The following is a 461373-nucleotide window of genomic DNA, read 5'->3' on the forward strand; positions in this document are numbered from 1 at the left end:
TCGACCAGGTCGACGCCGAAGCCGGCCCGGCGCAGCAGGACCGTGACGGCGTTGCCTGCCGCCCCGCCGCCGACCACCAGGACCGTACGGGATGTGCTCATGGGAACTCCCTTGTTCCTCTTGTTACTTGACGGCGATCGGATTGACCGGGCTGCCGACCGCACCGGTGATGCGCAAGGGCGCGGCGGTGAGGAGGAAGTCGTACGTCCCGTCGTCCGCGCAGTCCTCGGCGAGTGCGTCGAGGTCCCACATCTCGCCGATCAGCAATCCGATGTTGGGGATGGCGACCTGGTGCAGCGGCTGGAAGGCGTGGTCGAACTCGTTGGGCCGCACCTCGAAGCCCCAGGTGTCGGTGGCGATCGCGGCGATCTCCGTGCCGTGCAGCCATCCGGCCGCGGTGAACGACAGGCCGGGGGCCGGGCCGCCGGCGTACTCGCCCCAGCCGTCGCGGCGGACCCGGGCGAGCTGCCCGGTCCGCACCAGCACGATGTCGCCGCGCCCCACGGCGACCCCCTGGGCCCCGGCCGTGGCCGCCAGGTGCTCCCCGGTGATGGCGAAGCCGTCCGGCAACTCCCCGTCCTCGCCGATCGCACGGCCGACGTCCAGCAGCACCCCGCGGCCGGCGACGTGCGGTGCCATGTGCTCGATGCCGGTGACGAGGTCGCCCTCGGACGTGACGACCTGCTCCGCCGGACGTCCGTTCCAGGCCTTGCCGTGGTCGAAGATGTGCCCGAGCCCGTCCCACTGGGTGGAACACTGCAGCGGCATCGCGATCACGTCGTCGGCGCCACCGAGGCCGTGCGGGAACCCCTGCCCGTTGACGACGGCGTCGGTGCCGGTGTCGAGCATGGTGTGCACGGGGTTGGTGCGCCGGCGCCAGCCCTTCTGCGGGCCGTTCATGTCGAAGCTCTGGGAGAGGGAGAAACTGGCCCCCCGCCGCACGAGCGCGGCCGCCTCGCGGCGCTTGGCCCCGTCGAGGAAGTTGAGGGTGCCCAGCACGTCGTCCGCGCCCCAGCGTCCCCAGTTGGAGTACGCCTTGGCCGCCTCGGCGATCGCCCCCTCGGGGTCGGTGCGGTCGAGGGTCATGACTCCTCCGCGACGACACACCGGGTGCGCTGGACACCGAGCCCGGAGACCGAACCCTCCATCACGTCCCCGTCGCGCAGCAGCCGGCCCCAGTGCATGCCGTTCCCGGCCGGGCTGCCGGTCAGGACGAGGTCGCCGGGGAGCAGGCGCGCGGTCTGCGACACGTAACTCACCACGCGCGCGACGCTGAAGATCATGTCCTCGGTGGACTCGTCCTGCATCGTCTCGCCGTTCAGCTTCAGCGTCACCCGCAGGTCGTCCGGGTCGGTGACCGACCCGGCGGGCACGATCCAGGGCCCGAGCGGGGTGAAGCCGGGGGCGTTCTTGCTGCGCAGCCAGTCCGTGCCGATCTGCGGCATGTCACGGCGGAAGACGGTCCCGCGATCGGTCAGGTCGTTGGCGATCGTGTACCCGGCGACGTGGTCCAGCGCCTCTTCGACCGGCACCTGGTAGGCGGGCCGGCCGATCACGACCGCCAGCTCCAGCTCCCAGTCGGGCTTCCCGGCCCACGCGGGGAGCACGACGTCGTCGTACGGCCCGGTGATCGCGCTCGGCAGGCCGATGAACACGTACGGCAGGTCCTCCGTCGCGCGCCGGTCCATGATCTCCGCCGCCTCCGCGCGCCGCTCCTCCTCGGAGCGGTCGTCGTCCGGGGCCCGGTGCGCGACATGCAGGTCGATGACGTGCTGCCGGTAGTTCGCGCCGGACTGGAAGACCTGACGCGGCTCGACGGGGGCGTGCACCCGGAAGTCCGCCAGGGGCTTTCGCTCCGGTCCGTCGCTCCCGGCCAGCGCCTCCAGCCGGGGGAGCGCGGACTCCCAGCTCTCCAGAAGGCTCCGGACGTCCAGCCGGTCGTCGCCGAGTACGGCCCGGAGGTCGAGCACCCGGGCGTCGGGCGTGACGAGGGCCGGGAACGCCGGTCCGTCCGGGGCCGAGAGCGTGGCGAGGGCGAACGGTCCGGCGAAGAGCGCGGACGCGGGTTCAGGTTTCACGGGCATGTCCTCCTGATTGCGGTGGGACTAATCTGAACCCGCCACCCGGAATCATGGAAATAGATTGTATGGATGAGTGTCATCCACAGTGTTTATTTCTCCTGGTGGGCGCCGCCTCGTAGGGAGAAAGCCCGTGAATCTGTCCCGACTCGACCTCAACCTCGTCGTCGCACTGCGCGCCCTGCTGGAGGAGCGCAACGTCACGCGCGCAGGACAGCGCGTCGGGCTCAGCCAGCCGGCCATGAGCGCGGCCCTCGCGCGACTGCGACGGCACTTCGACGACGACCTGCTGGCGCGGGTCGGCGGCCACTACGAACTCACCGCCCTCGGCCAGGTCCTCCTCGACCGCACCTCGACCGCCTACGACGTACTGGAACGTCTCTTCGCCAGTCAGGCCGTCTTCGATCCGGCCGGTGAGAGCCGCGAGTTCAAGCTGATCGCCTCCGACTACGCCGTCGCCGTCTTCGGGGCCGAACTCGCGCGGGTCGTCCACGAGGAGGCCCCCGGCGTCCGCCTGCGCTTCGCCCAGACCCCGCCCACCGTGGTCGACGACACGGCCACACTGCTGAGCACCACCGACGGTCTGCTCATGCCGCACGGTGTCATCAGCGGTTTCCCCGCCACCGACCTCTACGAGGACAGCTGGGTCTTCCTCGTCGCGGACGACCACCCGAGCGTGGAGGACCGGCTCACCCGGGCGGACCTGGCCCGGCTGCCCTGGGTCACCTACCAGCGCACCTACGACGCCCCCGCCGTGCGCCAACTCGGGATGCTGGGTGTCGAACCGCGGGTGGAGGTCTCCGTCGACAGCTTCCAGGTGCTGCCGCTGCTGGTCGCGGGGACCCGGCGGATCGCCCTGATCCAGGCCCGCCTCGCCCGTCTTCTCTCCCCGCTGGCGGCCGTACGCGTCCTGCAACCCCCCTACGAGGCGGTTCCGCTGCGGGAATCGATGTGGTGGCACCCGGTGCACACCCACGACGCCGCCCACATCTGGCTGCGCGAAACGGCCGCCCGGGTCGGACGGCGCATGGCCGACGCCCCCGGACGGCCGGCGTCCTCCTGACGGGCGCTGCGGGCCTCCCGCCGACCCGGCACCGCACCGCCCGGTCGGCATCCCGATCGGCGTAGACCGGCCCCACGGCATCCACGGCGTGGATCCGGGGCATCCGTGAATCGGATCGCGCCAGGGCTGGACAGACGGTCCCGGCGACCGCACGGCAGGGAAACGCCGCTGGGGGCGCCTCCCCTCCCATCGGGCCCGGGACTGCATTCCGCCGTCCCGCCCTGCCCGCTCCCGCGCCCCGTACGTACCCGCCCGGGGAACCCCCCGTCCCCCGCCGGCCGCCGCCAGGAGCGCCGCACTCCGCCGGCCTCCCGCACGACCCGGACAACCCGGCGGGGCCCTGCCGGAAGATCAGGTCGACTCGCGCACCACGAGTTCGTTCGGCATGATCACCGGCGTGGCCGGGCCCCCGTCGATCAGGCCGAGGAGCAGGTGGACGGCGGCGGTCGCCTGGTCGGCCATCGGGCTGCGCACCGAGGTCAGCGCCGGGCTGGTGTAGGACGCGGCCTCGATGTCGTCGAAGCCGACGACCGCCACGTCCTCGGGGACCCGTCGGCCCGCGCGGTGAAGGGTACGCAGGGCCCCGATCGCCATCAGGTCGTTGGCCGCGAACACCGCGTCGAGACCCGGATCGTCCTCCAGGAGCTGACGCATGGCCTCGGCGCCGGAGGCCCGGGTGAAGTCGCCCAGCGCCACGATGGAGCGCCGGCCGGTGTCACGCAGAGTCCGGCGGTAGCCGTCGAGACGTTCGCGCGCCTCGTACAGTTCGAGCGGTCCGGTGATGGTGGCGATCCGGCGCCGCCCGCGCTCCAGGAGATGACGCACGGCCAGGGCCGCTCCACCGGCGTTGTCCAGCGCCACGTACGGGACGTCCTGTGCGGAGGTGCGGTTGAACGACACGACGGGCAGGCCCTGCCGGGCCAGCGCGGCCGGCAGCGGATCCGTACCGTGCAGGGCGACGAGGAGCACACCGTCCACGTGCCCGCCCGCGATGTACCGCACCACCCTGGTCCGGCTCCGGTCCGATTCCGCGAGCATGAGTACGAGCCGTTTGCCCGCGTTCTCCAGCTCCCTGCTGACGGCCCGGACCACGGCGGAGAAGAGGGGGTCGTCGGAGACGACTCCTTGCGGCGGGTCGGAGACCACGACGGCAAGGGTGTCCGTACGCCGGGTGACGAGATTGCGTGCCGCTCCATTGGGCACGTAGCCCAGCTCCTGGACGGCACGCATGACGACGTCCCTGATCTGGGGGGCGACCGTCGTCTCGCCGTTGATGACGCGGGAGACGCTCGACTTGGACACGCCCGCCCGCGCGGCGACCACTTCGAGCGTGGGGCGTCTCATGCGGGTCCGTCCCCTGAACCGCCGCCCAAGTGCCTGCGCGGAGCGGGTTTTCTCATCGGGGCGACCTCCGGCTCTGCGTCTAGGCGATGGGAGCAGCGTATCCGCAGGCCGGAGCGGCCGGAGCACGGCCCGGGCATGTCCTGCCCGCCGCCGACGCCACGGACCCCGACATCGCACAAGGTCGCCGAGAGACCGTTCCCTGAGAACTCACCTCGGCGACGAGGCGCTTTTTTTACGAGGTGAAAGAGGCCTTGACAGCCTCTACCGGCCCCTCCATCCTCCCTCTCAGGGAGCGCTCCCTGAGCTCCCTCCCCCCCCACACCGGAGGAGTCGCCCATGCACGCGCCGCTGCGTCGCTTCGCCTTACTTCTGGCCCTCGCGGCCTCTCTGTTCGCCTTCACCGCTCTTCCCGCCCCTTCCGCGCAGGCGGCGGAGACGCTGCTCTCGCAGGCGAAGCCCGTCACCGCGTCGAGCACCGAGGGCCCCTTCGGTGCTTCCAGCGCCGTGGACGGCGACCTTGGGACGCGCTGGTCCAGCGGGTTCGCCGACCCGCAGTGGATCCAGATCGACCTCGGGGCGAACGCCGCGATCAGCCGGGTGGTCCTCACCTGGGAGGCCGCCTACGCCAAGGGGTTCAGGATCGAGGTGTCGAGCGACGCGGCGAGCTGGACCGTCGTCCACCAGACGGCCACCGGCACGGGCGGCGTCCAGAACCTCGCCGTCACCGGCACCGGCCGCTACGTGCGCATGTACGGGACGCAGCGCGCCACGCTCTACGGCTACTCCCTGTGGGAGTTCCAGGTCTACGGCACCGCCGGTGCCGGCAACCCCGGCGGCGACGCCGGCAAGCTCCTCTCCTACGGCAAGCAGGGCGTGGCTTCTTCTTCGCAGGCCGACTCGAACTGCTGGGAGTGCACACCGGCCAGGGCCTTCGACCGCGATCCGGCCTCCCGCTGGGCCACGAGCCCCACGACGGGTTGGACCGATCCGGGCTGGATCTCCGTGGATCTCGGCGCCACGGCACAGATCGACAAGGTCGTCCTGCAGTGGGACCCCGCCTACGCCAAGTCCTTCCAGATCCAGGTCTCGTCGAACGGAGCCGACTGGACACCGATCTACTCGACGACGTCCGGCACGGGCTTCAAGCAGACGCTGGCCGTCTCGGGAACCGGCCGCTACGTGCGCATGTACGGGACACAGCGCGCCACCCCCTACGGATACTCGCTGTGGGAGTTCCAGGTGTACGGCACCGGCGGCAGTCCCGTACAGGCTCCGCCCCTGCCGAGCGACCCCGCGAACCCGCCGCGGCTCGTGTGGAGCGACGACTTCGACGGCGCCGCCGGCGGCAAGCCCGACGCGTCGAAGTGGCGGGCCGACCCGGGCTCCGGCCCCAACAACGAGCTGGAGTACTACACCGATCACCGCAACGCCGCACTGGACGGGGCGGGGCACCTGGTGATGGAGGCGCGCAAGGAGGCCACCGCCGGGGCGTCGTGCCCGCCCGACCCGCTGAGCGGCAGCACCACCTGCCAGTACACCTCTGCGCGGATGAACACCGGCGCCACCTTCCAGTTCACCTACGGACGCGTCGAAGCACGCATCAAGGTCCCCAAGGGCAACGGCCTGTGGCCCGCGTTCTGGATGATGGGCGCCGACTTCCTGACGGGCCGCCCGTGGCCGTACAACGGCGAGGTCGACATCATGGAGATCCTCGGCAAGGACGTGAAGACGGCCTACTCGACCGTCCACGCACCCGCCTACAACGGCGGAGGCGGCATCGGCTCGCCGTACACCCTGCCCGGGAACGCCGACTTCTCCGACGACTTCCACACCTGGGCCGCCGACTGGAACAGCAGGGGCATCACCTACAGCCTCGACGGCCGGACCGTCTTCACCCTCGACAAGGACCAGGTGGAGCAGACACGCGGGCCGTGGATCTTCGACCACCCCCACTACATGATCCTCAACCTTGCGGTCGGTGGTGACTGGCCGGGCCCGACGGACGCCGGCACCCCCTTCCCCTCCAAGATGCTCGTCGACTACGTGCGGGTCTATCAGTAGACCCCGGCCCCACCCCGTACCCCGGCGGTGCTCCGGCACTCCGGCGTCCACGAGGTTCCCGGGTCGCCCCACCCGTTCTCCGGGGCGGCCCGGGCACCTCGAACGCACCTCGCACACGGCGGGACTCCAGGGAACTGTCCGGCTCCCGCACTCCACCTCCCGCCATGGTCCGGCAAGAAGCACCTCTCCACCCCGAAGCCCGTGAGGAAGTGACATGCGCAGACATCCCGTTCCGCTGTACACCCTGATGGTGAACGCTCTGGCGGTCGTCCTGGCCGCCGCCCTGAGCTTGACCGTGTCGGCCCCCCAGGCGCAGGCCGCGACGGTCACGGTCCAGGCCGAGTCCTACGCCGCCCAGTCCGGCGTCGCGTTGGAGGCGACCGCGGACACCGGCGGCGGCCAGAACGCCGCGTTCCTCGCCGACGGCGACTGGATGCGCTTCGACAACGTGGACCTCGGCGGAACCGGCCGGCTGACGGTGTCGGCACGGACCGCTTCCGCCGTCGGCACGGGCACGGTGGAGCTGCGTACCGACGGCCTGAGCGGACCGCTGCTCGCCGTCATACCGGTCTCCCCGACCGGCGGCTGGCAGAACTGGTCGACCCGGACCACCGAAGTCACCACCCATCCCACCGGTGCGCAGACGGTGTTCGCCGTGCTGCGCGGCGCCGCACCCGGCGACTTCGTCAACATCAACTGGTTCTCCTTCGCCGGTGAGGGCGACGGCGCAGCGGCCGGCTGGGTCCCCGTGGACCAGGCCCAGTGGAACGCCCAACTGGCGCAGTTCCGCGCGATGACGCCGGCCGCGGTGCCCGCGGGCGTGGTCCGGGTCCCTGAGTTCAACGCCACCTGCACCTACAGCCACTCCAAGCCGGACGACCCCATCGTCCTGCCGGGACTCCCCGGCGCGTCCCACATGCACAGCTTCTTCGGCAACAAGAGCACCGACGCGTTCTCCACGACCCAGTCGCTGCGGGCCCACACACCGACCAGCTGCACCCCTGCCGACGACCTCTCGGCGTACTGGATCCCCACCCTCTACCAGGGCGACACGGCCATCGAACCGGAGGGCATGATCGTCTACTACGGCTCCCGGCTCACCGACCCCGCGGCGACCGTTCCCTTCCCCCAGGGATTCCGCATGATCGCCGGAAGCGCCAAAACGCAGACACCCACCCCCGCGGGATCTCCCGGCCAGTTCTGGTGCGCCGGTGAGGGCGGCGAGATCGGACGCAGCGCCGACGGCAACTGGCCGGTGTGCGCCCCCAAGGCCCACCTCACCCATCAACTGGTCTTTCCCGACTGCTGGGACGGCAAGAACCTCGACAGCCCGGACCACAAGTCGCACGTGGCGTTCACGTACGACGGAAAATGCAGCGGCGCCTACCCCGTCGCCATCCCCAACCTCTCCTTCGTCACCAGCTACCCGACCAGTGGCGGCACCGGCGGCTTCCGGCTCGCTTCGGGCATGGCATCGTCCATCCACGGCGACTTCTTCAACGCCTGGGACAACGCCGCTCTCGGACACCGCGTGAGGGACTGCATCAACCAGAAGGCCAAATGCAGCGCCGCCGGCACGTTCTGACCCTGTGGTCGGCGTGCGTCGTGGCGACGGCGCTCCCGGCTGTCGGCTGCACCCCGCAGCCGACAGCCGGGGCCTCGCCGGCGGCCTTCAACGCCACCGACAGCGCCTGGACGCTCCTGATGATCCCCATGGCCGAGCGTGCGCGGCTCCTGACCGATCTGGCTCCGCCGCGCACGGCGGACCCGGCCCTGGCCGGCTTCGCGGCGGACACCGGATCGGCACTGCGCGCGGACCTGCGCCGCCTGCGCGCGGTCCTGCGACTCTCGGGCGTCCCCGACACCCACCCCCACGAGGGGCACGACATGCCGGGGATGGTCAGCCGGAGCACCCTCGAGGAGGCGACCGCCGCGAACGGCCCGGCGTACGACCGGATTCTCACCGACGCGCTGCGCGCCCACTTCACGCAGTCCCGGATGCTCTGTGCCGGCGAGCGGACCCGGGGCCGGGGGGACGAGGCGAGGGACCTGGCCGCATCCCTCGCGAAGAGCGCGGCCGCGCAGATCTCCCGGCTGGACACGTTGCGCGCGGCACGGACACCGCTGTGACCGCACACGTTCCCGGGCAGGGCCCTCCCTCGTCCCGCACGCTCGTCTCCGCATGGGGGACGAGCGACCGCCCGGGCTCCGCGCATCACCGGTCCCGCCGGAGGAAGCAGGCGGGCGGTGGGCGGCGTGCGGCCGGCCGGCGGGTCCGCCCGCCGGTCACTCCACCGGATCGGGCGGTAGTCCGGTTCCAGGAGAGGAGGACCCGCACGCCGTCGGGGCCGGTGCGGGAGGCGGGCACGACGGCCGGCCTGCCCCGACCCCGGATCGGGACGTGGGCCTGATCCGGTGATCCGCCCGACAGCTCCGGCGCCGCGCCCGTGGGCCCGCCCCGCGAAGGCCCGTACCGCCGAGCGTCCGGCGGCCGCCGCGCCCCGCACCACTACCGATTCGGTCACCGAGTAACGGCGCAGGGCCTCCCGCCCTCCCGGAACGCAGAGCCGTTCGTCAGCGATGCCGCGCAGTCCGTCCAGCACCGCCTCGTCCCGGTCGACGACGCCCCACGCGCGGTCCTGCTCGTCGACATGCTCGACCAGTTCACTCCGGGAGGCACGGTCGCCGCCCTCACCGACAGCGCGAGCCGGCCTCACCGTGCGCCACCCGAACCCGGCGGCCACCGCCGCCATACGGGGCCACCACCCTCTGCCGCACGCCTGGATGCCGGCGTCTTCAGCCCGCCCGGTGCTGCCGGGGGGTGACGGCGGTGCCGAGGAAAAAGCTGTCGATGCCCTGGACGGTCTCCATGAAGTCGTCGAGGTTGACCGGCTTGGTGACGTAGGCGTTGGCGTGCTGGGTGTAGGCGTCCTGGACGTCGTCGGGGGCGGCCGAGGTGGTGAGGACGACGATCGGGATGCTGGAGAGCTGCTCGTCGTTCTTGAGCACGCTGAGCAGCTCGCGGCCGTTCATCCGGGGCATGTTGAGGTCGAGCACGATCAGGTCCGGGCGGTCGTTCGCGGGGTCGCGGAGATACTCCAGGGCGGACACCCCGTCGTCGACCCGGTTGATCTCCCGCGTCATCCCGCGCTCGATCAGGGCCTCCTCGATGAGCATGGCGTCGGCCACGTCGTCCTCCACGAGCAGGACGGTGTAGCTGCGCCGGGGTGCAAGGCCGTTCATGTGGGGGCTCCGGAGATCGTTGGGCGGAGGGCGGGAGGAGGGCCGTCGGGTGAGGACCGGGCGGGGCCGGCGTTCGCGGGCACCTGCCGGCTGACGCCCCGGGTGCTGCCCGGCTGCGGGTCTCCGGCTCCCCGGCCGGCGGCGGGGGCACAGTCGTCCACCACGCGGCCGGGGGAGGGCCGGCGCCCGCAGCGGAGGCCGACGGGCCGCTCCAGCCCTCAGGCGCGGGAAGAACCGTCCCCTCTCCGGCCGGCCCCGGGGCCACTGTGCCAGGTCCGCGACCGCGCGGCGTGCCCGCCCGGCGAGCTCGTCGGTCCCGGGCCGAGCCGAGGTCTCCGCTGTCATGGGCGAACCGTAGTCCGGGCCGAAGAGTCATGACAACCTTCGTTGTCGTGAGGGTAGGGTGGCCCGCGCTCCACGTGAGTACCGGAGCCTGAGTTCCACCCCCTCTTTCCCGCTCCCCAGAACAGAGAGGCACGCCACCGTGCAGAGCGCCGAGATGAGTTCGCGGCCGGACGACCACCGTCCGGTGCGGGAACGGCCCGGCTGGACCACGAGCCGCTGGCTCGCCACCGGCACGACGGCTGCCCTGATGGTGCTGCTCATCCTCGGCAGCTTCGGCGCCTGGGCCCTGGTCCATGCCACAGCGGTCAATCAGCGGCTCGTCGACCGGTGGTCCCCGGCGCTCATCTCCTCGGTGCGCATGGAGGCCGCACTGGTCAACCAGGAGACAGGAATCCGCGGCTACGGGCTGACGGGCGACGAGGAGTTCCTCGCCCCGTATCGCACCGGTCTGACCCAGCAGGAGACGGCGGCGGCCGATCTGCGCGACCTCACCGCGGGAGACGGGCGGGCGACCGCCGATCTCCGACAGGTGCTCGCCACCGCCGAGGCGTGGCACGGGTCCGTGGCCCGGCCCGTCGCCGCCGCCGCCGACCCCACCGTCCTGGCCCAGGAGCGTGCCGAGAACGGGTGGGCCCAGTTCGACGCCGTGCGCACCGCACTGCGCGACCAGCAGGCGCACATCGCCGCCGAACGCGACGGGGCCCGCACCGATCTGACTCACGTCCGCACGGTGCGCAACACGATCTTCGTCATCATCGCCGCCGTGGTGCTGGCCCTGATGGCCCTGGCCTTCGCGGGCCTGCGGCTGGGTGTGCAACGGCCGCTGGACCGGCTCCGGGCCGACGTCCGCGAGGTCGCGTCCGGGAACTACACCCACACCCTCGTCCCCACCGGCCCCGCCGACATCCGGATCCTCGCCTCCGACGTGGACGCCATGCGGCGTCGCCTCGCGGAGGACCTCGCCCTCAAGGACCACGCACGGGACGTGCTCGACGCCCAGACCATGGAACTGCGCCGCTCCAACGAGGAGCTGGAGCAGTTCGCGTACGTCGCCTCGCACGACCTCCAGGAGCCGCTGCGCAAGGTGGCCAGCTTCTGCCAGCTGCTGGAGCGGCGGTACGCCGAGCAACTCGACGACCGGGCCAGGCAGTACATCTCCTTCGCCGTCGACGGCGCCAACCGCATGCAGAACCTCATCAACGACCTGCTCACCTTCTCCCGCGTCGGCCGCCTCCACACCGACGAACGAGACGTCGACCTGACGGGAGTGGTCCGGCGGACGGTCGGGGACCTGGACGTCGCCGTCCAGCAGACCGGCGCCACCGTCACCTACGGCGAACTGCCCACGGTCCACGGGCAGCCGACCCAGCTCGGCCTGGTCCTGCAGAACCTCATCTCCAACGCGATCAAGTTCCGCGCACCCGGCACCACGCCCGCCATCCACATAGCCGCCCGCCGCATACCCCACCCGGCCCACCAGGGAAGCGAAGAAGGCGGACACCCGTTCTGGGAGATCTCGGTGACCGACAACGGCATCGGCATCGCACCCGAGTACGTGGAGCGGGTCTTCGTCATCTTCCAGCGGCTGCACACCCGCGAGAGCTACGAAGGCAACGGCATAGGCCTGGCGCTCTGCAAGAAGATCGTCGAACACCACGGCGGATCGATCACCGTGGACACCACCCACACCGCGGGCACCCGCTTCGTCCTCACCCTGCCGGGGGCGTCGCACGACGACGGATCAGCGGGACCCGCGGACGCGTAGACACGTGGACGCCCCGCGCACGCGCCACGGATCTTCCGCGCCCTCTCACGGAGTGGGCCGCGGCAGGCAGGTCAGGGGCGGTCGCCGGTGCCACTGCCGGTAGGGGCGGAGGTGTGCTGGTGTCCGCCGGGCCGCGGTGCCCGTCGGGTGTCGTGGATGCTGTCGCGGGCGGCTTCGGCGACCGCGTCGGGGGTGATGCCGAATTCGGTGTAGAGGCGCTGGTAGTCGGCGGAGGCGCCGTAGTGCTCCAGGCTGACGATCCGTCCGGCATCGCCGACCAGGTCGCGCCAGCCCTGCCCGACGGCGGCTTCGACGCTGACCCTGGCCCGGACCTCCGGGGGCAGGACCCGGTCCTGGTAGTCCTGGGGCTCGGCGGCGAACCACTCCCGGCACGGCATGGACACCACCCGTGCCGCGATGCCCTCGGATGCCAGCAGCGCGCGGGCCTCCAGGGCGATCCGGACCTCGGAGCCGGTCCCGATCAGGATGACGTCCGGGGTCGCGTCGTCGGGCGCCTCCGCCAGGACGTATCCGCCGCGGCCCGCCCCGCTCGCGGGGGCGTACTGTCCGCTGTCGCGGTCCAGGACCGGCAGGTTCTGCCGGGACAGGATCAGCCCGGCGGGACGGTCGCCGTGCTCCAGGACGGTGCGCCAGCAGGCGGTGGTCTCGTTCGCGTCGGCCGGGCGGACCACGTCCAGTCCGGGGACGGCGCGCAGCGCGGCCAGGTGTTCGACCGGCTGGTGGGTCGGGCCGTCTTCGCCCAGGCCGATGGAGTCGTGCGTCCAGACGTAGATGGTGGGCAGCTTCATCAGTGCGGCCAGCCGGACCGCTGGGCGCATGTAGTCGGAGAACGTCAGGAACGTGCCGCCGTAGGGCCGGGTGAGGCTCTGCAGGGCGATGCCGTTGAGGATCGCGCCCATGGCGTGCTCACGGATCCCGAAGTGCAGGGTCCGGCCGTACGGGCCGCCCTTCCAGTCCTTGGTCTGCCGGTCGGCCGGCACGAAGGAAGGCTCCCCGTCCATGGTGGTGTTGTTGCTGCCGGCCAGCTCCGCGGAGCCGCCCCACAGCTCCGGCAGCACCGGCGCCAGCGCGCTGAGAACGGCGCCCGACGCGGCACGGGTGGCCATGCCCTTGTCGCTGTCCGCCGGGAAGGAGGGCAGGACGTCGGTCCATCCGTCGGGCAGCTCCTGCCTCTGCAGCCTGTCCAGCAGGGCGGACCGGTCCGGGTGCTCCCGCTGCCAGGCGGCGAACCTCTCGTTCCACCGTGTGTGGGCTTCGCGGCCGCGGTCGGCGGCTTCCCGGGTGCGGGCCAGCACCGACTCCTCGACGGTGAAGTGCGCCTCCGGATCGAAGCCCAGCAGCCGCTTGGTGGCGGCGACTTCGTCCTCGCCCAGGGCGGATCCGTGCGCCTTGCCGGAGTTCTGTTTGTTCGGGGCCGGCCAGCCGATCAGCGTACGCAGCATGATCAGCGAGGGGCGGCCGGTCTCCTCCCGCGCCGCGCGGGTCGCCGCCAGAAGCGCGTCGACGTCCTCGACGTAGCCGCCGGTGCCGGTCCAGTCGACGGTCTGCACGTGCCAGCCGTACGCGGCGAAGCGTGCGGGGACGTCCTCGCTGAAGGAGACGTCGGTGTCGTCCTCGATCGAGATGTGGTTGGAGTCGTAGAACACCGTGAGGTCACCGAGTCGCTGGTGTCCGGCCAGCGACGCCGCCTCGGCGGTGACGCCCTCCATCAGGTCACCGTCGGAGGCGATGACGTAGACGTGGTGGTCGAAAGGGCTGGTGCCCGCTGCGGCGTCGGGGTCGAGGAGGCCGCGTTCGCGGCGAGCGGCCATGGCCATGCCGACCGCGCCGGCCAGGCCCTGTCCCAGGGGACCGGTGGTGATCTCCACTCCGCGGGTGTGGCGGTGCTCCGGATGCCCCGGAGTCGCCGAGTCCCAGGTCCGGTAGGCCTCCAGGTCCGACAGTTCCAGGCCGTAGCCGGCCAGGTAGAGCTGGATGTACAGGGTCAGACTGGAGTGGCCGCAGGACAGCACGAACCGGTCCCGGCCCAGCCACTGGTCATCGGCGGGATCGTGCCGCATGACGTTCTGGAACAACAGGTATGCCAACGGGGCCAGGCTCATCGCCGTTCCGGGATGACCGTTACCGACCTTCTGCACCGCGTCGGCCGCCAGCAGACGCGCGGTGTCCACGGCTCGTACGTCCACCTCGTCCCAGCCCGCGCGCTCCGCCACCGGTTGCTCCACGGACCTGTCGCCGCGCGCCGTTCCGGTCTGGTCGTTCGTCATGCGATCGCTCCTTCGTCGAGAGGGGCGGCTGCGGTCGCCACCCCGCGTTCCAGGCTGACTGCGGCAGGGGACCGGTCACCTACGGCGGGCTTCGGCGGGCTTCACCGAGCGTCGGCAGGTCGCGAGGACAGCGTCCGGGCGGCCGTCGCGGCACGCAGTTCCTCCAGCGCGGCGCTCTGCCGCTCGGCGCGGTCCACCAGGGCGTCCAGCTGTCCGGCGGAGAGCCGTTCGTCGGATTCGGCCAGCGCGCGCAAGGTGCGCCAGCAGGCTGCCTTGCCCAGGACACCCAGCAGCATCGACTCCGCTTCCACGACGTCGCTCAGCGGCGAACGGGAGAGCAGGTGTCCGTTGGGCTTGAGACGGCCCGCCTTCTCCGCCACCCAGCCGAGGGCCGCCTTGGAGCCGCTGACCGGGATGCCCAGGTCCTTCATGATCGCGGACAGCGCGTCCCGGTCCTCGTCGACCTGCCGGGCCAGGTCGGCCAGCACCGCCGCCTCCCGCGCGTCCGGGCGTGTCTTCGCGGCGCGCCGGAACAGTTCCAGGCCGCCGGTGGCACCGGTGTGGTGGTCGTTGAGGTAGATCCCCAGCAGGTCGGTGTTTTCGGACGCCTCGGGAGCGGACATGTGCGAACCTCCGGAAATCGATGGGGAGCCACGAAGGCGACGCCGCCCGCCGATGGCGCTGTCCGGCTGCGGGCGGCAGGAACGGTAGATGTACCCGTCTCCCCGCTTTCGCCTCCCTCATACTCGTCGCGGCCCCGTCGTCCCCCGGATGACCGAATGGACGGGCGGGCGGGCGAGGTCGGTCAGGAAGCCGCCGTCGCCGGTGTGCGCAGCCACCCGGCGCCCCGCCCGTCTTCACGACGGTGGCTCCCGACCGTCAGGAGCTCACCGGTCGGGAGGGGTGGATTCCTCAGCTGACGCGGTCCGCCACGACCGGGTGGGGCACCCTCGGCGTCAGGGGTGGAGGGGCCGGATACCGGGGCCCGGCGCTGCCGTCACCCGGCGATCTCCCATATGTGGCCGGCGGGATCCCGGAAACTGGCGGTCCGAATGCCCCAGGGCCGGTTCACGGGGCCGTTGAGCAGAGTGACACCGCGAGCGGTCAGTTCCTCGCACATCGCGTCCACATCGCTCACCGGCAGGGTCAGCTGGAGACGGGAGCCGGCGTCGGCCCGGGCGACGCGAGCGGGTGCGATGAGCGCGGGCGCTGCGGTGGTCTTCAGCAGGTTGATGAGGGTGGTGCCGAACGCGAAGACGGCCGAGTTGTCGTCCTGGAAGACCACCGGCAGTCCGAAGACCTCCCGGTAGAACTGCTCCGTGGCGTCGAGATCCTCGACGAAGAGGGTGATCGCACTGATACCTGGGGGCCATGAGGGGGTGCTCGCCGTGTCTGTCACAGCTACAGAGGATCTACGAGCGGAAGAGCCACGTACAGAGGCCGGAGCGCGCGGTTCTCCCGGCGAGACGGCCGGCACCACCCGGTCCACTCCGAAGGCGGAGTCCGGAAGTGCCTTCGGCCCGTGGCCCGCCCGGCGAAACGGGACCGTCCACGACGGCTCCGGCAGGTGGCGAGGAGGGCTGCGGTCACGGGGCGGAGGGCTCCGCGCACCCAGGTCGCGCCGAGGTCGCACCCCGGTCGCGCCACGGACGTGGGGCAGGGAACGCGGGGCGGACCGGGCCGGAGCGGGCCGGCTTTTCCGCACCCCGCGCCCCCTGCGGTGCCGGCCCCGTGCCGAGGGTCCCGTGTCCGGGGCTCCCGCCGCCCGACCGTCCGGAGCGTTCGGGTGCTCCCCACCGATCGCCGGCGTTCGCCGCCCCGCTACCGGCTTCCACCTCCGAAGACCCGAGGCCCCGGATCAGCAGTGGTGGATGAACGGGGGCAGTTGGGCATGTACCTGCGAGGTGGCCCTGCGCAACATGCCGGTCTGCTGCTGGAGCGGGCGCTGCTGCTCTCCGTGCAGGGCGTTCAGGACGACGATGGCGCCGGTCAGGGCCGGGACGGTCCACTGCATGAGCGTCAGGTGGGTGCGGGCCCTGTCGAGGTCGACGGGGTGGGCCGCCGCCTTCTCCAGGTCGCGCGGGTCGTCGGAGACGGACAGTTCGAGCTTCTTGCCCAGCACCCGGCAGTACGCGGTCGCGGCCAGGGCCGCCCCGGTGAGCACCGTCTTGGCCAGAGTCGAGGCGGCGACACCCTGCTGGGTCTGCACCCGGGCGGCGTTGGCGGCGAGCAGGCCCGTACCGCCGATCAGATGCGCCCCGATCGCCGCGGCGTTCACCGGCAGCCACTTGGCCCAGCCGTCGCTCGCGATCCGGTCGGTCTCCGCCGCCGTGGAACCCTGGCTCCGAGCCGCTCCGTTCAAGCCGACGGCCCCCATCAGGGACCCGCCGAACCACGCCGCCATCCCCAGATCGTGGACGCTGCGCAGAATAGTGTTGCGCTCTGACATCGGTGCTCCTTCAGCCTGCTGGGCCCGCGGAGGTGCGGACGCCTCACCCACGCTCGCCGGGACCCGGTCGGCGCACCACAGGGGCGACGCATCCGGCCTACGCCACCCACGTCGGCCACGGCGCGCCCGCCGGTGGAACGGGCGGGGGGGCGGTGCCTTTGCGCGCCTGTGCGCGAGGGTCGCTCACCGCCGTCGATCACTCTGCGTTACTATGTTCCCTTCATGCCGGAGACCGGCAGCAGGGGCACGAAGCCGCCGACGGGCCGTCCCGGAGGCGAGGGGGAACAGCGGGCCAGCCGGAGCTCCCGACACGCTCTCCAGCGCCGTCGGCGGCCCGGGTGGGCTGCGAACATCACGTGGAGTGGACTGTTGAAGGCGGCACCCACCTTTGAGCGGACCCGAACCGTCGCGCGCCCGTCTGCGACAGGCCCCACCGCTTCCCCCCGGGCCAACACCCCGCAATCATCTACGACAGCTTGGCGTTCCCCAGCACTCCCGCCAGGACAAAACGCTCTTTCAGGCGGCCCCGGTCCGGTCCGTCGCGGTTGCACGCTGATGAGCCCTCTCAGCCAGAGGTGCCTTCCGTGCGCCGGCGGGGACGCGGCGGCCGGCCACGATACGCCCCCCGTCAGGACGGCCGCGGCGGCGTCGACGCCATGAGCCCGCCGTCCGTTCGGCTGCGGGCGCGGCGCGTCACCGACCACAGTCCCCGCCACGCGCCGGAGGGCGGGAAAGCAGCAGGGCGAACGCCGGCCGTCGCGGCGCTGGATCCCGCGACCTCACGAGCGGCGGGGGTCCGTCGGCGGCGCGGGAACCCACCGTCGGGAACCGTCCGGTGAGGCTGGTGGCTCACCGCGCTGCGCCTGACACCGTCATCCTCTCCGGAGCGTCCGAGCGGGCCCCGGGTGCCCCTGGTGGATGAACGCGGCCCAGGCTGCCGGGCGGTCCAGTTCCTGCGCACCGGCCAGTTCCCTCACGAGTTCGTCGCTGAGCGAACCGGGGTTCTCGCGTTCCGGATCGAGCATCCACATCCGGGCCCGGTGGAGGGCGTCCACAGGGCTCAGCCCTTCGACGGCCAGGTAGTGGTGGAAGATCGCCATCATCAGGGCCGCCGCCGAATCCCGCGCCGCCCACCGGGAGCCCACCACGTCCCGCGCCCCGCTCGCCACGAAGGCGGTGGTCAGGGTGAGCGCCTCGTCGTGGTCGCGCCTGCTCAGGTCCGTCTCGCAGGCACTGAGTACGACCAACGGGCCTTCCGGGCAGTCCTGTTCACCGGCGACGCGGTCGAGCAGCCGCGACACGGTCAGCAGCTCGGTGGGTGACCGGCCCTCCTTCCCCGGGTCAGGAGCCAGCCGTAGGGCCGATGCGGTCGGGCTGGTGCCGGCAGAGCCGTGACACGCCACGTGGAGCAGGGACGGCCCCTCGGCGAGGGCCGCGAGGATGTCATCCGGCGTGCCGGTCGCCACGAGTCCGGCGGGAGGCGTGTAGAACGCCCCGTACAGGCGCGCCCGTGGATACAGCGTCTGCTGGAGCCCTGTCACTTCCAGTTCCGCGAACGGTAGGCTCAAGGTGGGATCGGCCACCATGACGGGGGCGGAGGCTGGAGAACGCCGGGCGCGCCGGACCGTGCTCAGGAACTGGCGTCCGGACGCCGCGTAACTGATGATCATGATCTGGCACACCCAGTCCCGGCGGGACCCGGCCGGCAGGCGTGCCGCGTGCCAGGGGACGATGCCGAGGCGCCCGCAGGGCACCAGTACGATCCTCGGCGGTCCGGGGCGGTCCGTGCGTCGGCTCTCGTTCGCGGCGAGCCGTTCCGCGACGCCGGTCAGCACCGGGAGGATGACGGCGTCCGTCGCCCAGTCGCAGAGCTCGGACAGCGCCTCCTCCCAGGCCCGCAACGCTTCGGGGGCATGGGGCTGCTGCTGGTACGCCGCCGCGGCGTCGAGGTACCGCTCCAGGGTTGCGCTGTTCTCGCCGGACAGCAGGGGCATCGCCCGTACGCCGGTGCCGATGTCCGGACCCAGTACGACCGCCATGCCCGGCGCGGCGCCCTCGCCCGCGATCAGATAGACGAGCGCGTCCGCGTCGCCCTCGGCCACGCCGGCCTTGAGTTCGTCGACCGTCGGAGTGCGGAACAGGGATCCGTCCCGTTCGCGATGGCCCAGGGCCCACAGGGCGCGGCGCCGCAGGGAACTGGGAAGCTCCCTGGGGAGCGCGCCGGCCGCGCCGCCCGACCCCTGCTGCGCCGCTCGCCATTCCCGGGCGAGGTCCTGGTGGCCGCCGGCCTCCAGGAGTTCGGGTACGGCCCGTGAGGTGGACGCCGCTTGCAGCACCAGCGCGCGGCCCAGCTCCAGCGCGGCCACCGCCTCCTCCACCCGGCCCTGGGAGGCGGCCCAGACAGCGGCCCGCATTCCGTACTCGGATCCGGACCGGGCGGTCAGCAGAGCGTCGTGGGAGCCCGACTGCAGGACGACGTCACCGGCGAGTGCCCGCAGCGATTCCAGCGCGGCGGCCGTCGCCGCGTCCCGGTCAGCCGGGTCCTGAGTGCTCCGGAGGCGCGACCGGTAGCACTCCGCGAGCTGCCACAGGGCGGCGAATGCCACGTGCTGCATCCGGCCCTGGCGTACCTCGTCGCGCACGTGCTCCAGGCCGGTGATGGCGGCCGCGAGATCGGTGGGGTCCTCGTTGGTCATGTGACGGACGGCCGCCGTCATGGCGCGGAGGTACTGGGTACCCGCCGACGAGTCGGCGGGGGACGGCACGGATCCGGGCATGAGGTCGGGCAGACGGTCCGCCACCGCCCGCGAGGCGCGTATCCCGTCGAGAAGGGCGTCGAGTTGCGCGTCGGGGACCCCGGTCCCTCCGTCGGGCCTGGACGCGAGGGCGGCCTCCTGCTGGGCCAGGCCGCGGGAGACCGCCTCGCTGTCGCGGGTACGTTCACCGAGCAGTACGAGAGCGGAGCCGTGTACGAGCGTCACGGCGAACCGGGCCGGATCCCCGGCGGTCATGGAGGCTTCGAGCGCGTCCAGTTCGCCCATCAGCCGACGGAACTCGTCGACGTTCTCACCCTCCTCGGACCGCATCCTGACGAAGAGGTCGACCGCCCGCGCCATCACGGCGATGTGGGCCACACGTGGATCGTCGGCCGCCCACTGCGCGAAGTGCTCGACGACGGGGCCCGTCTGCCGGAGGGCCTCCGCGTCGTCGAACCTGCTGCCTCCGAGGGGGCCGGCCGTCTGCAGCACCATGCGCATCAGCGTCTGGATGTCGGAGGCGGCCCCGGCGCCGTCCGCCGGCAGCCGGTCGAGCTGACCGCCGAGTCGTTCGAGAACCCTGTCCAAGGTCCGGGGATCTCCCGTGCGCAGTGCTTCGGGTAGCCCGATCATGGCGGTGAGCCACGCGTGGGTGACCGCGGTATCCGTCCGGTCCGCCGCCTCCGCTGCCGGATCCTGGGCGGCGGGCTCCGGCGCGGGTTCGTGGGCGGCGGGCTCCGGCGCGGGTGAGGCCGTTTCACGGAGAATCGGGGACAGAGTCTCCAGCATCGACCGGAGTTCATCGCTCAGGGGGAAGCCGGGGGGCAGCATCGACAACAGCGCTTCGGGATCGGACAGATCCCCCTTCTCCAGGTACGAGAGCAGATCTCGCATCTGGTTCAGCTTCTGGTGCACTTCCGGCGGCAGCGTCGGTATCCGGCCGACCTCGGCGGCCAGGGCCGCGATCCGGGCCGCCTCGACGGCCGGCTGTCCGGGGAGAGACCCCGCGGAGAGGTCGAGGAGGGACCAGAGGTCCGGAGGGGAGGCCGTGGCGCCCGGCTGCACATGGGGAGAGACCATCAGCAGGAACATCGCCGCCCACTGCCTGTCGTCGTCCGCCATCCGCTCTCCCGCGGGCCTCGCCGGATCCCGTACCTCTTCCAACAGGAGCCGAGCCCGCTCCCGGTCGTCCGCCGTGCCGCGCCCGGAGGCGTGCCGCACGGCGAGCAGACTGCCGAGGACCAGGGTGACCTTGCCGAGCAGGAGCCGGTCGTGGTCCAGGAGGGGGCGCAGCCGCAGGAGTTCCGCCACGGAGCCCTCGAACTCCTCTGCGGTGACCGTCTGGTTCTCGTCGTTGCGCCCGATCAGCCGGGCGGCGCGTCCGGTCGCATCCATGGCCCAGGCCCGAAGCCCCTGGACTCCGCCGCTGTCCTCGTCGCCCGCCATGTTTTTTGACGCCCCGTCCGTCACGATGAATGCATCCGGCCGATCCCGCGGCCCCATGGACGCAGTGTGGCTCTTCGCACGGCCCATCGCCCCCGACTCCCTCCGAACGACCTCTTTTCGGCCCGGTTTCGCCCCCGCCCGACCCGTCGCCCCCACGCGGGTGGGCGGCGACGGGTCGAAGGGTGGGCGAGGTCCGGGTGCGGACTTCACGCGGGGCGCACCGCGGTGCTTCGCTGTTCCCGCGGGGGAAACCAGGGGGAGGAGGCAGCGTGGACATCGGTGTGATGACCGCTCCGCTCGTGGCGGTCGTCGGTGTCGTCGGCACACTGATGTCCGCGCTGCTGACCCAACGGGCCGCCGACCGGAGCCGGCAGCGCGAGCAGGAACGCACGGAGGGGGCGTGGGACCGGCGCATCGAGGCGCGAGAGCGGTGGGCGTGCTACGTGGCACTCAACATCTCCGGTCGCCACTATCTGGCCGCTCTCACCGACCAGTTGCACGCACTCGGCCATGATGTGGAGCTGCCGAACGTGCGTCAACGGCTCACCGACGCGCGGGACGACCACCGGGAGGCGTACGCGGAGGCACAGCTGATCCTCCCGGACCGGGTTCTCGACCATGCCGAGGCCGTGAGTCACGGGCTGGGCATGGTCTACGGCATGGTCCGGCGGCTGGACGACGGCACCCCGGAGACGGCGGACTCCCCGAGCGCGGCGCACGAGGAGATCCGGGCCCTGTGGGAGCGACTGCGGCAGATGCGCGCGCAGATGAGGGCCGATCTGGCTGCCTCCCGGTCGCAATCCGGTCGTCGGCGGGGTGGAGCCGAGGAATCCGGGGTGGCACCCGCGACTGATCGGCATAGTGAGGAGTGACCCACGTTCGCTGGGGCTGTGGAGGGCCGCTGGGCCCGGAGAGGCGGGGATGCCGGTGAACCGGGAGGAGAGCGGCGGTGTCCGGGGCCTGCGTGCCTGGGCCTTCGACGCCGGCGAGCGGGTGAAGCGTCAGCTCCCGGGCATGGGAGGTGGCGCGCTGCCGCCCGGGGCCCAAGGCGCCGTAGTGGCCGAACTCGAACAGCTCGCGGGGCTGCTGGACCATGACGACAGCCTGCGGGGCGCGGTGACCGTCTGGCTGGCGGGAGCGCTGGCCCTGCGGCACGCGGACGGGGACGCGGGCCGGGCCGAAGGGCTGTTGAGGGAGGTGAGGGACCGGGCGACGCCGCTGGGAGCGGTGTTGGGCGAGGAGGACCGGCGGTGGGCCGCACTGTTCCTGATGGGCCTTCTCTCTCCGGTCCAGCCACAACCAGGGGCGTTCGGTTCGGCGCCCGACCTCTCCGGCTGTCTCGAGCGGATCAGTCGGGCGGGCCCCGCCGCAATGATCGCCACGGCCACGGAGATCGGCGCGCTGATGACCGAAGTGGTGGAACTGCCCCTGCCGTCGGAGACGATCGGCTCATTGCGTCAGGCACAGGCGCTCTTCACGTCTCCCTCCGCGCAAGGGCTCTCCGATCTGGTGAAGGGCATGATGCCTCCGGGGGCGGAGGGTTCCCCCTTCGAAGCCCAGGTGCAACGGATGATGGAGCGGATGCTCAGCGCCATGGCAGCAGGGGGCCGGAGCCCGGGAGCGTCAGCGCAGGACCAGGACCAGGACCAGGACCAGGACCAGGACCAGGGCCCGGGCCAGGGCCAGGGCCCGGCAGCGTCGGCGCAGCCGCCACCGCGGTCACGGCCAGAGCCACGGGCACCGGCGCAACCGCAGCCCGGTGTGCGTCCGGACCCGGAGCCGGGGCCCGGACGACCGCGCCTCCCGGGATTCCCGTTCACCCCGGAGGAGTTCCGGAACTCGGTCGCCGTCCTGGACGCCGTCCACGGAGTGACCGGCGGGCTTGATCCGGTCCTGCGCAGCGGGAAAGCCGCGGAGCTCAACGCCTTACTCGCAAGGCTCCGTTCGGCGCAGGACCTGGCGGTGCCGGGCACGTGGGACACAGCGCCGGGCCTGGAATCGATCAGGGCACTCCTCCTCGGACTGAGTCCCGCCGTGGGTGGCACCCACCAGGACCAGTCGACGGGCCGTGCCCATCTGGACAAGGTCGTCCGACACCTGGAGGGCCTTGGCGAATCGCTGCCACCGGAGATGGGCGACCCGGCTGTTCTGGCCGCGGCGATACGGATCGGCTCCGGTGCGAGGGAGGCCGGCGAGACCGGGGACGGCTCGGCGCTGGGCGGACTCCTGAAGGAGGCCGAGGCGCTGGCGGCCGCTGTTCCCGAGGACGACCCGCTCAGGTTCGCGGTCGACGGTGCGCTCGGCGGGGTTCTCGGCGCGCTCGGTGTCGTGACCCATGACAGGGAGACGCTGCTGCGGGCCCTTCCCCACATCGAGCGGGGGACCGTCCGCCTCCAGGAGAGCGCCGCGCCGTTCGCCGGTGCCGTGCCCGTGCCGTCGGTGGGGAGCATCGAGATGCTCCGGGCGGCTCTCAGCGGCGACAAGGACGTTCCGGTACCCGATCTCCCTCCTCCCGCGCCGGACGCCTCGATGGAGGAGCGTTACAGCTACGCGCTTTCCCTGGGCATGCGTTTCGACCACACCGGCGATCCAGTGGTACTGGACGCCTGTATCGAGGAGTTCGAACGGCTTCGAGCCGGCATCCGGGACGGCATGGGACCGCGGTTCGCCGCGGACGCGCTGTGGCACCTGACCGAGATGTACCACCTGCGCCGCCTTCGCACCAGCGACGTGCCCGACCGGGCGGCGGAGACGCGCACGGTGGAAGCCGCCGAGGAGGCGCTCGCCTCGCTCGCGGCCGACGTCCTTCTCCAGACAGGGGCCGAACACGGGCTGCTGGCCGCCCGTACCGGGGCGAGAAGAGGCGTCAGGGCCGCCCGGATGGCTGCGTCGTACGGCATGCTGCACGAGGCGGTGGCCGCCCTGGAGGTCGGCAGGGCCCTGGTTCTGCAGGCTGCCTCCACCTCGTCGGCCGTGCCCGACCTGCTGGAGGCAGCCGGACGCCACGACCTCGCCGAGGCATGGCGGACGGCCGGCCGGAGCAGCGGCGCCGACGACGGGGCAGAGGTGCCCGGGCTGCTGTCGAGCACGCTGCGGCGCGAAGCCCTCGACGTCCTGGGCCACCGCCGGGGAGTCCTCCTGAACACGCCCACGGTGAGCGAGCTCGCGGACGGGCTCGCCGAGGCGGGTGCGGACGTACTCCTCTATCTGGTGGCCGGTGACAGGGAGGGCCCGGGCCTGGTGATCCTGGTGGGACCGGAAGCCGGAGTCGGGGCTGGAGCCCTGCACGACCTCCTCGACGTCGAGGAGGGGCCTCTTTCCCGGTACGTCGAGGCGGCGGCGGCACGCGATCGCAGCCGGACCGGGGCCGCCGCGCAGGCGTGGGAGGCGGCCTTGGAGGAGTTGTGCGACTGGGCGGCGCAGGAGCTGGGTCCGGTCCTGAACGGCGTCGAGGAGCGCCTGGCGAGGACGGGCGCTGGGCGGAAGGGCCGACCGCTCCGCGTCGTACTGGTGCCTTGCGGGCGCCTGGGGATCGTCCCGTGGCACGCCGCGAGGCTCCCGGCCGAAGCGGCTCACGACCGGCTCTGCCAGGCCGCGGTCGTCAGCTACGCTGCATCGGCCGGCCAGTTCCTGCGGGCGGCACGCCGCGCGAGGCGGCATCCGGCCGCCGTCCCCGTACTGCTGGCCGATCCGTCGATGACTCTGTCGTACGCCGATACGGAGGTCACCGCTCTGCGGGACGCCTTCTACCCGGATGCCCGGCTGTGCGGCGCGCTCTACGACGAGAAGGTGCCACCGGGAACACCCGACGCGGTCCTGGGGTTCCTCGGCGACGGCATCTCGCTGCTGCACATCGTCTCGCACGGGGAGGCGGGCACCCGCCCCACGGTCTCGGCCCTGCATCTCGTGGCCGAGGACAGGTGCACGCCGGCCCCACTGACGGTGGCCCGGCTGCTCGACCACGAGAAGCGACAGGACCACACCGACGGTCCGCTGGTCGTACTGAGCGCCTGTCAGACCGACCTGAGCGCACGGGATCACGACGAGGCGCTGACTCTCACCACGGCGTTCCTCGCCGCGGGGGCGCGGGACGTCGTGGGATCGCGCTGGCTGGCCCAGGACAGCGCTTCGGCGCTCCTGATGGCCGTTTTCCACCATTACCTGACCGTGGACGGGCTCAGCCCCGTCGACGCTTTGCGAGCGGCCCAGTTGTGGATGCTCGACCCCCTGCGCGAGAACCCCGGATCCCTCCAGGGCGACCTGCTCCGGGAGATGGAACAGCCGGGACTGGAACGGACCGCGTTCTGGGCCGCCTTCACCCATCAGGGACATCCAGGCCCGGACACGGCGAACCGAGGAGAGGGAATCGTATGAACGAGGACGGCCGCGGGCCATCGGCGGAGCCGCTGCTCGCCCTGATAGGGGAGCACCGGGATTCCATCCGCGCGGCGTTGGGGGACACCCAGTACGCCCTGCTGCTCGCCCGTCTCGGCGAGCTCGCCGAGGCACCACCGGATGAGACCATGGCGGTCCGCAGGGGTATCCGGGGCGTCGAACTGGCCTTGCGTCCACTGCCGTTCACGCATCCGTTGCGCTCCGCGCTGGACAGGGTGCGGCTGGTCGCAGCACCTCCCGGGCCGGAGACCGTGTCGGAGGCGCTGCGGCTGGTCAACCTGTTCACGCACCCGGAACCCGAACCGGACCCGGAACCCGAACCGGACCCGGGACCCGCACCGGGCCCGGAGCTTGATCCGGATCCGGTCCCAGCACCCGGTCCGCTACCGCGTGCGGCATCAGAGTCGGTCTTCGCCCGGGGGCAAGCGCCCGATCCGCTGCTCGGGGAACCGGCCCTCTCGGCGGCCGAGGTGAGAGCCCGTTGCGGCGGTGCGCCACCACCCGAACTGATCAGACTGCTGGACCCGCCGAACGGCGACCGCTACCCGGAGTTCCAGTTCCCCCGGGGCAGCGGCACCCCCCACGAGGTCGTGCTCACGGTCAACCGGCTGCTTCTGGCGGACGTCGATCCCCGCGGCGCCGCGTCGTGGTGGCTGGGCAGCAACACCTGGCTCGGTGGGTCGCCCGCGTCTCTCCTGGGACGGCTGCCCGACCAGGAGCTCGTGGGGGCGGCCGTCGCCCTCGTGGAGGGAGAGTGACGATGACTTATTCCGCGCCCCTGATCAGGTTCTTCCCCATGGCCCAGGGTGAACTGCACCCCAACCACAAGGTGATTCCGGCAGGCACGGAGCTGTGGCGGGTGCACAAGTCCAAGTACGGACCCGGTCAGTTCAATCCGACTCTCGCGGACCTGCACTTCGGGGGAGGCCGCTTCGACGGCACCCTGCTGGACCCCTACCACAGCCTGTACGTGGCCGACAACGCGCTGACGGCGCTCGCGGAGAGCGTGCTGCGCTCCGTCCCCTGGAACGGGGAGAGGCGGGTGATCCCCTACGCCACCGTGCACGGCAGGTCGCTGAGCGTGCTGCGCACCACGTGCGAGCTGCGGGTGGTCTCGCTCATCAAGGAGGTGGATCTGGCCGCGGTCCGCCGGACCGCCGACCTCCTGGACGACGAGAGGAGTTACGCGAAGGCGCGGCGCTGGTCGAGCGAGATCCGCGCTCACGCGCCGGACGCCGTGGGGCTGGTGTGGCAATCCCGCCGTAACCGGCCCGAGGACGCCATCGTGCTCTTCCACGACCGCTTCGACGACTGCCACTGCAAGGCTCTGGAGGTGCTGGAGGGTCAGGGCATCACGGACCTCGGCTCCCCGGCCGGCCTCAAGGAGGTGAACCGGTTCCTGGATCCGTTGTGGGCGGAAGTGTCGCAGCCCGAAGGGTGGTGAGGCGTGGCCGGTCATCGTCCCGGGCGCCCGGACGCTGCTTGTCAGCCCGGGAAGGTGGTGCCAACGTGAGCGCATGGCATCACCTGTTCCCGATTACGTCACGCTCCTCGCCGAGTTGAAGGACGTCAGGCTCGCGGGTCTGACCCGGCTGAGAGGGCGCACGCTGCCCGTGCTCGAAGCGGCTGCGGCGGCGGTCTCGTCCGACGCAGCGCGGGCGACCGGGTCACTCACGGAGGTGCTGCTGAGGAGTGCGGTGGCCCGCCTGGACGCGGGGACACTGCGCACCGCGGCCGAGTACACCCTGGGGCTGGCCCAGGGCACCCGGGACTGGCCGGCCTCCTCCCGCCGGGCCAGAGCGGCCTCGGTCTACGGAGTGAGCGTCGAACGGTTCCGCAAGGAACAGGAGGTGATGGTTCTCGGCCAGGTCGCCGAGCACATCCTGCTGCTGGTGTCCGACCGGGCGGGAGCCGAGGGCTCCGGCACCGCGGGGGACAACGGAGCCGCGGGCACCCATCGGTCCGTGGAGGTCCGGACAGGCGGCCGACCGGTCGTACTCTCCGTGCACGTGCATCCCGTGGACCTGTTGCGTGACGTGGACGTGGTCGTCTCCCCGTCCAACGTCTACCTGGCGCTGCCCGAGGAGTACAAGTCGTCGGTCGCCGCGTCACTGCGCAGGGCGGCCGCCCAGCACGGCGTGACGGGGGAGATCCTGGCCGACCCGTTGTCGGCGGAGCTGCGTACGTGGGCGGAACAGCAGGGCACTTCGGGCCGTGCCGTGCGGCCGGGCACCGTGGTGGCCACCGGGGCGGGGGCGTTGGCCGAACAGGGAGTGCGGCGCATCTACCACGCGGCGATCGCCGTGCCCCGGGCCGGTACCAACGACTACGACGTGCTGGCGGCCGACGTCACCCGGGCCGTGGCCCGCGCCATGCGGATGCTCGACGACGAACACCGGCGCCACACGCCACCGTTGCGGTCGGTGTGCTTCCCGCTGCTCGGTTCGGGCCGCGGCGGGCTGTCGTACGAGGACAGTCTGGGAGCCGTCTGGGCGGCGGTGGAGGCGGAATTGGCGCGCGGGGCGGACTGGGACGTGCACTTCGTGGTGCGCACGCCCGAGGCGGCGGCTCTGGTCGAGGGCATCGCCGCCGGAATCCGCCCGGCGTACGACCGGAGACCGACCGGCTGACCCGGTGCAATGGAAGTACGCCGGTGCCCGAGGGGCACGGCGACGCTCAAGCGGTACAGGGAGACCCTGATGTGGCTAATCCCAGCCGACATGGCTGCGGTTGCGGTAAGCGTGCGTGCCGGGCGTCGCGGCGGGGCGGACCCCGGCGGCCGTGGCACCGGCGTGGGCGCATGAGCCGCGGGATGGACAAGTGGGGCCACGGGGCCGTCGGCCGGGTCGTCACCTGGCCGGCACCGGACGCGTACGTCATGGTCGAGGGGGTCCTGCTGCGGATGCCGATGGACGCACCGGGGATGGCGCCGGGCGCGGAGGTCGTCGTGCGCCACGACCCCGCGCGGAATCGGCTCCGCGCCCACGGGACGACGGCGAGCCACCCGGACCGGGGCGGGGCGTGCGGCGATGAGTGAGCCCGGTTTCGGACTGGCCGAGGGCTACGACGAGCGGCAGCCCGTAGTCCTGCTCCTCGACACTTCGGCCTCCATGGGACGCCCGGCCGAGAACCCCCGGATACGCGAGCTCAGCGAGGCGCTGACCGGCTGGTTCGAAGGAATCCGGAGGGAGCCGAGGCTGAGGGCGCGGGTGGAGGTGTGCCTGATCACCTTCGACTCCCGGGTGCGGGTCTACGACCCGGACCGAAAGCGACTGGTCCCCGTCGGTGAAGCCCCGCCGGACCGGTTGTTCGTGCCGGTGGACGAGGTGCGCCCACCGCGGCTGGAGGCGTTCGGGCTCACCCGGATGACAGAGGCCGTCGAGACCGGGCTCGACCTGGCCCGGGAGCGCTACAGGACACTCCAGGGACGGCACGTCCAGGTGCGCAGGCCGTTCCTGTGGGTACTGACGGACGGGGCGCCGAGCGACGGCGACGGGGAGCCGATGGCGCCGGCCGCCCTGGCCGGTACGGCACAGAGGGTGCGCCGGGGCGAGGAACGGGGCGAATGCGTGCTCCAGGCGATCGGGGTACGCGGTGCCGATCTGGAGCTGCTGGAGGTTCTGGCCCCCCGGGGGGCCTTCATGCTCGAGGACATGACTTTCGGGCAGATCCTCGACATTCTCTTCAAGAGCTCCGACGCGTCGGGCCCGCTCCAGGCCGTCGACGAGATCCAGAGCCAGACGGACCAGCTCGTGCAGTGGCAACGACGCCTGCGGCAGCTTGAGGACAGGCACCGGTGATCGTGGCGGGGGCCGTCGTCCAGGGCACCGCGCATCTGGCCCGGGGCCAGGGCTGCCAGGACGCCTTCAGGGCGGTCGACCTGGGCGCGTCGGCGGTGCTGGCGGTCGCGGACGGCGCCGGCGGCCAGGAGCGCAGCGCGCTCGGCGCGCACATCGCCGTGGACGCGGCCTGCCGCGCCCTGGCGGAGGACATACCGGATGCCGGGGACGGGCCGGAGGTCTGGACGGAGTGGACGGCCAAGGCCGGCGCCAGGGTGATGAGGGACTACCGGCGTTCCGTGCGGGGCGTGTTGTCGGCGGACGGACCGGGCGCGCCGGAGGGGGCCCGCGCCCTCGCCGCCACGCTGGCCGCAGCGGTCGTACGGCCGCCCTGGGTGGCCTTCGTCGCGGTCGGCGACTGCTTCGGGACGTTACTCACTCGCGGGCCCGTCGGCCCGGGTCCGGTTCGCGAGGCACGTGACCGGTGCCACCTGGTCCTGCCGCCGCCCTCTCCCGGCGCGGCGGAGACGGTCTTCCTCTCTTCGCCCGGGGCCGGTCTGCGGATACGGTCGTTCGTGGTCTGGGAACCGCAGCTGAGCGGAGTCGTGCTCGCCACCGACGGCTGTGTCCCCCTCACCCTCGACCATCCCTCCGTACGTCGGCTGCCGCCCGAGGCAGGACCCCTGCCCTCCGAACGGTTCTTCTGCGGGCTGGCGGCGACGTTGCGCGCCAACGGCGGTGACGCCGCGCCCCTGCACGCACTGCTCTCCGGACCGGAGGCGGCACGGTCCGGCGACGACCTGACCGTGCTGTGCGCCCTGACCGAAGGCGGGTGACGGTGGCCCTCACGGCGGTGTCCGACAGCGGACGCACATGGCACCTCACCCAGCAGGTCGGCAGCGGCTCGGAGGGAGTCGTCTACCGGGTGGACGACGAGCGGCCGCTGGTGGTCAAGCTCGTCCTCGACCCGCCCGATCCCGCCGCCTACCGGCGCCGCGTCGTCCGGCTGGTGCGGCGCCGCCGACTGCCGCGCGCTGTCCGGGTCCTTTCCGCGACACCCGCCCGGGTCGCCTGGCCGATGGCCCCGGTCCGGGCGGGTGGCCCGGGTGACCACGGAATGGACGGCTATCTGATGACCGACATGCGCCACACCCACCAGCCGTTCACCCGTCTGCTGACCCCGCGGGCCGCCCGCACCTTCTTCCCGGGAGCTACGTGGGCCACCGCGCTCGCGGCCTCCCTCTCGCTCGCACGTCTCCTCGCGGATCTGCACACCGAGGGCTACGTGGTGGGCGACCTGAAACCGGACAACCTCTGGGTCGACGCACGCGGCAGGGCCGGCATCGCCGACGTGGACTCCTGGCAGTTCACCGACGGGGAAGAGCTCTTTCCCGGACGGATGAGCAGCCCGGGCCACACGGCACCCGAGCGGATCGCCGCGCCCGGCACCGCGCCCGACCGGGCGTCCGACGATTTCGTCCTCGCGGTCCTGGTCCACCAGTTGCTGATGTGCGGGCTCCACCCGTTCGCCGGGCACCCCGGGGCGGGCGGCGATTACCTCTCGTACGACGACAACGTCCTGCACGGCAGGTGTCGCCTGCTCGACCGCGCCTCGGTGGTCCTGCCTCGCTCCGCGCCACCCGTCGACCTGCTCCCGAGGCGCCTCGCAGTCCTCTTCCGGGCCGCGTTCGGCGGGGTCCGGCCCGCCGCGTCGGTCTGGGCCGAGGCGCTGGCCGCGGAGTCGGACCCGGCCCGGCTGCGGACCTGCCGGAAGAACGTCCTGCACGTGCATACCGCGGAGCGCCCCTGGTGCCCCTGGTGCGACCTCGCCGAGCGCGGGGCGGACGACCGTTGGCCGCTCACCGCTTCGGACCCGTCGTCGCGCACGGACGGCGCGCGGAACCTCGTGGACGCGAGCGAGGGGAAGGACACGGAGGAGGACACCGCATGAAGGAGACGAGACGGCTCTCGGTGGCGCGGACGCTCGACCGCTGCACCGTCCTGGGGCCGGGGACCAGAGCCGTGATCTGGGTGCAGGGCTGCCCGCTGCGCTGCCAGGGCTGCGTGGCGGCGGAGACACTGCCCTTCGAAGGGGGCGACGAGCACAGCGTGGACCAGCTCGCGGACTGGCTCTGCGGGTTGCCCGATGTCGAGGGAGTGACGCTCTCCGGCGGCGAGCCCTTCGCCCAAGCCGGACCGCTGGCCTCGCTGATCGACGCCGTCCGGGTGCGGCGTCCGGATTTCGGCGCGATGGCGTACTCCGGGTTCCGGTACGAGGCCCTGCTGCGGGGTGACCCGGACCGGCGCGCGCTGCTGCGCCGTCTCGATCTCCTCGTCGACGGTCCGTACGTGGCCTCCGCGCGGCACGGCCTGCGCTGGCGCGGCTCGTCCAACCAGCGCGTCATCGCGCTCACCGGACGCCACGACCACCTGGAGACAGGGCCCGACACCAGTGCGGGCGTCGAACTGTCCGTGGCGGCCGACGGATCACTGTCCTGGGCAGGGGTGCCCCCCACTCCCGGCTTCAGGGAGTCATTCGAGAAGCGACTCGCGGCACGGGGCTTCGTCCTGCGCGCCGAGGTACGGAGGAAAGCATGAGCGGATCACCGAAGTACAGCGCCGTCACCGTGGCGCCGGCCTACGCGCGGATCGAAGCGGAACGGCGCCGCGCCCGCGAGGCGGCACGTCGGCGGCGGGAGGCGGAGCGCGCCGCGGAACGGGACCGGCGAGCCGCCGAGCGGGCCCGTGAAGTGGCAGCGCGACGGGAGTGGGCCAGGGCGGAGGCTGAGCGCAGGAGAGCGCGGCTGGACCATCAGCGGGAGGAGCACCGGCGTTCCCACGCGGCCATGGTGCGTCAGGAGCAGGCCGAAGCCGATGTGCGCGGGCTGACCGAGGTACGCGAACTGCTCGGCCGGGTCCGCGCGGAGGTCCCCGAAGTGCGGGAACTGCGGCAGCGGCTGGATCTTCTCCTGGACCGCGCCGGCCGGACCGAGGACGTGGGCGGGGCGATCGAGGAGCTGCGGGGCCGGGTCGTCCTGCTCGGACGCGGAGGGGACTCCGGCGTCCGCAGCGACGGCCACGGAGCTGTCCTGGCCGGTCTGGAGGAACGGCTCGCCCGGCTCGGACGGGAAGCCCGGGAACAGGATCCGCAGGGGCACCGGCGCTGCCGCGACCTCCTCGACGAGCTGCGTGCCTCGGCCGGCCCGGGCGCGGAGACCAGGTTCCAGGCGCTGCTCGGAACCGCGGAGCACGCCCTCGTACGGTTCGCCACGACCGCCGCCGACCGGGCCGCGGAAGGGCGGCGCGAGGCGGCGCGGGCACGGGAGGCCCGTCGGCTGGAGGAGGTACGCGCCGCCGAGGAGGAGGCGGTGCGTCAGGCGGCGCTGGATGCCGGACAGGAACGCCTGTCCGCAGAGCTCAGCGAGGTGAGGGACCGCCTCGGCGTCGTGGCAGGAGCGGTGGGCGAAGCAGCGGCCGAGGCCAGGGCGCTCGACGGCGCCGAACTCGCCGAGCGGATGGAGGCGGCGCTCAACGCCGTCACCACCCCGCTCGCGGCGGGGGCGGTGGCAGAGGCGCTGACGGCGGTCGCGGCGCTGGAGGACCTGCTCACCGGCACCGAAGTGCTCCTGGACGAGATGCATGTGGCGGACAGGCGCCGCATGGACCTGGCGCAGGCCCTGCAGGATGCCATGATCGGCGAGGGCTTCGCCTTCACGGGGGGAGAGCAGCGGGCCGGAGGTCTGCTGCTGAGCTTCGAGCGTCCGAGCGGAGCGACCTACCGGACCACGATCACCACGGAGGACGGGGGCGCCCCCGTCCTCGTCTACCAGGTCGACGGCGAACCGGACGTCACCTTCCCGCCGGATCCCGAGAGCGCTCGGTGCGACCGCACGGAGGACCTCCTGGAGCGGGTGCACGAGACGATCGTCGAAGGGCGCGGGTTCGTCCCCGGAGAGCTCACCTGGCAGGGCAAACCGCGTCGGCCGGACGGGCGGCCCCAAGCCGCTGAGGACTGGACGTGGACCCGGTGACCACTGCGGACCGGGCGAAGGGCGAGAACAGCGGCGCCGGACCGGGCCGTCCGCCGGACCGGGGCCGCCGGGGCACACCCGCCGCCGACGGCACTCCGGCCACCGCGGACGCCATGATGCCGCTGTGGGCGGTGTCCCTCGGCTGGGAGCTCGGACGGGGCCGCCAGGTGATCCTGAACGGGCAGATCCGGGACCGGTGGTGGCTGGCCGACCGGCCCGCGTCTTTCCGCGAGGTGATCGCCGGCCTGCTGCGGATGCGCGGGGCGGAGGTCGTCGGATGGTGGGACCCGGTGGGCGGGCTCACCTTTCCGCTGCCGGGTGACGGACGGCGCTTCGAGGAGCTGCGCGAGGCGCGCCCCTCCGGGCCGGACGGCGCCTCCGCGGCAGCCGGTACGGAGCCGGACGGTACGGGCCCGCACGCGCCGCAGGACTACGGGTCCTCACCGGCGCCGCCCGGTGGTCCGGGGGACGTGGAGGCCGGCGTGTCCCGCCGGAGTGAGCGCGAGCGGAGCCGGGAGCGACTGCTGGCCCCGAGGCGGGCGGGCATGCCCCGCACCTTCGAGGACGTCGTCGCCACCGTGCACCGCTTGGTGTCCTCGCCCGACGCTGCCACCGCCTTCGTCTTCGAGGACGTCGACCACCACCTTCCGCCCGGGCAGCCCGAATCGCATCTGGGGTACCTGAGGCTGCGCGCCGCGATGACGGACGCCGTGACCCCGAGGAGCGCCGTCGGTCCGGCCCCGCACGCACGCAACGCGGTGCTGTGTGCGGTGGGTGACGTCGGACGGCTGCCCGGCTGGTTCCACCTGGAGGACCCGAGGATCACCGCACTGCGCATCGGCCCGCCCGACCCCAGCGAGCGGCGTCTCTGGCTCACCTGGCTGCTGCGGCACTTCAACGGGGCGAAGGACGCCACACGCGCCGATCTGGAGGCGCTCGTGGGATCCACCGACGGGATGGCGGCCTGGGACATCGAGTCCCTGGCCCGGACCTCCTGGCTGCGCGACGCTCCGCTGCGGAAGCCGGACAAGCTGATGGAGGTCCACCGGCTCAACGTGAGCGTCGATCCGTGGACCCAGCTCGACCGGACCACCGTCGCGGGTGCCGCCGGGGCTCTGGGAGCCCGGGTGGTCGGCCAGTCCGCGGCGGTGAACGCCGTCGCGTCGGCGCTCCAGTCCGCCTTCGTGGGCATCGACTTCGGCAGGTCGGGTACCGCACGCCCCCGTGGCGCCTTCTTCTTCGTCGGACCCACCGGCGTAGGGAAAACCGAACTCGCCAAGGCCGTCGCCGAGTTGATGTTCGGAGACCAGAGCGCCTACGCCCGCTTCGACATGAGCGAGTACCAGCAGGAGCACGCCGCCGAGCGCCTGGCCGGCGCGCCGCCGGGCTTCATCGGCCACGAGCAGGGCGGCGAGCTGACCCGCCGGGTCCAGGAACGGCCGTTCAGCGTGCTGCTCTTCGACGAGATCGAGAAGGCCCACCCCAAGGTGCTGGACAAGTTCCTGCAGATCCTGGAGGACGGCCGCCTCACCGACGGGCGCGGCCAGACCGCCCACTTCTCCCAGTGCTTGATCATCTTCACCTCCAACACCGGCGCGGAGCAGGTCCAGAACCTTCTGGAGGAGAGCGACGAGGAACTCACCTATCCCCGGCTGGAAGCGCATTTCACCCGGGCGGTGGAGGAGAAGTTCCGAGAGATCGGCAGGCCGGAGATCTACGGCCGGCTCAAGCCCGGAGTGGTGGTCTTCGACATGCTGCGCGACGAGCACGTCGTCAGGATCGCCGAGCGGCTGCTGCGCCAGCTGGTGGAGTCCGTCCACGAACGCCACCGCGTGGAACTGGTGCCCGACACGGACACCCTGCACCCGTGGATCACGAAGCGGATGTCGGAGCCCGGGCACCAGGCGTACGGCGGTCGGCAGATCCGAAATGAATTGGAACTGGTGCGATCGGCCGTCGTCGGGCATCTGCTGGCACACCGCCCCGAGCCCGGCAGCCGGATCAGGGTCGGTGTGGGTGCCGACGACGCCGCGTGGGTCACCGTCGACGGCTCGGCACCTTCCGAGGACGGAAGGAGCGGGGAGGCATGATCGCCATCGATCTGGGTCACCGTTTCGGACGCCTCGCACGGCTCGGCCCCGACGGTGCCCAGGAGGTGACCACGACCGGGCTCGTCGGCGCGGACGGGGTGCTCGATCCGGGCCGGGCGCTGCCCCAGGTGATCGGAGCGGCCACGGACGCCCATGGGGTGGAGCCGGACGGAACGGCCTTCATCGGACTCGCGCTGTCGGGTGGGCGGGAGGACGAGCTCAGGTACGCGGTGGAGCGCGCCGGCCTCAGAGTGGGGCGGGCGGTGCCCGATCCCGTGGCCGTGGCCCTGCACTACGGGGCCGTCGCGGAGGGGGTGGACCATACGGTCCTGGTCTGCGACCAGGGGGCGACGACTCTGGACCTGAGCGTCCTGTCCATCACCCCCGACCTCACCGTGCGCATGGTCAGCGGACGCAGCCTTCCCCTCGGCGGCAGTGACTGGGACGCTGCGGTCGCCGACTCTCTCGCCGGCCGTCTGCCGGACGGTGCCGACCCGCTCGGGGCGGCGGAGGGCCTTCGACGGGCGTACGGCAACGGGGCGGACGTGACCGAAGTCGTGGACACGTCGGGCGGGCGGTACTCGCCGACCCTCGACCGGACCGGATTCGAGCGGGCGGTCGCGCCGCTGCGGGAGCGCATGCTCGAAGCCGTCGCGGAAGAACTCACCGCCGCGCGACCGGGCGTGGACACCGTGCTGCTGGCGGGCGGCATGTGCGCCGCGCCCGGGCTGCGGGGCCGGATCGAGGCCCTGCCGGCCGCGCGGGGTCTGACGGTGCGCCGTGACCGCCCCGAACTGGCCGTCGTGCTCGGTCTGCTGGCGCTGAACGACTTCGGTGTGCTGCGCGTGATCTCCCGCCCCACAGCGGAGCCGGAGCGGGCGCAGGCGTGGTACCCGGGCGCGGGCTCCGGGTACCCGCGCATCCGGAGCCCGCATCCCACCCCGGCCCCGCGCCCCGCGGGCGCGGAGCCCTTCGACGCCGGCCCGGGCCCCGTCTCCGCCGACGCGGTGGAGGATCCGGAGCCGCGGGCCGGACGCTCCCTGTCCGAGGACCCCCTACCGCGCTCGTGGCAACGTGGCGGGGTGGCCGTCCGGGATGCGGAGGCGCCGAACGCCGGGCGTGCCGGGCAGCGGGAGGACTCCGAGCCGTCCGCCGCACCGTCAGGGCCGCCCCCTCCCGGGCCCGGATTCCCCCAGGATCCCGATGTCGTCCCGGAGCCCCAGGCCGTCCCGGAGCCCGATGCTGTCCCGGAGCCCCAGGCCGCCCCGGAGCCCGAGGCCGCCCGGCTCTCCAGCGCCGGACCCACCGGTGCCGCCGACGCCGCTGCCCCAGGACGCGCGCAGCCGCCGAGGACACCCCGGTCGAGCACCGCCAGCGCCGGTTCCGCGCCCGGCGCCGAGGACCCGTTCCCACCGCGGGCCACTGCGGTCAGCGATCCGTACGACGCCGCGGGGGAGGCTCCGGTGGTGTCGTTCGTCGATCCGCGCCCCCGGTTCGCGGTCCCCGTGGACCAGCTCCAGGCCGTCCGGCGCGGGGGCCATCTCCTCGTGCTGTGGGCCTGGCCCGACGGAGCCCTGACCGCACGGGTGCGCTGGTCCCGAGAGGGAAGCACCGCCGCGTCCGGTGACGGGGACGTGGTGTGCCGCCGCCGGGCCTACGAGCACGACGGAGGGTTCGAACTGGCCGTCGGTCCCGGGGCCGTGGTCCTCACTGTGGAGGCATTGGTCCCGGAGCTCGACGAGTTCGCCGAGGACACGTCTCCACTGCTCGTCCCGGCCGCCCCGACGGTCGTGGTGTACGAGCCGAGCGTGCGACGGCGCCTCCGGGGCCGGGTCGCGTCGGTCACGTTCACCACCGAGTCAGGCTGCCGGCTGCCCGGTCTCCGTATCGTCCACGGCCTCGGACGCTTCCGCCCCACCAGCACCGCCGAGGGCACCGTCCTGCACGAGGTGCCCGCGCAGCGGCTGTCCGCCGGCGCCCCCCTGACCGTGGAGTTCGCGCTGCCCGCCACCCGCGGTCCGTCCTGGCTGGTCTGCTTCCCGGCGGACGCGGACGCGGGGACCGACTCCGGCATCGAGATCCGCCCGTCGGCACTGCACAGATTGCGAGTCACCTGATGGCCAGAGCGCTCATCTGCCCCTACTGCTACGAAGGCTTCGCCGCGAGAGAGATCCTCTTCCGCTGCAACGCCCGCCTCAGCAAAGCGGGCAGGCAGTGCCCGCGCAGCCGCGACCAGGTACTCGACCAGCGGAAGGGACCGCGCCCCAGCCACGACCTCGGCCCGGCCTTCGCCGCGGACGGCCGCAAATCCTCGGTGACCTGCCCGGACTGCGAGGGGGAGACCAACTACCGGATCTGCCCGGTGTGCCACTCCGCGCTGCCCGTCCAGTTCGGCATGGTGGACAACCGCCTGATCGCCATGGTCGGGCCGAAGGCGTCCGGCAAGACCGTCTACATGACGGTGCTGCTCCACGAGGTCCGCCACCGGGTCGGTGAGGCGTTCGGGGCCTCCCTGATGGGCTCGGACGACGCGACGATGCAGCGCTTCAGTTCCGACTACGAGGAACGTCTCTACCAGGACAACCAGATGTTCCCGCCCACCTCGCCCGCCTCCACCACCCTCAACCGGGTGGACCCGCTGGTCTTCCGGTTCGGCATGCGCCGGCGGACTCTGCTCGGTGAACGCCCGCAGCACACCGTGCTCTCCTTCTTCGACACCGCCGGCGAGGACTTCAGCTCCCAGGAGAACATCGAGCTGAACACCCGCTACCTGGCCGGAGCCGACGGCATAGTCCTGCTGCTCGATCCCCTCCAGATGCCGGGCGCCCGCGGCCACGCCCTGCCCGGCACCATGCTGCCGGGCTCGGAGGCACTGGACCCGCCCGGCAACGTCCTTTCCCGGGTGACCACCATGCTGCTGGCCGCCCGCGCCGGCCGGCCCGCGCAGCGGATCGACACCCCGATCGCCGTCGTCTTCTCGAAGATCGACGCCTTCTGGCACCACCTCGATCCCGTAAGTCCCCTGCGCGACCACGCGCCCCTGACGGGCCGCTTCGACGTGAACGACAGCATGAGCGTGCACGAGGAGGTGCGCCGGCTCCTCAAGGAGTGGGACGGCGTGCCGATCGACCAGCTCCTCGACATCCACTACACCCGCTACCGGTACTTCGGAGTGTCGGCCCTCGGCCGCAACCCCACCCCCGAAGCCAGGGTCGCCGCCACCGGTATCCAGCCCTACCGGGTGGCCGACCCCTTGCTGTGGCTGCTGAGCGAATTCGGCTCGGTGCCCAAGGAAGGACGCGGGTGACCGGCTTTCAGCAGCTCTACTACACCTCCTGCGAGCACGGGCTCAGCCGCTTCTCGGGGTTCCAGTTCAACGCCGTCAGCGCGGGGGTCACCTTCGAGACCCGCCAGGCCGTCGAAGCCCTGGCCGGGTACGAGCCACCGCGGTACCTGATGGAGTCGGACACACCGGAGCTGCTCGAGCGGTGCCCGGTCAACCTCTGCCACCGGCCCCACGACCCGCAGGGGCGCAGCGCCACCACGCTGTGCGTACGGTACGTGGGCCGGGACTCGGCCCGTCGCTTCGGCAACTACTTCGCCCACGCTCTGCACAGTGAGGACTTCCCGGCGGCCGGGGGCGGGATGCTCGGTATCGAACTGTGGAACTCCCCGGTGTGGACCAGCACGGTGTCGCCCAGCACGGACATCCCGGAACTGACGGCGCCCGCGCCCGGCCCGCTCGACGCCCGCGCGGTGAGCGAGTTCCTGCGCGGCCACCCTCACGCGGCCCGGCTGCCGGACCTGCTGTCAGCCGTGTTCGCCGCGCTCGGCGAGAACGGATCGGTGGTGGTGATCGAGCGTACGACCGAGCGGATCGCGCACTGGTTCGCCGCGGTCTCCTACCTCATGCCGCCCCCGCTCGCCCGTGGGCTCTCCTTCGCCACCTACGTGCTGCGTCCCGCTCGCAGCCGGTTGCACCTGATCGGCACGGTTCCGGAGGCACAGCTTGCCTTCGGGCCGGACGACGAGGCGGCCTACACCGTCTTCGACTTCGCGCGCGGTATCTTCCCCGAGGTGCCCGTCGGCGCCGCGGTCCGTCTCCTCACCCGGATCGGCGCCGGTTCCATCCGCCCCGTCTGGTCCTGGACGGCGGACTACGCCCGAGGCGGGGAGAAGGCACCGGAGGAGTGGCACGCGCCGGTCGCCGCTGCGGCTGCCTCCGGCGGCATGCCGCTCACCGCGGCCGACGCCGACGCGGTGATCGACTGGCTGGCCGGCGCGGACCACCTGGGAGCACGCCGGGCGGCCGTGGCGGCGGACATCCACCGCGAGCACCGGGACCTGGACGAGCGCCGGCTGATCGTGCTCAGCGCGGCCGCGAAGGCCGGCGGTGACGACGCGGTCCAGCAGGAGATCGAGGGGAAACTGCACGGCTCGCGCATGCGGGCCTACCTCGACGCCGGCACCGGCGCCCTCGAGCCCGTGCCGATCACCGACCCGACGGCACGCGAGCGGGCCACCGTCCTGTGGCGACGACTTCTGACGGAGGTCCGGACCGCCCGCGAGCGGACCCGTCTGCTGCTTTGGGCCCTCGGCGCCGGGCTTCCGGTGCCACCGGAAATCATGGTGCGCGAGACACGCGCGCTGGCCCGCACGCTGCTCGGCTCCGCCGCGCCCGCCCCCGGGTTCCGGCACGAGGTGGCCGAGCTCCTGCGTCAGCTGCCCGCCATGAGGGAATCCCTGGCCGCGGCGGTCGGGGAGGCACTCCGCGAACGCGTCGGCCAGGAACAACTTTTCTCGCAGTTCCCCGCCGACCTCCTGCGCGAAGAGGACCTGGCGGGCCGCCCTCTGCTTCTGGAACACCATCTGCGGGCGAGGGCCGAACGCGAGCCCGCGAACACGGTGCCCCTCATGATGAAGATCTTGGGTGTACGGCAGCGCGCGTCGCCGGACGAGGAACTGCTCCGCGGTCTGTGGCGAGCGCCCTCACGGACCTGGACCCACCGGGAAGCGGCCCGGATCGCCCGGGAGCTGCCGGTTTCGACGCCGGTGGACCCGGCGGTGGGCGAGTGGTTCGACCGCGCGCTGAGCCAGGAGGTCGAGGGCGAGGAGGCGCTGGAGGACTGCCTCGACCTGTGCCGGCAGCTCGCAGCCCCGGGCCGCTCCGGCTGGCTCTCCCCGCGCGCCCGGGATCGGGTACGGATCACGCTCGGTCTCCTGCGCTCCCTCAGCGACGCCCGGGAGGCCGGCGAACTCGTCGCAGCGTTCGCGGTTCCGGAGGCCGGCACCTGGGCGGCCCCGAGGGCGCTCAAGCGCCTTCGCATGGTGCCCGCCCTGCTGGGCCTGCCCGCCGACACCGATCGACTGCGCGCACTGCTGGGGAATTTGACCCACCGTGACCTCGACCTGTACCTCTCGGGCGTGGCCTGCAGGGTGGGCAGTGATGAGCGGATCGACGACGTCCTGCTGGGCCACGTCGCCGCCGTCGTCACTCTGCCCGACACAGTCCCGGTCTCCCAGGCCCAGGGGGAGATGGTGGTCGCGATCCGCTCCCACCCGTACCGGCACTGGAGCGCGGCCGATCTGAGCAGGCTGGAGGCGGTGGTGCGGCCCCATGGGGCCGACCTCGCCGACCGCTATGCCGAGAGGGCCGAGAGCCGGCGGCAGCGCGCGCCGCGTGACGCGCCGCGCAGGTTTCCGCTCTTCGGCCGCCGGGCGGCAACCGCAGCCGCGACGCAGGATGATCCTCCCCGTCGGGCGGCGGCCGCAGCGCAGGAGCCTCCGCCGTCGGCGGAGACCCGAGGCGACCGAACCGGACGCGACCGGACCCGCCGACCTCCCGAAGAAGAAGGACCGGTGACGCATCGTGACTGAGATCGTTGCCTTCGTTCTCATCCCCGCACTCTTCCTTTTCGGGATCGGACTGTTCCTCCCCCTCGTGCCGTTCATCGTCGCTCTTCGGGGCCTCGCGCTGATGATGCAGGTGCTCTCCGGCTACGGGCGCACCCTGGTCGGCGTCGTGCACCGGCGCACGCCCGAGTTCCGGACGCTGCCCCCGTACCGGCCCCAGGACGACGCGGTGAAGGCGTACCGCAACTACTTCTACGGTCCGGCTCTTCGCGACCTGCGCCAGCTCGTCACCCTGGAGAGACGGTTGTACGCAAGGACGGTCGGGGACTCCTTCCGTGCCGTGACCTCGCGCCAGCTCGTCGCGCCGACGCGGCACCGGGCCTTCACCGTGCCGTACGGTCTGACGCTGTACCTGGGTCTCTGCGCGGGTCTGGTTGCGGTCCTTCCGCTGCTCGTCCTGGCGCTGGTGCTGCACGCGCTTCTCCTGGCCCTGCTGACAGCTGGGGCCCGGCTTCTCGCGGGCGCGCTGCGGACCACCGACCGGTTGGCGTTGTGGACGAAGCGGCTCGGCTCGGGGATGATCTGCCCGCACTGCTTCGAACGCGTGCGATATCCGGCGTACGACTGCCCGAGCCCCACCTGCCGTCGTCGGCACACGGACATCCGGCCCGGGAGGTACGGCCTCTTCCGGCGCCGCTGCGAGTGCGGCCGCCGCATGCCGACCCTGCTGATGCTGATGGACCGGGAAACGCGGCTCCAGGGCTACTGCGGCCACCCGCACTGCGGAAAGCCGATGAACGTGGCCGCAGGCCACATGCCCGAGGTGGTGATACCGCTGATCGGCGGACAGGCGGCGGGCAAGACACAGCTGATGGCGGCCATGCTGCTGTCGCTGGAGCGCGCGGCGGAGAACGGCGGACCGGCGATCACCCTCGCGGACGACGAGTCGGACGCCAACTACCGGGTGCTGCGGGAAGTGCTGCGGATGCGCGGACACACCCGCGCCACCCAGAAGACGCTGCCGAGGGCGCACTCGTTCGTCCTCGGCGACGGCCGCTCCCAGCGGCTGCTCCACCTCTTCGACACGGCCGGTGAGCGGTTCGTCGATCGCGACGAAACCGACGCGCTGCGCTACGCGCGGGCCGCGCGCACTTTTGTCTTCGTCCTCGACCCGATGGCGGTCAAGGCGTTCTGGACCCGGCTGGACCCTTCACCCGGCCCTCTTCTGGACCGCACCCTGGGCTCCACGGTCGATCCCGAGGAGGTCTTTGCCCGGTCGGTCCAGGCAGTGGCCGCGATGGGTGCTCCGCTCCGGCGCTCCCGACTGGCGGTCTCCATCAGCAAGATGGACCTGCTCGCCGAACACGGCCTGGTACCGGCCGGGACCGACAGCGACAGCGCCCGGGCATGGCTGGTCGAAGGGCTCGGTCTGCACAGCCTCGTGCGGGCCATGGAACTGCATTTCCGGGAAGTCCGCTTTTTCGGCACCGCCGCCGTGACGGACGAGCACGCGGATGTGCACAGCAGCGTCGTACGGCTGACCGACTGGTGCCTGCGAGGAGTCGGCGGCAGGCGACGCGCCCTGCGGCAAAGGTGAGCGGGTGCGAGCCGCGGACCGGCCGGTTCCTGCGGCGTTCGCGCCGCCGGGCAGCCCATCCGTCCTTGTCCCCGCCGGTGCCGTGAGGAGCGAGCCCGCAGGGCGAACCGGTCCCGGACTTCCCGTCGCACCGGAGCGGGCCCCCACGGAGCCCTCCGCCGTCGGCGGAGTGACGGCTGCCGCTCCTCTGCCCGACGGGCGCCCGGACGACCGAGCCGTGCCGGCGAAGGTGCCGGTGCCGGTGCTCGCGACGGTGGACACCCGCTCGCCGGAACTTTGACATCCCGGCCTGGCAGGAGGAGCCTCCTCCCCTCACTGACTACGTTGTTGGCCGGGCACCCGGTGCGTGTACCTGCTTCTCGCCTCGTGCTATCTCCCGTGGAATCTCAAATTCCCAGTCTCCAGGTCTCCACGCTGAAGGGAAGCTTCATGGGACACCTACACCTGGAAGCCGGCGTCGGCCGAGGCCGGCGTCATCCCGCCGCGCCGAGGGGACGGAAGCCTGGCAGTGCGCGGCGGCCCCGAAGGACGGATTCCATGTGCTTCGGCACATCTACGTCTCGATCATGTCGGAAGCTGGAGAGTCCGTCGTGACCTTGGCGCGCTGGCTCGGACACTCGTCGCCCGCGATCACTCTCGGTTACTATGCTCACTTCATGCCGGGGGCCGGCAGCAAGGGGGCGCGGCATTGTCGACGGTCTGCTGGGGGAGCGCGGGGCATCGGCGCCGGCCGAACTTCCCAGTTCTCCCCAGGGCCGTCGACCGGCGATTCCCGCCTTTGCGCCCCGGAGAGGCTGTACGTGGATTGCAAGGCTGAAAAGATGGGTGGCCTGGGAAAGTGTTGGAAGAAGTAGTAGCGACCCGCTACGTCACGCCCCTGCGTGAGGGCGGTTCGCTCCCCGGGATCGTCGAAGCCGACGACCTCGGTACGTACGTCATGAAGTTCACCGGGGCCGGCCAGGGGCGGAAGACCCTGGTCGCCGAGGTCATCTGCGGGGAGCTCGGCCGCCGGCTCGGGCTGCGGGTCCCCCGGCTCGTGACCATGCAGCTCGACCCGGTCATCGGGCTCGGCGAGCCCGACCAGGAGGTGCAGGAGCTTCTCAAGGCGAGCGGCGGGCTGAATCTCGGGATGGACTACCTCCCCGGCTCCCTGGGCTTCGACCCGCTCGCGTACCATGTCGATCCGCTGGAGGCGGGGCGGATCGTCTGGTTCGACGCGCTGATCAACAATGTCGACCGTTCCTGGCGCAACCCCAACATGCTGGTCTGGCACGGTGACGTCTGGCTGATCGACCACGGCGCCACGATGATCTGGCACCACAACTGGCCGGGCGCCGAGGCGTCCGCGGCCAAGCCGTACAACGCCTCCGACCACGTGCTGGCCCCGGTGGGACCGGACATCGCGACGGCCGCCGCCGCGCTGGCGCCGCTCGTCACCGAGGAGCTGCTCACCGAGGTGGCCGCCCAGGTGCCCGACGCGTGGCTGCTCGACGAGCCCGGCTTCGGCTCGACGGACGAACTCCGGCGCGCGTACGTGGCGCCCCTGCTGGCCCGTGCCGCCACCGTCCACGAGCGGGTCGTCATGGACGCACCTGCGCCGACCGGTCCGTCCAAGGCGCCCGGCTGGCTCGCCGACCGCCTCGCACCCCGGTCGCGACCGACGGCGCAGGACCGTGCCGCGGGCCCGGACACGACCACCGGCGAGCGCGAGGACGAGGCCCGATGAGCACACGTGACGTCTTCGAGTACGCGCTGCTGCGCGTCGTCCCGCGCGTCGAGCGCGGGGAGTGCTTCAACGCGGGGGTGCTCGTCTACTGCCGGGCGCACTCGTTCGTGGCCGCCCGCACCCATCTCGACGAGGCCAAACTGCGGGCGCTCGACCCGGCCGCCGACGTCGTCGGAGTACGGGCCGCGCTGGCGGCGGTGGAGAACGTCTGCGGCGGCGGCGACGCGGCCGGACAGGCGTCCGGCGACGACGCGGGGCGGCGCTTCCGCTGGCTGATCGCCCCCCGCTCCACGGTCGTGCAGCCGGGCCCCGTACACACCGGCCTGACGCTGGATCCGGAGGCCGAGGTCGAGCGGCTGCTCGACCTGCTCGTCCGCTGACGGCCGGCGCACCCACCGGTCACCCGGTACACACCTCGGCGGAGGGGCTGCCCGCGACCGGTCGCGGGCAGCCCCTCCGCCGTCTCCTTCGGGTGTGACATGCGCCCCTGCGCGTCCGGGCCGTTGACACCGGGTGCCAGGGCTTCTAGCGTCGCACTCACAGTTGAACTAAGCGCTTGCTCAGTCGATGGAGGGCTCGCGCCGGGAACGTCCGGCGCCGGGGCTCTTCCCGTCGGCGGGGCCGCGATCCAACGGCGAGGAGAACCCAGCATGTCCACCACCGAGCAGCGTGTCGCCATCGTGACGGGAGCGGCGCGGGGCATCGGCGCCGCCACCGCCGTGCGCCTGGCGGCCGAGGGCCGCGCCGTGGCCGTACTCGACCTCGACGAGGCCGCCTGCAAGGAGACCGTCGAGAAGATCACCGCCGCCGGCGGCACCGCGCTCGCCGTCGGCTGCGACGTGTCCGACGGAGCGCAGGTGGAGGCCGCCGTCGCGCGGGTCGTCACCGAACTCGGCGCGCCGACGATCCTCGTCAACAACGCGGGGGTCCTCCGGGACAACCTGCTCTTCAAGATGAGCGAGTCCGACTGGGACATCGTGATGAACGTCCACCTCAAGGGCGCGTTCCTGATGGCCAAGGCCGTCCAGAAGCACATGGTGGACGCGGGCTTCGGCCGTATCGTCTCGCTCTCCTCCTCCTCGGCGCTCGGCAACCGCGGTCAGGCCAACTACGCGGCCGTCAAGGCGGGCCTCCAGGGCTTCACCAAGACCCTGGCGAAGGAGCTCGGCAAGTTCGGCATCACCGCCAACGCCGTCGCTCCCGGCTTCATCGTGACGGAGATGACCGCGCAGACCGCGGCCCGCGTCGGGATGGGCTTCGAGGAGTTCCAGGCCGCCGCGGCCACCCAGATCCCGGTGCAGCGCGTGGGCCGCCCGGAGGACATCGCCAACGCCATCTCCTTCTTCACCGGCGAGGACGCGGGCTTCGTCTCCGGACAGGTGCTGTACGTCGCCGGCGGCCCGCTCAACTGACCCGAAGGACGAGGGAGATCATGACTGTGCAGGACAGTGGGAAGGTCGCGCTCGTCACCGGCGCGAGCAGGGGGATCGGGTACGGCGTCGCCGAGGCGCTCGTCGCCCGCGGCGACCGGGTCTGCATCACGGGCCGCGGCGAGGAGGCGCTCAAGGAGGCGGTCGAGCGGCTGGGCTCCGACCGGGTGATCGGTGTCGCCGGAAAGGCGCACGACGAGGCGCACCAGGCGCACGCCGTCGAGCGCACCATGGAGGCCTTCGGGCGGGTCGACTACCTCGTCAACAACGCGGGGACCAACCCGGTGTTCGGCCCCATGGCGGAGCTCGACCTCAACGTCGCGCGCAAGGTCTTCGAGACCAACGTGATCTCCGCGCTCGGCTTCGCCCAGCGGACCTGGAAGGCCTGGCAGGCCCAGAACGGCGGGGCGATCGTCAACATCGCCTCGGTGGCCGGGATCTCGGCGTCGCCCTTCATCGGCGCGTACGGCATGAGCAAGGCCGCCATGGTCAACCTGACGCTGCAGCTCGCCCACGAGTTCGCGCCGGTCGTCCGGGTCAACGCGATCGCGCCGGCCGTCGTCAAGACCAAGTTCGCCGAGGCGCTGTACGAGGGCCGTGAGGCCGAGGTGGCCGCCGCGTACCCCATGGCGCGGCTGGGAGTTCCCGAGGACATCGGCGGCGCGGCCGCCTTCCTCACCTCGGATCAGTCGGGCTGGATCACGGGACAGACCCTCGTGATCGACGGGGGAATTTTCCTGAATGCCGGAGTGAGCTGAACGGCCTGCGCCGGTTCGCCCCGATTGACGCAAGTGCCCTGCCGGGCCTGGTGATTGAACCGGTGGGGCACTGCGATATGGTCTGCCGACCCATGGCTGATCGAGGAGCGTGCACGTGTTCTACCGGGCCAGTCTGCAGGCTGCTGCAGCCCTAGCATCCCTGTCTCTCGTCGCCGGCTGCAGTGTGTTCTCCGGCAGCGGGTCCGACGTCGACCAGCACATAGCGGTCGGATCGACCAGTTCGCCCTCGACCCTCGACCCGGCCGGGGCCTGGGACAACTCCTGGGAGCTGATGCGCAACGTCTTCCAGACCCTGGTGTCCTTCCCGACGGGCAGTACCGCGCCGGAGCCGGACGCGGCGGAATGCACCTTCACCGACTCGACGAGCATGGCGTACCGCTGCGAACTCCGCCCCGGTCTGACGTTCTCCAACGGCGACAAGCTCGACGCCGAGGCGGTCAAGTACTCCATCGACCGGATCGTGACGATCAAGGCCAAGGGTGGCCCGCTCGGCCTGCTGGGGTCGCTCGACCGCGTGGAGACGAAGGGCGACGACCTCGTCATCTTCCACCTCAAGAAGTCCGACGCCACGTTCCCGTTCGTCCTCGCCACCCCGGCGATGTCGATCGTCTCGCCCCACGACTACCCCAAGGACAAACTCCGCACCGGCAACTCGGTGACCGGTTCGGGTCCGTACGTCCTGGACCACTACGAGCCCCACGCCGTGGCGGAGTTGCAGAAGAACGACAGCTACAAGGGGTTCGCGGACCGGAAGAACGAGTCCGTCACCATCCGGTACTTCGACAAGTCCGACGCGATGGTCGCGGCGCTGCGGGCCGACAAGATCGACGCCACCTACCGCGGGCTCACCGCCGACGAGGTCGTCGGCCTCCAGAACGGCAAGGGGGACAACAAGGGCCTCCAGCTCGTCGAGTCCGTGGGCGCGGACATCCGCTTCCTCGTCTTCAACCCGAAGGACCCGGTCGCCGGCAAGCAGGCCGTGCGCGAGGCCATCGCCCGGCTCGTGGACCGGGACGCCCTCGTCGCCAAGGTCTACCAGGGCACCGCCGAACCCCTCTACTCCATCGTGCCGAAGGGCATCGCCGCCCACACCACGAGCTTCTTCGACACCTTCGGCGACCCCGACGTGGCGAAGGCCCGGGGCGCCCTCCAGGACGCCGGCATCACGACCCCGGTCGCCATGACCTTCTGGTACACCACGGACCGATACGGGTCGTCGACCGGACCGGAGTTCGAGGAGATCAAGCGGCAGCTGGAGAAGTCGGGCCTCTTCAGGATCACCCTGCGCAGCGCACCCTGGACCACGTTCCAGGAGGGCTTCAACAAGGGCGACTACCCGGTCTTCGGCCGCGGTTGGTTCCCCGACTTCCCCGACCCCGACAACTTCGTCGCGCCCTTCGTCGGCAAGGAGAGCGCCACCGGCGGGATGTACGTCAACAAGAAGATCACCGACCAGATCCTGCCCGCCTCGCGCCAGGAGAGCGACCGCGGCGCGGTCAGCAAGCAGTTCGCCGAGGCCCAGCAGATCCTGGTCGAGGACATCCCGCTGCTGCCGCTCTGGCAGGGCAAGCTCTACATCGCCGCCGGCGAGGACATCGGCGGCGGCGAGCGTGCCCTCGACCCGCAGACCGTCATGCAGATGTGGGAGCTCTACCGCAAGGCCAGCTGGTAATCCGGGGAACCGGGCACCCGGCCCCGCTGTCAGTGGGGCCGGGTAGGTTCAGGACCAAGAACCGATCGCTCTCCGGAGGTTGTGGACGTGACCGACACCGACCTGCTGCTGCCCGAGTCCTGGCGCGGCGTCCTCGGCGACGAAATGCAGAAGCCGTACGTGAAGGAACTCGCGGACTTCGTCGAGGAAGAGCGGGCCAAGGGGCCGGTGTACCCCCCGCGTGACCAGGTCTTCGCGGCGCTGGAAGCCACTCCCTACGACCGGGTCAAGGTGCTCGTCCTCGGCCAGGACCCGTACCACGGCGAGGGGCAGGGACACGGGCTCTGCTTCTCCGTCCGGCCCGGCGTGCGGACGCCCCCCTCGCTGCGCAACATCTACAAGGAGATGCAGGAAGAGCTGGGTCTCCCCGTTCCGGACAACGGCTATCTGATGCCGTGGGCCGAGCAGGGCGTCCTGTTGCTCAACGCCGTTCTCACCGTGCGCGCCGGCGAGGCCAACTCGCACAAGGGCAAGGGCTGGGAAAAGATCACCGACGCGGTGATCCGTGCCGTTGCCGAGCGCCCGGAGCCCGCCGTGTTCGTCCTCTGGGGCAACTACGCGCAGAAGAAGCTCCCCCTCATCGACGAGTCGCGGCACGTGGTCGTGAAGGGCGCGCACCCCTCGCCGCTCTCCGCGAAGAGGTTCTTCGGCTCCCGGCCCTTCAGCCAGATCAACGAGGCGGTGGCCGCCCAGGGCCACGACCCCATCGACTGGCGCATCCCCGACCTCGGCTGAGCCTCGGGCCCGGTCGTCGCACGGCCGTCCGCCGGGCCCCCGGCCTCCGGCGGACCACGGTGGTGTGAGACACGGCCCCGGACGCGGCGACGAGGCCTGGATCCGTCCTGCCGCGCCTGAGCGGATCCGCGCACCGGTGCGGCTAGGGTCTTGTCCCGTCACCGGAGCCGGCACACCCGCGGGCATGGCCCGGGGCCGCGCCCGTACACCCGCGCGAGGAGACCGCAGTGGTGGACCAGCAGTCGTCGACGGACGCCGTCGGCACCCGGATCGGCCAGGCGGTCATGCTCCTCCATGGCGGGGACCGCGAAGAGGCACGCAACCGCTTCGCCGCCCTCTGGTCCGAGCTGGGGGAGGACGGGGACGCGCTGCACCGCTGCACCCTGGCGCACTACATGGCCGACACCCAGGACGATCCCGGTGACGAACTGGCCTGGGACCTGCGAGCACTGGACGCGGCGGCCGAAGGGATGACCGGCGAGCGGCCCGCCCCGCGCCAGGACCTGCTGGCGATGCACGCGTTCTCCCCGGCTCTCCACCTCAGCCTCGCCGCGGACTACCTCAAGCTGCGCCGGCCCGGGGTCGCCCGCCACCACCTGGACCGGGCCCGGAAGGCGGCGGACGCACTCCCGGACGGTGGCCGCGGCAGCGGCGTCAGGACCGCCATCGACCGGCTGGAGGCGCGGCTCGGCCGGGACCGCTGACCCCCCCCACGCCCCGGCTCGGCGCGCCGTCGCCGGGCCGGCGGTCTCAGTGGCCGTACGCCTGGTCGCAGATCCGGGACTGCGGACTCCCCGCCGACCACCCGCCGAAACCGCGCCCGAGAGCGCAGACGTTCTGGCCCGACACCGGAACGCGTGGCAGACCCGACACCCTCACCTCGGGGAGCGGAGCGGCAGGGCGCGGCGGGGGATGGGCAGCCGGAGGCGTTCCGCCCGACCGCGGCGGCCGCGGCCGTGACACGGGGGCCGGTGCCCGCTCGGAGCGGGCGGACGCGGACGGCGCGTCCCGGGGCAGGGCGTCCAGCGCCTCGCGGCCGGGCGGCTGGCCGATCTGCGGCTCCACTTCCTGGACGGGGCCGTTCGACGGGGGCGGCGGAGTCCGCGGCCCGCCGGGGTCGACCGTTACACAGCCGGACACGGTGGCGACGGCCAGGCCCACGAGGACGGCCGCGGTCATTCGGTTTCGTTGCACCCGGACACTCTGCGGGTGGCCTGGGCCCGGCGGGAGTCCGTACGCGCCGAATGCCCCGCACGAGTGACCCGGTCAGCACGGTGTGCAGGTGTGTCCATCCGTACGGCGGAGCGGCGCCGGGGCCCAGGGTGGACGGGGGCGGGCCGAGGGTCGGGGCCGCGTTCCGACGGGGTGCCGGCCGCGGGTCGCGGACCGGGTGCCACGTGCGGACCGGGGCGGCGTACGTGGCAGCGTGTACATGGCGGCCGCGTCCGGCGCCCGCCGGCCGGGCGGCGCCGTCGCGCACGTATGCTGCCGGGATCAAGGACGGGCGCAGGGCAGAGTGAGGGAGTTCCCGTGAAGGTCGGCTGCATCGGACTCGGCGACATCGCGCAGAAGGCCTATCTGCCGGTGCTCACCGCCCTGCCGGGGATCGAACTGCACCTGCAGACCCGGACCCCCGCCACCCTGGACGCCGTCGCCGCCGCGCACCGCATCCCCGACGGGCAGCGCCACGCGACCCTCGACTCCCTGCTCGCCCAGGGGGTCGACGCCGCCTTCGTCCACGCCCCGACGACCGCGCATCCGGAGATCGCCACCCGGCTGCTGGAAGCCGGCGTCCCCACGTACGTCGACAAGCCCCTCGCGTACGAACTCGCCGACTCCACGCGGCTGGTGGAGCTGGCAGAGGAACGCGGCACGAGTCTCGCGGTGGGCTTCAACCGCCGTCTCGCCCCCGGCTACGCGCAGTGCGCGGAACACCCGCGCGAGCTGATCCTGCTGCAGAAGAACCGGGTGGGGCTGCCGGAGGATCCCCGGACGCTGGTGCTCGACGACTTCATCCACGTTGTGGACACCCTGCGCTTCCTGGTACCCGGCCCCGTCGACCGGGTCTCGGTGCGGGCCCGGATCGCCGACGGACTGATGCACCACGTCGTCCTCGAACTGTCCGGCGACGGCTTCACCGCCCTCGGCATGATGAACCGTCGGGGCGGCTCCACCGAGGAGATCCTCGAAGTCTCGGGCCAGGACAGCAAGCGACAGGTCATCAACCTCGCGGAGGTCGTCGACCACCGGGGACAGCCCACCCTGCGCCGGCGCGGCGACTGGGTACCGGTCGCCCGACAGCGCGGCATCGAGAGCTGTGTCACCTCGTTCCTGGACGCCGTACGCGCCGGCGTGACGCTCAGCGCGCGCGACGCGCTGGCGACCCACGAACTCTGCGAGCGCGTCGTCCTGGAGGCACTGGCGCAGGCATAGGCGGCGAGGGGCAGCACATCCACGGGGTGGTGACCACCACCGCCGTTCCTGCCGCCCCGCCACGGGTTTGGGAACTCCACCAGCCACCGTGGCGCGGACCGGACGGCCGGAAGGGAGGCGTCCCCGGCCGGGTATGCCTCCCGGCGGTGACGTCAGACGGCCACGACCGCCCCTTCGCGCATCCAGCCCCGGCCGTCCGCTGCCGCATCAGTGGTGACGAGGACGTAGCCGTACTCGTTGTAGGACGCACCCTCACAGGTCGACGCTCCGACGATGTCGCCTGCGTACTTGGTCTTGACGACCACGCTGTACGGATTCGGGTTCTCGTACACCCCGGCGGTCGGCCAGACGACCTTGTACTGACAGCCCGTCCCGGCTGCGGCCCCGGAGGCGGTGGCGAACACCCCGGCGAAGCCGAGCGCGGTGGCCAGGACGGTGGTGGTGAGACGGGTCATCTTCATGATCGGTGGCACTCCTCGGGAGGCTTCGACGTGTCAGGAGCATGATCATAGGGGCGGATTGCGTCCCGGCGCCCCCCCGGTGCACCGCAGCCCGGGTGCACCGCAGACGGAGAGGGCGCCCGGCGTCGCTGCCGCCGGGGCCGAGGGCGTGTCGCCCACCGGGACCGCAACGACCCCACGCCGGGGGCGTCTTCGTCGCCCTGGTACGGCTCCGGGTGCCGGGGTGGAAGGAGGCGACGCGGCGTCCGCACGGCGCGACCTCGCGGGCGCCGCGCACGATCCGCGCTGCCCTCGCCGGGAACGACGGCCTGCGGTGGCCCGAAGCCTCGCGGTCACGCGGTCGCCCGCGGACTTCGCTCAGGCGGGTGGCGTCGACCGGTCTCCCCATCCTCCGATCCGTGCCCCCGTGGGTGAGTTGGGCCGACCGGCGACGGGAGGCGGAACATCCCGGGCGCCACGGATCGCCCGCCCGGGCGGCCGCACCCGATCCGGAGCGGAGAGGCGTCGCCATCACTGTAAAATGCCTTTACAAGTCAATGTTGTTTACTGGAGGTTGCGGCGTGAGCAGGACACGAGCGGCGGCACTGGAGGCGCTGCACGACTGGGCCGCGAACTTCCGGACCGCCCGCAGGGACGCGTTGATCGCCGCGGCCTGGCAGGCGGGGGTGACCAGCGTCCCCGCACTCTCCGAGGCCGCCCGGGTCAGCCGTCCGACCGTCTACGCGGCTTTGCGCTCGCAGGGCATCGAGCCCAACCACCGGGCGAACGGACCCGCGGTGCTCGACAGCGGGCCGCTGGACATCGAGGGTTTCACCGGCCAGGACGAGACCGCCGAAGCGGAGTTCGACAGGGCGCTGGGCCGTTGGAAGGCGACCCGTCCTCACGCGACCTCCGCCGAGTTCTGCGACGAGGGAACACGGCTCGTCGCGCTGATGGACACGACCGCCCGGTACGTCGACGCGCGCGACCGCCTGGCGCGCGAACAGGTCGCCCGCGCCGAACGGGACCGCCTGCTCCGACGGGTCGACCAGCGCTGGGAGGCGCTCAGCACCGCCCCGGCCTGGCACGCCGCCCACCACGCCTACGTCCTCGCGGTCGGCGACGCCCACGCGGGTGTCGACGCGTGGCGGGAAAGCGCGGAGACCGCTCTGCTGCGCCCCTTCCACTGCCGGACGCCGCTGCACGAAGCCGTGTACGGACGGATCAAGGCAGCCGGCCACCCCGGACTGGAGCTCGTGGCGGCCGACGTCGACCGCACACCTGCCCGGACCGCCGGATGGCTCCGCGCCGATCTCGAACGGAACCACGAGCGCCGCCGGCGGCTCGCCGCCGAGACGCTCACCCTCTGACCTCGGCGAAGGCCGGGGACAGCGGGGCGGAGCCGGACGGCGGGGCGGGGAACGGGAATCGGCGTCAGGTCCAGCCGGGACAGGACCCCGGAACGGGGAAACCGCATGAGTCGCGTGCGCGCGATGATCAAGGGATGTCCCCGTCCGGACCATGCGCGCTCCCTGCCCCGTCGGCGAAGGCGAACCGCACGCCCAGCGCAGACCGTACGAGTCCCGGGGCCGCACCTACCGGTACACGGCGCTCCTCTGTCCCGCCGTCCTCACCCTCGGGGATGTCGGGGTGCAGCGGTACGACCAGCTGACCGGCGCCCCCCAGGAGGGCCGCGCGCTCAGCGCGACCGCGTTCCGGGGCCCCGCCGCGCCCGGGGACGGCAGCGGACCGCCGCCCGGTGTGGCCGGGGGACCCGCACGTCCCCGACCGGCGCTGCGCCGGCCCCCGCGCGAGACGGAGCGCGCCCACGACGAGCAGGATGCCCCTGGCACAGACCGGGCCCTGTTCTCCGCGCACGCCACCGGTGTCCGTCTGGCCCACCAGGAGGACACGGTGCGGTCGTGGGCCCCGCCCGGTTCGACGATCCGTCTGTGTAACGGTGCCACCACCACGTCGCACCTCGACGACGCCGAGGAGACCACACTGCGTCCGCCGCTCGCCGATCCGGCCGATCCGTCGGCGGGGCGCACCGGCGCGGCCGTCTCCACCCGCGGCGACCGGTTGGCGCCGATGGCTCGACGCCTACGCGGCCGTACGTACGTGCCCGGGTGCATGGCCTCGTACCGGCACCGGCGGGTCAGCACCCGAACGGCCCCGGAGCACGGGGAGCCGTCCGCGCACTGCGGTTGTCAGTGGGGGGTGCGATCCTGCCCGTATGGACGAGCTGATGCGGCGTCGGGTGTACGGCGCCGACCATGAGGACCCGGATCCCGGACCGCGCCCCGGGCACACCTACCGTGAGCTGGTCGGCGGCCCGCTGGACGGGCTGCTCCTCGACGTGACCGGTTGGTCGGAAACGGCACTGGCCGAGGGGGCGGCCCTGATCACGGAGATAGGGGCGTACGGCCCGGGCGGCCGAGCCGAGTACGGCCCCCGCCGGGGTGACCTCCACCGGTGGGACTGGCAGGGCGACACCCCGTAACGCCGCAGGGGACTCCGCCTTGGGATCGTACGCACCGGACACCGCCCTGCCCGGCCTCCGGCCGAACGACCGCACGGCGACGGCAGTGACGCAGAGGCGGAAGAGGCGGCGCGCCTAGGGTGGTCCGGTGACTCTGAGCGCGGCATCACTCCTCCCGGTCAACCTCACCCTCGGCATCCTGCTCGGTGTGCTCGCGCTGGTGGCGGCGGCCGTGGCGGGAGTGTGCCACCTCGCTCCGGACGACCGGACCAACCGGGCCAGGGAGATCCTGATCGCCGGGGTGCGTGCGGCGGTCCAGCTCGCCGCGGTGTCCCTCGTCCTCACCTGGGCGGTCGACGAGGTCCTCGGGCTGCTGGTGTTCCTGGCCGTCATGTTCGCGGTCGCGGTGCGTACGGCCGGGCGCCGGATCACCGGCAATCACACCTGGTGGCTGGCGTGCGTTCCGATCGCCGCCGGGGTGGCGCCGGTGGTCGCTCCGCTGCTGCTGACCGGCCTCGTACCGCTGAAGGGCATCGCGCTCATCCCCGTCACGGGGATCCTCATCGGCGGGGCACTCACGGTGACCGTCCAGGCCGGGCGGCGTGCGCTGGACGAGCTCAAGCAGCGGCGGGGGGAGGTGGAGGCGGCCATGGCCCTGGGATTCTCCGACCGGGACGCCCGGCTGGAGATCGCGAGGCCGTCCGCCTCCGACGCGCTGCTGCCCGGACTCGACCAGACGCGAACCGTCGGACTGGTCACGCTGCCGGGCGCGTTCGTCGGCATGCTGCTGGGAGGCGCGAGCCCGCTGACGGCCGGCGCGGTGCAACTCTTCGTGCTGGTCGCGCTGATGGCCGTGCAATCGATCGCGGTGGCGATCACCGTCGAACTCGTCGCCCGCCACCGAGTCTTCCGTACCGCACCCGACTGACCGCACCCGGAGTCACGCCGCCTCGTAGCGGTGGGCCCGGCCTCCCCGCCACTCGACCCATCGGGGATCGTCGAGCAACTGCTCGGCATCGGGCAGGCCCGCCCGCCGGAGGAACTCCACCACGTCGGAATCTCCCATCGCGAGCCCGGCGATCTGCCCCCGTATGGTGACCCGTCGGCCGCCGGAGGGGGAGGGGCGATGGATGCTGATGGGCGCGCTCATGCTTCCAGGGTGCGCCGGGCGCGGGGTTGCCGCAGGCGGGCGAGGTCGACCGAGCGAGTGGTGCCGACCGGAGTGAGGCCGGGTCGGGCCGACAGGGGTCGCGGGGGCGGTGAGAGGCAGGGACCGGTCAGTGATTCGAACATTGATTCGAGTATAGGCCGAGAGGTACTGCCTGCGGGCCCGAAAAGGGTGGGGGCTCCCCGAGCCCGTCCGGCTACCCTCCCCGCGGAGGTGCACCGTGTCCTGGCCGTCTGTGATCATCCTCGTTCCCGCATCCCGACGCCGACTGCTCGAACAGCGCATTCGGGCCTTCGGACTCGTGCCCGACCCCGTCACGGGTGAGGACAGACTGGACCGGTACGGCTACGCGTACTCCCTCGACCTCTCCGGCGGGATCCTGGCCGACTACGAGCCGGAAGAGCTCGCCCGGGTGGCGCACCGCATCGGCGAACCCTACGCCGCGTACGTCGCGTGCCAGTCCATGGACGCGGCTCGGGCATTCCTCCGCGAGGTTCTCCCCGGGGTCGATGGCCTCGTCGACACCAACCACTTCGAAATCCTGCGGGCGAGCGCATTTCTCGCCCTGGTGGAGCGTCACCCCGGCTGGGACTGGCGCCGCCGACCGAGCACCGAGGTGCGGTAGAGCGGTCGGGGCCGCCCTTCCCCGCCCGTCCATGGAGCCCGGAGCGGCAGGCAGTGGGACACGGGCACCCTGAGGGTGCGAGCGCGAGCTGACCCTGACCGCGGCGTGGGCGACACGGGGACGAGATCGGAGGCCGCTCGGCATGGCGCACGTCGTGGCTGGTCCCGGACTTACCCGGCACCGGATGTCTGCCCCGGCCCTCCGCGGCCACCTGCCGGCGAACCCGCCGGTCTCCCCGCGGGTGAGGTCACCGCCGCTGCGTCACGGCCTCCCTAGCGGCTCTCCGGCGCTACCGCTGCCCCCAGCCGGGCTGCCGGCGGCAGGGGTGCGTGCCGGGGACAGGCTTCGAACGCCTGGATCGCCAACGCGGCGAAGCGTCGGGAGGCCTTGATCCGGGTGTCGGTCGAGGTGGCGCTGATCCCCTTGTTGGCCATGAGCACGAGGACGAGGTCGTCCAGGACGAAGTCGGGCCGCAGACGCCCGCTTCCCTGGGCCCGCAAGGCGAGTCCGGCGACCGCTCGTACCGTGTACGCACGGCCCGCCGCGACATCGGTCGCCCCCGGGAAGGTCGACAGGAAGGCTTCGGTGAAGCCCCGATCGCGGGCGTGAAGCTCACAGATCTTCTCGATCACCAGGCACAGGCCGCGCCAAGGATCGGGATCGGCACACCCTTCGTCGACGAGGGTGCGGCAGGCGTGCAGCTGGTCCGCGAAAGCGTCGGTGACCAGCGTCTGCTTGGTGGGGAAGTGACGGTACAAGGTGGCGGGCCCCACCCCGGCCCGCCGCGCGATCTCGCGCATCGGCACGTCCAGGCCCTCGGCGGAGAACAGCGCCCGGGCCGCGTCGAGGATGCGTTCGCGGTTGTCCCGCGCGTCGGATCGCAGGAGGTGAGGCACTTGGTCGGTCACCACTCTCACTTTAGCCAAACGGACGGGGGCGTCCGTTAACGTCCGACGGCGGGGGCACCGGCACGGCGACCCGTCGCGACCGTCCCGCCCACGCGCCGTACCGGCCCTTTTTTACGGAGAGGCCGACTCTCCGCACGGCCGCGATGGACGACGGTATGGAACAGGACCCCGCGCGAGCGGTCGAAGGAGAGGAAGACGACGTGAAGGCAGTCGAGATACGGAGGTTCGGAGGTCCTGAAGGGCTGGCCGTGGTCGATCTGCCGGTACCCGTACCCGCAGCCGGGCAGGTGGTGATCGCCACGGAGGCGGTGGGCGTGGGCGGTGTCGACACCGTGATCCGCAGCGGAGCCCTGGCCGCCTACGGATTCAAGGAGGGCCACATACCGGGGGGTGAGGTGGCTGGCACCGTGACCGCGGTCGGCGACGGAGTCGACATGTCGTGGATCGGCCGCCGGGTGTGGGGCTCCACCGGAACCGGTGGAGGCTACGTCGAACGCGCCGTCGTGCTGGCCGAGGAGGTTCTTCCCCTCCCGAGCGGCCTCTCCTCCATCGACGCGGTGACCCTCGGCAGCTCCGGGGTGGTCGCCCACTTCGGCCTTCGCCACGCCCGTTTCGCCCCCGGGGAGACGGTCCTCGTGCGCGGCGCAGCCGGCAGCATCGGCATCATGGCGGTGCAACTCGCCGCACGCGGAGGTGCCGCCGCGGTGGCGGTCACGACCTCGTCGGCCGAACGCGGCGAACGGCTGCACCGTCTCGGTGCGACCCATGTGCTGGACCGCTCCGGTGACGGAGGCGCAGATGCTCCCGCCGGCTACGACGTCATCATCGACGTGGTGGCCGGTGCGGACATGCCGTCGTTCTTCGACCGGCTCAACCCCAACGGCCGCATGGTGGCCGTGGGCGCGGTGGCGGGTCAGCCGCCGGCGGACTTCGGCACGAAAATCATGGCGGCCTTCCAGAAGTCGATGTCCTTCGCCGCCTTCAGCGCGGCCACCGTCAGCGGGGCCGACCGGCGTGCCGTACGCGGCGAGCAGTTCGCTGCAGCCGTACGCGGCGAGATCGAGACGGTGGTGCACGAGGTGTTGCCCCTCGACGGCGCCGCGCTGGCGCACCGGAAGATGGACGCGGGCGAGGTCTTCGGCAGGATCGTGCTGACGCCGTAGAGCCCGCACGAACAGAGGAGTGACCGTCGGAACGCGGCGACAAGCGCCCAGCGGCATGGCCAGTGACGCCCTGCTGCCTGGTTCCGGGCGACAGCCCTACGGGCAACTCTCTTCGAACTTCACCCGTCGGAACCGGTGCCTCGGCAGCGGTGGAGACGCGCCCTGTTGCCCGCCGACTTCGGGCAACAGGGCGCTCGGGCTCAGAAGGGAGCCAAGCCCGCGCCGAAGACATCGATGACCAACGGGTCTCCCGTCGTCGGGCTCCACGTGGGAGCACCTCGCCGACTCACCTCGCCCGACTGTCCACCGATGAGCACATGCCCATCCGGGCTCTTCAGCAGCGCCTGCACCATGGTGATGTCGTGGAAGGTCAACGTCCCGCCCCAGTCGTCAGGCGTCGTGCTGGTGAGGTTCGCGTCGGCGTCGAACCGTTGGCCGCTCTCGGCGAGGAAGACGGCAGGGCCTCGGTATGTGGTCATGGCCTGAGGCTAGCGCGGAGGCGTGAGCGCGACCCAACTAGGTTCTCGTGCGTTCCGGTTGAACCCCCCAGCACCCTCGATGACATGCCCTGTCGAGACCTTCCGGCGCCTCACGAGAGGCTTGGCGGCTGCCGTCGCCCGGCTCGTGTGACGATCCGTAGGTCATCGTTGCCCATGGTGGTGATCAGGGGTTCGCCGACGTTGTCGAAGAGGATGACCGGCTCAGCCTCCCGGTGACCGGCTTCGGTCCTGCACCCCTTCGGTGCGGGTGGCCCGGCCGAGGACGATCTCCTGCACGTCGGTCCGTGTGCATGCTGCGCGCCACCCGTCGGGACAGCGGCACTGAAAGCGGTGATGACGTGTGAGGGGAGGGTCGGGCCGGCCAGAGCTTCAGGTGCGCGTTCTCCGCGCGGGTCGTCCGGGCGGATCCACGCTGCCCGGTAGTGGTCCGCAGACCCTCCCCGCCACTCGAGCCGCTGCCAGGTACGTGGTGTCTTGGCTCGCGGTAGCGGTCAAAGCCTCAGTTCTCGAGGCCCCCGGCCTGGTCGGCTGCTTTCACCCAGCCGCTCCGAGAGCGGGCTTCGGGAGGATCGGACCACGCCAACGGTAGGGGCGGGGCGCAGCGGCCACGTCATCCGCCCAATTCCTCGGCGGCTTTCATGATCGTGCGGATCTGTTCCCGGGTCCAGCCGGTGATGCGGACGACCTCGCCCTGGTCCCCGCGCTTGGGGTCTTGCTGCAGAGCCGCAACGGCTTCGGCGCGGAGGTCTGCTCTGGCGGCGTCCAGTGCCGCTTCGGCTTCCCGGTATCGCTGAGCTGCGAGTTGGAGCTTGGCTGTGTCCATACCCTCATCTTGCCACCGCATTGGCCAAGTCGCTGGGCCAAGCCCATTGACCCACCGTGGCGCCGTCGCGCATCACGTCCCGGGTCCGGGACGAGGTGCCTGTTCCGTTGTCGCCCGGTGGCTGTCACCCGGACCGCCCGAGGGCTCTAAGCAGCGCCCGGCTGGTTGTCGTACCGGCCTCGTGGATCGTCCCCCCGCACAGCCGCCGCCCACTCCGCGAGCAGCCGCTCATACTCCCGGCGCCCTTCCACGGACAGGCGACCACCATGAGCCCGCACCAGCGCGCGGATCTCCGCGTTCACCACAGGCAGCGGGCGCGCAGCAGCAGCGTCACACGAAGTCGGGGGCATGCCCACAGACTACGGGCACGGGGCGACGGAGCCCAGAGCGCCCGGACTACGATGGCGCGATCTTGGTGGGCGACGCGCGGGAGACAGCGATGAGCGAGTGGACCGTGCACGGCGCACGACCCATCTCCACTAGGCCGTCTCTTTCGGATCAAGCTTGGGCGGCATCCCGCTCTGCTTGCAGCCAACTGAGCTGCGCCTCGCTGAGCGGCGGCTCAAAGCCTTCAGGGAACATGAGCGTGAGGGGCTGTGGCCACATGCTTTCAGGCCCGTGCTCTTCACAGTGCAGAGCGATGAGATGCGGTCCCTCCCCGCAAGCCTCGTGCTGGTAGACGCGGTCATGCGCCTGGCAGAAGTACGAGAACATCGTGCAGTCGTCCTCGTCAGTCGGCTCGTAGTAGCCGGGATCCCGGACGATCAGTGTCACCCGTTCCTGACGGTTGAACCGAGGGATGGGCCGAGGATCGCACCACAGCAGTCGAGGAGGAAGCACGCGACCATTCTGTGCCAAGAGCGGCTTCGAGTCAGCGCGCGGACCAGATGAAGATGCCGCGAGGTGGAGTACCGCCTGGTACATGGTGGCGGTCTTGTCGTACCGGGTGGCCAGACCGCGCCACTGCTTGTTGATGCACCGCTCAACGGTGTGGCGCTGTTTGTAGGCGTCGCGAACTCGACCTCGTCGACGTCGAACCGCCCGGTCGCCCCCGGTACGAACACCACCTCATCAAGCTCGCACCTGTCGCCGCCACCGTGCTCCTCAACGAAGCCGATGAGGTGCTGCTGATGTGGCGGTACCGCTTCGCCACCAACACCTGGAACTGGGAGATTCCCAGCGGCATCGTCGAGCCCGGCGAGGATCTGGCGGCTGCCGCTGCCCGCGAGGTGCTGGAGGAGACCGGCTACCAGGTCGACCCGGCCGCCCTGGTCCCGCTCGCCTACAACCAGCCCATCGGCGGCATGTCGAATGCCGAACACCACGTGTTCCTCGCTCGCGACTCCATGCGGGTCGCGGAACCGGTCGACACCCACGAGGCCGACCGCATCGAGTGGCACCCGCTCTCCGCGTGCCACGCGCACCGTCGGGGAAACCCTCCCGCTCGTCGCGCACCCCTTTGGCAGCGGGCGGGAGGCTTCCACACCACGCGGTACCGCAGGGTGCGTCGTGCGCCGAACAGGAAGCCGGGGCGAGACCACATTCCACCCCTCCAGGTGGCGGTCTTGCCCCGGCTTCCCGCTGCCGCGCTCGGCCTTGGCCAGGGCCGGGTGAGAAAGGCCGGGTCAGCCCGCCGACTCTCCCGCGTGCGGGCTCAGCACGCCTGCGGCGACCAGGGCGAAGAGGACGATGCCGAGGATGACGCGGTAGTAGACGAACGGCATGAAGCTCTTGGAGGAGATGAACTTCATGAACCAGGAGATGACCACGTAACCCACCACGAACGCGACCACGGTCGCGAAGATCGTCGGGCCCCAGGAGACGTGGCCTTCGCCCGCGTCCTTGAGTTCGAAGACACCGGAAGCCAGGACGGCGGGGATGGCGAGCAGGAAGGAGTAACGCGCCGCGGCCTCGCGGGTGTAGCCCATGAGCAGGCCACCGCTGATGGTGGCGCCCGAGCGCGAGACCCCCGGAATCAGCGCCATCGCCTGGCACAGCCCGTAGATCAGACCGTCCCGCACTCCCAGGTCCTGGAGCGACTTGCGCTCCCTGGCGGCGCGGTGCTTGCCGCCGACCTCGTCGCGGGCCGCGAGACGGTCCGCGATGCCGAGGACGATGCCCATCACGATCAGGGTCGTCGCGATGAGACGAAGATCGCGGAACGGGCCCTCGATCTGGTCCTTGAAGGTCACCCCGAGCACACCGATCGGGATCGAGCCGACGATGACCAGCCAGCCCATCTGGGCGTCGTGGTCGCGGCGCATGTCGCGGTCGAAGAGTGACCGGAACCAGGACGACAGGATACGGGCGATGTCCTTGCGGAAGTAGATGATCACCGCCGCCTCCGTGCCGATCTGGGTGATGGCGGTGAACGCCGCGCCGGGGTCGTGCCAGCCCGCGAAAGCCGCGGTCAGCCGCAGATGGGCGCTGGAGGAGATCGGCAGGAACTCGGTCAGTCCCTGAACGAGGCCCAGGACGAATGATTCGAACCAGCTCATGGGGCTTAGGCCATCCCGGAGGTGATCAGGCGACGGCCGCACGACAGGGGAAGCGTCGGCAGCGTGCGAATGCGGTCAGAAAAGGACAAGGCGCAAGCCTCGGAGATCCTTTGTCGGTCGGGCGCAGCGTATCGCCTGTGGGTGAACGGCTTGCCGCCTGCCCCCGCCCCGGGCCACCTTCTCTGCGACGGACGCCGGGACGACGTTCAGACGGCCGCAGCGAGCCGGTGGCGTTTGCGCCAGGCGACCAGTGCGCCCCCGACCGCCGACAGCACGATGAACCCGGTCGCGGCGAGGAAGGCGGGGGAGGTGGGTGAGGCGGCCTGGCTGCCGGCGATGACGTACGCCGCCGTGTTGGGGATCGAACCGATTCCGGTGGCCAGCAGGAACGGCGCGTACCGCATGCGGGAGGTGGCCGCGCAGTAGTTGGCGGCGGCGAACGGGACGCCCGGGAAAAGCCTGAGCGCCAGCATGGAGCGGAAGCCGTGCCGACTGAGCTGGCCGTCCGCGGCCTTCAGCCAGCGCCCGCGCAGCAGGGTGCGCAGCGCGTCCTGCCCCAGTACCCGGCCGAGCAGGAACGAGATACCGGCTCCGAGCACCGTGCCCGCGAGGGCGGCGGCCAGCCCTGCCTGGGTGCCGAACAGTGCTCCCGCCGCCAGGTTGAGGAGAGGGCGGGGGGCGAAGGCCACCGTGGAGACGCCGTAGGCCAGTCCGAAGAGCAGGACCGCCGTGGCGCCGGTGAGCTGTGCCGGCCAGCCGGAGGAGAGCAGGCGCTGTGGATCGAAGAGCAGCATGGTCGACGCGGCGGCGGCGAGAACCACGACGAGCAGGGAGAACCGGGACCAGGGGGACATCAGCGCCTTCGAACAGCGCAGGGCCGGACCGTTGCGGGGACGGGCCGCGGAGGCGGGTTCGAACATCTGGGGAGAGTAACGGAAGAGGACATGTGATCGCCGTAATGCACGCGTGATGAACTGACGATCCAACAGGATCTGCCGGGTTTGCACCCACCGTGCGGACCCCTGCCCGGCGCACCTGTGTCCGGCGTCCCCGGTCCCTGCCCGGCGCGCACCCTGCCCGGCCGCGAGCACCCGCCCTGCCCGCGGACCTGCGCGGGGGACCGCACCACCCGCCTCCGCGACCCAACCGGAAAACCTGTCGACGCGCGCGGTCCCGGAGGGCCATCATCCAGACATGTCCCGGTACGCCTTCCTCGCAGCGCCGTCCGCAGTCGCGGACGCGCCGAAGGCTGCCGCGCACACCGCGGTCGCACTCCACGCAGTGGCAGGCCCCGCAGCCGCGTTCCCCGCGGCGGTCGCGGCCGCCGCGACGGCGCTCCTCGACGGCGCCCGAAGCTGACCCTCCTCCGCATGTCCGGCGGACCCCGGGAGGGGAGGGTCGGACAGGCGCAGGGGTCCCCTCCCACGGCTTCGCAACCAAGGAACGAGCCATGCCCAAGACCGCGTACGTGCGCACCAAGCCGCACCTCAACATCGGAACGATGGGTCACGTCGACCACGGCAAGACGACGCTGACCGCCGCCATCACCAAGGTCCTCAGCGGGCGGCCCGACGCCGCCACCTCCTACGTCGCGTTCGACCGGATCGACCGCGCCCCCGAGGAGAGCCGCCGCGGCATCACCATCAACCTCGCGCACGTCGAGTACGAGACCGACACCCGGCACTACGCCCACGTCGACATGCCCGGTCACGCCGACTACGTGAAGAACATGGTCACCGGAGCCGCGCAGCTCGACGGCGCGATCCTCGTCGTCTCCGCGCTCGACGGCATCATGCCGCAGACCGCGGAGCACGTACTGCTGGCCCGTCAGGTCGGCGTCGACCACATCGTCGTCGCCCTGAACAAGGCGGACGCCGGTGACCCCGAGCTGACCGACCTGATCGAGATGGAGGTGCGCGACCTGCTCTCGGCGCACGGGTACGGAGGCGACACGGTCCCCGTCGTCCGGGTCTCCGGGCTCAAGGCGCTGGAGGGCGACCCGCGCTGGACGGCGGCGATCGAAGGGCTGCTCGACGCGGTGGACACGTACGTGCCGATGCCGGTGCGCTACACCGACGCCCCGTTCCTGCTCCCGGTGGAGAACGTGCTCACCATCACCGGGCGCGGCACCGTCGTCACCGGTGCGGTCGAGCGCGGCACCGTACGCGTCGGCGACCGGGTGCAGGTGCTCGGTGCGCACACGGAGACGGTGGTCACCGGCCTGGAGACCTTCGGCAGGCCGATGGAGTCCGCCCAGGCCGGCGACAACGTGGCGCTGCTGCTGCGCGGGGTGGAGCGCGACCGGGTCCGGCGGGGCCATGTCGTGGCCGCGCCGGGCAGCGTCGCCCCGACGCGACGCTTCACCGCGCAGGTGTACGTCCTCTCCGCCCGCGAGGGCGGTCGCACCACTCCGGTCGCCACCGGATACCGGCCGCAGTTCTACATCCGCACCGCGGACGTGGTCGGTGACGTGGACCTGGGGACGGCCGGGGTCGCCCGTCCGGGGGACACGGTCGCCATGACCGTGGAGCTCGGCAGGGACGTGCCGCTGGAGCAAGGACTCGGCTTCGCGATCCGCGAGGGCGGCCGCACCGTCGGCGCCGGCACCGTCACCGGGCTGCTCTGACGGCGGACGCCGGGCGTGCCCGCCCCACCCGGGGAGGCACGCCCGGCGCACCCCCCGTCCCGGCCGACACCCCACAATGGGGGAGTGAACGAGCCGATACCCGTCATCCGTGATGTCGACCGCGGTACCGCCCGCCTGCTGCCCGACGTCGACCGGGACCGCGCCTGGCTGCTCACGGTCGACGGCGCCCCGCAGTCGTACGTGGACCTGGACGACCCCGCGCACCTGGAGTTCGAGTACGTCCAGCGGCTCGCGCACGTACTGGACACGGCCGCGGCCGCGGGCGAACCGCTCGACGTGCTGCACCTGGGCGGCGGCGCCCTCACCCTGCCCCGTTACACCGCCGCCACCCGGCCCGGTTCCCGCCAGCGCGTGGCGGAAGCCGACCGGGGACTGCTGGACCTGGTGGCGGAGGTCATGCCGCTCCCCGACGGCAGCGGCATCGCCGTGCACGCCGAGGACGCGCGGGAACTGCTGGAGCGGACCGCACCGGACTCGGTGGACGTACTGATCGCCGACGTCTTCGGCGGGTCACGGGTCCCCGCCCACCTCACCTCCGTCGAGTACGCGCGGGCCGCGGGCCGGGTCCTGCGCACGGGCGGGGTCTACGCGGCCAACCTCGCCGACAGCGCGCCCTTCGACTTCCTCCGCTCCCAGCTCGCCGGCTTCGCCGCCGTCTTCCCGGAACTGGCGGTCGTCGCCGAACCCGCCGTGCTGCGCGGCCGGCGTTTCGGGAACATCGTGCTGCTGGCCGCCCACGCGCCCCTGGACACCGCCGCGCTCACCCGGCGCTGCGCGGGAGACGCCTTCCCCGCGCGGGTCGAGCACGGCCCGGCGCTCACCCGCCTGATCGGACGGGCGCAGCCGGTCGCCGACGCCGAGGCGGTCGCCTCACCCGAGCCGCCCCAGGGTGCCTTCACCGTCGGCTGAGGAACCGTCGGCTGAGGAAGCGCCCGGTGGAGGAGCGGACGCCGATGCGGCGGGAGCGGCAGCCAGGAGGGACGCGGCGGGGAGCGGAGTGGCCGTGAGGGGAGTGGCCGGGAGAGGAGCGGCCGGTGCCTGCGCGGCGTCCCCGGTGGGGGAACCGCCCTTCGCGACCGGGGCGGTGTGTTCGCGCCGGGTCATGTTCCGTACGTCCGGTACGAGCAGGACCAGCGCGGTCGTGAGCACCACCAGGGCCGCGCACCCCCAGAGCGCCGTGCTCCGCCCGACCAGTCCTTCGACCGGGCCGGCGACCGCCGTGGCGAGGGGCAGCATCGCGACCGAGCCGAACCAGTCGTAGGCGGAGACCCGCGACAGCTTCTCCTCCGGGATCTCCTGATGCATCGTCGTCATCCAGGACACCCCGAACACCTCGAGGGTGACCCCGCTCACGAACATCACGGCGCAGAGCCCCGCCACCGGCAGCGGTACGGCGAGCGCGGCCGAGGGGAGAGCCAGCGGAAAGACGCCGAGGGTGCCGGCGAGCAGCAGCCGCCGGGGCTTCCACCGGGACATCAGGACCGCCCCGCCGAGCGTGCCCACACCGAACGCGGCCAGCGCGGTGCCCCAGGGGCCGGGGCCGCCGAACTCGTCGCGGGCGACCAGTGGACCGTAGACCGACTCGGCGGCGCCGACGACCGCCACCACCACCGAGAACTGCGCCACGATCGCCCACAGCCAGGGACGGCCGATGAACTCCTGCCACCCTTCCCGCATGTCGGAGAGGAGGCCGCCGCCCGGCTCGCGGGCGGGGATGTGACTGACGTCGAGGAAGGCACGGAGGCCACCGGCGACCGCGAAGGCCGCCGCGTCCACGGCCAGGACCCACCCCGGGTTCACCGCCGAGGCCATGATCCCGCCGAGAGCCGCCCCGCCGATCCCGGCCCCCTGGCTCGACATGCGGAAGAAGGAGAAGGCGCGGCCGGCCTGCTCCGGGGTGACGGAGGACATCAGCATGCCCTCCGCGGCCGGGTTGAAGAAGGCCTGGCCGGTGCCGCAGAGCGCGGTGAGCACCATCATCTGCCAGAGCTCGGCCGTGCCGGTCAGGACGAGCACGGCGAAGACGGCCTGCGAGACGCAGTTGAGGGCGTTGGCCGCGACCATGACCCGGTGCCGGGGCATCCGGTCCGCCACGGCGCCGCCGATCAGGATGAAGAGCACCAGCGGAAGGGTGCGCGCGGCGGCGACGAGCCCGATGTCCCCGCCGTCCCCGCCCTGCCCCAGCACCGCGAACGAGGTGGCGATCAGAGCGCTGCTGCTGCCCACCCCGGTGATGACGGCGGCGCTGGTCAGCAGGGTGTAGTTGCGGCCGGCCCACTCGGGGCGGCGGCGCTTCACGGGGGAAATGGCGGGGGATGTCACCCAGGGACTAAACACGCCGGGGCCCCGCGTTGCCAAATGGATATCTTCCACCGGAGGGCCCGAGCCGCCGTCCCCCGGGCCACCCACCCCCGGGGCCGGCCGCGCGGGGCCCGGCGCGTACCCGCCGCCCGCGTCCCGGCCGCGGTTCTCCGGGCGCCCGCCGCCGGGCTCCCGGGGAACCCGGCGGCCGGGGGCACGGTCGGCGGGACACGGCCGCGGTCAGGAGGTGGCGTCCACCAGCCGGACGGTGCTCAGGATCTTGTCGATCGTGGTGTCGGGGAGTTCGTCCTCCACGCCGGCGTTGGCGTAGAGGATCCAGGTCGCGTACTCGCCCTTGTCGTTCTTGAAGCCGAACGCCACCGACTTGCCGTCCGTGTCGCACTTGTTCTTCTTCGCGAGACCGAGCGCGGTGGCCTTCACGACACTGCCGGACAGGCCGGACTTGGTGGTGAACGCCTCGGGAGACCCGACCTTCACCTTGTCCTTGGGGTCGGACTGCCCGTACGCGGCCCAGACCCAGGTGCCCGCCGCAGCGGTCGCGGCCTCGTCGGTCGACTTGGCACCCTGCGCGCCCTTGCTGCCGGCCCCGGCGAGGTCGCTCGTCTCCTCCCTGCCGTCCTTGTCGGAGTCGTCGACGCACCACTTGCTCTGGTAGAACGCGGGGGCACTGAACCCGGCGACCGGTCCGCCCGTCGGGTTCTTGGCGTCCTCGAACCCGGAGATCAGGCCGGCGCTCGCCACCTCCCAGTCGCCCGGCACGTCGAACTGCGTGCCCCACTTGGGGTTGGTGACGACCTTCCACCCGGGCACGGTCGGCTGCGGGTCGTTGTCGTCGCTGCGCGGGTTGGCCGGCGGGGAGGTGACGGCGGACGGCTTGGCCGGGGCGGACGACGAGGCCTTGCCGTCGGCGACGTCCTTGCCGCCGCCTCCGTCGTCCTTCTTCATCACGACGATGCCGGTGACGACCGCCGTCGCCACCACCGCTGCCGCCGCGACCACGGCGACCACCGCCGTCTTCCGCTTGTCGTCGGGCGGCTTCGGTGCGCCGGGAGGCGCCTGCACGGCGTACGCCGGCACGGTCGGCTGCTGGTACGGGTTCGGCTGGGGATGGCCGGGCTGCGGCCCGCCCTGCGGGTAGCCCTGAGGCTGCCCCGGCTGCCCCTGCGGGTACCCCGGCTGCTGCTGGTACGGATTCGGTTGCTGGTACCCCGGCTGCTGGTACGGATTCTGGCTCGGGTCCTGCGGGTTCTGCTCGCCCCCGGGCGGCTGCTGTCCTGGCCACATGGCGAGTAACCATAGAGGGACCCGGGGCCCCGGGCTACGGCTGCCCCCGCGGGGGACGGCCAGGAGGCTGTCCTACCCGTGAGTAACCCACGTGGCCGTGAGTGCCGCAGCGGAGAAGAGTCCCGGAGAGACGCTCGCCGCGACGGTCCCGAAGGCCGGCGCTCCCCCTCTCATTCGCCCGGACGACGGACCAGCACCCACCGCTGATCCTCCCGGCCGGTCCGCTGATCCTCCCGGCCGGTCCGCCGTGTCGGGCCATCCGCCGGCGTGCTCCGCGGACCGGGGCCACCCTCGCCGGCCGGAGTGCCCGCCGTCGGGCGCGGCCGTCCCCGGCGTGGTCGGGCCCGGTACGCTGGCCCCTGTTGCCGTGGCGTCGCAGGGACGGCCGGCAGGGGGAACACCCGCACGGGAGGAACGGCTTTGCACGTCCAGGAGTGGCTCGAAACCATCCCCGCGCTCAGCATCTACCTTCTCGTGGGGGGCGTCATCGGCGTCGAGAGTCTGGGCATTCCGCTGCCCGGCGAGATCGTCCTCGTCTCCGCTGCGCTCCTCGCGTCCCAGCACGGGGAGATCGACCCGTACATCCTCGGGGCCTGTGCCACCGCCGGGGCCGTCATCGGCGACTCGATCGGCTACGCGATCGGCAGGAAGGGCGGACGCCCCCTGCTGGCCTGGCTGGAGGCGAGGTTCCCCCGGCACTTCGGCGCCGCCCAAGTCGGCATGGCCGAGCGCTCGTTCCAGAAGTGGGGCATGTGGGCGGTGTTCTTCGGCCGGTTCGTGGCGCTGCTGCGCATCTTCGCGGGCCCGCTCGCCGGCGTGCTGCACATGCCGTACTGGAAGTTCCTGATCGCCAACGTGCTCGGGGGGATCGTCTGGGCGGGTGGCACCACCGCCGTCATCTACTCGGTGGGCGTGGTGGCGGAGGCATGGCTGAAGCGCTTCTCCTGGCTGGGGCTGGTGATCGCCGTACTCATCGGCCTGGCGTCGATGCTGGTGCTGAAGAACCGTGCCAAGAAGGCGGCCGCCCAGGCCGGCGAGGTCCCCGCGCCGGTCGCCACGGCGGACTGAGGGACCCTGCCGGGGCACCGGAGCCGGTACACCCGGGCCGCGCGACCGGCACCCCTCCCGGCTCCGGCCCCCGGCTCACTCCGCGTGTGCCCGCCGGTGGGCCTTGGCCAGTTCCACGTAGCCGACCGCGTTGAACCTGATCCCCTCCAGCTCCTCCGCCGTGACCTCGCGCTTGACCCGGGCGGGCACGCCCGCGACGAGGGAACCCGGCGGGACCCGCATGCCCTGGGGGACGAGGGCCTGCGCCGCGACCAGCGATCCGGCACCGATGTGCGCGCCGTTGAGCACGGTCGCGCCCATGCCGATCAGTACGTCGTCCTCGATCACGCATCCGTGCAGCACGGCGTTGTGGCCCACCGACACCCGGGCTCCGACCGTGAGCGGGAAGCCCGGGTCGGTGTGGACGCTGCAGTTGTCCTGGATGTTGCTGTCCGCACCCAGCGAGACGGGTCCGCAGTCGGCCCGCAGGACGGCCTGGTACCAGACGCTCGAACCGGGCGCGAGCGTGACCTCGCCGAGCACGACGGCGGTCGGCGCCACGAAGGCGTCCGGGTCGACGAACGGCTCCTGGCCACCCACACCCCTGATCAACGGCTGTTCCGCCACGGTCCGCTCCTTCGTCCGGTGATGACCCGTCGGGGGAACCGTAGGTGACGGGTGCGCGCCTCCCCGCCAGTGGGGTGAGTACGGCGGTGAAGCGGTGGGGTGAACATCACAGAGCGGAGTGCCGAGGGGGGTGAATCCGGAGGGCTACCGTGAGCGGGTGCCGAAGAGCGATCACACCCCCTCCTTCCTGTCCCGCTGGTGGCGTCGCGCCGCCTCCCGGGCGGTCCACCGCGGCCGGGCCTGGGTGGGGGAGCACGGTGCGGTGACCGCCGAGCACCCCGGTCCGCTGCGCTTCCGCCGGATCGGGGAGGGGACGCGGCTGGCGTTCCCGCAGGGCACGGTCTTCGGTGAGCCGTGGATCCGTCTGGGAGACCATTGCGTCATAGCCGAGCAGGTGACGCTGACCGCCGGGATGATGCCCGGCCTGGAACTGGGCCCCGACCCGATCCTGACCCTGGGCGACGGTGTCGTCCTCGGCCGCGGCAGCCACGTCATCGCCGACACCACGGTGACGATCGGCTCCGACACCTACTGCGGGCCGTACGTCTACATCACCTCGACCAACCACAGCTACGACGACCCGGACCAGCCGGTCGGCCGGCAGTGGCCGCGTACGGAACCCGTGGTGATAGGCCCGGGCTGCTGGATCGGCACCGGAGCGGTGGTGCTGCCCGGCGCCCGGCTCGGCCGCAACGTCGTGGTGGCGGCGGGCGCGATCGTGCGGGGAGAGGTCCCCGACCACGCCGTGGTGGCGGGCGCCCCGGCCCGGGTGGTGCGGAGTTTCGACCCGGAGCGGGGCTGGCAGCCCCCGCTGCGCACGCCCGCGCCCCGGCCCATCCCCGAAGGCGTCACCCCCGCGCAGCTCCTGGACTTCGCGGCCTCGGACAACGCCGCCGGTCCCGTCTGACCCGCACCGCCCGGTCCGGGCGGGGAGATCACGCCCAGGGGACCGAGGGCGAGTGCCTGGCAGAAGCAGAGCCTCGCCACCGGGCCGACAGCGCCGGCGGCCACTGCGAACCAGAGCCGGTCGCCCGCCTCGCTCCACGCGCCGGTCGCCACCGCGGTGGCTCCCAGCCCCACCACGGCGATCACTTGTGAGACGACGACCACGGTCAGGGCGGGGATCCGGCGGGTCGGCGGACCGCCCCCGAAGTCGGACAGCCCTCAGAGGAGACCGGTGGCCAGGGCGAAGAGTGCTGACAGGACGGGCCTCGCAGTACAGTGCGGCGAACGGTGGGACGTGGCGCGGGGGGTGCGCGGCCGGCGGGCGCGCACGGGCGACATGCGCTGCGGGCCTTCGACGGTGCGCGAACGGCTGCGGGGCGCATCACCCGGTAGTTCATTTTTTTGCACTCGGCATCAAGGATATTGGACTGAATGTGTCTGATCTCGATCAGTTGACCCAGTCGCTGGCCCGGAACCTCAAGCGCTGGCGGGGGGAGCGCGGCTTCACGCTCGACGCTCTCGCGGCCCGTTCCGGCGTCAGCCGAGGAATGATCATCCAGATCGAGCAGGCCCGCACCAACCCGAGCGTCGGCACCACGGTCAAGCTCGCGGACGCCCTCGGCGTCACCATCATGGCGCTCCTCGACTACGAGCAGGGCCCCCAGGTCCGCCTGGTCGGCCCCGAGCAGGCGGTACGCCTCTGGTCGACCGAGGCGGGCAGCTCGACGACCCTGCTCGTCGGCGCCGACGCGGGTGGGCCCTTCGAACTCTGGTCCTGGCACCTGGAGCCGGGGGACGGCAGCGCCTCCGACCCCCACTTGGAGGGAACGGTCGAACTGCTCCACGTCACGGCCGGGGAGCTGACCCTCCTCGTCGGCACGGAGGCCCACACCGTCCCGGCCGGCACCTCGGCGACCTTCCAGGCGCACGTCGCCCACGCCTACCGCAACGACGGCACCGAACCGGTCGAGCTGACCATGGCCGTCCGGATCCCGCCGGTCCGCTGAAACCGGCATGCTCCGGCTCGTGGGCGGCTGTCGGCGTGCTGGGCGGGTCCTCATCGGCAGCGGCAGCGGCGGGCGCCGCGGTGTGCTGCTGGGCCGTGCTCCGGCGTACGCCCACTCTTCCGGTCAGTGCCGCCGGGGCCCGTACGCCACCGCCGGCGGGGGGCCGGCGCGCCGGGCGTCGTACGGGCCGGTGCCGTGGGTGAACCGGTCCACCGCGAAGTCCACCGCCTCCCGCACGGGCACCAGGGTGCCGGCCGCCTCACCCACCCGGCCGGTGCGGACGGTTCCCGGACCCGCGGCGGCCGCGAACTCCGCGCCGAGCGCCACGAAACCGGTGTCGTCGAGGGCCACGTCCTCGTACTCCCACCACCGGCCCGCACCGGCTGGGCCCACCACACACCGGTAGCGGCGCACGGGCGGGTCGGGCACGCGGTACTCGGCGAGGTGGAAGGCGCTGAACGTGCCGAAACCGGTGCCGAGCAGCAACGCCTGCGCCTTCGCCTCGTACAGGCGGGCGAGCGGCGACTCCTCGCCGAGGTGGCAGTCGGCGCGATGGTCCCGGGTGAGCCGTGCGGCGTCCGGGCCGAGAGCGGCGAAGGAGGTCTGCGGGTGGCCGCTGCGGCGCGCGCCGGGGCTGAGCCGTACCGCCTCCGCGAGCCGGCCCATCGTCGGGGCGGGGGTGGTGGCCGGATCGAAGGGCGGCATCCGCGCGCGTACCCGGGCACGCTCCGCGTCGGTGAGACCGGCCACGCGCAGCAGATGAGCGCGCGAGGTGTCGGAGTTCTCCTGGGTGAACGAGGGGACGACCAGCGTCCCCTCCGGCCCCAGGGCGGCCCGCAGCCCCGCCACCACACCGGCCGCCCGACGGTCCGGAGGGCGCAGCGCACGCATCGAGGCGTGCACGATCAGCGTGCCCCCGGGACGCACGCCCAGGGTGAGCAGTTCGGCCGCCAGCCGCTCCGGGTACGACACCGTGTCCACAGCCGGCCATTCTCCGCCCCCGTCCGTGCTCCCGGAAGGGTGTGACCGGCCCCGGCCGGTCTTGCCCCGACGTGATCGGCGCGGACCGGACCGGATCAGTCCAGGGAGCGGATCTCGATCGCGGGGCAGCGGTCCATGACCATGTCAAGTCCGGCCTCGCGCGTGCGTGCGTACGCCGCCTCGTCGATCACCGACAACTGGAACCAGACCGCCTTCGCGCCGATGGCCACGGCCTCGTCCGCCACGGCGCCGGCCTGCTCGCTGTTGACGAACACGTCCACCACGTCCACCGGGAACGGGATGTCCGCGAGGGAGGCGTACCCCTGCTCACCGTGGACCGACTCGGCCTTCGGGTGGACGGGGACGACCCGCTTGCCGAACCGCTGGAGGACGCCGGCGACCCCGTAGGCCGCGCGGGAGGTGTTGGAGGACAGGCCGACCACGGCCCAGGTGTCTCCGGAGTCCAGCAGGATCCGCCGGACCGTCTCATCGTCTGCGTACATGCCACCGACAACCCGGCAGGATCCGCCGCCATTCCCGCATCGCCACCGCGATCCCGGCTCCGCCGTGCTCCCCGCCCCGCCGTTGCCGTCGGCCCCACGAGGAAGCACGGGGCGGCCCCTCGGGTGGTGTCCGGCGGATCACGGCCGGGGTCGCGAGGCCCCGCAGGGTGCGTCGCGAGGCGCCGCAGGGTGCGTCGCGAGGCGCCGGACGCCGTGACCTGCCCGACCGTGGTCCGCCGGACCCCCCTAGGCTGGCCGCATGCAGGAGCAGTACCGCACCATCGCCCGAGCGGGCGTGCACGAGACCGAGATCAACCGTTCGCGGTTCCTCTGCGCGCTCGCCCCCGCCGCCACCGAACAGGACGCGCAGGAGTTCGTCGCCCGCGTCCGCAGGGAGCACCCCACCGCCGGCCACCACTGCTACGCCTACGTGGTCGGCGCCGACGCCTCGGTGCAGAGGGCCAGCGACGACGGCGAACCCGGCGGGACCGCCGGTGTGCCGATGCTGCAGATGCTGATGCGCCGCGAGGTCCGCTACGTCGTCGCCGTCGTGACCCGGTACTACGGCGGAGTGAAACTCGGCGCCGGCGGCCTCATCAGGGCGTACGGGGGAGCGGTCGGCGAGGCGCTGGACGACGTGGGCACCCTCACCCGCCGCCGCTACCGCCTGGCCACCGTCACGGTCGACCACCAGCGGGCGGGCAAGCTGGAGAACGATCTGAGGGCGACCGGAATCTCCGTGCGCGAGGTGCGGTACGCCGAGGAGGTCACCCTCTCCGTCCAGCTCCCCGACGCGGACGTGGACGGGTTCCGGGCCTGGCTGGCCGACGCGACGGCCGGCTCCGCCGCACTCGGACTCGGCGGCGAGACCTACGGGGACGCGTGACCTACGCGGGGTGACGTACGGTCTCCGTGACCGCGGGCCGGACCACCGCCGGTGAGGTTCGCCACCTCGGGCGATGCGGGAGCCGGCACCCGACGGCATTAGCGTGGAGCCCGCACGGCCCCGGCCGGGGCCCGGTGGACTCCACGGGTTCGCGGGTTCACGGGTCCGCGCGGGCAACAGGAGACCGGGACGGCCCGGCGGGGCGCGAGGCCTCCGCCGGTCACGGGGCGGAGGACGAGGGACATGCGGACCACAGCGGGCGGAGCGACGCCTTGAGGATGCTGCACACCTCGGACTGGCACCTGGGCCGGTCCTTCCACCGCGTCGCCCTGCTCGACGCCCAGGCCGCCTACCTCGACCACCTCGTCGCCACGGTCCGCGACCGCGAGGTCGACGCGGTCCTCGTCGCCGGTGACGTCTACGACCGCGCCGTGCCGCCGCTCGCCGCCGTCGCCCTCTTCGACGCCGCCCTCCACCGGCTCGCCGCCCTCGAAGTGCCCACCGTCATGATCTCCGGCAACCACGACTCCGCCCGCAGGCTCGGGGTCGGCGCCGGGCTGATCGACCGGGCCGGCATCCACCTGCGCACCGACCCCGCCGGGTGCGGCACCCCCGTCCTGCTCGCCGACGCCCACGGCGAGGTCGCCTGCTACGGGCTGCCCTACCTCGAACCCGCTCTGGTGAAGGACTCCCTGGGTGCCGGCAAGGCCGCGCACGAGGCCGTCCTGACCGCCGCGATGGACCGGGTCCGCGCCGATCTCGCCGGCCGGGCGCCGGGTACCCGCTCCGTGGTGCTCGCGCACGCCTTCGTCGCCGGCGGCGAACCCAGCGACAGCGAGCGCGACATCACCGTCGGCGGAGTCGCCGCCGTACCCGCGGGCGTCTTCGACGGCGTCGACTACGTGGCCCTCGGGCACCTGCACGGCAGCCAGCGGGTGACCGAGCGGGTGCGGTACTCCGGCTCCCCGCTCGCGTACTCCTTCTCCGAGGCGGACCACCGCAAGACCATGTGGCTGATCGACCTGGACGCCGAGGGCACGGTCACCGGCGAGCGCGTCGACTGCCCGGTGCCCCGGCCCCTCGCCCGGCTGCGCGGCCGGCTCGACACGCTCCTGACCGACCCGGATCTGGAACGGCACCAGGACTCCTGGATCGAGGCCACCCTCACGGACGCCACCCGCCCCGCCGAACCCATGGCACGGCTCGCCGAACGGTTCCCGCACACCCTCAGCCTCGTCTTCGACCCGGAACGGGGCCCCGGAGACCCGCTCGCCTCGTACGCGCAGCGCCTCAAGGGCCGCGACGACCACCAGATCGCGGAGGACTTCGTGGCACACGTGCGCGGCGGCAGCGGACCCGACGACTCCGAACGCGCCGTGCTGCGCGCCGCCTTCGACGACGTACGCGTGGACGACGGCGTCCGGGAGGTGTCCCGATGAGGCTCCACCGGCTCACCCTCACCGCCTTCGGCCCCTTCGGCACCACCACCGAGGTCGACTTCGACGGGCTCAGCTCGGCCGGCCTCTTCCTGCTGCACGGACCCACCGGAGCGGGAAAGACCTCGGTGCTCGACGCGGTCTGCTACGCCCTCTACGGAGCCGTCCCCGGTGCCCGGCAGAGCCCCGGCACCTCGCTGCGCAGCGATCACGCCGACCCCGGTACCCCCACCGAGGTACTCCTGGAACTGACCGCCGGCGGGAGGCGCCTGGAGATCACCCGGTCGCCCGCCCAGTCCCGCCCCAAGAAGAAGGGCGCCGGCTGCACCACCGAGAAGGCCCAGAGCCGGCTTCGCGCCTACGACCCCGACAAGGGCTGGCAGGCCCTCAGCAAATCCCACCAGGAGATCGGCGAGGAGATCACCCAGCTCCTCGGCATGAGCCGGGACCAGTTCTGCCAGGTGGTGCTGCTCCCGCAGGGCGACTTCGCCCGGTTCCTGCGGGCCGACGCCGAGGCGCGGGGCAAGCTCCTCGGCAGGCTCTTCGACACCCGGCGCTTCGCCGCCGTCGAGGAACGCCTCGCCGAACTGCGCCGCGCGGCCGAGTCCCGGGTGAGGGCGGGCGACGAGCGTGTCCTGGCGATCGCCCAGCGGCTGGCGCAGGCCGCGGGACCCGTCGCCGAAACCCCCCTGCCCGCCCTCCAGCCCGGCGAACCCGGCCTCACCGAAGGCGTGCTGGGATGGGCGGCGACCGCGCGCTCCGGCGCGCGGGAGCGGCTGGAGATCACCCGCGTCGCGGTGGCCGCCGCCGAGGAGCGCCGGGGGGCAGCCCGGGACGCGCTGGACGCGGAACTCGAACGGGCCCGCCTCCAGCAGCGGTTCGCGGAGACCCGGCGGCGCGCGTCCGCTCTGGAAGAGGGCCGCGCCGAACGCGACCGTTGCGACGAACGCCTGGCCAGGGCCCGCAAGGCGGAGCTGATCGTCCCCGCCCTCGACGTGCTGGACGCCGCCGAGCGCGAGGCCGCCGCCGCAGGAGCCGACCGTGACCGCGTCCGCGCCCGGCTGCCCGCCGAACTCGCCGACGCGTCGGCCGGACACCTCGCCGAACTGGAGCGTCGCTACCGGCAGGAGCTGGGCGGCCTCGACGCCGCCCGCCGCGCCGAATCGCGCAGCACCGCCATCGACGCCGAACGGGCCCAGCTGGACGACGAGTCGGCCCAGGACGACGAGACGATCCAGGAAGCGGCCGCCTGGCTGGCCGGCTGGGACGACACCCGTACGGCCCTGACCGCCGAGGTCGAGGAAGCGCAGGAGGCCGCGACCCGGACGGAACGGCTCGCCGCACGGCTCGCCGTCGCCCAGAACCGGTTGGACGCCGCCCGGCGCCGTGACGCTCTCGCCCGTGAAATCGAGGGTGCCAGGGAGGAGTTGACCGCCGTCCGGGAGAGCGCGCTGCTCGCCCACGAGCGGTGGCTGTCCTTGCGGGAGCGCCGACTGGGCGACATCGCGGCCGAGTTGGCGGCCGGTCTCACCGCCGGAGAACCGTGCGCGGTCTGCGGATCCGCCGACCACCCCGCGCCCGCGCGGCCGGGTGACGGGCATGTGGACCGCGCCACCGAGGAAGCGGCCCTCGCCTCCCACCGGGCCGCCGAGCAGGACCGGGTCCGGGCCGAGCAAGGGCTCGTGCTCCTGTCGCAACGGCACGCCGCGGCGCGCGCCGATGCCCTCGGGGACGCCCGTGACGGGCTCGCCGCCCCGGTGGTCACGGACGGCCCGGACGCCCCTGACGACACGGAGGCGGGGCGGAGGACCGGGTCCGGTGACCCTTCCGTCGCCGTACTGAGCGCGCACGTCCAGGAGTTGACCCGCGAGCACCGCGAGGCCCACCGGCTCGCCACCGGTGCGCACCGGGCCCGCGAGACCCTGGCCGCCGCCCAGCGGGAGCACCAGGACCGGCTGGACCAGCGCCGCCACGCCGAGCGGCGGGCGGCCGGCCGCATCTCCCGGCGTGAGGCCCTCGACCGCGAACAGGCGGCCCTGGAAGTCGAACTCGCCGGTGTGCGCGAGGTGTCGGGCTCCATCGCGGCCCACGCCGACCGGCTCGCCCGCCGCGCCGACCTGCTCGCCGCAGCCGCCGACGCCGTGCGGGTCGAAGCGAGCGCGGCCGAGCGGCGGAAGGAAGCCGACGGTCGCCTCTCCGACGCCGCCTTCCGTGCCGGATTCGACACCCCGCAGGCAGCCGTCGCGACCCTCCTCGACCGGTCCGCGCAGCGGCAGTTGCAGAGCCGGATCGACGTCTGGCAGGCCGAGGCGGCCACTGTCGCCGACCGGCTCGCGGAGGACGACGCCCGCGAGGCGGCGGGCCGCCCCGCCGCGGCACCGGACCGGGCGCGCCAGACGTACGACCGCGCCGAGACCCTGCTGCGGGACGCCTCTGCGTCTCTCGCCGCCGCCCAGGAACGCACCACCGAGCTGGACCGCCTCTCCCGGGAAGCCGTGACGGAGACGCGCGCTCTGGGACCGCTCCGGGCGGAGTACGAGGGGGTCGCCCGCCTCGCCGCGCTCACCGCCGGCACCTCGGCCGACAACGAACGCAAGATGCGCCTGGAGTCCTACGTACTCGCCGCCCGGCTGGAGCAGGTGGCGGCCGCCGCCACCGTGCGGCTCCAGCGGATGTCCGCCGGCCGCTACACCCTGGTCCACTCCGACGCCCGCACCGGGGGACGCCGGGCCGGACTGGGGCTGCACGTCGTGGATGCCTGGACGGGACGCGAACGCGACACCGCGACCCTCTCCGGCGGCGAGACCTTCTTCGCCTCGCTGGCCCTCGCCCTGGGCCTCGCCGACGTGGTGACCGACGAGGCGGGGGGCACGCGGCTGGACACCCTCTTCATCGACGAGGGCTTCGGCAGCCTGGACGAGCAGACGCTCGACGAGGTGCTGGACGTCCTGGACGCGCTCCGCGAACGGGACCGCAGTGTCGGTATCGTCAGCCACGTGGGCGATCTGCGACGTCGGGTACCCGTGCAGCTCGAAGTCGTGAAGGGGCGGCGGGGATCGACGGTGCGGCATCACCTGGGCTGAGCCGCGGGTACGCGCCTGCGCGGTGCCCGGTCGGGGGCGGGTGCTCGTCGGGTCCGCCCCTCCCGGCCGATCGATCGCCTTCGGTGGGCGGTCGATCGGCCGCGGCCGAGATCCCCGGCCAGGCTCTCTTCACCGGGTGATCGGGCGCCGGGGGAGGGGGGAGGAGTACACCACGCTGGTGGTCACCGCCCCCAGACCGCTGATGCGCCCGGTCACCTCTTCCAGGTGGCGCATGGAACGGGCGGTCACCTTCAGGACGAAGCAGTCGTCGCCGGTGGTGTGATGGGCCTCGATGATCTCCGGGGTGGTGGCGAGGAGATCGTGGAACGGCTTGTAGTTGCCGGTCGGGTAGCGCAGCCGTACGAAGGCCAGGATCGGCAGTCCCACACGTTCCGGCTCGACGGCGGCGCCGTACCCGCTGATCACCCCGGACTCCTCCAGCCGCCGGACCCGTTCGGTCACCGCGCTCGGGGACATGGCCACGGCCCGCGCGAGATCGGCGAAGCTGGCCCGCCCGTCGCGCTGCAGTACCTCGAGGATGCGCCAGTCGGTGGCGTCCGGGGAATAGTCGGTCATGTGCCCAGACAACAGGGGAATCCCCGGCCGATCAAACCGAGCGGCGTGGTTCGGACCTTCTTGTGGGCAGCGCAACCGCCTAGATTTCTGTCCATGACCTCTCCGACACTCGTGCCCCCGCCCCTTCCGGCGCCGCGGGCCGCTCCCTCGGACCACCCCGTCCTGAGGGTGCCGCCGGCCCCTCCGGCCATCGCAGCCGCGTACTTCGCCGCCTCCCTCGCCTTCCACGCCGATGTCTCCGACGTCGCGGCGGCCCTGACCCTCGACGGGGGCCCGGGCATCACCGTGCTGGACTCCCGCTCGGCGGCCTCGTGGGACCAGGGCCACATCCCGGGCGCGGTGCACCTGCCCACCGCTCTGATCCCGGAGCAGGCCGCCCGGCTGCTGGACCCCGCGGTCCCCGTCGTCACCTACTGCTGGGGGCCGGCCTGCAACGGAGCGACGAAAGCCGCCCTCGCTCTGGCCGAACTCGGCTACCAGGTCAAGGAGATGCTCGGCGGGTTCGAATACTGGGCACGCGAGGGCTTCGCCTTCGAGACCTGGCAGGGCGGGGAGCGGCACGACCCCGACCCGCTGACCGCACCGGTGGGCGACGAGAACTGCGGCTGCTGAGCCGGGCCGGGTCCGGGGTCCGGTAAGGGCTCGGGGGTGCTCCGGGCTCGGAAGTCCGGGTAGGAGCCGGGATCGGTTCGGAGGTCGTCCGGGGGAAGGCCCCCGGTCGGAGCTGGGATCGGTTCCATGCAGGCGGGGCGGGGCGGGGCGGGTCACGGTCGGGCCCGGCCAGGGGCGCGCCCCGTTCTTGTCGGAATTCCGCCGGACGTCGGGTGATGCCCGGTGCTTGACTGCGGACATGCACCTCATCTCCGCAGAAATGACCTCCACCCGCGCGGACCGGGTCCAGCTCCTCCGCTCCCTGCACACCCCGTCCAGACCCCTCGCCCTCGCCAACGCCTGGGACGTGGCGAGCGCCCGCGTCATCGAGGAAGCGGGTGCGCCCGTCATCGCCACCACGAGCGCCGGTGCCGCCTGGTCGCTGGGCTCGCCGGACGGCGAGACCCTCACCCGCGACGATGCCCTGCGACTGATCGCCCGCATCGTCGCGGCGGTCGCCGTTCCGGTCACCGCCGACATCGAGGGCGGGTACGCGAGCGACGCAGCCGGCGTCGCCGAGACCGTGGCCGGGGTGCTGGCGGCGGGCGCCGCGGGCATCAACATCGAGGACGGCCCCCGGCCGCCGGCCGAGTTCGAGGCACGGTTGGCCGTGGCACGGCGGGTCACCGAGCGCGCGGGGGTGGACCTGTTCGTCAATGCGCGCATCGACACCTTCCTCCTCGCGCTCGGTGACCCGGAGACCCGGCTGGAGGAAACCCTGGCCCGGGCGCGCCGGTACGTCGACTCCGGCGCGGACGGCGTCTTCGTGCCGGGTGTCACCGACGCCGCCACCCTCTCGGTGCTGGCCCGGGAGATCTCCGTACCGCTGAACGTCATGGCCGGCCCGGGTGCCCCGACCGTGGCGGAACTCGGCGCTCTGGGAGTGGCGCGCGTCAGTCTCGGTTCCGGCGTCGCACAGGCCGCCTACGCGGCCGCCCGCCGCGCGGCGCGGGAACTGTCCGCGACCGGTGCCTACGCGTCCCTGGGCGACGGCATCGCTTTCAGGGAGCTCGACGCGCTCGTCGCCGGCCCTCGCTGAGGACGCCGCCCCTCACGCCCCCGCGTCGCGGAGCGCCTCCAGCAGAGGCCGCGCGCCGGTGCCGGCGGGGAACCCGCTCACCTGTCCGTCGCCGACCTCGACCACCCGCCACGCACCGTCCTCACGGAGCGCCAGATCGGTGGTCACCAGCCGGCACCCGAGCCGGCGCACGGCCTCGCCGACCCGGCCCAGCTCGGGGTCCGGCCGGTCGCCCGGGGTGTCCGGATGAGCGGTCACCATGACCGGCACCCCGTCCACCCACCACGCCCGCGCCTCACCGTCCGGCACGAACCGTTCGAACGCGCGCACCACCATCCCGCCGGCGAGGAAGTCGCCCTGAAGCTCGGCGAACCGTGCGACGACCGCCCCAAGCCTCTCGGCATCCCGCAACTCGGGTACGAAACATGCCTCGTGCCACTCGTGCTTCCGTGACTTCACGAAGTCCTTGACGATCCCGGGGCCCCCGCCGAGCGGCCGCGCGAGCGCGGCCCAGAACGCACCGTCCACCGGTACGGGAGTCGTACCGGTGAGCGGGTGCCAGACGCTGCGCGGTGTCAGCTCCTCGAACACGGCATACCAGCCGGGAAGTTCGTGGGCCGCCCGGTACGCCGCCGCGTCCGTGAGCAGCCGGGCACCCCGCGTGGCGAGCGCCTCGCCCAGTTCGGCGTACCGCTGTACGGGGATCATCCACCCCCGGTACCAGTACGGCCCCGAGTCGCGGGGGACCCGGGCGACCGCCCCCGCCGCGTCGCCGACGAGGAGGGCGTCGTGGTCGATGAGGGCGAGCCCGGCGCCCATCTCCCGTACCACCGCTGCCTCTTCGGCGAACTCGGGGTCCGGGCGGTTCGGGCGCAGGGGGTCGGAGCAGAAGAGGAAGCCGGGCATGGGGGCGCCTTCGGTCGCGGGCCCGTGGGTTCGGGGCGGTACGGGAGACGGTACCGGCGCGGGGTCGCAGGGGCCCGGGAGTTCTCGCGCCGGGGGTCCTCGGCGCCGAGGGTCCTCCGGGAACCACAACGGACGGGACCGGCACGGGACGGGGACAGGGATGGGGATGGGGTGCGTGGGTCGGCGCCGGCGGGAGCGGTGGTGGCGGACCGGGGGGGCGGTGCCGGGACCGGTACGGCGGCCCTCTCCGGCCCCGGGCGGGCAGCGGGATCGCCGCCCGGCCGGGGCCGGTGTGCCCGAGGTCCCGCATCGGCGGACGACTGCCGCGTCGGCGGAACCCGCCGGCGTCAGAGCTTCGAGAGCTCCTCGACCAGATCGTCCAGCCCCAGGGAACCCTGGGAGAGCGCGGCCATGTGCCAGGCCTTGAGGTCGAAGGCGTCCCCGTGCGCCGCACGGGCGTTCTCCCGGCCCAGCAGCCAGGCACGCTCGCCGAGCTTGTAGCCGATCGCCTGGCCCGGCATGGAGAGGTAGCGGGTCAGCTCGCTCTCCACGAAGTCCGCCGGACGGCCGCTGTGCTTGCCGAAGAACTCCTCCGCCAGCTCCGGGGTCCACCGCTCACCCGGGTGGAACGGCGACTGGGCCGGGATCTCCAGCTCCAGGTGCATGCCGATGTCCACGATCACCCGGCAGGCGCGCATCATCTGGGCGTCCAGGTACCCGAGGCGCCGCTCGGCGTCCGGAAGGAAACCCAACTCGTCCATGAGCCGCTCCGCGTACAGCGCCCAGCCCTCGGCGTTGGCGCTGACCTGGCCCACGGAGGCCTGGTACCGGGAGAGCGACGAGGCGACGTGGGTCCACTGCGCGATCTGGAGGTGGTGGCCGGGCACACCCTCGTGGTACCAGGTGGACACCAGGTCGTAGACGGGGAACCGGGTCTCGCCCATGGTCGGCAGCCACGTTCGGCCCGGACGGGAGAAGTCCTCGGACGGACCGGTGTAGTACGGGGCGGCCGCACCGCCGGCCGGGGCGATCCGCGACTCCACCTTCCGTACCCGCTCGGCGAGTTCGAAGTGCGTACCGTCCAGCGCCTCGATGGCCTCGTCCATCAGGCCCTGGAGCCACTTCTGGACCTCGTCCACGCCCTCGATGTGCTTACCGTGGACGTCGAGGTGGGCGAGCGCCTCCCAGGGACCCGCGCCGGGCAGGATCTTCGTGGCCTCGGTCTTCATCTCGGCCAGCAGCCGGTGGTACTCGGACCAGCCGTACGCGTACGCCTCGTCCAGGTCCAGGTCGGTGCCGTTGAAGTAACGCGACCAGCGCGCGTACCGCTCCCTTCCCACGGTGTCGGGTGCACCCTCGATCGCGGGGGCGTACACCTCGGCCATCCAGTCGCGCAGCGCCACCAGCGCCTCGGTCGCGACGCGGGCACCCTGGTCCAGGTCCGCGCGGAGGGCGGCCGGGCCGGGCGCGACGAACTCCTCGAAGAAGGCGGTGCCCTCGCCACCCGCCCACGCCGTGAGCTGCTCGATGAACGTGGCGGTGGGCCGGGGGCCGCCGTAGAGCTTGCGTTCGAGGCCGAGGGCGAGGGAGGCGCGGTACCCCTCAAGGGCCGCGGGAACCGCGTTCAGCCGGTCGACGACCGCCGCCCAGTCCTCGTCCGTGTCGGTCGGCGTCACCGTGAAGGCCTCGCGGACGCTGTGGGCCGGGGAGTGCAGATTGGAGACGGCCCGGAGACCCTCGTCCGCCGCGTGGACGGCGAGTTCGGCGGTGAGGCGCTCACGCAGCAGCCTGCCGCAGCGGCGCTCGGCGTCGCTGTCGGCACCCGGAAGGAGCTCCGCCGCGTCCAGCTTCACCAGGGTGGCACGGGCGAGATCGGCGATCGCCTCCTGACCTTCGGGTGAGAAGTCGGGCAGGCGGCGTGAACTCGCCGAAACGCCCAGATAGGTCCCGAGGATCGGGTCGAGATCGATGATGGCGTCGACGTAGGCGTCGGCGACCTGGCGGGGCAGTGCGCTGCTCGAAGTGTCTGACATGCGGACATCCTCGTACGGGAACCGGCCTTCCGTCACCCCGCCCCTGGGCTCGACCGGAAACGGACCCAGGCCTGGTGGGGGATGCGGAGCGGATCGGGGCAGGGACACGGGTTACGCGCGCCCGACCTCACCGGCGATCCTCCGGGGCGGGGGACCCGGAGCCGCAGGGGGATGCGCCGCGTTCCGGCGCGGCTGTGCCTGCGCCTGTGCGTACGCCGCGGTCCGAGGAGCTGCTGCTCCTCGGACCGCGGCGGGACCCGGTGGGTCAGCGGCGTGATTCCCAGGCCCAGTCGGCCGGGTCGATCCAGTGAGGAGCCGTGGCCGGTCCGGCGGAGCCGATGGAAGCAGTCGATCCGTTCGTACCGGTGAGGCCCGCGGAGTCCGCCGACTCGGCCGGAACGGATCCGTCCGCCCCCTCGGACGCGGTGGTGGTCGCGTTGGTCCGACGGGAGGTGAGCCGGGCGGTGATCACCAGAGTGCCCTCCTCGATCTGATAGTCGAGGGGGAGGCCGAGCCCGCGCATCGCCGCGACCATCCCGGTGTTGTTCGCCTGGGTCACGGCGTAGACCGAGTCGCAACCCGCCTCGGCGGCCAGACCGACGAGACGCCGCAGCAGTTCGGAGCCGACACCGCGTCGCTGCCAGTCGTCCTCGACCAGGAGGGCGACTTCAGTCTCGTCCCCGTCCCAGAGGAGGTGGCCCAGTGCGACGATCCGACCCGCGTCCGTCTGGACGGTGAGGGTGCGGCCGAAGCGCGGGCTGAGCAGGTGATCGAGGTAGCGGTCCGCGTCCGCGACGGGACCGTGGTAGCGGAGCCTCAGCGTCCCGGTGGAGCAGCGGTCGTGCATGGCGCGCGCGGCGGCGAGGTCGCTCTGGTCCGCGCGGCGCACGGTGATCTCGGGACCCTCCGCGAGTGTGAAGACGTCCTCACCCCGCGGGACACGGGGACCGAGGCGCGCGTCGAGCTCGACGAGGGCCCGGGCCCGGGCGAACTCGGTGGGGGTGAAGGGCAGGTAGGGGCGCTCCACCGTGATCACTCCACCGGAGGGGTCGCGCAGCCGCATGACCGTCTCCTCCAGGACGCCTTCCACCGGAGTGTTCTCGCCCGTGGCCCGCCCGGTCACGGAGACGGCCGGCAGGGAGTGGATGGTGCAGCGGCCGAGCAACTGGCGGAGGGAGAGAGGGAGTTCCGCCGCGTCCAGCGCGGTGCGGGTCGCAAGGCCCAGGACCCGGGTCGGGGTGTCCACCAGATCGTGGGCGTCGGCCCGCTCGATCCAGGTGGACGCGCCGCCGGCGGCGGAGACCTCACGCGTGAGTTCCGAGGCGCTCAGCGACGAGGGCGCGCGCAGCAGGAACTCGTCGATGGTGCCGTCCGCCAACGGGTGCGTCTGCAGGGTCAGGATGTCGATGCGCAGACGTGCCAGCGCGATGCACAGCGCCGCCAGACTTCCGGGGGTGTCCTGAACCGTGGTCCGCATCCGCCACAGGACCGTCTCGTCGAGTGCGGGAGACGCCTCGAAGGAGAGGGCCAGGCCGAGCTCGGTGCCGTAGCCGCCGGCCGCCCCGGCGGCGGCGACGCCATCGCCCCCGGTCGGTGGGGCGTGGCTGTGCCTCCGTGCCCACCATGTGTGGAAGGTGGCGGTGGCGATCAGCGCCACCGCCGAGGCGATGAGCAGATACGGGCCGTCCGGCTGGTGCCCGATGAGGTTCGCGACGACGTCGGCCACCGCCACGGCGGTGAAGAGGGCAGCGAGCTCGATCAGGTCCCGTCGCCAGTGGTGAGGACGGCGGGCGGTCTTCGCGGATGTCACATCAGTCATGACCTCACTGTGACCGAGCGGTGTTGCCTGATCACGAACGCATTGTGACCGATGGGTTAAGTGTGGATCTAGTCGTCTTTCGTCGCTTATCGGTCAGGTGTTGACTGAAATCGCCGTGTTCGGCTGCCCGGGGTGAACGCTGTTCCTGGGTCGGCCGCGCGGGACCGGGCTGCCGCGGGACCGGGTCGGGGCGGACCGGGTCCGGGGCGGAACGGGTCACGATTGGGGCGGGGCGGGGCGACGGGGCGATGGGACGAGCCGCGATCGGGGCGGGGCCGACCGGATCAGGGACCACAGCAGGGCCGACCCCACCCGGCGCACGGCAAGAGAGCCGACGAGAGGCGCGTGGGGATGCCTAGGGGGCGGGGGAGGGTCAGGCCGCCCCGTGTCGGGAGCGACACCGGACTTCCTCCGCCTCCCGGCGGCACCCCACGGCGGGTCACTGGCCCGTGAGGCCCGGCTGCAGCACCTTGGTGAAGAGGATCCTCCCGCCCTGCTGCCGCAGTCGCACCGTCATCTCGCCGCTGGCTCCGTCGATGTCGACCTCGCCGAAGAGCGGTGGCATCTCCAAAGGAGACAGGTTCGACCGGGTCGGTGCCTCGACGAAGACCCGGTCGGGGCCGAACGTGCCGTCCAGCGCACTCGCCGGGAAGGCGCCCGCCGCCAGCGGACCGGAGACGAACTCCCAGAAGGGCGCGAAGTCCTTGAAGGCGGCGCGCTCGGGAAGGTAGTGCTGCGCGGAGGTGTGGTGCACGTCCGCCGTCAGCCAGACGGTCCCCGTGATCCGGCGGTGCTTGATGTACCGCAACAACTCCGCGATCTGCAGCTCCCGCCCGAGCGGCGCGCCAGGATCACCCTGTGCGACCGCCTCGAAGTTCGTGGCGCCGTCGGGCACCACGAGACCCAGCGGCATGTCGGCCGCGATCACCTTCCACACGGCACGCGACCGGGAGAGCTCGCCCTTGAGCCACCGGAGCTGCTCGGCGCCGAGGATCCCGGTGGTGTCGTCGGCCTGACGGTCCGGCGAGTTCGCGTTGCGGAAGGAGCGCATGTCGAGCACGAACACGTCGAGCAGCGGGCCGTGCCGAACCACCCGGTGCATGCGGCCCTCCCCCGGCGCGGTGCGCAGGGTGGCGACGGGAAGGTACTCGCGGTAGGCCCGGACCGAACGTGCCGCCAGCACGTCTACGTCTTTCTCCGTATAGCGGACGTCGTCAAGGATCTGGCCGGGGTACCAGTTGTTACGTACCTCATGGTCGTCCCACTGCACGATCGACGGCACCTGCGCGTTGAACTCACGGACGTTCGCGTCCAGCAGGTTGTACCGGAAGTTGCCCCGGTACTCGTCGAGGGTCTCGGCGACCTTCGCCTTCTCCTCGGTCGTGACGTTGCGCCAGATCCGCCCGTCGGGCAACGTCACCGCGGGCTCGATCACCCCGTCCGCGTAGATGCTGTCGCCGCTGCAGAGGAAGAAGTCGGGGTCGAGGTCGCGCATCTCCTCGTAGACGGTGTAGCCACCGAGGCCGGGATTGATGCCCCAGCCCTGCCCGGCGATGTCGCCGGACCAGAGGAACCGCGCCCCGGCACGCCTGCTCGCCGGAGCGGTGCGGAAGGTTCCGTACACCGGACGGCCCGTGCGACGCGGATCGTCCGGGTCGGCCAGGATCACCCGGTAGTGGATCTGCTCGCCGGCCGGAAGTCCGTGGAGCGCGGTCGTTCCGGTGAAGTCCGTTCCGGCGCCGATCAGCGGCCCGTGCCAGAGGCGGGACCTGCGGAAGGACTCCGTGGCCGACGTCTCGACGAGCATCCGGGCCGCGCGGTCGGCGCGTACCCAGACCAGCGCGGTGGACGCGCTGACGTCGCCGACCTGGACACCCCACTCGGCCGACGGGCGGCCCGACCGCGCGAACGCCGGCGCGCCGGAGACGGCCGGAAGGGTCATCGCGGCCGATGCGAGGAGCGAACCGCGCAGAACGGTCCGACGGCCGGGGGAGAGGGTGTGCGGACGGTTCGTCATCGATGCGCCTCCGGAGGATGTGCGGACTGCAAGCCGGTGCGCGCCGGTCGTACTCCTGGCGCGCAGGACCATGACTAACGCGCGGTCACGTCTCCCGTCCCAACCCGGGGTGAACAACGGCTCGGTCGTGGGGCGGAGTCGCCCGTACGGGGGAATCGCCGGCCGGAAGGGGCGTGCCCCGCCGGTCGTCGGGCCGGCGGCGGGCCATCGCTGCGTGCGCTGCCGCCGCCTCGCCCGACGACGAACGTCCTGTGAACGCTCTGTGCCGCAAGCCGGTTCGGCCGAGCCCTGGGCGAGGATTGGTATTGACCAAGCCGGTGCGCCGTCCTATGGTCTCCACGTTAAGAAAAGAACCTTTAATAAATGTTGTCGCGGAAAAGGCCGCTGGGCGATTGCGGAGGACAGGGTGGGGACCACGCAGCTGGAAACGGTGCAGGAGCCGAAGTACTGGCACCTGAGGACCGTGCTCAGTGAGGCACTCGACTCGGACTTCGCGGTAGGTGAGATCCTGCCCAACGAGCGGGACCTCGCCGCGCGGTTCGGTGTCGCCCGGGCCACGCTCCGGCAGGCTCTGGAGCAGCTCGAACTCGAAGGCAGACTGCAGCGCCGACGCGGCGTGGGCACCACCGTCGCCCCGCCCCGGGTGGGAGTCGAGGTCTCCACCGCTCAGCAGGAGTGGACCGGCGCGGTGGCCGACGAGGCCTGGCAGCCCGTCGAGTGCGTCCGGGGCACGGCCCCCGCGGCCGTCGCCGCGGCGCTGGACCTGACGCGCGACGAATCGGTGCACGTGATCCGCCGGATCAGGGTCACCCACGGCCAGCCGGTGGCGGCGGAGTTGCTGTACGTCCCGTCGGCGTCCGTCCCCGACCTGGCCGCGATCGAGGCGGCCTCGGGTCCCGCCCGCGCCCGTGGGGTCCTGCGTGAGCTGCACCGCCTCGGACTCGAGGGGCAGGACCGGGCGGTCGAGCTCGGTTCGGCCCGCGCGGACGACGCGAAGGAGCTCGACCGGCTCCCCGGCGCGCCCGTCCTGGTGGTCACCACGCGTTACTTCGCCGCCGGCGGGACCGCTGCGGTCTCCGTCGCCACCTACCGCGCCGACACCTGCCGGCTCACCTTCGGGGACTCCGGGGCGCTGGAGATCAGCCACGACCAGGAGCGCCAGGCTTCCTGAACCATCCCCGCTCTGCTTCCGCCGGACAGAGCCCGGACCCGGACAGAGCCCGGACCCGGACAGAGCCCGGACCCGGACAGAGCCCGGACCCGGACGGCCCGTCGCGATCAGCGGCGGGCCGTCACCGTTCGCTCCACGGCGAACAGTTGCTCTTCCACGTGGTCCAGAGCCAGCCGCAGGGCGCCGGTGGCGACGGCGGCCTCTCCGAGCAGGGAGAGGGCGACCCGGGGCGGCCGCAGACAGAAGCGCGCCAGTTCGCTCCGCAGGGGGTCGAGGACTCCGTCGAGTCCGGCTGCCCAGCCGCCCACCACCACGATCTCGGGGTCGAGGGCCAGCACGAGCGCGGCGACGTCGTGCACCAGGCGCTGGATGAAGCGCTGGACCGCCTCCTGCGCCTGGCTGTCACCCTGCCGGGCCTTGGTGAACACCTCCGCCACCGCGGGCTCGTCCAGCGGGTCGAGCGGAGTGTCGGTCGTGGACAGCAGATGCTCGGGGGTGACGTCCCTGCCGAGCAGGTGGAGCGCGCCGATCTCGCCGGCCGCCCCGCCGTAACCCCGGTGCAGCCTCCCCCCTATCAACGAACCCGCTCCGGGGCTCAGGCCGGCCAGCACGAAGACGATGTCGTCCGTCTCCGTCGCGGCCCCCTTCCAGTGCTCCGCCACCGCGGCCGTATTGGCGTCGTTCTCCACCAGCACCGGGCAGCGGAACGAGCGCCGGAGCCGCTCGCCGAGAGGGAGCCCGGTCCATCCGGGAAGCGCCGTGCCCAGCCGGACGGTGCCATCGGCCTCCACGATCCCCGGGCTCCCCACCCCGACGGCTCGCACACTGCTCCTGGCCACACCCGCACGGCGCAGCAAGTCGGCGATCATGGCCCGGACCTGGTCGAGCCGGTCGTCCGCGGGTGCGGTCTCGGACACCGCCCGCTGCCCCGCACCGATGATCCTGCCGTCGAGTCCTGATATCAGCGCGGAGACCCGGTGGGGGCCGATCTCGATGCCCAGCAGATGGCCGGCTTCGGCACGGAAACGGAACCGTCGCGCCGGACGGCCCTGGCGCCGCGCTTCCCCCTCGTCGGGCAGTGCCTCCACGACGAGGCCGACTTCGAAGAGCCCTTCGACGACCCCTTCGACCGTCGGCCGGGACAGGCCGGTTATCCGGGTGAGGTCGGAGAGCGTCGGGAACTCGGCCCCGCGCAGGGCATGCAGTACCACCGCGGAATTGATCCGCCGCAACAACGACGGGTCTCCACCGGTCAGCTGCCCCACGTGTGCCTCCTTGCGCCCCCCTGTGTCTGCCGGATGGTACTCGGTGGGATGAGGCTCCGCGAATGCCGACGGGAGCTGCGCTTTTCTGATAGCGGCCGGTCGTACGGCGAGGGGCGGATCGGCGCCCCGGCGCCCGGTTGGACGCCCGGTTGGACGCCCGGTGAGGCAACCGTCGGCGCGGTGTCCCGGTGCGGTGTCCCGGTGCGTCGCTCCCGGTGGCGCGTCGCCCGATCTCCGTCGTGGCTCGCGCGCGGCCGGAGGCCATCGCACGTCTCCTCCGACGGAGCCGCGTCTCTGTGCTTCTGTGCTTCTGTGTCGCTGGAGTCCCTGCGGCGTTCGTCGGGGGAGCACGACCGTACGGACCGTGCGCCTCCTGCGCCTCCTGTGCCTCCTGCGCCTTTGGTGCCTCGCGGGCTGTGCGCGCTGCGTGTGCTGTAGTGCGCTCCCGGGTGTAGGGGAGGCGGGCGGTCACGCGACGGGGAGGGGCCGGCGGGCTCCCTCGGCCCTCGGGGGAGGAGAGGGCAGGGCGGCGCCCCTACCGAGCCGGCCGGGCCGCACGTCGCTGTCAGCCGGGGACCACGAAGCCCGACTCGTACGCCGTGATGACGGCCTGCGTACGGTCCCTGGCCCCGAGCTTGGTCAGCAGCGCGCTGACGTGGGTCTTGACCGTCTCGGTGCCCACCACCAGTCTTGCCGCGATCTCCGCGTTCGACAGGCCTCGGCACATCAGGCGCAGCACCTCTTTCTCCCGGTCGGTGAGGGCCGCTCTCACCACCAGGTCCCTGGCCTTGTTCGTTCCGTACTCGGAAGCCAGTCGGCGCACCGCTGCGGGGAAGAGCAGCGACTCCCCTTCCGCCACCAGCCGGACGGCGTTCACGATCTCCATGGGCCTGGCACGCTTGAGAAGGAAGCCGTCCGCACCGGCGCGCAGCGCCTCGTACACGTACTCGTCGTTCTCGAAGGTCGTGACCACCAGGATCTTCGGCGGATCGGGCAGCGAACGGAGGAGGAGCCGAGTCGCGTCTATGCCGTCCATCAGCGGCATCCGGACGTCCATCGCGACCACGTCCGGGCGAAGCTGCCGGACCAGCGGGAGCACCGCGGCACCATCGGCGGCCTCCCCGACCACGTCGATGTCCGGCTGCGATTCCAGTACGACCCGCAGCCCGGTGCGTACGAGTGGTTCGTCGTCCACGAGCAGAACCTTCACCGCCATGCGATCACCCTATGTGCCGGAGCGGCAGGCTCACACGGACCTGCCATTCGCCCTCGCGCGGACCGACTCTGGCGCTGCCGCCCAGCAGCTTCGCGCGTTCTCGCATTCCTCGCAGCCCATGGCCCCGTGATGAGCGCGGGGAGGCGGCGGTCAGCGGATTGCGCACGTCGAGTTCCAGGTGGTCCTTCTCGACGCCGATACGCACGCGGACGGGGACCCGGCCGGCGTGACGCAGCGCGTTGGTGAGTGACTCCTGCAGGATGCGATATCCCTCCCGGGACAACGCATCGGGCAGGTGGCCGAGGTGCCCGGTCACCTGGGCGTCCACGGCGACGCCGGATCCCCGCGCGGAGTCGAGGAGATGCTCGACCGAGACCAGGGTCGGGCGTCGATCGGCAGGTGCTCCCGGCTCGCGCAGCACACGGAGTACACGTTCCAGATCTTCGAGGGCCGCGCGACTCGTCTCTTCGATGGCCGTGAGCGCGCGACGGGTGAACTCCGGGTCGTCCGCCGTGCAAGCGGCGCCCGCCTGCACCACCGCGACCGTGAGTGCGTGACCGATGGAGTCGTGGAGCTCGCGCGCGATGCGGTTGCGTTCTAGAAGCTGCTCCGTGAGTTCCTCCAGCGCCGACATGCGTTCCGACCTGGACGGCCCCAGCAGCCGGCGGGCAGCGGCCGTGGCGAGCCGTCCGCAAAGAACCACGAGGGCGAGCAACAGGAGAAGAGGGAGCGGGATGAGGACCACGTACCACGCATGGGGCTCGAGCAACCGGAATATGCCGCCGTGGTCGGTGCCGCTCCCCGAAGCGGCCATCACGGCGTCGACGGACGTAGCGGGCAGCCAGACCGTGGCCACACCGACGACGAGCGAGAGCAGCAGGCGCAGTTCGAGCCAGAGCACGGTCCGCCATTTCTCCCCCCAGGTGGAGGCAGGCGCGACGGAGATGGTCGCGTCGGACCGGCTCCGCTCCCCGGGGGTGAGCAGCAACTGCGCCTGAACGCCTTCCCCCAGACGCATCACCGGGAGGAGACCGACGGGCACCGCCAGCAGCGCGATCTCCCACGGCACACCCGGGGAGATGAAGAGCCACACACTGATGGGGGCCATCGGACTGATGAGATGGATCCAGCGGCTGTAGGTGACCGGCGCGGCCAGCGGGGCGAGGAAACGGCGCATGAGGGCAATGGTGGCAGCGCCCGTCCCGGCCCGTCCTCCCCCGCACGGGGGAGACGGTTCCCACGGCAGGGGGAGGACACCCTCAACCACTGCCGCCACGCTGGGTACATGACCAGCATCGAAGTACACCAGCTCACGAAGGACTACGGATCCACCCGCGCGGTGGACCGGCTCACCTTCTGCGCGGAGCCAGGCCGCGTCACCGGCTTCCTCGGACCCAACGGCGCCGGAAAGTCCACCACGATGCGGCTGATCCTCGGCCTGGACCGCCCTTCCCTCGGCACGGCGACGGTGGCTGGGCGACCCTATGCCACGCTCGACAAGCCATTGTGCGTGGTCGGTTCGCTGCTCGATGCCGGCGCCGCCCACGGATCGCGCACCGCACGCGACCATCTCCTCGCCCTCGCCGTGAGCAACGGCATCTCGCCCCGGAGAATCGCCACCGCGCTGGAAGAGGCCGGCCTCGCCGCAGTCGCCGCACGGCGGATCAAGACGTTCTCATCCGGTATGCGCCAGCGGCTGGGCATAGCCGCCGCGCTGCTGGGCGATCCCACCGCCGTGATGCTGGACGAGCCGTCCAATGGACTCGACCCGGAAGGGATCATCTGGCTGCGCGAGTTGCTGAAACGACTGGCCCGGGAGGGCCGGACGGTTCTGGTGTCCAGCCATGTGCTGAGTGAGCTCTCTGCCTGCGCCGATCACCTGATCATTCTCGGCGGCGGCAGGCTCCTCGCCGACACGAAGACGGACGAGTTCCTCGCATCCCGCAGCCGCCCCAGGGTGCACCTTCGTACCACCGAGTGGGAGCGCCTCCGCGCCGTGCTCGTCCGCAGGGGATACGACACGACGGAGTCCGGTGGCGGAGGGTGCTGGATCGAGGGCGCCCGCGCCGGTGAAGTCGGGGCGCTCGCCGCAGCCGAACACATCCCACTCCTGGAGCTCAGCGAGGAACGGATCACCCTGGAAGAGGCATACCTCGCTCTCACGGCGGACACCGCCGAGTTCGCCACCGCCGTCCCTAACGCACGTCAGGAGGCCTGAGCATGTCGCACACCGCTGGCGCGGTCGTTCGCTCCGAGTGGGTCAAGGCAAGATCCGTACGCGCCGTCCATGGCTCTCTCACGGCGGTGTTCGTGGTCACGGTGGCCATCGCCCTCCTCGTCTCCGCCACGATCGGACAGAGCGAGGTCGACGAGCCCGACGTCGATCTGGTGTTCAGTGCCTTCTACGCGCTGAACTTCGGTCAGATCGCCGCCATCGCCTTCGGTGCGACCGCTCTCTCCTCCGAATTCACCGGCGGAGCCCTCCGGGTGTCTCTGACGGCCGTGCCGCGCCGTGGAGTGTTCTACGCCGCGAAGATGGCGGTCGTCGGGGTGGCCGCGCTGATCGTGGGAGAAGTCGCCGGCCTCAGCAGCTTCCTTCTGGGGCAATCGTTCATGGGCGACTTCGCGATCGGGCTGGGACATCCCGGTGCCCTGCGAGCCGTTCTGGGCAGCGGCGTCTATCTCGCGCTCATGGCCCTCTTCGCGGCAGGACTCACGGCGCTGCTGCGGAGCGCGGTACTGGTGCTCAGCATCCTCATTCCGTTCATCCTGCTCGTGTCGTTCGTCGTAGGGGACATGTCAGCCGGAGTGGCCGACTTCTTCCCCGACCGAGCGGGCCAGACGATTCTCCACGAGAACCCACCGGGCAGTCTCGGCCCATGGAGCGGTCTGGCGGTGACCGCCGTATGGGCATCCGCCGCGGTGCTTGCCGGCTGGTGGTCGATACGTTCCAGGGACGTCTGACCGGCAGGTCCGAGGTCGACACCGACGCCGAGTGGTCAGGGGCGGCAGGAGAGTTGCTGGCGGAGTCCCGGAGTCCCGGAGTCCCGGAGTCCCGGAGTTCCGGAGTCCCGGAGGCGCGGGGTCCTGGCGGCGCGGGGAGGGAAAGTCGCGCAAGGCGGGGTCGCGGTGAGGCGGTGCCGGGGTGTTGGCCACGAGCGGCGGGCTACGCCCGGTTCGGGTCCGGTGCGGCAGGTGAGGCAGCGTCCACGGCAGCGCGGAGTCGGCCGTACTCCTCGGCCATGGAGGCAACGGTCCAGTGGGCATTGAGCCCGCTGGGGTTGGGGAGCACCCACACCCGGGCGGCGCCGATGGTCCGTTCCTGCGGACCGATCCGGGCTCGACGCTCCTGGAAGGCCGTTCGGTAAGCCGTCACACCGACGACGGCCAGCCACTGGGGCCGCAGTTCCCCGACCTTCGTGACGAGAGCGTGGCCGCCCGCGCGGTACTCCTCCACGCTCAGCTCATCCGCTCGGGCGGTGGCCCGCGCGACGACATTGGTGATGCCCAGGCCGTAGGCAGGGAGTTCGCCCTGCTCGGCCGGAGCCAACCTGCGGGGCGTGAAGCCGGAGAGGTGGAGCACAGGCCAGAAGCGATTGCCGGGGTGAGCGAAGTGATGACCGGTCGCGGCAGTCATGAGGCTGGGATTGATGCCGCAGAACAGCACGCGCAGACCGCCCGCGACCACATCGGGGACGATGCGGTCACGGGCGGCGGCCAGCTCCTCGGGCGTCATGGGGAAGGGCGACGTGCAGCAGGTCAGAGAATGGAGCCGGGGGCGTAACCGGCGGCTGCCGGGTGCTCCTTGACGATGGCCTCGATCCGGTTGACCACCGTCGTGACCTGGTCGCCGGCTGCGCCGGTGAACGACAGCTTGTCCGCCATCAGGGCGTCCAGCTGCTCGCGGTCCAGCGGGATGCGCTCGTCGGCCGCCAGCTTGTCCAAGAGCTCGTTGCGTTCGGCGCCCTGCTCCCGCATCGCGAGCGCCGAGGCCACCGCGTTCTCCTTGATCGCTTCGTGCGCGACCTCGCGCCCGACTCCGGCCCGCACCGCGCCCATGAGGACCTTGGTGGTCGCGAGGAAGGGCAGGTAGCGGTCGAGCTCGCGCGCCACCACGGCGGGGAAGGCGCCGAACTCGTCCAGGACCGTGAGGAAGGTCTCCAGCAGGCCGTCGAAAGCGAAGAACGCGTCCGGCAGGGCCACCCGGCGGACCACCGAGCAGGAGACGTCGCCCTCGTTCCACTGGTCGCCGGCCAGTTCCCCGGTCATCGACGCGTAGCCGCGCAGGATGACCATGAGGCCGTTGACGCGCTCGCAGGACCGGGTGTTCATCTTGTGCGGCATTGCGGACGACCCGACCTGGCCGGGCTTGAAGCCCTCGGTGACCAGCTCGTGCCCCGCCATGAGGCGGATCGTCTTGGAGACCGACGACGGCGCGGCGGCCAGCTGCACGAGAGCGGTCACCACGTCGTAGTCGAGGGAGCGCGGGTAGACCTGACCGACCGAGGTGAAGGCGTTGGCGAAGCCCAGGTGGCCCGCGATGCGCTGCTCCAGCTCGGCGAGTTTGGCGGTGTCGCCACCCAGCAGATCCAGCATGTCCTGCGCGGTACCGACCGGGCCCTTGATGCCGCGGAGCGGATAGCGGCCGAGCAGCTCCTCCAGGCGCCCGTACGCGACGAGCAGCTCGTCGGCACCGGTCGCGAACCGCTTGCCGAGCGTGGTGGCCTGTGCGGCCACGTTGTGGGAGCGGCCCGCCATGACGAGCTCGCGGTACTCACCCGCCAGCTTGCCCAGCCGTGCCAGCACCGCCACCGTGCGGTCGCGCATGAGCTCCAGCGAGAGGCGGATCTGGAGCTGCTCCACGTTCTCGGTGAGGTCCCGGGAGGTCATGCCCTTGTGCACCTGCTCGTGCCCGGCGAGGGCGTTGAACTCCTCGATACGGGCCTTCACGTCGTGGCGGGTGACCTTCTCCCGCTCGGCGATGGAGGCGAGGTCGACTTGGTCGAGTACCCGCTCGTAATCGGCGAGCGCCGCGTCGGGAACCTCGATCCCGAGGTCCTTCTGAGCACGCAGCACCGCCAGCCACAGCTGACGCTCCAGCTTCACCTTCTGCTCGGGGGACCAGAGAACGGCCAGCTCCGTGGAGGCGTAGCGGCCGGCAAGGACATTGGGGATGCGAGGCTTCGCAGACACAGCAGTCACGGAAGGAGATTCTACTGGCGGTTTGTGCAGGCCAGCGCCGAGCACCGGTTTGTGGGTTACTACGAGACCCGGGTCACCACGTCCGCCCGCACACCGCTCCGTACCGCACCGTTCCGCCCCTAGGGCGACGTCGGCCGAGCCGGACCCCGACCCGGCACGGGGCCTCCCCGCCCCGGATTTCCTGCCGCGGCATGCTCGCCACGGCCTCCCCGCGCTGGCCTTCCCGCCCTGGCTCCCAGCACCGGCCTCCCCGCCCGGGCCTTGGGCGGCATACCCCGCAACGGCCCGCGCGGGCGGTGAGCGCCGGGGTCCGCGCCGACGCTCAGCGCCGGGATCCGGCGCCGGCGGTCGGCACCGGACGGGAGGTCCGTCCTACGCGTCGTCGGTGCGGCGCCAGGAGGTCACCGGGCCGGGGTCGGCCGGGTTCGCCGGGGAGATCCAGAAGGCACGTCCGGACACCGCGTCGAACTGCGCGCCGTAGCGCCCGTCGCCCGAGGACCGGCCGGTGAGCCGGCGTCCGATCCACGGAGCCAGGTGCTGCCGGGCGAAGCGCACGTCCTCGACCCTGCGGATACCCCAGTGGACGGGCACCACGGCCCCCATCGGGGTCCGCCAGTCGCTTTCCGCCGGCAGGCCCAGCGTCTGCCAGACCGCCTCGGCGACCCTGCTGTGTCCCTCGGCGGTCAGATGGAGCCGGTCGATGTCCCACAGCCGGGGGTCGCCCAGTGACGGCGCGCCGTAGAGATCGGCGACCACCGCGCCGTAACGGCCGGCCAGGTCGTCGACCAGTGCGAAGAGCTCTTCCATGCGCGGCCGGAAGCGGTCCAGCACCGGGCCGCTCCGTCCCGGGCTGCGCATGAGGACGAGCGTCTTGCACGACGGTGCGAGACGCTCCACGGCCTCCTCCAGCCGCGCCCGCACCATGCCCATGTCGCACTTGGGGCGGAGGGTGTCGTTGAGACCGCCGACGAGGGTCACCACGTCCGCCTGCAACGCCGCGGCGGCTTCCACCTGCTCGTCGACGATCTGGCCGATGAGCTTGCCGCGCACGGCCAGGTTGGCGTACCGGAAGCCGGGGGCGCGGGCCGCCAGCCTGGAGGCGAGCACGTCGGCCCAGCCCCGGTAGGAACCGTCCGGCAGGAGATCCGACATGCCCTCGGTGAAGGAGTCACCGACCGCGACGAAACTGGTGTATGTGGCATTCATTTCCATGGCTCGGCGATCGTATCGCGGCGACCCGACCCCGCCGGATCTCCGGCCCGGGAATGCACCCGGGCGGAAGATCCGGCCTGCCCGTGCAGCGTCCGGATGCGACGGGCAGGCACGCGGTCGTGGTCGTGGTACGCCCCCGTGCGGCCGTACGCGCGCCCCCGGCCAGGACGGGAACCGCGTCAGGGCGACTGCGGTCGTCCGACCAGCTCGCGCAGTACGTCCTCCATGGTGACCGTGCCGACCAGGCGGCTGTCGTCGTCCAGCACCGCCGCGAGGTGGGTTCGGCTGCGCCGCAGCGCGGTCAGTACGTCGTCGAGCGGGGCGGCCGCCCGTACCCGGGCGATGGGACGCATCGCCGACACCGGGAACGGCACGTCACGGGGAGCGGCGTCCAAGGCGTCCTTCACGTGCAGGTAGCCGAGTATCCGCTGCTCGCCGTCCATGACCGGGAAGCGCGAGAATCCCGTCTCGGCGGAGAGCCGTTCCAACTCCTCGGGAGTCGTCCCCACCCGTGTGGAGACCATCCGGCCGATCGGCATGGCCACGTCCCGCACCGGGCGGCTGCCCAGCTCCAGGGCGTGCCGCAGTCGCTCGGCCGACCGGTCGTCCATCAGTCCCGCGTCGCCGGAGTCACGCACCAGCCGCGCGAGCTGATCGTCCGAGAAGGTCGCGGAAACCTCGTTCTTCGTCTCCACCCTCAGGATCTTCAGCAGCAGGTTCGCGAACGCGTTGATCGCGAAGATCACCGGACGCAGCGCCCTGGCCATCGCCACCAGCGGTGGGCCGAGCAGCAGGGCCCCCTTCGCCGGGTCGGCCAGCGCGATGTTCTTGGGGACCATCTCACCGAGCAACATGTGGAGGTAGGTCGCCACCGTCAGCGCGATGACGAACGACAGCGGATGCACCGCACCGTGCGGCACTCCCACCGCGTCGAACACCGGCTCCAGCAGATGGGCGATGGCGGGTTCGGCGACGATGCCCAGCACCAGGGTGCAGAGGGTGATGCCGAGCTGGGCCGCGGCGAGCAGCGCCGACACGTGTTCCAGGCCCCACAGCACGCTGCGGGCCCGCCGGTTTCCGGATTCGGCCTCCGGCTCGATCTGGCTGCGCCGTACCGAGATGAGGGCGAATTCCGCGCCCACGAAGAACGCGTTCACGACCAGCGTCAGCAGGCCGATGAAGAGCTGGAGAACGGTCATCGGGCATCCTCCGTCAGCGGATCCTCGCCCGGGAGCGGCGCGTGCAGCAGGGCGCGTGCGGCGCGACGCCCGGAGGCGTCCACGACGTCGATGCGCCACCCGGTCAGTTCCACTCTGTCGCCTTCCCGCGGAATGCGTCCGACCTCGTGGGCGACGAGCCCCGCGAGGGTCTCGTACGGTCCGTCCGGCGCGCGCAGACCGATCGTGCGCAGTTGGTCGGTGCGCGCAGCGCCGTCGGCCGACCAGAGGGTGCGGCCGTCGGCGTCCTCACCGGCGGGTGCCAGATCGGGTGTCTCGTGGGGGTCGTGCTCGTCGCGTACCTCGCCGACGACCTCCTCGACGATGTCCTCCAGGGTCACCACACCGGCCGTCCCGCCGTACTCGTCGATGACCACGGCCATCGCGAGATTGCGGCCGGAGAGACGGTCGAGCAACTTGTCGACGTTGAGGGTCTCCGGTACCAGGAGGGGTTCCCGCAGCAGGTCGGAGACGCTTCTGCGGGCCCGCTGGTCCGCGGGCACCGCGAGGACGTCCTTGATGTGGGCGACGCCCACGACGGTGTCCAGGCTTCCGCGGTAGACGGGGAAGCGCGACAGACCGGTCGCCCGGGTCGCGTTCGCGACGTCCTCGGCGGTCGCCTGCACGTCCAGTGCGATGACCTGGACGCGGGGCGTCATGACGTTCTCCGCCGTGAGCTCGGCCAGGTTGAGGGTGCGGACGAACAACTCGGCGGTGTCCGCCTCCAGCGCCCCCTCCTTCGCGGAGTGGCGAGCCAGGGCCACCAGCTCCTGCGGGCTCCTGGCGGAGGCCAGCTCTTCGGCCGGTTCGAGGCCGAACCGACGCAGGATGCGGTTGGCGGTGTTGTTGAGATGACTGATGAAGGGACGGAAGACGGCGGTGAAGGCCCGTTGCGGTGTGGCGACGGCTTTGGCGACGGTCAGCGGCGAGGAGATCGCCCAGTTCTTGGGGACGAGCTCACCCACCACCATCAGCACCACCGTGGACAGGGCCGTCCCGATGACCAGCGCCACCGAACTCGACACGCTGGAGGAGAGGCCGATCGCGACCAGCGGTCCGCGGATGAGCTTGGCGATGGACGCTTCGGAGAGCATGCCGACCACCAGATTGGTGACGGTGATGCCGAGCTGAGCCCCGGAGAGCTGGAAAGTGAGGCTGCGGACGGCCTTGAGGGCACCGGCCGCGCCCCGCTCGCCGCGCTCGACGGCCCGTTCGAGGTCGCCGCGCTCCACGGTGGTCAGAGAGAACTCGGCGGCGACGAAGGCGCCGCAGGCGAGCGAGAGCAGCACGGCCACGAGCAGCAGAAGCACTTCGGTCATCGGTTCACCTCCGTCCCATGATCGGGCAGCGGACGGAGGATCGCGCGATGGTCGCGATGCTGGGGGGTTCGGCTACTGGGAGGCTCGCCCATGGGCGGACGCTCACACCTTTCTCGGCAGAAGGTCGGATGCACTGACCGGCGCGGTGGTCGCCGTACCTGATCGCCTTGCCTGATCGAGGTCGATCACCGCGCCGGTCACAGAGAGACATCGTAAAGGATCGGCAAAGGAGGAAGAGGGGCCCGGACCCCGACCCGGTCAAGGGTCGCCGACCCGGTCGGACTGCGCCCGGCGTCCCGTCGGAGCGTCACCGGGCCGGTGGGACGGTGCACGGCGCCCGGTCGGAGGGCCCCGCGTCAGTTCGGGGGTCCTCCGACCGACCGGCCGGGTGCGGGCCCGGCCCCATGGTCGCAGGTCGGCAGTCGGTCGCGATCGCCCCAGTCGGTTCGTCGGGCCTTGGTCGGTCCCCGGTCCGCCGCTCAGTGAGGCAGGTGCTTCACCCATCGGCTCCACCGGGATTCCGGCTCATACCCCGCCGCGCGCCAGGCATGCTGGGCACGCGCGTTGTCGTCGAGGACCATCGCGTCCCCGCGCCGGCCGCCGAGGCGCACGAACCGTTCCTCCGCGGCGGCCAGCAGCGCGGTGGCCACCCCGCGCCGGCGCTGCGCGGGATGGACGGCGAGCCGGTAGAGGTGGCAACGCCATCCGTCGAATCCGGCGATCACCGTCCCGGCGAGCCGGCCGTCGCATTCCGCGAGAAGGAGGCATGCGGGATCGCGTTCGACCAGGCGTACGACCCCGGCCCGGTCGTCGCTGATGCTCGTCCCCTCGGCGGCCACCTTCCAGAAGGCGAGGACCTCGTCCAGATCCGCTCGGGTGGCGGCGCGTATCGAAAGATCATCCATGTGCTGCATGCCCTCACCCAATCCTGCGCGGTCGACCAGGCCCTCCACCACCCCCGCTCCGGAGCCGGGCCCCCGCGGTCTCCGGAAGCCGACGGACTCCCCTCGGATCCGAACCCGCAGGCGGGTCCGGTGCGCCGTCGCCCACCGGTGGCCTTGCCCCGGCGGTCCGGGCGACGCTAGCGTGGGACGGTGCCCAGAACCCCGCTCAACACCCCAGCGGACCAGGTCCTCGCAGCCGAGGCCGCCCGTCGGCGGAGGGCGAACACGAGCCCCTCCGTCGAAGAACGCGTGCACCCCGACGGGGAAGACGTCGGCCACGCGTTCGTCGAAGCGGCCGCCGACTTCATGCAGCGCTACGAATCGGTCTTCGCCGAGGAGTTCGGGAGGGAACGCGTCGCGCGCTGAAAGCGGGCAGTCCCCTTTCAGCAGCCTCGATCCGTGGGCCGCCGTCCCGCGGTGCGGTGCGTCCGGCGGGACGGTGCGTCCGGCGGGATGCGCCGAGACGGGAGAGTGCCGCACCCGTGCGGGCCGACCGGTGCGCGACGGGTTCGCCCCGGTCCGGGACTGGGGAATACTGACTGCGGAACCGACGGGCCCCCTCGTGCGAGCCTCTCGGGTGACAGCACCGGCACGCTTCTCTCCCCGAGACGGTCTCCCCGCATGGAACACCACGATTCATCCGCATCGCCGTCGGACGGCCCCGAGAACCTGCGCATCGATCTCTCCTGGCTGCTCATGGTGGCCGAGCATCGGACCCCGGGCGACCCGCACGTCGCCGACTGGGGAGCCCTCGTCGCGGCGGTCAGCCGCCACGAGGCGGAGATCTTCGGCAGCCCCGTCTACGCCAGCCCTCATGCGCGCGCGGCGTCCCTGCTCCAACTGCTGCTGCACGTGCCGGCGTTGGAACACTCCAACGCGATGTTCGCCTCTGCCGTGGCGTACGGCTACCTGGTCGCCTCCGGGTTGCGCGTCCATACCTCGCCCGACCGCGTACGCGACCTCGCCCGCCTGGTGAAGGAGGGCAAGGCCGGCGTGCGCGACATCGCGGACGAACTGCACCACTGGTGCGCATGAGCCAGAGGGAGCGGACCGAGGAGTGGCCGGCGCCCGACGGCGGGCCCGACCCCGGTCCGCCGCTCTGCCGGGCCACCTCCACCCGGCGCCTCTACCGGCACCCCCACGTCCCGCCCAACTCCGGCGACAGCCACGTCCGCGCCCCCGTACGGAAGTCGGCGGGCCGCAGCGAACCCGCGCCCGCCGGCAGCACGCCCAGAAGCGGGGCCCCCGCCGCGACCGGGAGGTCCTCCACATTGCACCGCGTGGCCAGATCGGGGTCGGCGGGCATACTGCCGATCACCACACCCGGGCACGCCAGGCCCCGGGCCCGCAGGGCCTCCGCCGTCAGAGCGGTGGCGTTCAGCGTGCCGAGTCCGGGGGCCACCACCAGCAGCACCGGCGCCGCCAACAGCCGGGCAGCGTCGGCCAGCGTGGCCCCCTCGTCGTCGAACCGTACGAGCAGCCCGCCGGCCCCTTCGACCAGCACCAGATCGTGCTCCGTCGCCAGTTTCTGCGCGGTCTCGGCGATCTCGTACGGGCGTACGGGGGAAAGTCCGCTCCGGCGGGCGGCCGTGGCGGGTGCCAACGGCTCCGGATACCGGGCCAGTTCGACCGCGGTCACCTCGCCGCCGGCCAGTCGCGCCACCTCGGCGGCGTCACCGTGGTCGCCGGGGGCGAGCCCGGTCTGTGCGGGCTTGAGCACCGCGACACGGCCGCCCGACGCGGCGGCGACCGCCGCGGTCACGATCGTCTTGCCGATCTCGGTGCCCGTGCCGGACACCACCAGAACGGTCATGGTCATCCTTCCCGCGCCGCGGCGCACACGGCACGGCAGATCCGCGCCACGTCCTCGTCGTCCGTCACGTACGGCGGCATCGTGTAGACGAGGTCCCGAAAGGGCCGCAGCCACACCCCTTCGCGCACCGCCGCTCGGGTCGCCGCCGCCATGTCCACCTCGTGGTCGAGCTGCACGACCCCGATCGCGCCCAGCACCCGTACGTCCACGACTCCCGGCTCCTCGGCGGCCCGGGCCAGCCCTTTCCGCAGCCCCGCGCCGATCCGTGCCACCTCGCCCCGCCAGTCCTGGCCGAGCAACAGGTCCACGGAGGCGCAGGCGACCGCCGCGGCGAGCGGGTTGCCCATGAAGGTCGGCCCGTGAGCCAACACCGGTACGTCGCCGCGCGAGATCCCCTCGGCCACCGCGAGGGTGCACAAGGTCGCCGCCATGGTGAGGTAGCCACCGGTCAGGGCTTTGCCGACGCACATGACGTCCGGCGACACCCCGGCGTGGTCCGCGGCGAACAGCCGCCCCGTGCGGCCGAACCCGGTGGCGATCTCGTCCAGGACGAGCAGCACGTCGTGCGCGTCGCACGCTTCCCGCAGCACCCGCAGATAGCCGGGGGAGTGGAAGCGCATTCCGCCCGCGCCCTGCACGACCGGCTCCACGATCACCGCCGCCAACTCGTGAGCATGACGGGCGATCAGCCCACGGAGATGGTCCGCGTAGGCCGGGTCGACCTCCGCGTCGAAACCGTCCGGCGGCGCATCCGCGAAGACCTGACGGGGCAGCGCCCCCGACCACAGCTCATGCATTCCGCCCTCGGGATCGCATACCGACATCGGCTGCCAGGTGTCACCGTGGTATCCGCCGCGCCAGGTCAGAAGCCGTTGTTTGGCGGGCCGGCCGGCCGACCGCCAGTACTGGAGACACATCTTCACCGCCACTTCGACGGAGACGGAGCCCGAGTCGGCGAGAAAGACGTGCTGCAGGGGGCCGGGGGTGATCTCCACCAGCCGCGCGGCCAGTCGGACGGCGGGCTCATGGGTGAGACCGCCGAACATGACGTGGCTCATCCGATCCAGTTGTCCGCGTGCCGCGTCGTTGAGGACCGGGTGGTTGTAGCCGTGCACCGCCGACCACCAGGAGGACATGCCGTCCACCAACTCGTCCTGCCCGTCGACGGGTTCCGCGAGGCGCAGCCGGACACCGGAGGCCGACTCCACGATCAGCGGCTCCTGCCGGCCCGGCATCGGTCCGTACGGATGCCAGACATGGGCCCGGTCGAGCGCCCTCAGCCGGGAGGGCGACAACCCCCCTACCGGGTCACCGGACGGGCCCGGTCCGCAGCCCCGTGGGGAGGAAGAGAGAGGGGCCGGCCGGACGGAGCCGGCCGGCCCCGGAACGTACGCCTCAGGCATTGGGAGCGAGATCCGTCCCCGCACCCCGCCGGCGCACGGACACCAGGTCCGGGCGCGCCCCCTGATCCGCGTGGCGCGCCGTACCGGCCCCGGCCGACCCAGCGGTGACCCCGCCCGGATCGGCCGCCGAGGAACGCCCGGACGAGGAGGCCTGCGCCGAGAGGGCCTCCGAGCTGCCTCCGTCCTGCGCCGGGGCCGGGGTCGCACCGCCGCACGGCGCACAGCCCCCGGCCGCCTCCGTCCCGCCTCCGCAGCCGCCGGCGTCCGTGTGCGCCCCGCAACCGGCACCCGCGCCGGCCGCCGCCCGGTGGCCGGGCAGCGTGGTGGTGCCCGCGCCCTCCACCTCGAACCCGGCATCGGCGATCATGTCGAGATCCGTCTGACCGGCCTGCCCCTCGCTGGTCAGGTAGTCGCCCAGGAAGATCGAGTTGACCAGGTGCAGCGCGAGCGGCTGCATCGACCGCAGATGCACCTCGCGGCCACCGGCGAGCCGTACCTCCACGTCCGGGCAGACGAACCGGACCATCGCCAGGATCCGCAGACACCGCTGCGGCGTCAGATTCCACTCCTTGGCCAGCGGAGTGCCTTCGAACGGGATCAGGAAATTCACCGGTACGGAGTCGGGGTCGAGTTGACGGAGGGCGAAGACCACGTCGACCAGATCGCCGTCGCTCTCGCCCATGCCCGCGATCAGCCCGGAACAGGCCGACAGGCCGGCCCCCTGGGCGTGCCGCACGGTCTCCACCCGGTCGGCGTAGGTGTGGGTGGTGGTGATGCCGCCGTAAGTGGCCTCGGAGGTGTTGAGGTTGTGGTTGTACGCGTCCGCTCCCGCCGCGCGCAGCCGCTCCGCCTGCCCGTCCGAGAGCAGCCCGAGGCAGGCACACACCTCGACACTCTCGTTCTGGTCCTTGATGGCTTCGATGGTCCGGGAGACCCGGTCCACGTCGCGGTCCGTGGGGCCCCGGCCGCTCGCCACCAGGCAGACCCGCTTGGCACCCCCGGCCACCCCCGCGGCCGCCGCGCGTGACGCCTCGTCGGGCTTCAGCCAGGAGTACTTGAGGATGCCGGCCTCGGAGCCGAGGCGCTGCGAGCAGTAGGAGCAGTCCTCGGGGCACAGCCCCGACTTCAGGTTGACCAGGTAGTTGAGTTTCACCCGGCGCCCGAACCACTGCCGGCGCACCCGGCCCGCGGCGGCCACCACGTCGAGCAGTTCCTCGTCGGAGGTCGCCAGTACGGCGAGCGCCTCTTCACGGGTCGGCGGTTCGCGCCGCAGCCCCTTGTCCACCAGCGTGCTCAGGAGGTCCATGGCGTCGATCCTGACGTACGGCACGGCCATCGGCCAAGGAGGAACCCGACAGCAGAGGCGGGGAGGCTGTGTGTGTATTGCCACACCCTGACCGTCTGCGCCCCCGGCTACCCTCTGTGAGCTGCCTACAAAAGGGACCTCCCGATGGCCTTCGCCCCGTTCGACTGGACCGACGAGGAGTCCGGCCGCCGTGCCGCCGCCGGACTCGTCCGCACGCTGCGCCCGCGGTCCGCCGCCACCGAGGTCCTGGACCTCGCGAGCAACGACTACCTCGGGCTCACCCGGCACCCCCGGGTGACCTCGGCGGCGGCCGACGCGGCGCGGAAGTGGGGCGCGGGCGCCTCCGGTTCACGCCTGGTCACCGGCTCCACCACGCTGCACGCGGAGCTCGAACGCGAACTCGCCGAGTTCTGCGGGTTCGAGGCCGCACTGGTCTTCTCCTCCGGTTACACGGCCAACCTGGCCGCGCTCACCGCGCTCTCCCGCCCGGACGGGCTCATCGTCTCCGACGCGGCCAACCACGCCTCCATCGTGGACGGTTGCCGACTGGCCCGGGCGAGGACCGAAGTGGTGGCGCACGCCGATCCCCAGGCCGTGGGGAAATCCCTGGAGGCCCACGACGGCCCGGCGCTCGCCGTCACCGACTCCGTGTTCTCCGTCGACGGCGACGCGGCCCCGCTCGCCGCTCTCGCCGCCGTCTGCCGGAATGCGGGCGCCGGACTACTGGTCGACGACGCCCACGGTCTCGGGGTGCTCGGCGCGGGCGGGCGCGGCGCGCCGGCCGCCTGCGGGCTCGCGGGGGACGACGGGGTCGTGGCCACGCTGACCCTCTCCAAGTCCCTGGGCAGTCAGGGCGGTGCCGTCCTGGGTCCCGCCCGGGTGATCCACCACCTCGTCAACACGGCCCGGACGTTCATCTTCGACACCGGCCTCGCGCCCGCGGCGGTGGGCGCCGCCCTCGCGAGCCTCGCGGTGCTGCGGAGCGAGCCGGAACGCGCCGAGCGGGCGCGTGACGTGGCCGCCCGGATGCACGGGCGGCTCACCGCCTCGGGCCTCCACGCCGCACGCCCGGACGCGGCGGTGGTCTCGGTGCGGGCACCCTCCCCCGAGGCGGCGGTCCGCTGGGCGGCGGAGTGCCGGGACGGCGGGATCGCTGTGGGGTGCTTCCGGCCGCCGTCGGTCCCGGACGGCGTCTCGCGTCTCCGGCTCACCGCGCGGGCGGACCTGACGGACGACCGGATCGACGCCGCTCTGGACACGATCGTGCGTACGGCTCCGAGGGGCGACGCCTGACCGGAGAGCGCGGCCGTCCGGGCACGCCGCGAAGGCGGGCGCGGCCGGAAGCCGCCCCCCTTCCCGTCCGTGCGGCAGCTCCTTACGGGCGCAGGCCCGGATCCCGGAGTGCTGCAACGAAAGTCCTCCAGGCCGGCGCGGAGAACGACAGGCAGTCCTGGTCCACATCCTTGGAATCGCGTACGAGCAGCAGGTCCGGACCGCGAACCGCCGCTTCCACGCAGTTGTTCGCACCGGTGCTGCGGCTGCTGCGACGCCAGGACGAGAGGGACGGGGCGGCCGAACGGTCGAGCATGGAGATCCTCTGGTTGTGGGGTTGTGGGGTTGTGGGGTTGCGGGGTCGGGGTCGGTACGCGTGCACGGCATCGGGCCCCGCCCCGGCGGGGCCGGCGGCCGGGGGCGTGGGTCATCCCGACCCGCTCTCGCGGCCGATCGCCGTGATGAGTTCCCGGGAGCGCTCGGGCGACAGCGCCCGTTGCCGCATCATGCGGAAGGCGGAACCGTACGCCTCCAGGTCCTCCTTCCGCTCCAGATAGTGACTGCGCGTCAAGTGGTCGAGAACGACCACGTCCAGAGCGGAAGTTGTCGGAAAGGAGAAGATGATGAAGGGGCCGGTCTGCCCGACGTACCCGCCGAGGCTGAAGGGCACCACCTGCACCCGCACGTGCGGCACCTCCGTCATCGCCGCCAGGTGGGCGAGCTGGGCGCGCATCACACGCCGTCCTCCCACCTCGCGCCGCAGTACGGCCTCGTCGAGAACGGCCGTGAGCCGGAGCGGGGCCTCGCAGCGGAGGACCGACTGGCGGGCGAGCCGCACCTCGACCAGGGCGTCCAGCCGTGAACCCGATATGCCGTCCAGTGCCGACTCGGTGACCGAGCGGGCGTAGTCGGCGGTCTGGAGCAGCCCCGGCAGCACCGAGGTCTCCAGCGTCCTCGCGGTCTCGGCCTGCGCCTCCAGCGCGATGAAGTCGCGGTACTGCGGCGGAATGACGTCCCGGTAGGCGTGCCACCACCCCGCGTCCCGGTTCTCCGCCGAGCCCGCCAGAGCCGACAGCAGGGAACGCAGTTCGGGGTCGTCGACCGCGTACGCGTCCAGCAGTCGGCTCACGTCGGCCGGGGAGACTCCACTGGCCCCCGTCTCGATCCTGCTCACCTTCGACTGGTGCCAGCCGAGCAGCGACGCCGCCTGCCGGCTCGTGAATCCCGACGCGTGGCGCAGACTCCGCAGCTCCTCACCGAGTTTGCGTCGACGCACGACGGGGCCGTTGCCCATTCCGGTTTCCTTCCGCCGGGCGGCACGGCCGACCGTTCCGTGGGCCGACCGTCCCTCGGCCGACCTGGACGCAAGTGTGCCGAACGTTCGAGTCCCGGCGACGCCGAGTTCACCGCATCGAGCGATAGATATATGCATATCTCGGCAGATCGTCACAGCACGGGGTCTGGCGGTGGCACTCTGGCGCCAGGCACAATCCGGGCCGATAGGGGTCGGCCGGGCGGAAAGGGACGGCGTCGCCATGGCAGATCATCAGGAAGCACATGTCACCCTGCCGAGCGATCCCGCATCGGTGTCCGCGGCCCGCAGACACGTGGCCGGAGCTCTCACCGAGTGGGGGCTGCCCGACGACACCGACACCGCGGAGACGATGCGGCTGATCGTTTCGGAACTGGCCACCAACGCGATCCTGCACACCTTCGGCCAGTCGCCCACCTTCACGGTCCGGCTCGTGCTCGACCGCGACGAAGTGCTGCGGCTCGGGGTGACCGACAGCCACCCCCGGTGGCCCAGGCGGCTGCCCGCCGCCGTGCAGCAGGACAACGGGCGCGGCCTCGCGATCATCCGGTCCCTGGTCAAGGAGTCCGGCGGACGGTTCGGCGTCACGGCGACCGAGGACGGCGGCAAGACCGTGTGGGTCGTGCTGCCCTGTGCCGCGGCGGTGGTGAGCTAGAGCGACCTCGTGCACCGCATCCGAGGCCGCGCACCGGTCCACCGGGAACCGCGGCGCTCCGCGCGTCGGCGCGGTCGGCTCCGGACGGGCCGACCGCGCACCCCGGTGCGCGGCGTCCTGTCGGGAGCCGACCGCCACGCACCCGTGCACCGGGTCCGGGTGCTCAGCGCACCCGCCCGTACCAGACCCTCTTCGTCCAGATCCGTTCCAGTCGCACCACGGCGCCGGTCTTCGGGGAGTGCCAGATCTTCCCGCTGCCGGCGTAGATGCCCACGTGGTAGACGCTGCGGCCGCTGTGGAAGAAGACCAGGTCTCCCTTCCTGCGCTGCGAGGAGGTGATGTGACGCGTCTTGTTGTACTGCTGCTGCGCCGTACGGGGAAGCTTCTTGCCGACCCGCTTGAACGAGTAGAGCGTCAGCCCGGAGCAGTCGAACCTGCGGGGGCCGGTGGCGCCCCACTGGTAGGGAGCGCCCTTCTTCGAGGCGGCCACACGGAGGGCCTTCGTGGCACGGGCGGCGGTGGCGGCGTCGGCGTCGTTCACCAGGCCGGGGGCCAGCATGGTCGAACTGAGAGCGAGAGTCAGGGCCGAGGCCGTACCGGCCCGGGCGAGCAGAGACGGGACATGAACCTGCGCAGTCATGCGCAACCCTTCGTCAGCCGCCTGTGAAAGATGACCTGTCGGGTTCGGGCTGGCGAAGTCGCCCGGCCGCGCGGTGCGGCTTCACCCCGAGGGACGGCCGGTAACCCGGTCGGCCCGTTGTGCTCGGGTCCTCCACTCCTGCCGATCCACTCCTGTCGACCCGTCATCCGCTCGGCGGCAGGACTCGGCGTCCGCGCGGACCGCCCCGTCAGGATGGCGGGGGCTTGTCGTCCCACGGATCTTGACCCAGGCCGTGCGGGATTTTCGAGGGGGCAGAGGCCGCCGGAGAGACCTGCCGCGGTTGCGCCGGGAGAGTAGGGGGAGCGCTCCGGACAGCCGGGAGCGCTTGTCGGGGCCGGGTCCGCACCCCCTGTGGCCTGCGGATTGCCGCCCATGGGGAGAACCGCGGGGAGCGCAACTCGGAGCGGCGTCGCCAGGCTCGATCACCTGGACCGAACGGGTGAAATATCCGATATTCCTCACGGGCGTGTCGGCAGTTCCCCCACGCGGCGCCGCGCCCCGCTCCCTACCGGCCAACTCCTGGACACGCACGGTACGGTGACGCGGCCCGGGCGCCGCTCCCCGTCCAGGGCCCGCAGCGCCCGCGCCGGCGTCGTCGCGTGGATCCGCGTCCCGCCGCGCTCGTGCACCGGCGTCAGGGCGTCACGCAGCGCCGCCGCCTGTGCCACCAGGGCCGCCGCCTGTGCCACCAGGGCCGCCGCCTGCGCCTCCAGGGCCCCGGCCGCCCCCAGGCGACCGCAGGCTTCGCCCCCCAGGCGGGCGGGGGACCGTCCGGCGCGGCCGGAGAGCGACGCGCACCACCCTCCGTCGCGCCGTATACGAGGCGGGTGCGCGGGGACGGCCCGGCCGTGTCCGTCCGCGGGACGGCGGGACGGCTCACCTCCCCGACGCCGCCGCGGTCCGGTTCGCCGTCGTGTCGCCGCGGAACCGTCCCAGTTAACGCCACGGAAAAACTTCCGCCCTAACGTGCCATGCCTGGACGGTGGTTCGCCCCTCGGATGTCCACGGACCGTCGACATCCGGCAGGGTCCGCCGCGACCAGAGCCGGTACCGGGCGCGAGACGACGAGGTGAAGCGTGCAACTGTCCCCGCACGAGCAGGAGCGACTGCTCATCCATGTGGCCGCCGACGTCGCCGAGAGGCGCCGGGCGCGCGGGCTGCGGCTCAACCATCCGGAGGCGGTCGCGCTGATCACCTCGCACCTCCTGGAGGGCGCACGCGACGGCCGGAGCGTCGCCGAACTCATGGCGTCCGGACGCGCGGTGCTCACCCGCCGCGACGTCATGGACGGCATCCCGGAGATGATCCACGACGTCCAGGTGGAGGCCACCTTCCCGGACGGCACCAAGCTCGTCACCGTCCACGATCCGATCGTCTGAGGGGTGCCACCGGTGATTCCCGGAGAGATCCTGTACGCGGAGGGGCCCGTGCCGATCAACGAGGGCCGTCCCGTCACCCGTCTCACCGTCCTCAACGCGGCCGACCGGCCCGTCCAGGTCGGCTCCCACTACCACTTCGCCGAGGCCAACCCCGGCCTCGACTTCGACCGCGAGGCCGCCCGCGGCCTGCGGCTGAACATCGCCGCCGGGACGGCCGTGCGTTTCGAGCCCGGCATCCCGACGGACGTCGAACTCGTCCCGCTCGCCGGCGCCCGCGTCGTCCCCGGCCTGCGCGGCGCGACCGGAGGTGCCCTCGATGGCTGAGCTCGACCGTGCCGTGTACGCCGACCTGTTCGGCCCGACCACCGGCGACCGCATCCGGCTCGCCGACACCTCCCTGCTGGTGGAGATCGAGGAGGACCGCTCGGGCGGACCCGGACTCGCCGGTGACGAAGCCGTCTTCGGGGGTGGCAAGGTGATCCGTGAGTCCATGGGCCAGGCCCGCACCACCCGCGCCGAGGGCGCCCCGGACACGGTCATCACCGGGGCGGTCGTCCTCGACCACTGGGGGATCGTCAAGGCCGACATCGGCATCCGGGACGGGCGCATCACCGGCATCGGCAAGGCCGGCAACCCCGACACGATGGACGGCGTCCACCCCGAGCTCGTCATCGGGCCGGAGACCGAGATCATCGCGGGGAACGGCAAGATCCTCACGGCGGGCGCCATCGACGCGCACGTCCACTTCATCTCGCCGACCCTCGTCGACCAGGCTCTCTCCTCCGGGATCACCACCCTCGTCGGTGGCGGTACCGGACCGGCCGAGGGCACCAAGGCGACCACGGTCACCCCGGGCTCCTGGCACCTCGCCCGGATGTTCGCGGCGCTGGAGGGGGCACCCGTCAACATCGGGCTCCTCGGCAAGGGCAACACCATGTCGCACGAGGCCATGTGGGCCCAACTCCGCGGCGGGGCGCTCGGATTCAAGATCCACGAGGACTGGGGCGCGACACCCGCCGTGATCGACGCCTGCCTGCGGGTCTGCGAGGAGAGCGGCGCCCAGCTCGCCATCCACACGGACACCCTCAACGAGGCCGGCTTCGTGGCGGACACCCTCGCCGCGATCGCGGGCCGTACGATCCACGCCTACCACACCGAGGGGGCGGGGGGCGGGCACGCACCCGACATCATCACGGTCGTGTCGGAGCCGTACGTCCTGCCGAGCTCCACCAACCCGACGCGACCGCACACCGTCAACACCATCGAGGAACACCTCGACATGCTGATGGTCTGCCACCACCTCAACCCGGCCGTCCCCGAGGACCTGGCCTTCGCCGAGTCCCGTATCCGGCCCTCCACCATCGCGGCCGAGGACATCCTGCACGACCTCGGCGCCATCTCGATCATCTCCTCGGACTCCCAGGCCATGGGCCGGATCGGGGAGGTCGTCCTGCGCACCTGGCAGACCGCGCACGTCATGAAGGTGCGCCGCGGCGCCCTCCCCGGCGACGGTGCGGCCGACAACCACCGGGCCCGCCGTTACGTCGCCAAGTACACGATCAACCCGGCGGTCGCGCAGGGGCTCGACCGGGAGATCGGCTCGGTCGAGACCGGCAAGCTCGCCGACCTCGTCCTCTGGGACCCCGCGTTCTTCGGCGTGAAGCCCCAACTGGTCATCAAGGGGGGACAGATCGCGTACGCGCAGATGGGTGACGCGAACGCCTCCATCCCGACTCCCCAGCCGGTCATGCCCCGGCCGATGTTCGGAGCCCTCGGCCAGGCCCCCGCCGCGAACTCCTTCAACTTCGTCTCGGCGGCGGCCATCGAGGACGGGTTGCCCGAACGCCTCGGACTCGGCAAGAGGTTCGTGGCGATCACCGGCACCCGGGGCATCACCAAGGCGGACATGCGGGAGAACGACGCGCTGCCCCGGGTCCGGGTCGACCCGGACAGCTTCGCCGTGACGATCGACGGAGACCTCGTCGAACCCGCCCCGGCTGCCGAACTCCCCATGGCACAGCGCTACTTCCTCTTCTGAGCGGACGGGACCATGTCACGCGCAGCCCTGCTCGTCCTTGCCGACGGCCGGTTCCCCGCAGGCGGCCACGCCCACTCCGGCGGCGCCGAACCGGCCGTCACGGCGGGACGCGTCCGCGATGCTGCCGGCCTCGCCGCCTTCTGCCGGGGCCGCCTGCACACCACCGGCCTCACCGCCGCCGCGCTCGCCGCGGCGGCGGCCCTGGGCCTCGACCCGCTCGCCCTCGACGAGGCGGCGGACGCCCGTACGCCCTCGCCCGCTCTGCGGGCCACCGCCCGCAAGCTCGGCCGGCAGCTGATGCGGGCCGCCCGGTCCACCTGGCCGGGGCCCGCCCTGGACGCGCTCGCGGCCGCCCGCCCCCGAGGCGCCCACCAGCCCGTCGTCCTCGGGCTCACCGCGGCGTCGGCCGGCCTGACCCCCGAGGACGCCGCGTACTGCGCGGCGTACGAGGCGGTCGGCGGGCCCGCGACCGCCGTCGTCCGGCTGCTCTCCCTCGACCCGTTCCAGGCCACCGCCGTCCTCGCCCGGCTCGCGCCCGAGCTCGACCGTGTCGCCGAACAGGCCACCGCAGCGGCCCGGCAGGGCATCGACGCCCTGCCGGCCGCCTCGGCGCCGCTCCTCGACATCGCCGCCGAAACCCACGCCACCTGGCCGGTCCGGCTCTTCGCCTCATGACCCCCGGGCGCTCTCCAGGGCGCCGGGAGTCTCCGTATCCGGCCCGCCGGCCCCGACCGTGCGCGCCCTCACCCCTCCCCTCAGGGCCGTCCGTCCGCGCGACCGGCGCGGTCGGACGACCCGCACCCACCCAGGAGCCGCACCATGCACCTCGACCACTCCCACGAAGGGCCCGCCGCCGTCGGCGCGGACGCCGCGCGGCCGGACGGCAGCCGCCGCGCCCTGCGCATCGGACTGGGCGGCCCGGTCGGCTCGGGCAAGACCGCCACCGTGGCCGCCCTCTGCCGGACCCTGCGCGACCAGTTCTCGCTCGCCGTGGTCACCAACGACATCTACACCCGCGAGGACGCGGAGTTCCTGCTCCGCAACGCGGTCCTGCCGCCCGAACGCATCCAGGCCGTCGAGACCGGCGCCTGCCCGCACACCGCCATCCGCGACGACATCTCCGCCAATCTCGAAGCCGTCGAGGACCTGGAGGACCGTGTCGGCCCGCTCGACCTCATCCTCGTCGAGTCGGGGGGCGACAACCTCACCGCCACGTTCTCCAAGGGACTCGTGGACGCCCAGGTGTTCATCATCGACGTGGCGGGCGGCGACGACATCCCCCGCAAGGGCGGCCCCGGCGTGACCACCGCCGACCTGCTCGTCGTCAACAAGACCGACCTCGCCCCCCACGTCGGCTCCGACCTCACGAGGATGGCCGACGACGCCGCCCGGCAGCGTGGCGAGCTGCCGGTCGTCTTCACCTCACTGACATCGGCCGACGGAGTCGCCCCGGTGGCCGCCTGGGTGCGGGCGCAGCTCGCCGCCTGGTCCTCGTGAGCGTCACCGCGACCGCCCGCGTCCGCGCCGTCGCGGACGGGCGGGGCGGCACGGCGCTGCCGGTGCTGGAGAGCGACGGCCCGCTCGCGCTCCGAAGGACCCGGGCCGCGGCCCCGTACACGGGGGTCACCCTCGTCGGCGCCATGAGCGCGCCCCTGGGGGGCGACCGCCTCGCCGTGGACGTGGACGCCGGGGAGGGGACCCGGCTCAGGGTCGGTGCCGCGGCGGCCACCGTCGCCCTCCCCGGCCCCGGGCCCGCCCACTACGACGTCCGGCTGAGCGTGGGCGACGAGGCGGAGCTGCACTGGCTCCCGGAGCAGCTGATCTCCGCCCGCGGCAGTGAACTGCGGATGACCACCACCGTCGAACTCGCCGCCACAGCACGGCTTGTGTACCGGGAGGAACAGGTGCTCGGCCGTCACGGCGAGGCGACCGGTGCCCTGGCCACCCGCCTCACCGTACGCCGCCGGGGACGCCCGCTGCTCGACCAGGAACTCTCCTACGGCCCCGGAGCCGCCGGCGGATGGGACGGCCCCGCCGTGCTGGGCGGACACCGGGCCGTCGGCCAACTCCTCTTCGTGATGCCGGAATTCGAGGAGATGCCAGTAATGACCCGGCTTCTCGGCCCCACCGCCGTCCTGGCTCCGCTGGCGGGACCCGCCGCACTGGTGACGGCCGTCGCCACCGACGCGCGCAGGCTGCGCATCCTCCTGGACGAGGCGACGGCGCTGGTCCAGGACGGTGTCCGCGCTGGTCAACCCACCTGACATGGCGGCAGATTGGGGCCGGTGGGCGGGAAGTCCGTTCAGCGGTACTTGAGTTGCCGGTTATCGGTTCGGCAAAGAAAGTGGGGGATGCCCTGTTCTCAGGAACCTCACAGAGGAAATGATCCACCAGAAACCGTAGATCCGTGCCGCTGCGACGCGGCGCGACACCCATGGGGGAGGTTCCACTTGCAACGCACTGCAGTGCTCGGCGCAGCCGGCACTCTGATCGCGGGGACGCTCATAGCGGGCATGACGGCCGCACCGGCGGCCGGAGCGGACAGACACGAGCACCACGCGGGGGCGGCCGAGGCGCGCGGAGCCGCGATCGCCGCGGACCGCGCCGGACGCGCCGGCATCGACTGGGCGGACTGCCCCGCCGACTACGCGCTCCCCAAGCCCATCCAGTGCGGCTGGGTGACCGTCCCGCTCGACTACACCAAGCCGTACGGCAAGCAGATCAAGCTCGCCGTCGACCGCCACGTGAGCACCGGTACGGCCGCGGAGCGCCAGGGTGCCCTCCTCTACAACCCCGGCGGTCCCGGTGGTTCCGGCCTGCGCTTCCCGACCCGGATCACCAACAAGAACCCGGTCTGGACCAAGGTCGCCGCGGCGTACGACTTCGTGGGCTTCGAGCCGCGCGGCGTCGGACACTCCGCACCGATCTCCTGCGCCGACCCGCAGGAGTACGTCAAGGTGCCCAAGGCCGACCCGGTGCCCGACACCGAGGCCGACAAGCGTGCCCAGCGCAAGCTCGCCGCCGAATACGCGGCCGGCTGCGCCGAGCGCAGCGGGGACCTGCTGCCGCAGATGACCACCCTCAACACCGTGCGCGACCTGGACGTGATCCGGGCGGCGCTCGGCGAGAAGAAGCTGAACTTCCTGGGCGTCTCCTACGGCACCTACCTGGGAGCCGTCTACGGCACGCTCTTCCCGGGCCACGTGCGCCGCATGGTCGTGGACAGCGTCGTCAACCCGGAGCGGAGCAACATCTGGTACGAAGCCAACCTCAACCAGGACGTCGCCTTCCAGACCCGCTGGGAGGACTGGCAGGCCTGGGTCGCCCGGCACGACGACGTCTACCACATCGGTGACACCCCGCAGAAGGTCGAGCAGGCGTGGCTCACGCTGCGCGCCGCCGCGAAGAAGAACCCCATCGGCGGCGTCGTCGGCCCCGCCGAGCTCATCGGCTTCTTCCAGAGCGCGCCGTACTACGACTCCTCCTGGGCGCCCGTCGCCCGGACCTGGAGCGCGTACCTGGCGGGCGACACCCAGGCTCTCGTCGACGCCGTCGCCCCCGACCTCGGCGACACCGCGGGCAACATCGCCTCCGAGAACAGCAACGCCGTGTACACGGCGGTCGAGTGCGCGGACGCGCAGTGGCCGGTCAGCTGGCGCACCTGGGACCGGGACAACACCCGGCTGCACCGCGACTACCCGTTCCTGACCTGGGCCAACGCGTGGATGAACCTGCCGTGCGCCACCTGGCCGACCAAGCGGCAGACCCCCACCGAGGTGAGGACGGGCAAGGGTCTCCCGGCCGTCCTGATCGTGCAGTCCACGCGTGACGCCGCGACCCCCTACGAGGGCGCGGTAGAACTGCACCAGCGGTTCAAGGGCTCCCGGCTCATCACCGAGAAGGGCGCCGGATCGCACGGCGTCACCGGGCTCGTGAACCCGTGCGTCAACGAGCGGGTAAACACCTACCTGCTCACCGGCCGCACCGACCGGCACGACGTGACCTGCGCACCGCACGCCACCCCCGTGCCGTAGCCACCGGCCGCGGCAGGAACGGGGTGCGGGTGGCCGGAACACCGCCGGCCACCCGCACCCCTTCGCTCAGCGCACCGTCAGCGCTCTTCGCCCCCCTCGCGCCCGGAACCGGGCCCCGGCTTCGGCCGGAGGGCTCGGGCGGACCCGCGCCGGGCGTCGCGCGGGGCCTTCCGCTGCCCGGTGGCGGCCGCGGCGGCCTTCACCTTCGCCGCGTACTCGTCCACGTACTCCTGACCGGACAGGTGCAGGATCGCGTACATGATCTCGTCGGTGACCGCCCGGATCGCGGCCTTCTGGTTGTCCATCCCGGCGTAGCGAGAGAAGTCCAGCGGCTCGCCGAAACGGATCGTGACCTGCCGGATACTGGGCACCTTCTGACCGGGAGGCTGGATCTCGAAGGTGCCGACCATGGCGCAGGGGATCACCGGTACCCCTGCCCGGATGGCCATCACCGCGACCCCCACCTTGCCCTTGTAGAGGCGCCCGTCGTGCGAGCGGGTGCCCTCCGGGTAGATGCCGAGCAGCTCGCCCTTGGCGAGCACCCCGAGCCCTTCCCGGATCGCCGCCGCGCCCGCCTCCTTGCCCGACCGGTCCACCGGGATCTGGCCGATGCTGTGGAAGAACGCCGCGGTCAGCCGGCCCTTGATGCCGGGGCCGGTGAAGTACTCCGCCTTCGCCAGGAAGGTGATGCGGCGCTTCAGCATGGCCGGCATCAGGAAGTGGTCCGAGAACGACAGGTGGTTGCCCGCGACGATCGCGGCCCCCTCCGCCGGGATGTGGTCGAGCCCTTCGATCCGCGGCCTGAAGAGCAGCCGCAGGAGCGGGCCGAGCACGGCGTACTTCAGTACGTAGTAGAACACGGAGGGTGAACCTCGTTCTGCCGGATCGGCCTCGGGCTGCTTCGTACCGGGTCGGGGTGGTGCGGGCCCGTCAGTCTAGGCCGTACGGCGCCGGGGGCCGCGCGTACACGGGACGCGGGCCGCCGGGGCACGGGGCGGCCCGCGCCCGGACCCACCGGCTCAGGCGTCCCGTACGGCGAGCATGCCGAGCGTGCAGAGCCCCAGCACCACCCAACCGAACCAGAGCCAGCCGTTGCTCCCCATCGCCACCGTGTACGCCGTCACCGCCACCAGGGCAGCGACGGTGATGATCCCCATGGACTTCGTCGATCCGGACATGCGCGCACGCTCCTCGTCGGCCGCGCGGCCGTTGGGACCATGGTCGCCCCCGAGGCGGGTGGAGCGCTACTGTCCGCGCGCCTGCAATGAGGCCAGATACGCGTTGTACGCGGCCAGCTCCTGGTCGCCGTCCCGGTCCGCCGCCCGGTCGGAGCGCTTGGCGAGCCGCTGGTCGGACCGGTACCACTGGAAGACCAGCGCGATCAGCACCAGCACGGAGGGCACCTCGCTGAACGCCCAGGCGATACCGCCCGCCCAGCCCTGGTCGCTCAGCGCATCGATGCCCAGCGAGGCCGGGGGGTGCTTGTACGTCTCCACCATCGGCTGGGACGCCATCATCAGGGCGATGCCGAAGAACGCGTGGAACGGCATTCCCGCGAAGAGTTCCAGCATCCGCATCACGTAACCGGGGCGGTGCGGCCCCGGGTCGATCCCCATGATCGGCCAGAAGAAGACCAGCCCGACGGCGAGGAAGTGCACCATCATGGCCAGGTGCCCGACGGTCGAGCCCATGAGGAAATCGAAGAGCGGGGTGAAGTAGAGCGCGTAGAGGCTCGCGATGAAGAGCGGGATCGTGAAGGCCGGATGCGTGATCATCTTCATGTAGCGGCTCTGCAGCAGCATCAGCAGCACTTCGCGCGGACCCTTGCCACCCCGCCGCCCGGCCACCGGCAGAGCCCGCAGCGCCAGCGTCACCGGAGCCCCGAGCAGCAGCAGGATCGGCGAGAGCATGCTGATCACCATGTGCTGGATCATGTGCACACTGAACATGACCATGCCGTAGTCGTTGAGCCGCGTGCACATCACCAGGGCGATGCTCACCACCCCGACCACGAAGAAGACGATCCGGTTGACCGGCCAGCCGTCCCCGCGCCGCCGCAGCCGCACCACGGCCCAGCCGTACAGGGCCAGCGCCGCGAGGCAGCCGATCAGGAAGACCGGGTCCGCCGAGAACGCGAGCCCGCGGCCGAGTGTGAACGGCGGCAGATCCATGTCCATGCCGTGCCCGCCGTGATCCATCTGTTCACTCCTGCTGGGGGACGTCCCCCATTCGTACCGGTTGTCCGGTCCAGACTAGGACTGCCCCCGGCCGCACTCGCGGCCGGGGGCAGTCCCGGGGTGTCGTGGCCCCCGCCGGGAGGCGTGGGGAAGGCTGGGTCAGAGCACGCACTCGACCTCGGCGTACCGCTCCGGCGGAACGGTCTTGAGGGTCTCCACCGCCGAGGTCAGCGGCACCATCTCGATGTCCGTGCCGTGCAGCGCGGTCATCATGCCGAACTCTCCCCGGTGCGCCGCCTCCACCGCGTGCCAGCCGAACCGGGTGGCGAGCACCCGGTCGTACGCCGTCGGGGTACCGCCGCGCTGCACGTGGCCGAGGATGACCGGGCGGGCCTCCTTGCCGAGGCGCTGCTCCAGCTCGACCGAGAGCTGGGACGCTATCCCCGCGAACCGCTCGTGGCCGTAGACGTCCTGGGAGCCGGTGGCGAAGTCCATCGTGCCGTCCTGCGGCTTGGCGCCCTCGGCGACCACCACGATCGCGAACTTCTTGCCGGCCGAGAAGCGCTCCCCGACGACCCGGGTCAGCTCGTCGATGTGGAACGGCCGCTCCGGCACGACGATGGCGTGCGCGCCGGCCGCCATGCCCGAGTGCAGCGCGATCCACCCGGTGTGACGGCCCATGACCTCGACGATCAGCACCCGCTGGTGCGACTCGGCGGTCGTCTTCAGCCGGTCCAGCGCTTCGGTGGCCACCCCCACGGCGGTGTCGAAGCCGAAGGTGACGTCGGTGGAGGCGATGTCGTTGTCGATCGTCTTCGGTACGCCGACGATCGGCAGTCCCGCCTCGGAGAGGAGGTTGGCCGCCTTCAGGGTGCCCTCGCCGCCGATCGGGATGATCGCGTCCAGGCCCAGGTCGGCGACGTGCCCGCGGGCACGCTCCACACCGTCCCGCAGGTGGGCGGGCTGAACCCGGGACGAGCCGAGGATGGTGCCGCCGAGGGCCAGGATTCCGCCGACCGCGTCCAGGTCGAGTTTGCGGTAGTCGCACTCCAGGAGGCCGCGCCAGCCGTCGTGGAAGCCGATGACCTCGTCGCCGTGGTCGACAACCGCCCGGTGCACGACGGAGCGGATGACTGCGTTGAGACCGGGGCAGTCGCCGCCGGACGTGAGGACACCAATGCGCATTGCCCGGGGAACCTTTGCAACGTGGGCCGACGACCGGACCGCGTCGTCCGGCTGAATACCCGCCACCCTACCGGCGCAGGGTGGCGGGACCGTACCCTCTGTCCGCCTGCTGGACTCCGCTCAATTGAGCCGGATTTGACTCAGGCGAAACACGGCGGACACATCAGGCCGGCTGGGTCGCCGCGGCGATCCGTTCCGAGCGCAGCGCCTCGTACCAGTGGTCGTTCACCGGCGGCAGCGCGTTGACGTCGAGGGCCAGCTTCAACAGCAGGTCGGCGACGAGCGGGTTGCGCGCCAGCACCGGACCGTGCATGTACGTCCCGAACACGGTGTCGCTGTACGCCCCCTCGGTACCGTCGCCGGTGCCGTTGCCGCGGCCCACCTTGACCCGGGCGAACGGACGCGCCGTCGGACCGAGATGGGTGATGCCCTGGTGGTTCTCGAAACCGGTGAGCGGCGGCAGACCCAGGTTCGGGTCGATGTCGCCCAGGACGTCGCCGACGCACCGCGCGCCCTCGCCGCGGGTCGTCACGACGTCGAGCAGCCCGAGCCCCGGCTCCCGCTCCCCGAGGTCGTTGATGAACTCGTGGCCCAGGATCTGGTACCCCGCGCAGACCGAGAAGATGATCGCCCCGTTCGACGCGGCCCGGCTCAGCCCGCCGTCGCGGCGCAGCCGCTCCGCCGCCAGCCGCTGCGGCCGGTCCTCACCGCCGCCGATGAGGTAGATGTCGCCCGACGTGGGGATCGGCTGGTCGCTGCGCACGTCGACCCGCTGCACGTCGAGACCGCGCTGCCGTGCCCGCCGCTCGACGACGAGGGCGTTGCCCTGGTCGCCGTAGGTGCTGAGGAGGTCGGGGTAGACCCAGACCAGACGCAGACCGTTGTTGCTCATGCTTCGTCCTCTCCGGAGGCCCTGGCGGGGATCAGTTGCCGACACGACGGCGCAGATCCTGGAAGGCGGTGTAGTTGGCGATGACCTCGATGCGGCCGGGCGGGGCCAGCTGCACGGCCTCGTCCAGGGTCTCGCAGACGCGGAAGTCCAGACCGGCCACTTCGAGCCGGACGGCGAGGTCCATCTTGCGGTCCCCGAGCACGAAGATCGGGTGACCGGTCAGCTGCGTGTAGTCGACGTCCCACAGCCAGGAGGTGTCCGTGCCGTCCGCGCCGCGCGCGTTCACGGAGAGGATCACCGGCGTCGGCGGAGGATCGATGAGCGAGAAGGTCTCCAGCCAGCCGGCCGGGTTCTTCGCCAGCAGCAGCCGCAGCTCGCGGTCGTTGAAGGAGACCACGTCGTAGCGGCCTGCGACCGCCTGCACCTGGTACATCCGCTCCAGCGCCACCTGCGGGGGCACACCGAAGACGGCCGCCACGGCGGCCGACGAGGTCGCGTTCGCCCGGTTCGCGCGACCGGGCAGCTGGAGGTGGATCGGCCAGGCCGAGCCGTGCGGGTCGAGCACGTAGTCGCCGTTGAGCGCCCAGCTGGGCGCCGGACGGCGGAAACCGCACTGCCCGCAGAACCAGTCGTCCCCGGGGCGCTGCATCACACCGCCGCAGGCGGGGCAGGACCAGGCGTCGTCCTTCCACGCCTGGCCGACCGCCACCCACACGACGTTCTGGGAGGACGAGGCCGCCCAGACGATCAGCGGGTCGTCCGCGTTGGCGATGATGACCGCCTTCGATCCCGCCAGTCCCTCGCGCCAGTGCTCGGCGAGCATGCGGGTCTCCGCGGCGCGGTCGAGCTGGTCGCGGGAGAGGTTGAGCAGCGCGATCGCCTTGGGCGTCGTGTCGCGTGCCACCCCGGCGAGGTACTTCTCGTCGACCTCGATCACACCGAACCGGGCGTCCGAGCCGCCGGCCAGCGCCGAGGTGATGCCCGCGGGCATGTTGGCGCCGAGCGCGTTCGAGACGACGGGCCCAGCGGCCCGCAGCGCCTCGGCGATCAGCCGTGTGGTGGTCGTCTTGCCGTTCGTCGCCGACACGAGGATCACGTCCAGGTGCTGCGCCAGCCGCCCCAGCAGGTCGGGGTCGAGCTTGAGCGCCACCCGGCCGCCGATCACCGATCCGCTGCCGCGCCCCGCCGCGCGCGACACCGCCGCCGCGGCCTTGCCCGCCGTCACCGCCAGCTTGGCCCGCGGCGACAACGGCTCCGTGTTGCCTGCCATCGTCCTAGATCCTCCTTGCATCGGTCCACGCCCAGCCTATCGATGTCCGGTGCGGCGGCCGTACCGCGGCACCACGGAACCGGGTGGTCAAGGCGGACCGTACCCTTACGGCCATGCGAAACCGTCCGATCCCCGGCAGCTCCGGAATCATTCGTACCGTGAGCACCCTCGGTGACGCGGTCCTCCACCGCGCCTGCGAGGACGTCACCGATTTCGGTCCGTCGCTCGCCCGGCTGGTGGAGGACATGTTCGCCACGATGTACGCGGCCCGGGGGGTCGGTCTCGCCGCGAACCAGATCGGTGTGCCGCTCCGGGTGTTCGTGTACGACTGCCCGGACGACGACGACGTCCGTCACCTGGGCCACCTGGTCAACCCCCGGCTGGTGGAGGCGGACGGCATCACGGTACGCGGCCCGGAGGGGTGCCTGTCGCTGCCGGGCATCGAGGCCGGCACCCCGCGCTTCGACCGGGCCGTGGTGCGCGGGACCACCGTCACCGGCGAGGAGGCGGAGATCACCGGTACGGGGTGGTTCGCGCGCTGCCTTCAGCACGAGTGCGACCACCTGGACGGCACCGTCTACACCGACCGGCTCACCGGCCTGCGCCGGTCGCGGGCGCTGCGCAAGGCCCGCCGGGCACCCTGGGCCACCACCGGGGGCTGACCGCCGGCGGAGGCCCGGGGGAGGTATCGGAAGCCGGGCGAAGACGTCAGAAGCCGGGCGCGCCCGGACGGTCCCCGACCTCGGCCAGCCGGCCCCAGAGCAGGTCGGCGAGGCTGCGCACCAGGCGTTCGCGCGTGACGGGCCGGTCGCCCAGCCACCAGTCGCCCGCCGCGTGCATCATCCCCACGATGCCGTGTCCCCAGATCCGGGCCGTCACCTCGCCGTCCGCGCCGAGCGCCACCCGCTCCGCGATCACCTGCCCGAGCTCCTCGCCGAGCCGCCGCAGCAGGGGCACGGAGTGGCGGCCGGTGTCGAACCCCGGCTCCGGGGCGGGGGCGTCGTCGGACGGGTGCATGAGGAAGCGGTAGACCTGCGGCCGCGCTTCGATGGCCGCGAGGTAGGTGTCGAGCGTGTTCTCCACCCGTCGGCGGCGTTCCGCGGGGGCGTCGAGCGCCGCGCGGAGGTTGGCGAGGAGGGCGTCGGTGTGGCGCTGCGCGAGGGCGCGGTAGAGGCCGCCCTTGTCGCCGAAGTGGCGGTAGAGGATCGGCTTGGTGATGCCCGCCTCGGCGGCGATGGCGTTCATGGAGGCCCCGGGGCCGTCCCTCAGTACCACCCGGTCGGCTGCCTCGAGCAGTTCCCGGCGCCGGTGCTCGGCCGCCGTCCGCTGCCGTTCGGCCTGTCGTGCGGTCTCCATCTTTCGCCCTCTCCCCGCCGTGGCACCTCTGGCCTGGCGCTTTCCGTCCGCCCGGGCAACGTAACACCCCCGTTCGCCGGGACGCCGGTCGGTCCGGAGGTGGTTGACAGCGGCTACTTGCCGGTAACAGACTGCTGTTACCGTAAGTAACGCAATGTCGGGCTGTACATGGAGGGGAACATGGCCGAGTTCACGCTTGAGCTCAACGACGACCAGAAGCAGGTGCGCGACTGGCTCCACGGGTTCGCCGCCGAGGTGATCCGGCCGGCGGCGTCGGAGTGGGACGAGCGTGAGGAGACTCCCTGGCCCGTCATCCAGGAGGCGGCCAAGGTCGGCATCTACTCCCTCGACTTCTACGCCCAGCAGTTCTTCGACCCGACGGGCCTCGGCATCCCGGTGGCCATGGAGGAGCTCTTCTGGGGCGACGCGGGCATCGCGCTGTCGATCGTCGGTACGGGCCTGGCGGCCGTGGGTGTCCTGGCCAACGGCACCGAGGAGCAGATCGGCACCTGGATCCCGCAGATGTACGGCGACGCGAACGACGTGAAGGTGGCCGCCTTCTGCTCGTCCGAACCGGACGCCGGCTCCGACGTCGCCTCGATGCGTACCCGCGCCGTCTACGACGCGGCCAAGGACGAGTGGGTGCTCAACGGCACCAAGACCTGGGCGACCAACGGCGGCATCGCCAACGTCCACGTCGTGGTGGCCGTCGTGGACGCCGAACTCGGTAGCAAGGGGCACGCCTCGTTCATCGTACCGCCGGCCACCCCGGGCCTCTCCCAGGGGCAGAAGTTCAAGAAGCACGGCATCCGCGCCTCGCACACCGCCGAGGTGGTCCTGGAGGACGTCCGCGTCCCCGGCCACTGCCTGCTCGGCGGCAAGGAGAAGCTCGACGAGCGCCTCGCCCGCGCGCGCGAGCGGGCGAAGTCGGGGGGTGAGCGGGTCAAGAACGCCGCCATGGCCACCTTCGAAGCGTCCCGCCCGGCCGTCGGCGCGATGGCGGTCGGCACCGCCCGTGCCGCCTACGAGGTCGCCCTCGACTACGCGAAGACGCGCACCCAGTTCGGCCGCCCGATCATCGACAACCAGGGCGTCGCCTTCCAGCTCGCCGACATGCGCACCCAGATCGACGCGGCCCGGCTGCTCGTCTGGCGCGCCTCCTGGATGGCCTCCGCCAACAAGCCGTTCACCTCGGCCGAGGGCTCGATGTCGAAGCTGTACGCCAGCGAGACCGCGAAGAAGGTCACCGCCCAGGCCGTCCAGATCCTCGGCGGAAACGGCTTCACCCGCGAGTACCCGGTGGAGCGCATGCACCGCGACGCGGCGATCTACACCATCTTCGAAGGCACCAGCGAGATCCAGCGCCTGGTGATCGCCCGCACCCTCTCCGGCATGCCGATCCGCTGAGACGCCGAGGGCGGCCGGGGCGCGCGGGAGTGACCCGTGCGCCCCGGCCGAGGGCGTCAGGCGGGCAACTGCGCCTCGATGGCGGCCACGACCTCCGGAGCCTCCGGCTCGGTGCGCGGGCGGATGCGGGCGACCGGCTCACCGGCGGGGGAGATGAGGAACTTCTCGAAGTTCCACTGGACGTCGCCGGCCTCGCCCTCGGCGTCCGCGACCTTCGTCAGCTCCGCGTAGAGCGGGTGCCGGCCGTCGCCGTTCACGTCCACCTTCTCCAGCAGCGGGAAGCTGACCCCGTACGTCGTCGAGCAGAAGGACTGGATCTCCTCGGCGGTGCCCGGCTCCTGCCCGGCGAACTGGTTGCACGGCACGCCCAGGACGGTGAAGCCCCGCTCGCCGTAGGTGTTCTGCAGGCGCTCCAGGCCCTCGTACTGGGGCGTGAGACCGCACTTGGACGCGACGTTCACCAGCAGCACCGCCTTGCCGCTCCAGGCGCCGAGCGTCGTCGGTTCGCCGGTCAGGGTGTGCAGGGGGATGTCGTGCAGCGTCATCGGTAACTCCTCGCTCAAGGAAGTGGCGCCCCGGTCAGGAGGCGTCACCCCCCATTGTGGCCCCGGGGTTCGCCGGCCCGTCGAGCGCCTTGTGGTAGAAGGTGGTGGCCCGCAGGACGCCCGCCGGATCGCGCGCGTACCCGGGTACCGAGCCGCACTCCGTCCAGCCCGCCGCCCGGTAGAGCCGCTCGGCCGCGCTGCCGGTCTCGGTGTCCAGCACCAGCAGCGTGAGACCCTCCGCGGCCGCCCACTTCTCGGCGGCCGCCAGCAGGGCCCGGCCCAGACCGCGCCCCCGGCCGGACGGACGGACCATCAGCTTCGCGACTTCGGCGCGGTGGCGGGCGTTCGGCAGCGGTGCGGGCACGAGGCTGATCGTGCCGGCCACGCGTTCGCCGTCCCGGGCCAGCCACACCCGCAACGCGCCCGCGTCCACGGCCGCCGCGCGCCCGCGCCACCAGTCGGCCGCCACGTCGCGGTCGAGCGGCGCGAGGAAGCCGACCGAGGCGCCGCCGTCCACGGTGTCCACCAGCAGGGCGGCCAGTTCATCGGCGTACGTGACGAGTTCGGGGCCGGAGACGGGGACGATCTCGGTCATGGGCGGGGTTCCTTTCACGGCATCACGATCATCAGGACGTAGCGGACGCGCTCCGGTCCGGGGCAGTGGAAACAGGAGGGACCGCGCAGCCGGAACCGCAGGCAGTCGCCCGGGCCCAGGGTGTGCGTGGTCCCCCCGACGGTGATCCGGACCGAACCTTCCCGTACCCACACGTGCTGTTCCATGCCCGGAACCGGGGGTTCCTCGTAGGCGATCTCCGCGCCCGGGTCGAGGGTGGCCTCGACGACTTCGGCGCGCAGCCCGGGGTGCGGCGGCGACACCGATCTGCGGGTGAAGCCCACGGAGGCGTCGTACCAGACCTGCTGCGACCCGGCGGGCACGAGGAGGGGCGGCTCCGCCTCGATCTCGGTCAGAAGGCGTGACATGGTCCGTCCGTAGGCCGTGCACAGCCGGCCGAGCGAGGCTGCGGTCGGGCTCAGCTCGCCCCGTTCCACCCGCGACAGGGTGGACCTGCTCAGGCCGGTCAGGCCGGAGAGCTCGTCCAGGGACCAGCCGCGCTCGGCGCGGAGCCCCGCGAGCCGGGCGGCCAGTCGGCTGTCGGCGGTCTCCGCCTCCTCGTCCTCTCTCATATCTGGGATCATATCCCGCGCGCGGGACGCCTCAGCCCCGGATCCCGACAGCCGCCCGGCGTCCGTGTGCCGATCGGGTGGGGGCGTGCCAGGCTGGATGTAAAGAATCCGTAGGGCCCGCCGCTCGGGCCGCTCAGGGGCTTCGGTACGTCAAGGAGGCCGGCCATGGCCAGAAGCACCCGGCAGACGACCGCGTTCCAGTCCGGAGGGACCGCGTTCGCGGGCGTTCTGATGATCTTCGGTGGCGTGATGGCCCTCTTCGAGGGCCTCTCCGCCATCGCCGAGGACGACGTGTTCGTCACCACCCGCAACTACATCTTCCAGTGGGACCTCACGGGCTGGGGCTGGGTCCACCTCATCCTCGGCATCGTCCTCATCCTCGCCGGATGCGCGCTGTTCACCGGCGCGTTGTGGGCCCGGGTCGTCGGTGTGGTGCTGGCAGGTCTGGGCGCGGTCGCCAACTTCCTCTGGCTGCCGTACTACCCGTTCTGGTCGATCATCCTGATCGCCATCAACGTCTTCATCATCTGGGCCCTGTGCGCCCGTCCGGACCATCACCGGGCCACCACCTGAGCCGGCCGTCACGCGGAGCGCGTCCCACCGGGCCGTCGGGGCCCGGTGGGACGTGCTCCGCGTGACGGCGCCGGGGAACGGAACGGCTCACCGGGCTCCTCAGGCGCTTCCTGACGGCGGCGCCGGGGCGTGGCGGGCTCTCCTGGCTCCCCCGGAGCACGAGGCGCTGGAGCCTCCCCACCGATGATCCCCGGGGATCCCCGGAACCGTCGGACCCGGCACGTCCGAGGCGGCCGCAATTGCGTACGTGCCCTCAGGCGGCCCCGTCCGGGCCGCCCCGCCGCCGGGCGACCCGCCTCCAGATCGCCCGCTGGCATCGCAGGGACCCCGTCCCGACGAGGATCAGCACCACGACGTTCACCAGGAGCTGCACCAGTGAGCCCCACGCCTCCTGCCAGCTGGTGAAGGCGACGGAGACCGCGACGGCGGCGGCCGCCGGAATGGTGGTGACCGAGATGAACACCCCCAGCAACGCGCTCGTCCGCGCCTCGGTGAGCGAGACGATGCCGACGACCCCCGCCAGCGTCGCCACTGCCACGGAGAAGAAGTTGGGCGTGTTGATCAGGTCGGACACCGGACGCAGCCCCGCGTCGAACGCGGCCGACTGGAGGCCGAAAGCCCGGATGAGCAGGCTGAAGAGGAAGGTGACCACCACCGCCAGCAGCATGCCGCCGCCCAGCGCCCGCAGCCCGCGCCGGACGGTGGGTCGGTCGCGCCGGTCGATACCCAGGGCGACGCTGACGATCGCCCCGTACTCGGGACCGACGACCATGGCCGCCACGATCAGGATCTGCGAATTGGTGACGATGCCGACCGAGCCGATCAGCCCGGCGACGACCAGGTAGAGGTAGAAGCTCGGCGGATACCGGCCCTCCGACCGGATGCGCGCCTCGACCTGCTCCCACACGGGCGCCACGGCGAGCAGCCCGGACTCCTGCCGTCCGTCCTCCTCGGCCCGCCCGAAGAACGCCATGTCCACCGGCTCGACGACGAGGGAGCCGCGCTCGTCGAGGCGGGCGTCCCGCAGTCCTCGGATCACCTCGTTGGCCCCGCGCGTCAGCACGTCGCAGGCGATCGCGTCGCCGTCCGGATTCCGGGCGGCGCCGGGCTGCACGATCAGGTTGAGCACACAGGGATCGGCGCCGAGCAGCTCCACGACCCGGTCGGTCAGATCGGGCGGGCTCACCGCGCGGACGTGGATCATGTCCATCGGCACCGGCCTCCACGTCGTCGCCCCGTTGCCCGCAGTACCTCCCAGTAAGGCCGCACGGAGCGCAGTCGGCAATCCGGCCTCCGTCCGTACGGTCACGGCCGGGGGCGTTGCCACCGCCGGGTGTGGGCGCCTGCTGGAAGACTCGTCCCATGGAGATCCCCGAGCTTTTTCCCGGAGCACTCCGCGCACCGGTCGCCGGCGGCGAAGACGCCGGCCGGGAAGACGGTCCGCCGCTCCCTCTCGTCCGCTGCCGCCTCTGCGGCCGCCCGCTCACCGGCACCGGATCCCGCCGCAGCGGCCTGGGCCCCACCTGCGACGCCAAGCTCCATCCCGCGCCGCCCGACACGCGCGCCCGCCGCCGGGAAGCCGACCAGGAGCCGCTGCCGGGACTGTGAGCCGTGCCGGGGGCGAGGTGCCGCGGCGGGGCCCGCCCGTCGACCGAAGCAGGAGGTACGCGGGGCGGCGTCGCCCGCAGCCTCGGGCCACGGACTCCGGAATGGGCGGTGCGGACCACCCCTTCGGCCACCGCCGCACCCACGCGAGGGCCGCGTTCACCGAGGACCGGGGGCTGCGGCGGAGGCCCGGCCGGCGCGGGCCCTGGAGATCGCCGGGCTGCCGCGCTGAAGGGCGCCACCACCGGGGCGACGACGCGGGGAACATCGCCGCGCCGGTCCTGGACACGGCCGGGCGCGGAGGACGGCCGCGGGTCCCCTGAGACCCGCGCCCCCGTAGCCCGTGGGCGGGGGACCGGCCTCGGACCGTGGAGCCCGGAGCCCGGAGCCCGGAACCCGCCTCCCGCGGCCCGTACGCCCCGCCCGCTCCTGCCCGGTCGGGACCGGTGCGGCCGTTACGCCCCCAGCTTCCGGAAGAGCCCTTCCTGCACGACGGAGACCAGCAGGTTGCCCTCCCGGTCGTAGATCCGCCCGCGCGCCAGGCCCCGGCCGCCCGTGGCGATCGGGGACTCCTGGTCGTAGAGGAACCACTCGTCGGCCCGGAAGGGGCGGTGGAACCACATGGCGTGGTCCAGGGAGGCCATGTCGAAGCCGCGCGGGCCCCAGAGCGGCTCCACCGGGATGCGGACGGCGTCCAGCAGCGTCATGTCGCTGGCGTAGGTCAGCGCGCAGGTGTGCACCAGCGGGTCGTCGCCGAGCGGGCCGACCGCGCGCATCCACACCGCGCTGCGCGGCTCCGCCTCGGCGATCTCCTCGCGGGTCCAGCGCAGCCGGTCCACGTACCGGATGTCGAAGGGCTGGCGCCGGGCCATCCGCTCCAGGGCCTCGGGCAGCCCGCCCAGGTACTCGCGCACCTCGTCGGCGACCGCGGGCAGCTCCTCGGGATCCGGCACGATCCGGGCGGGCGGCAGCTGGTGCTCGAAGGCCGCTTCCTCGGGCCGGTGGAAGGAGGCCGTCAGGTTGAAGATCGTCCGGCCCTCCTGCACCGCCGTGACCCGCCGGGTGGTGAAGGAACGGCCGTCGCGCACCCGCTCGACCTGGTACACGATCGGCACCCCGGGGCGGCCCGGGCGCAGGAAGTAGGCGTGCAGCGAGTGCACCGGCCGGTCCCCGTCGGTGGTCCGGCCCGCCGCGACCAGTGCCTGGCCCGCGACCTGACCGCCGAAGACCCGCTGGAGGGACTCCTCGGGGCTCCGGCCGCGGAAGATGTTGACCTCGATCCGTTCCAGGTCGAGGAGACCGACCAGGAGCTCGGCGGGGTTCGTCATGCGCTTCTTCTCCACTCTCGCGCCCCGGGCGTCGCCGTCGCGGCCGGGCTCACAGCTGACCCACGTCGGTGACGCGCACGACCGCACGGCCTTCTTCGTCGGAAGCCGCGAGATCCACCTCGGCGCGGATGCCCCAGTCGTGGTCACCGTTCGGGTCGGCGAAAGCCTGCCACACCCGCCACACCCCGTGCGCCGGGTCCTCCTCGATCTTCAGCAGTTTGGGTCCGCGCGCGTCGGGACCCGTACCCAGCTCGTCGAAGGCGTCCCAGTAGGCGTCCATCGCCTCGCCCCAGGCGTCCTCGTCCCAGCCGGACTCCGCGTCCAGCTCGCCGAGATCGCGGACCCGGTCCAGCGCGGCCAGCTCGACCCGGCGGAACATCGCGTTGCGCACCAGCACCCGGAAGGCGCGGGCGTTCGCGGTGACCGGCTTGACCTCGTCGGCCTTCTCCTGGGCCTGCTCGGCGGTCTCCACCTCCGGGTTGGCGAGCTGCTCCCACTCGTCCAGCAGACTGGAGTCCACCTGGCGCACCATCTCGCCCAGCCAGGCGATCAGGTCCTGCAGGTCCTCGGACTTGAGGTCGTCCGGGATCGTGTGTTCCAGCGCCTTGTACGCGCTCGCGAGGTACCGCAGCACGATGCCCTCGGTGCGGGCCAGCTCGTAGTTCGAGGTGAACTCCGTGAAGGTCATGGCCCGTTCGTACATGTCGCGGATGACCGACTTCGGCGACACCGGGTGGTCCCCGACCCACGGGTGGCTCTTGCGGTACACGTCGTAGGCGTGCCAGAGCAGCTCGCCCAGCGGCTTCGGGTACGTGACCTCTTGGAGCCGCTCCATGCGCTCCTCGTACTCGACGCCGTCCGCCTTCATCTGCCCGACCGCCTCGCCGCGCGCCTTGTTCTGCTGGGCGGCGAGGATCTGCCGGGGGTCGTCCAGTGTCGACTCGACGACGGAGACCATGTCCAGTGCGTACGACGGCGATTCGGCGTCCAGCAGGTCGAACGCGGCGAGCGCGAACGTCGACAGCGGCTGGTTCAGCGCGAAGTCCTGCTGGAGGTCGACCGTCAGCCGGACGATCCGGCCCTCGGCGTCCGGCTGGGCCAGCTGCTCCACCACGCCGCCGTCGAGCAGCGAACGGTAGATGGCGATGGCCCGCCGGATGTGCCGCAACTGGGCCTTGCGCGGCTCGTGGTTGTCCTCCAGCAGGTGGCGCATCGCGAGGAAGGCGTTGCCGGGGCGGGCGATGACCGACAGCAGCATGGTGTGGGTGACCCGGAACCGCGAGGTGAGCGGCTCCGGATCGGACTGGATCAGCTTGTCGAAGGTCGTCTCCGACCAGGCCACGAAGCCCTCAGGGGCCTTCTTGCGGACGACCTTGCGCTTCTTCTTCGGGTCGTCGCCCGCCTTCTTGACGTTCTTCTCGTTCTCGATGACGTGCTCGGGCGCCTGCGCGACGACGAAACCGGCCGTGTCGAAGCCGGCCCGCCCGGCCCGCCCCGCGATCTGGTGGAACTCCCGCGCCCGCAGCGTCCGCACCCGGGTGCCGTCGTACTTGGTGAGCGCGGTGAACAGCACCGTACGGATGGGGACGTTGACCCCGACGCCGAGCGTGTCCGTCCCGCAGATCACCTTCAGCAGACCCGCCTGCGCGAGCTTCTCCACCAGGCGGCGGTACTTGGGCAGCATGCCGGCGTGGTGGACCCCGATGCCGTGGCGTACGTACCGGGAGAGGTTCTGGCCGAACTTGGTGGTGAAGCGGAAGTTGCCGATCAGGTCGGCGATCTTCTCCTTCTCCTCCTTGCTGCACATGTTGATGCTCATCAGCGACTGCGCCCGCTCCACGGCGGCGGCCTGCGTGAAGTGCACGATGTAGACGGGGGACTGCCGGGTGTCCAGCAGCTCGGTGAGCGTCTCCGTGATCGGCGTGAGGCGGTACTCGTAGCTGAGCGGTACCGGACGGGTCGCCGAGCGCACCACCGTGGTCGGCCGGCCGGTGCGCCGGGTGAGGTCCTTCTCGAACATCGCGACGTCGCCGAGGGTCGCCGACATCAGGACGAACTGCGCCTGCGGCAGCTCCAGCAGCGGGATCTGCCAGGCCCAGCCGCGGTCGGCCTCCGCGTAGAAGTGGAACTCGTCCATCACGACCTGGCCGATGTCGGCGTACTTGCCGTCGCGCAGCGCGATCGAGGCCAGCACCTCCGCGGTGCAGCAGATGACCGGCGCGTCGGCGTTGACCGAGGCGTCGCCCGTCAGCATCCCGACGTTCTCCGTGCCGAAGAGCTTGCACAGGTCGAAGAACTTCTCCGAGACCAGGGCCTTGATGGGAGCGGTGTAGAAGGTGACCTTGTCCTGTGCCAGCGCCGCGAAGTGCGCACCCGCCGCGACGAGGCTCTTGCCCGAGCCGGTGGGCGTCGACAGGATGACGTTCGCCCCCGAGACCACCTCGATCAGCGCCTCCTCCTGAGCGGGGTAGAGGACGATGCCCTGACTCTCGGTCCACGAGGAGAAAGCCTCGTAGAGGGCGTCCGGGTCGGCGGTCGGGGGCAGCTGATCGATAAGGGTCACGCCCCCATCTTGCCTGGCTTCCGTCCGGATGAGGGAACCGGACGGCCCGACGAAGATCACGGGCGGTACGCTTCCCACTCAACTCGGCCGCGCCGCAACGGCGTCGGCCGCACCACGTTCTGGGGGCGGAAAAGACCATGATGGGACCGGCACACTCACTGTCCGGGGCGGCTGCCTGGCTCGGGGTGGGGGCGGCTGCCGCCGCCACGGGTCACACCATGCCCTGGCCGGTCCTCGTCGTCGGAGCGCTGATCACGGCGGGAGCCGCCCTCGCACCCGACCTGGACCACAAGTCGGCCACCATCTCGCGCGCCTTCGGCCCGGTGTCCAAGCTGGTCTGCGAGGTCGTCGACAAGATCTCGTACGCCGTCTACAAGGCCACCCGGGGCGCCGGCGACCCCCGGCGCACCGGCGGCCACCGCACCCTCACCCACACCTGGCTGTGGGCGGTCCTCACCGGGGCCGTCGCCTCTGGCGCCGCGATCCTCGGCGGACGCTGGGCGGTCCTCGCGATCCTCTTCGTCCACCTGGTGCTCGCCGTCGAAGGGCTGCTCTGGCGGGCCGCCCGCGTCTCCAGCGACGTACTGGTCTGGCTGCTCGGCGCGACCAGCGCCTGGATCCTCGCCGGCGTGCTGGACCAGCCCGGCCACGGCTCGAACTGGTTCTTCGACGCGCCCGGCCAGGAGTACATGTGGCTCGGGCTGCCGATCCTCCTCGGTGCCCTCGTCCACGACATCGGCGACGCCCTGACGGTCTCGGGCTGCCCGATCCTCTGGCCCATCCCGCTCGGTCGCAAGCGGTGGTACGCCCTGGGGCCCCCGAAGGCGATGCGGTTCCGGGCCGGCAGCTGGGTGGAGCTGAAGGTGCTGATGCCCGTGTTCATGGTGCTCGGAGGACTCGGCGCGGCAGGCGCCCTCAACATCATCTGAACGGGCCTCCGGGCGGTACGCCCGTGCCCGTAGGACCATGGGCCCATGCTGCTCATCCGGCTCGCCCAGGTCTCGCTGCAGGTCGCCGCCGCCCCCGCCCGGAACCGGAAGGTCGACCTGCTGGCCGGCCTGTTCCGGGACGCGGCCCCCGAGGACGTCCCGGTCGTCATCCCGTACCTCGCCGGACGCCTCCCGCAGGGGAGGCTCGGCATCGGCTGGTCCCAGCTCGGCGACCCCGTCGCGCCCGCCGCCTCGGCCACGCTCACCGTCGCGCACACCGACGCCGAGCTGACCGCGATCGGCGCCCTGACCGGCACCGGTTCCCGGGCCGCCCGCACCGAGCGGCTGCGCGCCCTGCTGGGCGCGGCCACCGCCGACGAGCAGCACTTCCTGCGGTCGTTGCTCCTCGGCGAGCTGCGCCAGGGCGCACTGGACGCGATCGCGGTGGACGCGCTGGCGCGCGCCTCCGGCGCGGCGGGCGCCGAGGTGCGCCGGGCGGTCATGCTCGCCGGTTCGCTGCGGGACGTCGCGGTCGTCCTGCTCGCCGACGGCCCCGAAGCGCTCGCCCGCTTCCGGCTCACGGTGGGACGCCCCGTCCACCCGATGCTCGCCCACACCGCCGCCACCGTCGGAGAGGCGATCGACAAGCTGGGCGGCTGCGTGGTCGAGGAGAAACTCGACGGCATCCGCGTCCAGGTGCACCGGGACGCCACCGGCGTACACGCCTACACCCGCACGCTCGACGACATCACCGACCGGCTCCCCGACGTGGTGGCCGCCGTCGCCGGCTTCCCCGGCGAGCGCTTCATCCTCGACGGCGAGGTGATCGCGCTCGGCCCGGACGGCCGGCCGCGCCCCTTCCAGGAGATCGCCGGCCGCGTGGGCTCCCGGCGCGACGTCGCCCGGGCGGCGGCCGAGCTGCCGGTCCTGCCGGTCTTCTTCGACGTCCTCGCCGTCGACGACGAGGACCTGCTCGACCAGCCGCTCACCGCCCGCCACGAGGCCCTCGCCCGCCTGGTCCCCGAACGGATGCGGGTGCGCCGCACCGTCGTGCCCGCTTCCCAGGAGGGCGCGGCCGACTCCGACGCCAGGGCCGCCGCCGAGGCCTTCTCCGCCGCCACCCTCGAACGCGGCCACGAGGGCGTCGTCGTCAAGGAGCTCACCGCCCCCTACAGCGCGGGCCGCCGGGGCGCCTCCTGGCTCAAGGTGAAGCCGGTGCACACCCTGGACCTCCTCGTCCTGGCCGCCGAATGGGGCAGCGGCCGGCGCACCGGGAAGCTCTCCAACCTCCACCTCGGCGCACGGGGCCCCGACGGTGTCCCCGTCATGCTCGGCAAGACCTTCAAGGGCCTCACCGACCAGCTGCTCGCCTGGCAGACCGAACGCCTGCTCGCGCTCTCCACCGGCGACGACGGGCACGTCGTGACCGTTCGGCCGGAACTCGTCGTCGAGATCGCCTACGACGGCCTGCAGCGCTCCACCCGCTACCCGGCGGGCGTCACCCTGCGCTTCGCCCGGGTCCTGCGCTACCGCGAGGACAAACCCGCACAGGAGGCGGACACCGTCGCCACGGTCCTGGCGGGCCACAGCTGACCGGATCGGATCCCCGTACGAGGGACGGCGCCGCCCGGAAACCTCCCGGGCGGCGCCGTCCCTGGTACGGGGATCCGCACGCGTCACACCCGCTTGGCGGCGGACGCCGTGTGCGCCCGGATCTCCTCGGGGCTCAGATAGGCGTCCGTGTACTCGAAGTCGCGCAGCGTCGCCGGCTTGCGCGCCTGGAAGCCGGTGCGGACGAAATCGTCGCCGGCCGCCGCGTTGAGCAGCCAGTTGGTGAGCACCCGGGTCTTGGCCACGTTGGTCCGCAGCGCCGACCAGTGGTAACCGCGTGCCACGGCCTGCGCGGGGAGGCCCTTCAACTCGATCCCGAGCGGCTTGGAGACGGCGTCCCGGCCCCCCAGGTCCACGACCAGACCCAGATCCTTGTGCTCGTACGGCTGGAGGGCGCTCCCGCGCAGCGACGCGAGGACGTTGTCGGCCACCACACGGCCCTGGCGCATCGAGTGCTGCGCGGTCGGCGGGCAGATCGCCCCGTCCCCCTTGGCGAGGTCGGGTACGGCCGCCGCGTCGCCCAGCGCGAACACCCCGTCGGCGCCCCGGAGTGCCATCTCGGGCGTCACCGCGAGCCGCCCGCGCACCGTCTCGGCGTCCAGCGTGGCGATCAGCGGACTCGCTGCCACCCCCGCCGTCCAGATCAGGGTGCGGCAGGGCAGCACCCGCCCGTCGGTGAACGTCACCTGGTCCGGCCGCGCTTCCGCGATCGACACACCCAGCGACACTTCGATGCCGCGCTTGCGCAGGATCTCCATGGCACTGAGCCCGAGCTTGTCACCCAGCTCCGGCATGAGCTTGGGGGCGATGTCGATCAGGTGCCACTTGATCAGCTTCGGGTCGAGGCGCGGGTAGTGCTTCACGGCGTTGGTCGTCAGCCGCTGGAGGCAGGCCGCCGTCTCGGTACCGGCGTACCCGCCGCCCACCACGACGAACTGGAGCCGCGACGCCCGCTCCGCCTCGTCCTGGCTGGCGTCGGCGACGTCGAGCTGCTCGATGACGTGGTCCCGGACGTACGCGGCCTCGGCGAGCGTCTTCATGCCCCGGGCGTTGTCCAGCAGCCCGGGAATGTCGAAGGTACGGGTCACACTTCCGGCGGCGAGCACGATGTAGTCGTACGGCTCGTTCACGATCTCGTCCGTGATCTTGCGGATCACACAGATCTTCGCCTTGGTGTCCACCCCGATGGCCCCGCCCGGCACGATCCTCGTGCGGTGACGGCTGCTGCGCCGCAGCGACACGGCCACCGACTGCGGGGTGAGCACACCGGACGCGACCTGGGGCAGGAGCGGCAGGTAGAGCTGGTAGGAGAACGGCGTGACGAGCGTGATCTGCGCTTCTCCCGGCGAGAGCCGACGTTCCAGTCGGCGCACGCACTCGACACCGGCGAAGCCGGCGCCGACGACGAGAATCCTGGGTGGTGCCACGGTGTGCGTCCCTTCTCAAGGCTACGCGGTCGTGTCTCACCTGCCCCGAAGTCCGGGCGGGTCACCTCACATCCTCACCGCACACCCCCGAACCCGCCTCCCGGCCCGGGAGATCGGGGACCGGACCGGACGGCCGCCACCGGCGGACCGCGCCCGACCGGGGGCCCAGGGACCCGCGCACGGGTCCCAGGGCCCGGGGGCGCGGAGGGCAGGTCGGGCGGACCGTCAGTAGACGTCCCGGACGTAGCGCTTGTCCGCGGCGAGCCGTCGGACGTAGGCGGCGGCCTCGTCCCGCTCCATGGCGCCGTGGGTGACGGCGATGTCTCTCAGAGCGCGGTCCACGTCCTTGGCCATGCGGCCGGCGTCACCGCAGACGTAGAAGTGCGCGCCGGACCGGAGCCACTGCCACAGACGGGGGCCGTGCTCGCGCATCCGGTCCTGGACGTAGACCTTGTTGCGCTGGTCGCGGGAGAAGGCGAGGTCGAGCCGGTCGAGATGACCGGACGCCCGGTAAGCCTCCAGCTCCCGCCGGTGGTAGTAGTCGGTGGCCCGGCGCTGCTCGCCGAAGAAGAGCCAGTTGGGGCCGGTGTGGCCGCGGGCCCGGCGGTCTTCGAGGAACCCGATGAACGGGGCCACCCCGGTGCCGGGTCCGACCATGATCATGGGCGTCGCGGGGTCCGCGGGCGGCCGGAAGTGCGGGGAGCGCTGCACGAAGACCTGGACCGGGCCGTCGTCCGCGTGGTCGGCGAGGTAGGTGGAGCAGACCCCCGTGCGGTCGCGGCCGAGGCGGTTGGTCCAGCGGACCACCGAGACGGTGAGTCGGACCTCGCCGGGGTGGGCCAGCGGGCTGGAGGATATGGAGTACAAGCGGGGCTGGAGGCGGGCGAGGGCCCCGGCCCACTCGGCCGCCGACGCGCGGACCGGGTACTCGGCGACGATGTCGGCGGCCTGCCGGCCCCAGCTCCACTTCGCGAGCGCGTCCTTGTTGTCCGGACGCAGCAGCCGCTTCAGGTCGTGGCTGCCGGTCCGTTCGGTGAGGAACCGCAGCAGGCCGGTGCCGGGCCGGGATATGTCCAGCCGGGTGCGCAGCGCCTCCGAAAGGGCGAGCGGGACACCGTCGCCGAGGTCCACCGGTTCCTCCGGGTCGAGCCCGGTGAGGGCCAGCCACTCGGCGGTGAGCCCCGTGCTGTTGGCCGGCCACACGCCGAGGGCGTCCCCGGCGTCGTAGGCGAGCTCGCCGTCACGGGTGTCGAACGCGAACTCCCGTACCTCCTTCGCGGAACCCGGAAGGCTCAGCAGCCGGTTGCCCACGAGCAGGGTGGCGAAGGGCGACGCCCGGGTGTGGCGGACCGGAGCGGGCGGCTCGGGGGCCACCGACGCGGTGGCGGGGGAAGGCGACACCGGCACGGACACGGACGTCCGGTCCGGCGTCCCACCGTCACTCTCCGCGAGCGCGGTGAGGACCTGGCCGAGCCACGCTTCGGCCCGCTCCCCGAAATCGGGTTCGCAGTCGGCACGCGGTACCAGGCGGGTCGCGCCGAGGGCGGCGAAGCGCTCGTCGAGCCGGCGTCCGTGGCCGCAGAAGTCGTCGTAGGCCGAGTCGCCCAGGGCGAGGACCGCGTAACGGAGCCCTTCCAGCCGTCCGGTCTCCTCGGTGGTGAGAGAGAGCCAGAAATCGCTGCCGTTGTCGGGGGCTTCGCCGTCACCGAAGGTGCTGGTGACGAGGAGGACGTCGGTCCCGGGGGTGAGGTGGGCCGATGACGCCTCGGCCATCGCGAGGAGCTCGGGAGCGCGGCCCGCCCGCGTGAGGTGCGCGACCGCGCCCCGGGCGAACTCCTCGGCGTTGCCGGTCTGCGAGGCCCACAGCACGACGAGCCGGCGGCCGGCAACCGCCGGGCCGCCGTCCGCCGCGTCCGCCGGGGTCGGCGTCCCGCCCTGGGTGTCGGTGCGGCCCGGGGCGCCGGTGCGGGAGAACATCCCCGCGAGGACACCGTCGACCCACAGGGCGTGTCCGGTGTCGAAGGGCGCGCCCGGCGGCAGTACGGGTACGCCCGAGGTGGGCGGTGCGGCGGCGAGACCGGAGAGGTACCCGGAGAGGTAGCGCCGCTCCGGCTCGGCCAGCGGGGGCGGAACGAGATCGCCCAGGCCGAGCAGCGCGGCGAGCGCCCCGGCGGGCGAGCCGGCGGGTCCGCCCGCCGCTGCGGCCGGTACGGAGACGGGGGCCGAGGTCACGGGCGTGGTCTCCGGTTCGGTGCCCGGGCGGGCCGCCGGGACGGGAGCGGCGGTCCGGGCGAGGGTGACGGCGCAGACCTTCAGCTCCGGCTGGAAGGAGAGCGGATCGACGGCGTCGTTGGTGACGGCGTTGATGCTGAGGTACTCGCCGAACAGGTCGTGCCAGTGGAAGGGGGCGAACACGGTCCCCGGCCGGACCCGGTCGGTGACCACGACCGGCAGGACGGCACGCCCGCGCCGGGAGGCCACCTCCAGGTGGTCGCCCTCCGCGACGCCCAGGGCCCGCGCGTCCTCCGGATGGACCTCCACGAACGGCCCGGGGGTGAGCCGGTTGAGCTTGGCCACCTTGCCCGTCTTGGTCATCGTGTGCCACTGGTGCTGCAGGCGGCCCGTGTTGAGGAGGTAGGGGAAGTCGTCGTCGGGGAGTTCGGCCGCGGGCAGGTGCGGGCGGGCGAAGAAACGGGCGCGGCCGCTCGCCGTGGGGAAGGCCAGGCGGGGGCGGGTACCGTCCTCGCGCTCCAGCAGCGTCTGACTGACGCCGTCGTTGAGGTAGCGGACCGGGTTGCGGTCCGGCCCGTCGGCCGCCGGGGCCGGCCACTGGACGGAGGTGGCGCGCAGCCGGTCGTACGTCACCCCGCGCAGGTCCCAGCCGGTCGCCGGGTTCCACGCCCGCTTGAGCTCCTCGAACACCTCCTCCGCGCAGGTGTACGTGAACCCCTCGGCGAAGCCCATCGCACAGGCCACCCGGGCGATCAACTGCCAGTCGGGAAGCGCCTGTCCGGGCGGATCGACGACCCCCTGGACGAGCGAGAGGTTACGCTCCGAGTTGACCATGACCCCGTCCGACTCCGCCCACAGCGTCGCGGGCAGCACCACGTCGGCGTAGGCGTTGGTCTCGGTCTGCGCGAACACGTCCTGGGTGATGACGAGTTCGGCCGCCTCCAGACCGGCGATCACGGTCTTGCGGTTGGCGACCGAGGCGACCGGGTTGGTGCAGATGATCCAGCACGCCTTGATGTCGCCGGCGGCCAACTGCTCGAACATCTCCACCGTGCCGTGTCCGACCTCGGTGCGGAGCGACCCTTCGGGGATCCGCCACAGCTCCTCGACGAAGGCGCGTTCGGCGTCGACCAGTACGGACCGCTGGCCCGGCAGGCCCGGGCCCATGTACCCCATCTCGCGCCCGCCCATGGCGTTGGGCTGACCCGTCAGCGAGAAGGGGCCGGAGCCGGGGCGGCAGATCGCACCGGTGGCGAGGTGGAGGTTGACCAGAGCGTTGGTGTTCCAGGTGCCGTGGGTGGACTGGTTCAGCCCCATGGTCCAGCAGCTCATCCACTCGCCGGCCTCGCCGATCCACCGCGCGGCCAGCCGGATGTCCGCCTCCGGGATCCCGGTGATCTCCGCGACCCGGGAGGGGGTGTACTCCGCCAGGAACGCCGGCATCTCCTCCCATCCCTCGGTGAACGCGGCGACGAACTTCTCGTCGGTGTGGCCGTCCGCGACCAGCAGGTGCAGCAGCCCGTTCAGCAGAGCGAGGTCCGTACCGGGCCTGATCCGCAGGAAGAGGTCGGCCTTGTCGGCGGTGGCGGTGCGGCGCGGGTCGACGACGATCAGCTTGGCCCCGGACGCCTTCACCCGCTCCATCATCCGCAGGAAGAGGACGGGGTGGCAGTCGGCCATGTTCGCGCCGATGACGAAGAACGCGTCCGCCCGGTCGAAGTCCTGGTACGAGCCGGGCGGACCGTCGGCGCCGAGCGACAGCTTGTAGCCGGTACCGGCGGAGGCCATGCACAGCCGGGAGTTCGACTCGATCCGGTTGGTGCGGACGAAGCCCTTGGCCAGCTTGTTCGCCAGGTACTGCGCCTCCAGGGACATCTGGCCCGAGACGTAGAAGGACAGTGCGTCCGGTCCGTGCTCGTCCAGGATCGCCCGCAGCCGGCCGGCGACGGCGACGACGGCCTCGTCCACGTCCGTCTCCACCGGTTCGGCGCCGCGCTCGGCGCGCACCAGCGCGCGGCCCACCCGCCCGGGCGCGGACATCAGGTCGGCGCCGGTCGCCCCCTTGGTGCACAGCCGGCCGGCGTTGGCGGGATGCGCCTTGTCCCCGGACGCCTTCGCCACCCGGCGGCGGCCGTCCAAGGGGTCCCGTACCAGGTCGAGCACGATGCCGCAGCCGACGCCGCAGTACGAACAGACCGTACGGACGCCGCCGTCGTTCGAGCCAGATGCCACCGAACCCCCACCCCGCGGTGTGTGCCTTGCCTCCCTGCACCGTAGGAAGATCGAATTTCCGGACGGTGACGCGGCACGGGCACGGCGGGTTACTCCCCGCGCACACCCCCCGGGGGAGCCGTGTGAGGCGGGAGGGTGTGCGGCGGACCCGGGCTCCGGGGGTGCCCCCGGAGCCGGGAGTGCCCCCGGAGCCGGGAGTGCCCCCCGGAGCCGGGGGTGCCGGTCCGCTCACCCGTGCCAGGACCGCCACAGCGCCGCGTACGCACCGTCCGCCGCGACCAGTTCGTCGTGGCTGCCCAGCTCGCTGATCCGGCCCCTCTCCACGACGGCGATCACGTCCGCGTCGTGCGCGGTGTGCAGCCGGTGCGCGATCGCCACCACCGTCCTGCCCTCGAGCACCCGGGCCAGCGACCGCTCCAGGTGCCGGGCCGCGCGCGGGTCCAGCAGCGAGGTCGCCTCGTCGAGCACCAGGGTGTGCGGGTCGGCCAGCACCAGCCGCGCCAGCGCGATCTGCTGGGCCTGCGCCGGTGTCAGCGCCGCACCGCCCGACCCCACCTCGGTGTCCAGGCCGTCCTCCAGCGCCGTCGCCCAGCCGTCGGCGTCCACCGCCGCGAGCGACGCCCACAGCTCGGCGTCCCGTGCCCCGCTCCGCGCCAGCAGGAGGTTGTCGCGGAGCGAACCGACGAACACGTGGTGTTCCTGGTTGACGAGTGCGACGTGCTCGCGCACCCGCTCGGCGGCCATCCGGGACAACTCCGCGCCGCCGAGCGTCACCGCACCCGTCCTCGGCGCGTAGATCCCCGCCAGCAGCCGCCCCAGCGTGGACTTGCCCGCCCCCGACGGGCCGACCAGCGCGATCCTGGTGCCCGGGGCCACGTCCAGCGACACCTCGTGCAGCACGTCCACCCCGGAGCGGTAGCCGAAGCGCACCTCGTCCGCACGGACCTCCCGGCCCTCGGGACGCACCGCCTCGTCGCCCGCGTCCGGCTCGATGTCGCGCACCCCCACCAGCCGGGCCAGCGACACCTGAGCCACCTGCAACTCGTCGTACCAGCGCAGGACCAGCCCCAGGGGATCCACCAGCATCTGCGCCAGCAGCGCGCCCGTCGTCAGCTGCCCGACGGTCAGCCACCCCTCCAGGACGAACCAGCCGCCCAGCATCAGCACGGTGCCCAGGACCGTCACGTACGTGAGGTTGATGACGGGGAAGAGCACCGAGCGCAGGAAGAGGGTGTACCGCTCCCACCGGGTCCACTCCATGATCCGCCGCTCCGAGAGCGCCACCCGCCGCGCGCCGAGCCGGTGGGCCTCCACCGTGTGCCCCGCGTCGACCGTCTCCGCGAGCATCGCGGCCACCGCGGCGTACCCGGCCGACTCCGAGCGGTACGCGGACGGAGCCCGCTTGAAGTACCAGCGGCAGCCGGTGAGCAGCAGGGGGAGCGCCACCAGGACCGCGAGGGCCAGCGGCGGCGCGGTCACCGTGAGCGCCCCGATCAGCAGTCCGGCCCAGACCACGCCGATGACGAGCTGCGGGACGGCCTCGCGCATGGCGTTGGCGAGCCGGTCGATGTCCGTGGTGATCCGGGAGAGCAGGTCACCCGTCCCCGCCCGCTCCAGCACACCGGGCGGCAGACCCACCGCACGGACGAGGAAGTCCTCGCGCAGGTCGGCGAGCATCTCCTCGCCGAGCATCGCGCTGCGCAGCCGCATGAGCCAGGTGAAGAGCGTCTGGAGCAGCAGGGCGGCCGCGAAGATCGCGGTGGTGCGCTCCAGGTGGAGATCGGTGACCCCGTCGGCGAGGTCCTCCACCAGCCCGCCCAGCAGGTACGGCCCGACGATGGACGCGACCACCGCGACCACGTTGGCGGTGACGAGCACGGCGAACGCGCCGCGATGACGCCGGAGCAGATCGCGGACGTAGGCCCGCACGGTGGCGGCCGAGCCCACCGGCAGGGTGGTGGCCGTTTTCGGCGCGGCCGGGTCGTACGACGGTGGTGCGAGGCCGATCATGCCCTCTCCTCGATCTCTCCGGCTTGCCGGAGGCTGTTCAGCTCGTCGATGGTGCTGTCCGCCGCCGTACCGCGCGAGGAGACCGCCCGCGGGGCCGCCACCGCGCCCTCGTCCCCGGTCTCCCGGGTGACGACCGAGCGGTAGAGCGTGTCGGTGTGCAGGAGTTCGCGGTGCGGGCCGACCGCGACGACCGTCCCGTCGTGGACGAGTGCCACCCGGTCGGCGAGGTCCAGCAGCAGCGGCGAGGAGGAGAACACCACGGTCGTCCGACCCTGGCGCAGCTCCCGGATCCCGGCGCCCACCCGGGCCTCCGTGTGCGCGTCCACGGCCGAGGTCGGCTCGTCGAGCACCAGCACCTCGGGGTCGGTGACCAGGGAGCGCGCCAGCGCGAGCCGCTGCCGCTGCCCCCCGGAGAGCGAGCGTCCGCGTTCGGTGATGCGGGTCCCCATCGGGTCACCGTCCGTGTCGACGGAGGCCTGGGCCAACGCGTCCAGCACGTCGTCGCAGTGGGCGGCCGACAACGCGTCCTCGGCGCGCACCGCTCCCGACGCGGGTACGTCGAGCAGCTCCCGCAGCGTGCCCGAGAGCAGCACCGGGTCCTTGTCCTGCACCAGCACGGCGGTGCGCGCGTCCGCCAGCGGCAGTTCGTCCAGCGCGGTGCCGCCCAGCAGGACGGACGCCACCGGCTGCGGCGCCCCGTCCCCGTCCGGCGTGTCCTCGGCGGGGGCGTGGCCGCCGAGTCGCTCGGCCAGCCGCCCCGCCTCGTCCGGGTCCCCGCAGACCACGGCGGTGAAGAGGCCCTCTGCGGCCAGCAGCCCGGTGACCGGGTCGTACAGATCACCGGAGGGCGGCGTCGCGCTGCCGCTGGTCGCCTCGGAGGGACCCGCGTGCCGCCGCAACGACAGGACGCGGACGGCGCGCTGCGCGGAGGGACGGGAGAAGGAGTAGGCCATGGCGATCTCCTCCACCGTCCTGAGCGGGTAGAGCAGCAGCATCGCCGAGTTGAAGACGGTGACCAGTTGGCCGACCTCGATCTCTCCGTCGCGGGCGAGCCCGGCCCCGTACCCGACCAGCGCGATCAGCAGCAGACCGGGCAGCAGCACCTGGACCGCGGAGATCAGGGACCACATGCGGGCGCTGTGCACGGCCGCGCGGCGGACCTCCTGGGAGGCGCGGCGGTAGCGGCCGAGGAAGAGCTCCTCACCGCCGATGCCGCGCAGCACCCGCAGCCCCGCGACGGTGTCCGAAGCCAGCTCGGTGGCCTTGCCCGCCTTCTCCCGCTGCAGGTCGGCCCGCCGGGTCGCCCGGGGCAGCAACGGCAGCATCGTCAGCGCGAGTACGGGGACGGAGAGCGCCACCAGCACGCCCAGCGACGGCAGGTACAGCACCAGACCGACGCAGATCAGCACGAGCGCCACGGCGGAGGCGAGGAAGCGGGAGAGCGCCTCGACGAACCACCCGATCTTCTCCACGTCGCCGGTGGAGACCGCGACGACCTCGCCGGCCGCCACCCGACGCGTCAGCGCCGAACCCAGCTCGGCGGTCCGCCGGGCGAGCAGTTGCTGCACCCGGGCGGCGGCGGTGATCCAGTTGGTGACGGCGGTGCGGTGGAGCATCGTGTCGCCGACGGCGATGCCGATGCCGAGGAGCAGGATCAGGCCGCCGGAGAGCGCGAGCCGGGTGCCGGAGCGGTCGATGACCGCCTGGACCGCCAGACCGGCCGCCAGCGGCAGTCCGGCGAGGGAGAGCTGGTGGAAGAGCCCCCAGCAGAGCGACGTGAGCTGCCCCTTGAGCTGGTTGCGGCCGAGCCAGACGAGGAAACGGGGGCCGGACCGTACATCAGGATCGCCGGGGTCCTGGTACGGAAGATCACGAATCTGCATGAGGTTCCCAGCATCGAGAAGGACGGAGTCCACCGGCGACGGCGCTACCGAAGTGGTGAAGGGCAAACAGCAAGACTTGCTGTCCAGGCCGTTTCGACGCAAATGATTTTCTTCGGCATTTCCGGCTTGTCCGTCGCTCCCGGCCTTCCCGGCTTTCGCGCGGTCGCTCGGCGGGCGTGACTGCCGGCGTCGGTGCACTGCCGCCCCCCACGGTCGACGCCGAGCCCCCGCTCCGGGTCGTCTTCCCCGGCTGCCCGCACCGACCGGCCGCGCCGCCGGCACGACGACCGGCACCTCGGTGCCGCTGACCCGCTCCGCCGTCCAGGGCACGGCGGAGCGTGCGGGGGGGACGGGAGCGTCAGCCCGGTCCGCCGGTCGCGTGCGTCGCCCGAGCCGGTCGCGTCGCCCGCTCGAGTTCCATCAGGACCGAGCGGTACGGGTGCCCGGTGGCCCGGTCCATGCCGATCTCGCACATGCGGTTGGCCGAGAGATGGGCGTCGAAGTCACGGGTGGCGACCTCGGCGGCCTCCTTGGCGGTCGCCGAATCGGTCAACTCCTTGTGCAGCATTCCGCGATCGCCGGCGAACCCGCAGCACCTCGCGTCGTCGGGCACGAACACCTCCTCCGCGCACGCCCCCGCGAGTGCGCGCAGCCGCTCCACCAGGCCGAGATGCTCCATCGAGCACGTCGGGTGCACGACGGCCGATCCGACCGTGCGCACCACCGTGAGGCGGGGGAGCAGTTCGTCGGCGGCCCAGGCGAGCGAGTCCACCACCGTCAACTCCGCGTGCAGCGCGCGGTTCTCGTCGGTGAGGTGGGGGACGACCTCCCGTGCGATGCCGAGGGTGCAGGAGGTGGCGTCGACCACCAGCGGAAGCGCGCCCCCGCCCGTCCAGCCCCACGCCGCCTCCACGACGCGGTTGGCCATCACGGCGTTGGCAGCGTCATACCCCTTGGAGTGCCAGATCGTCGCGCAGCAGGTCCCGGTGACGTCGTCCGGGATCCACACCGGCCGGCCGGCGCGGGCGGAGAGCGCGACGACGGAGTGCGCGAGCGACGGCTCCCGCCGCCCTCCGGGACCCGCGAAGATACGGTTCACGCACGCGGGGAAGTAGACCGCGTGCGCCCCGGCGCGTGAGGTGGGCGGAAGCGCGCGGAGGGCCGCCGGCGGCAATTGCGGCAGCCACTCGGGCATCAGGTCCGGACGGACCACCCGGCGGGCGAGCCGGGTCACCGAGGTCAGCAGCGGATCCCGCACCCGGTCGCCGAGGCTGCCCGCCACCCCCACGGCGAGGCGGGCGGCTGCCTCCACCACACCGAAGTGCCGTGCGGTCAGCGCCGCGATCCGTTCCTCGCGGGGCGAGTGCCGCTGCGAGCGGAAACCCTTCATCATCGCGCCGGTGTCGATGCCGACGGGGCACGCGAGCATGCAGGTGGAATCGCCCGCGCAGGTGTCCACCGCGTCGTAGCCGTACGCGTCGAGCAGGGCGTTCTCGACGGGGGAGCCGTCGCTCTGGCGCAGCATCTCCCGCCGCAGCACGATCCGTTGGCGCGGTGTGGTGGTGAGGTCCTGGCTGGGGCAGGTGGGTTCGCAGAAGCCGCACTCGATGCATGGGTCCGCGACCGGCTCCACCGAGGGAATCGTCTTGAGGCCGCGCAGGTGTGCCCGGGGATCGCGGTCCAGGACGACCCGGGGAGCCAGCACTCCGGCCGGATCGATCAACCGCTTCGTACGCCACATGAGTTCGGTCGCGCGCGGACCCCATTCGCGCTCCAGGAAGGGGGCGATGTTGCGGCCGGTGGCGTGCTCGGCCTTCAGCGAGCCGTCGAACCGGTCCACCACGAGCGTGCAGAACGCCTCCATGAACGCGGCGTACCGCTCGACGTCGGCGGGGGCACCCGCGTCGAAGGCGAGCAGGAAGTGGAGGTTGCCGTGGGCGGCGTGGCCGGCCACCGCCGCGTCGAAGCCGTGCCGCTCCTGGAGTTCGAGCAGGGCCTCGCAGGCGTCCGCCAGCCGGGACGGCGGTACCGCGAAGTCCTCCGTGATCAGTGTCGTGCCCGAGGGGCGCGAGCCGCCGACCGCGGTGACGAAGGCCTTGCGCGCCTTCCAGTACCCGTTGATCGTCGCCCGGTCGCGGGTGAACACGTTGGTGACCGACGCGGCCGGGGCGACGAGGTCGAGCCCCGCCACCACGGAGGCCGCCGCGCGCTCGTACCCCTCCAGCGCCGCCTCGTCCGGGGCGCGGAACTCGACCAGCAGGGCCGCCGTCGCCCGGGGCAGGGCCGCCCAGTCCGCGGGCACCCCTCGCACGCTGACGGAGGCGCGCAGGGTGTTGCCGTCCATCACCTCCACGGCGAGGGCGCCGGCCGCGTTGAACAGCGGCACCGCTGCGGCGGCCGCGGTCAGCGAGGGGAAGAAGAGGAGGGCCGTGGAGAGCCTCCGGTCGAGCGGCAGGGTGTCGAAGACGATCTCCGAGAGGAAACCGAAGGTGCCCTCGGAGCCCACCATCAGCCCTCGCAGGATCTCCACCGGCGTCGTGCCGTCCAGGAACGCGTCCAGCCGGTAGCCGTTGGTGTTCTTGATCTCGTACTTGGCACGGATGCGGGCGGTGAGCACCTCGTCCGCCCCGATCTCCTCCTTCAGCGCCAGCAGCCCCTCGCAGAGGCGGGGCTCGGACCGCGCGAGGAGCTCGTCGGCCGCCGGATCGGCGGTGTCCACCATCGTGCCGCCCGGCAGGACGAAGGAGAGGGAGGAGACCGTCCGGTAGCTGTTGCGCGTGGTGCCCGCCGTCATCCCGGACGCGTTGTTGGCGACGACCCCGCCGACCGTGCAGGCGATCGCACTGGCGGGGTCGGGGCCGAGCACCCTGCCGTGGCGGGCGAGGGCGGCGTTGGCCCGCGCGATCGTGGTGCCGGGCCGGATCCTGGCCCGCGTGCCGCCGTCCAGGACCGTGATGCCGCTCCAGTGGCGGCGGACGTCGACGAGGATGTCCTCGCCCTGGGCCTGGCCGTTCAGACTGGTGCCGGCGGCGCGGAAGACGACGTTCCTCTTCTTGCCATGTGCGTACGACAGCACCGCCGAGATGTCGTCGACGTCCTCGGCGACGACCACGACTCGGGGCAGGAATCGGTACGGGCTGGCGTCGGAGGCGTACTTCACGAGGTCGGAGACCTTCCAGAGCACCTTCCCGGCACCCAGCAGCGCGATCAGATCCGACCGCAGGGGCTCGGGGGTACCCGTCGCACTCCGGTCGGAGACCCGGTCGGGGGCCGCCTCCCGCGGGCCGCCCGGACGCAGGGCGTGCGGCCCCGGCTCCAGCAGTGGCATCTCCGGCATGACGGCATCCCCTCGGGCGGCCGGACGCGGTCCTCCCGCGTCCGGGTACGACGGCTCAGCAGCGGCGCCCCGGAAGCCCTTCGACCAGAGCGGCCAGCAGACCGCCGAGCACCTCGCGCTGTTCGGCGGTCAACGGAGTCAGGATCTCCTCCGCGGCGGCCCGGCGCGCGTCGCGCAGCGAGCCGAGCGTGGCCCGCCCCTCGTCGGTGATCTCGATGCGCACCACCCGCCGGTTGGCCGGATCCGGCGCCCGGCGCACCCGGCCGCCCGCCTCCAAGCCGTCCACCAGGCTGGTCACGGCACGCGGGACGACGTCCAACCGCTGCGCGAGATCGGCCATCCGGGGCGGCGAGTCGTACTGTGCGACGGCGCGCAGCAGACGGAACTGCGCGGGCGTGATGCCGATCGGCTCCAGCTGGCGGCTCTGGATGCGGTGGAGCCGACGGGTCAGCCGCAGCAGCTGCTCGGCGAGGTGACCGTCGGAATCGGGGGAGTCCATGGGGGAACAATATCAGGACCTGGTTCATTGTGAGTATAGGTAACAGTGAGATACGCTCTTCACGGCTCGGATCACCGCATCCCTAGGCGCCCGACCACGCTGGGCCCCTGCCTGCTCCGTTCGCAGCCCCAGCCCCAGCACCCCACCTTCTGCCCCAGCCTTCTGCCGCCGCTCGCTCCCAGCCCACTCGCCGGTTCGCCCCACGGCTCGCGTCCCGCCCGGCCGGCGCGGGCCGAGCGGCCGTCCATCCGCACCCAGCACCCCGCACTTTCAGCAGGAGCCCATGAAACCCGACGAACCCACCTGGACGCCCCCACCCAAGGACGGCCCGCAGCCGCCCGCCGAGGTGCGCCGCATCCTCCGTCTCTTCCGCCCGTACCGGGGCCGCCTCGCGGTCGTGGGGCTGCTGGTCGGCGCCTCCTCCCTGGTGGCGGTCGCCTCACCCTTCCTGCTCCGCGAGATCCTCGACACCGCCATCCCCCAGGGGCGTACCGGCCTGCTCACGCTGCTCGTGCTCGGGATGATCGCCGCCGCCGTGACGAGCAGCGTCTTCGGCGTGCTCCAGACCCTCATCTCCACCACCGTCGGCCAACGGGTCATGCACGACCTGCGCACCGGCGTCTACACCCAGCTCCAGCGCATGCCGCTCGCCTTCTTCACCAGGACCCGGACCGGTGAGGTGCAGTCCCGCATCGCCAACGACATCGGGGGGATGCAGGCGACCGTCACCTCCACGGCCACCTCCCTGGTCTCGAACCTCACCGCCGTCGTGGCCACGGTCGTCGCGATGCTCGCGCTGGACTGGCGGCTCACCGTCGTCTCGCTGCTCCTGCTTCCCGTCTTCGTGTGGATCAGCCGCCGCGTCGGACGCGAGCGGAAGAAGATCACCACCCAGCGGCAGCGGCAGATGGCCGCGATGGCCGCGACCGTCACCGAGTCCCTCTCCGTCAGCGGCATCCTGCTCGGCCGCACGATGGGGCGGTCCGACTCACTGATCAAGGGCTTCTCCGAGGAGTCGGAGCGGCTGGTCGACCTCGAAGTCCGCGCCAACATGGCGGGACGCTGGCGGATGTCGACCATCGGCATCGTCATGGCCGCCATGCCCGCCGTCATCTACTGGGCCGCCGGTCTGGCCATGAGCTCCGGTACCACCGCCGTCTCCATCGGCACACTCGTCGCCTTCGTCTCGCTCCAGCAAGGACTGTTCCGGCCCGCGGTGAGCCTGCTCGCCACGGGAGTCCAGATGCAGACCTCCCTCGCGCTCTTCCAGCGCATCTTCGAGTACCTCGATCTCGAGGTCGACATCACGGAGACCGGGAATCCCGTGCGGCTGGACCGCATCCGCGGCGAGGTCGTCTTCGAACACGTCGACTTCGGCTACGACGAGAAGAGCGGCCCCACGCTCAGCGACATCGACGTGAAGGTGCCCGCGGGCACCAGCCTGGCGGTGGTCGGGCCCACCGGGTCCGGCAAGTCCACTCTGAGCTACCTCGTGCCCAGGCTCTACGACGTCACTGCCGGCCGCGTGACGATCGACGGGATCGACGTGCGCGACCTCGACTTCGACTCCCTCGCCAGGGCCGTCGGCGTGGTCTCGCAGGAGACCTACCTCTTCCACGCCTCGGTCGCGGAGAACCTCCGGTTCGCCAAGCCCGACGCCACCGACGAGGAGATCGAGGCAGCGGCGCGCGCCGCCCAGATCCACGACCACATCGCGTCGCTCCCCGACGGATACGACACCCTCGTCGGCGAGCGCGGGTACCGCTTCTCCGGTGGGGAGAAGCAACGCCTCGCCATCGCCCGGACGATCCTGCGCGACCCTCCGGTCCTGGTGCTCGACGAGGCGACCAGTGCCCTCGACACCCGTACGGAACACGCCGTACAGGAAGCGATCGACGCCCTCTCCGCCGGCCGCACCACCCTCACCATCGCGCACCGCCTCTCCACCATCCGGGACGCCGACCAGATCGTCGTCCTGGAAGGCGGCCGTACCGTCGAACGCGGTACCCACGACGAACTTCTCGCGCGGGACGGACGGTACGCGGCGCTCATCCGCCGAGATACCCAATTGGCTCCCGCGCCGGGCTGATCGCCCGCCCCGGGGCCGGCGCTGCCCGTCGGGTTGGGGAGAGCCGCCCGCCGGGTTGCCGAGAGTCGAGCGTCGCTGCCATCGATCGGGGGATTTGTACGGTTATCGTGCCCGCATGGTGAATGATCACGGCGCGTACCGGTCCCGCCGGAGGCTCCGGCCCACACGACGGGGCAAGGCGATGCTGCTCCTCGGCGGTGCGGTCGCCGCTGCGGCGGTGGTCGCGGCACCCCTCCTCGTACGCCAGGACCGACCCGAGAGGAACGTGGAACAGACCGCCTCCCTGGTGATTCCCGAGGGATGGCGGGCGGCGCAGGTCTATACGGCCGTCGACCGGGCGCTCCGAGTCCCACCGGGCACCACCGAGAAGGCCGTGCCCGGGGCCCGCCTTCCGCTTCCCGGGGCCGCCCACGGGAACCCGGAGGGTTTTCTCTTCCCGGCCACCTATCCCATCCGCTCCGACACGACCCCCCGCAGCCTCCTGCGCTACATGGTGCGCACCGCGACCGAGCGGTTCCAGGACCCCCGGGTCACCGCCGGAGCGCTGGGCCGGCACATCAGCGCCTACCAGGCGGTGACCCTCGCCAGCGTCATCCAGGCGGAGGCGGACACCGCCTCCGACATGGGCAAAGTGGGCCGGGTCGTCCACAACCGCCTGCTGAAGGACATGCCGCTGCAGATGGACTCGACGCTCAACTACGCCCTGCGGCGCTCCACGTTGGACACCACCGCCGACGACACCCGCATCGACAGTCCCTACAACACCTACCGGCGTAAAGGGCTCCCTCCCACCCCGATCGGGAACCCCGGTGAACAGGCGATGCGGGCCGCCACCGGCCCGACCGCAGGCCCGTGGCTGTACTTCGTGACGGTGGGACCGGGGGACACGCGCTTCACCGAGGAGTACGCGGCGCACCGGCGCAACGTCGCCGAGTTCAACCGCAAGCGCCGGAGCACCGCCGCCCCCACCGGTTGAGCCCCGGACCGGCGCGGTACCGCCCGGCGCGGCACGGCACGCTACGGCCGTCGACCCGCTGCCGCACGCTGCCCGCCCGAGATCAGGCCGGTACGCCCGCGGACGCGCGGCTCTCCGTGGAGCCTTCTGGGTGGCCTCCGGCGATGCGGACCTCCGTACCACCTTCCGTACCGCTCTCCGCACGGACGTCGGTACGGCCTCCGGGGTGGACCTCCGTACGGACCTCCCTACGGGTTTCCGCCAGCAGGCGCATGACCGAACGTGCGGCGGTGCGTCCGGCCCGGTTGGCGCCGATGGTGCTCGCGGAGGGGCCGTAGCCGACGAGGTGGACACGCCCGTCCCGCACCGCCCGCGTGTCCTCCACCCGGATTCCACCCCCGGGCTCCCGCAGTCTCAAGGGGGCCAGGTGATCCACGGCGGGCCGGAAACCGGTCGCCCAGAGGATCACGTCGGCGTCGATGCCGCCGCGCCGCCCGTCGTCCCAGGCCACCCCGGTCGGGGTGATGCGGTCGAACATCGGCAGCCGGTCGAGAATGCCGCGCGCCCGCGCGGCACGGATGGCGTCATTGAGGGGCAGCCCGGTCACACTCACCACACTGCGGGGCGCCTGCCCCCGGCGTACCCGTTCCTCCACCAGGGCGACGGCGGCGCGCCCCTCCTCGGCCCCGAACGGGCCCTCGCGGAAGACGGGCTCGCGCCGGGTCACCCAGTAGGTGGCCGCCGCGACGTCCGCGATCTCCATCAGGTGCTGGGTCCCGGAGGCGCCGCCCCCGACCACCAGCACCCGAAGCCCGGCGAACTCGGCCGGCCCGGGGTACGACACCGTGTGGAGCTGCCGTCCGAGGAACGTGTCCTGCCCCGGGTAGCGGGGCCAGAACGGCCGGTCCCAGGTACCGGTCGCGTTGATCACCGCCCGCGTGGCGTGCACCCCCTCCGACGTCTCGACCCGTAGCCGACCTCCGTCACCCTCCCGGACGGCGGTGACGTCGACCGGCCGGTGCACCCGGAGGCCGAAGCGTTGCTCGTAGGCGTCGAAGTAGGCGCCGATCACCTCGGAGGAGGGCAGGTCCGGGTCGGCGCCGGTCAGTTCCATGCCCGGCAGCGAGTGCATCCCGTGCACCTTGCCGTACGTCAGCGACGGCCACCGGAACTGCCAGGCACCTCCCGGCCGTGGGGCATGGTCGAGAACGACGAAGTCGTGATCCGGCTCCAGGCCGGCCCGTGCGAGGTGGTGCGCGGCGGAGAGTCCGGCCTGCCCGGCGCCGATCACCACCACGTCGATGTCCCGTACCTCAGATTCGTTCACGCTTCTACCAACCGCGGCGGCGCGGCTCGTCTTCCCTCGCCCTCCGCGACGGCGTCGCCCGCGGCACTCCTTTCCGGGCCTCGCCCTCCGCGACGGCGTCGCCCGCGGCACTCCTTTCCGGGCCACCCCCGGCCCTCAGCTCCGCCGCCGAGGCGCAGGAGCGCGCGTCCGGCCCGGCGGGACGGGAAGATGGCGGCATGGCTGATTCCTTCACCACACACGTCCTGCACCTCACCACCGGGTCCTCGGAGACGGTCACCGACCTGACCCACGACTGCGAGCAGTTCCTGTCCCGTGCCGCCGTCGGCCGTGACGGCCTGCTGAACGTCTTCGTCCCCCACGCGACAGCCGGAATCGCCGTCCTGGAGACCGGCGCCGGCAGCGACGACGATCTGCTGGCGACCCTGCACACCCTGCTTCCCGCCGACAACCGCTGGCAGCACCGCCACGGAACCCCGGGCCACGGCCGTGACCACGTCCTCCCCGCCCTCGTACCGCCCCACGCCACCCTGCCGGTCATCGCGGGCCGCCTGGAGCTGGGCACCTGGCAGTCGGTGTGCCTGGTGGACACGAATGTCGACAATGCGGAGCGTCGGGTGCGGTTGAGCTTCTTCGGTGGGTGACCCAATCTGGTTGCACGATAGGCGGGAACTCCGGCCGCACCAACCGGACCCTCGGATCGTGTGTCCGAACCTGTCACGCAGGCTTGTATAAGCCCTCGCCGTGCAATCGAAGCGCTGCTCCTCACACGCTTGTTCCGCCTCCCTGCTGCTCATTTTTTTGGGGAGGAGAGCTTCTGAAGATCGTCGATCGGTTGACCAGTAAACTTCGTCACCGGCTCCCTCACACTCGTTCGGTGCCGTGTCGTACGCGCGGTGGTCCCTAGAGGCGGTCGCTTCTCAGAGGGTGTTTACGCCTCTTTTAGTGCAACTTCATGTGTTATGCGAATCCGCTTTGATGAGATGGGTGCTTCTCGAGGTCGCGCTGGTGCGTGTGGGGTGCTGATGCCGTCGTCTCGCCCGCACTCCTCCTGTTTCATCCCACACGCGTCGTCGTGCACCGTTCGCTTCGCGCGCCTGTTGCATGCGCCTGGGCCGGATCCTCGGCCGGCCGGTATTCCAGAGTCATGACTGAGCGCCGTCGCTATCCAAGTGACCTCTCCGATGCCCGATGGGAGCTGGTCGAGCCGGTCCTGACTGCCTGGCGGTCCGAGCGCCGCGGCCGCGGCCTGGACATCGGCAGGCCACCGAATCATGACCTGCGCAGTCTTCTTGACGCGGTCCTCTACGCGAACCGCACCAGTATCCCGTGGCGCTATCTGCCGCACGACTACCCGCCCTGGAACACCGTGTACACCTACTTCGCCCGCTGGCAGGAAGAAGGCGTATTCGATCAGCTCAACAGCCTCCTCGGGCGCCAAGTCCGCAGGCAGGAAGGCCGGGGTGACGAACCGACCGCCTGCGTCATCGACTCCCAGAGCATCAAGACCTCCACCAACGTCCCCGCCATCGGGCAAGGCATCGACGCGGGCAAGAAGATCGTCGGCCGCAAGCGGAGCATCGCCATCGACACCGTCGGACTCCTCCTCGGAGTGCTGGTCACCGCGGCCAGCGTGCAGGACTCAGCCGCCGGCCGAACCCTCATCGAACGAGTCACCACCGAGCATCCCACCGTCCGCAAAGCCTGGGTCGACGGCGGCTACCGCCAGCACCTCGTCGAGCACGCCGCCACGCTCGGCATCGACATGCACATCGTCCGCCGCGACCCCACTACCAGGGGCTTTGCCGTTCTGCCCCGCCGCTGGACTGTCGAGCGCACCCTGGGATGGCTCATGAACCACCGACGCCTGGCCCGCGATTACGAAGCAAACCCACACCGCTCCGAAGCCATGATCCACCTCGCGATGATCAACCTCATGACCCGCAGACTCACCGCAGAATCCACCCCAACATGGCGCGACGCATGAACCATCTACAACCGCGCAACCCGGGATGAAACAACGGGACAAAACACCCTCTGAGGCTGATCGACACGGAGGCCGTCAGCGTCCTGGCGGAGGTGCCGGCCACGCGACTCCGTCGACCGCCGCGCCGAGGAGGTCGCCCAGCCGGTGCCAGGCGCCCGGGCCGGCGTGCGACATGGGGCTTGCTGCGAACCGCTGCCAAGCCGCGTCACTGTCGCCGAGCACCTCGGAGACGTAGGCCGCGACTGCAGGATGAGTGGTGTCATAGCGCGGGCCGCGTGCTTTGACTGCTGACCAGGCAGGCAGCAGCCGGAGCAGCTCCGGAGGGCACTCGGGCCGGCCCAGCATGATCTCGGCCCAGCTTCCGCGCAGTTCGGGACCACCGCCCAGGCGCCTGCGCAGGTGCAGGGTGAGGTCGAGCAGAGTCTGCTGCGGGGCGGAGTGGCGGGCCAGTACGTCGTCGAAGGCGAGGGACTTTCGGTAGGAGCGGGCGGCGAAGGAGAGCAGGGCCTCCTCGACGAGCGCGTCGTTCCCCGTGTGCCGGTCCAGGTACGCGACGAGAACGGCCTCGTCGGCGTCGGCAAGCTGTCTGAACCGGATGCTTTGAGGGTCGCCGAGGGAGGCCGTGCGTCGGCCCGGCAGGGCAGGGACGGGATCCGTGACGAGCGGCATGATGGTGGCCATCAGTTTCTCGGCCCGTTGGTTCTCTTCCCACCCGGAATGGTTGGAGGGGTAGCCGTATGCGCTGGACCGGGTAGCCAGAGACCGCCTGGTGTCCTCAACTACAAGACGCGCCCTCTGCCGCGTCTCCTCCGTGACTTCGGGGAGATGGACGAGGAGTGCGTGCAACCAGCCGAGGTCGCGCACGACCCGATAGCGCGAGGCGGGTTCCGGTTCCCAGACGTTCAGAGCAGAAAGGCAGATGGTTGCGAACCGCGTGGCGAGGGCGGCGACGAGCTCCTGGGACGCCAGCCATTCTCGGGGCCGGCCGTAACGCCGGGCCTCTCCGGGGTTGAGGAGGAACCGCCAGGTCTGGCTTCCTGCCCGCTCCACCCAGTCGACGGCGAGGCGGCAAAGAACGGTCTGGATGGACTCGGACTGCATCTCCTCGTCGAGGAATCGTTCCACGTAGTCGCGCTCGTCCTGGGACGCGGCCGCCAACGCGTCGGCGTAGCGCTCCCGAGCCTGCGTGGGCGTCAGCCCGTCCCGGCAGGACCGGGAAATCCGGGTGACGAGGACCGCACGCTGGAAGGACTCCAGGTTGTGTGCCGCGACTTCCTCCAACAAGGCTGGTTCTACGTGCCACGGTATGGATCCGATCAGGTGCTCACGCACCACGCGGTCGGCTGCGGGGTGCGTTGCGGACCATTCCAGCAGGCGGCGGTGATGTTCGGTCTGGACCCGTAGGACGCCTTCCCACATGCTTTCCCAGGCGTCGGATGCGGCGCGGTGACGCTCCATCCACGCGTCGACGTCTTCTTCGCCGTCAAGCTTGTCCGGCCCGAGCGGTAGGCAGTCGATGGCTGCGACGAACACGTCCTCGTGCAGGCCGTGTTCACCAAGAACGACCTGGGCGGGCGTCGGAACCTTTAGCAGCTCGGGGGTGATGGGCAGGCGCGATGTCGACCGCCGGCGGAGCTCAGCGACGACGGCGTGGATGAGTGCTGCGCCACCCTCTCTCCGGCCAAGGGCACCGAGTCGCGGCTCAGGGCACTTCTGCAGGACCTGCGCCCTGTATGCCTCCGGGCAGGCTTGGTGCGACAGAGCGACGCGGGTCAGGTCCACGCGCTCGGACGTCGTGTGCGGGCGCGGTTCGTGACTGAGATCGCTCTCCACTGCCATGGCCAACAGCCACTCGGGCGCGGACTTTGCGAGCGGTCCTGTAAGAAGGGACATGACCAGGCCGTCCCGATCCGTGCCCGGGGGCGCCGCGCGAATCGCCTCGACAGCCATGCGGGTAGGCGGGGAATCCTCGGACGCCCGCGCGATGACCGTACGCAGGAAGTCGTGAGGAAGAGACAGGCGTGGTTTGACCGCGGCCATCGGACTCCAATCGTCGGCACCACCCCGCGACGTGATCCTCTGGTCAGCGCCACCCGGGCACGGTGTCGTATCAGGTGTGAGCGTCAATGATGCCGAAGGGGACTGACAATCCAGGGGAGTTCGGCATGATGCTGACGTCGCACTACACCTGGCATGACAGGTCTGCCACCAACAGATCGAGGGTGGCCTCCTCGTGGAGCGCGACGCCGAGGGCGGTCATGGCGGGGGCGAGGTCTGGGTCCCAGTCTGCGTCGACCGGCCCGCCGTCGAGAGCCAGTTGAGGGATGGCCTCGGATTGACTGCGAGCGGCCAGGCGCTCGTAGTCCGCAGTGTCCATGCGCCATGGCAGTGCCTCGTAGCGGCGGATCACCCGGTTGGCCAGCGCGATCCCCGGCCAGTCGAAGTCGCCGTGGTACGCGAAGCGGCAACCCGTGGCGGCGAGGGCGTCGAGAAGCGTGAAGACCACGGTGGCGGCACTGCCGGAGGTGCACACGATGGGCCGGACGCAGGCGGCGTCAGCCGCGGCTTCCACAACACGCGGATTCTCACAGATGTGGATGAGCGTTGCGGCGGGGAGCTGCAGCCGGAAGTCACGGAGGTCGCGTGGTGTGACATGAACTTCGCAGTGATGGTCGGCCCGCTCCCGCAGAGCACGCTCCCGCCAGCCCTCGCCGACGGGTCGCAGCCCGTAGGTGAGCACCGTGCTGGAGACCTCGTCCGGCGTGACGGACACCAGCCGCCACAGAGCGCGTCGGCCGGCGGCGTCGTCGGGGAACTCGGTGCCATGGGCGAGGGCGACGCCGCGTTGGACGACGCGTGCGAGCCAGGTGCCGTCGTCAAGGCCGTGGGCGGAGCCGGTCGTCATGGCTGCGAGTTCTCCTCGGCCGCGCGTGCCGTTGCGTTCAGTGCCTTCGGGGCCGAGGAGAGCGGTGAGGACTTGGACCGCCTGCTGGAGTGTCCATATCGCCGCTTCAGGTGTCACTCCTTTCGGAACACCGGTACGGCGCAGCAGGTCGTACCACTGCTGAGGCCATTCCTGGTCAGCGAGCGGGGAGGCGTCCAGTGACGAAGAAAGGGACGACCACACCCGCTCCCGCCGCGCCGCCACGTCCGCGCGGGCGGCACGGCGGTCGGTGAGTGGCGGTCCGAGTTCTTCCAGAGTCCGTCTGAGTCCGAGTCCGACGGCTGAAGCGCGTAGCCGTGCGTCGAGCACGTCGAGCCGTATGGTCGCAGCGGCACCTGTGAGGGGTTTGCCCAGTAGGAGGGACAGATCGTTGCGTTCCTGGGCGTTCATCGCGGTCAGCCGGAGCGAACCCGTGGCCTGTACGCCGTTGCTCTCCAGGCGTTTACGTGCTCCCTGCCACAGCCGGACGAGTCCGGGTCCCTTCAGCCAGTCGCGCGTTGCGGCGGGCAGCCCGCTCATACGGACACCAGACGCCGGTGCCGACCGTTCCAGGCGTAGTGCAGGGTGCCCACCCCGCGTACGTGGGGATCACGAAGGCACTCGTAGATGTGCAGGGACGGAACCTCGGGCCAGTTGCCCATGAGCCGCTCGCTGGTGAGGACGAAGTCGAGATCGAGGTCGACGAGGATACGGCCCAGTCGGCCGTGGGTGGGTTCATCGACCTTGGCGAAGGCGTCGTCCAGGAGGATCAGGCGTGGTGCGTGAGGTGCCGATTCGGCGAGGCTGCTGAAGTGGGCGGCTGCTGCGGCGAAGAGCACGAGGTAGGAAAGCACGCGTTGTTCGCCCTGGCTGAGCCCCGTCCGGCCGGTCAGTTTCCTACGGCGGCCTGGGGCCGCGTCCTCGACCACGAAAGTGTGGAAGCGGAACCAGTCGCGGTAGTCCAGCGCGGTCCGCAGATGGGCGGCGTAACCGGCCGATGGGTCGGCACGACGGGCGTCCTCGATCCGGCGTTGCAGCACCTCGCGCAGCTGCTCGGTCTGCTCGCGCGTCCTGAGGCTCGACGGACTGCGCAGCAGCTCGACGGCCGCGCGTACATCCGCGTCCACATCCTCGTCTAGCTTCCACAGCAGCTCGACGCCGAGGCCGTGGGAGGTGCGCACGGTCCGCAAGGTGTCGTTGAGAGCCGCGACCAGGTTCGCAGCGGTGATGACCTGCGCCGAGAGGTGGTCGCCTAGCTCGCCGGTCAGGAACCGCTGGAAGACCTCACGTTCGCGCTCGGTGAGCCGCCCTCGGGCCTCCGTGGCCTGAACCGCGATCCGCTCGCCCACAGCCGCGACGTCATGAGACCCGTGGTCGTCGACCAGCCGACACACTTTGATCCCGTGGCGCTCCTCCAGCTGCGCATCGAACCCACCGGCCAGTTGATCTCGAAGATCGGTGTGCCGGTTGAGCAGGGTGCTGTCCGACACCTCGCCCTTCGGGCGGCCGAGGGCTTGCTCCACGGCGTCGGCGAGGGCCCGCAGCGCTCGCAGACGGCTGCGCACGTCCGCGCCGGGATCGTCCGACACGTACTCGGGCAGCGAGGACCGGTCGAGGCCGGCGCCGAGCACCACCTCCGGTCGGCCGAGAGCAGTGCGAAGAGCGCTGCCGGTGTCGATGACCGTCGTTTCCTGGTTCGCCAGGGTTCCGCGCAGGCGCTTCTCGTCCTCTTCCGCGCGCACGCGCTGGTCGTGGAGGTCGTCGCGGGCTTTCTGCGCCCCGGGCAGGGCGCGGTCGGCGTTCGCGATGCGCTGTTTGGCCTCCTGCTCGCGGGAGAGGATCTCTTCCTCGGACGATCCGATGGCCTTTTCGCGGGTACGCAGGTCCTGCTCAGCGGTGCGCAGTCCGGCGAGGTGGAGCCGGTAGCTCTCGTCCGCGGCCAGGCGATCCCCTTGGGCTCGTCCGTACCGGTCGGCATCGGCCTGGTTGGTACCGAGCCGCCCACCAGTGCCGCTGACGGCCCTGCGCAGATGCCCGATACCGCCGAGCAGGCCGGTCAGTGCGGTGCGCACACTGTCTAGGGTGGCCGGGTCGCCGGGCAGGTCGTGGGCGGTCGCAGTGGAATCCGCCTCGGTCCGTGCCGATACCGCGAGAGCGCGTGTCTCCTCGGCCAGCCGCGCCGCGCGGGTCGCCTTGGCGGTCAGGCCGCGCAGGGTCCGTTCTGCTGACTCGGTTCTGCTCCATGCGTCCGCGAGATTCCGTGCCCTGGGGAAATCCCGTTCTGCGAGCGTGAGAGCCCGACGCGTGGCATCGGCTACGGCGAGCGCTTCGCGAACGTCGGCCAGCCGCTGTTCCGTCTGCGTGGTTCGTTCCTCCAACTCGGCGAGGATGCGACGCCGAGTCTCGGCCCGTACGGCGGCCCCAACGTACTCGGTGTCGCCCTTATCGTAGCGACCGGTGAGTACGCCCAGACGCCAACTGCCGTCGAAAAATACCTCATTGTGTGCGGAAGTCTCTTGTGTCGATGCGAGTGCAATGCTGGCCAGCAGACCCTCAACCTGCTCGGTTGTGATGCCGCAACCCGGCTCAGGGGCTGGGCGCAAGGCCGAGGCGAGAGTCGGTCCGTCGGACAGCACGGGACCTTGCTGGAGAAGGGTGTCGCGGGTGCGTGAATCGAGCAGGACGCCGTCCGCACTCACCCACGCGTCCAGGATTCCACTCGCCTCCAGCGCCCCTTCCAGACCAGCTCGGTCGGTCGGCGCCAGCTCGTCCACGAAGTCCACGAGCCGGTAGAAAGGTGCTCCACTGCCCGGCTTCCTCGCGGCAGCACGATGGTGTGGGGCCGGCGGCTCGGGGTCGGTACGCCGCTCCCAGTCCCGCTTCTGCTCCGCCAGACGGTCGAGTTCCTCACCGAGTCGACCGACGTCGAGCGCCAATGTGTCCCGACATCCCGTGAGTTCCTCGCCGTACGGCTCCAACGCGGCCTGAGCGGTCCGCCACGCATGGCTGTCGATGTCGGGCGGCAGTGTGCGGTCTACGAACGGCGCGTCAGTAGAGGTCTCGTGGCCGACAGTGGCGTGGACGGCGTCCAGCGACGGCAGGTCGGGACGCAGTGCAGTCCGAGTGCGCACCGCCCACTCGGCGACTTGACGGGAGTAGGCGCCGCTCTGCTCGGCGACCTTCTGACGGCTGCCGTCGAGGTGGCCGACGGCCTCTTCCGCCTCGCCCTCTAGCCGTTCGCGCTCGGCATCGGCCTGAGCTGCCGCGCCCCGGGCCTCGTCCGCCCGTGCGATGAGGCGGGTTACCTCCTGCACCATCCGGGCCCGATTTCTCGCGACCGTCTCGGCGTCCTGCAACTGGTTCTGCCAGGACCGCAGTCCTTCCTGAGCCGTGACCGTGTCCACGCGGGCCGCCGACCGGTGCCGTACGGCGCGCGTCTCCCCGTCCGGAGTCGTCAACGCGGTTTCGGTGGCCTGGGCGAGAACCGTTCGCGGCAGGGCCACCGCCTCGCCGAGATGGCCGGTGGGAAGCCCGGCCTTTTCCGCCTGCGTCAGCAGCTCCCGATGTTCGCTTCCCAGCTCGGCCAGTCGGCTTCCGAGGTGTTCGACGCCTTCGGCCAGTCGCTCGGCCGAACCCTCCTCCGTATCGTGCGCGTTGCTCAAGGTCATGAACGCAGCCGCGGCGGCGGTGTGCAGCGCCTCCACCGTGCTGCGGCGCTCCGATAGTTCGCGCAGGCTGCGGTAGGCGTGACTGGCGTGCAGGGCGGCCAGGTCGGTCCGGGCGTTCTGCTCTTCGTCGCGCAGGGTCTCCAGTCGGCCCTCCGACTCCTCCTCCTGCGTCCTCAGGTCGCTCGTCCGCTGTGCGGCGTCTCCGGCCGCCCGGCGCCGCTGTGCGAGGACGCCCAGCTCGTGGCTCACGCTCTGGGCGGAAGCGCGCAGGACCCCGGCCAGGTACCCGCGGTAACTGGTGAGAAACGTGCGCAAGGCCGCGTCGGTGCGTTCAAGGCGGCCGAGTTCGTCCCGTACGGCGTCGAGGTCGTGGAGGTTGCGCGCTACCTTCTCGACCACGTCCTCGTCGAGCCCTGGCAGGGTCTCGCTCAGCAGGGAGACCAGACCCCCGTGTTCGATGCGGTCGCCGACTGTCGGGCGCCGCAGCCGGTGGAGGAGCTGTGTGAGGTTGCGGTAACGCGTCGCGTCGGTGATGCCGAACAGTTCCCGGGCCACTCGTGAGCGGTGCTGGACCGCACGGTCGGTCGTGTTGTCGGAGCCGACGATCTCCTTGAGCCGGTCGACCGGTAGCGGCTTGCCCGCCTCGACCAGATGCAGGTCCTCACCGATCCGCAGCGGGGTGACGAAGAACGTCGGCAGCGCCTTCTGCGTCGACTTCGAGGCGCGGATGGCGGCGCCGAGCGTCAGGTGGCGGTGACCGCCGTCGTCGGCTGTGCCCCGGAACTCCACCCACAGATACCCGAGACGGTTGGTCTGCTCGAACCCGTCCAGCATCAGCCACGCGAGCGTGGTGCGGCCGGTGCCTGTCGCGTCCAGTGCCCGGGAGTCGCCGTCCAGAAGGTACGGAAGCAGCATCTCCAGGGCCTTGGACTTGCCCGCACCGTTCTTGCCACGCAGCAGCAGCCGTCCGTCGCCGAAGGAGAACTCCTGCTCGTCGTACTGCCAGACGTTCTGGATGCCCGCCCGGTGCAGCCGGAAGCGGGTGCCGCCGTCTCTTGTGGGGCTGACGGTTGTCGCAGCTCCGGAACGCGGCAGCGGAACGAGGCCACGCGCGTCGGTGGTCATAGCGGCAACTCCTCCTGAACGTCTGTGTCCTTGCCGACTGCGGTGGCCGGGCGCACCATGACTTGGGTGGCGTAGCGAGCCGCTGCAGCCAGCAGCAACCAGCCGTCGCCGCCGGGCCGTGCACCATGGACATCGGTCACCGTGCGTCCTTCCGATGCCTCTTCGACGTACCCCTCCGGCAGTCCTTCGCCCTCGGCGCGCAGCTGGCCCGCGCGGGCCATCAGCCGCATGCGGACCAGCAGGTCCAGTACGGCCTCTCGCAGGGAGGGAAGGTCTTCCAGGTAGCCGCGTTGCCAGTTGCTGCGTTGCCCGTACTCGGTGATGAGCTCGGCGAGGACCTCGTCCACCAGGCCGTCCGGGACGGCCACCCCGATGATGAGTGTCCCGCCGGTCGCCGGATGCCCCGGTTCCTCCGGCCGAAGGCGTTCCACGAGCCGTTCCGCCAGCAGCAGCGCGGCCTGTGCGACGGTCCCCGTGCCCGGCAGGTGCAGATCCGTGAGTTCTTCCTCGGGGTCCACCAGCGCCACGCCCTCGGCACGGATCTCCATCTCCAGACCAAGGAGTTCGGAGAAAGCCTGGGCCTCCCGGCGCTGCCGGGTGCGCAGCCAGTCACGCTCGGCGTCAGTGAGCTCGTCGAGGTGGACGACGGGTGTCTCGACGAGCATCCGGCGCACATAGGTGCGTGGTCCGCCGAAGCCCGGATCCGCTGCCCGCCGGACCAGGTCGGCGCCGTTCCGAGCCTGGGAGAGCGGGCCGGCGACGACCACGCGTGCCAGCTCCCGGTCTATCGTGATCAGGGCTTCTCCGCCCGCCTCCTGCGCAAGTGCGGCCACCTGGCCCTCGGTCTCGATGAGCACGCCCCAGTCGACGAGCTGGCGCAGAGCCGCGACCAGGGTCCGCTTCCCAGCCGCCCGGCCCGTTCCCTCCAGCTCGATCCCGGCGTCGGCCGAGGCGGCCCTGATGTCGGCGACCAGGTGGGACAGCAGCATCTGCTCTGGCGCAGTCACCAGCACGGACAAGGCCAGCGCGAGGCAGGCGTACGTCTGTGGGGTGAACGGGGTGCCGGTGGAGCGCTCCAACCGATGACCCGAACCCGCCCCCAGCCCCGCCTTGAACAGCCGGGCGTAGGAGCTGTCGACCAGCAGGCGGTAGCCAAGCACCTGCTGGAACCGTTTGCCCAGCCAGTCGGCGTGCCGGCGGATCAGCGGGAAGAGGTCGGCGTGGGGGCCGTCCGACGCGACCAGCGGGTGAGCGAGCAGCAAGCGGGCAGCGGTGCGGCGCTCGGCTGCCAGGGCTACGTCGTGAGTCGAGGGGAGGGTCATGACACGCTCGCCTCCGCTTCGCCGTCGACCGCGGCGGAGGTGCGGCCGATGTCCAGCTCCAGGTCGTCCAGCAGCAGGTCGCCGTCGGCCGAGTACAGCATCGTTTGCGTGCCTGCCGTCCGGCGCACGGTGAAGCGGATACGCAGTTCGGCGTCTTCACTGCTGGCCGACGCGAGGTCGAACCCCGCCGTCCTCTCCCTGTCCGTGCTGACGGGCCTTCTGAGCTGTGCGTTTCCGAGCGCTGTGGCCAGCAGCTCCAGAAGCAGCCCGAGCGCCGCCGAGGTGAGTCGTACGTCGGCGAACCGGCCGGACGCACTGCGCAGTTCGTCGGCTGCCGCTGTTCTGGCCGCTGCCCGCTGACGGGCTGCCTCCCTCAGCAGCCGCTTCTGCGCGGAGTGGTCCTCTACCGCTGAGGCCCGCCCCCGCTGGGCCCGGCTGCCTCGCTCGCGCAGGGCCACCGGTACCTCGACCACCGGACCGGTCCACCAGCTCGTGTAGGCGGGCACCACCTCGTCGGTGGCCGGAGGTATGCCCAGATGGCGGGCGCCGTACAGCCCGAATGCGGCGACGGCGATGTCGTGTGCGTCCCGCGGAGCCGCTTCGTCGAACCAGCGGGCCAGCCGCAGCAGATCCTTGCGCCGGGACATCTCCCCGGTGGCTGACCGCAGCATTCGCTTGGCGTTGGCGAGCAGCGACTGCAACGCGCGCAGGGTGGCGTCGCGTAGCTGGTCGACCTGGCTGCCCTGGCCGTCGGTGTTGCAGAACCAGCCGCGCAGGCCCTCCCAGTCCGCGAATTCGCGGCCGCGGCTGCGCTGGATCCGGATGTCAGGGCGGCTTTCGCTCTGCGCCTGCGTCGAGATCCCGTTGAGTCCCTGGGCGTGGGAGTCCAGCCGGTCCAGCAGAGCCGGGATGTACGGCCACAGCGTGTCCAACGCCGCCGAAATCCGGGGTGCTCGGAACGCCACGTCCTCCGTGATCGCCTCGACGTAGTCCAGGAGCAGTTCCTTGAAGCCCTGGTACTCGGCGCTGTCCAGGTCGTAGCGGGACAGCACCTGGCCGAGGTAGGCGTAGAAGTCGCGTATGGAGTCCGCGAACTCGGTGAACTGCACGAACAGCGTGCTGATTCGCTCCAGTCCGTCCTGCGGCTCGACGCCGCCCGGCGCGGTCACGAGGTCGGCCAGCTCCCGTAGTCCGCGCTCGACCAGGGCCAGCAGTTCGTTGCTGACCTCGCGGGCGGCGTCGGCCTCGGTCAGCACCCCGTCGGCGTCCCGCTGGATACGTTCGCCCAGTTTCGACAGCTGGTAGCGCGAGCGGGAACGCTGGTACTCGCTGATGCTGGATGCGTTCACCGTGTGGCTGCTGCGCAGCAGGTTTCCCCAGGCCACCAGCTGTTCCAGCCGGACTGTGAGGGTATCGGCGTCGAGCCCCGCGGCGAAAGTTCCGGCCTGGCGCAGTTTCACCATGATTTCCGGGACGGCGAGATCCGCCAGCAGCGTTCCGCAGAAGACCCGCATGATCGCGACGTGCTCCAGCCGCTCGGGCGCGCTGAGGTACGTGTACGCGTTTAGCCGCCGCCGTGCCTCCTCGTCGGAGTCCTGGCCCGGACCGGATTCTGATGCCCCCATGCCGGTGAGGTTACGCGGAGCAGCCGGGCGCCGTCGTTGGGTGGCCGAAAATGCCGCAGACGTGTGCCAGGCTTGAGCTGTCTCGAAGTCGCAGGATCTCGTTCTCCTGCTCCAGCAGTTTGATCCGCCGCCGTGCTTCCTGAAGTTCCGTATTCTCCTGACTGGCCGTCCCGGGCTTGGTCCCGTCGTCGATGTCCCTCCGACGCATCCACTTCCAAAGCGTCATCGGGTGGACTCCAAAGGTAGTGGACACCCGTTCGACCGTCAGGCCTGCGCCGCGGTTCCTTGCGACCCGCACGACGGTCTTGGAGGAGCTCCTCCGGATGAGGCTTGGACACAGCGAAATCCGTCCCACCCGCCCCACACGGCAAACCAGTTCGGATGTCACTCGATTCGTGTGACAGACCCGCTGCATATCCGCTTGCGAAGCGCAGGGTATGCGCTAACCTTCGGGCAGGAATGGAGCCTGGGATGGTACCTGGGCCACCTCCGATCGTCTTGAGGTACGGAGCGTCGGAAAGCGCCCTCGCCACCACCTCCTTCCCGCTTCCTGCGCACCTGTTCTGTCCGGCCGTCGTGTGCCGGACGGCCGAAAGGCGTTTCCTTGACCGTCTACTCTCAGCATGCCACTCGTGGAAAGACTCAAATCCTGGCGACCTACCAAGGTCCGGACGGCGTAGTGTCCAAGACCGTGACAAGTCTTGCCGAGCCTTACCTTGCGGTTCCGGTCGTCGACGCCCTCAACAGGATCTCCGCCTTCGCTACCGTCCCTGTCAGCATCCACGACCGCCGGGAACGGCGTGTGGGCTACTACCCGCGCACGCACCTCGCCTCCCTGACCGATCCTGCCGCCCGCCCCAACCTTTTCGGCGGCGCCCACAGTCTCTGGTACGAGTACGTATGCCTGCGGCTTCACCAGGCGCTGGCCGACCTGGAAAGTGCCGTGGCAGTTCTCCCCGGCACGGTTAGCAGGGCGATCCAATCCGAACTGGATGAAGAGAAGCACGGGTTGCAGACAGGACTCGCAGAGTTCTCGGGAGCTTCCACCGAGGACGAGCCGGAGACCGAGCGCTGCTGGGAGTTCAGGCACCCCTTCGTGAAGTACGACGACGGGCTGGACACGCTGAGCGACGAGACGCGCGAGCAGCTCGACCGACGCGAGTCGGGATTCACCTCGGAGGAACGGGAGAAGGCGGTCGCTGCCCTCCGGGTGCTGGTCACCGCGCACGCCCAGGGCGGCGACGTGGGGGCTTCACTCGACGACCCCAGCTGTCGCCTCTTCGTGGAGCCGTACGACTCCGACGGCTTCTACCTGACGATCGAAGCGCCGGAGCCAGGCGACGACGAGACTTCGTGGGAGATCGAGGTCGGCCGATGGGTGCCGGACGATCCCGAGGAGGAGGCCGGGAACCACACCAGGGCGACAGGCCACGACATGGTCGGCTGTGCCCTTCCGGTCGCGCCGACCGTCGAGGAGATCGCTCATCTGCTGAAGTCCGTGGACGAGAAGCCGCTGCTACTCGCCGAGTGGGCTGAGTCGCGCGTGGGAGCGGTCCTCGCAGGGACGACGATGGTGGTGACCGAACGCTACGTCTCGTGATCGAGTCGGCAAGGAAGGCGTGATGCTGACGTGGCGGAGACTGGGCGCGGCTCGCCACGCATGCCGAGTGGATGCTGCAGCCGTGGTGGTCACCTCGCGAGGTGACCACCACGGCTGGGCAGGCGTGCGTTGGGATCCGGATAGGCTGGGGTTGCCTTAACGGAGTTTGGTGGACACGAACAGGAGCAACACCAACCGTCAGGTCAGGTTGTCGTTCCTGGGTGGCGTTGGCGAAGCCTGACTGTACGGGCCATGTCCGGCCGCACCAACTGCCCGGGGCCGTGGTGCGCAGCCACACCGGGCACTCACGCGCTCCCTGGCTCCGCCGCCGATGTGCGGTCGTGGTGCGGCCCCTATTCGACCCTGGTATCGCCCGGCTGACGAGCCACCCGCCCATCTCCCTCGCAGGCGAAGTGGGCCACTGTGCTCGGTAGTCCGACGGATGGCTGTTGCCCTGAGCGGTGGCGGAGCTTCTTGCGAGTCCCGCCGCAAGAGTGCGCTGTGCATGGAAAAATCCACCTGGCCGATTATGAGCGCGAGAGGGCTGTGTGCCGCTTGCCGCACCCGGAGGGGAGCCCGAGATGGCCCTGCTGTCAGCGAACCCGAAGTGGCCTACGTTGCCCGAGTATTTCTACGACTGGGCGTTGGTGGACGTGGAGACCTCCGGGCTGAGGCCCGGCCGGGACCGCGTCCTGTCCCTCGCGGTCGTCACGCTGGACGGACACGGTCGACGGACCGGCGAGTTCTCCACGCTCCTCGATCCGGGCTGCGACCCGGGGCCTGTGCATGTTCATGGGCTCACCCGTGCGCGCCTGGCAGGCGCCCCCACCTTCGAACAGATCGCGCCGCAGGTCGGTGCGCTGCTGGGCGGTCGCGTCCTGGTCGCCCACAACGCGCAGTTCGACTACGACTTCCTGGCCCACGAGTTCGCCCGCGTCCGCTCGTGGGTGCCCGTGAGCAAACGTCTGTGCACGCTGGCTCTCAACAGGCTGATCGCGCCCGCGACGCCGAATCTCAAGCTGGGGACGCTTGCCGCGCACTACGGCGTGCGTCAGGAGCGGGCCCACGACGCGCAGGATGACGTCCGGGTGCTTGCTGGGATTCTGCACGGCTCGCTGGACGCGGCGGGACGTCTGGGCCTGGACCTTCCGCTCCTGGCCTGCCCGCCACGCCAGGACTACAAGCCCTTCGTTCCGAAGGCCCCCTGCGCGTACCGGAACCCCGGCCGGTTCCATGCAGGGAACTGTCTGGTACAGGGGATGAAGGTCGCTGTCACCGGCGAAACCCTGGTGTCCCGCGAGGAACTGATAGCCCGCTCGGTGGCGGCCGGCCTCAACATGATGACTTCGGTCAGCGGACAGACCAGCCTCCTGGTCAGCAATGATCCTGGCGGCGGGACCGCCAAACTACGCCGGGCCATTGCCGAAGGCGTGCCCCTGGTGGACGAGCAGACCTATCTGCGGCTGCTGGACGAGGTGCGGCCCGGCCAGGCCAAGGGCGCGGCCCAAGCCGGAGTCGCCGGCCGATGCCGCGCCGCAGAGACGCCGGGGGACGCGGCGGCCGTGCCCCGCACGCCTACGCCCGAATTGCCCGCGCAGCGCACCACGGCACCCGTCACACGCACCGGTCCTGCCAGGGCGGACCGGGTACTTGCCGGACGCCGGGTACTGGTGCTGGGTGGCACCCACGAGGAAGCCGGAGCGGCGCGTGTCCGTGTCGTCGAGCTCGGCGCCTCCGCAGCGGTCAACCTCTCGGCGAAAGTCACCGACATCGTGTTGCTCCCCGGCGGGGAATCGGACCGGCGCGTGAGCCGCATTACCTCGCTCGGCCTGCCCGTCCACGACGCCGATTGGCTCCTCGCGCCCACTTCGGCCCCTGCCCCCGAACCCGGTTTCGTGCAGCAGGACCCGGCCGCGGGCTCGCGGGACACGGCAGAAGTTCTGGTCCGCGGTGCGGTCGTCGACCTGCCCGAGGCCGGAGCGATGTGGACGGTTGCGGCCACATGGGGGCAGCTCACCGCATGCGACGTCGATGTCGTCGCCTTCCGGCTGGACGCGCAGGAGCAGGTCGCGGGAGATGAAGACTTCGTCTTTTACGGAGCGCCCGGACACCCCGACGGCACGGTACGGCTCGCCATGGACGGCCCGACGGAACAGGCCATCAGCGTTGACCTCGAGCGGCTGCCCCTGGAGGTGTCCAGGGTCGTGGTGGCGGCGGCGATCGACGGCGACGCCACATTCTCCGACGTCGGCGCGGTGGAGGTCGTCGCCACCTGCGGGATCGGCGAGGCTCCGACCGCCCGTGCCACCCTCGATGCCGCTACCACCGAGCGCACTATGATCCTCGCCGAGATCTACCGCCGGGGCGAGGGGTGGCGGCTGCGCGCGGTCGGGCAGGGATACGACCACGCTCTCGCCGACCTCGCCCGGTCCTACGGAGTCGACGTCGCCGAATGACTCCACGGCAGGACCAGAATTGATGGGATCGACAGAGTGTCCTAAGAGCTCGTAACACAATTTTGTGAATGATGGCTGGTAGGGCGATACCGGTGTGATGATTCGGCCGTTCGTGAGGGTGTGGGTACTCGACCGTGGATCGTGGACGATGAGTTGTGGGCTCTGGTCGAGCCGTTGCTGCCGCCGGGGCCGGAGCGGTCTCCGGGGCCGAGGCCGGTGTCGGATCGGCTCTGCCTCCAGGGCATCCTGTTCGTCCTTCACAACGACATAGCCTGGCAACTCCTGCCGCTGGAGCTGGGGTTCGGTTCAGGGCAGACCTGCTGGCGTCGTCTGGACCGGTGGCAGAAGGCCGGGGTCTTCGACACGCTGCACCGGGTTCTGCTCGCGGAGCTGAACGCGGCCGGTGTGCTCGACTGGTCGCGGGCGTGCGTGGATGGTTCCCACATCCGCGCGAAAAAGAGGGCGCCGACACCGGCCCGTCGCCGGTCGACCGGCGGAAAACGGGCAGCAAACACCACTTGATCTGCGACGGACGCGGCACCCCACTCAAGGTGATCACGACTGCGGCGAACGTCAACGACGTCACCCAAACCCTGGCCCTGGTCGATGGCATTCCACCCGTGGCAGGCCGCCCTGGCCGGCCCCGCCGACGACCAGAAGCCCTCCTTGGGGACAAGGGCTACGACTCCAACCCCAACCGCGACGAGCTGCGTCGCCGACGGATCCTGCCCGTCATCTCACGCAAAGGATCACCGAACATCAAGGGCCGGGGCAAGCTCCGCTACGTCGTCGAGCAGACCTTCGCTCTGCTCCACCAATTCAAACGTCTCGCCGTCCGCTGGGAACGCCGCACCGAACTCCACGACGCCTTCGTCTCCCTGGCCTGCGGCCTCATCTGCTGGAGACGTCTCAGGAAGGCCCGCTCCTGATCGCACTCCGAGTGATCACGGGCAGTGCAGCGTCTTGAGAGATTCGGGGGTTACTGGTGCGGGGCGTGCCTGGTTCCGGTCGGCTCTGTCGTGTCTCCCTCGGCTGCGGTGAGGCGGAGTCGTCCCTCGGCTCCTGCTTTGACGACCTTGACCAGCAGCGTGCTCGCGTCGTCGAAGCGCAGGGTGAAGTGCGGATCGAGCTGCATCAGGAAGTCAAGGTTCTCCTTGTCCTCCGTGGTCAGAGAAGATTCGAGGGTTGCCTTGGACGACCAGGTGTCTTCAGCGGTACGGACCACCTGCACACCAAACCTGCCCAGGCACGTCGATCGGTTGGCCCACCACTCAAGCATCACGGTGCCCTCGTAGCTGTCCATGGTTCAAGTATCGCGAGCGAGCAGGCAGCCGTGTGTCAGCGATGCAGCATCTGAGGCCACAAGATCGTGTTACGAGCTCTTAACGAGTGGTTGTGACGGGCGCCCTGCTGGGACCATGCCCTGGTGAACTCAGGACTCCCCGCCGGGTGGACGATCGAGCGCGTGCGCGCTCTTTCCGGAGACCCCAGCGCTGCCCCGCTCTCCTTCGATCGACTCGTAGTCGTCGAGACAACCGGCCAGGACGACTACAAACCGCTCCGGCCCAATGTGATTCTTGCGTTCCACGAGTTGTGCCTCGTGATGCACGACGACGAGTGGTTCATGGGGCTGCTCGACGACGACGGCTCGGTGATCTGCTGGGCCTCCTACGGATCCGACCTGGCCGAGGCCATCCGCAGCCTCTGAGCGACACCTCGCACCTTCAGCCACGTTCGCAACACGCCCTAGGGCGACGATGTACGTGGCCCGGGTGACGGCGGTGTCCCAAGAAGCCGGACGCGCCGTCACCGTAGGAGTGATGTCCGGCCCCACCAAGCGCGCACCTGCACGGCCGGGGAACTTGCCCTTCCCCTCCGGGACCCCCATGATCCTGGCCCGCCCTCCACGGCTGCGCGGGGCATCCGAAGCGCCCTGGCCACCAGCGGCTCCGGACGGGCGTTGCGGGATCTCTTCGCCGCCGGGATGAACTACGGACGCGCCTGCGCCCGCGGCAGCGGTTCCAGCAGCCGTTGACGACGGTGATCCGCCTCCCCGGGCAGATACGGCGCTCTTGTGTTCGTCGCGTCGCCGCTCTGGCATCCGGCGTCGTCGTGCGAGCGGCGAGCGGCCTCGGCCGCGCAGGCCTTCGGACGAGGGCGAGCGCCGCGCTGCACGGCCGGCCACTTTCCCGAACGCTGCCCGGTGGCAGAGTGTCAGAGACCCCTCCGAGGTTGCCGCGTTCCAGGCGCGTGCAGTACGCGACGCTCACGCCGGCGAGCGTCGCGATCTCGCCCCTGCGCAATCCGGGCACCCGCCGTTGGCCGTGCACCGGCAGCCCCGCCGACTCGGGTGGGATCCGGGCCTGTCGCGCGGCCTGCCCAGCGCGCGATGGTGCACGTCCCGGCCGTGCTGCGAACTCGGCACCCTAAGGAGCCGCCGGCCCGGCGGTGGTGGCCGGGTCGGCGGCTCCTCCCTCACCTGTACCGCCGGGCCTTGGTTCGGGTTTCCCGGAATATCGGTGGGGCGACTGCGAGGGCGCGAGTGATGTCGTCGCAGGGGCAGGGGCAAGGGCTGTGGTCAGGCTGTCGTGCAGGTCCTGCCGTTGAGAGTGAAGGTGGTCGGGGCAGTGTTCGTGGCGCCCCTGTTGGCGATGAAGCCGAGAGTGACGGAACCGTCGGCGGTGATGGTGTTGGTGTAGGAGGCGGGGATCACGCTCACGGACCCGCCTGTCTGGGTGGGGGTCCCGCCCCACATGTTGTTGACGGTCTGGCCGTTGGCGAAGGTGAAGCCGAGCTTCCAGTTGCTGACAGCGGCGGCGCCGGTGTTGCGGATGGTGATCTCGCTCTGGAAGCCGCTTCCCCAGTCACCCACCACGCGGTAACCGACGGAGCAGGTGCCGGCCGGGGTTCCGGTGGTGGTGATGGTGACGGCGGCCGAGCGGGTGGAGCGGTTGCCGGCCGCGTCCTTGGCGTAGACGGCGAAGGTGTAGGCCGTGCTGCCGGACAGCCCTGTGACCGTGGCCCGGTTGGAAGCCGAGCCGGCCACCTGCGTCTCGGTGCCCCCGGTGACACGGACGACCTCGTAGCCGGTGACCCCTACGTTGTCCGTGGAGGCCGCCCAGTTCAAGGTCGCGGAGGTGGCCGTCACCTCGGAGGCGGTGGGAGTCCCCGGAGCGGTGGGCGCAGCGGTGTCACCGCCGGGATCACCGGGGGTCTGGCTGAGCAGGTGCGCCTTGAAACCTTCACCGTAGGTGGTGGTCGGTGTGCCGTTCCAGTCCTCGATGAGCACATTGCCACCGCTGCAGCCCCAGGGGTTCCAGGTCCAGGCCGTGTACCCGACCTTGTTGGCGTCCGCCCAGGCCGTTACCCGGTCGATGTAGTCGTGGGCGCAGGTGTCCTGACCGATCTCGCCGGCCTGGACCGGTACCTGGGCGGCGACCGCTCCGATGTTGCTGTCCCAGCACGAGGTGGTCACGCAGCCGTTGAAGTTGTAGGAGTGCCATGAGGCCATCAGATTGCCGGTGGGGTCGGCCGGCTTGAACTCCAGCCACCGACTCAGGTTGTTCGTCCACTCCAGACCACCCGACATGATCACGTTGGTGGCACCGGTGGCGCGTACCGCGTTGACGAGGGTCTGCATGCCGGCGACCGGGTAGGTGATCCCGGCGCAGGTGCCACCGTCACGCAGACAGGTCCATGCGGCCGTGGCGTCGGACCAGTTGTTGGCCGCGTCCGGGTACGGCTCGTTGAACAGGTCGAAGATGACCGCTCCGTTCCCCTTGAACATCGTGGCCACCTCGGACCAGAACGTGGGGGCGTAGCGCGCGTCCGGCATCGGCTTCTGACAGGTGGCCGCGACGTCCGGGCAGCCTCCGCCGGGGCCGGTGTACTCGCCCCACGTCCAGTGCAGGTCGAGAATGACGTTGATGCCGTTGGCCACCAGAAGGTCCGCGTAGGTCTTGACCGCCTGCTGGTAAGCCGCCGCGGTGGGCGCTGTCGGAGGTAAGTTCCCAGTGCCCAGCCAGCACTCCTCGTTCAGCGGGATCCGGACAGTGTTGATCTTCCACGCCTTCATCGCGTCGACGGCCGCCTGGTCCGTCGGTCCGTCGAATATCTCCTTGCCCTGGACGCAGCCGAACTCCCCTCCGGACCGGTTGACGCCCAGGGGGCGGAACGTGGAATCTGCCCCGGTGACCAGGCGATTGCCCGAGACGTGCAGTGCCGGCGCCGCGGCGACCGCCGATGCCCTGCCGTCGGCGGCCGACTGACCGCCCGCCGCCGGGGCCACCGCCGAGGCCGGGCCGCCGAAGCCGGCCACCGAACCCGCCACAAGCACTCCGACAACGCCGAAAGCCCGAAGGGCTCTTCGCATACTCATCGCACTCTCCCTCAACGCACGTACATGACCGATCACTCCACAGAGGACCGCCCGGGCACGAAACCGGCCTCGAAGCGGGTTCCCTGGGGGGCAATGCGCCTTTTCTGGGCGCATGACCTTCGATACTGCGCACAACGCCGTTCCGACGATCGTGGGAGCGCTCCCACGTGGAGCGAGCGTAGACGCGCCGGGCAACCGGACGGAAGCTCTCTGCAGGACTTGTTTCCGCCGTCGAACCCTGAGACTTCGGAAGCGGGCGGAGGAGGATGGTCGACGGTAGCGGGATGGGGGCGAATCACGCGTACGACCGGCGTCCGCAGGGCTCAACTCCTGCCCGCAGCCCCAAGCGGTCGGTGGCTTCCGAACACGGCAGGCCCCGGCCGCGCCCCGGGGCGGAGGGCCCGGCGAGCGAGCGAACGGGCCAGGAGGACGGCCTGTCGGGCAACGGCGCCGGCTCCGTGCTTACGGCCCGGCGGAGGCGGACGGACGCGCGTGGTCCGCAGGACCGTCGAAACTCAGGAGACGTGAGCACCACGGGAGCCACGAGGGGCGGGCCGGACCGGAACCTGGTGCTATGGAACGGGACGCCTTCGTCGAAGGGACCACCGGTCATGGCACGCGCACCGTCACCAGCCGCAGTCCTGCTCTCCCAGCACGCCGTCGTCTTCGACACGGACGGCGTGATCACGGACTCCGCTCCGGCACACGCCGCGGCCTGGAAGGAAGCGTTCGACGCCTGCCTGGCCTCCCACGAAGGACAGAGGCCCTTCGACGAGGTGGACGACTACCGGCGCCACGTCGATGGCAAGTCGCGCAAGGACGGCGCCACCGCGTTCCTCCTCTCCAGGGGCATCGACCTGCCCGAGGGCGACCCCGACGACCTGCCGGGCACCGGGACGGTGTGGGCCGTCGCCGCGCGGAAGGACGAGGTGTTCACACAGCGTCTGCGCGACGGCCCGATCGCGGTGTGGCCGGGGACGGTCCGCCTCCTGCGCGTCCTGCACGACGCCCACGTGCCGATCGCCGCCGCTTCCGCGTCCCGGCACGCCACGGAGCTGCTGGCCGGGGCCGGCCTGCTCACCCTCTTCACGGCGGTGGTCGACGGCAACGAGGCGCGGCGCCTGGAGCTGCCCGGCAAACCGGACCCCGCCCTGTTCACCGAGACGGCGCGGCGCCTGGGGACCCCGCCCGGGGACGCCGCCGTCGTGGAGGACGCGCTGGCCGGGGTGGAGGCGGGCCGGCGGGGCGGCTTCGGACTCGTCGTCGGGGTGGACCGGACGGACAGCCCCGAGGGCGCCGCCGACCTGCGCCGGCACGGCGCGGACCTCGTGGTGGCCGACCCCGGGGACCTGCTGATCACCGGGGAGGACTGATGGCACGCGGATGGACCTGGGCCTACGAGGGGTACGACCCGGAGAAGGAGCGGTTGCGGGAAGCGCTGTGCACGCTCGGCAACGGCTACTTCGCCACCCGCGGAGCCGCGCCGGAGACGTCGGCGGGCGAGAACCACTACCCGGGCACGTACGTGGCGGGCTGCTACAACCGGCTCACCTCCTCCGTCCAGGGACGCCAGGTCGAGAACGAGGACATGGTCAACCTCCCGAACTGGCTTCCGCTGCGCTGCCGCATCCGTCCCACCGGCTCCCGCCCCGGCCCCTGGCTGACCCCCGACCACGCCCACCTCGTCGACCACCGGCAGTCGCTCGACCTGCGCGGCGGCACGCTGACCCGTCACTCCGTGTACGAGGACGGCGACGGCCGTAGGCTGACGGTGCGACAGGAGCGGCTGGTCCACATGGGCGACCCCCATCTTGCCGCGCTGCACACGGAGTTCACGGCGGAGGGGTGGTCGGGCGAGCTGGAGGTGGAGGCCGCGATCGACGGCGACATCCGTAACGAGGGCGTGGCACGCTACCGCGAACTGGCCGACCGCCACCTCGTCGGCTGGGAGACCGGTACGGAGCCCGGTTCCACGGTGTGGCTGCGCTGCAGCACGGTGGAATCGGACATCGGCATCGCCCTGGCCGCCCGCACCGTAGCCTCCTGCGGGCCGGAGAAGAACGGCGACCACCGGGCCGCACCGGAGCAGCGGGCCCGTGCGGTCCACCAGCGACTGCTGCTCCCGCTCGCCCCCGGATCGGGCGCCGTCGTCGACAAGACGGTGGGTCTCTACACCTCCCGCGACCCCGCCATCGGCAGTCCGCTCCGCGCCGCCGTGGCGGCGGTGGGGGACGCGCCGGCCTACGGCCGGCTGCGAGCCTCGCACCGCCGGGCCTGGGCGAGCCTGTGGCAGCAGGTGAAGCTGGAAGTACCGGGCGACCCCGGACGCATCCTGCGGCTGCACCTCTTCCACGTCCTCCAGACGCTTTCCCCCCACACCGCCGGACTCGATGTCGGGGTACCGGCGAGAGGCCTGCACGGTGAGGCGTACCGGGGACATGTCTTCTGGGACGAGCTGTTCGTCCTGCCCTTCCTGAATCTGCATCTGCCGGACGTGTCACGGGGGTTGCTCGATTATCGCTACCGGAGGCTCCCCGCGGCCGTCGCCGCCGCACACGCGGCGGGCAGGTCGGGGGCGATGTACCCGTGGCAGAGCGCCGACGAGGGGCGCGAGGAGACCCAGGAGGTCCACCTCAACCCCCGCTCGGGCCGCTGGCTGCCCGACCGTTCGCGGCTGCAGCACCACGTGGGCTCGGCGGTGGCGTACAACGTGTGGCAGTACTGCCAGGCCACCGGTGACACGGACTACCTCTACTCCAAGGGCGCTGAGATGGTCATGCAGATCGCCCGCTTCTGGGCGGACAGCGCGGAGTGGGACGACTCCCTCGGGCGGTACCGCATCCGCGGAGTCGTCGGGCCCGACGAGTACCACGACGCCTACCCGGACTCCGACGCGGCGGGGCTCGACGACAACACCTACACCAACGTGACGGCGGCCTGGGTGCTGGCACGGGCCGGGGAACTCCGCACCTGCCTGCCCCCGACCAGGTGCGGGCAACTCCTCGAACAACTCCGGCTCGACCCGGCGGAGATGGACCGCTGGGATGACATCTCCCGACGCCTCTACGTGCCCCACCACCAGGGCGTGATCAGCCAGTTCGCCGGCTACGGAGACCTGGAGGAACTGGACTGGGCCGGTTACCGGCAGCGGTACGGGGACATCCGGCGCCTCGACCGCATCCTCGAGGCGGAGGGTGACACCGCCAACCGCTACCAGGCGTCCAAGCAGGCCGATCTGCTGATGCTCGGGTACCTCTTCTCACCCAAGGAGCTCGACGCGCTGTTCCGGCGGCTCGGTCACGAGGTCGACGACGAGACCTGGCGCGCCACGGTCGACTACTACGTGCACCGTACGAGCCACGGCTCCACTCTCAGTTCACTCGTCCACGCCTGGGTCCTGGCGAGGGTCCACCGCGACGACGCGTGGGCCTACTGCGAGGAGGCACTGATCGGCGATGTGGCCGACATCCAGGGCGGTACGACGGAGGAGGGCATCCACCTGGGCGCGATGGCCGGGACCCTCGACTTCGTCCAGCGCGGCATGACGGGTCTGGAGACCCGCGACGACGCCCTGTGGCTCGCGCCGGCCACGCTGCCCCAGCTCTCCAAGTTCCGTATGAGACTTCGCTTCCGCCACCACTGGGACGTGGACCTGCGCATCCGCGCCGAGCGTCTCAGGATCGCCGTGCCTGACTCCGACCGGCCGGGGGTCCGGGTGAGGCTGGACGGCAGCACCTACGTCGTCGAGCCGGGTACGGCCCGGTGGCTGGAGATCCCCGACGACACCTCCGGCGCCTGACGAAGGGGCCGAGTGCCCGGCACGCCCCGGCCACGGGAGGCTTCGGCCCGGTGCGGGCTTCGCCGCCGCCGACGCGGCAACCGCCGCGCCGGGGTGCCGCCCCGGGCCGGGGCACGCGTGACGGCGCCGGTTCCCCGCCCGCTGCGGGGACCGGCGCCGCTTCCTCCGGTGGTTACGGGTTGACGCAGCCGATCGAGCCGACCGGGAAGTCATTGCCGGTCGATGTCGCCGTGAAGCCGAAGGTGACGCTGCCCTCGGGCGGGATGGTCCGGTTGTAGTCGACGTTCTTGACCGTCAGCGTGCCGTCGGACCCCGTGGTCAACGCACCGTTCCACACACTGCTCACCTTGGTGCCCGTGCCGGGCGCCCACTTCACGGCCCAGCCATCGCGCGCCGCGGTGCCGTGGTTCATGACTTGGACGGAACCCTGGAATCCGCCGCTCCAGGAGTTGGTCACGCTGTAGACGGCCATGCACCCGGTGTGCGGATCATTCGGTGTGGGCGTAGGCGTCGGTGTGGGAGTGGGTGTCGGCGTGGGAGTGGGCGTCGGAGTGGGTGTGGGCGTGCTGCCCGAGCCGCGGATGCCGGTCACCTCGCCGTTGCCGCCGTCGAAGACGATGTCGGAGCAGGAGAAGAAGTTCTCCTGGCTGTCCGAGCGAACCCACTGGATGAACATCACCGCGTCGCCCGAGCGACCCGACGGCAGGGGCAGGTTCCAGTAGTAGTGGCCACCGTCCGTCCCCGGTGAACCCACCATCGACGGGTTGGTGACGGTCTGGATCAGCTCCAGGTCGTCCCAGCCCAGTTCGGTGCTGGGCGAGTAGCCGGGCTTGGACAGGTACACCCGGAACGAGCCGGGGTGCGCGGCCCAGTTGCTGTGATCGACCTCGATCGTCCTGCCGGACGTCAGGTGGGTCCGGGGCCAGTCGGCGCGGGCGGCGTTGTAACCGGTGAAGTTGTACGGGGATTTGTCGCCGGCACTGCACAGCTTTCCGTCCGGGACGTAACCCGCGCCGCGCCCACCGGCGTTGGAGTCGAGTACGGCGAACCAGTTGTACAGCGCGGTCGCGCCGCTCTCGTTGAGCGCTGCCTTGCACGCCGGGTTGGTCGGGTCCAGAGCGCCGGTACTGGTCTTGGCGTCGAGCCAGCAGAGGTAGGTCCGCGATCCCGGCGTCATCGTCACACCGTGTGCCTGGGCGTTGCCTTGGCCCAGTAGGGTCAGCGCGAACCCGCCGAGCAGCGTCGCGAGCACCGCCGCCAGGGAGACGAGTCGTTTCTTGCGTTGAGCCATGGAAGTCTCCAGTGCCTGTGTGGGGTTGTCTTCCGGTCGGTCCTGTCCGCCGCGCCCCCTGCCCGGTGGGGCGAACCCCGCCGGTCCGGCGGTGCTCCCCGACCGACGGGCGAGGAGCACCGCCGGCGGCGTGCGTGGAACGGACGGGCGGTGTGCTCCGGACGAAGTGGCCGGCAGAGGGGTGGGGAAGGGCGAGCGTCGGTACGGGCCGTCACGTCGTACGTTTTCTACGGTCCGTATGCGGGCCGGCGCGTCGTACTTCTCCGAGTCGCATCGGGTGCTGAGCGGCACGCGCCGCCGGTGCGGTGCGCGCGGAGTTCCCCGACTGCCTGCCGAGCGCTGTCTGTCCGGACCTCTGGGGAAGGGGTGGCCGGATGAGGCGACCAGGGATCGGGATGCTCCCACCATCTGCGATGGGAGCGCTCCCATGTGCGAGTTCACGGCAACTGTAGAAGTGTCGCCGTGTCCCTGACAACCCATCGGACATGAGCACGTGCGGACCGGATCCGGAGTGGCTGGTCAGAGGGGTGGTGAAATGCGGCGGAGGTCGCCCGTGCTCGCCCATGAGATGGGAGCGCTCCCGTCTGGCCGGCTCCAGCGGCTTTGGCAACCCCGGACCGGGTGCCGTCGCACGGCGCGGAGGTCGAGGGCCCCGCGGCCAAGGCATCTGCCGGGATCGACTGGTCGCATCCCCGTCCCGCGGTGGTACCGGGCGGGCACATACGCCGGATGCCTCGCCGTGGGGCCGGCCGGGAGGCGGCGGTCCCGGTCCCTGCGGGGCCCACATGGCCCGGCCCGTTGTTTCCGGATGTTCCCGGTCCCTGCGGGGCCCACATGGCCCGGCCCGGTGTTCCCGGATGTTCCCGGCCCCTCGGGCGTGGCCGGGTGCGGCTCGGCCCGAGGTGCCGTCATGGGTGCGCGGGCGGCTCAGGCCGACTCGCGCACCACCAGCCGAGTCCGCAGGATCACGTGGCGCCAGGCCACTTCCGGCTGATTCATCTCCTCCAGCAGCAGTCGCACCATGGTCCGGCCGATCTCCTCCATCGGCTGGCGGACGGTCGTCAGCGGCGGATCGGTCTGCTCGGCCAGCTCGAAGTCGTCGAATCCGATCACCGCCACGTCCTCCGGTACCCGGCGCCCCGCCGCGTGCAGGGCGGTCAGCGCCCCGGCGGCCATGCTGTCCGACGCGGCGAAGACGGCATCCACCTCCGGGTGGCGCTCGATGAGCCCGGCCATCGCCCGCCGCCCGCTCGACACGGAGAAGTCGCCCTGGACGACGAGTGACGGCTCCGTGGAGAGTCCGGCCTCCTCCAGCGCCTCCTGGTAGCCGCGCAGCCTGCACCGGGCGACGTACATCTCGGGCGGGCCGGTGATCGTGGCGATGGCCGTCCGTCCGCCGCTCACCAGATGGGCCACCGCCGCCCGCGCACCGCCCACGTTGTCCGCGTCCACATAGGTCACCTGCTCGTCGCTGGAGCGCCTGCCCAGCAGCACCGTGGGCAGGCCTGCTTCGGCCAGCATGTCCGGCAGCCGGTCCTCGGCCCGCACGGACATCAGCAGCGCCCCGTCGACCCGGCCGCCGCGCACGTACTCCACGAGCCGTTGCCGTTCGGCGTCGGTGCGGACGAGCGTGAGCAGCAGTTGCACGCCCGACTCGGCCAGGGCGTCCCCGACGGCCCGGGCGACCTCCGAGAAGAACGGCTCGCCGAAGAGCCGCCAGTCCGTCTTCGTCATGACCAGTGCGACGGCGTCCGCGCGCCTGCCGGCCAGTGAACGCGCGGCCAGATTGGGCACATAGCCCAGTTCGTCGATGGCGCGCTGCACGGCACGGCGTGTGGACGCCTTGACGCCCGACGCGTTGTTGATCACTCGGGAAGCCGTGCTCCGCCCCACTCCGGCAAGGGCGGCCACTTCCTCCAACGTCGGTGTGCCGAAACTGCGCTTCAGCATGTTCCCACCCCCAGAGCGCCCGATCCTACGGCCCGACGGGCGCCCCCGTGTGGCAGCCCTGACGGGTCGTCGGTGTCCGCGCCGCCCGCCACGTCCCGCCGTGGGCGGTACCGACGTGGTCATCGAGGCCGGAGAGGCGGATGCCGTCAAGGGAACGCCGGCGAAGAGGCAGGGGTCGGGCGGGGGATGTGACGCGTCGTCCGTCCTGGCCGGCCGCCGGATCCGCGCCTGAGGCGACGGACGTCTGCCCCGAGTCGATCGGACCGCCGTGCGTGGCACCTCGGCGGCAACACCGCCCGGGCGAGGACGGTTCCGGTCCGTCGGAGGGCCGAAGGGCCGCTTCCCGGCGGTGGCGTTCACCCCGGTCGCGCGGTCGGCGGGCGGGGGCGTCCTCCTGCGGTCAGCGGGGCGTCCGGCAGCCCCCGCGCGCACACCGCTCGCGGCGAATCGTGTCCGAGAGCTTGACGGTGCGTCGTGCGACCCCGAGATTGGGAGCGCTCCCACTTCAGTTCCCCCGGTATCGCGACCTCCGCGCTCCCGTAGCTGTGCACCCCCACGACCCTCGGACCGGCGCCATCGGCCTGCGGGAGGCTCTCACGACGAAGAGCGGTCGGCTCGTTCCGGTCCCACGCCCAGGCCGGAGCTGCGGATCGGACGGGACGGGCCGCTCCCGGGACACGGCTTCTCGGGAGCGCTCCCATCGCGTGCCCCCTTTCGTACGAGGAGGAATGCTGTGAAACGCTTTCTGGCCCTACTGGCGACCTGCGCGACGATCCTGGGCCTCACCGCTCTGTTCAGCCCTCAGGCGGTGGCCGCCGCCGGATGCAAGGTGGACTACACGGTCGCCAGCCAGTGGCAAGGCGGCTTCCAGGCCGGCGTGAAGATCACCAACCTGGGTGAGCCCGTGTCCGCGTGGACGCTCAAGTTCACCATGCCCGACGCCGGGCAGAAGCTCGTCCAGGGCTGGAACGCCACCTGGTCGCAGTCCGGTTCCACGGTCACCACCGCCGGCCTCGACTGGAACCGCGCGCTGGCCACCGGCGCGTCGGCCGACGTCGGATTCACCGGATCCTTCACGGGTACCAATCCGAAGCCCACGGCGTTCACGCTCAACGGCGTCGCCTGCACGGGCTCCGTCGGCGAGGAGCCGCCGCCCGTGCCGAGCACCGGCACTCCCGTGGAGATCAACGGACAGGTGCACGTCTGCGGCGTCAACCTGTGCAACCAGTACAACCGCCCCATACAGCTGCGGGGGATGAGCACCCACGGCATCCAGTGGTTCAGCGCCTGCTACAACAACGCTTCCATGGACGCCCTGGCGAAGGACTGGAAGGCTGACCTGCTGCGCGTCGCCATGTACGTGCAGGAGAGCGGCTACGAGACCGACCCCGCGGGCTTCACCAGCCGGGTGAACAGCATTGTCGACATGGCCGAAGCCCGTGGCATGTACGCACTGATCGATTTCCACACGCTGACGCCGGGCGACCCGAACTACAACCTCGCACGTGCGAAGACGTTCTTCGCGTCCGTCGCGGCCCGCAACGCGAACAAGAAGAACGTGATCTACGAGATCGCCAATGAGCCCAACGGCGTGAGCTGGAGCGCCATCAAGAGCTACGCCGAGCAGGTCATCCCGGTGATCCGGGCCGCCGACCCGGACGCGGTCGTCATCGTCGGCACCCGCGGCTGGTCCTCGCTCGGGGTCTCCGACGGATCCGGCGAGAGCGAGGTCGTCAACAGCCCCGTCAACGCCGCCAACATCATGTACGCGTTCCACTTCTACGCCGCGAGCCACAAGGACAACTACCGCGCCGCGCTGAGCCGGGCAGCCACCCAACTGCCCATGTTCGTGACGGAGTTCGGAACGGTGAGCGCCACCGGTGGGGGAGCGATGGACCGGGCGAGCACCACGGCGTGGCTGGACCTGCTCGACCAGCTGAAGATCGGCTACGCCAACTGGACCTTCAGTGACGCGCCGGAGAGCAGTGCGGCGCTCCAGCCCGGCACCTGTGCGGGCAACGACTACAGCAGCAGCGGCGTGCTGACCGAGTCGGGCACGCTGCTCAAGAGCCGGATCAGCACCGCCGACAACTTCCCCACCCACTGATCCACCCGCCGACCCGCGCGCCGACCTGCGACAAGGCATCAGCCGTGCCTGAAGCCCCGTCCGCCGCAGGATGCGCCTGACCGGCGAGCCCCTCACTCTCGCCGCCTCCCCGAGGAGGCGGCGAGAGCGAGGGGAGGGCCGGGCCCACCTGCCGATGGTCCCAGTGATCGGTCCTGAGTCGCCCCGCGCGGCGGTGCGGCCGTAGTGCAGGCGGTGGCCGTCTTCCGCCCACCGCCCCTGTCTTTCCGGACGGACGCCCCGGGCCCGGTCCGGGATCCAGCGAGAGTGAGGAAACCAATGGGTCTGCTCGACAAGAACCGTGATTCTGTACTCGGACTGTTCCGCGCCGTCATCGGGTTACTGTTCGCCTGCCACGGGGCGGCGACCCTGTTCGACGTGTTCGGCGGCGCCCACGGCGCGTCCCCCGGCCTGTGGGAGTGGCCCGGCTGGTGGGCCGCCCTCATCCAGTTGGTCGGCGGCGTCCTGGTGCTGGTGGGCTTCGGCACGCGGGTCTCCGCGTTGATCTGCTCCGGCTCCATGGCGTACGCCTACTTCAGCACCCACCAGGGGACCGCGCTCCTGCCCATCGAGAACGGCGGTGAGGCGGCCGCGATGTTCTGCTGGGCCTTCCTCCTCATCGCCGCCCTGGGACCGGGCCGTTGGGCCGTGGACCAGGTCGCGGCGCGGAGCGACGACACACGGACAGCGGCTCCGCTCCCACGGCACTGAGCCGTCGTCCCGGCGTCCGGGCGCGCCGATCCCTTTCCTGGTTCCCGGCCACCGGGGGAGGCGGGCTCGGGCCCGGGACCTCGGGTGGCGACCCCCGCCGACGTGAGGTCGTGACGTCGGCAGGGGTCGTATCCACGGACGGGACCACCAGCCGGGGCGGTCAGTGTGCCCGCCGGTACCACCCGTGACCGGTCCGTGCGCGTGTCGGTCCCGGCGACCTCTTGGCTCAGCCGCGGCGACCGGCCACCAGCCGGCGCAACGGGTTCGTGCCCTCCGGAGGGCCGGTCAGAGTTCCGGTACGGCGTCGAGGTCGAACGCATCTTCGGCCGGTGCGTCGGTCGACGGTCCGTCGAGCCGCTGCTCGCACCAGATGGTCTTGTCCCGGCGCCCGTGGCGGACGCCCCAGCGGTTGCTGAACCGCATCACGATGTAGAGCCCGCGACCTCCTTCGTCGCTCTCCCGCGCGTGACGCAGATGAGGGCTGGCGCTGTTGGCGTCGGTGACCTCGGACAGCAACCGGCCGCGGTCGTGGATGAGGCGCAGGCGGACCGGCCCGGTGCCGTAACGGATCGCGTTGGTGACCAGTTCACTGACGACGAGTTCGGTGGCGTATGCGGCGTCGTCGAGATCCCAGGCGGCGAGCTGGCGTTCGACGAGCCGTCGCGCGGTTCCCACGACGGAGGCGTCGGCGGGCAGCGTCCAGTCCGCCACCCGGTCCGGCGGGAGGACACGGGTGCGTGCGAGCAGGAGCACCGCGTCGTCGTGGCGGGACGGCGCCATCCGGTAGACGGCGGTGTCGCACAGCTCCGCCAAGGGCCGGGTGGAGGAGGCGAGCACGTCCGCGAGACCGCGCGCGGCGGTCGTGCGGTCGTGGCCGCCGGCGTCGAGGAGGCCGTGGGTGAAGTGGGCGAGGAGGCTGCCCGGCAGGAGTTCGGTCTCGGCGGCGAAGTAGGCGCGCCCGCCGCCCGCCCCCAGGGGAGGCCCTTCCGGAACGTCCACCGTGCGGCGGGTTCCGTTCGGGTCGATGACCAGCGGTGCCGGATGTCCCGCGCGGATCATGGTGCAGCGCCGGGAAACGGGGTCGTAGACGGTGAGGGCGCACGTCGCCACCTCCTCGCTCCCGCTCCGCGCGGCGGTATCCACGAGCTGGGCGCAGACCTCGTCCAGATGGGTGAGCAGTTCGTCCGGTTCCAGGTCCTGGAGAGCGAGTGTGCGCACCGCGATCCGCAGCTGACCCATGGTGGCCGCGGCCTCGATGCCGTGACCGACGACGTCGCCGACCACCAGGGCGACCCGGGCGCCGGACAGGGGAATGACGTCGAACCAGTCGCCACCGGCGGTCTCGGGCAGGTAGACGTGAGCGGTCTCCACTGCCGTGAGCTCGGGGATGGTACCGGGTTGCAGCCTGCGGTGCAGGGTCGTGGCGATCGTGCTCTCGCGGTGGTACCTGCGTGCGTTGTCGAAGTGTGCGGAAGCGGTGCTCGCCGCTTGCCGGGCCACGTCCAGGTCCGCTTCCTCGAAGGGGTCCGGCCGGCGCCGGTACAGGGTCAGCAGTCCGAGGACGGTTTCCCGGACCACGAGCGGAGCGACGATCATGGAGTGCACGCCTGCTGTGATCAACGGAGCGAGGTCTTCCGGGGCGGCGGACAGCCACGGGGTGTCCTGCGAGACCCGCACGAGGCGTGCTCGCGCGTCTCCCAGGGCCTGCGTGTACGGCGTGGCGAAGGGGAACGGGCGGCTGTCGCCGTCCTTCCGGCTCCGAGCGGCCCCGGCCGGAGCGAAGGACACACGGCGCAGGGGAGCGTCGTGCGGCGGCGGGACCGCCGGCCCCGCGACGTCCCCGCCGTCGTCCAGCAGGTCCACGCTCACGGCGTCGGCGAAGGCGGGCACGAGGGACCGGACGAGTCCGTCGGCGATGGTCCGGGTCTCCAGCGTCGAGCCCAGCGCCGCGTGCACGCTGCTGAGAACCGCCAGCCGGTCCGCCGCGGCCTGCCGTTCGGTCACGTCCTCGACCAGACCCACGACCAGGCGCTTCGCTCCCTTCGCCGAGCCGCTCAGCGGGAACAAGGAGATCTCCAGGGCGAGGGTCCCGTACGGGGCCGACGGTGAACGTCCCCGTACCAGCCGGCGTCGCAACGGCTCACCTGTCGCGAATGCCTCGTCTATCAGCGCCGCGGCGGTGTCCGCGTCGAAACCGGGGGCGAAGTCCCCGATCTCGTGCCCGATCACTTCTTCGGCGGACAGCTCGCGCACCCCCCGGCCGGAGGGGTTGTAGCGCGTGACCCTGTGGTCGGCGTCGAAGAGGAACAGGCCTTGGGGCGAGTCCGCGAACAGCGCGTTCAGTACCGCGGCCTCATCGATGGAAGCGTCCACTGCTGCCGGCTCCCTTCGCGGACCACCCCCCTCACCATCCCGCATCGTCCGGGCGCGGCAAGTCGGCAGGCTCGGCGCGGGTGACGAGGCGGCGCGTCGTGAAGGTGGGCGGCGCCCTCTTCTCCACACCGGGTGACGACCCGCTGCGCCCGGGCTCCGACGGGTGCGACCGATCCGGTCCGTCGTCCTCGGCACGGAGGTCACCGCCCGCATACAGGACGACCGTGCGATGAGCGCCCCGTACGACGGGTGAGCGGGGACCGGCGTTCCCCGGAGGGGGGTGGGAGGCACCGGGTTTCCTCCTGGTCCGCCCGGTCGATGGGTCACGCGGATCATCGCCCCGGCGGCCACCGGGCGCGGGGGAAGAACTGCCGGCAGGCTCCCTCCGGAGGGAATTGACCCCAGCGGCTGCGCGCGGATCAGCGGGTTCCGTGCGGCGGACAGCACTGCGGGGCCGGTGCGTGCGCACCGGCCCCGCAGCCGGAGTGTGCCGGCTACTGGTGGAACAGCCGTGGCCCGGTCACGGTCAGACCAGGTCGAAGCGGTCGAGGTGCATGACCTTGGCCCAGGCGGCGACGAAGTCCTTGACGAACTTCTCCTGCGCGTCGTCGGCCGCGTACACCTCGGCGAGGGCGCGGAGTTCGGAGTTGGAGCCGAAGACCAGATCGGCGCGGGTGCCCGTCCACTTGACCTGGCCGGACGCGTCGCGGGCCTCGAACTCGTCCTGCGCGGCGGACGTCGACTTCCAGGTGGTGCCCAGGTCGAGCAGGTTCACGAAGAAGTCGTTGGTCAGCGTGCCGGGGCGGTCCGTGAGGACGCCGTGCTTCGAGCCGCCGGTGTTGGCGCCCAGCACACGCAGGCCGCCGACGAGGACGGTGGTCTCCGGGGCGCTCAGCGTCAGCAGGTTGGCCCGGTCGAGGAGCAGGTACTCGGCGGGCAGCCGGCTGCCCTTGCCGACGTAGTTGCGGAAACCGTCGTAGACGGGTTCCAGGGCGGCGAAGGACTCGACGTCCGTCTGGTCCTGCGTGGCGTCGACCCGGCCCCCGGTGAACGGAACCTCCACCTCGACACCGGCCTCCGCGGCCGCCCGCTCCACGGCCGCGTTGCCCGCGACGACGATCAGGTCGGCCAGCGACACCTGCTTGCCACCGTCGGCGTTGAAGGCTTCCCGGACACCCTCCAGGACCCGCAGGACCCGCGCCAGCTCGTCCGGGTCGTTCGCCTCCCAGCCGCGCTGCGGCTCCAGGCGGATCCGGGCGCCGTTGGCGCCGCCCCGCTTGTCGCTGCCGCGGAAGGACGCGGCCGAGGCCCAGGCGGCCGAGACCAGCTGTGCCACCGTCAGGTCCGTCGCGAGGACCCGCTCCTTGAGCGTGCCGATCTCCGCGGCGTCCAGCGGCTCACCGGTGCGCGCGGGCAGCGGGTCCTGCCACAGCAGCACCTCGGAGGGCACCTCGGGACCCAAGTACCGCTGAATCGGGCCCATGTCACGATGCGTCAGCTTGTACCAGGCGCGCGCGAAGGCGTCCGCGAACTCCTGCGGGTTCTCGTGGAAGCGGCGCGAGATCTGCTCGTAGGCCGGGTCGAAGCGCAGCGCCAGGTCGGTGGTGAGCATCTGGGGCTTGTGCTTCTTCGACGCGTCGTGCGCGTCGGGGACGGTCGCTTCCGCGTCCTTGGCGATCCACTGCTGCGCACCGGCGGGGGACCTGGTCAGCTCGTACTCGTAGGCGAAGAGGTTGTGGAAGAACTCGTTGCCCCACGTGGTCGGCGTGCTGGTCCAGGTCACCTCCAGGCCGCTGGTGATGGTGTCGCCGCCCTTGCCTGTCCCGTAGGAGTTGCGCCAGCCGAGGCCCTGCTCCTCCAGCGGGGCGCCCTCGGGGTCCGCACCGACGCTCTCGGCCGGGCCCGCGCCGTGCGTCTTGCCGAAGGTGTGGCCACCGGCGATGAGGGCGACCGTCTCCTCGTCGTTCATCGCCATCCGGCGGAAGGTCTCACGGATGTCGCGGGCGGCCGCGATCGGGTCCGGATTGCCGTTGGGGCCCTCGGGGTTGACGTAGATCAGGCCCATCTGGACGGCGCCGAGCGGGCTCTCCAGCTCACGGTCGCCGGTGTAGCGCTCGTCGTCGAGCCAGGTGGTCTCCGGACCCCAGTAGACGTCCTCCTCCGACTCCCAGACGTCCTCGCGGCCGCCGGCGAAGCCGAAGGTCTTGAAGCCCATGGTCTCCAGGGCGACGTTGCCGGTGAGGATCAGCAGGTCGGCCCAGGACAGTGCCTGGCCGTACTTCTTCTTGACCGGCCACAGCAAGCGGCGGGCCTTGTCCAGGTTGCCGTTGTCCGGCCAGCTGTTCAGCGGGGCGAAGCGCTGCTGACCGGCGCCCGCGCCACCGCGGCCGTCGCTGATGCGGTAGGTGCCGGCGCTGTGCCACGCCATCCGGACCATCAGCGGTCCGTAGTGGCCGAAGTCGGCCGGCCACCAGTCCTGCGACGTGGTGAGCACCTCGGCGATGTCCCGCTTCACCGCGGGCAGGTCGAGGGATCGGAAAGCGGCCGCGTAGTCGAAGTCCGCACCGAGGGGGTTGGCCACGGCGGGGTTCTTGGCGAGGATCTTCAGGTTGAGGTGGTCCGGCCACCACTGGCGGTTCCCGCCGCCCTGGGTGGGGTGCGCCGCGCGGCCGTGGGCCACGGGGCACCCGCTCGCCTGTGCCTCGGGTACCTCGGGGACGGCCGTCTCGGGCGAGTCCGGGGTGACGGGATCGAAGACGTGGGACTCGTGGTTCTCGGTCATGGACAATCCTTCCGGACCCGGCGGGTCGGTGGGCGCTGAACGGGGGAGGAGGATTCGGGCCGTGCAGAAGGGGCACGCTCTGTGCCAGAGTCTCGCCCTGGTCCGCGCGGACACCTCACGCGACACGGATGCGGAGTATGCCGGGCGGTGCGACGAGGACGGCGCTCGACCGGCGGTGTCCCGTCACGTGTCTCTGCTGCCGTACCGGAGTCTTCCTGTCTCTTGGATGTCGCCGGGTTCGATCCTACGATGGACTTCGTCCAAGTCAAGAAGTGCGCTAAAACCATAATGACGGGGCGCGGCGTCAGCGGATCTTTCCGAGGGCCGTGGTTGCTCCCCGCGAAGCGGAGCAGGTGAAACGAGATGAGCGACCTCCTTCAGCGGCTGCGGCATCGTGGCTGGCGGATGACCTCGCAGCGGCGCGTCGTCGCGGAGGTGCTCGACGGTGAGCACGTGCACCTGACGGCGGACGAGGTGCATCTGCGTGCCGCCGCGCGTCTCCCCGAGATCTCCCGCGCGACCGTCTACAACACGCTGGGCGAACTCGTCGCGCTCGGCGAGGTGCTGGAGGTGTCCACCGTGGGCCGGGCCAAGCGCTACGACCCCAACGCGCGCCGTCCCCACCAGCACCTGGTGTGCTCCGGCTGTGGCACGGTCCGAGACGTCCACCCGGCCGGCGATGCCCTGGGTGACCTGCCCGAGGCCGAGCGGTTCGGCTTCGCCGTCGGCTCGGTGGAGATCACCTACCGCGGTGTGTGCCCGGCCTGCGCCTGACCGCGGTGGCACCGCCGCCCACCGGCACCCCTGCCGCCCATCCTCCGCCCCGGCCGACGGTCGCGGTACACGTCACGCCTCTTCCACCGCCCCCGCTCCGATCCTCCCCGGGCTCTGCCCCGCGCAACGTCCCGTCTCCGGCGGACCGGAGGCGGGAACGCCCGGCCCCGGTCACCGGTTGACGGCACGCCGGGGAACGCGGGTGCCACGCCGCTGACCACACCGGCCGGCGGGGGCCGCCGGGCCAGGGGCCGGCTCGGCGGGCCGCCGGGTCCGCCCACAGGACATGGCCGGAATGCGGCGTCACCCTCACCCACCCCGGCACGCGCGGCTTCTGCCCCGACGGTCGGCAGGCGGGCCGCGGCTGACGGGCCGGTATCCCCGCCGGGGCGTGAGGAGTGGCGGTCCCGGAACCCGACGGATGCCTCCTGCGGCGCACGTGCCCCGGTCCCGCACGGCGTGCCACCCGCCCGGGCGGCCCCTGCCGGAAGCGGGCCCGCAGGGCGGGGCGGAGGGAGCCGGACCCGTTGTCACTGGCGACGCCTAGAGTCTCTTCCACTCGTCACGGTCCGTTGCCGTCGGCGGGTTTCATCAGCGTGCCGCCGGTTCGGCGGCCGTACGGGACGACGGGGAGAACAGCGCATGGGGTGGGTTCCGGCGGGCGACTACGAAGTCGCCCTGGAAGCGGGCAAAGTGGTCTGCCGCAACGGGAAGGGCCGACGGCTGAAATCCGTCCCGGCCGGCCTCAGGGACGACCCGGCGGTGGTGGGCCTCCGGCAGCTGACCGAGTGGCTGACCCGGCACGAGCACCAGTGCCTGAGCGATGTCGAGCAGTGGATGGTGCGGTCGCTTCCCGTCCCCACGGCCGTGCTCGCCCGGGTCTGGCCCGACCCGGCGTGGCAGGCGGCCCTGCGGGACGTGGTGGTCACCGGCGCGGACGGTGGAGTGGCCGGGTTCCTGCGCGATGTCGATCCCGACCGCGGACTCGGACTCGTCGACCTCGACGGCGACACGGTCCGCATCACCCCGGACATCGTCAGCGTGCCCCACCCCGTCCTCCTCGACGACCTCGACGAGCTGCGGGAGTTCGCGGTCGAGCTGGGAGTGCGCCAGCACGTGGACCAGTTGTTCCGCGAGGTGTGGCGCCGCCCGCCCGGGCTCGCCCCGGAGACCACCTCCGTGGACACCTACGGCGGCGGCGTGTTCAAGGAAGTGCGCTTCCTGCACGGTCGCGTCACCCAGCTCGGCTACCGGGCGCGCGGCGGATACGCGATCTGCCCGGTCATCGAGGGCGGCGCCACCGCCGAGGCGCGTATCTGGATCGGCGAACACGACGGATACGACGAGACCGGTACCGAGACGGGCCCCCTGGGCTGGACCGACCCCGCAGGGCGTGCGCTGACGCTGGCCGAGGTCGGCCCCGTCGCGTGGTCCGAGGGCATGCGCATGGCGGCGGCGCTCTACGCCGGCCGCGACGTGGCGGACGAGGAGCGAGCGGCATGAGCATCACGACGACGAACACCCCCACCGGTCCGGCGGCACCGGGCGCCGTGTCCCTTCCCGTCCAGGCCCGGGGCGACAGCGGCGCGGCTCCCGTCGACGAGGCCCGCGCGGCGGCCCTGCTGGACGCGGGCGCGATCCTCCCCGTCGGTACCACCGACCGGGACGACGCGGACGCGCTGACCGCCCGTGCGTACACGCACCACGCCCTCGGCGACCGGCCCGTGGTCCGGCTGGTGCCCGGCACGCTCGGCGAAGCCGAGGACCTGGCCCTCGAGTTCCTCGGGCTGACCCGGACCGCCGAGGCCCCCGTCGTGGGCCAGGTACGCCGCGAGACCCTGGGCTTCCCCGCGTGGGCGCTGGTCAACGACCCGGCCAACGGGCACCACGCCCTGGCTCTGGTCAAGGACATCGAGCGGCTGGGCCGGCAGGCCAAGACCCGCGCCGGGGCCGCCAAGGAGGGCTTCGACGCGCTCGGCACCCGGCTCGGCCGTGCCGTGCCGCACTTCCTCCCCACCTACTACGAGCAGGTGGCACGCCTCTTCCTCCAGGCGGAGAACACCACGTACGCCGCCTCCTTCTTCGGCAAGGCCCGCGAGGCCGAGCGGGTGCACGGACTGGTGGTGGACGAGGACCGGCAACGGGCCGTCTTCCTGGAGTTCGCCTTCGCCGGTGCGCTGACCGTCAAGGCGCTGCGGCAGTACGTGCGCGATCTGGTGGCCCGGCTCGGAGCGGCGGACGCCTGGACGCAGTTCCGCCGCCTGCTGGTCGAACGCTGCGCGGCCGGTGTGCCTCCGTACGCGGCGCTGCCGCAGGACGTGCGCGCGCTGGTCAAGGCCGCCGGGCTGGACCGCGAGGCCGCCGAACGCGAGCTGGTGGCGGATCTGATCGACTCACCGGGAGTGGTCCGCGCCCCCGCTCCGTTCTGGACGGCCTACCGCTCCGCGCTCGTCGCCCTGGCCCGACGGGACGCGAGCGTGCGGATCCGGCTCCTCACCTTCTTCCCGGAGACCTTCGGCGAGAGCGGCCGGGACACGGACGGCGAAAGCGGCTGGCTCGCCCTGCTGGCCGAATCCGGTGCCGAGGAGCTGCTGACCGCCGTCCCGGACACCTCCGACGACGCTGTCTCCCCTTCCCCGGCGGAGTGGCTCGCCCGCTGGGAGGCACACCGCCGGAACCACCGGGTCACCTCGGGCCGCAGCCCGCAGACCCTCGACCTGGCCGCCCGGATGGCGGACCGGTTGCGCGCTGACGGACGCCCCGTCCAACTGTTCCAGGGCCGCTGGCAGACCACGGCCGACCTGGACCTCCTCGACCTCTGCCTGGCCTCCGGCGTCCCCGTCTCCGAGCCGGACGACCAGGACGCGGGCACCCGCGGTCTCCCGGTCGGCCAGTGGCTCAGCGACACCGCGCCCGGTGCGCGGGATCTCGCCGCCGTCGCCGCGCGACCGGCCTTCCGCGCCCTGCTGCGCCGGAACGTCGGCGGGCTCGGCGACGGACGCGGTCAGCGACTGGACGACGCGGGCATGGCCAAGCTCGCGGCGCACCCCGTCCTCTCCGCGATCCTGCGCGAGTGGCTGACCGCCTGCGCCGAGGAGTACGCGGCCACGCGGGGTCTCCCCGGGCTGTACACCGCCTTCAACAGGCTCTCGGCGTTCCGCGCCGTGGCCGCGGACGTCGCCCCCGAGGCCGTGCGCCTCCTGGAGGAGCACGACATCGTGCCGCTGCTCGCCGCCACCCTGCGTACCGGCGTCCTCGACGAACTGGGCTGGCCCGCGCTCGACGAGACCTACACCGAACTCGCCGCCGAGGTTGCCGCCGCCACCGGTCAGCGGCACCGCCGGTCGGAGGGTGTGGGTGTCACCGGAGCCTGGCCCGCGCTGATCCTCCACACCCTCGAACGGGCCGTCGTCGTCGGCCCGGAGGGCGTTCTGCTGCGGCACACCGTGCGGCCGCCCAGCACCGTGGACCACTGGCGTACGTACGCCTTCCGCTACGTCGACGGCGAATTGCTGGTCATCTGGTGGGAGGACGGCAAGCAGCGCGGCTACTGGTCGCACCGACCCGCCGACGTGTTCACCGTCGGCGGTGAGGAGACCCCCCGCTGGGGCGGCTCCCGTGCCGCGGACGAAGTTTCCCTGCCGCTGCCGGGTGGGGGCCTCGCCACCGGCGGCAGAGCCCTGCACGCGGGAGACACCTCCCTCCCGCCCCGGCGCGCCGTCATCTCGGACGGCACCGGCCACTGGCGGGAGGGCCACCAGGGCACGCAGCGGGTGTGGCTGGAGTACGACCCGGCCACCGGAACGCACGGCCGCGCGTCCCTCCCCGCCTTCCTCCGCTCCGGGGTGCGGGACGGCAGCCGGCTGCTCACCGAGCACTGCCAGGTGCTGCCCCTCCAACCCGGTCTGGAGAAGACCCCGTTCGGCACGGACGGCACCGTCCTCGGCCGCTGGGTGCGCCGCACGGTCACCGAGCCCGGCACGGCCGCCCCCGCCGACGGGCACCGCATCGTCGCGGGCACCCCCGACGGTCACACGGTCGCCCTGCCGCACCCGCTGCCCGGCGGCGGTTCCCCGGTGCCGCTCGGCGCCCTCACCCTGCCCGGCGGCTCCCGGCCCGTCGCGGCCCTGCACCACCGTTCCGTCGAAGTGCACCCGGCGGACACGGACGGCGCCGGGAGCAGTTTGTGGTCCGTCACCACCGGCGCCCCCGGCGGCAACGACGCGGCGGGCACCCCCTACGTGCCTCCCCTCGCCTACTGGCACGCCCTGCGTCCGAGGGACGAGCGGGGCTCCACCGCTCTGCGGAACCTGACGGACTCCCGGGCGGGCGAGATCTTCGAGGCGGTCGTCGACGCGCTCGTCGCGCACCTCCAGGCGTTCCGGGCCGTCGAGGAGTACACCGGGCCCTCCTCGCGGGAACTGAGCGAGGAGGCCGTCGCCCGGGTGCTGCCCGAGGTGTCCGACCCGCGGCTCCTCACGGGTGTCACCGCGCTCGTCCGGGAAGCGGTGGACCGCGCCGCAGCGACCGCCCGGTACGTGGAACCGCCCGAGCCCGTGCGGCCCGCCACGCCCCAGGACACCGCGCGCATCCGAGGCATGTTCTTCGACCACGAGCCCGAGCACGGCGACGACACGACCCTGCGGGACGCCTCCGCCTGGAGCTCCGAGCGGATGCGCGGCACCAGCTGGTGGGGAGCCGGCCGCCGGTGGACGACGATCCGGCAGATCCTCGCCGTCAACCATGTCCTCGGCGGCGAACCGGCGTTCGGCCCGCCCACACCGCCCAACGTGCCCTTCGCCCCGGTGGACGGCTGGCAGCGGGACGAGTACGTCGTGCCCGGCGATTCCCTGAGCTGGACCTCACTCCTCGACACGCTGCCCGAACTCGCCTACCGGGCCGCCTCGGCGACCACCTCCCCCGAGCACCGCGCGGCGCTCCTCGTCCTCCTGGACACGCTCGCCGCGGGCCCGCTGGCCGACCCGGCGGGCACGGTCCGGCAGGTGGAACTCGTCGAGCCGTTCGGCACGGCGACCCCCGGAACGGGACGCCAGGAGGTCGTGCACCGCCTCGGCCAGGTGCTGCGCAAGGGCGCACGCACCGTGGTGGTCATTTCCGACCGCGGCCGGAACCCCCTGAACGACGCGGCACGCTGGCTCGCCCTGGACCACGACCCGACCGGCGCCTTCGGCCCCGTCCCCGGCTTCACCCTGGACCGTGAGCACGTCCACCACACGGGCGTCGCCCGCGACCGGCTCGCCCGGCTCACCGCCCTCGTACGGGAACAGGGCCCGGCACCCTGGCGTCCGGAGGCCGCCGAGGCCTTCCACGCGGCCACCGGAATCGGCCCCCTCCAGTCCGTCGCACTGCTGTCGGCCGCCGTCGAAGAGCCCGGCGCCGAGGCGCTGGCGCTGCTCGGGGTGAAGACGCGTGCCTTCGAGACGGCCCGGTCCAGGCTGGACGCCCTGCCCCACGACGACCGGCACGCGCTGCTCCGGGCGCTGCTCCCCGCCGATCCCGCCGAGCTGTGGTCCACGGGCCCCGACGTCCGGGCCGCAGCCGAGGTCTGGCAGAAGGGCCTGGCCTCCCTCGTCCGCGTCCCCGAGGAACTGGACCTCGACCTGTCGGGCACCACTTCCGTCGCCGTCGACCTCATCCTCAACACCGGCTCCCGGACATGGCTCGACCACGGCACCGCCGTCCCGGACGGCACCGGTCGTCCGGTCCTGACCCGGGTAGCCGCGAGGGGTGCGGTCTCCTCGGCCCTGACCGCCCTGCGCACCCTCGCCTACACGCTGCCGTACGGGCACCCCCTGCGGGCGCACCTGCCCGTCGGGCTCGCTGCGTTGCGTGACCGCCTCGCCGACCCGGGCCTGGTACTGGACCTCGGTCTGGAGTGGACCGAGGCGGGGGGTTCGATCGGCCCCACCGTCCGCGCCGCCCACGGGCTCCCCGAGTCCGGCGGCGCCGACGCCGACGGACTGGTCCGGGCCGGCGCGGCGCTGCTCCTCGCTCCCGGCCACGGCACCAACGAGAGGCTGCTGATCCGGCCGGCCGGACTGGCGGGACCCGACGACCCGGCGTTCGGCCTCGTCGAAGGCGTCTTCGGCCCGCACGCCGCCGGGGATCCGCTCGCCCTGCGCGCACTGCTGGGTGAGGAGACCGCCGCACTGGCTTCGGCCGGTGCCCCCGACGGTTCCCCGCACCACCCGGCCCAGGATCCGGCACGCGCGGTGGGGGAGTTGGTGGCCGAGGCCGCCGGCACCCTCCAGCTGAGCGCGGACGCCGCCGCCCTCTACCTCATGCTGCTCGCGCTGCCCGACCCGACGGACCGCAACTGCGTGCGCTGGACCGAGTGGAAGCCCGCCCGGGTCAAGAAGGCCCGCGCGGAACTCGCCGCCACGGATCTCGTCGTGGAGGCGAAGCGCTCGCGCGCCGGCCGCACCCTGTTCCTCCCCTGCGGCTGGCTCGAACGCGGGGCCCCTGGACTCCCGCTGGAGACCTGGAAGGAACGCCTGTACCCGGTGACGGGGTCCGCCCGGACCCTGCCCCACCTCCCCGTGCCCGAGCTGTTCGCAGCCGCCTGGGCGCGGGTCCGCGAAGGCGACGCCCCCGCCTTCGAAGAACTGGACACCCGCGCAACCCGGAAGGGCCGCCGCCGATGACGAACGACGCCACCACCACCATGGACGACCCTTCCACGGGCGGTGTCCCCGCCCGGGCGACGCCGCCCGGCCGGGAACACCGCCAGGTCACGCCGCCCGAGGACCGGTACGCCACCGAGCTGGCCTTCCTCGCCGCCCACGACTCCGGCCCCCGCCCTCTCGGCTGGCTGCTGACCCCGCGTGCCGTCGTCACCTTCGTGATGGGCAGCGCGGGAGAGCCGCTGAGCCTGCCGAAGGGCGCCCGGCCGGCAGCGGAGGTGCCTCGCCGCCTCGTCATCGAGCAGAAGTTCGTCGGCGAGCGCGCTCTGGTCGAACGGTGCGTGGTCACCCTCGCCGGAGAGCGCGGACTCCTTCTCGTGGGCGAACCCGGCACCGCCAAGTCCATGCTCTCCGAGCTGCTGTCGGCGGCGGTCTGCGGGACCAGCGCACTCACCGTGCAGGGCACCGCGGGCACCACCGAGGACCAGCTCAGGTACGGCTGGAACTACGCGCTGCTGCTCGCCCAGGGACCCACCGAGCAGGCCCTGGTGCCCTCCCCGGTGCTCACCGCCATGACCCGGGGGGCCGTCGCCCGCGTCGAGGAGGTCACCCGCTGCCTGCCGGAGGTCCAGGACGCCCTCGTGTCGCTGCTGTCCGAGCGGCGGATCGCCGTCCCCGAACTCACCGGCGGCGAGGGCGCTCAGGTGCACGCCGCTCCCGGGTTCACCCTCATCGCCACCGCCAACCTCCGGGACAAGGGCGTCTCGGAGATGTCCGCCGCCCTGAAGCGGCGCTTCAACTTCGAGACCGTGGGCCCCATCGGGGACGTGGACGCCGAGACCGCGCTCGTCCGGCGCCAGTCGCGGGCGGCCGTCGAACGCGTGGGCGCCGCGTACCAGGTGGACGACGCGGTCCTCGAGGCCCTGGTCACGGCCTTCCGGGACCTGCGCGAGGGCCGCTCCGCGGAGGGCTGGGAGGTCGAGCGCCCCTCCACGGTGATGAGCACCGCGGAGGCGGTCTCCGTGGCGGGCGCCTTGGGCCTGGCCGCCGCCTACTTCCCCGGCGACCGGGACGTCCTCTCGCTCCTCCCCGGCCACCTGCTCGGCGTCGTCCGCAAGGACGACCCCGCCGACGCGGCCCGGCTGCTGGGCTACTGGGACGGGCCCGTGCGCAGGCGCGCGGAGCAGGGGTCGGCCACCTGGCGCGCCCTGTGGGAACTGCGTGCGGTGCTGGAGAACTGACGGATGAGCGAGTCGATCTCCCCCGCTACGCGGCCTGCCACCGAGGTGTCGCCCACCGCCGGTGCGCCCACCGCTCACCCGGCCCCGGGCCCGGCGGCCGGACCCGCCACCCCGGATGCCGCGGTGGCGGCGCTCGCGGCGACCGGGCCCCGGTCACCGTTCCTCATCGGGGTGCGCCACCACGCGCCCTCGCTGGCGGCCGCCCTGCCGGCCCTGCTGGACACGGCCGCCCCCGACGTCCTCCTCGTCGAACTGCCCGCCGAGTTCCAGCCCTGGCTGGGCTGGCTCGCCCACGAGGAGACCGAGGCCCCGGTGGCGCTGGCCGCCGTGCTCCCCGACGGGCCCGGCCCTCCGGGCGAACGGGGCCCGGCCTTCTATCCGTTCGCGGACTTCTCGCCCGAACTGGTCGCCCTGCGCTGGGCGGCCCGGAACGGCGTCCCGGCCGTGGCCTGCGACCTGCCGCTCGCCGACCGGGCGTGGACGGGCGGCGGCTCCAAGACCCCCGCCCCGGCCCCGGACGCCGGGCCTGCGCCCGGGCCGGGGGAGGGGCACGGGCTGTCCGACGCGCTCCGGTCCCGGCTCACCGGCCGGGACGGAGACGACCTGTGGGACCGGATGGTGGAAGCCCTCGCGCCCGGTTCGACCCCCGAGGCGCTCCGCCGTGCCGCCCTGCTCACCGGCTGGGCGCTGCGCCAAGAGACGGAGGCACGGGGCGGAGTGACCGGCACGGACCTGGCGCGCGAGACGTGCATGCGCGGGCACGTGGCCCGGGCCATGGCGGACGGGCGGCGCCCCGCCGTACTGGTGGGAGCCTTCCACACCCCGGCGCTGCTCCCGTCCGCCGCCGGAACCGCCGGAACCGCCGGAACCGCCGGAACCGCCGGAACCGCCGGAACCGCAGGGACCGCCGTGGGTGCCGCGCCGGGTGTGGACGGCACCGGCGACGGCGCGGCAGGGACGGCACCGTGCACGGTCTCCCTGGTCCCCTACACCTACCCACTGCTCGACTCACGTTCCGGGTATCCGGCCGGTATCCGCGACCCGGAGTGGCAGCACACCGTCCTGGAGGCGGCCGGGGACCCGGCCGCGCTGCACGAGGCGCTGATCCGCACCGCGGTCCGCGTCTGCGCCGACCTGCGCGGGCAGGGCCACCCCTACGGACCGGCGGACGGCCGGGAGGTCGTCCGGATGGCCGGTGACCTGGCCCGCCTGCGTGGGTTGCCCGCCCCCGGCCGCGGAGAACTCCTGGAGGCCGTGCAGACGGTGCTGGGACGCGGCGAGACCTACGGCACGGGCCGCGCCGTCGCCCGGACCCTCGAACGGGTACTCGTCGGAGTCCGCACCGGACGGCCCGCGCCCGGCGCTCCGCGCGGCGGACTGGGCCCCGCGGTCGAGGACGAGATCGCGGCGCTCTCCCTCCCCGGCCCGGAGGCCACCCACGAGAAGACACCGCGAGACCTCCGGCTCGACCCGGTCCGCTCCCCCCTGGACCGGCGCCGCGAACTCCTGCTGCGCAGGCTGGCGGTGTGCGGCATCCCCTACGGACAGGAACAGGAGGTGACCGGCGCGGCGGGCACGGAAGGTCTCACGACGCGCTGGCAGGTGCGGTGGACCCCCGCGACGGCCGCGATGCTCACCGCGGCCGGGGCCCGCGGTGTCACCCCGGCCCAGGCGGCCGAGGGCGTGCTGCGGCAGCGGCGCACGGCGGAGCGGGCGGAGGGCGGCCCGACGGCGGCCCAGGTCGTCCGCGGCCTCACGGAGGCCGCGGAGTGCGGGCTCACCGCCCTGGCCGGTGAACGGCTGACGGAACTGGCGGCCGTACTCCCCGCGAGCGGCACCCTGCCCGAACTCCTCACCGGGCTCGACCTGCTGGACCGCATCGACGCCGGCCTCCTGCCCGGTCCGGCCGCGCCGGACGCTCCCTCGGGCCGGGACACCGCTGCCGCCGACCGGGCCTCCCGCACCGCACACGCGGCCGAACTCCTCACGTCGGCCGCGGTCCGCCAGATCGACGGTCTGACCGGCTCGGACGAGCCCGAGGACGCCCGGGCCCTGCTCGAACTGGCCCAGCGGGCCGACCGCTTGGGCGGCATCCGACTCACCGACGCACTCGCCCGGCTGACCGCCGACGGTACCCCCCTGATCGCCGCGGCCGCCGGGGCGATCCGCGTGCTCACGGGGCACCAGGAGGCCGAGACCTTCGGCGGGCGCGTCGCCTCCTGGGTCGACGGAGCCGTGGACGGCCCCTCCCGGGCCGCGCTCACCGCCCGCCTCACCGGTCTCCTGACGGTGGCGGGCCCGCTCCTGACCGTCGGCGCCGGTGCCCTGGACCCGCTGCTGCAGCGGGTCGTGGAACTGGAGGACACCGCCTTCCTGGCCCGGCTGCCGGCCCTGCGCGGTGGTTTCGACACCCTGAGCCCGGCCGCCCGGGAGCGGCTGCTGGACACCGTCGAGGAACGGCTGGGCGAACGGCTCGACCACCTCGACGAGGACGACCCGGTCGAACTGGCCCGCCGTACGGCCGCCGACCTCGCCGCCCGCGACCTCCTGGCCGGCCTCGGCCTCCCCCTTCCGGCGCCCGCGCACGACGACCGGTGCACCCCGCTGTCCGGCCTTCCCGCCGACGTACCGGCCACCGCGCCGCCGAGCGGCGCCGCCCACGCGAGGACCCTGGCACCCGCCGACCGCTGGCGGCTCGTGCTCGGCCGGCGCACCGACAGCCTTCCCTCCCGCGCCGCCCGGACGGCGACGGCCCTGGACGAGCTCTACGGCGCCGGCCACGGCGAGGGTTCCCGCAGCGGCCTCCCCGGTCACGGACGCGGTGGCGGCCCCGGACAGCGGGGCGGCCGGGAACCGTCGTTCCCCGGCGTCCGCGAATGGTCCGAGGAGCTGTCCGCGCTGTTCGGACCCGGCATCCGCGAGGAGGTCCTCGCCGCAGCAGCCATGACGGGCCGTCAGGACGTCCTCGCCGCACTCGACCCGGCGGCCACCACCCCCTCCGTGGAACTGCTCCGGACGATCCTGCGGTACGCCGGCGGCCTCCCCGAAGCCCGCCTGGCGGCGCTCCGGCCCCTGGTCCGCCACCTGGTCGACGAACTGACCCGGCAACTCGCCACCCGGCTGCGCCCCGCCCTCACCGGCACGATGTCGGCCCGGCCCACCCGCCGCCCCGGCGGCCGGCTGGACCTGCCGCGCACCCTGCGCGCCAACCTGGCCACCGCCCGCCGCACGGCCGACGGAACGGTCCGGGTCATCCCCGAGAAACCGGTGTTCCGCAGCCGCGTCCGCCGCTCGGCCGACTGGCGCCTGATCCTGGTCACCGACGTCTCCGGATCGATGGAAGCCTCGACGATCTGGTCCGCGCTGACCGCCTCCGTGCTCGCCGGGGTGCCGACCCTGAGCACCCATTTCCTGGCCTTCTCCACGGAGGTCGTCGACCTCACCGGCCATGTGCGCGACCCTCTCTCCCTCCTGCTGGAGGTGAGCGTGGGCGGGGGTACCCACATCGCCGCCGGACTGCGGCACGCCCGCAGCCTGATCACGGTGCCGAGCCGCACCCTCGTCGTGCTCATCAGCGACTTCGAGGAGGGAGCGCCGCTCGCCGGACTCCTGGCCGAGGTGCGGGCCCTCGTGAACACCGGGAGCCACGTCCTCGGGTGCGCGAGTCTCGACGATGCCGGCCGCCCCCGCTACTCGACCGGTGTCGCCGGGCAACTCGTAGCTGCCGGCATGCCCGTGGCGGCTCTCAGCCCACTCGAACTGGCCCGCTGGATAGGGGAGAAGACCGCATGACCGCCTCGCCGCTGCCACCTGTCGCGCCGGAGGTCACGGCCACCCTGGTCGAGGAACTCTCGCCCCGGCTGCGCAAGCGGCTGGACGCCGCCGTCACCAAACTCGGCGCCCGTCCGACGCGCCGCTCCGGGGACACGGTGACGATCACGGTCGACGACGAGACCGAGCTGCGCCTGCACGCCCCGGGCGGCGTGGTGGCGACGGTGGACGCCATCGCCTGCGGCTGCCTCCTCGCCCCCGCCTGCGTCCACCGCGCGGCCGCCGCCTGCGCCGCCCCCACCGCCGACCCGGCGACCTCAGGCGACGGCGGATCCGGCCGGCCGCCCGGCGAAGGCGCCTCGGCGACGGATCCGGTCCCCGGGCCCGATCCGGACCCCGCCGCCGATCCCGCCGCTGCGAACGAGGTGGCGAGCCCGGCCCAGCGCGCCGCGGCGGACGCCCTCTGGTCGGCCGGCGCCGCCGTGCTGGAGGCCGGCGTCGGTGGGGCCGGCGCCGTCACCCAGTCGGCCCTCCTCCGCGCCGCGCACACCGCCCGGCTCCGGCACCTGCCGCGCGCCGCGGCCGCCGCGCTGTCCGTCGTCACGCTGCTGCGCGCCGCCCGCACCGGCGACCCGTCCTACCGCACCGCCGACCTCGTCACGGCCCTGGCCGAACTCCTGGGCACCGTCCACCGGTTGGGCACCGCCTCCGGGGCGGAGCTGGCAGCCCTGAGAGGCCGCGCGCGCCGCCCGTACAGCCCCGACGGCTCGCTGCGCCTGTACGGCCTCTTCACCGAACCCGTGGTCACCGACTCCGGGCACGGCGGCGTCCGCACCTGGGTCGCCGCACCCGACGGCCGCCTCCACACGGTCGGAGACGTGGCCCCCGGCGGCGTCGGACGCGCCCTGGGCGTGGCCGACCGGGCCGTACGCCTGGGAGACAGCGCGCTCACCCATCGCGAGCTGGGACGGGCCGGCCTGGCGGTCTCGGGCGCGACGGTCTCGCCGGACGGCAGACTGGGCGCGGGGAAGGGCGTCAAGGCCGTCACCGCCCAGGGCGCGGCGTGGACGGAGCCGCCGCTCGCCGCTCTGTGGGAACCGCCGCCGTCCGTGCAGGCCTCCCGCGCCCTGCGGTCCACCGCGCGCTACGCGGACCCGGACGGTAGCGGCAGTGATCTGCTCTTCCTGGACGTCGAACTCCTCGGCGCCGTGCGGGAAACGGGCGGCACCTGCCTGCTCGCGCGGTGCGCAGGGGGCGTTTCCGTCCGGCTCACCGTCGCCGACGACGACCCCGCGCTCGCCCACCGCGACAACCTGATGCTGCTGGCCACGGCGCCGGGGACACGGTTGAGGATCATCGGCCGCCTCGTCCCCGCCTCGCATCCCCGGCTCGCCCTCCTCGCCTGCTCGCACCCGACCGGCGACGGCACGATCGACCTCGGCCTCGACCGCCTGCGCCGCGCCGATCTGCCGGACCCGACCGCCCCCGTGCACCCCGCCCCGCCGCAGGCCGGCGGACCCGGCATCCACTCACCCCTGTACCTCCTGGAGCGGCGGGTCGAACAGGCGGTCCCGGCGGGCCGCGCCGCCCTCGGCATGCTCGGCGACCTCACCTCCGAGACCCGCCGCATCGGCCGCGCGGGCCTCCCCACGGCCGCCGGACTCCTCACCGCGCTGTGCGCCTCGGCGGCCCAGCGGGAGCGCGACCACTTCGGCCGCCTCCTCCCGGCCGACACCGACGGCTTCGCCCTGCACTGGCTCACCGCCGCCCGTTACACGGCGGCCGTGGCCGAGGCCCTGTGCGCGGCCGCGTGGGATACGGCGCCGGAGGAGGGGCGGGCCGTGGCGTCATCGGATTACTGAACGGCGGGGCCCGGCGAACACGGGCTGACGGTCGGACAGTCCCCGGCGTTCGTGCGGCAGTTCCCTGCAACGGCGGCGTCGCATGCGTCGAACGACAAGGTGAACCGGTGCGGGAGGTCCGGTTCAGACCCGACCTGCGGGCAAAGAGTGTCGGGCCCCGCAGCCTGACTCTCACGCAGGAGGCGACGCCGCGGGTGGTGAGGGGCCGAAGGCGGGGGTAGACGGTGAAAAGTACCTAACGAGGGAGGAGCAATGCCGAAGGACACGTCGCTGCGCGCGATGGGATGGGCTCAGACGTTTCCGGTGTCGCAAGGCGTGCGGGCCGGCCGGCAGTGGACGCGTCAGCGCCTGGCATCCCTGGAATGGACCAGGAACGCGCCCGAATCGGTGGACGCGATCCTGCTCAGTGTTTCCGAACTCGTCACCAACGCACATGTGCATGCACACAGTGACGCCCAGCTCGTGCTGACCTGGGACAGCCACTGCCTGCACGTGAGTGTGCACGACTCCGACCCCGTCCCGCCCGCCAAGAAACCGGAGGACCTCACGTTGACCGGGGGGCGCGGAATGGTTCTCGTCGACGCGCTCGCCGACGGCTGGGCCACGCACCCCCAGGCGTCCGGCAAGACCGTCACCGCGTGCTTCGTACCGCCGGGCGCTCCGAAGCCCCGGCACGGCGGAGACGTCAGCTGATTCACCGGGGGTGCCTCCATGTCGTTCGTCGACTCCGCGCTGCCGGATTTGTGGGTGGTGGTGCCGTTCATGCGCTGAGGCGCGACGGCCGGTGTTCGGGGTTCGCAGAAGGTTCCGTCGCGGAGTATGGCGAAAAGGAACAGGGGCCGCTTGAGCTGCGGTTTCCGCCTCGTGGGGCGTGTCCGCCGTGGACGGAGGTTCCCGGTAACTGTGTGGTCGGCGAGGTCGGCACAGGAGGCGAGGTGGGCGGCGGTGGGGAAGCTGGCGCCTTGGCCGACGGTGGTCAGCAGCACTGCGGCGGCCCTGACGCCGACACCGGGCACCGAGGTCAGGACCGGGGAGAGAGGTGGGCCTCCAGCAGGGAGCTGATCTGAGTTTCCAGGTGTGGGGCAGGGTGCCGGGGAGAGTCCTGTTCGCCCGGCTTGATCACACGCCGGTGCGGTCGGAGCAGGTCCGGCCCAGAGATCAGAGTTCTGCCGGAGGCAGGCCGAGATGGTCGTGCAGTGCCTGGCTGCCGACGGGTGTCACGAGGAGGGCGCGGCTGGTTCCGATGCGCGTCATCCACCCGGCGGCGAGTGCGTGGGCGGACAGGGCGGAGCCCACCACGCCGGCCAGGTGGGGACGGCGCTCGGTCCAGTCCAGGCAGGCGCGCACCGGTGGCCGGCGTGAGCCGACGGGCACCGTGATGCCGACCTCGGCAAGCCAGAGGGCGCCCTTGCCGGTCAGGCCCGGCTCGGATCCCCACTCCAGGAGTCCGCGTTCGATCATCGCGTCGGTGATGGCCAGCGCGGTGGTTCCGGCCAGGTGGTCGTAGCACAGCCGGGCGCGGGCCAGTGCCTGCTGCCGGCCGGAGGCCGCCAGCGAGCGTGGCCGAGTGCTGTGCTTCGGGGCCAGCGCGGCAAGGCTCTCGATCAGTTCGACCACTGTGCGGTCGGCCACCCGTACGTAGCGGTGGCGTCCGTGTCGCTCCTCGACGAGGAGTCCGCCGTTTACGAGCAGGTTCAGGTGCGAGGTCGCGGTGGACGGTGCGACTCCGGCGTAGCGCGCGAGTTCGTTCGCCGTCCATGCCCGGCCGTCGAGCAGTGCGAGGCAGAAGGCTGCCCGGGTGCCGTCGGCCAGCATTCTGGCAACGCCCGCCAGGTCCACACCCACATCCTGGCCCGCACGCTGAATGTCCACGGTGCCCATTGTCGCCGACGTCCCTTCGACGTCCGTCGAAGCGTCCCCGTCCTAGTGTCGGCCCGTGCGTCGGGCTCACCGGCCCCGCACCCGCATCCGCTCATGTACTGGAGATGCCTTGCCCGTGTCCGACATCGCCGTCACCGTCCCCCACCAGCACCAACCTCAGACCGACGTCGTGCTCACCGACGCCCCCGACCCGGAGGACGTTGCGGCAATCTCCGACGCGCTGGACCGCTTCAACATCGAACACACGGGAATCGCCGACCGCAGACCTCTGGCCGTCCTGGTCCGTGATCCCGGAACGCGCCAAGTGGTCGGCGGACTGACCGGGCGCACCTCGCTCGGGCTGTTCTTCCTCGACCTCTTCTACCTGCCGCCCCGGCTGCGGGGCAGCGGGCTGGGAACAGAGCTGCTCCGGAAGGCCGAGGACGAGGCTCGTGCCCGTGGCTGCCGCTCGGCTGTGCTCTACACGATCACCTTCCAGGCCCCCGGCTTCTACCAGAACCACGGTTGGAAGCGGCTCGGAGAGGTGCCCTGCGATCCGCCAGGCATCAGCCGCGTCTTCATGACCAAGGAACTCACGGCACCAACCGGTGAACCGACCCGGTCCCGGTGAGGTCGCCGTGCTCGTGCACCGTCATCTGATCCGTCCGCTCCGCACCTGCCACACACCGCGTCCGGAGCGCCACGGTCCGAGGTGGTGGTGCCGTCCGGTCCGCTCGACGCACTGGCTCAGGTGCCAGATCCGAGGAATCCGCGCGGGGGTGCGGTTCCACCTGGCAACACTGCTCGCGGTCGGCGTATGTGCACCCACCAGCGCCGGACACAGAGATCCCTGACCGCCATTGCCGAGTGGGTACGCCGCTGCGACCAGGATGTCCTGGCCCGACCGGGCTGCCCTTCGACCCCTTTACCGGCCGGTTCAAGGCTCTGGGCGAGCGCACTTGGCGCGATACATGCGTCCGCCCGGGACATTCCCCAAGTCATGCCCTCGACAGGGGGACACAGTCATGCCGGGCCCGGAGGCCGGCGGCTCCGTTGCAGGACCGCGAAAAACATGACGCGGGTCTTGGGTCTGGCGCAGGCGGGCGGAAGGCGACGTCGGACTTCAGGACCCCTCCAGCCACCCGCGCACGACACCTCTTCCCGCAGTCGAAGCCCGGGTCCGCGACCCGCGCACCAGCCGATGGATCGGTCCCGCCCGGATCGGGCCGGTCCTGGGCCTGCCGGCCTCAACCGTGTCCAGGACCACGGTCCACCGGGGCTCGTAGAAGGTTCCGTCGCGGAGCATGGCGAAGAGGACGTCGGCTCGGCGGCGGGTGACGCGGAGGAGGAGGGCCTGGGGGTGGGAGCTCCGGAGTCCAGCCGCTGTCCATGTCCAGGCCGCAGGGGGCCGACGGCTCGTTCGTACAGTCAGAGATCAGGATCGGTCGTCCGCCAGGAGAGAGGCACACGCCGTCTCACCGTCGGGACCCCGGCCGTGACCTCGGCCCAGGAGCGGTGCGCAGGCCCAGAAGGGTCTGCACGCCGTAGTTGTCGCTGACTGCTCGGGAGCAGACCCGGTTGAAGCCCCCCACGCTGTGCCGACGGGCAGTCAGCAGGAGGTTGGCAGCCTGGACGATCTGGTCTCCTCGTCCGTGCATCAGGGTGCGGGGGAAGGGGTTGGCACTGCGCACGTAGCGGGCGCCCAAGGTGACAGCGCGGCCCCGCTCGAACTTGACCACGATGGACTCGTTGCCATGAGCCGACTGCAGCAGGCGGCAAGCGTCGAAGCAGTCGTAAGCGCGGCGGGCGTGCTCCGCTGCCGTACGGGCGGTGTCGGAGTCGGGATCGAGCAACCTGCCTTCGCCCTCCTCCCACCGCTCCACCACATCACGTGCTCGGTCCAGGTAGAGCTTGCCCAAGCCGTCGAGCAGTTGGACGCTGGTGAAGTCCGTGAGCAGCAGTTCGCCTATGAACTCCGAGGTGTACTGCCCCATGTCCTGGTCGGCGGGGGTGTCCGGGGCCGGAGAACCGGTATCGGTAGCGGACCCGGGGGTGACCGGCCCTTCCGTCTCGTCTCCCAGGTAACCCGCGAAAAGGCCGGAGAGCGGGTTGCCGCCGGACAGCCCGCCCTTGACGGTAATGCGCGCCGAGTTGCTCAGTCGAGAAGGGTTGCGTCCCTCACCGTAGTGGCGGCGGTCGAGGAAACGGCCGACCGTACCAGCGTAGTCGCCGCCCACCACCGACTCGAATGCCTCGTCAAGGGGATCCCAACGCACCGGCTGGTTCAGGCGCAACGCGACCTGAGCGTCAAGGATCGCGGCAAGGCTGAAGCGGCTGTCACGGCCCACGACCGAGCCGAGGTGCTGGTGGGCAGCCGCCAGTCGGTCTTGCACCTGGGTGGAACGTTGGTTTGGGGCGTGGGCGGCCTCCGCCAGCATCGCCTCCGCGGCGGACAGCCGGGCCATCCGGCTCACTTCCCCGTTGGGGGCGGTGCGGGCCAGGTGCTCGTAGAGCTCGATCGCCTTCTCGTAGTTCCATACGTACCGGTGGAAGGCGGCCTGCGTGGAGATGAGCCGCGCGTCGCCGGGCCAGAGACGTGACGCCTTCTCGAAGAGGGCGAGGACGGGGCTGTTGTCGACGACAGGCGTCTTGGTGCTCGGTCCCGGACCTCGACCCCCCTTTCCTTGCTTCAGGGCGATGTTGTATTCCAGGATGCCCTTCCAGCGGCGGTATTCGCGCTCCAGCCGGGTTTCGATCGCGCACAACTCGATCGACGGGCCATAGCGGTGGCGGTGATCCCGCAGCTTCCGGCTGCGCTGGCTGTAGATCCGCTCTATCTCTCGCTGTTGCGTTTCCGGCGGCGCCATCAGGAAGTCCTTGCCGGGCTCCTGTGCGGCGCCTCGCAGGCTGCCCTGGGAGACCCAGTCGGAATTCAGGCACGCCAGGTCGAGCAAGCCGTGGGAACGGGACTGGTCGTTCTCCTGTGACAGCCAGGACCGGACCGCCCGGACACACGTCTTACGGCGTCGCTCAGCCACCTCGCCGGCCTCGCTGGTCCGCTGGGTGGTTCGCCAGATGTCCGTGACCTGCCGCAGCCACACCGAGTACGCGAACGGGCTGGGTGCCAGCTCGACGGCGGCCAGGGCGCGGTCCGCCGCCCTGGCTCGCCGGGCGCGTGCGGCGCCGTGCTTCTGGCTGTCGCGCAGTGCCCGTGCCAGGAAGCCGTAGCACTGGGCCAGTGCGCTCAAGGCGGCAGCGGTGTCCTGGTCCTGCAACGAGGGTGCCGGAGCACCCGGCTCACGCGGGGCGGGCAGGTTGTTGTGCGGGCCTCGGTCGCCGAGGCGGTACTGGTCGAGCAAGGGAAGTCCTTCCAGGAGGGATATCGCCTCCTGGGCGCCATGGCGCGTCTTCTCCGGCTCCGAGTACCACGCGTGGACCTTCCGCAGGAAGCGTGCTACCGCCACACACAGTGTGGGCGGCCACGTTCTCCGGTCGCCCCAGCATGCGTCCAAGGCATCCATCACCAGGGCGCGGGTCTCGTCGAGCTCGTCGTCGTCAGTGCTCTGGTGGAGCAGGACCTGGGCCGTGTCGAGCAGACGCATCGACCACAGAGTGAGCGGCTCGTTCTGCTCTCGGGCAATCCCGAGGCCGGCGACCGCGTTCCGCACCGCCTGGACGAGCTCCCGGCGGCATTCCGCCCGATCGGTCAACAGGCGGCTGCGGGCGCGGCAGACACGGCTGTTCATTTGGAGACGCGCTTGTACATAACGCGGGGTGTCGTCCTGCCGGAGCGTCTCGGTCACCAGCAGGTGTGCCCGGTCAACGAGGGTCTTGGCCTCGTCGAGTCGGTTGTCGTCGATCAGTGACTCGGCGGTGTTGAGCAGCCAGGAGACGGCCAGGGTGACCCGGCCCGCCTGTCCGGGGCTCCGTTCCAGGGCACCCTCGTACACCAGGTCGGTGGCCTGCATCCGTACCGGGAGCAGGCGGACGGTCAGGCCCAGCCGCTTGCCGGTGTAGTCGAGCGAGGTGTCGATGGAGCGCAGCAGGGTGTGCGGGACTTGCCCCGAGCGGCAGGCGGACAGGGCGGTCGAGACCTCCTCGGCGGCCGCCATGAACATCGTGCCCCGCTCCGCTGCCGCGCCCGCGCGGCGGGCCGTGAAGGTGAGGGTCGCCACCGCGTGGTAGAGGGAGAAGAGCGGGTGGGGGGTGGGGGCGACGGTGAGGCTCTCGACTGCGGCGGGAAGAGGTTCGCCGGCGAGTGGGGGCGGGGACTCGTCGGACCCGGTGGGCGGGAACCCGGTGGCCCCTTCTTGCGCGAGGGGCGGCGTCTCTTTCGAGCCGTGCAGGTACAACGCGTCGCCCTTGGGCGCGACGACCAGGTCGCAGACCACTTCGTGCAGCTCCGGCAGCCGACGCTCCGCGTCGTCCTCGATCCAGCCCAGAGCGCTGCGCAGTTGGCTCTGGAAGACGTCGTTGGCCTGGTCCCCGGCCTTGTCCAGTACGGTCGCGGCCGAGGGGAAGAGGACCCTCGCCGCAGCAGCGAGGCGGTGGTCGAGGTCGCCGTTCTCGGTCAACCCCGGTGGTATCAGGAGCTTCACGTACTTCCGGGCGAGCACGGGGCGGGTGAACGGATCAGTGTGGGGCGCCGCGAGCGCGGTCAGGAGAAGGGTCCGCAGGGCGTGTTCACTCGCCTGACCGATGGTGAGGGCACCCGAGGCGTCCGCCGAGAGAACCCGGGAGTCCAGAAGCATCCCCAAGGTCGCGCCGGGGAGAGCGACGGCGGGGTCTTCCAACACCTGGCGAGGCAGCGAAAGACGGTCGCCGAGGCTCCACACCGCAAGCAGGGCGAGCGTTTCCGGCGTGGCCGGCTGCTCTCCGACCGGGGCGAAGGAGCAGCCCAATTCCGCGAGGGTGAGGGCGAGGTTCGGGGCGGTACCCTCCACCAGAGCGGTCGCCACGGCATCCGGTTCGGGAGGCGGGGTGCCGGAAGCGGAGCCGGTGGCGGAGCCCTTGGTCGTGCGGTAACCGTTGGCGCCGCGGTACAGCTCACCCGGCAAGCGCAGCCTCCCGTCCTCGATGTGACGGAGAACGCTTGCGCCGTCAACGGAGATCCGCTCCGACGCCAGAAGCTTGGTGAGGAGCTCGGCTGCCTCGTCGTCCGTCAGCTCGGCCAGGGGAATGGGGGCCTTCTGCGTCAGTTGCTGTCCGCCCTCGACCTCGACCGGGACCCGCGAGACGACGATGTTCGCCGTGTCGCGAAAGTAGGGGTGGCCGAGGAGTTCGTCGAGTTCATCGCCGATCCGCTCGGAGTCGTAGCCGAGGCGGCCGCAGTCGATGATCAGGAGCAGGGTGTGGCCGCGGGCGTGCTCCCGCAAGCGGTCGATGACCAGTTGTCGGCGCGGGTCGGCGGCGCCGCCGGTCGTGTCGAAGCCGATGTCCTGCAGCCCGACCTGGAGGGCGTCGGCGAGGGCGCCCAGGACGGGGGACTCCGCGCTGGGGTTGGGAATGACCATCTCCAACAGCAGCCAAGGCTGTCCGGCCGGCGCGGCCTCCTTGATCTCGGGGGAGGAGAGTAGTTGGCGGACGAAGGCCGACTTGCCGGCGTACTGCGGACCGTGCACGGGCAGCACCGCCCGTTGTCCGAACCTCCTTCTGGCATCCTCGAGTTCGAGGCTCCGCCCGGTGAAGTCCGTCACAGGGGAGGGCCAGGCGCGGAAGCCGTCCGGGCGAGGAAGCGTTGCGGGTTCCCGTGCGGAGCCCGGCAGCGCGGGAGAGGTGAAGGTGTGCGGGACAGGAGGCGGCGGAACGTGTCTACGGTTGCGGAGCCAGGGGCGGTTCGCCCAGGTGGCGGCGGACTGCTGGGGCTCCTGGAGTGTGGTGCCCTCGGCGTCGGGGGAGTCCTTCAGAATTTCGCCGACCGTGTCGAAGACCCACTGGGCCGACAGGCTCGGGCGGTTCTCCGCGATCCCGTCGAGAGCTTTCAGCAGCGCGCCGGTGAAGAAGGTGGTCTCTCTGCCGGAGTCTCCGCGTGCGGTTTGATTGTGTGCGGCGGCGGACATCACGAACCAGCCCCGCTCGGTGCCCGAGCCCGACGCCTCAGCGGGTAAGGAATCGATCGCACCACCCGAGAAGCAGCAGTCGAGGATGAGCAGCTTGCGCTCAGCCAGCTCTTCCTCGTCCGCGACGGTGCGGAAGATGTCGGCTACCGACACCATGGAATTCTGCGGGGTCAGCACGTCGCCGGTGTCGTGCGGCGCCAAGTAGAGCGTTTGGGTGCGGCCGTCGAAATGAGCGTGGCCCGCGAAATAGAGAACGTAGAGCCCGTCGGATCGGGTCAGCCTGTAACTGGCGCTGATGGCGTCCAGCATGTCGGACCGGGTCAGGTCCTTGTAAGCGACCAGGTTCATCCCACGAAGGCCCCACACGTCCGGGTCTTTGAACACCTTGCTCAGCCGCTCGATGTTGGTGGCCGCGGCGTGTACCGGGGCGAACGCACTCGAGGGGTAGGTGACACCACCGAGGAGCAGGGCGGTGGACCGGGCAGGAGATACTTTCTCCTCGTCCGGATTTCCTTGGTTCTGGCTCACCCCAGTTCCTTCAGGACCGCGGCGACGTCCTTTGCCTGCCCTTCTACCGTGAGTTCGCTGCGACGGGTGCCGTCCGGGAGGTCCGTCCGGGCCACCTCGATTTTGAGGCCACCGCGCCGCGGACCGCGCAGGCGCTCTGTCACGTACTGCTGGAGGGCCGCGAGGAGTGTCGGCAGAGCAACGTCTTCGCCGAGGAACTGCAATACCTCGACGGCACCCAAAGCACCCTGCTCGACCTCAGTGGTGGTGCGGACCGAGCGCACGCCCTGACGCCTCAGATCCTGTTTCAGCGTCCTCTCCAGAGTGCCCAGTTCGTCGGCCAGGCCGCCCTCGATACTCAGAAGAATGCGCATGAACTTCCCCCCACGGTGCCGGACCGGAGGACTGGAGTCACCTTACGGACCCCGTCCCTCACGGTGCGTATAACCCTTCTCGCATCATAGGCGAAGTCGACTCAAGTGACGCCGGGACCGGACGAGATGGCCTTCTGGCGGTCCCCGGGGCAGCAGTTGGGGACGGGAGGCAACAACCCGGGAACGAGGGGCCATTCGCCGGTCCGCCCGAGGACACACCGCGAGGCCGGACAGCAGCCACTTGGCGTCCCTTCGACGACGGTGACGGCTTGGGAGAGGCACGGTGACATCGCAGGGGCAAGGGGACGGCTCTGGCGCGATGTGCGGTCGCGGTGCGGCGTCGAACGGCAGTGGGGTCAGCTGCCGCGGGGCCCCGCGGTGACCCGACGGCACGAATACTCCCTGCCAGGACGCTCGTTGGCGCGCTGGTCTTCGGTGTACGGCCCGGTGGCGCGAGTAGTTCTGCCGCATCTCTCCGTTCCCGTAACAAGGGCGCGCCGCGTGAGGCATCACGCGCGGCCCGATCGGCCATTCCGGCAGGCGCCGTTCCGCGGAACGACACTGCCTCGTTCGACGGAGGATGCTCGACGAGCTTGATCTTCTGTGATCGGGTCCGAAACCCAGCCCCGAATAAACGTGTATGTGATCACTCGGACCGGCGATCGGCATACCCGCGGGCGGCCCTCGGCGAGGGTGGTGGTCGTCCGAGGAGTACACGAGTTCAGCGCGAAGGTGGCCACGTGACTCGCCCCGCGCGCTGAGCGGACAGGTGTTCGCGGAACCGCAAGGGTGACAGGCAGAGTTCCGCTGCCGTCCGGCCCGGGGGCGGGTGCGTCGCTCGAGTCCGGGGACGCCGTGCGCGTGCGGAGAGCCGCTCGTGGGTGCACGCCACCGCGAGCCCCGCGATTCTCCCCTGCTCGCGCGTCACCGGGCGCCGGTCACCTGGCGGGCGGCCTCCGCGTATGCGCGGACGAGGGGGCGGGTGTCGTCGCGGCGCCAGGCGAGGGCCAGCCTGCTGGGTGGTACACCGGTCACCGGCCGGGTCGTGACACCGTCGAGCGCGATGAGCTGGGCGTTGCCGCGAGCCACCAGGCAGACCCCGAGGCCGGCGGCGAGCGCTGCGTGCGTCTCGGCGGTGCCGTTGACCTCGCCGCCGATCCGGGGAGGCCGGCCGCTCCGGCTGCCGAGGGCGAGCCAGTGGTCCCGCAGGGGCCCCGCACTCCTCGGCAGGGCGAGGAAGGGCTCGTCCAGCAGATCGGTGAAGGCGATCTCCTCGCGTGCGGCCAGCGGATGGGTCTCCGTGAGGGCGACGAGGTTCTGTTCCTCGGACACCACGGTCCAGGCGAACCGTTCCGGGTCCGGCACGGGAAGCCAGACGAAAGCGACGTCGCACTCCCCGCCTGCCAGCCCCGCCGTCACGTCCTCAGAGCCCACCCGGCGCAGTCGCACCTCGGCCCCGGGATGGGCCGCGGCCAGCCGGGAACGGATCGCGGGAAGCAGACCGCCGGGCACCGGACTCGCACTCGTCCCCACCACCACGGTCGTACGTTCCCGCGCCGTCACGCGCCCCACGTCCGCCCGGCACGCCTCCCAGGCGGCGAGCATGGCGAGGGCGTACGGCCGCAGGGCCTCGCCGGCACTCGTCAGCCGTACGCCCCGACGGTGCCGGGCGAACAACTCCGCGCCCAACTCCTTCTCCAGGGTGCGGATCTGCTTACTCAGGGCGGGTTGCGACACCAAGAGCCGCTCAGCCGCCCGGGTGAAGTGGAGCTCCTCCGCGAGCGCTGTGAAGTACCGCAGCTCGCGTAAGTGGACATCGCCCGCTCTGCTCATTCCTGTGGGCTATCACGCCGGGACTCGGAGGGGCAACTGTCCCGCGCCGTTCAGTGGTTATCGAGCCAACCGGAAGCCCGTCCGGGGCCGATACGAGCAGCGTGAGCCCGGGGCGCGTTCGCCGCGCGCACCTGGTCGGTCTTCGGAGCCGGCGCATGCCGGGGGCGCGGCGGACCGCCGCGCCCCCCGTGCGCCGACTCCACGACCGACGCGGCACCCGGGAGGGCGGGCCGTCGTCGCTCCCGGCGTCAGACGGTGCCGACCCCGTTCGCGTAGGACTTCATGAAGTACGTCGCGAAGCCGTTCTGGACCGGGTCGCCGGCCTTGTCGATGCAGTGCAGGATGCCGCCACCGCCCGGGCCGTTGAGGCAGACCGTCATCAGGTCGGTGAAGACGACGCCCGGGGTGTCGGGGACCTCGTAGGCGGCCTCGGTGTAGATGTCCGCTTCGAGGTTGAAGAAGCAGTAGCTGCCCAGTCCCCAGGCGCGGTGTTCACGCACCCGGTCACCGACCTTGTAGGCCGCGTAGCCGAGGGTGGAGCCGTGCCGCCAGGCCGTCTGGGTGGGCACGTCGTAGGGGTGCTCGTTCTGGAAGAAGTAGGTGCGGCCGTGTTCGCCCTGCCACAGCACCTCGTACTTCTGGTAGTGCTCGACGAAGAGCCCGTACGCGGTGACGTGGTCGCCGTTCACCACGATGCCGGTGTCGGCGGGGTTGACCGTCCAGCCGACGGTGCCGTCGAGACCGTGGTCGGCGCGCCAGAGCCAGAGGTGGTCGCAGATGACGTCGTTGCTGTCGATCTGGACGCTGACCCCCGCGCCCCCGGCCACCGCGCCGCCGATCCGGGCGACGATGTCGAACAGCACGGTCGGGTCGGTGGTGTGCCGCCGGCGGCTGGAGCCGTTGCCGACGCGCAGCAGCACCGGGGTGTACCGGGATGCCGCCTCGAACAGCAGTCCGGCGAGGGTGACACCGGCGACGTCGGCGACCTCGATCACGGTGTTGCCGCGGGTGGAGCGCAGGGTGGCCAGGCCGAGGCCCAGGACCACGGTGCCGGGGCGGTTCACGCGCAGCGGTGCGGAGACGTCGTAGATGCCCGGGGTGAAGAGGAGGTGCTTGCCGCGGGCCAGGGCCCGGTTGATCTCGGCTGCCGAGTCGCCCGGCTCGGCCACGTGGAAGTGCGACAGCGGGATGGTGTGTCCGCGCGCCGGGCCGTTCGCCCAGGTGGTGGCGGTGCTGTTGGTACGGAGCGCCGGCACGAAGACCTGGAGGGAGCCGTGGCGGTCCACGGTGAGGAACGGCTTCTCCCGAATCACGGGGGTGCGGTCGATGGTGGTCATCGGCGGGGTCGGGAAGGACTGCGCGGGGGCGCCCCCGGTCCCGACGAACACCATGTTCCAGTTGGAGCCGTTCCAACTGCCGAAGGTGTCGTTGCGCGACAGCCACTGCTGCTGGGAGCCGGACTCGACCTGGCCGTCCACCAGGCTGTCGGCGAGGAAACCACCGCTGGACCACTGGTTGCCGGGCGGGCTCGGCCACAGGGACATGTTCCCCTTGACATGGACGCGGCGCATCGGGGCGGCTTGGGAGACGGCCCAGCGCTCCAGCCCGTCCGGCGGCACGATGGTCAGGTTCTCCGCGGCCCGCCAGAAGTTCTGCGTGCCGTTGCCGTCGAACCACTGTGCGTCGACCGTGACATGACCGTTGATCACCACGTCGGCGGGGCTCGCGCCGAGGCCCAGGACGTGCGTGTAGAAACCGACGTTGATGTCGACGGCGTAGGTGCCCGGCAGGAAGGCGAGCGCGATGCGCTCGTCGCCGAACTGGTTGGACTCCTGGGTGGTGAAGACGGCGTCGACCGCTGCCTGGATCGACGCGTCGCTCATGGACGGATCGAAGACCAGGACGTTCCGGCCGAGCGGGGAAGAGGCGCCGCCGTGCCGGGACTTGTCGGACGCGGCGGACGACGACGCGAACGCCGGTCCGGAACAGACACCGCTGATCAGCGGCACCGAGGCGGCGGCAGCCCCGCGCAGCACACTACGACGAGAGGGAATCATGGACACGGCTCTCCCTGCAGAGGGTGAATGGACGGGACCGCAACCGGCCCCCGATCTCTGAGAGCGCTCTCTCAGCCACGAAGTGAATCACCGCGGATGTGGAGCGTCAATGATCCGGACGCGAAGCGGGCCCGGGCGAAGGTGAGTTGGCCGGGCGACGTGGCGAGGGTGCACGACCCGGCTCCCGGCCCCCGCGTACCGGACGGGCGGCCCGGACCGCGCGGGTCCACCGGCCTCCGGGCCGAGAGCGGTACCCCCCCGGCTCCTCGCCGTCGCCTCCGTCGGGGGCGGCCGATGACCGAGCGTCAGTTGCCGCGAGTCGCCTGCCCGGCTGCCTCGACCCCCTCAGCCCGCAGGAGATCATCGAGGGCCCGCTCGCCCACCACGACGTGCGGGATCTCGTCGACCTCGCGCTCCCGAACTTCCGGCCCGGCAAGGGCTGGGACTACGCCGACACCAACTGTCCGCCGGCCGGCATGCTCATCGAGAAGGTCACGGGCCACACCTGTGGCGACGAGATCCGCCGCCGCGTCGTCGCGTCGTCGCGCCGCTCGGGCTGAGTGCGACGTGCGTCCCCGGCGACGACTCGGTGATCCCCGGACCGCACCCAGGCGGGTCGTACGGCCGGGTGGCGTGTACCGGCGCGGCGCCGGGGCGCGTACGGAGCCCCGCCGTCGCGCTGGTATCCGCCGTATCCGCCGCCCCGCCGAGCTCTCCCGGCGCGCCACTGACGGTGCGGCGGGCATTCAGGGATAGGCGGGCGACACCGCCGCGGTCATGACACGGCGCGGATGGCCGGAGCCGTCCGCCGCCGCCTCGTAGAGATCCGCGCCGAAGTCGCCCGGCAGCGCGTACGTCACGGTGGTGTCGTCCTTCCAGACCGCCTGGTCGTCCACGCTGCGGCCCTCGGCGAGCGGATGGTCGGCGAGCGTACGCAGGTCCAGGACGTGCAGCCGCCAGGGCGCGTCCGAGGGCAGCCCCTCGTCGCGCCTCTTGTAGGCGATGCGGGAACCGTCGGGGGAGAGTGACGGGCACTCCACATTGGTCCGTAGCGTGGTGACGGTGCGGGTGCGCAGATCGCCCCGGACGAGGTAGGTGTGTCCCTGCGTGGCGAGCGTCGCGTAGAAGTGACGGTCGTCCGCGTCGAAGGTGACACCCCAGAAGTTGACGTCCGCGGCCCGGTAGGGGCGCCCGTCCTTGAGTATCGCGAAGTCCTCCAGGGTCGGCACGAGGTCGCCGGTGCGGGTGTCGAGGATCGCGGCGCGGGTGGAGAAGTTCGTACCGGCGTAGCTGTCGCCGCCCACGAAGACCGTCCAGGCCGCCAGTCGGCCGCTCGGTGAGACACGTGCGCGGGAGGGGATGCCGGGGAGCGCGTAGTGCGCGCGTTCCTTCAGCCGACGGTCGAGGATCGTGGCCCGGTAGGTGTCCGTCAGGGTTCCGTGCACGGCCTGGAGGCAGACGGCGGTGCCCGAAGCCGCGTAGAAGCGAAGGCACTTGACCCCCGAGGTGGTGCGGGCGCCACCGGGCGCACCGGCGTCCACCGTCGTCACCTCGTCGCGGTGCGGCCCCCACGCCATGTTCCGGAAGACGATCCGGTGCTCGTCGGTGAGCGTGACCCGCCCGGCCGTGACGGCCGGTCCGCCGGGCTTCGCGACGTCGCGCGCGCCGGACCGGTCCGCGGCGTGCAGGACGGAGGCGGTGGCGACCACCGCGAGCACGGCGGACGCGCAGAGGAGGACGAGGAGGCGGGTGCGCAGGCGCGTCATGCGGGAACCTTCGGGGTCGGGCCGGTACGGAGGGAGACAGCGGCGCACACGGCGAGCGCGACCGCCGCCGCGAGCAGGGCGGTGCGGTCGCCCCACGCGGTCCACACGGCGCCGAAGGCCAGCGAGCAGACGAACCGGGCGAGAGCCTGCCCGGTCTGTATCAGGGCGAGCCCGGACGAGCGCAGCTCCTCGGGCACGCTCTGCGAGGCGGCTGCCATGAGCACCCCGTCGGTGGCCGCGTAGAAGGCCCCGTGCAGAACGAGCACCACGAACGGGAGCGCCGTACCGCGCCAGGAGGAGAGAAGCAGAGCGTACGCGCCGAGCAGCGCGCCGTGCCCGGCGAGGAACACCCGCCAGGGGCCGATCCGGTCCGCGAGCCGTCCCAGGGGGAGGGCGAGCAGCAGGAACGCCGCCGCGGTCCCCACCGGCAGCAGGGCGAACCAGCGGTCGGGCACCCCGAGACGGTCCTGGAGCAGCAGGTAGAGGAACGAGTCGCTGACGGTGGCCAGGCCCAGCAGCAGTGCGCAGACCGCGATGCGCCGGATCCCGCGATGGCGGAGCAACGCGAAGGCCGCGCCCAGGGTGGGGCGGGGATGCCCGGCCGCCGGCGCGGTGCGTGGGAACCCGGCCCCGGAGGGAACGAAGAGCACCAGCACCAGCACACCGGCCACGGCGACGCAGAAGCTCACGGTGAACACCGCGTCGTAGCCGTCGACGGTGGCGCGCAGGACGAGGAACGCGACGACGGGTCCGAGCAGGGCGCCCGCGGTGTCCATCGCACGGTGGACACCGAAGGCACGGCCGCGGACCTCCGGTGGGGACGACAGCGAGATCATCGCGTCGCGCGGCGCGGTGCGCAGCCCTTTGCCGGTGCGGTCGGCCGCCAGGACGAGGCCGATGGGGGTGAGGGTGTGTGCGAGGAGGAGGAACGGTTTGCAGAGGGCCGAGATGCTGTAGCCCAGGACGGCGACGGCCTTGTGGCGTCCGCCTCCCCGGTCCGCGACGTGCCCGCCCACCAGACGCACCACGGCGGAGAACCCGTTGTAGAGGCCGTCCAGCACTCCGAAGCCCAGAGGGCTGAGGCCGAGACCGGCCACCAGATAGAGCGGCAGGACCGCCGTCACCATCTCGGAGGAGACGTCGGTGATCAGACTGACCGTGCCGAGCGCGAGCACCGCGGGAGCGACCGCCACGCGCCGCCGGGCCGGGTCCGTGCCCGGCCCGGCAGCGCGTTCGGCGGACCCCGCACCGGCTGCGCGGCTGTCCGCTACGTACATGTCAAGACGTCCAGACCCCGGTGATGTCCTTGGCGGACGCGGCGTTCCCCGCGTGCCCGAGGCCGTGCATGTCCTCGATGGTGCGCAGGAGGTCGTAGTGGTTGTACGTGGTGGAGGAGGTGGAACCCGGGGTCACCCGCTGCCCGTAGAGGACGGTCGGGATGCGGTTCCCGCTGAGCCGGTTGTCCTCGTCGAAGGTGACGACGAGGAGGCTGTTGTGGGTCTTCGCCCAGGTCGCGTAGGCGCCGAGGTTGTTCTTCAGCCAGGTGTCGCCGCTGGACACCGAGCAGTCGTGCATGTCGCTGCAGAGGTTGGGGACGACGAAGGAGACCTGCGGCAGCTTCGTGTAGTCGGTGGGGAACTGGCCGAAGGTGTACGCGGTCGAGGTGGGGACGTTGCTGAAGCCGAACCACGGGTTGTGCTTGCGGGCGTACTTGCCGCTGCTGCACGTGGTCGAGCCCTGGCTGGGCAGCGTCTCGTTGTAGCTCGCCCAGCTCTTGCCCGCCGCGATCAGCTCGGAGGCGAGATTGGCCTTGGCGGAGAAGCCGGGGGTGTAGCAGCTGTCGTCCGTGATGCCCTGGGTGGAACCCGAGAACAGGGCGAAGTAGTTGGGCTGGCTGGGGTGCGTCTCGGCGTACGCGGCGCTCAGGTTGGCGCCACCGCTCTTCAGCGAGTTGATGTACGGGGCGCTGGAGGAGCCGATGACCTGGCTGTACGCGTGGTTCTCGAAGACGACGACGATCACGTGATCGGGGGTGGGCACGCCGGTCGCGGCCTGGGCCGGGGACGAGCCGCCGATGCCGGTCCACAGACCGGCGGCGGCCACCGCGGTGAGGGCCGCGGCGCAGGCGAGGGCGGTGCGACTGCGGCGGAAGAGCGATCTGCCGAGCACGGGGGACCTCCGGTGGGGAGTGTGAGCGGGTGTGACGGGCACGGTGCAGCCAGAGCATGCGCACGCCAAGAATCTTCTGCCGCGTCCCCTCCGGCAGGAGTCATGAAGATCGGGTGAACTGTGCGTTCCCCGCGCCGGGCAGGGAGTCGGGCAGCCGTCCCCGGGCGGTCGCGCGGGGAGGCGCCGACACGGCTGTGCCCGCCGGCGGACCGAGCCGGCGGGCACAGCGCTGCGGAGGAGCGGGGTCAGGCGCCCGCCCTCCGCTTGTTCCACACGTCGAAGCCGACCGCAGCCAGCAGCACCAGGCCCTTGATGACCTGCTGCCAGTCGGTCCCCACCCCGACCAGGTTCATGCCGTTGTTGAGGACACCGAGGACCAGGCCGCCGATGATGGCTCCCAGTACCGTGCCCACGCCACCGCTCATCGACGCTCCGCCGATGAACGCGGCCGCGATGGCCTCCAGTTCGAAGTTCACCCCCGCCTTTGGCGAGGCCGCGTTGAAGCGAGCCGCGAAGACGAGACCGGCGAGCGCCGCGAGCATTCCCATGTTGAGGAAGACCGCGAAGGTCACCTTCTTGTCCTTGACCCCGGACAGCTTCGCTGCGGGCAGGTTCCCCCCGATCGCGTAGACGTGCCGGCCGACCACGGCGTTGCGCATCACGTAGCCGAAGCCGATCAGCAGCACCGCCAGGATCAGGAGCACCACGGGGGCGCCCTTGTAGCTGGCGAGCAGCAGGGTGGTGACCAGGACCGCGGCGACCAGCGCCGCCGTCTTCAGCGCGAACAGGCTCGTCGGAAGCGGGTCCAGGGTGAACTCCCGCTGGTTCCTGCGCTCCCGCACCTCCTGGAACACCACGTAGGCGGCGAGTCCCAGCCCCAGGATCAGAGTGATGTTGTGGTAGTTGGTGTCCGGGCCCACCTCCGGCAGGAAGCCGTTGGCGACCTTCTGCAGCCCTTCCGGGAACGGACCGAGCGTCTGCCCCTTGAGGAAGATCTCCGTCAGTCCGCGGAAGAGCAGCATGCCGGCGAGGGTCACGATGAACGACGGGATGCCGACGTACGCGATGAAGAAGCCCTGGACCGCGCCGGCGGCGGCTCCCAGCAGCAGCGTGAGGACCACCGCGACCGGCCAGGAGACGTGGTGCTCGACCATGAGCACCGCCCCGATGCCGCCCACCAGGGCCATCAAGGAGCCGACCGACAGGTCGATGTGCCCGCAGATGATGACGATCATCATGCCGATGGCGAGGATGAGGATGTAGCTGTTCTGCAGCACCAGGTTGGAGACGTTGCGCGGCAGCAGGAGGTCGCCGCCCGTCCAGATCTGGAACAGGAGCACGATCAGGCCGAGGGCGAAGAGCATCCCGTACTGGCGCATGTTGCGCCGGACACCGTCCAGGAGCACCCGGCCCACCGGTGCCGAGGAGGAGCGGGTGCCGCCTCCCGGCGGTGCCGGCGTGGTCGGGCTGACGTCGGTGCTCATACGGGTCGTCCTTCGCTGGGGGTGGCACCTGCGGTGACTGCTGGTGGTGCGGGGGTGTCGCGCGTCATGTGCCGCATCAGCACTTCCTGGGTGGCGTCCGCGCGAGGCACTTCGCCGGTCAGCCGCCCGGCTGCCATGGTGTAGATGCGGTCGCACATGCCGAGCAGTTCGGGCAGCTCCGAGGAGATGAAGAGGATCGCCTTCCCCTCGGCGGCGAGACGGTCGATCACGGTGTAGATCTCGAACTTGGCCCCGACGTCGACCCCGCGGGTGGGTTCGTCGAGGATCAGGACGTCCGGACCGGCGAGGATCCACTTGCTGAGGACGACCTTCTGCTGGTTGCCGCCCGACAGCCGGCCGACCGCCTCGAGGACGTTCGGCGTCTTGATGTTCATGCTCTGCCGGTAGCGCTCGGCCACCTTGCGCTCCTCGTGCGCGTCGACGACGCCGCGCCGCCCGAGGGTGCCCAGGGAGGCGAGCGAGATGTTCCGGCTCACGGTGTCCCCGAGGTCGAGACCGTACTGCTTGCGGTCCTCGGTGACGTACGCGATGCCGTTGGCGACCGCCTCCGGGACCGTGCGCGTACGCACCTCGCGGCCGTCCCTGCGGACGGAGCCCTGCTCGTAGCGGCCGTAGGAGCGGCCGAAGACGCTCATGGCGAGCTCGGTCCGGCCGGCCCCCATGAGCCCGGCGACGCCGACGATCTCCCCGCGGCGGACCTGGAGCGAGACCCCGTCGGCCACCTTGCGGCTGCGGTCGAGGGGATGACGCACCGTCCAGTCACGTATCTCCAGAGCCGGTTCGGTGTCGGTCGCACCCTCGTACGGGGTGCGGTCGGGAAACCGGCTGTCGAGGTCCCGGCCCACCATGCCGCGGATGATCCGCTCCTCGGTGGTCGCCGGGTCGTTGACGTCCAGCGTCTCGATGGAGCGCCCGTCGCGCAGGATGGTGACGGAGTCGGCGATCTTCGCGATCTCGTTCAGCTTGTGCGAAATGATGATCGAGGTGATGCCCTGACCCTTCAACTCCCTCATGAGGCGCAGGAGTTTGGCGCTGTCCTCGTCGTTCAGGGCTGCGGTGGGCTCGTCGAGGATCAGCAGCCGGACGTTCTTCGCCAGTGCCTTCGCGATCTCCACGAGTTGCTGCTTGCCCACGCCGATGTCGGCGACCCGCGTCTCCGGGTGTTCGTCGAGTCCGACCCGCTTGAGCAGCGCGGAAGCGCGGCGCATCGCCGCCCGCCAGTCGATGATCCCCCGGCGGGACGGTTCGTTGCCGAGGAAGATGTTCTCGGCGATCGACAGGTAGGGGACGAGGGCGAGTTCCTGGTGGATGATGACGATGCCGCGCCGCTCACTGGCCCGTATGTCCTTGAAGTGGCACGGCTCGCCGTCGAAGAGGATCTCGCCCTCGTAGCTGCCGTGCGGGTGGACGCCGGACAACACCTTCATCAGCGTCGACTTGCCGGCGCCGTTCTCTCCGCACAGGGCGTGCACCTCCCCCTGCGCCACGGACAGGGTGACCTCCGACAGTGCCCTGACCCCGGGGAAGGTCTTCACGATCGACCGCATCTCCAGGACCGGGCCGGCCGGGGACGGTACGGCCGACTCGGCTCGCGCGGAGGTCACCCCAGCTCCCCGGCGTCGATGTAGCCCGAGTCGACCAGGACCTTCTCGTAGTTCGTCCTGTCGACGCTGATCGGGTCGAGCAGGTAGGCCGGGACCACCTTCTTGCCGTTGTCGTACGTGGTGTCGTCATTGGTCTCGGGCTTCTTGCCGTCGAGGACGGCGGTCACCATGTCCGCGGCGACCGTGGCGAGGGCCCGGGTGTCCTTGTAGACGGTCTGGGTCTGCTGGCCCGCGATGATCGACTTCACGGAGGCCACTTCGGCGTCCTGGCCGGTGACGACCGGCAGCGGCTTGGCGGTACTCCCGTAGTCGTCGGACTTCAGGGCGGAGAGGATGCCGATGGAGATGCCGTCGTACGGGGAGAGCACGGCATCGACGCGGGCGGCGGCGTAGGAGGAGGTGAGCAGGTCGTCCATGCGCTTCTGCGCCGTCCCTCCGTCCCAGCGCAGCGTGGTGACCTGGTTGAGCTGGGTCTGCTGGGAGCGCACGACCAACTGCTTCTTGTCGAAGTACGGCTTCAGCACCTTCATGGCGCCGTTGAAGAAGTACTTGGTGTTGTTGTCGTCGTTGGACCCGGCGAAGAGCTCGATGTTGAAGGGGCCCTTCTTCTTGCCGTCCTGCAGGCCCAACTTGTCGACGATGTAGGTCGCTTGGAGCTCGCCGACCTTCTCGTTGTCGAAGGAGGCGTAGTAGTCCACGTGATCGGAGCCCAGGATGAGCCGGTCGTAGGAGATCACCGGGATCTTGGCGTCGGCCGCCTGCTGCAGGACGTTGGAGAGCGCCTCGCCGTTGATGGCGGCGATGACCAGGGCGTCGACGCCCTGGGTGATCATGTTCTCGATCTGGGCGACCTGCTGGTCGGGGTCGTCCTCCCCGTACTGCAGGGTCGTGGCGAATCCGGCCTTCTTCAGACTCGCGGTCATGTTCTTGCCGTCGGCGATCCACCTCTCGGAGGACTTGGTCGGCATGGCGATGCCGATGGTCACGTCCTTCTTGTCCTTCGATTCCTCGCTTCCCCCCTCGCTGCTCTGCCCACAGGCGGTCAGGAGCATGGCGCAACCGGTGGTCACGGCCAGAAGGGCGGATGCGGACCGGAACTTCTTCATGAGCATTACCTGGCAATCCGTCGTCGAGGCGGCTCTGTTCGGAACGGCCTCGGCGTCGGCGCGTGTCCTCGCGCCGTCGGACGACGTCGTCCCGGGTGGGCGGCCGGTCTCGGTAGACCTGGCCGCGCGTAGATTGTTAGCGCTCACAATGGTGCGAGACAAGAGGGGTCAGCCTTTTTTCCGCAGTTGATACCCAGCCGTAAGCAGGGAGGAGTGCGCGGGCGGGCCTCTCGCGAAGGGATCGATTCCGCCGCGGGGGACATGCGTGACGGTGAGGCAACAGGCTTCTCCGGGACCGAGTTGGGGCCCCCGCGGCGCCGCGGCCGCACCACCCGCCTCGCGCATTGCCGCGTCGGTTCCACTCCGTCGGTGCGCGCACCCGGCCGCCGTACCCTGCCTCAGGAGGAGTTGTGGGACCGGACCGGGTCCGCCGCTCCGGGGGAGTCTGCGGTGGCGGCGGACCGCCGGCTTTCACGGATCGGTGATTCCCGCTGCGACACGGTCTGTTCGTCGTGCGAGTGTCGTCCTCGGCCGCGCGTCGATCCCGAGTCGGACGGTCAACCCCACGGCGAGGCGGTCCCGTGCCACCCGGCACCACCCGACGCTCCACCGTCGACCCGCCATTTCCTGCCGCACACCACGGCTGCCCCGGTGGCCACGGCAGCACCACCCTTCCCGTCGAGGCCGCAGGCGGCCCTGACCGCCCGCCGACCAGGGTCACGCCCACGCTCCCGGTCGGTGCGAGGGCTGTAACAGAGCGGACTTCGCCGGCGACCGATCCCGGCGGCGGCAACCACAATGGCGGGAGAGAGCTCGCGTCATCGACCGGCCCCGGGGCCGGTCCCGGGGGAGTAGGACACGGCATGCACACGAAGACAGCCAGAGCCGGATCGGTGCGTCAGGGACTGCGCGGCACCCTGTGGGGAGCGGCCGTGATCGTGGCCTTCCTGGCGACCACCGCCTGCGAGACCTCCGAGGGGGAGGCCGACGCCGCGCCCTCGGTCGCGGCCCCGGCCGGGGAGAGTGCCGCGAAGAGCCCCGCGCCGTCGGGTGACACCGGCACCGGTACCCCCGCCGCCACCGGGAGCGGCAGCGGTGGTTCGGCGGGTCAGGACGCCGGCGACAGCGGAGAGACCGGCGGCGGCAACGGCACCGCCCATCCGGACTGCGAGGCCACCGACCTCCACACCGCCGTCGAGTCGCAGGACGCGCCGGGGCAGACGCCCCGCCACTTCCTGCTGACCGTCACCAACGGCAACGAGAAGCCCTGTGTCCTCAACGACGCACCGCTGCTGCGACTCGGTGCGGGCAATGACACCCCGACCGTCCGCACGCTCGGAGAGCCGGACACCGAGCCCGTCGTCGTCGAAGGAGACGGCACGGCCTACGCCGGTCTGTACGTCTTCGGCAACGACGAGGGCGGCGAAGCGGAATACGACCAGGCGGACCGGTTCACCGCCACCCTGGTCGCCGGTGAGGGAACCGAACTCAACGGCACCCTCGTCTTCGACCTGCCCGACGGGCTCGCCTCCGTCTCCTACGACGACGCGGCACGGGTGAACGGCTGGGCCGGTACCGAGGGCCTGGCGATGCGCCCGATCAACCAGCTCTGACCGCGGGGGCCACGGCGGGTCGGCCGGTGCCGGCGAGGTCCGTCCGCGGGGCGGCTCCCGGGCACCGGCCGGGCGGCCCGTCAGACGCGGTCCGCCGCGATGAGGAGGTACTGGAAGGACCCGTCCCGGTAGGAGTTGAGGAACGCGTCCTCGATGCCGGTGACCAGTGACGTGGTGGCTCGCAGCTCCCAGTAGGGCAGGGTGTCGGGGGTGAGGTCGACGACGGCCGTCGGCACCAGGCGGTTGTCGGCCATGGCGCGCAGGTACTCCCGGCGCGAGTGGATGTTGCACTCGAAGTGCGCGTTGATCTGCGAGACCCACTTCGAGGGCTGGCCGTACCGGGGGTTCCAGCAACCGGTGATGGTCACGTAGCGGCCGCCGACCCTCAGGACACGGGAGTGCTCGGCGAAGAGGTCCTGGAGGTCGACGTACATGCTCGACTCGTTGTTCCACGAGCCGGCGGCCGACCCGGTCGCGAAGGGTGTCGCGAGCATGTTGCAGACGCGGGCGCGGACGCGGTCCTGCACGTCCAGTTCGCGGGCGCGGCTGTTGGCGAACTCGGCCTGCTTGGCTGAGAGGGTGACCCCTTCCACCGTGCATCCGAAGCGCTGGTGGGCCATCACCATCGACCCGCCCCGGCCACAACCGGCGTCCACCAGGGTGTCGTCGTGGCCGATGGCGCCGAGGTGCCCCAGGAGGAACTCGGCCTGCGCCGACTCCAGTCGGTGGAGCTCGGCGATCACCTTCTTCTCGCGCGCGCTGTCCTCGGCGTCGCCCAGCGCCGCGTGATCCACCTCGCCGATGCCGTAGTGGTGGTGGTACAAGCCGTCCACGTCGCCGAGGCGCAGGTTCACGGGCCGCGCCTCCCCGTCCCAGTAGCGGGCGATGTCCCCCTGGTAGGGCGTCGCCGGGCGGGGGATGCGCGCGGCGGGGGCGACGATAGGTTCGGTGCTGGTCACGGCTGGATCCATTCTCTTACCAGAAATCGGGCAGGGTGTAGCGGTAGGTGTTGGTCCGGTGCCAGTAGTGGTTGCCGTCGACCCACGCGGCGACGCCCCGCAGGAAGCGGTGCACCGGAGGGAGGGGGCACGCCTCCGCGAGGGCAGCGGCCTCCCTCTCGAAGTCCCGCATCAGGTCGTTGTGGACCTCGACGGACTTCAGATAGGCGTCGCGGTCGGAGAGTCCTTCGCGTGCGGCGATCACGACGGGCAGGTTCAGGTGCCGACCGGGGGAGTCGAGTTCCTTGGTGTACGAGTACAGGTCGTTCACGAGGGTCGTCGCGTTCCCCGCCAGGGCGATGACCCTCTGCATGGCGTCCTGGGCGTGCAGGTCCGCCGGCAGTTCGTAGCCGCCGACGGTGTCGGTGATGGTCGGGCACGGGCGGAAGTTGTTGAACTGGCGCATCGCCAGGTACTCCCACACCTCCGGTACGTGGTCCAGTTGCGCCCACGCGGCTTCGGCGAGGTACCCCAGGTGCAGCCGGGCCATGTCGTGCCGGAGCCGGTCCGCCTGGGACGCTCCGGCCGCCCGCACGAAGTACTCCATGGCGGAGCGGTAGGCCCGCCGGGGTGCGTCCGCCCGGAGCGACTTCGCCCACTGCGGCCGGTACTCCTCGGTCGTGTGGAGGGGATCGAGGGCGGTGTGTGCCAGCAGGAGCCGCTCGCCGAGGCCCACGGGCGAGCCCCCGTGGTCCTCGCAGTAGCAGTCGTCCACCGCGTTCTCCGCGACCATCAGGCGCGTGGCGAGCATCAGGTGGTCGACGGAGGGCGCGTCCGGATGGCAGACGACCATGTAACGGCCCACCGAGAAGCCGTCGAACTGCTCCTCCCACTCCTCGGGGTAGAGCTGGACCTCCTCCAGCGCCCAGGCCTTGATCCTCCGGCTGACCTCCTCGACCCGTGCCAGGTCGGGATCGGGCACTGGATGGTGGTAGAGCCCCGGGACCGGCGTCCCCTCCGCGGCCCCGGCCGGCGAGGGCGGCGCCGGTTCCCGAGCGACCAGCCGCAGCCCCGCGGTGCCCAGACCGCTCGGCCCCCGCAGGAGGCGTTCGATACCGGCACCCGGTACCTTCGCGACAGCGGTCGGGGCGGGGAGCGGCGGAGTTACGGGCGGGGCGGTCGCGGTGTGTACGGCGGGCGGGCCGCCGAGTGCGGCCCTGACGTCATGGGCGCGGGCCGCCGCAGCGGCGAGAACGTGCGCCCCGAACCGGGCGGCCGCCTCGGGCGTGCTCGACCGCGGTGGCGAGGGGGGCGGGGGCGGCGGTGGCGGCTCGGGCGCGGGCATCGAGGGCTCCTTGGTGGGGTGGACGGATCTGCCGGAGTCCGCTGCGCCGCGCGCTCCCCGCCCGGGGAGCCTGGCGGGGGCCGCGGCCGGGCCCGGGGAACACGGCGGCGGGGGACTTCGGTGCGAGCGGGTTGGACCCGGGGGTGGGGGCGGGTGGCCCCTCACGTTCCGCCGGAAAGGGCTCAGCCCTGCCAGCGTGCGATCTGCACGTTCTCCAGCACGCCCACCGCATCCGGTACGAGGATGGCGGCGGAGTAGTACGTGCTGACGAGATAGGACGTGATCGCCTTCTCGTCGATGCCCATGAAGCGGACCGAGAGACCCGGCTCGTACTCGTCCGGCAGCCCGGTCTGGTGCAGACCGACGACGCCCTGGTTCGCCTCCCCGGTACGCATGACCAGGATCGAGCTGGTCTTCTCCCGGGTGACGGGGATCTTGTTGCACGGCAGGATCGGAACCCCGCGCCAGGCCGGCACCTGCTGGCCGCCGAGGTCGACGTGGTCCGGATAGACCCCTCGCGCGTTGAACTCCCGCCCGATCGCCGCGATCGTCCGGGGGTGTGCGAGGAAGAACTTGGATCCGCGTCGCCGGCAGAGCAGCTCGTCCAGGTCGTCCGGTGTCGGCGGGCCGGAGTGCGTCTGCAGGCGCTGCTTGAAGTCGGCGTTGTGGAGCAGGCCGAACTCCCGGTTGTTGATCAGCTCGTGCTCCTGGCGTTCGCGCAACGCCTCGATGGTGAGCCTGAGTTGCTCCTTGGTCTGGTTCATCGGCCCGTTGTAGAGGTCGGCGACCCGCGTGTGGATCCGCAGGATGGTCTGGGCGACGGACAGTTCGTACTCGCGGGGCTTCAACTCGTAGTCGACGAAGGCGCCGGGCAGGTGCTGCTCACCGACGTGCCCCGCCGACATGGCGATCTCCGCCTCGCCGCGGTGGTTCTGCCCCCGCCGCGAGCGTGCGGAGAACGCGTCGAGGTGCGTCCGCAGGCCCGGGGCCCCGGAGACCACGGACGTGAAGTCGGAACGCGACAGGGTGAGCAGCGTGCCCGAGGTCTCGGCGGTGACGGTCTGCTCCCACCGGGCGTCCTCGTCCAGCAGCGCCTCCTCCCCGAACCGGTCGCCGTCGGCGAGTACGTCCAGGGCGACCTCGTCGCCGTAGGTGCCCACGGAGGTCTGGTTGACGCGGCCGTGCGCGATCAGATGGATCTGGTCCGCGGCCGTCCCGCGCTCGACCAGCGTCTCGCCGGCACGGAAGTCGCGCTGCACGCACCGGTCGGCGAGCGCCGTCAGCACGTCCACGTCGTCGAAACCGCGCAGCAGCGCCAGTTCACCGAGCTCGCGAGGGATCACCCGGACGTCGGAGCCCTCCTGGACGAACTCGATGGTTCCGTCACCGACGGTGTAGGAGAGCCGGCGGTTCACCCGGTACGCCCCGCCCTGGGCCTCCACCCAGGGGAGCATGCGCAGCAGCCAGCGGGAGCTGATCTCCTCCATCTGCGGTGCGGACTTGGTCGTGTGGGCGAGCTTGCGGGCAGCCCCCGTGCTCAGGCTGGACTGCGGGGGCAGCTCCAGTCGCGCTTCCGGGCTCGAGTCAACACTCATCGTGCACGCTCTCCATGATCAGCGCGGCGGCGCGGGCATACGGACGCCACCGGGCACCGAGGGAAAAAAAGGGGGTTACGTGGACGGAGACCCGTCCGGACGCAGGGAACACTAACGGCCGCCGCCTCCACCGGATCAAGGAAAGCCGCCGATGTTAACTCGATGCGATGATCGCGTCCCGCTCGAGGTTTGTCCGGCTGCCGACGCGTTCCGGCCGTGGACGGTGCGGGAGCAACTCCCTTGCGCCGGGCGGGAATGTGCCGGTCGGTACGGGGTGATCACCGCCGGGTACGCCGGGGCCGGTGTTCCACCGCGGCCGGCCGCTCATCCCCGGTGCGTCTGCGGTGCCCCGTCCACCCGTCTCCGTCCACACGTCTCCGTCCGCCCGTCTCCGTCCAGCCGTCCCCGGAGGCTGCCCGTGGCCGGCCCGGCGCACGGTGCCCCCGTCAGGTGACGGAGATCCGCGAATCGCCGCGGGGCCGATCCGCCGGCGTCACGGCAGGGCTCGGTGGAGCCGCCAGGTGGTCGTTTGATGCCGCCGGGTCCGTCAGCCTGTTCAGCCGGGCCGGGACGTCGAAACCGATCAGGAGCACCACGATCACCGTGCCCGCGGAGGTGAGCACGGCCAGCGCGCGCCCCAGATCCATGCCGGACGCCAGGTGCGCCCCCAGCACCGGGGCCACGGCCCCGCCCAGCGCTCCGACGTTGTAGGTGAAGCCGAGCGCCGCCCCCCGGCCGCGGGTGGGGAAGTGGCCCCCGATGTAGCGCGGCAGCAGCCCGGAGATCCCGAAGCTGGTGGCCTGCAGCAGGAAGAGCAGGCAGCCGAGCACGAGCACGTTGTCGCGCACGGCGAAGACGGGAGCGACGAGGACGAGCGAGGCCAGCAGGGTCAGCGCGTACGCCTTGCGCACACCGATCCGGTCACCGAGGAAGCCGGCCGCACAGCATCCGGCCATGGTGCCGAAGCCGGCGAAGGTCAGGACACCGGTGACCTGGCCGCCGCTGTACCCCAGCTCGGTCCGGAGGTAGGTCGGAAGCAGGGCCTGAATCGGCCAGGAGTACAGGAACGCGAAGAAGAGCGTCACGATCATCGACACGTACAGGAGTCCGTTTCGTCGTCCGCCCATCTGGACCGCGAACGCGAGCAGGCAGAGGCCCGCCGCCACGGACAGCGGGGCGACGAGCCCTTCACCGCCCGGCGTGAAGACCAGGAAGAGCGAGAGCGCGGCCACCACGGCGAGTGCGGTGTTGCCCGTCGCCAGCCACGGAGTGCGCACCAGCGGCCGCAGCGGGCCGGGCAGCACCTCCCGCGCCGCAGCCTCCTCCGTCCACGCCCCGGTCTCCGGCAGGGCCCGCCGCATCCACAGTGCGATCACGATGGGGACGATGCCCAGGAAGAACATCCAGCGCCAGCCGAGCGAGGGCACCACCCAGTCGTGGACCTGTGCGGCCAGCACCGAACCCAGCGAGAAGCCCGAGATCAGGAAGCCGCTGGCCCGCCCGCGCAGACGGGCGGGCCAGCTCTCCAGGACGTACGTCGCGCTCGCGCCGTACTCGCCCGCCATGCCCATCCCGACGGCGAGCCGGGCGGCGAAGAGGCTCTCGTAGTTCCAGGCGAGGCCGCACGCGAACGTGCCCAGCGAGTAGAGCAGGATGCTGGCCACCATGGAGAGCCTGCGTCCGTACCGGTCGCCGAGGGCGCCCAGTACCGCACCGCCCAGCCACCGGGTGACGAAGGCCCCGGAGACCAGACCGGCCGCCCGCGCCGTGCTCAGGTGGAAGTCGTCGGCGACCTCGGTGAGGACGAGGGTGATCAGGACGAAGTCGAACCCGTCGAGGACGTAACCGGTCCAGGCGGCGAGGAAGGACTTCCACCGGGCGGCGCCGACCTCGCGGTACCAGGGGAAGGCGGGTGATTTCTGCACGATGCGCTCAATGATGCGATACCACCGTCAACCGCCGGACGGCGGTACCGCATCGTGAAGCTCTCGTGCGGTGCCGCCGTCACCCACCGGGCCGGAACCCCGTCCCGCGCCCCGGCCGCAGCCGGGCGCTCACGGCCGGGCGAGCCCGGCGACGAAACGTGCCGTGAGGGCGGTGGGCGCGGTGATCGCGGTGCCGACCACGACGCTGTGGGCGCCCCGGCCGAGAGCCTCGCGGGCCTGCTCCGGCGTGTGGAGCCGCCCTTCGGCGACCACCGGCACGGCGACCGCGGCCGCGAGCGCCTCCACCAGTTCGAGGTCCGGACCCGGCTGCTGCGGGGAACCCGGCACGTAACCCGAGAGCGTCGTCGAAACGAAGTCGGCCCCGGCCCCGGCCGCCGCGACCCCCTCGGCGAGCGTGGAGACGTCGGCCATCACCAGGGCGCCCGCCGCGTGCACGGCGGTGACCAGCTCGGCGAAGGCCGAGCCGTCGGGGCGCGGCCGGTCGGTGGCATCGGCGGCGACCACGGCCGCGCCCGCTTCCACGAGCGCCAGGGCGTGGTGGACGGTCGGCGTGATGTACACCCCGGTGTCACCGTCCTTCCACAGGCCGATGACCGGCAGGTCCACGGCGTCCACGATCGCGGCGACGACCCCGGGCTCGTTGGCGCGGATCGCCGACGCCCCGCCGGCGACGGCCGCCAGCGCCAGGCGCACGAGGGCGGACGTCTCCCGCATGGGATCGCCCGGCGGCGCCTGGCAGGAGACGATCAAACGGCCTTCGAGTACGGCGGCGAGGTGCTGTGCGGTCATCGGGCGACTCCCGGGTGGTGGAGGGGAAGGGACGTGGTCAGGGCCGCGGCGCCCAGCACGGCGGCGTCGTGGCCGAAGAGCGGGGGCTCGGGCACGAGCCGGCCGCGCAGGGGCGGCATGAGTTCGGCGGTGAAGGCGGCGGTGAGGGCCCGGCCGTAGACCGGACCGATCCGGGGAACCCCACCGCCCACGACGACCCGGTCGGGGCCGAGCGCGTTGGCGAGGCCGCCGAGGACCCGCCCGAGCGCCGTCGCGCCGGTGGTGATGGCGAGCACGGCGGCCCGGTCGCCCCCGGCGGCCCGGGCGGCGACCGTTTCCAACCGGTCCACCAGGGCGCCGGTGAGCCGCTCGTAATGGGCGGTGATGCCCGGGCCGGAGGCGATGACCTCCAGGTGACCGGTGGCCTCCGCACCGCACGTGCAGGGCAGCCCGGCGGCGTCCGCACTGGCCATGTGACCCAGGTGCCCGGCGACGCCCCCCGCCCCCTGCAGCATCCGCCCGTCGACGGCCACCGCCCCGCCCACGCCGGTCCCGACGGCCGCGAACAGCAGCGAGCCGTGTGGGTCGCCGAGGGCGGCGAGTTCCGGACCGGCGGTGGCGCGCACGTCGTTGTCGCAGGCCACCGGCAGACCCGTGCGGTCGGCCAGGCCAGGGCCGAGCCGGGTGCCCGCCCACCCGGCGATCGAGTCGGTGGCGCTGGTGACCGTGCCGCTGCGGGGGTCGACGACCCCGGCGGCCGCGATGCCGAGCACCGTCGCCAGCCCGCCGGGGTCCACCTCGGCCGCCGCGCCGGCGAGTGCGTCGAGGACAGCGGACGCGCCGTCCTCGGCGGGAGTGGGCCGGGTGTGCCGGGCCAGTACGGTGCCGTCGGCCGCGAAGAGCGCTGCCGCGATCTTCGTGCCGCCCAGGTCGAGACCGACGACCGGGGTCGCGGGGCGGCCCGTGCCCGTCGGACCGCCACCTCTCGCAGGGGGTGTGGTCAGGGCCATGGTGGTGAGCTCCCACTCGTTCGGAACGCCGGTTCGCCGACCGCACCGGGATCGGATCGCAACATCAGACGTAAGATGTCCTATGTCTCTGTTCACCATAGCCGGGACGCCCGGCAGTCGGTCAAGGGGTTCCCGGCCGCAAGCCTTCGGACCGGAGGCCGCCGACGGGGGTCCCCGGTGGAAGGACCTCGCATCGGGTCGGGGTGGCGCCGGTACCCGGCTCCACGTCAGGAGGAACGCCGTGGCACGCCCCACGATGACCCAGGACATCGAGCGCAGGATCAAGGAGCTGATCCTCGGACACCGGCTCGCCCCGGGTGACCAGCTGCCCACCGAGACCGAGTTGATGGAGCTCTTCTCCGTCGGACGGGTCTCCGTGCGGGAGGCGCTCAAGGCACTCCAGGCCACGAACGTCGTCGAGATCCGGCGCGGCTTCGGTACGTTCGTCGGCACGCTCTCCCTCGCACCCTTCGCCGACGGGCTGGCGTTCCGGGCCGTCGTACGGCAACGGCAGGGCGAGCCGGGGCTGCTGGAGCTGATGAAGGTGCGCGAGGCGCTGGAGGCCGGCCTCATCGGCGCAGTGGCCGCGGACATCACCGCCGAGGAACTGGCCGCCCTGCGCGGCCTCGTCGCCAGGATGGAGTACGAGGCGGGTGGCGGCGGCGTGGCGCGCTCCACCGACCGCGCCTTCCATCTCGCTCTCTACGCCTCCCTCGACAGCCACCTGCTCAGCGAGGTGCTCGACGCGTTCTGGGCGGCGCTGGAGAGGGTGCGCGAGGACATGGACGACGCCCACCAGGACCCCTGCCTCACCTGCGCACAGCACCGCGAGATCGTCGACGCGCTCGAAGCGGGGGACGGTGGCCGCGCCGCACAGGCCATGCGCGTCCACTTCGACGGGGTGCGCGGCCGTCTGGAAGCGGGCTCCCCGGGCTGGTGAGGGCGGTGGACGCCGACCGGCGGTCCGCGCCGGGTGCCGCACGCCCGGCACGGACCGCCGGACGGCCCGGTGCCGTGCGCCCGCAGCCGGGACGGCTCTCTCAGCCGGGCGTCACGGTGGCGAACAGCTCGCGCACCCAGGTGAGCTGGCGGCGCTGGTGGTGGGTCGTACCGCCCTCGTGCCCGTTGAACTCGTACACCTCCACCTGCTTGGGACCGCCGTACCGGTTGTAGGCGGTGAAGCAGGTGGACGGCGGGCAGATCTCGTCCATCATCGCGATCGAGAAGAGCGCCGGTGCGGTCGCCCGCGCGGCGTGATGGGCTCCGTCGAAGTAGGACAGCGTGCGGAAGACCGGGGCGGTCCGGTCGCGGTGGAGCCGCAGGTAGGAGGCGATCTCCGTGTAGGGCGGCAGGGAGGTGATGCGCGCGGCCCGCGGGAAGTTGCAGAGGAAGGGCACGTCGGGCATGACTCCCGCGAGGGAGGGGACCAGCCCGGACGCCGCCAGGGCGAGGCCTCCGCCCTGGCTGACCCCGGTCACCACGATGCGGGCCGGGTCGACGGCGGGGTGCTCGCGCATCGCCTCCACGCACCGGACGGCGTCGGTGACGATGCGCCGGTAGTAGTAGGTCTCGGGGCTCTCGATGCCGCGCGTCAGGAAGCCGGGCGTGGTCCCCGCCCCGCCGGCGTCGGTGTCGGCGGTGGCCCCGACGGCCGCGGACCAGCCCTGGCCGCGTGTGTCCATGACCAGGTGCGCGTAACCGGCGCAGGCCCACAGGAGGTTCTCGTGCGCCAGCCCGCGCCCTCGGCCGTAGCCCAGGAACTCGACGACGCACCCCAGGGGGCCGTCCGTCCCCGCGGGCATGCGCAGCCAGCCCCGCACGGGCCGGCCGGCGTGGCCAGGAACGCTGACGTCGTACACGCGCACCTGGGGGAGGCCCGTCTCCGTCTCCGTGAACACCGGTCGCACGCAGGCGCCTTCGCCGGGCGGGGCGGCCAGGGTGCCGGACCAGAAGGCGTCGAAATCCTCGGGCTCGGGGAGGTCGGGGCGGTAGGTCACGCACTGTTCCAGGGGGAGGTCGACTGACGGCATGGTAGGTCCTTCGGGGAGCGAGAGGTAAGGCATAAGACGTCAGATGTCCTGTGGGTAACGGGACCTTAGGCAGCGGAACGGATCCCGTCAAGAGTGGGGCGGTCCGCCGCACGCTCCCGGTCCGGGGCGTACGGCGGACCGGGGGCGCACGGCGGACCGCGGCAGGTCAGGCCGAGGCGTCCCGGCGCGCCCGCGCCTCCCTGATCCGGCGCCGGACCGGCGCGTAGTGGTCCTCGATCGCCTGGAGGAAGGCGATCGAGTCGCCCGCCCGGGCGGCGTCCACGATGCCCTGGTGGGCGGCGATCGTCGCAGTCTCGTCCGCGTGCGTGAACCCGTCGAGGTGCGGGGCGACGATCACGTAGACGTCCCAGAACGCCATGGAGAGCTGGCCGATGAGCTCGTTGCCCACCGGGGCGACCAGGAGCGCGTGGAAGGACCGGTCCGCGGCGACGAAGCCGTGGCCGTCGCCCGCACCGGTGGCGCGCATGGTGGCCACGAGTTCGTCCAGGGCGTCGAGCTGCTCACCGGTCAGCGAGGCCACGATCCGGTCCGCCATGCCCCGTTCGAACAGCTCACGCACGTCCACCAGGTCGGCCATCACCTGGAAGTCGTCGTCGGGGGAGAGGAGACCCCGGAACGTGAGGCTCTCCACCAGGGCGGAGAGGCTGAGCCGCCCCACGTAGGTGCCGTGGCCGTGGCGGACGTCGACGATGTCGAGCGCGTCCAGGATCTTGACCGCCTCGCGCACACTGGAACGGCTGGCGCCGAGCGCCTCGCAGAGGGCGGGCTCGGTGGGCAGCGGGTCACCGGGGCGCAGCCGTTCGTCGAGGATGTAGCGCTTGATTCCCTCCACCACTTCCTGCCGCAACAGCGTGCGACTCGGTCTGGCGCCGGAAATTTCTGGACTCCCCACCTCTTGACCCCTCTCGATTGTCAAGCTACGTTCCCAGGCTATCAAGGCATCGGACATCTGACGTCTTACGCCCTAGTCTCCTCGCATCGTGGACTGGGCCCTCGTGGACGAACTGCTCCTCTTGCCCCGTCTCCTCTCCCTCAACGTCCCCTTTGGAGGACCCGTGCCCGAGCTGAGGCCCACAGGCGTCGAGCGCCGCACCTTCCTGCGATACACCGGACTCGTCAGTGCGGCGGCCGCCATCACGGCGAGCGTGGCCGCCTGCGGCGGCCCCTCGTCGACCGGTGACGACGCGTCGGGCGCCACCGGCACCACCGGCACCATCGAGGCCGGCATGTCGTACGCGCTGTCGACCGGGTTCGACCCGATGACCACCTCGGGGGCCACCCCCTACGCGGCCAACATGCACATCTTCGAGGGCCTCGTCGACCTCGATCCGGTGACCCTCGAAGCCAGACCCGCTCTGGCCACCGAGATGCCGAAGAAGATCAACGCCACCACCTACCGGGCCACCCTGCGTGACGGCGCCACCTTCCACGACGGCTCCGCGGTGACCGCCGAGGACGTGGTGTTCAGCTTCGAACGCATCCTCGACCCCGACAACGCCTCGCTGATGGCGCAGTTCGTGCCGTTCCTCGACGGTGTCTCGGCCGTCGACGCCAAGACCGTCGAGTTCAAGCTGAAGTACGCCTTCACGCTCTTCCCCTCCCGCATCTCGGTCGCCAGGATCGTGCCGAAGAAGATCGTCGAGGCGGACGCCAAGGGGTTCGACGCCAAGCCGGTCGGCTCGGGGCCGTACAAGTTCGTCGAGGCGATCCGCGAGGACAAGATCGTCTTCGCCAAGTACGCGCAGTACAACGGTGCTCACCCGGCCAAGGCCGAGAAGATGATCTGGCGCCTCATCTCGGACTCCTCCGCCCGGGTCAGCGCCATGCGCTCCGGCCGGGTCCAGGCCATCGAGGACGTCCCCTACATCGACGTCGCGGGCCTCGCGGGCTCGGCGAAGACCGAGTCGGTGCAATCCTTCGGCCTGCTCTTCCTCATGTGCAACACCGCCGACAAGCGCTTCGCCGACAAGCGGGTCCGCCAGGCGCTGCACTACGCCCTGGACACCGAGAAGATCATCAAGACCGCGCTGGTCGGCAACGCGACGGCCGCGACCGGCTACGTACCCACCACCCACCCCGACTACCACAAGGCCGCCACCGTCTACACCCACGACGTGGCCAAGGCGAAGAAGCTGCTCGCCGAAGCGGGCGTGGGCAAGCTCGAGTTCACCGTGTTGCTGACGGACACCGGCTGGGTCAAGGACGTCGCCCCGCTGATCCAGGAGAGCTGGGCCGCCGCCGGTATCGAGGCGAAGCTCGGCATCGCACAGTCCGCGGCGCAGTACGCCAAGATCGACGGCGGTGACTTCGAGGTACTCGTGGCGCCCGGGGACCCGTCCGTCTTCGGCAACGACGCCGACCTCCTGCTCCGCTGGTTCTACTACGGCTTCTGGCCCGAGAACCGGTACGGCTGGGCCAAGTCGGCCGCCTACAAGCAGGTCAAGCAGCTCCTCGACAAGGCCGCGCAGGCCGCCGACGAGAGCACCCGCAAGCAGCTCTGGGGACAGGTCACCGACCTGGTGGCGGAGGAAGCGGCGCTCTACCCGATCTTCCACCGCAAGCTGCCCACCGCCTGGAACGACAAGGGGCTCTCCGGCTTCTCGCCGCTGCCCACCACGGGCCTGTCGTTCCTGGACGTCGGCCGCGCCTGAACCCCACGTGTCCGGGCCGCCCGTGCGGCCGGCCCGGACACGCTGCCCGCCCAACCGCAAGGAAACCGACGATGGTTGCATTTCTCCGGCTTGCGCTGCGCCGCGTCGCCATGATGCCGGTGATGATCCTCGGCATCGCGCTGCTGGTCTTCGTGGTGCTGCAGTTCTCGCCGACCGACCCCGCGTACAACGCGCTCGGGGAGAGCGCGACGCCCGAGGCCCGCGAGGCGTTCTCCGAGGCCAACGGGCTCAACGACCCCTTGCCCGTACGCTACTTCCGCTTCCTGGGCCAGCTCCTCCACCTGGACCTCGGGTCGACCGTCCCGCCCAGCCGGCCCGTGATCGACCGGATCACCGAGGCCTTCCCCCTCACCCTGCAACTGACGTTCCTCGGCCTGGCCCTGGCCGTGGTGCTGGCGACGGTGGGCGGAGTCGCCGGTGCGATGTACCGCGACCGGTGGCCCGACCAGCTCTTCCGGCTCGTCTCCATGGCCGGCGTGGCGGTCCCCTCGTTCTGGCTCGGCGTACTGCTCATCCAGCAGTTCGCGCTGAACAGCCCCCTCTTCCCGACCGGCGGCTACACCAACCCCGCCGACTCGTTCAGCGGCTGGCTCCGGTGCATGGTCCTGCCCGCCGTGTCGCTCGCCGTCCCGGTCGCCGCGTCGCTCGCCCGCCTCATACGCACCTCCATGGTCGCCGAACTCGACCGTGACTACGTCCGTACCGCGCGAGGCAACGGGCTCCCGGTCTTCCTGGTCGTCCGCTCGGTCCTGCGCAACGCGCTCGTCACCCCGCTGACCGTGCTCGGGGTGAAGGTCGGCTACCTGCTCAGCGGAGCCGTCGTCATCGAAGCGATCTTCGACCTCCCCGGCATGGGCAAACTCATCCTCGAAGGTGTCACCGGCGGCGACGTCGCGCTGGTCCAGGGCACCGTACTGACCATCGCCATCGCCTTCCTGGTGGTCAACATCATCGTCGACCTGCTCTACCTGCTGGTCAATCCGCGCATCAGGACGGTCTGACATGTTCGACACGGGCCGTCTGGCCAAGAAGCTCTCCCGACCCCACATCGCCTTCCGCGCCCTTCCGGTCACCTCCCGGATCGCCCTCGCCGTGCTCGTCGTGGTCGTGCTCGGTGCCGTGCTCGCCCCCGTCCTCACGCAGGACCCGCTCACCACCGGTATTCCCGTGCAAGCCCCCAGCGGTGCGCACTGGTTCGGCACCGACCGCGCCGGGCGCGACGTGTTCGCCCGCGTGGTCAACGGCGCGCGCTACTCGCTGGTCATCGGTTTCGGAGCGACCGCCCTCGCGCTGCTGGCCGGGTCGATCCTCGGTGCCCTCGCGGCGACCTCGCGCAAGCTGGGTGACGAGACCGTCATGCGCACCCTCGACGTGGTGATGTCGTTCCCGCCGATCGCGCTCGCCGCCGTACTGGTCGCCGTCTTCGGGACGAGCCTCCCGGTCATCATCTTCACCGTCGCCTTCGTCTACAGCCCTTCACTGGCCCGTGTCGTACGCGCCAACGTCCTGGCGCAGTACGGCGAGGACTACGTGGCGGCCGAGAAGGTCCTGGGAGCGCGGCGGCCCCACATCGTGCTCCGGCACGTCGCCGTCAACTGCATGGCGCCCGTCATGGTGTTCGCCACCGTCATGGTCGCCGAAGCGATCATCTTCGAGGCGTCCCTCTCCTTCATCGGAGCGGGCGTCCAGGACCCCGACCCCAGTTGGGGCAGCGTGCTCGCCTACGGCCGGCAGATCCTCCTGGCCGGGGGCTGGTGGGCCACCTTCTTCCCCGGCCTCGCACTCCTGATCACCGTCCTGGCCCTCAACGTCCTCTCCGAAGGGCTCACCGACGCCTCCGCGGCGCCGAAGAGCGGTCGCACCGGCGGCGCCGATCCCCAGAAGGCCGTCAAGCCCGACCCCGTGGAGGCCTCCTCCACCGTCGACATCGACGCCGCGCTCGCCCGGCTCGCCCGGCACATCGGGTCCGCCGGGCCCTCCGTCACCCCGGTGCGGGAGGACGCCGCCGAACTCCTCGTCGTGCGCGACCTGGCCATCCGCTTCCCCGACCGGTACGGCGACATCCCGGTCGTCGACGGGCTGAACTTCACCGTGCACGAAGGCGAGACCCTCGGACTGGTCGGCGAATCCGGTTGCGGCAAGTCCATCACCAGTCTCGCCGTCATGGGACTGCTCGCGCGCAACGCACGGGTGGACGGCGAGATCATCTACCGGGGCCGCGACCTGCTGAAGCTCCCCCCGAAGGAGCGCCGGGCGCTGATGGGACCCGAGATCGCGATGGTCTACCAGGACGCGCTCTCCTCCCTCAACCCGTCCGTCCTCGTCGGCACCCAGCTCAAGCAGCTCACCTCGCGCGGCGGCACCAGGACCCCCGCCGAACTCCTCGAACTGGTCGGCCTCGCCCCCGGACGCACCCTGCGCAGCTACCCGCACGAGCTCTCCGGCGGCCAGCGCCAGCGCGTCCTCATCGCCATGGCGCTGTCCCGCAACCCCCGCCTCCTCATCGCCGACGAACCGACCACGGCTCTCGACGTGACCGTCCAGGCGCAGGTCGTGGAGCTGCTCATCCGGCTCCGGGACGAACTGGGCTTCGCCATGGTGCTGGTCTCGCACGACCTCGCGCTGGTAGGTGACCTCGCGCACCGGGTCGCCGTCATGTACGCCGGCCGCCTGGCCGAGATCGGCGGCACCCGGGCGGTGCTGACCGACCCCGCCCACCACTACAGCCGCGGCCTGCTCGGCTCCGTCGCCTCCCTGGAAGCCGGCGCGGACCGCCTCCACCAGATCCGCGGTGTCGTCCCCGCCCCCCAGGGATTCGGGTCCGGCTGCCGCTTCGCCGGACGCTGCACCGCGGCGACCGACCTCTGCCGGACCACGCCGCCCGCGCTCACCGCGCGCGGCACCACGGAGGACCACGGCTTCGCGTGCTACCACCCGGCGCGCGCCGCAGAACTGGAAGGAAGCGCCCTGTGATCAGGCTCGACGGCGTCCACGTACGCCACAAGGCACGCAGCGGGGGCCTCTTCGGCAAGGACGCCGTACACGCCCTCACCGACGTCTCCGTCGAGGTGGCCCGCGGAGAGATCCTCGGCCTGGTGGGGGAGTCCGGCTGCGGCAAGTCCACCCTCGCCCGGGTGCTGACGGGGCTGCAGAAGCCCACCGAGGGCGAGGTCCTCTTCCACGAGCGCGACCTCTGGGGGATCCCGGCGGCCGAACGGCGCGACCGGTTCGGCTCCTCGGTCGGCGTCGTCTTCCAGGACCCGTCCACGGCCCTCAACCCGCGCCTCACCGTCCGGCAGATCCTGCGCGACCCGCTGGACGTGCACCGGCGCGGCACCCGGGCACAGCGCGAGGCACGGGTGGAGGAACTCCTCGACCTCGTCGGACTTCCCGGACACACACTCGCCGCGCTGCCCGGCCAGTTGTCGGGCGGTCAGCGCCAGCGTGTCGCCATCGCGCGCGCCCTGGCCCTGGAACCCGAACTCATCGTCGCCGACGAACCCACCTCGGCGCTCGACGTCTCGGTGCGCGCCCAGGTCCTCAACCTCCTCGTCGACCTGCGCGAACGCCTCGGCCTCGGCATGGTGTTCATCTCCCACGACATCCAGACGGTGCGCTACCTCGCCGACCGCATCGCCGTCCTCTACCTGGGCCGCATCGTGGAGGAGGGCCGGGCCGAGGACGTCGCGGGCTCCCCCCGGCACCCGTACACCGAGGCGCTGCTCTCCGCGACTCCCAGCCTCCTGGAGAACACCGAGCGCATCGTCCTGACCGGCCCGGTGCCCTCGGCCACCAACCCGCCGACCGGCTGCCCGTTCCGGACCCGCTGCTGGAAGGCCGACGAGGAATGTGCCTCGGTCTTCCCCGACCCCTCCCCGGCGGCCGGTACGCACCGCTGGCACTGCTTCCACCCCCAGCCCGCCCGACCGTCCGACGGGGGAACCACCCCGCGGACGCCTGCAAGGAGCACCGCATGAGCACGTCCACCCCCCCGTACGCCGGAGTCGTCCCGCCCGTCGTCACCCCGCTCACCGCGGACGGCACGATCGACCGGATCTCCCTCGAAGGGCTCGTCGGCCACCTGCTCCGGGCCGGTGTCAGCGGACTGTTCGCGCTCGGCAGCTCCGGAGAGACCGCCTACCTGACGCCTGCCCAGCAGGACGAGGTCACCCGGGTGATCACGGCCACGGCCGCGGGCCAGGTGCCCGTGATCGTCGGCGCCATCGAGACCACCACCAACCGCGCGATCGAGCGGGCCCGTGCCGTCGCCGCCCTCGGCGCCGACGCCGTCGTGGTGACCGCGCCGTTCTACACCCGTACGCACCCCACCGAGATCGACCGTCACTTCCGGGAGATCGCCGGGGCCGTGGACCTTCCGCTGCTGGCTTACGACGTACCGGTCTGCGTCCACACCAAGCTGACCCCGGAGCTGCTCCAGCCGCTGGCGGCCGACGGTGTGATCGCGGGCGTGAAGGACTCCAGCGGGGACGACGGCTCCTTCCGCGTCCTGGCGAACGCGACGCGAGGGGTGCCCGGCTTCGCCATGCTGACCGGCCACGAGCTGGTCGTGGACGCCATGATGCTCTGCGGGGCCCACGGTTCGGTGCCCGGCCTCGGCAATGTCGACCCGCACGGCTACGTGCGGCTGCACGAGGCCGCGGTGCGCGGCGACTGGGCCGCCGCCAAGAAGGAGCAGGACCGGCTCGTGGCGCTCTTCGACATCGTCAAGGCGGCCGATCCGGCCACCGCTTCGGCGACGGCGGCCGGGCTGGGCGCGTTCAAGACCGCGCTCGAACTCCAGGGCGTCATCGCCACCAACGTCGTGAGCCCGCCGATGCGCCGCCTCGACGCGACGGAGCGCGCCACCATCGCCGCCCACCTGGAGCGCGCCGGCCTGCTGGGCTGACCGCCGCACGCCCCGCCCGGGCCGGCACGTCGAGGATTCCCGCCCCCGGCCACCACTCCGCCCCCTGACGGCGCCGGGGCGGTGTCCGGGGGCGGCGCGCGTACACGGCCCCCGCCGACCGCGATCCCTGGGGCCGCCAAGTCGGCCTCCGAGGGCGGGAGTTCATCCACCGAAACCCACACGCGGCAGAACGGTGGAATCCATTGACGTGACGGGCCCGCACTCCTACGGTCATCAAACACAAGACGTCTGATGTCTGTTGTCATAGGTCAGATGTTGCCGGATGGAATCTCCAGGCAGGAGTTGCGGACCACGTGTTTGCCGTCCCAGCACAATCCACGTCACGCTCGGCGCGATCCACGTCGACCTCGGCGCTGCGCCGAGGTGCGCTCGCCCTGCTGGCCCTCCTCACCGCGGTCACCACGGTGCTGCTCGTCCCCCTCCCGGCCTCGGCGGCCGTGAGCGGGCAGGCGGCGGTGGCCGACCAGGACTGCACCAGCAGCCGGATCAGGGTCACCCTGCTCAACGAGTCGGCGGCGGCGACGACCTTCACCGCGACCTGGGCCGGCGTCGGTACCTACACGCGCACCGTGAGCGCGGGGGACCGGACCACCCTCTTCTTCACCAAGGCCGACAAGACGGTGTACTCCATCGCCGTCACCACCCCCCAGGGGCTCAACACCACCCTGAACGGCACGCTCGACTGCGGCGCCGCGCTGGGCGCCCAGATCGCCATGGAGTGTCCGCGCAACGCGGACGGAACGCTTCCCGCGACCCACCGGCTGGGGCTGACCCTGGTCAACCGCTCGGCGACCGCGCGCACCTTCACCGTCCGGTGGCCCGGCCTCTCCGCGACGACGTGGACGAGGACGGTCGCCGCCAACGCCTCGGACGCCTCGATGTACTGGACCGTGGCGAACGGCACGGCCTACGCCATCACGACCACGGCGCCCGGCTTCACCCGGACCGAGAGCGGCCGGGCGACCTGCGGCCTGGCCACCGGAACCCCGGGGATGAACAGTCAGACCCTCTTCTCCACCACCGATGCCGTCGCCGGGGTCAACACCCGCCAGACGGACGGCACGTACCAGGAGCGTTCCCGTACCGTGGCATCGGTCCGCATTCCGGCGATGGCCGTGTCGAACACCGGCACGATCGTGGCCATGGCGGACGCCAGGGTCTCCAGCGCGGCCGACCTGGGCGGCGGCAGCAACGACATCCAGGTCGCGATGCGCCGCAGCACCGACGGCGGCGCCACCTGGTCCCCGGCCGAGATCGTCCAGCACGCCGGTACCACCACCGAGGGCTACGGCGACGTGAGCCTTCTGGTCGACCGCTCGGCCGGCGCCCGCGGCACGATCCACGCCTTCCTCAACTACTCCCCGGCGCCCGGCATCGGCTACTACGGCTCCGCCCCGGGATCCAACTCCGCCACCGACCCCACCGCGATGCACATCCGGGTCATCTCCTCGACCGACGACGGAGTCACCTGGTCCGCCCCGGTCGACCTCAACCCGCAGGTAAAAAAGGTCGGTTGGGCCGGAATCTTCGCCTCTTCGGGGCACGGTGTCCAGCTGGCGAGCGGCCGTCTCGTCCAGCCGATCGTCTACCGCGAGAACGGCGTCGACCACGCGGCGGACATCTACTCCGACGACCACGGCGCCACCTGGAAGACCGGCGCCCCGGCCGCCACCGGAGTGAACGAGAGCAAGGTCCTCCAGCGAGGCTCCGGCAAGGTGGTGCAGAACATGCGGTCCAACGGCGGAGGCAACCGCTGGTACGCGACGGCGAGCGACGCCGGCGCCCCGGACGTGGCGAGCCCCTTCGGTACGGCGTGGAACTCCGGAATGATCGACCCGGGATGCAATGCCGACGAGATCTCCTACCTCTCGCCCACCGACGTGGACTCCGGCGGGCGCCCGATCACCACCGACACCGCGCTGTACAGCGGCAACGCCTCCAGCAGCGGCCGCAACGAACTGACCGTGCGGGTCAGCGAGGACGACGGCGCGAGCTGGCGGCACCAGGTCCTGATCAAGTCGGGTGCCGCGGGATATTCGACGGCGGCCGTCCTCGGGAACGGAGCGATCGGAGACCTGTACGAGATCGGCGCGACCGGTGGAATCGTGTTCACCGGCTTCACCCTCGACTGGGCCAAGCAGTCCTGACGAGCGGGGCCCCGCGGCACACCCGCCGCGTACCGGCCGGCCCGACACCGGGTCGCGCCGGTACGCGGCGCTCCCGTGCAGGAGTTCCCCACCCGGCCCCCGCCGAACTGCTCGGCCACCTGCACGCCACGGGTGCCGGCCGGCGCGGCTGCACGACCGCTCGCGCATGTCTCACCGCCGTCTCCGGCGGGCCCGCCCGGCGTGTGCGGGACCCCGCCCACGTCCTCGTGCGCTTTGATCGGTGGACGGAAGCAGGGCGACGAACCACCGATGGAGTGCTCGGCATGACTGTGGACGAGGCCGTCACCACCCACTGGCTCTTCGGCGACCAGCTCGGCCCGCACTTCACCGATCCGGCGCGCGGCGGACCGCACCACGCCGCGCCGTTGCTGATGATCGAGGCCAGGAGCGTCTTCCGGCGCAGGCGCTTCCACCGGGCCAAGGCCCATCTGATCCTGTCGGCGATGCGCCACCGGGCCGCCGAACTCGGGGACCGGGTCCGCTACGTCAAGGCGGACACCTACCGCCAGGGGGTGCGGGAGGCGATGGGCGACCGTCCCCTGACGGTGTGCCACCCCACTTCCCACGCCGCTCGCGCCTTCGTGGACCGACTGCCCTCGGTCCGGGTGCTGCCGGCCCGCGGATTCCTCGTGGCACACGACGAGTTCAGGACGTGGGCGGACGGCCGGGGCACGAAGCACCTGCGCCAGGAGGACTTCTACCGCTGGGTGCGCGCCACGCACGACCTGCTGATGGCGGGCGACCAGCCGGCCGGCGGCCGGTGGAACCTCGACCACGACAACCGGCAGCCGCCGCCGCGCGGCGCGAGTGAGCTCGGGGTCCCGGCGCCCTACCGGCCGCACGAGAGCGACATCGACGCCGAGGTGCGCGCGGACCTGGACCGCTGGGTGCGCGAGGGGGACGTCGACTTCGTCGGCGAGGACGCGCCCCGCCGGTTCCCCGCCACCCGCCGCGAGGCGCTCGCGGCCCTCCGGCGCTTCGTCGACCACCGTCTCGCCACCTTCGGCGCGTACGAGGACGCGATCCTCGCCGACGACGCGACGATGAGCCACAGCCTGCTCTCGTCGTCGCTCAACCTGGGCCTGCTCGATCCGGCGGAGTGCGTCGAACGCGCGGAGGCACGGTGGCGCTCCGGCGACGTACCGCTCAACAGCGCGGAGGGCTTCGTCCGGCAGATCGCGGGGTGGCGCGAGTTCGTCTGGCAGGTCTACTGGTACTTCGGACCGGAGTACCGGAAGAACAACACGCTGCGCCACCGGGGCCCGCTCCCCGACTGGTTCACCGAGCTGTCCCCGGAGGGGACGGACGCGAACTGCGTCACCCACGTCCTGGACCAGGTCAGGGAGACCGGCTGGACCCACCACATCCCGCGCCTGATGATCCTGGGGAGCCTCGCCCTGCAACGGGGATGGGACCCCGGTGCCGTCACCGACTGGTTCCACCGCAGCTTCGTGGACGGTTACGACTGGGTCATGGTCCCGAACGTGGTGGGCATGTCGCAGTACGCGGACGGTGGGCGCATGACCACGAAGCCCTACACCTCCGGAGGCGCCTACATCGATCGCATGAGCGACCTCTGCGGTCCCTGCCGCTACAAGCCGTCCGTGCGCGTCGGCGAGGACGCCTGCCCCTTCACCGCCGGATACTGGAACCTGCTGCACCGCCACCGCGACCGGTTCGAGCACAACGCGCGGATGAGCCAGGCGGTACGGGGGCTGGACCGGCTCACCGATCTGGACGAACTGCTGGAGCAGGAGAGCCGCCGCCGGGACTGAGGCCACACCGGCGCCGGACCCCGCGGCCGCGGCCGCACGCACGCGAGAAGGAGCAGCACGTGGACCAGCGGTCGGCGGAGCCCGGACCGGCGGAACCCGAGCCAGGGAAGCCCGGCCCGGGACACCCCGCCCCGGCGGAACCCGAGCAGCAGGCGCTCTTCGCCTGGGACGACACCGCACCGGCGTCCACCGTGCCCCAGCCGTTCCGCGACAGCGCGCCGGCGCGCCGGATGCTCGACGTCCGGGAGGTCTACGCCGAGCCGGCCGCCCTCGACTCCCCGCGCGGCCGGCAGATCATGGCCCGGCTGCCGGGGGTGCGTGTGACGCAGGTGGACAGTCACTGGCGCATCCCCTCCCTCCACGGCAACGACGGCAACATCGCCCGCTGGGTACGTGTCAAGACCGAGACGCTCGTCCTCGGGGTCAAGCACCAGCTCGCCACGCGCCCCAACGGCAGGTCGGCCGACTGGATCGCGCCCGGGCCCTCCAACGGCTGTGCGATGGCCTGCGTCTACTGCTACGTCCCCCGGCGCAAGGGCTTCGCCAACCCCATCACGCTCTTCACCAACATCGAGGCGATCGTGGCCCACGTGCGGCGCCACGTACGCGCCCAAGGCCCCAAGACGGAACCCAACCAGTGTGATCCCCGCGCGTGGGTCTACGACATCGGCGAGAACGGCGACTGTTCCGTGGACGCCCTGATCTGCGACAACACGGCGGACCTGATCGCCGCGTTCCGTAGTCTGCCGACGGCGAAAGCCTCCTTCGCCACGAAGTTCGTCAACCCCGACCTGCTCGCGCTCGATCCGCAGGGCCGGACCCGGGTGCGCTTCTCCGTCATGCCGCCCGACGACGCACGGCTGCTGGACATCCGCACCAGCCCCGTCGCCGAGCGGATCGCCGCGGCCGCCGACTTCCTCGACGCCGGATACGAGGTCCACTTCAACCTCTCACCCGTCGTGCTGCGCCCGGGATGGCAGCGTGACTGGGCCGACCTCTTCGCCCACCTCGACGACGTGCTGCCGGCCCGCGTGAAGGAGCAGGCGGCCGCCGAGATCATCATGCTGACCCACAACCAGTCCCTCCACGAGGTGAATCTCGGCTGGCACCCCCGGGCCGAGGACGTGCTCTGGCAACCCGGGGCCCAGGAGACCAAGCGCTCGCAGAACGGCGCCCTCAACGTCCGTTACGAGCGGGAGATCAAACGGCAGGCGCTGATCCGCGTCCAGGAACTGCTGGCGGAACGCGCACCCTGGATGCGCGTCCGGTACGCCTTCTGAGGGAGGGGTTGCCCGTCACCGGCCGGGGTACTCGGGAGCGGGGCCGAGGTCCCGCGGGCAGCGGTCCGGAGACTGTTGGGCGGCTGCCCGGAGCAGTAAGATGATCATGGCAGGCGCGGTCCCGGACGACCTCCGGCGCCGAGCCCTCCTCCCGCATCCCCCACCCGATGCTCGTCCGTCCGAGACCCGGAGCGGCATCCCGCCCGCCAGGAGCCACCATGCGATCGAACGACCCGACCCAGCCGTCCCCCGGCGAGGCACGAGACCCGTACGAGGAGCATCGCCGGACCTGCCGTCAGTGCGCGGCGGACGCGGCACCGTGTCCGGTGGCCAAGCATCTGCGCCGTGCGTACAACAACGCCCTCCGCGCCGCGCGTTCTCAGCAGGCCGACCACGCGCAGCCCTCCCCCTCGCGAGGTACGTTCCCGCAGTGAACCCCGTGTGAGTGCGGGGCGTGAGCCGGGCGGTCGGGGAGCGGGTGCCGTGTCCGGCGTGACCTGCGGTCGGCGAGCAGGTCGTGCCTGGCGGTTCGCTCGGTTCACCAAGAGGCCATGGACGGTTCCGCCGCATCCCCCACGTCACGGCCGAGAGATCGATTCCCTCGCTGCGGTCACCTCGTGGACTCCGCGACCGACGAGACCCGCGCACGGCGTCCGGCCGACGTGGGGGAGCCGACGGCCGCCTCGGTGCCCCCGGAACCGATGGGCCGCCCGGACCGCCGGCCGCGCCACGCCATGCGGGGGCTCACCGTCCGCACCCCACAGGACGGTGAGACCCCGCTGGCGGTGCTGGTGCCCCGGCGGATGTACGCCAATGCCTGCGATCAGGTGGTCCCGACCGTGGTCGCGGGAGCCGGGCGGCGGGGAGGTGCGAGGAAGAGCGCCATGACCGGGACGACGTAGAACGCCCACGCGGCACTCTGGAGGACCGTCGGGTCGGGCTGGAAGTTGAACACACCCTTGAGGAGGGTGCCGTACCAGCTGTCGGCGGGGACGGCCGAACTGACGTCGAACGCCAGGGTGTGCAGGCCGGGCAGGAAGTCACCCTCCTGGAGGTCGTGGAAGCCGTAGGCGAGGACGCCCGCCGCGACCACGACCAGCATCGCGCCGGTCCAGGTGAAGAACCTCGACAGGTTGATGCTCAGGGCGCCGCGGTAGAACAGCCAGCCCAGTACCACGGCGGTGAGCAGTCCGAGCGCCGCGCCGACCAGGGGACGGACACCGTCGCCGGTGGCCTGGACCGCCGTCCAGATGAACAGCGAGGTCTCCAGACCCTCGCGGCCGACGGCCAGGAACGCGGTGAGGACCAGGGCGCCCGTGCCCATGGCGAGGGCGGCGTCGAGGCGGCCGTGGAGTTCGGTCTTCATGTGGCGCGCGGTGCGCTTCATCCAGAAGACCATCCACGTCACCAGGCCCACCGAGACGATCGACAGGCTGCCGCCCAGCAGTTCCTGGGCCTGGAAGGTCAGGGTGGAGGAGCCGAACTGGAGGACGGCACCGAATCCGAGGGACAGGGCGACCGCCAGGCCGACTCCCAGCCACAGCGGCCCGAGCTTGTCCTTGTTCCCGGACTTGACCAGGTAGGCGACCAGGATGCAGACGACCAGGCTCGCCTCCAGGCCCTCGCGCAGGCCGATCAGATAGTTGCCGAACACGGCGTCAATCCCTTCCGGGAATCAGGAGAAAAGGGTCCGGCCCCACCAGTCGTCCTTGTCGCGGACGCCCGGCGGGACGGCGAAGACGGCCGAACCCACGTGCTGGATGTACTCGTTGAGCGCGTCGTGCCGCGCGAGACCCCGCTGGATCGGGATGAAGCCCTTGCGTACGTCACGCTGGTAGGCCAGGAAGAACAGGCCCGCGTCGAGCCGGCCCAGCCCGTCCGTACCGTCCGTGAAGGAGTAGCCGCGGCGCAGGATCGTCGCCCCGCCGTTGGTGTCCGGGTGCGCCAGGCGGACGTGCGCGTCGGGCTTCATCGCCTTCAGGAACGGCTCGTCGCGCTCCTCGGACCTGCCGACGGGAGCGCCCTCGCCCTTGTCCCGGCCGAAGACGTCCTCCTGCTCCTGGAGCGAGGTGCGGTCCCAGGTCTCGATGTGCATCCGGATGCGCCGGGCCACCAGGTACGAGCCCCCCGCCATCCAGGCGCTGCCGTCGCCCGGGGCGGCCCACACGTGCTTGTCCAGGGCGGCCGAGTCGGTGCCCGAGACGTTCCGGGTGCCGTCCTTGAACCCCATCATGTTCCGCGGGGTCTGCGCGTCCGGAGTGGTCGAGGAGGTCTTGCCGAAGCCCAGCTGCGACCAGCGGACGGCCACCCTGCCGAAGCCGATACGGGCGAGCTGGCGGATCGCGTGCACCGCCACCTGGGGATCGTCGGCACAGGCCTGCACACAGAGGTCACCGCCGGAACGAGCCGCGTCGAGGTTGTCGCCGGGGAACGTCTCCAGGTCCACCAGAGCCTCGGGGCGCTCGGCCTCCAGGCCGAAACGGTCCCGGGCGAACAGCCCGGGGCCGAAACCGATGGTCAGGGTCAGGCGCGACGCCGACAGGCCGAGGGCCTCGCCGGTGTCGTCCGGCGGAGCCTCCGGCAGGCCGCCGAAGCCGCCCTCGCCGACCGGGAGGCCCGCCGTCATCAGGCGGGCCGCGACGGTCCACTCCTTGAGCAACCGGACCAGTTCGGCCCGGTCCCCGGTCCGCACGTCGAACGCCGCGAAGTGCAGGCGGTCCTGCACGGCGCTGGCGATGCCGGCCTGGTGCTCACCGTGGAAGGGCACCGCCGACCGGGTGCGGGAACCGTCGTCGTCGGAGCCGCTCAGGAGCCCGACGGCACCGCCGGCCGAGGCGCCGAGCGCGAGCCCGGCTCCGCCCCAGCCGAGCACGGCGCGGCGCGAGAACCCGGAGGAACCGGCCTCCGGCGCGGACGGCTCGGACCGCTCAGCCTGTCCGAGCCGTCCGGACTGCTCAGCCTGTTCGGGCATGGAAGCTCCCGTTCCTTCCCCGCCGGCCCTACTTGGCAACCGCTGCGGCGAGCTTGGAGAGCGGCTCGGCCAACGCGTTGACGGCGTCGGAGAACTGCTTGCGATCCGCTGCGCCGACCTTGTCGTACGTGACGAACGCGGTGGCCCCCGGGGCGCTGCGGTACTTCTCCAGCAGGGCGTCCAGAGCGGCGAACTGCTTGTCCAGCTCCGTCACCAGGGCCGCGTCGTTCTTCGCGGCGGTCGGCTTGAGCAGCTCGTACGCCTTCTGCGCGCCCTCCACGTTGGCCTTGAAGTCGTCGAGGTCCGTGTGGGAGTAACGGTCCTCCTCGCCGGTCACCTTGCCGGTCGCGACCTCGTCCAGCAGCTCCTTGGCGCCGTTGGCCATCGAGGTGGGCGTGATCTCCGCCTGACCGACCCGCTTCTGCCAGTCGGTGAGGTCCTTGTCGAGCTGGGTGGCGAGCGCCTTCTCCTCGTCACCGATCTTCTTGTCGGCCCACAGGGCCTTCTCCAGGCGGTGCCACCCGGTCCACTTCTGGCCGGGCTCCAGACCGTCCTCGCGGGTGTCGGTCAGCGGGTCGATGTCGCCGAAGGACTCGGCGATCGGCTCGGTACGCTCCCAGCCGGTGCGGGAGGGTGCGAACGCCGCCTTGGCCGCCGTGATGTCACCGGCGCGGACCGCGTCCGTGAAGACCTTGACCTTCGGGAGGGTCTCGTCGGCCTGGCCCTGGGCGTACGAGCGGTAGGCGGCGACGGCGGCGTCGAGCTCGGGGCTGCGCTTCCGCGCGCCCTCGCCGGTGGCCTTGACCTTGGTGCGGATGCCGTCACCCTTCATACCGGGCTTGCAGGCGAACTCGTACTCGCCCGCCTTGACCTCGGCGGTGATCGTGGCCTTGGTGCCGGGGCCGATGTTCTCGCGCTCGGCGGCGATCCGGTCGTCCGGGAAGAGCACGTACAACTCGGTGACCTTGGAGCCCTTGTTCTCGACCTCGACGGAGATCTTGCCCGCCGGGAACTCGGTCTTGGAGACCTTGCAGTCACTGTCCGAAGCGGTCACCCGGATGGCTCCGGCGGCCCCGGCGTCGGTCTTCTGCGCACACCCCGTGGCCGTGACGGTGACTATCGCCAGACCGGCGGCTGCGAGAAATGCCGCGCGGGAGGATGAGGACATCGTGGCTCCAGGGAAAGCGGGCGGCAGAGCCGCAGAGTTAGGCAAGGCTGCCCTTCCGACTACGGAACTGTAGACGATGGTGGCCGCTACGTCTGCCCCCGGGCCGGGGCGGGGGGAGAGGGTGCCCGGCCGCCCGTCCCGGTGGGTCCGCCCCCGCAGCGCCGGCTTGACGGTGGGGCGGGTCGCTGCGAGGAGCGGGCCGCCTATCGCGTCGGTGAAGCGGTGCGTGCCGATCGCCCCGGCCGACGGATGCGGGACGGTCCGCACGACCGGCACGAAGCGGGCGAGAACGAAGTGACGGCCCGTCGGCGGGCCGGCTCGACCGGATCGGGGGCGCACTCGCCTCTGTAAAGTGAGGTGAGGCAAACCTATTCTTGTGTTCGGGAGCGTCCGCCCGGGGCGACAGCGAGGCGGTGGCGGGATGGTGGAGGACGGCCAGGACGCGAGACGTCCGCACGGTGAGCTCGTCGCGGACGTACTCGCGGTCCTCTGGGCCGCGCGGGAGCCCCTGACGCCGAAGCAGGTCAACGCCGCGATCGGCCGGGACCTGGCGCGGACGACGGTGACGACGATCCTGACCCGCCTGCACGAGAGGGGGACGCTCGTGCGGAGCCGTGCGGCCCGGGGGTTCGCCTACGCCGCGGCCGACGACGCCGCAGGTCTGGCGGCCGGCCGGATGCGCCGGGAGCTGGAGCGCGAACCCCGCCGCGACCTCGTGCTCAAGCGCTTCGTGTCCTCGCTCTCCGAGGGCGACGAGGAGGCGCTGCGGCGCATGCTCCTGGAGACCGGGGGAGACCCGTGACCCTCGTCCTGGCGATGGTTGGGCTGACGTTGGTGCTTCCGTGGGGCGGAGCCGCGGCCGGCCGCGGACTGGCCGCGTTCCTGCCGCCGCGAGAAGCGTGCGCCGTGCTGACTTCGGCCGCAGTGCTGCTCGCGGGCGGTACGGTCGCGGCCCTCGTCGGCCTGTTCCACGTACCGTTCCTCGCCTCCCTCGAACGGGTTCCGTTGCCGCGGTCGGCCGCCGAGTGGCCCGCGGCCCTGCCGATCGCCGCCGCTGCCGGAGTGGTGCTGGTGACCCAGGCGGTGCTCGTCGGCCGCCGCTGGTACGAGCGCCGCTCGATCCTGGCCGGTGCCCGGGCCTCGGCCGGTGACCCGGACTCGGACAGCGACCTGCTGGTGGTGCCCGACGCGGATCCCCAGGCCTTCGCGCTTCCGGGCAGACGCGGGCAGCGCGGCCGCGTCGTGGTGACCACGGGCATGATCCGGGCCCTGGAACCGGACGAACGTGACGTGCTGTTCAGCCACGAGCGGGCCCATCTCGCGGGCCGTCACCACGTGCTGTCCGTCTCCGTCCACCTGGCCGCCGCGGTGCACCCCGCGCTGCGCTCGCTGCTCCCCGCCCTCGACTACCACCTGGAACGCTGGGCCGATGAGTCGGCGGCCGCCTCGGTGGGCGACCGGAAGCTCGCCGCGACGGCGATCGCACGCGCGGCACTCGCCGCGGCATCCTCCGGACGGACGGATACGGCCCGCGGCCCGCTGCTCTCCGTCGGCACCGGCCCGGTCCCGCAGCGGGTCGGAGCCCTGCTGGGTCCCGTACCCTCACGGCCCCGGGGAGCGGGGCCGCGGGCGGCCGCGGCCGGCCTGCTGGCGGCAGTCGTGGTGCCGGCGCTGCTGGGACTGGTCCTGCCCTACGGCCTGCACGAGTACGTGGAGTCGACCGCCCGGGCGCTGCTCGCGCGCTGAGCGTCCGTTTCGGGGACGGTCCGGGGACGGACGCGCGACCGTCCCCCCGGACCGTCCCCTCCCCGTACCGGACCCCGTCCCGCCGGGCGGGGCCGGCGGGACGGGGTCCGGCGGGAGGTGAGGCCTCAGGAGACCGTGGGCACGGTGTCCTCGAACGACTTGCCCGCCGCCCGGTAGGCAGCGATCTCGGCGGTGACCTGGGCCGGGGTCAGCACCCGGTCCTTGACGTGCAACACCCAGTCGACCTTCTGGTCGTAGGCACGCGGGGTGGTGCTGGTCTGGCCCGCGAGGTCGATCAGCCACTGGTTGAAGTTGATGGACATCGGCCGCTCCGGCAGGTAGCGGGAGTCGTGACGCCCGAACTCGACGCCGTCGATGGAGTAGACGATGGAGCTGTTGTCGATGGTGAGGACCAGATCGTGCCAGCCCGCGTAGCTGATCCGGGACTCGGAGTGCTGGTTGACCGCCTCCCACGGGTCGGGGCGGTAGGTCTCCCAGGACGTCGTGTAGAGGATGTTCGCGGGCTCGCCCCAGCCGCCGTTGGGCAGGTACTCGAAGTCGTACTCCGCGTAGTCGTCGGCCATCGGCGCCTTGAGGTCGTTGATGGTGAAGAAGGTGCTGACGAGGTGGTCCCCGTCGGGTCCGTACTTCGGGGCGTCGGCGAACCGCACCCGGGCCGCGTAGGTGCCGTTGCGGAACTTCGTCGCCTTGGTGAGGACTTCGGCCTGCTCGGTGGTCCCCGCGGTACCGGCGGTGGAGGTCTCCAGGTTCATGATCGTGTTGGTCCCCTCCTTGGCGAAGGTGACGTTCTCGGCCGGCCAGCTCGCGCCCGGCACGCCGGGGCCGCCCGAGTTGGAGCGCACGTTCCAGCCGTGCGCGCCGATCGCGGGGTCGCTGTACGACGTGTAGGTGAAGTCGTCGAAGAGCCGGGCGCCGCCACCGGGCGGATCGGTCGGGTCCGTGGGAACGGTCGGGTCGGTGCCCGGGCCGTTGCCCGCCGGCGCGGTGCCCCACACCTGGGTACCGCCCACGGTCGCGGTCACCTTGGACCAGTTGGCGTACGAGGTCTGCGCCGAGCCGAAGGAGTAGTCGTCCGACTGGTTCAGCGGCTGCCAGTTGGAGCGGTGGAAGCGCAGCTGCATGTCGCCGGTGTCCGCGCCGGGAGCCAGCGAGCCGGCCCCGGCGGTGAAGCCGATCTCCAGGTAGCGGTCGGCCGTCGCGGTGGGGTGCGCGAGTGTGCCGAAGGTGCCCGTGATGTTGGCGCACCCCTTGACCGCCCAGGAGCAGGCGTAGGTGTACGAAGCTCCGGCGTCCGCCTTGAAGTAGTAGCGGATCTTGACCTGCGCGAGGGAGACGGACGCGCTGCCGGTGTTGACGGCCTTGAACCAGGGTTCCGCCTGGTCGGAACCGGTGGAGCTCTGGCGGTACTGGACCGTCAGGGGTTCGCCGGCGGCGGTGGCGGGCACGGCCGCCAGGGTGGCGGAGCCGAGGCCGGCCAGCGCCAGGGCGGCCAGTGCGACGCGGACGCGGGAGGTGCGGGGACGGGAGGTGCGCTCTCTCTTGTTCGTGGCTGTGCTCGTCACCTGGTGTTCCTCTCGGGAAGGTGGATCGTGGAGGGACGGCCCGGCACCCCGAGGGCGTCGAGCCGGGTCTTGTGGTGGTCCAGCCGCGCCCGGAACCCGTCCCAGTCGCGGCCGCCGGACCAGGCGGTGTCGGCCAGGGCGCACAGCCGGGGGAAGAGGAGGTACTCGGCGTGCGCGGCGGTGGGCACGTACTCCGTCCACAACTGGGCCTGGGTGCCCAGTACGTGGGCGGCGTCCGCCGGATCCCAGTGGTCGGGCGCGGGGTCGGTGGCGTGGACGGTGGGCAGGTCCACGGTGAAGCCGGGCTGCCCCGGCGGTTCGTCGGAGTGCGTGGAGGCCGGGTAGTCGAGGTAGGTGGAACGGTGCGGGGTCATGATGACCGGGTGGCCCTCACGCGCCGCCGCGAGCCCGTGCTCCGCCTCCCGCCACGCCATCACGGTGAACGACTTCGGCAGGTCGTCGCCGCTCTCGGTCCAGCCCAGCGGGCGTCTGCCGTGCTCGGTCAGGTAGGTCCCGACCCGGTCCATGAGCCAGCGGCGGAGCTCCTCTGGCCCGGCCAGCCCCTGCTCGGCGACGCGCCGCAGCGCGGAGGGCGAGGAGTGCCACTCGTCGGTCGGGCACTCGTCGCCGCCGACGTGGATGTACGGCGAGGGGAAGATCTCCATGACCTCGCCGAGCACGGCCCGGCAGAAGTCGAGGGCCTCGTCGTGGACGCCGAGGACGGTGTCGCAGACGCCGTGGCGGTCCCAGACGTCCAGCCGGCGGTCGGGGAAGTTGCCGAGGTGCGGGTAGGCGGCGAGCGCGGCGCGGACGTGCCCGGGCATCTCGATCTCCGGGACGACGGTCACCCCGCGGTCGGCGGCGTAGGCGACCAGGCCGGTCAGTTCCTCGCGGGTGTACGCGCCTCCGTGCGGCACCCCGCCCACCTCCGTGAGCCGGGGGTAGGCGCCGACCGGCATCCGCCAGCCCTGGTCGTCGGTGAGGTGCAGGTGCAGCACGTTGAGCTTGTGCAGGGCCAGCAGGTCCGTGAAACGCCGCAGGAACGCGACGGGCTGGAAATGACGGGCCACGTCGAGCATCGCCCCCCGCCAGGCGAAGCGCGGCACGTCCGTCGTCTCCAGGCAGGGGATCGACCACGGGATGTCGGGCGCCGGCGCGGTGGAGAGCGCGGCGGCCGGCAGCAGCTGACGCAGGGTCTGGACGCCGTGCAGCAGGCCGTCGGGCCCGGCGGCCCGCAGCAGCACCGCCTCCTCGCTGACGGTGAGCCCGTAGCCCTGGGCGCCGAGGCCGGCGAGTCCGGGATCGAGGGCGAGGACGACCTGTCCGTCGTCCGCGAGGGGCAGCGGCAGTCCGGTCGCCGGAGCGAGCAGGGTACGCAGCAGGAGTGCGGCGGGCCCGGTGCCGGGGGTGGAGCGGATCGCGGTGGTGGCGTCGAAGGTGAAGCGGCCCCTGCGGAGGTGGAGCCGTAAGGGCTTCGGCACGAGGCCGAGACCGGTGGGGGGCATGGACACGGTTACTCCTAACCCTTGACCGCGCCGCCGGTCATACCGGTGGCGACCCGTCGCTGGAGGACGAGGAAGAGGACGAGGACGGGCAGCGCGAAGAGGGTGGAGGCGGCCATGGTGGCGCCCCAGTCGGTGCCGAACACGTTGGAGAACGAGGAGAGCCAGACGGGCAGGGTCCGGTCGTCCTGGTCCTTGATGATCAGCATGTTGGCGAAGGCGAACTCGTTCCACGCGGTGATGAAGCCGAAGAGGGAGGTGGCGAGCAGCCCCGGAGCCAGCAGCGGGAACGTGACCCGGCGGAAGGCGGCGGCCCGGGTGCATCCGTCCACCTGGGCCGCCTCCTCCAGCTCGGCGGGGATCGCGGACAGGAAGCTCCGCAGGGTCACGATGGTGAAGGGCAGCGTGATCATGAAGTAGACGAGGGTCAGGGTCGCGAGCCGGTCGAGCATGTCGGTGTCGCGGGCGATGACGTACATCGGGATCAGCAGCGCCTCCCACGGGGCGACCTGGGCGACGAACACCATGAGGACGAAGCCCCGGCGGCCCTTCCAGCGCAGCCGGGCCACGGCGAACGCGGCGCCGAGGGCGACCACGAGGGCCAGCAGGACGCACCCCACCGTGACCATCAGGCTGTTGCGCCAGAACGACCAGAAGCCGTCGGCCGTCACCGCGTCGGAGAAGTGCTCCAGCGTCATCGAGGCGGGCAGGAACACCGGGGTCTTCGACTGGATGTCCGCGGTCGGCTTGAACGCGGTGAGGATCATCCAGTAGACGGGGAAGACGCTGAGCGCGAAGACGAGCACCGCCCCCGCGTGCAGGGGCAGTCCGCGCAGGGCCACGCGGGCGCGGAGGGATCTCACAGCTCGGCCTCCTGACGGAACATCTGGCGGAAGTAGAGGACCAGCGCGCCGACCAGGACGAGGACGGTGAGGGTCGCGGCGGCCGCCCCCAGGTCGTAGCGGTGCAGTGACTGGGCGACTCGGTAGGCGTAGACCGGCAGCGTGGTGGTCGCACCGCCGGGACCGCCCTCGGTGACCGCCCAGATCTGTGCGAAGCACCGGAAGACCCAGATGACCTCCAGGCTCAGCACCAGCCCGAAGACCGGCCGCAGGAGGGGCAGCGTGAGGGACCGGAAGATCCGCCAGCCGCCGGCTCCGTCGATCCGGGCGGACTCGAAGAGCTCGGCCGGGACGGTGGTCAGCGCGGAGTGCAGGGTGACGGCGACGAAGGGCACCGACTGCCACACCACGAGCAGGACCAGGACGGTGAACGCGGCCGGCCCGTGCGCGAACCACGAGTACCCCTCGAAGGAGTCGAACCCGAGCCGGACCAGCAGCCAGTTGACCACCCCCAGCCGGGAGGCGAAGAGCCACTGGAAGACGGTGGTGGTGGCGATCACCGGGCTGGCCCAGGCGAGCACCAGCCCCACGAGTACCAGGGTCCGCATCTTCTTGCCGAGGTGCTGCAGCATCAGCGCGACGGCGGTGCCGATCACCATGATGAGCACGACGTTGACCGCGGTCCACAGCAGGGTGCGCCGGACGACCTGCCAGAACTCGTCGTCCCGCAGGATCGCGGAGTAGTTCTCCAGGCCCGCGGAGGACGCGTGGCCCCGGATGAGTTCCGCCATGCCGTAGTGCTGGAAGGAGATCAGCAGGTTCCGCACCAGGGGGTAGGCCAGCAGGAGGGCGAAACCGATCACGGTGGGGGCGACGAGCAGATACGGCCAGAAGGTGGCGGGCACCCTGCGGCGGCGACCACCGGCCGGTCCGGACACCGGGGGAGCGGCCTTCCCGGTGTCCGGGGTGGGCGATCCGGTCGCCGCCCCGGGGCCGATCCGGTCCGCGGTCCGGGTCATGCCCGACCCCCGGGGAGGAGCCCGCTCACGGGTTGAGGGTCTTGCTGATGGCGTCGGACGCGGCCTTCGCCGCCTTCGCCGGGTCGCTCCCGGTCAGCACGGCCGTCATGTACTCCTTGATCGGGTTGGTGGCCTCGACCGCCGCCCACTCGGGGGAGTTGGGCGTGGCGCGTCCCCGTGCCGCGGCGGCCGCCATCGCGGCGTTGCCCTCGTCGTCCTTGAGGACACCGGCCAGCGACGTCCGGTTGGGCACGTAGCTCATGGTGCGCGCGAGCTCCGTCTGCTCCTTCTCCCCGGCGAGGGCCCGCACCACCTCGTAGGCCGCGTCCTGGTGGGCCGAGGCGACGGGGACGATGAGGTCGGAACCGCCGGTGAAGGTCGCCCCGGGGGTACCCGCCGTCCTGCCGGGGATCGGGAAGAACCCGAGCTTGCCCGCGAGGGCCGGATTGGCCTGCTCCACGATCTTGGCACCGCCGGGTACGGCGATGATCTGGGCGACGTCGCCCTTGGCGAACACGTCCGCCTGGGGCGGGTTGGCCTCGTCCGCGTCCTCGGGGCCCTCGCCCAGGGCCTGCAGCCGCTGGTAGAACTCCATGCCCCTCAGCGCCTCAGGACTGCCGAGCGCGCCCCGCCACGTGTCGCCGTCCTTCACGGCGAGTTCGCCGCCCTCTTCCCAGACGAAGCCGGCCAGGGTGTACCAGTTCTGACCGGGGAGGTAGATGCCCTGCTTGCCGCCCTTGTCGAGCTTCCCGGTGATCTCCAGCCACTCCTCGCGGGTGCGGGGAGGCGCGGTGACGCCGGCCTTCGCGAAGAGGTCCTTGTTGTAGATCACCACGCGGTTGGCGGCGTACCAGGGGACACCGAACTGCTTCCCGTCCACCTTCCCCGGCTCCGCCAGGCCGGGCAGCCAGTCCGCGCCCTCCAACTCCGTGACTTTGTCGCTGAGATCGAGCACCCCGCCGCTCTGCGCGTACTGCGCGACCTGGGTGTTGCCCACCTCGATCACGTCCGGGGCGTCCTTGCTGGCGAGGGCAGCGGTGATCTTCTCGCCGATCCCGTCCCACTCCTGTATCTGGATGTCCAGGTCGGTTCCCTGGTGCTGGGTCTCGAACTCCTTCTCGAAACGCTGCAGATAGGCGTCGGAGACGCTGTCCTTCATGATCCATACGGTGAGCGCGGCGGGCCCGCCGGACTGGTCGGACCCGGGCGAGGAGCTGTCGCACGCGGTGAGCGCACACATGGCCGCCAAGGCCACCGCGGCCGGGATGAAGCGGATCTTCACTGGATTCACCTCGAGAAATAGCTGACCAATTGGTCAACTGGACAACGGCGTGGCTAGAAGGTGGCATAGACCAGTGGTGGCGTCAACCCTTGAACTAATAAGGGCAGTTGAGTGCGTTGTAGACTTCCCGCTGCCCCAGTCATCGCTTACCACCGAACCAGTTGCCGACGAAGAGGCGGAGAGGCCAGATCCATGCAGAACAGCTCCTCAGGCTCCGGCGGCGTACTCAAACGCGAGCGGGTCCGCGAACACCTCCTCGGACTGATCGAGGTGCGCCGTCCCGGCGACGCCATCCCCTCGGAGCGCACTCTCAGTGCCGAACTCGGCGTCTCCCGGCCCACTCTGCGCGCCGCGGTCGACGAACTCGTCGCCACCGGACAGCTCGTACGCGAACACGGGCGCGGCATGTTCGTGGCTCCCGCCAAGATCACCCAGGAGCTGGTCTCGGACGACGCGGCCTTCGTGGTGCCCCGCGCGGCCGGCACGTGGTCCAGCAGGCTGCTGCAACTCGACACGATCCGCGCCGGCGCGCGCATCGGCCGCAAGCTGCGGGTGTCGCCCGCGGCCGAGGTGGTCTACATCGCCCGCCTGCGCCTGGTGGACGGCTCGCCGATGGCGATCGAGCACCTCCACATCCCGGCGGAGCTGGTCCCCACCCTCACCCCGCAGGAGCTCGAGGCGGGGGACCTCTACGACCACCTGCGCGAGCACCACCACGTCCACGTCGACCAGGCCGTCCAGTCCATCGAGCCCACCGTCATCAACGAGGCCGAGGCGGCGGTCCTGGACATTCCGGTCCTCTCACCCGCCCTGCTGATCGAACGCCTCACCACCGACACGGCGGGCCGGCCCGTCGAGTACGTGCACTCCCTCTACCGGGGCGACCGCTACCGCATCGTCTCCCGGCTGGCGCTCGGGACCTCCGGCCCGCATCCGCCGCCGGAGAGCCACCACCCGGGGATCCCTCCGGGGGACTTCGCGCACGGCGACATCATCACCTCGTCGACGAGGGGGGACGCCCACTGAACGGGTCCCGGCGCCGCGCGGCCGAGAGGTCCGGCCGGGCCGGAGGGCGACCGGAGGACGCCCCCGTAACCCATTCAGGGGCGCTTGGTGTCCACTCGCTCACCCTGCGTGGCGGGTGGGGTTGATCACCCATAACTTCGGCTCATGAGAACAAAGCACATGAAATGCCTGGCGGGCGTCACCGCCGCCACGGCCACCGTCCTCGGGCTCACCGCCGCCCCCACGGCAGCCTCCGGACCCCACGAACACGTGGTGCACCCAGGAGAATCGATCCAGAAGGCGGTGGACGCCGCGCGCTCCGGCGACACCGTCGTCGTCCTGCCCGGTACCTACCGCGAGAGCGTACTGATCACCACACCGGGCCTGACGCTGCGTGGGACCGGCGAGCGTACGGTGATCGCCCCGGCCGCGGCCGGGACGGCGGCGCCCACCGGGACGGCCCAGGGGCCGGCCGCCGCCGATGGCCCGAGGGCGGCCAACGCCTGCGCCGCGGGCGGCAACGGCATCTGCGTCGTGGGTACCGCCGGACACACCGTCGACGACGTCCGCATCCGCGCCCTCACCGTCTCCGGCTTCACCAAGAACGGCGTATGGGCGTCCTGGACCGACGGTCTCTCCGTCCGCCGGGTGACCGCCCGCGACAACGGCACCTGGGGCATCGCCCAGGAGCGCTCGACCCGCGCCGACCTCCGCCGCAACACCGCCACCGGCAACGGCGACGCGGGTATCTTCGTCGCCAACGCGGTCAGCGAGGAGGGCGGGGCGACGGACACCGGCGGGACGATGATCGCGGACAACACGGTCAGCGGGAACCGCATCGGCGTCACCGTACGCCGGGTCAGGAACCTCCGGGTCGACGACAACACCGTCACCGGCAACTGCAGCGGGATCTTCGTCGTGGGCGACGAGTCCAAGCCCGCGGCCGGAGCGATGACGATCAGCGGCAACCGGATCGTGAAGAACAACAAGGTCTGCGCGGCGACGCCGCGGCTCGCGGCGATCGGGGGATCGGGCATCGTCCTCACCGGCAGCGAGGGCACGGTCGTACGGTCCAACGTCGTCCGGGACAACGTCGGCACCACCGACTTCTCCGGTGGCGTCCTGTTGTTCAAGAGCTTCGTCGGCGCCCTGAACACCGACAACACGGTCAGCGAGAACCTCGTGAGCGGCAACAGCCCCGCGGACCTCGCCAACCGTGACACCTCGGGCACCGGCAACACCTTCAGCGGCAACACCTGCGCCACCTCCGAACCGGCCGGGATGTGTGCCGGATGACCCCGCCCCGCCGCACCAGGAGAATCGAGACGGCATGACCACCGTGAGCCCCACCCCCGGGACCAGCCCCGAGAAGTCCCCCCTCACCTCCACCCTCGCGGCACCCCAGACCCACATCGGCACGGCGACCCCACCGCCCTCCATGCGGCTGAGGGAGCTCGCCTTCGGCGCCGCCTGCGCCGCAGCCGTGCGCGCGGCGGCCCGGCTGGGCGTCGCCGACGCCCTCGGCGAGACTCCGGCCTCCGCCGCGGAACTCGCCCTGGTGGTCGATGCCCAGCCGGTCCCGCTCCAGCGGCTGCTACGGGCCCTGACCTGCTACGGCGTCTTCGCCGAGACGGCGGACGGCAGGTTCGTGCACACCGAGACGTCCCGGCTACTGCGCGAGGACGATCCGCACAGCCTGCGCTACATCTCCCTGTGGTGCACGGAGCCCTGGACCTGGGACGTCTGGCCGCGCCTCGAAGACGCGGTGCGCTCCGGCACGAGCGTCTTCCCCGAGACGTTCGGCAAGGGCTTCTTCGACTACCTCCACCAGGACGCGGGCGAGTCCGCCCAGGTGTTCAACCGCGCGATGACCACCTCCAGCACGCAGTCCGCACGGGACGTCGCCGAACTCCTCGATCTGACCGGCGTCTCCTCGGTCGCCGACATCGGCGGTGGCCAGGGCCACGTCCTCGCCGGCCTGCTGGAGAAGCACCCCGCGGTCCGGGGGACCCTCATGGACCTGCCCGGCGTCGTGGCCCGCGCCGACGCACGGCTGCGCGACGGCGGCCCGCTCGCCGACCGGGTCCGGATCGTGGCCGGCGACTGCCGCGAGGACATCCCGTTCGAGGTGGATCTCTACATCATCAAGAACATCCTCGAATGGGACGACGAGAGCACCCGCAGGACCCTGCGCAACGTGGTCGCCGCGGCCCGGCCGGGCGCCCGCGTGGTGGTCATCGAGAACCTCGTCGACGACACCCCGTCCATGCGGTTCACCACGGCCATGGACCTGCTGCTCCTGCTCAACGTCGGTGGAGCCAAGCACACCCGGGAGAGCCTGCTCGGGCGCCTGGACGAGGCGGGGCTCCGGGTGGGGGAGATCCACCCGGTCAACGCCTACCTGCACGCCTTCGAGTGCACCGTGCCGTAATCGGACAGGGGAATCGCGCGACGCCCCGGGTCCGGCACCGAAGTGCCGGACCCGGGGCGTCGCGCCGTCCGCCGTCGTCCCGTGTGCCTACCGCTGCCACGTGTAGAACGGCTGGGCCATCGCGTCCTTCGGACCGCGCCAGGTCTGCGGGTCGTACGGGCTCACGAAGGCGGTGAGCCGGTCGCTGATGGCCTGGAACTCCGGGTGCTCCATCACCTTGGCGATCTCCGGGCCCGGGGGGCGCTCCGACTCGATCAGGTGCAGGTACACGTCGCCGAACTGGAACAGCGTGCGCCGGTGGACGCCGACGAGGTGCGGGAGGTCCGTGGCGTCGGAGGCCTCGAACAGCTTCGCGATGTCGGGAGCGGAACCGGGAGCCATCCGGGCGACGATCAGAGCGTGGTGCATCGGGCTGCCTTTCGGGGCGATCGGGGGCCGGCGGCGGATCAGGGCCTGCCGTGATCCGCCGGGCGACGCCCTAGTGGGCGGGAACGGAGGCGGAGCGGCGCTCGCGGTCGCGCTGCTCGATCTTGTCGCGGATGAGCTCCATCTGGATGCGGGAGTTGTTGTTGATGTTGTCGGTCATCCACTCGTCGTCGACGGGGGCGTCGGGGCGCATCGCGAAGTCCTGCCGCCAGAGCATGCGGGTGCCACCCCGGACCTCCGAGTACTCCCACCGGATGTTCATGTGCTGGAACGGACCGGGCTCCACCCGCCGCGCCTGCACGTTGCGGCCGGGGCGGTCGGTGGTGCGCTCCGAGACCCAGCTCCAGACCTTGCCGTTGTCGTCGGGCTTCATGGTGAGGCGGAAGGTCGTCTTCTGCCCCTCGCGCCCGAGCACCTCGACCGCCGCGTACTCGCTGAAGAGCTGCGGCCAGTTCTCCAGGTCGTTCGTCATGTCCCAGACGAGATCCAGCGGCGCGGCGATGACGATCTCGTTCTCGGTGTGTCCGGACACGTCAGGCTCCTGTCACGAGGGTGTTGTTGACGAGGTCGAGGAACTCGGCCGGCGTCTTGCACTTGTCGGCGTCGGCGGGCAGCGCGTGACCGTAGCTGTTCTCCAGCGTGGTCACGATGCCGAGCAGCCCGAGCGAGTCCAGGCCGTACTCCTCGAAGGACGAGGTGGGGCGGCTCGCCATCTCGGAGGGGTCGGCGGTCAGGCCGGCACCCTTCTTCATCAGTCCGGCCAGCTCTTCGTACGTCAGCGGTGCGGTCATGAGGGACTTCTCCTTCTCACAGCGGGGTATCGGTGGGGCGGCGCAGCACCAGGGCCGAGTTCGAACCCATCAGGCCGCGACTGAGCACGAGCGCGGTGCGCAGCTCGGCGGGACGTGCCCGCCCGGTGACCACGTCGAGGTCGTGGCACACGTCGAAGACGTTGGGCGTCGGCGGGATCAGCCCGTGTTCCATCGCGAGCACGGCGGCGGCCGTGTCCAGCACGGGCGCGCCGCAGTAGGCGCGTCCGGTGCCGGTCTTGGGCGCCGTCACCGGCACCCGCCGTCCGTGCGCGCCGAGCGCGTCGGCGATCGCCAGCGCCTCGGCCCGGTCGGCGGAGGGCACGCCGAGCGCGTCCGCGAAGACCACGTCGATCTCCTCCGGCGCGCAGCCGGCTTCGCGCAGCGCCCCCTCGATCGCGTGGGCGAGCCCCGCACGGGACTCCTCCCACCGGGACGCGCCGGTGAAGGTGGCGGAGTGGCCGGCCAGTTCGGCCCGCACCCGGGCGCCGCGGGCGCGGGCCGCGGACTCCTCCTCGACCACCAGCATGCCGCCGCCCTCGGCCGGTGCGAAGCCGCAGGCGTCCGCGGTGAACGGCCGGTAGGCCCGGGTGGGTTCGTCGCTGAGGCTGAGGGCTGCGTAACCGAGCTGGCAGACGACCGAGTACGGCGCGAGTGGTGCTTCGGCCGCGCCGACCACCACGGCGTCCGTACCGCGCCGGATGGAGCGCGCCGCGTGCATCAGCGCGTCCAGACCGCCGGCCTCGTCGCTCGCGACGACGGCGCACGGCCCCTTGAAGCCACCCCGGATCGAGATCTGACCGGTACTGGCCGCGTAGAACCAGGCGATGGACTGGTAGGGCCCGACGTAGCGGGAGCCCTCGCCCCACAGCCGCTGGAGCTCGCGCTGACCGAACTCGCCGCCACCGGAACCGGCGGCGGTGACCACGCCCACCTGGAACGGCGCGCCTTCGTAGTCGGCGCGGCCGAGCCGTGCGTCGCTCAGCGCGAGATCGGCGGCGGCCATCGCGTAGTGCGTGAAGCGGTCGGTCTGCACGAGGTAGCGCTCCTCGATGAACGCGACCGGGTCGAAGTCCCGTACCTCGCCGGCGACCCGGAGCGGGAGGTTCTCACAGCCCTCCCGCGAGACCAGGTCGAGGACGCTGACGCCCTCCTGGGTCTGCTTCCAGAAGGCGCCGGCGCCGGTCCCGTTGGGGGCGACGACGCCGATCCCCGTGATGACGGAGGTACGTGCGGAGCCTGCCGGTGCGTTCATGGGGTCCTCCCGCCCGATCGGGTCATGGCGACGGCTGACTGGAATCCACCGAACCCGCTGCCGACCGAGAGCACGCTGCGCAGCTTGAGGGAACGAGCGGTGCGCGGTACGTAGTCGAGGTCGCACTCGGGGTCGGCGGTCTCGTAGTTGGCCGTCGGCGGCACCGTCTGGTGCTTGAGGGCCAGGACGCACGCGGCGATCTCGATCGCGCCGATGGCACCGAGCGAGTGGCCGACCATCGACTTGATCGAGCTCATCGGCACCTTGTACGCGTGCGGCCCCAGGGCCCGTTTGACCGCAGCCGTCTCGTGCCGGTCGTTCTGCTTGGTGCCGGAACCGTGGGCGTTGACGTAGTCGACCTGCGAGCCGTCGAGTCTGGCGTGCGCCAGAGCGCTGTTGATGGCCTCGGCCATCTCCAGCCCTTCGGTGGTCAGCCCGGTCATGTGGTACGCGTTCCCGAAGGTGGCGTACCCCGAGATCTCGCAGTAGACGGTCGCCCCGCGGGCCCGCGCGTGCTCCAGCTCCTCCAGGACGAGGACGGCTCCGCCCTCGCCCATCACGAACCCGTCCCGGCGCGCGTCGAACGGCCTGGAGGCGTGCTCCGGGTCGTCGTTGTTCGCCGAGGTCGCCTTGATGGCGTCGAAGCAGGCCACCGTGATCGGAGTGATCGGTGTGTCGGACGCCCCCGCGATGCAGACGTCCACACGGCCCTCCTCCACGGAGTGGAAGGCGTACCCGATCGCGTCGAGGCCGGAGGTGCAGCCGGTGGAGACGGTCTGCACGGGGCCGTGCGCACCGACCTCCTCCGCGACCGCGGAAGCGAGGGTGCTCGGTGCGAACGCCCGCTCGAGGTGGGCGCCGGCCGACCGGTGGTCGACGTCCCAGCGCGCCCCGCTCTCACTGACCGCGACGTAGTCGTGCTCCAGCCGTGTGGTGCCGCCGACCGCCGTCCCGAGGGAGACCCCGATGCGCCACGGATCCTCCTTCTCCAGGTCGAGCCCGGCATCGCCCAGCGCCTCCCTCGCGGCCACCAGGGCGAACTGGACGTACCGGTCGGAGCGGGCGATCAGTTCCGCGTCCAGGCCGTGGGCGACGGGGTCGAAGTCGCACTCGGCGGCGATCCGCGAGCGGAACTGCGACGGGTCGAACAGCGTGATGCCCCGTGTCGCCGTACGGCCGCCTGCGAGCAGGTCCCAGAACGCCGGGGCGCCGATGCCACCGGGGGCGACGACGCCGACCCCGGTGACTGCCACCCGCCGGGTCATGAGGACGCCGCCGTTCGTTCTGGCGGCGCTCCGCGCTCGGCCGTCTCCGTGACCTCCGTGTCGACGTGGCCGAGCTCCGGACGCGGGGCGAGCGGGCCCAGGTGGAAGACCATGCGCGCCTCCACGTCGCCCACGTTGCGGAAGCGGTGGCGGACGTGCGGCGGGATCAGCAGACCCTGGTCGCGGCGCATGGGGAACGTCTCGCCGTCCAGATCCACTTCGAGCAGGCCGTCCACGACGTAGACGAACTCCTCGGAGTAGGGGTGGTAGTGCTCGCCGATCCGGTCACCGGGCTCGATGAGGGCCAGCCCCATGAAGCCGCTGGTGGCGCCGACCGCCGTGGGCGTGAGCACGGCGCGCAGGTCGCCGCCGCGCCTGCGGTTGGGCTGGGTCTCGCTGAGATCCACGATGCGATGCCGGTGGGTGGTCATGGCTGCTCTTCTCCAGGCACGTGGTTAAGGGGGTGGTGGCAGGGCGGGTCGGGTCCCGCTGCCGGTGACGCGTCAGGACTCGGTGGACCGACGGTCGGTGACCAGGTTCATCTCGGCCCGGGCGAGGAAGCGCGCGGCCTCCTGGTCGTTGGCCGGCAGGCCCTCGGCACCGCCGTCCAGGAGCTGCTCGAGCGCGGCCGCATTGCGCCCGCCGCCGATGCCCAGCGCCTGCGTGGGCTGTGCGTCGAGCGGTCCGCTCACTTCCAGGAGCCGCACCACGACGTCGTCGCGCTGGAAGATCGTGCTGCTCTCGATGGGGCTCGCGACGTCGTCCGCGGCCTCCTCGTCCTGGCCGGCGAACAACCGGGCCAGCGCCATGCCGCACCCTTCCTTCGCCTGGTAGAACAGCGCGTGGCGCTGCACGTCCGCGGCGGCGTGGCGGCCGGCCGTCACGTGGTGGACCGCCGGCAGCGCCGCCCGGGTGAAGAACAACCGGGCGGAGTTGGGGTCGCTCAGGTCCCGGTCCTGCTCCAGGTACGGGTTGATCGCCTCCTCCACGGCCCGGACCTCGGGCTGGCGGGAGACGTGCCGCAGGGCTGCCATCAGGTCGCCCTCGATCTCGACCGCCCGTACCACGCGGTTCCCGTGCATGAAGAGCGAGGTGCGGAGCAATCGGGTGTTCTCGTTGACACGGGCCTGCGGGGAGTCGTAGTCGGCGAGGATCTTCGCGACGATCTCCTCCGTGCCCGGCTTCACCGTGAAGGTCAGCGCGTGACGGACGACGCCGTTGCCCAGGCGCGGCGCGGACTGGAGCCCGCCCTTGGCGTGCTCCGGAGTGTTCGCGAACGCCGCACCCGTCTCCCGCAGCACGCTGAAGCGCAGCGAACGGGTGTCGCGCACACAGCTGTGCAGCGGCTGCACCGTCGCCACGTGCTCCTCGCTGTTCACCCAGGCGAGGAAGGGCGGCGCGCTCTCCCACTCACTGGTGATGAGCCACTGCGAGGGGTTCTCGATGGACTGGCACAGCTGGTCGCTGATGTGTCCGGGGATCGAGGCGACCTGGTTGCGCATGTCCTCGTACGCCTCCAGGAACTGGTTCTGGGCGCCGTCGTGCAGGTCAAGGAGGAGTATGACCCGGAGCCTCGAACCGTCGAAGGCGGACTGGGATACCCGTTCCGAGAGGATTGTCATTTCTTCCGTTCTCCTGTCCCGTTCCCGCCCGCTGTGGGCAGGTTTCGGTGGGAGTCGAGCAGGTCCCTGCCTGCCGGTGGATGGCGTCCCGCCCCGGCGACGCGCGCACCGCTCCCGCGACCGATCGTGGATCGCTGGTACGGGCGGCGCGAGATTTATGAACCGTTCAGGTGAGGCGACGGCGCAAGCCCCGGCGAAGACCTCCCGCGAGGGCATGGACACTGCGTCCCTCACGCGTCCGAGCTGTCCGAGCTGTCCGAGCTGGAGCAACTGATGAACGAAAGTGTTGACCACCGCGTGCCGGTCCTCATCGTGGGCGGTTCCCTCGTGGGCCTGTCCGCCTCCCTCTTCCTGAGCCGGCTCGGCGTCGACCACCTCCTGGTGGAGAAACACCGCAGCACCTCGACCCACCCCCGCGGGCGCGGCAACAACGTCCGCACCATGGAGGTCTTCCGTGCCGCGGGCGCTGAGCGGCTGATCCGTGACGCGGCCTCCGTTCTGGCGGAGAACCACGGCATCCTGCAGGCCGGGTCCCTCACCGGTGACGACCAGGAGTGGCTGTTCAAGGAGATCGACCCGGGCGGCGGCCTCGCCCGGTTCAGTCCGAGCGGCTGGTGCCTGTGCAGCCAGAACGACCTGGAGCCCGTCCTCGTCGACCACGCCCGGGCCCTCGGCAGTGAGCTGCGCTTCTCCACCGAACTGCTCACCTTCGAGCAGGACACGGACGGCGTCACCGCCGTCGTGAAGGACCGCGAGACCGGTGAACACACCACGGTGCGCGCCGAGTACCTGATCGCGGCCGACGGGCCCCGCAGCCCGATCCGCGAGCAGCTGGGCATCGGCCAGACCGGCCCCGGCGACCTCTTCCACAACGTGAGCATCACCTTCCGCTCGCGCGGGCTCGCCGCCGTCGTCGGTGACCGGCGCTTCATCGTCTGCTACCTCACCGACCCCGGGGCGGACGGGGCACTCCTGCCGGTCGACAACGAGGAGCGGTGGGTCTTCCACGCGCCGTGGCACCCCGACCGGGGCGAGACGCTGGAGGACTTCAGCGACGAGCGGTGCGCCGAGCACATCCGCCGGGCGGTGGGCGATCCCGGTCTCGACGTCGAGATCACCGGAAAGGCCCCCTGGCACGCGGCCGAACGGGTCGCCGAGCGGTACCGCTCCGGCAGGGTCTTCCTGGCCGGCGACTCCGCGCACGAGATGTCCCCCACCGGGGCATTCGGCTCGAACACCGGCATCCAGGACGCGCACAACCTGGCGTGGAAGCTCGCCGCCGTGGTCGGCGGCACGGCGGGACCGGAGCTCCTGGGCACGTACGAGGCCGAACGGCTTCCGGTGGCGAGGGCCACCAGCGCACGCGCTTCGGCCCGCTCCACGGAACACAGCCACCCGGGGTACGCCGGACCGCCCGGTGGTCCGGATGCCGGAAGCCCGGGTGGTCCGGCCGGTCCGGGCAGCGGTGGTCCCGGTGGCGGCCGGAAGGGCGGCATGCTCGCCGTCGCGCTCGGCTACCGCTACGTGCGAGGAGCGGTCCTGGGCGTCGACCCGGAACTGCCGGTCGTGCCCGAGGGCCTCGGCCTGACGGGCGAACCCGGCACCCGCGCCCCGCACGTGTGGCTCAGCCGCGACGGCGCGCGCGTCTCGACCCTCGACCTCTACGAGCAGGCGTTCGTCCTGCTCTGCGACGCCGGGAAGTCCGAGTGGCGCACCGCCGCCGCCCAGGCGTCCAAACGTTTGGGCATCCGTCTGGACGCCTACACGATCGGGTCCGGCCCGGACGCGGACCTGCGCTCCGAGGACGGTGCCGACTGGGCGGCCGCCCACGGCACGTCCGCCGAGGGCGCCGTCCTCGTACGCCCCGACGGATTCGTCGCCTGGCGTGCGCAGGGAACACCCCCCGACCTGGAGGCGACGTTGTACGAGGTCATGACGGTCCTGCTCCACCGGGGCTGACACGGACCGACCGGTCCCCGGCGCGCCCCACGGGGCCGCCGGGGATCACCGCGAGGAGGTCAGGGCGGCGAAGACCACGACGTTGTCCCGGTAGCCGGACTTCCTGTCGTACTCGCCACCGCAGGTGATCACCCGCAACTCGGGCCGGGACGAGGGCCCGTAGACCTTCTCGTCCGGGAAGTCCTTCTTGCTGTAGGCCTCGACGGCGTACACCGTGAACACGGCGACGCTCCGATCGGTCCGGACGATCTCGACGGTTGCCCCCTCGCGCAGGGCCCCCAGCGCGTAGAAGACCCCGGGACCGAGCCGGGTGTCGACGTGTCCGGTGGTGACGGCGGTGCCCACCGAACCCGGTACCGTCCCGTCGGCGTACCAGCCGCTCAGCACCGGGTTGTTGTCGGGCGGGGTCTCCAGAGCGCCCGCCGCGTCGAGCCCCAGCTCCATCATCGGCGAGTCCACCTCGAGCTGGGGAATGCGCAGTCGCAGCGGCGGGGACGGTGCGAGCGGCCCCACGGCGGCGGGCGTCGCCGTGTCGCCCGGGGCCGGCAGCGGGCGTCCCGGGGCCGGAACGGGACCCGTCGGACGGGTACGGGCCGGCAGGGGCCGCAGCGGCGCGGGACGGACCGGGAGCCGGGGGACGAGCACCGGCGGGCCCGTGGGCCGGCGCACCAGGGAGGCCGGCCGGAGCGCCGGATAGCGGGACGCCAGGTACACCGGCGTCTCGGAGACGGGGGGTGGGGCCAGGTAGTCCGGGGTTTCGGCGAGGGCCGGTGGGACCGCGGCCACCGGAGCCTCGGCGACGGGGGGCGCGGCGACGGCCGGCGGGCCGGGAGGCTGCGGCGGCCGGTCGTCCCGCATGCCGTTGACGACCAGCACGGCCCCCGCCACCACCGCCCAGACGAGGTGTTTCACCGCCGGGAACGACGGGGGTGACGTGCTGGTCCTCTGCCCGGATTCCATCGCCTGTCCTCTGTTTCGCGGCGGGTGGGTACACGACCGCGCGCCCCGGAGCACGGTGGAGTGCGGGGCGCGCGGAAGGCTCTCGTGCGGTCAGCCGCGGGCCGCGGCCGACCGGCGGCGCACCCGGACCACGGCCCCGGCCGCCGCCCCGGCGAGCAGGATGCCGCCCGCGGCGAGCTGCGCGCCGTGGTTGGCGGGGACGCCGAATCCGGCGTCCACCCCGCCCGACGGCGTACGGTCGGCGATCCGGTAGGTACCCGTCATCAGGACGCGCGGGGGGCACTTCACGGTGACGGTGTCGGTCCCGGCCCGGGCGTCGTCCGGTACCTCGAACTCCCCGACGAGCACCCCCTTGCGGTCCCCCTCGAAGAGGTGGAAGGCGCCCGCCGCCTCGGAGGTCCCCTTGCCGTAGGTCTCCTTGCCGCAGGCCCTGGTGCTGACGGTGACGCGTGAGCCGGGTGAGGCGCTCGCCGGGCTGATGCGGATGGTCTGTTCACCGGCGGGGTCGGACGCCGCTCCCGCGGCGGCCGGGGCCGCGAGGGCCAGCAGACCCACGGCCAGACAGATACCCGCACCGATGCGTGTGTCGCGCATGAGGATCCTCCATCGCCAGCAGGGCCCGGCCGGACTGCGCGGCACCTCTGCTGTGCTCCACGTCCGAGGCAACCGACACTCCGTCACGCCCGCAACACGGCAGGTCGGATCCGTTGTCACCCGGTCAGGCCCGGGACGGGCGTTCCGGGCCCCCGTTCACCCAGGTCACTCCCGTCCGGGGAGAGCGGGTAGGAGGGTCGCGGCCGGGGCGGCGAACGGGCTAACCGATCATCGGGGGCCGGCTTCGGTGGCAGGCGCCCGCAGGGGGAGGCGGGGGCGGACCGGCGGCCACGGCTCATCGCTCTCTGTCGGGGCTCCACGCGTACGTACCCCGGGGCGTCTCGACGACTTCCCGGGGTCAGGCCGGCCGGACCCGCTGGAGACGGTCGTGGTGCTCGTCGACCCAGTTCCCCGTGGGCGCGAGCCCGAGGAGCGCGTTGAGGCGGTCCGGATCGCGGACCTCGATCGACAGCCAGCCGTTCTCGTACAGCCCGAGGGTGAGGGAGGGCCCGCGATCTCCTCCGAGGGTGGCTCCCGCGCCCGGCACCAGGTGCGAGAGTTGGCGCTGCCACTGGTCGAGGTCGTGGGGGAGGAGGTACAGCTCCAGCCGGATGTCCACGAAGCTCCGCCACGGAGCGGATGAGGCGGTGGGTTGCTCCTCCGTCACCTTTATTGACATGTCCATATCCATTGCCGATGCTGTGAGAGCGCTCTCACTCGAGTAGGGGAGTGTGGCTCCCCAAGCGAGGGGAGAACCTGCGGAGGTGGGGGAGCGCCACGGCCGGAACCGCCCCTGCGGCGTCCTCCGAAGCGGTCCCGGCCGGACGCCATTCACGGGCCGGTGTTCTCCGACCGGTCCCGTACGGCGTCGAAGCGGAGGCATACCGTGGAACGGGACCATGAATCCTCTTCGCCGTGCGTGCGGCCTGCTCGCCCTCGTTCTCGCAGGGCTCCTCACCGTCGTGATGTCCGTGACGTCGGCGGAGCCCGCCCGGGCTTCTCAGACGAGCATGCGGGCCGCCGACCCGAGCGTGCTCCGGGTCGGCTCCACCTATGTCTCCGTGCAGTCGGCAGGAGGAGGCATCGCCGTCCGGAAGGCGTCGTCGACGGACGCCCTCGCCTCCGCACCCGCGCGGCAGGTCTGGTCCGACCCCCGTGGCCTCGGTGAGGTCTGGGCCCCGGAGGTCGTACGGGACGGCGGCCGGTACTACATCTACTTCACTGCCGGCAGGGGCGCCGCGCACCGGATGTACGTGATCAGCTCGGCCGCCCCCGACAGTGGCTACACCGCCGAGACGCAACTCGCCCTGCCCGACGGTAAATGGGCCATCGATGGCACGATGTTCACCTTCGGCGGGCAACGCTGGTTCGTGTGGTCCGGCTGGTCCGGGGACACCAACGTCGAGCAGAACCTCTACATCGCCCGGATGAGCAGCCCCACCACGCCGACCGGTACCCGTCACGTCATCTCCCAGCCCCGGGAGGGCTGGGAGCGGGTGGTAGGCAATCCCTACATCAACGAGGCCCCCGAGGCGATCAAGGACCCGAACGGTCAACTGCACATCGTGTACTCCGCCAACGGCAGCTGGAGCGACCAGTACTGCCTGGCCGAGCTGCGGCTGCGGGCCGGAGGCGACCCGACGTACGTGTGGGACTGGTACAAGTCGAACGGCTGCCTCTTCGGCTCCAACCGCGCCACGATGATGTCCGGTTGGGATCCCACGCAGCAGGTGAACGGTCCCGGGCACCACAGCTTCGTGCTGCTGGACGGGGACATCAACACCAGTCCGCCGGCCGGTCCGCGGTTCCCGCTGATGTTCCACGCGGTCCCGAAGGGAACGCCGTACTCCTGGGACAACCGGTTCTGGTACACCGGCACCTTCTGCTGGTGGGGCGGTACGACGTACAGCCGCGCCAACGTACCCGGAGCCAACTCCGACACCGGCTGGAGCCTCAAGTTCTTCGAGTGAGAGCGCCTCGCGCGGTGCGGGCGGCCGTCTCCCGGGAGGCCGCCCCGCACCGACGGGATCAGGGGGTCCAGGCGGCGACGACTGCCCAGCTGACGTCGTCGGGCCACAGGGCCGCGGCGTCGAAGGTGTGGGGGCCGCCGTTGGACGCGACGTATCCGGTGTTGCCGTAGTGGCGGATGGAGCGGTCGGCGAAGTTGTACGAGACCAGCGAGTTGCCCTGGCCGTTCACGCCTGCCTGGGAGCAGAAGGTGGCGTCGTTGGCGAAGAGCGCGGTGCTGTCGTTGGGGTGCAGGTAGAGCTGGTAGTTCTGGTGGCGCAGGTAACTGCCGGGCGTGTTCCTCGACTCGAAGGACCGGCAGGCGCTGTTCGCCAGGCCCGGCCGGACGATCCAGGAGGCGTTCGCATTGTCGGTCGCCGAACTCGCGGAGGTGAGGGCGGTGGTGCCGACGTTCGCGCCGGAGTGGCTGAGGTAGCTGGTGGTGCAGCAGGAGGTGGTCGCCCGCAGCGAGACGGAGGAGCCGGAGTTGAGGGCGGTGCCGCCGCCCGAGCCCTGCGCGTAGCCGGCCGCGACGATGTTGGCCTGCACGGCGTTCTCGGTCGCGTCGGTGGGATACCCGGAGGTCATGACGCCCTCGTAGAAGGTGCCCGCGGCGCTCACGCTGTTGTCGCCGCCGATGCCGAGGATGATCGCACCCTCCTTCTTCATCGGGTTGTAGCCGGCGGCGTTCGGCCGGACTCCGTTGTAGTAGGTGGAGAGCGCGCCGGACTGGGCGTTCGCGGCCCGGATCGCCCAGTGGTTCGGCTCGCCCTTGACGATCGCGGTGAGGAAGCGGTGGCTCACCGTCGGGTCGTTCGCGTTGTAGCCGGTGTTGACGCCGGAGAACAGGCCGTTCTCCAGGTCGGCCATCACCCAGGGACCGTTGCCCGCACCGGAACCCCAGCCCCGGCTGTTGCCGAAGTAGATGGCCTCCATGGTGCCGTTGCCGTTGTCGCGGCTGTTGGTCTCCGCATTGCCGTAGTCGAAGCAGCAGCCGTCGTTGTAGTGCGTGCCGTCGAGGATCGCGTACATGCCTTCGGGCTGGTCACCGGTGGCGATCCCGTTGGTGGCGTTGTTGCGGTAGCCCGTCCCGGGCGAGACGAAGACGCCGTAGGCGCGGTTGCCGTTGAGGGTGACCGGCGCCATCGTGGCGTTGGCGAGCTTGTCGTAACCCCCCGCCGCCGGGCCTTCGAAGCCGCCCGGGGGAGCCTGGGTGAGGCGGTTGTTGCGGCCGGTCTGGTCGTAGACGACCGTGATGACGCAGCTGGTCCTGGCGCAGAACGAGTCCTGTGCGGCGGCGTTCGCGTAACCCCCGGCACTGAGGACCCCGATGTCGCGGGTGGTGTTGTCCGAGGCGCGGCGTACTTGGTAGAGCGCCCCGTTGTAGGAGCCGTACAGGGCCCGGGTGGTGCTGTGCGCGGCGACGCAGGGCGTGCCGCCGCCGGCGTACAGATCGCAGGGCTGGGAGGTCGCGGCCTGGGAGACCGCGGTGCCCGACAGGGCCCCCGCGACGAGCACGGCGGCCAGGGCCGCCGTCAGCGCGGCGACACGGCGTCGGAGAAGGGACCGGAGTCCTCTCATCACTGTCCTCGATTTCTGGGTGGCTACGGAGATGCCCGCGCGACGAAGGCCGATGGCCGGTGGCAAGGGAACGGTGCGCGCGGAGCTCTCCTGGGAGTGGGGTGCCGGAGGATGTTCGGTGCGGGTCGGGCTGCTTGGCCCGGTGAGCTGGTGCGCGCCGGACCGGAGTCGGTCGGGCAGCGTTCTTCCGGTGTACGGGTACGGGTACGGGTCGCAGGGCCGGAGCGCGCGGTGGCAGCACGGAGCTCGCGCGGGGCGCCGGTGGGCGGGGTCGGAGCAGTGGATCGGTGTTGCCGTGCTGGGCGGCGACTCTCGGCCGGTGCCTCCGGCGGGGGCCGGGGGCAGCTTGGGGGAGACGGCTCCGGGGCGGGAACCTGCGGGGGCGCGGGGTGAGTCGTGCGGTGCGCGGACCCGGTCGGCACCGGTGGGGACGGTGCCGAGGAGGCCGCTCCGGGAGGCGGTCGCCACGTGCGTGATCGTCACCCGTGGGGCGGAGCTGTTCCGTACCTCGTTGCAGGTCGGGACGCCGGGAGAAATTGTTAGCGCTAACAATTCTGGGACGGCGTCGAGTGGGGGAGGGGTGCTCGAGTGGCACAGACGCTAAACCGGTGGGGCGGCGTGCGCAAGAGTTTCTTCCAATTCCCCTCAGGCGGGCGTGGGTTGGCGGGCCGCCGGACGGATCGAGGGTGAGTCGACGGAGGGTGCCGGGGGACGGGCCGCGACCCGACGACAGCGCGAAAGCACTCCCGTGCTCCCTGTGACGAAGCGCCAAAGCGGCTGTTCCTGCCGCCTGTCGGCTCGGGACGCCGCCTGTCCCCTGGCGGCTGTCGAGGGATGTCCGCGGCGGCGGCGCGGCCCACCGGCCGCAGCGGTCGGCGAGGGTGGGTTGCGGGGGTATTCACCCCGCGACGTGGCGGGGCATCATGCGCAGCGACGTGTCCAGGACGGTCATGAGCTGTGCGGTACGGCTCTTGCCGGTCGGCGCCGGAGGGTATCGGTGCAGGACATCGAGAAGTACGGGTGTGGCGCGTTGTCGGGACTTCTCGATCAGCCTCAGCCCGACGGCGACGTCGTCGCCCGCGTTCAACTCTCCTACGCGCGCGGCGCACGCCGCAGCTCTCAGAATGTGACCCACTTGGGTGGCTTTCGCGAGCGGATGGAGGTAGGCCGCCGAGGCGGCATCGGCCGCAGCGCGCGCTGCCAGCCGTGCGGCCTCCGTGGTCGCCTCCCTCGCTGCCCGGTGCGCGGCCGAGGAGGTGATGCGCTGGAGTTTGGTCCTTCTGGCGCCGTTCGCAAACTCTCGTGCGGCGTCGATGGCGGCACGAGGTCGAGGATCACCGGGATCCGTCTCCTCGAAGACGGGAAGGACCTCCTCGGCGCTCTCCAGAACGTAGAGGACGACCACGCGCAGTTCGTCCACGGTCAGTTCGAAGTCACCGGATGGGGTCGTCACGGACCCGATCTTCCCATTGAGCGAACACCTGGCGACGAGCCGGGGACGCCCTCGTGCGACGACGCCGGACGATGCGGCGGGAGGGCTCGGGTGGTGCGGTCGCGCGGTCGGTGGAGGAGGCCGTCCTTCTCGTAGGCCGTCCTTCTCGTAGGCGGGGTCTTCGCTGCCCCGTGCGCCCGGCGCCCGGCTCGCAGGCGTACCGCCGGGTCCTCCTCCTGCGCACCGCCCGCGCGGGGGTGTCCGGCGGCCGGTGGCCGCCCTTGTCGTCGAACGGTCGAACGATTGCCGGTCGACCGACAGAGGCGGTCCGGTGTGGACACCCGGACCACCCAGAACTACGCGGGGCCGGGGGGCAGGTGGACGGTCATGATCAGGTGACAGGTCTCGGTGCCGGAGCCGCGGTAGGTATGGGGGGCGTCAGCGTCGAAGGCGGCGGTCTGCCCCGCCTCGATGGGGTGGTCGGTGCCGTTGACGACGAGCACCATCCGACCTGCGGTGACGTTGACGGTCTCCACGACGCCGGCCTGGTGGGGATGGCTGGGATATTCCTCGCCGGGGACCAGCGTCCACCGCCAGACCTCGGTGGCTGCCGGCCCGCCGGTGGTCAGCATCAGCCTGGCTTCGCTGCCGCGCTCGCCCTTCCACAGGGGCATGACGGTGGCGGCGCTCACCACCCGGACGCGTTCCTCGGACCGCCCCTCCACCAGGGCGGAAACGGAGGCGCCGAGGGTGTCGGCGAGGCGGACCAGGGTGGCGAAGTTCGGATTGCCCTGGGCCTTCTCCAGGGCGACCAGGGCCCCCTTGCTGACCTTGGCGCGGCGGCCGAGTTCGTCGAGGGACAGTCCGGCGCGGGTGCGGGCCGCGCGGACGTTGTGAGCGAGCGTCCGCAGTGCGGCTTCGGTCTCGGCCATCGCTGTTACCCCTCCAGTCAGGTGGACCCCGCACCGCACAGTCGTTCGGTTGGCGAAGGTCGGTCGGTGCGCTGTACGATGTAGTCGTTCCATTGATAGTAAGGGATGCTCCCGTGATCGCTCTGCTGCTGGCTCTGGGCAGTTCTCTGTCCTACGGATGCGCCGATTTCCTCGGCGGTCTCGGCGCCCGCAAGGCCCACGTCCTGCGCACCGTGATGATCGCCGCTCCGGCCTCGCTCGCCGTTGAGCTGCTGCTGTGGCCCTTTTTCGGCGCCTCCTTCGCCCCGGTCACCCTCGCGTGGGGTGCCGCCTCCGGTGTCGCGTCGGCCGCCGCCTTCGCCCTGCTCTACCGCACGCTCGCGATCGGCCCGATGAACGTGCTCTCGCCCGTGACCGCGCTGATCTCGGCGATGCTGCCGGTCGGTGTCGGACTGCTGCAGGGCGAGCACTTGGGCGCGGCCGGGCTGATCGGCCTGCCGCTTGCGCTCGCGGCGGTGGTGCTGGTCAGCGCCGGACGGGGTGCCGGTAGCGCGCGCCCGGCGCGCGCCGCGCTGCTGATGGCCTTCGGCGCCGGGGCCGCCATCGCCCTGCAGCTGATCTTCCTGCACCAGGCTCCCTCTGACAGCGGCGTCGGACCACTCATCGTCGGACGGGCCGTGTCGTCCGCGGTCACGCTGACTGCTGCCGGGGCGATGTACCAGCGGCTGGGCTCGGAGAAGCCCGCCTACGCGATGTCGGCGGCGGCAGGCGTGCTGGACTCGGTGGCCAACCTGCTGTTCCTGCTCGCGGCCCGCGGCGGCGACCTGGCCGTCGTCGCCGTGATCACCGCCCTGTACCCGGCCGGCACCGTCCTGCTCGCCCGCACCGTGCTCGCCGAACGGATGTATCGCACGCAGGTCATCGGCCTGGGCACGGCCGCCGTCGCCGTCAGCCTCCTTGCCCTCACCTGACCTCTCCCCCTCCGGAAGGACCCCCGCACATGTTCATCCAGCACCGGGCCGCCGTCCTGGACGACGCCGCGTGGCAGACCGGGATCGCCGGCGGCCAGGACTTCGGCCTCCCGAGCGTCAACGGCTTGCCCGGCAGACGCCGATCGCCGGGCCCACCTGCCCCACCGTCGACGGCACCGCCCTGCTGGTCCACCTCGCTCGCCCCCACCCCGTCCGGGAGAGGATCGAGGCCGGTCGGAACGTCACTTTCACCGTCACCGGTGAGTACGCCGTCACCGTCGGCCCCTGGGGCGCCGAGGCGGGTGTACCGCCCGCCGACTGTGTCCCGGCCAGCCACTCGAGCCCACCTGCCGGGCCACCGCCGTCGACGCCCCGGCGACCAGGGCCGAACCGCCGCGTCGGCGGATCGCGCACTTCCGGCCCGACGGCAACCATGCCCCTTCACCCCCGACCAGCCGCCTCACGGACGAATGCTGCCCGGCATCCCCGGCTCGCGCCGGGACGTCACCCAGGGTCGTGCGACGTTCACGTACGACGGCCACGAACCCGTCGAGCAGCGCACCGACACCACCTGACGGCTCCCCGAACGCGGCCGGGGACCGCACACGCCCACCGCCCGCCACCAGACACGCCGCCTGGACCGCATCGGTCCCTGGAATGCATGCCTCCGCCTCGCCTCGCCCCCCGGAACGGACCCCCCTGTGACCACCTTCCGCATCAGCCCCGCAGTCGCCGACGCCTTCGCCGACACCCTCATCGCCGTCGTCACCGCCACCGGTCTGCGCGGCCGGGAACCCTGGCCGGCCACCACGACCGTCCTGGAAGATCTGGAGCGGCAACTCGCGGACAGCACCTGGGCCCCCGCCGACGAGGCCGATCCGCGTATCGAGGCGTGGCACACCGCCTACCGCTCCTTCGGCTCCAACCCCCGCCGCATCCGCCCCAGCGTCGACGCGCTGGGCCGCCGCATGGCCAAGAAGGGCACCCTGCCCCGGATCAACCCGGCCGTCGACTCCTACAACGCCGTCTCCGTCCGCCACGGCCTGCCCGCCGGCGCCTTCGACCTCGACCAGGTCACCGGCGACGTCGAGATCCGCTACGCCGACGGCTCCGAGACCTTCACCCCGCTCGGCGAACCCGAGACCGTCGAGAACCCCAAGCCCGGCGAGATCGTCTACGCCGACACCACCGACGTGCTCACCCGCCACTGGAACCACCGCGACGCCCATCGCACCCGTGTCACCGAAGACTCCACCCACGTCGCCTTCGTCCTGGAGACCCTTCACCACGCCCGCGACGGACACCTTCTCGAGACCGCCGCCGGCGAGCTGCGGAACCTGCTCACCGAGCACGCCGCAGGAAGCACCGTCCACTACCTCAGCCCCGCACACCCGCAGGTCAGCGTCTGAGTCACCTCCTGCTTCCCCCGCCCGGACACAAGCAGCGGCACCGAACGACCAGCGCCCCGGCCGGGCCGTCGGCGTGCACTCCCGGCCGCCGTCGTCATCGTCCGGCCCGGCCGTGTCCGGCCCGCGCGGCGGAACCCGGCCCGCGCCCGGGACCCGCACACCCCGCAGGGCTCAGACTCCGGTGACCTTGGCGCTCGCCGAGAGTGCGTACGCGAGGGTGACGGTGCGCCGGCCTCCGGGCGGGAGGCTGATGGCCCAGCGGGCGATGCCGTCGGCATCGATCGCGTCGGGAGCGGGGGAGCACGCCTCCTCGCGGAGCTCGACCTCCACCGCGGCGACCTCGGAGACCGGGACGCGTTCGAGGAGGGTGACGACGTGGGGGTTCCGCTCCCCGGGTGCGGAGAACCGCGACAGGTGGAGCCGTACCGTGCGCGTCACCACGGTCCGCTGGGTGAGACCGGTGGTGTCACGGGACTCCTCGGTCTCCCGGACGACGTGGACGTCGTCGCGGCTGCCGAAGGCCAGCTCGACGGGATTGCCGGGCGCGGTGAAGTCCAGCGTGCCGCGGCCGACGAACCCGCTGTCGCGGACCAGGTCCACCGGACCGGCGAGCAGAGCGTGGCCGGACCCGTTGTCGCACCGCACCACCTGCGTGACCAGCGGAGACAGCTCCGGTGAACAGACGTACTCGGCGTGGGCGTCGGCGGTGAACGCCGAGAGCGGTACGCGGTGGGCGCGGCCGTCGCCGGGTACGGAGACCGGCGCGGGCGACCTCAGCACCCGTGCCTCGCCACCGTCGTCCACCCCCGGGAGTCCCAGCACGGGAGCCGGGCCGAGCGTCGCTGTCTCCTCCTCGCGCAGCTCGACCTCGACCGTACGGCGCTCCGCCGCCGGGCGGTCCCGCAGCGTCAGCCGGTCCTCGGTCAGCCGCGGAGGTTCTCCGGCCGACGCCGAGCGGGCCGTCGACAGCGTCAGCGGTACGTCCGACCACTCCTCGCCGGTGCGCTGCCAGACCATCGCGTCCGTCTCCAGCGTCAGTGAATCCCCGTCGAGAACAGCCCGGTAGGCGGGCCGCCACAGCGCGCACGGGACGAGGTGGCTCAGACGCAGCCGCGCGGGCCCTGCCGCCGCTGCCCCGACGGTCAGCTCGATGTGGCCGACCAGCTCGGGGGGCTCCTCCTCGGTGCGGAACAGGGCCTCGCGCGCCTGGGTTGCTTCTTCGTCGAGCGCGGTCAACCGGGCCTTCAGACAACGGAGTTCTTCTCCGTACGTGTCGCGCTCCCCGTCCACCCGGTCCAGTTCGCCCACCCAGCGGGCCTGTTCGCTCTCCCCGGAGCCCGCGCCTTCGCCGATCTCCCTCAGCAGATCGGCGGCGAGACGTCCGAGCAGGTCGAGACGGGTCAGCAGCCGGTCGCGCCGCCGCTCCAGGACGGGCCGTTCCTCGTCGAGGGCGCGCAGGCGGTGGCGCAGGACGGAGTCCTCGTCGGTGAGCGGGCGCGGTCCGCGCGGCGTCCACGTGCGGACGATCCGGATGTCGAGAACGGTCACGGAGTGCGGAGCGGCCAGTTCGGCGTGCAGGCTGCGGTCGACGGCCAATGCGCTGACCGGGCCGAGACGCAGCCGCCGCACCCCCGCTTCCAGGTCGAGGACGACGGCACGCTCGACCTGCGCCCGGTCTTCGAGACAGGTGACGGCGGTGACGGGGAGGGCGATCGGCCCCGGGTCCGTGGACATGGCGGGTGTCAGCTCCTGCGGTTGCCGCCGACCAGGGACTTGCCGGTCGGGATACGGATCTCGTAGCCGCCGTCGACGGCGGAGGTGGCTCCAGCGGGCAGATCGAGTCGCCAGATACGGGTGCCCGGCGCGTGCCGGTCCGGACCCGCGCCCTGCTCGGGCGCCGTCCAGCCGGCCCGTTCCTCGATCCGCACGTCCGGGTCGGAGGTGACCGGCACCCGTTCGTGGACCTCCACCCGGACGGGCCGCGCCAGGCCGTTGGCCAGCTCCACATGGACGCCGTGGCTGAGCACGGTGGTGTTGCCGCGCAGACCGGCGGTCGACTCGTGCTGGTGCGTACGCCGGGTGACGCGGATGCCCTCGGCCGGCCCGAGTCCCACCCGGCGCACACCGCCGGGGGCGAGAGTGGGCAGCGCGGCCGTCAGCAGGAACTCGTCGTCGACGGTGACGTCCACCGGTCCCGCCAGGAGCGCCTGACCGGTGGCGTTGGAGAGCACCAGCGACGCGTAGACGGTCTGCTCCACGGACGGCACACAGAGGTACTCGGTGCGCAGACCGACCGCGATCTCCCCGACGGTGACGGTGTGCCAGGTGCCGTCGGACGGTACGTCGGCGCGGGCGGCGGCATCGAAACGGTGATCGAAGGAGCCCGCGGACTCCCGGGGCCTTACCGACTGTCCGGGCAACGGCAGCGCGGCCACCGCCTCGGCGCGGCGGCGGTACTCGGCCACCACCGGATCGAACGGCGCTTCGGGGAACAACCGGCCCCGGCGCTCGCCCCGCTCCTCCGGGCCGCGCAGAACGAGGGCGTCGTAGTCGAGTTCGGGGCCGCTCGGCCGCGGCGGGCCGGCCTGTGGGGGAGCAGGCGGCACGAGGGGAGGCGGCGCCATGGGAGGCGGCGCCGCGGCCCGGCGGGGAGCACCGGACGGAATGGGCGCGGGGGCAGCCGCGAAGAGGGCGCTGCCCGGTGCGGGCGGCCCGCCGTACGCTGCGGCCGCTCGCGACGGCGGGGGCGGCGGGGGCGGCACCGGACCGGAGCCACCCGCGCCGGCGATCCCGGGCCCGCCCCACTCAGCGGCGGCCGGGCCCGGGCGGGGGCCCGCCGCGTCGTACCCGGAGAAGAGCCCGGCCAGCCCGGCCGGGGGCTCGCGCCATCCGGCGGGCGCGGGGGCGGGCTGGCTGCGTCCGATCCGGATCGAGCGGAGTTTCGGCAGGTCGGTCCGGCGCCTGAGGTCCGCGGTGGCGAACGCGAGACGTACGCCGGTCCAGTCCTCGCCGGTCCGCTGGGCGACCGACGCGCGCAGCACCAGTCGGCCGCTGTCGTCTCCCTGCCGGTGGTCGAGGCGGTAGGCGGGGACCCAGACGGCGCCCGGTACGCCGTACTCCAGCTCGAGTTCCAGCTCGCCGGGGCCGGCGCCGTCGACCGTGAGGAGTGCGCCGACCGTGGTCTCCACGGGCGCCGACGAAGCATCGGTGGATGCGCGTTCGAGCCGGTCGCCGGCGACGGCCAGCTCGTGCTCGGCCAGGTGCAAAGCCGCTTCGAGTTCGCCGAGGCGGAGGTGGAGTCCCGTCAGTCGCTCGTCGACGAACGCGGCCAGGTTCAGCCACGCGTCGACCGGAGTGCGGCGGTGCGGGTCGTCGCGCTTGCGCGGGGGCGGTACCGGGCGCAGCGCCCCGATCTCGGCTATCCGGCTCACCTGACGGTCCCGGCGACCCAGGGCCGTCGCGTACACGTCCTTCAGTCGTTCCACCTCGTCCCGCAGGCCGTCAGGGGCGTCCGCGCCGAGTACTTCGGCCTCGGTCGCCACCCGGGCCTCGGCGACACGCGGCCCGCAGGCGCCCAGGACGCGAGCCCGCAGGGAGCCCGGGTCGAGGGTGCGGGGGAGACCCGTCACCCGCACCCGGCCGTCGGACGGCACGGTGCCCCGGGCCAGTCGGCGGCAGAGCGCGCCCTGTGCGTACACCACGACCGAGTCGAGAGTCGATTCCCAACTCCGCGCCGGACCAACCGTCATGTGCTCCGCACCCCCACCCGTGTACATGCTGGGCGCAGCTTACGCCGGGGCGGTCGGCGCGTCAGCGGTCGGCCGGGTGGGAGCACCCGGGCGGCCGACTCGGCCTGCCGTTCAGTCCGTCCTTACCCATCGTCGGGGGCCTGCTCGGCCGGATGAGGGAAAGGGCTCCCTGCCCGGCGGGGTCCGTGCTGTCGACTCAATCGTCGTCGGCGTAGCGGTTGCCCTGGCCAGGCCGACGAGGAAGAAGAGAGAGGGTCATGCCGGGGGAGCGGCCGGTGGTGGGGTCGTCCGGCGTTACCCGTAGGCGGGGCGGGCAGTGGTGCGGTCGTGGGCGTACGCGATCTACGACGCGGCGAACCTGTGACGGGTGGGTGGCGACATCGGTCACCACCCACCCGTCACAGGTTCGCCGCACTTCGCTCGGCGGCCCGGTCCGCACTCCCAGGGGGCGTCAGGCACTCGCGACGACGGCGCCCAGGATCATGCCGCCTACCAGGCCGACCGCGCTGACCACGATGGCTATCGTGGCGAGCCGCTCGTGGCGGACGGTCTTGGCGATGATCGCCAGGATCACGCCGATCACGCCGAAGACGATCGGGAAGAAGAGGAGCGCGATCACGCCCAGCACCATCGCGATGATGCTCAGCACGTTGCCGGTCCCGGTGCGCTGCGGCGCGCCGGGGGTGTGCTGTCCGGTCGGCTGGCTGCCGTACTGCGTCGTCATCTGTCGCTCCTTCGGGGCGCTCACCGTGGGCTCCGATCCGGGGACGGACCGGCCTGAACCACAGGTGCCCGCAAGTCCCCTTCCCACACCACGACTTGGATTTTCGGTCGGTCGACCGGCCGTCGGAGGCTCCGCGAGGGGCGAAACCGGCGTCTCATCATGTGGCGCGCAGCTTTGACATGAGGGGGACTTATGACCAAAAGGCGATGCTTTGGCCATGTATTCACGGTCCGCCACGGTGGGCCCGAGCCCGACGGGACAGCGCGTGCCTTCGCGCACGAGTTCTCCGGCGGCCGGCACCGCCGTACTGGAGCGCGGGCAGATCGTCGACAGGGCACCACCTCCCAGGTGCCGGGCGAACCGGCTCGCGCCTGCACCCGCCGGCTCATCGACAGTGTGCCGCGCCTGCCCGTCTGACCGGGGCGGGTGCGGGCGCTCAGTCGATCCCTGCGGCAGCGGATCCCAGCACGTCGCGCAGTTGGGCGCGGCCGGTGACGCCGAGCTTGGGGAAGATCTTGTGCAGGTGGAAGCCGATGGTGCGCGGCGACAGGTAGAGCCGGGCGCCGATGTCCCGGTTGGTGAGCCCTTCCGCCGCCAACTGGGCGATCTGCAACTCCTGAGGCGTCAGCCCGGCTGCCGCACCCGGCGCCGCCGTGGCCGCCACCGACACGCCGGCCGCGCGGAGTTCGGCCCCGGCGCGCTCGACCCACGGCCGCGCGCCGAGCCGCTCGAAGTACTCCAGGGCCGTACCGAGCAGGGGGCGCGCTTCGGCGCTGCGGCGTCGGCGCCGCAGCCACTCCCCGAAGTCCAGGTGGACCAGGGCGTGCTCGAACGGCCATCCGGCACCGGCCGGGTCGAGCGCGCTACGGAAGTGCTCCTCCGCCTCCTCGCCGGTGGCGAGCAGGGCCCGGGCGCGGTGCAGGATCGCCAGCAGCCGGGGGGAGAGGGACGCACCCACGGTCCCCTCGGCAGCGCGCAGTACCGTACGGGCGTCCTCCGCCTGTCCGGCCCGGACGGCGGCGGCGGCCAGGTCGGCGAGGTGGTAGAGGGAGGCGTGGTAGTGCACGGGCAAGGGGTGGAAGTCCCGGGTGTACGTGCGGCGCAGGTGCTCGTACGCCGCCGGGTGATCGCCCTCCGCGAACGCCGCCATGCCGAGCGCGCGCCGGTGCAGGACGTACAGGCCGGGGGACTTGCGCAGATCGACGGCGCGCACCGCGTGGTCCGCCCGGCGGCGCGCGCCCTCGTGGTCGCCGCGCGCCGCCCGCAGCGTGGCCTGGAGGAGCGGCGCCCCCACGGCCATGTAGTCCGCTCCCGCCTCCGTCGCGACCCAGAACGCGTCCTCCGCCGTGGACTGGGCCGCGGTCCACGCGCCGCTCTCGAAGAGCGCGTTGGCGAGCGAGTAGGAGACGGTGGCGTTGGTGCCCGCCGTCGCCGCCCGCCGCAGATGGTCCATGGCCTGGCCGAGCAGGCGTACGGCCCGGTCGGTCTCGTCCAGTACCCATGCCGCGCCGCCGAGCATCACGGCGTCGGAGAGCGAATCGGCCGACATGGCCTCCTCCGCGCGTTCGAAGAGCCCCAACGTCCGCTCGCGCTCCGTGAAGGGGGCGCAGGAGGCCAGCGCCCAGACACGGTCCACCCTGTACGGCTCGTCCTCGACCAGGTCGTTGATCCTCCGCAGCTCCGCCCGGTAGAAGGGAGCGGCCGAGCGGTAGGCCGGGGTCGCGGCCGTTCCCAGGGCGTCGAGCGCCAGGGAGGGTGACTCGGTGGCCATGGACTCCGCCACCGGCAGGAGGTACGCCAGGGAGTCGTCGTAGCGATGGGTGACGGCCAGGGACCACCCCGCCAGGAGGGACGCCCGCGCGAGGAGCTGCCGGTCGTCCGTCAGCGCGTCGACCCGGGAGGCGAGCTCGTTCACCCACTGCGGCTGGCCCCCCAGCATGGCGGACATGGCCGCGGCGATCAGCCGGCGGGCGCGCTGCTCCCGGTCCGGGGTGAGTTCGGCGGCGCGTTCCAGAGCCGCGGCCGCGGCCGCGTACCCTCCCCGGTGGCGCGAGCGCTCGGCGCTCTCGGCCAGAGCGTCGGCGATCTCCGCGTCCGGGCCCATCGACGCCGCCGCGAGATGCCAGGCACGGCGGTCGGGCTCGTCCGCGAGCGCGGCGGCGAGGACCAGGTGGGCCTCCCGGCGCTCGGTGAAGGTGGCGGCCTGGTAGATCGCCGAACGGACCAGCGGGTGACGCAGCCGCACCTGGCCGCCCTCGACGCGTATCAGCCCCGTCCGTTCGGCGGGCAACCACACCTGCGGATCGTCCATGCCGGCGACCGCGTGGAGGGGACCGGGGAACTGGGCGGTCCCGGCCGCCGCCGCGAGGAGAAGAACCCGCCGCGTGGCCTCCGGAAGGGTGGGCAGCTCGGCGGCGAACATCTGCTCCAGCCGGGCGGTCAGCGGGAGTGAGTCGACCGAGCCCGTGTCACGGCGGCTCGGGTCCCGCGCGTAGGCGCGGGTCAGCTCGATGAGAGCCAGCGGGTTCCCCTCCGCCTGCTGCAGGATCTGGGAGCGGACCCTGCCCCGGGGCGGGTGGGGCTGGGCGTCCAGCAGGACCACGGAAGCGGCCCGGTCCAGCGGACCCGCCGTCATCAGCGGGAAGTCACGGTCGAAGCGCTCCGGCACGGCCTGTTCCCGGGCGGCGAGCAGCAGGGCGGCGGGCTCACCCTCCAGACGCCGGGCGACGAACGCGAGCACCTCCAGCGACCCGATGTCCAGCCACTGCGCGTCGTCCACGACGAGCAGCAGCGGACGCGTCGCCGCCGCGTCGGAGAGCAGTGTCAGGACGCCGAGCCGGGCCAGCATCGGGTCGATCCTCCGCGGGGTCTCCGGCTCCTCCATGCCGAACGCCAGGCGCAGCGCTTCGCCCTGCCGGGCGGGCAGCCGTGCGACGCCGTCGAGGAGGGGCCGCAGCAACTGGTGGATCCCCGCGAAGCCGAGCTCCCGTTCGCCCTCGCCGCCCCGCACCCGGAGCACGAGCCGGCCGCGGGAGGCGGCGTACGCGGCCGCCCGGTCCATCAGGGTGCTCTTGCCCGCGCCGGGCGCGCCGGTCAGTACGAGCACCTTCGGCCCGCCGTCCTCGGACGCGTCGACCAGCCGGGAGATCCGCGACAGCTCCCCGTCCCTGCCGAGGATCTCCGGCTCGGTGACCGTTGCGGCGCCGAGGTCCATGCTCGTCCTTCCCTTCCCACACGCCCCCGCGCGGGGGCCGGAGCGACGCGGATTCCCGCCGCTCCCAGGCATCCTGCCAGGTCGGACGGGTGCCCCCGACCGGCGGACCGCCCGTCGGGGGCACCGGGACACCCATGACCGGTCACATGACAGAAGCGTCCCGCTCCCTCTCCCTGGAAGCATCCGCAGGACCAGGACGGGACGACGCCGAAGCGTCGCCTTCGAACCCTCCGGGGCGCCGCTCACCCCCGTCGGCAGCGGCGCACCGGGCCCCGCGCCACGGGTGCGGGTGCGCCCTTCCGGGGGCGCGGACGATCACGGAAGACATGGAGAGACGCAACGGTGAGGAACGCAGTGGCCACCCGGGAGACAGTTCGTGCCCCCGCCGGTACGGCAGGGCACGTGCGGATCTCCGTCCTGGAGTCCGCGCCCACCGGCCCGGCCCTCGTCGCCTGCCGCCCGGAGGTTTCGGACGGCCCGAGTGGTCCGAGGGGTTCGGGCGGTACGGACGGCCGGAGGAGCCCGGGGGGTGCGGGTGGTCCCGCGGGTGCGGGCCGCTTCGCCGGCGCCGGACGTGGACGCGACCCCCTTCCGCCCTGGCGGTCGGCCTCCGACGACGGCGAGACGCTGTACGTCGCGCAGCACGTCCACGGCCCGATCGCGGTCCCCCACGACGGAGCCGAGGTTCTCCTGGAACCCGGCGACCTCGTCTTCTGCCGGCCCGGCGGACCGGGCGGGCCCGTGTTCCCGCGCTCCGGTGAGCCGTACCGCATGACCGTCTTCCACGTGCCCCGGCGGCTCCTCGACCTCCGTGACGGAGAGCTGCGCCGGGTCGTGGGGGTACCGCTGCGCTGCGCGGAGGGTGTCGGGGCGCTCGTCTCCCACTTCCTCTCCCTCGTCGCTGCGGAGACCGGAGTCCACCGGTCGCCCACCGCCGACCGGCTCGTCGGCAATGCGGCGGGGATCCTCGCCGCGTTCGTGACGGAGGTCGTCGCGGAGGAGGATTCAAGGGCCCCGGACCCGGGTGCGCGGATGACGGCCCGCATCCGGGAGTTCATCGAGGCGCATCTCGCGGACCCGGCGCTGTCCCCGGCCACGATCGCGCGAGCCCACCACCTTTCGGTCCGCCATCTGCACAAGCTCTTCGAGGGTGAAGGCACCACGGTGGGGCAGCTGATACGCCGTCGCAGACTTGAGGCGTGCCGACGCGAACTCGGCCGGTCGCCGCGCCGCACCCTCACCGTGGCCGCCGTGGCGCACCGCTGGGGCTTCGTCAGCCCTTCACACTTCAGCCGGTCCTTCCGGGACGCCTACGGCATGTCGCCCAGCCAATGGCAGCGGTCGGCCTCGTCCGGTACGGGTCTTCTCGTCCTGCCCCCGTCGCCCCGTTCCCTCACCGACCGCACCCGCCCGGCGGAGGGGCCCCGAGGGCGCCCGTCGGGCGGCCGGCGGATCTTCGCGCCGTAGCGGTTCCCCGCAACGGCTCCCCGGGCACGGCCCGTCCGGAGCACGGATGCGGACACACACCCCCCACAGCACCCGCAGCAGGAGGAGAACCCATGACCCACCCCGCACCGCACGCGAACGGCAGCCGGCCGTGGCTGCACCGGAAGGACGAGGTGATCCAGGAGTTCGGCACCGTCAAGCGGTTCCCGATCGGCCTGACCCACGAAGCGCGGACGTACTCCTGCCAGCGCCTGAACCAGGTACTGGCCGATACGCAGATCCTCTACGGCCTCTACAAGAAGCACCACTGGCTGATGCGCGGCGCGACCTTCTACCAACTGCACCTGGTCCTGGACAAGCACGCGGGGGAGCAGCTCGAACTCGTGGACACCCTCGCCGAACGGGTCCAGTCCCTCGGCGGCGTCGCGGTGGGAGATCCCCGGCACGTCGCCGAGATCACCTCGATCCCGCGCCCCCCGGACGGCGTGGAGGAGGTGCCGGCCATGCTGTCGCGGCTGCTGGAGGCGCACGAGGCCATCCTCGTGGACGCCCACGACGCCGCTGCCCGGACCGTCGGACTCGGCGACGACGGCACCAACGACCTGCTCGTCTCGCAGGTCGTGCGAACCGGGGAACTGCAGGCGTGGTTCCTGGCCGAGCATCTGGTCGACACCCCGCTGGTCCGCGCCTGACCGGCAGCGGCACTTGACGGGCAGAACCGCCCGAAGGGCAGCGGCACCCGACCGGCCGAAGGCGGCGGACCGGCCGGCTCCGCGCACAGCGCCTGCCCGTCCCCGCGCCTGCCCGTCCCCGTGCCTGCCCCGACCCCGTGCCTGCCCCGACCCCGTCGGGGCCCGCCGCGCTCCGGGTGACTCCCCGGCAGCCGTACGATCCCGGGATGGCGATCACCTACGTGTGGCGGGGCGACTTCGACGACCTGAGCCTCGACGTCCTGCACGCCGACGGGTTCGGCGGTCCGGTCGTCAGGACCGCATGGCGGGCGCGGCTGGAGCGTCACAGCCTGGGCTGGGTCTGCGCGTGGGAGGACGGCTCCCTGATCGGCTTCGTCAACGTGATCGGGGACGGCGGCGCCCACGCCTTCCTCCTGGACACCGTGGTGGCCCGCCACCGCAGATCGCTCGGGGTCGGCGCCGCCCTGGTCGCAGCGGCGGTCGAAGGGGCCCGGGCCGCACGGTGCGCGTGGGTGCACGTCGACTTCGAGGAACACCTGCGGAGTTTCTACCTCGACACCTGCGGATTCCGGGTGACCGCGGCGGGAGTGATCGCACTCTGACGCGGGGTCGGATCCCCATGTTTCCGCGGGCGGTCTCCGCCTGCCCGCTCGGGCGGACTCCGCCCGGCCGCGGGCCGTACGCCGACCGGCCGCGCCGGTCCTGTTCCGGTGGGGGGACGGACGACGGCCGCCCCGCCCGTGCCCGTACGCCGGTACGGAGCCCCGCTCCGGCCGAGGTCGCCGAGGTCGTCCCACCCCCCGGACGCCCCGCCCCAGCAGGGGGATCGAGAGGCAGCGGGGGCACGGGGTGCGGACCGAAGGCACGCCGGGTGCGGGCGGCGGTACGGCGCACGGGGCGCACAACCGGCGCACGGGGGCTCGATTGGATCATATTGCGCTCCGGCGTCTGCGGGCGCGCGCGGGCGCTTTTCGGAAATGCCGCGGCTCAAATTCAGCGATATCCGTGCAAGGGGGACGCGGCGTGACTGAACTTTTTCACAGGTGATCACTTGGCATATGTCCCGCGCGTACGGAGTAGCCCTGCGGGATGGGGGGCGTGCATGCAAGGACGCGAATACCGCCTTCGGCCGCGATGCATCCTCTAATGTGATTGGCATGAACGGGCGAAGTCGGAGTGAGACCCGTCGCGAAGGGCAATCGGAGAAGAGTACGAGGCGAGAGATCGCCGCTCTCCGTGCAGCCGGGTCAGCCGGAAAGAGTCCGGAGCCGGCGGTGCCGCTGCGTCGACGTTCGGCGTGATGCGCCCGGGAATGTCTGAATGACCATTCGTGGAATGAGTGAGAACAAGTGGGGGACGGCCGTGACCAATCCTTTCGATGACGAGTCGGGACGGTTCGTTGCGCTGGTCAACGACGAGGGGCAGTACTCGCTGTGGCCCGTGCACATCGAGATTCCGGGCGGCTGGCGCGCCGTGGGCCCGGAGGGATCGCGCCAGGAATGTCTGGAAGCGATCGAAGCCGCCTGGACCGACATGCGCCCCGCCGGCCTGGTGCGGGCTACGGAGTCCGTCGCCGAGTAGAGCCTCGGCACTCGGTGCGGGAGGGGACCGGGACCTGGCGCGCGGGAGGGGATCGCCCCTCGGCGCGGAGGAGTTCGGCGTGCGATCCAGCACGCGACTCCGATCGGTTCCGCTCTTCTTCTGAGCGGAATCGATCGGATTGGGCCGACGTTCGATCCTCGTCCGGCGGCAATCCCTCTCTTTCTTCCGCGCGGCCTCGCCGACCCGTCCCCAGGGAGCCCGTGAACCGCTCCGCGGTGCCTTCTCGGCGCAGGTGAAAGCGGGTGGGCTCCGGGTGCATGCGCCGGGTGCGCGCGTCCGGCGCGAAACCCCGGTGATTCCCTCTCCGGCGCCGCACCGAATCCTCACTCCGCCTCGGTGGGTTCTCGGCCGACGGCGTGCGCTCCGGCAGGGCGGGGTTCTCCCCGCCTTCCTTGTCGTCCCCGAAATCTCTCCCCAAAGGTGTCGACCGGCATGTATGAAAACGACTCGATCCCGTCCCGTGCCATTCCCGGAGAACTCCTCGAACTGACCCTCGCGCAGCAGGGTGTGTGGTACGGCCAGCAGGTCGAACCAGAAAGTCCGAAATTCAACATCGCCGAGTGCTTCGAGATCCGCGGTGATCTGGACACCGGGACGTTCGCGGCCGCCGTCGCCCGTACCGTCGCCCTGTGCGACAGCCTCAACGTCGAGCTGGTCGTCAGGGACGGGGTGGTACGCCAACGGGTCGCGCCCCCACCCCGGTCCGGCGCCGACCGGATCCGGCTGGTCGATCTCTCCGGGGCCGACGACCCCGCCGCCGCGGCCGAGCGCTACCTGGCCGACGACATGGCCACCGTCGACCGGATCGACGTCCCGCGGCACACCTTCACACTGCTGCGACTCGGTCCAGGACGGCACTACTGGTACATCCGCTTCCACCACATCGCCGTCGACGGACTCGGCAGCGCCGTCTTCGCCCGCACGGTGGCCGATCTCTACGCCCGCGCTCTGCGGGGCGAGGACATCCTCGAGGCCGAGCTGCCCCCCGCCCCGCTCCGCGACCTCCTCGCCGACGAGGCGGCCTACCTCGACTCCGACCGCTACGAGGCGGACCGGACCTACTGGACCGCCAAGTTCGCCGACCGCGCGCCGGGGACGGCGGTCCCGGCCGACGCCACGACCCCGGCCGGCGTCGCCGGCTCCCATGACGGGGGCGGTGACGGGAACGGGGCGCGGGGCGGCACGCCGCTCATCCGCCGGCGTACCGCTGCCCACCCGACGGCTGTTCCCGCCGCGGCGGACGGCGTGCACCTCCACTCCGGCGAGACGCTGCCCGTCGCCGTCTTCGACGACCTGCGCCGACTCGCCGCGGCCAACCGCACCAGCTGGACCGCCGTCCTGGTGAGCGCGGTCGCCGCCTACGTGGGACGTGCCACCGGCACCAGCGACGTCGTGGTGGGCCTCGCCTCCAACGGCCGCCACGGCGGACTGCGGCACATCGTCGGCATGACCGCCAACATCCTGCCGCTGCGGCTGAACATCACCGCCGACATGACGGTCGGCGCGCTGGTCCGTGCCGTCGCCGGCGAGATGCGCGGCGCCCTGCGCCACCGGCGCTTCTCCCGCGAGCAGCTCGCCCGTGAACTCCGGATGGCCGACGACGCGGCGCGCCTGACCGACGTCGTCGTCAACATCATGGGCTACGAGTACGACCTCGAGTTCGCCGGCAGCCCCGCCACCTCCCGCGTGCTCTCCATCGGCCCGGTCGACGACGTCTCGCTCTTCGTCTCCGAACGCTCCGAGGGCACCGGTCCGCTGATCGGATTCGACGCCGACCAGGAGCTGTACCGCCCCGAGGACGTGCGGCTGAGCCAGCGCGCCGTCATCTCCTTCCTGTCGGCCCTCGCCGGAGCGGAGACCGAAACCCCCCTGCGCGAGCTGCCGTTGCTCGACGCCGAGACGGCCGGTGAACTCCTCGCCCACGGTCGGGGCGCCGCCCTCGCGCCACAGGGCCCGGCGCACGCCACGAGTCTGCCCGACGCGTTCGGAGCCCAGGTCCGCCGCACCCCGGACGCTCCGGCGGTGGTGGACGGCGCCGTCACCCTCTCCTACCGGGACCTCGCACGGACCGCGGCGGAGCTCTCCGGAGCACTGGCGGGCTGGGGCCTCGCTCCCGAGGACGGCGTCGGCGTCCTGGTGGACCGCTCGGCGGCCGTGGTGGCCGCCACCCTCGGCGTGGTCGGGGCGGGCGCCGCGTACGTACCGATGGACGCCGGCTGGCCCGAGGAGCGCCTCGGCCGCGTCGCGGGGGTCGCCGGGATCCGCGCCCTCGTTGTCGACGAGGCCGCTGCGGGGCGGCACTGGGTGAAGGTGACGGCCGCCGTGCTGCCGGTGATCGTCGTCGACGCCGTCGGCGGGATCCTGCGCGGGGGTCCGCCGCGCCCCGGACGGCCGGCGGACGTGGCGCGCGCGGACCGGCTCGCCTACACGATGTTCACCTCCGGCTCCACCGGCCTGCCGAAGGGCGTCGGGGTCACCCACGCGGACGTCCTCGCGCTCGCCGCCGACACCGCCTGGACCGGCGGGGCGTACGAGGCGGTGCTGCTGCACTCCGCCTACGTCTTCGACGCGTCCACCTTCGAGATATGGGTGCCGCTCCTGCACGGCGGCCGGGTGGTCGTCGCCCCGCCGGGCGTCCTGGAGGCCCCCGTCCTGACCGGCCTGGTCGCGCGGTACGGAGTGACCGCGCTCTTCCTCACCACGGCCCTGTTCAACGTGGTCGCCGAAGCGGACCCGGCCGCCTTCGCCGGAGTGCGCCTGGTCGCGGCGGGCGGGGAGGCCGCCACACCGGACCTGATGCAGCGGGTGGCGGCCGCCGCGCCCCGTACCCGCGTCCTGCACGTGTACGGACCCACCGAGACCACCACCTTCGCCGCCCGCCACCAGGTGTCCGCCGACACGTCCGGAGTGCCGCCCGTCGGACGCCCGCTCGACGGGACGCTGCTCCACGTCCTCGACCGCGATCTCGGCCTGGTACCGCCCGGAGTGGTGGGGGAGCTGTACGTGGGCGGCCGCGGTGTCGCCCGCGGTTACCAGGGGCGTCCCGCGCTCACCGCCGGCCGGTTCGTCGCGGACCCGCACGGTCCGCACGGGGCGCGCATGTACCGCACCGGCGACCTGGTCCGCTGGACCGCGCACGGCGAGATCGAGTACGTGGGACGCGTGGACGGGCAGGTCAAGCTTCGCGGGTACCGCATCGAACCCGCCGAGATCGAGAGCGCCCTGCTCGCCGATCCGGACGTGCGCGCCGTCGCCGTCCTGGTCCGCGAGGACATACCCGGCGACCGCCGGCTCGTCGCCTACGTCGTACCCGCTCCGGGTGCCCGCCCGGACGACACCGCGCTCGCCCGCCGGGTCGGCCGCATTCTGCCCGCGTACATGGTGCCCTCCGTCTTCGTGACACTCGATGCGCTGCCGCTCAACCCCAACGGCAAGGTCGACCGCCGCGCCCTGCCCGCACCCCCCGCCGCGGCCCCGACGGGCCGCGCCCCGCGCACCGCCTTCGAAGAGGTCCTGGCCGGCCTGTTCGCGGACGTCCTGGGCGTCGAAGCGGTCGGCGCCGACGACAACTTCTTCTCCCTGGGCGGCCACTCGCTGCTCGCCACCCGGCTCACCGGCCGGGTGCGCGCCGCCCTGGGCGCCGAACTCGACCTGCGCACCCTCTTCGACCACCCCACGGTCGCCTCGCTCGCCGCCGTCCTCGACACCACCGGCGCCGCCCGGCCCGCGCTCACCCCGCAGCCGCGGCCCGCGGCGGTGCCGCTCTCCTTCGCGCAGCGCCGGCTGTGGTTCCTCAACCGGGCGGAGGGCCCCGGCGACACCTACACCATTCCGCTCGTCCTGGAACTCGACGGTCCGCTCGACACCGAGTCGCTCCGGGGCGCGCTGGCCGACGTCATCGCCCGGCACGAGAGCCTGCGCACCGTCTTCGCCGAGCACGACGGCGTACCGCGTCAGGAAGTCCTCGACGCTGCCGTCGCGGCCGGGCTGGTCCCGCTCGTCGTCCAGCGGCCCCCGGCCGGGGACCCCGGCACCGGCGCCTGGGCGGAGGAAACGATCCGCCGCCTGATCGCCGAGCCCTTCGACCTCACCGGTGACGTCGCCGTCCGCGCCCGTCTCCTCCAGGAGGCCCCGGCCCGCCACCTCCTGGTCCTCGTCCTCCACCACGTCGTCGCCGACGGCTGGTCCCTCGCGCCCCTCGTCCGCGACCTCGGCGCCGCCTACCGTGCCAGGACCGAGGGCACCGGCAGCCCCGAATGGCCCGCGCTGCCGGTGCAGTACGCCGACTACACCCTCTGGCAGCGCCGGCTGCTCGGCGACGACGCCGACCCCCACAGCCTCGCCGCGCTCCAGCTCGACCACTGGCGCCGGGCCCTGCGCGGCGCCCCCGACCTGATCGACCTGCCCCTGGACCGGCCGCGCCCGGCGGTCCCCAGCCACCGGGGCGACGCCGTCCCCTTCGTCCTGCCCGCACCCGAGCACGCCGCTCTCGTCCGGCTCGCCCGGGCGACCGGCTGCACCCCCTTCATGGTGCTCCAGGCGGCACTGGCGGTGACGCTGCACGCCCACGGAGCCGGTACGGACATCCCCCTGGGGACGGCCGCGGCGGGCCGCCCGGACGAGGCTCTCGGCGACCTGGTCGGCTTCTTCGTCAACACCGTCGTGCTGCGCACCGACCTCTCGGGCGATCCGACCTTCCGCGAACTGCTGACACGCATAAGGGAGTTCGACATCGCCGCCTTCAGCCACGGCGACCTTCCCTTCGAGCGGATCGTGGAAGCGGTCAATCCGGAAAGGTCCGGCGACCACCACCCGCTCTTCCAGACCATGCTGGTCCTGCAGAACCAGGACCGGGCGGAGCTGGACCTGCCGGGCATCACCACCCGCGACCGGTCCCGGCACACCGGGATCAGCAAGTTCGACCTGACCTTCTCACTGACCGAACTCGGCGGCACACCGGACGGCACGGGCGCCGGCACCGGTGCGCCCTCGGGCATCGGCGGCCACCTGGAGTACGCGACCGACCTCTTCGACGCCACCACCGCGCGCGGTCTCAGCGACCGCCTCGCCCGGATCCTCACCCTCGCCGTCGCCGACCCCGACCGCCGGGTCGGCGCGTACGACCCGGCCGGACCGGACGAGCGGGACCTGGTCCTCGCCCAAGGCCGCGGAAGGGCACGGCCGTTGCCCGTCCTCACCGTCCCCGAGGCTGTCCGCGAGCAGGCCCTGCGCACCCCCGGGGCGACCGCCGTCCGCGACGCGCGCACCCGTCTCACCTACGCGGAACTCGACACCCGCGCCGACGCCCTCGCCCACGTGCTGCGCGAGCGCGGCGCGGGCCGCGAGGACCGGGTGGCCATCGCCGCGCCGCAGTCCGTGCACACCGTCGTCGCGATGCTGGCCGTACTGCGGGCCGGCGCCGCCTACGTACCCGTCGACCCGGAGTACCCGGCGACCCGCATCCGCCACATGCTCGACGACGCCCGGCCGGTCCTGCTGCTCACCACCGCGGACACCCACCCGGCCCTGCCCTCCGTCGATCTGCCCTGGCTCGCCCTCGACGCCACCCCCACCCCGCCCGCCGCGGACCTCCCGCCCCTCGGCCACGTGCCCCACCCGGCGGACGCCGCGTACGTCATCTACACCTCCGGCTCCACCGGCCGCCCCAAGGGCGTGGTGGTGCCCCACCGCGCGCTCGCCAACCACATGGCGTGGATGGCGGACCACCTCGGCGTCACCGGCGAGGACCGGGTCCTGGCGCGTACCTCCACCAGCTTCGACGCCTCCGTCTGGGAGCTGTGGCTCCCGCTGACGACCGGTGCCGAAGTGTGCGTGATGCCGTCCGAAGCCAACCGGGAGCCCACCGAACTCGTCTCCTGGATGCGCCGGTTCGAGGTCACCGTCGCCCAGTTCGTGCCCTCGCACCTGACCCACGTCCTCGCCGAGGCCGCCCCCACCGCGCCCCCGCCCCGGCCCCGCGCCGTGCTGTGCGGCGGGGAGCCCCTGCCGCGCTCCCTCGCCGTCGAGATCACCGCCCGGTGGGGCGCCGACGTGCACAACCTGTACGGGCCCACCGAAGCGACCATCGACGCCACCGCACACCGCGACGACACCAGCCGGACCGGCGCCGCGACCGAGACGGTCCCGATCGGCCGACCCGTCGACACCATGCGCGCGTACGTCCTCGACAGCCGGCTGCGCCCCGTACCGCCCGGCGTCACCGGGGAGTTGTACCTCAGCGGCCCCAACCTCGCCCGGGGTTACCTGCGCCGGCCCGGTCTGACCGCCGAACGCTTCGTCGCCGACCCCCTCGCCGCAGGCGGCGCCCGCATGTACCGCACCGGCGACCTCGTGCGATGGAACGCGCACGGGCTGCTCGAGTACCTCTCCCGCGCCGACGACCAGGTCAAACTGCGCGGATTCCGCATCGAGTTGGGAGAGGTGGAGGCAGCGCTCCTGGCGCACCCCGGTGTCGTCGGAGCCTGCGCCGTGATCCGCGAGGACGCGCCCGGACGGCGCCGCCTCGTCGCCTACGCCGTGACCGACGACCCCGCCGCGCGCCCCGTCCTGCTGCGCGACGCCCTCGCCGAGGCCCTGCCGCACCACATGGTGCCCTCCGCCGTCGTCGCCCTGGACGCCCTGCCCCTCCTGCCCAACGGCAAGGTGGACCGGCGCGCCCTGCCCGAACCAGAACCGGAGACCGACGGTCCGGCCGAGAACGCGCGGCTCACCTTCCGGGAGGAGCTGCTGGCGGGAATCTTCGCCGACGTACTGCACCGGCCCCGCGTCGGACCCCGCAGCAGCTTCTTCGACCTCGGCGGACACTCGTTGCTCGCCATGCGCGTGGTGAGCCGTGTCCGCGCGGTGCTGGGCGTGGAGATCGCCGTACGCACCCTCTTCGAGCACCCGACCGTCGCGGACCTGGCGCGCGCCCTCGACCCGGCCGCCCAGACCCGCCCTCCCGTGGTCCCGGCCGAGCGGCGCCCCGACCCCCTCCCGCTCTCCTCGGCCCAGCAGCGCCTCTGGTTCCTGGGGCGCCTCGAAGGGCCCAGCTCCACCTACAACATCCCGCTCGTCCTCGAACTCGGCGGCGCCCTCGACACGGACGCGCTGCGCGCCGCCCTGCACGACGTCGTGGAGCGGCACGAGTCGCTGCGCACCCTCTTCCCCGAACGGGACGGGACCCCCTACCAGTCGGTCGTCGGCGCGGACATCGCCACCCCCGGGCTGCCCGTGGTGGGGGTGGCCCCCGCCGACCTGGAGGACGCCGTACTCGACGCCGTCCGGGAGCCGTTCGACGTCGCCACGGACCTGCCGCTGCGCGCCCTGCTCCTGCGCCCCGCCCCCGGCCGGCACGTCCTGGTGCTGGTCCTGCACCACATCGCCGCCGACGGCTGGTCCCTCGCCCCCCTCGCCCGCCACCTCGGCGAGGCCTACCGGGCGCGCCTCGCCGGCGAGGCGCCCGAGCGGGCCCCGGGCACCCCGCTCCAGTACGCCGACTACACCCTCTGGCAGCACGCCGCCCTGGGCGACGGCACCGCCCCGCACAGCGCCCTGCGCCGCCAGCTGGACCACTGGCACACCGCCCTCGCGGGACTGCCGGGCCTGATCGACCTGCCGCTGGACCGGCCGCGCCCGGTCACCACCGACCCGAGGGGAGCCACCCACGCCTTCGACGTGCCGCCCGCTCTCCACGCCCGGCTCCTGCTCCTCGCGCGGGAGTCGGGCAGCAGCCTCTTCATGGTGCTCCAGTCGGCGGTGGCCGCCCTGCTGCACCGGCACGGAGCGGGCGACGACATCCCGCTCGGTACCCCCGTCGCCGGTCGCACCGACGAGGCGCTGGAGGACCTGGTCGGGTTCTTCGTCAACACCCTCGTGCTCCGCACGGACCTCTCCGGCAGCCCGACCTTCCGCGAACTCCTTGTGCGCGTGCGTGAGTTCGACCTGGCCGCCTACGAGCACCAGGACGTCCCCTTCGAGCGACTGGTGGAGAGCCTCAACCCCGTCCGGGCCCGCAACCACCACCCGCTCTTCCAGACCATGCTGGTCCTGCAGAACCAGGAGACCGTCCGCCCCGACCTCCCCGGCCTCACCGTGGAGGACCGGCTCGTCCACAACGGCCTGAGCAAGTTCGACCTCACCTTCGCGTTCACCGAGGAAGCCGACGGGGGTGGTCTCGGCGCCGGCATCGAGTACGCCACCGCCCTCTTCGACCGCGACACCGTCGAGACGCTCGCCGCCCGGCTCCTCCGCCTCCTCGAACAGGTGGCCGCCGACCCGGGCCGTCCGCTCCGCGCCTACGACCTGCTGACCGCCGACGAACGCGACCGGGTCGTCCGCCGGGGAACAGGCCGGCCGCTCGCCCCGGCCGCACCGGAGGCCACCCTGCCGGCCCGCTTCGCCGCCCAGGCGCTGCGCACCCCGCACGCGGTGGCGGTCACCGACGGCTCCACCGCCCTCGGCTACGCCCTCCTCGACACCCTCTCCGCCGACCTCGCCGCCGCCCTGGCCGGGCTCGGCGTCGGCCCCGAGTGCGGCGTCGGCGTCCTGCTGACCCGGTCGGCCGCCGTGGTGACGGCCTCCCTCGGCGCGGTCCGCGCGGCCGGCGCCTACGTCCCGATGGACGCGCACTGGCCCGGGGAGCGGCTCGACCAGGTCGCCACGGTGGCGTCCGTGCGGGTCCTCGTCGTGGACGAGGCCGCCCTCGCCTCGGGGTGGGTGACCGAGGCGGCCGGCCGACTGCCGGTCGTGGTGGTGGACCGGGTCGGCCGGATCCTGCGCGGCTCGCCCGAGCGACCGGGCGTCCCGGCCGCCGTACCGGGGCCCGCGGCCCTCGCCTACACCATGTTCACCTCCGGCTCCACCGGGGTGCCCAAGGGCGTCGGGGTCACCCACGCCGACGTGGCCGCGCTCGCCGACGACTCCGCCTGGGGCGACGGCGCGGTGGACGCGGTGCTGATGCACTCGGCGTACGTCTTCGACGCCTCCACCTTCGAGATCTGGGCCCCCCTCCTGCACGGCGGCAGGATCGTCGTCGCACCGGAAGGCGTCCTGGAGGCCCGGGTCCTCGGCGAAGCCGTCCACGAGCAGGGGGTGAGCGCCCTCTTCCTGACGACGGCGCTCTTCAACGTGATCGCCGAGACCGACCCGGGCGCCTTCCGGGGTCTGCGCCTCCTCTGTGCCGGCGGGGAACTCGCCTCCCCGGACGCCATGCAGCGGATCGCCGCCACGACCCCCGGTCTGCGCGTCCTGCACGTGTACGGGCCGACCGAGACCACCACCTTCGCCACCCGCTACGACGTGCCCGCCGGCCTCCCGGCCGGACCACCGCCCATCGGCCGCCCGCTGGACGGCATGCGGCTGTACGTGCTCGACGGCTCCCTCGGCCCCGTCGCTCCGGGTGTCGTCGGCGAGCTCTACCTCGCCGGGCACGGGGTGTCCCGGGGCTACTCGGGGCTTCCCGCCCTGACCGCCACCCGTTTCGTCGCCGATCCGTACGGGCCCGCGGGCGGGCGGATGTACCGCACCGGTGACCTCGTCCGCTGGACCCGGGACGGAGAGGTCGCCTACGTCACCCGCGCGGACGGCCAGGTGAAGCTGCGCGGCTACCGCATCGAACTCGGCGAGATCGAGGGGATCCTCGCCTGTTGCGAAGGGGTCGCCGACTCCTTCGCCGTCGTCCGCGAGGACACCGCCGGCGACCGGCGCCTCGTCGCGTACGTGGTGCCGGCCGCCGGAGCACGTCCCGCGCCGGCCGACCTCGCCCGGGCCGTCGGCCGTTCGCTGCCCGCCTACATGGTGCCCTCGGCGTTCGTGCTGCTCGACGCGCTGCCGCTGACCGCCAACGGCAAGGTGGACCGGCGCGCGCTCCCCGCACCCGTGCACGGGGCCCCGCACCGGGAGGGACCGGTCCGGCCGGCCCGCACCGCCCGCGAGGAGATCCTCCGCGGCCTCTTCGCCGACGTGCTCGGACTCGACACGGCGGACGCCGACGGCGACTTCTTCGCCCTCGGCGGCCACTCCCTGCTCGCCACTCGCCTCGCCGCCCGCATCCGCACCGCGCTCGGCGTGGAGGTCCCGGTCAAGGCGCTCTTCGAGCACCCCACCCCGGCAGCCCTCGCCGCGGTGCTGGACAGTGCCGAGGAGGCCAGAACACCCCTGGTGAGGGCGGAGACCCGCCCTCACCCGCTGCCGCTCTCCTCCGCCCAGCAACGCCTCTGGTTCCTGGGCCGGCTGGAGGGCCCGAGCGCCACCTACAACGTGCCGCTCGTCCTCGGCCTCGACGGACAGCTCGACACCGACGCCCTGGAGAGCGCCCTCGTAGACGTCGTCCGGCGCCACGAGAGCCTGCGGACCGTCTTCCCCGAGACCGACGGGGTGGCCGAGCAAGTGGTGCTCGACGGCGCGGGCGCCGACCTCGACCTGACACCCCGGGACACCGACCCGGCCCGTCTGGACGACGTGCTCACCGCCGAGGTGGCGCATCCCTTCGACGTGAGCACCGAACTCCCGGTCCGCGGACGGCTGCTGCGGCTCGGCCCGGACTCCCACGTCCTGGTGCTGGTCCTGCACCACATCGCCGGCGACGGCTGGTCCCTCGCTCCGCTCGCCCGCGATCTGGGCGAGGCGTACCGGGCGCGCAGCCAGGGCGAGGAGGCCGGCTGGACCGAACTCGCCGTCCAGTACACCGACTACACCCTCTGGCAGCGCGCGCTGCTCGGCGAGGAGGACGACCCCTCCAGCCAGGCCGCCCGCCAGCTGGCCTTCTGGCGCGGTGCCCTCACCGGCGCTCCCGAACTGCTCGAACTGCCCTGCGACCGGCCGAGGCCCGCGGTCCCCTCGTACTGCGGCGACGCACACGCCTTCACCGTCACCGCCGACACCCACCGGGCGCTCGCCGACCTCGCCCGGACCCGGGGCAGCAGCCTCTTCATGGTGCTCCAGGCCGCCCTCTCCGTCCTCCTCTCCCGCCACGGAGCGGGCGACGACATCCCGCTGGGCACCGCGGTCGCCGGCCGCACCGACGAGGCACTCGACGACCTGGTCGGCTTCTTCGTCAACACCCTCGTGCTGCGCACCGACCTGAGCGGCAACCCCACGTTCGGCGAGGTCGTCGACCGCGTACGCGACTTCGACCTGGCCGCCTACGCCCACCAGGACCTGCCGTTCGAACGGCTGGTGGACGCACTCAGCCCCGCCCGGGCCCAGAACCACCACCCGCTCTTCCAGACCATGCTCGTCCTCCAGAACCAGGCCGACGCCACGATCGACCTGCCCGGGCTCACCGTGTCGGAGCGGCCCGTGCACACCGGCATCAGCAAGTTCGACCTCACCTTCACCTTCACCGAGACGTCCGACGACGCCGGCCGGCCGGCCGGTCTGCGGGGCGTCCTGGAGTTCTCCACCGAACTCTTCGCCCCGGCCACCGCGCACACCCTGGCCGCCCGGCTGACCCGGCTTCTCGGCACCCTCGCCACCGACCCCGGGCAGCACGTCCGCACCGTGGACGTCCTGCACGCGGACGAGCGCCGGGCCCTGGACCGCGTCGCGCACGGCCCGGCCCGGCCCGCTGCGGCGCGCACTGCGCCCGAGGCGTTCCGCGCGCAGTGCGCCCGGACCCCGGAGGCGGTCGCCGTACAGGACGGCGCCGACCGGCTCACCTACCGCGAACTCGACCTGCTCTCCGACGCCCTCGCCCACCACCTGCACGAACGGGGCATCGGCCGCGGCGATCTGGTCGCCCTGGCGCTGGAGGGCACCGCCGACCAGGTCCTCGCGGTGCTGGCGGTGACCAAGGCCGGCGCCGCCTACCTGCCGGTCGACCTGGAGTACCCCGAGGCGCGCATCGCGTACATGCTCGACGACGCCCGCCCGGCGCTGCTCCTCACCCACGCGTCCCGCGCCGCACACTCCGGCCTCCCGCTGCCCCGCCTCACGCTCGACGACCGGTCCGCCTGGGCCACCGGCAGCGCGCCACCGGCCGCCGCCGCGCCCGACCCGCGCGACGCGGCGTACGTCATCTACACCTCCGGCTCCACCGGCCGTCCCAAGGGGGTGGTCGTCACCCACGCCTCCCTGACCAACCACATGGCGTGGATGGCGGACCACCTCGGCCTCACCGGCGACGACCGGGTCCTCGCCCGCACCTCGCCGAGCTTCGACGCCTCGGTCTGGGAGACCTGGCTGCCGCTCCTGCACGGCGGCTCCACCTGCCCCGTGCCCCCCGCCCTCAACCACGACCCCGCCGCGCTGCTGGCACGGATGCGCGCCGAGGGCGTGACCCTCGCCCAGTTCGTCCCCTCGCACCTCGCGGCCGTCCTGACCGGCACCGGCCCCGGCACGGTGCCCCCGACGCTGCGGGCCGTCCTGTGCGGCGGCGAACCGCTGCCCCGCACACTCGCGGACCGCGTCGCGCGGGAGTGGCGGACCGAGGTGCACAACCTCTACGGGCCGACCGAGGCCACCATCGACGCCACCGCCCACCACCACCGCACCACCGCGGGGGACGGACCGGCCGGGGAGGGGAGCGTGCCGCTCGGACGCCCGGTCGACAACACCCGCGCCTACGTGCTCGACGCCTCGCTGCGGCCGGTGCCGCCCGGGGTCACCGGCGAACTCCACCTCGCGGGCGACGGCCTCGCCCGCGGCTACCTGCGGCGCCCCGGCCTGACCGCCTCCCGGTTCACCGCCGACCCGTACGGTCCGGCCGGAAGCCGGATGTACCGCACCGGCGACCTCGTCCGGCGGGACGGTGACGGTCTGCTCACCTACGTCTCGCGCGCCGACGACCAGGTGAAGGTGAACGGCTTCCGCATCGAACCGGGCGAGATCGAGGCCGCCCTCACCGCGCTCGACTCCATCGCCACCGCCTGCGTCCAGGTCCGTGAGGACCGGCCCGGCGAGCGCCGCCTCGTCGCCTACACCGTCCCCGGCCCGCGCGGCGGCTCCCCGGCGCCGGCCGAGCACGAACTGCGCGCCCGCCTGGCCGAGACCCTGCCGCCGTACATGGTGCCCGCCGTCTTCGTCCCCCTCGACGCGCTGCCGCTGCTGCCCAACGGCAAGACCGACCGGCGCGCCCTGCCCGCCCCGGCCCGCCCGGACGCCGCCCGGCCCGGCGGCCTGCCCCGCACCGCGAGGGAACGGGCGCTCTGCGAGGTGTTCGCCTCCGTCCTGCGCACGGGCACCGTCCGCACCGACGACGACTTCTTCGCGCTCGGCGGCGACAGCATCCTCTCCATCCAGCTGGTCAGCCGTGCCCGCGAGGCCGGCCTGCGGGTCACCCCCCGCGACGTCTTCGCGCACCGCACGCCCGAGGCCATCGCGGCCGCCGCCACCGAACTGGACCAGGACCCGGTACCCGGCTTCCCCGCCGGGAGCGCAGCCTCCGGGCACCCGGGGACCGGCGTCGTGCCGGCCACCCCGATCGTCGCCTGGTTCCTGGAACGACCCGGCCCCACGGAGGGGTACAACCAGTCCGGGGTGCTGCGCACACCGTCGGGGGCCGGCGCCGACACCCTGACGGCAGCCCTGCAACTCCTCCTCGACCAGCACGACATGCTCCGGCTCCGCGTCGGCGGCCCGGCCGGGGACGGGATGCTCCTCGAAGCGCTGCCACCCGGCTCCGTACCGGCCCGCGACCGGTTCACCCGCATCGATGTGACGGGTCTCGACGACGATGCCGTCCGCGCCGCCCTCACCGGGGCCGGCGAAGCGGCCCGCGGGCGGCTGAACCCCGCCGACGGCCGCGTCGTCGAGGCCGTCTGGTGCGACGCGGGCCCCCGGGCACGAGGCCGGCTGCTCCTCGTCGTCCACCACCTCGCCGTCGACGCCGTCTCCTGGCGGATCCTCACCGACGACCTCGCCACGGCCTGGCGGGCCGTCACCGAGCGCGCGGCAGCGGGCGGCCGCTCCGACGGCTCCGCCGGACCGGGCGCACGGCTCCCCGCCGTCGCCACCTCCTACCGCCAGTGGGCGCACCTCCTCGCCTCCCAGGCGCACAGCACCGCCCGGGAGGCGGAACTCCCGCTCTGGGAAGCGACGTCGCTCACCCCCGACCCGCAGTTGGGACACCGCCCGCTCGATCCCCGCACGGACACCGCCGGCCGGACCCGCACCCTCGTCACCCGGCTGCCCGCCTCCCGCACGGCGCCGCTGCTCACCACCGTGCCCGCCGCCTTCCACGCCGGAGTGGACGACGTCCTGCTCACCGGCCTCGCCCTCGCGGTGAGCTCCTGGCGCGCGGCACGGGCCGACGGCTCCGGATCCACCCCCACCGCCGTCCTCGTCGATCGGGAGGGCCACGGCCGGGAGCAGATCGACGACCGCGTCGACCTCTCCCGTACCGTCGGCTGGTTCACCACCCTCTACCCCGTCCGGGTCGACGCCGGCCCCCTCGACCCCCGCGACCCCGGTCACTTCGACGCCGCACGGGTCGAACGCGCCCTCAAGCGCGTCAAGGAGCAGTTGCGCGCCGTCCCCGACCACGGGATCGGCTACGGGATGCTCCGCCGGCTCAACCCGGCGACCCGCGCCCGGCTGGCCGCCGCCCCCGATCCCCAGATCGGCTTCAACTACCTCGGGCGGTACGCCGACGCGGGCGGCGCGGGCGGGGGCGCCGACTGGGACGTCCTGCTCGACGCCGGCGGGCCGCGCGCGCAGGACCCAGGCATGCCCGTCCACCACGTGCTCGACATCAACGCGCACACCGAGGACGGGACCGACGGACCGACCCTCGTGACCCGCTGGACCTGGCCCGCCGACCTCCTCGGGGAGACGGACGTCCAGGCCCTGTCCGAGGCGTTCGGCCGCGCCCTGCGCGCCCTCTCCGACCACGCGGCACGACCCGAGGCGGGCGGCTGGACGCCGTCCGACCTTCCCCTGGTCTCCCTGGACCAGGCCCAGATCGACCGACTGCAGAACAAGTGGGGTGGACGCAAGTGACCGGGTTCCAGTTGGAGGACGTACTGCCGCTGACGCCGTTGCAGGCCGGCATGCTCTTCCACGCGCTGTACGACTCCCACGCCGTGGACGTCTACACCGCGCAGTTCGTCTTCGACCTCGAAGGCACCCCCGACGTCCCCGCGCTGCGCGCCGCCGTCGGCGGTCTGCTGCGGCGGCACGCCAACCTCCGGGTCGGCTTCCTCCACGAGGACCTGCCCGAGCCCGTACAGGCCGTCGCCACCGAGGTGCCGGTGCCGCTGGAGGTGGAGGACCTGACGGGCCCGGACGGTCCGGCCGCGACCGAGGCGCGCCTCGCCGCGTTCCTCGCCGCCGACCGGATCCGGCGCTTCGACCTCGGTACCCCGCCGCTGATGCGCTTCACGCTGCTGCGCACCGCCCCACGCCGTCACCGCCTCGTCATGACCGCCCACCACATCCTCCTCGACGGCTGGTCGATGCCCCTGCTGGTACGGGAGCTGTTCGCGCTGTACGCGACCGGGGGCGACGACACCGGTCTGCCGCGCGTCGCGCCGTACCGCGGCTACCTCGCCTGGCTGGCCCAGCAGGACCGCACCGAGGCCCTGGACACCTGGCGGACCGCGCTGGCCGGCGTCGAGGCGCCGACCCTGCTCGCCGGACGCGGCGGGGCAGCCCGGCCCGCGCCGCCGGAACCGGCCGTTCCCGGGGAGGTGCCCGTCTCCGGGGAGCTGCCGGCCACGTTCGTGCTCGAGTTGGACGAAGCCACCACCCGGGGGCTGCGCGAGACCGCCCGCGCCCACCGGCTCACCCTCAACACCCTGGTCCAAGGCGCCTGGGGGCTGCTGCTCGCCCGGCTCACCGGCCGCTCCGACGTCGTCTTCGGCACCACCGTCTCCGGCCGCCCGCCGGAGATACCCGGCGTGGAGTCGATGGTCGGGCTCTTCATCAACACCGTGCCGGTACGCCTGCGACCGGAACCCGGTGACACCCTCGCCACCCTCCTGACCCGCCTCCAGGACGAACAGGGCCGCCTCCTGGGCGCGCAGTTCGTGGGACTGACCGAGATCAGCGAGGCCACCGGGATCGGTGAACTCTTCGACACCCTCACGGTGTTCGAGAACTATCCGATGGACGCCGAGGCCCTGCGCACCGCCCAGCGGGGTCTGCCCGGCCTCGCCGTCACCGGCTTCAGCGGCACGGACGCAGCCCACTACCCGCTCACCCTCACCATCGCTCCCGGCGACACCCTGCGGATCACCTTCGGTCACCGGGCGGTCCTCGGCCACGACGAGGTGGCCCGCACCGCCGCCCGGATGCGCCGCCTGCTGTCGGCGATGTCCCAGGGGCTCGACCAGCGCGCCGACGCGGTACCGGTGCTCCTGGACGGCGAACGCGCCACGCTGCTGGCACAGGGTCAGGGCGCGGAACTCCCGCCCGGGACGACGGAGACGAACGTCGCGGGTGCCCTGGTGCGGCGCGCCGCCCGGCAGCCGGACAGCATCGCCGTCACCGGTGCCGGCGAGGAGCTGACCTACGGCCGGCTCCTGCGCCTGGCGGACGAACTGGCCGGCGCGCTCACAGGGCTCGGGGCCGGCACGGAGTCCGGCATCGGGATCCTCATGGGCCGCTCGACCGCCCTGGTCACCGCCTCCCTGGCGGTGCTGCGCGCGGGCGCCGCCTACGTCCCCCTCGATCCGCGCTGGCCCGCCGAACGCCTCGCCCGCGTGGCGGAAGTGGCGGGCCCGCGCGTGCTCGTCGTCGACGAGGCCGCACGTGCGCACCCGTGGCTGGACCGACTGCCGGCCGGTACGGCGGTGGTGACCGTGGACGCCGCCGGCCGGGTGCTGGACGGCGGCCCCGCCGCCCCCGGCGCCCTCCCGCCCACGGGCCACGGCGCCGGGCTCGCGTACGTGATGTTCACCTCCGGCTCCACCGGCGCGCCCAAGGGCGTCGGCGTCACCCACGCCGACATCACCTCCCTCGCGGCCGACCGGACCTGGGGCGACGGCGTGAGCGACGCGGTCCTCCTGCACTCGGCGTACGCGTTCGACGCCTCCACCTTCGAGATGTGGGTCCCGCTCCTCAACGGCGGCCGCGTCGTCGTCGCCCCCGAGGGAGCCCTCCAGCCCGCCGCGATCCGGGACCTGGTGGACCGCCACGGCGTGACCGCCGCTTTCCTGACGACCGCCCTGTTCAACGTCGTCGCCGAGACCGATCCCGGCGCGCTGGGCCTGCTGCGCCTGGCCGCCGCCGGCGGCGAGGCGGCAGCCCCCGGCGTCCTCCAGCGGCTCGCCACCGCCCACCCCGGCACCCTCGTCCTCAACGTCTACGGGCCCACCGAGGCCACCACCTTCGCCACCCTGCACCGCGTCCGTCCCGGCGACGAGCCCGACGGCATCCCGCCGATCGGCCGGCCCCTCGACGGCGTGCGCGCCTACGTGCTCGACGCGGCGCTGAGGCCCGTACCCGCCGACGCGGAGGGGGAGTTGTACCTCGCCGGGCCCGGCGTCGCGCGCGGATACCTGGGACGCCCCGGCCTCACCGCCACCCGCTTCGTCGCCGACCCGTTCGCCGGGACCGGGGCGCGGATGTACCGCACCGGTGACCTCGTACGCCGGGACGCCGACGGCGCGCTGCACCACCTGGCGCGGGCGGACCAGCAGATCAAACTGCGCGGCCACCGCATCGAACCCGCCGAGATCGAGGCGGTGCTCCGCGCCGACCCGTCCGTACGCGCCGCCCGTGTCGTGGTCCGCGAGGACCTGCCCGGCGACCGCACCCTCACCGCCTACGTCGTCCCCGCCCCCGGCCGCACCCCCGACGCCGGTCTGCTCGCCGCGCACGTCGGCCGCCACCTCCCCGCGTACATGGTGCCCACCGCCGTCGAGAGCCTCGACGCGTTCCCGCTCACCGCCAACGGCAAGCTCGACGCGCACGCCCTGCCCGCGCCCACCCGGCGGGCGACGTCGGCCGGAAGGCCGCCGAGCGGCGCCCACGAGGAGATCCTCGCCGGGCTCTTCGCCGACGTGCTGGGGGTGGACCGGGTCGCGGCCGACGACAGCTTCTTCGCACTGGGCGGCCATTCGCTGCTCGCCACCCGGCTCGTGGGCCGCATCCGTACCGCGCTGCGGACCGAGGCGGACATCCGCACCCTCTTCGAGAACCCCACCGTCGCCGCACTCGCCACCGCCCTGCGGGACGCCCGCCGCCCGGCCCGCCCCGCCCTCGTGCCGCAGGAACGCCCCGCCACCCTCCCGCTCTCCTACGCCCAGCAGCGCCTGTGGTTCCTCCACCGGCTCGAAGGCCCCTCCGCCACGTACAACATCCCCTTCGCGGTACGCCTCGACGGGCCGCTCGACACCGACGCACTGCGCATGGCCCTGCACGACCTCGTCGTCCGGCACGCCTCGCTGCGCACCGTCTTCCCGGAGCGCGACGGCGTGCCGTGCCAGCAGATCACCGCGCCGCAGGACGTGACCCTGCCGCTCCTCGTCGAAGCCGCCGACGAGGAGAAGCTCGCCGACCGCGTCCGGGCCGCCGCGGCCGAACCGATCGACGTGGGACACCGCCTCCCGCTCCGGGCGACCCTGCTGCGCCTCGCCGACGACGCGCACGTCCTCGTCCTGGTGGTCCACCACATCGCCGCCGACGGCTCGTCCCTCGCGCCCCTCACCCGCGACCTCGGCGCCGCCTACCGCGCGCGGCTGCGCGCGGAGGCCCCCGACTGGGCCCCGCTCCCCGTGGAGTACGCCGACCACGCGCTCTGGCAGCGCCGCCTGCTCGGTGAGCCGCACGGGTCGGACAGCCTGGCGGACCGTCAGCTCGCGCACTGGGAAGCGGCGTTGGACGGAATGCCGGAACTGGTCGAGCTGCCCTGGGACCGCCCGCGCCCCGCCGTCTCCCGCCATGCCGGCGCCACGCACGCCTTCGCGCTGGACGGATCCACCTCCCGACGGATCGCCGACCTCGCCCGCGCCACCGGCAGCACCGTCTTCATGGTGCTCCAGGCGGCCCTGTCGCTCACGCTCTCCCGCCACGGCGCCGGGGACGACATCCCGCTCGGCACCGCCGTCGCCGGCCGCACCGACGAGGCCGCCGCCGACCTCGTCGGTCTCTTCGTCAACACCCTGGTGCTCCGCACCGACCTCACGGGCGACCCGACGTTCCTCGAACTCCTCGACAGGGTGAAGGAGTTCGACCTCTCCGCGCACGCACACCAGGACATCCCCTTCGAGCGGCTGGTCGAACTCCGCAACCCGACCCGCTCGCAGAACCACCACCCGCTCTTCCAGACCATGCTGGTCCTCCAGAACCACACCCCCGCCGCCCCCGTCGAGCTGCCCGGCCTCACCGTCTCCGCCGTGCCGGTCGACACCGCCGTCAGCAAGTTCGACCTCTCCTTCACCTTCACCGAGATCCACGGCGCCGACGGGACACCCGAGGGCATGCGGGCCACGGTCGACTACGCGACGGAGCTCTTCGACAGCGCGACCGTGCGCGGTCTCGCCGAACGGCTCGTCACCCTCCTCGACGCCGTCACCGCCGATCCGGACCGCCCGCTGCACACGTACGAGGTGCTCACCGCGGCCGAGCGCACCCGCCTCACCACCCGGGGCACCGGCCCGGCCGACGACCTGCCCGGCTCCACCGTCCCCGCGCTCTACGAGGAGTGGGCCCGGCGCACCCCGGACGCACCCGCCGTCCGCGACGCCCGCACCACCCTCACCTACGCCGCTCTCGACGCCCGCGCCGACGCCCTCGCGCACCGGCTCGCCGCCCTCGGCATCGGCCCGGAGGACCGGGTCGCCGTCGCCCTGCCCCGCACCCACGAACTCGTCGTCGGCCTCCTCGGTGTCCTCAAGGCCGGAGCCGCGTACGTCCCGCTCGACCCCGACTACCCGGCCGACCGCCTCGCGTACATGCTCGACGACGCCCGACCCCGCCTGCTCCTGACCACCCCCGCCCTCCACCGCCGCCTCCCCGGCTCACCGGTGCCCCACCTCTACCCGACGGAGGCCGTCGCGGGCGCCGCCCCCGAGGGCCGGGCCGCTGCCCGGGTGCGCCCGGAACACCCCGCGTACGTCATCTACACCTCCGGCTCCACCGGCCGCCCCAAGGGCGTCGTGGTCACCCACCGCGGCGCCGGGGCCATGGCCGCGAGTCAGCGGAAACGGCTGCGCGTCACCCCCGACAGCCGGGTGCTCCACATGGCGTCCGTCAGCTTCGACGCCGCGTTCTGGGAACTCTGCATGGCACTCCTCAACGGCGCCTGCCTGGAGATCGACGAACGACCCGCGCTGCTCCCCGGCCCCACCCTTGCCGCCACCGTCCAGGAGCGCGGCGCCACCCACCTCACCCTGCCGCCCGCCGCACTGGCGGTGATGGCGCCCGGCTCGCTGCCCACCGGGATCACCCTGGCGCTCGCCGGAGAGGCGTGCACCCCGGCCCTGGTGCGGGCCTGGGCACCCGGTCGGCACCTCTTCAACGCCTACGGCCCGACCGAGACCACCGTCTGCGCGACCATGAGCACCGCCCAGCGGGCCGACGGCCCGCTCGCCCCCGAGCACACGGTGCCCATCGGCGTTCCCTTCGACGGCACCCGGGTCCACGTCCTGGACGACCGGCTGGCACCCGTGCCGACCGGCGTCGTCGGCGAACTGTACGTCTCCGGCGCCGGGGTCGCCCGGGGATACCACGGCAGGCCCGGGCTGACCGCGTCCCGCTTCGTCGCCGACCCCTCCGACCCCGCGGGAGGCCGGATGTACCGCACCGGCGACCTGGTGCGCTGGACCACGGACCCCGACGACGGCGGTCCCGGCGCACTCGTCTACGTCTCCCGGGTGGACGACCAGGTCAAACTCCGCGGCTTCCGCATCGAACTCGGTGAGATCGAAGCCGTGCTCACCGCTCTGCCCGGCGTCACCTCGGCCTGTGCCGTCGTCCGCGAGGACCGGCCCGGCGACCGGCGCCTCGTCGCGTACACCACACCCGCGGACGGGCCGGAATGCCCCGGTGCGACCGAGCTGCGCGCCCGCCTCGCCGCCACCCTCCCCGACCACATGGTCCCCGCCGCCTTCGTGCGCCTCGACGCGCTGCCCCTCACGCCCAACGGCAAGACCGACCGGCGGGCGCTTCCCGCGCCCGACCGGACCGCACCGACCGGCGGCCGCGCCCCGCGCACGGACCGGGAACGGGCCCTGTGCGAAGTGTTCGCACAGACACTCGGCGTGGACGAGGTCGGTGTCACGGACGACTTCTTCGCCCTGGGCGGCCACTCCCTGCTCGCGGTGACCCTCGCCCAGCGGATCGAGGAGCGCTGCGGCCGACGCCCGTCCCTGCGCGCCCTGTTCGCGTCCCCCACGGTGGAAGGGGTGGACCGCCTCCTGGGCGGCACCCCGGGGGAGGCGGACCCGCGGGAGCGCACCGCCGGCCCGGACCTCGCCGCCGAGATCCGCCTCGCCCCGGACATCACCGGCGCCGGCCGGAACGCACCGGTACCCGCCCCCGCCCGCCGCCCCGCCCGGCCGTCCGCCCGCCCGCTGCTGACCGGTGCCTCCGGCTTCCTCGGCGCCTTCCTCCTGCGCGACCTCCTCGAGTCCACCGGCGAACCGGTCGACTGCCTGGTACGCGCCGGGGACGAACACCGGGCCGCCCACCGGCTGCGCGCCAACCTGGAGCGGTACGGCCTCTGGCACCCCCGGTACGCCGACCTCGTCCGCCCCGTCCCCGGCGACCTGGCCGCCCCCGGACTCGGGCTGTCGCCCGAGGACCGGACCGCCCTGGTACGCCGGCTCGGCCTCGTGGTGCACAACGGCGCCCACGTCAACTTCGCCGCCCCGTACCAGGACCTGCGCGCCGCCAACGTCGCCGGCACCGAGGAACTGCTCCGGCTGCTCGCCGAGTCCGCCTCGCCCGCCATGCACTACGTCTCCACCACCGGCGTCTACGCACCACCCGCCGGACCGGACACCGCCCCCCTCACCGAGACGAGCCCGACCGGCCCCGCAGCCGGACTGCCCGACGGTTACGCCCAGAGCAAGTGGGTCGCCGAAGGACTCGTCGGCCTCGCCCGCGAACGCGGCCTGCCGGTGACCGTCCACCGCCCGGGCCGCATCAGCGGCGACACCGCGACCGGCGCCTGCCAGGAACGCGACCTGCTCTGGCAGCTCATCAAGGGGTGCCTGCAGGCGGAAGCGGTACCGGACCTCCCGCACGGCTCCACCGACTGGGTGCCGGTCGACCACGTCAGCGCGGCGGTGGTGGCGCTCGCCCTCTCCGGCCGCCCGGGCCCGCGGACGTACCACCACACCAACCCGGACGCACCCGGCCTGGACCGCGTCTTCGAGGCGGCCGTACGCCTCGGCCACGAGGTGCGCACCGTCCCCGCCGAGGAGTGGCGGGACCGGGTCGCGGCCCGGCCGGACAACGCGGCCCAGTTGTTCCTCGGCGACGGGAGCGGCTCCGGCTCCGCCGCGGCGACGGACCGCCGCCGCTTCGACTCCGCCCGCACCAGCGAAGAGGCGGCCGCCCTCGGCGTCCGTCTGCCACCGCTCACCGACGAGGTGCTGGACCGCTACCTGACGTACTTCCACGGGACGGGGTTCCTGCCGGCGCCGCGGGAGGCGACGGCCGCACCGTGACCTGAGGGCGTCTCATGACACAAGGGTGCTCCCTCGACACCCACGCGGACGTCGAGGGAGTCCTCGGTGCGGGGCGCGGACCCTCCGCCGGTGGGAAAAGGCGTGGCCCGCACGGACCCGGCCCTCCAGGCTGTCCGCATGACCGACCTCGACACCCTCCTCCCGCCCGCCGATCTCGCCGCCGCCATGGAGGCCGGGCACGTCGGCCGGAAAACCCACCCCACTCTGCCCCTGTCGATCTACACCTACACCCGGGAATGCCAGTACGGGCACGTCTGGACTCCGGTCACCCTGCGCTGCCGGGGGCTGATAGCCGACGACACCTCCGGCGCACTGGTCGCCCTGCCGTTCCCCAAGCTCTTCCTGACGGCCGTGCACGGCGTACACGACTTCGCCCCGCTACTGCCCGCGGAGCCGTTCGAGATCTTCGAGAAGGCGGACGGCTCGCTGATCATCGTCTTCCACTACGACGGCCGCTGGCACACCGCGTCGAAGGGGAGCTTCGACTCCGATCAGGCCCGGTGGGCGCGGACCGTCCTCGACGCGGCCGACCTCACCGGCCTCGACCCCGGGCTCACCTACCTCGCCGAGGCGATCTACCCGGGCAATCGCGTCGTCGTCGACTACGGCCGCCGCGAAGACCTCGTCCTCCTCGCCGCCTACCGGCCGGCCGACGGCAGCGAGGCCCCCCTGGCGGCCGTCGCCCCGGGATGGACACCGATCGGCACGGTCGTCCGGTCCTGGGGCCTGTGCGACGGCCTCGCGGAGGTGGAGCGACTCGCCGGCGCGAACACCACCCTCACCGGCACGGCCGCCGACGGCACGGACGAGGAGGGGTACGTCATCCGCTACGCCTCCGGGGTCCGGGCGAAGATCAAGTTCTCCGCCTACCTCGCCCTGCACAAGCTCTTCACCGGCACGAACGAACGGACCGTCCGGGACGTGCTGGCGTCCGGCCAGGACCCGGCAGTCCTGTTCGACAGGACACCCGACGAGTTCGCCGACTGGACCCGCGCCGTCGCGGCCTCCCTGTGGGAGCGGCACGACGCACTCGTCGAGGGGGCGGTCGAGGAGTACGGCCGTGTCATGGCGGCGCTCCCGGCCGATCACGACCGCAAGGACTTCGCCCTGGAAGTGGCGAAGACCGTGCACCGAGGTGTCCTCTTCCTCCTTCGCGACGAACGCCGTGCCGCGGTGAGCGAATGGGCGTGGAAGCAGGTCGAGCCGCGCGCCGAGCGACCTTTCCGGAACGCCGAGGAGTGAAGGGCGGCGGTGACGCGGCTGCTCCGGCGGCGCGGTCCACCGGCCGCGCGGCCCCGCCCCGTCACCGTCCCCCGCGTTCGCTCAGCCGTTGGACACGCGTACCACGCCGGTGACGGTCCCCTGGTACACCACACCGCCCGGTGCGATGGAGCCCACCATCTGGAGGCTGTCGAAGAGCGAACCGGTGCCGACGGACTTGGTACGGACCGTCCTTCCGGTCTCCGGGTCGATCTCCGCGTAGGCGTAGTTGTCCAGGATGGAGGTGCTGTGGGTACCCGGGACGAGCGGACTGCGGATGATGGTGTGGAGGAGGCCGTCGGCCGTGGACAGCCGGGGCACGGCCGAGGAGCGGGTGTCGGTGTCCCACTTCAGGTCGCAGCCGGAGCCGTCGGCCCGTACGTCGACCCGGCTGAAGCCGCCCGTGAAGTCGGCGGAGGCGGGCACGCTGGCGCCGGCGTTCTGGGGGAGCGCCGGGTAGGGGTAGCCGTAGGTGCTGGCGACGAAGACCGCGTTGCCCACCGCGACGGGGGAGTTCTCGCTGCCGCTGCCGGACTTGAGTACCGGAACCGAGCAGACCTGGGCCCCGGTGCCCGTCCGGTACACGAGGAGGTTCTCGGTGGGCGAGGCGTTGTCCACGACGGTGACGTACTCGGTGCCGGTGCGGGGCCCGAAGAACGTCGGGGTCGAACCGGTGCCCCAGCTCAGCTGACCGGGCTTGCGGGCGGGCCCGCGGTCGTAGGCCCGCCGCCAGGTGACGGTGGGGGCGCCGTCGGCGGCGGCGGTCAGCAGGTACGTGGCATGGCTGGTGGCGATCGCCGTGCCCTCCGGCGCCGTCGAGATCGAGTTGTCGATGCGTTCCCCGGCCGGCAGAGCCAGGGAACGGACGGTACCGGTGCGGTCGTCGGCGGTACCCACCACACCACCGCCGGTGGCGAACCAGACGCGGCCCTGCCAGTCCGGCGACACTCCGGTGACGGCGTCGCCTTCCGGGACCGCCCCCGCCAAGGAGAGCGAACTCGCCACGAACAGCTCCCAGTTACCCGAAGCGTTGCGCCGGTGGCCGATCCGGAGCAGGGTGCGGTTGCCGTCGACCGCGACCAGTCGGTCCCGGTCATCCAGGTAGGCGTACACCCCGCCCAGCAGGGAGCCCTTGGCGATGGTCAGCTTCGTCAGCGACTCGCCGGTCGCGGGGTCGAGCAGGTGCACGGTGGGCACCTGGCCGAAGATCGGCGTGCACAGGGCGACCGGATAGCCGTCCGAGCCCACCAGGATCGTGGGGCACGCGGACTGGAGGGCGACCCTCTTCGAGGTGAGCGAACCGGCTCCCGGTCCCGGCAGCGGGGTGGCGTCGGACGAGCCGGTGTCGCCGTGCATGGTCGCGGTGCCCTGAGGGCCGCTGTAGGGGTTGTGCGGCGGCAGCGGGCCGGAGAGGGCCGCCGCCTGCGCGGGGAACGCCGCCACCAGGGTGAAGAGCGCGGCAGCGCCCAGCACGGCGGTGCGCGGGAACAGGGACGGACGAGACACGGCAGAGTCCAATCGCGTGGAGACGGTGAGGGGTCGCGGGCTCCGGCGCGGGCGGCTGGAGCCATCGCCACGCGCCGGAGGAGGGGCCGGCTGACATGGCGAAGGGGGAAGGCAGAGCACGTTCGCCCGCGACGTCGGGTACGACGGCGCGGTCCGGTGGTCGTCACTGCCAGGAGACCGGCGGGCGGGGCCGCTGCGCGGCAGGCCCTGGGGCGGACCCGGGACGCGGGGGAGTGCCGTGGGACGGCAGAGGTTCCCGTCGCGGAGGGACCGGTGGGATCAGCGACAGAGTGCGCTGGACTGCCTGCACTGGTCCACGTGGCGACGGGCCACGAGCAGGGCGGGTGAGTACCCGAGTTCCCCGAGGGATGTCATGGTCACGCACTTTGACACCCCGTGACACCCACGACAACGGGCGGTCCACATGGTGGACGGACGGACGTGTGGTGGCGGAGCCACAGCAGAACGGGATGGTGCCCGGCAGGAGTTGACACCTGCCGGGCACCGGGACGGGGAGCGATCGGGGCGGGGCCGAGTCCGATCGGCCGGCGCCGACCCGTCAGGCGAGGGTGCAGGCCGTGCCGCTGAGGTCGAAGGCGGTCGGTGCCGCGTTCGTGGCCCCCCGGTTGCCGAGGAAGCCGAGGGTGACCGAGGAACCGGCGGCGATGGATGCGGTGTACGAGGCCGGGGTCACGCTCACCGTGCTGCCGCTCTGCGTGGCGGTCCCGCCCCACATGCTGCTGATGGTCTGGCCGCCCGCGAAGGAGAAGCCGAGCTTCCAGCCGGTGAGGGCCGTGGTGCCGGTGTTGCGGAGGGTGATCTCGCCCTGGAATCCGCTCTGCCAGTCGCCCACCACGCGGTAGCCGACGGAGCAACGGGCACCGGGCGTGCCGCCACCGGTGGTGGTGGTGAGGCTCACCGCGGCCGAGCGGGCCGAACGGTTGCCGGCCGCGTCGCGCGCGTACACGGCGAAGGTGTAAGCGGTTCCGGCGGTGAGCGAGTTCACCGTGACGGTGGGAGAAGTGGACGCGGCGACCGAGGTCTCGGTGGTGCCGCTCACGCGGACGACCTCATAACCCGTCACGCCGACGTTGTCGGTCGCGGCGGCCCAGGTGAGGGTGGCCGAGGAGGCGGTCACCGCCGAGGCGGTCGGCGTACCGGGAGCGGTCGGGGCCTGGGTGTCGGCCGCGGCGCCGCCGAAGACGGTCGCCTCCTTCGAGGTCTGCGCGATGCCGTTGACGCCGTGGAAGATGCGCTCGCCCCAGGCGCTGAGCCGGGTCGGGTCGAAGTCGATGACCAGGTCCAGGATCGGGTCCGTGTTGCCGCTCCAGGACCAGGCCAGGTAGCCGAGCTTCAGCCGCTGGGCGGTGGCCATCATGGTGTCCTCGTCCGGGTCGCCGTACTGGTCCGCCGGTCCACCGAACTCACCGATGAGAATCGGGAGTTTGGCGCTCACGAAGGCGTTCAGGTAGTCCGTGACGGCCTGGGCGGTGTTGTAGACGCTGTACATGTGGATCGAGAAGATCAGGTTGCCGGTGGTGTCGGCGTCGTACACGGCCTGCGCGTTGGCGCGCATGACGCCCTGCCAGTCCTGGCCCCAGTTGGGTGCGTCGACCATGATCGTGTGCTGGAAGCCGGCGCTCCGGAGCTTCTGGACGGCGCTGATGGTGGGCGCGGTCCACCCGGCCGGGTTGGTGTTGCCCCAGGGCTCGTTGCCGATGTTGATGATGATGTAGCTCTCTTGGCCGGCCAGCACGTCCTTCAGGCTGATCCAGTAGTCGGCCGCGTGGTCGAGGGTGCCCGCGGCGGAGTCCTCGCCGTATCCGGTGGTGTCGTGCACCTCCAGGACGCAGATGAGCCGGTTGGCCTTGCACTGGGCGATGATCCCGGCGACTTCGGTGGGGCTGTTCTTCGTCCACCGGTAGCCGTCGGAGAGTACGACGCGGACCGAGTTGGCGCCCGTCGCCTTGATGTCGGCCAGCGACTGCGTCTCGCCCGGGTACCAGGTGTGCGCGTGGTTGACCCCGCGCATCACGAAGTCGTTCCCGTTTCCTTCGACGAGACGCCCGTCGCTGATGTGGAGCCCGGTGGCGGCTGCCTCCGCCGACCGGGCCTGCGCCATGGCGGTCGCCGGCGCGAGGGCGCCGACGAGGAGGAGCCCGAGGAGAGCGGTCAGCGCTCGCCTCAGGAGGGTGGTGGGTGTGGTCCGTGCCGTACTGCTCGCTGTTCTCACTGCGGCTCCAGAGGGTGGACGCGTCACGCATAGGGTGTGGGAGCGCTCCCAAGGATGGGAGCGCTCCCATGAAGCCACCATGACGGGGGCACGTCAAGGCATCGCGCACGGCGGGGACGCTGGACTCCGGACCGGGAAGCCGAGTTGATGGGGTTTCGGGTGATGGGGTCGACGAGAGGGCGCCGGGAGGTGTGGCATCGATTCGACATGGGGAGCACGACATCGATGTCCGCGCCGGGGATGACGGTGAAGGTGACGAGGGAGTGCACGGTCCGGATCGTGCCGACCACGATCGGCTCGCCGCTGTCGACCTTGGCGGTGGAGAAGGCGGGGCCCAGCGCGTCGTCTCTGCCGCCCTGGAGGAAACTGCCGCCCGCGCCGGCCTCCAGGCCGGGGGGCCACGGTCGGAATTCCCGGCGAGGGCGCTGACCGTGCCCCGTTCCCGGCCGTCGGCGGGCGGGCGGCTCCGACCGGGTTCAGAGTCGCTCTGCGGCCAGGTGCGGTACTGGACTGCTGGTGTCCTGGTCCGGCGTCGGTTCCGGGACGGTCAGGACGGTGCAGCGGGCCCAGATCAGGAGGGTGAGGGGGTAGACGGCGTAGCCGATGCGGGTTGCCGGAGACAGCAGGATGGCGATGGTGAGGCCGAGCGCGAGCCGGTGGGCGGCCGCCGCCGTGGTCGTCGGCGGCCGGACGATGAGCGACAGGGCTACGGCGACGGCTCCGACGCCGATGAGAACGACGGCGACGGTCTTGCCGTGGGGCAGCAGGGCGGAGAGCAGGGCGCCCAGGAGCGGGCTGGCGGCGGTCGAGGCGGTATCGCTCAGTCCGAAGGGGTAGAGCACCGCGTTGTCGAGAAAGGCGTGGGGATCGGCCAGGAGCGGCGGCGCGACCACCGACGCCGCCACCGCGACCGCCACCGCAGCCGATATCCTGGCCGCGCGTGCTCCTCTGGTCGCGGCCAGGAGGACGACGACGACCGGGATGGCCGGCCACGCGGTCCACTTCAAGATGGCTGCCGCTCCCAGTGCCAGGCCCGCACCCGCAGCACGGCCCCGGTGCGCGTATGCCAGGGCCAGAAGGACGAAGGCCACGACCACGGGATCGACCCCGCCGATGGCCAGCGGCAGCGCCACGACGGGGCAGGCCGCGATCCATGTCGCCCCCGTCACCGCCGTGCGCCGGGCCGACGGCCGGCCCTTGACCAGCACGGCCACGGCAGCGGCCAGCGTGGCAGCGAACCCTGCCAGATTCCACAGGCGGGCGCCGGCCAGCACTCCCGCGCCGAACACGGCGTGAGGGACCCCGAAAAGGGCCATGCCGGGGAGGTAGGGGTTGAAGTCGCGCACCGCGACCGGATGCGAGAGATAAGGGGTGCCGGTCTCCAGGAAGTGCTGGGCGGACCGTTCGACGACGCCGACCTCCATCTGCTGCAGGCCCACGGCAGTCAGCCACACCAGCGGAACGACCAGCGCGCCGACGACGCCGATCAGGGCCGCCGTACGAGACCACGGGACACGGGAACGCCGCGACACCAGCGCGGCGCAGGCATAGGCGAGAGCAGCGGCAAGTCCCCACCGGTGCTGCGACGTGTTCGACGCGGAAGCAAGCCCCACAGCGAGGGCCGTCACGGAACTCGTCGCCAGTGCCCACAGGTCCCACCGGCGGACAGTCGTGTCGGAGCGGTGGTCCGGACGTCGACCGGAAGCATCTGGAAATCGCGATATGTGCATGTGAAGGTGGCCTTGGCTAGGAAGTCGTCCGCGCGAGTGGACGGACGCGCAGCGAGCGGTTGGACGCGCCGGCGAAGCGGCGGCCGCAGCCGGGCGGCCGGCGCGGCGCCCTGCGTCACGTGGGACGCGCTCCGGCCCGGCTGATCCGCGCCCTGGCGCCTTCTCCCCGGAGGAGAGCGCGGGGCCGCGCCCGGCTCACCTCATCCAATCCAGTGCCGGTCAGGAGGACCAGGAAGTTCGACCGGCAGATGAAGCGGCCCGCATACTTCTGCCGGTGAGTACGACGGCAGGTACGCCGGTACGGCCGGGCCGCGCGGATCAGGGGGACCACAGCTGTGGGCGACAACGAGTTCGGCGAGCGCCTGCGTGCACTGCGTACGGGAGCCGGTATCAGCCAGGAACTGCTGGCACAGCGGGCTGGGATCAGTGTGCGGGCCCTGTCGGACATGGAGCGGGGGCGGACACGGGGGCCCCGGCAGCGCACGGTGGCGGCATTGGCAGCGGCCATGGGAGTGGACGGCGATGTGGGCCACGAGCTGGAGGACGCCGCCCGGTCGGGCCGTTCGCGGGCCGTCGGCGGCACGGGGCCGGGCGGGGGGAGGACGGCTGGGCACGGGCTGGCGTTGCCGCGTGACCTCAGTGACTTCACCGCCCGGGGCCCCGCCCTGGCCGGGCTGCGGGTTCTGGCCGAACACCTCGATCCCGCCCGGCCGCCGGTCGCCGTGATCTGCGGGCAGCCCGGGCTGGGCAAGACCGCCTTCGCGGTGCACGCCGCCCATGCCCTGGCGCCCGGTTTCCCGGACGGGCAGTACGCCGTCGACCTGCGCGGCATGGACCCGGAGCCCACACCGCCGCGCGAGGTGCTCGCCCGGCTCCTGCACGCGCTCGGCGTGGCCGAGACAGCCGTCCCGGCCTCCACCGACGAGCGCAGCGGTCTCCTGCGGTCGGTGCTGCGCGAGCGGCGGGTGCTGCTCCTTCTGGACAACGCCGCGGGCGAGGACCAGGTCCGCCCCCTGCTGCCCGGCCACGGCGCCTCTCTCACCCTGGTCACCAGCCGCCGCTCGCTGGCCGGGCTGGAAGCCGTCCACCGCACGGAGCTGGCGCTGCTGCGCCGGGAGGAAGCGGTCGAACTTCTCACCCGCGTCATCGGGTCGGAGCGGGTCGAGCGGGAGGCACAGGCGGCCCGCGACCTGGCGGAACTCTGTGGGTACTTGCCCTTGGCCATGCGCATCGCCGCCCAGCGCCTGGCCTCGCGACCCGGCGAGACCCTGGCGAAACTCGTCGCCCAGCTCACCGCTCACGGGGACCGCCTGGACACCCTGCAGGCAGGCTCTCTGCAGATACGGTCCGCCTTCACCTTGTCCTACCGTCAGCTCAGCCCGGCCGCCCGCACCGTCTTCCGCCGTGCCTCACTCGCCCACGGCCCTGACTTCAGCCCCGCCACCGCAGCCCTCCTGGCAGGCGTACCCCCACGCCAGGCCGTGCGCTGCCTGGAACGGCTGACCGACGCCGGACTGCTCCAGCCCCACTCCACCGCCGACCGCTACCGCTTCCACGACCTCCTGCGCCTGTTCGCCGCCGAACAACTGGTGGAGGATGACGATGCCACCCAGATCGCCGCTGCCCAGGAACGAACCGCCCACTGGGTCCTGCGCCGGGCCACCGCCGCCGCACTGCGCTTCGATGCCGACCGCCACCAGGACGCGCCCGAAGGAGACCCCGACCTGGCCACCGCGCCCACCGATCGCGAGCAGGCCCGGATCTGGCTGGAAGCCGAGCGGCCCCAGTGGCTCGCGGCCCTGGGCCGGGCCCAGGCGGCGGGCCGGCACCAGCAGGTCATCGAAGCCGCCGAAGCGATGCACTGGTTTTCCGACGTGACCGCGCACTGGGAACTGTGGGCGGAGGTGTTCCAGCGGGCCGTTGAGTCCGCCCGCGCTCTCGGCAGCAGGCGAGACGAGGCCGTCCACCTCAACTACCTCGCCTGGGCCTACAACTTCTGCCTCCACGACTACTCCGCCGCCCTGGCCGCCGCACAGGCCGCCCTGCCCGCGGCACACGAGGCCGCGGACCAAGTCCAAGCGGGATGGGCCCTGGGCTACGCGGCAGGCGCGCTCCGCCGACTCGGAAGGACCGACGAGTCCATTGTCCGGCTGCACGAAGCAGCCGCCCACCTCAAGGACCACACCGACCCGCGAGTCCGCCTCGCCGAACTCACCATTCTCATAACCCTGGGCCAACACCTGCGCCACGCCAACCGGGCGGACGAGGCCCTGGTCATCCACCGCCGCTGCGAAGCCCTCTGCCTCGCCGGAGTGCCGGGGAAGCCGCACGACCTCGTCGCTTCTTATGTGGCGCAGACCCGCCATCACCTCGGCAGCGACCTCATGGCCATGGGGCGATGGGGCCAGGCCGAATCGCCTTTGCGTGCCGCCTTGGCCCACTGGGAGGCAGGCCGGATGCCGGCCTGGAGCGAACCCGTCCGCCTCGACCTGGGCATCACCCTGCGTCACCTCGACCGCCACGACGAGGCCCGCGCGACGTTGACCACGGCCCACCGCACCCTCGCCGGGCTGAACAACCCCCGCCACGGCGAAGCTGCCGACGAACTGCGCCGGATCACTGCGGGGTTCGGCATCGCCGACCAGCCGGTCGGCTGAGGCGCCTCGTACCTCCGGACGCGACCGCCGACCGCATCGCGGGACTGAGAGCCGAGGTGGTGTGCGACGGCCCGGGGTGCTCACCTCCCGCTCTCCCGCACGAAGAGACCAGTCCGGTGCCCGCTCGGCGAAGTACGCGGCAGATCGGCTCGACACCGCCGAAGCCGGCCTGCTGCCCGTCGGCGAACCTACGAGCGTGCGTGGGGCCGGTCGAGTTCGGCCGCGAAGAAAGACGCCGCAGCTTTCAGGGTGTCGGTCGCGCTGCGCGACTCGGTGTTCTCGTCGTCGTCGGCGCCCGGGTCTTCGAGCCCGACCAGCAGCGTACGAACGGCCTCCACCGCGTGCATGACCATCGCGGGGTCGGCCCCCGGCCGGGCGTGCGCGCTCATCCGGATCGCTGGTGCCCGCGGGAGGCCCGGGTACGCGACCAGGCCCTCCGGGTCGCGCCCCGCCGTGGCGAGCAGGGCCACCCCCAACCCGGCGCGTGCGGCCTCCAGCACGCCCGCCAGATAGCCGGCGTCGCAGACGACCGAGGCGGCGATGCCGTGCGCGGAGAGTACGTCCAGCGCCCTGCGGCGGATCGCGCACGGCGCCGCGACCGCCACCAGCGGAAGGGGTGCCGGGCCGGGCGGTGGGGTCCATCCCGGCGCCGCGTACCAGCTCAGCGGCATGGAGCCGACCTGCATGCCCTCCGTGGAGGCCGCCTCGGTCACGTACACCGCCAGGTCCACCGACCTGCGGTCGACCGCCTCGACGAGGCGCGCGGAGCGGTCGATGCGGAACCGGACCCGGCAGTGCGGCAGCGTCCCGTGGACGGCCTCGGTGATCCGGGGGAGGAGCTGATCGGCTCCGTGCTCGGTGGAGCCGATGACGATGGTGGCGGGTTCCGCGTCGAGCAGCCTGCGCGCGGCGTCGTCGTGCACACCGAGTATCCGCCGCGCCTCCTCCAGCAGGAGGTTCCCGGCCTCGGTGAACCGGGTGGACCGGCCGGCCCGTTCGACCACCGGCCTGCCCAACGCCCTTTCCAGCCGCCGGACATGCTGGCTCACCGCCGACTGACTGAGCGTCAGGGCTTCGGCGGCCCGGTGGAATCCGCCCCGGTCCGCGACGGCGACGAGACTGCGCAGGGCGACGATGTCGAAGACTGGTCCCATGGACGGCACGCTAGCACCAACCAATAAGCATTCGCGATCACTTGTGATCGTTCCTCCTTGTTGAAGGTGTGCGGCGGGTTCCGCCATCCTGGCCGCATGTCGCACCCCCGCACGTCGCACCCCTGCCCGGTCCGCCTGTCGCCCGCTCCTGTGCCGTGCGTCTCGGCCGGAGCGTGAACACGGCCCTCCAGTCCGTCGAACAGGCTTCCGCGGGAGCCCGGTTGCTCGGCCTGCTCGCCCGGGACCTGCCCCCCGACCGGCTCACCAGCGACCCGCGACGCACCGTGCCGTACGCCACGGACCGCTCGGGAGCCCCTGCCCGCGGTGAACCGCTCGCCGTGGTGCACGCCCTGCGGACCGACGACGTGTCCACGGTCCTGCGCCACGCGGACGCCCTGCGGGTTCCGGTCGTGCCGCGCGGCGCGGGTACGGGACTCTCGGGCGGGGCGACGGCCGGCGACGGCGATCTGGTGCTCGACCTGTCCCGGATGAACCGGATCGTCGAACTCGCCCCGGACGACCAGCTCGCCGTCGTCGAACCCGGAGTCGTCACGGCCGACCTCGACCGGGCCGCCGCCACCCACGGCCTGCGCTACGCCCCCGACCCGGCGAGCGCGGCGCTCTCCACGATCGGCGGGAACATCGCGACCAACGCCGGCGGACTGCGCTGCGCCAAGTACGGGGTCACCCGCGACAGTGTGCTGGGACTGGAGGCCGTCCTCGCGGGCGGGACCGTCGTACGAACCGGCCGGCGCACCGTCAAGGGGGTCGCCGGGTACGACCTGACGGCCCTGCTCACCGGATCCGAAGGCACTCTCGCCGTCATCACCGGGGCGACCGTGCGGCTGCGACCGGTACCGGTCGCCACCGCCACCCTGGCGGCCTGGTTCGACACCTTCGCCGACGCGGCCGACGCGGCGGGCGCGATCACGGCCGCCGGTATCGAACCCGCGATGGCCGAACTGCTCGACGGCCCGGTGCTCGGGGCGATCGACGCGGCCGAGGGCACCGCGCTGCGCGGACGGGGCGAGGCCCTCCTCATCGTCCAGTGCGACGGCGCCGGCGCGCACGCCGAGGCAGGACGGGTCGCGGCCCTCCTGGAGAAGTCCGCCTCCGCGCTCACCGTCGCCGACGACGACGCGGGGGCGGACGCCCTGCTCGCCGCCCGCCGACTCGCGCTGCCCTCCCTCGAACGCCTCGGCCGTCCCCTGATCGAGGACATCGCCGTCCCCCGCTCCCGGATGGCCGAAGCGGTGCGGGGCATCGCGGAGATCTCCGCCCGGCGCGGCGTACCGGTCTTCACCCTGGCCCACGCGGCGGACGGCAACCTGCACCCCGTCATCGTGGTCGACGCGGGCCCGGCCGGACTGCCCGAGGCGGCGTGGGAAGCGGCGGGCGACATCTTCGCCCTCGCGCTGCGCCTGGGGGGCACACTCACCGGCGAACACGGCGTCGGCACCCTCAAACGCCAGTGGATCGCCGAGGAGTTGGGAGCGGAGAACCACGCGTTGCAACGGCGCATCAAGGCCGCGTTCGACCCGCACGCCATCCTGAACCCGGGGAAGGCCGTCTGAGTCGGGCACCGTACGGCCCGCCCCCTCCACCACACGCCCCTCCACCACACGCCGACCCGCCCCCGGGGTCCGGTGCGGCGGGGTCAGGGTGCGACGAAGAGGGAGGGGAACCGAGGGCCCAGCCAGGGTTTGCGCCCCACGGCGAACACCTGGCCGCGGGCCATGGCCCGCCACGTGTCGCGTCGCCCCAGCGCGATGAGGAGGAAGGCGACGGGGTCGATGACGACGGTGCAGTCGGGCCGCTCCGGCGGCCCCTCCGTGACCGTCACCGTGCCGTCGGCCAGCGTGACGCCGAACGCCGGGCCACCGCCACGCAACCGGACGCCGTACCGGGCCGTGAGACGGGCGGTGGCGGCCGTGTCGGCGACGCGCGGCATGACGCGGAGCAGGAACGGCACGCACAGGGCCACACGGCAGTCGTCGATCATGTGGGGGCGGCGCAGCGCACGAGCGAGGTCGTGTCCGTGGCCCAGCATGTGCGTCAGCAGGTACGACGCGAGGACGGCCCGGTCCATCGGACCCAGCGGTGTGATCAGCGCGGATCGGTCGGCCGCCGCGCCGGGCCGTCCGGTCCGGGACCGTTCCGCGGCAACGAGGAACGCTTCGGCCTGCTCCACGATCATCGCCGCCAGCGGCTGTGCCCGGCGCTCCCCGAACGCGGCCAGCGCCCGCGCGTTGGCCGGTGCCAGGCTCTCCGGCGTCCCGTCCCCGTACGGGCGTTCGTGCCCGGCCGCGAGGTCCGCCATCAGCTCGTTGGCCAGCGCCAGATGGGCTGCGGCCTCCCCGACCGTCCACGCGGAACCGGGTACGGGGACCGAGGTGTCGGACACCCCCCGCAGCAGCGTGGCGATGTCCTCGGCGGTCTTCCGTATCGCCTCTCGGAGCGGTTCCGGCAAGGCCCCGGATCCGTTCCCGTCCTGCCGTACCGTCGTCGGTCGCACGTCGCCCGCTTTCCCTTCGCCCCGCCCTCCCCGCTGTGCGGGGACGCGCGTACCCCATCACACTCCAGGACGCCGGACAATCCCTTCCGCGCACCGTCCGGGGGACCGCCGGACGTCAGGCGGGTCCCGCGGTCGGCGCGCGGCACGTTAGGGGGCCCGGAAATAGGGGTTGGCCGCTCACGGGGGCGGTGACACGGTGGTGCCGTCCCAGGAGCTGCCCGCCCCGCATCCGGCCCGACGTGTCCGGTGCGGGAGCCGAGCCCTCCCACCCCCGCCCGTGCGACCGCGCGTACGAACCCGCGCGCGGGTACCGGCACTTCCCAGGAGGTCTCATGACCGACCGCCGCACCGTCCTCATCACCGGCACCTCCTCCGGCATCGGCCTGGCCACCGCGGTCGCCGCGGCCACGGCCGGCTGGAACGTCGTCGCGACCCTGCGCGACACCGGCAGGGCCGATGCCCTGCGCGCGGCCGTGGAGGCGGCCGGTGTCGCCGAGCACGTGCGGATCGCGCGTCTCGACGTGACCGACCCGGCGTCCGTCACGGAAGCGGTCACCGGGGCGGTCGCCGCGTACGGGCGGCTCGACGCGGTGATCAACAACGCCGGGGTGGGACAGCTCGGCACCGTCGAGCAGATCGGCGTCGAGCCGTTCCGCGCCGTCATGGAGGTGAACTTCTTCGGGGTCGTGGAGGTGACGCTCGCGGCGCTCCCGCATCTGCGCGCGAGCGGAGGGCGGGTCATCACCGTCAGCAGTCTCGGCGGAGTGATCGGCCAGCCCTTCAACGAGGCCTACTGCGCGGCCAAGTTCGCGGTCGAAGGGTTCCTGGAGTCACTCGCTCCGGTCGCGGCGAGCACCGGGGTGCGGGTCTCCGTGGTCGAACCCGGTCCGGTGGCCAGTGAGTTCGTCGCGTCCCTCGGGCCGTCCGTGCCGGGGCTGACCGAGGCCGCGGGCCCCTACGACGCCGCCTTCAAGGCGTACCTCGGTACCACGGAGGGCCTCTTCGACCAGGCGCAGAGCTCGGCCGGAGCGGCGGCCTCCGTGGTGGACGTACTCACCGCCGAGCGGCCCGCGTTCAGGGTGCAGACCTCCGGCCTCGCACGGGACCTCGCCGGGATCAAGCTGGCCGACCTCGACGGTTCCGCCGTCCAGACGTTCACCACGCCCTGGCTGTCCTGACCCTCCTGGCCCGGCTCTCCCCGGCCCCGGCTCTCCCCGGCCCCCGGGGGGAGCAGCTCAGGGCAGCGCCACCACCTGGGCCGCGTGCGCCAGTCCGGCACCGAAGCCCACCAGCAGCGCGAGGCCGCCCCGGGGCACCGCGCCCCGGGCGAGCAGCTCCTCCAGGGCGAGCGGAATGGACGCCGCGGAGGTGTTGCCCGCCCGCACGATGTCGCGGGCGACCACCACGTGGGGCGGCAGCCGCAGAGCGGCGGCCGCCCCCTCGATGATGCGCAGGTTGGCCTGGTGCGGTACGAACGCGGCCAGGTCGCCCGGTGCCAGCCCGGCCGCGTCGAGCGCGGCCCGGGCGGCCCCCGGCACCGTCGCCACCGCCCACCGGAAGACGGCGGGGCCGTCCATCCGCAGCGTCGGGGGCGCGGTGCCGGCCGCCGCGCCCACCGCGGGCCAGGGCGCCGAGTGGGCGATGGCCTCGTGGCGGTCGCCCTCGGAACCCCAGACCACCGGCCCGATCCCCGGCTCGGCCGCCGGTCCGACGACCACCGCGCCGGCCCCGTCCCCGAAGAGGAACGCCGTCCCGCGGTCCGTCGGGTCCACGATGTCGGACATCCGCTCGGATCCCACCACGACGACGTTCCTGCTGCTCCCCGACCTGATCAACGCGTCGGCCGTCGCCAGTGCGTGGCAGAACCCCGCGCAGGCCGCCCCCAGGTCCATGGCGCCGGCCGACCGCGCCCCGATGAGATGGGCTATCCGGGGAGCGGCCGGCGGGGACTGCTCACGGTGGGACATCGAGGCCAGCAGGACCGTGTCCACGCTCGACGGCGCGACCCCGGCCTGGGCCAGCGCCTTCAGCGAGGCGGCCGCCGCCATGGCGACCACCGTCTCGTCCGGTGCGGCGAACCGCCGGGAGACGATCCCCGACCTGCGCCGTATCCACTCGTCGCTCGAATCGATCGGCCCCGCGACCTCGTCGTTCTCCACCACCCGGGCGGGCCGGTAGGCACCCACGCCGAGAATGCGGGAACCAGCGACGGGGGCCGCCGCCCGCAACGTCGCCGTACCGCGCACGGCCGGCTCGCTCGCACCGCCCGCCGTTGCGGCCGTACCGCCCGGGGCCGGGGAGCCCGCCGCCTCTCCGGCGGCTCGGCTGCCGTCCTTCGACCGGCTCTCCGTCGACCCGCCGCCCGTCGTACCGGCGCTCATATCGCCTCCGGTGCGGACGTAGGGAGGGTACGCGCCGCGAACTCGCCGTCCAGGTAACGGCGTCGGGTCTCGCGGCGCTGGACCTTCCCGCTCGACGTCTTCGGCAGGGACCCGCGCCGGACCAGCAGGATCTCGTCAGCCTCCAGTCGCTGTCCGTCGAGCACGGCCTCCCGGACACGTGCCCGCAGTCCTTCCGCGCCCCCGTCACGCTGTGCCCGGCCGTCGGCCTCGACCACCAGGACGAGCCGCTCGGCCGCACCGTCGTCCACGGAGAACGCCGCCGCGCAGTTCGGCTGGAGCGCGTGGTCGGCGCTCTCGGCCGACACCTCGATGTCCTGGGGGTAGTAGTTGCGGCCCTTGCGGATGATCACGTCCTTCAACCGGCCCGTGACGAACAGTTCGCCGTCGTGCAGGAAGCCGAGGTCGCCGGTGCGCAGCCAGGTGCCCAGCTTCTCCTCACCGACCAGCCGCGCGCCGAAGGTGCGCAGGCTCTCCTCCGGCCGACCGTGGTAACCGTCCGCGACGCACGGGCCGTTGACCCAGATCTCGCCGACCGCGCCGTCCGGGAGCGGGGTCAGCTCCGCCGGATCAGCGATCCTGACCGAGGTCGTGCCGACCGTGGTGCCGCTGCCCACCGCGTGGACGGTACGCGGGGCGGCAGAGGGCCGCGGGGAGTCCGGCGACGCGGCCTCGCCGGCCGCCGGAGGTGCGGCGGGCGTGCCGACGGCCTGCTCGGCGCGGCCCTCGCGCAGCGCCTCGGCCGAGAGGACGAGCAGGGTGGGCTCCCGGTCCTCCCGGCTGCCGGTGGCCTTGAGGGTGTTCTCCGCCAGCCCGTAGCCGGGGCACATCGCGCTCGGCCGGAACCCCGCCGGGGCGAACGTCCCGGTGAAGGAGCGCACCGTGTCCCACCGCACGGGCTCGGCTCCGTTGGCGGCCACCCGGAGGGAGGAGAGGTCCAGCCCGGCGGAGAGGCCGTTGTCGGTGGCGTCCCGGACGCAGAGTTCGTACGCGAAGCTCGGTGCGGCGGTGTGGCTGCCCCGGAACCGGGAGATCGCCTCCAGCCAGCGTGAGGGCCGCCGGATGAAGGCCTCGGGAGCCATCAGGTAGGCGGGAATGCCCGCCCACAGCGGCAGCACGACTCCGAAGAGCATCCCCATGTCGTGGAAGAGCGGCAGCCAGTTGACGACGGCGCTGTCCGCCCGGCAGGGCCACAGCTGGTCCGTCTCGGCCACGTTGGCGCGGAAGTTGGCGTGGGTGACGCGGACGCCCTTCGGGTCTCCGGTGGAACCGGACGTGTACTGGAGCAGAGCGGTGTCGTCGGGACCGGCCGGGGGCAGCGGCCACGCGCCGTCCGGCTGGTCGTCCTCGGACCCGGCCCCCGGGCCGTCCCAGGCGTCGGAAGCGAGGAGGGTGAGCCCCGCCAGCTCCGGAGAGCCGCCGAAGCGCTGCTCCAGATCGCTTCTGACGGCGGTCGTGGTGAGCACGGTGGTGGTTCCCGCGTCGTCGGCTATGCGCCGCAGCCGCTCCAGGCCGCGCTGCCGGGTCGGCACCTGGACGGGAGCGCCCGCCACTCGGGCATACATGCAGGCGAGGAGCGAGGAGACGAACTCCAGGCCGGAGGGGTAGAGCAGCACGACGGCCCCCCCGCGCAGCCCCGCCGCGTCGAGCGCCGCGGCGCGGGACAGCGCCGCACGATGGAGCTGGCGGTAGGTCAGCTCCTGCTCGGGGGTCTCGCCGTTGCGGAGGAACACGTAGGCGGGATCGTCCGGTCGGGTACGGGCGCGCAGGCGCAGCACCTCGGGGAGGCTCGGCAGTTCGCCCGTCGTGACGTCCGGAGCGTGTGAGGCGCGTGCCGGGAGGTCCAGGGTGGTGGATGCGGAAGCGGTGGCGGTCATGGGGTGTCAGGCCTCTCGTCGCTGCGGCGTGGGTCGCCGGTGCGTTCGGCGGGGAGCGCTCGTGGCGGGAGCGGGAGCGGGGGCGCGGTACGCACTCCGCCCGGTGCGCTCACCGGGCGAGCGCCGGCTGCGGGAGGAGCGCGGAGCGCAGCGGACCGAGTCGCTCCTCGCCGATCCGGGCCCGCAGACCGGGATCGGTCACGCCGAGGCCCGCCTCGGGGGCGAGCGCCAGGACACCGACCTTGCCGGTGTGGCTGTTCGTCTGCACCAGGCGGGCCGCCTCACCGACCTCGTCCAGCGGATACACCTCGGAGAGGACCGGTGCGACGCTGCCCAGCTTGAGCAGCCGCATCATCTCCGCCGCCTCGTGGAGGTTCATTCCGTGGCTGCCCACGATGCGCTTGAGGTTCATCCAGAAGTACCGGTTGTCGAAGCTGTGGTCGTAGCCGGTGCTCGAACCGCAGGTGACGACCGTGCCGCCGCGCCGGGCGACGATCACCGAAATGCCGAAGGTGGCCCGGCCGACGTGGTCGAACACCACGTGCGGGTCCTCGCCGAGTTCCGCCCGGATGGCGCGGCCGAGCCGCTTGGCCAGCTCCACCGTCCCGGGCCCGGAGCCCGGATCCCCGCCGATGCCGATCTCCTCGCGGTTGATCACCACATCGCAGCCGAGTTTCCGCAGTTGCTCCGCCTTGGCCTCGGAGTTGACGACTCCGACCGGGATCCCCCCGCCGTTCTTGACCAGCTGGACGGCGAACGCGCCCAGCCCGCCGGTGGCGCCCCAGATCAGGACGATGTCACCCTGCTTGATGCGGGCGCCCCGGTCACTGACCAGCATGCGGTACGCGGTGCCGCCGCAGAGCGGCACGCAGGCGGCTTCCTCCCAGGTCAGGTGGGCCGGCTTGGGCAGCAGTTGGCTGGCCCGCACCACGGTGTAGTGCGCCAGGCCGCCGAAGTTGGTCTCGTACCCCCAGGCCTTCTGATCGGCACCGAGCATGCCGTCGGAGTGCGTCACCGGGTCCTGCTCGTCCACCACCGCCGCGTTGACGGCGACGTGGTCACCCACCTTCCAGCGCCGGACCCCGGCTCCCGTGCGCACGATCACGCCGGCCGCATCGGAGCCCACGACCTGGAACGGCTGGTCGTGGCGGGCGTTGTAGCCCCCGGTACGGGCATAGCGCTTGAGGGCGTTGAAGGTGGAGACGGGCTGGAAGGTGGCCGACCAGACGGTGTTGTAGTTGATGGAGCTGGCCATGACGGCGACCAGCACCTCGTCCGGAGCGAGTTCCGGCATCGGAACCCGGTCCACCCGCAACGAGCGGCGTACGTCCTTGTCCGCCTCGCCGTCGAATATCCCGACGTCCTCCTGCCGGATGTGGGCGGCCACGAATTCCTTGGGCACGGGGGCGCTCTCCAGTTCCTCGGGGGAGGCCCCCCGGAGAACTGCCTCGGTCAGTGCATCCATGTCTGAACTCCGCTCGGATCGCCGGCACGCGAATCCCTCGCATGCTTTCCCATCGACGCTACGGCGGCCCATTTCCGGAGCGGAACCCCTAATCCACCGACCCTAGGGGGTTGCTTCCGGGAGCCGGCGGGACCGACGTCCGCCCAGCGAACTGCCTGGTGGCGACGGAGTGATGGGGGTCATAGGGGGAGGCTAGGGGTAGGCGCCGCCACCCCGGGGTGCGAAGAATGTGGGAGGTGGTGCCGAGGCTTGGCCACGGACCGTTCGTGGACGGGCTTCCGCGTTCCAGAAAGGGGACGCCGGACTTCGGAAAGCGTGACGAACGCGTTCGGGGAGACATTCCGACGGCCTTTCCCACCCGAGCTCCGGTAGGGCGTTCCGGGGAATCCCGGAATGCGGCCCGCGCCACCGGAGACGCTCCGCGCGACGTACGAGAGAGGCTCGGCGATGACGACGACCAGTCAGGGTGACCACCGGGTGGCCGGCTCCGGCCACGGTGGGGGCAGGGCCGTCGCCGTCATCGGACTGGCGTGCCGGCTCCCCGGTGCGACCGGTCCCGCCTCCTTCTGGGATCTGCTGCGCCACGGCACCGACGCGATCCGGCCGCTTCCCGAGGACCGCCGCTCGCCGGCCGGCGCCGACCGCCGGCGCGGCGAGGACGCGTCCGGGGAGACGGCCGGGAGCCGGACGGTCCCCGCGCCCCGCGACGAGGACCTGCCCGGCGGTTTCCTGGACGAAGTCCACCACTTCGACCACGCGTTCTTCGGGGTGTCCCCCCGCGAGGCCGCCGAGATGGACCCCCAGCAACGGCTGGTCCTCGAACTCGCCTGGGAGGCGCTGGAGGAGGCCGGCATCGTCCCCGGATCGCTCGCCGGAAGCCAGGTCGGCGTCTACCTGGGAGCGATGGCGTACGACTACGCGCTGCTGCGCCACCGCGAGGGCGCCGGACCTCTCACCCGGCACACCCTGACCGGCCTCAACCGGGGCCTGCTCGCCAACCGGGTCTCCTACCACCTCGGCCTGCGCGGCCCCAGCCTGACCGTCGACTCCGCCCAGTCGTCCGCACTCGTCTCCCTCCACCTCGCCCACCGCGCGGTCCGGGACGGCGACTGCGACCTCGCCCTGGCCGGCGGGGTCAACCTCAACCTGGCCCCCGACAGCACCTCGGCCGCCGCCCGTTTCGGCGGACTCTCCCCGGACGGCCGCTCGTTCACCTTCGACGCCCGCGCCAACGGGTACGCGCGCGGCGAGGGCGGCGGCCTGGTCCTCCTCAAGCCACTGGAAGCGGCCCTGGCGGACGGCGACCGCGTCCACGGTGTGATCCTCGCCAGCGCGGTCAACAACGACGGCGCGACCGAGGGACTCACCGTGCCGAGCGCCGACGCGCAGCGGGAGGTGCTGCTCCTCGCGGCGCGCGAGGCGGCCATCGACCCGCGCGAGATCCAGTACGTCGAACTGCACGGCACCGGAACCCCGGTGGGGGACCCGGTGGAGGCGACCGCGCTCGGCGCCGCGTACGGCGTGGGCCGTCCCGCCGACGCGCCGCTCGTCGTGGGCTCGGTCAAGACCAACATCGGTCATCTGGAAGGGGCCGCGGGCATCGCGGGGTTCCTCAAGACGGTGCTGAGCCTCAAGCACCGGCGGATCCCCGCGACCCTCCACCACGAGACACCGAACCCGCGCATCCCGCTCGACGCCCTGCGGCTGCGGGTCCAGCGTGAGCTGGGCCCCTGGCCGCGCCCGGACCGGCCGTTGATCGCCGGAGTGAGCGCCTTCGGCATGGGGGGCACCAACTGCCACGTCCTGCTCGCCGAACCGCCCGCCCCCGACCGGGCCTCGCCCCGCGTCGCGACCGTCGCCGGTGCCACCGGCGGTACGGAGGAACAGGGCGCCCCCGCAAAGACCACCACCCTGCCCTGGAGCCTGTCGGCCGCGGGACCGGCCGCGCTGCGGGCCCAGGCCGGACGGCTCGCCGCACACGTCCGGGCCGACCCCGGTGCCACCCCCGACGGCATCGGGCACGCCCTCGCCACCACCCGTACCCTCTTCACCCACCGGGCCGTGGTGCTCGGCGCCGACCGGACGGACCTGCTGACCGCACTGGACGCCGTCGCGGCGGGACACCACACCCCCGACGCGATGACCGGCGAAGGCCGCACCGCTGGACCCGTCGCCCACCTCTTCCCCGGCCAGGGCAGCCAGCACCCCGGCTCGGGCCTCGGGCTCCACCGCACCACGCCCGCGTTCGCCAGGGCGCTGGACGAGGTGTGCGGCACTCTCGACACCCATCTCGAACGACCCCTGCGCGACCTCCTCTTCGCCGCCCCCGGAACCCCGGAAGCGGAGCTGCTCGACCGCACCGAGTACACCCAGCCGGCGCTCTTCGCCCTCGGCGCGGCTCTCCACCACGTCCTCGCACAGCACCTGCCGCAACCGGACTTCGTTCTCGGCCACTCCGTCGGAGGGCTTACCGCCGCGTACGCCGCAGGGGTGCTGTCGCTCGCCGACGCGGCCGCCCTCGTCGCGGCCCGGGGACGCCTCATGGGCGAGGCCCGGCCGGGCGGGGCGATGATCGCCGTGGAGGCCACCGAAGAGGAAGCGACCGGGGTACTCGCCGACTACGCGGGCCGGCTCGCCCTCGCCGCCGTCAACGGCCCCCGGGCGACCGTGCTTTCGGGGGATGCCGACGCGGCACGAGAGGCGGCCGAGCGGTTCGCGGGCCTGGGCCGCCGCACCCGGGCACTCAAGGTCAGTCACGCCTTCCACTCGCCGCACATGGACAGCGCCGTCGCGGAGTTCCGCCGGATCGCCTCCGGACTCACCTTCCGCCCGCCGACGGTGACCGTGATCTCCGACCTGACCGGAGAACCGGTCGGCCCGGACCGGCTGTCCGACCCCGGCTACTGGGCCGAACACATCCGCAGACCGGTCCGATTCCACGACGCTGTGCGGCAGTTGGCGGCCGGAGGGGTCGTCCACTACGTCGAGCTGGGTCCCGGCAACGTCCTCACCGCACTGACCCGGGGCATCGTGGCGGCGGACGGCGGGACCGCCGCGACCGTGGTACCCCTGCTGCGCCCCCGCACCCCCGAGCGGCGCTCCCTGCTCACCGGACTCGCGGAACTCCACGTGGCCGGCGCCGCCGCCGACTGGTCCGGCTTCTTCGAAGCGGAGAGCGGGCGCGAGGAGTACGAGGACGTCGAGGGCACACGGGAGGACGAGCGCGACGGCCGCCGCGAGCGCGCGGCGCTGCCCACGTACGCCTTCCAGCGCCGCCCGTTCCGGTTCGCCACCTCGGCCCGACCCGAAGGCGCCGTTTCCGAAGGCACCGCTCCCGAACACACCGTGCCGGAAAGCGCCGCCCCCGAGGTGTCCGCGCCGGCGCGGGGCTCGGCGGACGGCGCCGACCGCACGGACACGGCCCCGCGCCCCGACTTCCTGGCCCTCGTGGTCGCCGCCGCCGCGGAGGTCCTGGGCGGCACCTCCGCGGAGGTGCTCGACACGGAACGTACGTTCAAGGAGCTCGGCCTGGACTCTTTGGGCGCCGTCGAGTTCGCGGACCGGCTCTCCCGGACGACCGGGCTCCGGCTGCCCCCCACCCTGACCTTCGACCACCCCACGCCCCGCGCGCTGGCCCGGCACCTCGCAACCGAATCCGGGCGCGACGGGGGATCGGCGGCCGTGCGGCAACAGCCCCGGGCCGCCACGCCGGGCGACGCGCACACCGGCGCCGACGACGATCCGATCGCCATCGTCTCCACCGCAGGCCGCTGGCCCGGCGGTGCCGACACCCCCGAGCAGCTCTGGGACCTGCTGGTCGCGGGTACGGACGCGACGAGCGGCTTCCCCGTCAACCGGGGCTGGCCCACGGACCTCCACCATCCCGACCCCGACCGGGCCGGCGGATCGTACGTCGGACGGGGCGGATTCCTGCACGACGCCGACCGGTTCGACGCCGGCTTCTTCGGCCTGTCCCCCCGGGAGGCCGAGGCGATGGACCCCCAGCAGCGGCTGCTGCTGGAGACGTCCTGGGAACTGCTGGAGCGGGCCGGCCTGGACCCGGCCGCGCTGCGCGGCAGCCGCACCGGGGTCTACGTGGGTGCGACCCAGCAGGAGTACGGTCCCCGACTGCACGAGGCCACCGGCGAGGGAGCGGGTTACCGGCTGACGGGTGCGACGGTCAGCGTCGCCTCGGGCCGGATCGCCTACGCCCTCGGCCTGGAGGGTCCGGCGCTCACCGTGGACACCGCCTGCTCCTCCTCCCTGGTGGCGCTCCACCTCGCGGCCCGGGCCCTGCGCTCCGGCGAATGCGCCCTCGCACTCGCCGGCGGGGTGACCGTGATGGCCACCCCCGGCATGTTCACCGAGTTCAGCCGGCAGCGCGGGCTGGCCCCGGACGGTATCTGCAAGCCCTTCGCGGCGGCGGCGGACGGCACCGCATGGTCGGAAGGGGTGGGGCTGGTCCTGCTGGAACGCCTGTCCGACGCCCGTCGCCACGGACACCGGGTGCTCGCCCTGATCCGGGGGAGCGCGGTGAACTCGGACGGTGCCAGCAACGGCCTGACCGCCCCGAACGGCCCCTCCCAGCAGCGGGTCATCGAACAGGCCCTGCACTCCGCGGGGTTGACGCCCGCCGACATCGACGCTGTGGAGGCCCACGGCACCGGCACCACGCTGGGCGACCCCATCGAGGCCCGGGCGCTGATCCACACCTACGGACGGGGCCGCCCCGAGGGAAAGCCCCTCCTCCTCGGCTCACTGAAGTCCAACATCGGCCACACCCAGGCGGCGGCGGGCGTCGCGGCGGTCATCAAGATGACCCAGGCCCTCGGCCACGGCCTCCTGCCGAAGACCCTGCACGTCGACCGTCCCACCCCGCACGTCGACTGGAGCGGTGGTGAGGTCGAACTGCTCACCCGCGCGACCCCGTGGCCGGCCGGCGACCGCCCGCGCCGCGCGGCGGTCTCCGCGTTCGGCATCAGCGGCACCAACGCCCACCTGATCCTCGAAGAGGCCCCCGCCGCCCCACCGGAGCCGGTACGCCCGTCCGCCGCGCCCGGCCTGCCCGTTCCCTGGGTCCTGTCCGCCCGCACCCCGCAGGCGCTCAGGGACCAGGCCGCCCGACTGGCCACACTGCTGGACCGCGCGGCCGGAGACCGCGCGGCAACCGGCGCCGACGGCGGCGACCCCGAGCCCGTCGGCGGTGCGGAGGACATCGCGGAGGTGGCGTACGCGCTCACCCGCAGACCGTCCTTCGACCACCGTGCGGTACTGGTGGCCCGGGACCTCGCCGGAGCACGCGCCGGCGTACGGGCCCTGGCGCGGGGAGAGTCGGCCGAAGGCGCCGTACGCGGCCACGCCGCCGCCCCCGGCCGGGTCGCGTTCCTCTTCACCGGGCAGGGCAGCCAGCGCGTCGGCATGGGACGCGAGCTGTACGCGACCCAGCCGGTCTTCGCCGCCTCCTTCGACGCGAACTGCGCGGCCCTCGACGCCCACCTGGCCGGATGCACGTCCACTCCGCTCCGCGAGGTCGTCCTCGGGGACCCGGACGCCGACGGCGCGCCCGCCACAGCCGCCGGCCCCGCCGCCGGCGAGCTGGACCGCACGCTGTACACCCAACCCGCTCTGTTCGCCCTGGAGGTGGCCCTCTTCCGGCTGCTGGAGTCCTGGGGGGTGCGCCCCGACGTGGTGGCCGGACACTCGGTCGGTGAACTCGCCGCCGCCCACGTGGCCGGTGTGCTGAACCTCGCCGACGCCGCCGCGCTGGTCGCCGCCCGCGCCCGACTGATGCAGGAACTCCCCGAAGGCGGCGCCATGGCCGCCGTCGAGGCGGACGAGACCGAGGTGCTCGCGGAGCTCGCCGGCCACGAGGAGACCGTGGACATCGCGGCCGTCAACGGCCCGTCCTCCACAGTGGTGTCGGGCGAGGAGCGAGCCGTGCTCGCGCTCACCGAGCGCTTCCGCGCGCGAGGACGGCGCACCAGCCGCCTGCGCACCAGCCATGCCTTCCACTCCCCGCTCATGGACCCGATGACCGACGCGCTCGGGGAAGCCGCCCGGAAACTCACCCATCTGCCGCCGGACATCTCCCTGCTGAGCGCGCTCGACGGCGAGCACTTCACCCGGGAACGGCCCCTTGGGCCCACCTACTGGGCGGCGCACGCCCGGGGCGCCGTGCGTTTCCTCGACGTCGTACGCCGCCTGGAGCGCGACGGGGTCACCACCTACCTGGAACTCGGCCCCGACGCCGTCCTCACCGCCCTGGCCCAGGAGGGCCTGCTCGGCGACCGACCCGAGGGCACGCCCCCGCCCGCCCTCGCCCCGGTGCTGCGCCGGGGCCGACCCGAGCCGGAATCCCTGCTCACCGCGCTCGGTACCGCCCACGCCCGGGGGACCGCCGTCGACTGGAGCGCCGTCCTCGGCCTCTCCGGGCCGAGCCGGGTGGACCTGCCCACCTACCCGTTCCAGCGCAGCCGCCACTGGGCGGACGCGCCGGCGCTTCCCGCGGCGTCCGCCGTTTCCGCCGGGGACGACCGGTTCTGGGAACCGGTGGAGCGCGAGGACCTCGACGCGCTCGCCGACACCCTCGGCATCCTCGAACCGGAGCACCGGGAGGCTTTGGGCGCCGTGCTGCCCCGGCTCGCGTCCTGGCGGAGCGAGCGGGGACGGGCCGCCGAGGCCGACGGCTGGCGCCACCGGGTGGCCTGGCGGCCCGTCCCGCCCCGTGCGGTGGCGCCGGCCGGGTCCGGTCGCTGGCTGCTCGTCGTCCCGGCCAGGCCCCTCGGCGGGGACCGCCCGTACGACGGCTGGGCGCCGCTCCTGGAGAAGGCCCTCACCGGCGCCGGGGCGCGCGTCGACCGCGTCACCGTCACCGACCCGCGGACGGACCGCGACGCCTTCGCCGCGCTGCTCGCCGACGCGGCGGGCCGGACCCCGGCCGAGCCGGTGACCGGGGTGGTGTCCCTCCTCTCGCTCGACCACGACACCGACCCGGACCTGCCCGCCCTCCCGCACGGGACGGCCGCCACCACGGCGCTCCTCCAGGCCCTGGAGAGCACCCCCGGGATCGCCGCTCCGCTCTGGGCACTCACCCGGGGCGCGGTCACCACCGGCCCGGGCGACCGGCCGAGCGATCCGGCCGGCGCCCTCGTCTGGGGGCTCGGCGTCATCGCCGCCGTGGAGAGCTCCCGGTGGGGCGGGGTCGTCGATCTGCCCGAGCGCGTGGACCCGCACGCCACCGACGAGGTGCTCGCCGCCCTCACCGCGGGCCACGGCGAGGCCGAACTCGCGGTGCGGCCACAGGGGTTGCTCGCCCGCCGCCTCGTCCCCGCCCCGTTGGAACCGGCCCCTGACGGCCGGACGGCCGGCTGGACCCCCACGGGGACGGTCCTCGTGACCGGAGGCACCGGGGCGCTGGCCCGGCACACCGCCGCATGGCTGGCACGCAAGGGCGCCGGACACCTGCTGCTGGTGAGCAGACGGGGCGGCGAGGCGCCCGGAGCGGACCTCCTGCGGGACGAGCTCACTGCGCTGGGAGCCCGGGTGACCTACGCCGCCTGCGACGTCTCGGACCGCGAGGCGCTCACGGCGGTGCTGGCCTCCGTTCCCGCGGAACACCCGCTGTCGGCCGTCGTGCACACCGCCGCCGTCCTCGACGACGCCCTGCTGGACGCCCTCACCCCCGAGCAGGCGGACCGGGTGCTGCGGGTCAAGGCGCTCGGCGCCCGCCACCTGGACGAACTCACCCGCTCCCTCCCCCTGTCCGCCTTCGTGCTCTTCTCCTCCGTCACCGCCCTCGCCGGCGCCGCGGGTCAGGCCAACTACGCGCCGGGCAACGCCTATCTCGACGCCCTCGCCCACGCCCGCCGGGCCGCCGGACTCCCCGCCACCTCGGTCTCCTGGGGCCAGTGGGCGGGCGACGGCATCGCCGGTGACGAAGGGGCCCACCGCAACGCGCGGAACGGGCTGCTCCCGATGGAGCCCGGCCTCGCCGTCTCCGTACTGGAGCAGGCCCTGGACCGGGACGAGACCCACCTGGTCGTCTGCCGCGCCGACTGGCGGGTTCTCGCCTCCGCCCGCTCCCACCCGCTGCTGGCGGAGCTGACCGCCGGCCCGTCCGACGACGGCGCGGTCCCGCCGGAGACCGGCGAAACGGACGGCATCCTCGCGGAGTTGGCGCGGGCCGACAGCGACCAAGAGCGCCGCAGGCTGCTGCTCCGCTTCGTGCGGACCCAGGTCGGCGAGGTCCAGGGCGGCCGGCCGGCCGAGTCGGTCGAGATCCACCGGGGCTTCAAGGAACAGGGTTTCGACTCTCTCACCACGGTCGAACTGCGCAACCGCCTCAACGCGCGCACCGGAGTCAACCTGCCGACCACCGCAGTGTTCGACCATCCCACCCCCCACGCGCTCGCCGAGCTGCTGTACGGGCTGCTCGTCCCCGAGGATCATGCGGGGGAGGGGGCGGTACGCGAACTCCGCGCCAAAATAAGCGAGTTGGAGGCTCTCTTCGCCGCCCTGCCGGTGGACGGACCGGAGCGCGAGGATGCGGCGGCCCGGCTCGCCGCCCTGGCGGCGGGCGACCCCGGCACGCACCGGACGGCCGAGGACGACGACCGTGACGTGGCGGCGGGTCTCTCGTCCGCCACCGACGACGAACTGATGGATTTCATCGGCAAGGAGCTCGGCATCTCCTGAACCGGCCTCCCGCGGGCGCCCGCCCGCGCCCTGCCCGCGCCGCGACGGCGCCCCACCGCCGGCCCCCGCCCCACGGCGGGCGCCTTCGGCCCCGACGACGTCCGACCCCCCCGGGCACCCGACACTGGGCGCCCGGCCCCCAACCTGATCCGCTCGGCCTTCCCTGCACCGGGCAACTCCGCACGAAGGGTGGATTCATGAACGACAGCCGGATGCGGTATCTCCTGGAGCGGGTCACCGCCGAACTCCACGAGACCCGGAAGAAGTTGCGCGACACCGAGGAGGGCGGCCGGGAACCCGTCGCCATCGTGGGGATGGGCTGCCACTTCCCCGGAGGGATCGACTCCCCCGAGGACCTGTGGCGCCTGGTCGCGGAGGGCGGCGACGTCGTGGGCGACTTCCCGGACGACCGCGGCTGGGACACCTCGGCCCTCTTCGACGCCGACCCGGACCGGCCCGGCACCTCGTCCACCCGGAGGGGCGCTTTCCTCACGTCCCCGGGGGAGTTCGACACCGACTTCTTCGGCATCTCTCCGCGCGAGGCCCTGGCCACCGACCCGCAGCACCGGCTGCTGCTGGAGACGGCCTGGGAGACGTTCGAACGGGCGGGCATCCGCCCCGACACCCTGCGCGGAAGCAGCACCGGCGTCTTCGTGGGCACCAACGGCAACGACTACGCGCCCCCCGTCGGAGCGGTCCCCGAGGACCTGGAGGGGTACATCATCGTCGGGAACGCGGCGAGCGTAGCCTCCGGCCGGATCTCCTACACCTTCGGCTTCGAGGGCCCGGCGGTCACGGTCGACACGGCCTGCTCCGCCTCGTCGGTCGCCCTCCACCTGGCGGTCCGGTCGCTGCGCTCCGGCGAATGCGATCTCGCCCTCGCCGGCGGTGTGACCGTCATGACCACCCCGTCCACCTTCGTGGAGTTCTCCCGGCAGCACGGGCTCGCGGCCGACGGCCGCTGCAAGGCGTTCGCCGGTGCCGCCGACGGAACCGGTTGGTCCGAGGGCGCGGGGCTGCTGCTCGTCGAGCGGCTCTCCGACGCGCGCCGTCTCGGTCACCGGGTGCTCGCCGTCATCAGGGGCACGGCCGCCAACCAGGACGGTGCCTCGCACGGACTGACCGCCCCGAACGGACCGGCCCAGCAGCGTGTCATCCGGCAGGCGCTGGCCGACGCCCGCTTGACTCCGGCACAGGTCGACGCCGTCGAGGCGCACGGCACCGGCACCACCCTGGGCGACCCCATCGAGGCGCAGGCGCTCCTCGCCACCTACGGCCAGGAGCACGACCACGACTCCCCCCTGTGGCTGGGCTCGGTGAAGTCGAACATCGCGCACACCCAGGCGGCGGCCGGGGTGGCGGGCGTCATCAAGATGGTGCAGGCGATGCGGCACGGGGTGCTCCCGAAGACCCTGCACGTGGACGAGCCGTCCCCGCACGTGGACTGGTCCTCGGGCGGTGTGGCCCTCCTCGCGGACCACCGTCCGTGGCCCGAGACCGGGGAGCCGCGCCGCGCGGGCGTGTCCGCGTTCGGCATGAGCGGCACCAACACCCACATCATCCTGGAGCAGGCCCCCGCCCCCGAGGCCCAGGTGTCCGGGGACGCCGAGCCCGGACAGCCGGCCGACCGCCCGGCGACCGCCCCCGCCGCCGTTCCCCTCGTCCTCTCCGCGCGTACCCCGGCCGCCCTCGCCGCCGGGGCCGCGGACCTCGCCGCATACCTCCGCTCCGGACCCGACCCGGCCGCGGTCGCCCGCGAACTCGTCGCGGGGAGAACCCCGTTCGAGGAGCGCGCGGTCGTCGTGGGTCCCGCCGGTGAGGAACTGCTGGCCGGGCTCGACGCACTCGCCTCCGGAGAGTCCGCGCCCGGTCTCGTACGCGGACGGGCCGGCGGCGAACACCGCACGGTGTTCGTCTTCCCCGGCCAGGGCTCCCAGTGGCTCGGCATGGCTCGTGAACTCCTGGACGCCGAACCGGTGTTCGCCGAAAGCATCGACGCGTGCGCCCGTGCCCTGGAGCCCTGGACGGACTGGTCCCTGCACGGAGTCCTGCGCGAGGAGGAAGGCGCCCCCGGCTACGACCGGGTGGACGTCGTACAGCCCGCGCTCTGGGCGGTCATGGTGTCCCTGGCCGGCCTGTGGCAGTCCTACGGGGTCCGCCCGGACGCGGTGGTCGGCCACAGCCAGGGCGAGATCGCCGCCGCGTACGTCGCCGGAGCCCTCACCCTCGACGACGCCGCCCGGGTGGTCGCGCTGCGCAGCCGGGCCATCGGCGCCCTGTCGGGCGGCGGGGGCATGGTCTCCGTGGTGCTGTCCCTGCCCGAAGCCGAGGCCGCGATCGCCCCCTGGGGCGGGCGCATCTCGGTGGCGACGGTCAACGGCCCCTCCGCGGTAGTGGTCGCCGGTGAGCCCGCGGCCCTGGACGAGTTCACCGCGGCTGCCGAACGGGACGGCGTACGCACCCGCAGGGTCCCGGTCGACTACGCCTCGCACTCGGCCCAGGTCGAGGCGGTCCGCGAGGAGCTGCTGACCGCCCTCGCACCGGTCGCCCCCCGCCCCGCGACCGTCCCCCTCCTCTCCACCGTCACCGGGGACTGGCTCGACACCACCGCGATGGACGCGGCGTACTGGTACACCAACCTCCGCACGACCGTGCTCTTCGAACCGGCCACCCGGAAGCTGCTCGCCGAGGGCCACGACGTCTTCGTCGAGACCAGCCCGCACCCGGTGCTGACCGCAGCCGTGCAGGAGACCGCCGAAGCGGCCGGTGCGCGGGCCGTCGTCACCGGCTCGCTGCGCCGGGGCGAGGGCGGCCCGGTCCGCTTCCTCACCTCCCTGGCGGAGATCCAGGTCCACGGGACCGACGTCGACTGGAGCCCGGCGCTCGCCGGCCCGCGCCCTTCCGCGTCGGACCTGGCCGGCCTGCCCACCTACCCCTTCCAGCGGCAGCGGTTCTGGCTGGAGAACGCCACCTCCCGGTCCGCCGACGCCCCCGGCCTCGGTCTGCGCGCCGCCGGACACCCCCTGCTCGGCGCCTCCCTGCGGCCGGCGGACGGCGACGGGCTGCTGCTGACCGGGCGCCTCGCCGCCCGGACCCACCCCTGGCTCACCGACCACACGGTGCTCGGCCGCATCCTCGTCCCCGGCACGGCCCTGGTGGAGCTGGCGGTACGCGCCGCCGACGAGGCGGGCCGCGACACGGTCGACGAGCTGGTGATCGAGGCGCCCCTCGTCCTGCCGGAAACCGGTTCCCGGCAGATCCAGGTCGCCGTGGCCGCGCCCGCCGAGGACGGCCGCCGCGCGGTGACCGTCCACTCCCGCGCGCAGGACGCGGCGGACGGCGACGCGTGGACCCGGCACGCAACCGGGTTCCTCTCCCGTACGCCCGCCCCGGCGCCGCCGGAGGGCAACCCGGGCAGCTGGCCGCCGCCGGGCGCCACGCCCCTCCCACTGGAAGGCCTCTACGACCGGCTCGCGGAGTCCGGGGTCGCGTACGGGCCCCGTTTCCAGGGGCTGCGCGCCGCCTGGCGGCTCGGGGAGGAGATCTTCGCCGAGGCCGTGCTCGACGGTGAAGAGGAGGCAGCGGCGGGGGAGTTCGGGATCCACCCCGCGCTGCTCGACGCCGCCTTCCACGCCGCCGCCCTCGGAGCTCCGGCGCAGGCCGGCCCCGGAGAAGTGCTGCTGCCTTTCGCCTGGAACGGGGTGCGGCTGCAGGCCTCGGGCGCGACCGCCCTGCGCGTACGGCTCACCCCCGCCGCCGACGGCCAACTCTCCCTGCACGCCACCGATCCGGCGGGCGCACCCGTCGTCTCCGTCGCCTCCCTGGTATACCGCCCGGTGACCGCCGACCGGCTCGCCAGCGGTTCCGAGGCGACCCCGCCGCTCCACCGGCTCGGCTGGACGCCGCTGCCGCTCACCGCCCCCGGGCCCGGCCCTCTCGCGGTCCTGCTGTCCGAGGACGGCCGGTCCCCGGCCACGAGCACCGATGCCCCGCGCTTCCACCACCCCGCCGACGTGGCGGCCGCCGTCCGCGCGGGCCGGGAGGTGGCCGGACCGGTGCTCCACGCCGTGCCCGGCGACGAGGGGACCGGCGACGGGACACCCCCGGCGGAACGGGCGCGGGCAACCCTCGAACGGGTCCTCGTCCTCGTCCAGGAGTGGCTCTCCCACCCCGAACTCGACGCGATACCGCTGGTGTTGGTCACCCGCGGTGCGGTCTCCGTCGCCGGCGAAGCACCGGACCTCACCACCGCCGGCATCTGGGGACTGCTGCGCTCCGCCCAGTCCGAACACCCCGGCCGCATCCTGCTGATCGACACGGACCGCCCGGAGAACACGGACCGGGAGAACACGGACCGCGCGGAACCCGCAGACCGCACGGAGCCCGCCGAAACCCCCGCGACGGACCACCGCGCCCTCGGTGCGGCGCTCGCGACGGCCGTCGCCGCGGGCGAGACCCAGCTCGCGCTCCGGGCCGGCACCGCCCTCGTCCCCCGGCTCGTCCCGGTGGCGCCCGCCGACTCCGGGGCGCCGCGAGGGACGTGGCGCTTCGGCCCACCCGAGGGAACGGTCCTGGTGACCGGCGGCCTCGGTACCCTCGGCAAGCTGGTCGCCCGTCACCTGGTCACCGACCACGGGGTACGCCACCTGCTGCTGACCGGCCGGCGCGGCCCCGACACCCCGGGCGCACCGGAGTTCGTCGCCGAACTCACCGCACTCGGCGCGCGGGTGACGGTCGCCGCCGCCGACGCGGCGGACCGGGACGCCCTGCGGACCGTGCTGGAGGGCGTCGAGGCGGTCCACCCGCTCACCGGCGTCGTGCACGCGGCCGGGACCCTGGACGACGGCGTCGTGGCCTCGCTCACCGCGGACCGGCTGGACACCGTGCTGCGTCCGAAGGCCCACGCGGCCTGGAACCTGCACGAACTGACCCGGGACGCCCCGCTCTCCGCGTTCGTGGTGTTCTCGTCGGCGGCGGGCGTCCTCGGCGTCCCCGGCCAGGGCAACTACGCGGCGGCCAACACCTTCCTCGACGCGCTGATCGCCCACCGCCGCGCCCTCGGCCTGGCCGGAACCTCCCTGGCGTGGGGGCTGTGGGAGGAGAGCAGTGAGCTGACCGCCCACCTGGACGACACCGCCCACCGGCGCAACGCCCGCCACGGCACCCGCGCCCTCACCACCGCCGAGGGCCTCGCCCTCCTCGACGCGGCCGGAGCGACGGACGACGCCCTTCTCGTGCCGCTCGCGCTGCGGCACGACGGAGAGCCCGGCCAAATCCCGCCGGTCCTCCGTGACGTCGTCCGCACCCGCCGGCCCGCCGCGCGCCGGGCAACCGGAGCGGCGGGCCCCACCCTCGCCGGACGGCTGCTCCCCCTCGGGGCGGCCGAACGCGAGGAGTTCCTGGTCGATCTGGTCCGGGCGGAGGCGGCGACGGTCCTCGGCCGCTCCGACCGGGACGGGGTCGCCTCCGACCGGGCGTTCAAGGACCTCGGCTTCGACTCGCTGACCGCGGTGGACCTGCGCAACCGGCTGGGCACGGCGAGCGGGCTGCGCCTGTCGCCCACCCTCGTCTTCGACCACCCCACCCCGCGGTCGCTGGCACGCTTCCTGCTGGCCGGACTCCTCGGCGAAGACCCCGGGCCGGCGGCCCCCGCCCCCGCGGCCTCGCCGGCCCCGGGCGCGGACGACCCGGTCGTCATCGTCGGCATGAGCTGCCGGCTGCCGGGCGGGGTGGCCTCCCCGGACGACCTCTGGGACCTGGTCTCCCGGGGCGGTGACGCGATCACCCCCTGGCCCACCGACCGCGGCTGGGACACCGAGGGCCTCTTCGACGCGGACCCCGACGAGCCGGGCCGCACCTACACCCAGCACGGCGGGTTCCTGCACGGGGCGGCCGACTTCGACGCCGGCTTCTTCGGCATCTCGCCCCGTGAGGCGCTGGCGACCGACCCGCAGCAGCGGTTGCTGCTGGAGTCGTCCTGGGAGGCGTTCGAGCGGGCGGGGATCGCCCCGGACACCCTGCGCGGCAGCCGCACCGGCGTCTTCGTCGGCGTGATGTACAACGACTACGCCTCGCGCCTGCACGAGCTGCCGCCGGAGCTGGAGGGCTACCTCCACAACGGCAGCGCGGCCAGCGTGGCGTCCGGGCGCATCTCGTACACGTACGGCTTCGAGGGTCCGGCCGTGACGGTGGACACGGCGTGCTCCTCCTCGCTGGTGGCGCTCCACCTGGCGGCGCAGGCCCTGCGGTCGGGGGAGTGCGACCTCGCGCTCGCCGGCGGGGTCGCCGTGATGGCGTCGCCGTCCGGCATGGTCGCCACCTCCCGGCACCGCGCGTTCGCCCCGGACGGCCACGTCAAGGCGTACGCCGCCTCGGCGGACGGGACGAGCTGGGCGGAGGGGGTCGGCCTGCTCCTGGTGGAGCGGCTGTCGGACGCCCGGCGGCTCGGGCACCAGGTGCTGGCCGTGGTACGCGGCTCCGCCGTGAACCAGGACGGCGCCTCGAACGGGCTCACGGCGCCGAGCGGCCCCGCTCAGCAGAGGGTCATCCGGCAGGCGCTCGCCGGAGCCGGTCTCGCCCCCCACGACATCGACGCGGTGGAGGGGCACGGCACCGGCACCACCCTCGGCGACCCGATCGAGGCGCAGGCCCTGGTGGCGGCGTACGGTGCGGGACGTCCCGAGGACCGGCCGCTCTGGCTCGGCTCGCTCAAGTCCAACATCGGCCACACCCAGGCCGCAGCCGGCGTGGCCGGGATCATCAAGATGGTGCAGGCCATGCGGCACGGCACCCTGCCCCGGACCCTGCACGTCGACGCACCCTCACCCGACGTGGACTGGGCCTCGGGCGGCGTACGGCTGCTCACGCGGGAGCGGCCCTGGGAGGCGGCCGGCCGGCCGCGGCGCGCGGGGGTCTCCTCCTTCGGCGTCAGCGGCACCAACGCCCACGTCATCATCGAGGAGCCGGAGAGGACGGCCCCGGCCCCGGCGGACACCGGTGCGGAGCGGGACGCGGCGGCAGCCGCTCCGGCCGCAGCCGCCTCCCCGCTGCCCTGGGTGCTCTCCGGCCGCACCCCGCGGGCCGTCTCCGACCAGGCGGCGCGCCTCCTGGAGCTGCTGAACCGCCCGGGCCCGGTACCGGCGGCGGCCGACACCGCCCACGCCCTCCTCACCGACCGCTCGCACTTCGATCACCGGGCGGTCGTGGTCGCCGCCGACCGCGACCGGCTCGCGGACGGCCTGGGCGCGCTCGTCCGGGCCGAACCCGCCGGGAACCTCGTCCGGGGAACCGCGGCCGAGGGCGCCCGGACGGTCTTCGTCTTCCCCGGCCACGGCGCGCAGTGGGCCGGCATGGCGCAGGGCCTGCTCGACACGGCGCCGGCCTTCACCGAGCGCATCGAGGAGTGCGCCCGGGCGCTGGAACCCCTCGTCGACTGGTCGCTCACCGACGTCCTCCGCCAGACCCCCGGCGCACCCACCCTGGAGCGGGTCGACGTCGCCCAACCCGCTCTGTGGGCCGTGCTGGTGGCGCTCGCCGCCCAGTGGCAGTCCTACGGCGTCCAGCCGGACGCCGTGGTCGGGCACAGCCAGGGCGAGGTCGCCGCCGCCTGCGTGGCCGGGATCCTCACCCTGGACGACGCGGCCCGCATCGTCGTCGAGCGCAGCCGGATCCTGTCCGGGCTCGTCGGGAAGGGCGGCATGGCCTCCCTGGCGCTCCCCCTCGCGGAGGTCGAGCGCCGGATCGGGTCCTGGCCCGGACGGCTCTCGGTGGCGACGGTGAACGGGCCCGCCGCCGTCGTGGTCGCCGGGGACGAGTCCGCCCTGGACGAACTGCTCGCCGGGTGCGAGGCCCGGGGCGAACGGGCCAAGCGGATCAGGGCGGCCACGGTCGCCGGACACTCCCCGGTCATCGACGAGGTGAAGGAGGAACTCCTCGCACGGCTCGCGTTCGTCACCCCGCGCGAGGGCAACGTGCCGCTCTGGTCCACGGTCACCGCCGCGCTCCTCGAACCCGGGGAGACCGACGCGGAGTACTGGTACCGCAACATCCGCCAGACCGTACGATTCGCCCCCGTCGTGAAGGACCTGATCGCCGCCCGGTACACCGTCCTCATCGAGGTCAGTCCGCACCCGGTGCTCACCGGCAGCATCCAGGACACCGTGGACGAGGCAGGGGCCGCCGACGTCGTGGTGGTCGAGACCCTGCGGCGGGACCACGGAGGACTCGACCGCTTCCTCACCTCGGCCGCCGCCGTCCACGCCCGGGGCGTGGCGGTGGACTGGTCGCCGGCATTTGGGGGTGCGCGGCCGGAGCGGGTGGAGCTGCCCACCTACCCCTTCCAGCGACGTCGTTACTGGCTCTCCGCCGGTACGGCGCCGACCGGTGGCGCTGCCGCCGGTCCGCTCGCCGGAGCCGAGCACGGGCCTGCCGTACCCGGTCAGGAGGAGGACACCGCCCCGGAGTCACCCTTCGCCGCCCTCGCGCCCGCCGCCCGCGCCGAAGCCCTGCTCGACCTGGTGGTCCGCCGGACGGCCGAGGTGCTGGGACACGAGGACACCGGGGAGATAGGCGCGGAGCAGGCGTTCAAGGGGCTCGGTCTGGAATCGCTGACCGCCGTCGACCTGCGCAACCGGCTGGCCGCGGCCGTCGGCGTGCGGCTTCCGGCGACCCTGGTCTTCGACCACCCGACACCCGCCGCCGTCGCGGCGCACCTCGCGACCCTGCTGCCCGATGCCCCGGCGGCGCACGGGGGGTCCGCGACGGAGGCCCTCGCCCTGCTGGAGCAGGTCGTGCCCGGCTCCGGACCCCTCGATCCGGACGGGGCCGAACTGCTCACCCGGCTCCAGGCCCTGGTGGCCCGATGGGACACCGGCCGGACCGGACCCGAGCGGGGAGAGGCCGGGACGATCGACCTGGACGCGGCCACCGACGACGAGCTCTTCGCCCTGATGGACAGCGAGTCCCGGTGAACCACGACCGCCCTGACAGGGCCGGAAGCGTTCCGCACCCGCACACCACGACGCCACGCCAGGAGGAGACCGGCCATGGCCGATGAGGAGAAGCTGCGCAGCTACCTCAAGCGCGCGCTCGCCGAGAACCGCGAAGCGCTCAAACGCCTGCGGGAGGTCGAGTCGGGCCTCCGGGAGCCGATCGCCATCGTCGGCATGAGCTGCCGGCTCCCGGGCGAAGTGGACTCGCCCGAGTCCCTCTGGGACCTGGTCGCGGCGGGTGGCGACGCCATCGCCCCCTGGCCCGACGACCGGGGCTGGGACCTCGAAGCGCTCTACGACCCCGACCCCGGCCACCCCGGCACCAGCTACGCCCGGCACGGCGGATTCCTCTACGACGCCGCCGACTTCGACGCGGAGTTCTTCGGGATGTCGCCGCGTGAGGCGCTGGCGACCGATCCGCAGCAGCGGTTGCTGCTGGAGTCGTCCTGGGAGGCGTTCGAGCGGGCGGGGATCGCCCCGGACACCCTGCGCGGCAGCCGTACCGGCGTCTTCGTCGGCCTGACGGCACAGGACTACCAGCACCGGCTCGCCGAGGTGCCGGCCGAGGTGGAGGGCTACCTCGGCATCGGCAACCTCGCCAGTGTGGCGTCCGGGCGCATCTCGTACACGTACGGGTTCGAGGGTCCGGCCGTGACGGTGGACACGGCGTGCTCCTCCTCGCTGGTGGCGCTCCACCTCGCCGTGCAGGCGCTGCGGTCGGGTGAGTGCGACCTCGCGCTCGCGGGCGGGGCGACCGTGATGTCGACCCCCGCCGGCTTCGTGGAGTTCTCCCGTCAGCGCGGGCTCTCCCCGGACGGACGGTGCCGTGCGTACGGCGCCGGGGCGGACGGGACCGGCTGGGCGGAGGGGGTCGGGCTGCTCCTGGTGGAGCGGCTCTCGGACGCCCGGCGGCTCGGGCACCAGGTGCTGGCCGTGGTACGCGGCTCCGCCGTGAACCAGGACGGCGCCTCGAACGGGCTGACCGCGCCGAACGGCCCCGCCCAGCAGCGGGTCCTCCAACAGGCGCTGACCGCCGCCGGTCTCGCCCCGCACGACGTCGACCTCGTGGAGGGGCACGGCACCGGCACCACCCTCGGCGACCCCATCGAGGCGCAGGCGCTCCAGGAGGTCTACGGCCGCGACCGGCCCGAGGAGGCCCCGCTCTGGCTCGGCTCGCTCAAGTCCAACATCGGCCACACGGCCGCCGCGGCGGGAGTGGCCGGACTCATCAAGGCGGTGCAGTCGATCCGCCACGGCGTCCTCCCCGCGACGCTGCACGCCGGCACGCCCACCCCGCACGTGGAGTGGGCGGGCGGCGGGGTGCGGCTGCTGGACGAGGCCCGGCCGTGGCCGGAGACCGGACGCCCCCGTCGGGCCGGCGTCTCCGCCTTCGGCGTGAGCGGGACCAACGCCCACGTGATCGTCGAGGAGGCCCCGGCCGCGCCCGATCCCGCGGCAGTCGATCCGGCCGCGCCCGATCCGGCGGCAGCCGATCCGGCCGCGCCCGATCCGGCCGCCCATGCGCCCGCCGGGTCCGCGCCCGCTTTCGCCGGGGCTGCCGCGCCCGGCCCCCGCAGCGACGTGCTTCCCTGGCTGTTCTCCGCCCGTTCGGCGCCGGCCCTCCGGGGGCAGGCGGCCCGGCTGGCCACCTGGCTGGAGGCCCGGCCCGGCGTCGACCCGCTCGATGTCGCCTGGTCGCTGGCGACCACCCGCACCACCCACCCGCACCGCGCCACCGTGGTGGCCCAGGGCCGCGAGGCGCTCCTCGCCGGCGTGCGGGCCTTGGCGGCCGGAGACTCCTCCGCCGCCGTGATCGGCGCGGGAGACGGCCTCCCGCGCGTGGCGCGCACCGGCCGCACCGCCTTCCTTTTCACCGGGCAGGGCAGTCAGCGGGCCGCCATGGGGCGGGAGCTGTACGAACGGTTCCCCGCCTACGCCCGCGCCTTCGACGAGGCGGCCGCCGCGCTCGACCCGCACGGCGCCGGCCACCTCACCCGTTCGGTGCGCGAGGTCGTCCTGTCGTCCGCCCACGGCGAGCTGCTCGACCGCACGGAGTACGCGCAGCCCGCCCTCTTCGCCGTGGAGGTGGCCCTCTTCCGGCTGCTGGACAGCTGGGGGGTGCGGCCCGACGTCGTCGCGGGGCACTCCGTCGGCGGCCTCGCCGCCGCCCAGGCGGCCGGGGTGCTCACCCTGGAGGACGCCGCCGCCCTGGTCGTGGCGCGCGGCCGGCTGATGCAGGCACTGCCGCCGGGCGGCGCGATGGCGGCGGTCGAGGCGACCGAGGAGGAGGTCGCCGAGGCGCTCGTCGGACGGGAGGAGAGGGTCGCCGTCGCCGCGGTCAACGGCCCCCGCTCGGTGGTCGTCTCCGGGGACGAGGAACCCGTCCTCGCCGTGGTGGCCGGCTTCAGGAACCGGGGCCGCAGGACGTCCCGGCTCCGGGTGAGCCACGCCTTCCACTCGCCCCGCATGGACCCGGTGCTGGACGAACTCCACCGGACGGCCAAGGCCCTGCGGTACGAGGAGCCCCGCATCCCCGTGGTCTCCGACCTGACCGGCGCTCCCGCCGGAGCGGGAGAACTCGGCACCGCCGAGCACTGGACGGAGCACGCCCGGCGGCCGGTGCGCTTCCTGGACGTCGTCCAGCACCTGCGCGCCGCGGGGACGACCCGCTTCGTGGAGATCGGACCGGACGGCGTCCTCGCCGGGCTGAGCGGCGAGATCCTCTCCGCGCAGGCCCCGGACGCGGCGCGACCCGTCGTCGTTCCCCTGCTGCGCGGCGGCCGGCCCGAGGTGGCGACCTTCCTGACCGCACTGGCCCGCCTGCATGCCGACGGAGTACCCGTCGACTGGCGTGCGGTCTTCGAGGGCCACCGCCCCCGCACGGTGGAGGTGCCCACCTACGCCTTCCAGCGCCGTCGCCACTGGCTCGACGCCACCGTGACCCGCCACGCCACCGGCGCGTCCCCGCTCCCCGCCGCCGAGCCACCGGCGGAGGGGCCGAGCTGGGCGGACCGGCACGCGGAGCTGTCCGGGCCCGCGCTCGACTCCGCCCTGCTCGACCTCGTCAGGGCGGAGGCCGCGGCCGTCCTGGGACACGCGTCGGCCGATGCGGTCGCCCCCGACCGGGCCTTCGTCGAGGTGGGCCTCGACTCGCTCTCCGCCGTCGAACTGCGGTCCCGGCTCGCCGCCCGTACGGGCCTGACGCTCGGCGGGGCGCTCACCATCCGCCACCCCGAACCCGCTTCCCTCGCCGCCCACTTGAGCGAGCTCTCGCGGGCGCGGCAGCGGCCCGCCGGACCGGCCGGAGGGCAAGGGCCCCTCACCACGCTCTATCTGCGGCTGTGCGCCGCCCAGGAGATCGCCGCGGCCACCGAAGTGGCGGTCGCCGCCTCCCGGTTGCGGAGTACCTTCGCCGCGGCCGAGCGGGCCCGCCACGCCGCCGACCCGGTGGTGCTGGCGCAGGGCGACGCCCGGACCGCGCTGGTCTGCTTCCCCGCCCTCACCGCCCTCTCGGGGCCGCACGAGTACGCCCGGTTCGGCCAGGCGCTGCACGGCGTACGCGACGTCCTCGCGATCCCCGCGCCCGGCTACCCCGAGGAGAGCGCCCTGCCCGACTCGGCGGAGACCTTCGTGGCGATGCAGGCCGACGCGGTCCAACGCCTGTTGGGAGAGAGGCCGTTCGCCGTACTGGGGCGGTCGCTCGGCGGCTGCGTGGCCCATGCGGTGACCGCCGAACTCGAACGGCGCGGCACCCCGCCGACGGGCCTGGTCATGGTGGACACCTATCCGATGGACACCGCGACCCTCCCCGGCATGGAGTGGTGGATGCCCGCCATGATCAACGGGATGGTCGACCGGTTCGACGCCTTCGATCTCGGCCTCACCGACAACGGCCTCACCACGATGGGGAGTTACCTCAGCACGTTCGGCGGCTGGCAGCCCCGGGCGGTCACCGCCCCCACCCTGCTGCTCCGTGCCGGGATCCCCCTCCCCGGAACGCCCGACGACCCCACCGGAAAGACCCGCGCCTTCTGGCGGCTGCCGCACGAGACAGCCGACGTGCCGGGCGACCACTTCTCCGTCCTGGAGGAGCATTCGGCGACCACCGCGGCCGCCGTCGAGGCGTGGCTGAGTGCCCGGGACCGAGCCCACGCAGTCCGTGATCCGGCCCACGCCGTCCGCACCTGACCCCCGCACCACCCGCACCCCAGCTCGAACGAGAGAGAAGAACACGATGACCGCACGACAGCCGCTGCACCTCGCCGTGGCCCTGGACAACGTCGGCTGGCACCCGGCGGCCGGCGCGGGGCCCGACGCGCCCGCCGGAAACCTCTTCGGTCTGGCGCACTGGACCGCCCTCGCCCAGGAGGCCGAACGCGGACTGCTGGACTTCGTCACGGTCGAGGACCCGCCGAAGCGCCCCGCCGGACACGTGAACCACCGCCTCGACGCCGTCCTCGTCGCCTCGGCACTGGCCGCGCGTACCGAGCACATCGGGCTGGTGCCGAGCATCGTGACCGATCACGCCCAGCCGACGAACGTCGCGAAGGCGATAGCCACCCTCGACCACCTCAGCGACGGCCGGGCCGGCTGGCGCACGCCGGTCACGCCCGCACGGCCGATCGTCATCGCCGACATCTTCACCCCCGAGGTGCAGACGCCGATGGCCGAACTCTTCGAACGCGCCGCCGACCTGGTGCGCGTCGTCCGCGCCCTCTGGGACGGCGTCGACGACGAGAAGGCACTCCGGGACATCGCCGCGCCGGGCAGGTTCGCCCCCGCCGACCCCGACCCGCACGGCAGCTTCACCGAGATCGAGCCGCTGGGCGGAGCGGCCGGGGACTGGATCACCATCGACGCGCCGTCGCTCGCCCCCCGCGCCCCGCAGGGCCACCCGGTGATCTTCACCGTCGCCCACATCACCCTGCCGTACCGGTACGGGGCTCGGGCGGCCGACGTCGTCTCGGTGACCCCGCACAGCGTGGCGGAGGCACGGGCGACCGTGGAGGAGGTCCGGGCCGAGCAGGCGGCGGCCGGGCGCGCGGACGAGAAGGTGCACGTCTTCGCCGACCTCGTGGTCTTCCTCGACAGCACCCCCGGCCGCGCCGCCGAACGCCTCGCCCGCCTCGACGCGGAGCACGGCAGCGCCTACACGTCCGACGCCGAGATCATCGCCGGCACCCCGGCCGAAGTCGCCGACCTGCTCCTGGAATGGCAGGAGGCAGGGCTCTCCGGGTACCGCCTGCGCCCCGGGGCCCTCCCTCACGACCTGCACGCCATCACCCGGGAGCTGGTACCCGAACTCCAGGCCCGGGGCGCGTTCCGGACCGCCTACGAGGCGGACACCCTGCGCGGGCTGCTCGGACTGCCGCTGCCCGCGGCCCCGGTCGCACCCTGAGCCCCGGCCGGACGCGGGTACTCACCCGCCCGGTCACCCGGCTGTCCGGCCCCGCCGGTCTCCCGCAGCGAGTGCGGGAGGTCGGCCCGGCCCTTCACCCGGAGCTTGCGGTAGGCGTGGGTGAGATGCTGCTCCACCGTGCTGACGGTGATGAACAGCTTCTCGGCGATCTCCCGGTTCGAGTGTCCGGCCGCCGCCAACGCCGCCACCTGCGACTCCGAGCCGCTGAGCAGTCCGGTGCCCGCACGGGGGCCGTCCTGCTCCGCGCGCGACTCCTGCGCGGCGAGCCGCCGCGAGAGCGGGGTGAACCCCTGTCTCTCCGCGATCTCCCGGGCCTGCCGGCCGACCATCCGGGCCTTGCCGGCCTGGCCCGCCCGGTCGTGCGCCGCGCTCAGATCGGCGAGGGCGCGCGCCAGCTCCAGCCGGTCACCCCCGGCGCCGAGCAGGTCCACCGCCTCCCGCAGCAGCACGGCGCGCCGTCGCGGGTCCGCCACCGAGGCGGCCGTCCGCAGCGCCATGCCGCGGGCCCGGGGCAGCGCCGGCGACACCAGCTCCAGCTGCTCGGACGCGAGTCGGCGGGCCTCGTCCGTCCTGCCGAGCCGCAGCAGGGACGTCACCGCGTCGCTCCGCCACGGCACGAACGAGGGCTGGTCGATCTCCCACTCCCGCAGCAGCCGCCCGCACCGTGTCAGATCGTCCAGCGCCGCGTGCAGCAGGTCGACGGAGAGCCGCTGCCGGCCGCGCGCGTGCAGGTACTGGGCACCGAACCGCGTCTGGAACACCTGCTCGGGCAAGGTCCACGTGCGTGGCACCCCGGTCTCCGGCACCGTGCCCGTCGCCGTGGCGGCGAGCAGCAGGGTGGCGAGCGGAGAGCCGATCAGTACGCCCCAACTCGCCGTGGACATCGAGTCCATGGCCCGCCGGGCACTGCGCTGCGCGAGCCGGGCATCGCCCTGGCGGAAGGCGATCTCCGCCCGGACGGCCGCGAACTGCGCCTGCCACGCCGGAGCTCCGCGCTCGGTCGCCTCCCGCAGCAGAGCCTCGCACCAGCCCACCGCCAGGTCCGGGCGGTCCGCGTAGACCAGCACGGACAGGGCGAGATGGAGGGTGTCGAAACCCTGGTCGTCCAGCGGGGTCGTCTGGAGCGCGAGTTCGGCGCTGCGCACACTGTCCTGATCGGCCCCCGAGCGCATCAGCCCGTTCAGCACCGCCGCCATCGGCCTCGGCGCGCCGTCCGGCTCGCGGGCCGCCTGCGACCTGCCGGCGCGCGCGCCCAAGACGGTCCGCGCGGCCGGGCGGCCCGTCCGGCCGCGCGGACCGGACTCCCGCAGCAGCGCGGGGTGGGAGGCGCGCAGCCACTCCCGAGCGGCGAGGTACTCGTTCGCGGAGGACGCGTCCAGCGTGTCCGCGAACCGTTCGAGCCGGCGGAGCGCGAGGGTGATCTCCTCCCCGCTCCCGTTGCGGAGCAGCCGCCCGAGGAGGGGCACGATCTGGCAGCCGGTCAGCCGCCCCTCCCGCAACGCGTCCACCAGCGGCCGCAGCCGCCGGCACGCCGTGTCCGGATCGCTCCGGAACTCGACGAGGCTCCACAGCATGGTGACGGTGGCCCGCTGCTCCTCGTCCGCGCAGACCCCCGACGCCAGGTCGAGGCATGACTCGGCGCACGCCGTGTCGTCCCGGCGCAGAGCTTCACGGGCGGCGTCCAGCAGGACCGGGAGCGCCCAGGGCTCCTTGCCGTGCCCGGCGGACACCAGGTGGACGGCGACCGCTGACGCCGGGTCCCCCGCCGAATGGAGCAGGCGGGCCGCGTCCCGGTGCAGCGCCGAGCGGTCGGCGGCGGGCATGCCGGCCAGGACCGCCGCTCCCGCGGCGGGGTGGCGGTAACGCCCTCCGTCCAGCACACCGATGACGTCCAACGCCCCCAGCACCTCGTCCACCTCGGGCTGCGGCAGGCCGAGCAGCCGCGCCAGCCGGTGGGGCGAGCCGGATGCGTCCAGCACCGCGAGGGCGCGGGCCGCGTCGCGGAACCGCCGCCCCGCCCTCCGTACGCACGCGTCCACCGCGCTGCCGAACTCCGCCCCGGGACGGGGACCCCGGCCGGTTGCCGGATCGCCGGTCCCTTCCCACAGATCCTCCGCCAGCGCGCGCAGCAGCAGCGGGTTCCCGCCGCTGAGCCGGTGCCAGTCGGTGGCCGGGGCATCCGGCGCGAGTACCCGCCCGGGCAGCCCCGCGAGCATCCGTCCGGTCGCCGCGAGGGAGAGCGGACGGACCCGGACGCGGGTGAAATGCCGCTGCCGCAGGAGCGGGGTGCGCCAGGCGCGCTCCGACGCCTCCCCGTCGGTCGGCGGATCGGACTCGGTCACCACGATCAGCACCCGGGACGCGCGGAGCAGACCGCCCATGTGGATCAGGGAGTTGAGCGACGCCGCATCGGCGAAGCGCAGATCGTCGACGGTCACCACGACCGGCTTCCGCTCCGCCAGCGCACGGATCAGCTCCCAGTGGACCTGGCCGACATGGGCCGGAGTCGGACCGGACGACAACAGGTCCGCGTCGCAGGGCGCCGTCCGGCCCCGGGGCGGGCGCAGCGCCCGCGCGCACTCGTCGGGCGAGAAGTGCGCACGGCCGAAGAGCTGGCCGGCGACCCCCAGCGGCACGTCCTGCGCGGAGCAGGTGGCAGCCGCGTGCAGCACCACCGCGCCCTCGGCGGCCGCGATCTCGCCGAAGACGTGGAGCAGCTCCGTCTTGCCGGCGGCGACCGGACCACTGATGGCGACGACGCCGCCCCGACCACCGAGACAGTCGGCCAGCAGCTCTCGAAGTCGCGTCACCTGGGTCTCACGCTCCACAAAAACCACAACAAGCTCCACATCTCGGCGACGCGGTGGCGTCGCGCGCATTTCGGACATCTGCTCTCGGGTGGGGACCGGTGAGGACGTCAGGGCCGGTGCCGCGGCGGCGCCGCACCCGGCAGCAGCCGGTCGTGGATCAGGGCCCCGATCCGGTCCTGGTGCTCCAGGGGGAAGAAGTGGCCGCCGCTGAAGGTCAGCACCTCCGTGGGCCCCGAGGTGTGGCCCTGCCAGGCCCACGCCTCCTCCGGTGTCACCTTCGGGTCGTCACTGCCGGTCAGCACCGTGACCGGGGAGTCGATGAGGGGGCCGGGGCGATACCGGTAGCGCTCGATCGCCCGGTAGTCGCCGCGCAGCGCCGGCAGGATCATCTCCACCAGTTCCGGCTCCGCCAGCAGAGCGGCGGGGGTACCGCCCTGCCGCACGATCTCCGCCAGAAGGGAGGCGTCGTCGGCGAGGTGGAGCCGCTCCTCGCGACGGGTCGACGGGGCGCGGCGACCGGAGACGAAGAGCGCGGCCGGCCCCGACCCGGTGACCTCCGCCAGCCGGCGGGCCGTCTCGTACGCCACCACCGCGCCCATGCTGTGCCCGAGGAACGCCGGCGGCTCGCCCCACCAGGGCCCCAGGACTTCGGCGAGCGCGTCGGCCAGGGTCCCGATGTCCTCGGCCGGCGGCTCGGCCCGGCGCTCCTGGCGTCCCGGGTACTGCACGGCGAGTACCTCCACCCGGGGACGGAGCAGCGCGGAGAGCGCGAACCAGAAGCCCGCGGAGCCCCCCGCGTGCGGGAAGCACACCAGGCGGGCGCCGGCCCCGGGGGAGGGGTGGAAGCGCCGTATCCACAGATCGGCGCCGACTTGGGTCGTCATGCCCGTACCCCTTCCTGGTCACGGTCGGCCGCCGCGGGGTCACGGTCGGCCCCGGCGCCACCGTCGACCGCGGGGGCGTGCCCGGCCGTCCGGTCGGGCCGGGGGAGCGCGGCGAGCAGTTCGCGGGTGTACGGGTGGGAGGGGCGGTCGAAGATCTGCTCCACCTGCCCCGTCTCGACCAGTTTCCCGTCCTTCATCACGATCACCCGGTCGCTCACGTGGTGGACGACCCCGAGATCGTGCGAGATGAACAGCAGGGCGAGCCCCAACTCCCGCCGCAACTCCGCCAGCAGGTCCAGCACCTGCGCCTGGACCGACACGTCGAGCGCGGAGACCGGCTCGTCGCAGACGATCAGCCGGGGCTCGGTCGCCAGCGCCCGCGCGATGGCGACCCGTTGGCGCTGGCCGCCGGAGAGCTGCAGCGGGCGCCGGTCGCCGAGCGCCGCCGACAGGCCCACCTGGCCGAGGAGTTCGGCGACCCGTGCGGTACGGGCCCGCCCGCGCGCCACGCCCGCCCGGGCCGCCGCCTCGGCGACGATCCGCCGCACCGTGTGCCGGGGGTCGAAGGAGCCGAGCGGGTCCTGGTGGACCACCTGGAGGTGCCGCCGCCGATCGCGGCGGGCCCGCTCGGGCAGGCCGCTCCACGGCTCCCCCTCGAACCGGACGGTGCCCTCGTCCGGTTCCACCAGCCCCAGCACGATGCGGGCCGTCGTCGTCTTGCCGGAGCCGGACTCACCGACCAGCCCGAGGGTCTCACCGGCGCGGATACGGAAGGAGACGTCGTCCACCGCCGTCCATGAGCCCCCGCCGGGCGCGCGGAAGCTCTTGGACACGCCCGCCACCTCCAGCAGCGCCGGACCCGCGGTTGCCGGGCGCGCCTGCCGGGCCGCCGGGGCGGCGACCGCCCCGGCCGTGGGCCGTACGGCGGCCGGCGGGCCGATCGGGACCGGCGTACCCGGGTACCAGCAGAGCGTCAGGTGCCCGTCCTCGCCGGCCGTCGCCGCCGGCAGCTCCGTACGGCAGCGCTCGTCGGCCGAGAGGCACCGTGCCGCGTACGGGCAGCCGCCCGGACCGGCGGCCGGGTTCCGCGCGGCCGGTACGGAGAGCGCGCTCCCCTTGGAGGCGAGCGTCGGCACCGCCGCCAAAAGCGCACGCGTGTAGGGGTGCCGGGGGTTCCGCAGTACGTCGGCGGCGCGCCCCCGCTCGACGACCAGGCCGCCGTACATCACCGCGACCCGGTCGGCGAGGCGGGCCACCACGGACAGGTCGTGGCTGATCAGTAGGAGCGCGGTGCCGTCACCGACCAGCCGCCCCAGCAGGTCCAGCACCTGGGCCTGCACCGTCACGTCCAGGGCGGTCGTCGGTTCGTCCGCCACCAGCAGCTCCGGGGCTCCGGAGAGCGCGGAGGCGATCAGCGCGCGCTGGCGCAGACCGCCGGACAACTGGTGCGGATACTCCGCGGCCCGCCGTTCCGGATCGGGGATCCCGGCGTCCGAGAGCAGCGCGAGCACCCGTTCGCCCGCCCCGGGCCCCTTGGCGAGGGAGTGCTCGGTGAGCGTCTCCCGTACCTCGGCGCCCACCGTACGCAGCGGGTCGAGCGAGACCAGGGCGTCCTGGAGCACCAGGCCGATGCGGCGTCCCCGCACGGCACGCCACTGGCGCTCGGTCAGGGCCATGAGGTCGGTGCCGTCGAAGTCGAGCCGACGGGCGGACACCGATGCGTGCTTCCCGGTCAGCCCGAGCAGGGTGCGGGCCGTCACGCTCTTGCCCGACCCCGACTCACCGACCACGGCGAGGCATTCGCCCCGGTCCAGCGAGAACGACACGTCCCGCACGGCGCGGACCTCGCCGTCCCGCCGGAAAGTGACGTCCAGCCCTTCGACGGTCAACAGGGGGGACACGGTGGTGTTCATCGGTCGGACCTCCGGGTGAAGCGCTGCTGGGCGTGACGGCCGACCACGTTCACGGTGATCACGGTCGCCGTGACGGCCGCGCCGGGGAACACCCCGAGCCACCAGGCCGTCTGGAGGAAGTCGCGCCCGGCGGAGAGCAGCGCTCCCCACTCGGGCGAGGGGGCGGCAGGACCGAGGCCGAGGAAACTGAGCCCGGAGGCGGAGATCAGCGCGGTGCCGAACCCCACCGTCGCCAGGGTCAGCAGCGGCGCCAGCGCGTTGGGCAGGACGTGCCGCAGTACGATCTGCCGGCGGGGCAGACCGAGGGCGACCGCCGACTCGACGTAACCCGAGCCGCGGACCACCAGCGCCTCCGCACGGACGAGCCGGGCGTAGCCGGGGACGAACGCGATACCGATGGCCACCATGACGTTGGCCGTGCCGGTGCCCAGCACGGTCACCACCAGCAGCGCCAGCAGCAGCCCGGGCAGCGCCAGCAGGATGTCGGCCAGCCGCATCAGGATCCCGTCGGCGGCCCGCCCGCCCAGCGCCGCCGCCAGACCGATCACGGCCCCCCCGGCGACCGCGATGACGGTCGAGCCGAATCCCAGCAGCAGGGAGGGCCGGGCCCCGTGGAGGACGCGCGAGAACAGATCACGGCCCAGTTGGTCGGTCCCGAACCAGTGCGCGGAGCTGGGCCCCCGCAAGGCGTCGAGCGGGTCGATCGCGGTGGGCGAGACATCGGTGACCAACTGGGGGGCCACCGCCACCAGCACGACGAGCAGCAGCAGGGCGCCCGCGGCCACCACGGTCGGGGGAGCGGACGGACGCCCTCCCGCCCGGCGCCGCCGCGCCCGCGGCGGCGCGGACACGGCGACGGGAGCGGGAGGCCCGGTGGCGGGCTCGGGGACGAGAGTAGGTGCCATGGGTCAGGCGCTCCTGAGCCGCGGATCGATGACGGGGTACAGCAGCTCCACCACGGTGGAGATCACGACGAAGACGAACGCGGAGAGCAGCACCACACCGATCACCACCGGCATGTCCTTGGCGCTCACCGCCTGGAGGACGAGCGAGCCGATGCCGGGACGGCCGAAGACGGTCTCCACCAGCACCGCACCGCCGATCAGGGAACCGGTGAGCCAGCCGGTCAGGGTGAGCAGGGGCACCGCGCAGTGCCGCAGCGCGTGCCGGAGCCGTACCGCCGTCAGACCCACCCCGCGGGACCGGGCGGTAATCACGAACGGCTGTTCGAGGGCCGCTTCCAGTCCTTCGCGCAATACCTGCGCCAGCACCCCCGTGAGGGGGAGCGCCAGGGTGACGGCGGGCAGGACCAGCGAGGCGAAGCCCTCCGCGCCGGCCACCGGGAAGACGTGGAACCGGAAGGAGAAGACCGTCAGCAGCACGATCCCGACCCAGTAGGACGGGGTGGACGCCGAGATCAGCTCCCAGACCGAGGCGACCGCGCGGAAGCCCGGCCGCCGGCCGGCCGTCGCCACCGCGGAGACCACCGCGAGGACGACGGCCAGAACCAGTGCGGCCAGCGCGAGTTGCATCGTCGGCCACAACTGGTCGGCCAGCAGCGACCGTACCGGCCGCTGCAGTTGGTACGACTGGCCCAGGTCCCCCTGGAGCAGACGGCCCAGGTAGTGCAGGTACTGGTCGGCGACGGGCCGGTCGAATCCGTACTCCCGGGCGATCTCCGCCCGTACCTCGGGAGAACCGGAGTTGGAGGGACCGAGCAGGACGGAGACGGGATCGCCGGGGATGAGCTGGAGGGCGAGGAACGCCAGGGTCGCGGCGCCCAGCAGCACGGCCGCGGCCGAACCCAGGTGCCCGGCGATCCGGCCGGCCGGCCCTGTCGCCGACCGCGTCACTTCTGGACCAGCCAGGCGTCGTAGTACGTCAGCCAGTTGCTCGCGTTGAAGGTGAGCCCGCGCACCTCGTCGGACTGCCCGACGAGGGAGACCTGGGTGTAGAGCGGGATCACGACCGCGAGGTCGATGCCCCGCTGCTGCACCTTCGGGTAGACGTCGGCGCGGGTCTTCTCGTCCAGCGTGGCGCGGCCCTGGTCCGTCCACGCGTCGAAGGACGCGTCGGTGAGGAAGGTGGCGTTGATGCCGCCCTTGGCCGGCGCGCTGCCGGAGTTGAAGAAGAGCCACAGCACGTCCGGGTCGAACCGGGGCCAGCTGAGGTCGATGATGTTCGCCTTGCCGCCGTAGACCTGCGTGTTGTACGTGCCGATGTCCAGGTTCGGCCGCTTGACCTCCACGCCGATCTTCTTCAGGTCCGCCTGCACGGCCTGCCCGAGGACGTCACGGCCCTCGCGCGTCGCCTGGATGGACAGTTGCGGCCACTCGACGGTGAGCCGCTTGCCCCCCTTGGTGCGGTACCCCTGCGCGTCCTTCCCGGTCCAGCCGGCCTCGTCGAGCAGCCGGGCCGACAGCTTCGGGTCGTAGGGCCAGCTCCCTTCGAGGGACTTGTCGTAGTTCGGGGTGGTGGGACTGATCGGGCTCCAGGCCCGGGGGTACTGGCCGAAGGTGACGGTCTTCACGTCCTGCTCGACGTCGATGCCGCGCTGGATCGCCTTGCGCACGCGCACGTCGTCCAGCGGGGCGAGCGACCCGTTGAGCCAGAGGTTGTAGTTGCCGCCCGGGTTGGCCCGCGAGATGAGTTCGAGACCGGGAGCGGCCTTGAGCGCGGTGACGTTCTGCGGCGGAATGGCCTTGGCGACCTGCACCTGGCCACTGGTCAGCGCGCCTGCCCGCACCGAGGCGGTGGGCAGGAAGCGGATGACCACCTTGTCGAGGTAGGCGGCGCCGGTGTGCGTCGCCGTCTTCGGGGCCCAGGCGTAGTCCGGGTTGCGGGTCAGCGTCGCCGACTGGCCCTTGGTGTAACCGGAGAAGACGAAGGGACCGCTGCCCACGTCGGCGGGACCGCCCGCGGCGAGCTTGCCGGCGCCGGCCGCGAGCGCCTTGGGGGAGTAGAAGCCCAGATAGGTGGTGCTGGCGGCCTGCAGGAACGGGGCGAACGCCTTGGAGAAGGTGACCTTCACCGTCTGCGGGTCGATGACCTCGGTGCCGGTGTACGGGCCCAGCAGGTTGGCCGCGTAGAGCGACTTGGTCTCCTTGGCCACGATGTGGTCGAAGTTGGCCTTCACCACGGAGGCGTCGAACTTCGCACCGTCGGTGAAGGTGACGTCGTCGCGCAGGTGGAACGTGTAGCTCTTGAAGTCCGGGGCGACCTCCCACTTCGTGGCCAGCCACGGGTGGAACGTCCCGTCGGAGTCCTGCGAGACCAGCGAGTCGAAGACTCCGCGCTGGATCTCCGCGGTGACGTCCTGGGTGCTGGCGTGGATGTCCCACGAGACGGGTTCGGTGTCGACCGCGGTGGTCAGCGTCCCGCCCGCGACCGGCTTGCTGGAGCCCGCTTTGGCGGTGGTGTCGCCGCCCGACGAGCACGCGGAGAGGAGGAGCAGCCCGCTCACCCCCACCGCGAGGGTGCGGCCGAGTCTGGACAGGGTGGGGCGCATGGCGGAACTCCAGGAGTGAACGGTCCCGTGGGGACGGGAGGGGAGAGGGGAAACGGGGGGAGGAGGGGAGGCCGGCTCAGCCACGCGGAGCTCCCGCCGCCAGAGCGGAGCCGCCGATGATCTGCAGGGAGGCGTCCTCGTTCGGTGCGTGCACCCCGACGGACTGGATGTCGCGGAAGTGCCGCTCCAGCGGATTGCCCTGGGCGAGACCGGGGTTGCCGAGCAGACGCACCGCGGCCTGGACGGCGGCGGTGACGTGGCGCACCACCAGCACCTTCGACGCCAGGGCGTCGACGCCCGACACGGGCAGACCCCGGTCCACCCGGTCGGCGGTCCCGAAGATCAGCTGTTCGGCGGTGGAGAGGAGGGTCTCGATCTCCCCGGCGGTCTGGCGGAAACGGTCCGTCGTGGCGAGGGGACGGCCGAGCGCGGCGGGCACCCGCTCGTGCCCCCAGGCCGTCGTGAAGCTCTGCGCGGCACGCGCCACCCCGACGTAGAGGGAGGACGAGAGCAGCATCGTGATGCTGCCGGGGAGGGTGCCGGGAGCAGGCGGGGTGCCCGGGTGCTCCAGCTCGTGCACGTACTCCGCGGGAATCTCGACGTCGCGGAACTCCACCTCGTGGCTGCCGGTCGCCCGCATGCCCAACTGGAACCAGGTGGGCACCACGTCGATGCCGGGTGTACCGGCGGGGACGATGAAGTTGCCGACGCGCGGAGAAGCCTCGTCGGTCACCGCCCAGACCAGGAAGTAGCTGAGACCCTCCGCGCCGGTGACGAACCGCTTGCGGCCGCTGATCGACCAGCCGTCCGCCGTCCGCCGCGCGACGGTCCCGGGCAGGCCATGGGTGGACGAGCCCAAATCCGGTTCCGCACGGGCGTGGTTGAGCAACGTCGGACGCTCGGCGGACTCCGCCAGCACCCGGGCGTAGAGCTCCTCGGGCCATGGGCTCCGCGTCTGGAGCAGGTGGGGGACGATCGTCATCCCGGCGATGAGCGCGGTGGACGGATCGCCGCGGCCCACGGCGAGCAGGATCTTCGCGACCTCGGTGAAGGTTGCCCCGGATCCGCCGTAGCGGGCATCCACTCCGGCAGTCAACAGACCTGCTTCGTGCAGGAGTTGTATCTGCTGGTGGGGAAAGGCCCCGGTGCGGTCGTGCTCGGCGGCGGTGGCCGCGAGCGAGGCGGTCACCTCGTCCAGTCGGTCGAGGTCGGCGGGTATCGGCCGACTCTCGGTCGCGGAACTCATCGGCCCTCCCGGGAAGGGAGAGAGAGGTCACGGGCCATGGGTGTGTCCTTGATCTTGGGTTCGCGGGCAGTCGTCCGGCCACGTGGGGCGGCGCGGCGGGCAATGGGTGCGACGGGCGCTCCGGGCCGCGTGTGACCGCCGGGGCACGGTGGACCCGGCGTGGACGGCAGCCATGGGGGGAGCGTGGTCGGGAAGGAGACGCGGGGGATCGCGGTCGTGCGGGAGAGGTGATGTTCACCGGAGCCCGGCAGGACCCACGCGTCGGCTCAGCGACAGCTGGTCGACTTGACCTTTCCGAAGTCCACGACTCGGCACTGGGTCAGACGGGGTGTCAGGTGCTCACTGAGTCCGTGGTGGCATGCGGAGACACCGGCCGGGTACCGGCTGGACTCCCTCACCATCTCAGGCCTGAACATGGCACTGAGCATGCAGGAAAAGAGCACGCTGCGTCCAATGCCGAATACTGATCGAGATCGATCGCATCTGCTGATCGGTGCTTCGGCGGGACCTGAGCGCGCTGCCGGAGTGCTGAGTTCGTACCCGGATCGCCGATCCTCACACGATCGTCGGAGGTGGCGGGGTCGCGCTTCGGGCGCCGGGGGAAGGTGTCCGGAGCGAGATCGCAGAAGAACTCGACCCGGGTTGAGGGGGGCTTTCGGGCCCTCGGTCCGCCGGGAGGTCGTGCACCGCCCTCGGCGCTTCCGTGCCGGGGCCGGGGTCCGGGTGGCCTGCCCTGCGGAGGGGTGAGGGGAGGGGCGGGCCTCGCGTGCCCCGGGCGCTTTCCGGGGTGGGGCGGCGATGCCGCCGACCGGTGCGGACGGGCCGGTGCGCGACGCATCGGCTTCCACCGGTCCCGCCGCGCCGTCGCGGTGCGCGTCCGGCGCGCCCGGCCACCTCCGCTCCACCGGCCGTTCGCCCCGGATCGGCCGCGCCGCACGTCCGGGGGCGACGGCGAGCTGCCGTCCGTCGCACACACGTAAGGCTGCGGAGGCCAGCCGCGGGCCTCGGGGGCGCGCTGTCCCGCGTACTCTCCACGCGCGCCGAGGTTCACACGTCCCCCGGCGCTCGACCCGATCAGGGCCGGCGTGCGCGCATGTGGATCAAACCCGCCATCCGTTCAGGTGCTTACTCTCCCCGGCGGCTTTCGAGAGGGCTCAAAAAGGGTGAATATGCGGTGAAAGCACCGCTCGTTTTCGCACCTCAAAGGGAGTACACATGCTTCGCCGTATCGCGATCACCGTGGCCACCGTCGCCGCCGCCGGGCTGATGGCTGCAGGGCCGGCCGCCGCTCACGACACCGACACGGGCGGCGAGGCCCTCGAGGTCGCCGCCGGCTACTTCCAGGCCGAGGCCTCTCGCGAGAACGCCGAGTACCTCAACATCGGCGGGCCGTACGGGATCACCTACGCCACCGAGGAGCGCGAGGCGGCCTCCGTCGAGGCCGGCTTCCTCTGGGCGCAGTACCTGAACAACAACTGATTCGTCAGCCCTGCGCGGGGCCCGCTCCCACCACGGGAGCGGGCCCTTCCGCGTTCCCGGGGAGGGGTGGAGAAGGGTGGCCACCAGGCGGTTAGCATATGAGCGCCACCTAGCTCGAAAGTGAAACCTGTGACTGTCAACGAAGACGCGTTCACCCAATGGAAGATCCGCGAGGAGACGGCGGAGTCGATGATCCCGATCATCGGCAGACTCCACCGGGAGCGGGACGTCACCGTCCTGCTGTACAGCCGCTCCCTGGTGAACAAGTCGGTGGTGAGCATTCTCAAGACCCACCGGTTCGCCCGGCAGATCGCCGACGAGGAACTCTCCGTCACCGAGACACTGCCGTTCCTGCGCACCCTCGCCACCCTCGATCTCGGCCCTTCCCAGATCGACATAGGCATGCTCGCCGCGACCCACCGCACCGATCACCGGGGGCGCACGGTGGAGGAGTTCACCGCCGAGGCGGTCGCCGGCGCCACCGGTGCCGAGAAGATCGAACGCCGCGAGCCCCGTGACGTCGTCCTCTACGGGTTCGGGCGCATCGGCCGGCTGCTCGCCCGTCTCCTCGTGGAGAAGGCGGGCTCCGGGAACGGCCTGCGGCTCCGGGCCATCGTCGTCCGCCGAGGAGCGGGGCAGGACATCGTCAAGCGGGCTTCCCTGCTGCGCCGCGACTCCATCCACGGACAGTTCCAGGGCACGATCACCGTCGACGAGGCGAACAGCAGGATCATCGCCAACGGCAACGAGATCGACGTCATCTACTCCGACGACCCGGCGAACGTCGACTACACCGCCTACGGCATCAAGAACGCCGTCCTCGTCGACAACACCGGCAAGTGGCGCGACCGCGAGGGCCTCTCCCGCCACCTGCGCCCCGGCATCGACAAGGTCGTGCTGACCGCGCCCGGAAAGGGTGACGTCCCCAACATCGTCCACGGCGTCAACCACGACACGATCGACCCGCAGGAGCGCATCCTCTCCTGTGCCTCGTGCACCACCAACGCGATCGTCCCGCCGCTGAAGGCGATGGCGGACGAGTACGGGGTGCTGCGCGGACACGTGGAGACCGTGCACTCGTTCACCAACGACCAGAACCTGCTGGACAACTACCACGAGTCGGACCGGCGGGGCCGCTCGGCGCCGCTCAACATGGTCATCACCGAAACCGGCGCCGCCTCCGCCGTGGCGAAAGCGCTGCCCGGTCTCGGGGCCAGGATCACCGGGAGTTCGATCCGCGTCCCGGTTCCCGACGTGTCGATCGCCATCCTCAATCTGACGCTCGCCCGCGCGACCACCCGTGCGGAGGTGCTCGACCACCTCCGCGAGGTGTCCCTGACCTCGCCCCTGAAGCGCCAGATCGACTTCACGGGCGCCCCCGACGCGGTGTCCAGCGACTTCATCGGCTCCCGCCACGCCTCCATCGTCGACGCGGGCGCCACCAAGGTCGAGGGCGACAACGCGATCCTCTACCTCTGGTACGACAACGAGTTCGGCTACTCCTGCCAGGTCGTCCGGGTCGTCCAGCACGTCTCCGGTGTGGAGTACCCGACCTACCCGGCCCCGCCGGCCTGATCGCCCCGGGCCGCCCGGGGCCCGGACGGGTCCCCCGCCCCCCGCCACGCCGTGTGGATCGTGGATCCCGAGGCGCCCGGCAGGGTCGTGCGCGTGGTTCATCGGCGTGGCCCCGCCGACTGACGGCGGGGCCACGGCCGGCTCGTTCGGGCGGTCAGCGGGCGCGCTTGCCCGCAACGGCCTTCTTCGTGGTGCGCTTGGCAGCCGCAGGCTTGCTCGCCGGGGCGCTCTTCTTCGCACCGGCGCTGCGGGCGGCCTGCGTCTCGGTGGCCGTACCGCCGGTGCTCAGGGTTCCGGAACTGGTTTCGAGGTGCGCGCGGACGAACCACTGGAACTGCTCCAGTCCGCGCAGGTGCTCGATCAGCAGGTCCTCGGTGACCGGGTCGATGGAGCCGACCTGCTCCACCGCCTTCCGGTGGCTCTCGATGATGCCGGTGTAGACGAGGTCCAGGGCACCGAGATGGGCGATCGCGTCGGCCCGGCCGATGCTGTAGTCGTCCCAGGTGCGTTCGGCCACGAGCACGCCCGGCGTCCCCTGCGGCTCGCCACCGAGGGCCGAGATGCGCTCGGCCGCGGAGTCCGCCATCTCACGTACGGCGACGGTCTGCGGGTCGAGCATCTCGTGGACCGCGATGAAGTGGGGGCCCACCACGTTCCAGTGGATGTGCTTGAGGGTGAGGGCCAAGTCGTTGAGCGCGTGCAGACGAAGCTTCAGCGCCTCGATCACCTCGGCACCTTCGTCGGTGCTGAGGCCGGGGACGGTGTACTGGGGGGAAGGAGTCTTGGAGGGCATGTCGCTCCTGGATCGCCGGACGGTCTACCGCCTCACGTCTGCCCCCGCTCGCCCGCCTCTCACTCCCGTATCGGAGCCGTTCCACCGGAATGGGTCCTACGAGTGGTGCCGGTCGGCCCACCGGACCGGCGTGGCGCGCGGGTCAGAGGGCCGCGTGCACCGAGAAGTCGGGGGCTCTTCCGCACGGGCGGCGTCCTGAGAACGAGAAACCAGAGAGGGCGGACGGCCGTGCCCGGGAGGGTGGCCAGGGACGGCGGGGCGGTCGAGGCACGGGGAGGGCGGAGGCGGACGTGTCCGACCGGTTCGGTGCGGGCGGTCACGGACCCACGCGGCGGAAGCGGGCGGTGGGTGGACCTCGGGCAGCCGTGCGATTCCCTCCACGCGGCGTCGTCGCTCATGACTCCGCAACACGCCCGGGAGGGGCTGGTCAGGGGGTGGCCGAGCTCGGGTCGGCCTGATCCTCCGTCACGGGCAGGCACTCGGAGAGCAGGTCGACGATGTCGCGCCAGGCTCGCTGCGCATGCCGTGGGTGGTGGCCGACGCCGGGGACCGCGGGGTGGTCGACCGGCGGGTGGTGGAAGGCGTGCAGAGCGCCGCCGTAGACCACGAGGCGCCAGTCGACACCCGCTGCCTGCATCTCGGCGGTGAAGGCGTCCCGTTGCGCGGGCGGCATGATCGGGTCTTCCGACCCGACCCCGGCCCACACCGGGCAGCGAATGCGCGCCGCCTCGCCCGGTCGGCCCGTGATCAGCGCGTTGACCGTCCCGATCGCGCGCAGGTCGACGCCGTCGCGCCCGAGCTCCAACCCGACGGCGCCCCCGGTGCCGTAGCCGACGGCGGCGATCCGGCCGGGGTCGGTACGCGGTTCGGCGCGCACCATGTCGAGCGCCGCGTGGCCGATGCCCCGCATCCGGTCGGGGTCGGCGAGCAGAGGCATGCAACGGGCGAGCATCTCCTCGGGGTCACCCAGATAGCGCCCACCGTGGAGGTCGAAGGCCAGCGCCACGTATCCCAGCTCGGCGAGAGCATCGGCCCGGCGGCGCTCGACGTCGCTGAGCCCCATGCCCTCCGGCCCGAGCAGCACCGCGGGCCGGCGGTTGGTACCGGCCGGGAGGGCGAGGTGTCCGATCATCGTGAGACCGTCGGCCGGGTACGCGACCGTGCGTGTGGTGATTCCGGGCATGGGACTGGACTTTACTGAGCCCCGAAGCCGGTCGGGCCGGGATTCGCCGCGGGCAGAACAACGCGGACGTCCCTCGGAAAACGCCGATGGCTCACACGTCGGGAGTTCCACTCCCACGTCAGCGCTGCCGGCTCACCCGTCCTGGCCGGGAGGGTGGAGGCTGACCTGGTGGCAGGATGGCGGCGAGGTCTTCGAGCAGCGTGCCCGGCTTCCCGCACAATTCCGGTGACGGGCCGTCAGAGGGCCGGCGTCGGCAGGCGATCCCCGTCGTCCGCCGACGGGACGTGCCCGGTGGGGCCACGCGGCTGCCCCGCAGATGCCGAGTGGCTGCTGCGGGGCATGCGTCGGAACCGGCCGGGATTCGCCCGCGCACATCGCGGGCTGCCGGCGCGGCAGGTCAGCGGCGACGGGCGGACCAGCCGGCGCCGATCCCCGCCACGTGCAGGGCGAGGGCGAGCAGGCCGAGCAGCATGACGTTGCCGGACGAGAAGACATCGTTGGTGGTGATGTCGGCGGCGTTGATCAGGAAGGAGATGAAGAACAGCACCGCGGCGATGATGGCGAGCATGGAGATTCCTCTCGGACGGGGACGGAGCCTGAGGGCCGTGTCCGCTCAATCCCGCCGCACCTGGGCGGGACACGACGTCTAGTGCCCCCTAACTCCGCTCTCAGACAGCCCACTTCACCTTTGCGTGGCGGTGTGTCGGCGGGTCCCCCCGGGACGTGCCGCAGGGCGGTGTCCGAGGGCGCCCATCGCGTCCCTCCGGTGAGCCCGGTCCGGGATCCCCGGCGGGGCACAGGACCGCTTATCGCCTCGCCTAGCGCTCCCCGTCCCCCTGCCGGTCGTCTTCCGCGCCGCCCTGTACCGGTCCGGCCGTCACCGACCGTGCGAACCGCAGGGAGGTCAGGAAACACTCGGTGATCCGGTCCTCCTCGATGCCCACCCACAGATGGTCGGCGCCCTCGATCTCGCGGAAGTCGACCGGCACCGCTGCCGCCCGCAGGGCTGCCGCCAGCCGGCGCCCCTGGGCGACCGGGACGAGAGTGTCGTCCGTCCCATGCAGGACGAGGAACGGCGGAGAGCCCGGCCCGGCCCGCTTCGCCGGGCTGGCGGCAGCGACCAGCGCGGGTTGCGCGTCCGGGGCGCCTCCGAGCAGCAGCGCCTCGAACGAGGTGGTGGATCCGGGGTCGAAGCGGCCCGGCGGACAGTCCTCGGCCAGTGCGCCGAGGTCGGTGGGGGCGTACCACACGACGCAGCCCCGCACCGGAGGGACGGCCGCGGTGCCGGCCGGATCCGCGAGCGCCGTGAGGGCGGCGAGGTGTCCGCCCGCCGACGCGCCCCACAGGACGGTGCGCGAGGAGTCCGTGCCCAGTTCTCCGGACCGGGCGTGCAGCCAGCCGAGGGCGGTACGCAGGTCGTCGAGCTGAGCGGGGAAGACGGCCTCACCGCTGAGCCGGTAGTCCACGCACGCCACGGCGAAGCCGGCCGCCGCCAGCCGGGCGAAGGGGCCGGGCTCCGGGTCCCTCATGAAGGGGCCCATGTCGTCGCGGAGTCCCTGTCGCCAGGCACCGCCGTGGACGAACACGATCACCGGCCGTGGACCGGGGACGTCGTCGGACAGCCAGAGATCGAGCTCCAGCGGCCGCCCCCCGTCGAGCACCCCGTAGGGCACCGCGCGCAGCAGACGGACGCCGGGGAAGGGGTGAGCCGCCGGCGGCAGCCGCAGGGTCAGCGGGTCCGGCGGCGCGAGGAGTTCGAAGGGGAAGGGCCTGGGCACGGCTCGGCTTTCCTCGGGGGATCGGTCAGGACGGTGGTGCGCGGCGTCGGCGGACTCCACCCCGTCCCGGTGTGGCGACGAAGCCAACGGCGCCCGGGGACGGAGCGGCATGAGAAAGCGGACACCGCCCGGCAGGCTCGGGCGGTGTCCCACAGTAGCCGTCGCCGTACTGCTGCCGGTCAGGGCCGTCCTCCCGCCGGCCCGGGTGTGTGCGGCGCCGGGGGGAGGCGGTCGTGGTGCGGGCGTGCGTCCCCGGGCCCGCGACGGCCCCTGACGGCCCCTGCCGGCCGGGAGGCTAGCCGGCGCACCCGCGGTGCCCGCCGGCTCGTCCGTGCCCGGCCCTTCGTCCCCGCCCCGCCGCCACACGGGAGACCACTCACCGCGCGACGGAGCCCCGGTGCGACTCCGCTTCCGAGACCTGGTGCAGGGTGCGCCCGGTCCGGGCCGACCGCGCGTGATAGGGATCCGGGGTGCCGGGCCGGTCCCGTACCGCCTGTTCGTCCTTGGCCTTGATCAGCAGCCACGCCTCCTGGCCCCGGCCGCCTTCCTCCTGGCCCGTACGGAACCTGATGAGCGCGAATTCGCCCCGCAGTTTCTCGCCGGAGAGCCGGAACGTCGCGTGCCCGCGCTCCAGCGACTCCGCGAACGGAACCCGGGTCCCCCGCTCGTCGTGGCCGAGCGGCTCGTAGGTGCCCTGGTCCCAGACGATGACGGTGCCGCTGCCGTACTCACCCGGCGGGATCACCCCTTCGAAGTCGCGGTGCTCCAGCGCGTGGTCCTCCGTGGGGACGGCCAGCCGCCGGTCGCGGGGGTTGTCGGAAGGGCCCTGCGGCACCGCCCAGGACCGCAGGACGCCGTCGACCTCCAGCCGGAAGTCGAAGTGCATGCGCCGTGCCTCGTGGATCTGCACGACGAAGCGCGGCGGGCGCGGTGCGGATTCGTCCTTCATGCCGGGCTCCCTCCGTCGTCCCCGAAGTCGGCCGTTTCACTTCTCTGTGCCGTGCCCTTCCTCCACTGTGCGGCCCCGCACGGGCCGCCGCACGGCGGGCGGTACCCCCCCACGCCCGACAAGCGGACCGGGCACCGCAATAACATGATCTGCATGGAACAACGCACTCTCGGCAGGACCGGCCGTGACGTATCGGTCGTAGGACAGGGAACCTGGCAGCTCGGAGGGGACTGGGGCGACGTCGACGAGCAGGACGCCCACGCCGTACTCGACGCCGCCGTCACGTCGGGTGTCACCTTCTTCGACACCGCGGACGTCTACGGCGACGGCCGCAGCGAACAGCTCATCGGCCGCTACCTCAAGGACCGGCCGGACGCCGGTGTCTTCGTCGCCACCAAGATGGGCCGCCGCGCAGCCCAGGTGCCGGAGAACTACGTCCTTGACAACTTCCGTGCGTGGAACGACCGTTCGCGCGCCAACCTGGGGGTCGACACCCTCGACCTCGTCCAGCTGCACTGCCCGCCCACCAGCGTCTACGCGAGCGACGCCGTCTTCGACGCCCTCGACACCCTGGTCGCGGAGGAGCGGATCGCCGCCTACGGGGTGAGCGTCGAGACCTGCGAGGAGGCGCTCGCCGCCCTCGCACGCCCCGGTGTGGCCAGCGTGCAGATCATCCTCAACCCGTTCCGTCTGAAGCCGCTGGAGAAGGTCCTCCCGGCCGCACTCGCCGCCGGTGTGGGCATCATCGCCCGCGTGCCGCTCGCCTCCGGCCTGCTCTCCGGCCGGTACACGGCCGACACCGTCTTCGCCCCGGAGGACCACCGGACGTTCAACCGTCACGGCGAGGCGTTCGACCAGGGCGAGACCTTCTCCGGCATCGACTACACGACCGGGATCGAGGCCGCCGCCGAATTCTCCGGTCTCGCTCCCGAGGGCGCCACCCCCGCCCAGACCGCCTTGCGCTGGATCATCCAGCAGCCCGGGGTCACCAGCGTCATCCCGGGGGCGCGGTCCGTGGACCAGGCCCGCGCCAACGCGGCCGCCGCCGGACTCGCCCCGCTGCCGCAACCGACCCTGGACGCGGTGCGCGACCTCTACGACCGCCGCATCCGCGCGGGTGTGCACGACCGCTGGTAGCCCGGCCCCGCCGGAGCGGGTCCGGGACGGAGCCGCGGCGACCGCTCAGTCGTCCTCGCCGTCCCCGCGGTTCTTCCCTTTCCCGTGGTCCTCTCCCTCTCCGCGGCTCTCCCCGTCCTCGTCGCCGTTCCCCTGCCCGCCCTGGGCGTCGGACGCGGCGGGGGCGGGGGAACCCTCGCCCTGCGGGGTGACGCCCTGGGAGGCGCCGGTCCCCGGTGTCACGACGGAACCGGAGCCGGAATCAGGACCGAAGATCACCGTGCCGAGATAGACCGCCACCACGAACGCGATCGAGCCCGCCACCGCGCTGGCTACCCGGGGTCGCCGCCGGATGGCCTCGCTCGCGGCGAGTCTGCGGCCGCCGGACTTCGCCGCGCCCCGGCCCGCCGCGCGGCTTCCGGCACGTCCGGTGGTGCGGCTCCCGGTGTGGCTTCCCGCGCGGTTTCCGGCTCGGGGGGCCGCCCTGTTCACCGGTGGCGCGGCCCGTCGGCGCCCCCCGGACTGGGCGGTCCGGTGGCCCGGGCCGCCCCCGTCGGCGGAGAAACTCGCCGGGGCGCCGGAGCGCGGACCTCCGCCCACCGTGCCGCGCGGCTCACGGACCCCGCGCCACGCCTCCGTACGGAACCAGTCGGCCACTTCCTGCGCGGTCGGCCGCTCCTCGGGCTTCTTGGCGAGGAGGCTCAGCAGGTACGTGTCGAAGGCCGGCGAGATGTCGACCCCCTGCTCCCGCAGCGGCACCGGAGGAGTGTCGACATGCTGATAAAGCGTGGCGGTGGAGGTGTCCGAGCGGAACGGCGGGCGGCCCAGCAGCAGGTGGTAGATGACGCAGCCCAGCGAGTACATGTCGGAGTCCGCCCCGGCCGTCCGGCCGAGCGCCCGCTCCGGAGCCAGGTACAGGCTCGTGCCCACGATCTGGCCGGCCGTCGTCAGCGCCGTCGACGGATCGTCGACGAACTGGGCTATGCCGAAGTCCCCGATCTTCACGGAGCCCTCCGCGTCCAGCATGAGGTTGCCCGGTTTGATGTCCCGGTGCACCACACCCTGCCGGTGGGCGGCGGCGAGCCCGGCCGCCGCGTCGCCCGCGATCCGCGCCACCTGCTCGGGGTGGACGCTCTCCTGCGCCTCCAGCAGGTCGCCGAGACTGCGTCCCTCGACCAGCTCCATCACCAGGTAGAGGCGGTCCTCCCAGGTGCCGAAGTCGAAGACCGCCACCAGGTGCGGATGGCTCAGCCGGGCGGCCGTCTGCGCCTCCAGCCGGAACCGTGCGGTGGAAGAGGAGTCGGCCCGGTCCCCCAGGAGCAGCTTGACGGCGACGGCGCGGCCGAGGACCTCGTCCGTGGCCCGCCACACCTCGCCCATGCCGCCGCGCCCGATGGGGGACACCAACCGGTACCGATCAGCTACCAGCACCTGTACACCAATCTCGAATTGTGGCCCGTTGCGTCAGCCGGGGCGACGCTCGGGTCATGCTCACGAGGAGCGGGACGGGGCGGGGCTCGCGGCGATGATCAGGATATCTGTCCGGTGGACGTGATGTTACGGCCGGTCAGTTCCGCTGCCGCCCCGGACTCCTGGCCGTCACCGGGGCCGGGCGAGAGGGGCCCGCAGCGGCGCCCAGGGCGGTAAGTGCCCGGCGCCGGCGGCACGTTCGGCCCGCGCGGTCGGGGCGGCCGGGGCGGCCGTCCGGCACCGGGCCCCTCCCCGGCGGCCCGGGTCCGGCCCTGCGGGGCCGGCGCTCAGCCGCGTACGGCGAGGGTCCTCCCCACGGCCTCCACCAGGGGCAGCATCCGGTGGGGCACCCGCTCGCGCAGTGCCACCTCGGTCCGCGTCCGCACCACCCCGGGCAACTGGATGAGCCGTTGGATCACGTCCTCCAGATGACCGTTGTCCCGCGCCACGACCCGCGTCAGGAGATCCCCGCCGCCGGTGGTCGAGAACGCCTCGATGATCTCCGGAACCTCCGCCAATGCGTCCCCCACCTCGTCCAGGCGCCCTTGCGTGACCTCCAGGTGGACGAAGGCGAGCACCGGATGCCCCAGGGCCGCGGGGGAGAGGGCAGGGCCGGTACCGGTGATCACACCGTCCCGTTCCAGCCGGTCGAGCCGGGCCTGGAGGGTGCCCCGGGCCACGCCCAGAATGCGGGCGTACTCCCGGGCGCTGGTGCGCGGCTGCTCGATGAGGAGCCGCAGGATACGGGTGTCGAGGGCGTCCACCGCCACGGTGCGTCAGCCTCTTCTCGGGGTCGCGTACGCGCACCGGGCCTCTCCCGGTACGCCGGTCGGATGGTAACGGGAAACGCCCGGTGCACTGGGCCGACGGCCTGGTGGACCCGCGCCGGCCGGACAACACCCTCCGGCCGGGCGAGCTGACATGTGCTCCGCTCCCACCGTGCCCTCCGGTGTTCCTGGCGACGGGTACCGCCCCGGCGTCCGCCGTCACCGGGGCCCGCGTCCGCCCGGCGACGGCGCGTCCGCTACCGTCCGCGCATGACAACTGAGACGGGGGACCGCTTCGGTCCCTTCCGTGAGGAGGCCGACGCCAGGGGCATACCGGCCGACGACGTGGAGCGATGGCTCGGCATGGCCCGTCCCTGCGTGACGTTGACCCGGGCCGACGAGGCCGGGCCGGTGGCGGGACGGTTCGGCGGCCCCCTGTTGCTTCCGGCCGAGATCCCTGACCCCGGCCACCCCCTCGTCGCCTCCGTCGATCTGGCCGCCCTCCCGGCCGGTGCGACCGATCTGCCCCTGCCGCCCGACGGCCACTTGCTCTTCTTCGCCCTGCCGGACCCCGACGCCGACCACTCCATGGGTCAGGTGGTCCATGTCCCGGCGGGCGCGGCGACGGTGCGACGGGACCCTGATGCGTGGAACGCCGCACGGAACGCCGAGGACGAGGCGCTGTGCGCGAGCTACCCCGAGGGCCCTCTGCGCGCCGTGCCCGATGTGTCGCTCCCGTACCACCAGTTCGTTCTCCTCCCCGGCGAGCAGGACGCCGAGTACCTGCCCGGCCACCCCCTCTGCTCGGACCTCGTCGAGGTCTGGGAGGACACCGAGGAGAGCATCGCCCAGGCGGGGCCGTTCCGGATCGGGGGGTACGCGGACGAGGAGGCCGTCGAGTTCGACCCGGTGGACATCGCCGCGGAGGCCGCCGCGCGTGCGGTGGCGGCGGGCCGTTTCGAGGGGCCGGTCCCGGCCGATGCCGCCGACTGGGTACTCCTCGCCGACTGGTCCTCGGGCAGGCACGTGCGCGGTCGGGAGGGTTCCACCGTCCACTGGGTGATCCCACGCGAGGATCTGGCGGCGCGCCGCTTCGAGCGTGTCTTCGCCACCGTCTTCTGGAACCCCTGACGGCCCCGCCGGCCCCCGGGCGGCCCTCTCCTCCCGGACGGCCGTCGGCGGTCCGCGGCGGCCCGTGCCGACGGAGGGAAACGCGCACGCGTACGAGGACGGAGCGATGGAATGGCGGAACTGAGCACCACGGTGACCTGGGTCGACGCGCGCGGGAGACTGCCCAGGACCGGTGTGCCCGTCGCGGTGGCGATCACCGGGCGCTACCCGGCCGGGAACGGCGACGCCGACGCGCGCGGTGAGGAGTTCTGGCTGGTGACGACGGCCTACTTCACCGATCGGCACCAGGCGGAGGACGCGGTGACCCACCGCGACTGTTTCGTGGACTCCGACGGTGTCGTCCGCTTCGCCCACGCGCCCGGCGGCGTGGACGGCGCGGAAAGGGTGACGCACTGGGCGCGGCTGCCCACCCTGCCGGGAGGAGCGGAGCATTTCCTCTTCGGGGACGAGGTGGGGCCGGCTCTGCGCCGCGCCGCGGAGGCCCGTACCGGAAACTGACGGCGGCCGACGGAAGACACGCGTGTGCGCCGGTTCTCCCGGGATGGTCCGTTGGCTCTGCCAGGGAAGAACGCAAAGCGGACAGGGTGGGCCATTGGCCCACCCGCATCGGACGATGTTGAACCATCAGCCGCTCGGATGGTGAGATGGGCAGGTCGATGGCGCTGCGGATCCCCTGGGATCTCTGCGGCGCCTTTCTCATGTCCGCGGAGATGCGCGCGAAAGGGCGGGGCACGTTGCTGAGGAGAGTCTTCGTCGCGAGGGATCCGGAGTGGATCCGGCTGCGGTTCGCATCCCGTGCCGTGGTCGGCATCGGACTCGCCGTCCTGCTGTGCTGGGCCACGGGGCACTCCCTGACGGCTGTCGTCGCCGGTGGTCTGGCCGCACTGCTCGCGCTCTTCACGGTGACCGATGCGACGGTGCGCGGGCAGGCGGTGACGACCGCGCTGCTTCCCGCCGCCGGTCTCCCGGTGCTCACGCTCGCGGCTCTGCTGCACGATGTGCCCGTCGGGCGCGACCTGGCGTTTCTCGCCGTCGTGGGGGCGGGGGTCTACGCGCGGCGGTGGGGTCCCCGCGGGCATTCCCTGGGCGTCTTCGGTTTCATGGCCTACTTCTCCGCCCAGTTCCTGCACGCCGTGCCCGGCCGGCTCCCCGACCTGTACGGAAGCGTGCTGCTGTCCCTCGTCGCGTCCTCAGCCGTGCGGTTCGGGGTGTGGTGCTACGAGCGGCGGCTCGCGGTACCCGTGGCAGTCGTCCTCCCCGCCGGGACGACGGGGCTCGGGCGCGTCACGACGCGGCAGGCCGTGCAGGCGACGTTGGCCGCCGGCTTCGCACTCGCGGCCGGACAGGTGCTGTCGGACCAGCGCTGGTACTGGGCGGTGGGAGCCACCTGGTGGGTGTTCGTCGCCACCACCTCGCGCGGGGAGACGGTGGTCCGGAGCTTCCGACGCGTGCTGGGGACGGTGCTCGGCATCGGGATCGGGTTCGCCGTCGCCGTACCGCTGCACGCGTCCCCCCCGGCGGCGGCGGTGGTCGTCACGCTGAGCGTCTTCGGGATCTTCTACACCGCCGCCGTCTCGTACACCTGGATGATGATCGCGGTGACCGCCCTGGCGAGCATGCTCTACGGGCTGCTGGGCGTGCTCGACCCGGCGCTCCTCGTCCTGCGCGTGGGTGAGACGGCCGTCGGCGCGCTGGGCGCCGTCCTCGCCGTGCTGTTCGTCCTCCCGGTGACCACCCACGCGGTGACCGACGCGTGGGTGGCACGGGCCCTGCGCTGCGTGCACGCCTGTACCGCGGAGGCCGCCGCCCGCCTCGCGGGCGCCCCGGACGCCGACCCGGCCCCGCTGGTGGGCGAACTGGAGGCGATCCTCGGCCGGGTGCGGCTCTCGCTGGCGCCGCTCGTGCACCCGCTCAGCCCGCTGAGCGCACGCAAGGGGCGGGCACGCGAGGTGCTCGCCCTGCTGGACGGCTGTGCCCGTGAGGTACGCGGACTCGCCTCCGTCGCCGCCGACCCCGAGGCCTCGCACGACGCGCGGCTCGCCGCCGCCTGCTGGCGGGTGGAAGCGGCCGTCGAGGCGCTCACCGGTCCGCCGGCCGCCGAAGGGCGCCACCGGCACGCGGAACCGGCCGCACCGGGGACGCCGGGCACCGAGCCGGTTTTCGCCCACCTCCACGCACTGGAGCAGACCCTCCTCGAACTCGCCGTCCCGCTGCGCCGGGCCGACCGGATCCCCATGAGCGCCTGAACCACGCCGCCGCGAGGGCCGCGGCCGCCATCCCCCTCGGAACCCCCGGACGGCCCCTAATCTGTCCGCCATGGACATCACCATTCACACGAGCGTCCTCCCGCACGAGGACCCGGACGCTTCTCTCGCCTTCTACCGCGACGTCCTCGGCTTCGAGGTGCGCGCCGACGTCGGGCAGGGTGCGATGCGCTGGATCACGGTGGGTCCGCCGGGCCGGCCGGGTACGTCCCTCCTGCTGGCCCCGCCCGCCGTCGACCCGGGGATCACGGACGCCGAACGCCGCACCGTCGCCGAGATGATGGCCAAGGGGACCTACGGCTGGATCCTGCTCGCCACCCCCGATCTGGACGCGGTCTTCGAGAAGGCACGGGCACAGGACGCCGAGGTGGTCCAGGAACCGACGGAGCAGCCGTACGGAGTCCGCGACTGCGCCTTCCGCGACCCCGCGGGCAACCTGGTCCGCATCCAGCAGGCCGACTGAGCCGGCGGGACACCGGCGCTCCCACGGACCATCGGCGCGGTTCCCCGTACACCCTCGGCCCCGTCGTCGAAGAACGCGGCGGGGACGAGCCCTTCGACGACGGCCCGGAAACCTCCGCGAGCGGGCGCTCGGCCTCCCGCACCGCGACCTCGGTGAACGGTGGCTGCACGAAACAGTCCGGTGGCTGCACGAAGCAGTCGCAGTCACCGGCGGAACACCGCCCCCACCCCTTCGTACGCGTCACGGGCAGGCGGCCTGGTCGACCCGGCGCAGCACGCCCCACGGCCGTCCCCGCCACCGGTCGGGCCCGCCGCCCCGCCCTCCCGGCCGAAGACGCCTGCTACGGTCGGCCGGGCGGACCGCACGGCCCGCCACCGAATCACCAGGTACGGGCAAGAGGGGTAGCGCGATGAGCGGCAACAGCGCGGGTCGGGCGTTCATAGGGTCTTTCACCAGCAACGGCGGGCAGGGCATCACCGTCGCGGAGGTGGACCGCGAGACCGGCGCGCTCACGGTGGCCGGCTCCACCGACACCGTCCCCGACCCGTCGTTCCTCACGGTGTCGGCCGACGGCACGATCCTCTACGCCGTCAGCGAGGCGGCCGAGGGCGCGGCAGCCGCGCTCGACATCACCGGAGAGGTACCCAAGCTGATCGGCGGCTGTCTGCGCGCGGTGAACGGCGAAGGACCGACCCACCTCACCCTCGCCGCCGGCCACCTGGTCACCGCCAACTACGGCTCCGGCAGCGTCACCGTACTGCCGCTGCGGGAGGACGGGTCGCTGCGCGCCGCCGTCTTCGTCGAGCAGCACGAGGGCAGCGGCCCCGACGCCGAACGGCAGTCGGAGCCCCACGCCCACCAGGTGCGGCCCGACCCGTCGGGCGACTGGCTGCTCAGCGTGGACCTCGGCACCGACTCGGTGTACGTCGGCGCCGTCGACCGGGTCACCGGCGAACTGCGCCCGCACGGGGAGACCGCGCTGCGCCCCGGCAGCGGTCCCCGCCACCTCGCCTTCCACCCGTCGGGCGGACACGCCTACGTACTGAACGAGCTGGAGCCGACCCTCACGGTCTGCCGCTGGCACGCGGTCCCGGGAGTGCTGGAACCGCTCCACGAGATCCCGGTGCTGCCCCAGGGAGCGGCCGAGGACCCGGAGCGTACCTACCCGTCCGAAGTCGTCGTCTCGCTCGACGGACGGTTCCTCTGGACCGCCAACCGGGGACACGACAGCATCTCCGTCATCACCCTGGACGAGACGGGTGAGAAGGCGCAGCTGGTCGCGTCCGTCCCGTGCGGCGGCACGTGGCCGCGCGACCTCGCGCTCGACCCCAGCGGTCAGTGGCTCTACGCGGCGAACGAGCGCTCCGGCAATGTCAGCTGGTTCGCCGTCGACCAGGAGACCGGAGTGCCGCGCCACGCCGGCTCGATCGACGCACCGGCCGCCTCCTGCGTGGTCTTCGCCCCCCGGCGTCCCTGACAGCGCCCGTCACAGCGGTCCCGCCGGCGCCGTGCACCGCGCCGGCGGGATCCCCCGGTCAGAGCGCCGCCACGCCCTGCGGCGCCGCCGGCTTGATGCCCAGCGCCGACGCGTACAGCGACAGCACGAGCTTGCCGATCGCCGGGTACGCGCCGAGCGGTTCGGCCGTCGCGCACCCCGCTTCCTTCGCTGCCGCGTCCAGCAGGCCCGAGTCGATCTCCGGGCCCACCAGGTAGGGAGCCAGCGCGAGCTGGAGCGAACCCGCGTTCTTCAGCTGGTCGGCGATCGAGGACACCGAGCCCTCGACGTCCAGCGCCGCGGCCATCACGGGCACGGCGAGCCGGGCGGCCAGCAGCATGCCGGTGATGCCGGCGGCCTTCACGGCCTCGTCCCCGCCCACCGTGGCCAGCACGATGCCGTCGGCGGCGGTGGCGACGGTGAACAGCCGGGCGCGGTCCGCACGCGCCAGACCGGCCTCCGAGAGCCGCACGTGCAGCGCCTCGGCCAGCAGGGGGTGCGGGCCCAGCACGTCGGTCAGCTCGACCTGCGTGCCGCTCTCCATGACCGCCTGCCGTATCCGGCGGATCAGGGCGCTGTCGGGACCCGCGAGCAGCGGGACCACCACGGCGGACGGGCCGGTGGGCACGGCGACCTCGCGCCCGGCGGCGGTGGCCTGCTGGTACGCGGCGACGCGCTCGGTGGCGCACAGGGTGAGGACCGAGGCGAGCGCCGGGAACTCGGCGTCGTCGCCTTCGAGGTAACCGATGACCGCGTTGAGGCCGGGCAGCTCGGAACGGGCGATGCTGATGACTTCCTCGGCCACACTGCGGGCGGCCGGGGAGGGGGTACCGGGAACGGCGAGGACGAGCGTGGCAGCGCCCTCGGGTGCGACCACGGGCTCCGGGCGGCGGTGCCGTCCGGACTGGCGAGGTCGCGGCATTCGTACAGGCAGGCCGGAAGCGGGCCCAGTGGGGGTGCTCATGGCGCCGCATGCTACTGGTTTTGGGTGCTCCCTCGTTCAGGGAGGGTGCGGCAAGGCGTTACTTGTCCGCTTATGTCCGATGAGTGGCGTACCAGTCGACTGCCCCGCTCTGTCCGGCCCTCGGGGAGTGCCCCTCAGCCGCCGCCGACGACGTGCAGCAGGGTCGGATGGCGGGGCAGCCTGAGGTCCGACCCGGCCAGTGCCCGTGCGATCAGCAGCGAACCGGCCAGTGGATCACCGGCGGCGGGGACCAGGGCCGCGTGCGGCAGTCGTCGCCCCAACTCCGCCCGCAGTGGGCCGAGGAGCGGGTCGCCCATCCGGAACAGGCCACCCGTAAGAGCTACTTCGGCGGCCGTCCGGTCACCTCCGGGGGCAGGGTTCCCCGTTCCGGCGTCCTCCTGCCGCGGGCACACGGCCGCCGCCGCCTCGGCGATGTGCGCGGCAGCGCGGTGCAGGATCGAGTCGGCGACGGTGTCCTCGGCCGCGCAGGCGGCGACCTCGGGTGCGAACGACGCGAGCAGAGCGGGCCGGTCGGGCCGGGGATAAAGCAGGCCCGGGAGTCCGGCAGCCGGGCCGAACACGGCCAGCAGCCGGGCCAGCAGGGCGGGCGATCCGCCGCTCCGGCCGTCGTGGGCGCGCAGGGCGGCGTCCAGTCCCTCACGGCCGATCCACGCACCGCCGCCGCTGTCGCCCAGCAGGTGACCCCAGCCGTCCGCGCGCCGCCACTCCCCGAGGTCGGTGCCGAGCGCGATCATGCCCGTGCCACCCGCGACGACGGCGCCCGGGCGCTGGCCGAGCGCGCCGGCGTAGGCGGTCACTCCGTCCGCCGCGAGAGCGAGCCGGTGGACGCCGAGCGATGCGGCGAGCGCCTCCGGGAGTCGCGCGCGCAGCTGGTCGCCGAGCGTCCCCATGCCGGCGGCGCCCACGGCGAGCGCCGCGATGCGGACTGCGGGGCCGGGTGTCGTCCCGCCGGTGACGTCGTGCGTCAACCGCTCGACCGCCGGGAGGAGCTGACTCAGCAGATGGTCCGCGTCGATGCCCTGGGGACCGGTCCGCACGGGCTGCGGGCACCGGGTCGTGACGACGGGCGCCCGGCCGTCGGCGGGGCCGAGCGCGACCCGGAGGCCGGAGCCGCCGGAGTCCACCCCGAGGACGTACGCGTCGGCGTCCACCGTCACGGCAGCTGCCAGTCCACCGGCTGCGCTCCCTGGCGCTCCAGGGCTTCGTTGACGCGGCTGAACGGGCGCGACCCGAAGAATCCCCGGTCCGCCGACATGGGGGAGGGGTGCGCGGACTCGATGGCCGGGTAGTCGCCCAGGTGCGGCCGCAGCCTGCGGGCGTCGGCGCCCCAGAGCACCGGGACCAGCGGGGTCCCCCGCGCGACGAGGGCCCGGATCGCCTGCTCGGTGACCGCCTCCCAGCCCTTGCCGCGGTGGGCGGCCGGACGGCGCGGAGCCGTGGTCAGGGCCCGGTTGAGGAGAAGCACCCCCTGGCGGGTCCACGGTGTCAGATCGCCGTTGGACGGCCGGGGCAGTCCGAGGTCGCTGTGCAGCTCGCGGAAGATGTTGTCCAGACTTCCCGGCAGCGGCCGCACGTCCGGTGCGACGGCGAAACTCAGCCCGATCGCGTGACCCGGTGTCGGGTAGGGGTCCTGACCGACGATCAGGACCCGTACATCGGCGAAGGGTTGCTGGAACGCCCGCAGGACGTTCGCTCCCGACGGGACGTAGGTGCGACCAGCGGCTATCTCCGCACGGAGGAAGTCGCCCATGGCCGCCACGCGGTCGGCCACCGGTTCGAGGGCCTGCGCCCAGCCGGGTTCGATGATCTCTTTCAACGGTCGTCCTGCCACGGGCGCACTCTACTGGGCGTCGGTCCGGGGAGATCAACGGCCCGGTCGTCACGCCCCCGCCCCGCGGCAGCCGGCCCCTCGCCCCGTGCGGCGGCCGGCCCCGGCCCGTCCGCCGCGGGCGGTCACGGCGTCAGGACGGCGGCCCTGACGCAGAGCACGTCCGGCAGGTGCGCGGCGAGCTGGGTCCAGCTGTCGCCGTCGTCGGCGCTGGCGAACACCTCGCCGTTGCGATTGCCGAAGTAGATCCCCGCCGGATCGGCACCGTCGGTGCAGAGCGCGTCGCGCAGCACCGTGCCGTAGTGGTCACCCTCCGGCAGCCCCCGCGACAGTGGCTGCCAGCTCGCACCGGCGTCACGGGTACGGAACACCCGGCAGCGGTGCTCGGCCGGCACCCGGTCGATGTCGGCGTTGATCGGGAAGACGTACGCGGTCCCGCCCCGCCGGGGATGGGCCACAGCCGCGAACCCGAAATCGGACGGCAGGCCCGCCCCGATGTCCGTCCAGTGGTCACCCCCGTCGTCACTGCGGAACACGCCCCAGTGGTTCTGCAGATAGAGACGGTCCGGATCGGAGGCGTCCCGGGTGACCTTGTGGACGCACTGACCGAACTCCGGGTCGGGATCGGGCAGGTAGACCGCCGACACCCCCTTGTTCGCGGGCTCCCAGCTCTCGCCGCCGTCGACGGTCCGGAAGACACCCGCCGTGGAGACGGCGACGGTGACGGCCCGGGCGTCCCTCCGGTCGGTGAGGACGGTGTGCAGCCCCTCGCCCCCGCCGCCGGGCACCCACTGCGAGCGCGTCGGGTGCTCCCAGAGCGCCCGGACCAGTTCGAAGGACTCGCCCCGGTCCTCCGAGCGGAACAGGGCGGCGGGCTCGGTCCCCGCGTAGACCACGCCTGGCGCCTCCGGGCCGGCCGGATGCAACTGCCACACCCGCTCCAGGGACGCTCCGGTGAACTCCGGGAACCTCACCGCCGGCCGGGTGGGCTCCACCCAGGTCTCACCGAGGTCGTCCGAATGGAAGACCGACGGCCCCCAGTGCGTGCTGTCCCCGCCGACCAGCAGCCGTGGAGCCGGCCCCCTGGTGTCGATGGCGATCGAGTAGACCGCCTGCGCGTGGAACCGGGGTGCGCCGAACTCCCAGGCGTCACCGCGCCGGCGTCCGATGAAGAGCCCTTTGCGTGTGCCCACCGTGAGCAGAACCTCGGTCATGACCGAACCTCCCGTAACGCCGCGATGCCGGATAGGCGCCAGTCTGCACCTGTCCGTCCGCCGGGGCCCGCAGTACGCGAGGTGCCCGGGCCGGGGCGTGTCCGTGAGGGGGAGCGCGCGGAGCGCGTGCGGGCGCCGGGCCGCGCCGTCCGCGCCCCGGTCGGATGTGCTGGAATGCCCGGAACGGGCCCCGTACACGGATCGTGGGCCCCGGGCGACGACGGAGCGTGGCGATGGGCGGCGGGTTCGAAGGTCCCGACGGGCGGGCGGCGGCCTGGGAGGTGGAGCCCGGCCCACCGGGTGATCCGCTCCGGCTCGGGCTGCGGATCACCGCCCCGGACCGGCGCCTGGACCTGCTCTGCACCCCGGCGGCGGCCCGGGAACTGGCGGCGAGGCTCGTCGCCGCTGCCGAGAGCGTGGAAGGCGCGGCTCCGGCGGCCCCCGTCACCGTACGGGCGGACGAACTGCTCCGGGGAGACGTGCGGGACGGTCCGCGGGTGATGACCGTGGAGAGCGTCAGGGCGGAGGGGGCGACCGTCCAGGTCGGGTGGACCTCCGGAGCCGGCCGGAGCTGGACCCAGGTGTACGACGCCGGGACACCGATCACCCTGCGGCGCAGGCTGCGCGCCGACGGCTGAGCGGACCTCGTCCGGGACGGGGCGGGAAGGGCTGCCCGGCGGCGCGTGACAGTCGCATGAAGGCCGGAGGACGCCTCGTCTGGTTCGTCGATCGTCGTAGTACGGTGGATGTCGTACTAAGCGGTGCCCGGTCATGATCCGCCGGGCGCCGCCTGCCGTCGCCGGTGTGCGTCCTGCCCGGCGGCACGGTCGTCCCTACGAAACGGAGTCCGGCGTGAGCGCCCTTTTCGAGCCCTACGTCCTGCGGTCGGTGACCGCGCCCAACCGTGTCTGGATGCCGCCGATGTGCCAGTACAGCGCGGACGCGACCGGCCCGGACACCGGTGCGCCCAACGACTGGCACTTCGCGCACTACGCGTCGCGGGCGGTCGGCGGCACCGGCCTCGTGCTGGTGGAGGCCACCGGGGTCAGCCCCGAGGGCCGCATCAGCGCCAGGGACCTCGGCATCTGGAACGACCGCCAGGTCGAGGCGTTCCGGAAGATCACCTCCTTCCTGGCCGAGCAGGGGACGGTCCCCGGCATCCAGCTCGGCCACGCCGGCCGGAAGGCCTCGACCCTGGCGCCCTGGCTCGGCGGCGGCGCGGTGTCCGAAGAGGACGGCGGATGGCGGCCGCTCGGACCGAGCCCGCTGGCGTTCGACGAGGCGAGCCCCGTCCCGGAAGAGCTGACGGTCGAGCAGATCAAGGACGTGGTCGGGCAGTTCGCGGAGGCCGCCCGGCGCGCGCTCGCGGCCGGCTTCCAGGTCGTCGAGATCCACGGTGCGCACGGTTACCTGATCGGGGAGTTCCTCTCCCCGGACAGCAACCACCGCACCGACGCCTACGGCGGTTCCTTCGAGAACCGCACCCGTTTCGCGCTCGAAGTCGTCGACGCCGTGCGGGAGGTGTGGCCCGAGGAACTGCCGCTCTTCTTCCGCATCTCCGCCACGGACTGGCTCACCGAGAACGCGGACGATCCGCGCGAGGGGTGGACCGGGGACGACACGGTTCGCTTCGCGCGTGACCTCAAGGCGCACGGTGTCGATCTGCTCGACGTCTCCACCGGCGGCAACGCGCCGCGCGCCGAGATCCCGGTGGGCCCCAACTACCAGGTCCCCTTCGCCGAACGCGTCCGCACGGAGGCCGGTCTGCCGGTCGCCGCGGTCGGCCTCATCACCGAACCGGTGCAGGCCGAGAAGATCGTCGTCGACGGACAGGCGGACGCCGTCCTCATAGGCAGGGAACTGCTGCGCGACCCCTACTTCGCCCGCACCGCCGCCCGCGAACTCGGCGGCGAGGTGCGCGTGCCGTCCCAGTACGGCCGCTCGGTCTGACCGGCGCACCACCCGCGTACGGACCGTCCCACCCGCTCCCGGGCCCGCCCGCCCGGGCGAGTGGGCCGGACGTGCGGGCCCGGGCGTCCGGACCCTGCCCCTCCGCGGCGGGAGCCGGGCGCGGGCCGGGCCCCCTCGATAAGGTGACCGCGATGGCTACCACACAGGGACCCACCTTCCGCGAACTCGCCGTGCAGGCGCTCTCCTCGACCGAGCGCGGGTACGACCTGCTCGCGCCGAAGTTCGACCACTCGCCCTACCGCACCCCGGACCGCGTCCTGGACGCCGTCGCCGCGGCCCTGCGGCCGCTCGGGCCGTTCGCCTGCGGGCTGGACGTCTGCTGCGGAACCGGCGCGGGCGTGGGCGTCCTGCGCCAGGTCTGCCACGAGCGGGTCGCCGGCGTCGACTTCAGCGCGGGGATGCTCACCGTGGGCCGGGCCTCGCTGCAGGGCGCCCCGGACATCCAGGGAGCCCCGGACGCCCCGGACGCCCCGGACGTGCCGCCGGTCCACTGGGTGCGCGCCGACGCCCGGACCCTGCCCTTCGCGCCGGCCTTCGACCTCGCACTGAGCCTGGGGGCGTTCGGCCACTTCCTGCCCCGAGAACGCCCCGCCCTCTTCGCCCAGGTGCGCGCCTCGCTCCGGCCCGGCGGGCGGTTCGTCTTCCCGGTGGGCGCCCCGCCCGCACCCGGTTCCCGCGCGTACTGGACGCTCCTCGGATTCGACGCGGCCATGCGCGTGCGCAACGCCGTGTGGCGTCCGCGCTTCATCATGTACTACCGCACGTTCCGGCTGCCCGGCGTGCTCGCCGACCTCTCGGCCGCCGGCTTCGCGGTGCGCCTGGAACCCCTGGCGGACCTGGGGGCCCGCCCGGACGGCAGCCCGCGGGCCCGGCTCGTGGTGGCCACCGCACGATGACCCGCACCGCGTGGCGCCTCCCCCGGCTTCCGTACCATGGAGGCACCCGGACGAAGTGGAGCCCTCAGTGACCCCCGCCAGCGACACCGCCGTCCCGGCCGCGCCCCTCGCCCGGGGGCGCCTCACAGCGAGCGGTGCCCGGGTGCTCGCCCATCCCTCACTGGCGGAGATCCGGGTGGAACACGTGCTGCACGCCCTGGCCGACCCGATACGGCTGCGCATCGTCCGGCAGATGGCCGTCGCCTCGGACGGGCTGACCTGCTCGCACTTCGTGCTCCCGGTCGCCAAGTCGACCCTGACGCACCACTTCCGGGTGTTGCGGGAGAGCGGGGTCATCCACCAGATCTACCGGGGCACCGCGAAGATGAACGAACTGCGCGGGGACGACCTGGAGAAGCTCTTCCCCGGACTGCTCGACGGCGTCCTGCGGGCCGCCGACCACGAGGCGGCGCGGCTCGCCGGAAGCTGACGGCGGCGGCGACCCCGCCGTTCCCTGTCCGGCCGTCTCCGCGTCGTCGGGCCGGGTCCACCGCCCGGCCCCGGACACCTCAGGTGCGCAGCGACCGCATCCGGTCGATCTCCGCGGCCTGCTGCGCGGCGACGTCGGTGGCCATCTCCTCCACCCGGACGTTGTTCCCGTCGGTGAGGGCCTCCGTCGCCATGGTGAGAGCGCCCTGATGGTGGGCGATCATCAGATCGAGGAAGAGCCGGTCGAACTCCGCGCCCCGCGCGGCCCGCAGCCGGGCCAGCTGCGCCTCGGTCGCCATACCGGGCATCACCGTGTGATCGTGTGCCGCGCGCTCGTCGCCGTCATTGCTTTTCAGCCAACCTCGCATGGCCTCGATCTCCGGCTTCTGCCCGGCGGATATGCGCGCCGCGAGGCGTCGTACCGAGGGGGAACCGGCGTGCTCCTCGGCCAGGCCCGTCATGACGAGGGCCTGCTGGTGGTGGTGGATCATCCGCTGGACGTAGCTGTAGTCGGCGGAGTTCGGGGTGTCGGCGACCGTCTCCTCGCGCGCCTCGTCCGCCGTGAGCGTTCTGGCCTCCTCACCCGGCTTTCCGGGAGCGACCACACCCTGGCCCTCGCTCGGGCGGGGCGGAGCACTGTCGTCCGCGTCGCACGAGCAGAGTGCGAGAGTGGACACAACGACAGTCATGGCCAAGGCTGTTGAGCGCGATCGGATCCTCAGTCGGTCGAACAGCACGGCGACCTCCGGTGCCCCAGGGAGTGTTGGTGACCGTCCTAGCATGCTTCCACGCCACGTTGATCAAAAACTTTCATTACGTCTCTGTTGCCATCTGTTGATGTGTACATGGAAGCGGCAATACTGCCCGGGTCCGAGAACCGTTCGACCCCGAACGGACTCAAGGGAGGATGCAGTGACCTTGTTGCACACCACCCGCGTGCGACGGAGACGACTGGGCGTGGCAACCGCCGCGGCCGGCCTCCTCGCGACGCTCTTGACCGCCACCAACGCCGTCGCGTCACCCGAACCCGGAGACGCCGCCACCTCGACCACCGCCGTGTCGTCGCAGGTGCGGGCCGAGGCGGAAGGGGCCATCGCCGACGGCGACATCCCCGGCGTCGACGAGATCGTCCACAGCGACAACATCGAGCACCTCGCCAACGTGCCGAAGGACGCGCTGCAGAGCCTCAACACCGATCTGGCCTTCCAGGGCAGGTACGCGTTCGCGGGCAACTACGACGGCTTCCGCATCTTCGACATCCGCAACCCGAAGAAGCCGAAGACCGTCGCCCAGGTGCTCTGCCCCGGCTCGCAGAACGACATCTCGGTCTCCGGAAACCTGCTGTTCCTCTCCACCGACTCCTCGCGCAGCGACAACTCCTGCGCCAGCACCACCCAGCCGGCCACCGAGAAGTCCTCCTGGGAGGGCATCAAGGTCTTCGACATCAGCGACAAGCGCCACCCGGAGTACGTCGCCTCCGTCGAGACGGCCTGCGGCTCGCACACCCACACCATCGTGCCGAAGCGCGACGACGTGTACGTGTACGTCTCCTCGTACTCGCCCAACGCGGCGTTCCCGGACTGCCAGCCGCCGCACGACGGGATCTCCGTCATCAAGGTGCCCCGCAAGGCACCCGAGCGGGCCGCGATCGTCAACTTCCCGGTGCTGTTCCCGGACGGCGGCAATCCGGGCGCGCCGGAGAACCCCGGTGTCTCCAAGACCACCGGCTGCCACGACATCACCGTGCTGCCGTCCCAGGACCTCGCGGCCGGGGCCTGCATGGGTGACGGTCTGCTGTTCTCCATCAAGGACCCGGCCAACCCGAAGATCATCGACCGGGTCCAGGACAACGTGAACTTCGCGTTCTGGCACTCGGCCACCTTCAACCAGGACGCCGACAAGGTCGTCTTCACCGACGAGCTCGGCGGCGGCGGAGCGGCGACCTGCAACGCGGAGATCGGTCCCAACCGAGGCGCCGACGGCATCTACGACATCGTGGGCAAGGGGGACCACCGCAAGCTGGTCTTCCGGAGTTACTACAAGATCGACCGCTACCAGGCCGACGTCGAGGTCTGCGTCGCCCACAACGGCTCGATCATCCCGGTCAAGGGCCGTGACCTGATGGTCCAGGCGTGGTACCAGGGCGGCATATCCGTCTGGGACTTCACCGACTCCGGCAAGCCGAAGGAGATCGCCTACTTCGACCGCGGCCCCGTCACGCTCGACGCCGTCACCACGGCCGGCCCCTGGTCGGCGTACTACTACAACGGCTACATCTACTCCAACGACATCGCCAAGGGGCTGGACGTCCTCGCCCTGAAGGACCGGCGGACGGACCCGGCCAAGAAGGTCCGGCTCGACGAGCTGAACGTCCAGACGCAACCGGACTACTTCGACCGCCACTGACCCACCGCCGCACCGCAGGCGGGCGTCACGCGGAACCTTCCACGCGGTCCGCCGGGAACCGTCCCGGCGGACCGCACCCGCCCCCGAGAAAGCCGGGGCGCGGCGCCGGCCGGGGCCGTGGGGGAGTAATGCGTTGACCGGCGAACCGGGCGGGGAGATGCTGAAGCCCCGCTGGTTCCGGCGGCACCGGGGAACGCCGGAACCAGTCGGGCCCGGGGCGCCCCGTCGTCCCCGATGACGCGGCGTCGGCTCCACGCGGCCGCCGGCCCGACACGGGGCGGGCGGTCCGGCATCATCCCCGGACGAGCGTGGCCGGGTGATGCCCGCTCCGTCCGCGGCGCCCGGCTCACGGGCCAGGGCGCGTCAGGGCCATAGCGAACCGGACAGGCACCTCTGCCGGCCGGGAGCCCGCACCCGAGGAGCGGAGCGCGTGCCGGGCGCCGCGTCCTCGCTCCCGTACCTCAGGACCGTCTCCTGGACGATCGCGAGCCGATCGGCGGCGATGAAAAGCAGGAGACCGGCTCGGGGCCGCCGGCGTCGGCCCCGAAGGCGACCACGACGGGCGGTGCTTCGCCGAGGCGACGGGCGACTCCAGCAGTTCGCCGGGTGTCGGGGCGCAGAACACCGGATCGTGGAAGCCCGACGGACGACTGACGAAGAGGGGATCGGCGAAGACCAGCTCCACATCGTGGTGGCACGTCAGATCATGGCCGGCGGCGAGCCGGGGACGCGCGCCGTCCCACGCGACCACGTCCCAGCCCCACCAGGAGTCATTGGGGAAGCCGGATCCCGCCGGGGGGTTCCTGGCCGTCCACCCTCACTCCTCGTCCGCACGACGAGCCGTCCGGCGGTTCTGCGGCTGCGACCCGACGGGCCAGGTGCCCGAGGTGTCCGCCGCGGCGTGCACCGGGCGCGCGCCATCTGGTACTGGGCGTTCCATGCAGACGAGGCCGGGCCGTTCGTCCCAGGACGCGGCGACGGCGAAGCCGTGGCGGCGGTACAACGCGATCGCACCCTCCCGCCAACTCCAGACGGTGAGCCGTAGTGTCCGCACACCGCTCTCCTCCGCGGCGGCGAGCGACTCCCCGATCAGCGCGGACGCCACGCCCGCGCCCCGGCATTCGGGGGTGGTCCACAGCCGTTTCATCTCCGCGTGTCCGTCCGGGCCGGGAGCGGTCAGGATCGCGCACCCCGCGGGACGGCCCCCGAGCCGGGCGATCAGGACGAGGTCGTCGGCGAACACGGTGGCGGGCGAGCGGATCTCGGACAGGTACCGGTGCGGGAGGGCAGCCGGATCGCTGACGTGCAGGCCCTTCTCGTCCTCCGTGCGCAGGTGGTAAGCGGTGAGGAGAGCGGGGAGGCCGTGCGCGGGGGAGTCCTCGCCCCCGGGCAGACGCAGGATGCGGACAGGCGGTCGTTCGGTCATCCCCGAACGTTCGCACGCGCCCCGGGGACGGGTGCCTTCGGGGCGGATCGTCAGGACGGGGGCCGTCCGGGCAGCGGCCGGCCGGACCGCTCCGGCGAACCGGGCGGGACGGCGCCACCGGGCGGGACGGCGACGCCGGGCCGGACCCGGGACGAGCGCGCGTGAGCCCGGCTCAGCCCCTCGTCGGCCGGGTGGTCGTCCTGGTGGCGGCGGCCCACTCGACCAGCAGCCCTTGATACGTCGCCTCGTCGTCGGTGGACAGCACGAGGCCGTCCGAGCGCTGCAGCAGACCGCGGATCTCTTCGTTGACCACAGCGGCGGAGCGGGCGGAGCGGGCGGAACAGGACGAGGTAGGAGATCGGGACATGTCTCCAGGCTACGGCCAGAATCCGGACGATCCGGCTCGGGAACGGGCGGGACATCTCACACTCGCCCCCGCCCCACGACGTGTCTATCCGGCGCTCCCGGGCCCGGACGCCACCAGCTCCAGGCGGCGCAGAGCGTCCGGCCGCTCGGTCACCGGCAGGTGGTCCACGAAGCGCACCCCGCACCCCAGCGCGGCGGCGCCGCCGTCCGCGTGACGGTCGTCACCGACCATCACCACCTCCTCGGGACGCAGACCGAGCCGTTCGCAGGCGGTACGGAAGAGCCGCGCGTCCGGCTTCTGCGCCCCGTGCTCGAAGGAGAGGACGTACGCGTCGACGAACTCGTCCAGCCCGTGGGCCCGGAAGACCGGGCGCAGGTCCCAGCCGATGTTGCTGACCACCCCGACCGCGATGCCGTTCGCCCGCAGGCCGCGCAGGACCTCCGCCGCGTCCGGGTACGGCCGCCAGGCGTCCGGGGACATGTGGCGCGCGTAGAGCGCGTCGTACGTTCCCTCGCCGGGCAGCTCGACCTCCCGCGCCAGCCCGGTGTACGCCGTGCGGTGCAGTTCCGCGCTCACGTCGCGGGAGGCGTACGCCTCGGCCAGGGCGGCCGGCACGCGCACGGGGCTCGGCCCGCCCGGGAGCGCGCCGGCCTCCGTCAGTGCGGCCACGTACCGGTCGAAGCCGGCCTCGTCGGTCTCCGTGCCCTGTTCCCGGAAGACCGCGCGGAGCCAGGAGCCGACCGACTCGATGCGGAAGAGGGTCCCGGAGAAGTCGAAGAGCACGCCCTTGGTCGTCATGAGGCCGATCCTGCCGCGCTCAGGATCCGGGTGACAAATTCCCCCTGCGTTCCCCGCCCCGCCCGGACCGCGCACGGAACGCCGTGTGGCCGGCGATCGAGAACGCCACCACACCCACCCCGAGCGCCACCCCGGCCACGACGTCGGAGAGCCAGTGCACACCGAGGTAGACCCGGGTGAAGGAGACGCCCACCACCGAGACGCAGGCTGCCACGACCGCCGCGCTCCGGACCGCGGGCCCCGGGGACGCCCGCCACAGCAACCACAGCAGCAGCCCGCACCCCACCGCGGCCGACATCGCGTGGCCCGAGGGAAAGGCCGCGTAGTGCGCGGAGTCCACCGGGTCCTGCCAGTGCGGGCGGTCCCGCCCCACGGCCGCCTTGATGCCCTGCTGGAGCAGGGCGGCGACGAGCACGGTCACCGCGATCCAGCCCGCCAGCAGCCGGGCCCGCCGCCACCACAGGACCACCGCGGCGACCGCGACAAGGGCCCGCAGGGTCCAGGGATCCCAGACCCAGTCCGTCAGCACGCGGGCGGCCCGGACCTCCCCCGGGCGGGTGACGGCCCGACGGTGGAGCCCTTCGGCGACGCCCTGGTCCAGCGAGAGCAGCGGTCCCCAGGCTCCGGCCACCATCACCAGCAGAACGAGAGCGAGCGCGCCGCAGACCGTCCCGGTCCGCACGGCACGCGCGACCGTCGTCGCAACGGAAGGGCCCGCCGGGGTGCGTACAGGAGAGGACATACGGCGATCCTCGCCCAGCAGGTCGCTCACCGGGGGACCCGCCTCGCCCGTACCGGCGTGTTCCGGCCGGGGCAGCGGCCTACGGGCGGAGCGTGCCGAGCGCCGGTACGAACGCCACCAGCAGGGGGACGACCGGCACCAGCGCGGCCGCCGCGGTGAGCCGCAGACGCCGCCCTGCGGTCAGCCGCTCCACCGGTTCCAGCAGCCGGTTCACCCGGCGCGGCACCGGGCCGTCCTGGGAGCGGCACGGGTCGAACACGCCGCGGTCCTCGTTGAGTCCCACGAGGGCGAGCGCGGTGGTCAGCCGTCCGAAGCGACGGGAAGCCACGTCGTCGGCGGCCATTTCCACCAGCCGGTGCATCTCGTCGCGGAACGCGGCGAAGACCGGAACCTGCGGAAACCCGTTGGCCAGGGCGGCCGAGCAGTGCAGCAGCCAGTCGTGCCGGGCGCGGGCGTGCCCCTGCTCGTGGGCGAGTACCGCGTCCAGCTGACGGCCTTTCAGGCGGACCAGGGCGGCCGTGGTGATGACGAGCCGCGGGGTCGAGCCGGGCAGCCACCAGGCGTCGGGCCGCGGCCCCTCCAGGATCATCAGACGTTCGTCGCCCGGCTCCTCGCCGTCCAGGAGCGGTGAACGGACCAGGAGTTCGGCGCGGCTCAGACTCCGCCGCCTGCGCGCGCGACGTACCTCGCGCAGCAGCATCGCCCCGCTCCACAGTCCCGCGCAGGCGAGCGCCACGGCCACCACCGCCGACCAGGGGCCGTAACCGGCCAGCGCGTACGCCTCGACCACCGCCTGCGGGGCCGGGGCGAAGACATGACCCCGGACCGCCTGCCAGGCCGCCGCCGCACTGAACGTCATCGACAGGGCGAAGGAGACCAGTACCCCCGCCACCACGCACTGCCAGACCCACAGGGCCACCACGGGCTCGCGCTCGGGCCACCGGGCCCGCGCCATCAGGCGGGGGGCCACCACGGCGGTCAGCGCGCCGAGCGACAGCAGGGCGAGGGCAACCAACATGCGGTCAGCCTATGAGCGCGCGGAACCCGCCGATACGGCTCCGCCCGTCAAGTGACGTACGCCACGGCGCGCGGAGGCATGGAAGCGCACATCACCGCACCGGCGAGCGCTGCCGGGCGCGTGCGTCAGAGGCCCGCCAGCATGGCGAGCATGGCGAGGCCCATCGTCACCCGGCAGGCGAGTGCCAGTTCGGGCCGCGCGCCGACCGCCACGCGTGTGCCGGGCCGCCCGCCGGGGGCGACGGGTATCAGGCGCCCGGCGGCGCCCAGGACGTAGAGCGCGTAGTAGAGGAGGAGCAGTCCGGTCAGCAGGGGCAGGCTCGCGCCCGCAGCGTTCGCGCCGTGCCCGGCGTGGTGACCGGCCCCGGCCCCGGGGGCCATGGCGACGGCCATGTGGACCATGGCCAGTGAGCCGACCAGGTGGTGGAGGTGGTGGCCGCCCCGTCGCGCCGCCCAGGCGGACCGCAGGGCGGCCCCGCCGAAGAGCACGGCGTACACGGCCCAGGCCCCGGCGGGAGGCGTGAGCAGAGCGGCCGGTACCGCCATCGCCGCCATGCCGAACCCCATGAGCGCCTCGGCGTGGGCGATGCGCCGTTCCTCACCCGTCCCGGCGCGGGCCCGCAGCAGGCAGTAGGCGCCCGTCGCCGCGCACACCGCCATGAGCATCCAGCCGGACAGCGCCGGTCCGTGCACAGCGCACCTCCCCCTCCGGCGTACGCACCGGTGTGCCGAAGCAGTCCCGTACTCGATTCCCCGGGTGCCGCCGGGACAACCCGGCGCACGGTGGTGCGCGGGGTGCACAAGGGGGAGCGACCGCGTTCGCGGTGGGCGCCGGCGGTCGGGTTACCCTCGTGCGCGACGCCGGAGCAGAGGTCCGGCGCCGACGCGGAGCACCGCCCGGCGGGGGCCCGGGAACACCAGTCGCCGGGGGAGAAACGGAGATCGTTCCATGGAGATCGCCCCGCCGCGCGACGCGCACCGGCTCACCTTCCGCGACGCGGCCGACGACGACGTGCCCGCCCTCGTCGAGCTGGTCGAGTCCGCCTACCGGGGCGAGTCCAGCCGCGCCGGCTGGACCACGGAGGCGCACCTCCTCGAAGGCCGGCGGACCGACGAGGACGGGGTGCGCGAGGTGCTCGCGACCCCCGGTGGACGGCTGCTGGTGGCCGAGCAGGACGGTGCGATGGTCGCCTGCTGCCAGCTCGAACACCGCGACGACGCCGCCTACTTCGGCATGTTCTCGGTCCGCCCGGGCCGGCAGGGAGCCGGCCTCGGCAAGACCGTCATCGCCGAGGCGGAGCGGGTGGCCCGCGAGGAGTGGGGTGTCACCGAGATGCAGATGACGGTGATCTCCCTGCGCACCGAGCTGATCGCCTTCTACGAGCGCCGGGGGTACGCCCGTACGGGCCGGATGAGCCCCTTCCCCTACGGCGACGAGCGCTTCGGGGTTCCGCTCCGCGACGATCTGGAGTTCGAACTGCTGGTCAAGGAGTTCGGGAGCGACGAGCGGTAGGTCGCACCCTCCGGCTCACCACCGGAGGCCTGCCGTACGCGGCGTGCCCCGGTGGTCGCCCGGACCGCGATGCTCAGGCGCTGCGGATCTCCGGCCGGTCCGTCGTCGCCCCGTCGAGCCCGAACGCCTTCACCAGGGCCAGCTGTCCGGGGGTGTTCACCACCCAGGCGATGACCCGCAACCCGGCCCCGTGCGCGTGTTCCACGGTCTCCAGCGTCAGTCGCCGGAGGTTGAGCGCGAGGGTGGCCGCTCCGGCCGCCCGGGCCCGCTCGACCACGTCCGGGCCCCAGCGGCTCGCGATCAGCACGGTCGGCACGCCGGGCAGCAGCCGGCCGGTCTCCGCGACGGCTTCGTCGTGGAAGGAGGACACCTCCACCCGTCCCGCCAGACCGCGTCGTGTGATCACCCCGGCCAGCGCCCGGGCCGCCGTGACGTCCTTGATCTCCGCCTGGACCGGCGAGGCCACCGCGTCGAGCACCTCCTCGAAGGTGGGCACCCGCTCACCCTGTCCCGCGTCGAGCTCCCGCAGCTCCGCCAGCGTCTTGTCCGCGATCCGGCCCGTCCCGTCGGTCGTGCGGTCCACCTCCGCGTCGTGCATCACCACGAGTGCGCCGTCCTTGCTCAGGTGCAGATCCAGCTCGACGGCGTCCATCCCCGCCCGCTCCGCCCGCACGAAGGAACGCAGGGTGTTCTCCGGCTCGACGCCCATGAGCCCGCGGTGGCCGATCGTGACGAAGGACAAGGCACTCTCCTGATTCCGGGGCGGCCGCGTCCCCGCCCGGGACCGCCTGCCGGGCCGAACCTACCCAACCGCCGGGACGGCAGGACACGAGTGACGGAAGTAACGTTGCCCTCAGGAGCGGCAGGAAAAACGACGGTGACCATGGGGATCCGCAGGACAATTTATTGGATCTCACTTGTCCTGGGGAGCCACGCACGGATACGCTCGCCGGACGCGAGGCCTGTGGAGGAAACGGTTATGACGGAAATTCTTGTACACGACGTCCTCGGCAGCGGCTCGGCCGCGGCCGAGCGGGTGGTCGACCACCCGGCATGGCCCGTGCTCAGGAACGCCGTGGAGGAGATCCGGCCCTGGCAGTCCAAGGACGGTTCGATCGACCTCGACGCGGAGGGCGCCCCCTCGGCCGCGGTCGTCGGCGCCGCCCTCGACCGGGTCGTCGGCGCGGTCGAGGAACTCTCGCCGCTGCTCCCGCACGACGCCGCCTACCACCGTGCCCTCGTCGGCGACCTGCGCCGCTGGGCCGACTCCGGCTTCGCGGTCCCCGACTTCCTGGACTCCCTCCTGGCCTTCCAGCCCGCCCGGAGCCGGGCCGACGGCCGCCAGCACCTCGTCGTCTTCGCGATGTACACCCAGAACGGCAACCCCGACCGCAACCTCGAAGCGGTCGTCCTGCGCATGGTCTGGCCCGAGTGGCTCGCCGACCTCGAAGCCACCCGGTACGACAACCCGCTGTTCTGCGGCATCACCTTCGAGGGCTTCACCTCCGGGTACGACACGAACTCCGCGGTGCTCTTCCCCGAGACGATCGCCGTGCGCGAGGCCCCGGACCGCTTCAGCTGGGGCGGCATCTTCTGCGACCGCGAGGCCGCGCGCTTCCGCCGGGTCACGGAGGCCGCCGTCGACCTGCTCGGTCTGGAGCTGCCGGCGGACATCCAGGAGATGGTCGGCGACCAGCAGCGCTGCGAGCAGGCCTTCGTCCTCTGGGACATGGTCCACGACCGCACCCACAGCCACGGCGACCTGCCGTTCGACCCCTTCATGATCAAGCAGCGCCAGCCGTTCTGGATGTACGGCCTGGAGGAGCTGCGGTGCGACCTCACCGCCTTCAAGGAGGCCGTGAAGCTGGAGGCCGAGGGCTTCCCGCAGGGCCGCGACGTGCAGTACGCGGTGCTCTTCGACCGCATGTTCCGCTTCCCGGTCACCGGCGAACGGGTCCGCAACTACGACGGTCTCGGCGGCCAGCTCCTCTTCGCCTACCTCCACAAGCACGACGTGGTCCGCTGGACGGACAACACCCTCAAGATCGACTGGGACCGTGCTCCGCAGGTCACCAACGAGCTGTGCGGCGAGATCGAGAAGCTCTACCGCGACGGCATCGACCGCCCCAAACTGGTCCACTGGTTCGCCGCCTACGACCTGGTCGCGGAGTATCTCTCCCCGCACCCGGGCTCGCGCTGGGCCAAGGGCCCCGACGCACTGGACCTGACGCAGCCGCCGCGCAAGCTCGTGGACGACGTGCTTCCCGACGAGTTTCCCCTGAGCATGTTCTATGAGGCGCTCTCCAAGAAGCTCAAGCACGTGGTCGCCGCCACCAAGGGAATCACCGCGGCGAGCGCCGAGCGGGTGGCGGCGTGAGCAGCAGCCCTGAGGAGGCGGTGGCCATGAACGGTGTCCGTAACGGAACCGGCCCACTCGAAGGCGCGGTCATCGCGGTGGCCGGAGCGGCCGGTCCCGCCGGCCGCGCCACGCTGCTGCGCCTCGCGGAGGCGGGCGCCACCGTCGTCGGGGCGGACGCGCACCCCGACCGGCTCACCGAGGCGGTGGACGCCGCACGGTACGCGCACGGAGGCGCCAGCGTCACCGGGGAGACCGTGGACCTGCTCGACGTGGACGCCGCCCGTGCGTGGGCGGAGAGGACGGAGGCGGAGTTCGGGCGGATCGACGGCCTGGTCCACCTGGTCGGCGGCTGGCGCGGCAGCGCGAACTTCGCCGACTCCAAGCTCTCGGACTGGGACGCTCTGGAGAAGCTGCTCGTCCGCACCGTGCAGGCCACCTCCCTCGCCTTCCAGGCGGGTCTGCAACGCAGCGACCGGGGGCGTTACGTCCTGATCAGCGCATCGGGCGCCACCAGGCCGACTGCGGGAAACGCGGCCTACGCGGCCGCGAAGGCCGCCGCCGAGGCGTGGACGCTGGCGCTGGCCGACGCCTTCCGCAAGGAGGGGGGCGAAGAGGGGCCCAGGACGGCCGCTGCCATCCTGGTCGTGAAGGCACTGGTGCACGACGCGATGCGCGCCGAGCGCCCGACTGCGAAATTCGCGGGGTTCACCGACGTGACGGAGCTGGCCGAGGCCATCGCCGGCGTCTGGGAACGCCCCGCCCCCGAGGTGAACGGAAAGCGCCTGTGGCTGACCCCGCAACCGTGAGGACCGACGCACGTCGTCATCACGACCCGGAGATACGCGGCTTCGCCAGCGACAACTACGCCGGAGCCCACCCGGAGGTCCTGGCGGCCCTCGCCCTCGCCAACGACGGCCATCAGGTCGCCTACGGCGGGGACGCGTACACGGACCACCTCCAGAGCGTCGTACGCGGCCACTTCGGCGACGCCGCGGAGACCTACCCGGTCTTCAACGGGACCGGCGCCAACGTGCTCGCCCTGCAAGCCCTGACGGACCGCTGGGGGGCGGTGATCTGCGCCGAGTCCGCGCACATCAACGTGGACGAGGGCGGGGCCCCGGAGCGCATGGGCGGGCTGAAGCTGCTCACCGTCCCGACCCCGGACGGCAAGCTGACGCCGGCCCTCATCGACCGCGAGGCCTACGGCTGGGACGACGAACACCGGGCGATGCCCCAGGTGGTCTCGATCACCCAGAGCACCGAGCTGGGCACCCTGTACACCCCCGAGGAGATCCGCGAGATCTGCGACCACGCCCACGGGCACGGGATGAAGGTCCACCTCGACGGTTCCCGGATCGCCAACGCGGCGGCCTCCCTGGAGCTGCCGATGCGGGCCTTCACCACCGACGCGGGCGTCGACGTGCTCTCGCTCGGGGGCACCAAGAACGGCGCCCTCTTCGGTGAGGCCGTCGTCGTGCTCGACCCCGGCACGGTCCGCGCGATGAAGCACCTGCGCAAGACGTCGATGCAGCTCGCCTCCAAGATGCGTTTCGTCTCCGTGCAGCTGGAAGCGCTGCTCGCGGGCGACCTCTGGCTGCGCAACGCCCGGCACGCCAACGCGATGGCCCAGCGCCTCGCCGACGGCGTCCGCGCCCTGGACGGAGTGGAGGTCCTGCACCCCGTGCAGGCCAACGGCGTCTTCGCCCGGCTGCCGCACGACGTCTCCGAGCGGCTCCAGAAGCGCTTCCGCTTCTACTTCTGGGACGAGGCCGCCGGGGATGTGCGCTGGATGTGCGCCTTCGACACGCAGGAGAGCGACGTCGACGCCTTCGTCGAGGCACTCGCGGAAGAGCTGGCAGGCTGACGGGTTCCCCGGAATCGCATAGAAATGCGGCCGATCGGAAAACTATTTGTTTCCGGTCGGCCGCGTTCCTATGCTCGCGGCCCATGGAACTCATCCAGGACGACCCCGATCTCAGCGCCTACCTCGTCGCCGATGCGGCGATCGACCATCAGCACCCCCGCGTGAGGGAGACGGCGCAGCGGCTCGCCGCCGAAACGGGCAGCGATGCATACGCATACGCCAAGGCCGCCTTCACGTTCGTCCGCGACACCATCCCGCACTCCGCCGACTCGGGTGACCAGCGGGTCCCCTGGCGCGCTTCCGACGTCCTCGCGACCCGCAACGGCATCTGCTGTGCCAAGTCGCACGCTCTGGCCGCCCTGTTGCGTGCCGGCGGCATTCCCGCCGCGCTCTGCTACCAGCGGCTGGTGGACGAGGAGGGCGGGGAGCCCCTCGTGCACGGGCTCGTGGCCCTGCGGCTCCCCGACCGGGGCCGCTGGGCCCGGATCGACCCCCGGGGCAACAGGCCGGGTGTCGACGCGCGATTCTCCCTGGACCGGGAGCGACTCGCCTGGCCGGTGTTCCCCGCCTTCGGCGGGGTGGACTACCCGCACCTGTACGCGGCGCCACATCCCAAGGTGCTGGAAGCGCTCCAGGAGGCGCGCGACCGGCGCCACCTGGGGGAGACGCTCCCCACGGCGCTCTGACCGGTTCCGCACGCGCCCCTTGACCGGTTGCGCCGCTTGCCGGCCGGCTCCGCACGAGGGGGGCGGCCGAGCACGCCTCCCGGAACGGTTCCGCACGTCTTGCGGACCGGCGGCCGTACGCACGGAGGTCCGGGGCGCCGTCCCGCGCCCCGGACCTCCGTGGGTGACCGACGTCAGTCGGTCCCGGTCAGCCGAGGCCGCGTGCTTCGGCCGCCGTCGGAGCACTGCCCCCGAGGTGCGCGGGCACCCACCAGGTGTCGGCGGCGTCCTTCGGGCGCACCGGGTAGGCGCGCTGCGCGGCTTCCAGGAGCTCCTGGACCCGCTCGCGCAGCCGGCGGGTGAGGGCGCCCGCGTACTGGTCCGCGGGGGCTTCCATGGGGGCTCCGACCCTTATGGTGACCGGGATGTGACTCCGCCGGAAGTTGCGCGGGTGGCCCTTGGTCCACACCCGCTGGGTGCCCCAGAGCGCCATGGGGATCAGCGGGACCCCCGCCTCCTGAGCCAGCCGGGCGGCGCCCGACTTGAAGCTCTTCAGCGTGAAGGACGGCGAGATGGTCGCCTCGGGGAACACCCCGACGATCTCGCCGGACCGCAGCGAGGCCAGGGCGTGCGCGTAGGCGTCCTCGCCCTGCTTCCGGTCGACGGGGATGTGCTTCATGCCGCGCATCAGCGGACCGGACACCTTGTGCCGGAAGACCGACTCCTTCGCCATGAACCGGACGAGCCGCTTCTGCGGGAGCGCGGCGAGGCCGGAGAAGACGAAGTCGAGATAGCTGATGTGGTTGCTGACCAGCACAGCGCCACCGGTTCTCGGAATGTTCTCCGAACCCTGAGTGTCGATCTTCAGGTCCAGCGCCTTGAACATGGTGCGAGCGGCGCCGATGACCGGCCGATAGACGAGTTCTGCCATCTGGAGAAGACTCCTTCTACTGCGCCTGAGGAGGGTTCTCCCGGCGGAAGTTACGCAGCCGTAGGTTTTCGGCATTGTGGCGATGGTGCCCCATGTGCGACGTGGTGGCCAGTCCCGGTGGGGCAGGGCGGCGAGATTCTCATCACGTACCCCGGTGGGGAATGCGCAACCGCTTCCCGGTGCTGACGTCCTGAGAGGAACTCCGACGGAAGGACCACGGTGGACGGGACGACACGGACACGGAGACTGGACGCGGCCCAACTCGGTGCGGAGCTGGGGGAGAAGGCCACGCTGGTGCAGTTCTCCTCCGCTTTCTGCCAGCCCTGCCGCGCCACCCGCAGGACCCTCGCCGAGGTGGCGGCCATGGTGGAGGGAGTGGCCCACGTGGAGATCGACGCCGAGGCCCATCTCACTCTCGTCCGCAGCCTCCGGATCCGCAGCACACCGACCGTTCTGGTGCTCGACGCCCGGGGCACCGTCGTGCGCCGCGCGGCCGGACAGCCGCGGACCGTCGACGTCGTGGCCGCGCTCGGTCAGGCGATGTGACGCGCCGTGACGCCGCTCCCACATGACGATACGCACTTGACGGTACCGGCCACGCATCGTCACTCTGACGACATGCCGACGGAACTCCTTCTCTACGGCCGGGTCCACGTCGACCTGGCCCGCAACGCGAGTGCGCGCTGTCCGGGTGCCTGAGCACCTACGGACCTGTACGCCCGCCTCGCATAAGGACATTTCCATGACGGCTTCGCCCGAGCTCCGCACCGCCGTGCCCGCCTCTCCCGAGCTGCTCCGCTCCGTCTTCCGGCAGCACGCCGCGGGCGTCGCGGTGATCACCGCCGCCGGCGAGAAGCCCGTGGGGTTCACCGCCACCTCGCTCAACTCCGTCGCCGCCGAGCCGCCGCTGGTCTCCTTCGGAGTGGCCGCCTCCTCATCCAGCTGGCCCGTGGTCTCCGGGGCCACGCACATAGGCGTGCACATACTCGCCGAGGACCAGGCGGAACTGGCCGCCACCTTCGCCCGCTCCGGCGCCGACCGCTTCGGCCCGGCGACGAGCTGGCACCACGGACCCGAGGGTGTGCCGGTGCTCGGCGGCGTGCTGGCCTGGCTGGTCTGCCGGGTGGTGGCCCGGGTTCCCGCGGGCGACCACTGCATCGTCATCGCCCAGGTCGAGGTCGGCGACCCCGAGGGCGGAGGCCGTCCGCTCGTCTACCACGGGGGCCGCTTCACCTCGCTGCGCGACTGATCCCGAGCACGCCGCCGGGCCGGTCCGACCGGGGGACCCTCCGGTCCGGCCCTGCCGCTGCCGATCTCCGCCGGAGTCGCCGCGTTGGCCACATCACAGTTCCAAGCGCTTGCTTACCGGGCTCATGACGGGTGTACTGGCGAGTAATATTTCGCTCGGTGTGCCGGTCGCCCTGACCGGGAAACCGCCTCCCGGGGCGCCTATGCTGCGAGCGACCGAGGCAGCCCAGAACCCACGATGCAGTAGGAGAGCCGGCGTGAGCTTGAGGATCGTTGTCTGTGTGAAGTACGTGCCCGACGCGTCCGGTGAGCGGGGGTTCGCGGATGATCTGACGGTGGACCGTGAGGATGTGGACGGTCTGTTGTCGGAGCTGGACGAGTATGCGGTCGAGCAGGCGTTGCGGATCGCGGACGCGGCGGACGGGGCGGAGGTCACGGTGGTGACGGTGGGTCCCGGGGACGCGAAGGACGCGTTGCGCAAGGCGTTGTCGATGGGTGCGGACAGGGCGGTGCACGTCGAGGACGATTCTCTGCACGGCAGTGATGTGATGGGGACGTCGCTGGTGCTGGCGAAGGCGGTCGAGAGGACGGGCTTCGATCTGGTGATCTGCGGGATGGCGTCGACGGACGGCACGATGGGGGTGCTGCCGGCGGTGCTGGCGGAGCGTCTGGGTGTGGCGCAGGTGACGTTGTTGTCGCAGGTGGCGGTGGCGGGTGGCACGGTGACCGGGCGGCGTGACGGGGACGCGGCGTCGGAGGAGCTGGAGGCGCCGTTGCCGGCGGTGGTGTCGGTGACCGACCAGTCGGGCGAGGCGCGTTACCCGTCGTTCAAGGGGATCATGGCGGCGAAGAAGAAGCCGGTCGAGGCGCTGGATCTGGATGATCTGGGGATCGGTGCGGACGAGGTGGGTCTGGCGGGTGCGTGGACGGTGGTCGACGCGGCGGTGGCGCGTCCGGCGCGGACGGCGGGCACGATCGTGAAGGACGAGGGTGAGGGCGGCAGGCGGCTGGCCGAGTTCCTCGTGGGCCAGAAGTTCATCTGACGCGGCCGCGCCTCTGGTGCGGGGTGCCCGGGTGACGGGGTGGTGGGGATGCCCGCTCACCGTTCTGCCTTTCTCTTTTCGTCTCTGGTTTCGCAGGAAGTGGATGTGTCATGGCTGAGGTTCTGGTTGTTGTCGATCATGTGGACGGTGCGGTCCGTAAGCCCACGCTGGAGTTGTTGACGCTGGCGCGGCGGATCGGTGATCCGGTCGCGGTGGTGCTGGGTGCGGGTGCGGCGGACACGGTGGGTGTGCTGGCGGAGCACGGTGCGGTGCGGGTGCTGACGTCGTCGGAGCAGCGGTTCGCGGAGTATCTGGTGGTGCCGAAGGTCGACGCGTTGCAGGCGGCGGTGGCGGTGGTCGAGCCGGTGGCGGTGCTGGTGGTGTCGTCGGCGGAGGGCAAGGAGGTCGCGGCGCGGCTGGCGGTGCGGATCGGTTCGGGGATCATCACGGACGCGGTGGATCTGGAGGCGGGTGAGTCGGGTCCGGTGGCGACGCAGTCGGCGTTCGCGGCGTCGTTCTCGGTGAAGTCGCGGGTTTCGCGGGGGGTGCCGGTGATCACGGTGAAGCCGAATTCGGCGCCGGTGGAGCCGGTGGTGGCGGCGGGTGCGGTGGAGGAGCTGGTGGTGGAGTTCGGTGCGGTGGCGGGTGCGAAGGTGTTGTCGCGGACGCCGCGTGCCGCGTCGGGGCGTCCGGAGCTGACGGAGGCGGCGATCGTGGTGTCGGGTGGGCGGGGTGTCAACGGTGCGGAGAACTTCGCGGTGATCGAGGCGCTCGCGGACTCGCTCGGTGCGGCGGTCGGTGCGTCGCGGGCGGCGGTCGACGCGGGGTGGTACCCGCACACCAACCAGGTCGGGCAGACGGGCAAGTCCGTTTCTCCGCAGCTCTACATCGCGTCGGGGATCTCGGGTGCGATCCAGCACCGGGCGGGTATGCAGACCTCGAAGACGATCGTCGCGGTCAACAAGGACGCCGAGGCCCCGATCTTCGAACTCGTCGACTACGGCGTCGTGGGTGACCTGTTCACCGTCGTCCCCCAGCTCACCGAGGAGATCAACGCCCGCAAGGGCTGAACCACACCCCCCGCGACGACCCTCGCGGAGGACCACGCACGGCCACGGGCCGGGACCACGCGGACACCCCACGCGGCCCCGGCCCGTTGGCGTGCGTCGTTGACGCACGCGTCCTCGCCTTATAGCTTCGCCATGCGGATCATCGATTCCGGAGAACGGAAACATCGAGCGCGGGGGGTACGGCCATGGGCCGACGGGCCGAAGGGATGACGAGCCTCGACGACGCGGTGCGCGAGGAGATCGACGCCTCCCTCGCCGACGTGGACGCGGAACTCGCGCGTCGCTACCCCGGAGATCCCGGCACCCGCCGGCCCGTCCACACGGTCTACGTACCGGCGGACGTGTTCGCCCCGTCCACGGTCCGCTCCTGGGGCGACCGGGCCCTGGCGGCACTCGACGAACACGCCCCCGACGCGGCCTCCTTCGCCGCCGTTCTCGGGCTCCCCGACGAGCTCGCGGAGTCCGTCCACGACCGGGTGCGCGCCAAGCTGGAGCGCGAGCCCGTGGAGGACCTGCGCGTCGACTTCGAGGACGGCTACGGCAGACGCCCGGACGCCGAGGAGGACGAGACCGCCGCCCGTGCCGCGCGGCTGGTCCAGCAGGCGTACGCGGACGGCACCGCACCCCCGTACGCGGGCATCAGGACGAAGTGCATGGAGACGGCCGTGCGGGCGCGGGGCATCCGCACCACGGACGTGTTCCTCACCGCTCTCGTCCGCTCCGGCGGACTGCCCGACGGGCTGGTGCTCACGCTGCCGAAGGTGACCTATCCGCAGCAGGTCACCGCCTTCGTCCGGCTTCTCGACGCCTTCGAGAGGACGCACGGACTGGCGGAGGGCCGACTGCGCTTCGAGATCCAGATCGAGACCAGCCAGTCCATCCTCGCGGCCGACGGGACGGCCACCGTCGCGCGGATGATCGACGCCGCCCGGGGCCGGGCCACCGGACTCCACTACGGCACCTTCGACTACAGCGCGAGCGTCGGGGTCAGCCCCGCCCACCAGGCGAGCGACCACCCCGCCGCGGATCACGCCAAGGCGGTCATGCAGGTCGCCGCAGCGGGCACCGGGGTGCGGGTGTCGGACGGCTCCACCAACGTGCTGCCGGTCGGCACCACCGACCGCGTCCACCAGGCATGGCGCCTCCACTACGGTCTGACCCGCCGCGCCCTGGCCCGCGCCTACTACCAGGGCTGGGACATGCACCCGGGGCACCTGCCGACCCGTTACGCGGCCGTCTACGCCTTCTACCGAGAGGGCCTGGACCAGGTGGCGGCCCGCCTCGCCGGGTACGTGGCCAAGTCCGGCGGACAGGTCGTCATGGACGAGCCCGCCACCGCGAAGGCGCTCGCCGGCCACCTGCTGCGCGGTGTCGACTGCGGTGCCCTGGACACCGAGGAGGTCGCCCGGCTGACAGGCCTCGGCCGCCCCGGACTCGACGCGTACGCACGGACCGGGCACGGCCCGGCGACGGGCTGAACCCCGCTCGCACGCTCAGGCCGGCGGCCGCTCGCCCGAACCGCGGGCCACCAGGGTCGTCGGCAGCTCCACCCGGGCGGTGGAGTGGCCCGCGCCCTCCAGGCGGCGGAACAGGTGCTCCGCCGCGGTGCGTCCCACCGCCGCCGGATCCTGGGCGATCACCGTGATCCCGAGCAGGTCGCCCAGTTCGATGTCGTCGAACCCGACCAGTGCGACGGGCCGTTCGCGTTCGGCGAGCACCCGCACGGCGGTCACGGTCACCCGGTTGTTGCCCGCGAAGAGCGCGGTCACCGGTTCGGGGCCGGCGAGCATCCCCTCGGCGGCGGCGCGTACCCGCTCCGGGGCGGTGGTGCCCAGGGAGACCCAGGCCTCGTCGACGGTGATGCCCGCGTCCGCCATCGCGGCGTGGTAGCCGCGCAGTCGCTCCGTCGTCGTGTGGATGCGCGGCTGGTCCCCGATGAAACCGATCCGGCGGTGGCCGTGCGCGACGAGGTGGGCCACCCCTTCCCGGGCACCGCCGAAACTGTCGGAGAGGATGGTGTCGGCGTCGACCATGCCGGCCGGCCGGTCCACGAAGACGGTCGCCACCCCCGCCCTTATCTCCGGCTCCAGGTAGCGGTGGTCGTCGCCCGCCGGGATCACGATCAGCCCGTCGACCCGCCGCGCGCACAGGGCGAGCACCAACTCCTGTTCGCGAACCGGGTCCTCGGCGCTGGAACCGTTGATCAGCAGCGCTCCGTGGGCGCGGGCGACCTCTTCCACGGCGCGGCTCAGCGGACCGTAGAACGGGTCCGCCAGATCCTCCAGGACGAGCCCGATGGATGCCGTACGGCCCTTGCGCAGGACGCGGGCGCTGTCGTTGCGGCGGAACCCGAGCGCGTCGATCGCTTCCTGCACTCTGCGCTCGGTGTCGGGCGTGACGCCGGCTTCGCTGTTCACCACCCGGGAGACCGTCTTGAGCCCGACTCCGGCCCGCGCCGCCACATCCTTCATGGTGGGCCGGTTGCCGTAGCGGGGCTCGGAATGACGGGTGGTCTCGGCCACGGTGCGCTGTCCTGTCGTAGGGTGCGGCGACATCGGTGTCGACGCCGCGGGGTTTCGGGGCTGTGGCGTCGAGCATAGGCCCTGGACAACGTTGTCATGGCAAGGGAGACTATGCGGACCGCAGGGCTGGAACCAGCAGGTCCGCCCTCCTAGCCGTCCGGAGAGCCCAGGCCCATGCATACCGACCTCGTCGCCGCCCTCGATATCGGCGGCACCAAGATCGCCGGCGCGCTGGTGGGTGACGACGGCACGCTCCTCGTACGGGCGCAGCGGCCGACCCCCGCCAGGGAGCCCGGCGAGTCGGTGATGGGAGCGGTGGACGACGTCCTCGCCGAGCTGATGGCCTCTCCGCTGTGGGCGCGGGCCTCCGCGCTGGGCATCGGCAGCGCCGGCCCGGTGGACGCCTCCGCGGGCACGGTCAGTCCGGTCAACGTCCCCCACTGGCGCGACTTCCCGTTGGTCGAGCGGGTGGGCAGGACCATCGGCGGGCTGCCGGTCACCCTGGTCGGCGACGGTGTGGCGATGACGGCGGCCGAGCACTGGCAGGGGGCGGCGCGCGGGCACGACAACGCGCTCTGCATGGTGGTGTCGACCGGGGTCGGCGGCGGACTGGTGCTGGGAGGCAGACTCCACCCCGGCCCCACCGGAAACTCGGGCCACATCGGCCACATCAGCGTGGACCTGGACGGCGACCCGTGCCCCTGCGGCGCGCGCGGCTGCGTGGAACGGATCGCCAGCGGCCCGAACATCGCCCGCAGGGCGCTGGACGGAGGCTGGCGGCCCGGCACGGACGGGGACGCCACGGCGCGTGCGGTAGCCGCAGCCGCCCGGGCGGGGGACCCTGTGGCCCGCGCGTCCTTCGCGCGCGCGGCGCAGGCTCTCGCCGCGGGGATCGCCGCCACGGCGACCCTGGTCGAGATCGACATCGCGGTGATCGGCGGTGGGGTGGCCGGAGCCGGTGACGTGCTCTTCGCTCCGCTGCGACAGGCCCTGGCCGACTACGCGACGCTCTCCTTCGTGCGCGATCTCACCGTGACGCCCGCCGTGATGGGAAACGACGCGGGTCTCGTGGGAGCGGCCGCCGCGGCGACCGCCCGCTGAGGCGCGGCCGCCGGGCCCGCCGGAGCGTTCCGTGCGGGCCGCCGCCGCTCGCGTGGGGCCACGACGGGTGACGAGGTGTCCGGTCAGTGCGCGGGCTCGGCCGCCCGCTGGGCGACCACCACGAGGAAGGCGTCCCGGTCCAGGTCCATCACGACCTCCGCCGCGAGCCCTTCGCCGCGGCGCGCGGCGGCGAACTCCTCCGCCGGCCAGCTGCCGCGCGGTCCGCCGGCGGGAAACTGTTCGAGCACCGTCTGACGCATGGTGAACTCCCTCTTCCGGTCTCCGCGATGTCGTCCGAGCGCCTGTCGCCCGTCGCGTACGGCCCGCTCCGGTGACGGCCCGCCGCACCCGCCCCGGCCCGCCTGTCCCGTACGGCCGGTACGACGGGGCGTCTGCGACGGGTACCCCGCCCACGGCTCCGTACAACAGGTTCGTCGCGCCGGGTTTTCGCGGCGGGGTGTTCAGGGCAAGCCACAGGGGGCTGGAGCCCTGCCGGACGACCGCGTCGCGACGGCGACGGTACCCGCCTCGCGCGTTCCGGTCCGACTGCCGCGCGGCTCGGCCCGGATCCGGTGCCGTGCGGTGCGGCGGCGGGACGCGAGCACGGCACGGACCACGAGATGCCTGGCGAAGGGGGAGTCGTGATCGTCTGGGTCAACGGTGCGTTCGGTGCGGGCAAGACGAGTGCCGCCCGCGAACTGCTGGACCTGATCCCGAACAGCACCCTGTACGACCCCGGGCTGACCGGCGCGGAGCTGCGCCGGCTGCTTCCCCACAAGCGGCTGGCGGAGGTGACCGACTTCCAGGACCTCCCCATCTGGCGACGCCTGGTCGTCGACACCGCGGCGGCCCTGCTCGCCGAGGTTCCGGGCACGCTGGTGGTGCCGATGACGTTGCTGCGCCAGGAGTACCGCGACGAGATCTTCGGCGGACTCGCCGCCCGCCGCATCTCCGTCCACCATGTGCTGGTCTCCCCAGGAGAAACGATCCTGCGTCAACGGATCGCCGCGAGGGAGGAGTTGCCCGAGCACGCGGAACGCGGCCTCCGCGCCCGCCGCTGGTGCCTCGAACACATCGAGCACTACCGTGCGGCGCTCCCGTGGCTCACCGCCGACGCGTACGTCGTCGACACCGGCGCCCTCACCCCGCGCGCGACCGCGCTGCGGATCGAGGAGGCGCTGCGCAGCGGCCTCGCCGGGGAGTGCGGAATCGTCCAGAACCCCTCGCCGACCGCCGAGACCGTCGCCGCCGGTGTCCTCCTCTTCGACGGCCACGGGCGGGTCCTGCTGGTCGATCCCACCTACAAGGCCGGCTGGGAGTTCCCCGGCGGGATAGTCGAGACGGGAGAGGCTCCGGCCCGGGCGGGAGTCCGGGAGGTCGCCGAGGAGATCGGGCTGCGGCTGCGGACCGAACCCAGGCTGCTCGTCGTCGACTGGGAGGCGCCCCGGCCGCCCGGCTACGGCGGCCTGCGGTTCCTCTTCGACGGCGGTGTGCTCCGGGACGAGGACACCGCGGGGCTGCGGCTGCAGAACTCCGAACTGCGGGGCTGGCGCTTCGTCACCGAAGCGGAGGCCGCCGGGCTTCTCCCACCGACCCGTCACACCCGGCTGCGCTGGGCGCTCAGGGCCCGCGAGCGGGCCACCGTGCTCAACCTGGAGGCGGGGGTGCCGGTCGGCTGAGCACGACGGGCGACCGGGCCCTTCACCGCGGCCGGCCGCCCGCGGTGAGCGGCCCCCCGGGCGCTGCCCCCAGGCCGTAAGCCGCCCCTCAGCCGTGCTGCCCTCCGGCCGTACCCGCCCTCAGCCGTGCCGCCCGCCGGCCCTGGCCGTCCGTCAGCCCCGCCGCGACTCGGCGTAGTTGCGCAGGAACAGCGCCTCCGTGACCGCGAGGCGCTCCAGCTCCTCGGGCGAGACGCTCTCGTTCACCGCGTGGATCTGCGCCTCCGGCTCGCTCAGCCCGATGAGCAGGATCTCCGACTCGGGGTACAGCCGCGCCAGCGTGTCGCAGAGCGGGATCGACCCGCCCATGCCCGCCGTCTGCATCTCCTCGCCGGGGTACGCGACCCGCATGGCCGCGGCCATCGAGGTGTACGCGGGGCTGGTCACGTCCGCACGGAACGGCTGCCCCTGCCCCACCTGTTCGACCCTGACGCGCGCGCCCCACGGGGCGTGCGACTCCAGGTGCGCGGTCAGCAGCTTCGTCGCGCCGACCGCGTCCTGGCCCGGCGGCACCCGCAGGCTGATCTGCGCCCGCGCGCTCGCCTGGACGGACGGCGTGGCACCGACCACCGGCGGGCAGTCGATCCCGATCACGGTCACCGCGGGGCGTGCCCAGATGCGGTCCGCGACGGTCCCGGCACCGATCAACTCCACCCCGTCCAGCACCTTCGCGTCCGCGCGGAACTCGTCCTCCGGGTACTGCAGACCGTCCCAGGAGGCGTCGCCGGAGAGCCCGTCCACCGTCGTCGTACCGTCCGGGGCGCGCAACGAGGCGAGCAGCTGGATCATCGCGGCGAGCGCGTCCGGGGCGGCGCCGCCGAACTGCCCCGAATGGAGGTTCCCCTCCAGGGTGTCGAGCGTCACGCGCAGCATCGTCATCCCGCGCAGGGTCGCCGTGACGGTCGGCAGGCCGGCCCGGAAGTTGCCCGCGTCCCCGATGACGATGGAGTCCGCGGCGAGCAGCTCGGGGTGCGCCTCCGCGTACCGCTCCAGCCCGCCGGTGCCCTGCTCCTCGGACCCCTCCGCGATCACCTTCACCGCGACCGGCACGCCGCCGTTCGCCAGGAGGGCGCGCAGCGCGAGCAGGTGCATGATCAGGCCGCCCTTGCAGTCCGCCGTGCCCCGGCCGTACCAGCGTCCGTCCCGCTCGGTCAGTTCGAACGGCGGGGAGATCCAGGCCGACTCGTCGAGCGGCGGTTGCACGTCGTAGTGGGCGTAGAGGAGTACGGTCGGGGCTCCGGCGGGTCCGGGCAGGTGGCCGTACACGGACTGGGTCCCGTCGGGGGTGTCCAGCAGCGCGACGTCCTCGAAGCCCTCGGCGGTGAGAGCGGCGGCGATCCACCCGGCCGCGGCCTCGCTCTCGCTTCTCGGGAACTGCGCGGGATCCGCCACCGACTGGAACGCCACCAGCTCGCTCAGCTCCGTCTTGGCACGGGGCATCAGCGAGGCGACGGTTTCGAGGATCGGACGGGCGGTCATGGGGACGCTCCTTGTGAGTGCGGCGCCGGGTGCGGTCGCGCGGGTCGTGCGCGACCGTGGACGACGCCGTTTGTCCGGCGTTGTCCCTACGACGAAATCACTGCCGATCCTCCCACAGCGGACCCTGGCCGGATCGCGCCGTAGGATGCCGTCAGTAGCTGGGGCAACTGGTCGGATCGGGAGCAGAAGCACATCGTGAGCAGCGAGAACGCAGACGCCGGGCGTGAGCACGAAGAGTCGTCGGTGTGGGACGTCGTGGTAGTCGGTGCGGGGCCGGCCGGTGCCTCAGCGGCCTACGCCGCAGCGGTCGCGGGCCGCCGTGTCCTGCTGCTGGAGAAGGCGGAACTGCCCCGCTACAAGACGTGCGGCGGTGGGATCATCGGATACTCCCGCGATTCGCTGCCGCCGGGCTTCGAACTGCCGCTGCGGGACCGTGTGCACGCCGTCACCTTCTCGCTCAACGGGAAGCTGACGCGCACCCGGCGTTCCAAGCGGGTGCTCTTCGGCCTCATCAACCGGCCCGAGTTCGACGCCCAACTGGTCGAGGAGGCGCAGAAGGCGGGCGCGGAGCTGAGGACCGGGGCCTCCGTCGCGCGGGTCGAGCAGCACGGCTCCTCCGTACCGGACCGGCGCACCGTCGCGGTGGTGCTGGCCGGCGGCGAGACGGTGCTCGCCCGGGCCGTCGTCGGGGCCGACGGGAGCGCCGGACGCATAGGCGCCCACGTCGGGGTGAAGCTCGATCAGGTGGACCTCGGCCTGGAGGCGGAGATCCCCGTCCCCGAGACGGTGGCCGAGGACTGGGCGGGGCGGGTGCTCATCGACTGGGGTCCCATGCCCGGCAGTTACGGCTGGGTTTTTCCCAAGGGCGACACGCTGACCGTCGGCGTGATCTCGGCCCGCGGGGACGGCGCCGGGACGAAGCGGTACCTGGAGGACTTCATCGCCCGTCTCGGGCTGGCCGGTTTCGAGCCGAAGATCTCCTCGGGCCACCTCACCCGCTGCCGCAGCGAGGACTCGCCGCTCTCCCGGGGCCGGGTCGTGGTCTGCGGGGACGCGGCGGGACTCCTGGAGCCGTGGACCCGTGAGGGCATCTCCTTCGCGCTGCGTTCGGGACGGCTGGCGGGGGAGTGGGCGGTGCGCATCGCCGAGGCCCGCGACGCGGTGGACGCCCGCCGCCAGGCGCTCAACTACGCCTTCGCCATCAAGGCCGGACTCGGGGTGGAGATGAACGTCGGGCGCCGGATGCTCAAGCTCTTCGAGCGCCGCCCCGGCGTCCTGCACGCGGTGCTCACCGGTTTCAGGCCCGCCTGGACGGCGTTCGCCGGGATCACCCGGGGGACGACCTCGCTCGCCGAACTGGTGCGCACGCATCCGCTGGCGCACCGCGCGCTCTCCGTGATGGACCGCCGGTCGGCGGAGTAGCCGATCGATGGGGTCCGGCCGGGGCGTCGTGCCGCGGCCGTGCTCCGAAGGCCCGGACCAGGGTGGTGCGGGCACCGGATCCCGTGCCCGGGGTCAGGCGCTGGACCCGTCCACCGTGATCCGGAAGACCGGGTGGTCGGGGCAGGCAGCCAGCAACTCCGCGTCGGTCGACCGGGCGGTGACGCCCTGGAAGTACTGGTTCACCTCCCAGCCCCAGCGCTTCAGGTAGGCGCGGACGACCCGCACCTTCAGTGCGTCGTCCGCGATCTCCGCGGCGGTGAAGGTGCGGGTCCGGCGCCCCACCCGCAGCTCGCCCCCGCCGGCCACCCGCATGTTGCGCACCCACTGGGAGTGGCCCCGGGCCGATACCAGGTACTGCACCCCTTCATGGACGTGCGGATTCACCGGGACGCGCTGCATCGTGCCGCTCCTGCGCCCCACCACGGACATCTCGGCCGTGCCGAGGATGCTGAAGCCGTGCCGGGCGAGCCGACCGACGACGCTGTTCAGCCGCGTGCCGACTGCGCCGGCCCGGAGGTAGTACGGCTCTGACTGCTCCATGGTGCCCCCACATTCCTGGACCGGGTCGCCCGGCCCATCGGCTCTTCGCCCATTTTGAGAGCGCCGCTCTCACTTGAGATCAGTGTGCACCTCCAGCGCTCTCCGTGCAAGAGCAGTGCTCTCATTTCTGTTCGGCGATCCGAACGCATGGCACAATGGGCGTCATGAGTGCCATCAGGGGAGCCAGGGAACGGGCCCGCGTCGAGATCATGGCCGCCATCAAGGACGAGGCGAGGGCGCAGCTCGCGGCGGAGGGCCCCGCCAGGCTCTCGCTGCGCGCCGTCGCCCGCGAGCTCGGCATGGTTTCCTCGGCGCTCTACCGCTACTTCCCCAGCCGTGACGACCTGCTGACGGCGCTGATCATCGATGCCTACGACGCCATCGGCGGAGCCGCCGAGAAGGCCGCCCTGGACGGAGCCGCCCCACCGGCCCGCTCGCCCGCCGCCGCGTGGACGGCCGTCGCGTGCGCGGTACGGGAGTGGGCTCTCGCCCACCCGCACGAGTACGCCCTGATCCACGGCACGCCGGTGCCCGGCTACGTGGCGTCCCAGGACACCGTCGGTCCGGCGTCCCGGGTCGGGTTCGCCCTCCTCGGCCTCGTGCGCGAAGCCCACCGGGGCGAGGGAGTCGCCACCCCGCCGCTCTCCGCCGCGCTGCGCCCCGAGGCCGTCCGGATCGCGGCCGAGCTCGCCCCCGACCTGCCGCCGGCGAACGCGGCCGCGCTCGTCATCGCCTGGGCCCAGCTCTTCGGGCTCGTCTCGTTCGAGCTCTTCGGGCAGTTCACCGGGGTGGTCGAGGACAGGGAGGCGCTCTTCCGTCAGGCGGCGGACGGGCTCGCGGTCTCCGTCGGCCTCGCCGTGCCCGGGTACGGCGCGACGGAAGGGCGGTAGCCACCCGCCGAAAGGGCTGCCCGGGGCGGTGGCGCCGGCGGGCCGCGCCCGGTCTCACCAGGTGATGGCGGAGTTCTCCGTCCAGAGCAGTGCCACGGCCGGGTCGCCTTCGACGGTGACGTCGGAGAGCGGAAGGCGGTTCCACAGCGCCAGGTAGAGGGCCTCCGCGCTCCCGCTCAGCACGCAGTCGGCGGCGCTCCCGCGGCCGTCGTCGCGCACGGTGCGCGGCGGTCCGGCGGAGAGGTGGACCGTCCAGGCGGCGTCCACGTCGTTCGCGTGCACCCGCAGGACGCGGGGGTCCTCCGTGCGTACCCGGCTCTTGGGGCGGGCGTGGAAGCCGGCCAGCAGTTCGTCCACGCCGTCGATCGCGCGGGCCGTGCCCACCGGGGTGTACGGCCCTCCGCGCGCCGATTCGGCGTCCACCCGGTGCACGGTCGTCTCGTGCAGCTGACGACGGGCCCAGAACGCCGACCCGGAGGCGGCGGGCATGAACGTCCAGCAGGCGAGGTCGTGGGGAGCGGCTTCCAGGGCCGCCACCAGGCCTTGGTGGCCCTCGGCGAACCAGGCGAGCAACTCCGCCCCGTCCACGTCCGGTTCGCCCTCGTCCGCGAGGTACTCCGTGTGCCCTTCGGCGACGAACGCGGTCGCCCACCGGTGCACCGTGCCGGTGTGGCGCAGCAGGTCGCGCACCCGCCATCCCGGACAGGTGGGTACAGGAGCGTCCGTACCCGCCCGCTCGGCCGCCGCCATGAGCAGTCGGCCTTCGTCCCCGAGCTGCGTGATCTGTTCAGACATGTTCATGGCCAGATGGTGCCAGGGGTGGCGGAAGGACGCCATCGGCTTCTCGCCCGATGCCGCCGGGCACGCGTCAGACGTGCGGCGGTGCGGTGCGGGAGACGTGTCCGAGGACGGCGGCGGCCGCGGCGAGCAGGGCGACCGTCGTCAGGGCCATCGGCAGCGAGAGCCAGTCGGCGAGGAAGCCGATGACGGGCGGCCCCACCAGCATGCCGCCGTAGCCGAGGGTGGACGCGGCGGCCACTCCTCCGGGTCCCGCGAGCGTGCCGGCCCTGCCGACCGCCACCGGGAAGATGTTGGCCAGGCCGAGCCCTGTCACGGCGAACCCGGCGAGCGCCAGGGGGATCGTGGGCGCGAGCGAGCCCAGCAACATGCCGGCCGCCGCGGCGGCTCCGCCGAACACCAGCGTCCGCGTCTGGCCGAAACGTTCCAGCAGGGCCGTGCCGGTGAGTCGGCCAACGCCCATGGCCAGTGCGAAGAGTGAGTAGCCGGCAGCGGCCGTGCTCGCGCCGGCGTGCAGGTCCTGGGAGAGGTGCAGCGCGCTCCACTCCGCGAGCGCCCCCTCGCCGTACGCGGTGCAGAGCGCGATCACCCCGAAGAGGACGACCACCCGGCGGACGGCCGGGCTCATTCGGGGAGACGGACCCCGGCTCTCCGGTGCGGACGGCCCCGACGGCACGGACCCCGCCGGCGCCGCGGTGGACGCGGACGACCCCGAGGAGGCGGAGGATCCCGAGGACGCGGACGTGCTGGTGGACGCCGCGGGTGCGGAGGCGGCGGCCGGGCCCGCCGAGGCGTTGCGGAGCATGACCGGCCCGGCGACCGCGGTGACGAGGAGCCCCGCCGCGGCGAGCAGGGTCAGGTGGGTGACCGGGGAGAGGTGGTCGGCGGCGAGGCCGCCGATACCCGCGCCGGCCATGCCGCCGAAGCTGAACGCGGCGTGGAAGCTGGGCAGTACGGGCCGCCGGATGGTGGCGACCAGATCCACCGCCGCACTGTTCATGGCGACGTTCATCCCGCCGTAGGCGGCGCCGAAGACCAGCAGGAGCAGTCCCAGCGTGAGTGCCGAACCGGCGTGTGCGGGCAGCGCGATGCTCAGGGAGAGCAGGATCCCGCACCAGAAGCCGACCCGGTGGCTGCCGAATCGGTGGCAGAGCCGGCCGGTGACGACCATGGTGATCACCGCACCCGCCGAGACACCGAGCAGGGCGAGGCCGAGCGAGGAGACGGAGGCGCCGATGTGGTGCTTGATGGCCGGGATGCGTACGACCCAGCCGGCGAAGAGGAAACCGTCGAGAGCGAAGAACACGGTCAGCGCGGTGCGGAGCCGGCGCGCGGAGGGTGGGGCGCTGTCTCCGCCGCGACCCCCCGTTCGAACCGTCCGCAATTTGTTTAGGTGCGGCACAAAGTCAGCATAGGGGCGCGCCGGGGAACGGCACAAGACACGTGCCGACGTGACCCGCGGCACGCCGTGACCTGGTGCCGAAGCGTCAGGGACGCCTCGGGATCGTGGGAGACTCGCCCCCATGAACGGCAAGCTGTCCACCACGCGGACGAAGCTGGAGAGGGGTCGCAGCGCGCTCGGGCCGGCCCTGGAACTGGTGCACACGGGGCGCGCGCCCACGCGTGCCGTGCTGACCTCCGAACTGGGCGTCACCCGCGCCACCGCCGGCGCGGTCGCTGCCGAACTGGAGGCGCTCGGACTCATCAGGGTCGATTCCAGGCCCGGTTCGGCCGCCGGTTCGCAAGGCCGTCCCTCGCACCGGCTGTCGGTGCGCGAGACCGGACCCGTGGTGCTCGCCGCGCAGGTGCACGCCGACGGCTTCCGTGCGGCGCTGGTCGGTCTCGGCGGCAGGATCGTCGCCACCGCTCCCGGACGCGGCACCGCCATGGCCGACCCCGCACAGGTCCTCGGTGAGGTGGTGGCATCAGGCGCCCAACTGCTGCGCGAGAGCGGGCTGCGCTGCGTGGGCGCCGGCCTCGCCGTCCCCTCGGCCGTGGCGGAACCGGAGGGAACGGCTCTGAACCCGCTGCACATCGCCTGGCCCGCCGGCGCCCCCGTACGCGACATCTTCGGCGCCTGCGTACGCGAAGCGGGCATCGAGGGGCCGGTGTTCACCGGGAACGACGTCAACCTCGCGGCGCTGGCGGAACATCGGCACGGCTCCGGGCGCGGCGCCCAGCACCTGCTCTGCGTGGCCACCGGCCACCGGGGCGTCGGCGGCGCACTGGTGCTCGACGGGCGTCTGCACAGCGGGAGTTCGGGACTGGCGCTGGAAGTCGGCCACCTCACGGTGAACCCGGAGGGCAGGGCGTGCCACTGCGGCGGCCGGGGCTGCCTCGACGTCGAGGCGGACCCGCTCGCCTTCCTCCTCGCGGCGGGCCGGCCGCCCGGCCCGGAGGAGTCGCTGCTCAAGCAGGCGGGCGACCTGCTGCGCGCGGAGTACGAGGACGTGGACGTACGCCGGGCCGCCGAGGCCCTCATCGACCGGCTGGGACTGGGGCTCGCGGGGCTCGTCAACATCCTCAACCCCGACCGCGTCATCCTCGGCGGCCTCCACCGGGACCTGCTCGAAGCGGACCCCGAGCGGCTGCGGGCCGTCGTCGCCGACCGCAGCCTCTGGGGGCGCAGCGGCAGCGTGCCGATCCTGCCGTGCACGCTGGCGCACGACAGTCTGGTCGGCGCCGCCGAACTCGCCTGGCAGCCGGTGCTCGACGACCCGCTGACCGCTCTCGCCTGACCGGAGCCGGATTCGCCGGGGCCCGTGGCCGCAAGGGCGCGGCCGGCGCCCGGGAAGCCGTCATGATCCCCGGACACCGGGCCGTAGGGCCGTACGGGAAGAGGCACGCCCGGCCGTCCGTCGGCCGTTCAGGGGAAGGGGTCCCCCTGCACCGGCTGTGCCGGCCGTGCGAAGAAAGGCCCAGGAACGCCGGCCGTCCGGCGAAACGCGTCCCCGGCCCCCGGCCGCGTGGGGGAAGTGAAGTACGGTCAACGGGTGGTGCCCGCGCGTCAGCCGAGGACCGCCGACCGGCCGGGGAAGGTCGCCGATGCTTCCACCGCTCCCGTGTACCGACCTCCGAACGGGCCGTCGGTCATGGATCCGTACACCGCGAGCGGCGGCAACGCCTTCGCCCCGGTGGAGGGCGTGGTCAGGGTGAACCAGACGACTTTGCCGGCCTCGCCGCCGGGGCGCACCCCCCAGCTCTCGCTGAACGCGGCGATGAGGGCCAGGCCCCGCCCCGACGTGGCGAAGGTCTCCGCGACGTTCACCGTGGGCAGTCGGGGGTCCCGGTCGTGGACGGAGACCGTCAGGCGGTCGAGCAGCAGCTCGATGTCGACGGTGCACGACTTGTCCGGTTCCGCATGGCGGAGGACGTTGGTGAGAAGCTCGGTGACGCCCAGGGCCGCCCGGTCGATCAGGGGATCGAGATGCCAGTGGCGCAGTTGCGCCGACATGATTCTGCGGACCTGACCGATCCGCGACGGCAGTGCCTGGAGCTCCACCGTGCAGTGCCTGCTTGGCTCGCTGATCACGGCTGCGACTCCCCGAAATAGGTCCGGAAGAAGACGGAGGAACGGATCCAGCATCTGGCTGGCTGCTGTTCTGGTCTGCTCTCGTGGTCCGCCCCGGCCGTGCGGCGCCCCCGTAGCCTCGCAGGGTGATCGCCGGAGAACCGACCGTGACGTGAGTTCAGCGTCGCTCAGGGCGTCCCCCTCCGCAACTCGCGGTGCCTGAACCGTCCCAGCCCGTCGGCGAGCCGTAGGAAGGACCCGGTGTCCCGCGGAGCGGGGCCCGTCCCTGCCGGGCTCCGCGAGCCGGTGGGGGCCGCCGGGGACACGGGCTCCCCGCGACGCGCGGGCAGGTCAGCGGTGCCGGCAGCCCGCGCTGCGCATGACCTCCAGGAAGTGGTGTATCGGTGCCGCCCCGTCCGGCGGCGCCCCGCGCTGTCCCATCGTGAGGCGGTAGCGCACGCCGTTGACCCGGGCGACGGCCGAATCCGCCTGGGAGAACCAGCGTTTCCACGCGCTGACCGCCCCCACGGGGGCGCTGTCGATCTCCCGGCCATAACTCGTCAGCAGGGCCACCCGCCCGTCCTTGACGATCACCTGCCCGGCATGGGTGAGCGACCGGGCCCAACGCTCGATCCGCACCCCCCGTGCGCTGAACTCGACGTCGTCCACCGCTCGGCCGCCCCCCTCCGTGCATCCGCTCCTGGAAGGCATTCTTCCCGTCCCGGCACCGCTTCACGTGCGGGTGTCCGGTGAATTACGAGGACGCAAGGTGACGCCGGGCACCGTCCACCCGGCCGTCGGTCCCTCCCGGCCCCGCCCTCCCCCTGGAACACCTTTGAGGAGATCAAAGTCCCTGTTTGTGCAGGTGGGAGGAATATCGTGGGGGAGAGGGACCACCGGTTCCACGAGGAGGATCAGCGATGGGCAGCAGCGAGCGCGGACCGGACGCGGGGGCCGTCGTGACGACCGACGTCGACCGCAGCGACTCCGCGTACCGGTCGTGGCTCAAGGAGGCCGTGCGCAAGGTGCAGGCGGACGCCAACCGGTCGGCCGACACGCACCTGTTGCGTTTCCCGCTGCCCGAGGAGTGGGGGATCGACCTGTACCTCAAGGACGAGTCGACCCATCCGACCGGCAGCCTCAAACACCGCCTCGCCCGCTCGCTCTTCCTCTACGGGCTCTGCAACGGGTGGATCCGCCCGGGGAAGCCGGTCATCGAGGCGTCCAGCGGCTCCACGGCCGTCTCCGAGGCGTACTTCGCCAACCTGATCGGGGTCCCGTTCGTCGCCGTGATGCCGCGGACCACCAGTCCCGAGAAGTGCCGGCTGATCGAATTCCACGGTGGGCGCTGTCACTTCGTCGACGACCCGCGGGCGATGTACGAGGAGTCGGCCGCACTCGCCGCGGAGACCGGCGGCCACTACATGGACCAGTTCACCTACGCGGAACGGGCCACCGACTGGCGCGGCAACAACAACATCGCCGAGTCGATCTATCAGCAACTGCGCCTGGAACGCTTCCCGGAGCCCGCGTGGATCGTCGCCACGGCCGGTACCGGCGGCACCTCGGCGACCATCGCCCGGTACGTCCACTACATGCAGCACGACACCCGGATCTGCGTTCCCGACCCCGAGAACTCGTGCTTCTTCGACGGCTGGACGCGGCACGACCCGCTCGCCACCAGCGACTGCGGCTCCCGCATCGAGGGTATCGGCAGACCCCGGATGGAACCGAGTTTCGTCCCCGGCGCGATCGACCGGATGATGAAGGTCCCGGACGCCGCGAGCGTCGCCGCGGTACGTGCCCTGGAGCGGGTGATGGGCCGGCGTGCGGGCGGCTCCACCGGGACCGGCCTCTGGAGCGCCTTCAAGATCGTCGCCGAGATGGTGGAGCGCGGCGAGCGGGGCAGTATCGTCACGCTGATCTGTGACTCGGGCGACCGCTACCTGGACAAGTACTACTCCGACGCGTGGCTGGACCAGCAGGGGATCGACATCGCCCCCCACGCCGCCGACCTCGACACCTTCCTGCGCACGGGAGGCTGGGCCACCTGACACCGGAGGGCCGCCGCGTCGCACCCCGGACGCACCGGCCACGGAGCGGGATCCCCGCAGTGGCCTCAGGGGGCGGCCCTCACCGCGGTGCGCGGGCCGGGGCTTCGAGGAGACCGTCGAGCACCCGTCCGAACATTCGCCGGCCGGCCACCGTGAGCAGGGGGTCGAGCCACCGTCCCGGCACGAACAGCCGTACGTCCTCCACCCACACCACGTGGGAGCCCGCCCTGGCGGGCACCACGTCGATCGACGCCCGGCCCCGGACCGTCCGCCCACGCTTCTCGAGACGGCAGAGTCCGGCGCGACCCGCCTCGGGCGGTGTCCAGCGCACGACTTCCATCGGGTCGTCGAAGGTGAGGGGACCGATACCGGTCCGGGCGACGAACACCGTGCCGACCTCGGTCCGCCCACCGGCCGGGACGAGGACCGAGGTGAGCGGCACGAGCGCACCGTGCCGCTCCCAGTCGGTCACCCGGCGCCAGGCCTCGGCGGGAGGAAGGGAGGTGAAACGTTCGATCCGGAAGACTGCCACCGTCCGATCCTAAGGAGGTGGGACGCCGGAGGCGACACGTAGCGGAATCCACAACGGCGAGTCGCCCCGCCGGCCCGGCCCCCTCCGCGCCCCAGGCCGGTCCTCCGCCCCGCGAGCCACCGCACCGCACCGGGCTCCGCCCCGCTCCGGACGCCGTCTACGGGCCGAGGGGTTCGTCGCTCTCCGGTGTCCTCGCCGGCCCCGCGACCAGCAGACCGCCCGGCAGCAGCTCCTCGATCTCCGCCCGCGCCTCGGCCGAGAGCCCCGCGTCCGTCACGAAGGTGTCCACCTCGCCGAGCGTGGCGAAGGAACTCAGCCCCATCGTTCCCCACTTGGTGTGGTCGGCCACCACCACCACGCGGCGGGCGGCCGACACCAGCCGCCGGTTGGTCTCGGCCTCCGCCAGGTTCGGCGTGGAGAGGCCCGCCCCCCCGGAGATTCCGTGCACCCCGAGGAAGAGCACGTCGAAGTGGAGCGAGCCGATGGCGCGGTCCGCCACCGGTCCGACGAGCGAGTCGGAAGGCGTACGCACCCCGCCCGTCAGTACCACCGTGGCCGCACCCGGGCGGGCGGCGCCGGAGGAGGCCGGCCGGCGGGCGTCGTGGAACACGTCGGCGACCCGCACCGAGTTGGTCACCACCGTCAGGTCCGGCACGTCGACCAACTGCCGCGCCAGCGCGTACGTCGTCGTCCCGCCCGACAGCGCGATGGCGCTGCCCGGCGCGGCCATCGCCGCCGCCGCCCGCGCGATGTCCTCCTTGGCGCTCGGCTCCAGCGCCGACTTCGCCTCGAACCCGGGCTCGTGGGTGCTCGTCCCGACGACCGGCACCGCGCCGCCGTGCACCTTCTCGATGACGCCTTGGCGGGCCAGCGCGTCCAGGTCCCGTCGGACGGTCATGTCGGACACGTTGAGCCGGCGGGTCAGTTCGTTGACCCGGACACCCCCGCGCTTGCGCACCTCGTCGAGGATCAGGGCACGCCGCTGCTCCGCGAGCAGATTCTGATTCTCGCTCAACGCCGTGTCCGGTCCTTTCCTCTGGCCGTACGGCACCGCGGCACCGCGGAAGGCCCGCCCCATTCTCCCACGCACCCCCCGGAAAGGGGTCAGGAGGTCCCGACGGGGGGAGATTCGGTGAGAGGCCGTCACGCGACGGCGATCCCGGCGAAGCTGGTGGGACGGCGGCGCCGGCCCCCGGTAAGCCGCCCGACCCACCGCGCCACGCCCGCCGGACGGCCGGGCCGACCGGAGAGCGAGTACTCCCTTGGCCCCTGCCCCTCACGGTCCCCGGCCCCCCGGCCCCGCCCTCGAACTGCTCGTCCACGGGGTCGGCGGCACCACCCCGCAGGAGATGCTCGGCGACCCGCGCACGGTCCGGGTCACCGGCGACCTCACCGCGGCGATCCACCGGCGGCCCGAGGACGTGGACGCGGAGGAACACCCCGAGCGCTACCGCGACCGGCCCGTCGCCGAGGCCTACTGCTGGTCCAACCTGACCTCCGGCAACGGTTTCCGCGCCCTGTGGCTGCTGCTCCTCCCCTTCATGGTGATCAACCTCGCGCACTGGATGCGGCCGGCCGCGACCGGCCGCACGCGTGCGGTCCGCCTCTACGGCGTCCTGGTCCGGGTCCTGGCGCTCAGCCTCACCGTGCTGCTGACGGCCGCGGCCTGCGAGGTGGCACTCGACCTGGTGGCCTGGCAGTGCGCCGGAGTCTCCGCCTGCTCCCGGCGGCGCTCCTGGCTGGGCTTCCTCTCCGCCGAGCAGGGCGGCTGGTGGTCCCAGCCCGGCAGGCGGCTCGCCCTCGCGGCCGTTCTGCCCACGGGCCTCGTCACGCTGCTCCGGTACCTCTCCAACCGCACCTGGAGCGCCTACGAGTCGCAGCGCCCCCTTCTCGGCGACATCGCGCACACGGACGCACCCGGTGCCCCGGGCGAGGACGACGCCCCCTGCGACGTGCCGGAGCCGAAGCGCCTCGTCGAGGACGACACGCCGTCACCCGCCCCGCGTCCCGCGCTGGGCCGCCCCGGCTTCTGGTACGGGCGCCGGCTCGTCGCCCGGCTGCGCGCCGCGCACACCGCCGCGGGGCTCCTCACCGTCGCCCTCTTCGTCCAGCGGGCCGCCGCCGAGTACGACATGGCCCACTCGGGACCCGGCCCCGCCCTCTTCGGCCGCCTGCTGACCGTCGCCCTGACCCTCTGCGCCCTCGCCGTCGTGGCCGTCGTCTGCCGGCGGGGCCGCAGCGAGCGCCGGCTGGACCACTGCCTCGACCGCGCGGTCATCACCTTCCTGCCGTCCGCAGCCCTCGTCCTGCTGGGGGTCTCCCTCGTCCACGCGGCCTGGGCACGGCCCGGCTGGACCTCCTCGGGCACCCTCGTCGCCGGCGAGGACACCTTCCGGGCACTCACCGTCGGACAGGGCCTTCTCGTGGTGGCGCTCGCCGCCGTCGCGTCGAGCCTCCACCGCGGCGCCCCCGACGTGCGCACCGCGCTGCACGGCCTCGGCGGTCCGGCCGTCGCCATGCTGGCCTGCGCGGTGGGCGGTGTGATGAGCGGCGGTCTCGCCCAGCGCGTCGCCGACTGGCTCGACGGCCCGGGCACCCCCGGCATGGGAGCCGGCTCCGCCATAGGGGGTCCGCCCGTCCTCCTGAGCTGGCAGGCGTCCGTGCTCCCGGTGCTGCTCCTGGTCCTCCTCGTACCGGTGGGCGTGCTCCTCGTCCGTACCGCCCGCCTGACCCGCCGGTACGAGGCGACCGTCGCCGCCGAGTACGCGGCGGAGTACCGGGGCGGCAGGCCCGAGCCCGGGCGCACCCGGCAGATCGCGCGGGTCCGGGCCACCGCCCGGCTCACCGACGAGGCTCCCTGGATCATCGGACTGGTCTCCGGCGCCACCCTTTTGCTGGGCGCGGCGGCCCTGGCGGGCTCCTGGGCCACCGGGCGGGTGCCCGGCCGGGCGATGGACGGGACCGGAGCATTCGTCGAGTCGGCGGCGGAGGCCGCCCAGTCGACGGGCTCCTGGATGGTGGGGTTCGGCTTCATACTCTTCGTCGCCTCCGGCCGGCGGGCCTACCGCGACGCCTCGGCCCGGCGGACCATCGGCATCCTCTGGGACGTCGGCACGTACTGGCCGCGTGCCGCCCACCCCTTCGCCCCGCCCTGCTATGCCGAGCGGGCCGTGCCCGACCTCGCCTCGCGGATGTCCGCCTGGACGGCGAGGACCGGCGGCCGGCTCGTCATCTCCGGCCACTCGCAGGGCAGCGTGCTCGCTGCCTCGGCGGTCTGGCAGCTCCCCGCCGTCACCCGCCACCGCGTCGCCCTCCTCACCTACGGCTCGCCCGCCGAACGGTTGTACGGACGCTGGTTCCCGGCGTACTTCGGCCCCGCCGCACTGCGCGGGCTGCACGGCTCGGTCCACTGCTGGCGCAACCTCTGGCGGGCCACCGACCCGATAGGAGGACCCGTCCGGATCCACGAGGAAGCGGGGCGCCCCGAGGTCGACCGGGGGCCGCTGAAGGATCCGCTGGTGCACGGCCGCACCGCCGAACTGCCCCTCCCCGAGCCCGTCCTGGGGCACTCCGACTACCAGGCCGACCCGGCGTTCGCCCGGGAACGCGCCGCCCTGCTGGCCGAACTCGGCCCTGTACTGCCCCGTCAGGGCGACCCGGCCGGGCACCGGGGCGCGGAGGGTCAGGGGAGCTCGGGCAGGTCCTCGGGGTAGAGCAGGGTCAGGTCGTCCGTGCTCGTCTCGGCGAGCTGGGCGACCCGGCCCGCGTGCCGCTCCACCATCGACTCGAAGGTCTGGCGCGCGGTACGGCCGTTGCCGAAGGCGGGCCCCTTGGGCAGTGCCTCGAAGTACTTCGTCAAGGCCTCCCCGGTGCCGCCGGCGAGGCGGTACTCGTGCTCCCGCGCCTGCTGTTCGACGATCCGCAGGAGCTCGTCGGGCTGGTAGTCGCCGAAGGTGATGGTCCGGGAGAAGCGGGACGCCACACCGGGGTTGACGGCCAGGAACCGCTCCATCTCCCTGGTGTAGCCGGCCACGATCACCACCACGGCGTCGCGGTGGTCCTCCATCAGCTTCACCAGGGTGTCGATGGCCTCCCGCCCGAAGTCCCGGCCCGAGTCCTCGGGGGAGAGGGCGTACGCCTCGTCGACGAAGAGCACTCCGCCCCGCGCCCGGTCGAACGCCTCCTGGGTACGGATGGCCGTCGAGCCGATGTGCTCGCCGACCAGATCCACCCGGGAGACCTCGACCAGGTGACCGCGCTCCAGCACGCCCAGGGAGGCCAGGATCTCGCCGTACAGCCTGGCCACCGTGGTCTTGCCGGTGCCGGGGGACCCGGTGAAGACGAGATGGCGACGGGCGGAGGCCGCCTTCAGCCCCGCCCGCTGCCGTCGGCGGCCCACCTCGATCATGTCGGTCAGCGCCCGGACCTCCCGCTTGACGCTTTCCAGCCCCACCAGGGTGTCCAGCTCACCGAGCACGGCGTCGGACCCGCGGGCCGGCTCGGCCGCGGGCTCCGGCACCGGGGAAGGCGGCGCCGCCCGCTGCGAAGGCATCGTGCCGAGCAGCCCGGGTGCCGCCGCCTGGGTCGCGGTCAGGACCGGCGGAGCGGCGACGGGCCCCCGCAGGGCGCTCTCGTCGCCGGTGCAGTCCTCCACGACCGGTCCGGCGCCGCCCGGTCCGTCGTGCGGGGCGCCGTCGGGGAGTTCGTAACCTCCACGCGCGCAGCGTTCGGTGCGGCACCGGGTGAGGGTGGTGCGGCACCCGTCCATCACGTGGAAGCCGTACCCCTCGCTGCCGGTCACCCGGCAGCCGTGGAAGGTGCCCCGGCCCTCCGCGGAGACGTAGAACCCCGCCTCGGCCGGATTGGTGACCGTGCAGCGCTCGATGGTGGGGTCGGCGCCCTTCGTGACGATGACCCCGGTCTGGGCCGCGTCGATGGTGCAGTTGTTGAGCGTGCCGCCACTGCCGTGGTCGCGGAACCAGGCGCCGGTGGACGCCTCCCGGATCCGGCAGTCGTCGAGCTGGGCGGTGGCCCCGTCGCTCACCGAGACGGCGGTGTTGCGGATCTGGCATAGATCGCTGTCCACCACGTCGGCGCGCGATCCCCGGTCGAGGACGAACAGGGCGTCGGGCACGTCGTGGACGCGGCAGGCGTCGAGTATCACCGTGGCGCCGTCGCTGACCCAGACGGCGGGGTAGTCGCCCGTGCTGTCGTGGATCTCGCACTGGTTGGCGTCGACCCGGGTGCCGGAGTCCCACACCGAGAGTCCGTTGCGGCCGAACCGGCGGACCGTCGAACGGGTCAGCGTCAGCACCGAACGGGACCGCAGATCGACCGCGTTCTCCGGGATGTCGTGGATGTCGCAGTCGGCGAGCGTCAGGACGGCGTCCGTGTCCAGGGTGATGCCGTCACCGGAAGTGCGGTGCACCGTGCAGTCGGTGAGATGGGCGGAGGCGCGCGCGGACACCTGGACGCCACTGCCCTTGACCTCGTACACCTCGCAGCCCACGGCCTCCAGTCCGCTGCCCTCGCCGGTCACGCTCAGCCCCGAGCCGGAGGCGTGGTGGACGCGGCACCGGTCGAGCCGGGGGTGTGCGCCGTCCCGCACCGACACACCGGACTGTCCCGCGGACACGACCTCGCACTCCTCGAAGACGCCGCCGGCGCCGTCCAGGACGGCGATCCCGACACCGGCCGGATTGTCGACGGTGCACCGCCGCACGGTGGGCCGGCCGCCCCCGCGCACCTCGATGCCGGCGGCCGAACGGGTCACGATCCGCAGGTCGACGAGGTCGGGGGCGCCCCCCTCCACCAGCACCGCGGGGGCCGCCGAATCCTGGCCCTCCACGTGCAGGTCCTGGATGACGGCGGAAGCCCGGACGGTGAGCGGCACACCGTCCACCGGAGCGATCCGGACCGAGCCGACCGCCCCCTCGGAACCGCGCAGCGTGACCGCCCGCTGTACGACGAGGTTCTCCCGGTACGTCCCCGGAGCGATCGTGAGGACGTCGCCCTCGGCCGCCGCTTCCAGGGCCGCGCCGAGCGAGGGGTACTCGCCGGTGCGGCGCCGCCATCGCGATGTGCCGGTGTGCGTCACCTGGACCGTGCCCTGTGCCATGGCGCTGTCTTGCCCCCACCTCGTGCCGTGTGCGATCCCTCGTGCCCGTACACACCGTCGTGCGACCGCGCGGTGCCGTCGGCCTTCCGACGACGGCGGGGCGGATCCGCCCCGCCGAGGGGAAGGGCGGGCCGGACCACCGTAGCGCGCGCGGAGGGCGGGAGTTGACGACTCCGGCCCCGGGCCCGCCGGCGTGCGGCCGCGGACCCGGGCGTCGGACCGGCCCGGACGGCGATCCGGGCGTTCACGAGCCCGTTCCGGTTCTTCCCCAGTCCGGGCCCACCGACGCCCAGGCCCGGTCCAGCCGTGCGTGCCGCCGCCGCACCATGGAACGCAAGGCGGTCCGCCGCGCCGTCTCCACGGCTCCGGCCGCCAGCAGGAACGCCCCCGCCCCGGCCAGGCTCGCGTGGATGCGCGCGGTGATCAGGTCCATCGGGCGCGGGGCGACGGCACCCCGGTCGTCGGTCCATATCCTCACCCGCTCGCCCGGCTCCGTCAGGCGCGCGCCGACCGGGACCGTGCCGTGCCGTTCACCGCCGTCCGGCGCCCTCCACGTCGCCGTCACGGCCTGCCCGGTCGCGGGTCCCGCACCCCTGCCGGGATCACCCGCGGGCGCCTCCGCGCGCGGGGACACACTCAGCACCACCGCGCTCGTCTCCCGGCGGTGCGCGTGCTGCTCCCGGATCAGGTCGCGCAGGGCGGAGTCGGTGAGCAGACCGCAGAGGCAGCCCGCGGCCGGCGCGAGGAGAACCACGAGGAGGAGGGCCCCCAGCGCCAGCCACGCCTCATGCCGGTCCGTGGCGCGGCGCAGCGCGTTGCGCCGCCAGCGCCAGACCCCCGAGACCGTACGCACCGCCCCCGCCCCCTCGTCTCTTCGCCGGTGTGCCGCCGACAGCACCCGGACGTGCTCGGGGGAGTGCGGTCAGCGGCCCCACCACTCTCTTGGCCCCCGTGCACCCCGGCCGTCCCCGTCGGCCGCGCGGGATTCACTCCAGAACGCGCACCGGGTCCCCGACCCGGATGGTCCCGGTGCCCTCGGGTACGAGGTTCTGGCCGAAGATCAGTTTCGTCCCCGCCCTGCGGTGCCGGGCGAGGGTGCGCAGCGGCTCCCTGCCCCGTTCGCCCGTCGACTGGTCGGTGGTGGTGACCACGCACCTGCCGCACGGCTTCGCGACACGGAAGGCGACCTCCCCGATCGCGATGCGCCGCCAGCCGTCCTCCTCCCAGGGGCCGACGCCGTCGACCACGGCGTTGGGGCGGAAGCGGTCCATCGGCAGCGGGCCTTCCTCACGGTGGTCGCCGCCCGCGATCAGTGCGTTGAGGGCGTCCAGCGAGGCGACCGTGGTCACCAGCAGCGGGTAACCGTCCGCAAGGCTCACGGTCTCGCCCGGCCGCGCGTACGCCGGGTCGAGGGGCCTGCGGTAGGACGGCGCGTCCTGATGGACGAGCCGGACCTGCGCACCGAGGAGCCCGCGCAGCCACGCGTGGGCGGCCGGCTCCGCCTCCACCACCTCGGACTTCTTCCCGAACAGCTCGACCACCACGGTGTCCGCCCGCTCCGGTGGCGCCACCCTCAGCGGTTCCCGGCCGGGGGCGGAGAGCTCCACTCCGCCGTCACCCGCGGGCCGTGCGGAGATCCCCGTCAGGCGGGGCTCCTGACGCTGCGTGAGCGCCGTGCCCGCGTCGTCCACCACCATCCAACGACGGTCGCCGGCGAGTCCCCACGGCTCGACGACGGCCTCGTCGACGGTCAGAGCGGCCAGCGACTTGACGGGGTGGACATGGAGGGAGCGCAGAACGGGAAGGTCCATCCGCTCATTTTGTCAGCATGCCCGGCGTCCCCGTCACCCGCCCGCACATACGGCCGAAGTCGTACCTCCGGCCGCTGGTCAGTACCCCCGGCTCTGGTACGGCCGGTCGTACGGCTCCTCATAGGGAGAGGGCGCCGGGGCGGGGCGGGGTGCGGCCGGACGCATCGCCTCGTAACCGCTGGGCGCGGGACGCGGCGGCTGCTGCTGATAGCCGCGCGCCGGGGCCTGCTGCGCCGGGAACCCGCGGGCGGGCGTCTGCTGTTGCGGGTATCCGCGGGGCGGGGCGGGCTGCTGCGGGATGTACGGCGCGGGGGCGTGCTGCAGCTGTGCGGGCTGCATCTGCGCGGGGCGCATCGGGGCCTGCGGCTGGTACGGCTGCGACATCGGCTGCTGTGGGTAGCCATAAGAGCCGGCGGGCTGGGAAGGAGCAGCGGGAAGGGCCGGCAGGGAGGACGGCAGCGCGGGGAGATAGCTGTTGCCGGTCTCGTAGGCGGCGGGCACTCGGATCGGTGCGATCTGAGGCGTGCCTCGCTCCGCGACCAGGGAGTCGTAGATCGGAGTGTCGGCGAACGACGGTGCGGCGTAGTAGCCGCTGCCGTAGCTGGAGCGGGGGGAGGTCATACCACCTAAGTTAAGCCCACGATGTGCTGGTTGGGGAGGCCGCCCAGAAGGTTGTTTCGCGAGTTGTGCGCCAGCTGTGTTCCCCAATGCGAGCGAACTTCTCATAAAGGGTCACCATGGGCTGTAGTGATCGTGTAAAGAGCGCTCCCCCGGGTGTCGTAAGGTCCTGCCGCGTCCCGGTTTGAGGACACGACAGGAACGGGGCGAAGGGCCCCGGAAGCGGCGCCGACCGCGCGTCAGAAGACCGCGTCGGCCACCGCCGCTCCGGCGAAGGACAGCCCGACACCCGCCCCCACGGTGAGCACCAGGTAGCCTCCCGCGGTCCCCAGCCGCCGGGCCGAGGTGAGCGTCAGCAGTTCGTACGAGAACGTCGACCAGGTCGACAGGGCGCCGCAGAAGCCGGTGGCGAGCAGGAGTTGGACCCGGGTCCCCAGGTCCCCGTCGGTCGCGGCGGCGGAGACGAAGCCCAGTACCAGTGCGGCCGGCGCGTTGGCGGCGAAGGTGCCCCACGGCAGGGCCGTGTGCAGGCGGTACTTGGCATCCACCCCGATCAGGTAACGCAGTGGCGCCCCCACCAGGCCGCCGGCGAGGACGAGCAGCCAGTCGACGATCACGCTTCCTCCGCGGGGTGGCCGGCGCGGCCTTCGTGACCGGGGTGGCCGCCCGTCCCGAGGAGCGCGTGGGTGGCCAGTGCGCCCACCGTGACGGCGGCCAGGGCGCCCACCACCGTCAGCACCAGGCAGCCGACCGCGTATCCGGGCCGTCCGTCGTCGAAGAGCTCCCGAACGTCGTCCGTGTAGTGCGAGAACGAGGTGAATCCGCCGAGCAGTCCGGTGCCCAGCAGAGGGCTCACCAGCCGGTGGGTGCCGGGAAACCTGAGCTTCACGGTGACCATCAGGACCCCTATGAGGAAGCACCCGACGACGTTGACCAGCAGGATCGTCCAGGGGAACGCCGTCGGGGCGTCGGGCCAGAGGCGTTCGGCCTCCCAGCGGGCGGCCGCCCCGGCGGCGCCACCGATCGCGACGGCTCCGACGACGGAGAGCTGGACCCCGGGATGGTGATCGGGGTGCGGAAAACGATGCAGGCGCATCTTCGTACTCATCCGCCGAGCCTATGGAGCCGCCGGCGCCTTCGGCGTGCGGGGCGCGCGCGTACACGGGGTTGCACCCGGCCGGGCGAGTATGAGGACGCCCGCAGCGAGATACAGCTACTTATATGCCTGTAATGGGAATTGAGTAGTTCCCTCCGCATGTCGCGCCGCGACGTGCCTTCGAGGGAGAGCGATCCGCTCTCCGTACCCGGGAGCATGCCTTGCCCCTCAACGAGCCGGACGCGGTCCGCCAGCTCGAACGCCGTCAGCCGAGCGCCTACCTGCTGGCGTCGGTGCGCGGATTCGGCCAGGTCGACCTGCAACCAAGTCTCTGGACCGGGGTCCTCATCCTCGCCGGACTCTGGGCGGCGGGGTGGCGCATCGGCCTCTTCGCCACCCTCGGCACCCTGATCTCCACCGCCGCCGCCTACGCAGTGCGCGCCGACCGCTCCGGCATCGCCCTCGGCCTCCAGGGCTACTGCGGATGCCTCACCGGCATCGCCCTGGTCACCTATCTGGGGCACCACCCCGCCACCTACGTCCTGACCGTCGTCGGCGCCCTCGTGTGCACCCTGCTGATGGCGGCTCTCGCCACCCTCCTGACACCCTTCGCGCTCTCCCCGCTCACCGCGCCCTTCTGCCTCGTCTCCGGCGTCATGGTGCTCGGCGCACCGTCGTTCGCCAGGATCTGGCACGGGGCGCCGAAGGGGGTGTCCAGCACCACGAGCGGGGACACCGGCATCACCTGGGACGACCTGTGGCACGCCTTCTTCACCAACGTGTCGCAGATCTTCCTGGTCGACGCGTGGTACGTGGGCCTGATCATGCTCGTCGGCCTCGCCTGCGCCGGCCTGCGCGTCGTCGCGTTCGCGGCCGCCGGCAGCGTGGTCGGCATCGTCGCGGCGTGGGCGCTGGGCGCCCCCACCTCGCTGATCGCCGAGGGCATCTACGGATACAACGCCGTCCTCGTCGCCATCGCCGTCGGCGCGGTCTTCCTCGCCCCCACCGTGTGGAACGGCGCCTTCGCGCTCTTCGGCGCGGCCGCCACCACCGGTCTGACGGCCTCGCTCACCTCGCTCTTCAAACCCTTCGGCGGCCACACCTTCACGTGGCCGTTCATCCTCACGACCTGGGTACTCATGGCCGCGGTTCCCCTGCTACCGCGCTTCCGCAAGAGCGGCTGAACCCGCCCGCGCCGTACCCCGGACCCCTCTCCGTCACGCACCCTGGAAGGTACCGACGATGAACCTCGCACCGCGCGAGATCGACAAACTGCTGGTGTACGTCGTGGCCGACCTGGCCCGCAAACGCCAGGGCCGTGGTCTCAAGCTCAACTACAGCGAGTCCGTGGCCCTGATCTCCGAGGCGATCCTGGAGGCGGCCCGGGACGGCAAGAGCGTCGCCGACTGCATGGAGCTCGGCCGTCACGTCGTGGGCGAGGCCGACACCATGCCCGGGGTGCGGGAGATGCTCGGCCTGCTGCAGATCGAGGCGTCGTTCGTGGACGGCACCAAGCTGGTGTCCTGTCACGACCCCATCGGCGGATGACCATGGTGTCCGACCACCGGGTGATCGCCGTCTGCGGCCACGAGGCCGGGTACGGAACGGCCCTGCGCGACCTCGAAGGCTCCGGCGTCACGGTCGTGTCCGACGGCCGCGAGCTGTACCGGGCCGTCGCCGGGACGGGACCGGGCGAGGAGCCCGTCTGCGTCGTGCCGATGACCCTGGGGCGGGACGCGCGGCTCGTCGCCGACACCGCCCGGACCCTCCGCGCGCTGCCGCCGGGCACCGGCCCCCGGGCCCTGCTCGCCGCACCCTTCGGTACGTCCCAGCACCTCGTCGCCTGGCTGCGCGCGGCGGCCGGCCGGGTGCCCGCCGGCTCCGCGCTGCTCGTCACCGCCCCCGCCGGCGACCCGTTCGACGACGCCGAGTTGCACCGGGTCACGGCCCTGGTCCGCCGGTACGGCAACCACCCCCTCGTCGAGGTCGCGTTCACCGGCGGCGACCCCGATCCGGCGGAGGGGGTCCGGCGCTGCCTCCTCCTCGGCGCGGACCGGGTGGTGGTCCTGTCGGCCGCCTTCGCCGTGCCGGACCCGGCGGCCCCCGTCGCACCGGATCTGCCCGGCATCCGCGTCGAGCACGCCGGCCCCCCGGTCTCCCGGACCGCGCTGGCGAGGATCCTCGCCGAACGGGCCGTCGACGCCCGACGCCGCTGGTCCGAGCGGAACGACGACGGAATCTCCGCCGGGCTCTCCGCGGCCGACGACCACGGACACGGCCACACCCACCCCCCGGGCGAGGGCCACGACCACGACGGCCACAGCCACTCCCCGGGCGAGGGCCACGACCACGACGGTCACAGCCACCGGCACAGCCATCCTTCGGGCGAGGAGCACGACCACGCCCACGAGCACCCCGGTCACGGTCACACCCACCCCCCGGGTGAGGACCACGCCCACGACCACGGCCACCCGCACGACCACCACGGCCACCCGCGCGACCACGACCGCCACCGGCCCGAATCCGGCCACCACCACGGCCCCTCGCATCCGCACCCCGGCACGACCGCCGACGGCGCGGCCCGACCCGTCAGGAGCTCCGCATGACGTTCCGCCAGAAGTACCTCTACGGCGAGGACCCCGTCGAGATCAACGCGGGGCGCCGGACGGTCAAGCTGACCGTCAGCAACACCGGCGACCGCGCGATCCAGATCGGCTCGCACTACCACTTCTTCGAGGTCAACTCGGCGCTGTCGTTCGACCGGCAGAAGGCGCTCGGCATGCACCTCAACATCCCCGCCGGCACCTCCGTGCGCGTCGAGCCGGGCGGCACCCGCGAGGTGGAGCTCTGCACCTACGCCGGGACGGGCCGCCTCGTCGGCTTCAGCGGGCTGCTCAACGGCAGCCTCGCCTCCCACCCCGCCCGGGTCGAAGCGGTACGCAAGGCCATCGAGCGCGGATTCGAGGGAGCCGGCCCCCGCCGCACCTGGGCCGACGACAGCGAGACGCGGTCCAAGGCGACACCGCGGGGCGGCGGCGCCGCGCCGTCCACCGAGAAGGGCGGCCAGGCGGCCGACAAGCAGGCCAAGTCCAAATCCAAGAAGAAGGGTTCACGCTGATGCCCATCCTGCCGCGCAAGCAGTACACCGACATGTTCGGCCCCACCGTCGGTGACCGCTTCCACCTCGCCGACACCAACCTCGTCGTCGAGGTCGAGAAGGACTTCAGCGAGGGCCAGTACGGCGACGAGGTCCTCTACGGCGGTGGCAAGACCATGCGCGACGGCATGGCCTCCGACCCGCAGGCCACCAGCGCCCAGGGCGCGCTGGACACCGTCATCACCAACGTCGTCCTCATCGACCCCGTCGTCGGCGTGGTCAAGTGCGACATCGGCATCAAGAACGGGCTCATCGCGGGCATCGGCAAGTCCGGCAACCCGCAGACCCAGAACAACGTGCACCCCGACCTCATCATCGGCCCCGGCACCGAAGCCATCGCCGGCGAGCACCTCATCGCCACCGCCGGAGCCATCGACACCCACGTCCACCTGATCGCCCCTCAGCAGGCGGAACAGGCACTCACCAACGGCATCACCACCCTCATCGGCGGCGGCACCGGACCTTCCGACGGCACCAACGGCACCACCTGCACCCCGGGTCCGTACAACATCGCCCGGTTCCTGCAGGCGGCGGAGACCTTCCCGGTCAACCTCGGCATCATGGCCAAGGGGAACGGCAGCCTGCCGGAGGCGCTCAACGAGCAGATCGTGGCCGGAGCCTGCGCCCTCAAGGTGCACGAGGACTGGGGCGCGACCCCGGCCGTCATCGACAACGCCCTCAGCGTCGCCGACCAGCACGACGTCCAGGTCGCCATCCACACCGACAGCCTCAACGAGAGCGGATTCTTCGAGGACACCCGCTCCGCGATCGACGGCCGCACCATCCACACCTTCCACAGCGAGGGCGCGGGCGGCGGCCACGCCCCCGACATCATGCGTGTGGCGGGCGAGCCGAACGTACTGCCCTCCTCCACCAACCCGACGCTGCCGTACACCAAGAACTCGGTGGACGAACTGCTCGACATGGTCATGGTCTGCCACCACCTCAGCCACGACATCCCCGAGGACGTCTCCTTCGCCGACAGCCGGGTCCGCGCCGAGACGATCGCCGCCGAGTCGGTCCTGCACGACCTCGGCGTGATCAGCATGTTCTCCTCGGACTCGCAGGCGATGGGCCGGGTGGGGGAGTCCGTCACCCGGGCGTTCCAGACCGCCCACCACTGCAAGGACAAGCTGGGCACGCTGGAGGGCGACTCCGCCCGCAACGACAACCAGCGGGTGCTGCGCTACCTGGCCAAGGTCACCATCAATCCGGCCATCGCCACCGGCATCTCCGACCACATCGGTTCGATCGAGAAGGGCAAGCTCGCCGACATCGTGCTCTGGCCCATCCACTCCTTCGGCGCCAAGCCGAAGATGGTGATCAAGGGCGGCATCATCTCCTGGGCGCAGATGGGCGACCCCAACGCCTCGCTGCCCACGCCGCAGCCGGTGATCTACCGCCCCATGTTCGGGCAGTACGGCAAGGCGTTGCAGGCGACGCACGCCACCTTCATGTCGCAGGCCGGCATCGCCGCCGGAGTCCCCGCCGAGCTGGGGCTGGAACGCCTGATCCTGCCGGTGAGCCGGACGCGGACGATCGGCAAGCACAACATGATCCGCAACGACGCCCTGCCGGACATCAAGGTGGACCCGGAGACCTTCAAGGTCACGCTCAACGGCAAGGTCGCCACCATCGACCCCGCCCAGGAACTCCCCCTCAACCACCTGTTCTTCCTGGTCTAGGGCGACGCGTGTACCAGGAAGAGGGCGACCCCGCCCCGATGACGGGGGCGGGGCCCGCGGGCGGCACCCAAGGGCTCGGAATGCTGCTGGTCAGCCTCCAGCTGACCGACTCGGCGTTCCCGAGCGGCTTCTACACGCTCTCGCACAGCCTGGAGGGGTACGCGCAGGCCGGGGCGGTCGACGCCGACAGCCTGCCGTCCCTCCTGGCGGACCTGCTGCTGCACGCCGTGGGTCCCGCCGACGCCACCGCGCTCGCACTCGCCCACCGGGCGACGTGTGCGGGCGACCCGGAGGCCGTCGTCGGGATCGACGAGCACCTGTTCGCCACCAAGCTCGGACGGGAGATGCGCCAGGCCGCCACCCGGACCGGTCGGCAGCTCCTCGACCTCGGGCAGGAGGTCTTCGACCGTCCCCAGATCGGCGACTACTTCGGCCGTGTCGTACGCCGGGAAGCTCCCGGCACGCAGGCGGTGGCCGCCGGCGTCATCTACGCGGCGACCGGCGTGCCGGTCCGCCAGGCCGTCGCCTCGGACCTCTTCGCGTTCTGCGCGAGCTTCGCGGGTGCGGCCCTGCGCCTGCGGCTCACCGACCACCGCAGGGCCCAGACCCTGCTGTGGGGCGTCGCTCCCGTCATCGGGACCGCCGTCGAGGCCGCGCTGCGCCGCGAACTCGCCGACGTCGGCGCCTCCGCCTTCGCCTCGGACGTCATGTCCGGCCGCCACGAACGGGCCGAGGCCCGGCTCTTCGCCAGCTGACCCCACCACTCACGGAGCACCCATGGACGACAACGTACTGCGCGTCGGAATCGGCGGACCGGTCGGTTCCGGCAAGACCGCCCTCATCGAGGCACTCGTACCCCTGCTGATCGAGCGGGGCCGTCGCCCCGCCGTCATCACCAACGACATCTACACCCAGGAGGACGCCCAGCACGTCCGCCGCACCCTCGCCGGGGTGCTGGACCCGGAGCGGGTCGTCGGCGTGGAGACGGGTGCCTGCCCGCACACCGCCGTACGGGACGACCCCACCATGAACCTCGCCGCCGGCGCCGAGATGCTGGAGCGCTTCCCCGACACCGACACGCTGCTGTACGAGTCCGGCGGCGACAACCTCACCCTCACCTTCAGCCCGGCGCTCGTGGACCTCTTCCTCTTCGTGCTCGACACCGCCGAGGGCGAGAAGATGCCGCGCAAGCGGGGACCGGGCATCACCGAATGCGACCTCCTCGTGATCAACAAGATCGACATCGCGCAGTACGTACGCACCGACATCGGCGTCATGGAGTCGGACGCCCACCGGGTCCGTGACAACCGCCCGGTCGTCCTCACCGACTGTCTGACCGGCGTGGGCATCGACGACATCGCGCTCTACCTGGAATCGCGCCGCAAGGTCCTGATCTGACGTGCGGTCCACTCCGCCCGCCCCCGGAACCGACCGGCTGACCCCCGCGTACTACGCCGCGGTCCGCGTCCCCCCGGACGTCGAGGCCCTGGCGTCGGTACCCGACACCCTCGCCGCGGGCTCCCCGGCCAAGGTGGGCGTGCTCGACCTCGCCTTCGAGGTGCGGGGCGGGCGGACCGAACTCGTCGAGCGCTACCAGAAGTCGCCCCTGCAGATCATGCGCCCGCTGTGGATCGACCCCGCCATGCCCGGCATGAGCCACGTCTACCTGATGGCCACCGGTGGCGGGGTCGCCCAGGCCGACCGCTACCGGACGGACTTCCGGTGCGGGCCCGGCACCCAGGTGCACCTGACCACCCAGGCGGCCACCAAGGTCTTCCGGATGGAGCACGACTTCGCGAGCCAGCGGGTGCACCTGACGGCGGAGGAGGGAAGCTACGTCGAGTACCTGCCGGACCCGCTGATCCTGTTCAAGGACGCACGGTTCTATCAGCGCACCGAGGTCACGGTCGCGCCCGGCGCGACCGTGGTGCTCGGCGACACCCTCACCGCCGGGCGGCTCGCCCGCGGCGAGCGCCACGACTACCGCGTACTCGCCACCGACCTGCGGTTCGCCCGCCCTGACGGCACCCTCCTCGCCGTCGACACCGTGCGCCTGACCCCGGGCGGACCCGGCGGGGGAGTGGTGGGTCCGGGGGTGTTCGCCGGGTACGACCACGCCGCCTCGGTCTTCGTCGTCACCGACCGGGTCCCGGCCACGGAGGTGGCCGACACGCTGCACGCCGCGCTGGCCGGTTCCGGCGTTCTCTTCGGGGTCAGCACACTGCCCGGGGAGTGCGGCGCCTGGGTCCGGTTCCTGGACGACAGCCCCGTCCGGGTCGCCGCCGCCCACGACGCCGTCCGCCACGCGGTGCACCTGCTGCTCACCGGCCATCACGCTCCGGACCTGCGCAAACCGTAGTCCGTCTCCGGCCGTTCACGCCGAGCGGACGCACATGGCCCACCCGGCTCGGTCCGCCCCTCCGCCACTGCCCCCATCAAGCCGCCCCCACCCCCCGAGGTGCTTGCCGATGAACACCGCTCCCGCGCCGATGCCGCCCGCGTACGACTCCGGCGACACCGCCTGGCTGCTCGCAGCCACCGCCATGGTGCTGCTGATGACGCCCGGACTGGCGTTCTTCTACGGCGGCATGGTGCGCACCAAGCACGTGCTGATGATGGTCAAGATGAGCTTCGCCGCGCTCGCCTTCGGCACGCTCCTCTGGTGGGCCATCGGGTACACCCTCGCGTTCGGCCCCGACGTCGGGGGCGCCGGCGTGATCGGCGGCCTCGACCACGTCTTCATGCGGGGCATCGAGCTGACCACCCTGTCCGGGCACATCCCGACGTACGTCTACAGCACCTTCCAGATGGGTTTCGCCATCATCACGGTGGCTCTGATCAGCGGATCCATCGCCGACCGCGCCACCATGAAGGGCTGGCTCGTCTTCGTCGTGCTGTGGCTCCTGATCGTGTACGTTCCGCTCGCCCACTGGGTGTTCGACACCGACGGCTGGATCGTGAAGCACCTCGGCGCACTCGACTTCGCCGGCGGCCTGCCCGTCGAGCTCAACTCCGGTGTCGCCGGCCTCGCCGTCGCCCTGGTGCTGCGGGCGCCGCCCGACTTCGCCCGCCGCGAGGAACGGCCCAACAACATCCCGCTCGTCGTGATCGGTGTCGGCCTCCTGTGGTTCGGCTGGTTCGGCTTCAACTCCGGCTCCGCGCTGAGCGACCAGGGCACGGCGTCGGCGGCCTTCATCAACACCCAGCTCGGTGCCGCCGGTGCCATGGTCACCTGGCCGCTGGTGGAGAAGTGGCGCACCGGCAGGGTCACCACCATGGGAGTCGTCTCCTCGGCCGTCGCCGGCATGGTCGCCATCACCCCCGCCTGCGGCGAGATCAACACCCTCGGCGCGGTCATCACCGGACTCGTGGTGGGCGCCGTCTGCGCCTTCGCCATCACGCTGAAGTACAAGTTCGGCGTGGACGACACCCTGGACGTGGTCGGCGTGCACGGCGTCGGCGGTCTGATCGGCCTGATCATGGTCGGCCTCTTCGCCACCGCCCGGATCAGCGGCAAGGAAGGGCTCTTCTACGGCGGAGGGTGGGGACTCCTGGGCAAGCAGGTCCTCGCCATCCTCGCCGTGATCGCGTTCTCGTTCGTCCTCACCTGGCTCATCGCGAAGGTGGTCGACCTGACCGTCGGCTTCCGCGACAAGGGGGAGTACGAGGGGGTGCCCGGGGAGGAGCAGGAGCGCGCGTACGACTTCCAGACCGCCGAACGCCTCGGCGCCCTGGTCTCCGGCAAGCCCGTGAACAGCGACGGCGAACTCGTCAAGCAGATCACCGCGCTGCTGCGCGCCCGGGAGGACTCCAAGTGACCCCGGCGCCCGGACCCATCCCGCTCACGGCTCCGGAGCCGGCTCGGGCCGGGGGTAGGTGCGCCCCTTCCAGGCCGCGCCCCGCCCCCGGTAGTGCCGCACCGCCGAGTCGACCGTCATCAGGAGGTAGAGCGAGGCCGTGAAGGGGAGCAGCGGAGCGAGCCAGAGCGACTGGCGGTAGTACGTCAGCATCGGCAGGTACGTCCCCGTCATCACCGCCCAGGCCAGGCCGCCCGCCCACCCGGCGACCGCATCGCCCGCGACCGCCCCGGCCACCAGCGTCACCGGCGGGGCGAGATAGACGAGAGCGAGCCCCGGCACCGTCCCCGCCAGCAGCAGCGGACTGTGCCGCAGCTGCGCGTACGCGCTGCGCGAGACCATCCGCCACAGCTCCCCGAGCCCCGGGTAGGGGCGGACACTGTCCACCCGCTCGGCCAGCCCCAGCCAGATCCGCCCCCCGGTCCGCTTGACCGCCCGTGCCAGCGAGACGTCGTCGATCACCGCCTGCCGGATGGACTCCGGAACGCCCGCCCGCACCGCCGCCCCCGTGCGCAGCAGCACACAGCCCCCGGCGGCCGCCGCGGTCCGGGATCCGGTGCGGTTCACCCTGCGGAAGGGGAAGAGCTGCCCGAAGAAGTAGACGAAGGCCGGCACCACGAGCCGCTCCCAGAAGCTCTCCACCCGCAACCGCGCCATCTGGGAGACCAGGTCGTAGCCGTCCGGCCCCGCGGGCCCGGCCGCCGCCACCAGCTCCCGCAGGCTGTCGGGCTCGTGGGCGATGTCCGCGTCGGTCAGCAGCAGGAACTCGGGGTCGTCCCGCCGGGCCACCGCGATCCCGTGCCGCACGGCCCACAGCTTGCCCGTCCACCCCGGCTCCGGCTCACCGGGATCGACGACCCGCAGGACGGGGCCGCCGCAGCGCCGTCCCAGCTCCCGCGCCAGCTCCCCGGTCCCGTCCGTACTGCCGTCGTCGACGAGCACGACCACGAGCTTGCCCGGGTAGTCCTGTGCCAGCAGCGAGGGAAGGCTCACCGGCAGCATCCGCGCCTCGTCCCGGGCCGGCACGACGACGGCGACCGAGGGCCAGCGCGCCGGCAGGGACCTCAGGGGCAACCGCTGGTCCGTGACCCAGAAGAACCCCTGGCCGAGCAGGAGCCACACCCACGCGACCAGCGAACCCACGGCGATCCAGGCAACGGCGCTCATCCGCCGAGTCTGCCCCACCGAGGCCGGCTCCGGAGGGGGGTGGCATAAGGTGACCGGGTGAAGATCGCGCTCATGGACTCAGGAATCGGCCTGCTGGCCGCCGCGGCCGAGATGCGCCGACTGCGCCCCGACGCCGATCTGGTGCTCTCCTCCGACCCCGGCACCATGCCCTGGGGACCGCGCGGGCCCGAGACCATCGTCACCCTCGCGCTCGCCGTGGCCCGGGCCGCTGCGGAGCTCCGCCCGGACGCGCTGATCGTCGCCTGCAACACGGCGTCCGTGCACGCGCTGCCCGCCCTCCGCGCGGCACTCGAACCCGGTCTGCCGGTCATCGGCACCGTACCGGCGATCAAACCGGCGGCCGCGAGCGGTGCTCCGATCGCCATCTGGGCGACTCCGGCCACCACCGGCAGCCCTTACCAGCGAGGGCTCATCAACGAGTTCGCGGACGGCGTGGACGTCACCGAGGTGCCTTGCCCCGGACTGGCCGACGCGATCCAGTACGCCGACGAGGCCGCGATCGACCGGGCCGTGGCCGCCGCCGCCGCCCTCACCCCCGAGGGCGTCCGCACCGTGGTCCTCGGCTGCACCCACTACGAACTGGTCGCGGACCGGGTGGCCGCCGCCCTGCGGCGGCCGGGCCACCCTCCGGTCGTCCTGCACGGGTCCGCAGGCGCCGTCGCCGCGCAGGCGCTGCGCCGCTTCGGGGCGGAACCCGCTCCGTCGGCCGAACCGACCGGAACTCTCACCGTCCTGCTCGGCGGAGACGAGGCCCCCCTTCCGGAGGCCGCCCTGACCTACGCCGAGGGACGGCTCCTGCGGGGCGTGGGCGCCGTCCGCTGACCCCGCGGACCCCCCGATCGGCCCCGCGAGGGACACCGCGGGAGCACGGGGCATGGGTACGCTGCTGAGCATGACGGACCACCCCGGTCGTGCGGCGCACGGCTCGACCCAGGCCCCGTCCACCGTGTGGACCGGCAAGGCGACGAACCGCGCGCAGTGGCTGCTGGCCTTCGCGGGAGCGGGCTGCCTGGCCCTCGGCGTCCAGATCGCGCTGGAGTCCAACTGGACCTCGGGCGTCGCCCCCCTGGTGATGTCGGTGGTCGGCTGCGGCGCCGCCGGACTCCTGATGCTCTACGGCACCCTCGCCTTCGTCCACGTCGCGGTGAAGGTGGACGGCGACGCCCTGGAAGTCCGCTGCGGACACATGGGCCTGCCCCGCCGCCGCATCCTGCTCACCCACGTGGTGGGAGCCGAGTTCGTCCCCCGTGTCACCCCGCGCCAGTGGGGAGGGTGGGGCTACCGCTGGCGCCCCGAGCAGGGCACCGCCGTGGTGGTGCGCCGGGGCGAGGCGCTGCTGCTCCGGCTCGGCGACGGCCGCACGTTCACCGTCACCGTGGACAACGCCGAGGCCGCCGTACGGTTCATCCGCGACCGGCTCCGCCTCCCGGCGGGCGGCAAGACCTCCGGGGCCTGACGCCGCCGGAGCCCGTGCTCCGCGCGCCGGGCATCGACCGGCTGCCGGGCGCCCGGCCGGCCGCCGTAGACTCCCGCAGGTGAGCGCCACCATCACCTCCGTCGACGAACCGTCGCCCGTTCCCGCCTCCCGCCACCGCCGGCGGTGGTTCCGTCTGGCCAGACCGGCCGCCGCCGTGCTCTGCGGAGCGCTGCTGTACGTGAGCTTCCCGCCCCGGCCGCTGTGGTGGCTGGTGCTGCCGGCCTTCGCCCTGCTGGGCTGGGTCCTGCGCGGGCGCCGCCCGCGCGCCGCGTTCGGCCTGGGACTGCTGGCCGGGCTCGGCTTCATGCTGCCGCTGCTGCACTGGACCGGCGAGGACGTCGGCGCGGTGCCGTGGCTGGCGCTGGCCGTGGCCGAGGCGCTCTTCGTCGCGCTGGGCTGCGTCGGCATCGCGGCCGTGTCCCGGCTCGCGTACTGGCCCTTCTGGGCGGCGGCCGTCTGGACCCTGGACGAGGCGGTCCGGGCCCGCGTGCCGTTCGGCGGATTCCCCTGGGGCAAAATCGCCTTCGGGCAGGCCGAGAGCGTCTTCCTGCCGATCGCCGCGCTCGGCGGCACTCCGCTCCTCTCCTTCGCGGTGGTCCTCTGCGGTTTCGGCCTCTGCGAGGCGGTCCGGCGGATTCACGGGTACCGCGCGAGCGGCGAACTGCCGCGGGCGGCGACCGCGACGGCCGCGGCGGCGGTGCTCCTCCCCGTGGCGGCCGCCTTCGGCTCGCTCCCGCTGGTCGACAACGCGGCGGAGGACGGCACCGCGACCGTCGCCGCCATCCAGGGCAACGTCCCCCGTCTCGGCCTGGACTTCAACTCCCAGCGCCGCGCCGTGCTCGACAACCACGTCCGGGTCACCGAACAGCTCGCCGCCGACGTGAAGGCCGGTAAGGAACCGCAGCCCGACTTCGTCCTCTGGCCGGAGAACTCCTCCGACCTCGACCCCTACCGCAACCCCGACGCCCGCGAGGTCATCGACCGGGCCGTCGGGGCCATCGGGGTCCCCACGGTCGTCGGCGCGGTCGTCGAACCCGACACCGGCAAGCTCCGCAACACCCTGATCGAGTGGGATCCGGTGAAGGGCCCCATGGGCACGTACGACAAGCGGCACATCCAGCCGTTCGGCGAGTACATGCCGATGCGTTCGGTGGCCCGCGTCTTCAGCAAGGACGTCGACCGTGTCCAGCGCGAATTCGGCTCCGGCACCGAGGTCGGCGTCTTCGACCTGGCCGGCACCAGGGTCGGCCTGGTCACCTGCTACGAGGCCGCGTTCGACGACGCCGTCCGCGACACCGTGAAGGCCGGCGGCCAACTGATCGCCGTGCCGAGCAACAACGCCACGTTCGGCCGCAGCGAGATGACCTACCAGCAGCTCGCGATGTCCCAGGTGCGGGCGGTGGAGCACGGGCGCTCGGTGGTCGTGCCGGTCACCAGCGGAGTCAGCGCCATCATCCGCCCGGACGGAACGGTCGTGGAGAAGTCCGGGATGTTCACCCCCGCGGCTCTGGTGGACGAGGTTCCCCTGCGCTCCTCCCTGACCCCCGCCACCCGGCTGGGCGCGCTTCCCGAGGGGATCGTCTCCCTCGTCGCCGCCGCCGGTCTCGTCCTCGTCGCCGTCCGCTCCCGCGGGCGCCGCACCGTCTGAAGATTCCGTGAGGCACCCGCATGGCTACTCCCGACTTCATCCGTGAGATCAGGGCCACCGCAGGCCACCAGCTCCTCCTGCTTCCCGGGGTGAGCGCGGTCGTCTTCGACGAGCAGGGGCGGGTACTGCTCGGCAGGCGGGCCGACACCGGCAAGTGGTCGATCATCGGCGGCATCCCGGAACCCGGTGAGCAGCCCGCGCGGACCGCCGAGCGCGAGGTCCACGAGGAGACGGCCGTGCGCTGCGTGGCCGAACGGGTGGTGCTGACCGAGGCGCTCGAACCGGTGGAGTACCCCAACGGGGACCGCTGCCAGTACCTCGACGTCACCTTCCGGTGCCGGGCCGTCGGCGGCGAGCCGCGCGTCAACGACGACGAGTCGCTGGAGGTGGGCTGGTTCGACCTGGACGCGCTGCCGCCGCTGGCCGAGTTCGCCCGCTTCCGGATCAAGCAGTCGCTCACCGACGGCCCCACCTGGTTCCGGCCGGCCGGGAGCGACGATCTCGCCTGAGCGAGCCGTCGCCGTGGCTCAGAGCCGTGCGCAGATCCGCCGGCTCCGGCTCCAGTCGGTGAACCAGTCGCCCATCGAGACGGGGAAGCACCATTCGGTGGGAGCCGGCCCGGGGGAGAAGGACGCCGGGTCCGGGGCCGGACGGTTCTCGTCCCTCAGGAACGAGCGGTAGATCTTGGACGCCTCCGGATTGCGGTCGCACCGCCATACCCCGTGCGGGCAGTAGTCCGTGATCGTCTGGTAGACGGGCGGGTGCAGATCCATCCACGCGAGCATCCCGCGCATGTACTCGGCACTGTCGCCGTTGCGGAAGAGTCCCCACTCCGGGTACGAGATCGGCTTGCCGTGTTCGGCCGCGAAGTCCACGTGCTTCCGCAGCCCGTATTCGCCGTTCACCTGGTCGTCGAAGTTCTCGCCCGGCGGCTGGTCGTACGCGTCCATGCCGATGATGTCCACCACGTCGTCGCCGGGGTAGCACGCGGTCCACGGAACGGCGTCCCGTCCCCGGCTCGGCGCGAAGTCGAAGCGGAACCGCTGGCCCGGCACCGAGCGCATCGCGGTGACGATCCGCCGCCAGTACGCCTTCCAGGCCTCCGGATCGGGTCCGCAGCGGTGGGTGTAAGTGGTGCCGTTCATCTCCCAGCCGAGCACGATCACCGTGTCCGGCACACCCAGCCCGACCAGCCGCTCGGCGAGCTTGCGGAAGTGCCGGTCGTAGAGCCCCGCGGCGCCGGTCAGCAGACGCCTGCGCACCGCGAGGTCGGAGACCCGCTCCTCGTTGCGCTCCAGCATCGGCGTGTTGAGGACGAACATCCGGTCGGGATCAGCCTGTCGCCAGGCCGCCCACGCGTCCAGGAAGTCGACGGAGCCCTCGATGTTCACCCACAGGTCGCCGGGGAGGTAGCTGTGCCCGACGCGCAGTTCCTTCCCGCCGAGCCAACGCGACATCTCGGCGATGCGCTCCACGCCCTCGGGGCCGTAGTCCAGATACGCCCCGACCGCCGTGGAGCGCGGATCGGGGTGCGGTGCGGCACCGTCGGCCGAGCCGGCCTCCGTGACCCGGAACCCGGAAGCACCGCTGACGGCGAGCACGCCGGCCGCGAGGGTGCCCGCACAGAGATTGACGATTCGGCGACTACGGGACACGGCTGCTCCTGGAGGGTCGGCGGATCTCCGCCCGGCGGGCGGGCGGGGCACGGGCCCCCGTGCGGTGCCTACGGCGACGGGACGGGATCGAAGGACAGCGGCAGACCGAGGACCCGGTTGTCGAAGCTGGAATCCACCAGCTCCGGTTCTCCGAACGCCCGCGCGGTGTCGGTCCGCGTGAGGACCTCGGTGAAGAGGGCCCGCATCTCCAGGCGGGCCAGGTGCGCGCCGAGGCAGTGGTGCGGGCCGCCGCCTCCGTACCCCAGATGCGGATTGGGCGAGCGGGTGATGTCGAAGAGGTCCGGCTCCGCGAACACGGACGCGTCCCGGTTGCCGGAGGCGTAGAAGAGCACGGCCTTGTCACCTGGTCGGAACGTGCGGCCACCGAGTTCGTACGCGGTGGTCACCGTCCGGCGGAACTGGATGATCGGCGTCGAGTGCCGGACGATCTCCTCCACCGCCCCGTCGAGGTGCCCCGCGAGGTCGGACTCGAGCAACGCGCGCTGCTCGGGGAAGCGCGACAGCAGGGCCATCCCGTGCGCGAGGGCGTTCCTCGTCGTCTCGACCCCCGCGACCAGCAGCAGCGAGAAGAATGCGCCCAGTTCGCGGGCGTCGAGCGACTGCCCGTCCACGTCGGCGCGGACCAGGGCCGAGATCAGGTCGCCGGTGGGCCGTCGGCGGCGCTCGTACGCCAGCCGCGCCATCACCAGTTGCATCCGGGCGAGCGAGCGCAGCCCCCGGCCCGGCACCCGCACCCGGGCGAGTCCGCGCCGCTCCACTCCGACATGGCTCGACGCGTGGTCGATCTGGGTGGCGATCCACGGCCGGTACGTCCCCGGAACGCCCATCAGGTCGCAGATGACCTCGAAGGGCAGCCGGGCGGGGGCCGAGCGCATGAAGTCGGTTGACCGCTCGGCGACCGCCTCGTCCATGAGGCGGCGGGTGACCCGGGTGATGTTCTCCTCGGCCCGGGCGAGCAGGCGCGGGGTGAAGGCGCGGGAGACGATCCGGCGCAGTCCGGCGTGGTCGGCGCCGTCCAGGTTGACCATGGAGTTGCCGAAGAGGGCCTTGGCCCAGCGGGCGGGTTCCGGGACGGTGACCCCCGGCGCACTCGCGAAGACGCTCGGCTGCCGGCTCGCCGCCTTGATGTCGGCGTGCTTCACCAGCGCGTAGAAGGAGAGCCCTGCCTCACGGCCGCTACGGGCGGTGAAGCGCACCGGGGCGTCCAGCTCGCGCAGGAGCGCGAACGCCCGCAGCCGCTCGGTGCGCGGCAGGCGCCAGAACGCGGGGTCCGCCAGATCGACGTCCCTGGGACGCGTCGTACGCATACCGGGGGCCTGTCCCGGAACGCTCATGGGCACCACCTTCGGCAATCGGGCCTCCCATGCTGGCGCCCCCCTGCACAGCCGGGGCCCGACGTGGCCGCGAACCGTTCCGATTTCCCACGGTTGAGCGATTGGCCCCCGGCACGGCGAGCCGCTCCGCGCGAGAGAGCCGCGCACACCGTCTGATGGGCGGCGAAAGAAGCCGCGCCGACAAGCGCATGGACCGATGAGCACATCAGTACGACGGAACGCCAGCACGACGGAACGCCCGTACGACGGCTCGTCGGTATGACGATCGGCCGGTACGACACGAGAGAGGTGGGCGCACATGGGTTCGAGAACGCAGGTCGAAGGCGCGGGAGGTGAGGGGCGCGCCGCCACCCGCCGGGGCGTGCTGCGCGCCCTGTTCACGGTGGGCGCTGTCGCCGGTACCGGCGCCGCCTGGGGGCCGATCGTCGCGCCGGACCGGGACGCCGCGGCGCCCGCTGCGGCGCCGCGGCCCGGGGAGATCACCGAGACGTACCGGGGGAGGAGGATCCGGGTGCTCGCGGCGGCCGCCGCACCGGCCGCCGCCGGGCCGGGAATCCGGAGGGCGAGCGCCGCGTCCCACCCCGGGGTCAGCATCGACGGCGTGCCCCTGCACCTCATGCCACGGGCCGACGGGAGCTACCTCAGCGTGGTCACCCACTACGAGTCGCACCCCACCCCCCTCGCGGCCGCGCGCGCCGCGGTCGACGTCCTGGGCGCCGCCGGGCTGTCCGCCGCGCCCCACAGCATCTCTACCGAAGGACAGGTGGAAGGTGTACAGCCGAAAGAACCAGCGTGATCTCACCCGGACGGAACGGAAGAGGTTCGTCGACGCCGTGCTGACGCTCAAGCGCTCGGGGCGGTACGACGACTTCGTGGCGACGCACCGCGAGTTCTACGTCACCGACGGGGAGGACCGTCCCCGGGCGGCGCACATGACCCCGTCGTTCTTCCCCTGGCACCGCCAGTACCTGCTGGAGTTCGAGGGGGCCCTGCGCGCGATCGACCCCGCGGTCTCCGTGCCGTACTGGGACTGGACCCGCGACCGCTCGCCGCAGGGTCCCCCGTGGACGCCGGACTTCCTCGGCGGCAACGGGCGGGAGAGCGACCGGCAGGTCGTGACGGGCCCCTTCGCCTACCAGGAGGGAAACTGGCACCTCGGCAACGGTGTGACCGACCGGCCCTACCTCACCCGCGACTTCGGGAGGCCCGCCGATCCGGTGGCGCTGCCCACGGCGAAGGACGTGCGGGCGGCCCTGAGCGATCCGCTGTACGACGCCGAGCCGTGGAACAGCCTCAGCAGGACCGGCTTCCGCAACCGGGTGGAGGGGTGGAGCATCCGGGGAGTGCGGGCGATCGGCAACCACAACCAGGTGCACCGCTGGGTCGGCGGCGCGATGGCGGGGGCGGGATCTCCCGAGGACCCCGTCTTCTGGCTGCACCACGCGTTCCTCGACCGGCTCTGGGACCGCTGGCAGAAGGCGCACCCGGGATCCGGCTACCTGCCCGCCCGGGAGCTCGCGGACGACGATCCGCAGCGCGGCCGGGTCTTCGCCCGTAACGCCCCGCTGCCGCCCTGGGACGTGGCGCCGTCCCGGCTCCTCGACCACAGCCGCACCTACCGCTACGCCTGATCCCGCCGGACGCCACGGCGGCCGGTCTCCCCTCCGGGGATGAGGAGGGGAGACCGGCCGCCGTGTGCGTGGTCGGATCAGTGACCGTAGGCGTCCTCGTGGTGCAGCGGCTGCGGCTGGGCCGAACCGTTGACGCAGGTGTTGCCGAACGCCGGGTTCAGCAGACCCACGACGTTGATCGTGTTGCCGCAGACGTTGACCGGGACGTGCACGGGCACCTGGATGATGTTGCCCGAGATGACACCGGGAGAGCCCGCGGCGACGGCACCGGCACCGGCGTCGGCCGAGGCGAGTCCGGCGCCACCGGCGATGAGGGCACCGGTTCCCGCCAGGACAGCGGCGACCTTCGTGATACGCGACATCAAGAACTCCTAGGGACGAACGTGTTGTTGGGGAACTGCGGAACCCTGCGGCCCCGCACGGAGTGACAACGCGGGGATCGCCGGGCGGTAACGGATCATCGCCGAACTCGTGGGTACGGCTCCGTCGGATGGCTCAGCGACCGGCCCCCGTCAGGTGCGGCGCGCCGCTCGGCGAGCCGACCCGCCCCGGCAGCGCGGTGATCCGCTCGTGCCACTCCCGCGCCGCCGGGAAGCGGGCCTTCACCGTCGCGGCCGCCCGGTTCCTGGCGGCCACCTGCGACGTACGCAGCCGCAGCAGCGGCTCGAGCGCCGACCGGGCCATCAGCAGCCGCTGGTTGACCACCTGGACCGGCTGCCAGTAGCTCTTGTACTGCTCCGCGCCGCGCAGCAGGCTGAGAACGCTGCGGCCGTCGGCGGCCGCCTGCCGCGACACCTCGCGCAGCAGCAGCGTGGCCACGTCCACCTTCCGCTCGCGCAGCCGCGGATGGGCGCCGTACAGGTAGCAGCCGGTCAGCGGTCCGGCGTGCAGCGACAGGTTCGCCGCCAGCACCTCCCCGTCCAACAGGAACTCCGTCAGCGTCGCCCCGCCGTCGCGGACCATCCGCCCGGCCGCGTGCGCCAGGTGCGCCGCGAACCGGGGGCGCAGGTGCTCGGGGTTGACCCCCCGCCCGCTCCACTGCAACGCGTGCAGCCGCAGCAGGTCGCCCACGGTCCCCGGCACCCGGTCGGCCGGGACCTCGCGGCACACCACGCCCAGCGCCTCGACCTTCCGGAGCTTGGCCCGCACCCGCTGGGCGCGAGAGCCCGACATCTCCTGGGCCAGCGTGGCGAGCGGTGCGGCCGGCAGCTCCATGCAGGTGGAATCGGTGAGCCGGGCACGGGGTCCCGACCAGCCGGAGAACAGCCGCTGCGCCACGGCGTCGGGGCGTACCTCGCGCAGGTCGATCACGCTGGAGCGGGCGGCCCGGTGGAGCCCGTGCGCCAGGGCGCCGACCACCGCCACCGTCTCCGCCCCGTCGGCGAGGACGTCGAAGAAGTCCGAGATCGCCCCGCCCATCGGCATCAGCAGCGGCATCGGACGGTGGGCGAGCAGCAGCGGAGCCGCACCGACCAGCCGCCCGCCGCGCCGTACCAGGACGACCCGGAGATTGCTGTCCTGTCCGTAGGAGAGCCACCACGAGTGCAGCCAGGCGTGGCTCTGGAAGGGCGTGGCCGAGGGGCAGCGCCGGTGCAGGGCGTCCCACTCGGGGGCGAGGGCGGCGAACTCCCGGCCGTCCCGGCAGAGCGTGACGCCGAGGGAGCTCCGCGATGGGAGGGTCATCGCGCCGGCTCCCGTTCTTGGGGCGCGAGGGCCTCGGCCTCGTGCGCGGGACCCGGCACCGGGGCCGGCACGAGGTGCACCTCGGGGCGTCGGCGGACGAGCAGCAACAGCCCGCCGACGAGCCCGCCCGCGCTGCCGCCGACGGCCGCGGAGAGCGGCACCGAGGGCGACGCCGGTTCGCCGGGCGCGACGGCGTGGGTGAACCGGATCAGCTTCACCCCGGTGTCCTTGGAGACGTGCCCCCCGCTGACGATGAGGGCCTCGACGACTGCGTCCGCGATCTCGGCGGCCTGCCGGGGCCGGCTCGCCGTACCGGTGACGGCGATCATCGGCGAGTCCGGCGAGGTCTCCGCGCGGACGTGCCCCCGTAGCTCGCGCAAGGGCTCGCCCGCAGCCCCCTGGGCGTAACCGAGCGTCGCGTCCGAGGTGGCCAGCCGGCCGTACGACTGGGCGTACCCCAGCGCCGCCGTCGGGTCGGTGGTCTTCGTGGCCGCGACGGCCATCGCGTACCCGGTGGCCTCGTAGCTCGTCGGTGCGAGCAGACCGTAGGAGAGCCCGCACGCGGCGCCCAGCAGCGCGCAGGCGGGGAGCGGCCACCAGAGGGGCGGCCGGAAGGCGGAGCGGAGCTTGCGGGTCCGTCCGGGCGTGTCCTGCTTCTGGGTGGGGGATTCGGTCATGACTCTGCTCTTTCCAGGGGGCGGGACGTGGCGAGGACGTGGCGGTACACGTCCATGAGGTGATGGCTGCTGCGCCGGATGTCGTACGCGGCGACAGCGGCGGGCGGGGAGAAGCGCTGGGGGGCGAGATCCGCCAGGGTGCTCAGCGCGGCGGAGAGCGCGACGGGGTCGCCGGTGATCCGGCGCGCGCCGGGGGCGCTGCCGGCTGGGAGGTCGTCGAGCGCGGGGCAGGCGTCGTGGAGCACGGGCAGCCCGGCGGCCAGCGCCTCCACGACGGCCAGCCCGAACGACTCCTCGCGGGAGGCGGAGACGAACACGTCCACGGCGGCGAGTACCGCCGGCACGTCGGGGCCGGGACCCGCGCCGCACGCCCCGAGGAACCGGACGCGGTCCGCCGCACCGAGCCGCCGGGCCAGCTCCCGCAGCGACGTGAGCTCCGGTCCCTCACCGGCCAGCACCAGCCGGACACCGGGCAGCGCCGCGACGGCCCGCACGAGAACGTCGAACCGCTTGCCGGGGACCAGTCGCCCCACACCCCCGACGACGAAGGCGTCCGGGGGCAGGCCGAGGAGGGCGCGGGTGGCCCACCGGGCGTCCGGGTCGAAGCGGAACGCCCGGGCGTCGATGCCGTTGGGCACCACGTGGATGCGTTCGCCGGGGACGCCCCACCGCCGCAGCCGGCCGGCCACGGTGGGGGAGACGGCGACCGTCGCCGAGCCCAGCCGTTCGGTCCCCAGGTAGAGCGCGCGGGTGCGGGCGGTCAGTGGCCGGCCCTCGATCTCCGCCTGCCCGAGGGAGTGTTCGGTGGACACACCGGCACGCACCCCGGCCAGTCTCGCGGCGATCCTGCCGTAGACGCATGCGCGGTAGAGGTGGGTGTGGACGAGGTCGTACTTCCCGCCGCGCACCAGGCGGGTGAGCCGGCCCACGGCCCGCAGATCGCGGTTGCCCGCCATGCCGAGGTGGGTGACGCGCACCCCGTCGCCGCGCAGCCCTTCGGCCACCGGCCCCGGGTTGGTCAGCGTCACCACGTCGCAGTGCACGGGCAGGTGACGGAGCATCAGGCGCAACTGCTGCTCGGCGCCGCCGATTCCGAGGCCCGTGATGACGTGCAGGACCCTCACCGTCCGGCCCCCGCGCGCGGACCCGACGGGACCGGGCCGAAGGGCGTACGGCCCGCCCGGTGGCGCATGTGGTGGCGGAGCTCCTTCGCGCGCAGCCGCAAGCCCTGGTCGGCGTGGCTGACATGGGTGCGCGGAAGGGCGAACCCGCCCACCAGTGAACCTGGTCGCAGAGCGCATCCGTAGGAGTACCCCGCCTCGCGCACCGAGTCGAGCACCCGCTGGTCGGCGTAGCCGTACGGGTGGCAGAAGCCCTCCGGAGCGGTACCGGTGAGTTCCCGGATCAGCTCGCGGCTGCGCCGGGTCTCCTCGTGGAGTTCGGCGTCCGGCAGCGCCGTCAGATCCCGGTGGCGCAGGCCGTGGGAGCCGATCTCCATGCCGCTGCCGGCGAGCCCGGCGATGCCGTCGAGGGTGAGGAGCGGTTTGCGCGGGCCCTTCGGGTCCCACTCGTTGGTGCCGCCGTCACGGCCGGGCAGCACGAACACGGTGGCGGTGAAGCCGTACCGGCGAAGGAGCGGCAGCGCCTCGTCCACGAAGTCGGCGTAGCCGTCGTCGAAGGTCAGCCCCACCAGACCGCGCCCGCCCCCGGCGTGCGCGCGCAGCAGGGCCCCCACCCCCACGCCCGTCAGGCGCCGGGCGCGCAGCCAGGCGAACTGGGCGTCGAGGCGGTCGGGGGAGACGGTGATGCCGTACGGGTCGTCCGACGGATCACCCACCGAGTGGTAGGTCCAGATCCACGGCCGGGCGACGGCGGCCGGGCGGGAGGGGGCGGAGCGGGGTGCGGCGACTCGCGCCGACGGGTCAGTTGCCATGGAGGAACCTCTGTCGGGTCAGGGCCAGCAGATGGACGACTTCGGGAACCCGGCACACGCGTCCGGTGAGGAGGAAGACGCAGGGGACGAGGACGCAGCCCGCCGTCAGGCCCGGGGCGGGGGCGGTGACGGCGCCGGCCCAGGCCCAGCCGGCCGCGGCGGCGACGGCGGCCGGCACGGCCAGGCGCAGGAGGGACAGGCTCACGGCACGCACCTCGATGGCGATCACCCGGGTGCCGAGGCCCTGGAGGAGGAGCGCCGCCGTGACCGTGATGCCCACCGCGTTCGCGGCGGCGATGCCGAGGACGCCGAAGGGAGGGGTCACGGCGACCCCGGTGCCGGTCGTGACCACCAGCCCGGTCACCATCGCGAAGCCGGGGTACCAGGTGGGCCGCCCGGCCGAGAAGAACGGCCGGCCCAGCGCACCGACGAGGCAGTGGCCGAGCAGACCGAGCGCGTACACCCGCATCACCCCGGCGGTGGCGCGGGTGTCCTGCGCGTCGAACGCCCCGCGCTGGAAGAGCACCTCGATGATCTGCGGGGCGCAGCCGATGACCAGCGCCGTACCGGTCAGGACCACCAGGGCGGCCAGCGCGAGATCGCGTTCGACCCGCAGACGTGCGCTCTCCCGGTCACCGTCGGCCATCGCCTGCGCGACCACCGGGAAGGTCACCGTGCAGATCATCAGCGACAGCACCATCGGCATCTGCGCGACCTTCTGCGCGTAGTTGAGGTGCGAGATGGCACCGGCGGGGAGCGTCGAGGCGAGGAACCGCTCGACCAGGACCTGGGCCTGCCGGCTCACCACGAAGAGCAGCACCGGCGCGAGGACGGCGGCGCCGGGGAGCCGCGCGGCGCCCTCCGGTTCGCGGAGCGCCGCCTCCGTCCCGCCGCGCGGTTCCTTCGCCCGCCGACCGCGCTCCCGGGCCAGCACCCGGGTGCAGAAGGAGGGTGCCTGGACCAGCACCATCAGCACGCTGCCGACCGCCACACCCACCGCGGCGGCCCGCACCCCCCACGCCGCGTGCAGCCCGAGGGTCGTCACGACGATGCCGGCGTTGTACGCGACGTACACGGCGGCCGGCGGCCCGAAGCTCCCGTGCGCCCGCAGCGCCGCGCTGAAGTAGCCGGTGATCCCGAAGGTCAGCACCGTGACGGCGGTCAGCCGGGTGCAGTCGACGGCCAGCCGGGGATCGGCCAGCCCGGGCGCCAGCATGCCGACCAGCCAGGGGGCCCCCGCGAAGAGCAGCGCGGCGCCCCCGGCGAGCAGCGTGAAGAGCCGGGGGAGCGTCGCCGCCACGAACGCGCGGACCGGCTCCGGCGCGGCACCGTCCGGGCCGGCGGCCCGGCGGGCCAGCACCTGGCTGAACGCGGGCACCAGCAGCAGCGCCATGCCGTCCTCGATGAGCAGCGTCGCCGCCATCTCCGGGACGGTCCAGGCGACCAGGAAGGCGTCGCTGTCGCCCCCCGCGCCGAAGTAGTGGGCGACGGTCTGGTCCCGCAGGAGCCCCAGTACGGCGCCCACCAGCGTCAGCCCCGCAGTCGCGGCGGCCGCGCGGGCCAGGAACCGGCCCAGGACCGGCACCTGCCGGGACGGCGCCCCGCGCACGACGGCATCATCGGCCGGCTCCGGGGCCGGGAGGGGCGCCCGGCGGGGTACGCCCACCTCGGGCGCCGCCCCGGGCCCTTCCGCCCCGGGCCCCTTCGGGCCGGACCGCGGCTCCCCGGGGGGCGGCGGCCCGGCGGACGGACCGACCCCGGTCGTGGTGCCGCTCACCCGGTGGCCGCCTTCTCCGGAACGGTCAGCGCCCACCACGCGCCCAGCCCCAGCACGACGCCGGTGAGCACCGTGGTGGGGCCGCCGATGTCCGCGTACAGGAAGTCGACGGTCTGCCACACCACCAGTCCCACGGCGACGAGCCCGCAGTCGACCGCGCCGGCCCGCCGGCGCCTGGCGAGGAGGAGGGTGCGCACCGACGCCACGAGGACCGCCAGCCAGCCGCCCACGACGGTGACGAATCCGATCAGCCCCTGCTCGCCGAGGACCAGCAGGTACATGTTGTGCGGGGAGAGGAGGGACTGCCTGCGGAACTCCTGGCCCGCCCCCCCGGTGTCGCTGCCGGAGGAGAGACCGATCGAGGCGTGGCCGTCGCGGTGCTCCGGGAAGCCCTTGAGGCCGACGCCCGTCACCGGACGCTCCCGCCACATGCCCGCGGATGCTCCCCACAGGGCGTACCGGTCGCTGACCGACCGGTCGGGGGTCCGGGCCACGTCGGTGACGCTGGTGAGCCGCTCGCGGACCATGTCGGAGCCGATGCCGAATCCGCCGACCAGCACCACCGACAGCGCGCCCACGACCAGCAGCGACCGCGACGCCGTGCGCCGCCCGGTCAGTACGACGACCGTGAGCGCCGCCAGCGCCGTCGCGATCCACGAGCCCCGGCTGAAGGAGACGGCGAGGGCCACGACCAGCACGACGGTGACGGCGAGGGCGCAGGGGCGCAGCAGGTGGCGGCCCGAGGCGGGCGGGCGGAGCAGGTAGGGAAGGGCGGCGATCAGACCGTACGCGACGACCGTGGCCATGCCCATGATGTCGCCGGGACCGAAGGTCCCCACCGCGCGGACCTCCTCGCCCATGTACGAGGCGCCGGTGCCGGTGGTGAACTGCCGGATCCCGATGACCCCCTGGACGACGGCGAGCAGGACGAGCGCGCCGGTCAGGAGACGGAAGCCCCTCGCGTCCCGGATCGTCAGGCACACGGCGAGCGGCACCAGGACGAAGATCTGGAGGTAGCGGACGAACCCGGGGAGCGCCGCCACGGGGTCCGGGGCGGTGACGGTCGCCACCGCGAGCCCGGCCACCGTGAGAGCGGCGACGAGCACCGCCCCGGCGGGCAGGGGGCGGGCACGCCGCGCCAGCAGCCGTGCCAGACAGCACACCACCGCCGCGCTCGACGCGAGGTCGGCGGGGAGAACGTCCCCGGAGGAGGATGCGCCGGCTCCGGGGACCGGGAGGGTGAGCAGCAGGACGGTCGCCACCAGGGGCAGCAGGACCCACAGGTCGAGTGCTCCGGCGGCTGCCCGGCCGGGCGCTGCCTTCGCCGGCGGGGCGGTGTGCGCCGGGGCGGCCGCCGTACCGACGGGCGCCCGGGGATCGGTGGGGGCGGGCGCGACCTGGGCTCCGGTCGTGGGGGGTGTCATGCTCAGCTGCCTCCGCACCGGAAGAGGGAGAGGACGGTGCGGGCGAGTACGCAGACGTCCTGCCACAGGGACCAGGTCTCGATGTACCGGTTGTCGAAGCGGGCGCGGTCCTCGATCGAGGTGTCGCCGCGCAGACCGTTCACCTGGGCCAGCCCGGTGATGCCCACGGGCATCCGGTGACGCGCCTGGTAACCGGGGTGGAGGGTGCTGAACCTGGCCGCGAAGAAGGGGCGTTCGGGACGGGGACCGACCAGGCTCATGTCCCCGCGCAGCACGTTCCACAACTGCGGGAGTTCGTCCAGCGAGGTGCGGCGCAGCGCCCTGCCGACCGTGCTCATCCGCCCGTCGCCGGCGACGTTCCAGCGGGTGGCGGACTCGTGGGGGTCGGCGGGCCGCAGGGTACGGAACTTGAGGAGGGTGAACGGCTCCCCGTGCAGGCCGAGTCGTTCCTGCCGGAAGATCACGCCCGGGCCGTCCCAGATCCGTACCGCGCACGCGCAGGCGGCGAGCACGGGGGAGACGGCCAGCAGGGCCACGGACGCGAGGACGATGTCCATGGCGC

Annotated in this window: 346 protein-coding genes, 6 pseudogenes and 1 riboswitch (2 of these 353 only partly in view); of the genes and pseudogenes, 166 read left to right on the plus strand and 186 right to left on the minus strand. The window is 72.6% G+C overall.

Features of this window, described 5'->3' with window-relative positions; translation table 11 throughout:
• The 3 genes in view from PZB77_RS27570 to PZB77_RS27580 are tightly spaced (at most 22 nt apart) and all read right to left on the minus strand, a layout consistent with a single transcriptional unit that may run on beyond the window.
• Positions 1 to 101 carry the start of an FAD-dependent oxidoreductase gene (locus PZB77_RS27570; RefSeq protein ID WP_275495332.1) on the minus strand. Its footprint begins 1030 nt before the window's first position, so only the first 101 of its 1131 coding nucleotides appear in the window; the start codon lies at positions 99 to 101; its stop codon lies beyond the left edge, outside the window.
• A 22-nt stretch (positions 102 to 123) separates the two neighbouring features.
• Positions 124 to 1086 carry a cyclase family protein gene (locus PZB77_RS27575; protein WP_275495333.1) on the minus strand — a complete coding sequence of 321 codons (963 nt, stop codon included), beginning with the start codon at positions 1084 to 1086 and terminating at the stop codon, positions 124 to 126.
• Positions 1083 to 2084, minus strand: coding sequence for a fumarylacetoacetate hydrolase family protein (locus PZB77_RS27580; protein WP_275495334.1), 1002 nt, complete (start codon positions 2082 to 2084; stop codon positions 1083 to 1085). Before PZB77_RS27580 ends, PZB77_RS27575 begins: the two co-directional genes overlap by 4 nt.
• A 127-nt stretch (positions 2085 to 2211) precedes the next feature.
• Between PZB77_RS27580 and PZB77_RS27585 the strand changes: the two genes are divergently transcribed.
• Positions 2212 to 3141 carry a LysR family transcriptional regulator gene (locus PZB77_RS27585; RefSeq protein ID WP_275495335.1) on the plus strand — a complete coding sequence of 310 codons (930 nt, stop codon included), beginning with the start codon at positions 2212 to 2214 and terminating at the stop codon, positions 3139 to 3141.
• A gap of 351 nt (positions 3142 to 3492) precedes the next feature.
• Here PZB77_RS27585 and PZB77_RS27590 read toward each other — a convergent pair whose 3' ends face one another.
• Positions 3493 to 4485: a LacI family DNA-binding transcriptional regulator gene (locus tag PZB77_RS27590; RefSeq protein WP_275495336.1), complete on the minus strand. Its 993-nt coding sequence runs from the start codon at positions 4483 to 4485 to the stop codon at positions 3493 to 3495.
• Between the two features lie 336 nt (positions 4486 to 4821).
• Between PZB77_RS27590 and PZB77_RS27595 the strand changes: the two genes are divergently transcribed.
• From PZB77_RS27595 to PZB77_RS27605, 3 genes are all read left to right on the plus strand, one after another.
• Positions 4822 to 6546: a discoidin domain-containing protein gene (locus tag PZB77_RS27595; protein ID WP_275495337.1), complete on the plus strand. Its 1725-nt coding sequence runs from the start codon at positions 4822 to 4824 to the stop codon at positions 6544 to 6546.
• A 214-nt stretch (positions 6547 to 6760) separates the two neighbouring features.
• A complete protein-coding gene (locus tag PZB77_RS27600; protein WP_275495338.1) occupies positions 6761 to 8131 on the plus strand; it encodes a DUF1996 domain-containing protein in 1371 nt (456 codons plus the stop codon).
• Positions 8107 to 8676 carry a DUF305 domain-containing protein gene (locus PZB77_RS27605; RefSeq protein ID WP_275495339.1) on the plus strand — a complete coding sequence of 190 codons (570 nt, stop codon included), beginning with the start codon at positions 8107 to 8109 and terminating at the stop codon, positions 8674 to 8676. Before PZB77_RS27600 ends, PZB77_RS27605 begins: the two co-directional genes overlap by 25 nt.
• Positions 8677 to 9342: 666 nt before the next feature.
• Here PZB77_RS27605 and PZB77_RS27610 read toward each other — a convergent pair.
• Positions 9343 to 9789: a response regulator gene (locus tag PZB77_RS27610; protein ID WP_275495340.1), complete on the minus strand. Its 447-nt coding sequence runs from the start codon at positions 9787 to 9789 to the stop codon at positions 9343 to 9345.
• A gap of 499 nt (positions 9790 to 10288) precedes the next feature.
• Between PZB77_RS27610 and PZB77_RS27615 the strand changes: the two genes are divergently transcribed.
• A complete protein-coding gene (locus PZB77_RS27615; RefSeq protein WP_275495341.1) occupies positions 10289 to 11899 on the plus strand; it encodes an ATP-binding protein in 1611 nt (536 codons plus the stop codon).
• 71 nt (positions 11900 to 11970) lie between these two features.
• On the opposite strand, the gene tkt is transcribed toward PZB77_RS27615, so the two are convergent.
• The 5 genes from tkt to PZB77_RS27640 form a co-directional block, all read right to left on the minus strand.
• Complete coding sequence (gene tkt, locus PZB77_RS27620) at positions 11971 to 14187, minus strand: transketolase (protein WP_275495342.1); 2217 nt, start codon at positions 14185 to 14187, stop codon at positions 11971 to 11973.
• A 101-nt stretch (positions 14188 to 14288) separates the two neighbouring features.
• Positions 14289 to 14810, minus strand: coding sequence for a hypothetical protein (locus tag PZB77_RS27625; protein WP_275495343.1), 522 nt, complete (start codon positions 14808 to 14810; stop codon positions 14289 to 14291).
• Between the two features lie 374 nt (positions 14811 to 15184).
• Entirely contained in the window at positions 15185 to 15586 is a 402-nt protein-coding gene (locus PZB77_RS27630) for a VOC family protein (RefSeq protein ID WP_275495344.1), read from the minus strand.
• A 459-nt stretch (positions 15587 to 16045) separates the two neighbouring features.
• Positions 16046 to 16636 carry a hypothetical protein gene (locus tag PZB77_RS27635; RefSeq protein ID WP_275495345.1) on the minus strand — a complete coding sequence of 197 codons (591 nt, stop codon included), beginning with the start codon at positions 16634 to 16636 and terminating at the stop codon, positions 16046 to 16048.
• An 872-nt stretch (positions 16637 to 17508) separates the two neighbouring features.
• Positions 17509 to 20862 carry a CHAT domain-containing protein gene (locus PZB77_RS27640; protein ID WP_275495346.1) on the minus strand — a complete coding sequence of 1118 codons (3354 nt, stop codon included), beginning with the start codon at positions 20860 to 20862 and terminating at the stop codon, positions 17509 to 17511.
• 245 nt (positions 20863 to 21107) lie between these two features.
• Between PZB77_RS27640 and PZB77_RS27645 the strand changes: the two genes are divergently transcribed.
• From PZB77_RS27645 to PZB77_RS27760, 24 genes are all read left to right on the plus strand, one after another.
• Complete coding sequence (locus PZB77_RS27645) at positions 21108 to 21710, plus strand: hypothetical protein (protein ID WP_327270180.1); 603 nt, start codon at positions 21108 to 21110, stop codon at positions 21708 to 21710.
• Between the two features lie 49 nt (positions 21711 to 21759).
• Positions 21760 to 25212 carry a CHAT domain-containing protein gene (locus PZB77_RS27650; RefSeq protein ID WP_275495347.1) on the plus strand — a complete coding sequence of 1151 codons (3453 nt, stop codon included), beginning with the start codon at positions 21760 to 21762 and terminating at the stop codon, positions 25210 to 25212.
• Entirely contained in the window at positions 25209 to 25991 is a 783-nt protein-coding gene (locus PZB77_RS27655) for a hypothetical protein (RefSeq protein WP_275495348.1), read from the plus strand. Before PZB77_RS27650 ends, PZB77_RS27655 begins: the two co-directional genes overlap by 4 nt.
• Positions 25992 to 25993: 2 nt before the next feature.
• A complete protein-coding gene (locus PZB77_RS27660; protein WP_275495349.1) occupies positions 25994 to 26677 on the plus strand; it encodes an RES family NAD+ phosphorylase in 684 nt (227 codons plus the stop codon).
• 73 nt (positions 26678 to 26750) lie between these two features.
• The gene (locus PZB77_RS27665; protein ID WP_275495350.1) at positions 26751 to 27863 is read left to right on the plus strand and encodes a macro domain-containing protein; all 1113 of its coding nucleotides are present in this window, start codon (positions 26751 to 26753) and stop codon (positions 27861 to 27863) included.
• Positions 27864 to 28045: 182 nt separating this feature from the next.
• Positions 28046 to 28270 (plus strand): hypothetical protein, encoded by a 225-nt coding sequence (locus PZB77_RS27670; RefSeq protein WP_275495351.1) that lies wholly within the window; start codon positions 28046 to 28048, stop codon positions 28268 to 28270.
• Positions 28263 to 29033, plus strand: a complete 771-nt coding sequence (locus tag PZB77_RS27675; RefSeq protein ID WP_275495352.1) for a hypothetical protein — start codon at positions 28263 to 28265, stop codon at positions 29031 to 29033. The genes PZB77_RS27670 and PZB77_RS27675 overlap by 8 nt, the downstream gene beginning before the upstream one ends.
• Positions 29030 to 29848 carry a protein phosphatase 2C domain-containing protein gene (locus PZB77_RS27680; protein ID WP_275495353.1) on the plus strand — a complete coding sequence of 273 codons (819 nt, stop codon included), beginning with the start codon at positions 29030 to 29032 and terminating at the stop codon, positions 29846 to 29848. Before PZB77_RS27675 ends, PZB77_RS27680 begins: the two co-directional genes overlap by 4 nt.
• Positions 29845 to 30963 (plus strand): hypothetical protein, encoded by a 1119-nt coding sequence (locus PZB77_RS27685; protein ID WP_275495354.1) that lies wholly within the window; start codon positions 29845 to 29847, stop codon positions 30961 to 30963. The genes PZB77_RS27680 and PZB77_RS27685 overlap by 4 nt, the downstream gene beginning before the upstream one ends.
• A complete protein-coding gene (locus tag PZB77_RS27690; RefSeq protein WP_275495355.1) occupies positions 30960 to 31610 on the plus strand; it encodes a 4Fe-4S single cluster domain-containing protein in 651 nt (216 codons plus the stop codon). Before PZB77_RS27685 ends, PZB77_RS27690 begins: the two co-directional genes overlap by 4 nt.
• The gene (locus tag PZB77_RS27695) at positions 31607 to 33043 is read left to right on the plus strand and encodes a hypothetical protein (RefSeq protein ID WP_275495356.1); all 1437 of its coding nucleotides are present in this window, start codon (positions 31607 to 31609) and stop codon (positions 33041 to 33043) included. Before PZB77_RS27690 ends, PZB77_RS27695 begins: the two co-directional genes overlap by 4 nt.
• The gene (locus tag PZB77_RS27700; RefSeq protein WP_275495357.1) at positions 33031 to 35133 is read left to right on the plus strand and encodes an AAA family ATPase; all 2103 of its coding nucleotides are present in this window, start codon (positions 33031 to 33033) and stop codon (positions 35131 to 35133) included. Before PZB77_RS27695 ends, PZB77_RS27700 begins: the two co-directional genes overlap by 13 nt.
• Positions 35130 to 37250 carry an Hsp70 family protein gene (locus PZB77_RS27705; protein WP_275495358.1) on the plus strand — a complete coding sequence of 707 codons (2121 nt, stop codon included), beginning with the start codon at positions 35130 to 35132 and terminating at the stop codon, positions 37248 to 37250. The genes PZB77_RS27700 and PZB77_RS27705 overlap by 4 nt, the downstream gene beginning before the upstream one ends.
• Positions 37250 to 38440 carry a hypothetical protein gene (locus PZB77_RS27710; RefSeq protein ID WP_275495359.1) on the plus strand — a complete coding sequence of 397 codons (1191 nt, stop codon included), beginning with the start codon at positions 37250 to 37252 and terminating at the stop codon, positions 38438 to 38440. Before PZB77_RS27705 ends, PZB77_RS27710 begins: the two co-directional genes overlap by 1 nt.
• Positions 38437 to 41010, plus strand: coding sequence for a GTPase-associated protein 1-related protein (locus PZB77_RS27715; RefSeq protein WP_275495360.1), 2574 nt, complete (start codon positions 38437 to 38439; stop codon positions 41008 to 41010). Before PZB77_RS27710 ends, PZB77_RS27715 begins: the two co-directional genes overlap by 4 nt.
• On the plus strand, positions 41003 to 42583 hold the full coding sequence (locus tag PZB77_RS27720; RefSeq protein ID WP_275495361.1) for a hypothetical protein: 1581 nt from the start codon (positions 41003 to 41005) through the stop codon (positions 42581 to 42583). The genes PZB77_RS27715 and PZB77_RS27720 overlap by 8 nt, the downstream gene beginning before the upstream one ends.
• An 838-nt stretch (positions 42584 to 43421) precedes the next feature.
• Positions 43422 to 44309: a HipA family kinase gene (locus PZB77_RS27725; protein ID WP_275495362.1), complete on the plus strand. Its 888-nt coding sequence runs from the start codon at positions 43422 to 43424 to the stop codon at positions 44307 to 44309.
• Positions 44306 to 44689 carry a DUF3037 domain-containing protein gene (locus PZB77_RS27730; protein ID WP_275495363.1) on the plus strand — a complete coding sequence of 128 codons (384 nt, stop codon included), beginning with the start codon at positions 44306 to 44308 and terminating at the stop codon, positions 44687 to 44689. Before PZB77_RS27725 ends, PZB77_RS27730 begins: the two co-directional genes overlap by 4 nt.
• Positions 44690 to 44959: 270 nt before the next feature.
• Positions 44960 to 45721: a 3-oxoacyl-ACP reductase FabG gene (fabG, locus tag PZB77_RS27735; protein WP_275495364.1), complete on the plus strand. Its 762-nt coding sequence runs from the start codon at positions 44960 to 44962 to the stop codon at positions 45719 to 45721.
• Between the two features lie 20 nt (positions 45722 to 45741).
• Entirely contained in the window at positions 45742 to 46497 is a 756-nt protein-coding gene (locus PZB77_RS27740) for an SDR family oxidoreductase (RefSeq protein ID WP_275495365.1), read from the plus strand.
• A 115-nt stretch (positions 46498 to 46612) separates the two neighbouring features.
• Positions 46613 to 48190, plus strand: a complete 1578-nt coding sequence (locus tag PZB77_RS27745; protein WP_275495366.1) for an ABC transporter substrate-binding protein — start codon at positions 46613 to 46615, stop codon at positions 48188 to 48190.
• 87 nt (positions 48191 to 48277) lie between these two features.
• Complete coding sequence (locus PZB77_RS27750) at positions 48278 to 48964, plus strand: uracil-DNA glycosylase (protein WP_275495367.1); 687 nt, start codon at positions 48278 to 48280, stop codon at positions 48962 to 48964.
• A gap of 227 nt (positions 48965 to 49191) precedes the next feature.
• Positions 49192 to 49668 carry a hypothetical protein gene (locus PZB77_RS27755; protein ID WP_275495368.1) on the plus strand — a complete coding sequence of 159 codons (477 nt, stop codon included), beginning with the start codon at positions 49192 to 49194 and terminating at the stop codon, positions 49666 to 49668.
• Positions 49669 to 50494: 826 nt separating this feature from the next.
• Positions 50495 to 51397, plus strand: coding sequence for a Gfo/Idh/MocA family oxidoreductase (locus PZB77_RS27760; RefSeq protein WP_275495369.1), 903 nt, complete (start codon positions 50495 to 50497; stop codon positions 51395 to 51397).
• 152 nt (positions 51398 to 51549) lie between these two features.
• Here the strand turns inward: PZB77_RS27760 and PZB77_RS27765 are convergent, their stop codons facing one another.
• On the minus strand, positions 51550 to 51858 hold the full coding sequence (locus tag PZB77_RS27765; protein WP_275495370.1) for a glycosyltransferase: 309 nt from the start codon (positions 51856 to 51858) through the stop codon (positions 51550 to 51552).
• A 560-nt stretch (positions 51859 to 52418) separates the two neighbouring features.
• Here PZB77_RS27765 and PZB77_RS27770 point away from each other — a divergent pair.
• The 3 genes from PZB77_RS27770 (at position 52419) to PZB77_RS27780 (ending at position 55247) form a co-directional block, all read left to right on the plus strand.
• On the plus strand, positions 52419 to 53207 hold the full coding sequence (locus tag PZB77_RS27770) for a hypothetical protein (protein ID WP_275495371.1): 789 nt from the start codon (positions 52419 to 52421) through the stop codon (positions 53205 to 53207).
• An 866-nt stretch (positions 53208 to 54073) separates the two neighbouring features.
• A complete protein-coding gene (locus tag PZB77_RS27775) occupies positions 54074 to 54340 on the plus strand; it encodes a hypothetical protein (protein WP_266701666.1) in 267 nt (88 codons plus the stop codon).
• A 127-nt stretch (positions 54341 to 54467) separates the two neighbouring features.
• Positions 54468 to 55247 carry an ABC transporter permease gene (locus PZB77_RS27780; RefSeq protein WP_275495372.1) on the plus strand — a complete coding sequence of 260 codons (780 nt, stop codon included), beginning with the start codon at positions 54468 to 54470 and terminating at the stop codon, positions 55245 to 55247.
• Positions 55248 to 55259: 12 nt separating this feature from the next.
• Here the strand turns inward: PZB77_RS27780 and PZB77_RS27785 are convergent, their stop codons facing one another.
• Positions 55260 to 55469, minus strand: a complete 210-nt coding sequence (locus tag PZB77_RS27785; protein WP_275495373.1) for a hypothetical protein — start codon at positions 55467 to 55469, stop codon at positions 55260 to 55262.
• A gap of 238 nt (positions 55470 to 55707) precedes the next feature.
• Here PZB77_RS27785 and PZB77_RS27790 point away from each other — a divergent pair, with 238 nt between their 5' ends.
• Positions 55708 to 56112 (plus strand): hypothetical protein, encoded by a 405-nt coding sequence (locus PZB77_RS27790; protein WP_275495374.1) that lies wholly within the window; start codon positions 55708 to 55710, stop codon positions 56110 to 56112.
• 272 nt (positions 56113 to 56384) lie between these two features.
• Here PZB77_RS27790 and PZB77_RS27795 read toward each other — a convergent pair whose 3' ends face one another.
• Positions 56385 to 57020, minus strand: a complete 636-nt coding sequence (locus PZB77_RS27795) for a TetR/AcrR family transcriptional regulator (protein WP_275495375.1) — start codon at positions 57018 to 57020, stop codon at positions 56385 to 56387.
• A gap of 200 nt (positions 57021 to 57220) precedes the next feature.
• Here PZB77_RS27795 and PZB77_RS27800 point away from each other — a divergent pair, with 200 nt between their 5' ends.
• Complete coding sequence (locus PZB77_RS27800; RefSeq protein ID WP_275495376.1) at positions 57221 to 58183, plus strand: zinc-binding dehydrogenase; 963 nt, start codon at positions 57221 to 57223, stop codon at positions 58181 to 58183.
• Positions 58184 to 58383: 200 nt separating this feature from the next.
• Here the strand turns inward: PZB77_RS27800 and PZB77_RS27805 are convergent, their stop codons facing one another.
• The 7 genes and pseudogenes from PZB77_RS27805 to PZB77_RS27835 all read right to left on the minus strand — a co-directional run bounded on the left by PZB77_RS27805 (position 58384) and on the right by PZB77_RS27835 (position 62924).
• Positions 58384 to 58662, minus strand: a complete 279-nt coding sequence (locus PZB77_RS27805) for a hypothetical protein (protein ID WP_275495377.1) — start codon at positions 58660 to 58662, stop codon at positions 58384 to 58386.
• A 631-nt stretch (positions 58663 to 59293) separates the two neighbouring features.
• Positions 59294 to 59506: a hypothetical protein gene (locus tag PZB77_RS27810; protein WP_275495378.1), complete on the minus strand. Its 213-nt coding sequence runs from the start codon at positions 59504 to 59506 to the stop codon at positions 59294 to 59296.
• Between the two features lie 146 nt (positions 59507 to 59652).
• A complete protein-coding gene (locus PZB77_RS27815; RefSeq protein WP_275495379.1) occupies positions 59653 to 59856 on the minus strand; it encodes a hypothetical protein in 204 nt (67 codons plus the stop codon).
• 148 nt (positions 59857 to 60004) lie between these two features.
• Entirely contained in the window at positions 60005 to 60280 is a 276-nt protein-coding gene (locus PZB77_RS27820; RefSeq protein WP_275495380.1) for a hypothetical protein, read from the minus strand.
• A gap of 117 nt (positions 60281 to 60397) precedes the next feature.
• A pseudogene (locus tag PZB77_RS27825) lies at positions 60398 to 60517 on the minus strand (IS5/IS1182 family transposase); the annotation flags it as partial.
• Positions 60518 to 61131: 614 nt separating this feature from the next.
• Positions 61132 to 62004 (minus strand): undecaprenyl-diphosphate phosphatase, encoded by an 873-nt coding sequence (locus PZB77_RS27830; protein WP_275495381.1) that lies wholly within the window; start codon positions 62002 to 62004, stop codon positions 61132 to 61134.
• A gap of 206 nt (positions 62005 to 62210) precedes the next feature.
• On the minus strand, positions 62211 to 62924 hold the full coding sequence (locus PZB77_RS27835) for a TVP38/TMEM64 family protein (protein ID WP_275495382.1): 714 nt from the start codon (positions 62922 to 62924) through the stop codon (positions 62211 to 62213).
• 274 nt (positions 62925 to 63198) lie between these two features.
• On the opposite strand from PZB77_RS27835, the gene PZB77_RS27840 reads away from it, so the two are divergent.
• From PZB77_RS27840 to PZB77_RS27850, 3 genes are all read left to right on the plus strand, one after another.
• Positions 63199 to 63363: a hypothetical protein gene (locus tag PZB77_RS27840; RefSeq protein ID WP_275495383.1), complete on the plus strand. Its 165-nt coding sequence runs from the start codon at positions 63199 to 63201 to the stop codon at positions 63361 to 63363.
• A gap of 91 nt (positions 63364 to 63454) precedes the next feature.
• Complete coding sequence (gene tuf / locus PZB77_RS27845; RefSeq protein ID WP_275495384.1) at positions 63455 to 64630, plus strand: elongation factor Tu; 1176 nt, start codon at positions 63455 to 63457, stop codon at positions 64628 to 64630.
• 84 nt (positions 64631 to 64714) lie between these two features.
• Entirely contained in the window at positions 64715 to 65560 is an 846-nt protein-coding gene (locus tag PZB77_RS27850; protein WP_275495385.1) for a fused MFS/spermidine synthase, read from the plus strand.
• Here PZB77_RS27850 and PZB77_RS27855 read toward each other — a convergent pair.
• Together PZB77_RS27855 and PZB77_RS27860 are read right to left on the minus strand one after the other, a co-directional pair.
• A complete protein-coding gene (locus tag PZB77_RS27855; protein ID WP_275495386.1) occupies positions 65522 to 66973 on the minus strand; it encodes an MFS transporter in 1452 nt (483 codons plus the stop codon). The genes PZB77_RS27850 and PZB77_RS27855 overlap by 39 nt on opposite strands.
• A gap of 219 nt (positions 66974 to 67192) precedes the next feature.
• Complete coding sequence (locus PZB77_RS27860; RefSeq protein WP_275495387.1) at positions 67193 to 68257, minus strand: hypothetical protein; 1065 nt, start codon at positions 68255 to 68257, stop codon at positions 67193 to 67195.
• 420 nt (positions 68258 to 68677) lie between these two features.
• On the opposite strand from PZB77_RS27860, the gene PZB77_RS27865 reads away from it, so the two are divergent.
• A complete protein-coding gene (locus PZB77_RS27865; protein ID WP_275495388.1) occupies positions 68678 to 69325 on the plus strand; it encodes a DedA family protein in 648 nt (215 codons plus the stop codon).
• A gap of 75 nt (positions 69326 to 69400) precedes the next feature.
• On the opposite strand, the gene PZB77_RS27870 is transcribed toward PZB77_RS27865, so the two are convergent.
• Entirely contained in the window at positions 69401 to 69931 is a 531-nt protein-coding gene (locus PZB77_RS27870) for a gamma carbonic anhydrase family protein (RefSeq protein ID WP_275495389.1), read from the minus strand.
• Positions 69932 to 70088: 157 nt separating this feature from the next.
• Here PZB77_RS27870 and PZB77_RS27875 point away from each other — a divergent pair, with 157 nt between their 5' ends.
• Positions 70089 to 70838: an acyltransferase gene (locus tag PZB77_RS27875; protein WP_275495390.1), complete on the plus strand. Its 750-nt coding sequence runs from the start codon at positions 70089 to 70091 to the stop codon at positions 70836 to 70838.
• Between the two features lie 14 nt (positions 70839 to 70852).
• Here PZB77_RS27875 and PZB77_RS27880 read toward each other — a convergent pair.
• Positions 70853 to 71092, minus strand: a pseudogene (locus tag PZB77_RS27880) (hypothetical protein); the annotation flags it as partial.
• A gap of 218 nt (positions 71093 to 71310) precedes the next feature.
• On the opposite strand from PZB77_RS27880, the gene PZB77_RS27885 reads away from it, so the two are divergent.
• Positions 71311 to 71883 (plus strand): XRE family transcriptional regulator, encoded by a 573-nt coding sequence (locus PZB77_RS27885; protein WP_275495391.1) that lies wholly within the window; start codon positions 71311 to 71313, stop codon positions 71881 to 71883.
• A 123-nt stretch (positions 71884 to 72006) separates the two neighbouring features.
• Here PZB77_RS27885 and PZB77_RS27890 read toward each other — a convergent pair whose 3' ends face one another.
• A complete protein-coding gene (locus tag PZB77_RS27890) occupies positions 72007 to 72864 on the minus strand; it encodes an AAC(3) family N-acetyltransferase (RefSeq protein WP_275495392.1) in 858 nt (285 codons plus the stop codon).
• A gap of 95 nt (positions 72865 to 72959) precedes the next feature.
• On the minus strand, positions 72960 to 73367 hold the full coding sequence (locus tag PZB77_RS27895; RefSeq protein WP_275495393.1) for a CoA-binding protein: 408 nt from the start codon (positions 73365 to 73367) through the stop codon (positions 72960 to 72962).
• Between the two features lie 259 nt (positions 73368 to 73626).
• Here PZB77_RS27895 and PZB77_RS27900 point away from each other — a divergent pair, with 259 nt between their 5' ends.
• The 3 genes from PZB77_RS27900 (at position 73627) to PZB77_RS27910 (ending at position 78772) form a co-directional block, all read left to right on the plus strand.
• Positions 73627 to 74253, plus strand: a complete 627-nt coding sequence (locus tag PZB77_RS27900; protein WP_275495394.1) for a YigZ family protein — start codon at positions 73627 to 73629, stop codon at positions 74251 to 74253.
• Between the two features lie 272 nt (positions 74254 to 74525).
• Complete coding sequence (locus tag PZB77_RS27905; RefSeq protein ID WP_275495395.1) at positions 74526 to 75692, plus strand: exonuclease SbcCD subunit D; 1167 nt, start codon at positions 74526 to 74528, stop codon at positions 75690 to 75692.
• Complete coding sequence (locus PZB77_RS27910) at positions 75689 to 78772, plus strand: SMC family ATPase (protein WP_275495396.1); 3084 nt, start codon at positions 75689 to 75691, stop codon at positions 78770 to 78772. Before PZB77_RS27905 ends, PZB77_RS27910 begins: the two co-directional genes overlap by 4 nt.
• 129 nt (positions 78773 to 78901) lie before the next feature.
• On the opposite strand, the gene PZB77_RS27915 is transcribed toward PZB77_RS27910, so the two are convergent.
• Entirely contained in the window at positions 78902 to 79348 is a 447-nt protein-coding gene (locus tag PZB77_RS27915) for an Lrp/AsnC family transcriptional regulator (protein WP_275495397.1), read from the minus strand.
• A 93-nt stretch (positions 79349 to 79441) separates the two neighbouring features.
• Here PZB77_RS27915 and PZB77_RS27920 point away from each other — a divergent pair, with 93 nt between their 5' ends.
• The gene (locus PZB77_RS27920) at positions 79442 to 79960 is read left to right on the plus strand and encodes a rhodanese-like domain-containing protein (protein WP_275495398.1); all 519 of its coding nucleotides are present in this window, start codon (positions 79442 to 79444) and stop codon (positions 79958 to 79960) included.
• A 259-nt stretch (positions 79961 to 80219) separates the two neighbouring features.
• Entirely contained in the window at positions 80220 to 81038 is an 819-nt protein-coding gene (locus PZB77_RS27925; RefSeq protein WP_275496243.1) for an isocitrate lyase/phosphoenolpyruvate mutase family protein, read from the plus strand.
• A gap of 12 nt (positions 81039 to 81050) precedes the next feature.
• On the opposite strand, the gene PZB77_RS27930 is transcribed toward PZB77_RS27925, so the two are convergent.
• The 4 genes from PZB77_RS27930 to PZB77_RS27945 all read right to left on the minus strand — a co-directional run bounded on the left by PZB77_RS27930 (position 81051) and on the right by PZB77_RS27945 (position 87792).
• A complete protein-coding gene (locus PZB77_RS27930; protein ID WP_275495399.1) occupies positions 81051 to 81923 on the minus strand; it encodes an ATP-grasp domain-containing protein in 873 nt (290 codons plus the stop codon).
• A 347-nt stretch (positions 81924 to 82270) separates the two neighbouring features.
• Positions 82271 to 83956 (minus strand): DUF885 domain-containing protein, encoded by a 1686-nt coding sequence (locus PZB77_RS27935; protein ID WP_275495400.1) that lies wholly within the window; start codon positions 83954 to 83956, stop codon positions 82271 to 82273.
• A gap of 265 nt (positions 83957 to 84221) precedes the next feature.
• On the minus strand, positions 84222 to 85766 hold the full coding sequence (locus PZB77_RS27940) for a GNAT family N-acetyltransferase (protein ID WP_275496244.1): 1545 nt from the start codon (positions 85764 to 85766) through the stop codon (positions 84222 to 84224).
• 448 nt (positions 85767 to 86214) lie between these two features.
• Positions 86215 to 87792, minus strand: a complete 1578-nt coding sequence (locus PZB77_RS27945) for an alkaline phosphatase D family protein (protein ID WP_275495401.1) — start codon at positions 87790 to 87792, stop codon at positions 86215 to 86217.
• Positions 87793 to 88198: 406 nt separating this feature from the next.
• Here PZB77_RS27945 and PZB77_RS27950 point away from each other — a divergent pair, with 406 nt between their 5' ends.
• Entirely contained in the window at positions 88199 to 88963 is a 765-nt protein-coding gene (locus PZB77_RS27950; RefSeq protein WP_275495402.1) for a GntR family transcriptional regulator, read from the plus strand.
• Between the two features lie 107 nt (positions 88964 to 89070).
• On the opposite strand, the gene PZB77_RS27955 is transcribed toward PZB77_RS27950, so the two are convergent.
• From PZB77_RS27955 to PZB77_RS27965, 3 genes are all read right to left on the minus strand, one after another.
• A complete protein-coding gene (locus tag PZB77_RS27955; protein WP_275495403.1) occupies positions 89071 to 90228 on the minus strand; it encodes an ROK family protein in 1158 nt (385 codons plus the stop codon).
• A gap of 565 nt (positions 90229 to 90793) precedes the next feature.
• Positions 90794 to 91444, minus strand: a complete 651-nt coding sequence (locus PZB77_RS27960) for a response regulator transcription factor (protein WP_275495404.1) — start codon at positions 91442 to 91444, stop codon at positions 90794 to 90796.
• A 4-nt stretch (positions 91445 to 91448) separates the two neighbouring features.
• Positions 91449 to 92621, minus strand: coding sequence for a histidine kinase (locus PZB77_RS27965; RefSeq protein ID WP_275495405.1), 1173 nt, complete (start codon positions 92619 to 92621; stop codon positions 91449 to 91451).
• A 108-nt stretch (positions 92622 to 92729) separates the two neighbouring features.
• On the opposite strand from PZB77_RS27965, the gene PZB77_RS27970 reads away from it, so the two are divergent.
• Complete coding sequence (locus PZB77_RS27970) at positions 92730 to 93662, plus strand: ATP-binding cassette domain-containing protein (RefSeq protein WP_275495406.1); 933 nt, start codon at positions 92730 to 92732, stop codon at positions 93660 to 93662.
• Positions 93663 to 93664: 2 nt separating this feature from the next.
• Positions 93665 to 94408, plus strand: a complete 744-nt coding sequence (locus tag PZB77_RS27975; RefSeq protein WP_275495407.1) for an ABC transporter permease — start codon at positions 93665 to 93667, stop codon at positions 94406 to 94408.
• 202 nt (positions 94409 to 94610) lie between these two features.
• Here PZB77_RS27975 and mug read toward each other — a convergent pair whose 3' ends face one another.
• From mug to PZB77_RS28005, 6 genes are all read right to left on the minus strand, one after another.
• Positions 94611 to 95180 carry a G/U mismatch-specific DNA glycosylase gene (gene mug / locus PZB77_RS27980; RefSeq protein WP_275495408.1) on the minus strand — a complete coding sequence of 190 codons (570 nt, stop codon included), beginning with the start codon at positions 95178 to 95180 and terminating at the stop codon, positions 94611 to 94613.
• 23 nt (positions 95181 to 95203) lie between these two features.
• Entirely contained in the window at positions 95204 to 96646 is a 1443-nt protein-coding gene (purB, locus tag PZB77_RS27985; protein WP_275495409.1) for an adenylosuccinate lyase, read from the minus strand.
• Between the two features lie 372 nt (positions 96647 to 97018).
• Positions 97019 to 97858 carry an SGNH/GDSL hydrolase family protein gene (locus tag PZB77_RS27990; RefSeq protein WP_275495410.1) on the minus strand — a complete coding sequence of 280 codons (840 nt, stop codon included), beginning with the start codon at positions 97856 to 97858 and terminating at the stop codon, positions 97019 to 97021.
• 179 nt (positions 97859 to 98037) lie between these two features.
• Positions 98038 to 99057, minus strand: a complete 1020-nt coding sequence (locus PZB77_RS27995) for a hemolysin family protein (RefSeq protein WP_275495411.1) — start codon at positions 99055 to 99057, stop codon at positions 98038 to 98040.
• Positions 99054 to 100394 carry a hemolysin family protein gene (locus PZB77_RS28000; protein WP_275495412.1) on the minus strand — a complete coding sequence of 447 codons (1341 nt, stop codon included), beginning with the start codon at positions 100392 to 100394 and terminating at the stop codon, positions 99054 to 99056. The genes PZB77_RS27995 and PZB77_RS28000 overlap by 4 nt, the downstream gene beginning before the upstream one ends.
• Before the next feature lie 479 nt (positions 100395 to 100873).
• Positions 100874 to 101308, minus strand: coding sequence for a GNAT family N-acetyltransferase (locus PZB77_RS28005; RefSeq protein WP_275495414.1), 435 nt, complete (start codon positions 101306 to 101308; stop codon positions 100874 to 100876).
• Positions 101309 to 101488: 180 nt separating this feature from the next.
• Here PZB77_RS28005 and PZB77_RS28010 point away from each other — a divergent pair, with 180 nt between their 5' ends.
• Complete coding sequence (locus tag PZB77_RS28010; RefSeq protein WP_275495415.1) at positions 101489 to 101704, plus strand: antitoxin; 216 nt, start codon at positions 101489 to 101491, stop codon at positions 101702 to 101704.
• Between the two features lie 255 nt (positions 101705 to 101959).
• Positions 101960 to 102373: a fic family toxin-antitoxin system, toxin component gene (locus tag PZB77_RS28015; protein ID WP_275495416.1), complete on the plus strand. Its 414-nt coding sequence runs from the start codon at positions 101960 to 101962 to the stop codon at positions 102371 to 102373.
• 91 nt (positions 102374 to 102464) lie between these two features.
• On the opposite strand, the gene bioD is transcribed toward PZB77_RS28015, so the two are convergent.
• The 3 genes from bioD to bioB all read right to left on the minus strand — a co-directional run bounded on the left by bioD (position 102465) and on the right by bioB (position 105860).
• Positions 102465 to 103151 (minus strand): dethiobiotin synthase, encoded by a 687-nt coding sequence (bioD, locus tag PZB77_RS28020; protein WP_275495417.1) that lies wholly within the window; start codon positions 103149 to 103151, stop codon positions 102465 to 102467.
• 2 nt (positions 103152 to 103153) lie between these two features.
• A complete protein-coding gene (locus PZB77_RS28025; protein WP_275495418.1) occupies positions 103154 to 104446 on the minus strand; it encodes an adenosylmethionine--8-amino-7-oxononanoate transaminase in 1293 nt (430 codons plus the stop codon).
• Between the two features lie 100 nt (positions 104447 to 104546).
• Complete coding sequence (bioB, locus tag PZB77_RS28030) at positions 104547 to 105860, minus strand: biotin synthase BioB (RefSeq protein ID WP_275495419.1); 1314 nt, start codon at positions 105858 to 105860, stop codon at positions 104547 to 104549.
• A 144-nt stretch (positions 105861 to 106004) separates the two neighbouring features.
• Between bioB and PZB77_RS28035 the strand changes: the two genes are divergently transcribed.
• Positions 106005 to 107153 carry an 8-amino-7-oxononanoate synthase gene (locus tag PZB77_RS28035; protein WP_275495420.1) on the plus strand — a complete coding sequence of 383 codons (1149 nt, stop codon included), beginning with the start codon at positions 106005 to 106007 and terminating at the stop codon, positions 107151 to 107153.
• Positions 107154 to 107235: 82 nt separating this feature from the next.
• Here PZB77_RS28035 and PZB77_RS28040 read toward each other — a convergent pair whose 3' ends face one another.
• Both PZB77_RS28040 and PZB77_RS28045 read right to left on the minus strand, forming a co-directional pair.
• A complete protein-coding gene (locus PZB77_RS28040; protein WP_275495421.1) occupies positions 107236 to 107448 on the minus strand; it encodes a DUF397 domain-containing protein in 213 nt (70 codons plus the stop codon).
• 111 nt (positions 107449 to 107559) lie between these two features.
• Positions 107560 to 108426 (minus strand): helix-turn-helix transcriptional regulator, encoded by an 867-nt coding sequence (locus PZB77_RS28045; RefSeq protein ID WP_275495422.1) that lies wholly within the window; start codon positions 108424 to 108426, stop codon positions 107560 to 107562.
• Positions 108427 to 108667: 241 nt separating this feature from the next.
• Between PZB77_RS28045 and PZB77_RS28050 the strand changes: the two genes are divergently transcribed.
• Positions 108668 to 109099: an ATP-binding protein gene (locus PZB77_RS28050; RefSeq protein ID WP_275495423.1), complete on the plus strand. Its 432-nt coding sequence runs from the start codon at positions 108668 to 108670 to the stop codon at positions 109097 to 109099.
• A 163-nt stretch (positions 109100 to 109262) separates the two neighbouring features.
• Here the strand turns inward: PZB77_RS28050 and PZB77_RS28055 are convergent, their stop codons facing one another.
• Both PZB77_RS28055 and PZB77_RS28060 read right to left on the minus strand, forming a co-directional pair.
• Positions 109263 to 109739, minus strand: a complete 477-nt coding sequence (locus tag PZB77_RS28055; protein ID WP_275495424.1) for a C40 family peptidase — start codon at positions 109737 to 109739, stop codon at positions 109263 to 109265.
• 3 nt (positions 109740 to 109742) lie between these two features.
• Positions 109743 to 109939, minus strand: a riboswitch (cyclic di-AMP (ydaO/yuaA leader).
• Between the two features lie 279 nt (positions 109940 to 110218).
• A pseudogene (locus tag PZB77_RS28060) lies at positions 110219 to 110446 on the minus strand (hypothetical protein); the annotation flags it as partial.
• Between the two features lie 390 nt (positions 110447 to 110836).
• Here PZB77_RS28060 and PZB77_RS28065 point away from each other — a divergent pair.
• From PZB77_RS28065 to PZB77_RS28095, 7 genes are all read left to right on the plus strand, one after another.
• Positions 110837 to 111139, plus strand: a complete 303-nt coding sequence (locus tag PZB77_RS28065; RefSeq protein WP_275495425.1) for an urease subunit gamma — start codon at positions 110837 to 110839, stop codon at positions 111137 to 111139.
• Positions 111140 to 111151: 12 nt separating this feature from the next.
• The gene (locus PZB77_RS28070; protein WP_275496245.1) at positions 111152 to 111463 is read left to right on the plus strand and encodes an urease subunit beta; all 312 of its coding nucleotides are present in this window, start codon (positions 111152 to 111154) and stop codon (positions 111461 to 111463) included.
• Positions 111456 to 113177, plus strand: a complete 1722-nt coding sequence (locus PZB77_RS28075; protein WP_275495426.1) for an urease subunit alpha — start codon at positions 111456 to 111458, stop codon at positions 113175 to 113177. Before PZB77_RS28070 ends, PZB77_RS28075 begins: the two co-directional genes overlap by 8 nt.
• A gap of 12 nt (positions 113178 to 113189) precedes the next feature.
• Entirely contained in the window at positions 113190 to 113852 is a 663-nt protein-coding gene (locus PZB77_RS28080; protein WP_275495427.1) for an urease accessory UreF family protein, read from the plus strand.
• Positions 113853 to 113996: 144 nt separating this feature from the next.
• The gene (gene ureG / locus PZB77_RS28085; RefSeq protein WP_275495428.1) at positions 113997 to 114674 is read left to right on the plus strand and encodes an urease accessory protein UreG; all 678 of its coding nucleotides are present in this window, start codon (positions 113997 to 113999) and stop codon (positions 114672 to 114674) included.
• Positions 114671 to 115441: an urease accessory protein UreD gene (locus PZB77_RS28090; protein WP_275495429.1), complete on the plus strand. Its 771-nt coding sequence runs from the start codon at positions 114671 to 114673 to the stop codon at positions 115439 to 115441. The genes ureG (PZB77_RS28085) and PZB77_RS28090 overlap by 4 nt, the downstream gene beginning before the upstream one ends.
• Before the next feature lie 186 nt (positions 115442 to 115627).
• On the plus strand, positions 115628 to 117211 hold the full coding sequence (locus tag PZB77_RS28095; protein WP_275495430.1) for an alpha/beta hydrolase: 1584 nt from the start codon (positions 115628 to 115630) through the stop codon (positions 117209 to 117211).
• Between the two features lie 77 nt (positions 117212 to 117288).
• On the opposite strand, the gene PZB77_RS28100 is transcribed toward PZB77_RS28095, so the two are convergent.
• The 6 genes from PZB77_RS28100 to PZB77_RS28125 form a co-directional block, all read right to left on the minus strand.
• Positions 117289 to 118071, minus strand: coding sequence for a lysophospholipid acyltransferase family protein (locus PZB77_RS28100; protein WP_275495431.1), 783 nt, complete (start codon positions 118069 to 118071; stop codon positions 117289 to 117291).
• Between the two features lie 159 nt (positions 118072 to 118230).
• Positions 118231 to 118389, minus strand: a complete 159-nt coding sequence (locus tag PZB77_RS28105) for a hypothetical protein (RefSeq protein WP_275495432.1) — start codon at positions 118387 to 118389, stop codon at positions 118231 to 118233.
• A gap of 66 nt (positions 118390 to 118455) precedes the next feature.
• Complete coding sequence (locus PZB77_RS28110) at positions 118456 to 119409, minus strand: cytochrome c oxidase assembly protein (protein WP_275495433.1); 954 nt, start codon at positions 119407 to 119409, stop codon at positions 118456 to 118458.
• A gap of 138 nt (positions 119410 to 119547) precedes the next feature.
• Positions 119548 to 120573 (minus strand): 6-phosphofructokinase, encoded by a 1026-nt coding sequence (locus PZB77_RS28115; RefSeq protein ID WP_275495434.1) that lies wholly within the window; start codon positions 120571 to 120573, stop codon positions 119548 to 119550.
• A 163-nt stretch (positions 120574 to 120736) separates the two neighbouring features.
• Positions 120737 to 121465 carry a glutamine amidotransferase gene (locus tag PZB77_RS28120; protein WP_275495435.1) on the minus strand — a complete coding sequence of 243 codons (729 nt, stop codon included), beginning with the start codon at positions 121463 to 121465 and terminating at the stop codon, positions 120737 to 120739.
• A 31-nt stretch (positions 121466 to 121496) separates the two neighbouring features.
• Positions 121497 to 122735: a MurT ligase domain-containing protein gene (locus tag PZB77_RS28125; RefSeq protein ID WP_275495436.1), complete on the minus strand. Its 1239-nt coding sequence runs from the start codon at positions 122733 to 122735 to the stop codon at positions 121497 to 121499.
• Positions 122736 to 122848: 113 nt separating this feature from the next.
• On the opposite strand from PZB77_RS28125, the gene def reads away from it, so the two are divergent.
• Positions 122849 to 123397 carry a peptide deformylase gene (def, locus tag PZB77_RS28130; protein WP_275495437.1) on the plus strand — a complete coding sequence of 183 codons (549 nt, stop codon included), beginning with the start codon at positions 122849 to 122851 and terminating at the stop codon, positions 123395 to 123397.
• 46 nt (positions 123398 to 123443) lie between these two features.
• Here def and PZB77_RS28135 read toward each other — a convergent pair whose 3' ends face one another.
• Positions 123444 to 124091 (minus strand): TetR family transcriptional regulator, encoded by a 648-nt coding sequence (locus PZB77_RS28135; protein WP_275495438.1) that lies wholly within the window; start codon positions 124089 to 124091, stop codon positions 123444 to 123446.
• A gap of 180 nt (positions 124092 to 124271) precedes the next feature.
• Between PZB77_RS28135 and PZB77_RS28140 the strand changes: the two genes are divergently transcribed.
• A complete protein-coding gene (locus PZB77_RS28140; protein ID WP_275495439.1) occupies positions 124272 to 125498 on the plus strand; it encodes an acyl-CoA dehydrogenase family protein in 1227 nt (408 codons plus the stop codon).
• A gap of 56 nt (positions 125499 to 125554) precedes the next feature.
• Here PZB77_RS28140 and PZB77_RS28145 read toward each other — a convergent pair whose 3' ends face one another.
• The 3 genes from PZB77_RS28145 to PZB77_RS28155 are packed head-to-tail and all read right to left on the minus strand — an operon-like array spanning position 125555 to position 127228.
• A complete protein-coding gene (locus PZB77_RS28145) occupies positions 125555 to 126043 on the minus strand; it encodes a glutathione peroxidase (protein WP_275495440.1) in 489 nt (162 codons plus the stop codon).
• Between the two features lie 34 nt (positions 126044 to 126077).
• Positions 126078 to 126638: a GNAT family N-acetyltransferase gene (locus tag PZB77_RS28150; protein ID WP_275495441.1), complete on the minus strand. Its 561-nt coding sequence runs from the start codon at positions 126636 to 126638 to the stop codon at positions 126078 to 126080.
• 14 nt (positions 126639 to 126652) lie between these two features.
• Entirely contained in the window at positions 126653 to 127228 is a 576-nt protein-coding gene (locus tag PZB77_RS28155) for an XRE family transcriptional regulator (RefSeq protein WP_275495442.1), read from the minus strand.
• Positions 127229 to 127393: 165 nt separating this feature from the next.
• On the opposite strand from PZB77_RS28155, the gene PZB77_RS28160 reads away from it, so the two are divergent.
• The gene (locus PZB77_RS28160) at positions 127394 to 127801 is read left to right on the plus strand and encodes a hypothetical protein (protein WP_275495443.1); all 408 of its coding nucleotides are present in this window, start codon (positions 127394 to 127396) and stop codon (positions 127799 to 127801) included.
• Positions 127802 to 128054: 253 nt separating this feature from the next.
• On the opposite strand, the gene PZB77_RS28165 is transcribed toward PZB77_RS28160, so the two are convergent.
• A complete protein-coding gene (locus tag PZB77_RS28165; protein ID WP_275495444.1) occupies positions 128055 to 129011 on the minus strand; it encodes a DUF389 domain-containing protein in 957 nt (318 codons plus the stop codon).
• 152 nt (positions 129012 to 129163) lie between these two features.
• Between PZB77_RS28165 and PZB77_RS28170 the strand changes: the two genes are divergently transcribed.
• The gene (locus tag PZB77_RS28170; protein WP_275495445.1) at positions 129164 to 129409 is read left to right on the plus strand and encodes a DUF6011 domain-containing protein; all 246 of its coding nucleotides are present in this window, start codon (positions 129164 to 129166) and stop codon (positions 129407 to 129409) included.
• A gap of 452 nt (positions 129410 to 129861) precedes the next feature.
• Here the strand turns inward: PZB77_RS28170 and PZB77_RS28180 are convergent, their stop codons facing one another.
• Together PZB77_RS28180 and PZB77_RS28185 are read right to left on the minus strand one after the other, a co-directional pair.
• Positions 129862 to 130734, minus strand: a complete 873-nt coding sequence (locus PZB77_RS28180; RefSeq protein ID WP_275495446.1) for an acyl-CoA thioesterase II — start codon at positions 130732 to 130734, stop codon at positions 129862 to 129864.
• Positions 130735 to 130783: 49 nt separating this feature from the next.
• Positions 130784 to 133297 carry a DEAD/DEAH box helicase gene (locus PZB77_RS28185; protein WP_275495447.1) on the minus strand — a complete coding sequence of 838 codons (2514 nt, stop codon included), beginning with the start codon at positions 133295 to 133297 and terminating at the stop codon, positions 130784 to 130786.
• A 137-nt stretch (positions 133298 to 133434) separates the two neighbouring features.
• On the opposite strand from PZB77_RS28185, the gene PZB77_RS28190 reads away from it, so the two are divergent.
• Both PZB77_RS28190 and PZB77_RS28195 read left to right on the plus strand, forming a co-directional pair.
• Positions 133435 to 134226, plus strand: a complete 792-nt coding sequence (locus PZB77_RS28190; protein WP_275495448.1) for a metal-dependent hydrolase — start codon at positions 133435 to 133437, stop codon at positions 134224 to 134226.
• A gap of 45 nt (positions 134227 to 134271) precedes the next feature.
• Positions 134272 to 135819 (plus strand): ATP-dependent DNA ligase, encoded by a 1548-nt coding sequence (locus PZB77_RS28195; protein ID WP_275495449.1) that lies wholly within the window; start codon positions 134272 to 134274, stop codon positions 135817 to 135819.
• Positions 135820 to 135902: 83 nt separating this feature from the next.
• Here PZB77_RS28195 and PZB77_RS28200 read toward each other — a convergent pair whose 3' ends face one another.
• The 6 genes from PZB77_RS28200 to PZB77_RS28225 form a co-directional block, all read right to left on the minus strand.
• A complete protein-coding gene (locus PZB77_RS28200) occupies positions 135903 to 137264 on the minus strand; it encodes an NAD(P)/FAD-dependent oxidoreductase (protein WP_275495450.1) in 1362 nt (453 codons plus the stop codon).
• A gap of 225 nt (positions 137265 to 137489) precedes the next feature.
• Positions 137490 to 141728, minus strand: a complete 4239-nt coding sequence (locus PZB77_RS28205) for a bifunctional nitrate reductase/sulfite reductase flavoprotein subunit alpha (protein WP_275495451.1) — start codon at positions 141726 to 141728, stop codon at positions 137490 to 137492.
• Between the two features lie 228 nt (positions 141729 to 141956).
• On the minus strand, positions 141957 to 143738 hold the full coding sequence (locus tag PZB77_RS28210; RefSeq protein ID WP_275495452.1) for an ABC transporter ATP-binding protein: 1782 nt from the start codon (positions 143736 to 143738) through the stop codon (positions 141957 to 141959).
• A complete protein-coding gene (locus PZB77_RS28215; protein WP_275495453.1) occupies positions 143735 to 145621 on the minus strand; it encodes an ABC transporter ATP-binding protein in 1887 nt (628 codons plus the stop codon). The genes PZB77_RS28210 and PZB77_RS28215 overlap by 4 nt, the downstream gene beginning before the upstream one ends.
• Before the next feature lie 358 nt (positions 145622 to 145979).
• Positions 145980 to 148949 (minus strand): FAD-binding and (Fe-S)-binding domain-containing protein, encoded by a 2970-nt coding sequence (locus tag PZB77_RS28220; protein WP_275496246.1) that lies wholly within the window; start codon positions 148947 to 148949, stop codon positions 145980 to 145982.
• A gap of 64 nt (positions 148950 to 149013) precedes the next feature.
• Entirely contained in the window at positions 149014 to 149457 is a 444-nt protein-coding gene (locus tag PZB77_RS28225; protein WP_275495454.1) for a MarR family transcriptional regulator, read from the minus strand.
• A 283-nt stretch (positions 149458 to 149740) separates the two neighbouring features.
• On the opposite strand from PZB77_RS28225, the gene PZB77_RS28230 reads away from it, so the two are divergent.
• Together PZB77_RS28230 and mltG are read left to right on the plus strand one after the other, a co-directional pair.
• Positions 149741 to 151546, plus strand: coding sequence for an ABC transporter ATP-binding protein (locus PZB77_RS28230; RefSeq protein ID WP_275495455.1), 1806 nt, complete (start codon positions 149741 to 149743; stop codon positions 151544 to 151546).
• Positions 151547 to 151661: 115 nt separating this feature from the next.
• Positions 151662 to 152522: an endolytic transglycosylase MltG gene (mltG, locus tag PZB77_RS28235; protein ID WP_275495456.1), complete on the plus strand. Its 861-nt coding sequence runs from the start codon at positions 151662 to 151664 to the stop codon at positions 152520 to 152522.
• An 82-nt stretch (positions 152523 to 152604) separates the two neighbouring features.
• Here mltG and PZB77_RS28240 read toward each other — a convergent pair whose 3' ends face one another.
• Entirely contained in the window at positions 152605 to 153828 is a 1224-nt protein-coding gene (locus PZB77_RS28240; protein WP_275495457.1) for an FAD-dependent oxidoreductase, read from the minus strand.
• A gap of 197 nt (positions 153829 to 154025) precedes the next feature.
• Between PZB77_RS28240 and PZB77_RS28245 the strand changes: the two genes are divergently transcribed.
• A complete protein-coding gene (locus tag PZB77_RS28245) occupies positions 154026 to 154451 on the plus strand; it encodes a secondary thiamine-phosphate synthase enzyme YjbQ (RefSeq protein WP_275495458.1) in 426 nt (141 codons plus the stop codon).
• A gap of 503 nt (positions 154452 to 154954) precedes the next feature.
• Entirely contained in the window at positions 154955 to 155794 is an 840-nt protein-coding gene (locus PZB77_RS28250; protein ID WP_275495459.1) for an IS5 family transposase, read from the plus strand.
• Between the two features lie 75 nt (positions 155795 to 155869).
• Here the strand turns inward: PZB77_RS28250 and PZB77_RS28255 are convergent, their stop codons facing one another.
• From PZB77_RS28255 to PZB77_RS28275, 5 genes are all read right to left on the minus strand, one after another.
• Positions 155870 to 157834, minus strand: coding sequence for a hypothetical protein (locus tag PZB77_RS28255; protein WP_275495460.1), 1965 nt, complete (start codon positions 157832 to 157834; stop codon positions 155870 to 155872).
• 142 nt (positions 157835 to 157976) lie between these two features.
• The gene (locus tag PZB77_RS28260) at positions 157977 to 159257 is read right to left on the minus strand and encodes a TIGR02679 family protein (RefSeq protein ID WP_275495461.1); all 1281 of its coding nucleotides are present in this window, start codon (positions 159255 to 159257) and stop codon (positions 157977 to 157979) included.
• Positions 159254 to 163510, minus strand: coding sequence for a TIGR02680 family protein (locus tag PZB77_RS28265; protein ID WP_275495462.1), 4257 nt, complete (start codon positions 163508 to 163510; stop codon positions 159254 to 159256). Before PZB77_RS28265 ends, PZB77_RS28260 begins: the two co-directional genes overlap by 4 nt.
• Entirely contained in the window at positions 163507 to 164832 is a 1326-nt protein-coding gene (locus PZB77_RS28270; RefSeq protein WP_275495463.1) for a TIGR02678 family protein, read from the minus strand. Before PZB77_RS28270 ends, PZB77_RS28265 begins: the two co-directional genes overlap by 4 nt.
• Positions 164829 to 166457, minus strand: coding sequence for a TIGR02677 family protein (locus tag PZB77_RS28275; protein WP_275495464.1), 1629 nt, complete (start codon positions 166455 to 166457; stop codon positions 164829 to 164831). The genes PZB77_RS28270 and PZB77_RS28275 overlap by 4 nt, the downstream gene beginning before the upstream one ends.
• A gap of 679 nt (positions 166458 to 167136) precedes the next feature.
• Between PZB77_RS28275 and PZB77_RS28280 the strand changes: the two genes are divergently transcribed.
• The 3 genes from PZB77_RS28280 to PZB77_RS28290 all read left to right on the plus strand — a co-directional run bounded on the left by PZB77_RS28280 (position 167137) and on the right by PZB77_RS28290 (position 171442).
• The gene (locus PZB77_RS28280; RefSeq protein ID WP_275495465.1) at positions 167137 to 168057 is read left to right on the plus strand and encodes a hypothetical protein; all 921 of its coding nucleotides are present in this window, start codon (positions 167137 to 167139) and stop codon (positions 168055 to 168057) included.
• Between the two features lie 581 nt (positions 168058 to 168638).
• Positions 168639 to 170513, plus strand: coding sequence for a TerD family protein (locus PZB77_RS28285; RefSeq protein WP_275495466.1), 1875 nt, complete (start codon positions 168639 to 168641; stop codon positions 170511 to 170513).
• Positions 170514 to 170633: 120 nt separating this feature from the next.
• A protein-coding gene (locus tag PZB77_RS28290) for an IS5 family transposase (RefSeq protein ID WP_275495467.1) occupies positions 170634 to 171442 on the plus strand; the annotation gives its coding sequence in 2 pieces (ribosomal slippage) (positions 170634 to 170951 and positions 170954 to 171442; 807 coding nt in all).
• A gap of 50 nt (positions 171443 to 171492) precedes the next feature.
• Here the strand turns inward: PZB77_RS28290 and PZB77_RS28295 are convergent.
• Positions 171493 to 171816 (minus strand): hypothetical protein, encoded by a 324-nt coding sequence (locus PZB77_RS28295; protein ID WP_275495468.1) that lies wholly within the window; start codon positions 171814 to 171816, stop codon positions 171493 to 171495.
• Between the two features lie 123 nt (positions 171817 to 171939).
• Here PZB77_RS28295 and PZB77_RS28300 point away from each other — a divergent pair, with 123 nt between their 5' ends.
• A complete protein-coding gene (locus PZB77_RS28300) occupies positions 171940 to 172221 on the plus strand; it encodes a hypothetical protein (protein WP_275495469.1) in 282 nt (93 codons plus the stop codon).
• Positions 172222 to 172744: 523 nt separating this feature from the next.
• Here the strand turns inward: PZB77_RS28300 and PZB77_RS28305 are convergent.
• Both PZB77_RS28305 and PZB77_RS28310 read right to left on the minus strand, forming a co-directional pair.
• A pseudogene (locus PZB77_RS28305) lies at positions 172745 to 172870 on the minus strand (transcriptional regulator); the annotation flags it as partial.
• Positions 172871 to 173091: 221 nt separating this feature from the next.
• Positions 173092 to 174891: a cellulase family glycosylhydrolase gene (locus PZB77_RS28310; protein ID WP_275495470.1), complete on the minus strand. Its 1800-nt coding sequence runs from the start codon at positions 174889 to 174891 to the stop codon at positions 173092 to 173094.
• Between the two features lie 611 nt (positions 174892 to 175502).
• On the opposite strand from PZB77_RS28310, the gene PZB77_RS28315 reads away from it, so the two are divergent.
• Both PZB77_RS28315 and PZB77_RS28320 read left to right on the plus strand, forming a co-directional pair.
• Positions 175503 to 176264, plus strand: a complete 762-nt coding sequence (locus PZB77_RS28315; protein ID WP_275495471.1) for an HAD-IA family hydrolase — start codon at positions 175503 to 175505, stop codon at positions 176262 to 176264.
• Entirely contained in the window at positions 176264 to 178690 is a 2427-nt protein-coding gene (locus tag PZB77_RS28320; protein WP_275495472.1) for a glycosyl hydrolase family 65 protein, read from the plus strand. The genes PZB77_RS28315 and PZB77_RS28320 overlap by 1 nt, the downstream gene beginning before the upstream one ends.
• Positions 178691 to 178862: 172 nt before the next feature.
• Here PZB77_RS28320 and PZB77_RS28325 read toward each other — a convergent pair whose 3' ends face one another.
• Positions 178863 to 179981, minus strand: a complete 1119-nt coding sequence (locus PZB77_RS28325) for a lytic polysaccharide monooxygenase (RefSeq protein WP_275495473.1) — start codon at positions 179979 to 179981, stop codon at positions 178863 to 178865.
• A gap of 927 nt (positions 179982 to 180908) precedes the next feature.
• Entirely contained in the window at positions 180909 to 181931 is a 1023-nt protein-coding gene (locus tag PZB77_RS28330) for a LacI family DNA-binding transcriptional regulator (protein ID WP_275495474.1), read from the minus strand.
• 733 nt (positions 181932 to 182664) lie between these two features.
• On the opposite strand from PZB77_RS28330, the gene PZB77_RS28335 reads away from it, so the two are divergent.
• Together PZB77_RS28335 and PZB77_RS28340 are read left to right on the plus strand one after the other, a co-directional pair.
• The gene (locus PZB77_RS28335) at positions 182665 to 184038 is read left to right on the plus strand and encodes a cellulase family glycosylhydrolase (RefSeq protein ID WP_275495475.1); all 1374 of its coding nucleotides are present in this window, start codon (positions 182665 to 182667) and stop codon (positions 184036 to 184038) included.
• Positions 184039 to 184335: 297 nt separating this feature from the next.
• Positions 184336 to 184767, plus strand: a complete 432-nt coding sequence (locus tag PZB77_RS28340; protein ID WP_275495476.1) for a DoxX family protein — start codon at positions 184336 to 184338, stop codon at positions 184765 to 184767.
• Positions 184768 to 185052: 285 nt separating this feature from the next.
• Here the strand turns inward: PZB77_RS28340 and PZB77_RS28345 are convergent, their stop codons facing one another.
• Positions 185053 to 187140: a SpoIIE family protein phosphatase gene (locus PZB77_RS28345; RefSeq protein ID WP_275495477.1), complete on the minus strand. Its 2088-nt coding sequence runs from the start codon at positions 187138 to 187140 to the stop codon at positions 185053 to 185055.
• A 526-nt stretch (positions 187141 to 187666) separates the two neighbouring features.
• Complete coding sequence (gene katG / locus PZB77_RS28350) at positions 187667 to 189922, minus strand: catalase/peroxidase HPI (RefSeq protein ID WP_275495478.1); 2256 nt, start codon at positions 189920 to 189922, stop codon at positions 187667 to 187669.
• A gap of 363 nt (positions 189923 to 190285) precedes the next feature.
• On the opposite strand from katG, the gene PZB77_RS28355 reads away from it, so the two are divergent.
• From PZB77_RS28355 to PZB77_RS28385, 7 genes are all read left to right on the plus strand, one after another.
• Positions 190286 to 190696 (plus strand): Fur family transcriptional regulator, encoded by a 411-nt coding sequence (locus tag PZB77_RS28355; RefSeq protein WP_275495479.1) that lies wholly within the window; start codon positions 190286 to 190288, stop codon positions 190694 to 190696.
• A gap of 642 nt (positions 190697 to 191338) precedes the next feature.
• Entirely contained in the window at positions 191339 to 192199 is an 861-nt protein-coding gene (locus PZB77_RS28360; RefSeq protein ID WP_275495480.1) for a DUF4132 domain-containing protein, read from the plus strand.
• Positions 192196 to 197361: a hypothetical protein gene (locus PZB77_RS28365; protein WP_275495481.1), complete on the plus strand. Its 5166-nt coding sequence runs from the start codon at positions 192196 to 192198 to the stop codon at positions 197359 to 197361. The genes PZB77_RS28360 and PZB77_RS28365 overlap by 4 nt, the downstream gene beginning before the upstream one ends.
• Entirely contained in the window at positions 197358 to 198581 is a 1224-nt protein-coding gene (locus PZB77_RS28370) for an AAA family ATPase (RefSeq protein ID WP_275495482.1), read from the plus strand. The genes PZB77_RS28365 and PZB77_RS28370 overlap by 4 nt, the downstream gene beginning before the upstream one ends.
• A gap of 3 nt (positions 198582 to 198584) precedes the next feature.
• Entirely contained in the window at positions 198585 to 202373 is a 3789-nt protein-coding gene (locus PZB77_RS28375; protein ID WP_275495483.1) for a DUF5682 family protein, read from the plus strand.
• Positions 202370 to 204214 carry a hypothetical protein gene (locus tag PZB77_RS28380; RefSeq protein ID WP_275495484.1) on the plus strand — a complete coding sequence of 615 codons (1845 nt, stop codon included), beginning with the start codon at positions 202370 to 202372 and terminating at the stop codon, positions 204212 to 204214. The genes PZB77_RS28375 and PZB77_RS28380 overlap by 4 nt, the downstream gene beginning before the upstream one ends.
• Positions 204215 to 204466: 252 nt before the next feature.
• Positions 204467 to 204907: an ATP-binding protein gene (locus PZB77_RS28385; protein WP_275495485.1), complete on the plus strand. Its 441-nt coding sequence runs from the start codon at positions 204467 to 204469 to the stop codon at positions 204905 to 204907.
• Positions 204908 to 204996: 89 nt separating this feature from the next.
• On the opposite strand, the pseudogene PZB77_RS28390 reads toward PZB77_RS28385, so the two are convergent.
• Positions 204997 to 205289, minus strand: a pseudogene (locus PZB77_RS28390) (transposase); the annotation flags it as partial.
• Positions 205290 to 205372: 83 nt separating this feature from the next.
• Complete coding sequence (locus PZB77_RS28395) at positions 205373 to 206095, minus strand: helix-turn-helix transcriptional regulator (protein WP_275495486.1); 723 nt, start codon at positions 206093 to 206095, stop codon at positions 205373 to 205375.
• A gap of 115 nt (positions 206096 to 206210) precedes the next feature.
• Between PZB77_RS28395 and PZB77_RS28400 the strand changes: the two genes are divergently transcribed.
• Together PZB77_RS28400 and PZB77_RS28405 are read left to right on the plus strand one after the other, a co-directional pair.
• Positions 206211 to 206705 carry a GNAT family N-acetyltransferase gene (locus PZB77_RS28400; protein WP_275495487.1) on the plus strand — a complete coding sequence of 165 codons (495 nt, stop codon included), beginning with the start codon at positions 206211 to 206213 and terminating at the stop codon, positions 206703 to 206705.
• Between the two features lie 454 nt (positions 206706 to 207159).
• Positions 207160 to 207336 (plus strand): annotated as a pseudogene (locus PZB77_RS28405) (IS481 family transposase); the annotation flags it as partial.
• A gap of 213 nt (positions 207337 to 207549) precedes the next feature.
• On the opposite strand, the gene PZB77_RS28410 reads toward PZB77_RS28405, so the two are convergent.
• The 4 genes from PZB77_RS28410 to PZB77_RS28425 form a co-directional block, all read right to left on the minus strand.
• Positions 207550 to 212661, minus strand: coding sequence for a caspase family protein (locus PZB77_RS28410; protein ID WP_275495488.1), 5112 nt, complete (start codon positions 212659 to 212661; stop codon positions 207550 to 207552).
• Positions 212658 to 213014 carry a hypothetical protein gene (locus PZB77_RS28415; protein WP_275495489.1) on the minus strand — a complete coding sequence of 119 codons (357 nt, stop codon included), beginning with the start codon at positions 213012 to 213014 and terminating at the stop codon, positions 212658 to 212660. The genes PZB77_RS28410 and PZB77_RS28415 overlap by 4 nt, the downstream gene beginning before the upstream one ends.
• A 924-nt stretch (positions 213015 to 213938) precedes the next feature.
• Positions 213939 to 214847, minus strand: coding sequence for a LysR substrate-binding domain-containing protein (locus PZB77_RS28420; protein ID WP_275495490.1), 909 nt, complete (start codon positions 214845 to 214847; stop codon positions 213939 to 213941).
• Between the two features lie 248 nt (positions 214848 to 215095).
• Positions 215096 to 216904, minus strand: coding sequence for an adenylyl cyclase (locus PZB77_RS28425; protein ID WP_275495491.1), 1809 nt, complete (start codon positions 216902 to 216904; stop codon positions 215096 to 215098).
• Positions 216905 to 217293: 389 nt separating this feature from the next.
• Between PZB77_RS28425 and PZB77_RS28430 the strand changes: the two genes are divergently transcribed.
• Positions 217294 to 217464, plus strand: a complete 171-nt coding sequence (locus PZB77_RS28430) for a serine hydrolase (protein WP_275495492.1) — start codon at positions 217294 to 217296, stop codon at positions 217462 to 217464.
• Between the two features lie 186 nt (positions 217465 to 217650).
• On the opposite strand, the gene PZB77_RS28435 is transcribed toward PZB77_RS28430, so the two are convergent.
• The 6 genes from PZB77_RS28435 to chvE form a co-directional block, all read right to left on the minus strand.
• The gene (locus tag PZB77_RS28435) at positions 217651 to 218670 is read right to left on the minus strand and encodes a TolB-like translocation protein (RefSeq protein WP_275495493.1); all 1020 of its coding nucleotides are present in this window, start codon (positions 218668 to 218670) and stop codon (positions 217651 to 217653) included.
• Positions 218667 to 219947, minus strand: coding sequence for an MFS transporter (locus tag PZB77_RS28440; RefSeq protein WP_275495494.1), 1281 nt, complete (start codon positions 219945 to 219947; stop codon positions 218667 to 218669). The genes PZB77_RS28435 and PZB77_RS28440 overlap by 4 nt, the downstream gene beginning before the upstream one ends.
• A 1-nt stretch (position 219948) precedes the next feature.
• Positions 219949 to 220839 (minus strand): alkaline phosphatase family protein, encoded by an 891-nt coding sequence (locus PZB77_RS28445; protein WP_275495495.1) that lies wholly within the window; start codon positions 220837 to 220839, stop codon positions 219949 to 219951.
• 245 nt (positions 220840 to 221084) lie between these two features.
• Positions 221085 to 222323, minus strand: coding sequence for a multiple monosaccharide ABC transporter permease (gene mmsB, locus PZB77_RS28450; protein ID WP_275495496.1), 1239 nt, complete (start codon positions 222321 to 222323; stop codon positions 221085 to 221087).
• Positions 222320 to 223891, minus strand: coding sequence for a multiple monosaccharide ABC transporter ATP-binding protein (gene mmsA, locus PZB77_RS28455; RefSeq protein ID WP_275496247.1), 1572 nt, complete (start codon positions 223889 to 223891; stop codon positions 222320 to 222322). Before mmsA ends, mmsB begins: the two co-directional genes overlap by 4 nt.
• 53 nt (positions 223892 to 223944) lie before the next feature.
• Positions 223945 to 225054: a multiple monosaccharide ABC transporter substrate-binding protein gene (gene chvE, locus PZB77_RS28460; RefSeq protein ID WP_275495497.1), complete on the minus strand. Its 1110-nt coding sequence runs from the start codon at positions 225052 to 225054 to the stop codon at positions 223945 to 223947.
• An 863-nt stretch (positions 225055 to 225917) separates the two neighbouring features.
• Here chvE and PZB77_RS28465 point away from each other — a divergent pair.
• Complete coding sequence (locus PZB77_RS28465; protein ID WP_275495498.1) at positions 225918 to 226667, plus strand: DUF4232 domain-containing protein; 750 nt, start codon at positions 225918 to 225920, stop codon at positions 226665 to 226667.
• An 80-nt stretch (positions 226668 to 226747) separates the two neighbouring features.
• On the opposite strand, the gene PZB77_RS28470 is transcribed toward PZB77_RS28465, so the two are convergent.
• From PZB77_RS28470 to PZB77_RS28495, 6 genes are all read right to left on the minus strand, one after another.
• Positions 226748 to 227638: a geranyl diphosphate 2-C-methyltransferase gene (locus PZB77_RS28470; protein WP_275495499.1), complete on the minus strand. Its 891-nt coding sequence runs from the start codon at positions 227636 to 227638 to the stop codon at positions 226748 to 226750.
• A 4-nt stretch (positions 227639 to 227642) separates the two neighbouring features.
• Positions 227643 to 228950: a family 2 encapsulin nanocompartment cargo protein terpene cyclase gene (locus tag PZB77_RS28475; protein ID WP_275495500.1), complete on the minus strand. Its 1308-nt coding sequence runs from the start codon at positions 228948 to 228950 to the stop codon at positions 227643 to 227645.
• Positions 228951 to 229132: 182 nt separating this feature from the next.
• Positions 229133 to 230545, minus strand: coding sequence for a family 2B encapsulin nanocompartment shell protein (locus PZB77_RS28480; protein ID WP_275495501.1), 1413 nt, complete (start codon positions 230543 to 230545; stop codon positions 229133 to 229135).
• Positions 230546 to 230991: 446 nt separating this feature from the next.
• Positions 230992 to 232470: a sialate:H+ symport family MFS transporter gene (locus PZB77_RS28485; protein ID WP_275495502.1), complete on the minus strand. Its 1479-nt coding sequence runs from the start codon at positions 232468 to 232470 to the stop codon at positions 230992 to 230994.
• 129 nt (positions 232471 to 232599) lie between these two features.
• On the minus strand, positions 232600 to 233280 hold the full coding sequence (locus PZB77_RS28490) for a putative N-acetylmannosamine-6-phosphate 2-epimerase (protein WP_275495503.1): 681 nt from the start codon (positions 233278 to 233280) through the stop codon (positions 232600 to 232602).
• Complete coding sequence (locus PZB77_RS28495; protein ID WP_275495504.1) at positions 233277 to 234269, minus strand: ROK family protein; 993 nt, start codon at positions 234267 to 234269, stop codon at positions 233277 to 233279. Before PZB77_RS28495 ends, PZB77_RS28490 begins: the two co-directional genes overlap by 4 nt.
• 241 nt (positions 234270 to 234510) lie before the next feature.
• Between PZB77_RS28495 and PZB77_RS28500 the strand changes: the two genes are divergently transcribed.
• Positions 234511 to 235209 carry a FadR/GntR family transcriptional regulator gene (locus PZB77_RS28500; protein WP_275495505.1) on the plus strand — a complete coding sequence of 233 codons (699 nt, stop codon included), beginning with the start codon at positions 234511 to 234513 and terminating at the stop codon, positions 235207 to 235209.
• A gap of 100 nt (positions 235210 to 235309) precedes the next feature.
• On the opposite strand, the gene PZB77_RS28505 is transcribed toward PZB77_RS28500, so the two are convergent.
• A complete protein-coding gene (locus PZB77_RS28505) occupies positions 235310 to 236299 on the minus strand; it encodes an acetylxylan esterase (RefSeq protein WP_275495506.1) in 990 nt (329 codons plus the stop codon).
• Between the two features lie 166 nt (positions 236300 to 236465).
• Complete coding sequence (locus tag PZB77_RS28510) at positions 236466 to 237197, minus strand: FadR/GntR family transcriptional regulator (protein WP_275496248.1); 732 nt, start codon at positions 237195 to 237197, stop codon at positions 236466 to 236468.
• A gap of 178 nt (positions 237198 to 237375) precedes the next feature.
• On the opposite strand from PZB77_RS28510, the gene PZB77_RS28515 reads away from it, so the two are divergent.
• The 9 genes from PZB77_RS28515 to PZB77_RS28555 all read left to right on the plus strand — a co-directional run bounded on the left by PZB77_RS28515 (position 237376) and on the right by PZB77_RS28555 (position 249576).
• Positions 237376 to 238971, plus strand: coding sequence for an ABC transporter substrate-binding protein (locus PZB77_RS28515; RefSeq protein WP_275496249.1), 1596 nt, complete (start codon positions 237376 to 237378; stop codon positions 238969 to 238971).
• Positions 238972 to 239042: 71 nt separating this feature from the next.
• A complete protein-coding gene (locus PZB77_RS28520) occupies positions 239043 to 239993 on the plus strand; it encodes an ABC transporter permease (protein WP_275495507.1) in 951 nt (316 codons plus the stop codon).
• Position 239994: 1 nt separating this feature from the next.
• Positions 239995 to 241965: a dipeptide/oligopeptide/nickel ABC transporter permease/ATP-binding protein gene (locus PZB77_RS28525; RefSeq protein WP_275495508.1), complete on the plus strand. Its 1971-nt coding sequence runs from the start codon at positions 239995 to 239997 to the stop codon at positions 241963 to 241965.
• A complete protein-coding gene (locus PZB77_RS28530; protein ID WP_275495509.1) occupies positions 241962 to 242969 on the plus strand; it encodes an ABC transporter ATP-binding protein in 1008 nt (335 codons plus the stop codon). The genes PZB77_RS28525 and PZB77_RS28530 overlap by 4 nt, the downstream gene beginning before the upstream one ends.
• Positions 242966 to 243898, plus strand: a complete 933-nt coding sequence (locus tag PZB77_RS28535) for a dihydrodipicolinate synthase family protein (protein WP_275495510.1) — start codon at positions 242966 to 242968, stop codon at positions 243896 to 243898. Before PZB77_RS28530 ends, PZB77_RS28535 begins: the two co-directional genes overlap by 4 nt.
• A 314-nt stretch (positions 243899 to 244212) precedes the next feature.
• Positions 244213 to 246066, plus strand: coding sequence for an exo-alpha-sialidase (locus PZB77_RS28540; RefSeq protein ID WP_275495511.1), 1854 nt, complete (start codon positions 244213 to 244215; stop codon positions 246064 to 246066).
• A gap of 284 nt (positions 246067 to 246350) precedes the next feature.
• A complete protein-coding gene (locus tag PZB77_RS28545) occupies positions 246351 to 247862 on the plus strand; it encodes a cryptochrome/photolyase family protein (RefSeq protein ID WP_275495512.1) in 1512 nt (503 codons plus the stop codon).
• 59 nt (positions 247863 to 247921) lie between these two features.
• Positions 247922 to 249142 (plus strand): spore photoproduct lyase family protein, encoded by a 1221-nt coding sequence (locus PZB77_RS28550; RefSeq protein ID WP_343299884.1) that lies wholly within the window; start codon positions 247922 to 247924, stop codon positions 249140 to 249142.
• A gap of 218 nt (positions 249143 to 249360) precedes the next feature.
• Positions 249361 to 249576 (plus strand): hypothetical protein, encoded by a 216-nt coding sequence (locus PZB77_RS28555; protein ID WP_275495513.1) that lies wholly within the window; start codon positions 249361 to 249363, stop codon positions 249574 to 249576.
• A 389-nt stretch (positions 249577 to 249965) separates the two neighbouring features.
• Here the strand turns inward: PZB77_RS28555 and efeU are convergent, their stop codons facing one another.
• From efeU to efeO, 3 genes are read right to left on the minus strand one after another with little or no spacing between them, the layout of a single operon-like run.
• Positions 249966 to 250796 (minus strand): iron uptake transporter permease EfeU, encoded by an 831-nt coding sequence (gene efeU / locus PZB77_RS28560; RefSeq protein ID WP_275495514.1) that lies wholly within the window; start codon positions 250794 to 250796, stop codon positions 249966 to 249968.
• 21 nt (positions 250797 to 250817) lie between these two features.
• Positions 250818 to 252113 carry an iron uptake transporter deferrochelatase/peroxidase subunit gene (gene efeB / locus PZB77_RS28565; RefSeq protein ID WP_275495515.1) on the minus strand — a complete coding sequence of 432 codons (1296 nt, stop codon included), beginning with the start codon at positions 252111 to 252113 and terminating at the stop codon, positions 250818 to 250820.
• A gap of 28 nt (positions 252114 to 252141) precedes the next feature.
• The gene (gene efeO, locus PZB77_RS28570) at positions 252142 to 253281 is read right to left on the minus strand and encodes an iron uptake system protein EfeO (protein WP_275495516.1); all 1140 of its coding nucleotides are present in this window, start codon (positions 253279 to 253281) and stop codon (positions 252142 to 252144) included.
• 421 nt (positions 253282 to 253702) lie between these two features.
• Here efeO and PZB77_RS28575 point away from each other — a divergent pair, with 421 nt between their 5' ends.
• Together PZB77_RS28575 and PZB77_RS28580 are read left to right on the plus strand one after the other, a co-directional pair.
• Positions 253703 to 254083, plus strand: coding sequence for a BlaI/MecI/CopY family transcriptional regulator (locus tag PZB77_RS28575; RefSeq protein ID WP_275495517.1), 381 nt, complete (start codon positions 253703 to 253705; stop codon positions 254081 to 254083).
• Positions 254080 to 255027 carry a M56 family metallopeptidase gene (locus PZB77_RS28580; protein WP_275495518.1) on the plus strand — a complete coding sequence of 316 codons (948 nt, stop codon included), beginning with the start codon at positions 254080 to 254082 and terminating at the stop codon, positions 255025 to 255027. The genes PZB77_RS28575 and PZB77_RS28580 overlap by 4 nt, the downstream gene beginning before the upstream one ends.
• 125 nt (positions 255028 to 255152) lie before the next feature.
• On the opposite strand, the gene PZB77_RS28585 is transcribed toward PZB77_RS28580, so the two are convergent.
• The 5 genes from PZB77_RS28585 to PZB77_RS28605 form a co-directional block, all read right to left on the minus strand.
• On the minus strand, positions 255153 to 256541 hold the full coding sequence (locus PZB77_RS28585) for a cellulose binding domain-containing protein (protein ID WP_275496251.1): 1389 nt from the start codon (positions 256539 to 256541) through the stop codon (positions 255153 to 255155).
• Between the two features lie 65 nt (positions 256542 to 256606).
• On the minus strand, positions 256607 to 258115 hold the full coding sequence (locus PZB77_RS28590; protein ID WP_275496252.1) for a beta-N-acetylhexosaminidase: 1509 nt from the start codon (positions 258113 to 258115) through the stop codon (positions 256607 to 256609).
• A 14-nt stretch (positions 258116 to 258129) separates the two neighbouring features.
• Complete coding sequence (locus tag PZB77_RS28595) at positions 258130 to 258879, minus strand: carbohydrate ABC transporter permease (RefSeq protein WP_275496253.1); 750 nt, start codon at positions 258877 to 258879, stop codon at positions 258130 to 258132.
• Between the two features lie 92 nt (positions 258880 to 258971).
• Positions 258972 to 259973, minus strand: a complete 1002-nt coding sequence (locus tag PZB77_RS28600; protein ID WP_275495519.1) for a sugar ABC transporter permease — start codon at positions 259971 to 259973, stop codon at positions 258972 to 258974.
• A 25-nt stretch (positions 259974 to 259998) separates the two neighbouring features.
• Complete coding sequence (locus tag PZB77_RS28605; RefSeq protein WP_275496254.1) at positions 259999 to 261213, minus strand: extracellular solute-binding protein; 1215 nt, start codon at positions 261211 to 261213, stop codon at positions 259999 to 260001.
• 234 nt (positions 261214 to 261447) lie between these two features.
• Here PZB77_RS28605 and PZB77_RS28610 point away from each other — a divergent pair, with 234 nt between their 5' ends.
• The 3 genes from PZB77_RS28610 (at position 261448) to PZB77_RS28620 (ending at position 264691) form a co-directional block, all read left to right on the plus strand.
• Entirely contained in the window at positions 261448 to 262281 is an 834-nt protein-coding gene (locus PZB77_RS28610) for a GntR family transcriptional regulator (protein ID WP_275495520.1), read from the plus strand.
• Positions 262282 to 262425: 144 nt separating this feature from the next.
• Positions 262426 to 263556: a right-handed parallel beta-helix repeat-containing protein gene (locus PZB77_RS28615; RefSeq protein ID WP_275495521.1), complete on the plus strand. Its 1131-nt coding sequence runs from the start codon at positions 262426 to 262428 to the stop codon at positions 263554 to 263556.
• A gap of 34 nt (positions 263557 to 263590) precedes the next feature.
• Complete coding sequence (locus PZB77_RS28620) at positions 263591 to 264691, plus strand: methyltransferase (protein WP_275495522.1); 1101 nt, start codon at positions 263591 to 263593, stop codon at positions 264689 to 264691.
• Between the two features lie 87 nt (positions 264692 to 264778).
• Here PZB77_RS28620 and PZB77_RS28625 read toward each other — a convergent pair whose 3' ends face one another.
• From PZB77_RS28625 to PZB77_RS28655, 7 genes are all read right to left on the minus strand, one after another.
• Complete coding sequence (locus PZB77_RS28625) at positions 264779 to 265099, minus strand: TcmI family type II polyketide cyclase (protein ID WP_275495523.1); 321 nt, start codon at positions 265097 to 265099, stop codon at positions 264779 to 264781.
• Between the two features lie 70 nt (positions 265100 to 265169).
• Positions 265170 to 265649, minus strand: a complete 480-nt coding sequence (locus PZB77_RS28630; RefSeq protein ID WP_275495524.1) for an SRPBCC family protein — start codon at positions 265647 to 265649, stop codon at positions 265170 to 265172.
• A gap of 1 nt (position 265650) precedes the next feature.
• Positions 265651 to 265908, minus strand: a complete 258-nt coding sequence (locus PZB77_RS28635) for an acyl carrier protein (RefSeq protein ID WP_275495525.1) — start codon at positions 265906 to 265908, stop codon at positions 265651 to 265653.
• A 16-nt stretch (positions 265909 to 265924) separates the two neighbouring features.
• Positions 265925 to 267181: a beta-ketoacyl synthase N-terminal-like domain-containing protein gene (locus PZB77_RS28640; RefSeq protein WP_275495526.1), complete on the minus strand. Its 1257-nt coding sequence runs from the start codon at positions 267179 to 267181 to the stop codon at positions 265925 to 265927.
• The gene (locus tag PZB77_RS28645; RefSeq protein WP_275495527.1) at positions 267178 to 268446 is read right to left on the minus strand and encodes a beta-ketoacyl-[acyl-carrier-protein] synthase family protein; all 1269 of its coding nucleotides are present in this window, start codon (positions 268444 to 268446) and stop codon (positions 267178 to 267180) included. Before PZB77_RS28645 ends, PZB77_RS28640 begins: the two co-directional genes overlap by 4 nt.
• Positions 268443 to 268877 carry a cupin domain-containing protein gene (locus PZB77_RS28650; RefSeq protein WP_275495528.1) on the minus strand — a complete coding sequence of 145 codons (435 nt, stop codon included), beginning with the start codon at positions 268875 to 268877 and terminating at the stop codon, positions 268443 to 268445. The genes PZB77_RS28645 and PZB77_RS28650 overlap by 4 nt, the downstream gene beginning before the upstream one ends.
• A 72-nt stretch (positions 268878 to 268949) precedes the next feature.
• Positions 268950 to 270068: a SchA/CurD-like domain-containing protein gene (locus PZB77_RS28655; protein WP_275495529.1), complete on the minus strand. Its 1119-nt coding sequence runs from the start codon at positions 270066 to 270068 to the stop codon at positions 268950 to 268952.
• Between the two features lie 273 nt (positions 270069 to 270341).
• Here PZB77_RS28655 and PZB77_RS28660 point away from each other — a divergent pair, with 273 nt between their 5' ends.
• A complete protein-coding gene (locus PZB77_RS28660; RefSeq protein WP_275495530.1) occupies positions 270342 to 272027 on the plus strand; it encodes an FAD-dependent monooxygenase in 1686 nt (561 codons plus the stop codon).
• A gap of 45 nt (positions 272028 to 272072) precedes the next feature.
• Here the strand turns inward: PZB77_RS28660 and PZB77_RS28665 are convergent, their stop codons facing one another.
• From PZB77_RS28665 to PZB77_RS28675, 3 genes are all read right to left on the minus strand, one after another.
• On the minus strand, positions 272073 to 272987 hold the full coding sequence (locus PZB77_RS28665; RefSeq protein WP_275495531.1) for a class F sortase: 915 nt from the start codon (positions 272985 to 272987) through the stop codon (positions 272073 to 272075).
• 90 nt (positions 272988 to 273077) lie between these two features.
• On the minus strand, positions 273078 to 273581 hold the full coding sequence (locus tag PZB77_RS28670; RefSeq protein WP_275495532.1) for a sortase: 504 nt from the start codon (positions 273579 to 273581) through the stop codon (positions 273078 to 273080).
• Positions 273582 to 273939: 358 nt separating this feature from the next.
• Complete coding sequence (locus PZB77_RS28675) at positions 273940 to 274260, minus strand: DUF5959 family protein (protein ID WP_275495533.1); 321 nt, start codon at positions 274258 to 274260, stop codon at positions 273940 to 273942.
• A gap of 220 nt (positions 274261 to 274480) precedes the next feature.
• Here PZB77_RS28675 and PZB77_RS28680 point away from each other — a divergent pair, with 220 nt between their 5' ends.
• Positions 274481 to 275551, plus strand: a complete 1071-nt coding sequence (locus tag PZB77_RS28680; protein ID WP_275495534.1) for a glycoside hydrolase family 43 protein — start codon at positions 274481 to 274483, stop codon at positions 275549 to 275551.
• Positions 275552 to 275609: 58 nt separating this feature from the next.
• Here PZB77_RS28680 and PZB77_RS28685 read toward each other — a convergent pair whose 3' ends face one another.
• The 3 genes from PZB77_RS28685 to PZB77_RS28695 all read right to left on the minus strand — a co-directional run bounded on the left by PZB77_RS28685 (position 275610) and on the right by PZB77_RS28695 (position 279533).
• A complete protein-coding gene (locus PZB77_RS28685; protein ID WP_275495535.1) occupies positions 275610 to 277169 on the minus strand; it encodes an alpha-L-arabinofuranosidase B in 1560 nt (519 codons plus the stop codon).
• An 898-nt stretch (positions 277170 to 278067) separates the two neighbouring features.
• Positions 278068 to 278622: a putative immunity protein gene (locus PZB77_RS28690; RefSeq protein ID WP_275495536.1), complete on the minus strand. Its 555-nt coding sequence runs from the start codon at positions 278620 to 278622 to the stop codon at positions 278068 to 278070.
• A gap of 335 nt (positions 278623 to 278957) precedes the next feature.
• Positions 278958 to 279533 (minus strand): XRE family transcriptional regulator, encoded by a 576-nt coding sequence (locus PZB77_RS28695; protein ID WP_275495537.1) that lies wholly within the window; start codon positions 279531 to 279533, stop codon positions 278958 to 278960.
• Positions 279534 to 279646: 113 nt separating this feature from the next.
• On the opposite strand from PZB77_RS28695, the gene PZB77_RS28700 reads away from it, so the two are divergent.
• Both PZB77_RS28700 and PZB77_RS28705 read left to right on the plus strand, forming a co-directional pair.
• A complete protein-coding gene (locus PZB77_RS28700) occupies positions 279647 to 280483 on the plus strand; it encodes a DMT family transporter (RefSeq protein ID WP_275495538.1) in 837 nt (278 codons plus the stop codon).
• A 701-nt stretch (positions 280484 to 281184) separates the two neighbouring features.
• The gene (locus PZB77_RS28705; protein WP_275495539.1) at positions 281185 to 281892 is read left to right on the plus strand and encodes a phenylalanine--tRNA ligase beta subunit-related protein; all 708 of its coding nucleotides are present in this window, start codon (positions 281185 to 281187) and stop codon (positions 281890 to 281892) included.
• A 171-nt stretch (positions 281893 to 282063) separates the two neighbouring features.
• Here PZB77_RS28705 and PZB77_RS28710 read toward each other — a convergent pair whose 3' ends face one another.
• The 4 genes from PZB77_RS28710 to PZB77_RS28725 form a co-directional block, all read right to left on the minus strand.
• Positions 282064 to 283626 carry a mucoidy inhibitor MuiA family protein gene (locus PZB77_RS28710; RefSeq protein WP_275495540.1) on the minus strand — a complete coding sequence of 521 codons (1563 nt, stop codon included), beginning with the start codon at positions 283624 to 283626 and terminating at the stop codon, positions 282064 to 282066.
• Positions 283627 to 283634: 8 nt separating this feature from the next.
• Entirely contained in the window at positions 283635 to 285641 is a 2007-nt protein-coding gene (locus PZB77_RS28715) for a DUF4139 domain-containing protein (protein WP_275495541.1), read from the minus strand.
• A gap of 451 nt (positions 285642 to 286092) precedes the next feature.
• Positions 286093 to 286365 (minus strand): hypothetical protein, encoded by a 273-nt coding sequence (locus PZB77_RS28720; RefSeq protein WP_275495542.1) that lies wholly within the window; start codon positions 286363 to 286365, stop codon positions 286093 to 286095.
• Positions 286366 to 286801: 436 nt separating this feature from the next.
• A complete protein-coding gene (locus tag PZB77_RS28725; RefSeq protein WP_275495543.1) occupies positions 286802 to 289579 on the minus strand; it encodes an AAA family ATPase in 2778 nt (925 codons plus the stop codon).
• A 402-nt stretch (positions 289580 to 289981) separates the two neighbouring features.
• Between PZB77_RS28725 and PZB77_RS28730 the strand changes: the two genes are divergently transcribed.
• The 7 genes from PZB77_RS28730 (at position 289982) to PZB77_RS28760 (ending at position 317141) form a co-directional block, all read left to right on the plus strand.
• On the plus strand, positions 289982 to 291046 hold the full coding sequence (locus PZB77_RS28730) for an AraC family transcriptional regulator (RefSeq protein ID WP_275495544.1): 1065 nt from the start codon (positions 289982 to 289984) through the stop codon (positions 291044 to 291046).
• Between the two features lie 92 nt (positions 291047 to 291138).
• Positions 291139 to 291717: a DNA starvation/stationary phase protection protein gene (locus PZB77_RS28735; protein WP_275495545.1), complete on the plus strand. Its 579-nt coding sequence runs from the start codon at positions 291139 to 291141 to the stop codon at positions 291715 to 291717.
• Between the two features lie 206 nt (positions 291718 to 291923).
• Positions 291924 to 292319, plus strand: coding sequence for a GNAT family N-acetyltransferase (locus PZB77_RS28740; protein ID WP_275495546.1), 396 nt, complete (start codon positions 291924 to 291926; stop codon positions 292317 to 292319).
• A gap of 760 nt (positions 292320 to 293079) precedes the next feature.
• Positions 293080 to 293298: an MbtH family protein gene (locus PZB77_RS28745; RefSeq protein ID WP_275496255.1), complete on the plus strand. Its 219-nt coding sequence runs from the start codon at positions 293080 to 293082 to the stop codon at positions 293296 to 293298.
• Between the two features lie 453 nt (positions 293299 to 293751).
• Complete coding sequence (locus PZB77_RS28750; RefSeq protein WP_275495547.1) at positions 293752 to 308259, plus strand: non-ribosomal peptide synthetase; 14508 nt, start codon at positions 293752 to 293754, stop codon at positions 308257 to 308259.
• The gene (locus PZB77_RS28755) at positions 308256 to 315878 is read left to right on the plus strand and encodes a non-ribosomal peptide synthetase (RefSeq protein WP_275495548.1); all 7623 of its coding nucleotides are present in this window, start codon (positions 308256 to 308258) and stop codon (positions 315876 to 315878) included. Before PZB77_RS28750 ends, PZB77_RS28755 begins: the two co-directional genes overlap by 4 nt.
• Positions 315879 to 316016: 138 nt before the next feature.
• Positions 316017 to 317141, plus strand: coding sequence for an RNA ligase (locus PZB77_RS28760; RefSeq protein WP_275495549.1), 1125 nt, complete (start codon positions 316017 to 316019; stop codon positions 317139 to 317141).
• An 81-nt stretch (positions 317142 to 317222) separates the two neighbouring features.
• Here PZB77_RS28760 and PZB77_RS28765 read toward each other — a convergent pair whose 3' ends face one another.
• The 3 genes from PZB77_RS28765 to PZB77_RS28775 all read right to left on the minus strand — a co-directional run bounded on the left by PZB77_RS28765 (position 317223) and on the right by PZB77_RS28775 (position 322526).
• Positions 317223 to 318605, minus strand: a complete 1383-nt coding sequence (locus PZB77_RS28765; RefSeq protein WP_275496256.1) for a hypothetical protein — start codon at positions 318603 to 318605, stop codon at positions 317223 to 317225.
• Between the two features lie 619 nt (positions 318606 to 319224).
• Positions 319225 to 320898 carry a cellulase family glycosylhydrolase gene (locus tag PZB77_RS28770; RefSeq protein WP_275495550.1) on the minus strand — a complete coding sequence of 558 codons (1674 nt, stop codon included), beginning with the start codon at positions 320896 to 320898 and terminating at the stop codon, positions 319225 to 319227.
• Between the two features lie 476 nt (positions 320899 to 321374).
• Complete coding sequence (locus PZB77_RS28775; RefSeq protein WP_275495551.1) at positions 321375 to 322526, minus strand: glycosyltransferase 87 family protein; 1152 nt, start codon at positions 322524 to 322526, stop codon at positions 321375 to 321377.
• Positions 322527 to 322963: 437 nt separating this feature from the next.
• On the opposite strand from PZB77_RS28775, the gene PZB77_RS28780 reads away from it, so the two are divergent.
• Positions 322964 to 325285, plus strand: coding sequence for a helix-turn-helix domain-containing protein (locus PZB77_RS28780; RefSeq protein WP_275495552.1), 2322 nt, complete (start codon positions 322964 to 322966; stop codon positions 325283 to 325285).
• Between the two features lie 188 nt (positions 325286 to 325473).
• Here PZB77_RS28780 and PZB77_RS28785 read toward each other — a convergent pair whose 3' ends face one another.
• Entirely contained in the window at positions 325474 to 326439 is a 966-nt protein-coding gene (locus tag PZB77_RS28785) for a LysR family transcriptional regulator (RefSeq protein WP_275495553.1), read from the minus strand.
• 173 nt (positions 326440 to 326612) lie between these two features.
• Here PZB77_RS28785 and PZB77_RS28790 point away from each other — a divergent pair, with 173 nt between their 5' ends.
• Positions 326613 to 328013, plus strand: coding sequence for an FAD-linked oxidase C-terminal domain-containing protein (locus PZB77_RS28790; protein WP_275495554.1), 1401 nt, complete (start codon positions 326613 to 326615; stop codon positions 328011 to 328013).
• 83 nt (positions 328014 to 328096) lie between these two features.
• On the opposite strand, the gene PZB77_RS28795 is transcribed toward PZB77_RS28790, so the two are convergent.
• Positions 328097 to 328909 (minus strand): maleylpyruvate isomerase family mycothiol-dependent enzyme, encoded by an 813-nt coding sequence (locus PZB77_RS28795; RefSeq protein WP_275495555.1) that lies wholly within the window; start codon positions 328907 to 328909, stop codon positions 328097 to 328099.
• A gap of 377 nt (positions 328910 to 329286) precedes the next feature.
• Between PZB77_RS28795 and PZB77_RS28800 the strand changes: the two genes are divergently transcribed.
• Positions 329287 to 330132: an SDR family NAD(P)-dependent oxidoreductase gene (locus PZB77_RS28800; protein WP_275495556.1), complete on the plus strand. Its 846-nt coding sequence runs from the start codon at positions 329287 to 329289 to the stop codon at positions 330130 to 330132.
• A 57-nt stretch (positions 330133 to 330189) separates the two neighbouring features.
• Here the strand turns inward: PZB77_RS28800 and PZB77_RS28805 are convergent, their stop codons facing one another.
• The 3 genes from PZB77_RS28805 to ccrA form a co-directional block, all read right to left on the minus strand.
• Positions 330190 to 331335: a beta-ketoacyl-ACP synthase III gene (locus PZB77_RS28805; protein WP_275495557.1), complete on the minus strand. Its 1146-nt coding sequence runs from the start codon at positions 331333 to 331335 to the stop codon at positions 330190 to 330192.
• Entirely contained in the window at positions 331332 to 333230 is a 1899-nt protein-coding gene (locus PZB77_RS28810; protein WP_275495558.1) for a fatty acyl-AMP ligase, read from the minus strand. The genes PZB77_RS28805 and PZB77_RS28810 overlap by 4 nt, the downstream gene beginning before the upstream one ends.
• Before the next feature lie 109 nt (positions 333231 to 333339).
• A complete protein-coding gene (gene ccrA / locus PZB77_RS28815) occupies positions 333340 to 334695 on the minus strand; it encodes a crotonyl-CoA carboxylase/reductase (RefSeq protein WP_275495559.1) in 1356 nt (451 codons plus the stop codon).
• A gap of 447 nt (positions 334696 to 335142) precedes the next feature.
• On the opposite strand from ccrA, the gene PZB77_RS28820 reads away from it, so the two are divergent.
• The 4 genes from PZB77_RS28820 to PZB77_RS28835 all read left to right on the plus strand — a co-directional run bounded on the left by PZB77_RS28820 (position 335143) and on the right by PZB77_RS28835 (position 357777).
• Complete coding sequence (locus PZB77_RS28820) at positions 335143 to 343389, plus strand: type I polyketide synthase (protein ID WP_275495560.1); 8247 nt, start codon at positions 335143 to 335145, stop codon at positions 343387 to 343389.
• A gap of 197 nt (positions 343390 to 343586) precedes the next feature.
• Positions 343587 to 352358: a type I polyketide synthase gene (locus tag PZB77_RS28825; RefSeq protein ID WP_275495561.1), complete on the plus strand. Its 8772-nt coding sequence runs from the start codon at positions 343587 to 343589 to the stop codon at positions 352356 to 352358.
• A gap of 75 nt (positions 352359 to 352433) precedes the next feature.
• A complete protein-coding gene (locus PZB77_RS28830) occupies positions 352434 to 356567 on the plus strand; it encodes a beta-ketoacyl synthase N-terminal-like domain-containing protein (protein ID WP_275495562.1) in 4134 nt (1377 codons plus the stop codon).
• Between the two features lie 46 nt (positions 356568 to 356613).
• Complete coding sequence (locus tag PZB77_RS28835) at positions 356614 to 357777, plus strand: LLM class flavin-dependent oxidoreductase (protein WP_275495563.1); 1164 nt, start codon at positions 356614 to 356616, stop codon at positions 357775 to 357777.
• Here the strand turns inward: PZB77_RS28835 and PZB77_RS28840 are convergent.
• From PZB77_RS28840 to PZB77_RS28870, 7 genes are all read right to left on the minus strand, one after another.
• A complete protein-coding gene (locus PZB77_RS28840) occupies positions 357711 to 360686 on the minus strand; it encodes an AAA family ATPase (RefSeq protein ID WP_343299885.1) in 2976 nt (991 codons plus the stop codon). The two genes, PZB77_RS28835 and PZB77_RS28840, sit on opposite strands and share 67 nt — an antisense overlap.
• A 29-nt stretch (positions 360687 to 360715) precedes the next feature.
• Positions 360716 to 361492 (minus strand): alpha/beta fold hydrolase, encoded by a 777-nt coding sequence (locus tag PZB77_RS28845; RefSeq protein WP_275495564.1) that lies wholly within the window; start codon positions 361490 to 361492, stop codon positions 360716 to 360718.
• On the minus strand, positions 361489 to 363405 hold the full coding sequence (locus tag PZB77_RS28850) for an ABC transporter ATP-binding protein (protein WP_275495565.1): 1917 nt from the start codon (positions 363403 to 363405) through the stop codon (positions 361489 to 361491). Before PZB77_RS28850 ends, PZB77_RS28845 begins: the two co-directional genes overlap by 4 nt.
• On the minus strand, positions 363402 to 364310 hold the full coding sequence (locus PZB77_RS28855) for an ABC transporter permease (protein WP_275495566.1): 909 nt from the start codon (positions 364308 to 364310) through the stop codon (positions 363402 to 363404). Before PZB77_RS28855 ends, PZB77_RS28850 begins: the two co-directional genes overlap by 4 nt.
• 3 nt (positions 364311 to 364313) lie before the next feature.
• Complete coding sequence (locus PZB77_RS28860) at positions 364314 to 365258, minus strand: ABC transporter permease (RefSeq protein WP_275495567.1); 945 nt, start codon at positions 365256 to 365258, stop codon at positions 364314 to 364316.
• Positions 365255 to 366913: an ABC transporter substrate-binding protein gene (locus PZB77_RS28865; protein WP_275495568.1), complete on the minus strand. Its 1659-nt coding sequence runs from the start codon at positions 366911 to 366913 to the stop codon at positions 365255 to 365257. The genes PZB77_RS28860 and PZB77_RS28865 overlap by 4 nt, the downstream gene beginning before the upstream one ends.
• Positions 366914 to 366989: 76 nt before the next feature.
• Positions 366990 to 368159 (minus strand): acyl-CoA dehydrogenase family protein, encoded by a 1170-nt coding sequence (locus PZB77_RS28870; RefSeq protein ID WP_275495569.1) that lies wholly within the window; start codon positions 368157 to 368159, stop codon positions 366990 to 366992.
• A 1215-nt stretch (positions 368160 to 369374) separates the two neighbouring features.
• Between PZB77_RS28870 and PZB77_RS28875 the strand changes: the two genes are divergently transcribed.
• Complete coding sequence (locus PZB77_RS28875) at positions 369375 to 369638, plus strand: hypothetical protein (RefSeq protein ID WP_275495570.1); 264 nt, start codon at positions 369375 to 369377, stop codon at positions 369636 to 369638.
• A 129-nt stretch (positions 369639 to 369767) separates the two neighbouring features.
• Positions 369768 to 371213, plus strand: coding sequence for a glyceraldehyde-3-phosphate dehydrogenase (locus tag PZB77_RS28880; RefSeq protein ID WP_275495571.1), 1446 nt, complete (start codon positions 369768 to 369770; stop codon positions 371211 to 371213).
• Between the two features lie 154 nt (positions 371214 to 371367).
• On the opposite strand, the gene PZB77_RS28885 is transcribed toward PZB77_RS28880, so the two are convergent.
• The 5 genes from PZB77_RS28885 to PZB77_RS28905 form a co-directional block, all read right to left on the minus strand.
• A complete protein-coding gene (locus PZB77_RS28885) occupies positions 371368 to 372006 on the minus strand; it encodes a DNA starvation/stationary phase protection protein (protein ID WP_275495572.1) in 639 nt (212 codons plus the stop codon).
• Positions 372007 to 372433: 427 nt separating this feature from the next.
• Entirely contained in the window at positions 372434 to 373189 is a 756-nt protein-coding gene (locus tag PZB77_RS28890; RefSeq protein ID WP_275495573.1) for a dienelactone hydrolase family protein, read from the minus strand.
• 397 nt (positions 373190 to 373586) lie between these two features.
• Complete coding sequence (locus tag PZB77_RS28895) at positions 373587 to 373757, minus strand: hypothetical protein (protein WP_275495574.1); 171 nt, start codon at positions 373755 to 373757, stop codon at positions 373587 to 373589.
• A 250-nt stretch (positions 373758 to 374007) separates the two neighbouring features.
• Complete coding sequence (locus tag PZB77_RS28900) at positions 374008 to 374967, minus strand: alpha/beta hydrolase (protein ID WP_275495575.1); 960 nt, start codon at positions 374965 to 374967, stop codon at positions 374008 to 374010.
• 376 nt (positions 374968 to 375343) lie between these two features.
• Entirely contained in the window at positions 375344 to 375916 is a 573-nt protein-coding gene (locus tag PZB77_RS28905; RefSeq protein WP_275495576.1) for a DNA polymerase ligase N-terminal domain-containing protein, read from the minus strand.
• A gap of 144 nt (positions 375917 to 376060) precedes the next feature.
• Between PZB77_RS28905 and PZB77_RS28910 the strand changes: the two genes are divergently transcribed.
• A complete protein-coding gene (locus tag PZB77_RS28910; RefSeq protein ID WP_275495577.1) occupies positions 376061 to 377053 on the plus strand; it encodes an aldo/keto reductase in 993 nt (330 codons plus the stop codon).
• Between the two features lie 45 nt (positions 377054 to 377098).
• Here PZB77_RS28910 and PZB77_RS28915 read toward each other — a convergent pair whose 3' ends face one another.
• Both PZB77_RS28915 and PZB77_RS28920 read right to left on the minus strand, forming a co-directional pair.
• A complete protein-coding gene (locus tag PZB77_RS28915; protein WP_275496258.1) occupies positions 377099 to 378412 on the minus strand; it encodes a serine/threonine-protein kinase in 1314 nt (437 codons plus the stop codon).
• Between the two features lie 377 nt (positions 378413 to 378789).
• Entirely contained in the window at positions 378790 to 379272 is a 483-nt protein-coding gene (locus tag PZB77_RS28920) for an Lrp/AsnC family transcriptional regulator (RefSeq protein ID WP_275495578.1), read from the minus strand.
• 267 nt (positions 379273 to 379539) lie between these two features.
• Between PZB77_RS28920 and PZB77_RS28925 the strand changes: the two genes are divergently transcribed.
• From PZB77_RS28925 to PZB77_RS28945, 5 genes are all read left to right on the plus strand, one after another.
• Entirely contained in the window at positions 379540 to 380400 is an 861-nt protein-coding gene (locus PZB77_RS28925) for a DUF1963 domain-containing protein (RefSeq protein ID WP_275495579.1), read from the plus strand.
• 111 nt (positions 380401 to 380511) lie between these two features.
• Positions 380512 to 380898 carry an AQJ64_40280 family protein gene (locus PZB77_RS28930; protein WP_275495580.1) on the plus strand — a complete coding sequence of 129 codons (387 nt, stop codon included), beginning with the start codon at positions 380512 to 380514 and terminating at the stop codon, positions 380896 to 380898.
• Positions 380899 to 381134: 236 nt separating this feature from the next.
• Positions 381135 to 382646, plus strand: a complete 1512-nt coding sequence (locus tag PZB77_RS28935) for an FUSC family protein (protein ID WP_275496259.1) — start codon at positions 381135 to 381137, stop codon at positions 382644 to 382646.
• 70 nt (positions 382647 to 382716) lie between these two features.
• On the plus strand, positions 382717 to 383127 hold the full coding sequence (locus PZB77_RS28940) for a VOC family protein (RefSeq protein ID WP_275495581.1): 411 nt from the start codon (positions 382717 to 382719) through the stop codon (positions 383125 to 383127).
• 409 nt (positions 383128 to 383536) lie between these two features.
• A complete protein-coding gene (locus PZB77_RS28945; RefSeq protein WP_275495582.1) occupies positions 383537 to 384604 on the plus strand; it encodes a lactonase family protein in 1068 nt (355 codons plus the stop codon).
• Positions 384605 to 384662: 58 nt separating this feature from the next.
• Here PZB77_RS28945 and PZB77_RS28950 read toward each other — a convergent pair whose 3' ends face one another.
• The 4 genes from PZB77_RS28950 to PZB77_RS28965 all read right to left on the minus strand — a co-directional run bounded on the left by PZB77_RS28950 (position 384663) and on the right by PZB77_RS28965 (position 388649).
• Positions 384663 to 385586, minus strand: coding sequence for a hypothetical protein (locus PZB77_RS28950; RefSeq protein ID WP_275495583.1), 924 nt, complete (start codon positions 385584 to 385586; stop codon positions 384663 to 384665).
• 134 nt (positions 385587 to 385720) lie between these two features.
• Entirely contained in the window at positions 385721 to 386758 is a 1038-nt protein-coding gene (locus tag PZB77_RS28955) for a BadF/BadG/BcrA/BcrD ATPase family protein (RefSeq protein ID WP_275496260.1), read from the minus strand.
• Positions 386759 to 386760: 2 nt separating this feature from the next.
• Positions 386761 to 387438, minus strand: a complete 678-nt coding sequence (locus PZB77_RS28960) for a uracil-DNA glycosylase (RefSeq protein WP_275495584.1) — start codon at positions 387436 to 387438, stop codon at positions 386761 to 386763.
• Positions 387439 to 387560: 122 nt separating this feature from the next.
• Complete coding sequence (locus tag PZB77_RS28965) at positions 387561 to 388649, minus strand: exo-alpha-sialidase (RefSeq protein ID WP_275495585.1); 1089 nt, start codon at positions 388647 to 388649, stop codon at positions 387561 to 387563.
• Between the two features lie 233 nt (positions 388650 to 388882).
• On the opposite strand from PZB77_RS28965, the gene PZB77_RS28970 reads away from it, so the two are divergent.
• The 4 genes from PZB77_RS28970 to PZB77_RS28985 all read left to right on the plus strand — a co-directional run bounded on the left by PZB77_RS28970 (position 388883) and on the right by PZB77_RS28985 (position 391985).
• Positions 388883 to 389287 (plus strand): hypothetical protein, encoded by a 405-nt coding sequence (locus PZB77_RS28970; protein WP_275495586.1) that lies wholly within the window; start codon positions 388883 to 388885, stop codon positions 389285 to 389287.
• Between the two features lie 214 nt (positions 389288 to 389501).
• Positions 389502 to 390599: an NADH:flavin oxidoreductase/NADH oxidase gene (locus PZB77_RS28975; RefSeq protein WP_275495587.1), complete on the plus strand. Its 1098-nt coding sequence runs from the start codon at positions 389502 to 389504 to the stop codon at positions 390597 to 390599.
• A 152-nt stretch (positions 390600 to 390751) separates the two neighbouring features.
• A complete protein-coding gene (locus tag PZB77_RS28980; protein ID WP_275495588.1) occupies positions 390752 to 391516 on the plus strand; it encodes a class I SAM-dependent methyltransferase in 765 nt (254 codons plus the stop codon).
• 142 nt (positions 391517 to 391658) lie between these two features.
• Positions 391659 to 391985: a helix-turn-helix transcriptional regulator gene (locus PZB77_RS28985; protein ID WP_275496261.1), complete on the plus strand. Its 327-nt coding sequence runs from the start codon at positions 391659 to 391661 to the stop codon at positions 391983 to 391985.
• A 79-nt stretch (positions 391986 to 392064) separates the two neighbouring features.
• Here the strand turns inward: PZB77_RS28985 and PZB77_RS28990 are convergent, their stop codons facing one another.
• Complete coding sequence (locus tag PZB77_RS28990; protein WP_275495589.1) at positions 392065 to 392673, minus strand: DUF305 domain-containing protein; 609 nt, start codon at positions 392671 to 392673, stop codon at positions 392065 to 392067.
• A 223-nt stretch (positions 392674 to 392896) separates the two neighbouring features.
• Between PZB77_RS28990 and PZB77_RS28995 the strand changes: the two genes are divergently transcribed.
• On the plus strand, positions 392897 to 394390 hold the full coding sequence (locus tag PZB77_RS28995; RefSeq protein WP_275495590.1) for a hypothetical protein: 1494 nt from the start codon (positions 392897 to 392899) through the stop codon (positions 394388 to 394390).
• Between the two features lie 817 nt (positions 394391 to 395207).
• Here the strand turns inward: PZB77_RS28995 and PZB77_RS29000 are convergent.
• The 6 genes from PZB77_RS29000 to PZB77_RS29025 all read right to left on the minus strand — a co-directional run bounded on the left by PZB77_RS29000 (position 395208) and on the right by PZB77_RS29025 (position 399433).
• The gene (locus PZB77_RS29000) at positions 395208 to 395816 is read right to left on the minus strand and encodes a GNAT family N-acetyltransferase (RefSeq protein WP_343299886.1); all 609 of its coding nucleotides are present in this window, start codon (positions 395814 to 395816) and stop codon (positions 395208 to 395210) included.
• 172 nt (positions 395817 to 395988) lie between these two features.
• Entirely contained in the window at positions 395989 to 396183 is a 195-nt protein-coding gene (locus PZB77_RS29005; protein ID WP_275495591.1) for a hypothetical protein, read from the minus strand.
• Between the two features lie 84 nt (positions 396184 to 396267).
• The gene (locus PZB77_RS29010; RefSeq protein WP_275495592.1) at positions 396268 to 396981 is read right to left on the minus strand and encodes an HAD-IA family hydrolase; all 714 of its coding nucleotides are present in this window, start codon (positions 396979 to 396981) and stop codon (positions 396268 to 396270) included.
• A 19-nt stretch (positions 396982 to 397000) separates the two neighbouring features.
• A complete protein-coding gene (locus PZB77_RS29015) occupies positions 397001 to 397723 on the minus strand; it encodes a phosphatase PAP2 family protein (protein WP_275495593.1) in 723 nt (240 codons plus the stop codon).
• A 79-nt stretch (positions 397724 to 397802) separates the two neighbouring features.
• Positions 397803 to 398741 carry a M56 family metallopeptidase gene (locus tag PZB77_RS29020; RefSeq protein WP_275495594.1) on the minus strand — a complete coding sequence of 313 codons (939 nt, stop codon included), beginning with the start codon at positions 398739 to 398741 and terminating at the stop codon, positions 397803 to 397805.
• Positions 398742 to 398866: 125 nt separating this feature from the next.
• A complete protein-coding gene (locus PZB77_RS29025) occupies positions 398867 to 399433 on the minus strand; it encodes a DUF5134 domain-containing protein (RefSeq protein ID WP_275495595.1) in 567 nt (188 codons plus the stop codon).
• Positions 399434 to 399689: 256 nt separating this feature from the next.
• Here PZB77_RS29025 and PZB77_RS29030 point away from each other — a divergent pair, with 256 nt between their 5' ends.
• Entirely contained in the window at positions 399690 to 400253 is a 564-nt protein-coding gene (locus PZB77_RS29030; RefSeq protein ID WP_275495596.1) for a GNAT family N-acetyltransferase, read from the plus strand.
• 73 nt (positions 400254 to 400326) lie between these two features.
• Here PZB77_RS29030 and PZB77_RS29035 read toward each other — a convergent pair whose 3' ends face one another.
• Entirely contained in the window at positions 400327 to 400995 is a 669-nt protein-coding gene (locus tag PZB77_RS29035; protein ID WP_275495597.1) for a glycerophosphodiester phosphodiesterase family protein, read from the minus strand.
• Between the two features lie 237 nt (positions 400996 to 401232).
• Here PZB77_RS29035 and PZB77_RS29040 point away from each other — a divergent pair, with 237 nt between their 5' ends.
• From PZB77_RS29040 to PZB77_RS29055, 4 genes are all read left to right on the plus strand, one after another.
• A complete protein-coding gene (locus PZB77_RS29040) occupies positions 401233 to 402630 on the plus strand; it encodes a DUF6421 family protein (RefSeq protein ID WP_275495598.1) in 1398 nt (465 codons plus the stop codon).
• Positions 402631 to 402656: 26 nt separating this feature from the next.
• The gene (locus tag PZB77_RS29045) at positions 402657 to 403418 is read left to right on the plus strand and encodes an SDR family NAD(P)-dependent oxidoreductase (protein ID WP_275496262.1); all 762 of its coding nucleotides are present in this window, start codon (positions 402657 to 402659) and stop codon (positions 403416 to 403418) included.
• Entirely contained in the window at positions 403415 to 404476 is a 1062-nt protein-coding gene (locus PZB77_RS29050) for a low specificity L-threonine aldolase (protein WP_275496263.1), read from the plus strand. The genes PZB77_RS29045 and PZB77_RS29050 overlap by 4 nt, the downstream gene beginning before the upstream one ends.
• Positions 404477 to 404559: 83 nt before the next feature.
• Entirely contained in the window at positions 404560 to 405162 is a 603-nt protein-coding gene (locus PZB77_RS29055; RefSeq protein WP_275495599.1) for a transglutaminase family protein, read from the plus strand.
• 187 nt (positions 405163 to 405349) lie between these two features.
• On the opposite strand, the gene PZB77_RS29060 is transcribed toward PZB77_RS29055, so the two are convergent.
• Complete coding sequence (locus tag PZB77_RS29060; protein WP_275495600.1) at positions 405350 to 406072, minus strand: lysophospholipid acyltransferase family protein; 723 nt, start codon at positions 406070 to 406072, stop codon at positions 405350 to 405352.
• 219 nt (positions 406073 to 406291) lie between these two features.
• Here PZB77_RS29060 and PZB77_RS29065 point away from each other — a divergent pair, with 219 nt between their 5' ends.
• From PZB77_RS29065 to PZB77_RS29085, 5 genes are all read left to right on the plus strand, one after another.
• On the plus strand, positions 406292 to 406618 hold the full coding sequence (locus PZB77_RS29065) for a thioredoxin family protein (RefSeq protein WP_275495601.1): 327 nt from the start codon (positions 406292 to 406294) through the stop codon (positions 406616 to 406618).
• A gap of 196 nt (positions 406619 to 406814) precedes the next feature.
• Complete coding sequence (locus PZB77_RS29070) at positions 406815 to 407321, plus strand: flavin reductase family protein (RefSeq protein ID WP_275495602.1); 507 nt, start codon at positions 406815 to 406817, stop codon at positions 407319 to 407321.
• Between the two features lie 256 nt (positions 407322 to 407577).
• Entirely contained in the window at positions 407578 to 408363 is a 786-nt protein-coding gene (locus PZB77_RS29075; protein WP_275495603.1) for an electron transfer flavoprotein subunit beta/FixA family protein, read from the plus strand.
• Between the two features lie 110 nt (positions 408364 to 408473).
• Positions 408474 to 409433 carry an electron transfer flavoprotein subunit alpha/FixB family protein gene (locus tag PZB77_RS29080; RefSeq protein ID WP_275491138.1) on the plus strand — a complete coding sequence of 320 codons (960 nt, stop codon included), beginning with the start codon at positions 408474 to 408476 and terminating at the stop codon, positions 409431 to 409433.
• 185 nt (positions 409434 to 409618) lie between these two features.
• A complete protein-coding gene (locus tag PZB77_RS29085; protein WP_275495604.1) occupies positions 409619 to 410911 on the plus strand; it encodes an aldolase/citrate lyase family protein in 1293 nt (430 codons plus the stop codon).
• A gap of 15 nt (positions 410912 to 410926) precedes the next feature.
• On the opposite strand, the gene PZB77_RS29090 is transcribed toward PZB77_RS29085, so the two are convergent.
• Entirely contained in the window at positions 410927 to 411955 is a 1029-nt protein-coding gene (locus PZB77_RS29090; protein ID WP_275495605.1) for a LacI family DNA-binding transcriptional regulator, read from the minus strand.
• Between the two features lie 174 nt (positions 411956 to 412129).
• Between PZB77_RS29090 and PZB77_RS29095 the strand changes: the two genes are divergently transcribed.
• Positions 412130 to 413056 carry an ROK family protein gene (locus PZB77_RS29095; protein WP_275495606.1) on the plus strand — a complete coding sequence of 309 codons (927 nt, stop codon included), beginning with the start codon at positions 412130 to 412132 and terminating at the stop codon, positions 413054 to 413056.
• Between the two features lie 83 nt (positions 413057 to 413139).
• Here the strand turns inward: PZB77_RS29095 and PZB77_RS29100 are convergent, their stop codons facing one another.
• A complete protein-coding gene (locus tag PZB77_RS29100) occupies positions 413140 to 413316 on the minus strand; it encodes a hypothetical protein (RefSeq protein WP_275495607.1) in 177 nt (58 codons plus the stop codon).
• Between the two features lie 381 nt (positions 413317 to 413697).
• On the opposite strand from PZB77_RS29100, the gene PZB77_RS29105 reads away from it, so the two are divergent.
• The gene (locus PZB77_RS29105) at positions 413698 to 414735 is read left to right on the plus strand and encodes an NUDIX hydrolase (RefSeq protein WP_275496264.1); all 1038 of its coding nucleotides are present in this window, start codon (positions 413698 to 413700) and stop codon (positions 414733 to 414735) included.
• A gap of 153 nt (positions 414736 to 414888) precedes the next feature.
• Here PZB77_RS29105 and PZB77_RS29110 read toward each other — a convergent pair whose 3' ends face one another.
• Positions 414889 to 416253 carry a dipeptidase gene (locus PZB77_RS29110; RefSeq protein WP_275495608.1) on the minus strand — a complete coding sequence of 455 codons (1365 nt, stop codon included), beginning with the start codon at positions 416251 to 416253 and terminating at the stop codon, positions 414889 to 414891.
• Between the two features lie 195 nt (positions 416254 to 416448).
• Here PZB77_RS29110 and PZB77_RS29115 point away from each other — a divergent pair, with 195 nt between their 5' ends.
• A complete protein-coding gene (locus PZB77_RS29115) occupies positions 416449 to 417675 on the plus strand; it encodes a geranylgeranyl reductase family protein (RefSeq protein ID WP_275495609.1) in 1227 nt (408 codons plus the stop codon).
• A gap of 93 nt (positions 417676 to 417768) precedes the next feature.
• Here PZB77_RS29115 and PZB77_RS29120 read toward each other — a convergent pair whose 3' ends face one another.
• Positions 417769 to 418236 (minus strand): nitroreductase/quinone reductase family protein, encoded by a 468-nt coding sequence (locus PZB77_RS29120; protein ID WP_275495610.1) that lies wholly within the window; start codon positions 418234 to 418236, stop codon positions 417769 to 417771.
• A 164-nt stretch (positions 418237 to 418400) separates the two neighbouring features.
• On the opposite strand from PZB77_RS29120, the gene PZB77_RS29125 reads away from it, so the two are divergent.
• Positions 418401 to 419126 (plus strand): TetR/AcrR family transcriptional regulator, encoded by a 726-nt coding sequence (locus PZB77_RS29125; protein WP_275495611.1) that lies wholly within the window; start codon positions 418401 to 418403, stop codon positions 419124 to 419126.
• A gap of 54 nt (positions 419127 to 419180) precedes the next feature.
• On the opposite strand, the gene PZB77_RS29130 is transcribed toward PZB77_RS29125, so the two are convergent.
• Positions 419181 to 419927, minus strand: a complete 747-nt coding sequence (locus PZB77_RS29130; protein ID WP_275495612.1) for a maleylpyruvate isomerase family mycothiol-dependent enzyme — start codon at positions 419925 to 419927, stop codon at positions 419181 to 419183.
• A gap of 67 nt (positions 419928 to 419994) precedes the next feature.
• On the minus strand, positions 419995 to 421326 hold the full coding sequence (locus PZB77_RS29135; RefSeq protein WP_275495613.1) for an MFS transporter: 1332 nt from the start codon (positions 421324 to 421326) through the stop codon (positions 419995 to 419997).
• 121 nt (positions 421327 to 421447) lie between these two features.
• Here PZB77_RS29135 and PZB77_RS29140 point away from each other — a divergent pair, with 121 nt between their 5' ends.
• On the plus strand, positions 421448 to 422662 hold the full coding sequence (locus tag PZB77_RS29140) for an ROK family protein (RefSeq protein WP_275495614.1): 1215 nt from the start codon (positions 421448 to 421450) through the stop codon (positions 422660 to 422662).
• 269 nt (positions 422663 to 422931) lie between these two features.
• Here the strand turns inward: PZB77_RS29140 and PZB77_RS29145 are convergent, their stop codons facing one another.
• Positions 422932 to 423456: an ATP-binding protein gene (locus tag PZB77_RS29145; RefSeq protein ID WP_275495615.1), complete on the minus strand. Its 525-nt coding sequence runs from the start codon at positions 423454 to 423456 to the stop codon at positions 422932 to 422934.
• A gap of 330 nt (positions 423457 to 423786) precedes the next feature.
• The gene (locus tag PZB77_RS29150) at positions 423787 to 424104 is read right to left on the minus strand and encodes a hypothetical protein (RefSeq protein WP_275495616.1); all 318 of its coding nucleotides are present in this window, start codon (positions 424102 to 424104) and stop codon (positions 423787 to 423789) included.
• A 251-nt stretch (positions 424105 to 424355) separates the two neighbouring features.
• On the opposite strand from PZB77_RS29150, the gene PZB77_RS29155 reads away from it, so the two are divergent.
• Positions 424356 to 425489, plus strand: coding sequence for a PLP-dependent cysteine synthase family protein (locus tag PZB77_RS29155; RefSeq protein WP_275495617.1), 1134 nt, complete (start codon positions 424356 to 424358; stop codon positions 425487 to 425489).
• A 79-nt stretch (positions 425490 to 425568) separates the two neighbouring features.
• On the opposite strand, the gene PZB77_RS29160 is transcribed toward PZB77_RS29155, so the two are convergent.
• Positions 425569 to 426021, minus strand: a complete 453-nt coding sequence (locus PZB77_RS29160; protein WP_275495618.1) for an SRPBCC family protein — start codon at positions 426019 to 426021, stop codon at positions 425569 to 425571.
• 157 nt (positions 426022 to 426178) lie between these two features.
• Positions 426179 to 427036 carry a DeoR/GlpR family DNA-binding transcription regulator gene (locus PZB77_RS29165; RefSeq protein WP_275495619.1) on the minus strand — a complete coding sequence of 286 codons (858 nt, stop codon included), beginning with the start codon at positions 427034 to 427036 and terminating at the stop codon, positions 426179 to 426181.
• Between the two features lie 247 nt (positions 427037 to 427283).
• Between PZB77_RS29165 and PZB77_RS29170 the strand changes: the two genes are divergently transcribed.
• Entirely contained in the window at positions 427284 to 429734 is a 2451-nt protein-coding gene (locus tag PZB77_RS29170) for a hypothetical protein (RefSeq protein ID WP_343299887.1), read from the plus strand.
• On the opposite strand, the gene PZB77_RS29175 is transcribed toward PZB77_RS29170, so the two are convergent.
• The 6 genes from PZB77_RS29175 to PZB77_RS29200 all read right to left on the minus strand — a co-directional run bounded on the left by PZB77_RS29175 (position 429704) and on the right by PZB77_RS29200 (position 435676).
• Complete coding sequence (locus PZB77_RS29175) at positions 429704 to 432139, minus strand: right-handed parallel beta-helix repeat-containing protein (RefSeq protein ID WP_275495620.1); 2436 nt, start codon at positions 432137 to 432139, stop codon at positions 429704 to 429706. The two genes, PZB77_RS29170 and PZB77_RS29175, sit on opposite strands and share 31 nt — an antisense overlap.
• 244 nt (positions 432140 to 432383) lie before the next feature.
• The gene (locus tag PZB77_RS29180; protein ID WP_275495621.1) at positions 432384 to 432992 is read right to left on the minus strand and encodes a hypothetical protein; all 609 of its coding nucleotides are present in this window, start codon (positions 432990 to 432992) and stop codon (positions 432384 to 432386) included.
• Between the two features lie 133 nt (positions 432993 to 433125).
• On the minus strand, positions 433126 to 433950 hold the full coding sequence (locus tag PZB77_RS29185) for an MOSC N-terminal beta barrel domain-containing protein (protein WP_275495622.1): 825 nt from the start codon (positions 433948 to 433950) through the stop codon (positions 433126 to 433128).
• A 78-nt stretch (positions 433951 to 434028) separates the two neighbouring features.
• Complete coding sequence (locus PZB77_RS29190) at positions 434029 to 434571, minus strand: DUF6643 family protein (protein ID WP_275495623.1); 543 nt, start codon at positions 434569 to 434571, stop codon at positions 434029 to 434031.
• A 236-nt stretch (positions 434572 to 434807) separates the two neighbouring features.
• Positions 434808 to 435182, minus strand: coding sequence for a CrcB family protein (locus PZB77_RS29195; RefSeq protein ID WP_275496266.1), 375 nt, complete (start codon positions 435180 to 435182; stop codon positions 434808 to 434810).
• Positions 435182 to 435676 carry a CrcB family protein gene (locus tag PZB77_RS29200; protein ID WP_275495624.1) on the minus strand — a complete coding sequence of 165 codons (495 nt, stop codon included), beginning with the start codon at positions 435674 to 435676 and terminating at the stop codon, positions 435182 to 435184. Before PZB77_RS29200 ends, PZB77_RS29195 begins: the two co-directional genes overlap by 1 nt.
• Before the next feature lie 209 nt (positions 435677 to 435885).
• On the opposite strand from PZB77_RS29200, the gene PZB77_RS29205 reads away from it, so the two are divergent.
• From PZB77_RS29205 to PZB77_RS29245, 9 genes are all read left to right on the plus strand, one after another.
• Positions 435886 to 436848: an urea transporter gene (locus PZB77_RS29205; protein ID WP_275495625.1), complete on the plus strand. Its 963-nt coding sequence runs from the start codon at positions 435886 to 435888 to the stop codon at positions 436846 to 436848.
• Between the two features lie 58 nt (positions 436849 to 436906).
• The gene (locus PZB77_RS29210; protein WP_275495626.1) at positions 436907 to 437212 is read left to right on the plus strand and encodes an urease subunit gamma; all 306 of its coding nucleotides are present in this window, start codon (positions 436907 to 436909) and stop codon (positions 437210 to 437212) included.
• Positions 437209 to 438270, plus strand: coding sequence for a cobalamin biosynthesis protein CbiX (locus PZB77_RS29215; protein WP_343299888.1), 1062 nt, complete (start codon positions 437209 to 437211; stop codon positions 438268 to 438270). The genes PZB77_RS29210 and PZB77_RS29215 overlap by 4 nt, the downstream gene beginning before the upstream one ends.
• Entirely contained in the window at positions 438267 to 438782 is a 516-nt protein-coding gene (locus PZB77_RS29220) for an urease subunit beta (protein ID WP_275495627.1), read from the plus strand. The genes PZB77_RS29215 and PZB77_RS29220 overlap by 4 nt, the downstream gene beginning before the upstream one ends.
• Positions 438782 to 440506 (plus strand): urease subunit alpha, encoded by a 1725-nt coding sequence (gene ureC / locus PZB77_RS29225; protein WP_275495628.1) that lies wholly within the window; start codon positions 438782 to 438784, stop codon positions 440504 to 440506. Before PZB77_RS29220 ends, ureC begins: the two co-directional genes overlap by 1 nt.
• A 38-nt stretch (positions 440507 to 440544) precedes the next feature.
• The gene (locus PZB77_RS29230; protein WP_275496268.1) at positions 440545 to 441261 is read left to right on the plus strand and encodes an urease accessory UreF family protein; all 717 of its coding nucleotides are present in this window, start codon (positions 440545 to 440547) and stop codon (positions 441259 to 441261) included.
• 22 nt (positions 441262 to 441283) lie between these two features.
• Positions 441284 to 441904 (plus strand): urease accessory protein UreG, encoded by a 621-nt coding sequence (gene ureG, locus PZB77_RS29235; protein WP_275495629.1) that lies wholly within the window; start codon positions 441284 to 441286, stop codon positions 441902 to 441904.
• A gap of 1 nt (position 441905) precedes the next feature.
• Positions 441906 to 442865, plus strand: coding sequence for an urease accessory protein UreD (locus tag PZB77_RS29240; RefSeq protein ID WP_275495630.1), 960 nt, complete (start codon positions 441906 to 441908; stop codon positions 442863 to 442865).
• Positions 442866 to 442974: 109 nt separating this feature from the next.
• Positions 442975 to 444324, plus strand: coding sequence for an ammonium transporter (locus tag PZB77_RS29245; RefSeq protein WP_275495631.1), 1350 nt, complete (start codon positions 442975 to 442977; stop codon positions 444322 to 444324).
• A 24-nt stretch (positions 444325 to 444348) separates the two neighbouring features.
• Here the strand turns inward: PZB77_RS29245 and PZB77_RS29250 are convergent, their stop codons facing one another.
• A complete protein-coding gene (locus PZB77_RS29250) occupies positions 444349 to 445530 on the minus strand; it encodes a glycosyltransferase (RefSeq protein ID WP_275495632.1) in 1182 nt (393 codons plus the stop codon).
• A 57-nt stretch (positions 445531 to 445587) separates the two neighbouring features.
• Between PZB77_RS29250 and PZB77_RS29255 the strand changes: the two genes are divergently transcribed.
• The 4 genes from PZB77_RS29255 (at position 445588) to PZB77_RS29270 (ending at position 449185) form a co-directional block, all read left to right on the plus strand.
• Positions 445588 to 446373, plus strand: coding sequence for an aspartate/glutamate racemase family protein (locus tag PZB77_RS29255; protein WP_275495633.1), 786 nt, complete (start codon positions 445588 to 445590; stop codon positions 446371 to 446373).
• 70 nt (positions 446374 to 446443) lie between these two features.
• Entirely contained in the window at positions 446444 to 447007 is a 564-nt protein-coding gene (locus PZB77_RS29260; protein WP_275495634.1) for a hypothetical protein, read from the plus strand.
• A 79-nt stretch (positions 447008 to 447086) separates the two neighbouring features.
• The gene (gene lnt / locus PZB77_RS29265; RefSeq protein ID WP_275495635.1) at positions 447087 to 448676 is read left to right on the plus strand and encodes an apolipoprotein N-acyltransferase; all 1590 of its coding nucleotides are present in this window, start codon (positions 447087 to 447089) and stop codon (positions 448674 to 448676) included.
• 20 nt (positions 448677 to 448696) lie between these two features.
• Positions 448697 to 449185 (plus strand): NUDIX domain-containing protein, encoded by a 489-nt coding sequence (locus PZB77_RS29270; protein WP_275495636.1) that lies wholly within the window; start codon positions 448697 to 448699, stop codon positions 449183 to 449185.
• Between the two features lie 18 nt (positions 449186 to 449203).
• Here PZB77_RS29270 and PZB77_RS29275 read toward each other — a convergent pair whose 3' ends face one another.
• Both PZB77_RS29275 and PZB77_RS29280 read right to left on the minus strand, forming a co-directional pair.
• Entirely contained in the window at positions 449204 to 450277 is a 1074-nt protein-coding gene (locus tag PZB77_RS29275) for a glycosyl hydrolase (RefSeq protein ID WP_275496269.1), read from the minus strand.
• Between the two features lie 122 nt (positions 450278 to 450399).
• Positions 450400 to 451686, minus strand: coding sequence for a cytochrome P450 (locus PZB77_RS29280; RefSeq protein ID WP_275495637.1), 1287 nt, complete (start codon positions 451684 to 451686; stop codon positions 450400 to 450402).
• Between the two features lie 298 nt (positions 451687 to 451984).
• On the opposite strand from PZB77_RS29280, the gene PZB77_RS29285 reads away from it, so the two are divergent.
• Both PZB77_RS29285 and PZB77_RS29290 read left to right on the plus strand, forming a co-directional pair.
• A complete protein-coding gene (locus PZB77_RS29285) occupies positions 451985 to 452482 on the plus strand; it encodes a tyrosinase family oxidase copper chaperone (RefSeq protein WP_275495638.1) in 498 nt (165 codons plus the stop codon).
• Positions 452457 to 453317, plus strand: a complete 861-nt coding sequence (locus PZB77_RS29290) for a tyrosinase family protein (RefSeq protein WP_275495639.1) — start codon at positions 452457 to 452459, stop codon at positions 453315 to 453317. Before PZB77_RS29285 ends, PZB77_RS29290 begins: the two co-directional genes overlap by 26 nt.
• Positions 453318 to 453394: 77 nt before the next feature.
• Here the strand turns inward: PZB77_RS29290 and PZB77_RS29295 are convergent, their stop codons facing one another.
• The 8 genes from PZB77_RS29295 to PZB77_RS29330 all read right to left on the minus strand — a co-directional run.
• Entirely contained in the window at positions 453395 to 453679 is a 285-nt protein-coding gene (locus PZB77_RS29295; protein WP_275495640.1) for a chaplin, read from the minus strand.
• Between the two features lie 133 nt (positions 453680 to 453812).
• Positions 453813 to 455000, minus strand: a complete 1188-nt coding sequence (locus PZB77_RS29300) for a GNAT family N-acetyltransferase (RefSeq protein ID WP_275495641.1) — start codon at positions 454998 to 455000, stop codon at positions 453813 to 453815.
• The gene (locus PZB77_RS29305) at positions 454997 to 455677 is read right to left on the minus strand and encodes a lipopolysaccharide biosynthesis protein (protein WP_275495642.1); all 681 of its coding nucleotides are present in this window, start codon (positions 455675 to 455677) and stop codon (positions 454997 to 454999) included. Before PZB77_RS29305 ends, PZB77_RS29300 begins: the two co-directional genes overlap by 4 nt.
• A complete protein-coding gene (locus PZB77_RS29310; RefSeq protein ID WP_275495643.1) occupies positions 455674 to 456801 on the minus strand; it encodes a glycosyltransferase in 1128 nt (375 codons plus the stop codon). The genes PZB77_RS29305 and PZB77_RS29310 overlap by 4 nt, the downstream gene beginning before the upstream one ends.
• Positions 456798 to 457610: a polysaccharide deacetylase family protein gene (locus PZB77_RS29315; protein ID WP_275495644.1), complete on the minus strand. Its 813-nt coding sequence runs from the start codon at positions 457608 to 457610 to the stop codon at positions 456798 to 456800. The genes PZB77_RS29310 and PZB77_RS29315 overlap by 4 nt, the downstream gene beginning before the upstream one ends.
• Positions 457600 to 459276: a lipid II flippase MurJ gene (locus PZB77_RS29320; protein ID WP_275496270.1), complete on the minus strand. Its 1677-nt coding sequence runs from the start codon at positions 459274 to 459276 to the stop codon at positions 457600 to 457602. Before PZB77_RS29320 ends, PZB77_RS29315 begins: the two co-directional genes overlap by 11 nt.
• A 107-nt stretch (positions 459277 to 459383) precedes the next feature.
• Positions 459384 to 460811 carry an O-antigen ligase family protein gene (locus PZB77_RS29325; protein ID WP_275495645.1) on the minus strand — a complete coding sequence of 476 codons (1428 nt, stop codon included), beginning with the start codon at positions 460809 to 460811 and terminating at the stop codon, positions 459384 to 459386.
• A 2-nt stretch (positions 460812 to 460813) separates the two neighbouring features.
• On the minus strand, positions 460814 to 461373 hold the end of the coding sequence (locus tag PZB77_RS29330; RefSeq protein WP_275495646.1) for a sugar transferase. Its footprint extends 931 nt past the window's final position; 560 of the gene's 1491 nt are visible here — the last part of the coding sequence; its start codon lies beyond the right edge, outside the window; it ends in the stop codon at positions 460814 to 460816.

It is taken from the genome of Streptomyces sp. AM 2-1-1, assembly GCF_029167645.1.
In the GTDB taxonomy this organism is placed as follows: domain Bacteria; phylum Actinomycetota; class Actinomycetes; order Streptomycetales; family Streptomycetaceae; genus Streptomyces.

What these genes read in the sequence shown, in the direction of transcription:
- PZB77_RS27575 (WP_275495333.1), bottom strand. Translation starts at nt 1,086, where the DNA reads ATGACCCTCGACCGCACCGACCCCGAGGGGGCGATCGCCGAGGCGGCC.
- PZB77_RS27580 (WP_275495334.1), bottom strand. Translation starts at nt 2,084, where the DNA reads ATGCCCGTGAAACCTGAACCCGCGTCCGCGCTCTTCGCCGGACCGTTC.
- PZB77_RS27590 (WP_275495336.1), bottom strand. Translation starts at nt 4,485, where the DNA reads ATGAGACGCCCCACGCTCGAAGTGGTCGCCGCGCGGGCGGGCGTGTCC.
- PZB77_RS27595 (WP_275495337.1), top strand. Translation starts at nt 4,822, where the DNA reads ATGCACGCGCCGCTGCGTCGCTTCGCCTTACTTCTGGCCCTCGCGGCC.
- PZB77_RS27600 (WP_275495338.1), top strand. Translation starts at nt 6,761, where the DNA reads ATGCGCAGACATCCCGTTCCGCTGTACACCCTGATGGTGAACGCTCTG.
- PZB77_RS27605 (WP_275495339.1), top strand. Translation starts at nt 8,107, where the DNA reads ATGCAGCGCCGCCGGCACGTTCTGACCCTGTGGTCGGCGTGCGTCGTG.
- PZB77_RS27610 (WP_275495340.1), bottom strand. Translation starts at nt 9,789, where the DNA reads ATGAACGGCCTTGCACCCCGGCGCAGCTACACCGTCCTGCTCGTGGAG.
- PZB77_RS27615 (WP_275495341.1), top strand. Translation starts at nt 10,289, where the DNA reads ATGAGTTCGCGGCCGGACGACCACCGTCCGGTGCGGGAACGGCCCGGC.
- tkt (WP_275495342.1), bottom strand. Translation starts at nt 14,187, where the DNA reads ATGACGAACGACCAGACCGGAACGGCGCGCGGCGACAGGTCCGTGGAG.
- PZB77_RS27625 (WP_275495343.1), bottom strand. Translation starts at nt 14,810, where the DNA reads ATGTCCGCTCCCGAGGCGTCCGAAAACACCGACCTGCTGGGGATCTAC.
- PZB77_RS27635 (WP_275495345.1), bottom strand. Translation starts at nt 16,636, where the DNA reads ATGTCAGAGCGCAACACTATTCTGCGCAGCGTCCACGATCTGGGGATG.
- PZB77_RS27650 (WP_275495347.1), top strand. Translation starts at nt 21,760, where the DNA reads ATGCCGGTGAACCGGGAGGAGAGCGGCGGTGTCCGGGGCCTGCGTGCC.
- PZB77_RS27655 (WP_275495348.1), top strand. Translation starts at nt 25,209, where the DNA reads ATGAACGAGGACGGCCGCGGGCCATCGGCGGAGCCGCTGCTCGCCCTG.
- PZB77_RS27660 (WP_275495349.1), top strand. Translation starts at nt 25,994, where the DNA reads ATGACTTATTCCGCGCCCCTGATCAGGTTCTTCCCCATGGCCCAGGGT.
- PZB77_RS27665 (WP_275495350.1), top strand. Translation starts at nt 26,751, where the DNA reads ATGGCATCACCTGTTCCCGATTACGTCACGCTCCTCGCCGAGTTGAAG.
- PZB77_RS27670 (WP_275495351.1), top strand. Translation starts at nt 28,046, where the DNA reads ATGGACAAGTGGGGCCACGGGGCCGTCGGCCGGGTCGTCACCTGGCCG.
- PZB77_RS27675 (WP_275495352.1), top strand. Translation starts at nt 28,263, where the DNA reads ATGAGTGAGCCCGGTTTCGGACTGGCCGAGGGCTACGACGAGCGGCAG.
- PZB77_RS27690 (WP_275495355.1), top strand. Translation starts at nt 30,960, where the DNA reads ATGAAGGAGACGAGACGGCTCTCGGTGGCGCGGACGCTCGACCGCTGC.
- PZB77_RS27695 (WP_275495356.1), top strand. Translation starts at nt 31,607, where the DNA reads ATGAGCGGATCACCGAAGTACAGCGCCGTCACCGTGGCGCCGGCCTAC.
- PZB77_RS27705 (WP_275495358.1), top strand. Translation starts at nt 35,130, where the DNA reads ATGATCGCCATCGATCTGGGTCACCGTTTCGGACGCCTCGCACGGCTC.
- PZB77_RS27710 (WP_275495359.1), top strand. Translation starts at nt 37,250, where the DNA reads ATGGCCAGAGCGCTCATCTGCCCCTACTGCTACGAAGGCTTCGCCGCG.
- PZB77_RS27730 (WP_275495363.1), top strand. Translation starts at nt 44,306, where the DNA reads ATGAGCACACGTGACGTCTTCGAGTACGCGCTGCTGCGCGTCGTCCCG.
- fabG (WP_275495364.1), top strand. Translation starts at nt 44,960, where the DNA reads ATGTCCACCACCGAGCAGCGTGTCGCCATCGTGACGGGAGCGGCGCGG.
- PZB77_RS27740 (WP_275495365.1), top strand. Translation starts at nt 45,742, where the DNA reads ATGACTGTGCAGGACAGTGGGAAGGTCGCGCTCGTCACCGGCGCGAGC.
- PZB77_RS27765 (WP_275495370.1), bottom strand. Translation starts at nt 51,858, where the DNA reads ATGAAGATGACCCGTCTCACCACCACCGTCCTGGCCACCGCGCTCGGC.
- PZB77_RS27775 (WP_266701666.1), top strand. Translation starts at nt 54,074, where the DNA reads ATGGACGAGCTGATGCGGCGTCGGGTGTACGGCGCCGACCATGAGGAC.
- PZB77_RS27785 (WP_275495373.1), bottom strand. Translation starts at nt 55,469, where the DNA reads ATGAGCGCGCCCATCAGCATCCATCGCCCCTCCCCCTCCGGCGGCCGA.
- PZB77_RS27805 (WP_275495377.1), bottom strand. Translation starts at nt 58,662, where the DNA reads ATGACCACATACCGAGGCCCTGCCGTCTTCCTCGCCGAGAGCGGCCAA.
- PZB77_RS27810 (WP_275495378.1), bottom strand. Translation starts at nt 59,506, where the DNA reads ATGGACACAGCCAAGCTCCAACTCGCAGCTCAGCGATACCGGGAAGCC.
- PZB77_RS27815 (WP_275495379.1), bottom strand. Translation starts at nt 59,856, where the DNA reads ATGCCCCCGACTTCGTGTGACGCTGCTGCTGCGCGCCCGCTGCCTGTG.
- PZB77_RS27830 (WP_275495381.1), bottom strand. Translation starts at nt 62,004, where the DNA reads ATGAGCTGGTTCGAATCATTCGTCCTGGGCCTCGTTCAGGGACTGACC.
- PZB77_RS27835 (WP_275495382.1), bottom strand. Translation starts at nt 62,924, where the DNA reads ATGTTCGAACCCGCCTCCGCGGCCCGTCCCCGCAACGGTCCGGCCCTG.
- PZB77_RS27840 (WP_275495383.1), top strand. Translation starts at nt 63,199, where the DNA reads ATGTCCCGGTACGCCTTCCTCGCAGCGCCGTCCGCAGTCGCGGACGCG.
- tuf (WP_275495384.1), top strand. Translation starts at nt 63,455, where the DNA reads ATGCCCAAGACCGCGTACGTGCGCACCAAGCCGCACCTCAACATCGGA.
- PZB77_RS27860 (WP_275495387.1), bottom strand. Translation starts at nt 68,257, where the DNA reads ATGTGGCCAGGACAGCAGCCGCCCGGGGGCGAGCAGAACCCGCAGGAC.
- PZB77_RS27895 (WP_275495393.1), bottom strand. Translation starts at nt 73,367, where the DNA reads ATGTACGCAGACGATGAGACGGTCCGGCGGATCCTGCTGGACTCCGGA.
- PZB77_RS27900 (WP_275495394.1), top strand. Translation starts at nt 73,627, where the DNA reads ATGCAGGAGCAGTACCGCACCATCGCCCGAGCGGGCGTGCACGAGACC.
- PZB77_RS27910 (WP_275495396.1), top strand. Translation starts at nt 75,689, where the DNA reads ATGAGGCTCCACCGGCTCACCCTCACCGCCTTCGGCCCCTTCGGCACC.
- PZB77_RS27915 (WP_275495397.1), bottom strand. Translation starts at nt 79,348, where the DNA reads ATGACCGACTATTCCCCGGACGCCACCGACTGGCGCATCCTCGAGGTA.
- PZB77_RS27920 (WP_275495398.1), top strand. Translation starts at nt 79,442, where the DNA reads ATGACCTCTCCGACACTCGTGCCCCCGCCCCTTCCGGCGCCGCGGGCC.
- PZB77_RS27925 (WP_275496243.1), top strand. Translation starts at nt 80,220, where the DNA reads ATGACCTCCACCCGCGCGGACCGGGTCCAGCTCCTCCGCTCCCTGCAC.
- PZB77_RS27930 (WP_275495399.1), bottom strand. Translation starts at nt 81,923, where the DNA reads ATGCCCGGCTTCCTCTTCTGCTCCGACCCCCTGCGCCCGAACCGCCCG.
- PZB77_RS27935 (WP_275495400.1), bottom strand. Translation starts at nt 83,956, where the DNA reads ATGTCAGACACTTCGAGCAGCGCACTGCCCCGCCAGGTCGCCGACGCC.
- PZB77_RS27945 (WP_275495401.1), bottom strand. Translation starts at nt 87,792, where the DNA reads ATGACGAACCGTCCGCACACCCTCTCCCCCGGCCGTCGGACCGTTCTG.
- PZB77_RS27960 (WP_275495404.1), bottom strand. Translation starts at nt 91,444, where the DNA reads ATGGCGGTGAAGGTTCTGCTCGTGGACGACGAACCACTCGTACGCACC.
- PZB77_RS27965 (WP_275495405.1), bottom strand. Translation starts at nt 92,621, where the DNA reads ATGCGCCGTTTCCTCGCCCCGCTGGCCGCGCCGGTCACCTACAGCCGC.
- PZB77_RS27970 (WP_275495406.1), top strand. Translation starts at nt 92,730, where the DNA reads ATGACCAGCATCGAAGTACACCAGCTCACGAAGGACTACGGATCCACC.
- PZB77_RS27975 (WP_275495407.1), top strand. Translation starts at nt 93,665, where the DNA reads ATGTCGCACACCGCTGGCGCGGTCGTTCGCTCCGAGTGGGTCAAGGCA.
- mug (WP_275495408.1), bottom strand. Translation starts at nt 95,180, where the DNA reads ATGACGCCCGAGGAGCTGGCCGCCGCCCGTGACCGCATCGTCCCCGAT.
- PZB77_RS27990 (WP_275495410.1), bottom strand. Translation starts at nt 97,858, where the DNA reads ATGGAAATGAATGCCACATACACCAGTTTCGTCGCGGTCGGTGACTCC.
- PZB77_RS27995 (WP_275495411.1), bottom strand. Translation starts at nt 99,057, where the DNA reads ATGACCGTTCTCCAGCTCTTCATCGGCCTGCTGACGCTGGTCGTGAAC.
- PZB77_RS28000 (WP_275495412.1), bottom strand. Translation starts at nt 100,394, where the DNA reads ATGACCGAAGTGCTTCTGCTGCTCGTGGCCGTGCTGCTCTCGCTCGCC.
- PZB77_RS28005 (WP_275495414.1), bottom strand. Translation starts at nt 101,308, where the DNA reads ATGCAGCACATGGATGATCTTTCGATACGCGCCGCCACCCGAGCGGAT.
- PZB77_RS28015 (WP_275495416.1), top strand. Translation starts at nt 101,960, where the DNA reads ATGGAACACCACGATTCATCCGCATCGCCGTCGGACGGCCCCGAGAAC.
- bioD (WP_275495417.1), bottom strand. Translation starts at nt 103,151, where the DNA reads ATGACCGTTCTGGTGGTGTCCGGCACGGGCACCGAGATCGGCAAGACG.
- bioB (WP_275495419.1), bottom strand. Translation starts at nt 105,860, where the DNA reads ATGGACCTCCTGAGCACGCTGGTGGACAAGGGGCTGCGGCGCGAACCG.
- PZB77_RS28035 (WP_275495420.1), top strand. Translation starts at nt 106,005, where the DNA reads ATGGCCTTCGCCCCGTTCGACTGGACCGACGAGGAGTCCGGCCGCCGT.
- PZB77_RS28040 (WP_275495421.1), bottom strand. Translation starts at nt 107,448, where the DNA reads ATGCTCGACCGTTCGGCCGCCCCGTCCCTCTCGTCCTGGCGTCGCAGC.
- PZB77_RS28045 (WP_275495422.1), bottom strand. Translation starts at nt 108,426, where the DNA reads ATGGGCAACGGCCCCGTCGTGCGTCGACGCAAACTCGGTGAGGAGCTG.
- PZB77_RS28050 (WP_275495423.1), top strand. Translation starts at nt 108,668, where the DNA reads ATGGCAGATCATCAGGAAGCACATGTCACCCTGCCGAGCGATCCCGCA.
- PZB77_RS28055 (WP_275495424.1), bottom strand. Translation starts at nt 109,739, where the DNA reads ATGACTGCGCAGGTTCATGTCCCGTCTCTGCTCGCCCGGGCCGGTACG.
- PZB77_RS28075 (WP_275495426.1), top strand. Translation starts at nt 111,456, where the DNA reads ATGGCTGAGCTCGACCGTGCCGTGTACGCCGACCTGTTCGGCCCGACC.
- PZB77_RS28080 (WP_275495427.1), top strand. Translation starts at nt 113,190, where the DNA reads ATGTCACGCGCAGCCCTGCTCGTCCTTGCCGACGGCCGGTTCCCCGCA.
- ureG (WP_275495428.1), top strand. Translation starts at nt 113,997, where the DNA reads ATGCACCTCGACCACTCCCACGAAGGGCCCGCCGCCGTCGGCGCGGAC.
- PZB77_RS28105 (WP_275495432.1), bottom strand. Translation starts at nt 118,389, where the DNA reads ATGTCCGGATCGACGAAGTCCATGGGGATCATCACCGTCGCTGCCCTG.
- PZB77_RS28110 (WP_275495433.1), bottom strand. Translation starts at nt 119,409, where the DNA reads ATGGATCACGGCGGGCACGGCATGGACATGGATCTGCCGCCGTTCACA.
- PZB77_RS28115 (WP_275495434.1), bottom strand. Translation starts at nt 120,573, where the DNA reads ATGCGCATTGGTGTCCTCACGTCCGGCGGCGACTGCCCCGGTCTCAAC.
- PZB77_RS28120 (WP_275495435.1), bottom strand. Translation starts at nt 121,465, where the DNA reads ATGAGCAACAACGGTCTGCGTCTGGTCTGGGTCTACCCCGACCTCCTC.
- PZB77_RS28125 (WP_275495436.1), bottom strand. Translation starts at nt 122,735, where the DNA reads ATGGCAGGCAACACGGAGCCGTTGTCGCCGCGGGCCAAGCTGGCGGTG.
- def (WP_275495437.1), top strand. Translation starts at nt 122,849, where the DNA reads ATGCGAAACCGTCCGATCCCCGGCAGCTCCGGAATCATTCGTACCGTG.
- PZB77_RS28135 (WP_275495438.1), bottom strand. Translation starts at nt 124,091, where the DNA reads ATGGAGACCGCACGACAGGCCGAACGGCAGCGGACGGCGGCCGAGCAC.
- PZB77_RS28140 (WP_275495439.1), top strand. Translation starts at nt 124,272, where the DNA reads ATGGCCGAGTTCACGCTTGAGCTCAACGACGACCAGAAGCAGGTGCGC.
- PZB77_RS28145 (WP_275495440.1), bottom strand. Translation starts at nt 126,043, where the DNA reads ATGACGCTGCACGACATCCCCCTGCACACCCTGACCGGCGAACCGACG.
- PZB77_RS28150 (WP_275495441.1), bottom strand. Translation starts at nt 126,638, where the DNA reads ATGACCGAGATCGTCCCCGTCTCCGGCCCCGAACTCGTCACGTACGCC.
- PZB77_RS28155 (WP_275495442.1), bottom strand. Translation starts at nt 127,228, where the DNA reads ATGAGAGAGGACGAGGAGGCGGAGACCGCCGACAGCCGACTGGCCGCC.
- PZB77_RS28160 (WP_275495443.1), top strand. Translation starts at nt 127,394, where the DNA reads ATGGCCAGAAGCACCCGGCAGACGACCGCGTTCCAGTCCGGAGGGACC.
- PZB77_RS28165 (WP_275495444.1), bottom strand. Translation starts at nt 129,011, where the DNA reads ATGGACATGATCCACGTCCGCGCGGTGAGCCCGCCCGATCTGACCGAC.
- PZB77_RS28170 (WP_275495445.1), top strand. Translation starts at nt 129,164, where the DNA reads ATGGAGATCCCCGAGCTTTTTCCCGGAGCACTCCGCGCACCGGTCGCC.
- PZB77_RS28180 (WP_275495446.1), bottom strand. Translation starts at nt 130,734, where the DNA reads ATGACGAACCCCGCCGAGCTCCTGGTCGGTCTCCTCGACCTGGAACGG.
- PZB77_RS28190 (WP_275495448.1), top strand. Translation starts at nt 133,435, where the DNA reads ATGATGGGACCGGCACACTCACTGTCCGGGGCGGCTGCCTGGCTCGGG.
- PZB77_RS28195 (WP_275495449.1), top strand. Translation starts at nt 134,272, where the DNA reads ATGCTGCTCATCCGGCTCGCCCAGGTCTCGCTGCAGGTCGCCGCCGCC.
- PZB77_RS28210 (WP_275495452.1), bottom strand. Translation starts at nt 143,738, where the DNA reads ATGATCGGCCTCGCACCACCGTCGTACGACCCGGCCGCGCCGAAAACG.
- PZB77_RS28215 (WP_275495453.1), bottom strand. Translation starts at nt 145,621, where the DNA reads ATGCAGATTCGTGATCTTCCGTACCAGGACCCCGGCGATCCTGATGTA.
- PZB77_RS28220 (WP_275496246.1), bottom strand. Translation starts at nt 148,949, where the DNA reads ATGCCACTGCTGGAGCCGGGGCCGCACGCCCTGCGTCCGGGCGGCCCG.
- PZB77_RS28225 (WP_275495454.1), bottom strand. Translation starts at nt 149,457, where the DNA reads ATGGACTCCCCCGATTCCGACGGTCACCTCGCCGAGCAGCTGCTGCGG.
- PZB77_RS28230 (WP_275495455.1), top strand. Translation starts at nt 149,741, where the DNA reads ATGAAACCCGACGAACCCACCTGGACGCCCCCACCCAAGGACGGCCCG.
- mltG (WP_275495456.1), top strand. Translation starts at nt 151,662, where the DNA reads ATGGTGAATGATCACGGCGCGTACCGGTCCCGCCGGAGGCTCCGGCCC.
- PZB77_RS28245 (WP_275495458.1), top strand. Translation starts at nt 154,026, where the DNA reads ATGGCTGATTCCTTCACCACACACGTCCTGCACCTCACCACCGGGTCC.
- PZB77_RS28250 (WP_275495459.1), top strand. Translation starts at nt 154,955, where the DNA reads ATGACTGAGCGCCGTCGCTATCCAAGTGACCTCTCCGATGCCCGATGG.
- PZB77_RS28255 (WP_275495460.1), bottom strand. Translation starts at nt 157,834, where the DNA reads ATGGCCGCGGTCAAACCACGCCTGTCTCTTCCTCACGACTTCCTGCGT.
- PZB77_RS28260 (WP_275495461.1), bottom strand. Translation starts at nt 159,257, where the DNA reads ATGAGCGGGCTGCCCGCCGCAACGCGCGACTGGCTGAAGGGACCCGGA.
- PZB77_RS28265 (WP_275495462.1), bottom strand. Translation starts at nt 163,510, where the DNA reads ATGACCACCGACGCGCGTGGCCTCGTTCCGCTGCCGCGTTCCGGAGCT.
- PZB77_RS28270 (WP_275495463.1), bottom strand. Translation starts at nt 164,832, where the DNA reads ATGACCCTCCCCTCGACTCACGACGTAGCCCTGGCAGCCGAGCGCCGC.
- PZB77_RS28275 (WP_275495464.1), bottom strand. Translation starts at nt 166,457, where the DNA reads ATGGGGGCATCAGAATCCGGTCCGGGCCAGGACTCCGACGAGGAGGCA.
- PZB77_RS28285 (WP_275495466.1), top strand. Translation starts at nt 168,639, where the DNA reads ATGGCCCTGCTGTCAGCGAACCCGAAGTGGCCTACGTTGCCCGAGTAT.
- PZB77_RS28295 (WP_275495468.1), bottom strand. Translation starts at nt 171,816, where the DNA reads ATGGACAGCTACGAGGGCACCGTGATGCTTGAGTGGTGGGCCAACCGA.
- PZB77_RS28310 (WP_275495470.1), bottom strand. Translation starts at nt 174,891, where the DNA reads ATGAGTATGCGAAGAGCCCTTCGGGCTTTCGGCGTTGTCGGAGTGCTT.
- PZB77_RS28315 (WP_275495471.1), top strand. Translation starts at nt 175,503, where the DNA reads ATGGCACGCGCACCGTCACCAGCCGCAGTCCTGCTCTCCCAGCACGCC.
- PZB77_RS28320 (WP_275495472.1), top strand. Translation starts at nt 176,264, where the DNA reads ATGGCACGCGGATGGACCTGGGCCTACGAGGGGTACGACCCGGAGAAG.
- PZB77_RS28325 (WP_275495473.1), bottom strand. Translation starts at nt 179,981, where the DNA reads ATGGCTCAACGCAAGAAACGACTCGTCTCCCTGGCGGCGGTGCTCGCG.
- PZB77_RS28330 (WP_275495474.1), bottom strand. Translation starts at nt 181,931, where the DNA reads ATGCTGAAGCGCAGTTTCGGCACACCGACGTTGGAGGAAGTGGCCGCC.
- PZB77_RS28340 (WP_275495476.1), top strand. Translation starts at nt 184,336, where the DNA reads ATGGGTCTGCTCGACAAGAACCGTGATTCTGTACTCGGACTGTTCCGC.
- katG (WP_275495478.1), bottom strand. Translation starts at nt 189,922, where the DNA reads ATGACCGAGAACCACGAGTCCCACGTCTTCGATCCCGTCACCCCGGAC.
- PZB77_RS28355 (WP_275495479.1), top strand. Translation starts at nt 190,286, where the DNA reads ATGAGCGACCTCCTTCAGCGGCTGCGGCATCGTGGCTGGCGGATGACC.
- PZB77_RS28360 (WP_275495480.1), top strand. Translation starts at nt 191,339, where the DNA reads ATGGGGTGGGTTCCGGCGGGCGACTACGAAGTCGCCCTGGAAGCGGGC.
- PZB77_RS28365 (WP_275495481.1), top strand. Translation starts at nt 192,196, where the DNA reads ATGAGCATCACGACGACGAACACCCCCACCGGTCCGGCGGCACCGGGC.
- PZB77_RS28370 (WP_275495482.1), top strand. Translation starts at nt 197,358, where the DNA reads ATGACGAACGACGCCACCACCACCATGGACGACCCTTCCACGGGCGGT.
- PZB77_RS28375 (WP_275495483.1), top strand. Translation starts at nt 198,585, where the DNA reads ATGAGCGAGTCGATCTCCCCCGCTACGCGGCCTGCCACCGAGGTGTCG.
- PZB77_RS28380 (WP_275495484.1), top strand. Translation starts at nt 202,370, where the DNA reads ATGACCGCCTCGCCGCTGCCACCTGTCGCGCCGGAGGTCACGGCCACC.
- PZB77_RS28385 (WP_275495485.1), top strand. Translation starts at nt 204,467, where the DNA reads ATGCCGAAGGACACGTCGCTGCGCGCGATGGGATGGGCTCAGACGTTT.
- PZB77_RS28395 (WP_275495486.1), bottom strand. Translation starts at nt 206,095, where the DNA reads ATGGGCACCGTGGACATTCAGCGTGCGGGCCAGGATGTGGGTGTGGAC.
- PZB77_RS28415 (WP_275495489.1), bottom strand. Translation starts at nt 213,014, where the DNA reads ATGCGCATTCTTCTGAGTATCGAGGGCGGCCTGGCCGACGAACTGGGC.
- PZB77_RS28420 (WP_275495490.1), bottom strand. Translation starts at nt 214,847, where the DNA reads ATGAGCAGAGCGGGCGATGTCCACTTACGCGAGCTGCGGTACTTCACA.
- PZB77_RS28425 (WP_275495491.1), bottom strand. Translation starts at nt 216,904, where the DNA reads ATGATTCCCTCTCGTCGTAGTGTGCTGCGCGGGGCTGCCGCCGCCTCG.
- PZB77_RS28435 (WP_275495493.1), bottom strand. Translation starts at nt 218,670, where the DNA reads ATGACGCGCCTGCGCACCCGCCTCCTCGTCCTCCTCTGCGCGTCCGCC.
- PZB77_RS28440 (WP_275495494.1), bottom strand. Translation starts at nt 219,947, where the DNA reads ATGTACGTAGCGGACAGCCGCGCAGCCGGTGCGGGGTCCGCCGAACGC.
- mmsB (WP_275495496.1), bottom strand. Translation starts at nt 222,323, where the DNA reads ATGAGCACCGACGTCAGCCCGACCACGCCGGCACCGCCGGGAGGCGGC.
- mmsA (WP_275496247.1), bottom strand. Translation starts at nt 223,891, where the DNA reads ATGCGGTCGATCGTGAAGACCTTCCCCGGGGTCAGGGCACTGTCGGAG.
- chvE (WP_275495497.1), bottom strand. Translation starts at nt 225,054, where the DNA reads ATGAAGAAGTTCCGGTCCGCATCCGCCCTTCTGGCCGTGACCACCGGT.
- PZB77_RS28465 (WP_275495498.1), top strand. Translation starts at nt 225,918, where the DNA reads ATGCACACGAAGACAGCCAGAGCCGGATCGGTGCGTCAGGGACTGCGC.
- PZB77_RS28470 (WP_275495499.1), bottom strand. Translation starts at nt 227,638, where the DNA reads ATGGATCCAGCCGTGACCAGCACCGAACCTATCGTCGCCCCCGCCGCG.
- PZB77_RS28475 (WP_275495500.1), bottom strand. Translation starts at nt 228,950, where the DNA reads ATGCCCGCGCCCGAGCCGCCACCGCCGCCCCCGCCCCCCTCGCCACCG.
- PZB77_RS28480 (WP_275495501.1), bottom strand. Translation starts at nt 230,545, where the DNA reads ATGAGTGTTGACTCGAGCCCGGAAGCGCGACTGGAGCTGCCCCCGCAG.
- PZB77_RS28490 (WP_275495503.1), bottom strand. Translation starts at nt 233,280, where the DNA reads ATGACCGCACAGCACCTCGCCGCCGTACTCGAAGGCCGTTTGATCGTC.
- PZB77_RS28495 (WP_275495504.1), bottom strand. Translation starts at nt 234,269, where the DNA reads ATGGCCCTGACCACACCCCCTGCGAGAGGTGGCGGTCCGACGGGCACG.
- PZB77_RS28505 (WP_275495506.1), bottom strand. Translation starts at nt 236,299, where the DNA reads ATGCCGTCAGTCGACCTCCCCCTGGAACAGTGCGTGACCTACCGCCCC.
- PZB77_RS28520 (WP_275495507.1), top strand. Translation starts at nt 239,043, where the DNA reads ATGGTTGCATTTCTCCGGCTTGCGCTGCGCCGCGTCGCCATGATGCCG.
- PZB77_RS28525 (WP_275495508.1), top strand. Translation starts at nt 239,995, where the DNA reads ATGTTCGACACGGGCCGTCTGGCCAAGAAGCTCTCCCGACCCCACATC.
- PZB77_RS28535 (WP_275495510.1), top strand. Translation starts at nt 242,966, where the DNA reads ATGAGCACGTCCACCCCCCCGTACGCCGGAGTCGTCCCGCCCGTCGTC.
- PZB77_RS28545 (WP_275495512.1), top strand. Translation starts at nt 246,351, where the DNA reads ATGACTGTGGACGAGGCCGTCACCACCCACTGGCTCTTCGGCGACCAG.
- PZB77_RS28555 (WP_275495513.1), top strand. Translation starts at nt 249,361, where the DNA reads ATGCGATCGAACGACCCGACCCAGCCGTCCCCCGGCGAGGCACGAGAC.
- efeB (WP_275495515.1), bottom strand. Translation starts at nt 252,113, where the DNA reads ATGCCCGAACAGGCTGAGCAGTCCGGACGGCTCGGACAGGCTGAGCGG.
- efeO (WP_275495516.1), bottom strand. Translation starts at nt 253,281, where the DNA reads ATGTCCTCATCCTCCCGCGCGGCATTTCTCGCAGCCGCCGGTCTGGCG.
- PZB77_RS28575 (WP_275495517.1), top strand. Translation starts at nt 253,703, where the DNA reads ATGGTGGAGGACGGCCAGGACGCGAGACGTCCGCACGGTGAGCTCGTC.
- PZB77_RS28590 (WP_275496252.1), bottom strand. Translation starts at nt 258,115, where the DNA reads ATGCCCCCCACCGGTCTCGGCCTCGTGCCGAAGCCCTTACGGCTCCAC.
- PZB77_RS28595 (WP_275496253.1), bottom strand. Translation starts at nt 258,879, where the DNA reads ATGATCCTCACCGCGTTCAAGCCGACCGCGGACATCCAGTCGAAGACC.
- PZB77_RS28600 (WP_275495519.1), bottom strand. Translation starts at nt 259,973, where the DNA reads ATGACCCGGACCGCGGACCGGATCGGCCCCGGGGCGGCGACCGGATCG.
- PZB77_RS28605 (WP_275496254.1), bottom strand. Translation starts at nt 261,213, where the DNA reads ATGTGTGCGCTCACCGCGTGCGACAGCTCCTCGCCCGGGTCCGACCAG.
- PZB77_RS28610 (WP_275495520.1), top strand. Translation starts at nt 261,448, where the DNA reads ATGCAGAACAGCTCCTCAGGCTCCGGCGGCGTACTCAAACGCGAGCGG.
- PZB77_RS28615 (WP_275495521.1), top strand. Translation starts at nt 262,426, where the DNA reads ATGAGAACAAAGCACATGAAATGCCTGGCGGGCGTCACCGCCGCCACG.
- PZB77_RS28620 (WP_275495522.1), top strand. Translation starts at nt 263,591, where the DNA reads ATGACCACCGTGAGCCCCACCCCCGGGACCAGCCCCGAGAAGTCCCCC.
- PZB77_RS28625 (WP_275495523.1), bottom strand. Translation starts at nt 265,099, where the DNA reads ATGCACCACGCTCTGATCGTCGCCCGGATGGCTCCCGGTTCCGCTCCC.
- PZB77_RS28635 (WP_275495525.1), bottom strand. Translation starts at nt 265,908, where the DNA reads ATGACCGCACCGCTGACGTACGAAGAGCTGGCCGGACTGATGAAGAAG.
- PZB77_RS28640 (WP_275495526.1), bottom strand. Translation starts at nt 267,181, where the DNA reads ATGAACGCACCGGCAGGCTCCGCACGTACCTCCGTCATCACGGGGATC.
- PZB77_RS28645 (WP_275495527.1), bottom strand. Translation starts at nt 268,446, where the DNA reads ATGACCCGGCGGGTGGCAGTCACCGGGGTCGGCGTCGTCGCCCCCGGT.
- PZB77_RS28650 (WP_275495528.1), bottom strand. Translation starts at nt 268,877, where the DNA reads ATGACCACCCACCGGCATCGCATCGTGGATCTCAGCGAGACCCAGCCC.
- PZB77_RS28655 (WP_275495529.1), bottom strand. Translation starts at nt 270,068, where the DNA reads ATGACAATCCTCTCGGAACGGGTATCCCAGTCCGCCTTCGACGGTTCG.
- PZB77_RS28660 (WP_275495530.1), top strand. Translation starts at nt 270,342, where the DNA reads ATGAACGAAAGTGTTGACCACCGCGTGCCGGTCCTCATCGTGGGCGGT.
- PZB77_RS28665 (WP_275495531.1), bottom strand. Translation starts at nt 272,987, where the DNA reads ATGGAATCCGGGCAGAGGACCAGCACGTCACCCCCGTCGTTCCCGGCG.
- PZB77_RS28670 (WP_275495532.1), bottom strand. Translation starts at nt 273,581, where the DNA reads ATGCGCGACACACGCATCGGTGCGGGTATCTGTCTGGCCGTGGGTCTG.
- PZB77_RS28675 (WP_275495533.1), bottom strand. Translation starts at nt 274,260, where the DNA reads ATGTCAATAAAGGTGACGGAGGAGCAACCCACCGCCTCATCCGCTCCG.
- PZB77_RS28680 (WP_275495534.1), top strand. Translation starts at nt 274,481, where the DNA reads ATGAATCCTCTTCGCCGTGCGTGCGGCCTGCTCGCCCTCGTTCTCGCA.
- PZB77_RS28685 (WP_275495535.1), bottom strand. Translation starts at nt 277,169, where the DNA reads ATGAGAGGACTCCGGTCCCTTCTCCGACGCCGTGTCGCCGCGCTGACG.
- PZB77_RS28695 (WP_275495537.1), bottom strand. Translation starts at nt 279,533, where the DNA reads ATGGCCGAGACCGAAGCCGCACTGCGGACGCTCGCTCACAACGTCCGC.
- PZB77_RS28710 (WP_275495540.1), bottom strand. Translation starts at nt 283,626, where the DNA reads ATGTCCACGGACCCGGGGCCGATCGCCCTCCCCGTCACCGCCGTCACC.
- PZB77_RS28715 (WP_275495541.1), bottom strand. Translation starts at nt 285,641, where the DNA reads ATGACGGTTGGTCCGGCGCGGAGTTGGGAATCGACTCTCGACTCGGTC.
- PZB77_RS28720 (WP_275495542.1), bottom strand. Translation starts at nt 286,365, where the DNA reads ATGACGACGCAGTACGGCAGCCAGCCGACCGGACAGCACACCCCCGGC.
- PZB77_RS28725 (WP_275495543.1), bottom strand. Translation starts at nt 289,579, where the DNA reads ATGGACCTCGGCGCCGCAACGGTCACCGAGCCGGAGATCCTCGGCAGG.
- PZB77_RS28735 (WP_275495545.1), top strand. Translation starts at nt 291,139, where the DNA reads ATGACCCACCCCGCACCGCACGCGAACGGCAGCCGGCCGTGGCTGCAC.
- PZB77_RS28740 (WP_275495546.1), top strand. Translation starts at nt 291,924, where the DNA reads ATGGCGATCACCTACGTGTGGCGGGGCGACTTCGACGACCTGAGCCTC.
- PZB77_RS28750 (WP_275495547.1), top strand. Translation starts at nt 293,752, where the DNA reads ATGTATGAAAACGACTCGATCCCGTCCCGTGCCATTCCCGGAGAACTC.
- PZB77_RS28760 (WP_275495549.1), top strand. Translation starts at nt 316,017, where the DNA reads ATGACCGACCTCGACACCCTCCTCCCGCCCGCCGATCTCGCCGCCGCC.
- PZB77_RS28785 (WP_275495553.1), bottom strand. Translation starts at nt 326,439, where the DNA reads ATGGGACCAGTCTTCGACATCGTCGCCCTGCGCAGTCTCGTCGCCGTC.
- PZB77_RS28800 (WP_275495556.1), top strand. Translation starts at nt 329,287, where the DNA reads ATGACCGACCGCCGCACCGTCCTCATCACCGGCACCTCCTCCGGCATC.
- PZB77_RS28805 (WP_275495557.1), bottom strand. Translation starts at nt 331,335, where the DNA reads ATGAGCGCCGGTACGACGGGCGGCGGGTCGACGGAGAGCCGGTCGAAG.
- PZB77_RS28810 (WP_275495558.1), bottom strand. Translation starts at nt 333,230, where the DNA reads ATGACCGCCACCGCTTCCGCATCCACCACCCTGGACCTCCCGGCACGC.
- ccrA (WP_275495559.1), bottom strand. Translation starts at nt 334,695, where the DNA reads ATGGATGCACTGACCGAGGCAGTTCTCCGGGGGGCCTCCCCCGAGGAA.
- PZB77_RS28820 (WP_275495560.1), top strand. Translation starts at nt 335,143, where the DNA reads ATGACGACGACCAGTCAGGGTGACCACCGGGTGGCCGGCTCCGGCCAC.
- PZB77_RS28825 (WP_275495561.1), top strand. Translation starts at nt 343,587, where the DNA reads ATGAACGACAGCCGGATGCGGTATCTCCTGGAGCGGGTCACCGCCGAA.
- PZB77_RS28830 (WP_275495562.1), top strand. Translation starts at nt 352,434, where the DNA reads ATGGCCGATGAGGAGAAGCTGCGCAGCTACCTCAAGCGCGCGCTCGCC.
- PZB77_RS28835 (WP_275495563.1), top strand. Translation starts at nt 356,614, where the DNA reads ATGACCGCACGACAGCCGCTGCACCTCGCCGTGGCCCTGGACAACGTC.
- PZB77_RS28840 (WP_343299885.1), bottom strand. Translation starts at nt 360,686, where the DNA reads ATGTCCGAAATGCGCGCGACGCCACCGCGTCGCCGAGATGTGGAGCTT.
- PZB77_RS28845 (WP_275495564.1), bottom strand. Translation starts at nt 361,492, where the DNA reads ATGACGACCCAAGTCGGCGCCGATCTGTGGATACGGCGCTTCCACCCC.
- PZB77_RS28850 (WP_275495565.1), bottom strand. Translation starts at nt 363,405, where the DNA reads ATGAACACCACCGTGTCCCCCCTGTTGACCGTCGAAGGGCTGGACGTC.
- PZB77_RS28855 (WP_275495566.1), bottom strand. Translation starts at nt 364,310, where the DNA reads ATGGCACCTACTCTCGTCCCCGAGCCCGCCACCGGGCCTCCCGCTCCC.
- PZB77_RS28865 (WP_275495568.1), bottom strand. Translation starts at nt 366,913, where the DNA reads ATGCGCCCCACCCTGTCCAGACTCGGCCGCACCCTCGCGGTGGGGGTG.
- PZB77_RS28870 (WP_275495569.1), bottom strand. Translation starts at nt 368,159, where the DNA reads ATGAGTTCCGCGACCGAGAGTCGGCCGATACCCGCCGACCTCGACCGA.
- PZB77_RS28875 (WP_275495570.1), top strand. Translation starts at nt 369,375, where the DNA reads ATGCTTCGCCGTATCGCGATCACCGTGGCCACCGTCGCCGCCGCCGGG.
- PZB77_RS28885 (WP_275495572.1), bottom strand. Translation starts at nt 372,006, where the DNA reads ATGCCCTCCAAGACTCCTTCCCCCCAGTACACCGTCCCCGGCCTCAGC.
- PZB77_RS28890 (WP_275495573.1), bottom strand. Translation starts at nt 373,189, where the DNA reads ATGCCCGGAATCACCACACGCACGGTCGCGTACCCGGCCGACGGTCTC.
- PZB77_RS28895 (WP_275495574.1), bottom strand. Translation starts at nt 373,757, where the DNA reads ATGCTCGCCATCATCGCCGCGGTGCTGTTCTTCATCTCCTTCCTGATC.
- PZB77_RS28905 (WP_275495576.1), bottom strand. Translation starts at nt 375,916, where the DNA reads ATGAAGGACGAATCCGCACCGCGCCCGCCGCGCTTCGTCGTGCAGATC.
- PZB77_RS28910 (WP_275495577.1), top strand. Translation starts at nt 376,061, where the DNA reads ATGATCTGCATGGAACAACGCACTCTCGGCAGGACCGGCCGTGACGTA.
- PZB77_RS28915 (WP_275496258.1), bottom strand. Translation starts at nt 378,412, where the DNA reads ATGGGCGAGGTGTGGCGGGCCACGGACGAGGTCCTCGGCCGCGCCGTC.
- PZB77_RS28925 (WP_275495579.1), top strand. Translation starts at nt 379,540, where the DNA reads ATGACAACTGAGACGGGGGACCGCTTCGGTCCCTTCCGTGAGGAGGCC.
- PZB77_RS28930 (WP_275495580.1), top strand. Translation starts at nt 380,512, where the DNA reads ATGGCGGAACTGAGCACCACGGTGACCTGGGTCGACGCGCGCGGGAGA.
- PZB77_RS28940 (WP_275495581.1), top strand. Translation starts at nt 382,717, where the DNA reads ATGGACATCACCATTCACACGAGCGTCCTCCCGCACGAGGACCCGGAC.
- PZB77_RS28945 (WP_275495582.1), top strand. Translation starts at nt 383,537, where the DNA reads ATGAGCGGCAACAGCGCGGGTCGGGCGTTCATAGGGTCTTTCACCAGC.
- PZB77_RS28950 (WP_275495583.1), bottom strand. Translation starts at nt 385,586, where the DNA reads ATGAGCACCCCCACTGGGCCCGCTTCCGGCCTGCCTGTACGAATGCCG.
- PZB77_RS28965 (WP_275495585.1), bottom strand. Translation starts at nt 388,649, where the DNA reads ATGACCGAGGTTCTGCTCACGGTGGGCACACGCAAAGGGCTCTTCATC.
- PZB77_RS28970 (WP_275495586.1), top strand. Translation starts at nt 388,883, where the DNA reads ATGGGCGGCGGGTTCGAAGGTCCCGACGGGCGGGCGGCGGCCTGGGAG.
- PZB77_RS28980 (WP_275495588.1), top strand. Translation starts at nt 390,752, where the DNA reads ATGGCTACCACACAGGGACCCACCTTCCGCGAACTCGCCGTGCAGGCG.
- PZB77_RS28990 (WP_275495589.1), bottom strand. Translation starts at nt 392,673, where the DNA reads ATGACTGTCGTTGTGTCCACTCTCGCACTCTGCTCGTGCGACGCGGAC.
- PZB77_RS29000 (WP_343299886.1), bottom strand. Translation starts at nt 395,816, where the DNA reads ATGACCGAACGACCGCCTGTCCGCATCCTGCGTCTGCCCGGGGGCGAG.
- PZB77_RS29005 (WP_275495591.1), bottom strand. Translation starts at nt 396,183, where the DNA reads ATGTCCCGATCTCCTACCTCGTCCTGTTCCGCCCGCTCCGCCCGCTCC.
- PZB77_RS29010 (WP_275495592.1), bottom strand. Translation starts at nt 396,981, where the DNA reads ATGACGACCAAGGGCGTGCTCTTCGACTTCTCCGGGACCCTCTTCCGC.
- PZB77_RS29015 (WP_275495593.1), bottom strand. Translation starts at nt 397,723, where the DNA reads ATGTCCTCTCCTGTACGCACCCCGGCGGGCCCTTCCGTTGCGACGACG.
- PZB77_RS29020 (WP_275495594.1), bottom strand. Translation starts at nt 398,741, where the DNA reads ATGTTGGTTGCCCTCGCCCTGCTGTCGCTCGGCGCGCTGACCGCCGTG.
- PZB77_RS29030 (WP_275495596.1), top strand. Translation starts at nt 399,690, where the DNA reads ATGGAGATCGCCCCGCCGCGCGACGCGCACCGGCTCACCTTCCGCGAC.
- PZB77_RS29040 (WP_275495598.1), top strand. Translation starts at nt 401,233, where the DNA reads ATGACGGAAATTCTTGTACACGACGTCCTCGGCAGCGGCTCGGCCGCG.
- PZB77_RS29045 (WP_275496262.1), top strand. Translation starts at nt 402,657, where the DNA reads ATGAACGGTGTCCGTAACGGAACCGGCCCACTCGAAGGCGCGGTCATC.
- PZB77_RS29055 (WP_275495599.1), top strand. Translation starts at nt 404,560, where the DNA reads ATGGAACTCATCCAGGACGACCCCGATCTCAGCGCCTACCTCGTCGCC.
- PZB77_RS29060 (WP_275495600.1), bottom strand. Translation starts at nt 406,072, where the DNA reads ATGGCAGAACTCGTCTATCGGCCGGTCATCGGCGCCGCTCGCACCATG.
- PZB77_RS29070 (WP_275495602.1), top strand. Translation starts at nt 406,815, where the DNA reads ATGACGGCTTCGCCCGAGCTCCGCACCGCCGTGCCCGCCTCTCCCGAG.
- PZB77_RS29080 (WP_275491138.1), top strand. Translation starts at nt 408,474, where the DNA reads ATGGCTGAGGTTCTGGTTGTTGTCGATCATGTGGACGGTGCGGTCCGT.
- PZB77_RS29085 (WP_275495604.1), top strand. Translation starts at nt 409,619, where the DNA reads ATGGGCCGACGGGCCGAAGGGATGACGAGCCTCGACGACGCGGTGCGC.
- PZB77_RS29095 (WP_275495606.1), top strand. Translation starts at nt 412,130, where the DNA reads ATGCATACCGACCTCGTCGCCGCCCTCGATATCGGCGGCACCAAGATC.
- PZB77_RS29100 (WP_275495607.1), bottom strand. Translation starts at nt 413,316, where the DNA reads ATGCGTCAGACGGTGCTCGAACAGTTTCCCGCCGGCGGACCGCGCGGC.
- PZB77_RS29110 (WP_275495608.1), bottom strand. Translation starts at nt 416,253, where the DNA reads ATGACCGCCCGTCCGATCCTCGAAACCGTCGCCTCGCTGATGCCCCGT.
- PZB77_RS29120 (WP_275495610.1), bottom strand. Translation starts at nt 418,236, where the DNA reads ATGGAGCAGTCAGAGCCGTACTACCTCCGGGCCGGCGCAGTCGGCACG.
- PZB77_RS29125 (WP_275495611.1), top strand. Translation starts at nt 418,401, where the DNA reads ATGAGTGCCATCAGGGGAGCCAGGGAACGGGCCCGCGTCGAGATCATG.
- PZB77_RS29130 (WP_275495612.1), bottom strand. Translation starts at nt 419,927, where the DNA reads ATGAACATGTCTGAACAGATCACGCAGCTCGGGGACGAAGGCCGACTG.
- PZB77_RS29140 (WP_275495614.1), top strand. Translation starts at nt 421,448, where the DNA reads ATGAACGGCAAGCTGTCCACCACGCGGACGAAGCTGGAGAGGGGTCGC.
- PZB77_RS29155 (WP_275495617.1), top strand. Translation starts at nt 424,356, where the DNA reads ATGGGCAGCAGCGAGCGCGGACCGGACGCGGGGGCCGTCGTGACGACC.
- PZB77_RS29175 (WP_275495620.1), bottom strand. Translation starts at nt 432,139, where the DNA reads ATGGCACAGGGCACGGTCCAGGTGACGCACACCGGCACATCGCGATGG.
- PZB77_RS29185 (WP_275495622.1), bottom strand. Translation starts at nt 433,950, where the DNA reads ATGGACCTTCCCGTTCTGCGCTCCCTCCATGTCCACCCCGTCAAGTCG.
- PZB77_RS29190 (WP_275495623.1), bottom strand. Translation starts at nt 434,571, where the DNA reads ATGACCTCCCCCCGCTCCAGCTACGGCAGCGGCTACTACGCCGCACCG.
- PZB77_RS29200 (WP_275495624.1), bottom strand. Translation starts at nt 435,676, where the DNA reads ATGAGTACGAAGATGCGCCTGCATCGTTTTCCGCACCCCGATCACCAT.
- PZB77_RS29210 (WP_275495626.1), top strand. Translation starts at nt 436,907, where the DNA reads ATGAACCTCGCACCGCGCGAGATCGACAAACTGCTGGTGTACGTCGTG.
- PZB77_RS29215 (WP_343299888.1), top strand. Translation starts at nt 437,209, where the DNA reads ATGACCATGGTGTCCGACCACCGGGTGATCGCCGTCTGCGGCCACGAG.
- PZB77_RS29220 (WP_275495627.1), top strand. Translation starts at nt 438,267, where the DNA reads ATGACGTTCCGCCAGAAGTACCTCTACGGCGAGGACCCCGTCGAGATC.
- ureC (WP_275495628.1), top strand. Translation starts at nt 438,782, where the DNA reads ATGCCCATCCTGCCGCGCAAGCAGTACACCGACATGTTCGGCCCCACC.
- PZB77_RS29230 (WP_275496268.1), top strand. Translation starts at nt 440,545, where the DNA reads ATGACGGGGGCGGGGCCCGCGGGCGGCACCCAAGGGCTCGGAATGCTG.
- ureG (WP_275495629.1), top strand. Translation starts at nt 441,284, where the DNA reads ATGGACGACAACGTACTGCGCGTCGGAATCGGCGGACCGGTCGGTTCC.
- PZB77_RS29245 (WP_275495631.1), top strand. Translation starts at nt 442,975, where the DNA reads ATGAACACCGCTCCCGCGCCGATGCCGCCCGCGTACGACTCCGGCGAC.
- PZB77_RS29250 (WP_275495632.1), bottom strand. Translation starts at nt 445,530, where the DNA reads ATGAGCGCCGTTGCCTGGATCGCCGTGGGTTCGCTGGTCGCGTGGGTG.
- PZB77_RS29260 (WP_275495634.1), top strand. Translation starts at nt 446,444, where the DNA reads ATGACGGACCACCCCGGTCGTGCGGCGCACGGCTCGACCCAGGCCCCG.
- PZB77_RS29270 (WP_275495636.1), top strand. Translation starts at nt 448,697, where the DNA reads ATGGCTACTCCCGACTTCATCCGTGAGATCAGGGCCACCGCAGGCCAC.
- PZB77_RS29280 (WP_275495637.1), bottom strand. Translation starts at nt 451,686, where the DNA reads ATGAGCGTTCCGGGACAGGCCCCCGGTATGCGTACGACGCGTCCCAGG.
- PZB77_RS29285 (WP_275495638.1), top strand. Translation starts at nt 451,985, where the DNA reads ATGGGTTCGAGAACGCAGGTCGAAGGCGCGGGAGGTGAGGGGCGCGCC.
- PZB77_RS29295 (WP_275495640.1), bottom strand. Translation starts at nt 453,679, where the DNA reads ATGTCGCGTATCACGAAGGTCGCCGCTGTCCTGGCGGGAACCGGTGCC.
- PZB77_RS29300 (WP_275495641.1), bottom strand. Translation starts at nt 455,000, where the DNA reads ATGACCCTCCCATCGCGGAGCTCCCTCGGCGTCACGCTCTGCCGGGAC.
- PZB77_RS29305 (WP_275495642.1), bottom strand. Translation starts at nt 455,677, where the DNA reads ATGACCGAATCCCCCACCCAGAAGCAGGACACGCCCGGACGGACCCGC.
- PZB77_RS29315 (WP_275495644.1), bottom strand. Translation starts at nt 457,610, where the DNA reads ATGGCAACTGACCCGTCGGCGCGAGTCGCCGCACCCCGCTCCGCCCCC.
- PZB77_RS29325 (WP_275495645.1), bottom strand. Translation starts at nt 460,811, where the DNA reads ATGACACCCCCCACGACCGGAGCCCAGGTCGCGCCCGCCCCCACCGAT.